We start from the raw sequence: 459,376 nt of genomic DNA on the forward strand, positions 1-459,376 counted from the left end.
TCGCCGGTACCGGGCTCGCCCCGACCCGGATTGTCGGCCACTTGGATGTGTGCGATGCGGTCGAGATGCTTTTTCATGGTGGAAGCGAGATCGCCCTCCATGATCTGCATGTGATAGATGTCATACTGAATGAAGAGGTTTTCGGAGCCAACTTCGGAAATAATCTGATTGGCCTGTTCGGTTTCGGTGAGGAAGAAACCCGGAATATCGCGGGTGTTGATCGGCTCGATCAGCAGCTTGATGTGCTGTTTGGCGAGGGCATCCGACGCATAGCGGAGATTTTCGACCAGAACGTTACGAAGCTCTAAGGGATCGGCACCTGCCGGCGCAATCCCGGCAAGGCAATTGACCTGACGGCAGTCCAGCGCCTTCGCATACTCGACGGCGCGATGAACGCCGTCGCGAAATTCATCGATGCGATCTGAAAAAATCGCGATGCCCCGCTCGCCTGCGCTCCAGTTGCCGGCGGGCAGATTGTGCAGGACTTGAGTCAGTCCATGCTGCTGCAAACGCTCGCCAAGCACGCCTTTTTCAAAGTCGTAGGGGAACAGATACTCGACCCCGCTGAAGCCTGCGGCCTTGGCTGCCGCGAAGCGATCGAGAAACGGCAACTCGTTGAATAGCATCGTCAGGTTGGCAGCGAATTTCGGCACAGTGGAAATGTCCTCTTCTTGTTGTTCTGCGATGCATGACGGGTTCAGACCGGCAGCAGCTTGCCGCGAGGCGTCTTTTCCGGACCGGTGGGTGTGTCGTCCAACGGAAGGTCCAGCACCTCTTCAAATTCCACAATGTTGTCGATCTCCGTTCCCATCGCGATATTGGTGACACGTTCGAGAATGAATTCGACGACGACGGGAACGCTGTATTCCGCCATCATCTCGCGCGCCGTTGCGAATGCGGCTTGTGCATCATCCGGATGGGTGACACGAATCGCCTTGCAGCCGAGGCCTTCGGAGACTGCGACATGATCGACGCCGTAGACGCCGAGCTCGGGCGCATTGATGTTATCGAACGACAATTGCACGTGGTAATCCATGTCGAAGCCGCGCTGCGCTTGACGGATCAGACCCAGATACGAGTTGTTCACGACGACGTGGATATAGGGCAGCTTGAACTGCGCGCCGACCGCAAGCTCCTCGATCAAGAATTGGAAATCGTAGTCGCCCGAGAGCGCGACGATCTCGCGGCTTGGATCGGCGGCGCGAACGCCAAGTGCTGCGGGGAGGGTCCAGCCCAGCGGCCCGGCCTGACCGGCGTTGATCCAGTTGCGTGGCCTGTAGACGCCCAGGAACTGCGCTCCTGCAATCTGCGAAAGACCGATGACGCTGACATAGCAGGTGTCGCGGCCGAACGCCTTGCTCATCTCCTCATAGACGCGCTGCGGCTTGATCGGCACGTTGTCGAAGTGACTTTTGCGCAGCATCATGCGCTTGCGATCCTGACACGCTGCGGGCCATGCCTGGCGCTCTTTCAACTTGCCAGCCTTGCGCCATTCCTTGGCCACCGTGACGAACAGTTCGAGTGCTGCTTTCGCGTCGGAGACGATGCCGAAATCCGGATTGAACACGCGGCCGATCTGGGTGGGCTCGATGTCGACATGCACGAAGGTACGGCCCTTGGTGTAAGTTTCGACCGAGCCGGTGTGGCGATTGGCCCAGCGGTTGCCGATGCCGAGCACGAAATCGGATTCGAGCATGGTGGCATTGCCGTAGCGGTGGCTGGTTTGAAGGCCGACCATTCCGGCCATCAGGACATGATCGTCCGGGATCGCGCCCCAGCCCATCAGCGTCGGCACCACCGGAACATTGACGATCTCGGCAAACGCCACGAGAAGGTCGGACGCATCGGCATTGATGACGCCCCCGCCGGCGACGATCAGCGGCCGCTCCGCGGCATTGAGCATTTCGAACGCTTTCTCGATCTGTTTGCGCGTAGCAGTCGGCTTGTAGATTGCAAGCGGCTCATAGGTTTCGTCGTCGAACTCGATCTCGGCGAGTTGGACGTCCAACGGCAGGTCGATCAGCACGGGGCCGGGACGACCCGAGCGCATGATGTGGAATGCCTGACTGAAGACGCGCGGCACCAGTGCCGGCTCGCGGACGGTAACCGCCCATTTCGTCACCGGCTTGGCGATGGATTCAATATCGATCGCCTGAAAGTCCTCTTTGTACAGCCGCGCCCGAGGAGCTTGTCCAGTGATGCAGAGGATCGGGATCGAATCCGCGATGGCGGAATACAGACCGGTGATCATGTCGGTACCGGCCGGACCGGAGGTGCCGATGCAGACGCCGATGTTGCCCGCCTTGGCGCGAGTGTAACCTTCGGCCATGTGCGAGGCGCCCTCAACGTGACGCGCTAGAATATGATTGATCGATCCGCGCTTCTTCAGCGCCGAATACAACGGATTTATCGCGGCACCCGGAACGCCGAATGCGCAGACGACGCCTTCCTTTTCCAGAATGCGCACCGCGGCATCGATTGCTCGCATTTTCGCCATGTCAGCCTCCGATTAATGGTTCGGAGCGATCATCACGGTGGGGACGGGTGTTCTCAATGTAAGTGATTTTGTTTTCCGCTTGGCGGAAGCGTCGATAAAATCTACGGTAGAACAGGCGATTAGCCCAACGCCGGGATGAAAGGCGTCAGGAGGTTTTTGCAGCGTCCGGCATCGTCCCGCCGAGCGCATGAGTCATCTCGACCGCAACCTCCTGCACGAATTTTCCGAGCACCGGCAAACGATCGTCGGGAACGCGGGACGCCTTGCCCGATACCGAAATCGCCGCGAGCGGCTCGCTGCGATCGTCGTACACCACGGCGGAGACACAGCGCATGCCGACCTGGGCCTCTTCATCGTCGACCGAATAGCCACGTTCACGAATGTCGTGAAGGGACTTGCACAGATCGCCGGCGCGGACGATGGACTTCGAGGTCAGGCGCGGCATGCCTTCGCGACGAATGATGGCGAATACATCTTCCTCTGTGTAGGTGGAGAGGAACGCTTTCCCGAGTCCCGATGCCACCATTGGCGCGCGGCCGCCGACCTTGGTCACGGAACGCATGATTTCGCGGCTCTCGACACGGGTCAGGATTACCATCGCACCGTCGTCCACGACTGCCAGATTCGCGGTCTCTCGCGTTTGGTCGCGCAACTTGCGCAAATACGGCATCGCTTGTGTCACGAAGTTGCGGCGGCGGGCGAACGTTGCGCCCACTGCGAAACTTTGCGCGCCGATATGCCAGATGGATTGTTCGCGGTCGAACTGCACGAAGCGCCGCTTCTCCAGTGTCGTCAGCAGGCGATGGATGGTCGATGGCGAGAGGCCCGTGCGGATCGCGAGGTCGGTCAGACGATAGCCGTCATCGTCCTCGGCCAGCGTTTCGATCAGCAGCATTGCACGATCGACAGACTGCACGCCGCTATCTTTCGCATCTGTCTCAGGGTCCTGCGCGGAGCGTGGCTCGACGCGCCTTCGGCGGATGGGGTCTTTTTTCATCGCTACCAACTCCCGCGGACGTGGTGAAGGTTGCTTTGCGCCGGCTTGGAGATTCTTTGTCTACAACGAACGAGGGCGCCGCCGGTGAGGGCGGCACCCGTTTATGGATTACAGCAGGCCCGCGCCGCGCGCCCACTTGTACTTCGCGCCGAGCACTTCCACGGGAAGCTCGGTCGAGTAGGCGTAGGCCGGGATGCCGTTCTGGTAGAGATATTCGGCGGCTTCCTCGACCTCGACGTCGCCGGCTAGCGAGGCAACCATCGGCTTGTCGATGCCCTTCGCCTTCATCTCATTCTTCACTTCGACCATATTTTTGGCGAACACCATCGGCGGGGTAACGATAGTGTGCCAGTAGCCGAGGATCAGCGCGTGGATGCGGTCGTCGGTGAGGCCGAGCTTCACGGTGTTGACGTAGGTGATCGGCGGTTCGCCGCCGGTGATGTCCACCGGATTACCAGCCGCGCCGAATGGCGGGATGAACTTGCGGAACGCAGTATCGAGATCCGGCGGCATCGCCATCAGCGATAGGCCATTATCGACAACCGCGTCTGACAGCAGCACGCCGGAGCCGCCTGCACCCGTGATGATGAGCACGTTTTCGCCCTTCGGCGTCGGCAGCACGGGGATGCCGCGCGCGAACTCGAGAAGCTGCCGCAGCGAACGGGCGCGGATCACGCCCGACTGCTTGAGCACATCCTCGTAGATCTTGTCGTTACCGGCAAGCGCGCCGGTGTGCGACGACGCGGCCTTTGCGCCCGCGGAGGTGCGGCCCGCCTTGAGAACGACGACCGGCTTCTTCTTGGAGACGCGCTTGGCGGCTTCCGCGAAGGCGCGGCCGTCCTTCAGATCTTCGCAATGCTGCGCGATGATCGTGGTGTTCGGGTCCTGTTCGAAGAAGGCGAGCAGATCGTCCTCGTCGATGTCCGACTTGTTGCCGAGACCGACGATGGCGGACACGCCCATCTTGGCGGAACGCGAGAAGCCGATGATCGCCATGCCAATGCCGCCGGACTGCGACGACAGCGCCGCCGACCCCTTGACGTCATAGGCGGTGCAGAAGGTCGCGCAGAGATTGGCTGGCGTATAGTAGAAGCCGTAGATATTCGGCCCCATAAGACGCACATTGTACTTCTTACCGATCTCGACGATTTCCTCCTGCAGCGCGGGCTCGTTGGCTTCGGCGAAACCCGACGGGATCAGGACAGCGCCCGGGATTTTCTTCTCGCCGCATTCGGTGAGGGCTGCGGCAACGAGTTTCGCTGGAATCGCGAACACGGCGGTGTCGATAACGCCCGGCACGTCCTTGACGCTTTTGTAAGCCTTGATACCCATGATCTCATCGGCCTTCGGATGGATCGGATAGATCTGGCCTTTATAGCCGCCGTTGATAAGGTTCTTCATCACCGAGTTGCCGATCTTGCCGGCTTCCGCCGAAGCGCCAATCACGGCCACGGCCTTCGGCATCATGATGCGGTTCATCGCGGTGACGATTTCTTCGTTCGAGCGCGGCGCGGGCTTCGGCTTGTAGTCGAAGTCGACGACGATACGCACGTCGGCGGCAATCGCGTCTTTCTTCGTCGCGAAGACCGGGTTCAGGTCCAGTTCGACGATCTCGGGGAAATCGCTGACAAGCTGCGAGACGTTGACGATGATCTCCGCGAGGGCTTCGCGGTTGACAGGATCGCCGCCGCGGACGCCGTTCAGCATTTCGTGGGCCTGGATGCCGTCGAGCATCGACAGCGCATCGGCATTGGTCGCAGGTGCAAGGCGGAAGGTGACGTCCTTCAGCACTTCAACGAGAACGCCGCCGAGGCCAAACGCCACCAGCTTTCCGAACGAGCCGTCGGTAATCGAGCCGACGATGACTTCTGTGCCGCCCAACAACATCTGCTGAACCTGGATGCCTTCGATCTTGGCATCGGCCTTGTATTTCTTGGCGTTCGCCAGAATGGTGTCGTAGGCCTTTTCAGCCTCGGCCGCGGTTTTGACGCCAACGATCACGCCGCCGGCTTCGGTCTTGTGGAGGATGTCGGGGGAGACGATCTTCATCACCACCGGGAAGCCCATACCGGTCGCCAACTTTGCCGCATCCGCAGCGGACTTGGCCACACCTTCCTTCGGAACCGGAATTCCGTAGGCGTCGCAGACCAACTTGCCTTCCGGCGCTGTGAGGCTGTTGCGCTTGTCCGCCTTCACCGTATCCAGAATTTTCCGGACTTCGGCTTTTGCCTGCTGTCCGAAATCAACTTTACGGGCTGCGTCTTGTGAATGAGCCATTGTTTCCTCCTGTCGCGTCCATTTTTTGAAAACCTGGATAGCGCACGGGTCGTGGGACGGTCGTTCCCGAGCGCTTCAATTCCACGTCCTGGTATCTCCAACACGAAACCGCTTACGGATTCCGCTCGGGCGAGCGCCGGATCAAGCCAGCTGTCACCGCCAAATGACGTCGGCGGCAACAATATGATCTCAACGACCTATTTTGGTATTTGGTATGCCAAGAACAAACTTGTCAAGCGCGTTCATTGGGCTCTCCGACGGCCAGCGGGCCAACTTGACACTTTGGCATCTGGTATGCCAAGAACATTAAAAGCAACCCCGTGGTATACAGCCCTCATCAGAGAGGGAGATGATTCATGGCGACCCAGAAAATTTCGAAGGCACCGTTGACCGATCAGGACATTGCCATCGTGCGTATCGCGCCGGAGGCGAGCTTCAAGAACAAGGCTTACGATGCCTTGAAAGAAGCTATCCTGAAAATGGACATCTACGCCTCGCCGGAACCGGTCATGCTCGACGAGCGGGCACTGTCCGAACATCTTGGTGTCAGTCGCACGCCGATCCGCGAAGCGATCGCGATGCTGGAGCAGGACGGTTTCGTCAAAACGGTTCCACGCCGCGGCATTGTCGTGGTGCGCAAGACCAAGACCGAGATCGTTGACATGATCCGAGCCTGGGCCGCGCTCGAAAGCATGGCTGCGCGTCTCATCACCACGACCGCGCGCAAGAAAGACATTTCGGCGCTGCGCAACTTCTTCAAGGACTTCAACAAGGATCGGCTGCCGCAGGATCACATTGAAGAGTATTCAAAAGCCAACATCGCGTTCCATCAGGCGCTGATTTCGCTGAGCGAGTCGCCGGTGCTGGTCGATATGACCAACGACATCCTCCTCCATGTGCGCGGCTATCGGCAACTGACGATCGGCCGGACGGACCGCACCGCAGTGTCGTTGCCCGAACATCTTGCGATCATCGAGGCGCTGGAGGAGCGCGATACTGAACTTGCCGAGAAACGTGCGCGCGATCACACGCTGGGTCTTGCAACTTACGTGGAAACGCACGGCCAGGAAATCTTTACGTAGACGAACTACAAGAAAAGACATTAGGGAGCCACCGATGCTGACGACAGCGACCAAGCCAGAGACGACGGCTGCGAACGATGCAGAGCAGGAACTGACGGATGGCTTTCATCTGATTATCGATGCGCTCAAGCTGAATGGCCTCAATACCATCTACGGCGTGCCGGGTATTCCGATCACGGATTTTGGCCGTATGGCGCAGGCCGAAGGCATCCGCGTTCTCTCGTTTCGCCACGAACAGAATGCCGGCTACGCGGCTTCCATCGCAGGCTTTCTGACCAAGAAGCCGGGCATCTGTCTCACCGTTTCTGCGCCGGGGTTCCTCAACGGCCTGACCGCGCTCGCCCATGCAACCACCAACTGCTTTCCGATGATCCTGATTTCGGGCTCATCCGAGCGCGAAATCGTCGACTTGCAGCAAGGCGACTACGAGGAAATGGATCAACTGGCCATCGCCAAGCCGCTCTGCAAGGCGGCATTCCGGGTTCTGCATGCGCAGGACATCGGCATCGGCGTCGCACGCGCGATCCGCGCCGCCGTCTCGGGCCGTCCCGGTGGCGTCTATCTCGACCTTCCGGCCAAGCTGTTTGGGCAGGTGATGAATGCGGACGCTGGCAAGAAGTCGCTGGTGAAGGTCATCGATGCAGCGCCTGCGCAAATCCCAGCTCCGGAATCGGTGAAACGCGCGCTGGACGTACTCAAAGCGGCGAAGAAGCCGCTGATCATCCTCGGCAAGGGCGCGGCCTACGCGCAGGCCGACGACGCGATCCGTTCGCTGGTCGAGAAGAGCGGCATTCCGTTCCTGCCGATGAGCATGGGCAAGGGTTTGCTGCCTGACATGCATCCGCAGTGTGCGGGCGCGGCGCGCTCGACAGTGCTGAAGGATTCCGATGTCGTCATGCTGATCGGAGCGCGCCTTAACTGGCTGCTGTCGCACGGCAAAGGCAAGACATGGGGTGACACTCCGAAGAAGTTCATCCAGATCGACATCGAGCCGAAGGAAATGGATTCGAATGTTGAGATCGTGGCGCCTGTGGTCGGCGACATCGGCTCCTGCGTCTCGGCGCTTCTGCAGGGCATGGGTGACAACTGGCCCGCTCCGCCAGCGGAGTGGACCAAATCCGTTCAGGCCAAGCGCGACGACAACGTCGCCAAAATGGCGCCGCGCCTGATGAACAACAACTCGCCGATGGATTACCACGGCGCGCTGGGCGTGCTGCGCACCATCATCAAGGAACGTCCTGACGCGATCCTCGTCAATGAAGGCGCCAACACGCTCGATCTCGCGCGCGGCATCATCGACATGTATCAGCCGCGCAAGCGCATCGACGTCGGCACCTGGGGCATCATGGGCATCGGCATGGGTTATTCCATCGCCGCTGCAATTGAGACCGGCAAGCCGGTGCTGGCTGTCGAGGGCGACAGCGCATTCGGTTTCTCCGGCATGGAAGTGGAAACGATCTGTCGCTACAAGCTGCCGGTCTGCGTGGTGATTTTTAACAATGACGGCATCTATCGCGGCACCGACGTCAACCCTACGGGCGGGCCCGATGTTGCTCCCACCGTTTTCGTCAAGGGCGCGCGCTACGACAGGATGATGGAGGCTTTCGGCGGCGTCGGCGTCAATGCCACGACGCCCGATGAGTTAAAGCGCGCAGTCAACGCGGCAATGGATTCCGGCAAGCCGACGCTTATCAATGCGGTGATTGATCCCGCTGCCGGCAGCGAAAGCGGTCGTATCGGCAACCTCAATCCACAAAGCGTCCTGAAAAAGAAATAAGCGTCCGGCGCCAAGAACCGGATGATCGGTAATAAATCTTAACAAAGACACGGCCGGGACAGTTCGGTCCCGGCGGATTTCAGTCCTCGCACTCGGCGTCAGAAGGCGTCGACACCGATACGGAGTATGACACGATGACACAGGCGCTTAAGGGCGTTCGCATTCTTGACTTCACCCATGTTCAGTCGGGTCCGACTTGCACGCAGCTGCTGGCTTGGTTCGGCGCCGATGTGATCAAGGTGGAGCGTCCGGGCGTCGGTGACATCACCCGCGGCCAGCTTATGGACGTTCCGAACGCGGACAGCCTCTATTTCACGATGCTGAACCATAACAAGCGTTCGATCACGCTCGACACCAAGAACCCGAAGGGCAAGGAAGTCCTCACCGCGCTGATGAAAACATGTGATGTGCTGGTAGAGAATTTCGGTCCCGGCGTACTGGATCGCATGGGCTTTCCCTGGGAGACGATCCAGAAGATCAATCCGAAGCTGATCGTGGCGTCGATCAAGGGCTTCGGCCCCGGTCCCTACGAAGACTGCAAGGTCTATGAGAACGTCGCGCAGTGCACCGGCGGTGCGGCTTCGACCACGGGCTTCCGCGACGGGCTTCCCTTGGTGACGGGCGCGCAGATCGGCGACAGTGGCACGGGCTTGCATCTCGCGCTGGGCATTGTCACAGCGCTCTATCAGCGCACCGTCACTGGCCAGGGCCAGAAGGTTACGGCTGCAATGCAGGACGGCGTGCTCAATCTTGCGCGCGTCAAGCTGCGCGACCAGCAGCGCCTCGCCCACGGTCCGCTCAAGGAATACAGCCAGTTCGGCGAAGGCATTCCGTTCGGCGATGCCGTGCCGCGCGCTGGCAACGATTCAGGCGGCGGTCAGCCGGGGCGTATTCTGAAGTGCAAGGGCTGGGAGACCGACCCCAATGCCTACATCTATTTCATCACCCAGGCTCCGGTCTGGGAAAAGATCTGCGACGTGATCGGTGAACCCGGCTGGAAAACTCACCCGGACTACGCCAAGCCGCCAGCCCGTCTGGCGCGTCTCAATGAGATCTTCGCACGCATCGAACAGTGGACGATGACCAAGACCAAGTTCGAGGCGATGGACATTCTCAACAAGGATGACATTCCCTGCGGACCTATCCTCTCCATGAAGGAACTGGCGGAAGATCAGTCGCTGCGCGCGACCGGCACAATTGTCGAAGTCGATCATCCGGCGCGGGGCAAGTATCTGTCGGTCGGAAACCCGATTAAGCTGTCGGATAGCCCGACCGTGGTGACGCGTTCCCCGCTGCTCGGCGAGCACACCGATGAGATTCTGAAGCAGGTGCTGGGCTATAACGACAACCAGGTTGCCGAGATTCACAACTCGGGCGCTGTGTCCCCGCCGCGTAAAGTCGAAGCGGCGGAGTAAGCCTCCACCAACTGCGAGACTGCAAAGGCCGGCGCATTTTGCCGGCCTTTTCTGTGGTTTCTGAATACCGTCGACTCCCTACAGGCATGTGGGGAAGGTTGGGACATTTCGTCGCGCCAGTGAGCGATATTGCGATGCGATAGAGAAATTGCTGCCATGCGAGATCGTGCGTTGAGTCTGGCATCTGGTATACATAAGCTACTGATGACGCAGCGCAGAACAGGGCGCTAAATTCATTGCTTTTGAAAGGCCTCGCAATGTCCAAGACTGCTTCCATCGGGTTCTCCCCTTCAAACGGGCTGTTTCGTCAGCTGCTTGCTTTTGTTGACAATTTTCTGATGAAGAGCGCGCGGATTTCCGTGCAGAATGGCGATCTGCCGCGGTTCGGACTCTGAGGATTAAACCACTGACAGCTCGCCGTTAAACGCGAGCGTGGTTCTTGATGGTGTTGTGAAAGGCTCCGGTTTTCCGGAGCCTTTTCGCTATGCGGATCCAAAGTTCGATGCCGCAGCGCCAGAGAGCCGCGTCCAGAATAACTCTTGTGTCCTGGCATATCGCATACAACGATGCGTCTCAGGCAGCAGCTGTCGGCTTCTCAATCAGAACAGCGCGCCTTGGGGAGGGACAATGGCTGATACCGTTTGTGCGGTGTCGTTGCTGCCGGACCAGGCATCGACGGATGGCGCGATGGCTATCGGCGCGAACTCCCTGACAATAATTGCGGCTGATCGTCTGAGCGGATTTCGATGCGCTACGATTGAATTTTGGTTGGATATCCCTGGAGGCAGGCGGACGGGCGTCACTAGAACGAGATCCATAAACTGCCCGCAAGGCAGACTTCGAAGTTAAGCCGCCGTTGAGCGGCGTGAAACAACGGGTGGGAGAAAACGCGATGATGTTGTCGTCTAATCGAACGTTAGGTCTTGCACTGGGTGTTGGGGTTGCGGTGGGGGCGGCCTTCACTGCTATTCCCGCCTCGGCGGCGTGGGAGCCGACCCGGCCGGTCGAGATCGTCGTACCCGCAGGCACCGGCGGCGGCGCGGACCAGATGGCGCGCACGATCCAAGGCATCGTTACCAAACATAGCCTGATGAAGCAGCCGCTGGTGGTGGTGAACAAGGCAGGCGGCGCGGGGGGGGAGGGTTTTCTCGACGTCAAGAGTTCGGTCGGAAACCCGCATAAGCTCGTTATTACCCTCTCGAATCTTTTCACCACGCCGTTGGGAACCGGCATTCCTTTCAGCCACAAGGATCTGACGCCCGTCGCGATGATGGCGCTCGATGAATTCATTCTGTGGGTGAATGCGGACAGCCCCTACAAAACTGTGAAGGATTACATCGAGGCCGTGAAGGCGAAGCCCGGTGAATTCAAGATGGGCGGCACCGGCTCGAAGCAGGAAGACCAGATCATCACGGTCGCGATCGAGAAAGCGTCCGGCACCAAGTTCACTTACATCCCTTACCGCGGCGGTGGTGAAGTGGCCGTTCAGCTTGTTGGCAAGCACATCGATTCCACCGTCAACAATCCGATCGAAGCTGTCGCGCAATGGCGCGGCGGCGCCGTCCGCCCGCTCTGCGTGTTCGATGCCAAGCCGCTTCCTTACAAGGACGCGATGGCCGACGGAAAAGCCTGGGGCGATATCCCGACATGCAAGTCGCAAGGGCTGGATGTCGAATATCTGATGCTGCGTGGATTCTTCACGTCGCCAAAAGCGACCAAGGATCAGGTCGACTACTACGTCAACGTGCTCAAGAAAGTACGTGAAACGCCGGAATGGCAGACGCTGATGAAGGACGGCGCCTTCAATCAGACCCTGATGGTCGGTTCCGAATATTCGGCATGGGTCGAGAATGAAGAAAAGCGCCATCAGGCGCTGATGAAGGACGCAGGCTTCCTGGCTGCATCTCAATAACTCGAGTGACCAACCACTGCCGGCGGATTTTTCCGCCGGCAGGATTTCAGCGCGGGAAGAAACATGAGCGGGCATTCTGGAACGGATCAGCGCGGTCCATCGCATCGATGGACGGAACTGGGTGTTGGCGTGTTCTGCATCCTGCTGGGTGCGATCACGATCATCGGCAGTCTCAAGGTCGGAATTGGCTGGGGACCGGAAGGTCCGAAATCCGGATTCTTTCCGTTTTACATCGGCGTCATCATCGTTCTCGCGAGTGCCGTGAATTGCACTCAGCTTTTAATGGAGCAGGATGACGGCCGGCTGTTCTCTGAATGGGGACAGCTTCGCCAGGTTCTTTGCGTTCTCATTCCGACCACGATCTATGCCCTGATCATTCCGTATCTCGGTATCTACGTGTCATCGGTCATTCTCATCGCATTGTTCATGCGATGGCTCGGCAAATATCCGTGGAGCACCACAGCTGCGGTGGCCTTCGGTACACCCGTCGCGATCTACCTGTTCTTCGAAAAATGGTTCCTCATTCCGCTGCCCAAAGGACCATTGGAAGACCTGCTCGGTCTCTAGAATCTCAAGCTGCGGTTGGGAATATCGATATGGAAGAAATTGCAAATCTGTTTCACGGCTTCGCGACGGTGCTGCAGCCGTTCAATATTCTGGTGATGATCATCGGTATCGTCCTCGGTGTGATCATCGGGGTGCTGCCCGGCCTCGGCGGCGCGAATGGCGTGGCGATCCTGCTGCCGCTGACCTTCAGCATGCCGCCGACCTCGGCCATCATCATGCTGTCGTGCATCTACTGGGGTGCGCTGTTTGGCGGCGCGATCACGTCGGTGCTGTTCAATATACCCGGCGAGCCATGGTCCGTGGCCACGACATTCGACGGCCATCCCATGGCGCAGAAGGGTAAGGCAGGCGAGGCGCTTACTGCTGCGTTCACTTCGTCCTTCGTCGGCGCATTGTTCGCCGTGATCATGATCACGCTGGTCGCCCCGCTGGTTGCGAAATTCGCGCTGCAGTTTGGTCCCGCGGAAAAGTTCGCAGTGTTCTTTATCGCATTCTGCAGCTTCATCGGCATGGGCAAGGAGCCGCCATTCAAGACAATTGTCGCGATGATGATCGGGTTCGCGCTCGCCTCGGTGGGGCTGGACAGCATCACTGGACAATTGCGGCTGACCTTCGGTTTCACCGAGATGCTCAATGGCTTCGATTTCCTGATCGCGGTCATCGGCCTGTTCGGAATCGGCGAAATCCTTCTCACCATGGAAGAGGGGCTCAACTTCAGAGGCAAGCCCGCCAAGATCAATGTGAAGGTCGTGTGGGAGACGTGGAAGGAGCTTCCGCGCTACTGGGCGACGTCGTTGCGGTCGTGCCTGATCGGCGTGTGGATGGGCGTTTCCCCGGCCGGCGCAACGCCCGCGTCCTTCATGAGCTATGGCATTGCCAAGCGCATGTCGAAACACGGCAAGAATTTCGGCAAGGGCGAGATTGAGGGTGTGGTGGCGCCTGAAACCGCCGCGCATGCGGCGGGCACTGCTGCCTTGCTGCCGATGCTGTCGCTTGGTGTACCGGGATCGCCGACGGCTGCGGTGCTGCTGGGCGGCTTGCTGATCTGGGGCCTGCAGCCCGGGCCGCTGCTGTTCGTCGAGCAAAAGGACTTTGTCTGGGGTCTGATCGCCAGCATGTATCTCGGCAATCTCGTCGGACTGCTCGTGGTGCTGACCTGTGTGCCGCTGTTCGCAGCCATCCTGCGCATTCCGTTCAGCATTATCGCGCCGGTCATTCTCGTGCTGTGCGCCATCGGCGCATATACCGTGCACAACAACACCTTCGACGTCGTGATGATGATGGTGTTCGGCGTGGTCGGCTACGTCATGAAGAAGTGCAACTATCCGATGGCACCGCTGGTGCTTGCCATCGTGCTCGGCGACAAGGCGGAGGAAGCGTTCCGGCAATCGCTGCTCGGATCGCAAGGCAGCCTTGGCGTGTTCTTCTCCAACGGTCTTGTCGGATCGATTATGACGCTCGGCCTGATCGCACTGTTCTGGCCAATGATTTCCAACGGTTGGACCTGGCTGTTCTCGCGCACACCGAAGACGGCGTTGTGAGAGTGGAGGAAACGACCGAATCTTCCAGGGGCTAAGCTAGGCAGTTAGTTCAAGCTGCGCGTTCAAGGCATTGGAGGCAGGCATCAACCGCTCTCGCCTTTGCCAGGGGCCAAATAACATGGGCTCCGGCTTCCGCCGGAGCCCTTTTTCTTTGCCGCCTTCCCGGTGGCTCCCCGTTTTTCCGCATCGTGAAAAAAGCGGATACCACCCCACAATACCTCTTGCGAGATGGCATATCGTATACCAGACTGGTGTTCTGGTAGCGCCTGTCGCCAAACTCAACAGAACAGGGCGCCTCGGGAGGAACGATGACTGATGCAGTTCATACGGCGGCTCCGGCGGCCGCACGCGTTAGCGATACCTATCGGTGGGTTCAGTTGGCAATCGGCGTCGGCGCCATGGTCATGATCGCCAACTATCAATACGGCTGGACGTTCTTCGTCCCCGACATTCAGAAAAAATTCAGATGGGATCGCGCGTCGATCCAGTGGGCCTTCACGCTGTTCGTATTGTTCGAGACGTGGCTGGTCCCGGTCGAAGGCTGGTTCGTCGACAAGTACGGCCCGCGTATCGTCGTTCTCGTCGGCGGCATTCTGTGCGCGATAGGCTGGGCCATCAACGCGCAGGCGACATCGCTCAACGGATTCTATCTCGGCATGATCATCGCGGGCATCGGTGCCGGCGGTGTTTACGGCACCTGCGTCGGCAACGCGCTGAAGTGGTTTCCCGACAAGCGCGGCCTCGCGGCGGGCATCACCGCCGCGGGCTTCGGCGCCGGCTCCGCGCTCACGGTCGCGCCGATCCAGGCGATGATCAAGAACGACGGCTTCCAGAACACCTTCCTCTATTTCGGTCTGGGGCAGGGCATCATCATTGTCATTCTGTCGTTCCTGTTGTTCGCGCCGAAGACCGGGCAGGTGCCGCCGCCGGTGGTCAATGCTGCGCTTCAGCAGACGCGGCGCAACTATTTGCCGACCGAAGTCATTCGGCATCCGATTTTCTGGCTGATGTACTTCATGTTCGTCATTGTCGGCGCGGGCGGATTGATGGTCACCGCGAACCTCAAGCCGATTGCCGTCGACTGGAAGGTCGACAGTGTTCCAGTCACGCTGATGGCGATGACGATGACCGCGGTCACCTTCGCCGCGACCATCGATCGTGTGCTCAACGGTCTGACGCGGCCGTTCTTCGGCTGGATCTCCGACATGATCGGCCGCGAGAACACCATGTTCATCGCGTTCGGCATGGAAGGCGTCGGCATCTATCTGTTGTACTTGTGGGGACACGATCCGGTGTGGTTCGTGCTGCTCTCCGGTTTCGTGTTCTTCGCGTGGGGCGAGATCTACTCGCTCTTCCCCTCGACCTGCACCGACACGTTCGGGTCGAAGTTCGCGACCACCAATGCGGGGCTGCTCTACACCGCGAAGGGAACGGCGGCGCTGCTCGTTCCTGCTGCGAACTACATGCAGCAGAGCTCGGGCACCTGGGACACGGTCTTCATCGTGGCGGCGGGTGCCAACATCCTCGCCTCGCTGCTGGCCATCGTGCTGCTGAAGCCGTGGCGCAAGTCGGTCGTCGAAAAATCGATGGCGACGGCCTGACGCCTAACGATTGACGAACTCGAAAGCGCGCTCATCTGACGCTGAGCGCGCTTTTCCTTTTCCGGAATCGATCGCGCAAAACCGATTGACTCGCGCCAAGCACGCAGGCAATCTCTGGTATACATAATACAAGACGGCGGACGAACCTATAAGTCCCTGAAAACAGGGCATTTCTCGACCTAAGTCACGATGGGAGGAAGCCATGAATATCCACGAGTATCAGGGCAAGGCCGTCCTGAAAAAATTCGGTGTGGCGGTGTCGGCGGGCGCGCCGGCCTTCACGGTTGAAGAAGCCATCGCTGCGGCGAAGTCGCTGCCGGGTCCGGTGTATGTCGTGAAATCGCAGATCCATGCCGGCGGCCGCGGCAAGGGCAAGTTCGTTGGCTTGCCTGCTGATGCCAAAGGCGGCGTGCGGCTGGCGAAGTCGGTCGATGAGGTCGCCGCGTTTGCAAAAGAGATGCTCGGCCGGACTCTCGTCACCGTGCAGACCGGCCCGGCCGGCAAGCAGGTCAACCGGCTCTACATCGAGGACGGCTCCGACATCTCGAAAGAGTTCTATCTCTCGATGCTGGTCGATCGCGAAACCTCGCGCATTGCCTTCGTGGTCTCCACCGAAGGGGGCATGGACATCGAGAAGGTAGCGCACGACGCGCCGGAAAAAATCGTCACGTTCTCGGTGGATCCCGCAACCGGCGTGATGGCGCATCACGGACGCCACGTCGCGCAGGTGCTGGGACTGTCCGGCGATCTCGCCAAGCAGGCTTCGAGCCTGACCGCACAGCTTTACAACGCGTTCGTCACCACTGACATGGCGATGCTGGAAATCAATCCGCTGGTGGTGACCAAGCAGGGCGAGCTACGCTGCCTCGACGCCAAGATCAGTTTCGATTCCAACGCGCTCTATCGCCATCCCGATCTGCTGAAGCTGCGCGACCTCACCGAAGAAGACGACAAGGAAATCGAGGCGTCGAAATACGATCTGAACTACATCGCGCTTGAGGGCACCATCGGCTGCATGGTCAACGGCGCGGGTCTCGCGATGGCGACCATGGACATCATCAAGCTCTATGGCGCCACACCGGCGAACTTCCTCGACGTCGGCGGCGGCGCCACCAAGGAGAAGGTCGCTGCCGCGTTCAAGATCATTACGTCCGATCCGAATGTGCGGGGCATCCTGGTCAACATCTTCGGCGGCATCATGCGTTGCGATGTGGTGGCCGAAGGCGTGGTCGCCGCCGTGCGCGAGGTGGGGCTGGGTGTTCCGCTGGTGGTGCGCCTTGAAGGCACCAACGTCGAACTCGGCAAAAAGGTCATTGCGGATTCCGGACTGAATGTCGTTGCCGCCGACGATCTCGACGACGCCGCGCAGAAAATCGTTCGCGCCACACGGAAGGAGGCCGCGTAATGGCCATTCTCATCGACAGCCATACAAAAGTGATTTGCCAGGGTTTTACCGGCAAAAATGGCACGTTTCATTCGGAGCAGGCGGCGCTTTACGGCACGCAGATGGTCGGCGGCACATCGCCGGGCAAGGGCGGCACCGAGCATCTCGGACTTCCTGTATTCGATACGGTGGCCGAGGCGCGGGCAAAAACCGGCGCGGATGCCAGCGTGATCTATGTGCCGCCGCCGGGTGCTGCGGATGCGATTTGCGAAGGGGTCGATGCGGAGGTGCCGCTGATCGTCTGCATTACCGAAGGCATTCCGGTGACCGACATGGTGCGCGTCAAGCGTGCGCTGGAAGGGTCGAAGTCGCGGCTGATCGGACCGAACTGTCCCGGCGTGATGACGGCGGGCGAATGCAAGATCGGAATCATGCCCGGCAATATTTTCAAGAAAGGCAATGTCGGCATCGTGTCGCGTTCCGGCACGCTGACCTATGAGGCGGTGTATCAGACCTCCGCCGAAGGTCTCGGTCAGACCACCGCAGTCGGCATCGGCGGCGATCCGGTGAAAGGCACCGACTTCATTTCGATGCTGGAATTGTTTCTCGCCGATCCGGACACGAAATCCATCGTGATGATCGGCGAGATCGGCGGCTCGTCGGAAGAAGACGCGGCGCAGTTCATCAAGGACGAGGCGAAGCGTGGCCGCCGGAAGCCGATGGTCGGCTTCATCGCCGGACGCACCGCGCCTCCCGGCCGCCGCATGGGCCATGCCGGCGCCATCATCTCCGGCGGCAAGGGCGACGCGGAATCCAAAATTGCCGCGATGGAAGCCGCCGGCATTCGCGTCTCGCCGTCGCCTGCGCGCCTCGGCAAGACGCTGGTGGATGTGTTGCGGGGATAGGTCGTAAACGCGCGACCTCATCCTGAGGAGCAACGCGAAGCGTTGCGTCTCGAAGGATGAGGCAGCATCGCGAACTATTTCTTCTCACGGTTACGCTCCTCACCATGAGGAACGCGTCCACGATTACTTCGCGATGGTGATGTACTTCGTGCCGGCGCAGGCCGGGACTCATACGCTTTGGCGTTCGATGGCGCGCGCAATGAAGCGATCCTCTCTTTGCCGAGAGGGCGGTGATGACGGGTCCCGGCCTGCGCCGGGACGACCAATGACCGAATCCGCGCGGTCTCGACACGCTCTCAGCCGTCCACTGCAGGCTTTTTTTCATAAGGCCGAATGGCGGCAAACTTCGCCGCAAAAGGCGAAATGGCGTCGGCATGGTGTCGGCGGATCATCTGCAAGCAACGTTCGCAATCTCGCCTGGGATGCCACCGCAAAAATAGGAATCTGTTCCGATTGACTCTTGGCATAATGTATACCAGTATTTTGATGTCAACGAGGACATCCATCCTCGGACAAGAGCGGCCTCGGGGAGAAGCATCCCCGCCCACAGACCAGGGAGGTTGTGATGAGAGTCGGAGACATCCTGAACAGGAAGAGCACGCGTATCGTCACCGTCCGCATGCATGAAACCGTCGGCACGGCGGCGCGGCTGCTCCGCAGTGAAAACATCAGCGCATTGGTCGTGAAAGATGTCTGCCGCACCGAAGGCAATGTCGCCGTCGGCATGTTTTCGGAGCGCGACGTGGTGCGCGCCGTCGCCGAGCACGGCCCGGCCGCCCTCAATATGAAAATTTCCGCGCTGATCTCGGTGCAGCAGCTGGTGTCGTGCCAGTCCGCCGACACGCTCGCGCATATTCGCGATCTCATGGCCGAGCATCACATCCGGCATTTGCCGGTGATCGACGATTACACGCTGATCGGCGTGATCAGCATGCGCGACATCAATGCCGTTACCGATCTCGATGCGGCGGCTTTTCAGGAACGGGGAACGGCCGTTCCTGCGTTTGCCTGACGGGTTCTCCCTGCGGGGCGCCATCGCCCGACTATCCCCGGTTCGGTGATCGCGCCCCGCTCTTTTTATCCCGGCTCTTTTTCAGTCTCGCGGTTCATGTTCTTGAGCCCGATCCTGGAGGCGCGCCTGCAGCGATGCGGACGCGCTCAACCGTATAACTTCGGGACGGCAGCGATGAAGATCTGTATTTACGGTGCGGGCGCGATCGGCGGCTATCTCGGCGTGCAGCTCGCGCGGGCGGGAGCCGATGTCAGCCTGGTGGCGCGCGGCGCTCACCTTGCGGCGATGAAGGCCAGCGGCCTGAAGCTTTTGATCGGCGGCGAGGAGCGGGTGGTGCATCCACGCTGCACCGACAATCCCGCCGAACTTGGCCCGCAGGATTTCATCATCATCTGCCTCAAGGCGCATTCGATCACCGGCGTGATCGAGGCCATGAAGCCGCTGATCGGGCCCAACACCCGCATCGTCACCGCGGTGAACGGCATTCCTTACTGGTACTTCTACAAGCACGGCAACGAATGCGAAGGCTCGGCGCTGGAGAGCATCGATCCCGGCGGCCGTCAGTGGAAGGAACTGGGACCTGAGCGCGCCATTGGCTGCGTGGTCTATCCCGCCACCGAGATCGAGGCGCCCGGCGTGATCCGCCATGTCTATGGCGACAAGTTTCCGCTCGGCGAGCCGTCCGGCGAGAAGAGCGCCGACGTGGAGGCGCTGTCCGCGATGTTCGAGAAGGCCGGACTGAAAGCGCCGGTGCTCGACAACATCCGCGACGAAATCTGGCTCAAGCTGTGGGGCAATGTCTGCTTCAATCCGATCAGCGCGCTGACCCATGCCACGCTCGATGTGATCGGCAGCGATCCGGGCACGCGGGCGGTGGCGAAGTCCATGATGGTGGAAGCGCAGACCATCGCGGAAAAATTCGGCATCAGGTTCCGCGTCGATGTGGAGCGGCGCATCGAGGGCGCGCGCAAGGTCGGCGCGCACAAGACCTCGATGCTGCAGGATCTCGAACGCGGCCGGCCGATGGAAATCGATCCGCTGGTCACGGTGGTGCAGGAAATGGGCGCGCTGTCGAAAATCCCGACGCCGTCGATCGACATCGTGCTGGCGCTGGTGGCGCAGCGCGCCAAGCTCGCGGAGCTTTATTGAGGGGGGACGACTATCGCATTTCGGGTGCCCCGGACGCGGTGCGGCATGAAATGCCGCTCCGCAGAGCCGGGCCGTTGCGGACCGTATGTGTGACGGTCCCGGTTCAGCGAAGCAACGCTAGCGCGTTGCGTCGCGCCCGGGACACGGCGGCAGGGCAGCTCCTCGCAATGATGATATATATTGGAGTTTTCAATCGTGACGCAGTGGGTTCGCTTTCGCCATCAGGACCGGATTGAGTTCGGCACGCTGTCGGGCGGCGATATCGAGGTTCACACCGGCGAGATGTTCGGCGTCTCCAAAGCCGGCGGCACGCAATTCGCGCTGAAGGATGTCGAACTGCTCGCGCCCTGCGTGCCGTCGAAAGTCATCGCGCTGTGGAATAATTTTCATGCGCTGGCGGCGAAGCTGAATGTCGCGGAGCCTGCCGAGCCGCTGTATCTGCTGAAGGCGCCGACCACGGTGACCGCGCCGAACGCGGTGGTGCGGAAGCCGCCGTCCTATGATGGCAAGGTGGTCTATGAGGGCGAGCTCGCCATCGTGATCGGCCAAAGGTGCAGCCGGGTCTCCGTCGCGGAGGCCGACGGCTTCATTCACGGCTATACCTGCGTCAACGACATCACCGCTTCGGACGTTCTGAACAAGGACCTGACATTTCCGCAGTGGGCGCGCGCCAAGGGCTTCGACGATTTCTGTCCGTTCGGTCCGGCTATCGTGACCGATATCGATCCGGCCAAGCTGACGGTACGCACCATTCTCAACGGCGCGGAGCGGCAGCATTACAAAATTTCGGACATGATCTTTTCCGCGCAGGATCTGGTCAGCAAAATCTCGCAGGAGATGACGCTGCTGCCCGGTGACATCATCGCCTGCGGCACCTCGCTCGGCGTCGGCGTGATGAAGGAACCTGTCAACACCGTCACCATCGCCATCGATGGTATCGGCGAGTTGACGAACGAGTTTCGCAATTAGGGCGCGATATAAAGTTTGCGCAGCCTTTCTTTACCTCGCCCCGCTCTTGCGGGGAGAGGGAGCGCATCCCGCTTTTCGCTACTTGGAATCCTCGCTCTCGCTCTTCGCGGCTTTCGTGCCGGTCAACTCGGCGAAGGCCGGGCCGAGGCCGGCCATGCGCACCAGCAGCGCGATGTCATTCTTCTGCGTGCCGTTGAGCTGGGTGTAGAGCGCCCTGGTCGCCGTTTTCAGCCGCGTGATTGCCGCGCTCTCGGTGTCGAACGAGTCGTCGCGCGAGCGCTTGAGACGTTTTTGATAGTCCTCGATCTGCAACGTCACCTCGCGCATCGCCGATTCCACCGGCGGCCAGTATTTCTGCTGCGCGGGGGTGAGGTTCAGCCGCTTCTTGATGCCGGCGATCTGGGTGTCGTTGAGGAATAGCCGCGACGGCTTCTCGGATCGCGCTGTGACCGAGCGCGGCAGCGTGACCGGCGCCGCCATCCAGGCGCGCGCGGTTTCGTACATGTCATTCGGCGGCGCGTCGGGCGTCTCCGCCGGGCGCGGGGAGGCGATCACGCGGTCCTGCTTGGTCATGGTGTTAGAGATCGGATAGCGCGCATCGAGCGTCGGGTCATCCGGCGTCAGCGATGCCGACGCGCTTTGCAGGAACAGCCGTTCGCCGAGCAGCCAGCCGCCCACGCCCGCGGCAATGCCGGCGGCGCATGTGAGCAGCACGATGGTCGTTCTCAGGGTCAAGCCGTATTCCGATCGTCAGGCCTGTTCCATGTCGGATAATTGTGGCTTTCCGAGGCATTCGGCCATGCCGGGCTTAGGCCGACAGTTGCCAATATGAAGTAAATTGGCGACTCCAGGGTTGCTTTCGCGCCGCGAGACAGCGCCGTCCGGATCGGCTAAAGGAACCGCAACACTCCCCATATCCGGGCGTCCCAAAAGTGCCTGCGAAGGCGATCAGATGAATGCAGAACCGGATCACTGGGCAAAAACCGGGAAAGACATGATGAGCGAGAAAACACGGACACCGCCCGGCGGACACCAGAAGTCGCTGGCGGACTACGACGCCGAAGGCCGCGCGGTGCGCGCCAATATGGAAAAACTGCGCGCGCTGCGTCTGGCCAAGGAAGCCGCCGAGGCGGCCTCGGCCCCGCCGAAAGCCGTGAAGAAAGCCGCCGTGAAAAAGAAGAAGGCGGAGCCGCCGGCAAAACTCTCCGACTGGCTCGCCAATCAGCAAAAGGGTGGTTTCCGGACGTAAACTCTGTATCCGAAGTCGTCCCGGCGCAGGCCGGGACGACGCATGTGTTATGCGACGGCGCATGGATCGCGAATTCTGGAAGGGGATGTGTGTTTGACCACGGTCCACGATTTTTCGGCATCGACCCTCGACGGCCAGCAGCTTCCGCTCAAGGCCTTCGCGGGCAAGGTGCTGCTGATTGTCAACACCGCCAGCGCCTGCGGCTTCACGCCCCAGTACGAACAGCTCGAAGCGTTGCAGCGGATGCTCGGTCCGCGCGGCTTCGCGGTGCTCGGGTTTCCGTGCAACCAGTTCGGCGGTCAGGAGCCGGGGACCGCGCAGGAGATCGCGGAGTTCTGCGCGACGAAATACGACGTGACGTTCCCGATGTTCGGCAAGATCGACGTCAACGGCGACAATGCGCTGCCGTTGTTCACCTATCTCAAGGATGAGAAGCCGGGCATCCTCGGCTCGAAGGCGATCAAGTGGAATTTCACCAAGTTTCTGGTCGATCGCAGCGGCAAGGTGGTCGCACGGCACGGCTCGGCCACAACGCCGCAGGCGCTGATTCCCGAGATCGAAAGGCTCCTCTAGATCGGAGCGCGTGAATCAGCGCAGGTAAATCACGTCACCGGAATTCAAGATGTCAGATCAGGATGTCACCACCATGAGCGACCAGCTTCCCGACCGCCTCTCCACCGATCCCTGCAGCCCGTTCTACAACGCCGAGGTGCTGTCGCGCGACGTCGGCATCCGCTTCAAGGGCGTCGAGAAAAACAATGTCGAGGAATATTGCGTCAGCGAGGGCTGGGTGCGCGTCACCGCAGGCTCGTCGAAGGACCGTTACGGCAATCCGCTGACCATCAAGCTGACCGGCGCGGTGGAGCCGTATTTCAGGGATGAGAAGAATCCCTAATCGGACTCGCCTCTACAACAAGATTGTCATGGCCGGGCCTGACCCCGCCGCCCATCTTTTCCGGAGATGCCTTCTCAAGTGATGGATCACCGGGTCAAGCCCGGTGATGACGATCGCGGTTGCCGGGATATTCGTTGTTAGCGACGCCTGGCGCCTAGCGCGTCACGAACCAGTAGCCGCCGACGACGAGAAGCACCGACAGTGTCAGGATCACGCCGAGAACGGCGGCGATGATCGCGCCGAGTCCGTGCGTATCCAGCCAGTTCTGTAAAGCCCGCCCCATTCTCATGGCGGGCTTTCTAGACGGCTCGGCGGCGCGTTGCAATCGCTTCGCTCGTCGCACGGCTCATTATAGATCTAACTATAGATATAGATGTTGTCCCGGCCTGCGCCGGGACGACATGGAGAGAGTGCCGCGGTCACATTGGCATTCCGGGCTTGTTCGCAGCGCTTGCGTCCGCAGGTCACTGCGTCTTCTTATCCACCACCTCGGTGACAGGGCGGTCGCTGCCGGAGGCGGTTTCCTCGCGCCAGTTGCCCTGACCGTCCTCGAACTGGATCGTTTCGGTGCGGCCCGGCACGCGCTGCTCGGCGGCGGCGCGCTCGGCCGCGGCGCGGGCGGCCTCATGGGTCCGGAAGGTCTCCGAAAACACGTTGTTGAACTTGTAAGCCCAGCCGCCATCGTGCTCGACCACCTCGTAAACGACCTTCACCATGCGCACACCCTTGAGTTCGCGGCCTGTTGCTGCCGTTTCAACGCGCCAACGGGTTGGAGCGTTCCCAGACCCGGAAAGGGCTGGCCGGGCCAGGCTACCGCCATCATTGGTTCGTGTAACCTATTGTATTAGGATCGCACGGCTGAATCGAACAACGGCAGACCCCGATGAACGAGGCGAACCCCGGAAATCTCCGCTCGCGCGGCATTCTGACCGGTTTCCTGATCGCGCTGCTGCTGGCGCTGCTGCCGGTGGCGGTGTGGCTCGATCTGACCAGTCTCGGCGAGGCGGCGCTGCGGCGGCAGGCCACCGACATGAATTCGCTGCTCACCAGCGTGCGCAGCTATTACGCCACCAATGTCGTCGGGCGCATCCTGTCGCATTCCGGCCAGACCCAGGTGATCCACAATTATGAGACCGTGCCCGGCGCGGTGCCGATCCCGGCGACGCTGTCGCTCGAACTCGGCAAGGTGATCAGCGAGCAGCAGCACAACATCATTTATCGCTTCGTCTCGGATTACCCGTTCAAGAACCGCGCGCCGCATCAGCTCGATTCCTTCGAGGTCGGCGCGCTGGCGGCCTTGCGCGAAAATCCGAACCAGAAGATCGAGGATTCCTCCCACTCGCTGTTCAGCGACCGGGTCCGGCTGGTGGTGCCCGTCCTTCTCGGCGCCGCCTGCGTCAGTTGTCACAACACCCATCCGGAAAGCCCGAAGAAGGACTGGAAGGTCGGCGACGTGCGCGGCATTCAGGAGGTGATCATCACCCAGCCGATCGCCGCCAACATCTTCTCCTTCAAGTATCTGCTGGCCTATTTCGCGCTGACCGCTGTATGCGGCGTGTCGTTCCTCGCCATGCAGCGTCGCCAGTCGCTGCAGATCATGGGCATGAACAAGGAACTGGAATCCAACAACGACTTCCTCGCCTCGTTGTCGATGAAGATCTCGCGCTACATCTCGCCGCAGATCTACAAGAGTATCTTCAGCGGCCAGAAGGACGTGACCATTCACACCGAGCGCAAGAAGCTGACGATCTTCTTCTCCGACATCCAGAATTTCACCGCCACCACGGAGCGGCTGCAGCCGGAACTGATCACGCAACTGCTCAACGAATATTTCACCGAAATGTCCGCGATTGCGCTGGCCCACGGCGGCACCATCGACAAGTTCATCGGCGACGCGATGCTGATTTTTTTCGGCGATCCGGAGACCAAGGGCGAGCGGCTCGACGCGCAGGCGTGTCTCAAGATGGCGTGGGAGATGCAACGCCGTTTGGTCGAACTGAACGCGAAGTGGCGCTCCGAAGGCATCGAGCAGCCGTTCAAGACGCGCATCGGCATCAATTCCGGCTATTGCAACGTCGGCAATTTCGGCAGCGCCGACCGCATGGACTATACGATCATCGGCGCGGAGGCGAACCTCGCCGCGCGGCTGCAGTCGATCGCGGAGCCGGGCCGCATCGTCATCAGCTACGAGACCTTCGCGCTGGTCAGCGATGTGGTCGCCGCCCATCCGCTGCCGCCGATCACCATGAAAGGCATCAGCCGCGAGGTGATTCCGTATTCCGTCGACAGCCTGCTCGATGCGGTGGCGGAGAGGGGCGATGTGGTGATCGAACGCGCCGCGGGGCTGGATTTCTATCTCGACCCGTCGCTGATCGACGCGAAGGAAGCTGACCGGGTGCGGAACATTCTCGCCAATGCGCTGGCCGCGCTGGACAAGCGCAAGCCGGCGGGGGCGTAGATACTCTCCATCACGAAGGAAATGAGATTAAGTCGTCCCGGCGCAGGCCGGGACCAATCATCCCTGTCGAACCATCTTGCAAAGACGTATCCGACAACCGGATCAACTGACAGGCCGGTGGTTATGGGTCCCGGCCTGCGCCGGGACGACGCGGTGAGGGATTGTGCCCTGATCCTCATGGTGAGGAGCGCGCATCTTTGCGCGCGTCTCGAACCATGAGGATATTGCTGTTTCCTCATCCTTCGAGACGCGGCCAAGAGGCCGCTCCTCAGGATGAGGACGACGCCATATCCCGCAACACGTCCTCGACCACCTTGCGTTCGTCGGCAGTCAAAGGCGTCTGCGGCGGGATCGGATCGCCGACGTCGTAGCCCTGGATCTGAAGCCCCGCCTTGATGCAGGCGGCCAGATTGAACCGCGCGAACACCTCGTTAACCCGCCATAATTTCTTCTGAAGCGCGATGGCCTCGTCCCAGCGCGCCGCCTTGCACAGTTCATAAAGCTGCACGCTCTGGCGCGGCACGATGCAGGCCGGACCCGCCATCCAGCCCTTGCCGCCGATCAGCATCACCGCCGCCGGAATATGCGCCGAGGCGGCGAACACCTGCATGTCGTCGCCGCAGCGGTTGATGATCGACAGCAGGCGACCGGTGTTGTTGGACGCATCCTTGATGCCGACGATGCGCGGATGCTCCGCCAGCCGTGCGATCACGTCCAGCGTGAGATCGGAGCGCTGGAAATTTGGATTGGTGTAGATCACCACCGGAATATCCACGGCGTCGGCGATGGCGCGGAAATACGCCTCCACCTGCGCATCCTTCACCGGAAAGTATGCTTCGAGAATGGCGAGAATGCCGTCGGCGCCGAGCGCCTGATACGACTTTGCCTGCGCCACCGCGTCGGCGGTCGAGGTCGAGGCGACACCCGCAAGCACCGGTACGCGCTTCGCAGCGGCCTGCACGGTGGTTTTCACTACGGCGGTGCGTTGCTCGGTGCCGAGATAGGCGAACTCGCCGGTGGAGCCGAGCGGCGTCAGCCCGTGCACGCCGGCCTTGATGAGATCGTCGCAGAGTCTGGCGAGAACGTCGGTCTTGATGGCGCCGTCGGGCGTGATGGGGGAGGCGAGATAGGGAAATACGCCGTGGAAATCCGTCATCGTTCAGGTCACTCTCGGTCTTGCTTTCGTTAACGATTGAAGCACATCTCGCAGGTGTTTTGCGAGATGCGTCGCTTCATCTGGACATGCTTCGCTGAAGTGGCACAAGATGTCGATGAGAACATCCACCCCATGTTATGAATCGCTGATTCGGGCGCGTTTCGTTCCACTCGCGTTCCAATCTTTAAGAGAACGCCGCCTGCGGACCGCATGATCGTCACGTTATGAGACAGTTTGCGCTGAAGAACGCCGGACGTGCAGGATGATGGCGACACAGACAAGAGGCCGGGCATGATGAAGCGAATAATGATTGCGGGATTGCTGTCGCTGGCCGCGGGCGGCGCGTTCGCGCAGGACGTGCCCGGCATCGAGATCTGCACCGCCGAGAAGACCATGGAGCGGCGCACCGGCTGCCTGCAAAGCAATGTCAACTTCCTCAAAGCCTCGTTGACCAAGGCCTCGCTGGACAGCCAGCAGAAGATCGACGCCGCCAACCGGCAGATCGATACGTTGAAAGCCACCGTGGTCGGCTTGCAGAAGACCGTGGCTGATTTGCAGGGACAGGTGCAGGCTCTGGCGAAGAAGCCCGATGCGCCGAACGGCGCTCCGAAAGCGCCGCCCGCAAAGGACCCGGCAGCCAAGTGAGGCGCGCGGCGGCCAAGCGCAAACCGGCTGCAGCCAAACCTCGTGCAGCGAAATCGAAACCCGTCGCGTTCGTCTATGTGCTTGGCTGTTGTCACAAGGGCCGGTGGCTGTCCTATGTCGGCTGGACCAACGACGTGGCGCGGCGCGTTGATAAACACAATGCGGGCACCGGGGCGCGCACCACGCGCGGGCGGGCCTGGACACTGCTGCATACTGAGGCTTTCAAGACGCGCGTCGAGGCGATGAGCCGGGAATGGCATCTCAAGCGCGACCGGGCCTTCCGCAAGAAACTGATGGACGGGTTGAGGGCGGGGCGACGAGAGTTTTCACCTCTCCCCGTTCTTACGGGAGAGGTCGGATTGCGAAGCAATCCGGGTGAGGGGCGCTTTCGTAAAATGCTTTAAGGTGCCCCTCACCCCAATCCTCTCCCCGTAAGAACGGGGAGAGGGAGCGCATCGGTAAATGCTCGGACATAATATGACGAACAAAGCCACCGCGTCCCCCGTCATCATCGACGCCGCGCGGACCCGCGCCAGCCTGCCGTTCGACCGGCTGATCCCGGCGCTGCGCGAGGCATTCACCGCCGGCGCGCATGTGCCGCTGCGGCATCATCACTTCATGCCGCAGCCGGACGGCTCGACCGCGACCATTCTCATCATGCCCGCATGGCAGCGCGCGTTTGTCGGCATCAAGATCGTCACGATCTTCCCGGAGAACGGCAAGCGCGCGCTGCCGGGACTGTTCTCGAGCTATCTCCTGTGCGACGGCGAGACCGGCCAGCACATCGCGCTGATCGACGGCAACGAAATCACGTCAAGGCGCACGGCGGGTATTGCCGCGCTCGGCGCGGATTTTCTCGCGCGCAAGGAGGCGCGCAAGCTGCTGGTCTGTGGCTCCGGCCGGATCGCGAGCCTGCTCGCGGATGCGTTCCGCGTGGTGCGGCCGATCGAGAAAGTCGCGGTGTGGAACATCAACGAGGCGGGCGCTGCACGGCTGGTGTTCGAGCTGCGCGAGAAGGGCGTCGACGCGGAGGTCGCACCCGATCTGGAGCGCGCGGTGGGCGAGGCGGACATTGTCAGTTGCGCCACGCTGGCGGCAACGCCGATCATCAAGGGCGCGTGGCTGAAGCCGGGGACTCATCTCGATCTGATCGGCAGCTTCACGCCCTTCATGCGCGAGGCCGACGACGAAGCATTCCGGCGCGCGGATGTCTGGCTCGACACCTACGACGCGCTGAAGGAAAGCGGCGAACTGCTCGATCCGATCCGTGACGGCATCATCAGGCCGGACGATATTCGCGGCTCGCTGACCGAGCTGTGCCGCGGCGAGCGCAATGGCCGGGCGGACGCGAGCGAGATCACCGTGTTCAAGGCGGTCGGCACCGCGCTCTCCGACATCGCGGCGGCGGGGCTGGTGTATCGGGATCTGGGCGGGAAGGGCTAACCACGGTTGTCATTCCGGGACGCGCTCTTCGCGCGGTCCCGGAATCCAGAAGAGTCATCGGAAGAAATTTCTGGATTCCGGGTTCGCTGGCAAGTGCTCGCGCCCCGGAATGACGGTGTGGCGTTCGTCAAGCCAGCCCTGCATGCGTGCTCTGGTCATCATCAAAACCGCACGCTAGGTTTCGCGCGTCAAAAATAAAAACACTCTCGGGAGGTCTTCATGTCGAATATCCGCGTCATCGCAACCGGTCTGGAATTTCCCGAAGGGCCGGTGGTGATGCTCGACGGCTCGGTGGTGCTGGTGGAAATCCGCGCCCGGAAGCTGACGCGCGTTTACCCGGACGGCCGCAAGGAGACCATCGCGACCATTCCCGGCGGGCCGAACGGCGCGGCGCTCGGTCCCGACGGCAAGATGTACATCTGCAACAACGGCGGCTTCTCGTGGGCGCCGGGGCCGCGCGGCAACATCATGCCAGGCAGCCCGCGCCCGTCCGAATATATCGGCGGCTCGCTGCAGCGGGTGGATTTGCAAAGCGGCCAGATCGAGACGCTGTTCACCCATTGCGGCGAACGTCCGCTCAAGGGACCCAACGACCTCGTCTTCGACCAGGAGGGTGGGCTCTGGTTCACCGATCTCGGCAAGCGCCGCGCCCATGATCTCGATGTCGGCGCGGTGTATTACATGAAGAAGGGCGGCAGCGAACTGGTCGAGGCGGTGCCTCACATGCTGCCCGCCAACGGCATCGGTCTCTCGCCGGACGAGAAGACCGTCTATGTCGCAGAGACGCCGACCGCGCGGCTGTGGGCCTTCGCTGTCGGAGCGCCGGGGCAGATCACGCCCGGCGACGCGATCTATCGCGGCGAAACCGGCAAGCCGATCTCCGGGCTCGGCGGTTACCAGATGTACGACTCGCTCGCAGTGGAAGCGTCGGGCAACGTCTGCGTCGCGACACTCATCACCGGCTGCATTTCGGTGATCGCGCCCGACGGCAAGCTGGTGGAGCAGGTGCCGACCGGCGACAACGTCACCACCAACATCGCCTTCGGCGGCCCCGATCTGAAGACCGCCTACATCACGCTCTCGGGCAAAGGGGAGCTGGTGGCGATGGACTGGCCGCGCGGCGGCCTGCCGTTGAATTTCCTCAACAAGTAGCGCGGGCCTGTTCCAGGTTTAACCTGCGTCGCGGACATTAAGGTTTAAACGCGTCTGTCGTTGAATCGATTCGCATGAGCGGTATCGTTTTCATGGCGGACAATTGCCCCCGTCCGCCAGTTCAGTGCGGGGCCATCGGCCGGTATACTGCGGCCGGTGGCCTTTGCGATTGAGGCCGCGATGACCGGGTCCCTGTTCACCGTTCTGTTGGTGTTCGCCGCTGGCGTGATCGTGGGCTACGGCCTGCGTTCGGAAGTGTCGATCTTGCGGAGAGAGCGGGCGCGCCGCAAATTTTGACGGCTGCGTGTCACCCGCAATCCATCTCAAAACAATCACACCTGCGGCACGACGCCGAGAAACCTGCGGATCTCGTCGAGAATGATCGGCACGCCTGGATCCTGTTCGAGCAGGATATGGTTTCTGCCGGGCAGCGTCACGAGCCGCGCGCCGGGAATGGCCGCCGCCATCTCGCGGCTTGCAGCAATCGGCACCCTGCGGTCGTTGCGGACATGCATGACAAGGGTCGGCACCTTGATTTGCGGCAGCAGGTCACGGACGTCGAAGTTGGCAACAGTGTCGAGATATCTCACGGCGCATTCCGCCGACGCGCTGATGCGCTGGGCTTCGTTGAAGGCATCGATCTGCTCTTTCGTCGCGTCGGGCATCATCGAAGCCGTGAAGAGCTGCCTGAACGTCGGCTCATTGGCGCCCCAGCCGAGTTTCATCAGGGTCTTCATGGCGTCGAACTGCTCAAGTGCGGCGGCCGTCACCTCCGGACTCTTGTAGGCGCCCGCGGCAAAGCCGCCGTACAGGATCAGATGGGACACCCGCTCCGGATACCGGATGGCGAACGCGATCGCCACCGCGCATCCCTGCGATAGTGCAAGGATCGGAAATTTCTCGAGGCCTGCGGCGTCGGCGACGGTCTCCATGTCGCTGACCCAGACATCCAGCGACAGATTGCCGACGTCCCAGTCGGACAGTCCGTTGCCCCGCGCGTCGTAGCGCACCAGTGAAAAGCTCGAGGCGAGTTCGAGCAGGAGACCGCGAAAGATCGGCAGTTCCCAGTCGTATTCGAGATGTCCGAGCCAGTGCGCCGTGCGCAGCAAAGGCGGGCCGTCGCCAACTCTTGCGAAAGCCAACCGGACGCCATCGGCCGCCTTGCAGTAGCGGATATCCTGCTTGAGGTTGGCCTTGGTGAGGATGCGCGACGCCTTCGAGCCGCCGCCGTCCAGTTCGACCGCGAACACCTCGATGGGCCGCGCGATGTTCTTCAGATTCTGGCGGCCGAGCTCGCGAAACTGCAGCTTGAGCGTGCCTTCGATCTGGTCGAGCACTTGCCGCGAGATGCTGATGCCGCCATGTGCGGCGATGCTCTCCAGCCGCGCGGCGACGTTGACGCCGTCGCCAAAAATATCGCCCTCATCCTCGATGACGTCGCCGATATTGATGCCGATGCGGAATTCGAGGCGCTTCTCCGCCGGCACCCCGGCGTTGCGCTTGATCATCTCGCGCTGGATTTCAACGGCGCACCGCACCGCATCGACCGCGCTGGCAAACACCGCCAGCAATCCGTCGCCGGTGGTTTTGACGATGCGGCCGCGATGTTTCCTGATCCTGCGGTCGATGAGGTCGTGACGATGCGCCTTGAGCTGCGCGTGCGTGCCTTCCTCGTCCGCGCCCATCAACCGGCTGTAGCCGGCGACGTCGGCGGCGAGAATAGCCGTAAGGTGCCGCTCGACCTGTTTCCTGGTCACGCTGCCAACCCCGCTTGCGAGGCGGGCAGTCTAGCGCGTCTGTGACTGTCGTGGCCAGCCTCCGGCGCTCCCGCGCCGAAGGATTAGTGTCACACCTCGCGGCGGCTCAGGAACGCCAGCCGCTCGAACAGATGGACGTCCTGCTCGTTCTTCAGCAGCGCGCCGTGCAGCGGCGGGATCAGCTTGCGCGGATCGCGTTCGCGCAACTGCTCCACCGTCATTTCCTCGTTCAACAGGAGTTTAAGCCAGTCGAGCAGTTCCGAGGTCGATGGCTTCTTCTTCAGGCCGGGCACGTCACGCACCTCGAAGAAGATCTTCATCGCTTCCTGCACCAGGCGCTTCTTGATGTCGGGGAAGTGCACCTCGACGATGGCCTGCATGGTGTCGATGTCGGGGAACTTGATGTAGTGGAAGAAGCAGCGGCGCAGGAACGCGTCCGGCAGTTCCTTCTCGTTGTTCGAGGTGATCATGATGATCGGGCGCTGCTTCGCCCGGATGGTCTCGCCGGTCTCGTAGACATGGAATTCCATGCGATCCAGCTCGAGCAGCAGGTCGTTCGGGAATTCGATGTCGGCCTTGTCGATTTCGTCGATCAGCAGCACCGGGCGCTTCGCGCTGGTGAAGGCCTCCCACAGCTTGCCGCGCCGGATGTAGTTGGAAATGTCGGAGACGCGCGGATCGCCGAGCTGGCTGTCGCGCAGCCGCGACACGGCGTCGTATTCGTAGAGGCCCTGCTGCGCCTTGGTGGTGGACTTGATGTGCCAGGTCAGCAGCGGCGCATCGAGCGCCTTTGCGACTTCCTCGGCCAGCACGGTCTTGCCGGTGCCGGGTTCGCCCTTCACGAGCAGGGGACGCTCGAGCACGATCGCGGCGTTGACCGCCACTTTCAGATCATCGGTGGCGACGTAGTCCTTGGTGCCGGTAAATTTCATCGAAGTTTGCCTGTGGTTCGTTTGTTCTGTCGGAAGAGAGTGCCGCCGCCGTTCTGTTTCAAACAAGAAGCGACCGCATTTCAGCGGCCGCTCCCGAAATTGCTTAATTCGTCATGCCCGCCGGATCAACGACAGGATGACCAGCACGATGACGCCGCCGATGGCGGAGTTGATGATGGCTGCGACGATGCCGGTGCCGAGCCGGATGCCGAGCTGCGGCAGCAGCCAGCCGGCGACCACTGCGCCGACGATGCCGATCACGATATTGCCGATGAGGCCGAAGCCACCGCCCTTGACGATGAGACCGGCCAGCCAGCCTGCGATCGCGCCCACGATCAGCCAGACGATAACGGAATCAATGCCCATGGATGAAAACCCCTTGTTTCAAACGCAACGACTCTCGTGCTCCCGAGTGTCCCGCGTCCCCGGTCAACGCCGCGGACCATCCCGGCTGGGCCGGTCCGGGTGGCGTCAAACAACAGTTTAAATGAAATGGCACGCCAATCCAGTGTCCCCGATCCGAAGTTCGCCTTGTTTTGCAGCAATTTCCAAGCGAACGTCGGATCGAAAGGGACACTGGCAAAATTTAATTGCTCGTGTGATTTCGGTTCACAACGTCCGCCAGGAACGTGCCGCAAGTCTGACGGACTTTGTGAACCATCACACGAGCCAGTGCCAGTGCTGTTTTTGAACGCAATCCTGCCTTGCGGGACGGTTTTCCGTGCAATCGCGGGCAGACGGTCGGTGCGCAACCCTGTAGTTTCATGGTTCGCCGCCGAAACGGCAGCGGCGCGGACTTGACGGAAGCGGCTCCGGAGGCGATCTAAATCCCATGTTCCTGCAATTTTTCACATCGCTGCGCGACGCGCAGGTTCCGGTCACGCTGCGCGAATATCTGACGCTGATGGAGGCGCTCGACGCCAATCTCGCGGATCAGAGCGTGGAGCATTTCTACTATCTGTCGCGCGCCGCGCTGGTGAAGGACGAGCGCAACCTCGACAAGTTCGACCGCGTGTTCGGCACGGTGTTTAAGGGCCTCGAAAGCCTGCTCGACGCCATGGAGAAGGCGGAGATTCCGGCGGAGTGGCTGCGCAAGGCGGCGGAGAAATATCTCACCGAGGAAGAGAAGAAAGAAATCGAGGCGATGGGCTGGGACAAGCTCATGGAGACCTTGAAGAAGCGCCTCGAGGAACAGAAGAAGCGCCACGAGGGCGGCAACAAGTGGATCGGCACCGGCGGCACGTCGCCGTTCGGCGCCAACGGCTACAACCCCGAAGGCATCCGCATCGGCCAGGAGAAGAACCGCAATTTCTCGGCGGTGAAGGTCTGGGACAAGCGCGAATTCAAGGATCTCGACGGCAACGTCGAACTCGGCATCCGCAACATCAAGGTGGCGCTGCGCCGCCTGCGCAAGTTCGCGCGCACCGGCGCGCCGGACGAACTCGATCTCGACACGACGATCAAGGAAACCGCCAACCACGGCTATCTCGACGTGCACATGCGCCCCGAGCGGCGCAACGCGGTGAAGGTTCTGATCTTCTTCGACATCGGCGGCTCGATGGACGGCCACATCAAGCAGGTCGAGGAGTTGTTCTCGGCGGCGAAGACCGAGTTCAAGCACATGGAGTATTTCTACTTCCACAACTGCCTCTATGAGGGCGTGTGGAAGCAGAACAAGCGGCGCTTCTCGGACCGCACCCCGACCTGGGATATTCTTCACAAGTATCCGCACGACTATAAGGTCGTGTTCGTCGGCGACGCCTCGATGTCGCCCTATGAGATCGTGGTGCCGGGCGGTTCGGTCGAGCACGTCAACGAGGAGCCCGGCTCGGTGTGGATGGAGCGCGTGACGCAGACCTATCCGCACGCGGTCTGGCTCAATCCCGTCGCGCGCAAGCACTGGGATTATTCGGAATCCACCACCATCATGCGCCGGCTGATGTCGGAGCGCATGTTCCCGCTGACGCTGGACGGGCTGGAAGGCGCGATGAAGGAATTGACGCGGTAGTTTGCGTCGGCTCGTGTCCCGGGCGCTGCGGCGCAGACCCGGGACCGTTACACATGCAAAGTTCACAGCCCGGCACGGTCCCGGCTCAGCGTTGCACCGTAAGAACGCTGCAACGCGTCCGGGACACAGGGCATCTTCTCCCTCGCCCCGCTCTTGCGGGGAGAGGGCCGGGGTGAGGGGCGGTTGCAAACACGAAGCGTCATCCTGAGGTGCGAGCTCTTGGGAGCCTCGAAGGATGACGGCGTGGTGTGTTGCCCTTGCCCCTCACCCGAAGACTTCGCTACGCTCAGTCTTCGACCTCTCCCCGTAAACGGGGAGAGGTGACGAACAACGCTTCGTACAGGAATGATGCCCATGCCCTCCACCATCACCCGCGGTTACAAGAAGCTTCTCGACGAGGCCAATGCCCAGATCGAGACCATCAATGCCGCCGAAGCCGTCGAGCGGTTTCCGCAAGGCGGCAACGATCAGAACGAAGTGGTGATCGTGGACCTGCGCGATCCGCGCGAGATCGAGCGCGAGGGCCGGATTCCTGGATCGTTTCACTGTCCGCGCGGCATGCTGGAATTCTGGATCGATCCGGAAAGCCCCTACGCCAAGCCGGTATTTCAGGAGAACAAGAAATTCGTCTTCCAGTGCGCCTCGGGCTGGCGTTCGGCGCTGGCGGCCAAGACCGCGCAGGATATGGGGCTTTCGCCGGTCGCGCATCTCGGCGGCGGCTTTACCGGATGGCGCGAGGCCGGCGGGCCGGTGGAGAAGGTCGAGCCGAAGACTCCGAAGAGTTGATTTTCTCGATGCCACTTTCGCTCGTTTTGTTCGCTGCGATCTGCGTCCCTCATGGTGAGGAGCGAGGCGCTAGCCTCGCGTCTCGAACCATGAGTTAGTATCGCCTCATCCTTCGAGACGCGGCCAAGAGGCCGCTCCACAGGATGAGGTTCTTTTCGTCGAGCGTTCTGAAGAGTTCATCTGAATCACGAAAGCAATGACTATGACCACCGACCCGCTCGTTTCCACCGAATGGCTCGCCGCGCATCTGAACGATCCGCATGTGAAAATTCTCGACGCGACGTTCAAGCTGCCCGGCGTGCTGCCGTTGCCGAAGGACGACTATCTCGCGCAGCACATTCCGGGCGCCGTGTTCTTCGATGTCGATGCGGTGTCGGATCATGGGTCATCGCTGCCGCATATGTTTCCGTCCGCCGAGCAGTTCGGCCGCGACGCCGGCGCGCTCGGCATTTCCAATGACGATACGGTGGTGATTTACGATGCCGGCGGCTGGGTCGCTGCGCCCCGCGCTTGGTGGATGTTCCTGTCCTTTGGACATGCCAAGGTGCGCGTGCTCGATGGCGGCCTGAAGAAGTGGCTGGCGGAGGGCCGTCCGGTTGAGAGCGGGGAAGCATCGCCGAAGCCTGCGACGTTCACGGCGGCGTTCGATCCGAAGCGCACGCGCCGGATGGACCAGATGATCGCCAATATCGCGAGCAAGGCCGAGCAGGTGATCGATGCGCGGCCGACGCCGCGCTTCGAGGGCACGGTGGCCGAACCGCGGCCCGGTCTGCGGTCGGGGCACATTCCCGGCAGCCGCAGCGTGCCGTATGCCACGCTGTTCGATGCCGATACCGGCGTGATGAAATCGCTCGACGAGCTGCGCGCGGCGTTTTCCGGGGCGGGCGTCGATACGGCCAAGCCGATCGTGACGAGTTGCGGTTCGGGCGTGTCGGCGGGCGTGCTGACGCTGGCGCTGTATCGGTTGGGCGTCGAAAATCCCGCGCTGTATGACGGCTCATGGGCGGAGTGGGGCGAGCAGGGCGGCCCGCCGGTTGCGACCGGAGCGGCCTAGCCCTGGCCGCCGAACAGCGGAAACGCGTTCTGCTGCAGCCGCAGTTGTTCAGCCCGCGCGCGGGCCTCGGCGCGGGCGCGCGCCGCCTGACGCCGCTGCGCGATCGCGCGGGCATTCGGCCGCCGGGGTTTTTTCACGCCTGGTTTTGGCAGCGTATCGGCGGCGGTGGCTTCCGACGAACGCACCAGAACGGCGAGGGCCTCGGGGGAGGTCGGCTCGGACGCCTCGGTCTCCCATGATTTCGGCGGCGCCAGTTTCGGTTCCGGTTGAACCGTTTCAATCGGGTTCGGTTCAGCAGAATTTGCCTTCGCAGAACCGGTCTCGGCGCTGGCGTCCTCTGCCGGCGTGTCCGGCGTCTGTGCATCGATGCTGGCCTGTGCATCCAGGCTGGCGACAGTCTCCGCAACCGGGGCGCTGGCTGGCGGCGACGGTTCGGTCTGACCGGCAGAATCGCTCTCGGTCCGCGCGGCTATCCCGGCCGGCTTGATGTCCGGCATATCGTGCATGGCGTCGGAGCGGATGGTTTCCGGCAGCATCGCTTCGACGCGGAACGGCTCCGGACGCAGCGCCTGGGGTCTGGTCGTTTCCACCAGCGATTTCGGCGACGGCGCTTCCATCCGCAGCATCGCCAGCGTCGGCGCGCTCATCTCGAATTGCGGGGCGAGCAGCGGCTGCTGGGCGAGCCGCCAGGACGGCAGGCTGACGAATTCCTCATGGGCCGCACGCAGCAAGGCCGCCGCGCCGAGGCCGAACACCAGCACGGAGATCGACAGAATGACCGTTGCGAACAAGAACCGGAATCCGGGAAGCATGTCTTGCGAGTCCTGCCCTCAGTACGGCGGCGCGACGGCGATCGCACCCAACGAGACGAGCCAAACGGAACGCACGGGAACGCTGGAAACGCAAAACCGGTACAGGAGCGCGCTGAAACTGGGCCAAATGGCGCGGGAACGCCACGAATCAGGCTCGCTGAAAGAATACCGCATGGCGCAACGGCCGCCGGAGGGAAAAGTTCGATCCGGCCCGGCCTGCGGCGCATTGGCCGGAACCTGTTGCCCGGTTGCAATCTCGCGAAAATGTCAGCCGTTCCAAGCGGTTTTTTCCATAAATGTCTTGAATGCGCCGCGATCCTGCGCGATCTGCCGTTAACGATGCGGTGGCGGGTTCGCACTATATAAGGGGCATGATGTCCAATCGCTTTTCGACGACGTTCGCGACGGCCTTTGCCGTGTCCGCGGTGGCTGCCTTGGCGGCTGCTCCCGGTGCGCTCGCGCAGGCCTATCCGCCGCCTCCCGGTTATTCGCAGCCGCTGCAGCCCGCGCCCTATGGCGCGCCGGCCGGTTATCGTGACGATCGCGGTGTGCCGGATTTCGACCGGCTCGATGAGGATGACCGTGGCGCGGGGTTGCCGCCGCCGGGTTATCAGCAGCAGCCGAATTATCAGCAGTCCGCTCCGCAGCAGCAGACCTATCAGCAGCCGGGACTCGACCCGCGCGGTCCGGTGATGTCGCCGGACGATCCGCGCTATGGCCGTCCGACGGCGTATACGCCGCCTTCGGCCTCTTCGGACCGTGGTCCGGCACCGATCTACAGCGATCGCGGCCCGCCGCAGGGCGCCGATTACGGCGATCGTCCCCGTCCGCCGGGGGCCGTCGATGGCGGCCCGACCACGGGCGCCGTGTCGTTGCAGCCGCCGGAAGCGGCGGTGGGCGCCAACGGCCGTTCGGTGATGGCCGCGTTGCCGCCGGAAGAGCAGCCGGAAACCGGCCCGCGCAAGGAATTGCCGCCGAACCTGCGCCGTCAGGAAGTGAACTACCCGACCAAGGAGCCGGCCGGCACGATCATCGTCGATACGCCGAACACCCAGCTCTATTACGTTCTCGGCGGCGGCCGCGCGATCCGCTACGGCGTCCGCGTCGGCCGCGACGGCTTCACCTGGACCGGCGTGCAGAAGATCACCCGCAAGGCGGAGTGGCCGGACTGGCATCCGCCGACCGAAATGATCGAGCGCCAGCCTTACCTGCCGCGCTTCATGGCGGGCGGCGACGGCAATCCGCTCGGCGCGCGCGCGATGTATCTCGGCAATACGGTGTACCGCATCCACGGCACCAACCAGCCCTCGACCATCGGCCAGTTCGTGTCGTCGGGCTGCATCGGCATGCTGAATGAAGACGTGACCGATCTGTTCGAGCGCACCAAGGTCGGCACCCGTGTCGTGGTGCTGCCGGGCGGCAAGCCGCCTGCGGCTCCGGTGACCGCTTCGGCGCAGTCCTATCCGCCGGGTGGGCCCGCGCCGATGGCCAACGGTGCCGCTCCGCAGCCGCGTCCAACCGCCTCGATGGGCGTGCCCAATCAGGGACCGACGGCTGTGCCGCCGCTGCCCGCGCCGGTGACGATCCGCTAGTTCATGATTTCAGATCGAATAAAAATGCCCGCGCCTGTCGTGGGCATTTTTATTTTTGCGGTCGTCATTGCGAGCGAAGCGAGATTTTCTCCCTCTCCCCGCTTGCGGGGAGAGGTGAGCATCCCGCTCTATCCCATCACCCGCACCGGCTTGCCGTCGAGCCACGCGGCGATGTCCTCGACCATATCGCCGTAGTAGCGGCGATAGTTTTCGGCCGTGACGTAGCCGAGATGCGGCGTCAGCACGACATTGTCGAGCTTGCGGATCGGATGATCCACCGGCAGCGGCTCCATCGAAAACGTGTCGAGCGCGGCACCCGCGATCTTGCGCTTTTGCAGAACGTCCAGCAGCGCCGCTTCATCGACGATCGGCCCGCGCGCGGTGTTGACGAGATAGGCCGTCGGCTTCATGCGCACGAGATCGGCAGCCGCGATCAGCCCGCGCGTGCGGCTGCTCAGGATCAGGTGAATGGAGATGATGTCGGCGGTGGCGAACAATTCTTCCTTGGCGGCGTAGCCGACGCCCGCGGCGGCGCAGGCCTCCGGCGTGAGGTTCTGGCTCCACGCAATCACGTTCATGCCGAGGGTTTTCGCGATGGTGGCGACTTTGGTGCCGAGCTTGCCGAGTCCGACCACGCCCAGCGTCTTGCCTTCGACGTCCTCTCCCATGGTGACCTGCCACGGCTCGCCCGCGTGCATCCGCGCATTCTCGAGGCCGATGTGCCGCGTCAGCTCTAACATCAGACCGATGGCGAGACTCGCGGTGGCATTGCCGAAACCGCCGGTGCCGCACACCGTGACGCCGCGCTCCTTCGCGGCGTCCATGTCGAACGCGGCGTTCTTCATGCCGGACGTGAGCAGCAGCTTGAGGTTCGGCAGCGCGGTCAGCACCTCGCGGGTGAAATGGGTGCGCTCGCGCATGGCGCAGACGATCTCGAAATCCTTCAGCGCATGGATCGCTTCATCGGATGAAACGAACGGCTTGTCGAAGACCGTGATGTCTACCTTGTGTCCGAGCTTCGGCCAGTCAGCCAGCTTGAGTGCGACGTTCTGATAGTCGTCGAGAATTGCGACGCGATAACGCATGAGGCTTCCGTGTGTTGGGGGAGGGCCAGCCTGCGACGTACCGCAACTGATCCCTTCAATTCGATAAAACAGAAATTACGTGAACCTGATAGTCGCTCAATCGGGAAACCGTTCAACATGGGTTTCGGCAGTTCGTCCGAAATAGAGCGCACGGCGGCCCGAGAACGAAACCATGTACCCGGCGCAGCCGGCGGCGACGGCCTTTTTGCAGAAACCTTTGTAGGTATAGCCGGGGACCAGTTGTTGCGCCTCCTTGATGGCGGCCTGAATCCGGGCAGCGTCGAAGGCGGGAGCAACCGGTGCGCCGATATTGTGGGTTGCGAACTCGACGCTGTCGCCGCTGGACAGGTAGTAGATCGCCTTCTCGCGGCGGAAATCGACCATATAGCTTTCAAACCCTTCCCGCATCAGGGCGCCGACGATCTCGGGAAAGGTCATTGTGTTGTCTTCCGCTCCCTTGAGGCAGGCAGCGGCGACGGCGCTATTGTGATGATCCATGTATTGCTCCGGCGCCGCCTAATCGGTCGGCATTGCGGTGAGGTTGTTGCGTTCGACCATCCGGCGCAGCAACCGCTCCAGCGTCTTGCGCTCGGCTTCCGACAGGTGATCGAAGAATTCCGCGTCGTTGCGATCCGCAAGCGCCGCCAGTTCGGGGGTCAGACTCATGCCACGCGCTGTCAGGGCCAGCGTCTGGGCACGGCCATCATCGCGACTGGCCTTCCGGACAACCAGCGATTTGCCGATCAGCCGGTCAGCGAGTTTGGTGATCGCGCCGCGCGTCATGCCCATGTCGGCTGCGATTTGGCTCGGCAGCATCGGTTCCTTGCCGTACAGCGTCCGCATCATCACCCACTCGGCGACCGTGACGTGCTTGGCTGCAAGCCTAGCGGCGAATGTATGCGAGACATGGTTGGATACGAGCCGCAGCCAGTATCCGAGATGTTCGGTCAGTTCGGAGAGAGATTGAGGCGGCATAGGACCTTTTGGTTGACTAGGAAACTATCTATAAAAAGTTTCCGGGTCAACCATTGAGTTCGTCATTGTGACGATCTGAGGACGTGCTGGTGAAATCAGGCCTTCGCGGCTTTGCGTTTGGCCGCGCAGGCGGGGCCGGGGCCGCGCATGTAATGCCGCTCAGGATAATAGGGTGTGAAGGCGGTCTGGATGAATTCGCGCCAGAAAGCCGCGATCCGCGTCAGCAGTCCCTTGCCGGTGTCGGTGGGGACCGATGCGCTGTGGCCGGACAGGGCGAGCTTGGACGCTGCGGTTTCCATGGCGGTTTTCATAGCGATCTTGTCGCTTGATTCTGTGACGCTGCGATTGTGTCGCCGGGCGTCCGTTCGCGGTTCGAAGGTCCAGCTTGCAGAGGAACTGATTAAAAAGCGGTTTTTATCCCGGTAAGGCCTTTCGGGAGCGGGAAAATCCCGCAAACAGCCTTTCCAAATTGTGACCTGAAACCCGCTGGCCGGTTGCCCTTTGCGGTCCCCGCCGCTACATCAACGGCAGCAAAATTCCCCGACAAGCGCAGGTTTCAAGGATCACGATGGCTCGCCAGTTCGTCTACTTCATGCAGGGTTTGTCCAAGACCTATCCGCCCAACCGCAAGGTGCTCGATAACATCCATCTGTCGTTCTATCCGGACGCCAAGATCGGTGTGCTCGGCGTCAACGGCTCGGGCAAGTCGACGCTGCTCAGGATCATGGCCGGTCTCGACAAGGACTACACCGGCGAGGCGTGGGTCGCCGAGGGCGCGCGGGTCGGCTATCTCGAGCAGGAGCCGCAGCTCGACGCCACCAAGACGGTGCGCGAGAACGTGATGCTCGGCGTAGCCAAGCAGAAGGCGATTCTGGATCGCTACAACGATCTCGCGGTGAACTATTCCGACGAGACCGCCGACGAGATGACCAAGCTGCAGGACGAGATCGAGGCCCAGGGCCTGTGGGATCTCGACAGCAAGGTCGACCAGGCGATGGACGCGCTGCGCTGTCCGCCGGACGATGCCGATGTCAGCAAGCTCTCGGGTGGCGAAAAGCGCCGCGTCGCGCTGTGCAAGCTGCTGCTCGACCAGCCCGACCTGCTGCTGCTCGACGAACCGACCAACCATCTCGACGCGGAATCCGTGTCATGGCTGGAAGGCCACCTGCGCAACTATCCCGGCGCGATCCTGATCGTGACCCACGACCGCTACTTTCTCGACAACGTGACGAGCTGGATTCTCGAACTCGACCGCGGCAAGGGCATTCCCTACGAGGGCAACTACTCGGCGTGGCTGGTGCAGAAGCAGAAGCGCCTTCTGCAGGAAGGCCGCGAGGACGCCGCGCACCAGAAAACCCTCGAGCGCGAGCAGGAGTGGATCGCATCCTCGCCGAAAGCGCGTCAGGCCAAGTCCAAGGCGCGTTACCAGCGCTACGAGGACCTGCTCAAGAAGGCCAGCGAGAAGCAGACCCAGACCGCGCAGATCATCATTCCGGTGGCCGAGCGCCTCGGCAACAACGTGGTGGACTTCGAGGGTCTCTCGAAGGGCTTCAACGACCGCCTCCTGATCGATAACCTGACCTTCAAGCTGCCGCCCGGCGGCATCGTCGGCGTGATCGGACCGAACGGCGCGGGCAAGACCACGCTGTTCCGGATGATTACCGGACAGGAGAAGCCCGACGCCGGCACCATCACGGTGGGCGAGACGGTGCATCTCGGCTATGTCGACCAGTCGCGCGACGCGCTCGACGGCAAGAAGACCGTGTGGGAGGAAATCTCCGGCGGCAACGACCTGATCCTGCTCGGCAAGAAGGAAGTGAACTCGCGCGGCTACTGCTCGGCGTTCAACTTCAAGGGCGCGGACCAGCAGAAGAAGGTCGGCGCGCTGTCCGGCGGCGAACGCAACCGCGTGCATCTCGCCAAGATGCTGAAGTCCGGCGCCAACGTGCTGCTGCTCGACGAACCGACCAACGACCTCGACGTCGATACGCTGCGCGCGCTGGAAGAGGCGCTGGAGGATTTCGCCGGCTGCGCCGTCATCATCAGCCATGACCGCTGGTTCCTCGACCGCATCGCCACGCATATCCTCGCCTTTGAAGGCGACAGTCACGTCGAATGGTTCGAAGGCAACTTCCAGGACTACGAGAAGGACAAGATGCGCCGGCTCGGCCAGGACTCGGTCATCCCGCATCGCGTGAAGTACAAGAAGCTGACGCGGTGAATGCTCCGCTGGACAGCAGCATGGATGCGCAGGAGCGCGCGCTCCTCGCCATGGATGTTGCCTGGGTCCAGTGGCGGTCGGAATTCCGGCAGAAGCTTTTCAAGGACGGCGTTCTCGGCCGTCCGATGCGCAGCGTGTTCGAAGCCGACATGATCTTCAGCATCGTGGCGCACCACGCGCTGAAAGGGCGGCCGATCACGCTCAAGGAGCTCGCGACCTACTTCGGCATGATCGCAACCGAGGCCACGGTCTCCCGGCATATCGACGACATGGAGCAGGGCGGACTCGTTGAGCGCCGCCTTGATGAGGGCGACCGCCGCCGCATGTTTCTGATGCCAACGCGGCGGCTCGAAGGTCTCGGCCATGAATTCCAGCAAGCGCGTCTGCGCATCATGCGCGAGAACGGCTTTGTCTGGAACGGCGGCAACAGCGCGGGGTGACGGCGGCATGACGGGCGGCGACAAGGCACTGACATCGAAGGACATCAGCGCGGCCGCGCCGCTCCCGCTCGATCATTCGGAAAGCACCCTCGATGCGCAGGAGCGCGCCGCGCTGGGCATCGACATCGCCTATGTGCAATGGCGCGCCGATTTCCGCCGCACGGTCGTCGCCTCCGGTGTGCTGAACCGTCCGTGGCGCAGCGTGTTTGAGGCCGACATGATCTTCGCCATCATCGCGCATCGCTGGCTGGCGGGCCGCCCGATCACCCACAAGGAACTCGCGACCTATTTCGAGGTGTTCGCCACCGAGGCTACTGTGTCGCGCCATGTCGACGACATGGAAGACGGCGGCATGATCGTGCGACGGACCGATCCCGACGACCGCCGCCGCACATTCCTGCTGCCGACCAAGCGGCTGGAAGCGATCGGCCACGAATATCTGCGCACGAAAATCCGCATCATGCGCGATCACGGATTTGTGTGGAGCGGCGGCGCGGAAACCGACAGCAAAACTGCAAACGATCCTGCGTGAAGTCTCCGCGCCGCGCGGATAAGGAGTGATCTTTCCACACAGGGGACAGATCATGATCACACGTTTCATCGCGTTCGCGCTCACGCTTCTGCTGCTCACGCCGGGTTCGGTGCTTTCTGCCGAGGAGACGGCTCCGCGGCCCGCGAAGCAGCGGGCCACGAAGCGCGCCGCCGATCCGCAGCAGGAGGCGATGGAGCGCGCCAGGCGCTGTCAGGACGCGGTGAACAACGCGCAGGGCACGGCGGTGGGAACGTCGGTGCTGTCGAGCGCGGTCGGGTTCCTGCCGTTCGGCAGCGTGGCGTCCAGCGCGGCGGCGAATATCGGCGCGACGGCGGCGGGCGAACTCGCGCGTCAAAAGGCTGCGGCCGATATGCAGGGACAGTGCGGTGGCTGAGCCCCGCTCCAGACGATGAAACGCGTCACGCGCGTTTCATCTCGCGCGCGAACGGACTTAAGCCCAGCCATTTGTCGAAGGAGCGGGCAATCGCCGGCTCGCCGTCGACATCCAGCCGGCCGGCTTCTATCTCCGCTTTCACCGTGGTGTAGCCCATCCAGATCGCGGTCATCACGCGCAGCGAGCTCTTGACCCTCAGATCGACCTCGTGCCCGGGATCGACCAGGCAAAGATCGACGCCACCATTCTCGATGACCAGCCACCAGAATCGCCGCGGGCCTTCCAGATCGGGATAATGGAAGAACACCGTGCAGCGTCTGGGCGGCAGCGGCTTCGGATCGAGATTGCGGCGCATGTCCCACATCAGCAGCGTCGGATCGAGATTGCGCAGCGACAGCTTGGAATCCACCCAGCGCTGTCCCCAGCTTCCGAGCGACATCACCACCGAGCGCAGGTCTTCGCCGGCTGGCGTGAGCATATAGTCAGTCTTGCCGGGGCCGCGGGCGATGATCCCGGCCTTCTCAAGTTCCTTCAGGCGCTTGGACAGCAGCGTCGGCGACATGCGCGGCACGCCGCGCCGGATATCGTTGAACTTCGTGCTGCCGCAGAGCAGCTCGCGCAGCACCAGCGGTGTCCAGCGCGCACAGAAAATTTCCGCACCCATGGCCACGGGGCAAAACTGGCCGAAGCTGCCTTCCACGTGAGACCTCCGGCTATTTCTGTTGAGGTTGATAACGCTAGGACTCGCCCCCTCGGGTGTCCAGTCCATTTCTTGGACTTAACGGGTGCGTGAAGGCGTGCCAGATTGCCGCGCCTGGTACGGTGGTTTTGCAAATCCGCTCGGTTCGGATTTCGGACACCAGTCCAGATGCAGGACTAGAGACCAGCCGTAAGTTCGCAATGATGGGGCGTCACGTCTCACAGGAGGAGGCTTACATGGCTCAAGTACAACCGATCACATCCACCAAGGACTTCAATCCGGTTCAGATTGCCGATGAACTGGGCCGGCGCTTCGCGGCGGCGGACGTTCGGGACGAGGACCTCTTCGTCGCCGACAACATCAAGGCGCTGAAAGAAGCCGGACTGGTCGAGGCCGGCGTGCCGCGCGAACTCGGCGGCGGCGGCGCATCCCATGCAGAGCTTGCCGAGATGCTGCGCGTGCTGGGCCGCTATTGCGGATCGACCGCGCTGGCGTTCTCCATGCATACTCATCAGGTCGCGATTCCGGCATGGCGCTGGACGCATCAGAAATTCGCCGGCGCCGAGCCGTTGTTGAAGCGGATCGCCACCGAGCGGATCATCCTGCTCTCCAGCGGAGGGTCGGACTGGATCACCGGATCGGGCAAGGCCGAGAAGGTCGAGGGCGGCTATCGCATCAATGCGCGCAAGGTGTTCACCTCGGGAGCGCCCTTGGGCAACCTGCTGATGACATCGGCGGTGTGGGACAGCGAGGAGGGACCGATGGTCATTCACTTCGGCCTGCCGATGAACTCGCCGCATGTGAAGGTGATGGACAACTGGCGCACGCTCGGCATGCGCGGCACCGGATCGCACGACGTGCTGATCGAGGGGCATGTGGTCCCCGACGCGGCGGTGTCGGTGACGCGCAAGGCGGGGCAGTGGCATCCGGTTTTCCAGATCATCGCCACGCTGGCGTTTCCGCTGGTCTATTCAGTCTATCTGGGGATCGCCGAGAGTGCGCGCGACATCGCCGTCGCGCTCGCGAAGAAGCGCCATGCCGACCGCAACGTGCTGTCGCTGGTCGGGCAGATGGAGACGTCGCTGCGCGCGGCGCAACTGGCCCGCAACGGCATGCTCGCGACTGTCGCAAGCGGCACGCCTTCGGCCGAAAGCGTCAACGAGGTGATGATCGGGCGCCATCTGGTCGAACGCAGCGCCATCCGGACGGTGGAATTGGCGATGGAAGCGGCGGGCGGCGCCGGATTCTACCGGGCACAAGGGCTGGAGCGGCGGTTCCGCGATATTCAGGCGGCGCGCTATCACCCGTTGCAGTCGGGACCGCAGGCCGAATATGCCGGCGCCATGGCGCTCGGCCTGCCAACCGATAAAATCTTCTGAAGCGAAAAATTTTCTGACCCAAAACCATCGGCCATGTCGTAAATAGCGGCATGGCCGATTGGGATGCGCAGCAATACCTGAAATTCGAGGACGAGCGGACGCGGGCGGCGCGCGATCTGCTGGCGCAAGTTCCGGTTGCAGAGCCGCGGCATGTGATCGATATCGGCTGCGGTCCCGGAAATTCGACCGAGCTTCTGGCGCTGCGCTGGCCGCAGGCGAAAATCACCGGCATCGACACCTCCGCCGATATGTTGCGCCAGGCGCGCGAGCGTCTGCCGCAGGCCACCTTCGTTGAGGCCAATATCGCGCACTGGTCGCCGCCGGACGGCGCCGACGTGCTGTTCGCCAACGCGATCTTTCAATGGGTGCCGAAGCATCTCAAGCAGTTGATGCGGCTTGCCATGGCGCTGCCGGACGGCGGCGCGCTGGCGGTGCAGATGCCGGACAATATGGACGAGCCGTCGCATGTGCTGATGCGCGAGGTTGCGCGTCTGCCGCAGTTTCACACGCAACTCGCGCATGTGCTGGAGGCGCGGGACAATTTGCCGAAGCCGGGCGTCTATTACGATGCGCTGCGGCCGCTGTGCAGCCGCATCGACATCTGGCACACGGTCTACAACCATGTGCTCGACGACGCGCCGGCCATCGTCGAATGGGTCAAGGGGACGGGCCTGCGGCCGTTCCTCGATCCGCTGGAAATTCCCGAGCGCAAGGACTTCCTCGAAATCTACAAGGCGCGCATCGCCGCGAGCTATCTGCCGCAGGCCGACGGCAAGGTGCTGCTGCGGTTTCCGCGGCTGTTCGTCGTGGCGGTGAAGTGAGGCGGGCTGCCCCCGACGAACCTGACACAATGATGTCGAATCGAAAGAATCGCTGCGGTTAAACGCCGCTGCAGCGCCGCTCGACAGAATCGGCCATGATCTCCAATTCATAACGGGTCGCTGATCCCTCGCTGGAGCTTTCATCACCATGTCTATGACGCCCGAAACCCCGTTGCTGCCGTCGCGCGCCGATATGGCGCTGCGCCCGATCCCGATGCTGATCTTCGGGTCCCGCTGGCTGCAACTCCCTCTGTATGTCGGGCTGATCGTTGCCCAGGGCGTCTATGTCATTCTCTTTCTCAAAGAGCTCTGGCATCTGATCTCGCACTCGTTCGATTTCTCCGAACAGCAGATCATGCTGGTGGTGCTCGGACTGATCGACGTGGTGATGATTTCAAACCTGCTCGTGATGGTGATCGTCGGCGGCTACGAGACTTTCGTATCGCGGTTGAATTTGCAGGGCCATCCGGACGAGCCGGAATGGCTTAGCCATGTCAACGCCAGCGTGCTGAAGATCAAGCTGGCGATGGCGATCATCGGCATCTCATCGATCCACCTGCTGCGCACCTTCATCGAGGCCGGTAATCTCGGCGGAGCGGGCCGCACCACCAACTACACCGAGAGCGGCGTGATGTGGCAGACCATCATCCACGGCATGTTCATCCTGTCGGCGATCGGGATTGCCTGGGTCGACAAGTTGTCCAACGATGCCGATACCGCGCGCATCGCGGTCAGCAAGAATGGCCACGGCGCGCACTAGGTGAACCCCTTCATTGCGCGGCACCTTCGCAGCGAAGGAATTCACCCTTGCCAAATCGGGACTGGATTGCTTCGCTTCGCCCGCAATGATGATGTCCCATATCAATTTGACAGCTGCCGTGCGCGGCGTGCTGGCTATCGCCCTGACGAGCGCTGTCCTGCTGTTTGCGCTGCCGCGCGCTTTCGCCGCCGATGCGAGCTTCACGCAGTTCATCGCCTCGCTGTGGCCGGAGGCGCAGAAAGCCGGAGTTTCCCGCGCGGTGTTCGATCAGGAAACGCGCGGGCTGGAGCCGGATTACAAGCTGCCGGATCTGCTGCTGCCCGGGCGTCCCTCGACCGGCGCGCCGTCGCAGGCCGAATTCGTGCAGGTGCCCGCCGATTACGTGAAGGAAGCGTCCATCGCGCGGTTGGCCGCCGAGGGGCAGCGGCTGATGATCCAGCAGCGCGCGACGCTGGCGGCGATCGAGCAGCGCTTCGGCGTACCGGGCAATATCATTCTGGCGATCTGGGGCCGCGAGACCGACTACGGCCGTCACACCTTGCCGTATGACGGTCTGCGCGTGCTGGCGACGCAGGCCTATGTCGGCCGGCGCAAGGATCAGTACCGCGGCGAATTCATCGAGGCGCTGAAACTCATCCAGAGCGGCGACGTGACGCGCAAGACCCTGCGCACGTCATGGGGCGGCGCGACGGGCCTGACGCAATTCCTGCCGTCGGAACTGCACAAGCACGGTGTCGATTTCGACGGCGACGGTCACATCAACATCTGGACCTCGGTGCCGGATGCGCTGGCCTCCGCGGCGCAGCAGTTGAAGAACAAGGGCTGGCAGGCGGGACTGCGCTGGGCCTATGAGGTGCGCGCGCCGCGCAACGCCGATTGCACGCAGGGCGTTCCGGAAGTGACCAGGCCGATCTCTGAATGGTTGCGCGAGGGGTTCGTGCCGGTGCGCGGGCAGCGGCTCTCTGCAGCAGAACTGGCGCAGAGCGCGTCGCTGCTGCAGCCGGAGGGAATCTACGGGCCGTCATTTCTGACCACGAAGAACTACTTCGTCATCAAGGAATACAATTTCTCCGATCTCTACGTGCTCTTCGTCGGCCATCTCGCCGACCGCATGATGAACGGCCAGCCGTTCGCGACGCCGTGGTCGGCCTCAACACAACTGCGCAGCGCGGATGTCGAGGCGATGCAGCAACACCTCACGCGGCTTGGACTCTATAGTTCGAAACTCGACGGCAAGGCCGGAATGCAGACGCGCGCAGCGCTCGGCGCGTATCAGAAGCAGGCAGGACTGAAGGTCGATTGCTGGCCGAGCGCCGACGTGTTGCGTGCGATGAGCGCGGGCCGGTGAGGGCCTGCGGACTTTCTCCGCGTCGTCCCGGCGAAGGCCGGGACCCATAACCACCGGTTCATCGAGTTATGCAAATGGGTTGAACACTTCTTTGCAAAACGCTTCGACAGGGCTGATGGGTCCCGGCCTTCGCCGGGACGACCATATGTCATGTGTGTCGTCAGATTTCTTATGCATACCGCAAAACCAAAAACCCGGCCGCGAGGCCGGGTTTTCAAATTCGTGTCTCGCGAAACGCCGCGAGCGCAGTTCAGATCAATCGCAAACCTGAACGCGGCGGACGCGCCAGCCGTAGCCGTCCCAGAAGCGCTCGCGCACGAGGCGGCAGGCGGGCTCTTCGACATACACCGGGCCGGGGCCGTAGCCGTAAGCCGGAGCCGGCGCGCTGTTGGCGATTGCGGCACCCGCGATGGCGCCGCCGAGAATGCCGAGGCCAACGCCGGCCGCGATTGCGCCGCCACGATCACGTGCGCTGGCGGAAGGCGCCGCGATTGCAAGCGAACCGGCGATCGTTGCGACCGCGAGGACCGCCGAAAGAACTCTCTTCATGTTTGTCTCTCCTCAGATCACGCCAGAGCCCGGCGCAAGGCGATTGGTCTGCAAAGGTCCAATAACGGAACACCACTTATCCGGATTGCACCTGTTCTCCAAGCGTCGGCGTCATCCCGCGCCGCTGCCTGATGTTTGTCCCGACGGTATTATATCGGGGATTCTGTCGGCTGAACCTTAAAAAAACGCTCCGGACGGGGCTTTTTGCCCATCCGGAGCGCGAATTTCTCCCAGCCTGCCGCGGCTAAAAAATGGCCGGCTCAGGCGCCGCCAGGTCAGTTACAGACCTGCACCCGCCGCACCCGCCAGCCGTAGCCGTCCCAGAAGCGCTCACGCTGCCAGTAACAGGGGCCGCCGGCGTAATAGGCCGGGCCGCCGTAATAGCCATAGCCAGGACCGTAGTAGCCGCCGCTGTTGGCAATCGCGGCACCCGCGATGGCGCCGCCGAGCAGGCCCAGACCGACACCGGCCGCGACACGTCCGCCGCGCGCTTCGGCCGGGGCCGGGGCGGCGATGGCGGTAACTGCAAGGGTGGCGGCCGTGGCAACCGCCAGAACGATCTTTTTCATGGCCTTACCTTTCGTCGTTGCGTTGACCCGAGATAACGGATCGCGATGGTAAAAGTTGCAGCTTTGCATTGAACGGGAACTGAACGACGCCGCCGGATTTCGGCCATGATCGGAAATGGCAGGCCACGATGGAGATATCGTTGAGCAAAACGAAAACGGCGCCCCGCATATGCGAAGCGCCGTTTCTGATTTCTGATGCCGCGTGAAAGTTCGCGGGCTGCGTCGATTTAGAACAGCGAAGCGTACTGCTGAAGACCGGCGCGCTGCACGAGGCTCATGGCGGTGCGCTTCTGGTCTTCGTCGAGGCTTGCGAACAGCGCGGAAGCGGCGGGCGCGAAGCGGCGGACGGCGGCTTCGTTGACCTGCGGTTCGCGTGCGAGAACGCGCAACGCACTGGCGACAGCCGGCCAGTATTTCATCTGCTCGGCTTTCAGCTTCAGCGCGGCGCGATAGCGCATGATGGCGACTTCGCTCATCGCCGACTGGAACATCGAGACTTTCTTCGGTTGCGGGGCGGCGACTTCAGCACTGAACGACATCGCATCCTGAGCGGAGACGGGAGCACTTGCGGCAATTGCCAAAACGGCAACAACAGATGCAATCGCGATTGGCAATTTTCGCATTTTTCTCACTTCATACGTGTGGATGGACGGGCACGGCGTAGGTGCCATATGTGACGAAAATGCGATGCGTTGGGTTAATTATCTCCGAAAGTGGATACTCACTTCTTGTTAAGGTTTCTCCTGCGGGTTTGTTCCGGAAATCATTGAATTTTTTTCGCGCGTGTAACACTCGCTCACGAAAGGTGAAGCGTGTTCATGAAGCTGAACGATTTTAGAAGTTCGGAATCAGCCCGGATTTGCTGAATAATTCGCGCGAGGGCTGTTTTACGAAATTTAATTCAGCCGTTTGAGTCGATTGTCTCGGCAAACAGCTCGAGCGCGCGCAGCGAAAATGCGCGCATGTTCGCGATGCGGTCGCTGCTGCCGGTTTCCAACGTGATGGTCACTGCGCGCGGTCCCGCCACCGCCATGCACGAATGTCCGGCGGCATCGCCGTAGCGATTGCCGGCCGGGCCACTCGCGCCGGTTTCGCTCAGTCCCCAGGTGGTGTTGAGAAGTTCGCGCGCGCGGTTCGCGAGCAGCGTCGCGTACGGCTCGGTCGCGCCGCGGTTGCCGATCGCCTCCATCTCTTCTTTGGTGATATTCACCAGCGCCGCGCGCGCACGCGGCGTGTAGATCACGCCGCCGCCGCGATAGTACGCCGATGCGCCGGGCACCGCGAGCAGCGCGGCCGAGATCAATCCGCCGGTGGAGGATTCCGCCACCGCAATGGTTTCCTTTCGCGCGACGAGGGATGCGGCGATTTTCTCCGCGAGCGGCAACAGCTTTTCCATGTGAGGACCTTCGTTGAAAGTTTGTTGGGAGTCAGAGCTGCGTCCTGAAACGCGCCTCGATCTGCTTGTGGGTTTCGGGCGTACCTTGCCCGGTCTGCTCGTGGATTACATCGGAGAGGCTCGGTTGCGCGGAACGCGACCCGGGAGTCCGGTGCCCACAGGTTTGAGCGTGGGCGCTGCGTAGATGGTGCCGAGATTGTCAGGTCCAATGCGCCATATGTGGTGCTCCTGTTCCTGATGTCTCTAATTCCATCCTGATTCATATCAAGTTTAGATCGATTCTAAGCTGTTGATACTGCTGACGAAGCCAGTTTGGAATAGCTTCAAATTGGCTGTTTTCCTTTTGCATCCGCGGCCCGGCTCCCCTACCTCTTGAGCAACGTCCACACGGGTCCGCCAAGCATTCCCATGATTGTTTGTTCCTGCAACGTCCTGACCGACCACGATGTTCGTCACGTCGTGACGAAGTCGGCGAGTTTTCCGCGCACGGCGGCGCAGGTCTATGGGTGTCTCGGTTGCAGCGCCGAATGCGGGCGGTGCGCCCGGACCATCAAGAAGATCATGGACGAAGCGCTGGGCACCTGTGCCCAGGCCTGCTGTTCCGGATGCCCCCACGGCGAACAGGATGCTGCGGGCACCGAGCTTGAACAGGTCGTCGAGGTTGTAGAGGTCGAGCAGACGGTCGTCCTGCTGGCTCAGGCCGCCTGCTAAACGTTTTCCTGGTTCGCTATTCTGCATCTTCTGCCCAAACCGTCGGGACAGGGTTGTACTTGCATGCGATCTGATTTAGAACGTTTCTAAATTGGATTTGGCCGTCTCCAGACGGCTCCAGGATGGAGTGCAAGATGAAGGGCGACCCGAAGGTCATCGAATATCTCAACAAGGGCCTGCGTAGCGAACTGACGGCGATCAATCAGTACTGGCTGCATTTCCGTTTGCTGAACCACTGGGGCCTGAAGGACATGGCCAAGCAGTGGCGCAAGGAATCCATCGAGGAGATGAACCACGCCGATCGCTTCACCGACCGCATCCTGTTCCTGGACGGCTTCCCCAACATGCAGGTGCTCGACCCGTTGCGGATCGGCCAGAACGTCAAGGAGATCCTGGAATGCGATCTCGCCGCCGAGAACGGCGCGCGGGCGCTGTATCAGGAAGCGGCGACCTACTGCCATGGCGTCAAGGACTACGTCTCGCGCGACCTGTTCGAGAGCATCATGAAGGACGAGGAACATCACATCGATTTCCTCGAAACCCAGATCGATCTCGTCGAACGTATCGGCCTGCAGCTGTACGAGCAGAAGCATGTCGGCCATATCGGCGACGACAATCCGCCGGAGGGCGGCGGGCACTGAATGGCGCCTGTTGCTGACGTGGACGAATGAACCGGCCCGGGCCGCACAGATGTGCCGCCCGGGTCTTTCATTTTGCGGCGCGCTCGGCGAAGCTGGCCGCGACAATAAAAAGCATGACGGGGAGAACGCGATGAAGCTCGAAGGCGGATGCTACTGCGGCGCACTGCGCTATGTGGCCGAGGGCGAGCCGATGATGAAGGCGCAGTGCCATTGCCGCGAGTGCCAGTATATCTCCGGCGGTTCGCCGAACATGTTTCTGCTGATGCCGCTGAAGGGATTCAGCTACAGCAAGGGCACGCCGAAGCAGTTTACCCGCAGCGATCTTGAAGGCGCGGTGACCCGGGAATTCTGCGCTGACTGCGGCACGCATATCGTTACGCGGCGGCCGAAGCTGCCGGCGGTAATCCTGAAGGTCGGGACACTGGACGATCCAAATCTGTTCGGCAGCCCGCAGATGGCGGTCTTTACCGTCGACAAGCAGGCGTTTCACCACATTCCTGACGGCATGCTCGCGTTCGAGCGGCTGCCGCCGAGATGATGTGCGAACTGGCGTCGCGGCTTACGACGCGTCGGCCGGCACGAAGCAGGTGATCATCAGGTTGTCCTGATACGTCATGTACCAAACCACTGCGCCGCCGGTCGGATTGCCGCCGGTGCGGATCACCGCTTTGTCCGGCACCTCGCGCCACACGCCGTCGATCGGCACCCAGTAGGCGCCGCCGCGCACCTCGTACTCGGTGCGATAGCCATCCGACACGTCGCAGCATGGCACGCCGGCGGGACTGCGGGCGTCCTTGAACCATTTGCGGATGTGTTCGGGAACGTCGGCATATTGTCCGCGATCCACCGCGAAGGCCGTCGCGGCAAACAGGATCAGCGGGACGATCAGGGCAACACGTGCGGGCCACCTCATGCGATCCTCCGCCATCAAGAATCGCGGATGAGTCTCGGGGAGACTCGCGGAAGCGTCCAGACAAACCCGCACGAGGCAACACGTTCCGCTGCGCATAGTTGAGGCACGATGCGGCGCAGCATCGCGCGTGCAGCAACATCACGCCTTCGCGCCGCGCTTCTTCTCCGCCGGCTGTGGCTCGGTCAGCGAACAGCCCGCGAAGCCCGCTTCGATGGCGGCGCCTGCACCGTCGACAGGAAATTCCGCGACGGTGCGGCCGGCATTGATGGAGCGGATGCGCACAACGAGCGTACGCGATCCGGCCAGTTCGCTGGCGAAGCGGATCACCTCCGCACGGTCTTCGATCACGACGGTTTTGTACAACTGAAGAAAGCGCACGTTGACGTTGTCGTGGCCCGGCTTGTCATCGAAGCGATAGCCGAGAGCCGAATTCGTCTCGGAGCCGACCTTGAAGTCGAATGCGAAGCGAACCAGCGGCTTGCCGTCGAAGCAGGTGAGATGCAGGCCGGCGGGAGCGGCCTTCTCCGCGTAGGAGTTTGAACTTTCGGGGGCGACCACCATCGCGTATGGCGTCGGAACGCCGGTAATGCGATCGGCCTGCTGCTCGATCTGCCAATTGCCCGATTGCCGCGTGCCGCCGCTGGACACGTAAGGGTCGCGCGCGGCGCACGCGCCCAGCACCATGGCCATTACGACGAACGCAACACGACACACGAGACAATCCCCAGCCCGCAATTATTCTGCAACCGGGGCGGGTGGCGCGCAAGCGTCTTATGCAGGCGCCTTGTCGCCGGTTGGGATCACCGACGCCAGAGCGCCGACGACGACCGCGAGCGCCAGGCACCAGAATCCGACATGCATATATAGTACGGCGGACACAGCGCAGCCGACGGCGAAGGACGAGATAGTGAGGGCGAGGCGGCTGAAGCGGAAGCGCACCGGCGCGGTCAGCTCCGGCGTGGTGCCGGTCATGAGATCGACCGCATCGATGGTCGCTTGCACGGTGGAGCCGGTCATCATGGTGGACGGCGGCATGCTGGACATGTGGACGCGCTGCACCGCGTTCTGCATCGCCATCGCGGCGATGCCGGCAAAGCCCGTCAGCAGCGCCGCGGGCGTACTTGCATCCGGAAACGGGCCGAAGCCGACCGCGAGCCCGAAGAAGGCCGCAAGAAACAGAACCTTGATCGTCAGCAGGATCGGCCGGTCGGGCAGCTTGCGGGCTCGCAGTGCGATGCCGGCCAGCCGCGCCAGCGCAATCACCGCAATGAATTCCGGCAGCGCCAGAATCTTGCCGAGGATGCCGTGGCTGCCGCTGACCAGCGCGTGACCCAGTGTGACGAAGTTGCCGGTGACATGCGCGGTGAAGAGTCCATTGAGTCCGAGAAAGCCCGTTGTATCGACGAAGCCGCCGTTGAAGGCCAGCAGCGCTGCGACGATGTTGGAGCGGGTGAGCTGGTTCATGGGGGAACAGAGAGGCCGACCATGTTGCGCACCGCCTCGATCGGCTGGATCGCCGACCACCAGAAATTCCAGTCGGGCGCAAACACGTCGGCCACGGTGTCTTCGCCCCGCGCCCAGGCGTAGAAGAACTCGTCCGGATCGAACGCTCCGTGCGCCGCGCCCGCGACATCGTTGAGCGGAATGCCGAGGTGCCAGCTCAGGATCACCGGCAGCACATGGCCGGACATGGCGTGGCTGCGATGCATGGTCGCCGTGAGCGTAGAGGTCAGCAGTTCACCGCGCGGCGAGGTGTCGTAGCCGGCCAGCACGTGGACGGAATCATGTGGCACGGCGAACTCGAAATTGAGCGCACCGGGTTCGCCGGGATAGACGTAACTGTTGTGCCGGTAGAATTCGGCGAAGGCGTAACCGAACGTATTGTCCGGCAGCCGCTCCAGCGCCTGAAACCGTGTCGTCAGCGCGGGATCCGGCTCGGCGTCGTAAGGTTGCAGCCACGGTCCCATGTCGTCGGTGGCCCACGCCCTGCCGGTGATGCTCTCCAGATTGGCCCGGATCATGTTGGCTTTTGCCTCGTGCAGGTCGCCCAGCGCCAGCCGGGCGAGGTCATGAACGAAGTCGTCTTTGACATTGAGAGCGTCGGCGAGCTTCACCACCGCGCTCAGCTTGGCGGAGTTGAGCGTACCGCCGACGAAGGCCATGACGGCGGCGAAACTCGCCGCCTGCCGCGCGACATCGGGATCGGCGGCGAGGGTGCTCAGGCGATAGGGGCTGAGCGGCGTCAGTCCCGCGAGGCCGAACTGCTCCTCAAGACGGAAAACGTAATGCGTCGCCGCGGCGATGCACTCCTTGTCCGCGTCGCTCGGCGAACCTTCGGCGGCGGCGACGCCCAGCATGATGGCGAGGGTGCTGCGAGCCTGTTCGAGCGTGGTGGGAATATGCATGCGGGGCCTCGCAGCGTGACGCTGCGCTACTTGAACTGTTGGCGGCACAGCGGAGTGAGCTGCGCCTTGTGCGCTTCCATGCAGGCCGTGATTTTCGGAACGTCGGGAACAAACTCCCGGCACAGCTTCATCGCGTCTTTGCGGCAGGCCCGGCGCTGCTCCGGCGTGCCGGCGGCGTGCGCGGACGATGCGGCGATCAGCGTCATGCCTGCGCATGCAAAAAACATTTTTCGGAAAAGTTGAGTCATACCCGGTTCCCCTGACGGGAACCGTAACCCGATCTCGATGGTCCATCAAACGGTAAACCGCGCGGCGGGGATTTCATCTGCTAGTGATGCGCGGCTACCTCGGCGCCGTCCGCCGAATATTGCCGGATCTTGTTGCGCAAGGTGCGCACAGAAACACCGAGCACACGGGCGGCGTGGGTGCGATTCCCGTCGCAGCGCGCCAGCGTTTGCAGCACAAGTTCACGTTCAATTTCCTCGACGGTGGCGCCGATCAGAAGACGGACCACGCGCCGTGGAGCGATGGAAGGGCCGTCGAGCGGCTGCGATGCGGTGGCGTGAACTGATGTCAGTTGGGTCATCGAGACCTCCCGGCCATACCCGCACCCGGAAAGGATGCAGGCAGTTCAAAGTCATCGATCTCAGCCCCAGGACGAGGGTGGGCCGATAAGGTTAATCAATCCTTAATTTCAGGATAACCCATTCATGGAACTTGTGAATTGGAACCCGAATGGAACCGCGGGTCCGCGGTGCCGGAATGGACGGGCAAAAACAGCGCAACAGGACGCGGTTCAGCCGAGCTCAGCCATGCGGCAAAACGAACGGGACGAAACGCGGATCGCTCGACGCGGCCCGCAGGTCGATCGCGACTACCCGCATCATGGCTTCCAGTTTCAGCAAAAAGATTTCCGCCAACATTGTCATCATCCACTTCGTGAATCTGTGTTTGACTGTCTGGCAGTTGAGCACCGGCCTGAAACGGCGGGCGCTCAATGTCTTGAACAAAGATATGCGGGCGTGTCGACTCGCGCAATGACCTCGGCTGAACTCCGGCGAAACATTAGCCTTGCGCCGGTCCGGTTGCCGGGAAGCATTCCAGGGAGCCTCGATGAAGTATGCCGTCACGCTGCTGCTGCTTGCCTGTTCATCCTTCGCCCATGCCGACACGTCGGACCGCTTCAGCAAGGGTGGATGGATCGAAAATTTTCAGCCGGCCATCGATCAGGCCAACGCCAGCGGCGAGCTGTTTCGCATCCGCGGAAGCTGCCAGTCGAACTGCACGCTGTTTCTCGGCGTGCGCAATGTCTGCGTCGAGCGCAGTGCGCGCCTGCTGTTTCACGCCGGCCACGGCCGCGGCGCCAACTGGAACGTCATCAACGCGGGCTCCACCCAGCGCATGCTGAACGCCTATAATCCGAAGCTGCGGCAATACGTGATCGACAAGGGCTATCTGACGCGGCTGGATTTCAGCACCATTTCCGGCGCGCAGATGATCGACAGCTTCGGCTACCGGGAATGCCCGAAGGGGTGAGCCGCAGGCTTGCCCGGGGATTGCACTAGGCGAATCCGCCTCATCGGCTACACTCCGCGCGACCGAGAATCAGTCCGCTTTACAACGCCTGTTCGCACCGTCTGCAACAACATCCTGGGGGAATCACATGCAGTTATCATCTGCCATTCGCGCCATGCTGGTCGCGCTCATCGCCTTCGCCGGCGCCGGCCTGTCGTCCGCCGCGCGCGCCGACAGCGGCACCGTATCGCTCGTCATCTACAAGGCCGGATGGTTCATCGGCGGTTCGGGCGGCAGTGGCACCCTGAACTTCCGCGGCCGCAGCTATGCCCTGTCCACCGGCGGCATCGACTACGGTCTGGTGTTCGGCGGATCGAAGACCGTGCTCCGCGGCCGCGTCAGCAACATCAATCGGCCGTCGGACGTCGCCGGGGTCTATGGCGCGGCGGGCGCGGGCATCGCCGTCGGCCGCGGCGCACGCGCGATCGTGCTGACCAACCAGAAGGGCGCGGTGCTCGAACTCTCCGGCCAACAGACCGGCTTGATGGCGAACGCGGATTTGAGCGGGCTGGCGATTACTCTGAAATAGGCGTCCGCCGACTGATCTTTCGCCAGAATGAAAAGCCCCGGCCGACGCCGGGGCTTTTTGCTTGTCGTTTGCCGCTTGGTCTCAGTAGCGCCGTCTTGCTCGGCAGATTGCGGCTTGCAGAATGCGAAGAATGCCGGCGCGGGGGTAGGCTTGCGATAGCGCAAGGAATGCAAGCAGGCCGCGTTCTAGAATTTACATCATGAGGACGCCATGAAATCTGCCAAGCAATCGCGCGTTCCGAAACTGAAATCGCTGCCGCTGTCGGAGGTCTACCAGTTGCTCGAACCGGGGCCGGTGGTGATGCTCACCACGGCCCACAAGGGCCGCGCCAACGTGATGACGATGTCATGGCACATGATGGTGGAGTTCGATCCGCCGCTGGCGGCCTGCGTCGTCTCCGGCAACGACTATTCCTTCGCAGCGCTGCGCGCGACGAAGCAATGCGTCATCGCCATTCCGGCGCGCAAGCTGGCTGCGAAAGTGGTGAAGGTCGGCAACACCTCGGGCCGCGACACCGACAAGTTCAAGGCGTTCGGCCTGACGCCGCTTCCGGCCAGCCGCGTCGCGCCGCCGCTGATTGCCGAATGCTTCGCCAATCTCGAATGCAAAGTCGTCGATACGCGCCTCGTCGGCGCCTACAATCTCTTCATTCTCGAAGTGCTCGCGGCCTGGACCGATCCGGCGCAGAAAAACCCGAAGACAATCCACCATCGCGGCTACGGCACGTTCGCGGTGGACGGGCCGGTGATCACGCTGAAATCGAAGATGCGGTAGCGCGCGCGCAAAGGAGAGCTTGAATAGCTCGCTTACTAACTCGCCGGTCGACTTGCGAGGCTGGAAATTTGTTGTGCTATGGCGGTGCAAATTCGCCGAGCCGCTTCGTTTGCTGCGAGGGTTTGGGATTGTGTGGAATTTTTCTTTTCGTACCTTACATCCGCCGCGCACTGAGCATTGGTCAAGTCGTTTACAATAAGAGAGGGCATGCCCATTTGCATTGCCTGATCGTGCAGGTTTCTCAAGTTGTGAATATGGGGCGCTAATCCCCCTCGCTGTTTAATGAATGCTTTTATGGCTTTTTCTGCCGCTTGCAGTGAATGCCAACGCGAAAGACCAAATTTTCCATCGACAGCTAGGGTTGCGCTGAGTTCCAGATCGTCGCTAATTGCGTCCTGGAATTCGCGACTTGCTATTTGCCAATCTGACGATTGTTGAAGCGCTATTAGGAAGAGCTGCGACAGCGAACGTAATTCTTCATCGGTCAGACTCTGTCTAGCTCCGTCAGTCAAATCCACAACCAAATCCAAAAAGTTAAAAGGGACAGGATCTCTGCTGATTCGGTTGAGTTGTTGATCAGAGGGGCGAGGTGCGCGGCTGATAAAAAACTTTGCGGAGCCAAGTACAAAAGGCAGGCGCGCTAAATACAAATCTTCATGAATTGCGATTGGAAAGCAGCCGGGCGAAAAATCAAACTTTAAACGGTCGCCGTAGCGAGTGACGAACCAGTCGCGTATATGGCCCGCCAAACTTGAACCTTGGTAGATGCCGTGGATTGGCTCTCCAACCATGGGCAGACTCAGTTGGAGTTTCTGGCAGACCTGCATAAAGCCCTGAATCTGTCTTGCATGTATGGGCACGCCGTCTTTCTTTAGAGCTTGGTCAATTTGCTCTAGTAGAGCGTCGAACTCAGCTTTGTTGGAGATTCGCATGATCGTGCTGGTCTGGGACTGGAGGACAGCAAGTAACCCGCATGAAACGAAATGCGTGACAACGGGTCAAGTTGATCATGGATCGCGCTTCTCCATCCGGACTGCTTTGGCTTAGGTGCTTTCCCGACTGGAAACGTAGTCCTCTTTTTTATTATCAGCTCTAACCTTCATTACGTCTATGCCAATACCGCGTATGATTTCGCTCAAGTATTTCTGACGGTACTTGCTCTCATACAAAGTGGGTTCGTCTGGTGCGGAAGCGCTAGCTTCTGCTTGAATAGCGTGGCGGAGCGATTGAAATATCAGATTAATGGCCATTTTTGCTTTCATTCGGTCAGCCTTGGAAACTTCGCGTTTCCATTTAACTGACCGTGCGACATCAATAATGTCGCGAACCTGTTCGAACGGATAGTAACCCTTGGGATTGTTGGGGGTTCGATCCACGTTGCAATAGATAAGGCGCAGCGTGTCCATCGCTGTCGACAAGCGATAAAAGGCTTTTAGGTACTCGTCTTCTGTTGGTTCGGTTTTATCGCAGTATAGGAAGAAATCTGATTTTGCTTGAACAATCTCATTCCACCATTTCCTTAAGTCATCAACGAACTTCCCGCGTTGCTGAAAAAGGTAGGCTAGATAGGCGGCGAACAACAAGGCGAACAATGTTGCGTTGCTGCTTATATACGTGCGATTTGAGGTGGGAGTGTAGAGATATTCGAGGAACGAAACTACGAGAATTGCGACAACAGCAGATCCCATCGCGATAAGTCTTTTTCTCAAAGCTCTATTCGTCATTTGTGCAATCAGTCGTTAAAAAAAATGAAAAGAAGAATGATGAATAGGGCCTGACCCCTAAGGATCAGGCCCGCGCGCCTCAAAACGCCTTGTTGCTCTCCTTGACAGCTTCTGCCTCGACGTAGACCTGTCCGCCCATCTTGACGAACTTCTCGCTCATTTGCGCCATGCCATCTTCGATCACGCCGGTCATGGTCATGCCGACGCTTGAGGGGCCACCGAGATTGAGCGCGGCCTTCTCGTTGTCGCCGAGCGTGGCGGCATAGTCGCGCACGTCCTGCGTGATCTTCATCGAGCAGAACTTCGGTCCGCACATCGAGCAGAAGTGCGCGACCTTGTGCGCTTCCTTCGGCAGCGTCTCGTCGTGATAGAGACGTGCGGTGTCGGGATCGAGACCGAGGTTGAACTGGTCCTCCCAGCGGAAGTCGAAGCGCGCGCGTGACAGTGCATCGTCGCGCAACTGTGCCGCAGGATGCCCCTTGGCGAGATCCGACGCATGCGCGGCGATCTTGTAGGTGATGACGCCAACCTTGACGTCGTCGCGGTTCGGCAGGCCAAGATGCTCCTTCGGCGTCACGTAGCAGAGCATCGCGCAGCCGAACCAGCCGATCATGGCGGCGCCGATGCCGGAGGTGATGTGATCGTAGCCTGGCGCGATGTCGGTGGTCAGCGGTCCAAGCGTATAGAACGGCGCTTCGCCGCATTCCTTGAGCTGCTTGTCCATGTTGATCTTGATCTTGTGCATCGGCACATGGCCGGGGCCTTCGATCATCACCTGACAGCCCTTCGCCCACGCGATCTTGGTGAGTTCGCCAAGTGTTTCCAGTTCGGCGAACTGCGCGCGGTCGTTGGCGTCGGCGATCGAGCCGGGACGCAGGCCGTCGCCCAATGAGAAGGACACGTCGTACTTGCGCATCAGGTCGCAGATTTCGTCGAAGTGGGTGTAGAGGAAGCTCTCCTTGTGATGCGCGAGGCACCACTTCGCCATGATCGAGCCGCCGCGCGAAACGATGCCGGTGACGCGGTTGGCGGTGAGGTGGATGTAGGGCAGCCGCACGCCGGCATGGATGGTGAAATAGTCCACGCCCTGTTCGCATTGTTCGATCAGCGTGTCTTTATAAAGCTCCCAGGTCAGCTTGACCGGATCGCCGTCGCACTTTTCCAGCGCCTGATAAATCGGCACGGTGCCGATCGGGATCGGCGCATTGCGCAGGATCCATTCGCGGGTGGTGTGGATGTTGCGGCCGGTCGAGAGGTCCATCACGGTGTCCGCGCCCCAGCGGATCGCCCACACCATCTTGTCGACTTCCTCCTCGACCGACGACGTCACCGCCGAGTTGCCGATATTGGCGTTGATCTTGGTCAGGAAGTTGCGGCCGATGATCATCGGCTCCAGTTCGGCGTGGTTGATGTTGCAGGGGATGATCGCGCGACCGCGTGCGATCTCGCTGCGCACGAACTCCGGCGTGATGAAGGCGGGAATCTCCGCGCCGAAGCTCTCGCCGTCCTTCAGCGCTGCTTCCGCGCGCTCAAGTTGCTGCTTGCGCCCGATGTTTTCGCGGGTCGCAACGTAGATCATCTCCTTGGTGATGATGCCCTTGCGCGCGAATTCGAGCTGCGTGATCGGCGCGTCGCCGACGCCGCGGAACGGCTTGTGGTGCGCCTTGAAGGCGGCGGCGGCGTGCTTGGCGCCGACATTGCCGTTGTCTTCAGCCTTGATCTCGCGGCCTTCGTATTCCTCGACGCCGCCGCGCTCCTTGACCCATTCGATGCGCGCGCGGGAGAGCCCGGCATTGACGTCGATGATGACGTTTGGATCGGTGTAGGGGCCGGAGGTGTCGTAGACCGGAAGGTTCGGTTCGTTCGCGCCTTCGCTGAGGACGATCTCGCGCAGAGGCACGCGAACATCCGCCGCCTCGTCGGGCGTGACGTAAATCTTGCGCGACGACGGCAGGCCGCCGGTGGTGACGGCCGGGAGCGTAGTGTCCGGATTGGAGCGGATGTTCATGGCGTCCTCCTTTGAAGTCGGATCGATCTTGTTAAGCGGCTTGTGAATAATCGCTGAGCCAGGCACGCACACGGGCGTCCGGGTCGGCGTTCATAGTGACGTCACTGACGACGGCGATGGAGTTCGCGCCAGCGTTAAAAATCATTTCGGCCTGTTCGAGCTTGATGCCGCCGATGGCGACCAGCGGAATGTCGCCGATCAGCAGCTTCCATGCGGTGATGCGCTCGATGCCCTGCGGCGCGAACCGCATTTTCTTCAGCGTGGTCTCGTAGATCGGGCCGAGCGCGATGTAGTCGGGCTTGTAGGCCAGCGCGTTGTCGAGTTCGTCCTCGTCGTGGGTGGACAAACCCAGCGTCAGTCCCGCGCGGCGGATGGCATGAACATCGGCGGTGCCGAGATCTTCCTGGCCGAGATGCAGATGCTGCGCGCCGGCGTCGATGGCCGCGCGCCAGTAATCGTTGACCACGAGCTTGGTCGGCGTGCCCTTGGTCACCGCCAGCGCCTCGCGCACGATGGCGAGAGCCGCGGCGTCGTCGAGATTCTTCGCGCGCAGTTGCACGGTGCCGGCGCCGAGCTTCGTCAGCCGCGCAACCCACGCAACGCTGTCGACCACGGGATAGAAGCGATCAGGATACGGCATGCCAGAACGGTGTCCCAACGACAGGGGTTGAAGGAGAGGCGAAATCGCGCGCGCCCATCAGGCCCGCTTCATACCCGGCGCGGCCGGCTTCGACGGCGAGCCGGAAGGCGCGGGCCATTGTCACCGGATCGTCAGCCTTCGCGACGGCGGTGTTGAGCAGCACGGCATCGAAGCCGAGTTCGAGTGCTTCGGCAGCGTGCGACGGCGCACCGATGCCGGCATCGACCACCAGCGTGATGTCGGGCAGGCGAGTGCGCAACAGCTTCAGCGCATCGCGGTTGGTAATGCCGCGCGCGCTGCCGATGGGAGAGGCCCACGGCATCACCACCTTGCAGCCGGCATCCACAAGGCGCAGCGCGACGGACAGGTCTTCGGTGCAATAGGGAAACACCTCGAAGCCATCTTTGACGAGAATGGATGCCGCTTCGACAAGGCCGACCACGTCGGGCTGCAGCGTCTCGTCGTCGGCGATGACTTCCAGCTTGATCCACGGTGTGTTGAACAGTTCACGCGCCAGCTTCGCGGTGGTCACGGCTTCGCGCACACTTTTGCAGCCGGCGGTGTTGGGCAAAACTGTCACATCGAGCTCGCGGATCAGCGACCAGAATTGATCGCCGGTCTTGCCGCCCGCGGTTTCGCGGCGCACGGACACGGTGACGATCTGGCTGCCCGCGGCGCGGATCGCGTCCTGCATGATCTTCGGCGACGGATACAGCGCGCTGCCGATCAGCAGGCGCGAGGAGAAGTCCTTGCCGTAGAACGAGACGGTCTTCGTTGTCATGATTATCCTCCCTGCCGGGGCGTGAGGATTTCAACCGCGTCGTTGTCGTTGAGCGGCGTCTCTGCCCAGCGCGCGCGGGGCACCACGTCGTAGTTCACCGCGACCGCAAGGTGAGTGCCGTCATATTCAAGCTCGGCCAGCAGCGCATCGACGTGCGTGGCCTTTGTCTCGCGGCGTTCGCCGTTGACGATCAGGAACACTGCATCACCTCGTTGTCGATGGCGCCGCGCTGGACATAGGCCAGTGTCATCTCCGCCAGCGCGGGCGCCAGCAGGAAGCCGTGGCGATACAGCCCGTTGACGGAGATCCGCTTCCGATTTCGGTCGATGACGACGCGCGGCAGGTTGTCGGGGAAGGCCGGGCGCAGTCCTGCGCCAAATTCGAGAATGCGCGCTTCGCCGAACGCCGGATGCACCGCGTAGGCGGCGCTGAGCAGTTCGAGCGCGGAGCGCACGCTGACGCCGGTGTCCTCGCTCTCGATCGAGGTGGCGCCGAGCATGAAACGGTTGTCGTCGCGCGGGATCACATAAAGAGTCCAGCGCGGATGGATGAAGCGGACCGGACGCGCCAGCTGCACGTCGGGCGTTTCGATCACGATCATCTCACCCTTGACGCCGCGCAGGTCGGGATGCCTGTCGCGCGCGCTCAAGCCCCGGCAATCGATCACGATACCGTCGAGCTCATCCGGATTGCACTCTGCCTCGAAACGAATCGTGCCGCCGGCGGCAGTCAGTTTCTCATGCAGCTTCGGCAACACATTGCGCGGCTCGACATGGCCTTCCCCCGGGAAAAACAGCGCCTCACGAAACCGGCCGTCGAGCGACGGCTCAAGGTCGGCGACGCCGGAAGCATCGAGCCGGGTGTGCTCCGTCGTGAGCCGGGCGAAGCGCTCGAAGTCGGAGCGGTCGCGCGGATGCGACACCACCAGCGAACCGTTGAACGGTGTGTCCGGCAATTGCTCGCGCCAGAGATCGAGCGAACGGATGCCAAGGCGCATGATGATCGGCTCGGCGCTTTCGCCCTCGCACCACGGCGCCAGCATGCCGCCGGCGAAGTGACTGGTGGCCTGCGTCATCGCCGCGTCGCCACGCTCGTGCAGCGTGACGTCATAGCCCGCGCGCGCGAACAGCAGCGCCTGCCATGTGCCGGCAATGCCCGCGCCGATAATATTGATGGAAGGCTCTCCTCGCGGAGATTTTGGTGACGTTTCTTTTGGCATCCCTGTCCCTTCGCCGGCATGACCCGGATCAGGTTCAAAGGGTCACCGCGCGATTGCGGTATCTCAGCTCCATGCGGAGCACCCCTCGGAACAGCCGGTACGATAAGCCCGATGCGCGAGGTGTCAATGGTCGGCCGCTCGAGGCGGCACGGCTTTTCCGCATCGTGGAAGGGCGTTTTTTGCATTTCGCATTGCGAGGAAGCGGCAGACCGGCCCGGCGGGAGTAAGGGTTCGTTGACCTTGTCGCGGCGGGATTCGCGCCGTTCCGGTGGATTCGGGCCGAATCCGGGCAGAGGAGTGCCGCGCGGTTTACCCGGAATTATGCCGCCGGTGGTTAGGTCGCGGAACCTTTTCCGATCAGGACCGCAGATGAGCATCGCCGACGTTAACGGCATCCGACACAAGCGCAGCGCGCTCGAGAAAGCCTTCGGCCAAGTGCCGGCATGGCTCTGGTTCGGCGCCGGCCTTTTCCTGCTGTTCGTGATCGGGGGCAACCGTTCATTGCAGGATGCCGACACCTACTGGCAGACGGCGATCGGGCAATGGATCATCGATCATCGCGCGGTGCCCACCGTCGATGTCTATTCATTCACCAAGCCGGGCGCGCCGTGGATCTCGTCGTCATGGCTGGCGCAGGTGCTGTATGCCGCGTCCTATGCGGCGATCGGCTGGGCCGGTCCGGTGATCCTCGCCGCGTTGGGAACAGCTTCGGCGTTCGCGCTGCTGGTTTATGCGCTATGCCGCCGCTTCACGGCGACCCATGCGGTGATCGTGGCGATGGCGGCGACGGTGCTGTCCGCGCATCATTTCCTCGCGCGCCCTCACGTGCTGGCGATGCCGGTGATGGTGGCATGGGTGATCGGCCTGGTGAATGCCAGCGACGAGCGCCGCGCGCCATCATTCTGGCTGCTGCCGCTGATTGCGCTGTGGGCCAATCTTCACGGCGGCTTCGTGCTGGGACTGGCGCTGATCGCGCCGTTCGCATTCGACGCGGTGTGGAATGCGGGCGCATCGCAGCGAGGCTCGTTGGCGTTGCGCTGGGCGGCTTTCGCGCTCTGCGCACTGATTGCAAGCTGGATCACGCCCTATGGCTGGAATTCGCTGCTGGCCGCGCGCCAGATTCTCGATCTCGGTGGCGCGCTGGCGCTGATCGCCGAATGGCGGCCAGCGGATTTCAGCAGCCTCGGCCCGTTCGAGATCTGTCTGCTCGCCGCATTCGGCGCGGCGCTGTGGCGCGGCGTGGTGCTGTCGCCGCCGCGCATTCTGCTGGTGCTTGGCCTTCTGCATATGGCTCTGTCGCACACCCGCAACATCGAGGTATTCGCGCTGCTGACGCCGCTGGTGGTGGCAAAGCCGCTATCGATCCGGTTCGGCCGCAGTGATGGCGCGCAGACATCGCGCAGCCTCGCGGGCATCGGTGCTGTTGTTCTCATTGTCGCGACGGCGACCTGGGCCTTTACCGCCTATCACACCTTCACACTGGTGGCCGGTCAGACGCCAGTTGCGGCGGTCGATGTCCTGAAGGAGCGCAAGGCCGCGCGGATTTTGCACAATGCCGGCTTCGGCGGTTATCTCATCACGCAAAATATTCCGGTGTTTTTCGACGGGCGCGCCGAACTGTACGGCGAGGACTTCGTCGTGACGGCGCTCAATGCGTTCGCGCTCAAGAACGTGGACTCTTTTCTCGGACTTTTAGAGACATATAAGATTGATGCGACACTATTGACGCCTTCAACGCCGGCGGTCGGTCTGCTCGACCGTATCGAGGGCTGGCAGCGCATCTATGCCGACGACGTCGCCGTCGTTCATGTCCGCGACAGCGCGGCGCGGCACAGCGTCGAGCCAAGAATAAAGCCGGCTTCAAACTAAAGCCGGCTTTGTCTTTCGAGATCAGCATTCTTAATGCCGATGCCGGCGATGCCGGCGCGGAAGTTCCTGCGCGTTGGCGTCGAACAGCGAAATGCCCATCGGCTCGGCGCTCGCCTGCTGACGCGGCAGCAAGCCCTGACGCTTGGCGGCGTAGTAATAGCCGCCGGCGTAGTAGGAGACGGCGCGATCAGGATTGCCGTTCGCCGCGCGATAGGCGCCGGCGAGATACTTCACGGCGTAGGTAAGGTTGGTGTCCGGATCGAGCAGGCCCTGCGCGGTACCGGTGTAGCCGAGGCCGCGCGCGGTCGCGAGCTTGATCTGCATCATGCCGTAGTTTCCCTTGCTGACGGCGCGGGGATTGTAACGGCTCTCGCGCACGATCACGCGATGCACAAGATCGGCGGGAACGCCGTTCGCGGCCGCGTGACTCGCGACCATCTGTTCGTAGGTGGCGCGCTGCGCGCTGGCGGGATGAATCAGCATCATCGCCGCGGTTGCGGCGAGCAAGATACGTTTCATGATGTTTGTCCTCAGCGAAGTGAATGGGAAGGGTTCAACGCGGGACGCAATGCCGGCGTGATGGCTGGCCCGGCTCAACGGCAGCGGGCGTGAAGAGTTCCCTTGAGGAACAAATGTGGAGAGATCGTGTCATCGGCACGGTTCCGCGCGTGCTGCATGGAGAGCATGCGGAACCCGAATGGATCGAATTAACTACAAATTCGGGACCGAGGTCACTGCAACGCTCATTGTGCCTTCTGCATCGGCGATCACGCGCAGCGTATTGGAGTCGAACGCGATGCTGCCGAGGCGGATGCTGGTCACCGATGCTTCCATGCGGACGCCGGCATCGTTCTGACGAAACTCCGAGACGAGAGACGATATCTTCTGCTGCGCGTTGGCGGCAAAGGCCTTCAGATCGATTGTGGCGCGCTGCTCCAGCGCGCGTTGCAGGTAAGGGATCGCGGGACGCGCGGCGGCCCCGAGCAGGCCGAAGGCGGAATTGGATTCAACCGCAAGTTCGAGATCGCTCAGCCGCAAAATCTGCTGCGCCTGATCCAGCACCGGGCGGCCCCAGATATGAATCGTCGCTTCACCGCCAAAGCCGAACCAGCTTTTCTTTTCCTTCGCATTGACGAGCAGCGAGATCAGCAGGCGTTGTCCGGCTGCTGCGACATTCGCGCTTTTCACCGTGACGTCGACCGAGCCGCTGCCGTCCTCGGGGAAGGTGCGGCCTTTCAGTTGCGCCTCGACGATTTTGTTCACCTCGGTGAAGGGCAGATCGATCGGCACGCCGATCTTGATGCGCCCCTTGTCGGGCGGCGGCACGATCTCAAGCGTCGCGGGAAACGGACACTCCGGTTTGGTTTCGGTGGATAGCACCCGGGTTTCGGCTTGCAGACCGAGCATGAGGTTCACGTTGTTGGCGTCGATGCGCGGCTGCGCCGCCACGGCGCGCACCGGCCGCATTTCCAGCCACAGCACCGGCATGCCGACGGCGGCGGGCGGCAGCGGCAGCGAGCGGCAGAGTTTCGCCCATTCGCGCCGCGCGTTCTGTTCCAGCGAGCGGTCGTTGCGCAGCCGCTGTTGCAGCACCGCCATCTGTTCGCCAACGGTCTTGTCGATCACCGGTTTGACCTGCGCCGGCACTGCGACCTTGGCACCGGCAACCGTCAAGCTGCTTTCGCCGATATTGACCTGCGCGGTCAGTTTCGGATCGATGCGCCACTCGGGTAAGATCTCGGGCCGCGACGTGATCGCGACATTGCCGTGGATCGCGGCGCTCGCATTAAGCGATTTGATCGAGACGCTGCCGAGCTGCTTGACGGCGTTGTTGCCGAGGACATTGCCAAGCACGTTGCCCAGCGCCGTTCCGCTTGCCGCCGACAGTGAGCCCAGCACCGTGAGCTTGCCGTCGAGCGGGGTCGACAGCGACAGCGCATTCTGCACGCCGGTCGCCGCGATCGGCCCGCGCGCCACCGTCCAGGTAATGTCGGCATTCTGGAGAATTTGCGCGACGGGATTTTCCGCCTTGCCGCCGATGTTGCGCGGCGCGGCGCGGTCGAACGCATCGCGCAACGCTGAGATCGAGACCGCGATCGGCGTGAGAATTTCTGAATTGCGCGACACCGGCGGCAGCGGCGGCAATTTTGCCAGGACGGGCTTCTCGACCGTGACCGGCCAGAAGGTGTTCATCGCAAAGAGACTGACCGCGAACGACGCGACGAGGGCCGCGAATCCCAGCAGGATCACCTTCAAGCGCATAACGACTCCGCACGCATCATGACGGCGATGCTACAGCCGTCATCATAAGCGCGCCAGCCCGCGCGGCTCCGGACTACCGGATGTCTTTCGGCAGATCCTTTTGTTTCGGCAGTTGCGGGAGCTTTTTCTGCGCCGTCGGCAACGCGGGCTGCCCCGCGCGCGGCAGACCCGCCGGCATGCGTTGCGCCGGTGCTTGCGGAACGCCAACACGTCCGACGCCGGGGATATTCGGAACGCCGAGCCGGTTGATAATGCCGCCGGCACCGCCCTGAATCGCGGGCATGCCGGATGGCCGCTGGAATCCGCCTGGCATGCCGGACGGAGCAGGCATTCCGGTCTGCCGCGGCAAGCCGGGCTGGCCGGGAATTCCTTGCCGAATGCCCGGTTGCATGCCCGGCTGGTTCAGTGCGGGCCGTTGTCCGAACTGGCCCGGCGCGCCGGGCGGCCTTTGTAGTCCGGGTTGATTGGGCAGACCCGGCCGCCCCGTTCCCGGCTGCAAGTTGCCGCGCTGTCCCGGCGGATTGTGCAGGCCCGGCTGATTCATACCCGGACGATTTGGCTGACCTGGTTGATTCAAGCCGGGACGATTGAGTTGACCGGGCTGGTTACGCAGACCCGGTTGATTGGGCTGACCCGGCCTGTTGTTCAGCCCCGGTTGCCCGCGCTGACCTGGTTGATTGCCCGGCTGATTGAATCCGCCACGCTGTCCGGGCTGGTTGAAGCCGCCTCGCTGACCCGGCTGGTTGAGTCCGGGTCGTCCGAAGCCGGGCTGACGCGGATTTTGCAAACGGAAATTGCGCTGCTGCATGACGATGTTCCGTCCGATGCCTTGCATCGTGTGCACGCGCTGCACGAAGCCGCGGTCGCGCGCGATCATCTGCGCGGACATCATCATCGGCATCGCCGACATCCGCATGCCGAACCCCTGCACCATGACGCCGCGCACGGTGAAGCCGCTCGCGCCCTGCGTCAGCATACCGAGCGGAGCGCCGTCGCGAGCTTTGACCTCGATGCGTCCCACCTTGCCGTCGGCGTCGGGATAAAGTTTGACCCCGACATTGTTTTTGGCATTGGCCGCGGCACCTTCCGGCACCTCGACAACGCCGGTGGTGCCGCGAATGCCGAGCGTCGCTGTCGGCGTCTCGATCTTCATGTCGCCGGTCTTGGCCACGGCGGCGGCGACGAAGGCCATGGTGCCGCGCGTGACGTTGATCAGCGCGGCGTTGTCCTTAGCCCCGTCCTGATAGATGAAATTGTCCACTACCACGCGTGAACTCGCGGAGAGATTGAGTGTGGTGTCGTCGGTGAATGTCACGCCGAGCGTCGCGTTCTTCCCGGTTTGCAACTCGTCGCCCTTGTAGATGTCATCCTGAAGCTTCAGCGGCGTCACCGTCCCGTTGCGCGTGACGGTTGCGGTGCCTTTCAGGGTGGCGACATTGCCGACTGGTTCCTCGGTCTCGGCGGTTTGCGGGTCGGCAGGCTGCGCCGGATCGGCGCTCGGCTGCGCGGACTGATCGGCGGGAGCTGGAGCGGGTGCCTGCGGTTGTGCGGGTGTCGCCTGCGCAAGCTGGACACTGGATGCTGCATGGGCATGAGGCGCGAAGGCGACGCAAACCAGCATCGATGCGAGAAACAAGCCGCCACGAATTTTCACGGAAAACACCTGATCGGGAAAATGGAAGAGCGAGAGTCCCGAATTTTGGCAGGCCAGTTCCGGCGATGCAACGCCGCTCCCGGAGAGATGCAGTTTATTCCTTACATTATTAAAGGGATCGATAGCCTGATTAAAGTGATCGAAGCCCGGCACCGCGATGCCGCTCGCCGGTGCCTGCGGATTACGACACGTCAGCGATCGGTCCGCCCGCCTTGCGCCAGCCTTCGAGTCCGCCCTGGATGTGCCGGGCGTTGGCGAGGCCTGCGTCCTGTGCGGCCTGCACGGCCATCGCGGAGCGTTCGCCATAGGCGCAATAGAACAGCAACTGGCTGCCGGCGGTGCGGCCAAGCTGGTGAATGATGCCGCCGGGCTTCACGTTGTCCGCGAGATCGGGATAGGGCGCGTGAAGCGAGCCCGGAATGATGCCGTATTTTTCGCGCTCGCGGCGCTCTCGCAGGTCGATCAGCGCGACGCCCTGCCGTCCGATCATGTCCCTGGCGTCCGACGGCATCAGCGCCCAGCCGCGCTTGGCGACTTCGTCCTGCGCGAGGCCCATGTGCAGATTCGCCGGCACCGCCACATCCATCATCTTCGGATTCGGCAGATGCAGGTTGTTCATCAGGTCGACATACTGATCGATGGACTTCACCTGCAGGCGCGGATTGCAGGTCTTCTCCTCGCCGATGGTGGAGACCGTGTCCCCCTTGTAGTCGTGGGCCGGGTAGATCAGCGTCTGGTCGGGGAGTTTCAGCAGCCGGTTGAAGATGGAATCGTATTGTGCGCGCGGATCGCCGTTCTGGAAATCGGTGCGGCCGGTTCCGCGGATCAGCAGCGTGTCGCCGGTAAACACGCGATCCGGCAAGATGAAGCTGTAGGAATCGTCGGTGTGTCCGGGGGTGTAAAGCACATCGAGGCTCAATCCCTCGATGTCGATGCGGTCGCCGTCGGAAACGCGCATTGAGACGACATCCACGCCACTCTGTTCGCCCATCACCGTGATGCAATGGGTCAGGTCGCGCAGCGCGCCGAGGCCCGTGATGTGGTCGGCATGGACGTGGGTATCGACGGCCTTGATGAGTTTGAGATCGAGATCGCGTAGCAACTGGATGTAGCGATCGACCTTTTCAAGCACGGGATCGATAATCAACGCCTCGCCGCCTTTGCGGCTCGCAAGCAGGTAGGTGTAGGTGCTGGACGTGCTGTCGAAGAGCTGGCGAAAGATCATGGCCAACTCATACGCAAAATCGGCGCGCGATTAAAGCCGGATCGTTTCCGAGCCATTCGAGGCGGAAAGGTAGCGGTGAAAACGACGGCGCGACTTTCGCTAGAACATGCCCAGCACGATGGCCCCGACGAAGATGAGCGATGCGTAAGCCGCTGCGACGCTCAGAGGTCCGACGATGGTCATGGGAAGCTCCCTTGGCTCAACGCTGGGTCATGTAACGCGCAACGCTAGCAAGGCGTTCCCCGCGCAAAAAGTCAGGCGTGCTGTCTCTTCACACATAACCACGAGCGTCGGTGCGCCAACGTGGTTAAAAAACTTTGAATAACAATGCGTTGAAGAGTCTTTAATTATCTTCGGCGACGGTGCGCGGATGACGCGTGGAGTGAGTTTGTTCGTCGTCGGCTCCTGTGTCCTTGTCGCGCTGGCGGGTTGCGGACGTGGTTTTATGACCGCGGAACGCGAACCATGGCGGGCCGAGGCGGAGAAGGCGTGCCTGAAATCCGGTGCGGTCAAGGAGACCGTTGGCCTCGTCCGTATCGATCCGATTTCGGGGCCGGGCGCCTGCGGCGCTGAATTCCCGTTGAAGGTCGCAGCCCTCGGCGAGCCCATGAGCAGTCTTGGCTATGCGGATGATCTGCGTCCGCCGGGCAGCATCGGCAATCAACCGCGCTGGCCGGTGTCGCAGCCATCCTATCAGCAGCCATCGTACTCGTCGCAGTCTCCGGCTTATCCGTCGTCGCAGCCCTATCAGGCGTCGCGCCCGTCGCCGTATCCGTCGCAGTCCGGCGCGCCGATGCCGCTGAACGCGCCGGGCGTCGCGCCGCCCGACGAAGAGGACATCGAGGCCGCATCCGATACGACATCCCCGCCAATGAATCGCGCGCCGCAATCGCGTGCGCCCTATGCTGCGCAGCCTTATTCCACGAGCCAGCCCTACACACCGCCGCGTCTCGGCCCCGCGCAGGGATCTCCGGTCAACAGGTTCGGGCCGGTTGCCCTCAAGCCGACCGCGACGCTGGCGTGTCCGATTGTCTCCGCGCTGGATCGCTGGCTGGCTGAATCCGTGCAACCCGCCGCGCAACGCTGGTTCGGTTCGCCGGTCGCCGAGATCAAGCAGATTTCGGCTTACTCATGCCGCGGCATGAACGGAAATTCGCGCGCCCATATTTCCGAGCATGCCTTCGGCAACGCGCTCGACATCGCGGCGTTCACGCTGGCGGACGGGCGGCGTATCTCGGTTAAGGACGGCTGGAAGGGGATGCCGGAAGAGCAGGGCTTCCTCCGCGACGTGCAGGGTGCGGCGTGTCAGCAGTTCAACACCGTGCTGGCGCCAGGCTCGAACGTCTATCATTACGACCACATTCACGTCGATTTGATGCGGCGCGCCAGTGGCCGCATCATCTGTCAGCCTGCGGCCGTCTCAGGCGAGGAAATCGCGTCGCGCGCTTCGCCGCGCGGATACGTCAGCCGCGACTTGTCGCGGGACGGAGGTATTACCGGCTCGATCGGGGCGCGGGTCAAGCGCTTGTTCGCCAAGGGCCCGCTGTCAAAGGAAGATCAGGAATCGATCGAGGACGAGTCCCGCATCAAGTGAAGCGGATCGAAGAATCTCCCGTCACGTGGCTGGTGACCGCCCGCTGCAACCTCAGCTCTTGCGGCCATATCTCGCAAGGAACACTTGCGTTGCGCTTTCGACCACGGTTGCGATCTGCGCCGGCGTGGGGGCGGGCTTGGCCTGAAAGATGTAGGGCTGGAACAGCGTCGCTTGGCACATCATCATGAACTGCGCCGCTGCCAGCTCGCAGTCGTTGATCGCAAGTTCATTTGTCCTGACTTTTGCCTCAAGATAAGTGGCGAGGCGGCGCATGGTGAGCGCGATCACATTTTCATAAAACCGGCGGCCGACATCGGGCATCCGTTCCGCAATGGCCATCACCGTCCGGACCGCCGAGCCGCCGTCCGGACGGCACACGATCTCGATATAGGCGCGGCCGAAATCGCGCAGCACCGTCTCCGCACCCCGGGCGGGATCGAAGCTGAATGATGTTTTGCCGTGCTGGAGACTTTCCTGCTCGACGATGGCTTCGAACAGGCTGCTCTTGTCGGCGAAGTAGACGTAGAGGGTGCCCTTGGAGACCCCCGCCACCCGCGCGATCTCGTTCATGCTGGCGCCGTCGAAGCCCATATCCATGAAGACACGCCGCGCACCGTCCATGATCTGGTGGCGCTTGGCGCTGTCCTCGTCGCCAGGATGGAGGAGGGTTGCAGGGCCGGTGGCAAGCATTCGTTCAGCCTGTTTTTGCGTTTCGCTGTGGAGAGCACGGCTCGCAACGATGCGAGAACAGGAAGCGATGTATCAAAGTGCATTACAAAATTACCATTGACCGAACGGTTCGGTCAATGGTAATTTTGTCGCAAGCCAGAACGGCGCGGCGGATTTTCGCGTCGTGGGACATATTTTGTCACTTCAAGGAGGCCTGTATGGCCGTGCCTGCCCGAGATCAGGTTGCAAGGGTTGTTCACCCGGAGCCTGACGTCTCCGAGATGGATGCATCGCGGGCTGCGCCAGCTGCAGAGCAGGAGTTGCGTTCGCGCCCTGCGGAAAATCCCGCAACCGAAGCGCCCTCGGCGGAAACTGGCGGCGAGACCTCGAAACCGAAATCCGCGCTGCGCCGAAAAGTGCTGATCGGCGTCGGCGCGCTTGCCGCGCTGGCGGCCATCTATTTCGGTATCCATTACATGGTGATCGGCCGCTACATGGTCACCACCGATGACGCCTATGTCCGCGCCAACAACACCACCATGGGCGCGAAGATTGCCGGGCATGTGTCCAGAATCGCGGTGGGCGATAACACGCGCGTCGGCGCGGGCAATGTCGTGTTCGAGATCGACGATGGCGATTATCGTCTGGCCGTGGAAAACGCCCGCGCGAAAGTCGCGACGCAGGAAGCCACTATCGCTCGCATCGGGCGGCAGGTGACCGCGCAGGAAAGTTCGGTCGATCAGGCTCAGGCGCAACTCGCCTCCGCCGAAGCCGCCATCAAGCGCGCCGAGGCTGATTTCGGCCGTCAGGAAAGTCTCAGCAGCAAGGGGTTCGCATCGAAGGCGACATTCGACGTCTCGCAGGCCGGCCGCGATCAGGCGATCGCATCTGTGCAGGGCGCCAAGGCCGCGCTCGTCGCGGCGCAGGCGCAGGTCGATGTGGTCAAGGCGCAGAAAGCGGAAGCCGAAGGCCAGTTGCAGGAATTGCGCGCGGCGCTCGCCAAGGCGGTGCGCGACCTGTCGTTCACGGTGGTGCGTGCGCCGGTGGACGGCATCTTCTCCAACCGCATCGTCAATGTCGGTGACTACGTGCAGCCGGGCCAGCGCCTTGCCAATGTGGTGCCGCTCGACGACGTCTACATCGATGCAAACTACAAGGAAACGCAGCTTGGCCGCCTGAAAGCCGGTCAGCCTGTCAGCATCACCGTCGACGGAGTCACCGGTCGCACCATCAAGGGCATCGTCGACAGTCTCGCGCCGGCATCGGGCTCGGTTTTCACGCTGCTGCCGCCCGACAACGCCACCGGCAATTTCACCAAGGTGGTCCAGCGCGTTCCGGTTCGCATTCGCGTGCCGTTCTCGGTGGCGCGGGAAAACCTGCTGCGGCCAGGCATGTCCGTGATCACCACGGTCAACACCAAGCCCGCGCCTGACGGCGTCGATCCGATCGTCGCAAGATAGCCGCATCGGGTCCGTGCGTCGCGGCCTGAGACACAATCCGAGACCAGCCGATGGCGTCCAATACCGCAACCATGGATGGCGTCCCCGCTGCGCCCGCTGAGACTATCAGCACGCGCCGGCTGATCGCGTTTCTCATCATGGTGTTCGGGATGTTCATGTCGATTCTGGACATCCAGATCGTCTCGGCATCGCTTTCGGAAATTCAGGCAGGCCTGTCGGCGAGTTCGAGCGAAGTCGCCTGGGTGCAGACCTCGTATCTGATCGCCGAGGTGATCGCGATTCCGCTGTCGGGCTTCCTGTCGCGCGCGCTCGGCACGCGGCTGCTGTTCTCGATTTCCGCTGCGGGCTTCACCGTTGCGAGTTTCATGTGCGGCCTGACCTCGACCATCGAGCAGATGATCCTGTGGCGCGCAATCCAGGGCTTCGTCGGTGCGGGCATGATCCCGACCGTGTTCGCCTCGGCCTACACGGTATTTCCGCGTTCCAAATTCCATATCGTCGGCCCGATCATAGGCCTCGTCGCGACGCTGGCGCCGACCATCGGGCCGACCGTCGGCGGCTACATCACCGACCTGATGTCATGGCACTGGCTGTTCTTCATCAACATCGTGCCCGGCATCGGCATCACCATCGGCGTGCTGGCGCTGGTCGATTTCGACAAGCCGAACTTCAAGCTGCTGGAGCATTTCGACTGGTGGGGCCTTGCCTCGATGGCTGGCTTCCTCGGCTCGCTCGAATACGTGCTGGAGGAAGGCCCGCGCAACGACTGGCTCCAGGACGAGTCCATTTTCTTCTTCGCGATCGTCTGCGTGTTCTCGGCGGTGGCTTTCTTCTATCGCGCGCTGACGCAGAAGGAGCCGATCGTCGACATCCGCGCCTTCACCGACCGCAATTTCGCGCTCGGTTGCGTGTTCTCGTTCTGCGTCGGCATCGGGCTCTACGGCCTGACTTATGTCTATCCGCGCTATCTGGCCGAGGTGCGCGGCTACAGCGCGCTGATGATTGGCGAAACGGTGTTCGTTTCGGGCGCTGCGATGTTTCTCAGCGCGCCGATCATCGGGCGGATGATGACCAAGGTCGACATGCGCTACATGATCGCTGCGGGTCTCATCATCTTCGCGATCAGTTCGTGGCTGATGACCGGAATTACGCGCGATTACGATTTTTATGAACTGCTGTTGCCTCAGATCCTGCGCGGTGTCGGCATCATGATGGCGATGGTGCCGATCAACAACATTGCGCTCGGAACGCTGCCGCCCGCGCGCCTGAAGAACGCGTCCGGCCTGTTCAACCTGACGCGTAATCTCGGCGGCGCCGTCGGCCTCGCCGTTATCAACACCGTGCTCGACACCCGTACTGACCTGCATATTTCACGGCTGCATGACAGGGTGACATGGGGCAACGCGACTGCGGTCGAAACGCTCAACATGCTGACGCAGAAATTCCAAGGCGCGGGGAATGCATCGCTGATGGCGTTGAAGCAATTGTCGCTGATCGTGCATCGGCAGGCGGTGGTGATGAGTTTCGGCGACGCCTTTTTCATCCTGACGTGCTTCTACCTGGGCCTAAGCGCGCTGGTGTTCTTCGTCAACAAGCCAAGCTTGGCCGGCCCGCCGCCGGACGCGCATTGAAGTCGGGCCGCGCCCGTGGCACATCAGTCGCGGACATATCAGCGGCAAGCGCGGGCACATGAGTTTCATCAGCGGCGTCGGACTGACGGCTTTCGGCAGGCATGAAGGCCGCTCGACGCTCGACCTGATGAGCGAGGCGGCGGAGAGTGCGCTGTCCGACGCGGGCTTGCAGCGGAGCGACGTCGACGGTCTGCTGACCGGCTACTCCACGACCCTGCCGCACCTCATGCTGGCGACCGTGTTTGCCGAGCATTTCGGCCTCCAGCCATCCTACGCACATGCGATTCAGGTCGGCGGCGCGACGGGTCTGGCGATGGCGATGCTGGCGCACGAACTGGTCGAGGCGGGCGTTGCGAAAATCATTCTGGTCGCCGCCGGTGAAAACCGCCTCACCGGCCAGGCGCGCGACTCGGCGATGAGCACGCTGGCGCAGGTCGGCCACCCCGACTACGAAGTGCCGCTCGGGCCGACGATCCCCGCGTACTACGGTCTGCTCGCCTCGCGCTACATGCACGACTATGGCCTCACGCAGGAAGACATGGCGGAATTCGCGGTGCTGATGCGCAAGCACGCGATGCTGCACCCCGGCGCGCAGTTCCGCGATCCGATCACCGTCGCGGATGTGATGGTATCACGCGAAATATCCTCGCCGCTGAAACTGCTGGATTGCTGTCCGGTGTCGGACGGCGGCGCCGCCTTCATCATCAGCCGCGAGCCGGTTGGCGATCATCATGTCCGTGTGCTCGGTTGCGGGCAGGCGCATCTGCATCAGCATGTCACGGCGGCGCGGTCTCTCTCCGATGTCGGCGCTGCGGTCGCGCTGAACCGGGCGCGCGAGAAGGCTGGCGTCGATCCGAACAAAATCAAATACGCCGGCATCTATGACAGCTTCACCATCACGCTGGCGATCCTGATCGAGGAACTCGGCCTCGCGCCGCGCGGTGAAGCGGCCGGGCGCGTGCGGAACGGCGATTTCGGCATCGGCGGCGCGCTGCCGCTCAACACCCACGGCGGATTGTTGAGCTATGGTCATTGCGGCTGCGGCGGAGCGATGGCGCATCTGGCGGAAACACAGTTGCAGATGACGGGTCGGGCCGGAGCGCGGCAGGTGCGCGATGCATCGCTCGCGCTGCTGCATGGCGATGGTGGCGTGATGTCATCTCATGTCAGCATGTTTCTGGAGCGGGTGCGATGACTACGACAGAGATCAAGGGCTGGACCGACGGCGCGGACGCCATTCTCTATCAGTCATGCGGCGCGTGCCGGCAACTGTGGTATTTCCACCGCCCATTCTGTCCGTCGTGCGGCAATATATCGCCACAGATCCATCGTGCCAGCGGCAAGGGGATGGTTTATGCCGCGACCCTGGTGCGCCGCGCGGCCACGCCGGAGGCAAAATCCCATGTGCCTTATGCGATTCTGCTGATCGATATGGCGGAAGGTTTTCGCATGATGGCGCATGGCGACGCCGGTTTGAAAATCGGAGACCGCATCGTCACCGAGTTCAGGCCGTTCACAAGCCTGCGCGTGCCGTATGCGGTGAAAGCGTGAAACGGTGCTAGCGCAGGTTGACCGTCTTTCTGGTGACGGCGTTGTGATCCTGGAAATCGTCGCCGTCGATGAGTGACGGAACGAGATGCGGTGCAGCGGCGTAGACCGCGAAGCCGCTTCGTGTTCGCTTGGCCTGATAGAGCGCCTGATCGGCGCGGCCGAGCAGCTCGTCGGGCGTCAGGTCTTCGTTGGACATCAGGGCGATTCCGACGCTGGTGCCGATTTCGATGACGTGTCCGTTGACGCTGTAGTGCGAGCTGATGTCCTCGACGATGCGCGCTGCCAATGCGGTGGCCTGTTCGCGTGTGGCCACGCCGGTTTGCACCAGCACGAATTCGTCGCCGCCTAGCCGCACCAGGAGGTCGCTCGCCCGGGTCAAGCGCATCAGCCGCCGCGCGACTTCCTGCAGGATCGCGTCACCGGCAGGATGACCGTAAAGATCGTTCGCTGCCTTGAAGCGGTCGAGATCGAGGCTGTGAACGGCGAGGCTGTAGCCGTTGCGCTGCGCGTCGGCGATAATGGTTTCCAGATTCTCGTTGAACCCGAGCCGGTTGGCGAGGCCTGTCAGCGCGTCGCGCTGGGCGAGACCGGCGAATCTCCGCTTGAGCATGAGCTGGCTGACGATTGTCTCGTAGGAATGCTGGACGACATCGAAGGCGCCGATCATGAAAATGATCATCGACAAGCCGAGGCAGAGATACATCATCCCGCCGTGAAAAATGCTGGCGATGGCTGGTGGGACAGCGACCACCAGCAGATTGAACAACGCGAGGCGCGGCCGAAAAGCCACGCGCGTGATGGTGCCGGCAGCGTAGGAGAACAGGACGCCGACGATCAGCATATGAACCGTCGGCTCGGGCAGCATGAAACAGCGCACGCCCATCGCCGAGACGAGGACACCCGTTGCAACGCTTCGGGTTGCAAAACGCTGTTCCCATACGCCGGCTTCGGCGCTCGACAACGGAGAATCTGCGGCGGCCCGATGATAGTTATGCACCATCCACATGCGTTCACACGAAATCAGAACGTTCGCGGCCGCCAGTGCCAGCACGATAGCATCGCGGGTCTCGATGAAGATGGCGGCGCCGATAACGCACTGGCTGATCGCAAACACAGCTATCAGCGGCGTGGCGCTGAACAGGTCGCCGATCAATTCAGCATAGATGCTCTCGGGAAGCCGACGCTCGCGAAGCAATTGCAGCGGTGAAAAGATCATGGGATTGGCGATTCATCCTTGCGCCCGGCCCCGGGCCTCGCCGTCCGTTCTATCTGGAGTGCGTAAAATGAAGGCACCGGGAAATGATCTAACTTGACCGATCTGGAACCATGGGGCGATATTTCGGCATGTTCTCGGCGCATCGCTTTCAACAAGATTTGTGCGGCGCAATTTGCGCTCCACCGCCCGAGATTTGTGCTTAGGTTCCAGCAGCGAGCCTGGCCAGTTGCTCTCGGTCCCGCGATTGGAGTTGCCGTTTCCCTGGCGATGTTAAGTCAGGCTCAGGAGGCATTGTTATGAATTCGTTGAGCACGATTGTCGGTGGTCTGGGTGGCGCTTTTCTTTTCAGCATGGCCGGGGCGGGCGGTGCTGTGGCGCAGGCTGTCGGCGGCGGCTGCGTGCTGGAGCAAACATCTTTTGTCGCGCGACAGGTTCTGCACTGTGGCGGCGGTCTGACGATCACTCCCGAGGCCGGCGCTGAATACACGCTTCTGGATCGCGACGGGAACGGCAAAGCCGACGCCGCCAATCTTCGCGGCAAGGCGTTGCTGATCGACGCGCCCAAAGGCAGCCTCGGCAAGGCCGGTTTCGTGGTCACAACGCCACAGGCGATCGCCGCGGTGCGCGGCACGAGATGGGCGGTGGATGCGGAAGGCGCCAAGACATCGGTGTTCGTCGCCAGAGGCCGCGTGTCGGTGCGCCGGACCGCGGGACGAGGGGCGGTCATCCTTGGTTCTGGCGAGGGCGTCGACGTGGAGGCGACCACCGGTCCGCTGATCGTCAAGCGCTGGCCGGCTGCTCGCGTCGCGGCGTTGATGGCGCGCCTTGGTCAGTAATCATCCATGAAGCGCTGGTCGTTTCAGACGCTGGCGGCCGTTGCTCTCGCGGGGCTGTGGGGACTGGGGCTCGGCCTCATGCACCTGCGCGGTGACACACGATTTCTCGATCGCTTCGAAGCCACGATGACCGATCTGCGAACGCTGTTTCGCGGCAGGATCGATCCGCCCGATCTGGTGAAGATCGTCACGATCGATGATGACGTGGTGTGGAACGAAGGCGGCTATCCTCTTCCGCGCACGGCGCTCGCAAGAATCATCGGCGGGGTTGCGCGCCTGCAGCCCAAATTGGTCGTGGTTGATCTGCTGCTCGTCGATCCTGGTTCGGAGGAGGGCGATCAGGCGCTGGAGCAGGCGCTTGGTCAGGTGCCCAGCGTGATCGCTGGTGCCGCGGTGTTCGCGGAGGGCAAGCAGTGGATCGCATCCGGCGATACCGGGCCGATGGCGGGCGTGCCAAGTGCAGACCGGTTTCTGTTGCCGTTACAGCGTTTCGCGGATCGCGCGGCGGTCGGCATCGTCAATGTGGTGACCGATCAGAGCGGAACGCCGCGATTTTTCCCGATGCTGTTCCGGCGGGGCAGTCGCATCGAAGCCTCGCTGCCGTTGCGGGTCGCGACCGCCGTGGCGGCTGAAAATGCGGGCGTGGAGTCGAACCGCCTGACGCTTGCGGGCAGATCGATACCGACCGACGTCAGTCACGTTCTGCCTTTGGCGTTCTATGGCCCGAGCGGCACGATCCCGACCTTCAGCGCGGCAGCCGTGCTGAATGGTCAGATCACCCCGGAAATGATCAAGGATCGAATTGTGGTGATCGGGGCAACCGTCACCGGCGGCGGTGATGTTTTTCCGACGCCATTCGATTCAGTGTTGCCCGGTGTCGAAGTCATCGCCACCGCCATCACTCACCTGGTCGCCGGCGATGGAGTGCTCCGGGATCGCACCGTGCGGCTTGCCGATGTTGGTTTCGCGGTCGTCCTGCCTGTGATTCTTGTGGGCCTGCTGGTGTGGCGTCGCAGCGCCATCGGACTGGTTGTGATAGCCGCCGTGTTTCTGATGTCGCTTGGATTGAACTTCGCCGCGTTTTCGCGCGGGATCTGGCTGAGCGCGGCGCTGCCGATGGCTGCGGCCATTCCGCCCGTGATATTGTTCGGCGCGTTGCAACTCTGGCAGGGACGGCGTCGCGCCCAGTACTTTGCGATGAGAAGCGGTCTGCTTCAGCAATTCCAGGCTCCGGTGGTGCGGGATTGGCTGACCCGGCATCCTGATTTTCTCGCGAAGCCGGTCCAGCAGGATGCGGCGATCGTGTTCATCGATCTGTCCGGCTTCACGGCCCTCAGCGAGACGATGGCGGCGGACAGTATTCGCGAACTGCTGAAGTCATTTCATGCCCTGATCGACCGGGAAGCCGTTGCCAGCGGCGGCGTGATCACGAGTTTCATGGGCGACGGCGCGATGATCCTGTTCGGTTTGCCTGAACCCAGGCCGGACGATTCCGCCCACGCCGCGCATTGCTGCGCCAGCCTCTGTGACGGCACTCAAAAATGGCTCGCATCGCTGCCGCCGTTGATCGCGGCGCAACTCGGTTTCAAGATCGGCGCGCATTTCGGAACGATCGTGGCGTCCAGGTTGGGCGGCCGAAGCTATCAGCACATCACGGCGACCGGCGATACCGTCAATATCGCGAGCCGTTTGATGGAAGTCGCCGCGCGGCAAGGCGCAGAACTTGCGATCAGCGACGAGATGCTTCGCGCAGCCGGCACCGGCAATGTGCTGTCGGCCTCAGGTTCTCTCAGCGGACCGATGGACACGCAGATCAGGGGACGATCCCGCTCGCTCAAGGTCTGGCTCTGGAAAAGTTCACGCATCGGCGAAAGCGGGTCGGCGGCCGGTTAGCGAGCGTCACAAATGGCGAGGGGTCCGGCGTGTTTGCGCCGAACCCCTCCTTCTTCGCGCACGATCCGATCGGATCATGCAATCGATATCAGCCGGCCTGTAAGCCGGGTTCTGTAGGGCCTGAATGGTTTGCACCACGCAGACGTGACGGCCATTCCTCTGGGACGCAAGTTACCCTGCGCCTCAAGCAACCTACCCGGACAGCGGGCCTGACATTGCCCCGCGGAGTTATCGCTCGACGAGCGAACTGTCCGCTATGCCGTCCCTATTCGGTTTTGCTCCCGGTGTGGTTTGCCATGCCGTCTCCGTTGCCGGAAACGCGGTGCGCTCTTACCGCACCTTTTCACCCTTACCGCATCCCAATTCTTGCGAACCAGGATGGGGCGGTTCGTTCTCTGTGGCACTTTCCCTGGGGTCGCCCCCGCCGGACGTTATCCGGCACCGTATGTCGATGGAGCCCGGACTTTCCTCTCCGGCGATCTTTCGATCCTTGCCGGAGCGGCCGTCCAGCCGACTGACGCCGCAGTGATGGGCGCGCGTGGCCGCCAGGTCAAGAGGTGAGGGTGATTTCTCTCGGCAGCAGCGCCAGCAGATCGTGCAACGTGGTCAACGTCGACTGATCGGCGACGCCGTCCACGCGCTCAGGCCGGAAATGCCGCTGGAAGGCAGCGACCACATCCATGGTCGCGGTGTCGTACTGGCCGCTGAGCGGAACGCCGTAACCGAACCGGCTGAGCGAGCGCTGCAACGCGAGAACATCGTCACCCGATGCGCCCAGCAGTTTCTGTTCGCCGTCGACGATCGGCGCGGGCTCGGTCCACAGACCGACGCCGGAATCCGCCAGCAGGCGCCACGGGAATTTCTCGCCGGGATCTTTCTTTCGGCCCGGCGCGACATCCGAATGCGCCAGCACGCGGTGCTTCTGAATATCGCGGCGGATCATGATGCCCTTGCAAAGTGCAATCACCGCCGCGACCTGCCGCAACGGAAAATCGGTGTAGCCGAGATCATGACCGCGATTGACGATCTCGATGCCGATGGAGCACGAGTTGATGTCGGTCTCGCCGCCCCATGACGATGTGCCGGAGTGCCATGCACGCGCGGATTCGCGCACGCACTGGACGATGTTGCCGTCCTCGAGCACGACATAATGCGCGGAGACTTCGGTGCCTTCGGTGCAGAGCCGCACGATCGCGCTCGCTGCATCAGCCATGCCGGTGTAGTGCAACACGATCATGTCGGGCGACAGCACGCCTTTGCGGTCGCCGTAATTGGGCGATGGCGTCACGGTCGAGACGACAGACGAATCCGGCACGAAACTCAGCATGTCAGCAGTACCCCTGGACGGAATGGTGGGACGCTGATGCCTCGAATCAAATCCAGCAGACTCAAACGATCCTCTGGTCATACAGAAAGCTCAAAGCAGGCAAGAGAAGGGCGGTATCCGGGAATGAAACGGCAATGGGCCTGCAGCGCAATCGCACGAGTTCCATTACCCCCAGGAACCTCGCGCATGGCTCCGCTGCTGAAAAGCCTTCTTAAACTCGATCCGTGTCGTGAACCCTTCCTTAACGATAACTGCCGCTACTGAAGGGTGGAGAGTCGCGCCGAAAAAGGGGCGGCTGCGGTTCATCGATGCGAAAAAAGCCCCGCGAAAAACCTCATGGCCGGCCAGAAAATCCCATGTGGAACCTCGAATTTGCGGCGAGTCATCGCAAGCGCCTCCGCGTTCCGGTCGATTTGGGCTTCGGAACGGGCCAGTCTGGGGTTATTCGGCAGGGATCTGGCGGATCGGCCGGGATATTCCGGACGGCATGCCGCCGTCTTTCACCGGCAGGCCTTTGAAATGTCGCCCGACGATGCACCCGTGCGCCATGTTCCAGTTCTCGGCCGCGAGGCGGTCGAGGCGCTCGCACCGCGGGACGGTGGTGTCTATGTGGATGCGACGTTCGGTGCCGGCGGATACAGCCGCGCCATCCTGAAAATTCCCGGCACCCGCGTCATCGGTATCGATCGCGACCGCACCGCCATCGCCGGGGGTTTCGAACTGGTGGAGTCGTCCGCCGGCCGGCTGACGCTGGTCGAGGATCGCTTCTCGAATCTTGCGGACGTTTGCGCCGCGCAAGGCATTGCCGCCGTCGATGGCGTCGTGATGGATGTCGGCGTGTCGTCGATGCAACTCGATCAGGGCGAGCGCGGGTTCTCGTTCCGGCTCAATGGCCCGCTCGACATGCGGATGGGTCACGACGGTCCGACCGCCGCCGATGTGACCGCGAAAGCGTCCGAGACCGATCTCGCCAATATCATCTATATCTTCGGTGAAGAGCGGCATTCGCGCGCCGTCGCCCGCGCCATTGTCGCGGCGCGAAAGGAAGCGCCGATCACGACGACGCGGGCGCTGGCCGACATCGTGTCGCGCGTCGTGCGCTCCAAGCCGAATGAGATTCATCCCGCGACCCGCACCTTCCAGGCGCTGCGCATCTTCGTCAACGAAGAACTGGACGAGTTGCATGCAGCCCTTGTGGCGGCGGAGCAGGTCTTGAAACCGGGTGGACGCCTTGCGGTGGTATCATTCCATTCGCTCGAGGATCGCATCGTCAAGAATTTCCTCAACGAGCGGGGCAAGCGCGGTGGCGGCTCGCGGCATCTGCCGGAAGTCGATCAGGCGCAGCCGAGCTTCGAGATTCTCACCAAGCGTCCCATCCTGGCAGATGACGACGAGGTCGCGGCCAATCCCCGCGCTCGTTCGGCGAAGCTGCGCGTTGCCGAACGCACCGCTGCGCCGGCCCAGCCCGAGACGGCCTCGTTCGACTGGCCGCAACTGGCTGACGTGATGAGGGGAGGCTGACATGCGCGTCGTCCATCTCTTCGTCATCTGCGCGCTGATCTTCGCGGCGTCCTATGTCTACCGCGTCAAGATGGAATCCACGGTGCGGACCGAGCGCGTGCTGAAGCTGCGGGCGGACATCCGCGAGCAGCGCGACACCATCGCGGCTCTCAAGGCGGAATGGGCCAAGCTCGAGTCGCCGAAGCGCTTACAGGATCTGGCCTCGCGCCATCTGTCGCTGCGTCCGATCGAGGCCACGCAATACGACACGCTGAAGAACCTGCCGCCGCGGCCGCCGAGCTTCGTCAAGCCGGGCGATCCCGATCCGATCGGCACCATGATTGAGAGCGTCGATCAGGAAGCACTGGCGTCGGGTCCGCAGGATCAGGATTCGATCACCGGCTCGGTGCCCTTGCCGGAGGGCGCGCGATGACCAATCAGACACCCGACATCACGCGACCTCCTGAACCTTGGAGTCAGCGGCTGATCCGCACGCTGCTTTACGGGCGCAATGTCGATCGCTCCGCCAAGGCGCGCGTACGCGTAGGTCTCGCGATGGTCGCTTTCGGCCTGGTCTTTTCGGTGATCGCGGGCCGCCTGATCATGTTCGCGGTGGTTGGCGAGGGGCACGGCACACGGCGGACGGCATCGCAGGACGCCATCGCCACTGCGCGGCCGGACATCGTTGACCGCAACGGCGCCATCCTCGCCACCGACGTCAAGACGCCGTCGCTGTTCGGCGAACCTCGCCGCCTGATCGACAAGGACGAAGCCATCGAACTTCTGACCGCGACGATGCCGGACATCGATGCCGGCGAGGTGCGTGACCGTCTCTCCTCGAAGAAGGGCTTCGTCTGGCTGAAGCGTGAAATCACGCCGCAGCAGCAGAAGGACATCTATCGTCTCGGCATTCCCGGCATCGGCTTCCTGCGCGAGAACAAGCGTGTCTATCCGAGCGGCCCCGTGGTGTCGCATCTGATCGGCCATGTGAACATCGATAACCAGGGCATCGCCGGCATCGAGAAGTGGCTCGACGGCAACGGCCTTGCCGACCTGCATCGCGCGGGCTTCGCCACGGATCGTTTGCAAAAGCCCGTCGAGCTTGCAGTCGATCTGCGGGTCGAGCATGCGCTGCGCGACGAACTGCTCAAGGCCAAGGACAAATACAAGGCCAAGGCAGCGGCCGGCCTGGTCTCGAACGTGCAGACCGGCGAGATCGTTGCCATGGTTTCGGTGCCCGACTACGATCCGAACAATCCGCGCGAGGCCAACGACCCGACCCGCATCAACCGCTTGACCACGGGCGTGTTCGAAATGGGATCGACCTTCAAGTCGCTGACGCTAGCGATGGCGCTGGATTCCGGGCGGGCGACCATCAACACACTTTATGACGCGCGCGCGCCGCTGGTCTACGGCAAGTTCAAGATCCATGACACGCATAATCTTGGCCGCTCCGTACCCTTGTGGGAGGTGTTCACCGAATCCTCCAACGTCGGCGCAGCTCGTATCGCGCTGTCGATGGGTGTCGAGGCGCACAAGGCATTTCTGCGCAAGCTCGGCCAGCTCTCGCGACTGCGCACCGAACTGCCGGAAAGCGCCGAACCGCTGGTGCCGAAGCGTTGGGGCGAACTCAACACCATCACGATTGCTTTTGGTCACGGCATGGCGGTGGCGCCGTTGCAGGCGGTGATGGGAATCAATGCGCTGGTCAATGGCGGCTATCTCATTCCACCGACCTTCCTCAAGCGGTCGCGTGAAGATGCGATGCAGGTTGCCAAGCAGGTGGTCAAAGCGGAGACCAGTTCCAGCATGCGCTACCTGATGCGGCTGAACGCGGAGAAGGGCACGGCGCGCAAGGCCGACATCAAAGGCTATTATGTCGGCGGCAAGACCGGCACCTCGGAAAAGGTTGTCAACGGCCGCTATTCCAAGAAGCAGGTGCTGAATTCCTTCACGGCGATCATGCCGGCGGACAATCCGCAATATCAGCTGCTGATCATGCTGGACGAACCCCAGGGCCTGCCGGAAACCCACGGCTTTATTACCTCCGGCTGGAACGCGGTGCCGACCGGCGGCAAGGTGATTGAGCGGATCGCGCCGCTACTCGGCATGACGCCGCGGTTCGATTTGCCGCCGTCCGAGCGCCTTATTCTTGCGGCATCGAAGGAAAGCCGGTAACCGCTCACGGAGTTTGCGGACCGGGGCCGGGGTGAGATGAAGCTAGGCGAGCTTTTCAATGGGGATGCCGTCGTGGACGCGCAACATGCCGATGTTGCGGTCACCGGCGTCGCTATGGACAGCCGCGCGGTGAAGCCGGGCGACGTGTTCTTCGCGCTGGCGGGCATCAAGACCGACGGTGCACGCTTCATCGATCAGGCCATTGCCTCGGGTGCAGTTGCAATCGTCGGCGATCGGATTCCGGCGAGTGACAGCCGCGTTCCCTTCATTGCCGTGCCGAATCCGCGCCGCGCGCTGGCGTTGGCCGCCGCGAAATTCTATGTAAATCAGCCCGCGGCCATCGCCGCCGTCACCGGCACCAGCGGCAAGACCTCCGTCGCGGTGTTCACGCGCCAGATCTGGCAGCGTCTCGGTTATGCCTCCGCGAGCATCGGCACGATCGGACTGGTCGCGCCAAAGCGCACCGTCTACGGATCGCTGACCACGCCGGACCCGGTGGCGCTGCATCGTTCGCTTGCCGAACTGGCGGAAGAAGGCGTGACGCATCTCGCGCTCGAAGCCTCCTCGCACGGTCTCGATCAGCACCGCCTCGACGGCGTGCGCGTGAGTGCCGGTGCCTTCACCAATCTGTCGCGCGATCACATGGATTATCATCCGACCGTCGAGCATTATCTCGCGGCCAAGCTGCGGCTGTTCACCGATCTTGTTGTGGATGGCGGCGCAGCGGTGATTTCCGCCGATCACGAGCATTCGCAGGCGGTGATTGATACCGCGCGCAGGCGCAAGCTACGGATTCTGACCGTGGGCCGGAAGGGCGAGGGCATCAGGCTTCTCGATGCGATGGTTGATGGCTTTGCGCAGAAACTGACTCTTGAACATAACGGCAAGCGCTATCAGGTGCGGCTGCCGCTGGTGGGTGAATTCCAGATCGAGAACGCGCTCATCGCAGCGGGACTTGCACTTGCGACGGGCGGCGATGCCGATCGCGTGTTCGCGTCGCTGGAAAAACTCGAAGGTGCGCCGGGACGGCTCGAACTTGTCGGCGAGCGCAACGGCGCGCCGGTGTTCGTGGACTATGCGCACAAGCCTGACGCATTGGCGAAAGCGCTGGAAGCGCTGCGGCCATACACCAGACGCAAGCTGGTTGTGGTGTTCGGTGCGGGTGGTGACCGCGACGCAGGCAAGCGTCCTTTGATGGGAGCGATCGCTGCGGAGAACGCGGACATCGTGATTGTCACCGACGATAATCCGCGCTCGGAGAATCCGGGATCGATCCGCTCGGCGATCATGGCAGCGGCGAAAGGCGCGAAGGATATCGGCGACCGGGCCGAGGCCATTCGTATCGCTGTTGCAGGATTGCAGCAGGGTGATGCGCTCCTGATTGCGGGCAAGGGGCACGAAACCGGGCAGATCATCGGAGATAAAGTGTTGCCGTTCAGCGATCACGAGGCCGCAGCGGCCGCTTTGGCGGAGCATGCCGCATGAACGCATTGTGGACGAGCGCGGCGATGGCCGAGGCGATGCGTGCCGCAAAGCGCGGCACGCTGCCGAATGATGTCACCGGTATTTCCATCGATAGCCGGACGCTGATGCCGGGCGAAGCGTATTTCGCCATCAAGGGCGATGTGCATGACGGGCACGATTTCGTCGAGGCTGCGCTAAAGAATGGCGCTTCACTGGCTGTTGTTGACAAGATCCACGCCGACAAATTCACCGCCGCTGCGCGGCTGTTGATCGTGGACGATGTGCTCGCGGGCCTCGTCGATCTTGCCCATGCATCGCGTGCGCGTCTTGGCGCGAAGGTGATCGCGGTGACCGGTTCGGTCGGCAAGACCTCGACCAAGGAAGCGCTGCGCACGGTGCTTGGCGCGCAGGGCGCCACCCATGCGTCGGTTGCGTCGTTCAACAATCACTGGGGCGTGCCGCTGTCGCTGGCGCGGTGTCCGGCGTCAGTCAAGTTCGCGATCTTCGAGATCGGTATGAACCATCCCGGCGAGATCACGCCGTTGGTGAAAATGGTGCGGCCGCATGTTGCGATCATCACCACGGTCGAGCCGGTGCATCTGGAATTTTTCTCCGGCATCGAGGCGATCGCCGACGCCAAAGCGGAAATCTTCGCGGGACTGGAGCCCGGCGGCGCGGCGGTGCTTAACCGCGACAATCCGCAGTTCGCGCGTCTGAGCAGGAGTGCGAAGACCGCGAAGGTCAAGCGCATCGTGTCGTTCGGCAGTGACGAAAAAGCCGATGCGCGGCTGATCGACGTGTCGCTGCACCCCACCTGTTCGGCCGTGCAAGCGCACATTCTCGGTCACGATGTCACCTACAAGGTCGGCATGCCGGGCCGCCACATGGCGATGAATTCGCTGGCGGTGCTCGCCGCGGCGTCGCTGGCGGGTGCGGATCTTGCGCTCTCCGCGCTTGCATTGGCGCATCTCAAGCCGGCGGCCGGGCGCGGCGTGCGCGAGGTACTGACCATGACGGAAGGTTCCGCCACCCTGATCGATGAGAGTTACAACGCCAATCCGGCCTCGATGAAGGCTGCCATCACTGTGCTCGGCCAGGCCAGTGTCGGTCCGCGCGGACGGCGCATCGCGGTGCTGGGCGATATGCTGGAACTCGGCGCCGCCGGTCCCGATCTGCACCGCGGCCTCAGCGAGGCGGTCACCGCCAACAACATCGACGCCGTGTTTTGTTGTGGTCCGCTGATGCGCAACCTGTGGGAGGCCCTTCCTTCCGCGAAGAAGGGCGGCTATGCCGATAGTTCGGCTACCCTTGAGGAGCAGGTCACCGCCGCTATCGGCGCGGGGGACGCCATCATGGTCAAGGGCTCGCTTGGTTCGCGGATGAAATTGATTGTGACCGCGCTGCAAAAGCGCTTTCCAGGACAAGCTGCGCTCGACGACATCACGGTCTGAGAGTGACGGCATAAGGCGGTTTGAATGTTTTATTGGCTCACCGAATTGGCCGGCACAATTCCCGGCATCAACGTGTTCCGCTACATCACCTTCCGCACCGGCGGCGCGATCGTCACCGGCGCGCTGTTTGTGTTCATGTTCGGCCCCTGGACCATTGACCAGCTTCGTCTGGCTCAGGGCAAGGGCCAGCCGATCCGCGCCGATGGTCCGCCGACGCATCTGGTCACGAAGAAAGGCACGCCCACCATGGGCGGCCTGATGATCCTGTCCGGATTGATCGTTGCCACGCTGTTGTGGGCTAACCTGCGCAATCCCTATGTCTGGATCGTGCTGCTGGTCACGCTCGGCTTCGGGCTGGTTGGTTTCTATGACGACTACCTGAAAGTCTCCAAGCAGACGGACAAGGGATTTTCCGGCCGCGCCCGGCTCGGGGTCGAAGGCTTGATTGCTCTGGTCGCGTGCAGTTGCATCGTCTGGTTCGGCCGCAATGCGTCGGTCACGGCGCTGTCGATCCCGTTCGTCAAAGAGTTCATGCTCAACATCGGCTGGTTCTATGTGATGTTCGGCATGTTCATCATCGTCGGCGCGGGTAATGCCGTGAACCTGACGGACGGCCTCGACGGCCTCGCCATCGTGCCGGTGATGATCGCGGCGGCAAGCTTCGGCATGATCGCCTATCTCGTCGGCAATGCCGTGTTCGCCGAATATCTGCAGATCCGCTACGTCCCGGGCACCGGCGAACTTGCGGTGCTGTGCGGCGCGGTGCTGGGCGCAGGTCTTGGATTCCTCTGGTTCAACGCGCCGCCGGCCTCGATTTTCATGGGCGACACCGGATCGCTCGCGCTCGGCGGCATGCTTGGCGCCATCGCGGTCGCAACCAAGCACGAGATCGTGCTGGCGGTGATCGGCGGACTGTTCGTGATCGAAGCGTTGTCCGTCATCGTCCAGGTGGCGTCGTTCAAGCTGACCGGCAAGCGCTTCTTCCGCATGGCCCCGATCCATCATCATTACGAGCAAAAGGGCTGGACCGAACCGCAGATCGTGATCCGGTTCTGGATCGTGTCCGTGATGTTGGCGCTGATCGGCCTTTCGACGCTGAAGCTGCGGTAGTCCCGTGATCCCCATCACCTCCTTTGCGGGCAAGACGGTTGCGGTGTTCGGCCTCGGGGGATCGGGGCTCGCAAGTTGCTACGCGCTGAAGGCCGGTGGTGCCGAAGTCATCGCCAGCGACGATACGCCGGCGAAATTGGCGCCGGCGGCGAAGGCCGGTTTCATTACGGCCGATCTGCGCAGTGTGTCGTGGGACAATTTTGCGGCCTTGGTGCTAACGCCTGGCGTGCCGCTGACTCATCCGCAGCCTCACTGGACGGTATGGGCCGCGAAGCAGGCCGGTGTGGAGGTGATTGGCGACATCGAATTGTTTTGCCGCGAGCGCAAGCGTCACGCGCCCGACGCGCCATTCGTCGCCATCACCGGCACCAACGGCAAATCCACGACCACGGCGCTGGTCGCGCATCTGATGCGTGAAGCCGGTTATGATACGCAGATGGGCGGCAACATCGGCACCGCGATCCTATCGCTAGAGCCTCCGCAGATGGGCCGCGTCCACGTGATCGAGATGTCGTCGTACCAAATCGATCTCACGCCGTCGCTCGACCCAAGCGTGGGCATCCTGCTTAACGTCACCGAAGATCACATCGATCGTCACGGCAGTATCGAGCACTACGCGGGGGTGAAAGAGCGGCTGGTCGCAGGCGTGCAGCGCGATGGCACGGCCATCGTCGGCGTCGACGATCATTTTTGCGCGGCGATCGCGGATCGCGTCGAGCAGGCAGGCAAGAATGTCGTCCGCATCTCGGTGAAACATCCGGTGGCCGACGGCATTTGCCTCGAAGGCGATACCATTGTGCGCGTGGCTGGTGGAGCGCGCACGCGGATCGCCAGTATCCGGGACATCGGCTCGCTGCGCGGATTGCATAATGCGCAAAACGCTGCCTGCGCATCGGCTGCCGTGATCGCGCTCGGCGTCGGCACGGATGCGCTGCAACAGGGCTTGCGCAGCTTTCCGGGCCTCGCGCATCGCATGGAGCAGATCGGCCGCAACGGCCGCGTGCTGTTCATCAACGACTCCAAGGGAACCAATGCGGATGCCGCCGCGCGTGCGCTGTCATCGTTCAGGGATATTTTCTGGATCGCCGGCGGCAAGCCGAAGACCGGCGGCATTGAAAGCTTGCGCGAATTCTTTCCGCGGATCCGCAAGGCCTATCTGATCGGCGAAGCGGCGAAGGAATTTGCGGCGACGCTCGGCGATGTTCCGCACGAGATCAGCCAGACGCTGGAGCAAGCGGTGCCGCAGGCCGCGCGTGACGCGGAGGCCTCGGGACTTGCGGAGCCCGTCGTGCTGTTATCGCCCGCGTGCGCATCGTTCGACCAGTTTCCGAATTTCGAGAAACGTGGCGATCGTTTCCGCGCGATCGCGAACGCGTTGCCCGGCGGCATGACGCCTCCCTGAGGGTGGCCTGGCTCTGCATGTTGCGGGGGCGTTTCAGACACTTTGACGAGATATTTTCGCGTATCCGTCCATCTTTAACCCTCCGGAAACCATGATGCGGGAGTAATACCCCGTTAACCTATGGCAGAGGGGCAGACAGCCCATGATTTCCCGCGAGCAGCGCACGCCTTTCAGCGAATGGTGGTGGACGGTCGACCGGCTGTTGCTGGCCGCGTTCATGACGCTGATGATCGCGGGCGTGATCCTGTCGCTGGCCGCGAGTCCTCCGGTCGCGGTGCGCATCGGCCTCGATCCGTTTCACTTCTTCAACCGCCACGTGCTGTTTCTCGTCCCTTCCGTGATCGTGATGCTCGCGGTGTCGTTCCTGTCGCCGCGGCAGGTGCGGCGAACCGCGTTGCTGGTGTTCGCGATCAGTATCGTGCTGGTGGTGGCGACGCTGTTGCTCGGGCCGGAGGTGAAGGGCGCGAAGCGGTGGATCACCATTCTCGGCATCAACATTCAGGCCTCGGAATCTTTGAAGCCCGCCTTCGTCGTGCTGGTAGCGTGGCTGTTTGCGGAATCCGCCCGGCGGCCCGAGATGCCAGCGACCTCGATGGCGCTCGGCGTGCTGCTGATGACGGTGACGCTGCTGGTGCTGGAGCCTGACTTCGGCCAGACCATGCTGATCCTGATGGTGTGGGGCACGCTGTTCTTCATTGCCGGCATGCGGATGATCTGGGTGTTCGGCCTGATGGGCGCGGGTGCGGTCGGATTGTTCGGCGCCTACATGCTGGTGCCGCATGTCGCGGGCCGTATCAAGCGCTTCATGGACCCGGCTTCAGGCGACACTTTCCAGGTCGACATGGCGATGGAATCTTTCACCCATGGCGGCTGGTTCGGGCAGGGGCCGGGCGAGGGCACGGTGAAACGCATTCTTCCGGACAGCCATACCGACTTCGTCTTCGCGGTCGCTGCCGAGGAGTTCGGAATCATCCTGTGCCTCGTGCTGCTGGCGCTGTTCGCCTTCATCGTCATCCGCGCGCTGTCGCGCGCCTATGCCAGCGAGGATCTGTTCGCGCGCTTCGCGGCGGCAGGGCTAGCGATCATGTTCGGCATTCAGGCATCCATCAACATGGCGGTGAACTTGCATCTGATGCCTGCGAAAGGCATGACGCTGCCGTTTATTTCCTACGGCGGCTCGTCGATGATTTCGCTGGCCTATGGCGTCGGTATGCTGCTGGCGCTGACGCGGCAGCGGCCGCGCGTCGAAATGGAATCGATCGGCGCCGCCAACGCTGCGCACAGCTTCGCATAACGCGAGGACTGCGATGCCCAACAGGCCTCTCATCATGCTGGCGGCGGGCGGAACGGGCGGTCACCTGTTTCCTGCCGAAGCATTGGGGGTTGCGCTGATGAAGCGCGGCGCGCGCGTGCGGCTGATAACGGATTCCCGTGCGGTGCGTTACGGCGGTTTGTTCTCTCGCGACATGATGGATGTGGTGCCGAGCGAAACCGTGCGCGGGCGCACACCGTGGGCGCTGGCGCGCACCGGTGCGATGCTTGCCGCTGGCGGCGCGATGGCGCTGGCGCTGTTGCTGCGGCAAAAACCGAAAGCCGTCGTCGGCTTCGGCGGCTATCCGACGCTGCCGCCGCTGCTCGCTGCCAGGCTGCTTGGCATCCCCACCGTGATTCATGATTCCAATGCCGTGCTCGGCCGCGCCAACCGCCTGCTGTCGACGCGGGTGAACGCCATTGCGACATCGTTGCCCGGTGTGCTGGATCGCGATCCGGCATTGGCAGAAAAGAACACCGTCACCGGCACGCCGATGCGGCCCGCAATTCTCGCCGCCGCTGCTGTGCCCTATGGTTCGCCGGATACGACAGGACCGCTGCGCCTTCTGGTGACAGGCGGCAGTCAGGGCGCACGCATCATGGCCGACATCGTGCCGCCCGCGATCGAGCGGCTGGAGCCGGCGCTGTGGCGCAGGCTCAGTCTGGTGCAGCAGGTTCGCGAGGAAGACATGGCGCGGGTGCGCGGGGTCTACGATCGCCTCAAGATCGAGGCCGAACTTGCGCCGTTCTTCACGGATTTGCCGGCGCGGCTGGCGTCGTCGCATCTGGTGATCTCGCGCTCTGGCGCAGGCACCGTCGCCGAACTCGCGGCCATCGGACGCCCTTCCGTTTTGGTGCCGCTACCCGGAGCGATCGATCAGGATCAGTTCGCCAATGCCGGCGTGCTGGAGAAAGCCGGCGGCGCGATCCGGATTGCGCAAACCGAGTTCACGCCGGATCGTCTCGCCGCGGAAATCTCTGCGCTCGCCGCCGATCCCGCCCGGCTGACCGCGATGGCCAGCGATGCGCGCTCGGTCGGCAGGCTCGACGCCGCCGAGCGTCTTGCCGATCTCGCGGTGAAGGTGGCGGGTATCTAGCGATCGCGCGCCGCATTCGCTGCCCGATGCCGGATGTTACGCGCACCGCGCAGAATTTTTTCGCTCATCACAAGCCCGTGATTTTGTTGCATTGCACTGTCTTGAATCGAAGACCTCCATGATGGGGCACTCCGCTCCCGAAATTCACACCCACTCATGGAGACGATGATGAAGATGTTCACAATGACACGAATGGCGGCGCTGGCCGTCAGCCTGTTCACCGCATCGCTTGGAATGACCGAAGCCCACGCAGCGCCGCGAGCGCCAGTTGTTGCGAAAAACGTCGTGCTGGTGCACGGCGCATGGGCCGATGGCTCAAGCTGGGGCGAGGTGATCCCCTATCTTCAGGCGGCGGGATTGAAAGTCACCGCCGTGCAGAATCCGCTCAGTTCGCTGGAAGATTCCGTGACGGCAACGCGCCGTGTGCTTGCGCTTCAGGATGGGCCGACCGTGCTCGTCGGCCATTCCTTCGGTGGCACCATCATCAGTGAAGCCGGTACGGATTCGAAGGTGTCGTCGCTGGTGTATGTTGCCGCGCGCGCGCCCGACGCGAACGAGGATTTTGTTGCGCTCTCCGCGAAGTATCCGACGGGGCCGGTGCGTGCGGGCATTGAGGCCCATGACGGCTACACGCGGCTGTCGGAAGATTCGTTCCTGAAATATTTCGCCAACGGCGTTCCGACCAAGAAAGCCAAGGTGCTTTATGCGGTGCAGGGCGACACCGCGGCGTCGGCCTTCGCGGCACGCACGACGCAGGCGGCATGGCACGACAAGCCGTCGTTCTATGCGGTGTCGAAGGAGGACAAGACCATCAATCCGGATCTCGAGCGGTTTCTCGCCAAGCGCATGAACGCGACCACCATCGAACTCGACGCCGGTCATCTGCCGATGGTGTCGAAGCCGAAGGAGATCGCCAACCTGATCCTCGCGGCGGCGGGACGCGGCCCGAAGAGCTGACAGTCGAGAGTATTCCGGGTCGGTTCGCAGTTTGGCCGATCCGGAATCTCTTTCTCTAGAGTTTTACGTTCTCCACCAGATAATTCAGAAATGCCCGCACCCGCGCGGGCAATTGCCCGCCATGGCCCAGAAACACTGCGTGGATCGCTTCACGGTCGCCGGGATTGAAGTCTTCCAGCACCGGTACCAGCCTTGAGGCCTGGATGTCCTCATCGACATGAAAGCGGGCGAGCCGCGCAAGGCCAGCGCCCGCAATGGCAAGCCGCTGCATTGCTTCGCCGTCGCTCACCAGCGCGTTGCCGACCGGTGGCACAGTGATAATCCCGCCTTTGCTGTCGCGAAATCGCCAACCCTCGACTTGCCGTGAAAAGCAGAAGCCCAGCATATTGTGTTTGGCGAGATCGGCCGGCGTGCGGGGCGTTCCGTGCTCCGCGAGATATGAGGGCGCGGCGACCACCACCGTACGGCTCTCGCCGAGCTTGCGCGCGAGCAGCCGGGACTCGCGCAACGGTCCGACGCGAATGGCGATGTCCGCGCGCTCTTCCAGCAGGTCCACCACTGTATCGGTCAGCGTAACGTCAACGCTGACGCCTGGGTGCAGCTTGAGAAATCCGGGCAGCAGCGGCAGCAGCCAGTGCAGCCCGAACGGCACGCTGGTGTTGACCCGCACGCGGCCGCGCGGCGTCGCGCCGGCTGCAGCCTCGCGCTCCGCCGTATCGATATCGTCGAGAATGCGGATGCTGCGGTCGTAATAGGCGGTGCCTTCCGGTGTGAGCTGCAATTTGCGGGTCGAGCGGTTGATGAGCCGCACCCCGAGCCGGGCTTCCAGCCGAGCCACCAGTTTACTAACCGCCGACGGCGTCATGCGGAGCGCGCGGGCGGCGGCGGAAAAGCCTCCGAGCTCGACCACGCGAGCAAAGACTTCCATCTCGCTGGAGCGATTAACGTCCTGTCGCGACATTGTGACTTCAATTCACAGATATTGTTATTTAGAGAAGTCTAGTTCACGAATGACTTTGCGTCCACTTCTCAGAAATGCCGGCTGGGCCGGATTTGTCTGAGGACTGCACCATGCCACTCGCCCTGTACGCGCTCACCGCCGGCGCTTTCGGAATTGGCGTCACCGAATTCGTGATCATGGGCCTGCTGATCCAGGTCGGCGCGGATCTCCATGTCTCCATCTCCGCCGCCGGTCTGCTGATATCCGGCTACGCGCTCGGCGTCGTGGTCGGTGCGCCGATCATGACCATCGCCACCGCACGCTGGCCGCGCAAGACCGTGCTGCTCGTGCTGATGGGTGTGTTCACCATCGGCAATCTGGCGTGCGCCATCGCTCCCGATTACTGGACGCTGATGGCGGCGCGGGTACTGACTGCATTCGCCCACGGCACATTCTTCGGTGTCGGCTCGGTGGTGGCAACGACACTCGTCGTTCCAAACAAGAAGGCGTCCGCGATTGCCATCATGTTCACGGGTCTCACGGTCGCCAACATTCTCGGCGTGCCGTTCGGAACGTGGCTCGGGCAGAACTTCGGCTGGCGCGCGACGTTCTGGGCGGTCACGCTGGTCGGCGTTGTCGCGTTCGCCATCATTGCGGCTTTGGTCCCGAAGGACAGGTCGGTTCCGGAAGCATCGAACTTGAAAGACGATCTCGCGGTGCTGCGGCGAGGGCCGGTGCTGGTCGGATTTCTCACCACCATCATGGGGTGGGTCGGTGTCTTCGCAGCCTTCACCTATCTCACGCCGATGCTGACGAAGATCACGGGTTTCTCCGACGCCGCGGTCTCGCCGATCCTGTTGGTGCTGGGCGCGGGACTGATGGTCGGCAATCTGCTTGGCGGCCGCATCGCGGACAAGCATCTGATGACCGCGCTGTTCGGCAGTCTCTTTGCTCTCGCGCTTGTGCTCGCACTCATAACGTTCGCGCTTCACAACAAGATCGCGATGGTCGTGTTTGCCGGTCTTTTGGGCGCTGCCGCCTTCGCGACCGCGCCACCGTTGCAGATATGGGTACTGAACAAGGCGCACGGGGCGGGACAGTCACTTGCTTCCAGCTTCAACATTGCCGCCTTCAACTTGGGCAATGCCATCGGCGCGTGGCTCGGAGGTGCGGTGATCGATCATGGTCCGGGGCTTGGCGCGATTCCCTGGATTGCGAGCCTGGTGCCGCTCGCAGGCATGGTACTGGCGATGACCAGCCATCGGCTGGAAACGCGGCGGGCCGCTAGGGTTCCTGCAGGCGCCAGCATCACCGCCTGCGGGGCGGCGGCGGATTAGCCGAGTTTGGAAGCGGCTTTTCACCCGAATCTGGCAATTTTTCCGTCGTGGCCGGGCTTGTCCCGGCCATCTGCGTCTTGCATGAAGGTGCGAGGATTCGTGGGTGTCCGGGTCACCGGACATGACGTGAGAGATTGTATCATGAGACTGCCGCGCGAGATCGGACCCATTCACTTCGTCGGTATCGGCGGCATCGGCATGAGCGGCATTGCCGAGGTGCTGTGCAACCTCGGCTACACGGTGCAGGGCTCCGACGCCTCCGAGAACGCCAACGTCACCCGCCTGCGCGAAAAAGGCATCAAGATCAGCATCGGCCACAAGGCCGAGAACGTGAATGGCGCGGATGTACTGGTGGTTTCGACTGCGATAAAGCGCGACAATCCGGAACTGATCGCCGCGCGCGGCTCGCGCATTCCCGTCGTCCGCCGTGCCGAGATGCTGGCCGAACTGATGCGGCTGAAAAGCTGCATCGCCATTGCCGGCACCCACGGAAAGACCACCACCACATCGATGGTCGCAACATTGCTCGATGCAGGAAATTTCGATCCCACAGTCATCAATGGCGGCATCATCAACGCCTACGGCACCAACGCGCGGCTCGGCGCGGGGGAGTGGATGGTGGTGGAGGCGGACGAGAGCGACGGCACGTTCCTCAAGCTGCCGGTGGATGTCGCCATCGTCACCAACGTGGACCCCGAGCATCTCGATCACTTCAAGACATTCGACGCCGTGCAGGATGCGTTCAAGAACTTTGTCGAGGGCGTGCCGTTCTACGGCTTCGCGGTGATGTGCATCGATCACCCGGTGGTGCAGGCGCTGGTCGGCAAGATCGAGGACCGCCGTATTATCACCTATGGCGAAAATCCGCAGGCCGACGCGCGGCTGGTCGATCTCGCGCCCTTCACCGGCGGCTCGAAGTTCAAGGTCGAGTTCCGCAATCGCAAGACCGATGTCGCGCATCAGATTTCCGATCTGGTGCTGCCGATGCCCGGCCGCCACAACGCGCTCAACGCGACGGCGGCGATCGCGGTGGCGCACGAGATCGGCATTTCCGACGAGGCAATCCGCAAAGCACTGGCCGGTTTCGGTGGCGTCAAGCGGCGCTTCACCAAGACCGGGGACTGGAACGGCGTCACCATCATCGACGATTATGGTCACCATCCGGTGGAAATAGCGGCCGTGCTGAAGGCCGCGCGCGATTCCACCAAAGGCAAGGTCATCGCCGTGGTGCAGCCGCACCGCTACACGCGGCTGCAATCTTTGTTCGAGGAATTCTGCACCTGCTTCAACGACGCCGATGTGGTGATCGTCGCCGACGTGTATCCGGCGGGCGAAGCGCCGATTCCCGGCGTCGATCGCGATTCATTCGTGCTTGGTCTGCGCGCGCACGGGCATCGCGAAGTGATCCCGCTGCCGGGGGCGGATAAACTCGCGTCTGTTGTGCGCGACGTGGCAAAGCCGGATGATTTCGTGGTTCTGCTCGGCGCGGGCAACATCACGCAATGGGCCTACGCGCTGCCGGGCGAGTTGAAGGCGTTGAATTAGCGGGGTGCCGATGGCGATCCTCAGCGACGAAACCTGGAAGCGTCATGCCAATCCATGGAGCGTGTGGACCCGCTATGCAGCGTTTCCGGTTCTGGTCGCGGCGATCTGGAGCCGCATGTGGCTCGGCTGGGGCGCAATCGTTCCGGTGACGATTGTGGTTGCGTGGTTGATCTGGAATCCGCGGGCGTTTCCGCCGCCGGCCTCCACCAACAACTGGGCGTCGAAAGCGGTGCTCGGTGAACGCATCTGGGTCGCTCTGAAACGTGACGAAGTGCCACCGCATCACCGCATAGCGCCTCGCGTCGCGGGTTTGTTCTCGGCGGCTGGTGCGCTCGCTCTGGTCTTTGGGCTGGTTGTGTTCGACGCTGTCGTCACTGTTCTGGCGATGCTTCTGGTGGTTGTCGCCAAGACGTGGTTTGTCGATCGCATGGTATGGCTGTTCGACGACATGAAAGATTCCAAGCCGGAGTATCGTTCTTGGCTGTACTGACCTTCTCCGACATCAGCGCCGATCTGAAATCCCAGATGCCCGATCTGCGCGGGCGGCTGCTCGCGAATGAAACACTTGCACCGTTCACGTGGTTTCGTGTCGGTGGCCCGGCGCAAATCCTGTTCACACCGGCGGACGAAGACGATCTCGCATACTTTCTGTCGAAGTTGCCGAGCGAGATTCCCGTCTATACGGTGGGCGTCGGCTCGAATTTGATCGTGCGCGACGGCGGGGTGCCCGGCGTCGTGATCCGTTTGTCGCCGCGCGGCTTCGGCGGGATCAAAGCTGACGGCGACGTGGTCCGTGCCGGCACGGCGGCGCTCGATAAGCGCGTAGCGGAAGCCGCGGCTGCGGCGACCATTGGCGGCCTGGAATTCTACTTCGGCATTCCGGGCTCGATTGGCGGCGCGCTGCGCATGAATGCGGGCGCCAACGGCGGCGAGACCAAGGACGTGCTCGTGGAGGCGAGGGGTCTCACGCGCAGTGGCGAGCGTGTGACATTTTCCAATGCCGACATGAAATTTGTCTATCGCAATTCAGGCGTGGACACGTCGATCATCTTCACCTCCGCGCTGTATCGCGGGCAGATCACCGATCCTGAGAAAATTCGCGCGCGCATGGCCGAGGTGCAGAACCATCGCGAGACGGCGCAGCCGATCCGCGAGAAGACCGGTGGCTCGACCTTCAAGAATCCGCCGGGCCACAGTTCGTGGAAACTGATCGATGCCGCCGGGATGCGCGGCTTCCGCGTCGGCGGCGCGCAGGTTTCGGAAATGCACTGCAATTTCCTGATCAACACCGGCGATGCCACGGCCCGCGACATCGAGATGCTGGGCGAGACTGTCCGTGCGCGCGTGAAGGAAAACTCCGGTATCGAGTTACAATGGGAAATCAAGCGGATCGGAATTGAGCGCGCTTAAGCCTTTCACTCGCTCAGGGCCTGCAGCACCTTGATCGGCTGCGGCGAAACCTGGAACGTGCCGTCGAACGGATATTCCTGCAGCGCGATGATGCCGAGGGCGACGACAGCGGCACTCCCGAATACGACGAGCGATGCAAGAAACGCCCGCGGTTTGTCGAGATGGACAAGGGCGATTCCGACCTGAGTGAGCAGGCCGAGCACGATCACCACCAGCCATTTCAGGTCGTTGGTGTGATCCGACGACAGCGCAAGGCGGTCGTTGCGCGCGGTCCCGACCCGCAGAGTAGCGGTGAGCAGCGCCGAATGAACCGCCTGTCCCGAGTCCTTCGCGATCGACGGAATACTTACCTCGCGCAGCAGATCGTCGTAGGCGACTTCGGTGCGTGGCGACAGCCGCATCGCGTCCATCGCGGGCCATTCTTCCGCGATCACCGAGGTCACGTAGGCTTTCAGTGCGGCGCGGATGGTGCGCATATCGGACGCCGAGGCGACGCTGAGCGTATGGATGTTGCGCAGTTCGCCAGCCTCGGTGTGAACCACCCGATAGGCCTGGCGGCCACGCTCTGCGATGTCGGCAGCGAGAAAGCCCGTCAGCAGCGCGAACAGGATGGCGACCCCGTTAAAGAACGGTGCGACAACCCCGGTCAGCGATTGCACAGGCCGCCTGAGTGGGCCGCGAAAGGTAATCGCCGCGAGCAGCAGCGGCGTGCCAAAATACAGGACGATCAGTACGGCAAAGATGCCGGCGGGGGGCAGGTCGAGCCAGGCGCGGATCATCAGACAGCCTTTTGCATGTGGCCGTCCGCGTCTGCATCCGGCATTGGCGCCGAGTCTAGCTGACTCGCGGTGGCTTGGTCATCGGCGCAAATCAGCGTAGGTAGGGCCAAGGTAAAGATCGGGTTGTCATGAGCGAACCAAAACACGTTGCGGTGCTGATGGGCGGATGGTCGTCGGAGCGGGAGGTCTCGCTGCGATCGGGCAAAGCCTGCGCCGACGCACTGGAGCGCCGCGGTTACCGCGTCACCCGCATCGACGTGAAGCGCGACATCGCAACCGTGCTCGACATGCTGAAGCCCGACGTGGCGCTGGTGATGCTGCACGGCAAGCCCGGCGAGGACGGCACCATTCAGGGCGTTCTGGAAACGCTCGGGATCCCCTATACCCATTCGGGCGTCCTGGCCTCGTCATTGGCGATGAAGAAGGATCTCGCCAAGACGGTGATGGCGACGGCAGGCGTTCCGGTGCCGGAAGGCATGACGCTGACTCGCGCGGAGATCGCCAAGGGGCACGTCATGGCTCCGCCCTATGTCATCAAGCCGGTGGCCGACGGCTCCAGCGTCGGGGTGTTCATCGTCACCGAGGCGCATGCCCACCCGCCGCAGGAGCTTTTTCGGGAGGACTGGCCCCACGGCGAGCAACTTCTGGTGGAAAAATACATCGCCGGAAAGGAACTCACCTGTGCGGTTATCAAGGGCGAGGCGACCGGCGTGATTGAGATAGTTCCATTGATCAAATTTTACGATTACGAGGCAAAGTACTCTCCGGGCGCATCAAAACACATCCTGCCTGCACCTATTTTACCTTTTGTTTACCAGGAAGTCCGAAGGTTAACGCTGGCGGCGCATGTGGCGCTTGGCTGCCGGGGCGTGAGCCGTGCGGATTTCCGTTACGACGACCGCATCGAGGGACTTGGGGGATTGTCCTGCCTCGAGGTGAATACCCAACCCGGCATGACCGAGACGTCACTTGTTCCTGAGCTTGCGGTCCACGCAGGCGTAACATTTGACGAGTTGGTGCAATGGATGGTGGAGGACGCCTCTCTCGATCGCTAGGATCGCAGAGGCCCCAATCTACTTCTCAGACAAGAGCCGCAGCGTCGCGTTCGCGCGGCCGCGCGCTTTCGCCTGCGCGCCGTGCTGCACCCCGTGACGCTGTTCGCTTCGAGGCCTCCCATCCATGGATCGCCATGCTGGAGCGCCGTCTGCCGCGCTTCGTGGGGCTTGCCGCGACCACCTTCATTTTAATCGGCGCCGTCGCGTTCGGTGTGGCCAAGGGCGATCATGCCGACGACGTGCTCGGCGCGTTGAGCGACACCCGAAACGCTGCCGCCAATGCGATCGGATTCCGCATCACCAGCGTCGCGATCACCGGCCGCAAGCAGCTCACGCAGGACGAAATTCTCGCCGTGGGCGGCGTCAACGGCCGCTCCTCGCTGCTGTTTCTCGATGCCGCCTCGGCGCGCGACAAGCTGAAGGCCGATCCGTGGATCGCGGACGCCACCGTGCAGAAGCTTTATCCGGGCCGGTTGCAGATCGACATCACCGAACGCAAGCCGTTCGCGCTCTGGCAGGAGAACGGCCGCGTCTCCGTGATCTCCGAGGACGGCACGGTGCTTGAGCCCTACGTCGCGCGGCGCTTCGTGTCGCTGCCGCTGGTGGTGGGCAAAGGCGCGGAAACCCGCGCCAAGGATTTCCTCAATCTGCTGGCGCAATACCCGCAGGTGCGTTCGCAGGTGAAGGCCATCGTCTATGTCGGCGAGCGGCGCTGGAATCTGCGCCTTGCCGACGGCATCGACGTTCGGCTGCCGGAATTCGAGGTCGAGAAGGCGCTGGCGACGCTCAGTAAGATGGACAAGGACAGCGGCCTGTTCTCCCGCGACATCACCGCCATCGACATGCGGCTGTCGGACCGGCTGACCGTGCGCCTGTCGGAGGCGGCGGCGAAGGCGCGTGACGAATTGTTCAAGGACAAGAAGCCGAAGAAGGCTGGTGCCGCATGACCAGTCTTGACCGCGCCCAGACCCCAAAGACTCGCCAGATGCCGCCGAACAAGACAGCGCTGGTGGCGGCGCTCGATATCGGCACCAGCAAGATCGCCTGTCTCATCGCGCGGCTGAAGCCGTGTCCGCCGAGCGATGCGTTGCGCGGCCGCACCCATGCGATCGAGCTGATCGGGCTGAGCCACATCCAGTCGCGCGGCGTCAAGGCCGGCGCGGTGGTTGACCTCAACGAATGCGAGCAGGCCGTGCGGCAAGCCGTGGCGCTGGCGGAGCGCATGGCCAAGGTTCGCGTCGAATCGGTCTTGCTGTCGGTGTCCGCCGGCCGCCTGCAGGGCAATCTCGTCGAGGCGTCCTCGGAATTGCGCGGCGGCGCAGTCACGCCTGCCGATCTCAGCCGGGTCATCAGCGCCGGCATGCATCATGCTACGCCGCCCGGCCGCACCGTGCTTCACGTCCTGCCGGCCGGCTTCTCGCTCGACGGCGTCAAGGGCGTCCGCGATCCGAGCGGCATGGTCGCGCGTCACTTCGGTGTGGAAATGAACGTGATTACCGCCGACGCAACCGCAGCAAAGAACCTGATGCTGGTGGTCGAGCGTTGCCACCTCAACGTCGAGGCCATGGCCTGCGCGCCCTACGTCTCCGGGCTGTCGGTACTGACCGACGATGAGGCCGATCTCGGCGCCGCCGTGGTCGAGATGGGGGCGGGCACTACGACCATCGCGACCTACTCGGGCGGACAGTGCGTCCATGCCAGCGGTTTTGCGCTCGGCGGGCAACACGTCACCATGGATTTGGCGCGGGGTTTAGGGGCATGCATTGCGGATGCCGAGCGAATCAAGACGTTATATGGCACCGTGCTGACCGGCGGATCTGATGCGCGCGATGTCATGAGTGTGCCAACGGCGGGGGACGACGGCGACACGTCGCAGATGGTGTCCCGGGCCACGATTGCAAACATCGTCCGGCAGCGGGTCGAGGAGATTTTTGAAATGGTCAGGGACCGGCTCGCGGATTCTCCCTTTGCGGCAGAGCCGCGGGCGCGAGTTGTTTTGACCGGCGGGGCGTCGCAGCTCACCGGCATCCCCGATCTTGCCAGCCGCATTCTTGGCCGCGACGTGCGCATCGGCCGCCCGCTTGGCTTCGGCCGCCTGCCCAATGAGGCCAAGAGCGCGTCATTCGCGGTGCCTACCGGCCTGCTGGTCTATCCGCAATTCGCACATCTGGAACACGTTGAACCGCGGCATACGCGGCAGGTCATGACAGGGACCAACGGCTACTTCGGAAAGGTCGGACGATGGCTTCGAGAGGGCTTCTGATGATCTCAACACCGGATCAGACCATTCCATCAACCGCTTTGGCGTGCAGCCCAAGCCCCACGCGCGCGTAATCGAGAGGCAACCATGACCATCAATCTCACCCCCCCGGATGTTCGCGAGCTGAGGCCCCGCATCACCGTGTTCGGTGTCGGCGGCGCGGGCGGCAATGCCGTCAACAACATGATCTCCGCCGGTTTGCAGGGCGTCGACTTTGTCGTCGCCAACACCGACGCGCAGGCCCTCACCATGTCGAAGGCCGAACGCATCGTGCAGATGGGCACCCAGGTGACGCAGGGCCTCGGCGCGGGTTCGCAGCCGGACGTCGGCGCGGCCGCCGCCCAGGAAGTGCTCGACGAAATCAAGGACCATCTCTCGGGCGCGAACATGGTGTTCGTTACCGCCGGCATGGGCGGCGGTACCGGTACGGGGGCAGCCCCCGTGATCGCCGCCACCGCGCGCGAGATGGGCATCCTCACCGTGGGCGTTGTCACGAAGCCGTTCCACTTTGAAGGCCAGCGCCGCATGCGCACCGCCGAAGCCGGCATCACCGAGCTTCAGAAGGTGGTCGATACGCTGCTGATCATCCCGAACCAGAATCTGTTCCGGGTCGCCAACGAGAAAACTACCTTCGCCGACGCCTTCGCGATGGCTGACCAGGTGCTGTACTCGGGCGTTGCGTGCATCACCGACCTGATGGTCAAGGAAGGCCTCATCAACCTCGACTTCGCAGATGTTCGCGCGGTGATGCGCGAAATGGGCAAGGCGATGATGGGGACGGGCGAGTCCACGGGTGAGAAGCGCGCTCTGACTGCGGCGGAAGCTGCAATCGCCAACCCGCTGATCGACGATTCGTCGATGCGCGGCGCGCGGGGCCTGCTGATCTCGATCACTGGCGGCAAGGACCTCACCCTGTTCGAGGTCGACGAAGCTGCCACCCGTATCCGCGAAGAGGTCGATAACGACGCTAACATCATCGTCGGCGCGACCTTTGACGAGACCCTCGACGGCGTTATCCGTGTGTCGGTTGTCGCCACCGGCATCGACACCGTGGCCGCCAGTCGCGCCACGACGCCGGTTCAGGCGATTACCACCGGTGCCCCTGAAAGCCGTCTTGCCGAACTGACGGCGCGTCTGCGCGCCGATAACCAGCGGATGGCCGAACGCGCCCAGCAGCAGAAGCAGGCCGCTGCTCCTTCGCCGGCTGCGGCGCCCGCTCGCGCCACGGCTGACCAGATCGACCGCGCAGCACTCGCCGCTATCGCTGAAGCAGTCTCGCCGACCGAGCGGCCGGCTCCGGCCCCGATGCAGCCCGCCGCCTATGGCGACGTCAGCGTGCGTCCGGTGCCGCCGAAGCCTTCGCTGTTCCCGGATCATGAGGAGCCGATGAATCTCCAGGAGGCGGCTCCGCCGTCATCCTTCATTCCGCAGCCCGCCGAGCGGATGCCGGTTCGCGCGCCGCGCATGCCGCAGTTCGATGAACTGCCGGTGCCGGCCCAGAACCAGATCCGTCAGGCTCGCGGAGAGACCGCTGAGGAGCATCCGCCGCAGAAGCGCGCTTCGCTGTTGCAGCGTCTGGCCAATGTCGGCCTCGGCCGGCGTGACGAGGAAACCGAGCCGCCGATCGCGGCCCGCGCGTCCGGTCCGGCCATGGCGCCGATGCCGCCGCTTCCCGAGCGCAAGCCGCAGCGGCCGGTTCCCGCCCAGTATGGCGGGGCCGGTGACCCGGTCTCCGAATACGCCCGCCGCCCGGCGCCCCAGGGACTTGATTCGCACGGCCGTCCGGCTCCGGCCGCGCCTGCGGGCGGTGGGGAAGACCACCTGGATATCCCCGCCTTTTTGCGGCGGCAGGCGACCTGAGATTGTTACAATCCAAAACCACGGAAATGCCCCGGCCAAAAGCCGGGGCATTTTGCTTAGTCGCTGAATGATTGCTGATAAGTCGCTTAATTATCTGTTTTTGCTGATGAAATTTTTCATCGAGATTCTCCGGAGGCGGCTACCAAGGCTGGGTAAATGGGCCGGAGCGGCGGCATGAATGCGGCGAGTTTAGGGTAACAATCTGTAAACAAGCGTGAGTGGCGCTCTCGCGTGCAGGGGTTAAGGTCTTCGCACTTTGGGGATGATCCTTGGTCGCACGCCGGTTCAACAGGCGAAACCAGTTCGATAGTAGCGTGCGGTTTAAAGCGACTCGGGATGATGAAGACTTTTGGGCAAGTGGGAATGAAATCCAGTCGGCAGACAACGCTCCGGTCGCACGTTACTGTGACGGGCGTCGGCGTCCACTCCGGTTCGCAGGTCAGTCTGACCATGGGACCCGCCGACATCAATTCAGGATTCGTTTTCATTCGTAACGGCGGGGGCCGCGAAGCTCAGGCTCGCGAAGTTCAGGCCACCGCATCTTCCGTCATTGCCACCGATTTCGCGACCGTGCTGGGTGACCATCAGGGTCCACTCGTTTCCACCGCCGAACATGTTCTGGCCGCGCTGCGCGGTATGGGCGTCGACAATGCCACCATCGAAGTCGATGGGCCCGAAGTGCCGATCATGGACGGCAGCGCCGCTCCCTTCGTCGAAGCCATCGATCGCGCCGGCATCGTGCAGCAGAGCGCCGCCCGCCGTTTCATCGAAGTGCTGAAGCCGGTGCAGGTCGTGCAGGGCGAATCGTTTGGCGAACTGCGGCCTTATGCCGTTGGTTTCCGCGCCGAACTCGAAATCGAATTCACCAACTCTCCTATCGGACGGCAGGCTTATGCGTTCGACCTCGATGCCGAGAGTTTTCGCCGCGACATCTGCCGCGCCCGTACCTTCGGTCTGATGGGCGACGTGGCCAAGCTCTGGAGCGCGGGCTACGCGCTCGGTGCGTCGCTGGAGAATTCCGTGGTGTTCGACGACAGCCGTCTTCTGAACACAGAAGGCCTGCGCTTCGCTGACGAATGCGTCCGTCACAAGGTTCTCGACGTGGTAGGCGATCTGGCGCTGGCCGGTTTGCCGCTCATCGGGCTTTATCGCTCGGTGCGCGGCGGCCACAAGCTCAACCATGCCGTGCTGACCGCCCTGATGGCCGACCGCCATGCCTGGCGAGTTGTGGAAGCCCCCGAGCCGGTACTCGAGCGCCCGGTTGTCGCTCGCCGTGCTCGCGGTCACGCCGATGTCGCGGGCGGCATGGTCGCCGTGGCCTACGGTCCGGATGTGTCCTGAACGCCTCAGCGTTCGGGTTTAACCACGTCACCGTCGAAGTCGGCCGATCCGCCTTAATCCGGGCGAAATGTCTTCCTATCCGGTTGGTTAAGGTATCTTTTTCAGTTACATAGGCACGGTGTGACACGCCCGTGGACTGCATATGCCGAAACAACGGCATCGGGCTTCGTCAGCAACCCAAAACCTCGCGATCGGTTTGGTCTCGCGCGTCGGATGTACATTCAGGTCGGCCCATACGCATGACATTCGAATTGCCCAAATTGTCCTATCCGGCCCGTATCGGCGGCTTCGCCCGTCATGCGCGTCTGGCATTCGGATTGATGATCCTGACCGTGCCGTTGAGCGGATGCGGCGGCGGCGCGCTGTGGGACAAGTTCTTCGCCAAGGAAGAAACCTTCGTCGATGAGCCCGCGGACAAGCTCTACAACGAGGGCTTGTACCTGATGAACAAAAAGGGCGATCGCAAGTCTGCGATGAAGAAGTTCGAGGAGGTCGATCGCCAGCACCCGTATTCCGAATGGGCGCGGAAGTCGCTGCTGATGTCCGCCTATGCGGCCTACGAGGGCGGCGACTATGACGAGTGCATCTCTTCCGCCAACCGTTACGTCGCGCTCCATCCCGGCAGCCCGGACGCCGCTTATGCGCAGTATCTGATCGCGGCCTCCAACTTCGACCAGATTCCGGACGTCTCGCGCGATCAGGGCCGCACCGAGAAGGCCATCGCCGCGCTGGAAGAGGTGATCCGCAAATATCCGACCTCGGAATACGCCAACAGCGCCAAAAAGAAGATCGAGGCCGCCCGCGACCAGCTCGCCGGCAAGGAAATGACGGTTGGCCGCTACTACATGGAAAAGAAGGACTACACCGCCGCCATCAACCGCTTCAAAGTGGTGGTGACGCAGTACCAGACCACGCGGCATGTCGAAGAGGCGCTGGCGCGTTTGACCGAGGCCTACATGGCCATCGGCATTGTCGGCGAGGCGCAGACCGCCGCCGCTGTGCTTGGCCACAATTTTCCTGACAGCCGCTGGTACAAAGACGCGTACAATCTTGTAAAGTCGGGCGGAGTCGAGCCGACCGCCAACAAGGATTCCTGGATGACCCGGGCGTTCAAGAAGGTCGGCCTCGGCTAACCTCACGCCTCAGGACTAATCCCGCATGCTGGCCCGGCTTTCGATCCGTGACATCGTCCTGATCGAGCGGCTCGACATCGATTTTCTCAAAGGTCTTGCTGTCCTCACCGGCGAAACCGGCGCGGGCAAATCCATTCTGCTTGATGCGTTTGCGCTGGCGCTCGGCGGGCGCGGCGACGCCAGTCTCGTGCGCCACGGCGCGGAGCAGGGGCAGGTGACGGCCGTGTTCGAGGTTCCGAAGAAGCATCCCGCCAACGTCATCCTGCGCGACAACGGATTCGAGGATTCCGGCGAGATGATCCTGCGCCGGGTGCAATTCGCCGACGGGCGCACCCGCGCCTTCCTCAACGACCAGACCATCAGCGTGCAGACGCTGAAAGCGATCGGCACCACGCTGGTGGAAATCCATGGCCAGCATGACGAGCGCGCGCTGGTGGACACCGCGACGCACCGGCGGCTGCTCGATGCCTTCGCCGCGCTCGAAAAGGATGTCGGCGCGGTCGAGGCGCTGTGGGAGGCGCGCCGCACCGCGCGCGCCGCGCTGGACGAGCATCGCGCCGGCATGGAGCGCGCCGCGCGCGAGGCGGATTACCTGCGCCATGCCTCCGAGGAACTGAAGAAACTCAATCCGCAGGACGGCGAGGAGACCTCGTTGGCGGAGCGCCGCAGCGTGATGATGCAGGGCGAGAAGGTCGCCGAGGATTTGCGCGAGGCGCTGGCGGCGGTGGTCGGGCCGAACTCGCCGATCTCCACCCTTGCGGCCGCGGTGCGTCGGCTGGAGCGCCGCGCGAGCACGGCGCCCGCGCTGATCGAACCGGCGGTGAAGGCGATGGACGCCGCGATCAACGCGATGGAAGAGGCCGATCAGCATCTGAATGCTGCGCTTGTCGCCGCCGACTTCGATCCGCGCGAACTCGAGCGCATCGAGGAGCGGCTGTTCGCGCTGCGGGCGGCGGCGCGGAAATACTCGACGCCGGTGGACGGGCTGGCGGCGCTGGCACAGCGCTACGCTTCGGACGTTGCGCTGATCGATGCCGGCGCAGACCGGCTGAAGGTGCTGGAGAAGGACGTCGCTGCCGCCGACAAGGCCTATGACGCCGCCGCGCAAAAGCTCTCTGCCGCGCGCAACAAGGCCGCCGAGAAGCTCAACAAGGCGGTCAACGCCGAGCTTGCGCCACTTAAGCTGGAGCGCGCGAAGTTTTCCACGCAGATTGAATCCGATCCGGCGTCGCCGGGACCGCAGGGCTTCGACAGGGTCGAGTTCTGGGTGCAGACCAATCCCGGCACTCGGCCCGGCCCGCTGATGAAGGTGGCGTCCGGCGGTGAATTGTCGCGCTTCCTGCTGGCGCTGAAGGTGGTGCTGTCGGATCGCGGGTCCGCACCAACGCTGGTGTTCGATGAAATCGACACCGGCGTGGGCGGCGCGGTGGCCGACGCTATCGGCGCGCGGCTGGCGCGGCTCGCCGAGAAGGTTCAGGTCATGGCCGTGACCCATGCACCACAGGTCGCGGCGCGCGCGGATCAGCATCTCCTGATTTCCAAGGATGCGCTCGACAAGGGCAAGCGCGTCGCGACGCGGGTGGCGACGCTGGCCAAGGATCACCGCCGCGAGGAAATCGCGCGGATGCTGGCTGGCGCGGAGATCACCGCCGAGGCGCGGGCCGCGGCGGAACGGCTGCTCAAGGCGGCCGGATAAAGCGTTTTCAAGCGAAGTGGGTACCGTTCGCGTGAAGAAAACGCGTCAAAACAAAAGCTCTAATGCTACGGTTTCGCTGCAGTGATGCCGGAATAGCGATGTCCAAAGTATCAAAAGTCAAAACCGACAAGACACCCGTCGAATTGCTGACGCCCAAACAGGCGAAGGCTGAACATGCGCGGCTGCAAACCGAAATTTCCGGGCACGACAAGCGCTACTACCAGCAGGACCGGCCGAGCATTACGGATGCCGAGTACGACGATCTGCGCAAGCGTTACAATGCGATTGAGGACCGTTTTCCCGAGTTGCGCACGCTGGAGTCGCTGTCGCTGAAGGTGGGCGCTACTCCTTCCGGCCGGTTCAGGAAGGTACGCCACGCGGTCCCGATGCTGTCGCTCGACAATGCCTTTGCCGAGCAGGACGTCGCTGATTTCGTCGGACGTATCCGCCGGTTCCTCAAGCTTGGCGAAGACCAGACAATTTCGTTCAGCGCCGAGCCGAAGATAGACGGCCTGTCGATGTCGCTTCGCTATGAGAATGGCGAGCTCGTCACCGCCGCCACCCGCGGTGACGGCGCGGAAGGCGAGGATGTCACCGCCAACATCCGCACACTTCATGATGTGCCGCAGAAGCTGAAAGGCCGCAGCCCGCCACCGGTCTGCGAGGTGCGCGGCGAAGTCTACATGACCAAGGCCGCGTTCCTGAAACTCAACGAGCGGCAGAAGGAGGCGGGCGAAACGATCTTCGCAAATCCACGCAATTCGGCCGCTGGCTCGCTGCGTCAGAAGGACCCAGCCATCACTGCCTCACGCCCGCTGGGCTTCTTCGCCTATGCGTGGGGCGAAATAAGCGCGATGCCGGCGGACAGCCAGTCCGGCATGATCAAGTGGTTCGAGCATTGCGGCTTCAAGACCAATCCGCTGACCAAGACCTGCCATTCGGTGGAGGAGTTGCTGGCGTTTCACCGCAAGATCGAAACGCAGCGTTCGCATCTCGACTACGACATCGATGGCGTTGTCTACAAGGTCGATCGCCTCGACTGGCAGGAGCGTCTTGGCTTCGTGTCGCGCACGCCGCGCTGGGCCATCGCACACAAGTTTCCCGCAGAGCGTGCGACCACGGTGCTCAAGGACATCGAGATTCAGGTCGGCCGCACCGGCGCGCTGACGCCGGTCGGCAAGCTGGAGCCCATCGGCGTCGGCGGCGTCATCGTGCAGAACGTCACGCTGCACAACGAGGATTACATCAAGGGCATAGGCGGCAAGGGCGAGGTGCTGCGCGAGGGCCGCGACATCCGCATCGGCGATACCGTGATTATCCAGCGCGCCGGCGACGTAATCCCGCAGGTTGTCGACGTGGTCATGGACAAGCGCCCGAAGGGCACAAAGGAATATCACTTCCCGAAGAAGTGTCCTTGTCCGCTACACACCGACATCGTGCGCGAGGAAACCGCGACCGGCGAGGAGGGATCGCGCGCCCGCTGCACCGGCGAGTTCGCCTGTCCGTTCCAGAAAATCCAGCATCTGATGCTGTTCGTGTCGCGTCGTGCGTTCGACATCGAGGGCTTCGGCGAGAAGCAGATCGAGTATTTTTTCGAGCAAGGCTGGGTGAAGGAGCCCGCCGACATTTTCACGCTGCAGGCGCGCAACAGGACGCTCAAGCTCGAGGACATCGAAGGCTACGGCGAAACCTCGGTGCGCAACCTGTTCGACGCCATCAACGAACGGCGCGAGATCGGCCTCGACCGTTTCATCTATGCGCTCGGCATCCGCCATGTCGGCGAAACCACTGCGCTGGCGCTGGCGCGCGGCTACGGATCGTGGGAGGCCTTCCACGACGCCTGCCTGAAGGTCGCCAAGGGCGATGAGCAGGCCATTGCCGAGATGGATGATCTCGACCAGATCGGCGACACCGTGATTCAGGCGGTGGCGGCGTATTTCGGCGAGAGCCACAATCGTGGCATCGTCGAACGGCTGACGAAGCAGGTGAATATCCGGGACGCGGAAAAGCCGAAAAAGGATTCGCCTATCGCCGGAAAGACAGTCGTCTTCACTGGCTCATTGGAAAAGTTCACGCGCGACGAAGCCAAGGCCACCGCTGAACGGCTCGGCGCGAAGGCAGCAGGCTCCGTGTCGAAGAAAACCGACTATGTCGTAGCGGGGCCGGGTGCGGGGTCGAAGCTGGCAGAGGCGCAGAAGCTCGGCGTGCCGGTTCTGACGGAAGACGAGTGGCTGGCGCTGGTGGGCGGCGCTTAAGTCGAGTTCACCAGCGGCTCGGTCGCTGCATCCAGCCAGACTTTGGTCGCCTCATCCAGCAGCGGACGGATCTCCTCGCGCACCCGTGCATGATAGGCATTGATCCACGCCAGTTCCTGCTTGCTGATGCGGTGCGCGTTGATCAACCGCCGGTCGATGGGCGCGAGTGTTAGCGTCTCGAAGCCGTTCATGGGCTTTTCCGCGCCATCGATGATCTTCTCGATCACCAGTTCGAGATTTTCGATACGGATGCCGAATGCGTCGGTCTTGTAGTAGCCCGGCTCGTTGGAGAGGATCATGCTGCGCTTCAGCGACGTGGTGCCGAGCTTGGAAATGCGCGCCGGGCCTTCATGCACGGAAAGGTAGCTGCCGACGCCGTGGCCGGTGCCGTGCTCGAAGTCGATACCCGCCTGCCAGAGAAATTGCCGCGCCAAGACATCGATCTGCGCGCCGCTGGTGCCGTCGGGAAATGCCGCGCGCGCGATCGCGATGTGCCCGCGCAGCACGCGGGTGAAACGGTCGCGCATTTCGGCGGTTGGCTCGCCAATCGCAATGGTGCGGGTGACGTCGGTGGTGCCGTCTTCGTATTGCGCGCCCGAATCGATCAGCAGTAGGTCGCCGGGCATGATGCGGCGGTTGGATTTCCGCGTAACGCGGTAATGCACAATGGCGCCGTTAGGGCCGGTGCCGGAAATGGTGGGGAAGGACACGTCCTTCAGTGCGCCGGTGTCGCGGCGGAAGGTTTCCAGCGCCTCTACCGCGTCGATTTCCGTCAGCTTACCGCTCGGTGCTTCACGGTCGATCCAGGCCAGAAACCGCGCCAGCGCCGCGCCGTCGCGCTTGTGCGCCGCGCGCGTGCCGGCGATCTCGGCGGAATTCTTCACAGCCTTCAGCAGCGCGACCGGATCGCTCAGGCGCACCGGCTTGCCGCCTTCCGCTGCGATTGAACGCGACAATGCCTCAGCGGCCGTCGCGGCATCGAGGCCGATGGCGGCCTTGGTGCGCGCGAGATCCGCAAGCCGGGGCATGAGAGCGTCGGGTTCTTCGACGGTGGCGTTCTTTTCGAGATGATCGCGCACGCTGTTGGAGAGTTTGCGGTGATCGATGAAGATCGTCGGCCTGCCGTCCTTCGGCACCAGCGCGTAGGACAGCGGCAGCGGGGTATGGGCCACGTCCGCGCCCCGGATATTAAAGGTCCAAGCCACCGCATGCGAATCGGACAGAACCAGAGCATCCACGGCGAGCTTCGCGATTTCCTTGCGGATGCGGGTGAGCTTGTCGCTTTCGCTCTCACCGGCGAATTGCAGCGGGTGGATTTTGACCGGCCCCAGCGGCGGGGCGGGTTGATCGGCCCAGATCGAATCGACCGGATTGCCCTCCACCGCGACCAGTTCGGCGCCCGCCTTCTCGCAGGCTCTGGTGAGGCGCTCCGCTGCCGCCGAAGTGTGCAGCCAAGGATCAAATCCGAGGCGGTCGCCAGGCTTGAGATGTCCGGCTAGCCAAGTTTCCGGCGGCGGTTCGATCAGGGATTCGACGGTCCATGCCGTCGCGTCCACCTGCTTGGCCGCCTGCAGGGTGTAGCGCCCGTCCACGAACACCGCCGCCTGTCCGGTGAGAACGATGGCCAGTCCCGCCGAACCGGTAAAGCCGGTCAGCCATGCCAGCCGCTCGTCGGACGGCGGGACATATTCGTTTTGCTGGCTGTCGGCGCGGGGAATCACGAAGCCGGTCAGTTGCCGGCGCAGCAGTTCCTCGCGGAATGCCGACAGCCGGGCGGCCAGCGCCACGCCGCCTTCAGGCTCTTCGAATGTCTGGAATTGGGCTTCGAACATCGGTCGACCTTAAGAGACATGGAGAATGGCGGCAATCTGCACCCCGGACCCGGATCTACGTCAAAGGTGAATGGCACGATCCGTGCTTAGTAGAAACTGCCTACAGGGAAGGCTGTTCGGGGAACCATTTGATACCAACAACGCTTGAAGTAGATGGGCCTCGCGGAAATGCGGAGGGGTGTGTTTTTCAACTCAGCGGAGAGGGGATAGGGCATGCCAGCTTTTATGTTTGAGAAAATTTCGCCGCCGGGGCAGGGGAGCGTTCCTGCGGTCACGATCAAGGAGCCACGGGGCGTCATCGTCCAGATGCTCGACCGCCTGACAGAAAACCGGTTGCAGCGCGAGGCGCGCCGGGCGCGGTTCGAAGCGGGCTTTACCGAAGCTGACGTCACACCCCACCGGACGCGACGGGAATAAATCTTTCCCTTACCCGATGAACTGAGATCCGCCGTCACCCTGAGGCCATAGCGAAGCGCAGGCCTCAAAGGGTGACGGCGTTGTTTTTTGGTCATCCTTCGAAGCCGCGAGAGCGAGGACTCCGGATGAAGCCTCAGCGCCGCTGCATCAGCAGGCTGCTCCAGCCTTCGATCTGAATTCGCTTGATCAGTCTAAGCCCTGCGCCCCGATAGGCGGCGACCACGCTGTTGGCCTGATGCGGCAGTAATCCCGACAGAATGACAAAGCCGCCGGGGGCCAGATGCGCCGCCAGTTGCGGCGCCAGTTTCCGCAGCGGGTTGGCGAGGATATTTGCTAGCACCAGTCCAAACGGCCCGTGGACCGCAAAATGCGGCGATTGAAAACCGGTGGCGTGAACAACGTTCACCAGATTGCCGACGCCGTTGAGCTTTGCATTCTCGCGCCCCACCAGCACGGATTTCGGATCGATATCGCTGGCCAGGACCGGACGCCGCAACGTTCTTGCGGCGGCGATCGCCAGCACCCCGGTGCCGGAGCCGAGATCGAGCACGCGCCTGGGTGTGCGCCGATTCAGGACCATATCGAGCAACAGGAGGCAGCCGCGCGTGGTGCCGTGATGGCCGGTTCCGAACGCCAGCGCGGCTTCGATCTCGATTCCGATCTTGTTCGGCGGGACTCGCTCGCGGTCGTGGCTGCCATGGACGACATAGCGCCCGGCACTCACCGGCACCAAGTCGGCGAGACTGGCCTTCACCCAGTCCTTGGTTTCGACCGTGCTGAACACGATGGACTTCGCGGCGGCGTCGCCTGCCGTTTCCGTCACCAGCGCATGGATGACGTCGCGGTCCGGCGGTTCGGCAAAATGCATGGTGATGTCCCAGCGGCCGCCCGGCCCCTCAAAGGCGGCGATGGCCAGATCGTGGCTCGGGTAGCTCTCCGTAATGATATCCACAACACGACTTGCGACGTGTTCGTCACCGATGGCGAAAGTGGCCTGCGTTGCGGCGGGGGTGGGCTGTGAGGTCACGGTGGTGTCCAACTCGCTGAAATCACTGACTGCATCGCCCAATTTCCCACAGCTTGTCCACAGTTCGCGGGCGGAACATACCCGAGTTTTTCACAACTTCTTAACTGTGGTTTTCCACACCTTGGTGAAACTTTAAGGGGCGGAATTCCACAGCTTATTCACAGAGTTATCCACAGTTTTTCAACAGGTGTTGGCGGCGCTTCAAGTGAATAATCCGCGGTAGTCCTTGAGGATAACTTGCGCCGCATTGTGCCCCGGCGCACCCGTGACCCCGCCGCCGGGATGGGCGCCGGAGCCGCAGTGGTAGAGCCCCTTCAATGGGCCGCGATAGCCGGCATGGCCCAACATCGGTCGCGCGGAAAACAACTGGTTCAGCGACAGCGCGCCGTGGAAGATGTCGCCTCCAAGCAGGCCGAAATCGCGTTCCAGGTCGAGCGGCGACAGCACCTGCCGCGCAATAATGCTGGCGGCAAATCCCGGGGCGTAGCGATTCACGGTCGCGATCATCAGATCGGCGACCTCCTCGCGATGGTCCTCCCATGACCGGCCGTCGGGCAATTGGGGTGCGACGTGCTGGCAGAACAGACTGGCCACATGCATGCCGGATGGTGTGAGCGAGTCGTCCAGCGTGGACGGGATCAGGACCTCGATCACCGGCTCCCGACTCCAGCCGTGTTGCCGGGCATCGAGCCAGGCGCGATCCATGTAGCCCAGACTGGGCGCGAGGATGATGCCGGCGGTGAGATGGTCGCCCGGCCCCGGGAGGGCCTTGAACGATGGCAGCGCCGACAAGGCGACGTTCATGCGGAAAGTGCCGGAGCCGTTGCGCCAGTTCGTGATGCGGTCAAGGAACGGCTTCGGCAGCGCATCGGCCGGGACCAGCCGGGTATAAAGCAGCTTCGGATTGACGCTGGAGGCGACATAGCCGGCGCGGATCGTCTCCCCATTGTCGAGGATGACACCCACGGCGCGGTCGCGTTCGACGATCACCTCGCGGACGCCGTTGTTGGTCTCGATCTCCGCGCCCGCCGCGCGGGCCGCCGCCGCCATCGCCTGGGTGATCGCGCCCATGCCGCCGATGGCGTGGCCCCACAGGCCCTTGCGGCCGTTCACCTCGCCGAAGGCGTGGTGCAGCATGACGTAGGCCGAGCCGGCAGCGTAGGGGCTGGCATAGTTGCCGACAATGGCGTCGAAGCCGAACAGCGCCTTGACCAGATCGCTTTCGAAGCGGTCCTCGAGCATGTCACCTGCCGAGCGGGTGAACAGGTCGAGCAGCATGCGCTGGTTCTCGAGCGAGAGGCCGCGCAGGACGTTGGCGGTGCCGAGCGCATTGAACGCTTCCCGGATCGCACGGACGCCGAAACCCTCGACCACATCGGGGGGGGCGCGCAGCACGAAAGCTCGCAGCATGTCGGCGATGGTTTCCAGTTCGCGGTTGAAATCGTCGATCCGCAGCGCGTCGCGTTCGCTGAATTTCGCGACCGACTGATGGGTACGGCCTTCGCCGGTCAGTAAATAGCGTCCGTCCGGTGCAGGCAGGAAGTTCTGCGCGCGGCGCTCGACGACCCGCAGCCCATGGCGATGGAGGCTCAGATCCGCGATGACCTTCGGATTGAGCAGGCTCACCGTGTAGGCGGCTACCGAATTACGGAAGCCGGGATGAAATTCTTCCGTCACGGCTGCGCCGCCGACCACCTTCCGGCGATCGACCACCTTCACGCGCAAACCGCCCATTGCGAGATAGGCCGCACAGGTCAAGCCATTATGGCCAGCGCCGATGATGAGTGCATCGTAATCGGACATGGCCAAGTCATAATGGTGAGAGGCGTCACGTGCGAGTGATTTCTGTCACGCGCATGTTATTGCTCCCCGTGTTTGGCTATGCTCCACTCCACTCCCACCGCGCCCGGTGATTTGCCGGGATCATGCCGGAGCCTTCATGACTTCAGTGCCGTCCGAAACCGCGAGCCAGTCCGCCGGCGCGTGGAACAAACTCGTTCTAGTGGTTTATACCGCCGCGATTTTTACCAGCGCCCTGCTGCTGTTTTCGGTGCAGCCGCTGTTCACGAAAATGGTGCTGCCCCGGCTCGGCGGCTCGCCCGCGGTATGGTCGGTGGCGATGGTGTTCTTCCAGTCGCTGCTGCTCGGCGGTTACGCCTACGCGCATTATCTTATGACGCTGAAAAGCCGCGTCGCTCCGATCGCGATTCATCTCGTCCTGTTGGTGGTGGCGCTGTTCACCCTGCCGCTGTCGATTGCGAGCGGGTGGGGCGAGCCGCCGGCGAGCGGCTACGCGTTCTGGTTGCTGGGCCTGTTCGCCGTTTCGATCGGGTTGCCGTTCTTCGCACTGGCCGCCAACAATCCGATGTTGCAAGCCTGGTTCGTCCGCACCGGGCATCCTGACGGTCCCGATCCCTATTTCCTCTATGCCTCGTCGAACATCGGCAGTTTCCTTGCGCTGCTGTCCTATCCGGTGCTGCTGGAGCCGATGTTCACGCTGCGGACCCAGAACCTGATCTGGACCGGTGGTTACGCACTGCTGATCGTGTTGATCGCGGCGTGCGGCGTCATGCTGCTGCGCTCGAAGCCGATGACGGAGGCTGCCATCAGCGCAAGCGACGGCGACGCGCCGGCCCCAACATGGACGGCGCGGCTCCGCTGGATATTCCTCGCTGCTGTGCCGTCTGGCCTGCTGATCGCAGTGACCGCGCATATCTCGACCGACGTCGCGGCAGCGCCGCTGCTGTGGGTGCTGCCGCTGTCGCTTTACCTGTTGACATGGGTCCTGGTGTTCCAGTCGCGGCCGCTGCTGCCGCACAAGTGGATGCTCATGGCGCAACCGGTCGCCATTGGCGGCGTTATGGTTCTGCTTGCGGTCGGCGGCGAGCAGGATCTGTTCCTCACCCTCGGCGGTCATCAGATATGCTTCTTCATTATCGCAATGGCGTGTCATGGTGAACTCGCCCGCACGCGCCCGGCCGCGAGTTATCTCACTGGATTCTATGTTGCGCTGTCATTCGGCGGCATGGTCGGTGGATTGTTCGCCGGGTTGATTGCGCCCTACACGTTCTCCTGGATAGCGGAATACCCGATTCTGCTGGCGTTGGCGGCACTGTGCCGGCCTGCTGGAACAACGGGTATGCGCGGCGCTCTCGCGCTCTGGGTTCTCGTGGTGATTGCTGCTGTAGTTCTCATCGCCATCGCGTTCGGAAGTGGATCAACCACAGAGCTGATCGAAACCAACCGGTTATTGGTTGCCAAGGTTTTCGCCGTTGTGTTGATGGTCCTTGGAGTGCTGTGGAAGATCGATCGCTGGAAACTCGCAACACTCGTGGCGCTGGGACTCGTCCTGATTCGCGTCTATCCCGCCGACGACGGCCGCGTGGAAACGGTGCGCAGTTTCTTCGGTGTGCACAAGATCGTGGTGACGTCAAACGGTCAGTATCACGTGCTGATGCACGGAACGACGATCCACGGCGCCGAGAAATTTCTCAACGATGATGGCACGCGGGTGAAAGGCCGGCCCGAAGCGATCACCTACTATCACACGGATGGCGGCATCGGTCGCGCCATCGCCGCAATCCGCGAACGCAAGCGAGGTCCGATCCGCGTCGCGGTGATTGGTCTGGGTGCGGGAACGCTCACCTGTCAGTCACAGCCCGGCGAAGACTGGAAATTCTTCGAGATCGATCAGACCATGGTCGATACCGCGCGCGATCCGAAGTATTTCTCCTTCGTCAGCGCGTGCGAGCCCAATCTGAAGCCGGTGATCGGGGACGCGCGTCTGACGTTCGCGAGGGAACAGGACGGCATCTACGATCTCATCATTGTCGATGCGTATTCGTCCGATGCGATTCCGATTCATCTGGCGACCGAGGAGGCAATGGCGATCTACAAGGCCAAGCTCGCCCCGCAGGGCGCGGTGGTAATGCACGTTTCCAACCGTCATCTCGAACTGGCGAGCGTCGTCGTCGGCATCGCCGAAGAGAACGACCTCAAGAGTTGGGTCTACAATGAGGATTCCGGACGCGACAACGAATACATCTTCACCACGGAAGTTGTGATATCAGCACGGGAGGAGGCCGACGTCGGCGAGATCGCATCTGACAACAAGTGGGCGTTGACGGAAGCCACCGAAGGTCAGCGGGTCTGGACTGACGACTATTCCAACGTGCTTGGCGCGGTCTGGCGGCGGCTCAGGACTCCGGACGAGTAGCGAGTTCGTCCGTTCACTCAATCTGCGTAGTAATAATACCCGCCGCGAGGGTTGGCGTAGCGAGGCCGCTGATAGCGCGCGTCCTGCTCGTAAGAGCCGTCTTGCGCGTACCCTTGATAATATCCGCCCTGTGATTGATAGATGCGGCGCTGCATTGGGCCCGCGTCGCTGGGACCATAGTAGGCCTGATCCTGCGGATAGGACGGATCGCGATACAAGCGATCAGGCGAAACCTGACGTGCGCGGGTGTTGGCGTTGATGTCTTCGCTGTACACGCCTTGCTGGCCTGGCGCGATCTGTACCGGCTGGCCCATGCCGTCGTTGCCGCGCGCGGTGGCGACATTGGTGCGGGTCCTGGGATTGCGCGCCAGCGCGACCTGCGACGATCCCGTCAGCGTGACCGTGGTGTTGAGCAGGCCCTCGGTCTTGACCAGATCCCACAGCTTCAGGGCATTGGCGCGCGACAGACGCACGCAGCCGTGGGAGGCCGGGCTGCCGAGACGGCTGACCGCGTCGGTGCCGTGAATGGCATGGCCCTGCTTGGTGAAGAAAATGGCATTCGGCATCGGCGCATCATCGAATTCCTTCGAGTAATGGTCCTCCTCCATGCGGAAGGTCTTGAAGCTGCCGTTAGGTGTTTCGTGCGAGGGATTGCCGCTGGAGACAGGCCACGTGTAGCGCGTGGCGCCGTTCACCGCGACCGTCATCTGCTGGGTGTTCTTGTCGACCAGAATAGAAACGGCGGCCTGCGCGCTGCCTGTCAGCAGCAACAGCCCGGTAACCGAAATCAGGATCGCACGCATTACTCGCCTCGTATCTGCCCCGCTCGAAACCCAATAAAGCATGGATAACGGCTTTTTTAACAGTGTCTTCGTCTTAAGGTTGACGGCGGCGGCCATACGGTTTCGTGAACGGTCTCTCCTTGCCGCAGGTTTTCGCCAAACTTGACGCAACCATTTCGTGCTGAGAGCGTTATGTAGCGGGTGCATATTGCGGCCCGTTTGGAGACTATCAACATGAAGACGGAAGCCTTGTTCATATTCACGCCGGCATACCGGCGCTTCACGTTCGCAGCCGCAGCGCTGGCAATTCTCGCATTGCCGATCGCGGCGCATGCGCAGGGCGTCATTCGGGGTATGGAAGGCGGTGCAAACGAGGGCGTTCGCAAGGGCAACCGCGCGGCAGGCCCAGTGGGCGGCGCCGTCGGTGGCGCGGTAGGTGCAGGCGTCGGTGGTATCGTGGGCGGCGTGAATGGTGTACTCGGCATCGATAACCGGCGGAGCTACCGTCACCGCCACTATCGGCACAAGCGTCATCGCTGACAGCGCGGATCTGGTCTGCTGAGATTCACTGAATGGCGTATCCTTGTGGGATGCGCCATTTTTCTTACTGGCAATTTCGAACTACGAGGCCGTTGTCGCTTCCGAGTCAATTTAATAAAAACACTCAAGTGCCCTGCACGCCTGCATTGTATTTTTCCGGAACCTGACGCAACCTGCAATCTGCTGATTTGCTTCGAGGCAGGGCCGGATTCGGCCGGGCAGGGAGGTTTCAAGATGAAAATCGATAATTCGGGCGTATCCATTACGCACTGGCGGCAATCGTTTTTCGCGATGGGGACGCTCGCTCTTGCCGTGTTTCCCGTGACGGCCGGCGCGCAGCAGGATCCTATTAACGGCGCCATCGGCGGCGCGGCGCAGGGGACCTATGAAGGCAAGACGGCGGCCGGGCCGGTCGGTGGACTTGTGGGTGGAGCGCTTGGCGCAGGTGTGGGCGCTGTCGCCGGGACACTCAATGTGATCGGTAACGGCGTGAGCCAGGCGGTGCAGCCGATGGCCGTGCCACCGCCGCCCGGTGATGGGCCTCGCGGTTCTTACGACAGCAATGGAAACTGGCGGCCGAACTGAACGGATCAAGGGACTCAAGCCAACACGCCCCGCCTGCGGGGCGTGTTTTGTTTGGGCTCAGGTCTTTAGCCGGTAGCCGGTCCTGAAGATCCACCACACGATGATCATGCACAGCGCGAGAAAGCCCAGCGTCATGCCGAGGCTGAGGCCCACGCTGACGTCGGCAATCTCGAAGAAGCTCCAGCGGAAGCCGCTGACCAGATAAACCACCGGGTTGAACAGCGTCACCGTTTGCCAGAATGGCGGCAGCATGTGGATCGAATAGAAGCTGCCACCGAGGAAAGTCAACGGCGTGATCACCAGTAGCGGGATCACCTGCAACTTCTCGAATCCGTCGGCCCAGATGCCGATAATGAATCCGAACAGGCTGAAGGTCACCGAGGTCAACACAAGGAACGTGATCATCATAAACGGATGGGCGATCTTCAGCGGCACGAACAATGCCGCCGTGGCGAGGATGATGAGGCCGAGGATGATCGACTTGGTCGCCGCAGCGCCGACATAGCCCACCACGGCTTCGAACGACGAGACCGGCGCAGAGAGCAATTCGTAGACGGTACCGGTGAATTTGGGGAAATAGATCGCGAATGACGCGTTGGCGATGCTTTGCGTCAGCAGCGACAGCATGATGAGACCCGGAACGATGAACGTGCCGTAGCTCACGCCATCAATCTCGGTGATGCGGGAGCCGATCGCCGAGCCGAACACCACAAAATAAAGCGACGTCGAGATTACGGGAGAGACGACGCTTTGCAGCAGCGTGCGAAAGGTGCGCGCCATTTCGAATTTATAGATCGCGCGAATGGCATAGAGATTCATTATTGGTGCACCAGACTGACGAATATTTCCTCGAGCGAGCTTTGCGTGGTGTTGAGATCGTTGAAGCGGACGTCGGCCGCGCTGAGGTCGTTGAGCAGCGCCGTGATGCCGGTGCGGTCGCCCTTGGTGTCGTAGGTGTAGGTCAGTTCCTCGCCTTCGGCTGACAGTTCGAGATGATGCGCGGCGAGCGAGGCGGGAATGGCGGAGAGCCTGTCCTGCAAATGCAGTTTGAGCTGTTTGCGGCCAAGCTTCTGCATCAGCTTGGCCTTGTCCTCGACCAGCACGATCTCGCCCTTGTTGATTACGCCGACGCGGTCGGCCATCTCCTCGGCTTCCTCGATGTAATGCGTGGTGAGGATGATCGTGACGCCGGCGTCGCGCAGGTCGCGCACGACCTCCCACATGGCCTTGCGCAACTCGACGTCGACACCTGCAGTGGGCTCATCCAGGAACAGGATTTGCGGCTCGTGCGCCAGGGCCTTGGCGATCATCACGCGGCGCTTCATGCCGCCGGAGAGCGTGATGATCTGGCTCTTGCGCTTGTCCCATAGCGATAGTTCCCTGAGCACCTTCTCGATATGCGCAGGATTGCTCGGCTTGCCGAACAGGCCGCGGCTGAAGGTTGCCGTTGACCACGGGCTTTCGAACGCATCCGTGTGCAGTTCCTGCGGCACCAGTCCGATCAGCGAGCGCGCGGCGCGGTAATCCCTGACGATGTCATGACCGTCCACGGTCACCGTGCCTTCGCTCGCCATGACAAGACCGCAGATCGTGCCGATCAGCGTGGTCTTGCCCGCGCCGTTCGGGCCGAGCAGCGCAAAAATCTCGCCGCGTCGAATATCGAGATTGATATTCTTCAGAGCGGTGAAGCCTGATGCGTAGGTCTTCGAGAGATTGGATACGGAGATGATGGGCATGGGGGCAATCTGTCGAGGCGGGAGCATGACATAGGCGCGCGAGAGGCACGGCGCAATACATAATGCCTCTCGGGTGGCCGGCCCGCGTATCGAAATTTCTATTGCGAGGGGTTCAAATTTGTCATGCGGCGATGGCCGCGCCCACTACGCACGCGTCACGAAGCTGTCGACCACCTTCTTCTCGCCGGCTTTTTCAAAGGCAATGGTCAGCTTGTTGCCGTCGACCTTGGCGACATGGCCGTAGCCGAATTTCTGGTGGAACACGCGGTCGCCGAGCGAGAATTCCGAATTGGCGCCGGTGGATTTGGCGATCAGCTCGCCTTCAATCACCGTCGCCTTGCGGCTGAAGCTGCCGCGCGAACTGGAATTGTAGCGTGCGCCGGTCTCGTCGAAGCCGCCGCCGCCGTTGCGTGCGCGGTTGGCTTGCGCGCGTTGCCAGCCTGGAGTCGAATAGCTTGATCCGAACGTTTCGACATTGTCGAACCGCGATGCGCCGTAGCCGCCTGCGCCCCCCCAGCCGGAGCCGCCCTTACTCTCGGTGATCTCGACATTCTGCGACGGAAGTTCGTCAAGGAAGCGCGACGGAATGGTGGTGGACCACGAGCCATGGATGCGGCGGTTGGTGGCGAAATAAATCTTCGCGCGCTTGCGCGCGCGCGTGATGCCGACATGGGCGAGGCGGCGTTCTTCCTCCAGTCCCGCGCGGCCTTGCTCGTCAAGCGCGCGTTGATGCGGAAATAGCCCTTCCTCCCAACCGGGCAGGAACACGTTGTCGAATTCCAGCCCCTTGGCGGAATGCAGCGTCATCAATGACACCGCGTCGGCATCCGCGCCGTTCTCGCGATCCATCACCAGCGAGATATGTTCGAGGAAACCCTGAAGATTTTCGAACTCCTCCATCGAGCGGACGAGTTCTTTCAGGTTTTCGAGGCGGCCGGCGGCATCGGCGGAGCGATCCTTCTGCCACATCTCGGTGTATCCGGACTCATCCAGCACGATCTCGGCAAGCTGGGTGTGCGAAACGACGTCACGCTGCGCACGCCAGCGGTCGAAATTGGTCATCACGTCGCGCAGGCTGCCCCGCGCCTTCGGCTTCATCTCGTCGGTCTCGATCACCTGACGCGCGGCCTCCGTAAGTGGAATGCGGCGCTTGCGACCGATGTCGTGCAACAGTTGCACGGTGGCATCGCCAAGCCCGCGCTTCGGCACATTGACGATACGCTCGAAGGCAAGGTCGTCGGCCGGCGAATTAATGACGCGGAGGTAAGCCAGCGCGTCGCGGATTTCCGCTCGTTCATAGAATCTTGGACCGCCGATCACGCGATAGGGCAGTCCCAGCGTCACGAAGCGGTCTTCAAACTCGCGCATCTGGAACGAGGCGCGCACAAGTATGGCGATCTCGTTCAGCTTCTGGCCGGAGCGCTGAAGCTGCTCGATCTCCTCGCCGATGCCGCGGGCTTCCTCTTCGGAGTCCCACGAGCCAGTGACGGTCACCTTCTCGCCATCGATGTCTTCGGTGCGCAGCGTTTTGCCGAGGCGGCCCTCGTTATGGGCGATCAGATGCGAGGCCGCGGCGAGGATGTGGCCGGTAGAGCGGTAGTTGCGCTCCAGCCGGATCACCTTCGCGCCGGGGAAGTCGTGATCGAAGCGCAGGATGTTGTCGACTTCGGCGCCGCGCCACCCGTAGATCGACTGGTCGTCGTCTCCGACGCAGCAGATGTTTTTCGGCGCGGCAAGGGAGGCGACAGCGGACACCTCGCGTTCGCCGTTCGCGGGAAGTGGCGTCGGAGAGGAGGGTGCCTGCGCCAAGAGCCGTAGCCAGAGATACTGTGCGACGTTAGTGTCCTGATATTCGTCGACCAGAATATATTTGAAGCGCTGCTGATATTGCCGCAGCACGTCCGGGTGTTCGCGGAATAGCCGGATGTTCTCCAGCAGCAGGTCGCCGAAGTCGGCGGCGTTGAGAATTTTCAGCCGCTCCTGATAGGTGGCATAGAGCTTACCGCCCTTGCCATTGCCGAACACAGCAGCTTCGCCGGACGGCACCTGCGGCGGCGTCAGCCCGCGATTCTTCCAGCCGTCGATCAGCCCGGCCAGCATCCGCGCCGGCCAGCGCTTGTCGTCGATCCCTTCCGCTTGCAGCAGTTGCTTGAGCAGGCGGATCTGGTCGTCGGTGTCGAGCACAGTGAAGTTGGATTTCAACTGCACCAGTTCGGCGTGGAATCGCAGGATGCGGCCGCCGATGGAATGGAAGGTGCCGAGCCACGGCATGCCTTCGACCGCCTGGCCCAGCATCTGGCCAAGGCGATGCTTCATCTCGCGCGCCGCCTTGTTGGTAAAGGTGACGGATAGAATTTCGTGCGGTCTCGCACGCCCGGTCGAAAGAATATGAGCGATGCGCGAAGTCAGCACCCGTGTCTTGCCCGTGCCCGCGCCAGCGAGCACCAGAACCGGGCCGTCGAGGGTTTCCACCGCATCGCGCTGCTCGGGATTGAGAGCGGTCAGGTATTGCGGAGCCGCCGACGCACGTGCACGCGCCGCAATTCCGCCAGCGACAGGCTGATGGATCGGCACATCAAGGGACGGCAGCTTGTTCGGTTCGGTCATGCGATTCGTCTTTGCGGCCACGATGACACCGTGACGGCTCAAAGGGGAGGGCTTCATATCAGGATATCGGGACATATAGGCACGATTGGGTCGCCGGCACAGCCTTGTTTCGGGAGATCGGCCTATCCGCGGGCGGCAGGAAATGACGTATTTGTTCCAAGGGAGACACCATTTTCGGGGGCTTTCTGTCTGCTCAACGCCGGAACTCCGGTCCCCTTTGCGGATTGGTTTCCCAGTCAGAGCGCGCCGGCCGCGCGCTCGGGAAACTAAACGCAGGAGCGTGTCATGCTGAGTTGGGTGGTTACATTTCTAATTATCGCGCTGGTCGCGGCTCTTCTTGGCTTCGGCGGCATCGCGGGTGCGTCGATTGAAATCGCCAAGATCGTGTTCTTCGTCGCCCTTGTGCTGTTTCTGATCTCCGCCGTGGTCGGTCTGGCCCGGGGACGAGGGAACGTCTGACGCATAAGCCGAACTGAAGGAGCGGGCTCGTGCCCGCTCCTTTTTGAATCCTATTTCTTCTCCGGCATCGCGATCCGCCGGCCGACGCCATCGGGCCGTGCAACCGCACCATGCGCGGCCACCACGTCCCGGATGCGCGCGGCAATGTCGGGGGGGAACGGCGCGGTTTTCCGTGCCGTCATGTCGACGTGCAGCGTCATGTTTTCCGAGGTGGCCGAAATCCAGCCCTCGGTTGCGTGGCGCAATTCCTCGAAGGTATGAATGCGCTTGTCGTCGGCGGCGAGCAGATAGACCGACACCTGCACCGGATCGCCGAGATGCACCTCGCGCAGATAGCGCACATGGCATTCGGCGGTGAAGGTCGAGCCGTTGCGCTCTTTCATGTAGTCGGGGCCGATGCCGAGTTCGAGCCACATCTGGTCGATACCGCGGTCGAACAGCACGTTGTAATAGGCCATGTTGAGATGGCCGTTATAGTCGATCCATTGCGGCTCGATCTGCATCTCGGTGGTCAGAAATGGCGCGGCGATATGTTGCGGCGCATTGTTTTGATGATGCATCATTGTCATGGATCAACTTCCGGGTTCGTGGCGGCACTTTCGCTTGACCCGCTATATATCCTTTGCCACGGTCCGCGCCACAACAGCATCATTGAGGTGAGCGGCCGTGGCCTTTTCCAACGCAGCTTTAACACGTCCGGCGCCGACCGCCGTCTCGAGCGCCATCGAGGCACTCGCCGCGCGGTTCGGCAACAATCTCATCACCTCGCAGGCAGTGCGCGATCAGCACGCCCATACCACCACCTGGCTGCCGCCACAGCCGCCGGACGCCGTGGTGATGGCGCAGACGACGAAGGATATTCAGGACGTGGTGCGGATCTGCGCCAGGCATTGCGTTCCGGTGATCCCGTTCGGCACCGGCACCTCGCTGGAAGGGCAGGTCAACGCACCGGCCGGCGGCATCTGCATCGACCTGCGCGAAATGAACAGCATCCTCGCCGTCCATGCCGACGATCTCGATTGCGTCATCGAGCCGGGCGTCACCCGCAAGGCGCTCAACGAACATCTGCGCGATCAGGGCCTGTTCTTTCCCATCGATCCTGGCGCGGACGCGTCCATCGGCGGCATGGCGGCCACCCGCGCATCCGGCACCAACGCGGTGCGCTACGGCACCATGCGCGACAATGTGCTGGCGCTGAAAGTCGTTCGCGCCGACGGCGAGATCATCACCACTGGTACGCGGGCCAAGAAGTCCGCAGCGGGCTACGATCTTACTCATCTGTTCATTGGAGCCGAAGGCACCCTCGGCATCATCTCCGAAATCACGTTGAAACTGCGCGGCATTCCGCAGAGCATTGCCGCGGCGTCGTGTTCATTCGGCACGGTCGAGGGCGCTTGCAACGCCACCATTCTCGCGATCCAGACCGGGATTCCAGTGGCGCGCATCGAACTGCTGAACGCCGCGCAGGTGAAGGCCTGCAACGCCTACTCCAAGCTGTCGCTGCCGGAGACGCCGCTGTTGCTGCTGGAATTCCACGGCACCGAGGCCGATGTCGCAGAGCAGTCGAAGATGTTTGCCGACATCGCCAGGGAATGTGGCGGCGGCGCGTTCGAATGGACCACGCGGCAGGAGGACCGCACACGGCTGTGGCAGGCTCGGCACGATGCCTACTGGGCGGTGCGCGGGCTTCGTCCCGGCGCGCAGGCGGTGGCGACCGATGTTTGTGTGCCGATCTCGCGGCTGGCGGAATGCGTGGTCGAAACCGAGAAGGATCTGGAGACGGTCGGACTTTTGTCCCCGATTGTTGGCCATGTGGGCGACGGCAATTTCCATTGCTCGATGCTGGTCGATGTCAACGATCCCGACGAAATGCGGCGCGCGGACGAATTCCTGCATCGGCTTGTGGAACGTGCGCAGGCGATGGGCGGCACCTGTACCGGCGAACACGGCATCGGGCAGGGCAAGCAGCAATATCTTGAGACCGAGCTTGGGCCGGAGGCGGTGCAGGCGATGCGCGCGCTTAAAGTTGCGCTCGATCCGCACAACATTCTAAACCCCGGCAAGATCCTGCCGCCGGCATGAGCGAGACTGTCGCTATTGATTCCGACAAGATCGCCAGCGAGGCGGTATCCGTGCTCGGCAAGAACGGACAGCAGATCGCGCCGTTCTCGTCGCGCGATCCGGCTTTCGGTCTGAATGAAGCTTACCGGGTGACGCCGGTGGTGCGGCATCTGCGCGAGGGGCGCGGCGAAAAGGTGGTGGGCCGCAAGATCGGTTTCACCAACCGTACCATCTGGCAGCAATATGGCGTCTATGGTCCGATCTGGGGCTATGTCTACGACAGCACCGTGCGCGATCTGAGCGACATATCGGTTCCGGTGTCGCTAGCTACGTTCGCCGAGCCGCGCATCGAGCCGGAAATCGTGTTCGGCCTGTCCGTTGCGCCGGAAGCCGGCATGGACGAGCGCGCGTTGCTCTCCTGCATCGGTTGGGTCGCCCACGGCTACGAGATCGTGCAGTCGATCTTTCCGGACTGGAAGTTCACGCCATCCGACACCGTGGCCGCGTTCGGATTGCACGGCGCGTTGTTGATCGGCGAGCGGCATCAGGTCGGCGACGACCCCGCGAAATGGCTGAACGCGCTGTCGGACTTCGAGATCATGCTGCGCAGCGGCGATGTGATCGAGCGCGGCCACGCCCGCGATGTGCTCGACGGTCCGCTCTCGGCGCTGAAGCATCTCGTGAACTTACTGGCGCAGGACGAGGACAATCCGCCGATCGCGGCAGGCGAGATCATCACTACCGGAACGCTGACGAAAGCGATGCCGGTCAGGCCCGGCGAACGCTGGACCACCGAACTGACCGGGATCCCGCTCGGCGGTATCGATATTCGCTTCGGGTGATGATCAGTACTTCTTCCGGAAGCTGTAACGCATCAGGCTGACCATGCCGCCGCGAAAGCCTGCGGCCGACATGCGCAGGTAGCGGCGGAATTCATCGGTGTTCGTCTTGCCGACCAGCGCAACGGCCTTGTCGTAGTTGGCGAGCAGGTTCTTTTCCCACATCACCAGCGTCTGATAGTAGTGATCCGCATCGTTGCGTGCGGCGATCAGGCTGAACAGGCCTTCGGCCGCCGCGATCGGCTCCCATTCCAGCGGAAGATCGCTTTCCGGAAAAGTTTTGTCCAGCAGTGGCTGGACCTTGGTCCGCTCGGAATAGGCGATGGTTTGCAGCGACAATTTCCCGCCGATGGCCAGCACGCGGTCGCAATAAGCGAAGAACGTGCGGTAGGCGTCGAGTTTGACGGCTGGGTCGAGACCCTTCTGCACGAAATGTTCAAATGCGCCGATGGAGACGATGGCATCATAGCGGCGCTCGGGCTTGTGGTCGCGCCAGTCCTGCTCCAGCACCTCGATTTTCGGATTGGGCGTCCTGCGGATCCATTGCGCCTGCGACGGGCTGAGCGTCAGCCCAACCGCATGCGCGACGCCGGCATGATCGACCAGCCGCCGCAGCATCGCGCCCCAGCCGCAGCCGATATCGAGAACCCGCGCCGCATTTGCCGCGCCGGCGGCTCTGATATGATCGTCGAGTTTCCGGCGCTGGGCCGCTGCCAGATCATCGCCGGGCTCGAACTGCGCACAAGAGTAAACCATCTCCGGGTCGAGCACGAGCTGGAAGAAATCGTTGCCCATGTCGTAATGCGACATGATGGCTTCGGGCGAAGCGCCGGTTCGGTCCGCTGACTGCGCAGTTTTCTCGGACATCGCGCCCTTTTGTTTGCAGGGTTGTGAACAGGGTCCGTTAAACTTAGTATTCGAAGCAGCCGATCGGTTCAATATTCGCGTCGTCCGGTGCATGCGGTGGTCGCGGCGGACTTTTGTCGTGCGTCATGGCGGCCGGCTCAGGATAGGCCGATCCCTCGCTGAGGAAAAACCTTGCAGACCACGCTGCTCGGACTGGCCATTGCCTTCATTCTTGCGCTGATCGCAGCGCTGGTCGGGCCGTATTTCGTCGACTGGAACCAGTTTCGTCCGCAATTCGAGGCGGAGGCCTCCCGCATTATCGGTGCGCCGGTGCGCGTCGGTGGAAAGCTCGACGCGCTGCTGCTGCCGACCCCGACGCTGCGGCTGCGGTCCATCGCCATCGGGGGCGACAGCGACCCCGCCAAAGTCCGCGCCGACAAGCTCGATGTCGAGTTCAATCTCGGCGCGCTGATGCGCGGCGAATGGCGTGCCAGCGTGCTGTCGCTGGACGGCTTCGCGCTTGATCTTGGGCTGGACAAGGAGGGCCGTTTTGAATGGCCGGTCGCGCCGGGACGCTTCAATCTCGGATCGCTGGCCGTCGACCGGATGAATATCGCGGGGCGCGTGGCGCTGCACGACGCATCCAGCGACGCGACGCTGCGGGCCGACGATCTGACATTCAGCGGGGACGTGCGCGGCGTGGCGGGCAGCCTGCGCGGAGAAGGCTCGTTCCTCCTGCTCGGCGCGCGGACGCCGTTCCGCGTGTCGTCGGGTCAAACAAATGACGGCAAGGGCACGCGGGTGCGCGTCGTGGCCGATCCGGGCGAGCGGCCGCTGTCGGCCGATCTCGACGGCGTGCTGACGTTCGACAACTCCGTGCCGAAGTTCGAGGGCGGGTTGACGCTGGCGCGGCCGGCCGATGCAAAAGCATCAGAGCCGGGATTGCCGTGGCGGCTGGCGTCGCGGCTGAAAGCCGGGCCGTCATCCGCGACATTCGAACAGATCGAGGCGGTCTATGGTCCAGAGGACAACGCGCTGCGGCTGACCGGTGGCGGCGATATGCGGTTCGGCGCCTCGCCGCTGTTGCATCTTACCCTGTCCGCGCGGCAACTCGATGCGGACCGCCTGCTCGCGAAAGATGCTGCGAATTCCGAGCCGCTGCGGCTGCTTCCGGCGCTGCGCGCCCTGATCACGTCGCTGCCTGCGCTGCCGCTTGCGGCGCAGATCGAACTCGGGGTGGAGCAGGTCGCGCTTGGCGGCCGGCCGTTGCAAAACATCGCTCTCGATCTGCGCGGCGACGACAGGGCGTGGACCGTCGTGAAATTCGAGATGCGTGCGCCCGGTACGACGCGTGTCACGGCCAGCGGCTTGCTTGCGCCGCCGGGACCGTCCGCGCGCTTTATAGGCCCGGTCAACATCGAGTCTGCTGATCCCGATGCACTGGCGGCATGGTTGCAGGGACGCAGCGACGTCACCTGGCGCAACCAGAAGCCGTTGCGTTTGCGCGGTGACGCCACCGTCGCGGCGGATCACATCGCCCTCGACGGTGTAACGGCCGACGTCAATGGCGGTGCGATGGAAGGCCGACTTGCGCTGCTGACGATCAACGGCAAGACCCGCTTCGAAGCGGCGTTGAAGGCGGCCGCACTTGATCTCGATGCGGCGTCCTCGCTGGTTACGGTGCTGGCCGGGCCGCAATCCGCATGGCCAGACGAAGCGCAGGTGTCGCTCGATGCCGGAAGCGCCGTGCTTGCGGGGCAGACGGTTCGCCCCGCGGCCGTCAGTCTGAGTTACGGCCCGAAGACAATCGCACTCGATCGCATCCAGATGGGCGATGCGGGCAGCGGCCTCGCGATCAGCGGCACGGGATCGTTCGATCGGACGGAGAGCGCGGGCAAGCTTGCACTGACGGCGGCAGCACCGTCGCTCGCGCAGATCGGCAGTTTCGTTGCGCCGTTCGCGCCCACGGTCGCGGAGCGGCTGACTGTGGTTGCGAAAGAACCCGGCGCCGCCCGCATGCAACTCTCCGCCGACATCGGCAAGGCCAGGGATCGCTCCGGCCGCACCGACGCCCGCGCCGTGCTCGACATCGATGCGCCGCAACTCAGGGGCGCGATCAAGCTGACCGCGACGCCAAACATTGACATTGCGCGCGGGTTTGATCCCGCGGTGTTGCGCGGCACCGACTTTGGCATCGAGAGCAGGCTGACGGCTAACCAGACCGCGACCGTGCTGGCCTCAATCGGTCTCGACCGCATCGTCTCCGCGGGCGAGGGACCGGCGCAATTCGAGTCATCGGTCACCGGCGTTTGGGGTTCGCCGCTGCAACTGAAAGCGAAGCTGATTGGCGCCGGCGTTGATGGCGATGTTCAAGGTATCGGCAATCCGTGGGCGGATCAGCCGACGGCGGCGCTGACTGTCGCGGTGCGCCGCGCAGATCTGGCGGCGCTATTCGACCTCAAGCCGTCGAGCGTGCCGTCGCTAAACGTCGCGCTGTCGTCACGCCTCGGCGTGACGGGCAACACGTTCTCGTTCGACGATCTCGACGCCACGGTGGGGGGATCGCGTGTGCGCGGGCGGATCATCCTGACGCGCGGCGACGAGGCTGGCATCGACGGCGAGATCGGCATGGACACCCTCGATCTTGGCAGCGTGACGAGCCTTGCATTCGGCGCGGCAGGGCACGACACATCAGCGCCGCTTGGCAAAGGCTGGTTGCGCGGCTGGCGCGGACGGCTGGCGTTTCAGGCCCTGAGCGCGGCGCTGCCGGGCGGCGGCGAGTTGCGTCCTATCAGCGGCGCAATCAAGGGCGACGGCCAATCGCTGGTGCTGGAGAACGCCACGGCCGGCATCGGCGGCGGTGACGCCTCGCTGAATCTTGACGCCCGGCAAGGAGCGGACCGGGGCACGTCGTTCAACGCGCGGCTGCAATTGTCCGGTGTCGATGGCAATGCGCTGCATTATCGCAGCTTCGCGATGCCCACCAGCAAGGTCGCGCTGCAAATGACGCTCGCAGGGCAGGGCCGCAGCGCCGCCGGATTGACCGGTGCATTGTCGGGCGCGGGCACGCTAACGCTGACGGACGCGCGCATCGCAGGACTGGACACGCGCGCGTTCGAAGCGGGGATTCGTGCCAGCGATGGCGGGCAGGCGACCGACGATCTCAAACTGAAGGAGATTGTCGAGCCCGTGCTGGCCGCCGGGGTATTGGCGGTGCCGTCGGCGCAAATTCCCTTCACCGTCAAGGATGGCCGGTTGCGGATCGAGGCGGCGACTCTCGAATCCGAACGCGCCCGCGTCGCGATTGCCGGTGGCTACGATCTGCTCGCGGATCAGGCCGACCTTCGCGCGGTAATGTCGCCGATCAACACCAGACCGATCAGCGGACGCCCGGAAATCCGCGTCGACCTGAATGGATCTCCGGATGGGCTGGCGCATACGGTCGACGTCGCGGCACTGTCGTCGTGGCTTGCGATGCGTGCGATCGATCGTGAAACGCGGCGGCTCGATCAGCTCGAACGCGGTGTTTCACCTGGGCCGGAGTCCGACAATCTGTGGGATGAGGTGCTGCCGAAGGGCGATCCGCTTCCACCGGCGGAAGTCAAAATGCCTAATCGTGATCCGAGGCGGAAGAACTCAGGCGCGAAGATCATTCAGCCGCGCCCATCGGTCGTGCCGCAGGCCGCCGCTCCGCAAAGTCCGCCGTCTGATCCACCCACCGGCAATGTACGGGTGCAGCCGCTGCCGCCGCCGATCAACATCAAGCCCGCGCCCGGCGTGTTACAGGCGCCTAGACCGCGTTCGGCTGCGCCGCCGCCGGCGTCGCGGACGTTTTGATTTATGATGGTCTGATTATTTCGAGAGTGCCGCTCAGCCACGTTGAGCCGGAAATCATCCGGCACAACAGTTACAGATGGGAGCTTTCCGGCTGCAACCGGGTGCTTCCATTCCCCGCTACAGGCATCGCGCGCGAGCGGAAATAATCCAGCACGAAAAGCCGGATCGCCGAGGAAAGATTCCCCTGCTGGCGGCCGCCGTCGATTTCACCAACCAATTCGGACAAGGTCAGGCTTCTTGCCGAGGCAATTTCCTTCATGCCGTTCCAGAAGGCTTCTTCGAGGCTGACGCTGGTCTTGTGGCCGGCGACGACGATCGAGCGTTTGACGACAGGCGACTTCATGCCGATGTCTCGTCATCGATGCGATGCTGATTCAGAGCGTTGCTGCTGCGCTGCGCATGAAGCTCATCACGCTGGCGCTCGCCCTTGGTGCGGCCGAAGCGAGCGCGGTTGGTGTCCGCCTGCTTCGCTGCATCCTCGCGCGCGATGCGCTTCTTGACTTGCTTCAGGTTGATCAGGTCGCCCATGACGCCTCCATCATTTCAGGACGCTTGCAACGAAGGACGCGAATGTCGAACGTGCTTTCGTTTGTCCTGTTCGGGTCTCGTTGGAGCCGGTCTTTCGATCGGCCCGCACTGCTATTCATTCCCCGCACGCGTGCGAGGCAGGAGTCAGAAAAATTTAGCATGCGATGCAGCGCAGAAGGTAGCCGATCAGCGTAGGACTTTAGGGGTGCGACGACATGTCCTGCGTTACAGCGAGCTAATGTACCCGTTCCTGCACTATCCGGGATGCGTCATCTTGTCTGGCTTCACCAGCCGATCGAACTCATCTGCCGACACCAGGCCAAGACGCACGGCCTCTTCCTTCAGCGTTGTGCCGCGTGCATGAGCAGTCTTTGCAACCTTCGCGGCGTTGTCGTAGCCGATCTTCGGCGCCAGCGCGGTCACCAGCATCAGTGAGCGTTGCATCAGTTCATCGATGCGCTTTTCGTCGGCACGGATGCCGACAACGCAATGCTCGGTGAACGAACGTGCAACGTCCGCCATCAATTGAATCGACTGCAACATGCAGTGCGCCAGCACCGGCTTGTAGACGTTGAGCTCGAAGTGGCCCTGGCTGCCGGCAACCGTGATCGCGGTGTGGTTGCCGAAGATCTGGCAGCACACCATCGTCACCGCTTCGCACTGGGTGGGATTGACCTTGCCCGGCATGATCGATGAGCCCGGCTCGTTTTCGGGCAGGATCAGTTCGCCGAGACCGGAGCGCGGCCCCGAGCCGAGCAGGCGGATGTCGTTGGCGATCTTGAACAGCCCGGTGGCCATCGCGTTGATCGCACCGTGGACGAACACATAGGCGTCGTTTGACGCCAGCGCTTCGAACTTGTTCTGCGCGCTGGTGAACGGCAGCTTGGTCAGCGTCGCGACCTGCCGGGCGAATAGTTTTGCGAAACGCGGCTTTGAATTGAGGCCAGTGCCCACGGCCGTGCCGCCCTGCGCCAACGGATAGAGATCCTTCACGGCGGCGCGTATCCGTGCGATGCCGCTGTCCACCTGCGCGGCATAGCCGGAAAATTCCTGGCCGAGCGTGAGCGGCGTCGCATCCTGGGTGTGGGTGCGGCCGATCTTGACGATTTTTGCGAAAGTCTCTTCTTTCTGGCGCAGCGCCTTCAGCAATTCGGTCAAGGCGGGCAGCAGGTCGTGGGTGATGCGCTCGGCGGCGGCGATATGCATCGCGGTCGGAAACGAGTCATTGGATGACTGGCTCATGTTGACGTGATCGTTGGGATGCACCGGCTTCTTGGTGCCCGGTTCGCCGCCGAGCAGTTCGCTGGCGCGGTTGGCGATCACCTCGTTGAGGTTCATGTTGGATTGCGTGCCGGAGCCGGTCTGCCAGACCACCAGCGGGAAATTGTCGTCGAGCTGTCCGTCGATGACTTCGCGGGCGGCACGAACAATAGCGCGCGCGCGGCGCTGGTCGAGCAGGCCGAGTTCGAGATTGGTCTGCGCCGAAGCCAGCTTGACCATGGCGAGTCCGCGGACGATCGGCATGGGCATCCGCTCGTTGCCGATCCTGAAATTGTGCTTCGAGCGCTCGGTCTGCGCGCCCCAGTAGCGGTCGGCCGGCACTTCGATCGGTCCGAACGTGTCGGTTTCGGTGCGCGTGGTTTTCTTCGGTGCGGCCATGATGCTTTCCGGTATGTTGCGGGACGGCGAAGTGTAGGACTTCACGCATAACGCACGCAACCGCCGCGCGTTGCCGCTTCAAGAGAAGCGCCGCCGGAATTTTAGAAGGCTTCAAGATGACGTGATGCGATTGCCGCTACGACCGGCATTCGCCGGATTATTTCTTGCGGAAACGGTCGAGCCGCACGACTTCGGCGCCTTCGCCCTGCTTGGCCGGCTCGTCGCTGGTTTCTGCCGGCGCGTCCGATGCAGCCGCGACGGGCAGCGTCTCGACTACAGGGGCTGCTTCCACGGCCGCTTCATCGTTCGGCTCGAACTGCAATCCGAACTGCACCGACGGATCGAAGAAGCTTTTGATCGAGCTGAACGGAATGACGAGACGCTCCGGAATTCCGTTAAAGGACAGGCCGACTTCGAAGCGGTCGTCGGTCACCACCAGATCCCAGAACTGGTGCTGCAGGATGACGGTCATTTCCTGCGGATATTGCGACAGCAGGCGGGGGGAGATTTTCACCCCGTCGGCATTTGACAGGAACGTGATGTAGAAATGGTGCTCGCCGGGAAGCCCATGCTCCGCCGCGTCCGCGAGTACATGCTTCAACACGCCGCGCAGCGCGTCACGCGCGAGGACATCGTAACGGATGTGGTCGGTCGTCATCATGTCGTCCTGTAGAAAATGGCCAGTCGAGGAGCGGTTAAGCCGTAACTCACGCCTGCGGGAGGAACGTTCCGACTCGCGGTTCGATCCATGCTACTCCGTCATGGCCCGCAGGTCAGCATCGGTGCCTTGCAGATCGCAGAAATTCTCGCGACCGGCAATGCATTCGCCGGATAAATTCAATGCAGCACGGTGAAAGTGGAGGCTTTTATTGTCAGGTGCCTCCGGCCCCCGGCGAACAGGCCCCTCAATATAGGGGTAATCTCCAGCGGCAAAAGGCTGCGGTTCCTTGCGTGCAGGGCGCTCGGCGGTCAGGAATGCAGTGCGGATAAGCTGCGATTTGCGCCCAGCGCATGCGGGGAAGTTCGGAATATCGGTTGGCCCCGGCCGAGCCGCATTCTACATCGGGCCATGCCTCCGGACACTGCTCCCGCGATTTCCCAAACACCCGATGTGGCGACGCCGGAACGGCCCGGATTGCTGGAACTGTTCGTGGCGTTCGCCAAGATGTCGCTGGCGGGTTTCGGCGGCGTGCTGGTGTGGGCGCGGCGGGCCATTGTCGACCAGCACCGCTGGATGACGGCGGAGGAATTCAACGAAGCCTTTGCGCTCTGTCATTTTCTGCCCGGTCCCAACATCGTCAACCTGTCCGTCGTGTTCGGCGGCCGCTTTCGCGGCATCCCCGGCAGCATCGCCGCTTTTCTCGGCCTGGTTGGGCCGCCGGTGGTGATTGTCATGGTGCTGGCCGCGATCTATGCGCGCTATGGCGAGATTCCGGCGTTGCAGCGGACGCTGGCCGGGGTGTCCTGCGCGGCGGTCGGGCTTTTCCTTGCGGTCACCGCGCGGATGATGGTGCCGCTGCTGAAGAAGCGCGATCCGGTCGCTCTTGCGCTACTGGGTGCTGTTTTCGTCGCCATCGGATTGCTGCGGCTGCCGCTGGTGCCGGTTCTCCTCACCGCGATCCCGCTCAGCCTCGCACTGACCTTTGCGGTGTGGCGGAGGCCGTCAGCATGAACTCGCCCGCAGGAGTGCTGCTGACGCTGGCGTGGACCTTTGGCCTGATGTCGTTGCTCGCCATCGGCGGGGCCAACTCGACAATTCCGGAAATGCATCGCGTCGCCGTCGACGTGCAGCACTGGCTGTCGGATTCGCAGTTCGCCGACATGTTCGCGATCTCGCAATTGTCGCCGGGACCGAACGTGCTGATCGTGACACTGATCGGCTATCACGTAGCCGGCATCGCAGGGGCGCTGGTGGCGACATTTGCCATGTGCGGCCCTTCTGCAGCGTTTGCTTACTTCGTCAGCAACATGCTGACGCGATCGAGCCATTCGATATGGCCGGCGATCCTTCAGGCCGCGCTGGTTCCCGTATCAATCGGCCTGATGTGCGCCAGCGGTCTTATTCTCACATTAACCTCAGACCGCACGTGGACCGCGGCGGTCCTGACCCTCGGAGCAGCCGCGCTGGCGCTCGCAACCCGTCTGAACCCGTTGTGGATGCTGGTTACGGGCGGCATTCTCGGTTTTGCTGGCGTCGTTTGACGAAAATCGATAAGCAAAAGGGGAGTATCGGGGTCATCCCCCGGACTGCAAGAACAGACCGGGCAGAAGCCCGTGACGTGGGGGACGACGACGATGAGTGAAGCGCCAGGCAGCGCTGCGGAGAAATCCGTGCGGGGGGTTATCAAGGGACCACAGGATTTTTACGGCGGGCTGGCCCTGATGGGGATCGCGCTGTTCGCTCTGTGGGCATCCAGCGATCTTCAAGGCATGCGGGGATTCTCGTTTGGCCCGGGCACCGCGCCGCGGATGTTCGCCTATCTTCTTTTGGCGCTCGGCGCCGGCGTGGCGGTGACCGGATTTCTGGTGGATGGTCCGCCACTGCAACGCTATGGCATTCGCGGTCCCGTCTTCGTGACGCTGGCGATTCTGGCCTTCGCGGTCGCCATCCGCCCGCTGGGCTTGGTCGTCTCCGCGTTCGGGGCCTTCATCATCGCTGCGATGGGGAGCGAGGAGACGCGGTGGAAGGAGACCATCATCGTCGGGATTTGCCTGACGATCGGCTGCGCCCTGCTGTTCCCATATGCGCTCGGGCTGCCGCTCGATCTCTTCCCTCGCATTCTGCGCTGAGGCCGTCATGGAAGTTTTCTCAAATCTCGCGCTCGGCTTCGGCGTTGCGTTCTCGCCCATCAATCTCGGTCTCTGTCTGATCGGCGCGCTGGTCGGCACGCTGGTCGGCGTGCTGCCGGGCATCGGCACCATCGCCACGGTGGCCATGCTGCTGCCGATCACTTTTGGTCTTCCTCCCGTCGGCGCGCTCATCATGCTCGCCGGCATTTATTACGGCGCGCAATATGGCGGCTCGACCACGTCGATCCTGGTCAACATTCCGGGTGAGGCGGGGTCGGTAGTTACAGCGCTCGATGGCTTCCAGATGGCCAAGCAGGGCCGCGCCGGCCCGGCGCTGGCGATCGCCGCCATCGGTTCGTTCTTCGCGGGCTGCGTCGCCACCTTTTTGATCGCGCTGCTCGGTGCGCCGCTGACCAAACTCGCGCTGGCATTCGGGCCTGCTGAATATTTCTCGCTGATGGTGCTCGGCCTGATCTTCGCGGTCGTTCTGGCGAAAGGCTCCGTGCTTAAAGCCATCGCGATGATCGCCTTCGGTGTACTGCTGTCGATGGTCGGCTCCGATATTGAGACCGGCGCCTCGCGCATGTCGTTCAACGTTCCGGAACTGGCTGACGGTCTCGGCTTTGCGACGGTTGCGATGGGCCTGTTCGGATTCGCCGAGATCATTCGCAATCTCGATCACGGCGCGGCGATGGACCGGGAACTGGTGCAGCAGAAGATCTCCGGACTGATGCCGACCAGGAAGGATCTGAAGGATTCAACACCGGCCATTCTGCGCGGCACGGTGCTGGGATCGATTCTCGGCATCCTGCCCGGCGGCGGCGCGGTCATCGCGTCGTTCGCGGCCTATACTTTCGAGAAGAAAATCTCGAAACATCCGCAACGTTTCGGTCGCGGCGCCATCGAAGGCGTCGCCGCGCCTGAAAGCGCCAACAATGCCGCGGCGCAGACCTCCTTTATTCCGCTGCTGACGCTCGGCATTCCGCCCAACGCGGTGATGGCGCTGATGGTGGGCGCGATGACCATTCACGGCATCGTGCCGGGACCGCAGGTGATGCAGAAGCAGCCCGAACTGGTCTGGGGCATGATCGCCTCGATGTGGATCGGCAATCTGATGCTGCTGGTCATCAACCTGCCGCTGGTCGGCATCTGGGTGCGGTTGCTGAGGGTGCCGTATCGCCTGCTGTTCCCCTGCATCGTCGTCTTCTGTGCCATCGGCATTTACTCGGTGAACAACGCTCCGATGGACGTGGTGCTGACCGCGGCCTTCGGTCTTGTCGGCTACTGGCTGGTGAAGCACGATTTCGAACCGGCACCGTTGCTGCTCGGCATGGTGCTGGGGCCGCTAATGGAGGAGAACCTCCGCCGCGCCCTGCTGATCTCGCGCGGCGACTGGACCGTCTTCCTGACCCGGCCGCTGTCGGCCAGCCTGATGGCGATCGCCGCCTTCCTGCTGATCCTCGCGTTGCTGCCATCGCTGCGCAAGAAGCGCGACGAGGTCTTCGTCGAGTCGGAGAATTGAGGTATTGAGGTGCGGCGTTGCGCCGCGCCTCTTTGCTCCCCATTGGTAGCAAGTTGAATGGACTCGCCCCGGTCGGTGATGTTGAGACTGGCCGGGCAGGGGCCATCGGTCCCCAATTAACGACATTCGGGAGGACGTTAATGAATTTTCTCAAGCGTATGCTCGCGACCTGCGGGCTTTCCGCACTGGCCGCGGCGGGTGTGGCCGCCCCATCCGCCCAGGCGCAGGACTATCCGACGCGCAACATCACGATGATCGTTCCGTTCGCGGCGGGCGGCCCGACCGACGTCATCGCGCGTATCGTGACCGGTCATATGCAGCAGACGCTGGGGCAGACCATCATCATCGAAAACGTCGTCGGCGCCGGTGGCACCACGGCCTCCACGCGCGCCGCAAAGGCGACGCCGGACGGCTACACCCTGATCACTGGCCATATGGGCACCCACGCCGCATCGGTGCCGCTGTATCCGAAGCTGGCCTATCATCCTTCAAAGGACTTCGAGGCCGTGGGACTGATCGCCGGCACGCCGATCCTCATCCTTGCGCGCAAGGATTTCCCGCCGAAGGATCTCAAGGAGTTCGTGGCTTACCTCAAGGCCAACACCGACAAGCTCAATGAGGCCCATGCGGGCGTCGGCTCGGTGTCCTACTCATCGTGCCAGCTTCTGGACTCGGTGCTGAAGATCAACCCGACCGGCGTTCCGTTCAACGGCACCGGCCCGGCGATGAACGCACTGGTCGGCGGACAGGTCGATTACATGTGCGACCAGATCGTCAACGCCGTTCCCCAGGTCAAGGGCGGCACCATCAAGGCTTATGCTGTGGCAACGCCTGAGCGCAATCCGTCGCTGCCTGACGTGCCGACCACGGCGGAAGCCGGTCTGCCTGAGTACCAGGCGCAGGCTTGGAATGCGATCTTCGCGCCGAAGGGCACGCCAGCTCCGATCGTCGCCAAGCTCAATGCTGCGCTGGTCAAGGCGCTGGACGACGAAGGCGTCCGCAAGCGGCTGCTCGACCTCGGCAGCGTGATCCCGAAGTCTGCCGAGCGCACGCCGGAATCGCTGAAGACGCTGGTCGACAGTGAAATCACCAAGTGGTCAGGCGTGCTGAAGCCGCTCTCCAACTGAGATTCGGCTGAAATAACCTGAGTTTGGCAAGGGCGGGACGCAGGTTCCGCCCTTGTCGTTGGGCCATCGAAGCCTCATTTTTTGGGTATAATTGCCTGCCGGGAATCAGATCGCCGCAGACGCGAACCCAGGCGCGGGGCTAGATAGAACCCATGAACCAGTATCACGACCTGCTAGAGCGTATTCTCAGCGACGGCGCGGAAAAGACCGACCGCACCGGCACCGGGACGCTGTCCGTGTTCGGCCACCAGATGCGGTTCAATCTGGCGTCGGGCTTCCCGATGCTGACCACCAAGAAGCTGCCGCTGAAATCCATCATCTACGAACTGCTCTGGTTCCTGAAGGGCGACACCAACGTGCGCTATCTCCAGGAGCACAAGGTGACAATCTGGGACGAATGGGCGGACGCCAACGGCGATCTTGGCCCGGTTTACGGGTCGCAGTGGCGTTCGTGGCCTGCACCGGACGGCCGCCACATCGATCAGATTTCAAACGTGATCGAGATGATCCGCAAGAATCCGGATTCGCGCCGCCTGATCGTGAGCGCGTGGAATCCGGCCGACGTCGACAAGATGGCGCTGCCGCCGTGTCACTGCCTGTTCCAGTTCTATGTCGCCAACGGGAAGCTGTCGTGCCAGCTTTATCAGCGCTCGGCGGATGTGTTTCTCGGCGTGCCGTTCAACATTGCATCTTACGCGCTGCTCACCATGATGGTGGCGCAGGTCACCGGATTGAAGCCCGGCGACTTCGTGCATTCGTTCGGCGACGCGCATCTTTACTCGAACCATATCGAGCAGGCGCGGCTGCAACTGACGCGCCTGACGCGGCCGCTGCCGACCATGACCATCAATCCCGCGGTGAAGGATATTTTCGCGTTCCGCTACGAGGATTTCAAACTCGAGAACTACGACCCGCATCCGCACATCAAGGCCGAGGTCGCGGTTTGAACGCGCTGCCGTCCGCGCCGTCATTTCCACAAATCGTTTTCGTCGTTGCCGTTGCGGAGAACGGCGTGATCGGTCGCGACAATGCGATGCCCTGGCATCTCAAATCCGATCTCAAGCGCTTCAAGGCGATCACGCTTAACCGGCCGGTGATCATGGGTCGCAAGACTTTCGCTTCCATCGGGCGGCCGCTGCCGGGGCGCACCAATATTGTCGTTACCCGCGACAAGATGTTTCAGGTACCGGGTGTTGTCGTCGCACCTTCACTGGAAGCCGCGCACGACATCGCGCGCGGCGATGCGCTGCGGCGTTTCGTCACTGAGATCATGGTGATCGGCGGCGCCGATATTTTTGCGCAATGGTTGAAAAAGGCTGATCGGCTTGAGATCACCGAGGTGCACGACAAGCCCGACGGCGACACGTTTCTCAAGCCGTTTGCCCCTGCGGAATGGGAAGAAGTCGCCCGCACGCGCCATTCAAAGGCGGAAGCCGATACGGCGGATTTTTCCTACGTCACATACAAGCGGCATAGTTAAAAACGCGCGTCACATCTTGCCGCAGACCTTGGCATTAACTGCGATCAGCGATGTTTGCATTGACAAATCTGCCCCGCGCCATAGCTCTCCAAAGCCGGTGTCCTGCGTTGTAAGGATCGGGCGCGTCCCCTATAAGGCCTGTTGAGTTTGCGGAGCGCGAGCTTCCGCGCGGAGGAGATTGACGATGCCGTGGAAGAATCAAGGCGGAGGCCCCTGGGGCTCCGGCCCGAAAGGCCCCTGGGGTTCCGGCCCGCAGTCATCCGGACCGAGGCCGCCTGATCTGGAAGATCTTCTGCGCCGCGGACAGGACAAGTTACAGACCATGCTGCCGGGAGGAAACTTCAGCGGCGTCGGTATCGCGCTGGTCCTCGTGGCTGCGCTGGCAATCTGGGGTCTGTCCGGATTCTTCCGTGTGCAGTCCGAAGAACTCGGCGTGGTGCTTCGCTTCGGTAAGCACGTCCGCACCGTGCAGCCCGGCCTGAACTATCATCTGCCGTATCCGATCGAGACCGTGCTGCTGCCGAAGGCGCTGCGCGTCTCGACGCTGAGCATCGGCATGCGCGTCGTCGACGACTCGCGCCGCGGTGGCACCACCACCATTCGCGACGTGCCCGAGGAAAGCCTGATGCTGACCGGCGACGAGAACATCGTCGATGTCGACTTCACCGTGCTGTGGCGCATCAAGCCTGACGGCGTCGGCGATTACCTGTTCAATATCCAGAATCCGGAGGGCACAGTGAAGGCGGTCGCCGAAAGCGCGATGCGCGACGTGATCGGCCGTTCCAACATCCAGCCGATCCTCACCGGCGCGCGCACTACGACGGAAGCCGCGGTTCTCGAACTGATGCAGAAGACGCTCGATAGCTACGGTTCCGGCATTCTCATCCAGCAGGTGCAGATGCAGAAGGTCGATCCGCCGCAGCAGGTCATCGATGCGTTCCGCGACGTGCAGGCGGCCCGCGCCGATCTGGAGCGATTGCAGAACGAAGCCCAGACCTACGCCAACCGTGTCGTTCCCGACGCGCGAGGGCGCGCCGCGCAGATCCTGCAGGTTGCGGAAGGCTACAAGGAACAGGCGGTGGCCGAAGCCAAGGGCCAGAGCGCGCGCTTCCTCAAGGTCTATGACGAATACAAGAAGGCGCCAGATGTCACGCGCGAACGCATCTATCTGGAAACGATGGAGCGTGTTCTCGGCGGCGCCGACAAGCTCGTGCTCGACCAGGGCGCGAACGGATCGGGGCCGGGCGTGGTGCCCTACCTGCCGCTCAATGAAATCGGACGCCGCACGCCGCCGGCTGCGCCACAACAGGGCGGGAGCAACCGATGAAAAACGGTATCGCAGGGATCGTCTCTCTCTTCATTCTGCTGGTCGCGATCGTAGTCGGCTACAGCTCCGTGTTCACCGTCAGCCAGACCGAACAGGTTCTGCTGGTGCGGCTCGGTGAGCCGGTGCGCGTGGTCACTGAACCTGGCCTGAACTTCAAGGTGCCGTTCATCGACACGGTGATCAGCATCGACAAGCGCATTCTCGATCTTGAAAATCCGGCGCAGGAAGTGATCGCGTCCGACCAGAAGCGTCTCGTGGTGGACGCGTTCGCGCGCTATCGCATCAAGGACCCGCTGCGGTTCTATCAGACACTGGGTTCGATCCAGGCCGCCAACATCCAGCTCACTACGCTGCTGAACGCGTCGCTGCGGCGCGTGCTTGGCGAGGTGACGTTCATCAACGTGGTGCGCGACGAGCGCGACGTGCTGATGAGCCGGATCCAGAAGCAGCTCGATCGGGAAACCGCGAGCTATGGCATCGCGGTGATCGACGTGCGCATCCGCCGCGCCGATCTGCCCGAGCAGAACAGCCAGGCGGTCTATCAGCGCATGCAGACCGAACGTCAGCGGGAAGCCGCCGAGTTCCGCGCGCAAGGCGGGCAGAAGGCGCAGGAAATCCGCTCGCGCGCCGACCGCGAGGCCACCGTCATCATCGCCGATGCCAATTCGCAAGCCGACCAGGTCCGCGGCGAGGGCGACGGCGAGCGCAACCGGCTGTTCGCGGAAGCCTATGGCAAGGACGCGGATTTCTTCGCGTTCTATCGCTCGATGTCGGCCTATGAAAACAGCATGAAGGGCGGCGACACGCGCTTCCTGCTGCGGCCGGACTCCGAGTTCTTTCGCTACTTCGCCAATCCGACGGGCAAGCCGCCTGCCGCGGCCGGTGCCGCGCGTTAGTATGCGGCGTAAAGAGGACGATCTGACGGGAGCCGTTGTCGCATGAGGTCGATTGGATACGGCGATCTCCTGGTTGGAGTCGGAATGGTGCTGGTGCTGGAGGGATTGCTGTTTACGGCGATTCCGAACTGGATGCGTTCGGCGATGAAAAGTGCGCTGTCTTCGCCGGACAACATCCTGCGCGCGGTCGGCCTGACCTCCGCGGTGGTCGGGCTGATCCTGATCTGGCTGGTGCGCCACTAGCTTCTCTTCTGCTAAAAGGACGGCTGGAATTATGCGCCGGTCTGACGCCGTTGTGACGGATAAAGCCGGGTTTTCGCCGCAATCGGTGCGTTGATCGCTGGAAACACGCCAGTTGGCGGTGCTTGCGCACGCCTCCTTTTCGGGCGCACATTAGAGCCTCATGATCCGGTCCTTTTCAGGAGAGTTTTCGACCATGTCCGATGCGTTCCAAGCATTGAGCCGCCGTGTGTTGCCGCTGGCCGCGATTGTCGGCTTCGCCCTCGTTGCGACGCCGGCGCTGGCGCGCGGACCGGACGGCATCGCCGACGTCGCGGAGAAGGTGATCGACGCGGTGGTTAACATTTCCACGTCGCAGACCGTCGAGGCCAAGAAGGGCGACGATAACGACAGTGACAAGGGCGGCGACAATCGCGGCAACAGACGCGGGGCCACTCCGCAACTGCCGCCTGACTCACCGTTTAGCGAATTCTTCGACGAGTTCTTCAAGAACCGGCGTGGCGGTCCTGGCGGCGGCAACTCGCCGCGCAAGGTCAACTCGCTCGGCTCCGGCTTTATCATCGATACCGACGGCACCGTGGTGACCAACAATCACGTCATCGCCGATGCCGACGAGGTGAACGTCATTCTGAACGACGGAACCAAGATCAGGGCCGAGGTGATCGGCAAGGACAAGAAGAGCGATCTTGCCGTCCTGAAGTTCACGCCCCCCGAAAAGAAGATCACGGCCGTGAAGTTCGGCAATTCTGACAACGTGCGCCTCGGCGAATGGGTGATCGCCATCGGCAATCCGTTCAGCCTTGGCGGCACGGTGACGGCCGGCATCGTCTCGGCGCGCAACCGCGACATCAACTCCGGCCCGTACGACAACTACATCCAGACCGATGCGGCGATCAATCGCGGCAACTCCGGCGGCCCGCTGTTCAATCTCGACGGCGAAGTCATCGGCGTGAACACCGCGATCATCTCGCCGTCGGGCGGTTCCATCGGTATCGGTTTCGCGGTGCCATCCAAGACCGTGATGGCGGTGGTCGATCAGCTGCGCCAGTTCAAGGAAGTGCGGCGCGGCTGGCTCGGCGTCCGTATCCAGCAGGTGACGGATGAAATCGGTGAAAGCCTCAACATTAAGCCGGTGCGCGGCGCGCTGATCGCAGGCGTTGACGACAAGGGCCCGGCCAGGCCCGCCGGCATCGAACCCGGCGACGTGGTCGTGAAGTTCGACGGCAAGGACATCAAGGAGATGAAAGATCTTCCCCGCGCCGTCGCAGACTCGCCGGTCGGCAAGGCGGTGGATGTCGTGATCATCCGCAAGGGCAAGGAAGAAACCCGCAAGGTCACGCTCGGCCGTCTCGACGACGGCGAAAAGCCGGTCGAGGCGTCCGCCAAGACCACGGCCCCGGTTGAGGCCGAGAAACCGGTGACGCAGAAGGCGCTGGGGCTCGATCTTGCCGGTCTCAGCAAGGATCTGCGCACGCGCTACAAGATCAAGGACAGTGTCAAGGGCGTGATCGTCACCGGCGTCGAGACCGGTTCCGATGCGGCCGAGAAGCGCCTCAGCGCCGGCGACGTCATCGTCGAGGTTGCGCAGGAAGCGGTGACCAACGCGGCCGACGTCAAGAAGCGCATCGACCAGTTGAAGAAGGACGGCAAGAAGTCCGTGCTGCTTCTGGTGTCGAACGGCGATGGCGAAGTGCGGTTCGTCGCGCTGGCGGTGAAGTAGGCGGCTCGGTTAGCGAAATCCGCTTCACATGAAATGTTGTCCCCGCGAAGGCGGGGACGACGCGTAAGCGTTACGCCGCGAACTCATCGCGCCGATAGCCCTGCGCATAGAGCAAGGCTGTGAGATCGCCGTGATCGATCCGTGCGCCGGCCGCGGCGGCGACCGCCGGCTTGGCGTGATAGGCGACGCCGAGGCCCGCCTTCTCGATCATGCCGAGATCGTTGGCGCCGTCGCCGACCACCAGCGCATCCAGATTGTCGAGGTCGAAGGATTCCCGCAGGTCGAACAGTGTGGCGAGTTTTGCTTCGCGCCCCAGGATGGGCTCGGCAACTTTCCCCGTCAGTTTGCCGTCTTCGACCAATAATGTGTTGGCGCGGTTCTCCTGAAACCCGATCATTGCGGCGACGGCTTTCGTGAACAGCGTAAAGCCGCCCGAGACGAGACAGGTGTAGGCGCCGTGCGCCCGCATGGTGCGGACCAGTTCAGGTCCGCCCGGCGTCAGCGTGATGCGGCTCTTGAGGACTTCATCCACCACGGTGACGGGCAGATTCCTGAGCAGCGCCACGCGCTCGCGCAGCGCCGGCTCGAATTCCACCTCGCCGCGCATCGCGCGCTCGGTGATCGCGGCGACATGCGCCTTGAGGCCTGCGAAATCGGCCAGTTCGTCGATACACTCTTGGCCGATCATGGTGGAGTCCATGTCCGCGAGCAGCAGCTTCTTGCGCCGGTCGAGATATGGCTGCACCACGACATCGACGCGAATGCCATCCATCGCCTCGCGCAGGCGATCCGAAATTGTGCGAATGTCGTCGTTGCTGCTAAAGCGGATGTCGGCGGCAATGCCTTCGAACAGCCAGTCGGCGTGCTCCGGCGACGGCAGCGCGGAACGCGCGGCGTCGATCGCGGTGGAGTCGAGTTCTGGCTCGGCGGGGTTGCAGATCAGCGTAGCGACAAGAGACATGACGGCTCGATGTTGGACAATGACGTGAAGCGGATGCAGGCGGTGCTTATCGCAGGGCCGACGGCCAGCGGCAAGTCGGCGCTGGCGCTGGCTCTTGCAGAAGTGACCGGCGGGATTGTCATCAATACCGACTCGATGCAGGTCTATCGCGACCTGCGTGTGCTGACTGCGCGGCCGACGCCGGACGAGGTGGCGCGCGCGCCGCACCGGCTGTACGGCTATTGCGATGCTGCGGTGAATTGTTCGGCGGGCTCGTGGGTCGCGGATGCGGCTTTGGTGCTGGCCGAGGCGAGGGCGGCAAACCGGCTGCCGATTTTCATCGGTGGTACGGGTCTCTACTTCAAGGCGCTGACGCGCGGATTGTCGGCGGTGCCGCCGATCCCGCAGGAGGTGCGCGACGATGTTCGTGCGCGGCTCGAACGCGATGGCGTGGAAGCGCTGCACGCCGAACTGGCCCGGCGCGATCCTGTATCGGGCGAAAAGCTCAAGCCGCGCGATAGCGCGCGTGTCGCGCGGGCGCTGGAGGTCATCGAGGCGACCGGGCGCGCATTGCCGGACTGGCACCGTGATGGACTGCCGCCGTTGCTGGAGCCGGAAGGCGTCAGGGCATTGTTCCTCGCGCCGGATCGAAAGGAACTTTATGCGCGCATCAATGCCCGGTTTGAGGCCATGCTTGAAAATGGCGCATTGGAAGAGGTCGCAGTGCTGGCGGCGCGCAAGCTCGATCCGATGCTGCCGGCGATGAAGGCGCATGGCGTGCCGGCGCTGATCCGCCATCTGGCGGGCGAGATCACGCTGGAAGAGGCGGCCGAGATCGGCCAGACCGACACCCGGCATTACGCCAAGCGGCAGTTCACCTGGTTCAGGCACCAGTTGCCGGAGTTCGAATGGGTCGCGCCCGACGCCGCGTGGGCGTGGCTCACCCATGCACTTTCGCTCTCGCTGAAAGCGGCGGAACCGGTTAGTCTCGGAAAACCGGCATAGGCTTGACTTTCGGCATCGGAGCCGTATAACCCGCGCAACCTTTGGAAACTCGTAGCCCGATTATGCGCAATAAAGTTACCAACCTCCTTATTACCGTCGTACCCTGGCGCACCGCTGGGGGTAGCTGACTGCTACCCACGACAAAGCGGTGTGCGAAGGGTCCTCTCGGGCCCTTTTTTGTTTTCTGACCCTGACCCAACACTTCGACTAGATCTGCGTGACAAGCGCCCCGGAGCGAACCATGAGCGACAGCAAGGCCCACGATCCCAACCAGATGACCGGCGCGGCGATGATCGTGCGCGCGCTTGCCGATCACGGGGTCAAGCACATCTTCGGCTATCCAGGCGGGGCGGTGCTTCCGATCTATGACGAGATTTTCCAGCAGAGCGACGTCGAGCATATTCTGGTGCGCCACGAGCAGGGTGCCGGCCACGCCGCGGAGGGCTATGCGCGCTCCACCGGCCAGCCGGGCGTGGTGCTGGTGACGTCGGGTCCCGGCGCGACCAACATGGTGACGCCACTGACCGACGCGCTGATGGATTCGATTCCGCTGGTCTGCATCACCGGGCAGGTGCCGACGCATCTGATCGGCAATGACGCGTTCCAGGAATGCGACACCGTCGGCATCACGAGGCCCTGCACCAAGCACAACTGGCTGGTGCGCGACGTCAACGATCTGGCCAAGGTGCTGCATGAGGCGTTCTATGTCGCGACCACCGGCCGTCCCGGTCCCGTGGTGGTGGATGTGCCGAAAGATGTGCAATTCGCCACCGGCACCTATCATCCGCCGCGCAAGTCGGACGTGCACATTTCATACAACCCCCGCGTGAAGGGCGATGCCGCGCAGATCCGCAGGGCCGTGGCCCTGATGGCGTCGGCCAAGCGCCCAGTGATCTACAGCGGCGGCGGTGTGATCAATTCCGGCGCGGAAGCCTCCAAGCTGCTGCGTGAACTGGTGGAGATCACCGGCTTTCCGATCACCTCCACCCTAATGGGCCTCGGCGCCTATCCGGCGTCGGGCAAGAACTGGCTTGGCATGCTGGGCATGCACGGCACCTACGAAGCCAACATGGCGATGCACGACTGCGACGTCATGCTCTGCGTCGGCGCGCGTTTCGATGATCGCATCACCGGCCGCACCGATGCGTTCTCGCCGAACTCGAAGAAGATCCACATCGACATCGATCCGTCGTCGATCAACAAGAACATCCGCGTCGACGTGCCAATCATCGGCGACGTCGCCAATGTGCTTGGCGATATCCTCACCGTGTTCAAGGCGGAAGCGCAGAAGCCGAAGATCGATCCGTGGTGGTTCGAGATCGGCCGCTGGCGCTCGCGCAATTCGCTGGCTTACAAGAAGAACGACGACATCATTCTTCCGCAGTATGCGATTCAGCGCCTGTTCGAACTGACGAAGGGCCACGACACCTACATCACGACGGAAGTCGGCCAGCATCAGATGTGGGCGGCGCAGTTCTTCGGCTTCGACCAGCCGCACCGCTGGATGACGTCGGGCGGTCTCGGCACCATGGGCTACGGCCTCCCGGCCGCGCTCGGCGTGCAGGTGGCGCATCCGGACAGTCTCGTGATCGACATCGCGGGCGACGCCTCGGTGCAGATGACCATGCAGGAGATGTCGACGGCGGTTCAGTACGAACTGCCGATCAAGATATTCATCCTGAACAACCAGTACATGGGCATGGTGCGCCAGTGGCAGCAATTGCTGCACGGCAACCGGCTGTCGCATTCCTACTCCGAGGCGCTGCCGGATTTCGTCAAGCTGGCCGATGCGTTCGGCTGCATCGGTCTTCAGGTCATCAAGCCCGGCGATCTCGACGGCGCGATCAATGAAATGATCAAGGTGAGGAAGCCGGTGCTGTTCGATTGCCGTGTCGCGGCGCTGGAGAATTGCTTCCCGATGATCCCGTCGGGCAAGGCGCATAATGAAATGCTGCTTCCTGCGGAAGCGAACGATGAAGCAACCGCGGCGGCGTTCGCCGGCGGCAAGGCGCTGGTGTGATCATGAAAGCAGAAGCAATGGAACAGCCCGCATCCGCCTACTTCATGGAGGAGCGTCACGATCCGAACGAGACCCACACCCTATCGGTGCTTGTGCAGAACGAACCTGGCGTGCTGGCGCGCGTGATCGGCCTGTTTTCCGGCCGCGGTTACAACATCGACAGTCTCACGGTGTCGGAAACCGAGCACGCCAAGCACATGTCGCGCATCACCATTGTCACGACCGGAACGCCGATGGTGATCCAGCAGATCAAGCATCAGCTCGATCGCATGATCCCCGTTTATCGCGTGGTGGACATGACGCTGACCAGCCGCTCCATCGAGCGCGAACTGGCAATGGTCAAGGTCAAGAGCACCGGCGACCAGCGCATCGAGGCGATGCGGCTCGCGGAGGCGTTCCGGGCGCGCGTCATCGACGCCACCAATGAGAGCTTCGTGTTCGAGATCACAGGCGGCACCTCGAAGATCGATCAGTTCGTCAATCTTATGGTGCCGCTCGGGCTTGTCGAAGTGTCGCGCACCGGTGTTGCCGCCATCTCTCGCGGTTCGGACGGGATGTGAGTTCGGCGTGCTGATTGAATCGACATGAAGCCCAGCGATATTGCTCTTGCTACCGGGGTCGCGGTGATCTGGGGTCTCGCATTCGTCGTGAGCAAGATCGGCCTGCGGGAGCTTTCTCCGGCGATGATCTGCGCGCTTCGTTTCGTGGTGGCGGCGATCCCGTGTCTATTCGTGCCAAAACCTAAAATCGCATGGTCGCTTTTGATCGCGATCGGCCTCTCGCTGTTCCTGGCCCAGTTCCTTGCGCAGAACTACGGGCTCGCGCATGGCGTGCCACCGGGACTGATGAGCGTTATCGTCCAGATGCAGGCGTTGTTCACGGTAGCCCTTGCGGCGTTCGTTCTCGGCGAATGGCCGACGCGCGCGCAGATCATTGGTCTGGGGATCGCGATGGTCGGGCTCACAATGATTTGCGGTACGGTCGGTTACGACTTCAGTGTCCAGACTTTCGCCCTGAGCATGGTTTCGCCGGTGGCTTTTGCCATCGGCAACCTGCTGCTTCGCCGCACTGGCGATGTGAAGATGTTCGATCTGACGGCGTGGCTCAGCATCGTTCCACCATTGCCGTTGCTGGTGCTTGCATTCGCCACAGAAGGGGCGGGGCCTGCCATGCATTCGCTGCTCAATGTGTCCTGGGCAGGCATCGCCTGCATCCTCTTCCTGGGTATCGTCTCGACGAGCGCAGCCTACGGAGCGTGGGGGCATCTGCTCCGCAACTACACCGCCGCGCAGGTGGTGCCGTTCGCGCTGCTGGTGCCGTTCACGGCTGCACTCTCGTCGTCGATCGTGTTCGGCGAGACGTTCGGGCCAATGCGTCTTGGCGGCATGATGATCGTCGTTGCGGGCATCGCGGTGATGCTGCTGCTTGGCCGCACCCGCGCCGTGCCGAAGATAGCATCATGATCTCGCAGCAACTTGCCATTGCGTTCATCGTCTTCGCCGCCGCGACGCTGTTCACGCCGGGGCCGAACAACATCATGCTGATGGCGTCGGGGCTGAACTACGGATTCCGGCGGACGCTGCCGCATGTCGCCGGCGTCACTATCGGGTTCTCGTTTCTGGTGGCCGTGATCGGATTAGGTCTTGGTGCGGTGTTCGCGGCCTATCCCGTGCTGCACACCATCCTGAAATACGCCGGTGCGGCCTATCTGGTCTATCTCGCCATCGTGATCGCGATGTCAGGACCTTCCGACGCCGGTGATGAAGGCGAGGGGAGGCCGATGACGTTCCTCGGCGCCGCCATGTTCCAGTGGGTCAACGTCAAGGGCTGGGTGATTGCGGTCGGCGCGGTCACCGCATATGCAGCCATTGCCGCCTATCCGCTGAACATCGCGACGCTGTCGGTCCTCTTGTTCGTAATCGGGCTGGGCTCGTCACTGACCTGGGTGCTGCTCGGCACCTCGTTGCAGCCGCTGGTGAAGTCGCCCCGCTCGGTCCGCATCTTCAACATCGTCATGGCCGTGCTTTTGCTGGCTTCGCTTTACCCCGTTCTGAAGGAGTAACCGCCGCGCTGCACTGCAGAAATGGAGATCGCGGGCTTGTCTCGCGGCACCAGCCGCCCTAGAAACCGGCGGCAATTCATCCGGGTCCGGTAGACCTGAATCATCTAGAAAATGATTGAACTGGCCAATCGGGGCCGCCTGAGAAGGAAAACGAAAATGCGTGTTTATTACGATCGCGATGCCGACCTGAACCTGATCAAGGGTAAGAAGGTTGTCATCATCGGTTACGGCAGCCAGGGCCATGCCCACGCGCTGAACCTGAAGGACTCCGGCGTCAAGGATGTCGCGATCGCGCTCCGCAAAGGTTCCGCGACGGCCAAGAAGGCCGAAGCCGCAGGCTTCAAGGTGATGGAAGTTGCCGAGGCCGCCAAGTGGGCCGACGTCATGATGATGCTGACGCCCGACGAATTACAGGGCGACATCTATCGCGATCATCTGCACGACAACATGAAGCAAGGCGCGGCGCTGCTGTTCGCTCACGGCCTCAATGTGCACTTCAACCTGATCGACCCGCGTGCCGATCTCGACGTGCTGATGGTCGCGCCGAAGGGCCCCGGCCACACCGTGCGTTCGGAATATCAGCGCGGCGGCGGCGTGCCCTGCCTGATTGCGATCAGCAAGGACTCATCCGGCAACGCCCATGACCTCGGCCTGTCCTATGCGTCGGCGATTGGTGGCGGCCGTGCCGGCATCATCGAGACGACCTTCAAGGAAGAGTGCGAGACCGACCTGTTCGGCGAACAGGCCGTGCTTTGCGGCGGCACCGTCGAATTGATCCGCGCCGGCTACGAGACGCTGGTGGAAGCCGGCTACGCGCCGGAGATGGCCTACTTCGAGTGCCTGCACGAACTGAAGCTGATCGTCGACCTGATCTATGAAGGCGGCATCGCCAACATGAACTACTCGATCTCCAACACCGCCGAATACGGCGAATACGTCACCGGCCCGCGCATCATCACCGCCGAGACCAAGGCCGAGATGAAGCGCGTCCTGAACGACATTCAGTCCGGCAAGTTCACCCGCGACTGGATGCTGGAAAACAAGGTCAACCAGGCCTCCTTCAAGGCGACCCGCGCGCGCGCCAATGCGCACGAGATCGAGGCCGTCGGCGCCAAGCTGCGCGACATGATGCCGTGGATCAAGAAGGGCGCCCTGGTCGACAAGACCAAGAACTGATTTCCTGCTTTTAAGCTGTTGTGGGCCGGCCGCCGCGAGGGGGCCGGCCCTGCTTTTTGGCCCGTCCTGAACGTTCTCTGAACGCCGAATTCACCAAGAAAAATATGCCGCAGCCGCATCGCTTGCGGCGGCGTGACGGTTTCGTTACAGTTTTGTGACACGTTGCGGTTGCCGGCCGCGCGGTTGCCTCCTGGTCATCTCCAGCAAGGCGTCAGAGCCGGGTGTGTTCGCGTCAAAGGCCATGTTGCCGCCGTTCATATCGTTTTCCGCAAGTGCCGCACCGCGCGGCCGCTGCGTCTCGTCATAACGGGCCGCGTCATGTCACTCGCCGCGACATCGATCCAGGATCCCGGCAGACTTCGCCTTTTGTTGAAGCGTCTTGGCGAGAGCGGGCGGCTGTGGCGCTTGCGTGTCGTGCTGATCGCGGCAATGCATCTCACCGCGGTTTATGTGCTGGCCTCGGTCGAATACGGCCCGTTCGCAAATACGGTGGCGCTGCTGACATGGGCGCTGCTGAATTTCATGTGGCTGATCGTGCTGCGCCGCCCGGGCATTGCGGCTGCGCTGTCGCTGGCTCTGGTCGTGATCCTGATCACGCTGTCGCAGTTCAAGTACGGGATCACGCAGCTCACGCTGACGTTTCTGGATTTTCTCATTATCGACCGCGACACGTTTTCGTTCCTGCATTCGATCTTCCCGCAGCTCAAGTCGCAGGCCATCGTGTTTGCCGCCGTCGGCGTGCCGGTGATGTGGCTGATCTGGCGGGCGGACCCGTTCCGGATTCGCCGCAAGGTGTCTGCATCCGGCGCGGCCGCTTGCGTCGCTCTAATCGCCGCGCTGTCGGTTGCCTATCCGGAACAGCCATGGGAACCGTTCCAGGGCGTCAACCACATCTCCAATCTCGCGCGGTCCGGCGTGGTATCGGTGTCGCATCTGACCTCGACGGGCTGGATCGAGGCCGATCCTCCAAATTTGATCGGATCGGCCCAGGCCACGCCGCTGGCGCAATGCGAGCCGGGCAAGAAGCGGCCGAACATCGTCATGGTGCTGGATGAATCGAGCTTTGACATCAGCGCCGCGCCCGGGATCAAGGTGCCGGAGAATTACCGCGACTTCTTCAAGTCCGGCGACGGGCGGCAGCGTTCGTTTGTGGCGGAATCCGCCGGCGGACCCACCTGGTACACCGAGTTCAACGTACTCACCGGCCTGTCGGCGCGGTCGTTCGGCGCGCTTAAGTTCTACGTGACGCGGATCGCGGCGGGGAAGATTTCGCGCGGGTTGCCGCAGGCTCTGGAGCGCTGCGGCTACCGCACGTTCTCGCTGTATCCGACCTATGGTGATTTTCTAAGCGCCCGCAGCTTCCAGACCTCCGCCGGGATCGGCAACTTCATCGACATGGCCGGCATGGGTGTCAGCGAGGACATGCAGCCCGACAGGTTCTATTTCGATCAGGCGTTGCAACTGATCGCGCGCGAGAAGAAGGCCGAACAGCCGATGTTCATGTTCGTGTATCTCACGGCCAATCATTTCCCATGGACAACGAGCTACCGGCCGGACCTGACGCCCGCAGGATGGACCGCGCCCGGCAACACGCCGGAGGTTGACGAGTACATCCGACGTCAGGCGATGACGGTCGCGGATTACACCAGCTTCGTGGAGCGGCTGAAGGCCGATCACCCGGACGAGCCGTTCCTGCTGGTGCGGTTCGGCGACCATCAGCCGGCGATCTCGCAGAAACTGATTGAGCCAAAACTGCCGCAGGCGAAGCTGGCCGACCGCATCATGACCCACGATCCACGCTATTACAAAACCTACTACGCGATCGAGGCGCTGAACTACAAGCCGGACATGTCATCGGCGCTGGAGACGCTGGACGCCGCCTATCTGCCGATCGCGATTCAGGAGGCGGCACGCATTCCTCTCGATCCGACCTTCGCCGAGCAGAAGAAGATCATGCTCCGCTGCCGGGGCGCATTCTATGCCTGCAAGGACGGCGCCGAAGTCAGGCGCTTCAACCGCCTGCTGATCGACGCCGGTTTCGTGAAGAATCTTTAGCGCTTTCCGATTTTCTCCCACAGCCACCGCGCCACCGCGTCCGGCGAACTCGCGCTGTCATTGTCGGCGGCGCGCAGGTTGGCCGCGCGCATCGTCGCGATGTTGATGCTGCCGAGCATCGGCTGCAACGCCTCGCGCAGCTTTGCATCATCGGCGCGCTTCGGTGCGATCAGAACGACAGCGTCGTAGGGCGGGATCGCCGTTTTCGTATCCTCCAGCACAACTAGATCGTATTTCGCGATCAGCCTGTCACTGGTGTAGCCCGCGATGACGTCGACCTCGCCGGAAGCGACCGCTGCATACATGAAGTCCGGCTGCATCTGCCGCTGCTGGCGGAAGGACAGGTCGTAGGCCTGCCTGATTGACGCCCACTCGGGGCGGGAGAAGAATTCGTAATCGCCTGCAATCGACATCGAGCCGGCAAGCCGCGCGAGATCGGCGATGGTGCGGATGCCCAGCGCTTCGGCCCGCTTGCGCGGCATCACCAGAGCGTAGGCATTCTCGAAGCCGAGTTCGCCGAGCAGGGTGATCCGGTATTTGTCTTTCAGTGTTGTCTTCAGGCCGTCGAGCAGCTTGGCGCGCGGCTCGATCTCGCGCTTGAACTGGCTGACCCACAGCGTCCCGGAATAATCGACATAGACATCGATGTCGTTGGCGGCAAGCGCCTCGAAGATCACGGCGGAGCCGAGGCCTTCGCGCGGGCTGGCGGATAGCCCCGCCGCCTGCAATCGCTGGGCGATCAGCGACGACAGGATGTATTGTTCGGTAAAGGTCTTGGCGCCGACGACATAGCTTGTCTTGGCGCGGGCCATGAACGGCATCAGCGTCGCCGCGATCAGCGCAACGAGCCCGAGGCAACCGAGAACGATGCGAGTGCGGCTGTGCCGTCGCACGCCGGTCTCGATCAGGGCCAGCAGTTGGTCGACCGCGAGCGCTAGTGCGGCCGCAGCGGCGCAGCCGAACAGCACGAACACCCAGTTCTGCGTCTGCAAACCGGCGAAGATATAATTGCCGAGGCTGGTCTGGCCGATCGGTGTCGACAGCGTCGCGGTGCCGATCACCCAGACGGCCGCCGTCCTGATGCCTGCCATGATGACCGGCAGCGCCAGCGGAAACTCGACCATCAGCAGAGACTGCCGCGCCGTCATGCCGACGCCTTCGGCGGCCTCCATGATCGCGGGATCGATGCCCTGCAATCCGGTGATGGTGTTCCGCAGGACGGGAAGCATGCTGTAGAGCGCGAGAGCCAGCACGGCCGGCAGGAAGCCGAACGCTGAGAAGCCGGTGCCGAACCATTGCACCGACAATCCGGCCAGCGCCAGAAGCAGCGGATAGAACAGCGCCAGCAACGCGAGGCCCGGCACCGTCTGCACGATACTGGCGATGCCGAGCACGATGTCGCGCAGCACCGGCTTTCGCCGCACGATCAAGGCCAGCGGAAAGCTAATGACGAGACCGAGCGCCAGCGCGGTGAGACTCACGCGGACATGATTGCCGAGATAGTCGGGCAGGCGGGTCAGCGCATCGCTCCAGCGCGGATCGGAGACGAAATTCATGCGTCATCCATCGGCAGCAATTGCCGCAACCGTTCCGCCTGCCGCCGCGGGGTGTTGAGCAGTTCGCCGACATAGGCGTCGGTGCTTTTCGAGAGTTCCTGCGCCGAACCTTGCGCGATCAAACGCCCGCCGTGCATCACGGCGACACGATCCGCCAGCAGCAATGCTTCCGCCATGTCGTGGGTGATCATGACCGTGGTCAGACCGAGGCTTCGATGCAGCGCGCGGTAGTCCTCGCCGAGGGCGTCGCGGGTGATCGGATCGAGCGCGCCGAAAGGCTCGTCCATCAGCACGATCTTCGGCTTCGCCGCCAGCGCCCGCGCCACGCCGACGCGCTGGCGCTGGCCGCCGGAGAGTTCGTGCGGAAACCGGTCGCGATGGCGGCGCTCCAGCCGCACCAGATCGATCAGTTCATCGACCCGCGCGGAAATCTCCTGCGAAGGGGTGCTGAGCAGCCGCGGCGTGATGCCGATATTGCCCGCGACCGTCATGTGCGGAAACAGTCCGCCGCTCTGGAAGACGTAGCCGATGCTCCGGCGCAGCCTGATCGGGTCGATGTTGCGCACGTCATCACCATGGACACGCACGGTGCCGCTGTCGGGCGCGATCAGGCGATTGGCCAGCTGCAGCAGTGTGGTCTTGCCGGAGCCGGAACCGCCGACCACGGCGAGAAATTCACCGGCGGCGACACGCAGCGATACATCATCGAGAGCTTTGGCGCGGCCTTGCTCGAAGCTCTTGCCGACGTTTTCATAGGCGATGGAGGGCGCGGCGCTGGTCATTCCATTATGATGAACTATCGGCATGGACCTGTCGACGGCTTGCTGTATTGAGGGCGCGCTCTAGCGAAGTGACGCGCCGGAGTGTAGCTTCCCGCGATCAACGGGAGCGTCCACATCATGGCGAAGAGCGGCAAGACATCGCAGCAGCAGCAAGCGAAGCAGTTGAGATCCTATGTGGAGCCGTTTCGCATCGACGGATCGAAGGAGTTTCATCTCAAGTCGCACAAGCCTGGCGAGAAAGGCGATCTCGACAAGGAGGCCGCGAACAAGATCATCGAGGCCAATCGCGGACGGTTGCACGAATTGCAGGAAAAGCTTTACGCCCACGACCGCTGGTCCGTGCTGCTGATCTTTCAGGGCATGGACGCCTCGGGAAAGGACAGCGCGGTCGAGCATGTCATGTCGGGGATCAATCCGCAGGGCTGTCAGGTGTTCTCGTTCAAGCAGCCGACGTCGAAGGAGCTCGACCACGATTTCATGTGGCGCTCCTCCGTCAGCTTGCCGGAGCGCGGACGCATCGGCATCTTCAACCGTTCCTATTATGAAGAATTGCTGGTGGTCCGGGTGCATCCCGAGATTCTGGCGCAGCAGCGGATTCCGCCGGAACTGGTGACCAAAGATATCTGGCGCGAACGCTTCGAGGATATTACGGCATTCGAGAAATATCTCGCCCGCAACGGCACGCTGATCCTGAAGTTCTTTCTCAATGTCTCGAAGGAAGAACAGCGCCAGCGCTTTCTTGAGCGTCTCGACGACCCGTCGAAGAACTGGAAGTTCTCACTGGGCGATATCGCCGAGCGCAAACTGTGGGACAAGTATCATGCGGCCTATCAGGATCTGATCCGCAATACCTCGGCAAAGCATGCGCCGTGGCATGTGGTGCCGGCCGATCACAAATGGTTCGCGCGGGTGGTGATCAGCTCGACGATCGTCAGCGCAATGGAAAAGCTCGATCTGCGCTTCCCCGAGGTGGACAAGAGCGACACCGGCAACGTGAAGAAGGCAAAGGCGGCGCTGGAGAAGGAGGGGCGCGATGCGGTCCGCGTATCCAAATTGAAAGAGCAAGACGAGAGCTGAGCAGAACGTCTAATTGGAGGACAAATAGGCGCCGATATTCTCGCGCAATTCACAGGTCTTACATCGTCTGTTGCACCCGGGTTTTGCAGGAAATACAATGCAAGCGGGCGAGGATGGCGTTGTTGGGCAATCTGCGAGCATTTGGATTGTTGATTCTCTTGATCTGTCTCGGCGTCGCGTCGAGGCCGTCATATGCCCAATGGTGGAAGCTTTATACTCCGAAAGATTTTGAGGAGTGTTCCCAGAGCGCGGAGCAGCCTGGTCTATCGCAAGATGCCAAGGCGAAAATAATTTCCGAATGCGATTTCAAGTTCACAGGCCGCCGCAAAGCGGGTGGCGGCTACACGTATTTTGATTTCACGCAAAATCGTCACTTTGACATTGCCGGTCCAAATCCGACGCAGCAAGAATTGAAGCGGATGGATCAAGAGTATCTGACCTATCTGGAAACCAGCCGGGAAACTTCCATCGATGCCGTGGACGCAGGGCAGGCGATCGCCGCGATCAACAGTCAAATCAGACCAATCACTGATCAAAAGACGGCTGAATCAAAAGCCCCGGCAAAACAGCCTGTTGCCGGTCGCGTAGGCGGTCGTAAAAGCGCAGTCTGCAAAAACGATGCTTTGGCCTGCGGATGGAAGAAAATCACGACGACTGTGCGGGATCTGCGGCAGGCTCTGCTAGGCCCCGATGGCAGGTTACGCGCCCAACCGAAACTTTAGGTTCCCCCGCCCGTTTCCAGCAGGGCCAACAGTAAGAATATATGCCCGTCCAGGGGGCTTGATCCGCCATAGGGCAGGCCTCCTGACCAATCTTTGGCATTGCGGGGCCTTGCATTTGTCGTCTAGAACGGCCCCACGAGGCGCGTCGGCAACCATCCGTCAACGGTTTGGGCTGATCATGCGCTTTTCGGGGAATGGATGATGATTCGCGGCGACATTCAGGGACAGCAGGAAACGGCGGCGCAAGCTGCTGGTTTCGATGCGATTCCGGATGCTTTCACATCCTCCCTTCTTGGCGGGCTTCTGCTTCTTATCTGCCCCTGAGGGCCGTCTGGGCATTTGCGCCTGGGCACTCAGGGGTTCGAGGACAGCACCGAAACCCGAGCGCCCTGAAGCGGCGCACTTGACCGAAGGATGATCCCGATGACCAGCCAAACCCAGTCCGACAAGGACCGCGTCGTCATATTCGACACCACCCTGCGCGACGGCGAACAATGCCCAGGCGCGACTATGACCTTCGAGGAAAAGCTTGAAGTCGCCCATCTGCTCGACACCATGGGCGTCGACATCATCGAGGCCGGTTTCCCGATTGCGTCCGACGGCGACTTCGAAGCCGTCCGCGAAATCGCCAAACGTACCAAAAACGCGGTGGTCTGCGGTCTGTCGCGGGCCGCTCACAAGGACATCGACCGCTGCGCCGAAGCGATCCGCCCGGCGAAGCGCGGCCGCATCCACACCTTCCTGTCCACCTCGCCGGTGCACATGAAGTACAAGCTGCAGATGGAGCCGGAGGCGGTGCATGATCTGGTGATCTCGCAGGTCACCCGCGCGCGCAACCACACCGACGACGTCGAATGGTCGTCGGAGGACGGCACCCGCACCGAGTTCGATTTCCTGTGCCGCTGCGTGGAATCGGCCATCAAGGCCGGCGCCACCACCATCAACATCCCGGACACTGTGGGTTACAGCGTGCCGGAAGAATATTACGACCTCTTCAAGCGCGTGCGCGAGAACGTGCCGAACGCCGACAAGGCCGTGTTCTCCGTTCATTGCCACAATGACCTCGGCATGGCGGTTGCGAACTCGCTGGCTGGCGTGCGCGCGGGTGCGCGGCAGATCGAGTGCACCATCAACGGCATCGGCGAGCGCGCGGGCAATGCCGCGCTGGAAGAAGTCGTGATGGCGATGAAGGTGCGCAACGACAAGCTGCCGTACTGGAACAAGATCGACACCACGATGCTGACGCGGGCGTCGAAGGTTGTGGCTGCGGCGACCTCCTTCCCGGTGCAGTACAACAAGGCCATTGTCGGCCGCAACGCATTCGCGCACGAGAGCGGCATCCATCAGGACGGCATGCTCAAGAACGCGCAGACCTATGAGATCATGCTGCCGGAAACGGTCGGCGTGAAGCAGACCTCGCTGGTGATGGGCAAGCATTCCGGCCGTCACGCCTTCATCCACAAGCTGGAGGAGATGGGCTACAAGCTCGCGCAGAACCAGTTGGAAGACGCCTTCGTGCGCTTCAAGGCGCTGGCCGACCGCAAGAAGGATATTTACGACGAGGACATCGAGGCGCTGGTCGATCAGGAGATTGCCCATTCGCACGACCGGATTCATCTGGTGTCGCTCACGGTGATTGCCGGAACCCACGGCCCGCAGCGGGCGACCATGAAGCTTGATATCGACGGCCAGGTCCGCATTGAGGAAGCCGAGGGCAACGGTCCGGTGGATGCGACGTTCAACTGCATCAAGTCATTGGTGCCGAACGAAGCGAAGCTGGAGCTCTATCAGGTCCACGCTGTCACGGCGGGTACCGACGCGCAGGCTGAGGTTTCGGTGCGGCTGTCACAGGACGGCCGTTCGGTCACGGCGCGGGCGGCCGATCCCGATACGCTGGTGGCGTCGGCCAAGGCGTATCTTAGTGCTCTGAACAAGATCGTCATGAAGAAGCAGCGCGACATGCCAGTGGCCGCCGCCGGTCACTGATTGCTTCTGCATCTGTCGTCAGCCAGAGCGCGGCGCACCTTCTGGTGTGTCGCGTTTTGCGTTGCAGCAATCGTGGTGCTGCAACCCCTGCTAACGCTCAATGGTCTTGACCGCGCAGTTCTGCGATGATCCGGTCTGGTCAGGAATGCGGAGCCCTCATTACTGCGGCTCCCAACAATATTTCGGGAGGAAACATGAAAAAATTCATTCTGGCTGCGGCCTCGGTTGCGGCGTTCGCGCTGGTCGGTCCTGCGACGGCTCAGTCGCCGATCGTCATCAAGTTCAGCCATGTCGTCGCGCCGAATACACCGAAGGGGCAGGGTGCCGACAAGTTCAAAGAACTCGCCGAGAAATACACCAACGGCAAGGTGAAGGTTGAGGTCTATCCGAACTCGCAACTCTACAAGGATAAGGAAGAGGTCGAAGCGCTTCAGCTCGGTGCCGTGCAGATGCTGGCTCCGTCGCTGGCCAAGTTCGGTCCGCTGGGCGTCAAGGAGTTCGAGGTGTTCGATCTGCCCTTCATCCTTCCGGACAAGGCAGCGCTTGGCCGCGTCACCAAGGGGCCGATCGGCCAAAGCCTTCTCGCGAAACTTGAACCGAAGGGGATCAAGGGCCTCGCCTATTGGGACAACGGCTTCAAGATCATGTCGTCCAACAAGCCGATGCACAAGGTCGCCGACTTCCAGGGCCTGAAGATGCGCATTCAGTCGTCCAAGGTGCTGGAAGCCGAGATGCGCGCGCTCGGCGCGATTCCGCAGGTGCTGGCGTTCTCCGAAGTCTATCAGGCGATGCAGACCGGCGTCGTCGACGGCAACGAGAATACGCCGTCGAACTGCTACACCCAGAAGATGCATGAAGTGCAGAAGCACATGACCATCTCTAACCACGGTTACATCGGCTACGCGGTGATCGTGAACAAGAAGTTCTGGGACGGTCTGCCAGCGGACGTGAGGCCGCAGGTTGAAAAAGCGATGGCCGAGGCGACCGAATTTGCCAACAGCATTTCGCAGAAGGAAAACGACGACGCCATCGTGGCCATGAAGAAGGCCGGCACCACGACCTTCTATGAATTGACCCCCGCTGAGAAAGCCGAATGGGTGAAGGCGCTCGAGCCGGTGACGCAGGACATGGCGTCGCGGGTCGGCAAGGACCTGATCGCGGCGTTTCAGAAGGAAGCCAACGCCAAGACCAACTGAAACGGTCTGGTGAGAAGATCATGAGTGGTCCGGATCGTTCCGGACCACTTTCGTCTGGTAGGATCAAGCCGGGCGTCAACTGAATAGCGAACCGCGCAAAACGCGGCCGGGGTGGGGACGGGACTTGAAATTATTTTTGCGCATCCTCGATCGTCTCGAGGAAACCCTGATAGCGACGCTGATCGCCGCGGCGACGATCGTGATTTTCATCGCGGTCGCTCATCGCTACACGACCGACTTTGTCGTGACCCATCGCACCTGGCCCGGCGCGCCGCAGATTTACACATTCCTCGCCGGCATTCATCTGTCCTGGGCGCAGGAGCTTTGCATCTACATGTTCGTGTGGATGGCGAAATTCGGCGCGGCCTATGGCGTGCGCACCGGCATCCATGTTGGTGTCGACGTTCTGGTCCTGGCGCTGAGCGAGCGCTGGCGCAGGGCGACGATCCTGTTCGGTCTGCTCTGTGGCGCGCTGTTCACCGGAATTATCGGCACCATGGGCGCGAGTTTCGTGATCGGTCTTTCGGCGACCGATCAGACATCGCCCGATCTCGAACTGCCAAGCTGGATTGTTTACCTCTGCATTCCGCTCGGCTCCTACTTGATGTGTTTTCGGTTTCTCCAGGTCGCCTGGGCTTACTGGAGAACCGGCGACCTGCCGCACCACGATCACACGCATGTTGAGGGCATCGAAGTCGATACTGCGGTTGGCCCGACGCCGGAGGGCGTTCGATGACAACCCTGTTTATCTTCGCCCTTCTCATCGCGCTCATGCTGACCGGTATGCCGATCTCGATCGCGCTCGGCCTTACCGTGCTAACGTTTCTCTTCTTCCTCACGCAGGTTCCGATCGAGGCGGTGGCGCTGAAGCTGTTCACCGGCATCGAGAACTTCGAGATCATGGCGATCCCGTTCTTCATTCTCGCCGGGAATTTCCTGACCCACGGCGGCGTCGCCAAACGCATGATCAATTTCGCGACCTCGATGGTTGGCCACTGGTACGGCGGATTGGGCCTCGCCGGCGTCATGGCCTGTGCACTGTTCGCGGCGATCTCCGGCTCGTCGCCGGCGACCGTGATCGCCATCGGCTCTATCCTGCTTCCGGCGATGGTGGCGCAGGGATTTCCGAAGCGGTTCGGCGCGGGCGTCATCACCACATCCGGTGCGCTCGGCATCCTGATTCCGCCTTCCATCGTGATGGTGATCTATGCGGTAGCAACCGGAGGCAGCGTGGCGCTGGGCCCGGGCGGCGAACGCGTGACGTCGGCATCGGTCGGCCAGTTGTTCATGGCGGGCGTCATTCCCGGCATCATGCTGGCGACACTGCTTGGCCTGACCACGGTCTACCGTGCATGGAAGTTCGACTATCCGCGCCTGCCGCGTGCGTCGTGGGGCGAGCGCTTCAGGGCGTTCCGCGAGTGCATCTGGGGTCTGCTGCTGATCGTTATCGTGCTGGGCGGGATCTATCGCGGCTTGTTCACGCCGACTGAAGCCGCCGCCATGAGCGCGGTCTATGCGTTCTTCATCGCGGTGTTCGTCTACAAGGATCTGACGCTGAAGGATGTGCCGCGCGTGCTGCTCGGATCAGCCAGCATGAGCGCGATGATTCTCTACATCATCACCAATGCGGTGCTGTTCTCGTTCCTGATGACCAGCGAGCAGATCCCGCAGCAACTGACGGCGTGGATGCTGGACAAGGGCGTCAACTGGGTCACGTTCCTGATCTTCGTCAACGTCCTGCTGCTGATAGCGGGTAATGTGATGGAAGCAAGCTCGATCGTGCTCATCACGGCGCCGATCCTGTTTCCGATCGCTGTGAAGCTCGGCATCCACCCGGTACATCTCGGCATCCTGATGGTGGTCAACATGGAAGTGGGCATGTGCCATCCGCCGGTGGGGCTCAATCTTTATGTCGCCTCCGGTATTGCCAAGATGGGAATCACAGAACTCACCATCGCGGTGTGGCCGTGGTTGCTGACCATGCTGATCTTCCTTGGCGTCGTCACGTTTGTGCCTGAGATTTCGCTCTGGCTGCCGCGCACACTGGGCATGCTGTATTAATGAGCGTTCACCTAGGTTTCCAAACCTTAAGTTGAAAGCGCTGCGCGGACTGGCATCTTCGCGGGAGTTTCATCTCGGAGATGCCCCATGAAGAAAGCCATCCTCGCCGGCGTTGCGGCGGTTGCCATCCTCGGTTCGACTGCCGTGTATGCGCAGCATCGTTACCATCAACATCACCGCATGAGCACGGAAGACCGTGCGGCTTTCGTCGACGCGAAGATCGCCGCCGTGAAGGCCGGTCTGCAACTGACACCCGATCAGGAAAAACTGTGGCCGCCGGTTGAGGCTGCAGTGCGCGATTTCGCCAAACAGCGCATCGCGCAGGCCAATGCCCGCGCCAGCGAGCGCGACGCGCGGCGCGCCGAGCGAGACCAGAAGGGGTCCCAGGATCGCGTCCCGGGCGACAAGGCGGCAGCCGACCAGAATCGCGATCCGGTGGCACGTCTGCGTGACCGCGCCGACCGGATGGCGGAAACCGCCGCCGGTCTGAAGAAGATCGCCGATGCGGCTGACCCCCTCTACAAGACCCTCGACGATGGCCAGAAGCGCCGTTTGACCACGCTGACCCGCATGGGCGGGCACCACGGCTGGCGTGGCCGCGGCTTGGACCGCGACATGGACGGCGACCGATTCGACCGGGATCGCGGTCATGGCCGGCACGGCGGCTCCGAGCGCCTCTAAGCCTCGGCGCAAGCCCTGGAAACGGCAAAACCGCCGGAAGTCCGGCGGTTTTTGGCATCCGGAGCAGGGGCGATTCCAGAGCCCATGAGGCCGGGAAAACCTGCCCGCATTGCTGGACATGGCCCTTTCGCTTTGCTAAACGACGCCGTCCTCAACGGACATCCGGTTGGATCCGGGCGCATAGCTCAGTTGGTAGAGCAGCTGACTCTTAATCAGCGGGTCCCAGGTTCGAGCCCTGGTGCGCCCACCACCCGTTCTCTCCAAACCGCCAATCTCAAAGTAGATTTGAAAAGGCCGTTTCTGACGCATTTATTGCGCCTAAAACGTATGTGTTTGGTCTCAGCGGAGATAGGCTGGAAGCAATGGCCAATTTTGATCCCCGGTATCTGGCAGCCGAGACAGCGAATAACTGCGCATCACTGCTGGCGTGCGCGACCAGCAACGCGGCCATACGCGGCTCTTTCATGCGGATCCCAACGCGGTAGCAAGTGACCCGCGGGCTGTGTGACCTCGAATAGAGCTTTACCAATCCGGTAGCGATCGCCGATGCACACGTCTGGGTCAGACAGGCCCGCGACTGCAAAGTTCTCCCGAACTGCCCGTAAGTGAACTCCTCTCGACCGAATCCGCGCTGCCAATAGTTGTAGGACTCGATTCGATAAACGAAAACGGCCTGATGCTCTCCCCCATGTCCAGCCAAGTCGCCTTGGCCATCGCCATCGATATTAAGCCGCCGGACCATTCGGGGCCGCTGACCGGATTCTTCCAAACACTGGTAAAGACGGTTCTGCCTTCCCACACCATATTTTGTGGCGTCCCAACATTCACCGACAACAGTGACGTCATCTGTCTTCTCGAGAAAAGATCTTGGGCCCGGATGGTGTGAAAAGACTTGCCGCATCTTGAACCGAAGCCACGGCGCGGCACGGGCCTGTGCCCGTAACTTGGGTTACGACGGGCTGGCTCGTTTTCAGTATGCTTGAGACAGGCCCCCAAGGCGGCTAAAATCAAAGCAACTTGCGGAGGAATTCTCAGCTTTGACACTCGAACAATCTACCGACAGTTCACAACTTTCGATCCTGGCGGAAGAGCTTCGTCATTTTCGCAGGAAGAACAGCTTCTCCCTGGAGATGCTGGCCGAGGCATCCGGGGTGAGCCGCTCGATGATATCTAAAATCGAACGATGCGAGGCGGTTCCTTCGACTGTGGTTCTGTCGAAGCTTGCCGAAGCTTTAGGGGTGACTTTTTCGAAGTTGATGGCGCCGGCCGTTGAAAGAGAGATAGTTCATATCCCCGCGGCGCGGCAGCCTGTACTTCGCGATGAGGAATCAGGCTTCTTACGACGATGCATTTCGCCGGTTTTGCCAGGCAGGGGAATAGACTGGGTACTCAATACGCTTCCCGCAAATGCTGAGACCGGGAATTTTGTCGCCCATCGGCGAGGCGTTGAGGAGTACATTTTCGTTCTCCGTGGTCGTATGCGCGTCGCCATCGGCGAAGAACGTGTGACGCTAAATCAGGGTGACTCGCTATATTTTCAGGCAGATGCTGACCATTCGTTCTTAAACCTCGGCAAAACGCCGTGTGAATACTTTCTCGTCATAGACACGTCGAAGGTAAGATAATCCTCCACTTGTAGTGGAAAATCATCCCCTAAAGTAGCAGGAATCGGCGGGCTCGTCCTTGTTCAACCCCGGACGGAGCCCTGCCACGGCTATGATTAAGCTTGGGGATTCCTAAAAATCAAAAACACTGCTCGGCCAAATTGCAGGTATTTCAGGCGCTTCAAGCGTAGAAAATAATCAATCCTGCATTCAGCATCGTTTGTCGGCCATTCTTGCCCCGGAAATTGCGGCACACTGTTTGCATCCACTCTAATGGAAAAGCTTCCTCTGAAGGGGAATGTGTCCCCTGGCTTTTGAACAGGAGTTGGAAATGAGCATCGCTGCGACCATGTCTGACACGCGAACGGCCGGCTCAAAAATGCGTTCGATCGTATTTGCGAGTAGCGTCGGCACTATTATCGAGTGGTACGATTTTCTGATCTATGCGACCGCGGCGGCGCTCGTATTCAACAAGGCTTTCTTTCCAACGATTGATCCACTGGCCGGGACGTTGGCGGCGCTCGGCACTTATGCGGTCGGCTTTCTCGCGCGACCTCTCGGTGGAGCGTTGTTTGGACATTTTGGCGACCGCCTCGGACGCAAGTCGATGCTGGTCTGGACCATGTTTATCATGGGGCTGAGCACCTTCTGCATTGGTCTGCTGCCGAATTATGCGTCGATTGGCGTGCTCGCGCCCATTCTTCTCATTCTGTTGCGCATTATCCAAGGCATTGGCCTCGGGGGCGAATGGGGCGGCGCCTCATTGATGGTTATCGAGCATGCGCCGGCCGATAAACGCGGCTTCTACGGGAGCTTTGTCCAGATCGGATTTCCCATTGGACTGGTGCTTGCAACTTTGGTCTTTGCTCTTGCGACCAAACTTCCGGAAGCCGAGTTCCAGGCGTGGGGATGGCGCGTTCCGTTCCTGGCCAGCATTGTTCTGTTGGCGCTTGGTACATTCATTCGATCCAGAATCCCCGAGACCCCGGTTTTCGAGAAAATGAAGGCCACCGACTCCTTTTCAAATAATCCGGTGGGAGAGGTTGTCGGCAAGAACTTTAAGACATTCCTGATCGCCGTTGGCCTGAAGCTGTCGGAAGTTTCCTGGGTCTACATGCTGACGGTTTTCGTGGTTGTCTACGCGACAACAAAGCTGTCCCTGCCGAAACAATTACTGCTCGATGCCGTCATGTACGCGGCATTGTTCGAATTGATCACGTTGCCCCTGTTCGGCTGGTTGTCAGACAAGATCGGTCGCCGCCCGCTCTTTATTCTGGGCGCAATCTTCACGATGGCCTTTGCGTTTCCTCTGTTCTGGATGCTCGAGACAAAAAGCGTTGCTATGGTGACGACCGCAATCATCATCGCGATGAATTTCGGCCACGGCATGATGTTTGGATTGGAATCGACCTATTTCCCCGAATTGTTCGGTCCGCGCGTACGCTATAGCGGCGCTTCGTTCGGATTTCAGGTCGCTGCGGCGATTGGCGGTGGCTTCTCCCCAATCATTGCGACCGCGCTTGTAGGCTATTTTGGTGGCACGACAGGTGTTTCGGTCATGATGATCGGTATTGCACTTATCACACTTTGGGCCGCGCTTGCAGCACGCGAAACCAAGCACGAAGCGCTCGGCTAGCAATAGATGGGTTCAACATGTTGTTTGGAATATTCATCTACGACGGTGTTGAACCGATCGATCTCGCGACGTTCGGCGTGCTCTCCATGGCACGCCGAATCGCGCCTCATATCGGGGTCTGCACAATCGCTCCGAAAGCAGGGATCGTGCGGTTGGCAAACGGTCTTGATGTAGTCGCGCAATTTGGAATAGACGAAGCACCGTCGTGCGACATTGTCATCGTCACCGGGGGACCGGGTTGGGAGGCGCAATCGAATTCACCAGCCACGCTGGACTACATTCGCTGCGTTCACGCGTCGGGCCGAGTCGCTTCAGTATGCACAGGAGCGATGATTCTTGCGGCAAGTGGTGTCCTGGACGATGGTGCAGCAACGACGAAGCGCGCCGTCGTTCCACCTGAGACATCGCCACTAACCCGTATGCGAGACAAGTTCCCGTCCGTTGACGTGCGCGAAGTTCCTATTGTCGACGCGGGTGCGGTTGTAACGGGTGGGGGCGTTTCCCTTTGCATCGATACCACGCTCTATATCATCGCGAAAATGTTGGGCGACGGCGTTGCAGATGAAACCGCGCGAATTATCGAATATCAACGATCGCGAGCCGCGAATCTGAATCTTCAGGAATTTCTTGCGGGATAGATCATGAGTTCAAGAACGGAGAAGAATATGACTACGAGACATCTCGTCGTGACCGACAATGCTGCTCCGGCGGCAGGCCCGTACTCGCAGGCTACACGAACTGAAGAGTTCGTGTTTGCGTCTGGGCAACTGCCGATTGATCCAAAATCAGGATTGATCCCCGAGGGAATTGAGGCCCAGACGCGACAGTCTCTCGCCAACTTGGGCGCCGTCCTTAAGGCCGGCGGGGCATCATTTGCCAGCGTTGTCAAAACAACTGTGTTTCTCAAGAATATGAGTGATTTTGCTGTGATGAACGGAATTTATGCAGAGTCGTTTAGCGCTTCCCCGCCAGCTCGCTCAACAATCGAAGTTGCACGGCTGCCGAAAGATGCGCTTGTTGAGGTCGAGGCGATTGCACTGCGCGAAAAAGAGTAGCGTCATGAATATTCATTCAAGTAGGTCCGCGCCCCCCAAAATGGTGGAAGCATTTGAGCATCCAGCGGGCTCAGCCGCTGTTGAAAGGTTCGGCGGTGCAACCGGCTGGCGCGGCAGACTTTTGCACATTCATGTCGCACCCAGTGCGAGTTACGAGATGGAAGAATTGCAAGAGGCGAAATGTGTCGCGGGACGAGGCATTGTTGGAGACCGCTATTTCGACGGCAAGGGAACGTATTCGCCGAAGCCGGACGTACGAGAGGTGACACTCATTGAACAGGAAGCGCTTGATGCACTTTCTCGCAACGATCCGCCTCTGCAGGACGGGCCCATCAATCTGGAGCCGCGAGATCACCGCAGAAACTTGACGGTGATAGGTGTTCCGCTGAATCATTTGGTCGGGCGCCGGTTCAGGGTAGGCGAGGTTATCTTGAGAGGTGGCAGATTGAATTTTCCCTGCAAGTATCTGGAAGAGCTGCTTGGATTGCAGCTATTTCTTCCCCTCTATAATCGCTCGGGGCTCAATTGCGGCATTGAGATCGGCGGTATCATTCGTCCTGGTGATGCGATCGAGTTGCTAGAATCATGACCGCACGGATCATTATGAAGATGAGGGTCGCGGCGAGTCGCTTGGTTGCGCCTGATGTCGTGCATTTACGGCTTGTTCATCCGCTCCGGTCCGTGCTTCCGAAGTGGTCGGCCGGCGCTCATGTCGATGTACGCATGCCGGACGGCCGGGTGCGGCAGTATTCTCTTTGTGGCGATTCCACAGACCAGTCCAGTTATGAGATCGCTGTTAAGCGTGAAGCAGCCGGGCGAGGCGGCTCAATCTGGGTTCATGAGAACATCCGAGATGGGAGCGAGATTCATGTCTCGGCGCCCAGGAATAACCTGCCTCTGATTGGAGGTGGCGAAGAATATATTCTAATCGCAGGTGGGATCGGAATTACGCCACTCATATCGATGGCGCGAACGTTGAAGCGTGAAGGACGACGCTTTACTCTCCACTATTGTGCAAAGTCGGCGGCCCATACCCCGTTTCTGCCCGAGCTTAGCGACGTCTGCGGACAGAATCTGAAATGTTGGTTCTCCGAGAGCGGACAGCGCTTCACAACAGACATGATAGGTCCATACGGTGCGAACAAGCACGTCTATATTTGCGGCCCGCAACGTCTTCTTGACGCGATACAATCGTTCCTCGCTGATTGGCCGGAAGATCATATCCACAGTGAGGTCTTCCAAATGACCGTGGACGAAAATTTTAAGCCGGAGCCTTTTGAGGCGAAGATCGTCTCTACGGGGCAAACCCTACTTGTGCCTGCAGATAAATCTCTGCTCGATGTATTACGAGAGAATGAATTTGCACTGCCATCGTCGTGTGAAATGGGCGTTTGCGGCTCTTGCGAATGTGGTTACAGGGATGGAATCGTCATCCATCGCGACAAGGTCCTTCCAACGTCGAAGCGCCAGGACCGCATGATGCTGTGCGTATCGCGGGCGCGTGTCGGAATCACCCTGGAGCTGTAAGTAAACGAGAAGTCTTTGGTGCCAGCCCGCGTACGACTACGTTAAGAGGAGTTAACAATGGAGGATCTGTACAAAACAAAAGTAACTGCAACCGGTGGTCGACATGGTGAAGTCCACAGTGACGATGGAATTTTAAATCTTAAACTCGCTCTCCCAAAAAGTCTTGGAGGTCCGGGCGGCGCAACCAATCCCGAGCAGCTGTTTGCGGCAGGCTATTCGGCATGTTTCGAGAATGCTGTCTTGCGAGCAGCACGAGAGGCGGGACACAGGTTCGCTGACGACGAAGTCGAGGTCGTCGCCGAGGTTGGTATCAGCCGAAATGAGCAGCAGGTTTTTGTTCTAAGCGCATCACTATTTGTCACTATGTCGGGCGTCGACGAAGCAAACGCGAAGCTGTACGTGAAGCGCGGTCATGAGCTTTGTCCTTACTCCAACGCAATTCGCGGTAACGTTGATGTCAAGATAACGACTAGCGTTAGGTGAGCTTTCGCCTGCTGCGTCTGGAGCGGCCTAAATTAGCCGCACGTTCTGTAATGTTCGATCGCGCATTATTATCTACGGGGGCCGTGCTTCCATTTATCCGGCTACGAAGTGACTTGCTCCAGTGAGAAAGATCTTGAACTTGTACTGTTGTTATCCCTGGGTGGCTAATTTCTGCAGGGCGTCGCTCTCCGCACGCTGAGCGTTGCTCTTGTGGTCGCATTGACGTCGTACGGATCGATTTTCTTCGGACTTGCGGCATCGCTCGCAATCCTCGGCGAGCATCTGACCGCGCAGGACGTTATTGCGGGAGCCTTTCTTGTAGCCGCTCTCGGCCTTTCTCTCGTGCAGAGCACTAGTCCAGAAATGCCTGTTCATCAGGAACTTTTTGCGCGCGTTTAATTCGAAGTATTGACGACGATCTTGCCGGTCGCTGCGTGAGTTCTTACTGCCTCGTACGCATCTGCGACGGTTGCGAGCGTGAAGTTTCGCGGATCAACGAGAGGTGTAAGTCTTCCAGATTCCGCAAGAAGCGTTGCCTCGCGCATGATCTCTCCATGGTGTGCACGTCCTACGCCCGTCAGCATAGGTAGCAAAGTGAATACGCCTGAATACGTCGCGGCTCGGAACGAGAGTGGGGCGAGCGAATGTGTCCCCCAGCCGATGCAACTCACGACATGGCCAAAGCGATGGACGGCATTAAACGATGCATCGAGCGTTCCGCTGCCGACGGTGTCATAAACGATATCGAAGCCCGCACCATCTGTGAATTTGGTTACATAGTCCTCGACTGACTTGGCGCGGTAGTCGATTGGTGTCGCTCCGAGCTGAGCGATGAAGTCCTGACTTGCAGCGGACCCAGTCGCGAACACCTCCGCGCCAACTGCGCGCGCAATTTGAATCGCGACGTGGCCAACCCCTCCCGCCCCGCCATGGATAAGTACCTTTTGCCCGGCGCGAACATTGGCTCGATCAACCAATCCCTCCCACGCCGTGATGAAGATAAGTGGAAGCGCGGCAGCTTCACGCATCGAAAGATTTGCCGGTTTGAGTGCGAGCAAATCTTCATTCACTGCTGCATACTCTGCGAGCGAACCTTGGAGGCCTCCTACGCCGCCGGTCATTCCATAAACTTCATCTCCAACCCGAAATGTGGTCACACCGGAACCGACTGCTTCAACGACGCCCGCCAAGTCTATTCCCAGAATCGCGGGAAATGGTTGTCGAGCATGGGCCGCTTGCCCTGCGTGGATTTTAATATCGAGTGGATTGACAGCACTACCCTTGATCCGGACGAGAACCTGGGCGGGTCCCGGTTTCGGGCGGGATACCTGTTCCACGCGAAACGGCGTGCTATGCGCATCTAGAACCGCCGCCTGCATCAAATTTGCCGCCATGGCCTAAGCCTTCCTTTGTTGAAATGCCTAGGTGGGCCCAAGAAACTTGTTTGGATATAGATATTAGTGCACAAATCACATTCATAATTGAATGGATGCGCCCCGATGGAATGGAGCGATTTGCGGGTCTTTCTGGCCATCGCCCGTGAAGGCTCGCTAGGCGCCGCCGCACGGAAGCTTGGGCAAAGTCAGCCAACCATGGGCAGGCGCCTACGCGCGCTCGAGCAATCAGTCGGTCAAACTTTGTTCCAGCGCACCGGGGTCGGCTTCGTACTAACCGATGAGGGTTCGGCCGTTCTTTCGCATGCGGAGCGAATGGAAGAGGAAGCGCTGGCGTTTCAGCGTCAGCTTGCGGGCCAAGATCAGCAACTCGACGGAATGCTCAGGATCTCATCGTCGGATTGGTTCGGCGTCCATATGTTGACGCCGATACTCACCGAGTTTGCAAGAATGCAGCCGCGCGTTGTCGTCGAGTTGCTGACCGATGCGCGTTTCTATAGCCTCCCGCGGCGTGAAGCTGACATGGTGTTTCGAATTCTGCCGTTCGACGAGTCGGAAGTAGTATCGCGACGGCTCATGCAAATCGATTACGGCGTGTACGTAAAGTCGGGAAGTGATTACGGCGTGCAAGCGGGCGACGGAAAAGGAGCGCCGCTCATCACCATGGACATGGCATTCGACGGTATGCCGGACGCGGTGTGGCTAAAGCGGATATTGCCAAAAGCGCATGTGGTGTCGCGTAGCAACAATCGCGATGTGCAGGCCGGACTCTGCGCGCAAGGGGCGGGCATTGCTGTGTTACCGCGCCCATTAGGGGATTCGCTTGCGGGAGTGCAGCGGATTGACCTTGGCGAACAGCCGCCGAGCCGAAGCACGTATATTGGGTATCATCGCGATTTGAAGCGATTGGCTCGCCTCCGTGTGCTCCTTGATTTAATTATCGAACGACTGGCGAACTGAGGAAGGGAAGGGGCAGTGATTTTCTGTGAGCAACCGGCGGATTTCAAATGAAATCAGCGGTCCCGCCTTGGCCGCGATCAGAACCCGGCGCGCTTCGTCAGACGGGAGATGCGGAGGACCCATTGGTTGGCTTGTGTCGGGCGGCGGATGGGGCCGCCGGGCGTTTGCTCTACGGGCGTTTTCGCGTTGCCAGCCCAAAGCCCCTGTCGTGTTCAGAAACGCGAATATGGAGGAGTTTGATACAGGGCAATATTCGATCAACGCAGGAGGGTACAATCTCCGCATCCCGTCAGGAGCGCGACGCTGCCTGTCTACTTCATGTCGTGACGACTGCAGTTTGGAGAATGACGATGTCTGCCACGCTCGACCATCTTTTCGATCAGAATGTCGCGTGGGCGAGCCAGAAGACAAAGGATGACCCGCAGTATTTCCGCCGCATGGCCGAGCAACAGGCTCCGCGCTATCTGTGGATCGGTTGTTCCGACAGCAGGGTGACAGCCAACGATGTGCTTGGTCTCGATCCCGGCGAGATCTTCGTTCACCGCAATATCGCCAATGTCGTCCACACCAGCGACATGAACATCCTGTCCGTGCTGGAATTCGCGGTCGATCAGCTCAAGATCGAGCATGTCATCGTGTGCGGGCACTATGGATGCAGCGGCATCAATCGGGCCATTGCCGGCGAGCACAGTGCGATGCTCGACAACTGGCTGCTGCCTGTTTCCATGTTCTATCGCAAGCACCGCGCGACCTTTGATGCTATCGCGGATGACGTTGAGCGCGTCAATCGGATTTGCGAGGTCAATGTCGAAATGCAGGTGCGCCGGCTCGCGGCGACGCCGATCGTGGAAAACGCCTGGATGCGGGGACAGCCGCTGCATGTGCACGGATGGATTTACGCCATTCACGACGGGCTGCTGCGCGATCTTGGCCCTCACGTGTCTTCGATTGCGGAGCGCGACCGGCTTCCGTCGATCGACCAAATGGTTCTTCAGCCGACTGAGGCGGAGAGCGCCATGCGGCGGCAGGCCATAGCGGCATTCGCGGCGATCGACGTGACTGATCCGCAACCGCATGCCTGCTGTACCTCGGGGTGCATACATAATTCCTAATCGCGTGTGGCGTCCCTGAAAAACGGCGTCATGCTTCCGACGGCATTTGTGCTTTTGGGGCCCACCGGCTTTGATCAAACGGTACCAGAGTTGATCCGAACGGACCCATGCCGCTTCCGATGAGGCGTCGTTCGGCTGTTGCGGTTCGTGGCTTGACCACATGCCGTCCCGCTCATCGACCATTTCCCGTCGACAAGAAGATGCGCAGTCCGGTGCCTGCCGCGGCGCGCCTTGTGATGGACGCGTCGGCAGGTTTCTGGCGGGCATCATGCGGACGCAGGGAGGCTGGCGTCAGAAAATTTGGCCGCGCGGTAGACAGCGCTTCAAACTTAACATACTATCCAGCCGGTAAATAAGAAGACGGCTGAGGAAACCCTTATGGACATTGCGGTTCTGGCGCAGCGCGTGGCGCAATTTGCGCTTGCGCATCCCGACGAGCGCGATTGCTGGATGAAGGCGACCGCCATCTCCGGAATCCTCGCTTGGGGCGATCCGGCCGCCATGGAAGCCGTCGATGGCTGGCTGCGCCGTGCTATTGCGACGCAGCGGTCGAACGGCAACCTGAATTATGCAGATGCCGTGCGCGCCATCGGCGCCGGACATGTCCGCAGTTTCACGCCGACCGCGGCTTTACCGGCGAGTCTTGGCTATCCGCTGTTGCGCCGCTATCAGCAAAACGGTGACGCGGTTTATCTGGAAGCAGCGCGGCGTCAGATAGATGCGTTACGCAAGAGCCCGCGAACCAGCGACGGCGGCATTTGCGCGCGCGCGGAAGCGTCGGAGTTGTGGATCGATTTTACGCATCTGATGTGTCCGTTCATGGCTCTCTACGGCCAGATCGCAAAAGATCCGGATGCTATCGACGAGGCCTTTCGCCAGTATCGCGTGCATATCGATCATCTTGTCGATCCGAAGAAACATCTGGCTCGCCATGCCTGGTGCGAGGCGCCGGATCACTATCCGCAGTCGACGTTCTGGTCGCGCGGCAATGGCTGGCTTGCCTGCGCGTCCGTCGATCTCGTCTCGATCGCTCCCAATCATCCGGATGCCGGCCATGTCGCTGAAACCTGCGCGCAGCTGCTTGAGGCCGTAGCGCACTATCAGGATGCATCCGGTTATTTCTGCCATGTGCTCGACGATCCGGCTTCGAACCTGGAGGCATCCGGCACCTTGATGTTCGCGTATGCGGTCACGCGCGGGATCGAGCTTGGCATCGTTTCAAAATCCCTCGCGCCGGCGGCATCTCGCGCCTTTTTGGCTGTGGCGCGAGCAGTGGAGCCGTCGGGCAAGGTACCTGGCGTCGCGGTGCCGCCGGGTGGTCCGGGCGTTCCGTTCGACTGGACGCTGTTCGGGCAGGGCTTCTTCCTGTTGGCCGCACATCACATGAAGGGCGAGTTGACGGAGGTGCTGTCATGAATCAGGCGAAATCAAAATCGCCGCAGACGCGTCCGCTGGCTGGTGTGCGCGTGCTCGATATGTCCCGGCTTGCTCCGGGGCCTTACTGCACGATGCTGCTCGCCGATCTCGGCGCGGAAGTCATCGTTGTGACCGGCGGGCGAGCGGGGGTGCCAGTCTCGACGTTCTCGCGCGGCAAGCGTTTTGTGGCGCTTGATCTCAAGGCGGAGGAGGGGCGTGCAGCCCTGCAAAAGCTCGCTGCGACGTCCGATGTTTTCGTCGAGAGTTTCAGGCCTGGCGTCTCGGCGCGTCTCGGCGCGGGTTATGAAGATCTCAGCGGCCTCAATCCATCGCTGATCTACTGTTCGCTCACCGGTTATGGTCAAGTTGGACCGCTGGCGCAGGAGGCCGGGCACGACATCAATTATCTTGCCCTGACCGGTGTTCTCGGCGCGATCGGCCCGCGCGATCGCCCGCCGACCGCGCCGCTCAATGTGATTGCGGATTTCGCGGCGGGCGGCCTCACGGCCGTAGTCGGAATTCTTGCCGCGCTTTTCGAGCGTGTTTCGTCCGGCAAGGGCCAGCATATCGATGCCGCCATGATCGACGGCTGCATGTCGCTCATGGCGATGCACTATCCGGTCTGGGGGCAGGCTGTGATGCCGGAACGTGGCAGCGGCTGGCTGGCCGGCAGCGCTCCGTACTATCGTTGCTACGTCTGTAGCGATGGCGGCTATGTCGCCGTCGGCGCACTTGAGCCGCAGTTCTTCCTCGCGCTTTGGAAGGATATTGGCGCAGGTGATCCGCCGGACCAGATGGACATGAAGGCGTGGCGGCTGATCGAAGAGACCTTCGCCCGAGCCTTCGTGTCGCGGCCGCGCGATCATTGGACCAGGCGCTATATCGGTCAGGACGTTTGCGTCTTCCCGGTTCTCAGCCCGGATGAAGTGTGGACACATCCTCATATCAAGGCGCGCTTCCCGGACGCCGATGCGGACAATGTCCCGGCGATTCCGCGTTTCAGCCGTACGGTCTTAAGCCCCGCACCGCGCGATGAAAGCGATCAGTCCGACGCGATTCTGACCGAGGCGGGACTTCGCCCGGACGAGATCGCGCTCGCCAGTCCGGCGAAGGAGCGCGCAAGCACCGGCTGGAGCGGCTGGCCGCCGCATTTCAAGACCTGACCTTTGACCCTGCAACACGAAGAGATCTGTATCCATGGCTCATCTTGAAGCCGAATATCGTGACTTCCGTGCATCCGTCCGCCGCTTTGCGAATGAGGAGGTTGCGCCCCGTGCCGCCGCTCTCGATCGCGAACAAAATCCGCCGGTCGAGGCTCACGCCGCCAGTTTGAGATTGGGCCTGCCGGGCCTGCCGTATCCCGAGCATCTCGGCGGCGGTGGTGGCGATATGTTCGCGCAATGCGTCGCCATGGAAGAGATCGCGCGGGTGTGCGCATCGACTGCGCTCGGCATATCCAGTAGCTGGATCATGATGGCCGTCGTCAACTTCGGCACAGAGGACCAGCAGCGCGAAATCGTGCCGCAGATGACGAGCGGTGCCGCTCGCTGCGCCTGGGGGCTGACGGAGCCAAAGGGCGGCTCCGATCTGATGGCGGCGTCGACAAAGGCCGTGCGCAGCGCGGATGGCTGGGTGCTCAACGGCACGAAGCGGTTCATCACGAATGGCGGATGGGCGGAATGGTATCTCGTTTTCGCGCGGACGAGCGAAAAGCGCTTCGGTCTCTTCCTGGTTCACAAGAATGACGCCGGTGTATCGTTCGGTGCGCCGGAGAAGAAGATGGGCATGCGCGGCAGCCCGACGTCCGACGTCATTCTGGAGAATTGCGTCCTGCCGGAATCGCGGCTGCTCGGCGATCCCGAACGCGGCGCGGAATATATTGGCGCGGCGCTGCTGAAGTCGCGGCTACAGATGTCCGCGCATGCGCTCGGCATCGCCGCCGGCGCGCTGGATGCGGCGTTGCGCTACACGAGCGAACGCGAGCAGTTCGGACAAGCGATTGCAAAATTCCAGATGGTTCGGGGCATGGTCGCTGACATGGCAATCAAGGTCGAGGCCGGCCGGTCGGTGCTGCGTCATGCCTGTGAGCTTCTGATCGCCGGTGATCCGGAAGCGAAACTTCATGCCTCCATCGCCAAGGTGATGTGCTCCGACGCGGCGATGGCCGTGACGACGGACGCGGTGCAATTGCACGGCGGCTACGGCTATCTCGAAGACTATGCCGTCGAACGCATGATGCGCGATGCCAAGGTCACGCAGATCTGGGAGGGGACCAATCAGATCCAGCGGCTGATGATTGCCAAAGAAGTCTACGAACAGATCTGAGGAACGGTCATGTCCATTCTGGAAGGCATCAAGGTCGTCGAACTCTGCGAGGTCTATCAGGGGCCTCTCGCCGGGCAGTCGCTCGCCGATTTCGGCGCGCGCGTTATCAAGGTCGAGCGCCCGCCCGTCGGCGATCCGATGCGGCTGGGCGATTTCCACGCAGCTGAGCGGAATTTGATGAGCGGCTATTTCGCCGCGGTCAACCGCAACAAGGAATGCGTCTGTCTCGATCTGAAGGGCGAGGCGGGGCGCGCCGCGCTTCTCGAACTCATCAAGACGTCGGACGTGTTGCTGCATAACTATCGCCCCGGCGTGATGGAACGTCTCGGCTTCGGCTACGAGGCGATGGCAAAGGTCAACCCGCGCCTCATCTATGCGGCGGCCAGCGGATTTGGAGAGAGCGGGCCGCTTGCCGAAATGGCGGGTCAGGATTTTCTGATCCAGTCGATCTCCGGCATCGCCATGAAAGGCGTGCGCGGCGATGGTGTGCCGAATTTCCTGAATGTCCCGCTCACTGACTACGCGTCCGGCATGCTTCTGGTGCAGGGCATTCTGCTTGCTCTGATCGAGCGCGGAAAATCCGGATTGGGGCAGAAGGTGATGACCTCGTTGTTCGACACCGCCATTTCCATGCAGAGCCTCGAGGCGGCCTCGATCCTGAACTATGACTACGAGACGCGCTGGTTTGATCGCGCGTTGAACTTCCCGGTTGAGACTTCAAACGGCTGGATCACGGTTCTCGGGTTTTTTCGCGACAACCCGCTGCAATTGATTTGTCAGGCGCTGGGCGTCCCGGACCTGAGCGCGGAAATGTCGATCCCGACGGCGCTCGATCAGATTGCGGCGCGTGACCGGATCGTCGAACGGCTGCGTCCTGAGTTCCTGAAGTTCCAGGTCGAGGATGTGGTCGCGCGCTTGCAGAAGCAGGGCATCCTGTCGGCTCCCATTCTCACGTTCGAACAGGCTCTTGCCCTCCCGCAAGTCGCCGCCAACGGCATGATCGTTAGCGTGAAGGCGGAGGGGCAGGACGACATGCGGGTGATCGATCATCCGGTGAAATTCTCCCGCTCCCGCAAATCATCGACGCGCGGACCACAGAAGCTGGGTGCGCAGACGAAGTCGGTCCTTGCAGAGCTTGGGTTTGACGACGCGCAGATCGCAAAGGCTTCGAACGACTCGCAATAGCAGAACGGCGTTGGCGCGAGGACGCGCCGGCTCCCGTCAATGTTTTCCTCTCACGACATCCAAAGCGCCTTCGAAAGACGAATATGGAAGCCACAGTAAAAGCAGTGCCCGCCGGTCCGGAGCCTGCATTGTCAGACCGGTATGCACAGCAGGAAGGCGAAGTCTTTCTGTCGGGCAATCAGGCGCTGGTGCGGCTGCCATTGCAGCAGCGCATTCGGGATTCGCGCGCCGGCCTGAACACGGCCGGCTTTATCTCGGGCTATCGCGGCTCGCCGCTTGGTCGTTATGATATGGAACTATGGCAGACGGGCGATCTTCTGCGCGCGGCAAACATTCACTTCCAGCCGGGGGTTAACGAGGATCTCGCCGCCACTGCAGTCTGGGGTACGCAGCATACGGCGAACTTTCCGGGGGCGCGTTTCGCCGGGGTATTCGGAATCTGGTACGGCAAAGGACCGGGTGTCGATCGCAGCGGCGACGCGCTCAAGCACGCGAATGCGGCCGGAACCGCGCCGCTGGGCGGCGTTCTCGCGCTCGCGGGTGACGACCATGGCGCGAAATCATCGACACAGGCGCATCAGTCCGACTATGCCCTGATCGCGGCCGGGATTCCGGTTCTCTATCCTTCGAACGTGCAGGAGATCCTCGACTACGGCCTGCATGGCATCGCGATGAGCCGCTATGCCGGCTGCTGGGTCGCGATGAAGCTCGTCACCGATGTCGTCGAAGGCTCCAGTTCCGTGGTGGTCGGTCCGGAGAGCCCGCGGATCACGCTGCCGTCGCAGCAGCCCTCGGACGTTCACATCAAGCGCATCGCCATGCCAAAGGCGCAGGAGGAGGCGCTTTACGGTCTGCGGCTGCCGGCGGCGCTCGACTACGCGCGGGTGAATGTCCTCAACGAGATTCGCCTTGATGCACCGGCGGCGAAAATCGGCATCGTAACGGCCGGGAAATCCTATGGTGATACCCGGCAGGCGCTGGAACGGCTCGCCGCCGAGGGTTGTCCGACGTCCGGCTTCCGGCTTCTCAAGATCGGCATGGTCTGGCCGCTCGATCCCGAAATCATTCTGCAATTCGCGCAGGGACTTGAGACGATCCTTGTGATCGAGGAAAAGCGCCCGCTGCTAGAAGACCAGATCAAGACGATACTCTTCGATGCTGCGGAAGGAAGGCGGCCGAAGGTCATCGGAAAATTCTCCGCCGCAAATGTCTGGTCGGCGATGCGTGGCGACGAGGCGTTCTCGCTGGTTGGCGAATTGAACCCGGATTGCATCGCGGAGCGTATCGGCGCTGTGCTCGGCTTCAAGCAGCCAACGTCGAGACAGGTTGTTGCGCTGACGCCGATGCCCGTTGCCGAACGGGCGCCGACGTTCTGCTCGGGTTGTCCGCACAGCACGTCGACACGGCTGCCCACCGACAGCCTCGCGCTGGCCGGAATCGGCTGTCATTCCATCGCGTTGCTGCAAAACCCGATGCAAACCGGTCCATTGGCCCATATGGGGGCAGAGGGGGCGATGTGGGTGGGGATGTCGCCGTTCACCGACACGCCGCATATGTTCGCCAATATCGGCGACGGCACGTATTTCCATTCCGGTTTCCTCGCCATCCGGCAGGCGGTCGCGGCAAAGGTCTCGATCACCTACAAATTGCTGTTGAATGGTTTCGTGTCGATGACGGGCGGCCAGCCGATAGAAGGCGAACTGACGCCCGCGCAGCTTTCCACAGAATTGCTCGCTGAAGGTGTCGCGAGGGTCGTTATTGTCAGCGACGATCCGGAGAAGTTTTCCAGCCAAACGCTGCCTGCCGGTGTCGATGTCTATCATCGCGAAAGGCTTGACGCTGTTCAAAAGGACCTGCGGGCGCATTCCGGCGTCACCGTCCTGATCTACGACCAGATGTGCGCCACCGAGCGGCGGCGTCAGCGCAAGCGCGGCAAACTCCCGGACCCCCAGAAGCGGAATTTCATCAATCCCGCGGTGTGTGAAGGCTGCGGTGATTGCGGCGACAAGTCCAATTGCTTGTCGATCGAACCACTCGAAACCGAGTTCGGTCGCAAGCGGCGCATCAATCAGGCGTCCTGCAACAAAGATTTCACCTGCACCAATGGCTTCTGTCCGAGCTTCGTGACCGTCACTGGCAGCGCGTTGCGCAAGACCAGCACGCCCGGCGTGTCGAAACCGGATACGGCTATGCTGCCGGAGCCGAAAATTCCGGCGCTTATCGAGCCGCTGGGAATGATCGTCACGGGCATCGGTGGCACCGGCGTCATTACGCTGGGCGCGATCATCGGCATGGCCGCGCATCTCGACGGCATCAGCGTCAGCACGCTGGATCTGACCGGACTCGCGCAGAAGTACGGCGCTGTGATGTCGCATATCCGGTTCGCGCCGGACCGGGAGCGTCTACATGCGCATCGCCTTGCGAAAGGCGAGGCAGATGTCGTGATCGGCTGCGATCTGATCGTTGCTGCTGGCGCCGAGGCAATCGACAAGATGAGTCCGGCACGCACCCGTGCCATTCTGTCCGCCGAAATCAGTCCGACGCGTGATTTTGCCCATGATCCAGATTGGCGCGTAGATCATCGCGCGCTGGTCAAGCGCGTCGCGGGGGCCGCATCCCAAGCAGAGGCCATCGCCGCCGCCGATCTGGCGCGATCCCTGGTCGGCGATCCACTCGGCGCGAATCTTATTCTGCTTGGTTATGCGTGGCAGAAGGGATGGCTGCCGTTGTCGCGCGATGCGATCGAACGTGCGATCCGCCTCAATGGCGCGGGCGTTGACTTTAACCTCGCCAGCTTTGCGTGGGGCCGTATGGCTGCGCACGACCTCCCCCGCGCGATCGCTGCCGCGCATCCCGATGATGCCGAGGTCGTGACGGCCCCGCGCTTCCAGAGTCTCGTCGATCTGGTCGATAGCCGCTGCCGCGAGCTGACAGACTATCAGGATTCGGAATACGCAGATCGCTACCGACGCTTTGTGACGCGCGTTGTGGAGCGGGAGCGTGAACTTCGCCTGAAGCCTGGACTCGCCGAAGCAGTGGCGCGCTACTACTACAAGCTGCTGGCGTACAAAGACGAGTTCGAGGTTGCGCGGCTTTACTCAGCACCCGCCTTCCGGCGTGAACTGGAGAAGAATTTTCAGGGTGACTACAGCTTGCGTTTTCATCTCGGTGCCGGTCCATTTGCACGGCGCGATAGCGCAGATGCAGAGCCTCGCAAGACCGAGGTCGGCGGTTGGATTCTTCCGGTGTTCCATGTTCTCGCACGTCTGCGCTTCCTGCGCGGGACGATGTTCGATCCCTTTGCGCGGTCCAGTGAGCGACGCCTGGCTTTGTGTGAGATCGCGCAATATGAGGCCGATATTGAAACCCTGCTGGCGGATCTGGACGAGAAGAGGCATTCACTCGCCATCGAGATCGCATCCTTGCCCGAGAAGCTGCGCGGCTACGGCCACATCCGTGAACGCAGCGCGGTAGCTGTCGCTGAAAAGCGCGCGGCCTTGTGGCAGCGCTGGCAGCACCATGCGAAACGTGAGCCCGTTCTGGAGGCGATATGCTGATCGAATTTCTCGAGTTCATGATTCGCGGTGCCTTGCTTGGAGCCATCTACGGCCTGCTCGCGTTTCCGGTGAGCCTGCTGTTCGTCACGACGGATTCTGTCGATCTCGCTGTTGGCGCATATGCGGTCCTGGCCGCGGCCGTTGCCGCAGCTTTTGCAGGTCCGATGGGAGTTTCATTCGGAATCATGAGCGCCGTAGCGGCGTCCATGGTTGTCGCTGTGCTGTCGCTGCGTGTTGAATCCGGCGGTATGAAGGATCCGCTGACCGTGGTGCTGATTACCTTCGGTATCTCGATATTTCTTGAATCGTTCGTCCTGACGGTGTTCGGCCAGAATCCCATGGTGCGCCAGCCGTTCGACACATTTTGGGTGATCGGACCGCTCCGCGTCAGCCCGCAAGCAGCGATCAACGTTTCGATCGGCCTCGTGCTTCTGGCGGCGCTGTATATCTGGCTGAACTGGACGGCTTTCGGACGCGACATGCGCGCCTGTGCGGCCAGCGCCACCGCCGCCGTGTTTGCGGGGATTCCGGTCCACCGGATTTACGTGATGATGCATGTGATCGGCGGTCTTCTTGCAGGCATCGCTGGAGTTTTGATTCTGTACACGACAGGCACGAGCTACAGCGCGGGACTGAGCCTGACGATCTCTGGTTTTGGCGCAGCGGCGATTTTCGGATTGCATAGTCCGCTGCGCGGATTTTTCGGCGGCGTCGCCATCGGCACTGTGGAAGCTGTTTCCACTGGCTACCTGCCACCGGGCCTCGGCACGGTGACGCCATTGGTGTTTATCCTCGTCGTTCTGGCGCGCGGCAAGGCCAATATCGGCCGTCCGGCAGGAGGCCGCGCATGAACGCCGGGAGATTCGGAAGACTGTGGCCGCTGATGATTCTGGCGTGTGTCCTCGCGGTAGTGTCGGCGGCGATTTACGGACGGCCGTTCTGGCTGGACAATTCCATTCTCATCGCGATCTTCGCACTGATGGCGCTGTCGGTCGGCCTTGCCTATGGACAGGCCGGCATTCTCTCGATGGCAACGGCGGCGTTCGCCTCGATAGGCGCCTTCGGCAGCGGCATCCTGACGACCCGCTTCGGACTCTCTCCCTATCTTGGATTGGCGTTCGCGGTGCTTGCTCCGATGGCGCTTGCCTATCCGATTGCGCGCGCCCTCGTGCGGCTGTCGCCTCTACCGCTGTCCATCGCGACATTGCTTATCAGCAGCATCCTTGAAATTGCGGTGCGTGAGGGTGGCGATTTCACGGGCGGCTATATCGGCCTGTCCGGCATTCCCCGACTCACCATCGCGGCCAACGCGCAGGGCATGCACTTTTTGGCGTGGGGCTGCGTTCTGGCGGCATTGTGGATTTATCTCAATCTCATGGATTCCAATATGGGACGCGCAGTCCGCACGGCGCGTCATGATCCATTGCGGGCGGCGGCGGATGGCGTGAGCGTGTCGCATGTTCTTGCGGGCGTTTTTGCCATCTCCGCTGCAATGGCGGGTGTCGCGGGTTGGCTCTACGCGCATCACCTGACCTATATGGGACCGGACTCGCTGACAACGCATGTTTCGATTCAGACTCTCCTGATGGCTGTCATTGGCGGCGCGCAGACTTTTCTGGGGCCGATCGTCGGTGCTGCTGTACTTCTTCTGATTACGCTCTATTTGCCGGCCGCCGAGACGCAGGGAATGTTTTTCGGCGCGGCACTGGTCCTGACTCTCGTTCTCGCGCCGCAGGGATTATTGGGGTTCCGCTGGCTTCGTTCGGTGAGGAAGACCGATGGCCGTTGAAGCCTCTAACATCGCCGTGCGGTTCGGCGGCGTCGCCGCGCTGACGGATGTGTCCGTGCGTATTGAGCCCGGCCGCATTGTTACCGTGATCGGGCCGAACGGCTCGGGCAAGAGCACGCTGTTCAATAGCATCACAGGGATGGTCGCCCTTGCGGGCGGAACCGTTCGCCTTGATGGGCGCGACCTTGCTGATGTCCCCACGCATCGGCGTATCGCGGCAGGGCTTGCCCGGACGTTCCAGACGCCGCGTTTCGATCCTCGCGTCAGTGTCGAGGAGGCCGTGCTTTGCGGCTTCTATCCGAAATCGCGAGGCACGCTGCTGGGCACGCTCATGCGCGTTCCGGGCGTCTCGCGGGAAGAAAAGGCATTTCGGGATCGCGGTGAGAGAATTCTCGCAGATTTCAAGCTCTCTGCCCTGAAGCATATGGCGCTCGGCGAATTGCCCATGGGGCAGGTGCGGCTGGTCGAAGTCGCACGGGCTGTCGCTAACGATCCGAAGTATTTGCTGCTGGATGAGCCGGCAGCTGGCCTCACCAAAATCGAGCAGGCTTTGCTCAGCGCGGAGATCCGCCGTATCGCGGAATCCGGCGTTGGCGTTCTGCTGGTTGAACACAATTTCGGGCTGGTCCGCGCATTGTCCGATCATACCGTGGTGCTCGACCGCGGCACACTGCTGATCGAAGGAAAGCCCGAGGCGCTCTTGCACGATGCAGCTTTCGTCGATGCCTATCTTGGCACCACGCGCGCTAATCACAACGAGGCGCGGTTATGACAGGGCAGGTCTCGTCGCCATCGGTCCTTGCGGCAAAGGGATTACACGCCTTCCACGGCAGGATTGAGGTCGTGTTCGGCGTGGATGTTGCGCTCAGCGCCGGAGAAATTCTGGTCGTCCTCGGGGCCAATGGAGCGGGCAAAAGCAGCTTGCTCACCGCGATCGCAGGAGGTGTCCGCTCGGAAGGCGGGCTTGACCTCGCGGGCAATTCCATCGTTGGGCTTTCCGCCCAGCAACGCGCAGCAAAAGGGCTGGCCTTTGTGCCCGAGCGCCGGGGCAACATATTTGCTCCGATGAGTGTTTCTGAGAATCTCGATATCGGCCTGCGACTTTCTCCCCGGTCGCGTCGCTCCTTCATTCGCAAGGAGCTTTTGGGGCTTTTTCCGATCCTGCGCGAGCGCGAACATGCGCAGGCGGGCGCCCTTAGCGGAGGCGAGCAACAGATGCTGGCCATCGCGATGGCTCTTGGCCGCGAACCTTCGGTGCTCATTCTGGATGAGCCGTCGCAAGGCCTGGCTCCGATCATTTTCGATCATCTTCAGCGCGCTTTCGACATTTTGAAAAGCAGGGGCATCGCGCTGCTGGTCGCTGAGCAGAATCTGCCTTTCGCTGCGCAAATTGCCGATCGCTATTTCGTCATGTCACACGGTGTGGTCGCGGCGGAAGGCGAGAAGGCTGATTTGAGTGACCACGCCGACATGCTCGATGCGTACATCAGCGAGTGATGGATCATCGCCGAAGCACTCAGAACACGGACATGAAGTCCGAAGGCAACAAGTAAAACCCAGGAGGAATAAATGCTACGATTATCGATAAATATCTGTCGCGCTCTTTCACTGATCTTGGCTTTGTCGATCGTCACGAATGCGCCGGCACTGGCTGAAGAGCCGATCAAGGTTGGCGTCATTCTCAGCCTGAACGGGCCGGCCGCGCCGTTCGGCATCCCGGAGCGCGATGCGCTGAAATTGCTTGTCGATCAGCACAACGCCCAGACCGGCACACGCAAGGTCGAACTGATCTATCACGATGAGCAGACCAACCCGACCGAAGCGGCGCGGGGCGCGACAAAACTGATCCAGCAGGATCAAGTGCAGGTCATTATCGGCCCCACCATTGGTTCCAGTGCGCTGGCAATCATGCCGATCGCTGCCGCCGCGCAGATTCCGATTCTCGCACCTGTCGGAGCGATCTCCGTAACTGCCAAGGACAATGAATTCTTTCCATGGATATTCCGTACCTGCACCAACGACGAGATGCTGGTCGAGGGTGCGATGGAATTCGGCATCTTCAAGCTGGGCTACAAGCGCCTCGCGATCATGCACCAGGAAGATGCTTACGGAAAGAATTCGGCGGTGTATGCCACCAAGCTGGCGAAGGAAAAGAACGTCGAGATTGTGACCATCGCGAGCGCTCCGAGCAATGCGGTCGATTTGACGGCCGCGGCGACCAAAATACGCAATGCATCGCCAGATGCTGTTCTGCTCTGGACGTCGTCGCCCGCGATGGGGGCGGCATTCATGCGCGCCAGCAAGCAGGTTGGTCTCGCCGCGCCGGTCGTCGGCGCAGGTGCCCTGGTACAACGCTCCTTCATCGACGCTGCAGCCGGAGCAGCGGAAAACGTGACCATGATCTCGATTGCGAACTGGGATGATCCGTCCGTCAAGCTGAAGAACCTGGAGAACCTGCTGCGCGCGAATGGCAAAACGCCCGCGGGATTCGGCGAACTGTTGACGACTGCCGCGGCGACGGCTCTGTTCGAAGCCATCAAGAAAGTAGATGGGCCCGCGACCGGAAAGAAGATCAGGGATGCGCTGGAGACCGTGTGCACATCCGAAAGCCCGTATCTCGACGGGCGCTTCTGCTACAGCAACGTCAATCACGAGGGATTCGGGAAGGATTCGCTGAAAACCATCACCATCAAGTCCGGAAAATTCCAGACCGTCGCTGGCAACTGAGGAAGCGGCACCGGCGGAAGTTGCCCGATGGCATGCGCCAGCCGCGCAGGCCGTCGGGCCTTTTCACCAGCGGCTGGAGATATCCCAAGTTCTTGAATAAGATGGCAAAGAGTGGTCGGATAAGAAGTACGAGTCGATGAAGGTCAGCGAATGGTGGTCGAGAAGAAATTACGAAAAAGAAACGACCCTGCGACCAGTACCGCGTTGATAAAGGATGCGGCGATCCGGCTTTTTGCCGCAAGCGGCTATGCGAATACCAGCCTCGAAGAGATCGCCGACGCGGCAAAATTTACCAAGGGCGCGATCTATCATTATTTCAAAAGCAAGGAACAGTTGCTGCTTGAAATCCTTGCCGATATCGAGAAGCGCTCGATCACCAAGACGGCCGAAGCCGTCGCTCTTTGCGAAGGGTCGGCTATCGACAGGTTTGAGCGTTTCAATTCCACTCAGTCGCGTTGGGCGGCGACCTATCCTGACGATCTCGCGATCCTGATGCTGACGTCGATCGAGTCGGCGAACAAGAAGGGGAAGGTCAGCAAGCGCGTCTCCAAGATTTACGAGAATGTCAGGAAGGCGCTGGATGCCATTCTGGACCGCGCGAAAGCCGATGGAGAGATCGACAAATCGGTTTCGACTGAAAAGTTTGTTTTGACGATCATGGCAATCCACGACGGCAACATGCTGCTGTGGTATCGCAGCGGACTGGAACCGGAAGTCGGCCGCATCCTGACCGCGGCCGCGACCCAGATGATCCTGTATCGGTACAATGAACTGCGGCTTCACTGAAACGCGACGAGCAGAGGCGGGGCTTTATGATTGCGCTTCACTCCAGATAGCCTCGATCCGTTTGCGAACATCGTCCGTCAGAGACTTTCCGGAGAGAGAAGGCTGCTGAAGGGCGGAACGCACATCGCCGATCGCGCAAACGCTGCATTGCGCCTGTCCGCCTGCTGATTGGTAAAACAGGTTGACAATGTGGGCGAGTTGCTCGCGGTCGTGATCGACGACCAGGGTAGCGGCTGTTGTCGCAGTGGCGTGGCCGTTGCATCGGCGCCAGTGCTGCGAGAGGCCTGCAATTTTTCGGCCGTTGACGGAAATATCATAGCGGCCGGGACAGAATGCATTCGGATTCTCGCCGATTTCGGCCTCAAGCCCATATGATTTAAGAACAGTGCTGATGAAGCCGGCTAATTCCATGTAGGCGGTTTCAATAGTGACTTTGGGGACGACAATGCGGGCCAGCGCAATCTGCAGCGTGCCTCTGGAAACCGGGCAGGCGGTGCCGCCGCTGCGGCGGATCAGGACCGGCCATCCTTCATCGCGCAGACGGTCCACCGTTTGGGAAAAATCCGGCAGATGGCTGTCGCGGCGGCCGACGATGAGCGCCTGGGGCGCGCGCCAGACAAGAAGATGACGCTCGCTCGCGGCGTCGAGCCGGTTGGCCAGTTGTTGCTGGTACAGCAGCCCGAATTCCGCAGTCACGACATCGGCGAAGGATATGCCGGGCGTCGCAGCACGGTTTGCGGTGGTTGCCCCGTTCGCGATCCGCGCTGCGCTGACGGTCTCAGGCACTGTCGATATGTCCGATGACGGCACCCGGCTTGACGACGCCATCTTTCGGCACGGAGATGTGCAGGCGGCCTGCGCTGGGTGCTGTGATATCGAAGGTCGACTTCTCGACCATGATCTCGGCCACGGTTGCGCCCTCGGCAACAGAGCCGCCCTCCGTGAAGAACCAGTTGGCGACAATGCCCTCCGGCGTCTTCCCGACGTCCCAAAGATCTTTCGGAATAGCGATGTCGGCCATGTCAGGCAGCCTTCTTGCCCAGTGTCGCGCGGACGGCGGCGGCGATATCGACGGCATCCGGCAGAATGTATTGTTCCATCGGACGGCTATAGGGGATGGGAACATCGGGCACGGCCAGCCGGCGCGGTGGGCTTTTCAGATAGGCCGGATTTTCCTCGACCACCGACGCAATGATTTCGGAGGTCAGACCATAGCTCTTGTAGTCCTCATCGACCACAATAAGCCGGCCGGTCTTCTTGACGGACTGGATCACGGTCTTGCGGTCGAGCGGCACGAGGGTGCGCAGGTCGATGACCTCGGCGTCGACCCCTTCTTTCTCAAGCGCCTTTGCTGCTTCCATGGCGTGATGCACCATCATGCTGATGGCGACGATGGTGACATCCTTGCCGGGCCGCACGATCTTGGCTTGGCCGAATGGCAGGACGTAACTTTCTTCGGGCAACTCAGTGGCGGCCCCCTCGGGAGATGCCATCCAGGCGAGGCCCTGCAGACCCTTGTGGAACATGAACATCACCGGCCCGTCGTCGCGGATCGCGGTCGTCATTAATCCCTTGGCGTCGTAGGCATTCGACGGCGCAACCACCTTGAGGCCTGGCAGGTGGGCGAAGGTCGCATGCAACGTCTGCGAATGTTGGCCGGCGTCGCTGTAGCCGCCCCCTGTCCCCGTCATGATGACCATCGGCACCTTGCAGTTGCCGCCCGAGAAATAGACGTTTTTCGCTGCGAGGTTGTAGATTGCATCCATACAGACGCCGAAGAAGTCGACGAACATCAGTTCGACGATGGGCCGCATGCCCGCCATGGCGGCACCGACACCTGCGCCGATAAAGGCAGTTTCGGAGATCGGCGTGTCGCGTACGCGGCTTTCGCCGAATTCACCGAGAAGGCCGCTGGTCGCGCCGAAGATGCCGCCATAGGCGCCGACGTCCTCGCCCATGACGAAGACGTTGGGATCGGCCCGCATTTCCTGGGCGATCGCCTCGGACATCGCCCGTGAGACGGTCATTATGCGATTGCTTGACATGATATTCTCCCGAAATTCTGTGAACCGGTCAGGCGAAAACGTGGGCGAGAGCTTCTTCGGGCGCCGGGTAGGCGGCTGCGCGGGCGAAAGCGAAGGCTTCATCCACTTCCGCCTTGGCGCGAGCGAGTGCGGCATCCGCTTCCGCGGCAGTCGCCACTTTGGTTTCAATCATGGTCTTGCGAAAACGGGCGATCGGATCCTTGGCCTTGAGGGCCGCGACTTCGCCCTTGGGCCGATAGGTTTCCGGGTCGCCCTGAAAATGGCCGTAATAGCGATACGTTTCGACCTCGATCAGGGTTGGCCCACCGCCAGTTCGTGCGCGGGCCACGGCTTCGCCGGCGACGTCAAACAGCTTGAGCGTATCGTTGTCCGCGATATGGAAGCCGGGCATCGCATAGCCCGCAGCGCGAAGACTGTTGTCCTTGATCGCTGTGGATTTCGCCTTTGGGACCGAGATGCCCCAGGAGTTGTCTTCGATGACGAAGATCACTGGCAGCTTCCAAAGGCTGGCGAGATTGAGCGCCTCATGGAAGCCGCCTTGGTTGGCGGCGCCGTCGCCGACATAGGAGACAGCCACTGCATCGGTGCCGCGCAGCTTCGCGGCCAGCGCCGCGCCGACGGCGGGCCCGGCACCTTGGGCGATGATGCCGCTGCACGCGAAATTCACGGCGGGATCGAGCAGATGCATATGGCCGCCGCGCCCGCCCGCAAGGCCTGTTTTCTTGCCGAAGATCTCGGCCGTCATCTTCTTGAGATCGACCCCCTTGGCAATGGCGGCATGATGCGGCCGATGAGTCGCTGTGACGGTATCGTCGGCACGCAGATGGACACACACGCCTGCCGCACACGGTTCTTGGCCAGCCGCGAGATGCATTTCGCCCGGCAGCGGACCTGCGCCGATGTCGAACTTTGGCTGCTTTCCCTCCATATAGGCGACTGCGATGGTATCTTCATAATAGCGCGCCTTCTCCATCGTCTCATACATCCACAGAAACTGCGATTTGCTGGGCATCGAAACCTCCGTCTGGCGGGTTTTGATTGTTCTTCGGTGGGAAGGTGACAGGCACGACGGGCTGCGTGATTGATCCTGCTCAATTGCGCAGTGCGATACCGTCGTGCGGCGCGGCATCCGCCGAAATGTCATCGATCTCTTGCATGTGCTGTAGATGAAAGGACCAGCCCCACGTGTTTGAGTGACCCGATGTCGCGTCCGAGGTTGGAAGGGACGGGGCCTTGATGTGTATCAATCGGTCCAAGAAACCTGCGTGGCACCTTTAACTACGGCATTCACGCTTTGGAGCAGATTATGATCAAGGACATCATCCTCAATCTCGAACGGGACAAATCTGGCGATGGCGCCAGAGATTACGCCATTTCCATCGCCGAGACGTTCGAGGCGCATCTGGCAGGAGTCGCCTTCGCCGATGGTGCGGGCATTCCGCCATATATGATGCCGGATTTTCCGTCCGATATGCTCGCCAGCATTGTGGCGGAAAGTGAAGCCGCAACGCGCGCCGCTGTCGAACGTTTCGAGGTGGCAGCCAAGCGCAGCGCTATTTCTGTTGAGCATCGGCTGGTGACCCAGAGCGATCTGGGCCCGCCGGATGCGTTTTCATCGATGGCGCGACGATTCGATTTGAGCGTGGTGATGCAGTCCGACGAGGACAAGGGCGTGAATAACGATGTCTTGATCGAGGCCGCGTTGTTCAATTCCGGCCGTCCCGTCGTGATCGTCCCCTATATTCAGAAGAGCGGATTGAAACTCGACCGGATCGTATGCTGCTGGGACGGAAGCCGCGCGGCGGCGCGCGCCGTCAACGACGCGCTGCCGTTCCTGAAAAGGGCGCGCGTCGTTGAGTTGTTCATCGTCGCCAACGAGAAGACCAGGGACAAGCGGGAAATTCTCGGTGTCGAAATCGGCGGTCATCTCGCACGACATGGCATCAAGGTCGAAGTCGAAAGCGTTCCGGCCTCCGATATCGACGTGGCGGATGCCATTCTGTCACATGTATCGGATTGTTCGGCGAATATGATCGTGATGGGGGGCTACGGGCATTCCCGCCTGCGCGAATTTGTGCTGGGCGGGGTCACGCGCGGAATCCTGTCGACAATGACGGTTCCGGTTCTCATGTCGCATTAGATCGGGCTTGAGAGCCGCGGACTGTCATCAAGGAGAGCAAAAGCAACAACGAAACCATGCGGGCTTTGACGGCCCGCATGGTATTCTGTGACGAGCGAGGACAGCTTCTTAACTCTCCGGAACGAGCACCGCGGCTCCTTGGAAACGTCCGGCTCTGAGATCGGCAAGGGCCTCATTTGCGCGCGTCAGCGGGTAGACCGTCGTTGTCGTTTTCACGTTTGCTTTCGGCGCGATGCCGAGAAATTCCGTTGCATCCTGGCGCGTGAGATTGGCGACCGAAGCGATCTGACGTTCTTCCCAGAGGATACTGTAGGGGAACTGCGGAATGTCGCTCATGTGAATGCCGCCACAGACGACCCGGCCGCCTTTGCGCACCGCGCGTAGCGCCGTCGGCACGAGTGCTCCGACAGGTGCGAAGATGATTGCGGCATCAAGTAATTCCGGTGGTATTTCGTCTGAACTGCCTGCCCAGGAGGCGCCTAGGGAACGTGCGAGATTCTGCGCCGCTTCATCTCCGACCCGTGTGAAGGCGTAGATCTCGCGGCCCTGCCAGCGGCAGACCTGAGCCAGGATATGAGCCGCAGCACCGAATCCGTAGAGGCCGATTCTGCGGCCGTCGCCAGCGATGCGGAGCGAGCGCCAGCCGATCAGGCCTGCGCACATCAGCGGGGCGGCCGAGACCGGATCATCGAAGCCTTGCAGCGGAAAAGCAAACGCGGCATCCGCAACCACATGGGTCGCGAATCCGCCATCACGCGTGTAGCCAGTGAAGCGAGGATGGTCGCAGAGATTTTCCTGGTTGGCCTCGCAATAGGGGCAGGTTCCGCAGGTATGGCCGAGCCACGGAATACCTACACGTGTGCCGATGGCTGGTGCGGAAACGCCACCACCCAGCATATCGACGATGCCGATGATTTCATGACCAGGGATGATTGGCAGTTTCGGATCGGGAAGATCGCCATCGACGACATGCAAGTCGGTCCGGCAAACCGCGCAGGCTTCGACGCGCACACGAATTTCGCCGGAGGCGGGCAGGGGATCGGGCCGTTCCACAAGCACCAGCGGCTGCCCGATCGTATGGAGGACCATCGCCCGCATCATCGTCTCCCGCGCAGATTCACCAATTAGGTCTAACCGGAAACGCCGGGAGTGAAGCGCGCGCCGCTGAATTTGTCATTCGATTTGGGACCGGCGGGAGTTACCGCGATGTCGCGCGGGGTGCCTCACCGAACCGGAAATGTCGCTTGGCATAGGCGACGATTTCGCCGTCGGTGGGGTGGTCGGCCGGTTCGACCGCGATGACTCGGTCGGAGGACGCGGGAGCATGCTCGCGCAGGTAGGTGTGAAGCACCGTCTTTTCGCTGGCCGGCCCCAAAATCAGGATCTGCTCCGCACCTTGAATCGCCTCTGCAATGTGCTTGAGAAAATCCTGATCTTCGGCGACGTGACCGGATCCGATCGTATTAGCTTTGTGATGAATATGTTGCGTCGGCAGATGCGATTTCAGGACGACCTGGTCGGTACCAGTCAATCCGACATGGAAAATACGGGCCTGTAGATGATCAATCCACACGACCACGTGACTGCGTTCTTGCATTGGACTTCCTCTGTCAACGATGGGGCTGATGAGCCCTGTTACAAAAAAAACCATAGGACAGCCGATCTCGTGGTTTGTTGAGGCAGGTCAAGAGGGAGCAGGCCGGGTGGCCTAGAAATGTAAAAATCGTAGCCGCCGATGGATATAGCCCTTGACCTCAGATCCCGTCCTGAACGTTGTAAATGGCGATGGTGTTCTTGAACTGCGTCCCGGTGGATCATGGACGGCCGCTTATGCCGCTGCCATTGAAGACCTGTATGACCGCCTCGTGCCGCAGTTGCGCGGAGCGAACGCATTGAAGATCGATATGTCCGGCGTCGGGGAGCTCGATACCCTCGGCGCGTGGCTAATCGAAAAGATGTCGCGTCGGACGCCCCAATCCGGCAGCGCGGAAAATGTGATTGGTGTATCGGACCGCTACGCGGACCTGATCGCAGAAGTGCGGCAGGTAAATCGCCATAAGCCAGCGAGAACGAAGCCTGACACCCCCGTTCTTGCCCAGTTGGAGCAGGTCGGACGGTCCGCTGCGAATGTGACGGATAATGTTGCCATTTTTCTTCAGATGCTGGGGGCGCTGGGGGCTGCCCTTCTGGGGGTCTTGCGCCGGCCACGTTCGCTCCGGCTGACGTCACTCGCTTATCAGATCTATCGTGTCGGCTGGCAGGCGATTCCGATCATCCTGCTGATCACATTTCTCATCGGCGCGATCATTGCCCAACAAGGTATCTTCCATTTCCGCAAATTCGGCGCGGATTCCTATGTCGTGGATATGGTGGGCATTCTGGTGCTCCGCGAACTTGGCGTTTTGATTGTCGCCATCATGGTCGCGGGCCGTTCCGGAAGCGCCTATACCGCTGAGCTTGGTTCGATGAAGATGCGCGAGGAGATCGATGCCCTGTCCACCATGGGTCTCGATCCGATCGAGGTGCTGATCCTGCCGCGCATCCTGGCGCTGATCTGTGCGCTGCCGATCCTCTCGTTTGTCGGCTCGATGGCGGCGCTGTACGGTGGCGGTCTTGTGGCATGGCTCTATGGCGGGATGAGCCCGGCCATCTTCATCGCGCGGCTGCACGAAGCTGTGTCGGTCACGAGCTTCCAGGTCGGGATGATCAAGGCCCCATTCATGGCGCTGGCCATCGGTATCGTCGCTTGCAGCGAAGGTCTGAGAGTGAAGGGAAGCGCCGAATCCCTCGGTCGCCAAACGACCACTTCGGTCGTCAAGTCGATCTTCCTCGTCATCGTGCTCGACGGCGTGTTCGCCGTGTTCTTCGCCTCGATCGGAATGTGACGATGGGGGAAACGGCGGATCAATTCGCGATTCGAGTCAGCGATCTCGTCGTCGGCTTCGGCCGACAAACAGTCCTTGATCATTTGTCCCTGGATGTGCGCAGGGGCGAGATTATCGGTCTTGTCGGCGCGTCGGGCGGTGGCAAGTCGGTCCTGATGCGGACGATCATCGGACTGATACCGAAACGAAGCGGCCGCATCGAGGTGATGGGTGTCGAGATCGGGCAAGCCCACGACCACAACACCCAGACGGCAGCGGGCAGGTGGGGCATTCTCTTTCAGCAGGGTGCGCTGTTCTCTTCGCTGACCGTGCGCCAGAATGTCCAGTTTCCGCTGCGTGAGAGCCTCGTGTTGTCCCAGGAACTGATGGACGAGGTGGCGAACGCGAAACTGGAGATGGTGGGTCTCTCGGCAGAAGACGGCGACAAGTTTCCATCGCAGCTTTCCGGCGGCATGACCAAGCGCGTCGCACTGGCGCGAGCGCTTGCACTCGATCCTGCGATTGTATTTCTCGACGAGCCGACATCGGGACTGGATCCGATCGCCGCCGGCGATTTCGATTCCCTGATCAAGACGCTTCAGAAGACGCTTGGGCTGACGGTTTTCATGGTCACTCACGATCTCGCCAGTTTGAACACCGTCTGTGATCGCGTCGCGGCGCTCGCCGACGGCAAGATCGTCGCGCTCGGGCCGATGAGCGAACTTCTTCGTTCCCAGCATCCGTGGGTCAGGGCCTATTTTCATGGGAAGCGATCCCAGATGCTGCAACCAAAAGCGAGTTAGGTCAAAACATGGAAACCCGTGCTCCGTTTGTCATCGTCGGCGCCTTTATTCTGGCGGCCATAGGCACCGTTTTTGGATTCGTGTACTGGCTTCACAACACCGGCGGAATTGGCGCGCGCACGTCTTATCATTTGCAGTTCAACGGGCCGGTCCCGGGGCTGCTGGTCGGCGCATCGGTTTTGTTCAACGGAATTCGCGTCGGTGAGGTCACCAGCCTCAGTCTTGCTCCTGACAGTCCGCGCCGCGTCAATGCGATGGTTGCCGTATTGCCAGACACCCCGGTGCGCTCGGATACGAAAGTTGGTTTGGATTTTCAGGGGATCACAGGTGTGCCGGTCGTCGCGCTGGAAGGCGGATCGGAACTGACGGCGTCTGGAGCGGTGCCGACGTTGATTGCTGAACCGGGTGCGGGGCAGAGTATGACGCAGGCTGCACGAGATGCGCTGCGCCGGGTCGATGCTGTATTGTCTGAAAACGCGGAGCCTCTTCAAAACACCATCGCCAATCTGAAGACATTTTCCGAAGGGCTGGCGAGAAATACAGGCAAGCTCGACGGTATCGTATCCGGTCTTGAGCGGATGACGGGGGGCGGAGCAGCTAGTGCACCGAAGGTCATTTATGACCTCGACGCGCCGCAGAACCTCGCTTTGTCGAAAAAGCCCATCAAGGGCCAGTTCGTGATTCCGGAGCCCACGGGCGTTCTGATGTTCGATACGCAGCGTGTTCTCTTTGCGCCGCCGGGTGGCGATCACCCCGAATTTGCCACCTTCCAGTGGAGCGACAGTATCCCGAAGCTGATTCAGGCAAAGCTGATTCAGAGCTTCGAGAACTACGATGTGGCGCATGCTCCGCTGCGGGCTGCGGACGGGGTGCCCGCCGATTTTCAGCTGGTGATCGATGTTCGCGGGTTTCAGATTGCATTGGAGCCAGAGCCGTCTGCTCAAATCGGCCTGTCTGCAAAGATTCTGGACAAGAGCGGCCGTGTGATCGCAGCGCGGCTATTCCAGGGCGAGAAGAAACTTGAGGGCCTCAATCCCCAGTCGGCGGCAAGTGCATTCAGCGGCGCCTTCGGCGGGATCGCAGGCGATATTGTCGGTTGGACGGTTGCAGCGCTCCCGTAGCGGTGGGTGCGACATCTGTCCGCGTGGTTTTCCGGCGCGAGGGCTGTCGCCGGGATCACATGACATATCACCCATGACATCGATCGATTATGACACGAGCGGTGATCGTGGCATGGTCCCATCTCGCTTTCCTGAACCATTATTCAGAGGCCGGAGATGAGCCACCTTTCGCTGTTTTCGTCGTTGCAGGTTGGGCCCTATACACTCAGCCATCGTATTGTGATGGCTCCCCTGACGCGAATGCGTTCGGAAAAAACCAGCTTCGCCGCTCGCGCCTTGAACGCAGAATATTATGCTCAGCGAGCAACGCCCGGCGGGCTGATCATTGCCGAGGCGTCTCCTGTCGCGCCGTCGGGGCGCGGGAATCCCGCAACGCCTGGCATCTATTCGAGTGAGCAGATCAAGGGATGGCGGAAAGTCACCGACGCTGTTCATGCGAAGGGAGGAGTGATCTTCCTGCAGCTCTGGCATGTGGGACGTGTCTCGCATTCCTCGTTCCAGCCCGGCGGCGCGTCACCCGTCGCACCGTCTGCGGTGCCGATCCCCGGCAATACGATAACGGCTTCCGGGACGCAGGCGCCTTATGAAACACCACGCGCCCTTGAAACCGACGAGATTGCCGGTGTGATCGAGAGTTTCCGTCAGGGCGCGCGCAACGCGATGGAAGCCGGTTTTGATGGAATTGAGTTGCATGGCGCGAATGGATATCTGATCGAGCAGTTTCTTCAGTCGCGCACCAATCTCCGGACCGATCAATACGGCGGATCGATCGCCAATCGTGCGCGGCTGCTGCTTGAAATCACCGACGCGGTTGCCGGGATATGGGGCGCCGATCGCGTCGCCGTACGCCTTTCGCCATACGGTGTCGCGAACGACAGCGGCGAGCCGGACCCGATGCCTCTTTACAGTCATGTGGTCCGCTCGCTCGATCCGCTGGGTCTTGCTTATTTGCATTTCGTAGAGCCGCGCAGCAGCGGTGCTGGCCGTGCCGAGGTGAACCATACGAATGTTCCATCGGCGATGGAATTGTTCAGACCGATGTGGCGCGGCGTTCTAATGTCTGCGGGCGGCTTCGACGGCAAGTTGGCGGAGGCCGCTGTTTCGGCGGGACATGCGGATGCCATTGCGTTCGGCCGTACCTTTATCGCAAATCCCGACCTGGTTGAGCGCATCCGGTCCGGAGCTCCGCTCAATCCATATAACAGGGCAACGTTCTACGGCGGCGAGGAAGCGGGATATACCGATTATCCTACGCTGACGGAGCGTGAGCGTTGTATCGCCTGAATTATTTTTAGCGCCTGATACGTTGCCGCTTGATCTCTTCGAGGTCTTCTAATCTGACGTGTGTCGGTGCGTATTGAGCATCGTCCACCGCAGGACTAGAAATGCCGGATAACTTCGACGCATATCGGCGAGCGGTAATGGAAAAGCGAATGCTGGAACAGCAGGACATTTTCGGCTTCGACAACCGCCGGACCATCCAGGCTGATCTCGATCGCGTTCTGATGATGGCATTCGGTCGTGCGCTTGATGTTTCAGGTCTGATGCCGATGGCAGTCATGAACCTCATGGCCAATGCCTTCGGCACGCTTTATCGTCAGGTCGCGGACCACCATCAAAATCAGTTATGCCCTTGTGGTTGGCAGCCTGCATCTGCGCAGGACATCGAGTTGCTGAAATCAGCTCTCGAAGCCGCTGCGAGGTGGGAGCCAGCGGACAAGCTGCTGGCGATGCCGGCCTTGGGCCGGGCCTGACAGGCGAGCCTGGCGCCGCGTTTTCCGTATACGAACGGTTGTCGAAAACCCCTGCAAGCAAACTCCCTGGCCGTTGATTCCCGCCGCCGTTTCCATCCCGGTCCATCTCCTGAAACAGCATAAAAAACAGGGGCCGGAGGAGCGCTCCTTCCTAAAACCCCGGGATTTAAGGCCTAAATCGGGGGACAAATGCATTTAGCCTGTGAAAATAGCACTAAAAGTGACTTCCTTTCAGGAAGTAGCTCTTTTCAGGGCTGTAATGAGGGTAATGTGCTCCTGTACGAATCAATGGGAGTTACAATGTCCACGCAAATGACGAAGTCGCAGCTTATCGAGAAGATCGCTGAGACCAATGAAATCGCGAAGAAGGACGTCAAAGGCGTCCTCGAGACACTCGCTGTCATCGGCTATAAGGAACTGAAGAAGACTGGTGTCTTCCTGGTGCCTGGTTTCGCAAAGTTTGTTGTTATCAAGAAGCCGGCGACCAAGGCCCGCAAGGGCACCAATCCCTTCACCGGCGAGCCGATGACGTTCAAGGCCAAGCCAGCCCGCAAGATCGTCCGCGCACGGCCTGTGAAAGCTGCCAAGGACGCCGTCTGAGGATTGGCGCCCGGGGGCTGGCGCCCGGGGGCTTCCGATTCTTTGTCGCGCCCCTATATGTTCCTTGTCGTTAACAACGAAAGGAGGTGGTCCAGTGTCTCATTCCAAGCGCTGTCACCTCGCTGGGATCGCCCGCTAAGCTCAGCAGAGCTTCGGACAGGGCGGTCTTTCCGCCTGGTTCAGCGAGGATAGGGGAAGGGCGTTCCGAGGTCACTCGGAACGCCTTTTTCATTGTTGTCCCGATTGTGAAACACACCGGCGATTGCGACATCACACAGAAAGCCGTGAGTCATCGCGGCTCGCCAGCGAGCGTTGATGTGATCGCACTTATGACTTTTGTTTCTCTGCCGCCCGGCGCAGTGCATCCGCGAGCGCGCCTCCCGCACCTTGTTGGGGCTTAGATGTACTTCTGGCAGCGGAGGGAGAACTGCTTGCGCGGGCATTGTTTCGCGAAGCCCCCGGCGGCGACCGCTCCGCTTTGGCACCCGTCTCGTCATCGAGACGCAACGTGAGGGCGATACGTTTGCGGGGCACGTCAACTTCAAGAACCTTGACCCGAACGATATCGCCGGGCTTCACGACCTCGCGCGGATCCTTGATGAAGGTCTTCGACATGGCGGAAATATGCACCAGGCCATCCTGATGCACGCCGATGTCGACGAATGCTCCGAATGCGGCGACGTTGGTGACCGCGCCTTCCAGCACCATGCCGGGCTTCAAATCCTTCAGCGTCTCGACGCCTTCCTTGAAAATAGCCGCCTTGAAAGCCGGCCGCGGATCGCGCCCCGGCTTTTCCAGTTCGCGCAGAATATCGGTCACCGTCGGAAGGCCAAACGTGTCATCGACGAATGTCTGCGGCTTGACTTGGCGCAGCACGTCCGCATTCCCGATCAGAGTCTTGATGTCGCTTTTGGTCGCCGCGAGGATGCGTCGGACCACGGGATAGGCTTCGGGGTGCACGCCGGAGGCGTCGAGAGGGTCTTCACCATTGGTGATGCGCAGAAAGCCCGCGCACTGCTCGAACGCCTTGGGCCCCAGCCGGGGGACTTCCTTCAGCGCCTTGCGCGATTTGAACGGCCCGTTCGCATCGCGATGCTGCACAATGCTTTGCGCCAGTCCCGAACCTATACCCGATACTCGCGCCAGCAGCGGGGCCGACGCCGTGTTGGCATCGACGCCGACGGCGTTCACGCAGTCTTCGACCACGGCATCGAGCGAGCGCGACAGCTTGGCTTCGCCAAGATCGTGCTGATACTGGCCCACGCCGATCGATTTGGGGTCGATCTTGACCAGTTCGGCCAGAGGGTCCTGCAACCGGCGCGCGATCGACACGGCACCGCGCAGCGTCACGTCGAGTTCAGGCAATTCCTCAGAGGCGAATGCGGAGGCCGAGTACACCGACGCGCCAGCCTCCGATACCACGATCTTCGACATCTTCAGTTCGGGCAGCAGCTTCACCAGTTCGGTTGCCAGCTTGTCGGTCTCACGCGAGGCCGTTCCGTTGCCGATCGAGACGAGTTCAACGCGGTGCTCGCGTGCGAGTTTGCCGAGGATTGCAAGGGCTTCGTCCCAGCGCCGCTGTGGCTCGTGCGGATAGATCGTGGTGGTGGCAACCACCTTGCCGGTGGTGTCAACGACGGCGACCTTGACGCCGGAGCGGAAGCCGGGATCGAGCCCCATGGTGGCGCGTGCGCCGGCGGGAGCTGCGAGCAGCAGGTCGCGCAGGTTGGACGCAAACACCCGAACCGCTTCCTGCTCCGCGGCTGTCCACAGCCTCATCCGCAGATCGATATTGAGATGAACCTGGATCTTGGTGCGCCACGCCCAGCGCGTGGTTTCCGTCAACCAGCGGTCGCCCGGACGCCCGCGCTCGGCGATCCCGAATCGCTGCATGATACGTGCTTCATAAGAGCTCACGGCCGTCGGCGTTGAGGCGGCCGCCTCGGGCTGCATTTGCAGATCGAGGATTTCCTCCTTTTCGCCGCGGAACATCGCGAGCACCCGGTGCGACGGCAGCTTGTGTAGCGGTTCGCTGAAATCAAAATAGTCGCTGAATTTCGCGCCGGTTTCCTTCTTGCCGTCGCGCAGCTTGGAAGTGAGGGAGCCTTCCGACCACATTTTCTCGCGAAGGTTGCCGATCAGGTCGGCGTCTTCGGCGAATCGCTCGACCAGAATCGCGCGCGCGCCATCGAGAGCCGCCACGGCATCGGCGACCTGCTTGTCAGCATTGATGAAGCTTGCTGCAACCGTCTGCGGATCGTTCTCCGGCTGCGTCAGCAGCAGTTCCGCCAGCGGCTCAAGGCCGGCCTCCTTGGCGATCTCGGCCTTGGTACGCCGCTTCGGCTTGAACGGGAGATAAATGTCCTCAAGACGACCTTTGGTGTCCGCGGCCAGAATGGCGGCCTCCAGCGCGGCATCGAGCTTTCCCTGCTCGCGGATCGAATTCAGAATGCTGACCCGGCGTTCCTCGAGTTCACGCAGGTAGGTCAATCGCTCTTCCAGCGTGCGCAACTGCGCATCATCCAGCGCGCCGGTCGCTTCCTTGCGGTATCTCGCGATGAAAGGGACGGTGGCTCCGCCGTCAAGCATTGTTACTGCTGCTTCGACCTGTTGTTCACGAACGCCCAACTCGCTGGCGATCCGCTGAGAAATTGTTTGAGCCACGCAGAATCTTTCCTAGGACAATGCCGCGATCCTGAATTGGGATCGCCGGGAGACGGCTTATGAACCACAGAGCGTTGATTCATCAACCCCGTTGCAAGAGAAAATGGATCTGTGGATGATCTATGCCCTGCTTCGCGCAGGGCTCAACTCACATGGTCGATGTGTCGGTAAATTTATGCAAGATAGTGGTGGATCGATGGCTCCGAAGTGGATAGACGGACCACTTCTCGGGAGCAACAATGTCAGCCTGTGGACTTGATTTCGGCACGTCGAACACGACGCTTGGTACTTCTATGGACGGCGCGCCGGTCCTGACGGAGCTGGAGGTCGGCCATACCACGATTCCGAGCGCGATCTTTTATGAGAGGGACGGTGCGGTTCTGATCGGCCGCAAGGCCATTGAGACTTACGTTGAAGGCGCGCCGGGCCGCCTGATGCGAAGCCTGAAATCGGTTCTTGGCACAACGCTGATCGACGAGACCACAAAGGTCGGCCGCGAACGCGCCAGTTTCCGGGACGTGATCGCCTACTATCTCGGAGTCGTGAAGCGGCGGGCCGAGCGGGCTGTTGGCCATGAGTTGAGATATGTCGTTCACGGCCGGCCGGTGCATTTTGTCGATCAGGCGCCTGAAGCGGATCGCAAGGCAGAGCAGACTTTGCAAGACATTGCACAAGAGATTGGCTTCGACGACGTCACGTTCCAGTTCGAGCCGATTGCTGCGGCGCTGGACTATGAGCGCGGAATTTCCGGAGAACAGATAGCACTGATCGCCGACATCGGTGGCGGCACATCCGACTTTTCCATCGTGCGCCTCAGCCCTGAGCAGCACCGCAAGGCCGACCGCAAGTCCGACATTCTCGCCAATGACGGCGTGCGGATTGGCGGTACCGATTTTGATCGCCAGTTGAGCCTTGGCGTCGTCATGCCGTTGTTTGGATACGGCAGCGAGATGAAGCGCGCGGGATTGCACGCTCCATCAAGTTATTTCCACGATCTCGCAACATGGTCGACGATTAACAGCATGTACGATCCGAAGGTCATGACGCAGGTTCGTCAGGTCCGTTACGAGGCCGCGCAACCTGAATTATTCGACCGCCTCGTTCGCGTGCTCGACGAGCAGCGCGGGCATACGCTGGCGATGGAAGTCGAGGAGGCCAAGATCGCATTGTCGGATCAGCGGCAAGCTGACATTCCGCTTGGATGGATTGAGCCCGGATTGGGCGCGGCTATTGCCCGCTCCGGGCTTGTGACTCACACAAAGCAATTGGCGACCCGCATCGCGGCGCGGATCAAAATGTGTCTTGAACAGGCAGAACTCAATGCGGGGGACATTGATGTCGTGTTTTTGACCGGCGGCTCCGTGCGACTCGCACATGTGCGAAAGGCCATAGTTGCAGCCTTGCCCGCCGCTCAAATCATTGAGGGCGATACGTTCGGTGCTGTCGGCAAGGGACTGACGATCGAAGCCGCGCAACGCTATGGTGCTTATTGACGAGGCCAGTTTGCGCCGGTGTAATCGCCGGATCTTTGCCGGGAGCGTCTACAGGCCCAGATAGGCCGTTCGGACGCGGTCGTTGCTTCTCAGATCCCCGCTGCTCGCCGCGAGCACGATCTCGCCGGATTCCAGCACGTAGCCTCGGGTCGCGACAGAAAGTGCCAGCACGGTGTTTTGCTCCACGAGCAGGATCGCGGTGCCGGTGGCATTGATCTTCTGAAGCGTCTCGTGAAGCTCATCAACGATCTTGGGCGCAAGTCCGTGGCTCGGTTCGTCGAGCAGCAACAGCTTCGGATTCATGATCAGCGCACGCGCCAGCACCAGCATCTGCTGTTCACCCCCGGACAAAGTCCCGGCCAGTTGCGACAGCCGCTCACGAAGCCGCGGGAAAATGCCGAGCATCTGCTCGCGGCGCTCGCCCAGATTCTTCGATGTCCGGATCGAGAAGGCACCCAGCATCAGGTTTTCCTCGATCGTCATGCCCGGAAAAACATGACGTCCTTCCGGGACATGTGCGATGCCAAGGCCCGGAACTTTGTGTGCAGGCAGTCTCGTCAGATCGTGGCCGTCGAAACTGATGCGGCCTGAACGGTTCGGGACCAGGCCGGAAATGGCGCGGAGCAGGGTACTCTTGCCGGCGGTATTGGCGCCGATCACGCAGACGAACTCGCCGCGGGCGACATTGAGGCCGATATGATGCAGGACATTGCCGGCGTCGTAGCCCGCGGACAGATTCTTGATGTCAAGCAGGGGAGTCGCGGTCATGACGTGGCTTCCTCGGCATAGGCTTTACCAAGATAGGCGGCGATGACTTCGGGATGCCCGGCCACTTCGGAAGGTGTGCCTTCCGCGATTACTTTGCCGAAATTGAGCGCGATGATGCGATCGCACAGCGCCATGATCGCGCGCATGTGGTGCTCGATGATGACGATAGTCAGGCCTTCGCTGCGCAAGGTGCGAACGAGGGTCATGAAGGCGTCCATTTCGGCGTGGTTGAGCGCAGCCATGGCCTCGTCGAGCAGCAGCAGCTTCGGCTCGGTACATAGCGCACGGGCCATCTCGACACGGGCGCGCTCGGGGAACGAGAGATCCTTGGCGATCTTGCCGGAAATCGCGGCCATGCCGACGCGGTCAAGGCATGACATCGCCAATGCGCGCGCATGAGGAATGTCGTGTCGCATCAGTCCACCGATTAGGACGTTGTCGAGCACCGTCTCTTCGAGAAACAGCGCGACGTTCTGAAATGTCTTCACCATGCCCGCCGCCGCGATGAGGTGCGGCTTCAGGCCGATAATGTTCTTGCCATCAAAAACGATCTTGCCGGCTGTCGGCCGATGAAGACCAACCAGATTGCTGAAGAGCGTGGTCTTGCCGGCGCCGTTCGGACCGATGACGCCGACGATCTCGCCCTGGTTGATTGTGATAGTCACGTCGGACAGCGCGCGCAGGCCGCCGAACGTCTTGCCCAGACCAGTCACCTGAAGGAGCGGGGCCGTCATGGGGCTGCCCTCCGCGAGAGTTTGGTGATGACGTTGCGTCCGAGCGCAATGAGACCGCGCGGTTCGAGCAGGATAACGGCGATCAGAAGTAGTCCGTAGGCCAGTTGCGACACTCCGGCCGCGCCGCCCGAGAGAAACGTATTGGCAAGTTCTTCCAGCGGAATGATGAACAGGGCGCCGATGATCGGGCCTGCCACGGTACCGATGCCGCCGATAATGGCGATCAGGGCAATACGCACGGAAATGGAAGCCAATCCAAAGACTGTATCCGGATCGAAGAAGAACTGAAACTGCGCATAAAGAGTTCCAAGGCTGGCCGTGATCGCGCCCGAGATGACCGCGGCGATGATCTTGGTGCCTGCGGTGTCAATGCCGATCGCTTCCGCTGCATCTACATTTTCCCGGATGGCGCGCAGCCTGTAGCCGATCTTGCTTGAACTGATCGCCACGAACACCGCTGTGACAGCGACGAGCGCCGCCAGCATGATCCAGAAGTAAGGCCGTGCCACCTTGAACTGGAGCATCCAGAGCGAGTCCGGCCTGAACGGCACCGAGAGTCCGACCGGGCCGCCGGTGACGCTGCTCCACGAATTGCCAATCACCCGCATCACTTCCGCGAACGCCAGCGTGGCCAGCGCGAAATAGTGTCCGCGCAGGCGCATGGTCGGCAGCGCGATTAGAAATGCCATGATGCCGCCGATAACGGCGGCTGCGATCATGCCGAGCCACGGCGAGATGCCGAAATTGATCAGCAGCAGCGTTGACGTATATGCACCGGCGCCGAAGAATGCAGCGTGGCCGAGCGAGGTTTGACGTGCCAGTCCGCCGACGATGTTCCAGGCTTGCGCCAGCGCCGCGAACAGCAGGGCAATGCACAGCACGCGGATGGTATAGCCGCGCGGTTCCAGTAAGAAGGGAACGCAGGCCGCAGCGGCGATCAGCGCGAGCGCAATGAGAAACCGCCTCACTTCACATCTCCGAGCAACCCTTGCGGGCGAACCACCAGCACGGCGATGAAGACAACGAACAACACCAGATTCTGAAGCTGAATGGGAAACGCGAGCGCAGAGAGCGACTGGATGACGCCTACGGCGAGCCCACCGGCCACTGCACCCGCAACGGAGCCAAGGCCGCCGAGCACGACGACCGTAAACATCAGAATCACGAACTGGCCGCCGACGGTGGGCGACGCCGTGAGATAGGGCAGGATCACCGCGCCGCCAAATGCCGTCAGCCCGACCCCAAGCCCGAACGCCACCATGTGCATGCGGCCGGTGTCGATGCCCATCAGCGTCGAGGCCATCGGGTCCTGCGCCGTCGCGCGCATGGCGCGGCCGAACCAGCTTGTGCGCAAGAACAGCCAGAGCGCGAGGCCGCAAACCATCGACATCAGAAACGCGAACAGATACGGCACATTAATGAACAGCGGCCCGAGACTCAGCGATGACGTCTGATAGGATGTGCTGACGGAGCGGAAATTCGATCCGAACATCAGCAGCGCGGCGTTCTCCAGAACAATCAGCAACCCGACCGTGAGAAACACCTGTGAGATTTCCGGCGCGCGCATGATGCGCCGGAACAGCAGCCGCTGAAGAATGCAGCCGAGGCCGAACACCAGGACGAAGGATAGCGGTGCGGCGAGGATCGGATCCAATCCGAGCCAGGCCCACGCGTAATACGCGACGAACATGCCGAGCATCAGAAACTCGGCATGAGCGAAGTTCACGATTCCCATCACGCCGAAAACCAGCGTGAGGCCGATGGAAATCATGGCGTATACGCCACCGATCATCACCCCGTCGATGAGGGCCTGGATAAAGGACATCTGTGCTGGGGCTTTACGTCAGGTTTTCCAGACAGGCTTTGCCTTGGCAAAGGCGTCCGGCCATACCGTCACCAGTTCCTTGCCGCGCCACTGGTTCATGACGGGGACCGAGAGCACGTTCAGGCCGGTTTTGTCGAACTCGACCGCGCCGCCTGTCATGGCCTTGCACCAGCCGCCGGTGAACTTGGTTCCGTGAAGAACCTTGCGCAGCGCGTCGAGGTTAGTGGACTTGGTCATTTCCAGCGCCTGGGCAAGAACATCGACGGTCGCTGCGAATTCGACGGCTTCGTGCACCATGAAGTAGCCGTAACGCTTGCGGAAACGCTCCGTCAACTCCGGCGCGAGATCGTAAGGGGCGGGCGTGATCGAGAACACGTTCTCGGCGAATGGGCCAAGGCCCTTCTCGAAATCCGGAATGATGTAACCGGCCGCGCCGCCGATGGTCGGAATGTCGATTTTCTGCTGGCGCATGCTGCGCACGATCTGCAAGCTGTCGTTCAGGTACGAGACTGGAAACACCGCCTGCGCGTTCGATGCGCGCAGCTTGTTGATCAGCGGCGTGACGTCGGTGATGCCGAGCGGGTAGCCTTCGTCCATGACGATTTCGATGCCGGCCGCCTTGGCGCCGTTGCGCAAGCCTCCGGCCTGCGATGTGCCGTAAGCCGTGTCCTCGAACATGATCGCGACACGCTCGAGCTTCTGGCCCGAGGCCCTGGCAATGTCTATGCAGCCGTCAAGCTGTGCCTTGCCGATGACCGATCCCTTGGCGACGACCTGGAAGATGTTCTCGAAACCGCGGCCGGTGAGTTGATCGGAGAAAGATTGCGTGAACAGCGGGATGCCTGCGCGCTCAGTGACTTCCGACACGGCGAGCGTAAGGGCCGATGCGAAACATCCAAACACGGCAACGACTTCGTTTTGCGACACCAGGCGCTGTGCAACCGTGGCTGCCGTGGTCGGTGTCGATGTCGCGTCGGCGACGATCAGGTTGAACTTGGCTCCGCCCAAGGCCTTGATACCGCCGGCGGCATTGATCTCTTCGACCACAAGCTCGATCGCGTTGCGGGAATTGATGCCGAACTGCGCATTGGCGCCAGACAGCGGCAGGATCGCGCCGATATTGACGGTCTTCGCTTGCGCGCTGGCAAAGCGCGACATGCTGGAAACCATTGCGAGCCCGGCTGTCGACGCCAGAAGTGCCCGACGGGTGAAACCGTTCGAGCCTGTGCGGGCCTTCTTCATATCTGCACTCATGAGACCTCCCTGATCGCTTTTGTGTTGTTGCCGTCAGTTTTCACGGAACATCTACCTCAGTCAAGCAGATTGACAGATTGTCTGACAAGATTGATGATGATGGTATGAGCGATCTGGATATGAACGTCAGCCGCGAAGCGATCACCCTGCGCATGCGTGTGGAGGACAAACTCCGCAGCGCCATATCGGCGGGCGTTTTCAAGCCGGGACAACGACTGATCGAACGTGAGTTGTGCGAACTGACCGGTGTGGGCCGCACTTCTATCCGCGAAGCGGTGCGACAACTTGAGGCAGAAGGGCTCATTACATCGGTGCCGCATCGCGGTCCCGTAGTGACTCGTGTTTCGGTCGATGAGGCGCGGCAGCTTTATGCGGTTCGTGCGCTTCTTGAAGGCGCAGCAGGACGCGCGTTTGCGGAGAGGCGTCCAGCGGAGCCCCTCGCGCAGATGTTCAAATCTGTCGGCGAGCTCGAAGTAGCGGCGAAAGCCGGTGACCGCGAAGCCCTGATCAAGGCGAAAACCCGTTTCTATGACGCACTGATGCGGGGATGTGGAAATATCTTCATCCAGCAGATGCTCACCAACCTGCACAACCGCGTCACCATGCTGCGCGCAACCTCGATGACGCATCCGGGGCGGCTTCAGAAAAGCCTCAAGGAAATCCGCAATATCGCCGATCTGATCGCCGCGGGCGATGCCGCAGGCGCGGAGAAGGCCTGCATCGATCATATTCACACTGCGTCCACCGTTGCGCTCACGGTGCTGTCAGACCTCGAAAAAGAATCAAAAAAGGAGACCCTGAATGACCGCAAAGCGTCCTCGTTCGGAAAAATTTGAAAAAGGCCTCAAGACCCGGACCGCGGTTCTTGGAGCTGAATATGTCGAGAAGTCGCTGGCCAATGCCGACGATTTCAGTTGGCCGATGCAGCAGCTCAGCACGGAATATTGCTGGGATGAGATCTGGAATCGGCCGGGGCTGGACCGGCGCAGCCGCAGCATTCTCAATCTAGGCATGATTGCCGCGCTGAACAGGCCGCATGAACTGAAGCTACACATTCGCGGCGCGATTCAGAACGGTCTGACCAAGGACGAACTGAAGGAGATATTCTTGCAGATCGCCTGCTATTGCGGGATACCCGCCGGCATCGACAGTTTCCGGCTCGCGCGCGAAGCATTCAAGGATATGGGCATTGACTAAGATCATAACGCCACCGGACGTGGTGGTATTCGTCGGCCTTGGGCAGATGGGTCTGCCGATGGCCAAGCGTTGCATCGCTGCGGGCTTCGAGGTCCGCGGCGCCGATCCGGCCCCGGTGGCGCGTGAAGCGCTGGCAGCCGCCGGCGGCAAGGCTTTCGCCACCGGACAGGAAGCTGCGGCGGGCGCATCAGTGCTCATCACGATGCTGCCTGACAGCAAGGTTGTGCGCGAAGCTGTGCTCGGCCCGAACGGTGTCGCGAGCGTCCTCGCGAAAGACGCGCTCATCATCGACATGAGTTCGTCGGTGCCGATCGATACCCAGTCGCTTGGCAAGGCGCTGGCCGAGCAGGGTATCGGATTGATCGACGCGCCGGTGTCCGGCGGCGTGAGGCGCGCTGTGGACGGTACACTCTCGATCATGGCTGGCGGCGATGCCGCGCTGGTTGAACGCGCAAGGCCAGTTCTGCAAGCAATGGCGAAATCGGTGTTCGCGACAGGACCGCTCGGTTCGGGCCACGCCATGAAGGCGCTCAACAACTACGTGTCGGCCGCGGGCCTTGTCGCGGCGTGCGAGGCGCTGCTGATCGGCCGAAGGTTCGGTCTTGCTCCCGATACGATCATCGACGTCCTCAACGCGTCTACCGGCAAGAACAACTCGACCGACGTCAAGATGAAGCAGTTCGTGATCTCGGAGAGCTTTGCCTCCGGCTTCTCGCTGGCCTTGATGGCCAAGGATCTGCGTATCGCTGCTGACCTGTCGAAGATTGTCGGTGTCGATCCCTCGAATGCCGAAACCATTGCCAAGCTCTGGGAAAACGCGTGGGAATCTCTCGACAAGGGCGCAGATCATACGGCGATCTATCGTTTCATCGAAGCCGAAGCCGGAGATCGATAAACGTGTCCGCGGCGCCGGTGGCCGAGCGATTGCGCGAACGCCTGTCGCTGGCGCTGCGCGATCCTGAGTTCGTACGACTCGGACCGTCCCTGCAAATAAACCTCACTTTGCGCATTGATGGCAGCGATCTTGCTCTCGTCTTTGAGAATGGGTGTTTTGGGCTTGGAAACGCGCCAGCGTTTCCGTCGATCGGGCTGTCTGCATCGGCCCCCGCCTGGGAGAAGTTGCTGCAAAATCCACCGCCGCCGACGTTTCATTCGTTCACGGCGCTCGATCTGGTCAATCCCGAGTTCTCCATCGATGCCGATCTCCTTGTGCTTGCGCAGGCAAGGCCTGTTCTTGAGCGGCTGATCGAGCGCGTCGTTCAAGTGCCGCAGATTGCGGTGGTTGCGCCGTCGCGCCGGTTGTCGCAGATCGAGGGGCGATGGACTCAGATCAGCGTGCGCGACACCGCGTATGACATTTTTGTCGAAAGCGCGGGGCAGGGTGTGCCCGTCGTGTTCCTTCACACCGCGGGCGCGGACTCCCGTCAGTTTCGGGCGCAACTCAGCGATATCGCCCTCGCGGAACGGTTCAGGATGATCGCGCCTGATCTTCCGTTTCATGGGCGCTCGATGCCGCCCGCGACATGGGACGGAGGAGACTACAAGCTCGATCTCACGACCTATCGTGAGTGGTGCGCCGCAATTTTCAGGGACGTTGTGGGTGAACCTGCCATCGTTGTCGGCGGATCGATGGGCGCGGCGATGGCGCTGGTGCTCGCGGCAGAACATCCGGATCTGCTTCGCGGGATCGTGGCCGTCGAGCCGCCGTTTCAGTCAAAGGGCCGGCGCAATCCGTTCCAGCATCATGTTGCCGTGCACGGCTCACTTCACAATGCGAGCTACGTTCGCGGCCTGATGAGTCCGCAAAGTCCTGAAGGCGATCGCCGCCAAGCGGCGTGGATCTACAGTCAGGGAGCGCCGGGGATCTACGGTGGCGATCTAGCCTTCTATTCGGACGAGTTCGACGGAGCTATCGTTGCCCGGAAGATTGACGCGGACAAGACGCCGGTGGCTCTCCTGTCAGGAGATTATGATTATTCGGCGACGCCGGCAGACGGTCGCAAGCTCGCAGCGTTGATCCCGGGGGCGTATTTTAAGGAGATGCGGGGGCTCGGCCATTTTCCGATGTGCGAGAATCCGGATCTCTTCCGCGCCCATTTGCTCTCGGCGCTCGGTCATATCCTGCAGCACGGGTCCGCGAAGCGGTGAGGGAGGGCGATCAAAATGAATGATCAGCATGAGATCTACGCCATTCGCTACGCGACCATGACCGGGCGTCAGCCGCATCAGAACTATCTGACGCCGGATGTGCACAACGAAGGCACCGATCTAGATTATTTTGTTTGGCTGATCCGCGGCGACGGCGGGGATATCTTGGTCGATACCGGCTTTAACGAGTCCGCCGCGCGCGAGCGGTCGCGGACGCTGACGATCAATCCCGCCGATGCCCTTGAGCGCTTTGGCGTACCGCCCGACAGTATCCGCGATGTGGTCATCACCCATCTGCATTATGACCATGCCGGTAATCTCGATCGCTTCCCCAACGCGCGGTTTCATTTGCAGGATCGCGAAATGAGCTACGCCACCGGGCGTTGCATGTGCCACGGCCTGCTGCGCTATCCGTTCTCCGCCGAAGACGTGACGCTGATGGTGCGTCATGTGTTCAGCGACCGCGTCTTGTTTCACAACGGCGATGGCGAGATCGTACCGGGGGTAACGCTGCACCATATCGGAGGTCACTCCGACGGTCTGCAAGTGGTGCGGGTGAACACCGAACGCGGGCCCGTGGTACTCGCGTCCGACGCTTCGCATTATTACGGCAACATGTATCGCCGCAATCCATTCCCGATCGTCTACAACCTCGGCGACATGATGGAGGGTTGGAAGGCCGTCGAACGCCTTGCGGGTCATCCCGATCGGGTCGTCCCCGGTCACGATCCGATGGTGCGCGATCTTTATCCGCGGGCGAGTGACGCGATCGACGCCGTGGCGCTGCACAAGAAGCCGAAGCGTTCGTTCGCCGTTTAGCGGGTTGCTGCGCGAATTCCGATCAGCCCCTTCGATCCTTCATCTTTTCCACTAGAAGCTGTGCCACCCGCGAGCCTGACGGCGTGGTGTTTCGTGTCGCCAGTTGCACCAGCGTGACTTGTGTCGCTTCAAGACGCTTGTCGCGCAGTGGGATTGCAACCAGCGTGCCTGCGATCAATTCGGGCATCGCCGAATCGCGTGGCAGAAACGTCCCGATCCCGGTTTTCGTGGCGATGGTGCGCAGGAACGCGATCGAATTGGTCTCGCTGTAGAGATCAAGCTGCACGTTGGCTTTGGCGCAGGCGCGGTCGATTTCCTGACGGATACCGAACGAGGGATCGGGAAGGATCACGCGCAAGCCCGCGAGATCCTTCACGGCGCAGTATTCTTTTGCCGCCATCGGATGATGGGGCGCGACCATTAGACATAACGATTGCCGCATGCGCGCCAGCTCGATCAGGTCGCGCCGCGGGGCGCGGCCGAATACAAGGCCAAGATCGACCTCGTGCCGCCCGACCATTTCCGCAACACCGCTGGTGCCCGCCGTCGTGACCGTGATCGAGATGCCGGGATAGTCCTTCGAAAGATCGACGACGAAGTCCGATACAAAGCTCGCGAGCAGACCTTCGACGGTTGCGATCCTGACGTGGCCGCGTTGCAGGGAGTCGAATTCCTCGACCTGCGCACGAATCCGGTCGAGCCGCTCACCGCACTCAACTGCATAGCGATAGAGCAGTTGTCCCGCGCCGGTCAGCGTCATGCCGCGTGCACCGCGCTCGAACAGCTTGGTCGACAGGTCGTCTTCTAGTCCCTGCATCTGCCGGCTGATAGCGCTCGGCGCGATATTCAACGACTCCGCTGCGCGCTTGATCGATCCGCGTAACGTGACTTCGCGGAAATACCGCAGGGCTGTGGATTCGATCATGGCTTGTTGTCCAGAAGGCGGCTTGCCCGGAAACGCAGCAGGCCCTGCATATCGTTCTAATTTTTAGAACGATAACTTCGAATTTCAATGCTTTTATTCGATCCCCTAATTTGCCATGCTTCCGGGTAGGTCACGCTCTCGTCCCCGATGGAGAAACCAGATGGCTCGCCTTTCGCTTACGTCGCTTCACCTGACCTCGCTTGTTCTTGCAGCCGCTGTTGGTCTGTGCGCATCCGCCGCGTTAGCGCAGGATGTCATCAAGTTCGGAGCGCCGCTCCCGCTGACCGGACCATTGGCACCGGAAGCGGTCAAGCAACAGCAGGGATATGATCTGTGGGCCGAGCAGGCCAACAAGGCTGGCGGCATTTCGGTCGGCGGCAAGAAGTACAAGGTTGAGATCGTCTACGCCGACTACCAGTCGAATACGCCGCGCGCGGTACAGACCACCGAGCAGATGATCACCCAAGACAACGTCAACTTCCTGTTCGGTCCATTCGGTTCGGGTGCGGCCAAGGCCGGCAGCAGCGTTTCCGAGAAATACAAGGTGCCAACGATCGCCGCGACTGCATCGTCATCGCAGGTCTACGATCAGGGCTATAAATATCTGTTCGGCACTTTCACGCCGAACGATACGCTGACCACACCGTTGACGCAGATCGTCAAGGCCAAGGCGGCGGACGTGAAGAAGGTGGCCATTCTGGCGCGCAACGATCTGTTCCCGCTGGCGATTGCGCAGGAAATGGAGAAGTCGGCCAAGGCCAACGGCTTTGAGGTCGTGTATTTCGAGAAGTATGCCATCAACACGCTGGATCACTCGGCGACGTTGTCGCAGATCAAGTCGCTCTCGCCGCAGTGGATATTCGCTACCGGCTACATCAACGACCTGCTGCTGATCCGCAAGCAGATGACCGACCAGCAGATCAAGGCGAGCGTCGTTTCGATGATCGCGGGCCCCGCCTATCAGGAGTTTATCGATGCTGCCGGGCCGGGCGGCGAGAATATCACCAGCGCTGCCTGGTGGCATCCTGCCGCGCAGTATTCCGGCAAGGACATTTTCGGCACGACCGCGAACTACGTGAAGCTGTTCCGGGAGAAGTACAAGTCAGAGCCTGACTATGCGCAGGCGTCCGCCTCGGTGTCCGGCGCGCTGTTCCAGTTGGCTATCGAGCGCGCGGGCTCGCTGGATCGCGACAAGGTACGTGACGAACTCGCCAAGATGGACGTCATGACGTTCTGGGGCCCGGTGAAGTTCGGCCCGACCGGCCAGATCAATTCGCTGGAGCCGCCGGTGTTCCAGCTTCAGGGCGGCAAGCCCGTGGTTCTCGCGCCTTCGATCATCAAGCAGGGCGAATTCAAGCTCGGCGTCAACTGATCCGGGCAAACTGAGAGAAGGTGGATACACGACATGCTGGCGGCCCAGATACTCATCAATGCTCTGGTGCTGGGTTGCCTTTATGCGTGTATCGCAATCGGCTTCTCGCTGGTCTGGGGCGTGCTGAACGTCATCAACCTGATTCACGGCTCGTTCATCGTGCTCGGCGCCTATCTGGCCTGGGGTCTCTACAACTCGCTGCACCTCTCGCCTTGGTATTCGCTCATTGTTGCCGCGCCGGCGTTCTTCGCAATCGGCTACATGCTCCAGCGCGTGATTCTCAATCGTGTGATCACCGCGCCGGTGCTGGTGACGCTGACGCTCACCTTCGGTCTCGACCTGATCCTCAACAACGCGATGATCTATTTCTTCAAGGCGGATTACCGGAAGCTGGTGCTGACGCCGCCGATGGGGTCGGTCTCGATCTTCGACGTGGTGGTGCCGGTCGATCGTTTGATCGCCACCGCAGCAGCGCTGGCGCTGACAGGAATTCTGTATCTGATCCTGCGACGCCTGCGCGTCGGACGCGCCATCGTGGCCGTCCGTCTCGACCGCGACGCCGCGAGGCTCATGGGCGTCGATGTGAATTCGATTTATGCCATTGCTTTCGGCCTCGGCGCTGCGCTGGCGGGTTGTGCCGGCGTGCTGATGGCGCTGATCTTCCCGATCTCGCCGCTGACGTCCTCGGCCTATCTCGGTAAGGCTTTCGTTGTTTGTGTTCTCGGCGGTCTTGGCAGCGTGTCGGGGGCGCTGGCGGGCGGCATCCTGTTGGCGCTGATCGAGGGGATCGGGTCGGCGGTGATGGGGCCGGCCCATGCGACCACGCTGTCGTTCGCGTTGCTGATTGTCTTCCTGATCGTTCGCCCGCAGGGCCTGCTCGGCCGAAAGGGCTTTGAATGACCCGGTCAAACCTCATCCTGTTGGCACTGGTCGTTTGTGTCGCTACGCTGCCGTTCTTCGGCGGGTCCTATGCACTGCGTCTTGGCACCATCGCCTGCATGTACGGCATTCTCGCGCTGTCGTGGAATATCGTCGGCGGCTTCGCGGGTTATCCTTCGTTCGCCACCGCCGCATTCTTCGGTTTTGGCGCATACGCCGCCGGCGTGCTGATCGGCAAGGGCTCGCCGCTTGTGGCGTCCGTTGCAATCGCGGGCCTGCTCTCGTTCGTAATGGCGGCGCTGCTCGGCGCGGCGCTGCTGCGCTTGCGGGGGCATTACTTTGCCATCGCAAGTCTGTCGCTGATGGAAGTGCTGCGCGAACTGGTCAACAATGCCACTGACCTGACCGGCGGCGGCATGGGACTGAATATCCCGGTGAGCGCCGCATCGTCTGGCGTGATGGCCGAGGCTACATTCTTCTTCTATCTGATGTGGGGCTTGCTGCTTGGCACCGCGGTGATGGTGATTCTGGTTGCGGGTTCCAAGCTCGGCTTCGGCCTCGCCTGCATCCGGCAGAACGAGACTGCCGCCAACATGATCGGCCTCAACACCACTCTCTACAAGAGTATCGCTTTCGGGCTATCCGCGTGTTTCGTCGGCGCTGCCGGTGGCGTCTACGCGGCGTGGGTTCACTACATCGACCCGTCGGATGTGTTCGACATTCTTTATTCGGTGAAGCCCATTGTCATGGCACTGATCGGCGGCGTCGGCTCGCCGCTCGGCGTCCTGATCGGAGCATTTGTCTATCTCGGTCTCGAGGAAGTGGTCTGGCGCAACTACATCCAGATTCACAGCGGTGTGCTTGGCGTGCTGATTGTCATCCTGCTGCTGTTCCTGCCGCACGGCCTGATGTCATTCCGCGATCGCCTCCTGTCGTGGAGGCCAAAGCGTGTCTGAGATTCTCAAGCTCGAATCCGTCTCGCGCAATTTCAGCGGCCTGAAGGCGCTGCGCGATGTTTCGCTCAGCGTCAGCAAAGGCGAGGTTCTTGGCCTGATTGGCCCCAACGGCGCGGGTAAGACCACGCTCGTGAACGTTGTGACCGGCGTCACACCGGCCAGTTCCGGCACGGTGACGTTCATGGGGCGGGACATTACGCGTGTAAAGACCTATCAGTCCGCACGCTTGGGGTTGTCGCGTACATTCCAGATCGTGCAGCCGTTCGCGGAATTCAGCGCGCTGGATAATGTCGCCGCGGCGGCGTTGTTTTCGCAGCCGGGCGAGAGCATTCGGACTGCGCGCGAGGAGGCAAGGGCGCATCTCGCGTTCGTCGGCCTCGAAGCACAGTCCGATCAGTCTGCGGCGACGCTGACGCTGGCAATGCGCAAGCGGTTGGAACTGGCGAAAGCTTTGGCGATGAAGCCGAAGCTGCTGTTCCTGGACGAGGTCAATGCTGGTTTGAACAGTGCTGAAGTCGAGCGTGCCACGAAGCTGATCCATCAGCTCGCCGAAAGCGGCATTACCATCGTGATGATCGAGCATCTGATGAAGGTAGTGTTGAATGTCTGCACGCGGATCGTCGTGCTGCATAACGGCCAGTTGATTGCCGACGGTGCGCCGCGCGACGTGATCAAGAATCCTGCGGTCGTGGAGGCCTATCTCGGCCAGCAATATGCACAGAGGGCTGGGGGCCATGGCTGAGACTCCCATTCTCGAACTGCACCAGTTGCGCGCAGGCTATGGCGAGGTCCAGGTGCTGTGGGGCATCGATCTTGTTGTCCGCAGAGGCGAAATCACCGCGCTGATCGGCTCCAACGGCGCAGGAAAGACGACACTGATGCGTGCGCTGTCGGGTCTGATTCCGATTCAGTCCGGAAGCTATCGTGCCGATGGTCTTGATCTTTCCAGTGCAAACGCGGCGGAAATCCTCTCGCACGGGATCGTGCACGTCCCGGAAGGCCGGCGGCTGTTCGGCGCCATGAGCATCGAAGACAATCTCTTGATGGGCGCCTATTCACGCAAGGCAACACGCACCGAGATCAGCCGCGACATGGATCGCGTTTACACGACGTTTCCGAAGCTGTTCGAGCGCCGCAATCAGGCAGCCGCGACACTTTCGGGCGGCGAGCAGCAGATGTGCGCGATCGGGCGTGGCCTGATGAGCGCGCCGAAACTGCTGATGATCGACGAGTTGTCTCTCGGCCTGTCCCCCTTGCTTGTCGAGCAGCTTGTCGCGGCGCTCCGTGCGCTTAACGCCGAAGGCATGTCGATCCTGTTGGTCGAGCAGGATGTGACGACCGCGCTCGATCTGTGTCACGCGGCCTTTGTCATGGACATGGGCCGCATCGTCCGGTCGGGGTCCGGAGCGGAACTGCTGGCCGATCCGATTATTCGCGACGCTTATCTCGGCGTTCTCGAAGAATAATTTGAATCCGACCTGAAAGAAAATCCGTTCAATAAGAAGAGGCAACATGATTGAGACAGTTGAAGCGCCTAACGGTGGCTACAGGTTCATGCCCGGCGTCAGCCAGTATTCCGCCGGCGTCGCAGCGCTGCAGGGGTTCACTCTGGAGCGCGTGCGGTTCACCAAGCCGGTACCGATCAAGGCAGGGTTCGAGCGCATCGCGCAGGTGTTAAAGGATGCGGGCCGGCCGCTGACCGCTTTTGCGGCGTGTGAGTTGCGTTCGCCGGCGCCGTTCACCGAAGAGGGCTTCGTCAAGTTCAACGAAGTTTACACGGGGACACTTAAGTCATGGGGCGTCGCTTTCCCGAATGGTCTCAATCCGGTGGCGCGTAGCAACGTCTGTCCGAAGATCGATCCGCCCGCTGAGCCGGGCTTCCATGCCTTTACCTATACGGTGCCTGCCGCGAATGCTCCGGCGTCTTTTGTAATTGCGGGTAGCGGCGAAGCGCCCGAAGGAAAAGGGAACTATCGCGATCACGCTGTTCGTTTGGGCGACACGTCACCAGCCGCGATGCTGGAGAAGGCGAAGTGGGTTCTCGGCGAGATGGAGCGCCGCATGAGCGCATTTGGCGGCGACTGGAGCCAGGTCACCGCCACGCAGCTTTACACCGTCCACGACATCTATCCGTTTATCGAAAGCGAGCTTGGAAAGCGCGGTATCTTCCGTCAGGGACTGACCTGGTACTTCAACCGTCCGCCGGTGAAGGATCTGGAATACGAGATGGATTGCCGCCGCGTGTATGTGGAACGCGTGATCGAAGGCTAATGGAACGCGGTCGGAAGCGACGCGGGAACGCGTCAGCTTCCGCCGGCAGCCATCCGAAATGATCAATACTTAGTATAGAGAACGGGCGTCACTGGCGGCTCGCCGGCCCGCCGGGAAACGGTGCATGCCAAGGGCGCGTTCTTGTCGAGATAGAGCGCTGCGGCGCTCTCAAACCCGTCAAACCAGATTCCCCTACCGGCGTATCGATATCCGACCCCCATCGGAATAAGGCGCATATGCACGCTGCTGTGCGGTCCGGTCACCAGATTGCCCGTCACAATGTCACCCGCCTCGCTGATAGCCCGGGGACAAAATGGGTAGCTGCGCCCATTTTCGCAGGTCAAAACAAAATCGGCACACAGTCCGCCAGCCTGCGCGGCTCCTGATAGCGCTCCTAACGAAGCAACGGCCAAGGCAGCCAGCGCAAAAAATCGCTTAAATATCATCATTTTCAAGACCCTCGCCGCAATCATTAACGGAACCTGTCCATTCGGACAAGCCCGGCATAGAGGATGGCACGCCTTACACAACCTTTAGTTGTGTTGCCAATTTAACCAAGTGCCCAACGAACGGTGATTTCCGCCCGCCGTTTTGTTGACGGTTCCATCAAGTTAAGTGAATATAAATATTAATATTTTCTAAATTTTTGCGGTCAGTGGTTGATTGCCCGCAAAGTTTTTTACGAGGGCGAAGTCATGAATGAGCGTGTAGTTATTGCACAGGCGAATGTTGCGTCACCTCAAGGTTCTTCTTCGCCAAAGATTGTGAAGGTCGTCAAACCGCAAGGTGATCAGGCCGTCACGCTTGATCTTGGCTTCGATCAAAACACCAAGCTCGATATGTCGTCCGTCGCGAACGAGAAAATGACTCTCGTTCATGTCGGCACAAAGCTGATCATTCTTTTCGACAATCGGTCGACGGTGACCGTCGAGCCGTTCTTCGATTCGACCGGCAAGCCGCTCAGCAATTTCAATGTCGATTTGGGCGCGGGACGCGATGTGTCCGGCGAACAGTTCGCCAGCATTTTCCCTATCACGGACGATCAGTCGGTTCTGCCGGCAGCAGGCGATGGCAACGGCGCAGCGAGCGGCGCGAACTTCCATGATAGCTCGGTCGATCCGCTCAATACCGGAAATCCGCTTGATCTGCTTGGTCAGGAGGAACTCGGGAATTTCGTCATCACAACCGAAACCACGCCGGTTGCTGCGGTGGACCTTTTTCCGACGCAGGTCGCAGGCGCGCGGGTCAGGGGCATTGTCGAGGAGGAAGAGCTTTCTCCTTTCCTCGAAAACACTGCGGCCGGTCAAGGCAATGAAGACGAAAGTTCTTTCCCGGGCGGCGACGCCGATATCCCGAGCGACCACACCATCACCACGCTTCATGTCAAAGGCTCGCTTGCGGGCCTTGTTACCGGTGGCGACGGCACGCTTACGTTCTCGATTCTGGACGTAACCAGCGACGGCAACCCGGCAAATGATTTCGTCAAGGACACCGCAGGCAACAACGTCAAGTCGCTTGGCGAAGACGTCAAGTACACGGTTTTCAGCAGCGCCGCCGGCGAGACCACCATTGAGGCGTGGGCGGGCACACGTCATGTCTTCACGCTTCATGTGTTGGCCAACGGTGACTACGAATTCACGTTGAACGACCAGATCGATCATCCGACCCTTAACGGAGTGGTCGGCGACAATCTCGAAAATCTGCTCGACATCAATCTCACAACTCTCATCCACGCCGTCGATGGGGACGGCGATCCCGTAACGCTCACCGGCGACGCGTTCGCCGTTACCGTGATCGATGACATTCCGGTTGCAACCGGCGAGGTTGTGACGCGGATTGTGACCGAGAACGATATTGCGACGCCATGGTCGAGGGGCACTAGCCCGGACGATGGTAGTGCTGACGGATCGGCGACCGGTGATCCGAGTCAGGTGTTCGGAGGTCCGGCTTACATCTTTGGAAGTCTCGCGGGTACGGTAAGCATCGGCGCCGATGCTTATCCGCAGGGTGGTGAACAGCAGCCGCACATTTTCGGATTTGCCGACAATGCCGTCGAATACATGACGAGTCTCGGACTGTTTTCGAAACAGTCGGTTCAGCCGGCGAGCGAGAACGGACTCAAACTTTTCTATACGACGTCGACATCCGGTAACTGGGTTATCCTGACGGGCTATGAGCCCGATCCCAATTTCGGTCCCAACGAAGTCGGGAACACGGGCAATCCTGTTTTCGAACTCCGGGTTGATCAGACGACCGGCGCTTATGAATTCCGTTTGTATGACGAGTTGATGCACCAGAACTCGTCCGATCCTGCCGACGACTTCGCATTGCGTTCGGATCAGCCGGGCGGCTTTACCTTGATCGACGGGATCAACTTCGGTCACATTATTACTGCGACCGACTATGACGGCGACACCATCACCCTGGACGGCAAGTTCATCGTCAAAGTTCAGGACGATCATCCGGTTGCTCAGATCAGGCTCAATGGAAACGAAAGCCTTATCCACGACGAGACACCCGGTATCGATGGTGCCGATGATGTAACGTTCGGTCAGTTGTCAGCAGGTGCCCAGGCCGCGTTCGGCGGTTTAGAGAACAAGGGCGACGATCCGGACGTCACCCCGAATAATCATACTGACGCGATTGGTTATGCCCGCGACGGCGACGCGATCGTTATCGACACTTCCGTCATTGGCGCCGACGCACCCGCCGCCACGCGTGTATTCTCGCTGGAACTCCAAAGCGGTTTCACCAGCGTCGATTCCGGCCTGAAGACCACAGAAGGCCTCAACATCTGGCTGGTTAAGGAAGGCGATCTGATCGTCGGGCGAGCTGATCTCGATGGAAATGGTTCGGTCTCGAAGCTGACCGATCCCGCAGCCTTCGCCATTTATCTCGGTCAGAACGGCCAGATCAGCGTTGCCCAGTATCTCTCGATCCAGCATGACGACCGGGGCGATTCCGACGAAAGCAACGACAACGGAACCAACTGGAATGATGCGTCGCCGGGGGACAATCACCCGGTTCAGCAGACGCTTGACGACAAAATCTTTGCAAAAATTACGGTCACGGATTCCGATGGAGACGTTAGTTCGGCGTCGGTCGATATTGGTAGTCGCATCGTTTTCCAGGATGACGGTCCCGAGATTTCCCATCTCAAGCTCAAGTCTGGCGCGGATGTCGTCCACGATGAAACGCCCGGCGTTGACCCCGGGAGCGACGATTCCGCCGCTGACTTGTCGGTTTTGTTTGCAAACGTCTCCGGCCTGAAAGGTGAAGATCCGCATGTTCCACCGGCCAGCGGGCCGATTGGATATGCCCAGAGCACCGGTGCGATCGTTCAGTTCAGCGTCGACTACGGCGCGGATGGACCCAAGGCTGAAGGGGCACTGAAATACGCCTTGCAATTGGACCACAACAATATCGATTCCGGTCTCAAGACCACGGAAGGCCGCAGCATCTACCTGTTCCAGGACGGCAATTATATTGTCGGCCGATATGAAGTGGGGGGTGACGGCAGGCCAGGGAACGACGGCGACACGAGTAATGAATTCGCCGCGTTTGCGCTCACTATCGACCCGAGCACGGGTCAGATTTTGCTCGTTCAGTACGTCTCGCTGTATCACCCGGATGCGGGCAGCACCGCTGCCGACTACAATGAGACAATCGATATCAAGGATGGAGTGCTGTTCGTTGCAGTGACCGCGACGGATGGAGACGGGGATTTCGATACCGACTTGGTCGATATCGGGACCCGGATTGAGTTCAAGGACGACGGCCCGAAGATGGTGGCGGGCACCATCAGCGTCGAAGTCGATGAAGATGGTTTGACCCTCGCGAGCGGCGGCGCGGGTAATCCGGATGCCGGGCGTCCGGGTGAAACCGGACCCACATCCGCATCCGCGACATTCACGGGCGCTATCGGCACGCTCAACGCGCTGGTGAATTTCGGCGCGGATGGCGCGCACGCGACCAATGCCTTCTCGCTCAAGACCCAGAGTCCGATCGATTCCGGCCTGACATCGACCGATAACGGTATTGCACAGCATGTGCTGATTTCGTCCAATGGCACGACTCTGCGTGGTTATGTTGAAAGCGGAAATGGCATTGGCTACAGCAATGGCGATCGCGAAATATTCACGCTCGTCGTCAATGACGACGGTTCGTATGTCTTTACCCTGAAGGATCACGTCGACCATCCGGCAGGTAGTGGGGAAAATCTGCTCGGCACATCGATCGATCTTTCGAAATACATCATCGCGCGCGACGGTGATGGTGACACTGTGACGTTCGGCCCGGGTGCGTTCACGATTCAGATTCGGGACGATATTCCTGTCGTCGGGGCCGCTCCGACGAACCTGGTGACCAATGGAGATTTCGTCGAAGGCAATAGCTGGTCGCCCCCGGCGTTCTGGGGTTCGTTGGCGCCACAAGGCACGGTTCCCGGCTGGACCATTGCTGGCGATCCTTCCGATCTGCCGGTCAATGGAATCCAGTTCGAACGTCAGAGCGACGGTTTCCATGGGCTGTTCTCATCAACCCACAACGGCATGATCGATCTCGGCGCTTCGCCGGGCAACTATCAGCTTTCGCAGACGTTTGCCGCGCCGAACCACACGCTGGTCGGTGGCCAGACCTATGTCATCCAGTTCGAGGCTGGCGCGCCATTTCCCGGCACTGCGCTGCTCGAAGTTTACTGGGGCAACACCAAGATCGGCGTTATCGATACGACGGTCTCCAGCGGCATGCTGGATAAATATGCCTTTACCGTCACGGCATCGAACACGCCGAGCGATAACACGCTTTCGTTCCATGAAATTGGAACGGGTCACGCGTCGCTGCTGCCGGGGGAGTTGCAGGATGAGGGCTATCACGGAACGTATATCGCCAACGTCCAGGTGCTTGCGGTCAATGCGGTCGTTGACGAGGACGGTCTCAACAACGCCAACGCACATGGCATCGGCGACGGCAATCAGATCGGCGACGCGACGAGCAACTCGGCGTCCGTAACATCAGCCCTCAATATCCAATGGGGCGCAGACAACGGCGACGCCAATGATGTTGGCGGCAAGCAGGACGGGGTGGATGGCGTTTCCGGTCTGATCGGCCGAAGCCTGACGTTTACGGACACCAATGTGACCGTGGGTGGCACGTCTGCCCTGAAGTCGAACGGCGATGTCGTCAAATTCGCCCTCGTGGACGAAGGGACGCGCCTTGTTGGCTATGTCGACAGCGGGGCTGCCGGCTATCAGGTCTCGGACCGTCTGGTCTTCGAAGTCAGCCTGTCTGATGACGCGAGCGGCTCGTTCAAATTCACGCTCCACGACAATCTCGATCACGCCGATGGCGGCAACGAGAATGATATAGCGCTCACCTTCAACTACACCGCGACGGATTCGGACGGCGATAGCGTCTCAGGTTCGTTCATTGTCGGCGTGGACGATGACATGCCCGTGGTGCTCGTCAATCAGTCGACGGCTCCGACGCCTGCCGGGCTTCTGCTCAACCTCGACGAGACCGTTAATCCGGATCACGACAATATCCAGAACGGCGGCGATCATTATAATCCGGCAGAAGTGGCCGGTGCCGACCACAACGGCGATCTTGACGATGTGTCGAACGGGGTGGGCAGCTTCAATGCCGCGCCGGTACTGCTGACGAATCCCGCCAACGCCACGAATCCGTCTGCCAGCGAAGCGATCGGACATCTGGAAACCGCCGCGGGTGCGGTCGCCGGACTGTTCTCCGTTTCCAGCAATTACGGCGCAGATGGCGCAGGCACGACGACTGCAACGCTCAGCTTCACGTTGACCGGCGGTCAGATTGTGACCAATCTCAAGGTGACAGCACTCGACAACACGGTGCTCGAGGGCACGAGCGACGGTTACCGCACGATTGTGCTGTATCAGTCCGGGAATACGATCGAAGGACGGATCGCTGGCGACGGCATCGCTGGCGGCGGCGACGAACTGGTCGCTTTCCGCATCTCGATTCTGAATGCGAACGATCCGGCCAACGCCAAGATTGCGGTCGATCAGTTCCTGCCGGTCGATCACGGTGGCAGCGAAGATCCTTCGGTTCTCGACGAAGCTATTTCGCTGTTGATCGCAGGCAACGGCTCCCTAGGTCTGACCCAGACCGTGACGATTACGGATGACGACGGCGATACGGCGACATCGTCGGCGACGGTTTCGCTGATTTCCAACGAGTCTTCCTTTATTTCGTTCGACGATGACGGCCCAGCTCCGCCCGTGCTGACATCGAATGCTCTCAGCAACGGACTGTTCTTTGATGGGTTTACGTCAAATAGTCCCGAGTGGGGTACGGGCAGCGGTGTTGCGACCGTTAACGCCGGGGGCTGGTCTATCGGAGGTTCGCAACTCGAGCGCGTTGGCGATGGTTATCGCGGAGTCCATAGCCCGACCAACAGTCTCATTGTCGATCTTGAAGCGAGCCCCGGCAACCTCACGCTTTCGCAGATTGTTAGCGGCCTGACCGTCGGCGAAAAATATCGGCTGTCGTTCGAAATTGGCGAAGCCGATCACAACTCGGGCGACTTTGGCGATGCCAAGGTCGAGGTGCTGTGGAATAACGTGGCGGTTGGGACATTTGATCCTCACACCGGCGTGATGCAGACGATTTCGCTGGATATCGTTCCGACGGGAACATCTGGCACCCTGACATTCCGTGAGATCGGGACGGCCGGCGACAATACCGGCACCTATCTCGCCAACGTCAAGTTCGTCGATGCGATCATCATCGATGAAACTCCGGGAATTGATAACGACAGCGATGATACCGCCGCGAATACCGGCATTGCCGCACTGTTCGCCAACGTCGCCAATCCCGGCGCCGATCCTGGCATGGGATCGCCGCAATACGCTACCAATGGCAAGGCAGTCGTTAAAGTCGGAACACCGGATTTGGGCATGGATGGTCCGGCATCAAGCGATACGGTCCATTACAGCTTCGTTTCTGTAAACGGGACTGATTCCGGCCTGACGACGACTGACGGCAAGATCATCAAGCTGTTCCAGAGCGAAGACGGCCTGATCGTTGGGCGATATGACGCCAACAATGGCGCGGTCGATTCCAGCGATCCTGCCGCGTTTGCGCTGGTGATCGATCCTGTGACGGGAGTGGTTTCCGTCGCGCAATACGTTTCGCTCCATCATCCGGACGTCACCAGCTTCGACGAAGGTATTTCGCTCGCAGCAGGTTCCGTTTCGGTAAAGGTGACGCTGACCGATGGCGACGGCGACAAGGTTTCATCCGCTCTCGACGTTTCCAATCTCGTAATCTTCGAGGATGACGGTCCGACAGTTGCCGGTATCAATCTGATTGTGAACGGGAGCTTCGAGCTCGGTCACAATTTGGTCGGCGACAATTGGGACATTTTCAACAGCATCGCAGGCTGGACGATGGGTGCCGATGGTGCTCCGTTCGAAATCCAGCACGGCAATGTTGCCGGGCAAACTGCACATACCGGTTCGTCAAAGGTCGAGCTCGATTCCGATCCGTTCGGATATCCGGCGGCGGATCAGGGCGGCACCGACAAGAATCCGACCAGCATCACCAATGCGACGATCCAGCAGGTCGTTGCAACGGAGGCCGGCCAGACCTACGAGCTGACTTTCTGGTACGCGCCGCGGCTTGACGACACCAGCAAACTCGGAGCGAACGGCGACAGCAACAACTTCAGGATCCACTGGGGTAATGACGTTATCAACGTCGATCTGACGGGCGCGTCGGCCGGCTGGCACCAGTACACTGTGCTTCTGACGGCAACGGGTTCCAGCACGATCGTCGGTTTCAGCGGTGCAGGCACTGCGAACGCGTACGGCGCATTCATTGACGATGTGTCGCTCAGCGCGGTCGGCGTGGTTGATGAAGACGGTCTGGTTCCTTATGGCAACCACGATACCCAGCCGGGTGACGTGCAGGGCAATGCCACTTCCACCACAGGCGCCCTCGGGATCAATTGGGGTGCCGATGACGAAGATGCCGGGGTAGATGTTGTCAATCTCGACGGCAGTTTCGTGCAGGATCACGGGTTGGGCGGTCTGACGGGACGTTCGGTCGCATTTGCCAATGCTACTGTCAGCGTTGCTGGCGTGAGCGGCGATTTGAAGTCGCACGGCGAGATCGTTCACTATGCGCTGTTGGCTGATAACACGAAGCTGATCGGTTATGTCGAGAACGGAGCGGCGAACAACGGATATCAGGATACTGATCGCGTTGTTTTCGAGGTCACGCTGTCCGACGAAGACACCGGCAAGTACAATTTCATTCTCAAGGGGCAGCTCGATCACGCTCCCGGCGATGCCGAGAATGACATCAAGCTGACCTTCAATTTCACCGCAACCGACGGCGATGGCGATAACGCCAATGGCACATTCCAGGTGCTGGTCGATGACGACATGCCGGTCGTGATAGCCGATGGCTTTGTCTCCGGAGCTGTTGATGAAGATGCCTTGACCGGAGTTTCTGTCGGAAATCCCGATTCCGGCCGTTCCGGCGAAACGTCTGGTACAAATCAGGCAGCCTACCACTCGGACGTCAATAATTCGCTGAATGCACTTGTGCATTTTGGCGCCGATGGCCCTGGCAGCACGGCCTTCAAGCTTGTGACGCAGGCTGATGCGAAGAGCTGGATTGCCGGTCTCAACCTGGAATCCAAGGGGGGTGAGATCGACGACGCGGCTATTTCGGGCAATACGGTCACGGCGAAGGCGCACGACGGGCGTAGTGTATTCTCACTGACCGTCAATGCGGATGGTTCATGGACCTTCCAGTTGATCGATCAGATTGATCATCCTTTGATCAACGATCCATCGACTCCTGAGGCGGAGAAGGCTTTCGAGGATGAGCTTTCTATCAGTCTTGGTGGCTTGATCGTTGCCATCGACGGCGATGGTGATGCTGTGCCACTGGCGAATGCCAACTTCCAGATCGTGGTTCGCGACGACATTCCTTATTTCGACGCCATCGATCCTCAAACGGACACGCAGGTCGGGTCTGTCGTTCACGGCAGCTTCAACTTCCACGTGGGAGCTGATGAGCCGGGACATTTCAATATCATCGCGCCAACCATCGAAGGCGTGACCGTCACCACCAGTACGGATGCGGGCATCATAACCGTCACCGGCACGTTCGATGACAGCGGAGAGCCTTATTATGTTCTCACCGTCAATCCGAACGGCACATACACCTTTACTCTCGATAACTTGCCGATTACCGCGAGCCCGCTTCCCTTTGTAAATCTGAAAGGCGGCTTTGGGCCGACGCCGGCAAAGGACTTCGGATCGGTCACCTTTATTGCCGATGCCGGTCACAGCGTGAACGGCTCAGGACAGGGCATCGGTATCGATAGTGACAATTTCGGCAATGGCGAACACCTTACGGTGCAGTTCGACAGTCCGATGACGAAGACAGATCTCCACTTTATGCAGACGGGGAGCGGCGACGTCACTATCAGTTGGAAGGCTATCGACAGTGCGACCGGGCACTATGAAACGGGAACGTTGACCATTCCCCAGAGCGAGGCCGGCGCCGGCAGCTACCTGATCGATATTCTTGCGAACAACGCGACCACCGACGGTAATCCTCTGACGACCGATATTTCGCATTTCGACAAGCTCGAACTGACAGCGACCTCGGCGCACAGTGGAGAGGTCAAGATTCAGGGCATCGGCGGCACCCAACTGGTGGCTGGCGCGGATGTCGGTCCGTTTGACTTCACTTTGGTCGGGTCCGACTACGACAACGATCAGGCCTCGGCCACGATCCATATCGATTACGTGCCCTCCGACGCCAACACCTTGCCGACACTGACGGTGCAGGATGGTTCGGTTTCGGAAGCAGGCCTTCCTGCGCGCACTATTGCAGCAATCAATGAGCCCGCGGGCTCGGATTCCGCCGGCGATTCCGAAAAGACGACAGGCCAAATCTCCTACGGCGCGGCCGATGGTCCCGGAGTTGTGACGATCGATGGCGTGCAGGTCACGTCGGTCGGTCAGCAGTTCGTTCACGCGGGGATCGGCACGCTGACGATCACCAGCATCGTGGCTGGCACGATCGATTACAGCTACACGCTGATGGATAATACGTCCGGTGACGATACATTCGACCGCTTTGCAGTCGTCGTGACCGATTCAAATAATGATACCACCGCGGACTTCCTGGACATCAACATCATCGATGACGCGCCGATTGCATCCAACAACACCGCATCTGTGCGGGAGAGCAGCGGTCCGACAAATGTCGTCCTGGTTATCGATACGTCGGGCAGTGTGGACGGCACCGCTCTCAACATCGAAAAGGCAGCCGCGATCAATCTGCTGAATGCCGGCATCAACGGCGGTCAGGTCCTTGTCGTTGATTTCAATGACGATACCCACAATTCCGGCTGGGTCAGCGTCGCCAACGCCATCACTTACATCAACAATCTTCATTCCGGCGGTGGCACCGATTACGACAATGCGCTTGCGGGCGTAACCAGCTTCTTCAATAGCCATGCAACGCCGTCGGCATCGGAGACAGTCGTCTATTTCCTCTCGGACGGCGATCCCAACAGCGGCACGGGCATTGGCTCGAGCGATCAGACCGCATGGGAGCAGTTCCTTTCAACTAACAATATCGGAACCGTGTACGGCGTTAAGGTCGGATCTACCAATCCCGACAATGACATTGCGCCGATTGCTTTCCCGAACGACGCTGTCAATAACATCGGTATCGGCAGTAATACCAATGCGCTCGTCGGCACGATTACATCTTCCGTGCACACTGTTTCCGGGAATGTGCTCACCGATGGCACTGCGGACAAGTTCGGCGCTGACGGCGGGCGGATTCTGTCGATCTCGGTGGGCGGAACGACCTATACGTGGAATGGGGCCAGCAAGATCGATCCCGGTACCCCCGCTGTTTCAGGCGACGATATTTCCGGCACCAGCATTACGAATGTCATAACGCCGAACGGCGGCAAGCTGACGTTCAATTTTGCCAACGGAAGTTGGACCTATACTGCGCCGTCGAATATCCCGGTAACGACCAGCGATGTATTCACCTACGTTCTCGTGGACGGCGACGGGGATCCGTCCAATAGCGCCACATTGACCGTCACGGTCAATGCGACTGACGACGCGCCGATCATTACATCCAACGGCGGCGGCACCACGGCTTCGATCTCGGTTGCCGAGAATACGACAGCGGTGACGACGGTTACCTCGACCGATATCGATGGCCCGAATCCGACATACTCGATCATCGGTGGATCGGACTCCGGAAAATTTACGATCGACGCTTCGACTGGCGCGTTGTCTTTCGTGGCTGCCCCGAATTACGAATCTCCGTCGGATTCGAATACGAACAATAGCTATGTCGTTCAGGTCCAGGTTGCGGACGGCGCTGGTGGCACCGATACCCAAACCATCACGGTCAATGTCACGAACGTGAACGAAGCGCCGGTGCTTGCGCCGGATGCCAGTGAGGTGACCTATATCGAGAATGCTGCCGCCCTCAAGCTCATTCCAGGTGCGACTGTTACGGACCCAGACAATCCGTCGAACTTCAGCGGCGGCTCGGTCGATGTTTCGCTGACGAACGCGGTTGCGGGTGATCAGTTGACAATCGTCACTGCCGGCACGCTCACGCTGACTAACGGCAATGCCACCGTGAGGATCAACGGCACGTCTGTTGGCACCGTCTCGGGATACGGAACGACGCATCTGGTTATTACGTTCGATTCGGATGCGAGCGATGCCAATGTCGAAGCGATCATCAAGGCCATCGCCTTCAGTTCGACATCGCAAAATCCAACCAGTGCCGATCGCACCGCCACCATTGTCTTCAATGATGGCGACAACATCGGCAGCGGTCCGGCTCTCAGTGACACCTCAACGATCACCATTCACGTCACTCCGCAGAATGATACGCCAGGTGTTCCGGCCGACTCTAACGCCCCGAGCGGCGGTAGTGTCGCTGAAGGCGCGGCGAATGGCACGGCCGTTGGAATTACGGCGCTTTCGACCGATCCGGATGGCGATGTGATCAGCTACACCTTGACCAACGATGCCGGTGGCAGGTTTGCCATCGATTCATCGACGGGTATCGTCACGGTGGCGAATAGTGCGCTGCTCAATTACGAGGGAGCGACCAGCCACACCATCACGGTGAAGGCCACCGACCCAAGCGGTGCGTTCAGCACGCAGAACTTCACGGTCAGCGTGACCGACGTCGCGCCGACCGCGCCGACCGACAGCGACGGCGTCACTGGCGGTTCTGTCTCCGAAGATGCGGCGAACGGTACGGCGGTGGGAATCACGGCGGCATCGACCGATGTCAACGGCGGCGCGGTGAGCTACTCGTTGACCGACAACGCCGGCGGCCGGTTCGCGATTAATAGCTCGACGGGTATCGTCACGGTGGCGAATAGTGCGCTGCTCAATTACGAGGGAGCGACCAGCCACACCATCATCGTGAAGGCGGTCGACCCAAGCGGTGCGTCCAGCACGCAGACTTTCACGATCGATGTGACTGACGTCGCGCCGACAGCACCCACCGACAGCAACGGCGTGACCGGCGGTTCCGTCGCCGAAGGGGCCGCGAACGGCACGGCGGTGGGGATCACGGCGGCATCGACCGACGTCCATGGTGGTACGGTAACGTACTCGTTGATGGATGATGCTGGCGGTCGTTTTGCGATCAATGGCTCGACAGGTGTTGTGACGGTTGCGAACGGAACGTTGCTCGACTTCGAAACGGCAACCAGCCACACCATCACCGTGAAGGCGGCGGATGCCAACGGACTGTTCAGCACGCAGACCTTCACGATTGGTGTGACTGATGTCGCGCCTTCGGTGCCGACCGACAGCAACGGTGTCACCGGTGGTTCCGTTGCCGAAGGGGCCGCGAACGGCACGGCGGTAGGGATCACGGCGGCATCGACCGACGTCAACGGCGGTGCGGTCACATACTCGTTGACCAATAACGCCGGTGGCCGGTTCGCCATCGATTCATCGACCGGTGTTGTGACGGTTGCGAACGGAGCGTTGCTCGATTTCGAGACAACGACCAGCCACACCATCACCGTGAAGGCGGCCGATCCAAGCGGTGTGTTCAGCACGCAGAACTTCACGATCGGCGTGACCGATGCCAACGATGCCCCCGTTGCGGTGGCCGATCAGGTCATCACCAACATCATCGACGGATCGCAGATCATCATTCCAAAGGCGGTCCTGCTGGCCAACGATACCGATCCCGACAGCGATCCGCTCAGCTTCGGAAACGTCACCAATCCGGTGAACGGTGTAGCCGGCCTGAGTGGTGGGAACGTCACGTTCACGCCGCCCGCTGCAACCCAGCCTATCAACGCGAATTTCGCGTCGAATGAGAATGGGTTCGTCTATGCAGACGGCCGATTCGGCGGTGGAGAACCGGCTTCAGGTACACGCGTAACGAATGCGCCAGGCTCCAACACCGCGCTTCGAGTCCTTCTTGGCGGCGAAAACAATACGCCCACGACCAATATGACCGGCGGCTGGCGTAGTACGTTCAACCTCACGACAGCGGCTCTGGTTACGATTACATTCGATTATTATCTCACACTCAGTTCTGGGACTGACTTGGGAGACGACGGTCAGGTTTTGATGGCTGTGGACGGAACCACCCACGGAACGGGTTCGGACTCTTACGTGGCCAAACTGGCGGGCTCTAATAGTGGATCGAATGACGCCACGACTGGTTGGAAAACCTACACCATAACACTGGATCTTGGTGTCGGTAGTCACACGCTCGATCTGGGCGCATTGATGACGTCGAAGGATAGTTCAAGCGAAACAGCCACAGCTTATTTCGACAACGTCCATGTCGATATTCCCGGCTCGTTCCATTATACGGTGTCGGACGGCTCGCTTACGAGCGATGGACTGGTCACGATCACGGGCCAAAGCGGCTCGACGATCACCGGCACATCGGCCTCCGAGATTCTTATTTCGGGCTCCGGCAGCGATACGCTGAACGGAAACGGCGGAAACGACACCTTTATCGGCAACGGTGGCAACGACATCCTCAACGGCGGAACGGGCAACGACACCTATCGTTTTGGTCTGGCCGATGGCAATGACACCATCAATGACAGCGGCGGCTCTGATCGCATCCAGATCATGGCGGAAAGTCAGGCGCTCACCTCGCTGAATTTCTCGGAAGGAAGCAGCGACAACCTGGTGATCCAGTTCAATGGCCAGCAGATCACGGTCACGGATCACTTCAACGGCTCCAGCGAGGAAATCGAAAAGATTTCATTCGATGGCGCAACCATCGGGGGCTACGCGCTTGGTGCGGGTGACTATGTCATCAGCACTGATGGGAGTGGCGGTCGATCGGTTCTGACCAGCGCTAACACAATCCTTATTGATGACAGCAACGGTGATATCTTGACCGGGAATAGCGGCAACGATCTGCTGTTCGGAAATGGAGGGAGCGACACTTTGATCGGTGGTGGCGGAAGCGATCTTTTGGTCGGCGGAACCGGCGCAGATCATTTCAGGTATACGTCTGCGTCAGACGGAGGCACTTTCGCAAATCACGCAGGGGCCGATCATATCCTCGACTTCAGTAGCGCTGATGGCGACTCGATTGATATATTGCTGTCTCAGTTTGGCGGAACGGCAACCGGTCTCCAGGTCGGAGTGGCGGTTACGGCGGCGCAGTTCAAGGCCGACGCTACTGATAACTTTGGTTCGGCTAACGAGCGTTTCCACTACAATACAGATACGCACACGCTGTTCTACGACTCAAACGGAAATTCAAGTGGTGGAATCCAGGCAGTTCTGGCTGTGCTCGATAACGCAGTGAATCTGCAAGCCAGCAACATCCATATTGTCAGTTGAGAAGAATTGAATGCACAAAAGGGCGCCCCGCGGCGCCCTTTTTATTTTCAACGAGCTGATTTTAGATGAGCAGTGGCGTGGTGCCGAAGCCGCCGCCTGATGTCGCTGGCTCGCTCTGGTTAAGCGCTTTCGCATCGATGTTGCGATCGCGATCCTCGCTTTCAGCGGCGGGAGCGGTGGTCTCGTTGTCCTGCATGATCCGCTTCGCATACGGGGTGGCGAACAGATGGACGCCGCGATGATTGATCGCAAACAACGGAGTGAACGATGTGATATCGTTATCCTCAATGAGTGCCGCGCGACGGTTGTCCATAATCAGCCAGTGACCGTCATGCCGTGCGGCCAGGACGGCGTGATCTTCCCGGACGGACCGGTCGCGCACCAGAACAAGCCGCATATCTTCGATCGGAAAGCCGGCCTCGCGCAGTGCGATATATTTCGCGATCGCATAATCCTCACAGTCGCCGCGCGCTGCCGCGAACGTCGCAAGCGGGGCGCTCCAGCGATCGACCTCACCGTGCAGCGTCATGTCGCTGACATAACGGATCGCGGTGTTCACGCCGCGATTGGCTTCATCGAGTTGCGCGCGGCCGCTCCTGGTTTTGATCGCCTTGATGAGCCGTGTAAATTGGGCAGCGTGAAAGGGACAATTGTCCGCATCGGTTTCGCAACGGGCGAGAACTGCTTTTTCCTTCTCGACGTCGGCCTCGACGCCACGCCATTTCCGCCAAAGCGCACCTTCCGGCGCGCGGAATGCGAACAGGCCGAAGGGCTCCAAACCGATCGCCGGGGTCTGGATAACTGGCGCAGGTATGTCGCTCAGTGTTTCCGAGGGCGACAGCGAGGCGAGGCGGACCTGATCCGACTGGCCCTTGGCCTGACGGTCGAGCTTCGCCAGAACGGCATTGATGGTGAAGAACTTGGCCGGTCCTGGTGCGGGCGGCACCATCGGCGCGAGGAAATCATCAGCCCGCTGTGCCCCCGCCTTGCGCGACTTGCCCCATGCATCGGGAGCCGATCCGGCGACAGCCAGCGTTGCGAACACAGCAATACACGCAACCGCAATTGCTTTCGGCACCTTCGGAAAAGGCGACATGTTTGACGTCCCGTTTTTTCAGGACTGTCAGTCGACGTCTTCGCGCCGATCTCCGTCCCGCCTTGTTATCGGGATCAGTCATACGTGAGGCCGGCTGTCGGCCGGTTAAATGCGCTTAAGGGATGGGGGTATTGTCGGTGGCACGGTCAACCGGGCATTCGCCAGATCGTTCAAAATTGAACGATTCCGGATTCACCAACCATTAACAATACGGGATAAGGCGATACGGTGAGAGTTTATCGTTCCCGCAGGGCTTCATCGCGCAGCATACGGGCTGGCTTGATCATGTAATCGAGCACCGATTTCTCTCCCGTTAATACTTCCACAGTGGCGACCATCCCGGGAATGATCGGAAGAGGGCGCTCCGCCGTGCCGAGATAGTTCTTATCCGTGCGCACCATGACGCGATAGAAGGTCTCGCCCTTTTCGCCACGCTCCGGCTTGTCGTCAGCTATCGTGTCAGCGCTGATGCGCTCGACCTTGCCTTTCAGAGAACCGTATACGGAAGAATCATACGCGGTGATCTTCACGACAGCGTCCTGCGCTGGACGAATGAATGCAATGTCCTGCGGACGGATTCGTCCTTCCACGAGCAGTGAATCGTCAAGAGGAACAATATCCATCAAATTGGCGCCGGGCTGAACGACTGCGCCAACCGTCGTCACGTTGAGTTTGTTGACGATGCCATTAACCGGTGATTTGAGATCGGCGCGGCGCACGCGATCCTGCGCAGATTTCGTGGTTTCTTCGAGGACGGCAAGATCGCCGCGGGACTTGGCGAGATCTTCCTCGGCCTGAGAGCGAAACGCGGTCTTGATATTCGTGATGCGGGATTGCGTTTCCGCGAGTTGTCCGCGCATTTCACTGGCCTGACGCTGAAGCCGCAGCATCTCTATTTCAGGAACCACTTTCTGGGCGTAGAGATTCTGCGTCAGCTCGACCTCCCGGCTGAGTAGTTTCAGGGAATCGGTGAGCCGGGTTTCCTGCTGTATCAGAACGTCAATGTCCTGAGACACCTTCTTAACTCGCGCTGCGAAAACGTTACGCTCAGTTTCTACAATTTGTGGTGCGATCCTCAAGAGCTCATCGCTAAAAGCAGGCTTATCGCGTCCCTGAACCTCCGCTTCAAGACGGGCCACGCGTGCGGCATTTGCTGCACGCCGTTCCCGTACCTCGCCAAGGTCGGCGGAGAACTTGGTATCGTCAATCCGCATGAGCACCTGCCCCTGCTTGACGATGGCGCCTTCCTGAACCGCGATGTCGAGAACAATTCCTCCCTCGAGGCTTTGCACGACTTGAATTTGCCGGGATGATACGACGCGGCCATTGCCGCGCTTGACCTCGTCAAGGACGGCAAAATGCGCCCACAGCAATCCCACCAGTATCAGCGCGACGCTCGATGCCAGCAAGATACGCGACGTGCGAGGCGTCTTGAGCTCGGCAGCGGCACGAATGTCGTTTGCGAAAGAAAAATCAGACTGCTGCATTCTTGCCGGTCGCTGCTGGTGTCGGTTGTTCGGTGGTCGAGGGGCCTCGTCCGGAGGCCTGTAATTTTGCGATAATCAGATCACGCGGCCCATCTGCAATGAGCTTGCCCTGGTCGAAGACCAGCAGCCGATCGACCAGGGAAAGCAGCGACAGCCGATGCGTCGATACGATGATGGTCATTTCACCATTGGCGAGCGTTTTCAATCGCGCCAAGAATTCCGCTTCGCTTCGTGTGTCGAAGTGTGCGGTAGGCTCGTCAAGAAATAAAATTTGCGGCTTGCGAATGAGCGCGCGGGCAAGGCCGATCGCCTGCTTCTGGCCGCCTGAAAGGCTCTGACCACCTTCTGCGATCGGCAAGTCATAGCCGAGCGGATGGTTCGCCGCGAATTGCTCGACACCGGCAAGGCGCGCGGCTTCCAGAATCTCTGCGTCCGTTGCTGCAGGATATCCAAGCGCGATGTTGTCGCGCAGCTTGCCGTAAAACAGATCGGTATCCTGCAAGACGAACCCGACGCCGCGACGCAGGTCTGCCGGATCGTATTGCCTCAGATCGACGCCATCGATGAGAACACGCCCTTCGTCGGGTTCGTAAAAACCGCTGATCAACCGGCCGACCGTGGTCTTGCCGGAGCCGATGCGTCCGATGATGCCAACGCGTTCACCGGGATTGATCTTGAACGTCACGTTGTCCAGCGCATGCAGCGGGGCATTTGGATACTTGAACCGCACGCCGTCAAACGTGATGGACTCTCCCTTAATCTCGCGGGCAATGTAGCTTCTTCCAACGGGGCGCTCACGTTCCAGCGACATTAGTTTATCAATAGACCGTAATGCGCTGAGCGTCTGCGTCGCGCGCGTGATAACAGCGGCGATTCCTGAAATCGGCGCGAGAACCCGCCCGCCCAGCATGTTGGCGGCGATGAGCGCGCCCATCGAGATCTTTCCATCAAGAATGAGGAAGACGCCGACGACGATCATCAGCAGGCTGGTTAACTGCTGCGCCGTTCCGGCCAGCGTCAAAGAAAGGCTCGACCAGAACTGGACGTCCTCGCTGGACCGGGCAGTCGCGGCAACGGAGCGTTCCCACGCGCTCTGCATTCTGGCTTCGGCGCCCGCCGCGCGGACCGTTTCGATCGAGGACAGAGACTCGACAAGGACACCATGTCTCGCGCTTGATTCCGCCTGTAGTCGCTTGACCGCACGATTTAGTGGCCGTTGAAGAATAAAGCCAAGCGCGATCATGACCGGTAGTGCGGCCACCGGAATCCACGCCAACGGTCCTGCCACCATGAACAGTACCGCGATGAACAGCAGGGCAAACAGCAGATCGGTTGCGGAAACGACTGTGCCCGAGGTGAAGAATTCGCGAACCGAATCGAAGTCCCGCATCTGGTTCGCCAGAATGCCGACAGAGGTTGGACGTTGAGCCATCTTGATCGACAGCACGTGCTCGAAGATATCCGCGGCCAGGACGACGTCGATCTTCTTGCCGGTCATGTCGATGATGCGGCTACGCACGGTCCGGATAATGAAATCAAAAATGACTGCCAGGCCGAGCCCAACTGCCAGCGCGATGAGCGAGGGGATCGCTCCATTCGGCACCACCCGATCGTACACATTCATCGTGAAAAGCGGCGCGGCAAGCGCCAGCATGTTGACGATAAAGGCAGCGATCGCAACGTGGCTGTAGTTTGCCCAGAAGCGCCGAACGACAGACCAGAACCAGTGCGTCTTGAGCGTGTCGCCGCCAGCCGCCGCGGCTACGCGATCGCCGGCTATCGCAACCGGACGCATGAAAAAGGCATAGCCGAGATAGTCTTTCGCCAGGTGTTCAATCGAAACCGTGATCGTTTCACTGGTGGAAGGATTGATGATTTGGGCCACAAGCCCGTCGGTTCGGAGCAAGATGCGGGTGCTCTTGTCGCGAAGGACCAGCACAGCCGGTAGCACAAGCGACGGGATGTCCGCGATTTCGCGCTTGACCGCTTCGGCTTCCAGACTCGCTCGAAGCGCAGCCCGGCTGAAGAGGTTCACAGTGAGATGGTTGTCGACAATAGGAAGTCCGGACAGCAGCGCGTCGCGGGTAATGGCGCGACCATGAAAGGCCGCCATGAAGAGCAGAGCGTCGGTAAATGGGTCGGATTGATCGACATTGGCGACCGATGAATAGATCGGTTGGCCCGACGCAATTGCACCCGGTGCCTGGAGATTCAACGTCGTTGTCCTTTTGAGCGAGCGGCTGACGTGCAGTCGCTCAGCTTATAGTCCCTGAAATTATTGCCCCCCTTCTAGCGTCAAAATGGCCCGCCCGGGGGAAATTCCAGCTGTTTTCAGGGGTTAGTCTTAATGCCTTGAAGGGCGATCCCTAACCATCTGGGGGTTCCCGTTTGCCGGGGCTCAAAGGCCTCGCTCGAGGCAAAGGACATTGCGCGTGTGTCGTTCTCGGGAGCCGTCAGGGCCACAGGAAGTTCGTTATCGGTGGCCTGACCCTTCTGGGCTAGCCATGCCTTGGCTCCGTTGATCCCCGGAATGCCGGACCAGCGCTGCCAGCGTTCACCATAGATGATCACGGGCGGAGCGGCAGGGTTAACCTCCACAGGTGCCGGATCGGCCGCAACGTTCAGCGGGGCAGATCCGGTCGGCGGGAGGGAAACGATAATCGGAGGAAGTTTGGTCGGCAGAAGCCCGAGCGGAATGACATCGAGCGGAGCAGCGTCCACGGGCGGCGCGGTCTTCAGATATTCGAGAAGCGAGCCCATCGCAGCCAGCAGCTGATAGTCAGCAAAGACAATGACACCGCGGGATGAGGTGAGAGAGACGGCGGCGTTGAAGTACTGGTTCTCGGCGTTTAGCAGATCGATCAACGACCGTTGTCCCAGTTCGTATTCCTTGCGATAGGCGGCGATCGCTTTCTTGTCGGCCGCAAGCTGCCGGACCAGTGCGGCCACACGCGTTGCCGTAATGGTGCGCGCGGCCCAGGCCTTGTCGATGGATTCCAGTGCGTCCCGCTGAAGTCTGGCATGGCGCATGGTCTGTTCGGTGTATCGCTCGGCCATTTCCGCCCGGCGCCATGTATCCTGGCCGCCGCGGAAGATGTCCCACGACATGACGACCTTGCCTGAGACGTCCTCGCGCCTTCCGACATAAGTATTTGCATCGACGCCCGTGGAGGCGCGTCCTTCAAGCGAAACCGTCGGAACGAACGCGCCGTCTGTTACGCGAAACGCATGACGCGCAGCGTCGGTATCGGCCTGGGCTGCCTGGATGGTCGGGTTGTGGCGTAGCGCCACTGCGAGCGATGCGTCCTTGTCGGCAGGCATTCCTCCCAGAGCGGCAGGGAAACGAAGATTGTAAGCCTCCAGCCCAACGACCTTCCGGTATTTGGCGCGGGCGTCCTCGAGACTGCGCTGGAATTCAGCAAGCGCAGCCTTCGCACTTTCAACGCGCTCAAGAGCCTGCTGCAGGTCGCCTTCGCCAGCACGTCCACCCGCGTAGCGGGAGTTCACGTTAGAAAAGATGCTTTCGTGGTTCTGGACATTTTGCTGAGCCAGCGCCACCAGACGAAGATATCGCACGACATCGATGTAGGCTTCGGCTGCGTCGAGCGCGATCAGTTCGGTTCGCTCCCGCACGCGAAATGCGGCCGCGTTGACGCGGGCGGATTGCCGCCAGATGTCGTTGATCGATGCAAATCCGTCAAAAAGAATCTGGCGCACAACGACAGAGGCATCGCGGCCATTGCGCCAGGCATCATTACCCGTCGGGGCGGGTACGATGCCCTGGTTGAATTTCTCGGGGCCGTATTTCGCTTCGAGCCTTACCTGCGGTAACAGTGTGCTTTGGGTCTGCCGCAGCTCTGTTTCGGTCGCACGACGGTTTGCCGCCGCTTCGCCGACGCCCGGATTGGTTTGAATGGCCTGAAGAATCGCGTCGTTAATGGAAAATTGCTCCGCAACTCCGGGAGCTACTCCAGCTAAGTACGCAGGCAATATCGCTAAAAAAATACGTCGCATAATATGTTCCCCAACCCGGGGAACCTTAGCAGGTTCAGGGGCGCGCACAACAATTGCGCAGAATAAGAATTCCAAAAGCCAACAATGATTTTTGTATAGTTGGCATATCTCCTAATACAATTCGCAAATATTTTGTATATTCTTGTAATATATACTTAATTTTATCCTGCTTAATCCCATTTTGGCGATATAAAATAAGTATAATTCCTAAAAAAGATGATTTTTTCTGGCGTTTGTTTGTAAATTTAGGGCGGCGCCGCGCTGTTTATCTAATAAACTCATATTTCCAGGCATTTTTACTGTTGCGGGTAGGGCACACTTAACACTTTCTTAATATTCATCAATGTGCAGTGTCCGTGAGCGGGACGATGGGCCTACAGTCAGCGTGGCGAAGCTCCTTCAGCGCGATTCCGGACTCCGTCCGTCGCAACATGCCAAGCCCTGGATATCTGGTTCGGACACGGATTGATCGGTCCATTCATACACGGCGTCCATACGACGTGTTTTCAAAACGAAGCCTTCAATCGCGGCTGATGGTGGCTGAGCTACGCGACCGGGCGTTCTAACCATTCATGCGAGCATAGCTCGGTGCGATCCTTCTGCGATGCAGCGAACTTAATGAGACTGATTGGTAAGTTGTAAGAGCGGGCGGTATCGCCGCTCACAATAACATTTCGGCAAATGCCCTCCACGCGTCGACAAGCACGCGGTGATGAGGAGGGAACGGGATAGCGGCTTCTGCCGGTCATCGTTTGCGCGCGCGTCCGAATGCACGGTGCATCGATGAACTTCAAGGCGATGGTTTCTCGCTGAACGCAAAAGCCTGCAAACATCCGGGTCGACTCCTCACAGCCGAATATTTTCTTGGCGCTGCCGCGTTTTGCGAGCGTCGCGTACGTCAGCCACAACGATAACTCCGCACAAGCGGACACCCAGTCACCCTGAGGGAGATGAGTAAGATGATGAAAACAACAATGCTGGCGGGTCTTCTTGCAGCCACCGCCCTGACGAGTCCTGCGGCAGCTGCGGATCCGATCAAGATCGGCGTCGTTACGCCGCTGTCGGGAACCTACACGCCGATCGGTCAGCAGGTCCGCTGGGGACTTGAACTCGCAACCAAGGAAGTGAACGCCGCCGGCGGTATCATGGGCCGTCAGGTGCAGTTGATCTTCGAGGACGAAGAAGCAAATCCCTCTGTCGCTGTGCAGAAGGCGGAAAAACTGTTTGAAGTGCAGAAGGTCGACTTCCTCACCGGCACTGTCAATTCAGGTTCGACCCTCGCAGTCGGGCAGACAGCGGAGCGTGCCGGCAAGCTGATTGCGACGACGGTTTCTTTCGCTGACTCGATCACGGGCGACAAGTGTTCGCCGAACGTGTTCCGCGTGAACGCCAAGGCGGGGCAGCAGTCGACAGCGCTCGCCGCGTGGGTATCGAAGCAGAAGCCCAAAGCCAAAGTCTTCTTCCTCGGACCGGATTACGAAATGGGCCGTTCCACGGTCGCCACCTTTAAGAAGACGGTCGAAGGGCTTGGTGCAGTTTCGACGGGTGAAGTCTTCGCGCCGCTCGACAGCAAGGACTATACACAATACTTCGGACAACTTCGCCAGGCCAAGCCCGAGGTGCTTTATACATCGGTTGCAGGGAACGATACTGTCCGCCTGCTGACGCAGATGCAGGACTTCGGTCTTCTCGGAAATCTTCTCGTCGTCGGCGCTTCCGGCACGGTGACATCGCAGAATATTGCCGCGATCGGCGCCGCTGCGGATGGCTTCGGCACAGGCGTTGGCTATTCGACGCAGATCGACAGTGCGGAGAACAAGAAGTTCGTTGAGGCATTCAAGGCCGCGAACAAGGCCGATCCTGATCTTTACGGAGCCGATAGCTACGGCCTGATCTATTTCTACAAGGCCGCCGTGGAAAAGGCGAAATCGACTGACACCGACAAGGTGCGCGACGCGATGAAGGATCTCAAGTGGATGACGCCGCAGGGTGAAAAGACCATGCGCGCTGGAGATCATCAGGCGATCCAGCCGATGTACGTTGTTCGGGTCAATGGCGGGCAGTTCAAGATCGTCGGCAATGTCGGCGGCGAAGAGGCCATCGGCCCAGACGAGTGTAAGCGTTTCTGAAACTGGACGGGTTGTTTTGAAAACTTGGCAGGACCGCAACCCCTATCGGGTTGCGCTCCTGCCGACAGCTTTGTGAAAGCGCCGGAACGAAGATGAGAATGATCGATTGCAGCGGTGGTCCCGGATGACCGGATTGCTTGAATACCTTCAGTTCGTCCTTGCGCCGCAAATGATCACGGGCCTTGCGCTCGGGGTTGCGGTGGTTCTGGTCGCGCTCGGCCTCACCATCATTTTCGGTCTCCTCGACGTCATCAACATGGCTCATGGCGAATTCTATGCCGTTGGTGCCTATCTCGCTTTGGCCCTTGGCGCATCGGGCATCAGCTTCTGGCTGCTGCTTGTCCTCGTTCCGCTGCTGATGCTCCCGATTGGATATGCGGTCGAGCGAGGCTTGATCCAGCGTGTGTTCAATCTGCCCGACCGGCATGTCACGACGCTGCTGCTGACATTCGGCCTTGGTCTTGTCATTGAGGAGGGGCTGAAGATTGTTTTCGGCTCGAACACCCAGCGGCCTCCCACGCCTGTCTCGGGAGCAATCGATGTCATGGGCGTTCTGTTGCCGACGTATCGGCTCTTTCTGATCGCTGTTGGCTTTGCCATCGTAGCAGCCGTTGCCATCGTCGTTAACAAGACGCGGCTTGGTGCTTTAGTGCGCGCCGCTGCATTTGACCGCAACATGGCGGCGTCGCTCGGTGTGCCGGTGTCGCGGGTCTTTGCGTTTACCTTTGCATTCGGCGTAGCGCTCGCCGGCCTCGCCGGGGTGCTGCTGGCGCCAATCTATTCGGTGTTTCCGACCATGGGGCGGGATTTTATTTTTCTCGCTTTCACCGTGGTGATCGTCGGCGGCATGGGCTCGATTGCAGGAGCGGTGGTTGCTGGTCTCCTGATTACGCAGGTACAGGCGATCTCCAGTCTGATCGTCTCACCGGTCTGGAGTGATCCGATTGTCTTCAGCATCATGGTATTGGTGCTGGTGGTTCGGCCACAGGGTTTGTTCGGGCGGCTCGGCCATGGGTAACTCGGCGTCGCCGCCCCATCAGGAACCGGCCGACCGGCTCGGTCTATCAATGCGGGCAAGTCATGTTCTCGTTGCCATCTTCGTGATTGCCGCGTTGATCTTCGCCGCGATCGGTGCAGCGATGGGAGATACGTTCTTTCTTCGACTCGCCACCGAAGCATTGATTTTTGCCGGACTGGCACTCTCCGTCGATATTCTGCTCGGATACACGGGCCTGCTGTCGCTCGGTCAGGCACTTTATTTCGGAATGGGCGCATACATCTCGGCCGTTGTTCTGAAGGAGATACCGTCCTTCTGGGTCGCGATGGGCATCGTCCTCGTTGCGTCGTTGATTGTCGGCATGATTGCCGGTCTCATCGCCAACCGTGTGCGTGGCGTCTATTTTGCGCTTGTCACGTTCGGTCTCGCACAGGTCGCGGCCCGCGCCGTCTACAATACCCGCGCGCTGGGTGCATCGGACGGCCTGATCGGCGTACCGATCGTACCGATCAATCTCGGTGTCGGAACCATCATGTCGAACGCGCCAGCGAGCTTCTTCATCTTCACGCTCGGATTCATCGTGGTTCTTTATCTGATCTGCGCCTACGTGCTCGACACGCCGTTCGGTCGCATTCTCGTGGCATTGCGGGCCAATGAGCGCCGCGTACCGTTCCTCGGCTATTCGACGCGCAACGCGCGGGTAGCGGCCTACGTGCTCGCGGCAGTGGTCGCATCCCTGTCGGGCGCGCTTTATCCGATGCTGCGCGGGTTCGTTTCGCCCGAACTGATGTTCTTCACGACATCGGGCAACGCGGTGATTACCGTGGTCACCGGCGGCGTCGGAACGTTGGCTGGCGCACTGTACGGTGGCGTTATTCTCACGGTGCTGAAGTCCGTTATCGGTTCGATGACAGAGCACCATCTTATTGTCATCGGCCTTTTGTTTATGGCAACCGTGATCTTCCTGCCGAAAGGTCTGATGGGTCTCGTCAGGCCACGGATCGAGCGCATGCTGGGCGGAGGGGGGCGATGACGGCTGTTCTCGAAGTTCATGGCCTCGGCGTCGCTTTTGGCGGCATTCGCGCCGTTGACGGTGTGTCCTTCGCCGCTGAACCGAATGCGATCACAACGGTGATCGGCCCGAACGGCGCAGGAAAATCGACGCTGTTCAATCTGATCAGCGGTTTGATCCGGCCCCATTCCGGCCGTGTCATGCTCGGTGGAGTCGACCGTACCGGATGTGCGCCGTATTTGATGCAGCGCGCCGGTCTCGGCCGCTCGTTTCAGATCACCAATCTGTTTTTTGAACTCACGGTGTTTGAAAATTTGAGACTTGCGGCACAGCGTGTTGAGGCAGCAGGTCGCCTGTTGCTGCCGGTCCGCCGCAGTGGTGTCGCTCTGGCGCGCGTGGAAGCGCTGATCGAGCGCTTCTCGCTTGGCTCCAAGGTTGGCGAGTTGGCCGGTGCGTTGTCGCACGGTGAACAGCGGCGCCTCGAAATCGCCGTTGCGCTTGCCGCAGAGCCTTCCATCCTGCTGCTCGACGAGCCGACGCAGGGAATGAGTCATGCGGACACCGCCGACACCGCCAATCTGATCCGCGATCTGGCGCGCGACGTGACTATTCTGCTCATCGAGCACGACATCGGCGTGGTGATGGATATTTCCAACCACATTGTGGTGATGCACCAGGGCAAAAAATTGGCCGAAGGCGCGCCGGCCGTCGTCCGGGCCGATCCGGCCGTCAAGGCCGCATATTTCGGACACGCGTGATGTTCAGCATCGATAATCTCCAGGTTCACTACGGTCTGTCGCACATCATTCAGGGTGTAAGCATTGACGCGCAGCCCGGCGAAGTCGTTGGTATCTTCGGCCGCAACGGGGTCGGCAAGACGACGTTGATGAAGACAATCGCTGGATGGGTTGCGCCGAGCGGCGGCACGATCACGCTGGATGGCACGCGTCTCGATGGTCTCACGCCGGATGGTGTCTGTCGTCACGGCGTCGGTTTTGTGCCGGAAGACAGGCGGATATTTCCCGGCCTCAGCGTCGAGGAAAATCTCAAGCTCGGTTTGATGCAGCGGGCTGGCCGGTCGCGGGCCGAGGAAAATGCCGAGATTGATCGCATCTATCAGCGGATGCCGCGCCTGGCCGAGCGGCGGCGGCAGGCCGGTACGACCCTATCCGGTGGGGAACAGCAGATGCTGGCCATGGCCCGCGTTATGGTGGGGCGCCCAAGGCTCGCGCTGATCGACGAGCCTAGCGAAGGGCTGGCGCCCATGATTGTTGCAGATATTTTTGCGATTATCGAAGAAATGAAGGCTGGCGGCGCGACGATACTGCTGGTCGAGCAGAACGTGCACGCCGCGCTCGCGGTGGCTGATCGCTTCTATGCCATTGAACGCGGCGCAGTCGTCGTCACCGGAAATGCCAAGGACTCTTCAGACAAGGCGCGGCTGCTGGAAGCCATCGCCGTGTAGGAACCGACGTGCGACAAATGGACGTTAACCCTGCCTTAGTTGGCAGGATTAGTGGCGATTCAGGCCTCTTCCGCAGCCGCGAGGAACCGACCTCACGTTGGAACGCTTGGCAGCTTCGATGATCGACACTAGGATCAACTCTTATGTTCGCCGTACCCGATGGAGATCGGGCAGGCCTGTTTTCCCTTTCGGCACCTGAGCGGGAGGCTCGAATGTCGACAGCGTTGCGTATCGCTCATGGAGCATTCGGCCGGGTCGCGCTGCTCGACATGGATTGTTCCCTGGTGCGTCATGCCCATCCGCACTGTCACGTCCTTTTGAAGGTCGAAGGCGCCGATACGCAATTCTCCGTCGGAGACAGGATTTGTCCACTGACCGACACGACCGCCGTGCTGGTCGATGGCTGGCAGCCTCATGCCTATGTTCATGATCCCAACCGGCCGCGCACCCTTATTCTGGCGCTCTATGTCGAGCCACAATGGCTGAAGGATTTCCGGCCCGGCTGGGCGGCGAGCGGTGCGCCCGGGTTCTTTGGCCAGCCCTCGGGCGAAGTCTCTCCGCGTATCCGCCGACTTTCAATGGATCTCGCCACGGAGATGATGGCGCGGCCGGATTGCGTGGGCACACACGAGACATTGCTGTCCGATCTCATGATTGCCGTGATTGAACGTTTTACTTCTTGGCGCACTTTCCCTGTTTCAATCAGGGAAATGAACGTGTCCGGCCGGGACTGGCGCATTAAGCGCGCAGCCGAGGCGATGCGCGCAGATGTCGGCAATGTCACGAGCATCGACAAGTTCGCCAAGGGCGCGGGGCTGTCGCGCGCACATTTCTTCAGGCTGTTCGAGTCCTCCATCGGGGTCCCGCCAAAGGTTTATCTGAACGTCGTGCGGATGGAACAGGCGGTGGATGCTGTCCTGCATCAGGATGTGACTGTCGGCGAAATCAGCGAGCGCTTGGGGTTTGCCGAGCCTGCGCATTTTACGCGCTTTTTCCGCAATCATGCGGGCGTCGGTCCCCGCGAGTTCCGCAACGTTTCGCGCCTCGCGAGTTGATGTTGCAACGCAATCGATCATCAAATGAGACGGATTGGTAAGTCCTGAGAGAGGCCGGTATGGCCTGTTCTCCCGTTATCCTGACAAAGGTCTGCAAGCGCGAATAACAAGCGTGATCGGGAGTTTGTCTCAGGATGGCGCACGACGCCTCATCGATACCGGACGTCGACGTTAATCGTCCCTGGGTCGGCAGATCCATTGAACGTGTAGAAGACGCTGCGCTGCTCACCGGGCGCGGGCGCTTCATCGACGATCTCGGAATCCGTCCGGGCACCCTGCATGCCGCCATTCTGCGTTCTCCGCATGCGCATGCCGATATCATCGGGATCGATGCAACTGCGGCGCGGAAAATTTCCGGCGTAGCGGCGGTTCTAACAGGCGAGGACATCAAGGCGCTGACCACGAGTTTGGTCGTCGGCGTGAAGGCGCCAGTGGAATGCTGGCCCATCGCGGTTGGACGGGTTCGCTATGTCGGCGAGCCTGTGGCGATTATCGTGGCGACGGATCGCTATGTGGCGGAGGATGCCGCGGATCTGGTCGAGGTCGAATATCGCACCCGACCAGCTGTGGTCGATCCGCTGGCCGCACTGGCACCGGATGCTCCAATCCTGCATGAGGGCTTCAATGGCAATGTCGCCAGCGACCGGACCTTTCGTTACGGCGATTCCGAGCGGGCATTCGCCGAGGCCGCACATCGCATTTCCATTGACATAAAATATCCGCGCAATTCATGCACGCCGATAGAGACCTATGGCGTGGTTGCCGACTACGATCCGTCGGAAAATGCATTCGATGTGCTGGCGAACTTCCAGGGACCGTTTAGCATTCACGCAGTGATTTCCCGCGCGCTCAAGGTGCCGGGCAATCGCCTGCGGCTGCGGACGCCGCCGGACTCCGGTGGCAGCTTCGGCGTCAAGCAGGGCGTGTTTCCTTACATTGTTCTGATCGCTGCGGCGTCGCGAGCGGTGGGTCGTCCCGTGAAATGGATCGAGGATCGGCTGGAACATCTCACCGCTTCGGTTTCGGCAACCAACCGCGCCACCACCATTGCGGCTGCCGTATCGGCGGAGGGCAAGATTCTTGCGCTGGATTGGGATCAGGTTGAAGACTGCGGCGCGCATCTGCGAGCACCGGAGCCGGCGACGCTTTACCGGATGCACGGCAATCTGACCGGAGCTTACGACATTCGCAACGTCGCGGTGAGAAACCGGGTCGTCGTTACCAACAAGACTCCGACAGGGCTCAACCGCGGGTTCGGCGGTCCGCAGGTTTATTTCGCGCTTGAACGGTTGGTGCATCGGATCGCCATCGAACTCGGGCTCGATCCACTGGACGTGATCAGGCGCAATCTCGTTCCCGCCGATGCGTTTCCGTATCGGACGGCGACCGGCGCGCTGCTCGACTCCGGTGACTATCAGGAAGCAATCGCGCGTGGTGTCAAAGATGGCGCGCTCGGTGAGTTGAAGGCGCGCCGCGACGCTGCGCGCGCTGAAGGGCGGCTTTACGGCATCGGCTACACGGCGGTGGTCGAGCCCAGCGTCTCGAATATGGGTTACATCACCACGGTGCTGACCGCAGCGGAGCGCCGCAAGGCCGGGCCGAAAAACGGCGCACAGGCGACAGCGACGGTAACGCTCGATCCGATCGGTGGTGTTTCGGTGCATGTGGCATCCGTTCCCCAGGGGCAGGGCCACCGGACGGTGCTGTCACAGGTCGTTGCCGATGTGTTCGGTCTCACGCCGCAGGACATTCGCGTCAATACCGAGATCGACACCTCGAAAGATGCGTGGTCGATCGCATCCGGCAACTACGCAAGCCGATTCGCGCCGGCGGTCGCGGGCACAGCCCGGTTGGCGGCGCAACGCCTTGCTGCAAAGCTGTCGCGGATCGCCGCGAGCCAATTGAACGTGGAGGCGTCCGACATTGTGTTCGCCGGCGGCAATGTGTCGTCGAAGAACAATCCCGAGAACAAGGTGTCGTTTTCACGCCTCGCTGCGCTGAGCCATTGGTCACCCGGGTCGCTGCCGGATGATGTCGGCAATGCGATTCGCGAGACCGTGTTCTGGACGCCGCCGGAACTGACCGCACCCGACGACAACGACCTGATCAATTCCTCTCTGTGTCACGGCTTCATTTTCGATTTTTGTGGCGTTGAGATCGACCGGACCACGCTGGAAACCCGCATCGATCATTATGTCACGATGCACGACTGCGGAACGATCCTGCATCCGGGAATGGTCGACGGCCAGATCCGAGGCGGCTTCATGCAGGCGCTGGGTGCAGCCCTTTACGAGGAGTATGCCTACGGCCCTGACGGCAGCTATCTCACAGGCACCTTTGCCGACTATCTACTGCCTACCACCATGGAGGCCGCCGAGCCTTTGATTCTTCATATGGAGACGCCGTCGCCATTCACGCCGCTCGGCGCGAAGGGAGTCGGAGAAGGCAACTGCATGTCGACGCCGGTTTGCATTGCGAACGCGGTCGCCGATGCCCTGGGTGTGCAGGACCTCATTTTGCCGCTGGTGCCTGCGAGGCTTGCAGAGATGGTGCGCGGGGCCGAACCTGCCGCACCCGAGGGGCGCCCCCTTGAGATGCCGAAGGCCCGCGGCAATGACCGGCGTTTGCGCGGTGAGGGCAGTGCGTCGGTCAGCGTGCCGCCGGAACGCGTGTGGGAGATGCTGCTCGATCCCGAAACGTTGAAAGCCGTTATTCCAGGGTGTCAGAGTGTCGAGAAAGTGTCCGATACGCATTTCCGTGCCGACGTGACGCTGGGCGTCGGGCCGGTCACCGGCCGCTATCGCGCCAACGTGAAACTCTCCGATCTTGATCCGCCCCATGCCGTCACGCTTGGCGGCACGGCTGAAGGAGCGCTCGGATTTGGCGGCGGCGAGGGACGCATCACGCTGACGCCGGACGGTAACGGCGGAACGCGCATGACTTATGTTTACGACGCCGCAATTGGCGGCAAAGTCGCCAGCATCGGGGGACGGCTGCTCGATGGCGCGACGCGCGTCATCATCGGGCAATTCTTCGCAGCGCTCGCCCGACAGGCCGGCGGAGGGACAGCATCGCGCACCAGTTCGCTCTCGCTGCTGGGTCGGCTGCAACGTTTGCTTGGCAGAACGTCATGAAGCCGGCGGCCTTCGACTATGTTTGTGCGGAAACGCCGGGCGAGATCCTTGAAACTCTCGCGAGGGAAGGCGGCGATGCACGGATCATCGCCGGCGGGCAATCCCTGATGGCGATGCTGAATATGCGGCTCGCAAAACCCAAGACTCTGATTGACATCATGCGGGTGAAAGAACTCGATCGCATTGAAAACAAGGCGGGCAGGGTAACGATCGGAGCCGGTGTGCGGCAAGCGGCGCTGCTGGTCTGGCCGGAACTCAAAGGGACATTGCCACTGATTTCGCAAGCGCTGCCTTGGACGGGACACGTTCAGACGCGCAGCCGCGGCACGATCTGCGGTTCGATCGCGCATGCGGATCCCAGTGCTGAAATGCCGCTCACCCTGATCGCTCTTGGTGGCGAGGTTCATCTGCGCAGCGCCAGGAAAAAACGTCGGCTGGCGGCCAGGGAGTTCTTCGCCGGAATGATGGCGACGGGACGAGCCGATGACGAATTGATCGAGGCTGTGTCATTTCCTGTTGGTACAGCACGCTGTGCATTCCGCGAGGTCGCTCGCCGGCATGGCGATTTTGCCATCGTCGCATGCGCGGCGGTGGCGACGTCAACCGGCGTGCGGTTTGCTGTCGGCGGCGTGGCCGACGTCCCCACTGCGCGCGATTGGCCGCGCCTGGGGGGAAGTGCTCTCGACGATGCGCTGAATGCTTTTGCCTATGAACTCGAAGCCCGCGATGATATTCACGCCACCGCGCGCTATCGCCGCGATCTGGTGCGCAGCATCGGGCGGGATCTGGTGCGGGAGGTGCTGCAATGAGCCGTTTGCAGTCCGAGCGCCGGCATCTGGTGCGTTTGACGTTGAATGGCAAGCCAGTGCAGGGCGAGGCCGAGCCCCGCATGTTGCTGACGGACTTTCTTCGCCAGCAGGTCGGCGCGACCGGCACGCATGTAGGATGCGAGCATGGTGTCTGCGGCGCCTGCACGATCGCCGTCGATGGCATGTTGACTCGCGCATGTCTGACCTTGGCGGTACAGACTGACGGTTGCGATTTGCGCACTGTCGAAGGCCTCGCCCCATCTGTCGACAGGCTCGGTGTTCTGCAAGCGGCTTTCCGGCGACATCATGCGCTGCAATGCGGCTTCTGTACGGCGGGAATCCTGATGTCGCTCGATCATTTCCTGCAACATCACCCATCCCCCGATGAGAGCGCGATCCGCGATTTGCTGAGCGGCCATCTGTGCCGCTGCACGGGGTATACTCCCATTGTGCGTGCAGCGCTTGAAGCCGCAGCCGAACTTGCGAAGAGTCCAACGAACGAGAAGACCGATGCTTGATCTGGGAAGCAGCTTCATTGCCAGTGTCGCCCGCGATCCGAATGCAACCGCGATCGTGGACGGTGAACTCCGGCTGACCTATCGCCAGTGGTTTACGAAAATTGCTTCCGTCGTGGCGTCGTTTGACCGGATCGGTCTCAAGCCAGGCGATCATCTTGTCACCGTTCTTCAGAACCGATGGGAGGCGGCGACAATTCACTGGGCCTGCCAGTTGGCGGGAATCGTCATCACGCCGATCAACTGGCGTGCAAAGGCCGACGAGCTCGATTTTTGCATCGAGAATTCGGAAGCCTGCGCGTTGGTTTATCAGGATGCCTCCGCAGAGGCCGTATCGAATTCAAGTCAAGCGCCTAGATTGCGGCGGATCGCCGTTGGAGACGATGCGGTGGGTGGAGGGAAGGCATTTGCCTTTGCCGATATGATCGCCGCGGAAACATTGAGCATCATGCCGCGCGTCAGCGCCGACGCATGGTCGATCATGCTTTACACGTCCGGAACGACGTCCAAGCCGAAGGGTGTGCCCCGGCGGCATCGTGCGGAGCGAGCGGCGGGCGTCGCGCATGTCGCGCAAAATCTTTATGGGCGCAAGGAGCGTACTCTTGGCGTGATGCCGCTGTATCACACTATGGGCGTGCGTTCGCTGATCGCGATGTCTTTGATCGGCGGCACGTATGTATGTCTTCCGCGTTACGAGCCGCAGCAAGCGCTTGCCCTCATTGAATCGGAAAAGATCACCAATCTGTATCTGGTTCCGACGCTTTATCACGATCTCGTCCATCACGACGAGTTTGCAAGGCGAGATGTTTCGAGCGTGAGGAAGCTCGGATTTGCCGGCGCCTCGATGACTGACGGTCTGCTCAAGAAGCTGGATGGGGCGTTCAAGCCGGATCTGTTCGTCAATCACTATGGCAGTTCGGAAATCTATACGTTCACCATCGATCAGGACGCCGTGGCGAAACCCGGGTCCGCCGGCAAGGCCGGCATCAACCAGCACGTCAGGGTCGTCAAGCTGAACGCTGTATCGGCAGAGGATGTTGCCGATCCCGATGAGGAAGGCGAAATCGTCGCCCTGCTGGCGGGCGATGAATCGTTCGAAGGATATTGGCGCCGTCCTGATGCGGACGCCAAGTCGCTGCGGGATGGCTGGTATTTCACGGGCGACACAGGCTTTAGGGATCGCGATGGCGACCTGTTCGTGACCGGCCGTGTCGACGACATGATCATTACCGGAGGCGAGAACGTCTCGCCGGTCGAGATCGAAAGCTGTCTTTCGTTGCATCCGGCCGTATCGGAAGTGGCGGTGGTCGGTCTTCCCGATGAGCGCTGGGGAAAGATCGTCGCTGCATTTGTCAAGCGAGGCGCTGCGGTAACCGAACAGGACCTCGATCTGTTTTGTCGCGTTTCTGGCCTCGCAAACTTCAAGCGTCCACGCAAATTCGTCTTCGTTGACGCCATCCCGAAATCCCCCGTGGGCAAATTGCTTCGCCGCTTGCTGATCTCCGGTGAATACGAACCTGAACGCGCGCCGCCGTCGAATGCGGCTTGATCTTTGAATTACAACAGAAGGAAATCCTGAATGCCGTCACCCTATGTTTTTGCCGACCCGCGGCTCGCCAAGCTCGATGGCTTCCAGGTCGAGATCGATGAAGCCCACGAGCGCGCCGATATCATTCTCAACCGGCCGCCCTACAATATCGTCGTAATGCCGCAGCGCGATCAGCTTCGGCTGGTGTTCGAGATTCTCGACGAAGATGCGCGGGTGCGGATCATTGTGGTCCGCTCGGTCGGTGAGCATTTCTCTAGCGGCGGCAATATCGGCGGCTTTATGGAAGCAACGCCCGAGCATGTGTCGAAGCTGGCGTGGAATATCGCTGCTCCGGCACGTTGCGCCAAGCCGGTGATTGTCGCGAACCGCGGCTATTGCTTCGGCGTCGGATTTGAACTGTCGCTGGCCTGCGATTTCCGGATCGCATCGGAGACCACCCTTTATGCGCTTCCTGAGCAGAAGCTAGGCCAGATTCCGGGCTCAGGCGGTTCCGCCCGGCTGCAGAAGATGATCGGCATCACGCGCACCAAGGACATCGTGATGCGGTCGAAGCGCATTTCCGGCAAGCAGGCGCAGGAATGGGGCATCGCCACGGAGTGCGTTCCCGATGGCGATCTGGAGAAAGCCACCGATAAGCTTGTCGATGAACTTCGCACTTTCTCGCCGTTGGCGCAGCGCACCGCCAAGAAACTTCTGAACGATACGGAAGATTCGACGCTCGCCATCGCCATCGAACTGGAAGGCCATTGCTATAGCCGGTTGCGGCAGTCGGATGACTTCAAAGAGGGCGTAGAGGCTTTCAACAGCAAGCGTGCGCCGAAGTTTACCGGCCGCTGATAGCGGATATGAGGAGGGCAATCCGGCTTGACCGGATTGCCCTAATAAAAGACCGTTGCCGAATCGCGCGATCTCAAGACGCGGGACCGCCGGGACGGAATGTTGCTCATTTCAGTGACCCACAGGTATGGCCATCGTCTGAGATTGGATTGGCGGTCCCACGGTAGTCCGCATTCCTTCATGTCCCTCCCAATTCGCTCGGGATTGCTCCGCCATCGACCCGGCCCATGCGGCTTTTTTGCACTGCAGGACGATCCGTTCTTCAGGGACGCAATCGATGCGGACCTGATAGGCTGCTATGCGCCCGTGCAAAAAATGCCAAAACCGAACGCTTCCCGACCCCGAACGGGAGTTAAGCGAGCCTTTCGAGATATTTTGCTGCGACAACGGGCATGACGTAAGCTAAGGCAAAACAAACCGGAGCGGGGGCAGAGATGAACAAGGCGGCAAAATTCTTATGCGTGCTGGCGACTGCCGGCTTGATGTCTGGTGCGGCCTGCGCCGATGTGATCAAGGTCGGTGTCATCGGCACCATGTCCGGGCCGTTTGCGTTGTTCGGCCAGAATTTCAAGGCTGGCATCGAAGCCTGGGTGGCGGAGCATGGCTCCAAGGTCGCGGGGCATGATGTCGAATTCATCTATCGCGATGAGGAATCGCCCAATCCGGCCAAGTCCAAGGCGCTTGCCCAGGAGCTTCTGGTCAAGGACAAGGTGCAATATCTCGCGGGCTTCTATTTCACGCCCGATGCATTGGCGGTCGCGCCTCTGCTCGAAGAATCCAAGACCCCAATGGTCGTATTCAACGCGGCGACGTCGGTCATCGTTGAGAAAAGTCCGTATATCGTCCGCACCTCCTTTACGATGTGGCAGAACACGGTGCCTGCCGCAAAAGTTGCGAAGGTCAAGGGTGCCAAGAAGGTCGTGATTGCTGTCACCGATTATGGTCCCGGTATCGATGCCGAAGCGGCCTTCAAGAAGACATTCGAGTCGGAAGGCGGAACGATCGTCGAAGCGATTCGCATGCCGATCAATACCACGGACTTCAGTCCGATCATGCAGCGTATCAAGAACTCCGGCGCCGATACGATTTTCACGTTTCTTCCCGCCGGTCCCCCGACCGTGAGCTTTGTGAAGTCGTACATCGATAACGGCCTTAAGTCGGCAAATGTCGGTTTGATCTCGCTGGGTGACGTGCTGAGCGAATCCGACCTGCCAAGCCTTGGCGACAACAGCATCGGTCTCCTGTCCACTTACCACTACGCGTTGTCGCATGCTTCTCCTGAAAACAAGGCGTTTCTCGAGCGCCTCGCCAAAACCGGCATGCCGGATGACAAGGTGACGATGACCTCGGTCGCGGCCTACGATGGAGCTCGTGTTATTTACAAGATGATTGAGGCAACCAACGGCCAGCGCGATCCAGAAAAGGCTGTGGCTGCGGTCAAGGGCATGAAGTGGATCAGCCCGCGTGGCCCGGTCTCGATTGATCCGGCAACGCGCCATATCACGCAGAACATATATCTGCGCGAAGTGACCAAGCAGGACGGCAAGCTGATCAACAAGGAAATTCAGACGTTCGAGGCTCAGCCGGATTGGGCGCTGGTCAAGAACTGAACCCTGCCGTTAGGTGGAGATTGGTGCGAGTATGCTCGCGCCAATTGCATTGTCATCCAGTCAGCGGACCAACATAGCGATGCCCAGCGATCCGCGATCTCCGCAATTTATCGATGGGCGGCGCGTTGTATCCGATGGTGATATCGGTCAGAGAACGTGCGTGAGGCGGCACCGATGCTGACCGCGCTGAGCATCGGGCTCGATGCGCTGTCCTACGGGATGGTGCTGTTCATGATCTCCATCGGTCTTTCGATCATGATGGGGCTGATGCGCGTCGTGAATTTGGCGCACGGCGCATTCGCAATGATCGGCGGTTACCTTGCATCTTATGCATTGAAGACGCTCGGCATCAGTTATCCGGTTGCCATCGTGCTGGCCGTGATAGGCACGATCATCATCTCGATCCCCTTCGAGGTTCTGCTCTATCGTCGCATCTACCGCCGATCCGAGGCCCTGACTCAGATTCTGCTGACTATCGGGATCACATTCGTCGTCATCGGCCTCGCGAACTTTGTCTTGGGCCCGACATCGAAATCGATTCCGGTGCCAGCGGCTTTGAGCGGTCCCTTCGATCTCGGCTTTCGCATGATCCCCACGCATCGGCTGCTGGTAATCGCCTGCGGCGCGGTGACAGCGTTGCTGCTGTGGCTGCTGATCGACAAGACCGAGTTTGGCGTGCGAATGCGCGCGGCGGTCGATAACGGCGACATGGCGGAATCTCTCGGTATCCGCACCCAATGGATCTATTCGGCGACCTTTGCGCTCGCGGTGGGGCTGGCGGCGTTCGGCGGCGTTCTCGGCGCGGAGATGCTGCCTATCGAGCCGTTTTACGCGCTGCGCTACATGGTCACATTTCTTGTCGTTGTGTCGGTCGGCGGCGCGGGCTCGATTCTCGGCGCACTCGCAGCCTCGTTATTTCTTGGTCTCGCGGACACCACCGGAAAGTATCTCGCGCCGGAGTACGGAGAGTTCTTTTTTTATCTCGCCGTGATTTTCACCGTGTTTCTGTTCCCGCGTGGTCTTCTCGGGCGAGCGCACTGACATGACCGAGCAGATCGTCAGATACGATGTACCCCGGCGGGGGATTCCGTTTCAGCCGGAGGCCATTGGTCTGCTGACTGTCGTGGCGTTGGGCGCCATAGGATACTTCGCGTTTCCCGACGATCTCGCGTTTCTGACAAGGCTGATTAGCATCACATTTCTGGTTTTGTCACTTGATCTCGTCACCGGTTATTGCGGGGTCGCGACGCTGGGGCAGGCCGCGTTGTTCGGCGTCAGTGCCTACGCGGTGGGTAACGCGTGTATCGCAGGCATCACAAACCCGTTGGTTCTATTGGCGATAGGAGCATTGGCTGGAATGTTGATGGGGCTGGTCTCAGGCGCGCTGATCACAAGATTTCAGGGACTGCCGCAGCTCGTTCTCTCGATCGCCATCGGCCAGCTCGTCAGTTCGCTGGCGAACAAGCTGTCATCGCTGACTGGTGGCAGTGATGGTCTGTCCGGCATCACGCCTGCGCCGATTTTCGGAATGTTTTCGTTCGATATGTACAGCCGCACCTCGTACATCTTTTCGCTGATAACGCTTGCGATTGTCATGACCCTGCTGCTGCGGTTTGTGCGTTCCCCCTTCGGCCTGTTGTGCCGCGGGATCAAGGATGACGGCTTGCGGGCGTTGATGATCGGGGCATCACCCTATCCGCGGCTTGTCATCATGTACGGCGTATCGGGCGTGGTTGCGGGCCTCGGCGGAGCGCTGATGGCGATCAACACCGGGGTCGTCGGTCTCGACAGCGTGAGTTTTGAGCGATCCGCCGAGGTTCTCATCATGCTGGTGCTGGGTGGTGCCGGGAATCTTTGGGGCGCACTGGCCGGCGCGGTGATCTTTCAGATCTTCGAGCACATCGTTTCGGCGGCAAATCCATTTCACTGGATGACTTTGGTGGGGGTTCTTCTGATCGTTATCGTGATCTTCGCGCCGCGCGGTATCGGATATGGTGTCGCTTCGCTCTGGACATCGCATATGCGGCGGAGGCCTATGCGATGAGCCCGCTGCTCGAATTGCGCAATGTCTCGAAATCCTTTGGTGGACTGCATGTCAACCGGGACGTATCGTTCGATCTCGGCAAGGGGGATCGCGTTGCGCTGATTGGTCCCAATGGTGCGGGCAAGACCACACTGGTGAATGTAATTTCCGGCGGTCTCGCCCCTTCTGAGGGCCGTGTTTTCTTTGAGGGCAATGATGTCACAGCGGTCTCGATTCCCGGGCGGGTACAGCGGGGACTGGCGCGGACCTTTCAGATCACCCGTCTTTTTACGAGTTTGACGGTCGCCGAGAATGTCGCGCTGGCGGTCATGCAGCGCAAAGGCATGACGCGCCGCTTCTTGTCGGCGGCGACGTTTGCGCCCGACGTGCGCGACGAATGGATGCATATTCTGGCCATACTCGGCATCGCCCATTTGTTTCATTTTCCAGTCTCCAGGCTTGCTTATGGCCAGCAGCGCCTGCTTGATCTCGCGATCGGCCTCGCGCTGACGCCGAAGGTCTTGCTGCTGGATGAACCGGCCGCGGGCGTGCCCCACGATGAAGCGCCGAAAATCCTTGAAGCAATCAATCGCCTGCCGCCGGACATCGCTGTTTTGATGATCGATCACGACATGGACCTCGTTTTCAGGTTTGCAAACCGCGTGCTTGTGCTCGCAAATGGCCGCCTCATCTTCGAAGGCAGTCCGGCGGATGTGACGAAAGACGACGAAGTGCGCCGGGCCTATCTCGGGAGCTATGCCGATGCCAGCCATACGGCTTGAAGTGGAGCGCCTGAGCGCGGGCTATGGCCAGACACAGATCGTGTCGGAGATGTCGTTCGACGTTCCGGCCGGAGGCCGGCTTGCGATCCTCGGCCGCAATGGTGTCGGCAAGACCACGCTGCTGGCCACCCTGATGGGGCTTTCGACACAGCATCAGGGCCGCATTCTTGCCGATGGGCGGGACATCAGTAGATTTCGAACATCGGCGCGGGCGCTCTGTGGAATGGGATACGTCCCGCAGACCCGCGATATTTTCCGCTCGCTGACAGTGGATGAGAATCTTGCGACAGGTTTGAAGACACGGGAACGAAGCGCGCTTTCCGAGGCTTATGACATGTTTCCGCGGCTGGCGGAGCGGCGTCGGCACTACGGGCTTCAATTGTCGGGAGGGGAACAGCAGATGCTTGCGATGGCGCGGACCCTGCTGGGCAAGCCATCGATCCTGCTGCTGGACGAACCTCTCGAGGGTTTGGCACCGGTGATCTGCGACCAGTTGATGGAAACGATCTCCATGCTCGCGACCAGCGGGGATATGACCATCCTCCTGGTGGAGCAGCAGATCGAGCGTGCGCTTAATTTCGCTGACCGCGTTATTGTGGTGGAGCGTGGCCGTTCGGTCTGGGAAGGGGCATCGGCGGAATTGAAATCGGACGAACCCTTGGTGAACAAGTTGCTTGGCGTGGGAATTCACTGAACCGGCCGCGAGAGTTGGCCAGAAAAATGAATGCCTGACGATAATCTGCCTATGAACTTGTTGCGATTGGTCATTGATGTTGATCATTGATAATGTGTGATGTGGCGCGAAAAATTTAAACTCTTGATGTCGTAAAAAAGGGGCTGTTGATGACCCTGATCTATCCGCGGGAAAGCAACGCCGCCCATGCGCCCCGGCTGTCGCCGGCATACAAGAGCACGGTGTTGCGCTCGCCGACCAAGCCGCTGGTAATCGTTCCGCACACGCTATCGGAACTGACCGGTCCGGTGTACGGCCACGAGACGGTGCGCCCGAACGACAACGATCTGACAATCCAGCACAAGGGCGAACCGCTCGGCGAGCGCATTATCGTTCATGGTCATGTGCGTGACGAAGATGGGCGGGGCGTACCCCATACGCTGCTGGAAATATGGCAGGCGAACGCGTGCGGACGATATATTCATGTCGTGGACCAGCATCCAGCGCCGATCGACCCGAACTTTACCGGCGCGGGCCGCGCGCAGACTGACAGCGAGGGCTATTATCGCTTCGTCACCATCAAGCCCGGCGCGTATCCGTGGGGCAATCATCCCAATGCGTGGCGGCCGGCGCATATCCATTTCTCGCTGTTCGGCCATTCGTTTATCTCGCGGCTGGTGACGCAGATGTATTTCCCCGGCGATCCGCTGTTTGCCTACGATCCGATTTTTAATTCGGTGATGGACGAGAAGGCGCGTATGCGAATGGTGTCGAGTTTCGATCTGGAAAATACAAAGCCTGATTGGGCGTTGTGTTACCGCTTCGACATCGTGCTGCGCGGGCGCAACGCTACGCCTTTGGATCGCGACTGATGAGCAACATCACGCCATCTCAGACTGTCGGTCCTTATTTCAAGTACGGTTTGACACCGAGCCGCGACTACCAATGGAACGACGCCTTCAGCAACGATCTGGTCACACCGGATGTTTCCGGTGAGCGTATTCGCATTGTCGGTCAGGTGTTCGATGGTGCCGGTGCGGTTATTCCGGATGCCATGCTCGAAATCTGGCAGGCGGATGCGCAGGGCCGTTTTGCCGATCCGCAGGATACACGCGCGCTTCCTAACGCAGCCTTTAAGGGTTTTGGCCGCTGCGGGGCCGATGCCAATGGCGGGTATTCCTTCCACACCATCAGGCCCGGTCCGGTGCCCGGACCTAGCGGCCAGCCGCAGGCAGCGCATGTTCTTCTCGCCATCTTCGCGCGCGGCATGACGCAGCAGGCGATCACGCGGATTTATTTCGAGGATGAGGAGGCCGCCAACGCTGCCGACCCAGTCCTTGCGCTGGTCCCGGCGAAACGCCGTGGGACACTGATTGCAAGGCGGGAGCAGGGCGCCGTCGTGGCCTATCGGTTCGACGTACATCTGCAGGGCGACAAGGAAACCGTTTTCTTCGATCTGTGAATCCGGGTGGCTGCCTTGGTTGGGTGGGACATATCCGTCCCGCCTGCAGTAGCGCGCTGGAGACATCTCCGCCGTCGTCCTAGGGCGGTGCAGAATTATGCATCAAAAATATCAGCATATATTTTGTGCAAATGCTCGACTTTGTATGCAATTCAGGCGAACTCAAAGACGTCGCCGCCTTTATCAGTTTTATGAAATCGCATCATTTTCAGTAGCTTGATCCTATTTTTAAGAGACTCTTAGGATTTGGCACGATGCTTGCGAAGTTCCCCCCAGCGAAGTCTCAACGGGGTGGAGAGCATCATGAAGCGTCGCGATTTTTTGAAGACGGTCACAGGGGCCGCGGCCGGTGCGGCAATACCGGGACCGGCGATCTGGTCGTCCGCCAAGGCGGATGCCCGCTCCGAAACGCTGCTGATCGTTTCCGAAAGCGGCCCCAACAATCTCGACATTCACGGCGTGGGCACCAACGTGCCCGGCTACGAGGTCTCGTGGAATTGCTATGACCGGCTCATCACCCATGAAATGAAAACCGGCGCCAACGGCGTGCCGTATTACGACCGCGACAAGTTCAAGCCCGAACTTGCAGAGGACATGAACGTCGGCGACATGTCGGTGACGTTCAAGCTGAAGAAGAAGGCTACGTTCCACGACGGCGCGCCGGTGACGGCGAAGGACGTCAAGTGGTCGCTGGATCGTGCGGTCAGCGTCGGGGGATTCCCGACCTTCCAGATGGCGGCAGGTTCGCTCACCAAGCCTGAGCAGTTCGTCGTGGTCGATGACAACACCGTGCGCGTGGATTTCGCCAAGAAGGATCGGCTGACGATTCCCGATCTCGCGGTGATCGTGCCGTGCATTGTCAATTCCGAACTGGTGAAGAAAAGCGCCACCGAGAAAGATCCGTGGGGCCTCGAGTACACCAAGCAGAACACGGCTGGCTCTGGCGCGTATCAGGTCAAGAGCTGGACGGCCGGCACCGAAGTGGTGATGGAGCGCAACGACAACTGGGTCGGCGGTCCGCTGCCGAAAATCAAGCGCGTGATCTGGCGCATGGTGCCGCAATCCGGCAATCGCCGCGCGCTGCTGGAACGCGGGGATGCCGACATCTCCTACGATCTGCCGAACAAGGATTTCGTCGAATTGAAGGATTCCGGCAAGCTCAACATCGTCTCGACGCCGTATTCGAACGGTATTCAGTACATCGGCATGAATGTGACGCAGCCGCCGTTCGACAATCCGAAGGTGCGTCAGGCGGTAGCTTACGCGCTGCCGTATCAGAAGATCATGGATGCGGTATTGTTCGGCCTTGCCAAGCCGATGTTTGGCGGAACGGGTCCAACCGAAGTCGCGTGGCCGCAGCCTCACAAGTATAACACCGACCTTGCCAAGGCCAAGGCGCTGCTGGCTGAGGCCGGTTATCCCAACGGTTTCGAGACGACGATCTCATTCGACCTCGGCTTCGCCGGCGTCAATGAGCCGCTGTGCATTCTCGTGCAGGAAAGCCTTGGCCAGATCGGCATCAAGACCACGATCAACAAGATTCCTGGCGCCAACTGGCGCACGGAGCTGAACAAGAAAGTCCTGCCGCTCTACACCAATGTGTTCTCGGGCTGGCTCGATTATCCGGAGTACTTCTTCATCTGGTGTTACAGCGGCAAGAATTCGATCTTCAATACGATGAGTTACAAATCGCCTCAGATGGATACTTTCATCAACAGCGCGGTGGATGCTGCTGCAATCGGTGATACTGCGACTTACAACAAGGACGTGAAGGGCTTCGTCGATCTCGCGTTCGAAGACATTCCGCGTATTCCGCTCTATCAGCCCTACGTCAACGTCGCGATGCAGAAGAATATCTCGGGCTATCAGTACTGGTTCCACCGCCGTCTCGATTATCGCGCTTTGGTGAAGGCGTAACAGGGCGAGGGCGGGCTCATGCTCGGGATGATCGGAAAACGGCTGGCGTTCGCGATCCCGAGCCTGATCGGGGTCGTGATCGTCACGTTCCTTCTGACTCGGGCGCTACCAGGCGATCCGGCGGCGTATTTTGCCGGTCCCGCGGCGACCAAGGAAGCGATCGAGCAGATCCGCAAGCAGCTCGGACTCGACAAACCCCTGATCGAGCAGTTCGTGCGTTACACGGTGGATCTTTCGAAAGGCGATCTGGGGAATTCGTTGACCACCGGCCAGCCGGTGGCGACCGAAATCCGCAATCGTTTGCCGGCCTCTGCCGAACTGACGTTGATCGGACTGCTGATCGCAATTTCCATTGCGATTCCTCTTGGCATCCTCGCCGCAACCAGACCCGGGTCGTGGATCGATCATCTCTGCCGCGTGCTGACGACCGCTGGCGTGTCGCTGCCGGTTTTTTTTACCGGACTGGTGCTAGTCTATATTTTCTATTTCAAGCTCGGCTGGTCGCCCGCGCCGCTCGGACGGCTTGATGTTTTTGCTAGCACGCCGCCACGAATCACGGGATTCTATCTGATCGACAGTCTTCTCTCCGGTAAATTCGAGACGTTCCGGTCCGCACTCAGCCAGTTGATCCTTCCTGCTGCAACACTTGCAATTTTCTCATTGGCACCGATCGCGCGCATGACCCGCGCGTCCATGCTCGCGGTGCTGGCGTCGGACTTTGTGCGTACCGCGCGCGCCAGCGGGTTGTCGCCATCGAAGGTCATCGTGACATACGCGTTTCGCAACGCGATGCTGCCGGTGATTACGACCCTCAGCATGGTATTCTCGTTCCTACTGGGCGCTAACGTGCTGGTGGAGAAGGTCTTTGCATGGCCCGGTATCGGTTCTTATGCCGTCGAGGCGCTGATCTCGTCTGACTTCGCCCCGGTGCAGGGCTTCGTGCTGACCATGGCCGTGATGTACGTGCTGCTCAATCTGGTCATCGATATTCTTTACGGCGTCATCGATCCACGCGTGAGGTTGGAAGGATGAGTACCGTCGCCCCTGTCGCCGAAGCTCCGTCGCCGCCCCAAGCCTCAGGCTTTGCCGCAACGCTCCAACATGCGCGCTACATTCTTGGCGAAAACCTCGTTACGGCGTTCGCATTCGGGCTTCTTATCCTTATTGTGTTCTTGGCGATCTTCGGTCCCTGGATCGTGCCTTACGACCCCCTCGCCAGCAACACGGCACAGGCGCTGAAGCCGCCATCGGCCGCGCACTGGTTCGGAACGGACCAGTTGGGCCGCGATATTCTCAGCCGTGTCGTCGTCGCAACCCGGCTGGACTTCTTTATCGCGGCAGCCTCGGTTGTGCTGGTGTTTCTCATGGGCGGTATCGCCGGCATCGCCGCTGGTTACTTCGGCGGCTGGACGGACCGCATTGTCGGGCGAATCTCCGACACCATTATGGCGTTTCCATTATTCGTGCTGGCGATGGGTATCGTCGCCGCGCTCGGCAACACCGTACAGAACATCATCATCGCCACCGCAATCGTGAACTTCCCGCTGTATGTCCGGGTTGCGCGCGCGGAGGCCAATGTCCGCCGTGATGCGGGCTTTGTGCAGGCGGCGCGGCTGTCCGGCAACGGCGAGTATCGCATCCTGCTCGGGCATATTCTGCCGAACATCATGCCGATTATGATCGTACAGATGTCGCTGACTATGGGCTACGCCATTCTCAACGCCGCCGGACTGTCGTTCATCGGCCTCGGCGTGCGCCCGCCGACAGCGGAGTGGGGCATCATGGTCGCGGAAGGCGCGACCTTCATGGTGTCTGGCGAGTGGTGGATTGCATTCTTTCCCGGCCTTGCGTTGATGATCGCCGTGTTCTGCTTCAACCTGCTCGGTGATGGCCTGCGCGATATTGTCGACCCGCAGCGGAGGACATGACTCAATGGCTGAAACTCCTCTGCTTGATGTGAAAGATATCACCGTTGAATTCGCCACCCGCCACGGCATCGTTCGTGCCGTCCAGCATGTCAATGTCAGTGTTGCCAAGGGCGAGACGCTCGCGATCGTCGGCGAATCTGGATCTGGAAAATCCGTCACATCCTATGCGGTAATGCGCATTCTCGACCGTGCCGGCAAGATTGCCGATGGTTCTATCATGTTCTCCGGCATCGACATCAAGAACGCCTCCGAGGACGCGATGCGCGACCTGCGCGGTCGCGAAATTTCGATGATCTTTCAGAATCCGCGCGCGGCGCTCAACCCGATCCGCAAGGTTGGAGATCAGATTGAGGACGTGCTGCGCCAGCACGTACAGCAGTTTACTGTCAACGATCGCGGCGAGAAGGCGATCGAGGCGCTGGAGCAGGTCAAGATTGCCCGTCCGCGCGAGCGCTATCATGCCTATCCATTCGAACTGTCCGGCGGTATGTGCCAGCGTGTCGTTATCGCGCTGGCGCTGGCCTGCAATCCACAACTTCTAATCGCGGACGAGCCGACCACGGGGCTCGATGTGACCACGCAGAAGGCCGTGATGGACCTGATCGTCGAACTGACCAAAAGCCGCGGCATGTCCACCATTCTCATTACCCATGATCTCGGTCTCGCGGCCGCTTATTGCGACCGCGTGGTTGTGATGGAGAAGGGCAACGTAGTCGAGACGGCATTGTCGAAAGATATTTTCGCCAAGCCTGAACATCCGTATACACGCAAGCTGATGAAGGCGACTCCTCGGCTCGGGATATCGTTGCGCGATCTATTGTCTGATGAGGACCGGGCGGCCTTGCCCCCGGCAATGCCCATGGTTCCGGCTGTGCAGGCAGAAGGCGCGCCGCTTCTCGTGGTGGAAAAGCTGATCAAGGAATATCCCCGCCAAGGCGTGACCCGGTCACTGGCGGCGCTGTTCGGTCGCAAACCGCCGATCGAGCCTGAGCAGTTCCGCGCTGTTGATGGCATCAGCTTCTCGGTCGCGCGCGGCGAGAGTGTGGGTCTTGTCGGCGAATCCGGCTGCGGAAAGTCCACCACTTCGATGATGGTGATGCGGTTGCTGGGGCAAACCGACGGTCGCATTGTTTTCGACGGTGAGGACATCGGCGCTATTCCGCCGAATGCGTTCGCGCGGCTGCCGCTACGCAAGCGCATCCAGATGGTGTTTCAGGATCCGACCGACAGCCTCAATCCTCGCTTCACGGCGGCGAGGGCTATCGCCGATCCCATCATGCAACTCGGTGACATCAAGGGAAGCGCCGCGTTGCGGGCGCGGTGCGAGGAACTGGCGAAACAGGTCGGATTGCCGGTGTCATTGCTGGATCGCTTTCCGCACCAGATGTCCGGTGGCCAGAAAGCGCGCGTCGGGATCGCACGGGCCATCGCGCTGAAACCCGATCTCATCATTCTGGATGAGCCGACCGCTGCGCTCGATGTTTCGGTGCAGGCGGTGGTGCTGAATCTGTTGCAGGATCTCAAGCAGTCGATGGGAATGAGCTACTTGTTCGTGTCGCACGATTTGAATGTAGTGCGGCTTCTATGCGACCGTGTCATTGTGATGCGGGGCGGTCGAATCGTCGAGCAGGGCGAAACGGAAAAGGTGCTGGATGCGCCGCAGGATACCTATACTCGCGAGTTGCTGTCAGCAATTCCACATCCGCCGCTTCCCGCTCATTGAGGCTGAATAGAGTACGCTCCGGAGTAAGAGAAAAGCATGCCGACCGAACCGTTGGACGACTATATTGATACCGTAGCCAATGTTCTTGCGCTGCCGATCGATGCGGCCTGGAAGCCTGCCGTTCGTGCAAACCTCAATGTCACGCTGAAGATGGCGCAGTTGGTGCAGGAGTTCCCGCTGCCCGACGAGATCGAGCCGGCCAGTATGTATGAGGCCTGAAAGTATCAGCATGAGTGACGCGGAATGGTCCTCGGCGTCGGCGATTGCCGATGCCGTGTCTGGGAGGAAGGTGTCGGCCCTCGATGCCACCAACAATGCCTTGGCGCGTATCGCCGCGCACGACGGGAAACTGAACTCGTTTACCGATGTGATTGCGGAACGCGCACGGGCGACTGCGGCCAAAATCGATGCAACAATTGCCAGTGGTGGAAAAATCGGTCCACTGGCCGGCGTGCCGTTCGCCGTGAAGAATTTGTTCGACATCGCAGGGCTGCCGACACGCGCGGGTTCGAAAATCAATCGCGACCGGCTGCCGTCACAGCGCGATGCGGAGTTGATCGAACGGCTGGAGGCCGCAGGCGCGGTGCTGGTCGGCGCGCTCAACATGGGTGAATATGCCTACGACTTCACCGGCGAGAATGTTCATGACGGGGCGTCGCGCAATCCACACGATCTGACCCGGATGACCGGCGGCTCGTCGGGCGGTTCGGGCGGAGCGGTTGGCGGCGGTCTGGTGCCGCTCGCGCTGGGATCCGACACCAACGGCTCCATTCGCGTGCCGTCGTCGTTCTGCGGCATCTTCGGTTTGAAACCCACCTACGGGCGGCTGTCCCGCGCGCGGTCGTTTCCGTTCGTTGCGAGTTTCGATCATCTCGGTCCGTTCGCGCGAACGACGCGCGATCTGGCGTTGGCTTACGACGCGATGCAGGGACCCGATGCAGAGGACGCGGCATGCGTCGATCGTCCAGTCGAACCTGCGATGTCATCGCTGGTGAAGGGAATTGGCGATCTGCGGATTGCTGTCGCCGGCGGATATTTCAAGAAGAACCTTTTCCCCGAGGCGCGGGAGGCGATGACGCGCGTCGCCAAGGCCCTGTCCGTCACTCGCGAAGTAGAGATTCCGGAGGCGGCGAGGGCCCGTGCAGCCGCCTATGTGATCTCGACTTGCGAAGGAGCGTCGCTGCATCTTGACCGGTTGCGGACCCGGCCGAACGATTTCGATCCGGCGGTGCGCGACCGCCTGCTGGCTGGAGCCATGATTCCTGCGCCGTTCGTCGATCGCGCTCAAAAATTCCGCCGCTGGTACCATGACCGGGTGCTGGAGTTGTTCAAGACCGTCGATGTGATTCTTGCGCCTGCGACGCCATGCATCGCGCCGAAACTTGGCCAAGCGACATTCTTGCTGGATGGAGTCGAATTGCCCGTCCGGCCCAACATCGGCATTCATACCCAGCCGATTTCGTTTATCGGGCTTCCCGTCGTGGCGGTGCCGATTCCGCTTGATCCGATGCCGATTGGTGTTCAGGTGATTGCCGCGCCTTGGCGCGAGGATGTAGCCTTACGCGTTGCTTACGCGCTGGAGCAGGCCGGCGTCGCTCAGGCGCCGCGGCCGGCGGGGTTTTGATGATGATAACCGAGATCGATTTGCCCGATGTGGTCGCTGAAGTCAGCGAGGCCTTTGCGGGCTACGAAAAAGCGCTGACGACGAACGACGTCGCCGCTCTCGATGCGCTGTTTCGCAGGGATTCCCGGACTCTGCGTTATGGAATCGGTGAGAATCTTTATGGCTACGAGGCCATCGCCGCGTTTCGTGCCGCGCGGAATCCAGCGGGCCTGATGCGCGATCTCGCACAGACAGTTGTCACGACCTACGGTCGCGATACCGCCGTTGCCTCGACGCTGTTCTATCGGTCATCGGCGCCCGGCAGGGTCGGGCGGCAGATGCAGACTTGGATGCGATTTCCGGAAGGTTGGCGAATCGTCGCGGCCCATGTCAGTCTCATCGACGATAAGCCATGATTTTCGAGCCGGAAATGTCACAAGGATTGACTGCTGAGGCGCCCAACGCCAACGAGCAGGGGACAGTTTTCGTGCGCGCAGGCGTCGCGCCGGGAAAGCGTACGCTCGCGGAAGAACTGCGGTTACAGCTTGCCGACGACATCGTGCGCGGGGCGCTTGAGCCGGGCTCATCGCTCGATGAATCGGACATTGCGCGGCGCTTCAATGTATCGCGCACGCCGGTGCGTGAGGCGCTGCGGCAGCTCGCCGCGAGCGGTCTTGTGGATTCACGTCCGCATCGGGGTGCGGTGGTGGCGAGGCCGACCATCGAGCAACTCAATGCCATGTTCGAAGCAATGGCCGAACTTGAGGCGTTGTGCGCCGGGCTAGCCGCCGAGCGTATGCCGGTGATTCAGCGCCGCGAGCTGGAGGGCCTGCATGAACGATTGCGGCTGCTGAGTTATGAAGGCAATCCGCAACTCTTCCATGAGGCGAATGAAGCCTTCCACAACGCCATCTATGCCGGATCGCAAAACGGTTATGTCGCCGATATGACGCTCGCGACGCGGGTCCGGGTTCAGCCGTTTCGTCGTGCGCAATTCAGGAATCTCGGACGTCTCGCCAAATCCTATGTCGAGCACGACAGGGTCGTTATCGCCATCATGCGTGGCGACAAGGTCGGGGCAGCCAATGCGATGCGCGATCATATCGAGACGGTTCGGGAGGAGTACGAAGTCTACGCGGTATCGCTGTAGACGCCGCTCTCACTTTTTAGCCGCACCGCCCGCCATTCCCCCGAACATCTTGAACATGTCACCGATCTTTTCAGGATTGAACGACATCCAGTTGCGTAGGATTGCGTCCGGTGACATGCCGGCAATGCCGGCGAGCAGATTGTCCTCCATCTGCTTCATCACCTTTTCTTGCATCGGCTGAATGTTCGGAAATCCAAGGAATTCGCGGGCTTCTTCGGGTGTGCAGTCGATATTGACGGTGATCTTCACTACTTGTCCCCTTCTAATCGCGCAAAAGCGCGCGTCACATGCAGTATTCAAACGCAAGCTACACGCGATGGCTGCAAATGAAAATCGCGCCGTCACGAGCGGTGAGACATGGTAAATGCACGTTTTTCGTCGACAATAGCTAGACGTGAACAGCGCTGCGGACGCGGCCCGCATTTCCAAACACGCGCAGATAGCGCGCGATCTCGGCCGGATTGCCTGTCGCCTTTTCGGGGTTGTCCGAGAGTTTCACAGCCGGCCGTCCGTTGACCGCCGTGACCTTGCAGACCAACGAGATCGGATCGAGATCGGCGGTGCCATCCGGTGCGCATCCTACGAAGTCGTTAGTGAGATTGGTGCCCCAGCCGAAGCTTGTCCTGACGCGTCCGGCAAAGTGGCGATGGGTTTCCTCGATCGATCCCACATCCATGCCGTCAGAGAAGATCAAAAGCTTTTCCTTCGGATTGCGGCCCTTATCTTTCCACCACTGGATAATCTCTTCGCCTGCGGCGATAGGCGGCGCGCTGTCCGGACGAAAGCCGGTCCAGTCCGCCACCCATTCGGGTGCATCACGCAGAAACGCCTTGGTGCCGAATGCATCGGGCAGGGCGATCAGAAGATTTCCATCATAGGTGTGACGCCATTGGTCGAGGATGAGATAGGGCGCGCGCTGCAATTCCTGATCGTTGTTCGCCAGGGCGGCAGCCACCATCGGCAGTTCGTGGGCGTTGGTACCGATGGCTTCCAGGTCGTTGTCCATCGCCAGCAGCACGTTGGACGTGCCCGTGAATGCCGGACCGAGGCCTTCCTTGACGGCTTCGACGCACCAGCGTTGCCAGAGAAAGCCATGCCGGCGCCGTGTTCCGAAATCCGACAGCCGCAGTCCTTCGAGTTTGCGCAGCCGCTCAACCTTTGCCCACAATTTAGCCTTCGCGCGCGCGTAGAGAACGTCGAGGACGAACCGTCCCTGTCCCTTCATAGCCTGCCGCGAGCGCAATTCGTTGATGATGGCGAGCGCCGGAATCTCCCACATCGTGGTGTGGGTCCAAGGCCCGTGGAAATGCAGTTCGTACTGTCCATCGACTGTGCGCAATTCGTATTCCGGAAGCTGGAATGTCGCGAGCCAGCTGATGAAATCCGGCGAGAACATCTGGGTCTTGCCGTAGAACGTGTTACCCGCGAGCCAGATCAGTTCCTTTTTGGCGAACCGCACTGTACGGGCATGGTCGAGCTGGGCGCGGAGTTCACCCTCGTCGATGACCTCGCCGAGGCGGACATGATGGGTGCGGTTGATGACCGAGAAGGTCACATGCTCGTTCGGGTAAAACTCCCGGATCATCTGAAGCATCAGGAGCTTGTAGAAGTCGGTGTCCAGCAGGCTGCGCACGATCGGATCGAGCCGCCAGCCGTGGTTGTAGGTTCGGGAAGCAATGTCTGTTATGGCCATGCCCGGATCATATCTGCCTCTTTCACAGGCAGCCAGCCACCGGAGACGATTTTATGCGCGGTTCACGGCAGGTTCGCCTGCCGGATTCGGGCGATCGCCGCAGGGACGTCGGTCCACGGAGCTTTGTCCGGGGCAAATTGGTGCCGGAGATAGGACACAAGCTCTGCCACCTGTTCGTCGTTGAGACTGTTCTTGAAGGCCGGCATGTAGCCGAGATCGCTCGACACGGGAGTCTCGACGCCGTGCAGAATGATCTGGATCAGATTGTCGGGCATGCTGCTATGCAGGTTGCTGTTCAGCGCCAGCGATGGTCTGCTGCCAAATAATACGGGACCACCGACCTGATGGCAGACCGCACATGCGCCCTCATAGATACGCCCCCCCATGGATGATGCGGAGATAGCTTTAACGCTTGTCAGCGTTTCCAGCCGTGTGGCCATTGCCTCTTGCGCGGCTGGCGTAATCGTTGTGTCGTTGAACGAGGCGAGATAGACCGCCATGGCGCGAATATCGCTGTCGGGAACGGCGGCAAGGTCCCTGACGATTGGAGCCATCGGTCCGGCTGCGACGCCGTGGAATCGGGAAATGCCTGTTCTCAGATAAGCAAAAAGTTCGTCTTCACTCCAAGGGATTGGTGCGTGCGAGCGCGATGTTAGCGGCGGTGCTTCCCAGCCTTCCGCCGTTCCGCCCGCAAGGTAGGTCTTGGCGGTCTTCTCAGCACCCAACGTGTTGCGCGGTGTGTGGCAGGCTCCGCAATGGCCGAGGCCTTCGACGAGGTACGCTCCACGATTCCAGACCGCCGATTGGGCCGCGTCGGCCTCGAAGACCGTCGCCTGATGAAATAGCGCATTCCAGCCTGCCATCAATGGCCGGAAGTTAAAGGGAAACGCCAGCGTGGTTTCGCGATTGACCGCGCGCACAGGCGTCTGCGCCATCAGATAGGCGTAGAGCGCCTGCAGATCGGCGTCGGTCGTCCTGGCAAAATGATTGTAGGGAAATGCCGGATAAAGATGCCGGCCGTCGCGATGGATACCCTCGCGCATGGAGCGCTCGAAGGCCGGATACGACCATGCGCCGATTCCGGTCTCCGGATCAGGGGTGATGTTTGTGCTGTAAACAATGCCGAACGGTGTCTCCAGAGCCCGCCCACCGGCATTGGTAACTCCATTCACGTTCGTATGGCACTCGGCGCAGTTGCCGAGTGCGGCGAGTTGCCGACCTCGGACAATGGTTTCTGCCGAATATGTTGATGCATCCGGGCGTGCGATCGGCGGAATTGAGCGCCATGGCAGCGTTGCTGCGGCGATGCCGACAAGCGCGGCGCACGTTGCCGCGATGGTCGCAAACGTGCTGCGGCGTCTAAGGAGTGGGTTGTTCGTATCCGGGGTTTGTCCCGGTGGTTTGGAGGCCGTCGCTGGTAACGCGGATTTCGGTGCTGGTTCGTCACCACGCAGGCCCGCAAGAATGCGCTCCGGAGTAAACGGCAGTTCCCGGAAACGCACGCCGGTGGCGTCAAAGATGGCATTTGCAATGGCGGCAGCGCTGGGGACCGACGCGGATTCGCCGACGCCGAGCGGCGGCTGATCCTGTCGCGGCAGCATCAGCACGTCGATCTTCGGAACGTCGGGAAACTTGATGATTGGGTAGGCGCCCCATTCGCGGCTGGTCACGGCGGCGCGATCGAACGAGACCTCTTCCATCAGCGCGCGGCTGGTGGACTGGATGACGTTGCCGTGGATCTGGTGACGTACACCGTCCGGATTGATCATCAATCCAGAGTCTTGTCCCGCGACCACGCGCGTCACGCTAACGTCGCCGGTCGATTTGTTGACAGCAACATCCGCAATCCAGGCCGACCATGAGGCGCCATAGCCGGGAAACTTGCTGTGGACATACAGCGCATAGGCGAAGCCGCGTCCGCGAACGATGTCGCCTTCGGCTTCCGGCTCCTTCCATTGCGGGCGAGAAATCCAATCCGCGCGCTTGGCAACGGCGTTGACCAGATCGACGGCGCGGGGGTCTTTCAAATACCGCAGGCGATATTCGATCGGATCGACCCCGGCTTCAGTCGCCATCTCGTCGATATAGGATTCGTGCGCGAAGGTGTTCGGCAGCGCCGAGACGCCGCGAAACCATGAGGCTCGCGCGATTGGTGGCATGTCATGCGCGACGACGCGCATTGCATCATAGTCGTAAGGCGGGATCGCGGTGCGATCTCCCATCTCAAAGACAGCCGGGGTAGGCGGAATGATCCCGGTGAGCAGCAGCGCCAGCGTTGGCGCACCGTTCGAAGGATAGCGCGTTGCAAAGTCATAGGCAGCGACGCTGCCGTCGGGGCGCAAGCCGCCATTGACGTCCATCAATTGCGCGCTGCCCTTTGGCTCCCACGCGTGTTCCTGCTCGCGCGTCAGTTGCACGCGCACCGGCTGGCCAACGGCGCGTGACAACAGCACGGCATCGGCCGACACGTCATCGGCGCAGTTGCGGCCGTAGCAGCCCGCAGCCTCCATCCGGATCACTTCGATCTGCGATTCCGGCTGGCTCAGGAGGAGCGCAAGGTCGGCGCGGAGGATATGAGGATTTTGCGTGCCGGACCACACTCGAACATAACCATCCTGAACGTCAGCAACGGAGCAGGATGGCCCGATCGACCCATGCATCTGATAGGGCCAGATGTAGGTCCGCTTGATTTGCTTCTCGGCCCTGGCGATGGCGCTGTCCACGTCGCCCTTGTCTAGCAACGTGCGGGGTGTGCTGGGGTTGGCGCGAAGTGCGGTCTCTATATCGCTCAGGTTTGGAAGCGTCGGTGTCGGATTCCATGTGACCTTGAGTTGAGCCGCGGCCTTGACGGCATTTTCCTCACGCTCGGTTACGACGCCGACGAAATCGCCTATCTGCACCACGGCGACGAGCCCGGGAATATCGCGCACCGACGACTCGTCAACGGCGATCAGGCTGGTCCCGACAAAAGGACCGGCATCGACGCCTGAATAGGGCGGACGCACCACCCGGCCATGCAGCATCCCCGGTACGCGCACGTCATGCACATAGACCAGTTCGCCGGTCGCCTTGGCCGGAAGATCGATGCGCGGAGTCGATTGCCCGACGATCCTGTAGCTCTCGACCGCCTTGACCGGGACGTCGTCGGCAAGATCGAGGCGAATGATGTCATCGGCAATTAGTTCGCCATAAGTAATGCTCTGATTGTGTCCCCGGATGAGGCCATCCTCGACCGTCAACTCGCTTTCCGGCAGATCGAGTTTACCGGCAGCGCGCGCCAACAGAAACTGACGCGCCTGTGCGGCGGCCTTGCGCAGCGGCACCGCCGTGATCTGGATGGTCTCGCTGGCGATGGTCGCGCCCTGGTTGGGGACGCGCGAGGTGTCGCCCAGCACAACGACGACGCGTGCGAATGAGACATCGAGTTCTTCTGCGACGATTTGCCCGAGGGCGGTTCGAATGCCGGTTCCGAGATCGACGTGACCGTTGAAGGCGGTCACCAGGCCATCCGCAGTGATCTTGATAAACGTTTCGAAGGTGTCGGCTCCGCCGGACCATGCGGGACGGACGACGGACAGTGATCCGGAAAGCGGAGAGGGCCCGTCTGTCGCCATCAGTCTCTCGCCTCGGCGGGATGACCCGCGGCCCGCATTACCGCACGCAGAATCTCGATGTGGGCGCCGCAGCGGCAGAGATTATAGCGCAGCGCCTCCAGCACCTCGCTTTCGGAGGGACGTGCGTTGCGCATCAACAGCGCTTTGGTGGTCATAATCATGCCGTTGAGGCAATAGCCGCATTGTGCGGCCTGCTCTTCGATAAAAGCATTTTGCACTGGGTCGGCGTTCTCACGAGAGCCGAGGCCTTCGAGCGTCAGGATCTCTCGCTCCACGCAGCCGCTGATTGGGATGACACAGGAGCGCGCGGCCACGCCGTCGATGATCACGGTGCATGCGCCGCATTCGCCGAGACCGCAGCCGAACTTCGGCCCGTTCAATGCGAGATCGTTTCGCAGCACGTACAGCAACGCAGTCTCCGGCGCCGCGTCGACCTTATGGAGCCGGCCGTTTACCGTCAGGCGGATCGGTGTCTGCGTCATGGTCTTCGTCATGGGCCGATCTGTTGCATTGCAAAACCTGGCGGTATCTCACGGTGACGATACCGTTTGTATACAAACGTGCAAGCATGCGATGCGCCAACGTGTTTAGGGTGTTCTTCCGAATGATGCATTGCACGCTTTGTGAACACGAATGCTAGGCAATTGAGCTTTTATTCGGCAGCGCGGCTTTTCGCGCGCGGCGGCGCTTGACAGCTTTCAGGTCCGCGCGCAACATCATTCGTATACGAACAAATGCTGCGGCAGATTGAGCGGGCTTCTATGCTTTGCGGCATTCTTCGCTCTCGTTCGACAGTTCGCGCTGGCTCGCAAGTGAGTTTGTTGATGCTGACTGAAACGACCTCCGTTGCCCCTTCCGGCGGAGCGGACAAGATCCGCTGCGACGCCTGCCCGGTAATGTGCTACATCAAGCCGGGTGCGGCCGGGGCGTGCGACCGCTACGCCAACAACAATGGCGAGCTCGTGCGCGTCGATCCGCATATCGTGCTGGAGCGCACAGTAAGTCACGGCGGCAGGCTGGTGCCGTTTCAGGCCGGCGGCGATTGGGACGGCAAGATCGTTCATGAGGCTGGCGTCTTCGTCACCGCCATCGGGGCGGGCACGACCTATCCCGACTACAAGCCGGCGCCGTTCATCGTGTCGTCGGAGGTCGATGGCGTCGACATGGTCACGGTGGTGACCGAAGGCATCTTCAGTTATTGCGGCGTCAAGGTGAAGATCGACACCGATCGCTATCTCGGTCCCGAAACTGCGACCGTGCGGGTGCAGGGCGAGGCAGTCGGCCACGTCACCACGAGCGAATATGGTTCGCAGATGCTTTCGCTCGGCGGGGTTCATCATCTGACTGGCGGCTCGAAGAAAGAAGGTCGTGTTACCTGCGACGCCCTGATGGATCTGTCCAATGGCAAGCCGGTTGAATTGACGGTCGATGGCGGTGCAACGGTGGTGGTGCAGGCTGGTCATCCGCCAATCGTCAATGGTGTGCCCGAGGAGCGGATGCGCGTCGGTTGCGGCTCGGCAACCATCGGCATGTTCGCCAAGCAGTGGCATGGCAAAGTCGATGAGGTCGTGGTGGTGGACGACCATATTACTGGCGTTCTCTCAGAGCATCAGGCGGGCAAGCTACTCGACATTCCTGACACCGGCATCAAGATGAAGGGCCGCCGTTCGACGCCAGGGCGTTATTTCCAGGTAGCCGAACCTGGCATCGGATGGGGCGGCACCAATATCTCCGATCCGCTTTCGGTGCTTGGTCCGTTCGATCCCAAGACAGCGCGGTCCGGCTTGCGCATGATGATGGTCAGCACCACTGGCGAACACGCAGCCTATTTCGAACTCGACGAGGCGCTGAAGCCGGTCGAGAAGGAGATGCCCGCCGATCTCAAGCTCTCTGTCGAGCGCATTCAGGAAAATTGCGAGCCGGCGCTGTGCACAGTCCTGTTCATGGGCGGAGCGGGTGGATCGCTCCGATCAGGCGTCACCGAAAATCCGGTGCGGTTGACGCGATCGGTGAAGGATGCGCTGACGTCGGTGACCTGCGGCGGTGCGCCGGTCTATGTGTGGCCAGGTGGCGGTATCACCTTCATGGTCGATGTGACGCGACTTCCACAAGGCGCTTTCGGTTATGTGCCGACGCCTGCGCTGGTGGCGCCGATCGAGTTCACGTTGCGGCTGTCGGATTATGCCGCGCTGGGCGGACACATGGATCATGTGCGGCCGCTGTCGTCGATCCGAAATAACACCGAGTTGCGCGAGCCACCGCCGCTGAAGCCCACGAGGCAGATATGACACGGCTGCCGCGGATCGGATGGCTGGCGGACGGGAAGCGACTGCATTTGCAGGATGGACCTATTGATCTGATTATCGAGGCGCGTGGGACTGCAAATAATGTTCGCGCTGCCTATGAAGCCGCGGTCCGCCGGTTCACCGGCCTGCTCGATATGCTGTGCGATGAGTTGCCTGAGCTTCGCCGCGCGGTGCATCCAGATAGATGCGTGCTGCAAGGCCGCGTGGCGCGCCGGATGCACGCCGCTGTCGCGCCATTTGCCGCTGCGTCCTTTATCACGCCGATGGCGGCTGTCGCCGGTGCGGTCGCTGAGGAAGTACTTGGCGCCATGACCGAGTCAGCGGACCTCAAGCGCGCCTACGTCAATAACGGCGGCGACATTGCGCTGCATCTGACGGACGACGAACGCCTCACGGTGGGGCTAGTTGATGATCCAGCTGCTCCCAGCCTGATCGGGAAAACCGTCATTGAGGCCAGCGATACGATACGCGGGATCGCCACCAGCGGATGGCATGGTCGCAGCTTTTCGTTAGGAATCGCTGATGCGGTAACCGTTCTGGCGCGAACGGCCTCCCAGGCGGATGCCGCCGCGACGATCATCGCCAACGCGGTCGATCTGCCGGGACATCCGTTGATTGTCCGCTGCCCGGCGGACGAGATTCAGCCCGATAACGATCTCGGCGGGCGCCTTGCGACGCGCGATGTTGGCAAATTGTCGCATCACGAAATTGCGGAAGCTCTCAGGGCCGGTATCAGCAAGGCGCAGGTGCTCCTCGCAATGGAACTGATCGAGGGAGTGGCGCTTCATCTGCAAGGCACGACGGAGGTCGTCGGACTGAAGGACCTCCATAGTGAGGTGCAACTGCCGCGCGCTGGGACAACCGAACGACCTGAGAATATGCTTCATGTTGCGATGGCCGACACCGATATTCGGGGAGAATGTGTTGCATGAGCGCCGTCATTCGCAAGATCGTCACCGTGGTCGAGGAGACGTTGATGGAGGGAGGGCGAGGTGTGTCGCCGCCCACCCGCCGGGCGGCGGCTATTGCGGTGATCGAAAATCCATTCGCGGGTAGATACGTTGAGGATCTCGCGCCGCTGATCGCGGTTGGCGAAGAATTGGGCGAATTGCTTGCGGCAAGGGCCGTTGCGGCACTCGGGATCGAGGGCAGCAAGGTACAGAGCTATGGCAAGGCAGCAGCGGTCGGCGAAAACGGTGAGCTCGAGCACGCGGCAGCGATCCTGCATCCAAAGCTAGGTGCGCCGGTCCGCAAAGCGCTCGGCAAGGGCGCGGCGCTGATCCCGTCTTCCAAGAAACGCGGCGGAATGGGAGTATCGCTCGATGTTCCGCTCGGTCACAAGGATGCAGCATTCGTGCGAAGTCATTTCGACGGTATGGAAGTGCAGATCAACGACGCGCCACGTGCAAACGAAATTATGGTTGCCGTTGCGGTGACCGACAGCGGACGACCGCTGCCGCGCGTCGGCGGTCTGACGATTGACGAGATCAAGGGTGAGGACGGCCTGCGATAGCAGTCGTTTCATTCGTAAAGTATCTGAGGAATAGCCGGGCTGTCCCCTGATGAGGGAAGGGATGGACGGACGTCACGGCGGAGCGTTGGCTCTCGCCAACATTGGAGGTCTGGGATGCTACGACGCGAACGTCTTTTGAACGGTCTCTCTGGAAGTCTCTTGGGCGCAGGTCTGGCTGTGATGCTGGGCAGCATGGCGACGTCTGCCATGGCGCAGAGCGGCGAGGTCAAGATTGGCGAGATTAACAGCTACTCACTGCTGCCGGCGTTCACCGAACCATACCGAAAGGGCTGGCAACTCGCGGTCGAGGAAGTCAACGCCGCAGGCGGCGTCAACGGCAAAAAGCTCGTTGTTGTCTCGAAGGACGATGGTGGTAAACCTGCCGACGCGCAGACCGCAGCCAATGAGCTGGTGTCGAGCGAAGGCGTGGTGATGCTGACCGGCACGTTTCTCTCGAATATCGGTCTGGCCGTCAGCGATTTCGCCAAGCAGAAGAAAGTCTTTTTTCTTGCTGCCGAACCTCTGACCGACGCCATCACCTGGTCGAAGGGCAACCGCTACACGTTCCGCCTGCGTCCTTCCAATTACATGCAGGCTGCGATGCTGGTGGAAGAAGCTGCGAAACTGCCAGCCAAGCGCTGGGCGACCATCGCGCCGAACTACGAATATGGTCAGTCGGCGGTAGCGGTTTTCAAGAAACTTCTGTCCGAGAAGCGACCCGACATTCAGTGGGTCGACGAGCAGTGGCCTCCGCAGGGCAAGATCGACGCGGGTCCGGTGGTGCAGGCGACGGCCAGCGCCAATCCGGAGGCGATTCTCAACGTCACGTTCGGGGCCGATCTCGTGAAGCTCGTCCGCGAAGGCAATACACGTGGCCTGTTCAAGGATCGCTCGGTGGTCTCGTTCCTCACCGGCGAGCCGGAATATCTCGATCCGCTGAAGGACGAAACTCCCGAAGGATGGATCGTCACCGGCTATCCTTGGTACGGCATCAAGACCCCCGAGCATGATGCTTTTCTGAAAGCTTATCAGGGCAAATATAACGACTATCCGCGATTGGGATCGATCGTTGGCTACCAGACGATCAAGGCCGCTGCTGCGATCCTGAACAAGGCCAAGTCCGACGACCCCGAGAAGATGATCGCCGCGGCTGAAGGGCTTTCCATGTCCTCACCGTTCGGTGAGATCACATTCCGCAAGATCGATCATCAGTCGACGCTTGGCGCGTTTGTCGGCAAGACGGCGCTGAAGGACGGCAAGGGCGTGATGGTCAATTCGGCTTACCGCAAGGGCTCGGACTTCCTGCCCAGCGATGCGGAAGTTGAGAAGCTTCGTCCGAAGGATTGAGACTGACGACCGCGGGCGCATCATGCGCCCGCGGCATTTCACAGCCCCGGATCGCTTATGAGCTTCTACTTTGTTCAGTTCCTGACGGGTCTTGCGAGCGCGGCATCGCTGTTTCTCGTCGCCTCGGGTCTGTCGATTATCTTCGGCGTGACGCGCATCGTTAATTTCGCCCATGGCGCGTTCTACATGCTGGGCGCCTATGTCGCCTTCACGCTGACTGAGCGGTTATCCGGCGCGCTCGGCTTCTGGGGCGGCGTTGTTGCCGCGGCGTTCATCGTTGCGGTTCTTGGCGTGCTGGTGGAGATGGTGCTGCTGCGGCGAATCTATAAGTCGCCGGAACTGTTTCAGTTGCTGGCGACCTTTGGATTGACATTGATGGTCGAGGACCTCGTGGTTCTGATCTGGGGGCCGGATGATCTGGTGGGCCGCCGCGCGCCCGGTTTCCGGGGGGCGGTGGATTTCTTCGGCCAGAATATTCCAACCTACGATCTTTTTCTGATCGTGCTTGGCCCGGCGGTGCTCGGCGCGTTGTGGCTGCTGTTCCGCCGCACCCGGTGGGGTGTTCTGGTTCGCGCGGCGACGCAGGACCGCGATATGGTTGCTGCGCTCGGCGTCAACCAGAAGTGGCTGTTCACCAGCGTCTTCGCTGTCGGCGTGTTTCTCGCGGCACTTGGGGGAGCACTGCAAATCCCGCGTGACGCCGTGCATCATGCGATGGATCTGCGCATCATCGTCGACGTCTTTGTCGTCGTCGTGATCGGCGGCCTCGGAAGCATTACGGGGGCTTTCGTCGCAGCGGTGCTGGTCTCCGAACTCAATGCGTTCGGCATCCTGATCTTCCCGAAGATCTCCATCATCCTCGTGTTCCTGGTGATGGCCGCTGTTCTGATCGTGCGGCCATGGGGTCTGTTCGGCAAGCCCGAAGCCGCGGTGCGCAAGACGCCGGGCCTGACAGTTCGCCCATGGCGTCCGCTGACCACCAACGAGCGCTTTGGAGCGCTGGCAGCGCTGATCGTGGCAGCGGCGTTGCCGCTGGTCGGTGGCAACTATGCCCTGACTGTGGGCGCGGAAATTGCGATCTTCGTGATTTTTGCGGCGAGTTTGCATTTTTTGATGTCGGTTGGCGGACTGGCCTCATTTGGCCATGCGGCTTACTTCGGCCTCGGTGCTTATGGTGTTGCATTTCTGGCCAAGGCCGGGGGCCTGCCAATGATTGTGTGCCTGTTGCTGGGCCCTCTGCTTGGGCTGCTCGGCGCGGCAGTGTTCGGATTTTTCGCTGTTCAGCTGTCCGGCGTTTACTTTGCGATGCTGACGCTTGCTTTCGCTCAGATCGTCTGGTCGATTGCGTTCCAGTGGGTTGCGGTGACCGGGGGTGACAATGGAATTCTCGGCGTTTGGCCCGATGCCTGGGCGGCGGGGCCAACGCACTTCTACTGGTTGTCCCTTGGCATTGCGACGCTAGCCGTCGCGGCGCTTCGCGTCATCGTCTTCTCGCCGTTCGGTTATGCGTTGCGCGCAACGCGAGATTCCGGCTTGCGCAGCGAAGCCATCGGTATCGACGGCAAGCGGATTCAATGGACGGCCTTTGTGATCGCCGGCACGGTCGCTGGCATCGGCGGTGCTTTGTTCGCGTATCTCAAGGGGAGTGTGTTCCCCGATAGTCTTGGTATTTCGCTGTCCGTCGATGCACTGGTGATGGTGCTGCTCGGCGGCGTCGAGACGGTATCCGGCGCGGTCATCGGCGCGATCGTCTTCAAGGCGCTCAACATCTGGCTGGTCAGCCAGACCGACTGGTCCAAGCTTGTCCTTGGCGCGATCATTGTGCTGATTGTTGTCGCTTTCCCAAAGGGAATCGTTGGAATGCTGGAAACCATTCGCTGGCAGCGACGGTCATCTTCCAAACCCACCATTCTGGCATCGCGAATAGAGGGCGCAGAATGAGCGGCGCACCCACGCTTCTATCAGTCGAGGGGCTGACCAAGTCCTATGGCGGCGTGCATGCCGTGCGCGGCGTGTCCTTCTCGCTGGCGGCCGGCGAGATTCTTGCCCTGATCGGTCCCAACGGGGCGGGCAAGAGCACGTGTTTCGACATGTTGAATGGCCAGAATATTCCCGACAGTGGCCATATCAATCTGTTGGGCCGGGAAACCACCGGCCAGAAGCCGCGGGCCATCTGGCGGCTCGGTGTTGGGCGCACGTTTCAGATCACAGCGACATTCCCGACCATGACCGTGCGCGAGAATGTGCAGGTCCCTCTGGTGTCCTACAATTCCCAGCTTTTCAACATGTGGCGGTCGACGCCGGCCTATGCGTGCGCGGAGGCGGACCGCTTGCTCGACCTTGTTGGCATGAGCGGCTATGCCGACCGTCCTTGTGGTGAACTGGCCTACGGCGACCTTAAGCGGCTTGAACTTGCCATCGCGCTCGCCAATCAGCCCAGGCTGCTTTTGATGGACGAACCGACGGCGGGGATGGCGCCGCGTGAACGTGTTGAACTGATGCGTCTCACCGCGCGCATTGCACGAGAAAAATCCATCGGTGTTCTTTTCACGGAGCACGATATGGATGTGGTGTTCGAGCATGCCGACCGCATTCTGGTGCTCAACCGCGGTACGCTAATCGCCGAAGGGTCGCCCGAGGAAGTCCGGCGTAATCCGCAGGTCCGCGCGATCTATCTGGGCGAAGGGCTGGTTTACGATGCACGGCATCGCGAGGGAGCATCGGCATGAAGCTCTCGGTTCAGGGGCTCAACAGCTATTACGGCCCGGCTCATATCCTGTTCGATGTCGCGCTTGAAGTGGGCGAGGGTGAAGTGGTTGCGCTTCTCGGCCGAAACGGCGCGGGAAAATCAACGACATTCCGCTCCATTGTCGGTCTGGTCGAACAGCGCGAAGGCCAGATCATCTTCGAAGGACAGGATGTGTCGAACCAGCCGACCCACGCCATCGTACGCAACGGACTCGGCTATGTACCCGAAGAACGCCGTATCTTCACAGATCTCACCGTTGAAGAGAACCTCGAAGTCGGCAGGCAGCCGCCGCGGTCCGGCGCGCCGCAATGGACTCGCGAAAAGCTGTTCACTTTGTTTCCCAATCTTGCCGAGATGCGCGGCCGCATGGGCGGGCGGATGAGCGGCGGCGAGCAGCAGATGCTGACCATCGCGCGGACCCTGATGGGCAACCCGTCGCTGGTGCTGCTCGACGAGCCGTCCGAAGGGTTGTCACCAAAGATTGTGGAGCAGATGGTGGATGCAATCCTGACCATGAAGAAGGAAGGCGTCAGCATCATCGTGTCTGAGCAGAATCTTCATTTCGCGAATCTGATTTCGGACCGGGCCTACATTATCGAACGCGGGCGTATCTGTTTCAGCGGCACCATGAGCGAACTTGAGGCGCGGCCGGACATTCGGGACGCTCATTTGGCCGTTTAAGAGCCGTCTGCTTATGCGATATCTGCGAGACAAAGAACGAGCGCCGGGGAAACAAGAATGGCCAAAGCTGCTTTGAACAAGGCCGCCACCCATAACAAGGCTGTCGCTTCCAATAAAAATTCCCCGCCAAAGCGGGGCGTAAAGCCCTCAAAGCAATCTTATGTGCTGGAGGACCAGATCGGATTTATTTTGCGTCAGGTCTGGCAGCGCCATGCAACGATCTTTGCGAGGGAAATCGGCATCAACCTGACGCCGACGCAATGGGCGGCGCTGGCGAAGCTCACCGAGACCGGTCCGTGTTCGCAGAACCAGCTCGGACGTTTGACCGCGATGGATGTTGCCACCATCAAGGGCGTGATAGACCGGCTCACGGCGCGAGGACTGACGGAAACCAGTTCCGATCCGCAGGACGGTCGCCGGCTTCTGGTCAGCCTTACGCGTGCAGGGCAGACGATGGCTGAAAAAGCTGCTCCCAATGCACTCGCAATTTCGAAGGAAACGCTCGCGCCGCTCGATGCGAAGGAGCGCGAGACGTTTATGGCCCTGCTGAGCAAGCTGCGCTGATCAGTGAGCCACGATCTCCGGCACCTTGGTCGCCGGTGGTGTGTTGCGGCTGCGCTGGGTCCGGACAATGCCGTCGATAATGGCCATGCCAATGCCCGGTAAGTCGCCGAGCTGAACGCTGTCGAGAAGATTTTTGCCGGCGGAATGTTGCGCCTTGTCCATAATGACAAAATCGGCAGCGCGACCAACTTCAATAATTCCGCAATCCAGCGCACGCATCCGCGCGGTGTTACCGGTCGCGAAACAGAACGCAACTTCTGCCGGAACATCGCCGAGTGACGACAGCAGCGACACCATACGCAGGATGCCGAGCGGCTGCACTCCGGAGCCCGCCGGGGCATCGGTGCCGAGAATGACGCGGTTAAGTTCGCCCATTTCCCGGGCGATGCGAAGCGTATAAAGCGCGGCGCGCTCGTTTCCGTTATGCACCAGTTCGAGGCCGCGCTTGCAGCCTTCGCAGATGCAGCGGATTTGTCCGTCGGGCAGAGCGGTGTGGCCACCGTTGATGTGGCCGACAATATCGGTGTCCGCTTCGAGCACCACATCGGCATCGATCAGGCCGGATCCGGGGATCGACGGCCCGCCGGTGTGAATGGTGCTGTTCATGCCGTATTTGCGTGCCCACGCCACCATCTTGCGCGCGGTGGGACCGTCCTTGACGCTTCCGAGTCCGACCTCGCCGAGCCATCGGACACCGGCTGTTGCCATCTCCTTGAAGTCTTCTTCGGTCATGCCGTGTTCGATCACCGGCGCACCGGCGTGAACCTTGACGCCACCGGGACGCAGGTTGTCGAACGCGCGCTGGGCGAAGATCGCCATCGCCTTAAGGCCAACCACGTCCTTCGGACGGCCGGGCATGTGAACCTCGCCCGCCGAAATCATCGTGGTGACACCGCCGTTCAGGAAACTGTCGATCCAGCCGATCTGGTTCTGCCGCGGCGTCCAGTCGCCGGCGACCGGGTGAACGTGGCTGTCGATCAGGCCGGGGGTCACGGTCGTTCCGTTGGCCTCGATGATCGTGGTAGCACCTTCGGTATCGATGTCCTTGGCGCGTCCGATGGCGGTGATCCTGCCGTTCTCAGCGACGATGGTGTCGGCATCCAGAATCGGCTTTTCCAGCGCCCCGCTCAGGATCAGGCCGATGTTGCGGATCACCAGCTTGGTCGGGCCGGTGCTGCGTTGGGGCGCATCGTGAGACATGCATGCTTCCTTCTTGTCGCTGCCTGAACTATCGGCACTTCCCAACTTGAGCGCGCCTTGACCGAAGGATCAAGCCGGATTATTCATTAGTACACAAATGAATTGGCGAGACAATCTCGTCCTCGCATTTTTGTTTTTGACACTTCGTTGGCCCTTCAACCGGATCGAGCGGAATGAGCAATTTCAATCAGGAAAGTGTTCTCAGCGTCCACCACTGGACCGATACGTTGTTCAGCTTCACCACAACCCGCGATCCGTCGTTTCGCTTCCGCAACGGCGAGTTCACCATGATCGGCCTCAAGGTCGGCGAGAAACCGCTGCTGCGCGCCTACAGCGTGGCGAGCGCCAATTACGAGGACCGGCTGGAATTCTTCTCGATCAAGGTGCCGAACGGGCCGCTGACCTCGCGCCTCCAGCACCTGAAGGAAGGGGATGCGATCATCGTCGGCCGCAAGGCGACCGGCACGCTGGTCATTGACAATCTCAGGAACGGCCGGAATCTCTATCTGATCGGCACGGGAACAGGGCTCGCGCCGTTCCTGAGTGTCATCAAGGATCCGGAAACCTACGACCGATTCGAGAAGGTCGTGCTGCTGCACGGCTGCCGTCACGTCAGGGAATTAGCGTATGGTGAGATGATTACTGAAAAGCTTCCGAACGACGATCTGATCGGCGGACTGGTCCGCAACCAGTTGATCTACTATCCGACGGTGACGCGCGATCCGTTCCGCAATCGCGGCCGGATCACCGACCTGATGACGTCAGGCAAGCTGTTCAGCGATATAGCTCTTGCGCCGCTCAAGGCCGCGCATGATCGTGTCATGATCTGCGGCAGTCCGGCGCTGTTGCAGGACACGCGCGCGCTGCTGCTCGACAAGGGTTTCGTCGAAGGCAATCACGGCGAGCCGGGAGAATTCGTGGTCGAAAAGGCATTCGCCGAGCGCTGACGCTTTCGGAAATAGTCTAGGCTGCACTTTCTACATAAGTGACGGGGGTGGGACGGTCGACCGTCTCGCGTTTTTCGTTTCTCTGGACGATGGCCGTCGCGAGATACTCTGCATCGCGGCCGACGCCGATAAACCGGCCGGATCCCCACGTATAAAGCCACGGCAGGCCCAGGACATACGCGCCATCGGCCGAGGTGATGCCGCGCTTGTGCGTCGGATAGCCTGCGCCGTCGAACATCGGAAGCTCGACCCATGACCAGTCCGACTGGAATCCGGTGGTCCAGATGATGCTCTTTATATTGGAGTTGGCGAGGTCGAGGGCGGTGGGCGTGGCCGAGGGCTGCCACACAGGATCGTAGTGAACGCCTGCCGGCGCTTCGATACCTGCTTTAGCGATATGATCATCGATCAGGCCGCAGATACCGTTGTAGACGCGGTCGGCGTTATCGAGGTTTGTGGCGAGATCATTGCCGAATTTAAGAACGCCTTTCTCAATGTTGTTCAGGCGGCCGTAAAGCCTCATTCCTTCTAGGGCGAATTTGCGTAGGTCGATGTCACGCCCGCCATCGCGCCCGGTGAGATAATGATTGGCGTTCTTGCGAACCTTCTCTTTCAGCGAATGCTTATCGACCGGCAGATCGTACTGGCCAAGGTCATCGAGCCATTCCACCGCATCGCGGCCACGGTAGACACGTGGACAGCGCGGCGCGCTGCCTACCGCAAGGTGAACCTGATGGCCGGCAAGATGCAGGTCCTCCGCGATCTGGCAACCGGACTGGCCGCTGCCGACCACCAGGATGTCGCCGGCTGGAAGCTGGTCGGGATTGCGGTACGAGGATGAGTGAATTTGAGTGATGGATGAATCGATCCGTTCCGCCATGCGCGGAATGTTCGGAATGTGATAGCCGCCGACGGCAAGCACGATCTGATCCGCGCTCAGCTCCCCCGATGTCGTTGTCAGCAGGAAGCGGCCATCGTCCTCCCGTTTCAGCCGTGTGACGGCGACGCCTTCGCGGACGGGGGCTGCGATTTTCTTTGCGTAGTTTTCGACATACGCGACGATGTCATCGCGCAGCATGAAGCCCTTTGGATCGTTGCCCGGATAGGAAAATCCTGGCAATTGGCACTGCCAGTTGGGGGTCACGAGACAAAACGCATCCCAGCGTTGAGTCTTCCACGCGTGCGCGATGGTGTTCTTCTCGATGACGACATGGTCGATATTGTTGCGGCTGAGATGATAGCTCATTGCAAGGCCGGCCTGCCCCCCACCGATCACGATGACTGGGTAATGCTGTTTGGGGGAAAGCGACATGGCTGGTTCCTTGTGACCCGGTGTTATTCTACAAAAGCGATGACGGTGACGCGTTCGCCCGATTTGGTGCCGAACCGCTGTGCGGAAATCTCGATGCGCGCAAGCTGACCAAGCGCGAGTGAGCAGGGTGTGCCGTATTTCTCACGCACACGTTCGCTCGCGATCATGAGCGCCGTGCGGCTGCGCGCGACAAAGTCGGGAAGCGGATAGGTTTCGCCTGGGACAAAGTAGTCCTTGATGACGAGTGATGGCGAATAGCAGGTCTCGTCCGCGCCGTCCGGCCAGCGGATCTGGAAGCGCATCTCAGGCATGGTGCATCTCCTGCATCCGGACGTAGACGGGTAGATGAGCGCGTGCTGTCCGCGGCCAGTCATGACGGCGCGCAACTCTGTATCCCTTGGCTGATAACAGCGAGCGGAGCGGCTCGGCGAGTACCGTCGCCATCGCGTTGGCGATCGATCCAATGCTGTGTGGATCGCACCAGACGACCTCATCGTCTGTGAGATATTCAGTAAACGGCGGGATATGCGACGCGATCACCGGCAGGCCGCTGGCCATTGCTTCCAGCACGACAAGGCCGAAGCCTTCGCGGACCGAGGCGAACACCAGCGTATCCGCCAGCCGATAGAGCGAAGGCATATCCACGTCCGCCAGCACGCCGGCGTGGATCACTGCGCCAGAGGGCAGACCTGAATTGTCCAGCGCAGCCTGGAACTGGCGGTGATATGTCCTGTGGTCGAGCACCGATGCGCCGCCGGCAATCACGAGCTGTGCCGAAGGCCGGATAGAGCGCAATTGCCTGAAAGCCTCGAATATCCGGAGTGAGTTCTTGCGTTCTTCGACGCCGCCAATGCACAACATGACAGGGCTGCCGCGAACTCCGAGACGATCACATAGCGCGGCGTCGCGCGCTGACGGCTTTGACGAAAACCGTGATATATCGACGCCGTTGCCGACCACGGTGGCGGCTTTGGAAAATTCGGCGGCAACGCGATCCGCCCACATCTGGCTCACGACGAATAGCTGATCCGCGGCGGCAATCGAACGATGCTGCAACGCTTGCAGGCGAGGGTCGTCGAAGCTGTCCATGTGATGCACCGTGCGGGCGAAGCCATGAATGAGCCCGCGCTGCTTCAACGTTGTCAGCGCATTCCCGGAGATCCCATCCTGGGCGTGAAAGACATCGAAACGGCGATGAGCCGGACTTTCGAAGTAGCTCACATAGTCGGTGACGCGCGTCTCGACCATCGATGTGACGTTGCTACCCGTCGGAGATGCCGGAACCGAAATAGCCGGTGTTTCAGTCTTGCGGAAGAAACCCTTGCCGCTTGGGTCTGGCGCATGAACGACGGCTGTATGCCCAAGCTGAGTCAACGCATCGGCGAGTTCGAGCGCGTGAATTACGCCGCCTCGCGCGTTCGTGGAATGGGTAAGAATCGCGATGCGAAGATTGGACACAGGACTGGTCATGCACATGCCCGCCGTTCGGCTGATAGGCCGGTGCCGCACCCGATCAACGGGCTGTGCGCGAAGTCCCAGATCGTCTCGCTCTGCGAGCCATCGGAAATGGAGACCATCGTCCCCGCTGTCACATCGCCGATTGTGGCGGCCGCAATACCGCGCAATCGAAAGCGTGCCAGCATGTCCTCGACCTTGTCAGCGCGCACCGACAGCAGATAGCCGAAGCTCGGAAATGTGAGCAGCCAGCGCTCCAGATCGACGCCATCGGGCTTCGGGATCGATGCGAGATCGATCGAGAGGCTCACGCAGGAACACTCCGCCAGCATGGCGGCAGTGCCGACGATGCCGCCCTGGCTGATATCCTTGGCGGCTTTGGCGAGGCCCGCCTCAGCAATCGCGGGCAGGAGTTCAAGGTCGCCACGCAGCCGCTCGGCAGGCGCATCCGTTGCAGCTTCCCAGTTGGAAAACGGCTCGCGATAGCGCCCGCGCAGGTCGATGGCTGCAATCAGCCGATCACCGGGCAGGGCATCGAAACTGGTCAGGAGTTTTTTGGCGCGGCCGAGAATGGCGACCGCGAACTGTCCGCGCTCGCTGCGGATGTTGGTATGGCCGCCGACCACGGGCACGCCGAACGCGCGCGATGCGCTGCTGAGGCCATCCAGCACCGGCGATGCCTTGTCCTCGCCGTCGGACCAGATCGCGTTGACGACGGCGACGGGCCGCCCGCCCATCGCGGCGATGTCGGAGACATTGACCATGATGCCACACCAGCCGGCGAACCACGGATCGCCGGCGACGAATTCGTTCATGAAGCCTTCGATGGCGAACAGCGTGTAACCGTCGCCGTCGGGAATGGCCGCGCAGTCGTCACCCACCGCGATTGCGCTTTCGCCAGACAGGCCGAGCGCCGAGGCCACGGTTGCAATATCGCTCTTGGCCGCAAGGCCGCTGCTGCGGCGCAGGCGGTCGGCAAGAACGGACATGGCGACCTGGCCGATCATCACGCGGCCAGCTTCGGCAGTGACAGGAAGCCCGCTTCCGGCGTGGGGAAGGGCGGATAATAGGCGAGGTCCGGCGTCATCAAGTGATGAGGCCGCCCGAAGGTCTCGTTCTCGCTGACGGTGCGCCAGTGCATATGATGGAACAGTTCGGCGTTCTGGCTTTGCACGTTGCCGAAGAATTCGCGGCAGCCGTAGCCATGCGCCGAGGAGACGGCGAGACGGATCAGGCCCGCGCCCACCGCGCCGAGTTTGCGATAGGGACGCGCGACTGCAAGCCGCGATCCCCACCAGATGTCGCTGCCGTTGCTGCGATCCGGATGAATACGCACCGTGCCGACGACCTCGAAGGCTGCGACACCGAACAGAGAGATTGCGACAATCGGGATTGCATAGTCGTCGATGTCGTCGCGGTCGCCGTCCTCGAAAATTTTCTGCTCCGTGCAGAATACCTGCCGGCGAAGCGCGGCCGCGCCGCGCTTTTCCCAATCCTCCGTCGCGAACTTGATCTGATAGGCGCTGGCGAGAAACGGTTTGAACGGTTCGAAGATCATGCGTTCGCCCTCCGCTCATAGGTGGAAAGCGCGGAGCATGCGCCGCATTTGGCGCAGCCGGCTTTCACATCAATAGACTTCAATCCACCATCGTTGAGCATCTGTGCCAGTGGCTGCAAAATTCCGTGCATGAAGGCGGGCAGCGGTGTCGGATGGCTCTCCAGCGGCGTGCCGGAGATGGGCACGAACGGCACCACGAAGGGATAGACGCCGATATCGACCAGCCGCTGGCAGATATCGAGAATTTCCGCGCTGCTGTCGCCGAGGCCCGCAAGAATATAGGTCGAGACCTGACCGCGGCCGAACACCGGCACCGCAGCCTTGAATGCTGACAAATAACGTTCAACCGACACCTGCGCCTTGCCGGGCATGATTCGCTGTCGCACCGTAGGCGTGACCGCCTCAAGGTGCATGCCGAGCGAATCCACGCCGGCATCCTTCATGCGCTGAAACCATGCGTCGTCGTCGGGCGGCTCGCATTGCGCCTGAATCGGCAGATCCACGGCGGCCTTCACCGCGAGCGCACTCTCGGCGAGGATCGCCGCGCCGCGATCGTTACCCGGCGGGGTGCCGGTGGTCATCACCATATGACTGACGCCGTCGAGTTCGACAGCGGCCTTCGCGACTTCCGCGAGTTGAGAAGGCGTTTTGCGCTCGACCGTGCGGCCGGCCGCAAGCGATTGACCGATGGCGCAGAACTGGCAGGTCTTGGTGCGGCTCTGGTAGCGGATGCAGGTCTGCAGAACGGTTGTTGCGAGCACATCGCGGCCGTGCAGCGTGGCGATCTTGGAGTAGGGAATGCCGTCCGCGGTCGAGAGATCGTAAAAGCGTGGACGCAGCGGAAACGACACGTTGCCGAGCACAATGCCATCGCGGCTGATGCGGCTGTTGCCACGTTCGTCCGGCTTCTCGACCAGATAGGGGCTTTCGAACGCGGGTGCATTGTGGATCGGCACCATCACCGTCGCGCCGTCGATGGTGAACGGTGTATGGTCGGACGGTCCCGCTCCGCCGCGGCGGCTTACATGGCTCGCCTTCGGATCAACGAGACGAACTCCGAAGGATTGCAACTCGTTGATCAACTGCTCTGTCGGCATCGCTGCCAGCTGGTCGTGCGACATCAGAGGTTTCATCGGTTGATTCTCCGGAGGCGGACGTGAAATGAGTCTGTGTGCTGTTGTGCATCGGTGCGGTCGGGCGGTCATCGATCAGCAGCGACAGCAGTTCGGGGCGGGCGTAGTGCCCAACGGAATCCATCATGCGCTTGCGCTTCACGATCAGCGCCATGTCGAGGTCGGCGATCAGGATGCCTTCGCCGTTGGTCAGCGGCGGAACGACGTGGCTTCCTTCGGGCGAGATGATCGCCGTCATGCAGCCGCCGCGCAGGCCTTTGCGCAGGCTTTCGTCCGGCGAAATCTTTGCTATTTGCTCTTCGGTTAGCCAGCCGGTGGCATTGACGACGAAGCAGCCGCTTTCCAGTGCGTGATGCCGGATGGTCACTTCGATCTGGTCGGCGAAGATCGGGCCGACCAATGAGCCGGGAAACTGTGCGATGTGGATTTCTTCGTGCTGCGCCATCAGCGCGTAGCGCGCGAGGGGATTGTAGTGTTCCCAGCACGCCAGCGCGCCAACGCGCCCGACTTGGGTGTCAACCACTTTGAGTCCGGCGCCATCGCCCTGACCCCAGATCATCCGCTCGTGGAATGTTGGCGTCAGCTTGCGGCGCTTCAGCAGGATCGTACCATCGGCGTCGAAAATCACTTGCGTATTGTAGAGCGAGCCGTGGTCGCGTTCGTTGACGCCGAGGGCGATGACGATGTTGTGGCGCCTGGCGGCATGAGCGATCGCGTCTGTGATGGGGCCGGGCACGACGACCGCATTGTCATAAAGATGGATGTGTTCGGCGCCGCTCAGCACCGGCGGGCGGACGAACGAGAAATAGGGATACCAGGGGATGAATGTCTCGGGGAACACGGCAAGCTGCGCGCCTTTGCCCGCGGCTTCCGAGATCGCTGCAAGCACGCGATCGAGCGTTCCCGTCGGTGTGTCAAGGTCGGGCGCGATCTGAACTGCTGCAACCCTGACAATTCGTTTCTCCGGCATGACCTTTCTCCTTCGTCCGCTTTGCAAGCCTCAGAGAGTCCAGGTGTGGAGCATGAAGGCGTTATCGTTGCGGTGGAGCAGCGTCAGATCCAGCACGTCGAGCGGATTGATCGGCCTGATGCCGGGGATCAGCGACGGTTCGCCGTGGCCATAGAGCGCCTGCAGCGCGAAGCGACAGGCATAGACCTTGCCGCCTTCTTCCATGAACTTGACGAGCTGGTTGTTGAAGTTCTGCGCGCCAGGAAACGCTTCGTCGCCGATCTTCGGAAATCCGCGCTGCACGCCGAGCGTGACGCCTGGGCCATAGAGCAGGATCGAGGTTTCGAATCCTTTGCGCTGCAAGCGGAGCGCCTGGAGGATATTGACCAGACCGATCGAGCCTTCGAAGGCGACGGTGTGGAACGTGACGAGCGCCTTCTCGCCGGGCTTGGCTTTGACGTCTTCGAAAACCTTCTCTTCGTAATCGACCAGAAAGTCACCCTTCTGTCGGGCTGGCATTGTCACTGCGGGCATCATGCACTCCTTGTTTCTGATCCGGCGCTCCGGACGCAGATCAAGGATTTGCAATCAATGTGCCAAACGGGACTCTGCATATCTTATCATCAGAACATTCAATTTGCATTCAAATATGCATTCAATATTGAATGGAAACTTGATAGGCTCTCCCGCCTCTCGCAAAATATTGCCTAGCGACGCTAGGCAAAGCGCCTTTTCGTTCGGCAGAAGCGGCGCTTCGGAACTCCATTGCTGTGCACCAATGAAATTCACTTGGCAAACTTTGGCGCAACAAGTATGCATTCAATTAGCGATCAATTATGAGGGTGATTCCCGTCATGGCCGACTGGCGTCCTGATCTCTCCAACAGCGACAAGCCGCGCTATCTGGCGATTGCCGATGCAATCGCGGATGACATCGGCGCTGGCCGACTGGTGATCGGTGATCGTCTGCCGCCACAGCGCAAGCTCGCAAAGCGTCTCGAGATCGATTTCACCACTGTCGCGCGCGGTTATGTCGAAGCGCAAAAGCGCGGACTGATCGAATCGAAAGTCGGGCAGGGCACCTTCGTGCGAGACAAACCGCGCCCGCGCCGCTCGCTGCAATCGTTTCCGCCGCGGCCTGTCGACCTGTCGATGAATCTGCCGCCGGAGCCGGACGATCCCGAACTGATTGCGCGGATGCAGGCGGGCGTGGATTATGTCGCGCGGGATATTGTCTCGCTGCTGCGCTATCAGGGCTTCGGCGGCACCCAGGCCGACAAGGACGCCGCGTCGAGCTGGCTCGGCCGCCGCGCGCTGGTCCCGGCACAGGATCGCGTGTTCGTCTCGCCGGGCGCGCATCCCGCGCTGGTGGGCATCGTGTCGATCCTCGCCAAGCCGGGTGAAACAATTCTCAGCGAGGCGATCACCTATCCCGGCATCCGGTCGATCGCCGCGCAACTCGGCGTCGATCTTGTCGGTTTGCCGATGGACGATGACGGCATCGAGCCGCAGGCTCTAAGCGACGCCTGCACCAAGCTGAAGCCCAAGGCGATCTATCTCAATCCGACGCTGCAGAATCCCACCACGTTGACCATACCAGATCAACGGCGACGCGAAATTGTCGCGATTGCCCGACGTTATCATATTCCGATCATCGAGGACGATGCCTACGGCTTCATTCATGAGCACGGCCACGGTCATTCACCTTTCGCCGCTATCGCGCCGGATCTGACCTGGCATGTGGCCGGTCTCGCCAAGTGCATCGGTGCGGGGTTGCGTGCAGCCTACGTCGTAGTGCCGGACAGCCGTTCGGCGTGGCCATTTACCTCCGCGCTGCGGGCCGCAACGGTGATGGCGTCGCCGTTCACGGTAGCGCTTGTGACGCGCTGGATCGAGGATGGCACTGCCGACACGATGCTGCGCTTCATTCGTGCCGAGACCACGGCACGGCAGAAACTCGTCGCCGAAATCATGCCGAAGGGTTCCTATCGTGCGGATCCGCTCAGCTTCAATATGTGGGTTCCGTTGCCTAACCCATGGACCCGGTCCGGCTTCGTCGAGCATATGCGCTCCACGGGGATCGGCGTCGTCGCCAGCGACGCATTCGTGGCAAGCGGCACCGCCCCGGAGGCGGTTAGGATCTGTATCGGCGGTCCGGTAAACCGCGCGCAGGTGAAGAGCGGGCTGGAATACACCGCGCATGCATTGACGGAATCACCCGCGCTGGCGTCCCGGTTTTTGTGAACAAAAACGTTTGATCGTTCGGGGCGTCAGACGGCTGGTTTACGCCATGCGGCTTGGCAAAAGCGCTCCGGTGCGTTCCAGCACCGGATACGCGGCAGCGGCCACGATGTGCGAGTTAATCAGCTTCATATCGCGCAAGAGATCGAGGTGGATCGAGCTGGCCTGCGCGGTCTGAAGGTCGCTGTTGCGGAGCCTGTCGAAATGCGACGCGATTGCTTTTGATTCCGCATCCCTGAATACGGCTTTTTCATCCACCAGCAAGCGCGCGGTTCGCGGATCTTCAGTGACGAACAGTGATGCCGCTGTCTTGAGATTGGCGGCGAGGCGCCGGATCATCGTGCTGATATCGTTCTGATCGTCGTCGGAAAACACCAGACCGCGCTTCAGCCTTTTCGATGCGTGCGGGAGGAAATTCCGGTCGATGACATCGCCCGCCTGCTCGATGTTCATCGTGAAGGTCAGGATTTCATTCAGGCGGCGTTGATCGATCTCATTCAGTTCGTCAGGATCGAGCGATGTGAGATACGACTTGATGGCGATGTTCAGTTTATCGAGCACATCTTCGCGCCGCCGGGTTTCCACCAGCAATCGCCGGTCCCCCTTTGTGAGTCCTGCATTGACCCCCAGCAGCATGTCTTCCAGCACATCGGCCAGACGGAGTGCCTCGCGGGAGGCGGCGCCGAGCGCGACGATCGGCGTCTCCTTGGCCGCCGGATCGAGATAGAGAGGCCGCGCCGGATCGGCCGGATCGGCGCGATCCGGCAGCAGGCGGCGCAGCAGCGACGCATAGGGCGTTAGTAGCGGCAGCGATACCAGCGCGACCGCAAGATTGAACAGTGTGTGGAAATCGGCGACCGCGCGTGCAGGACTGGGCTCAATCTCCATGATGAAGCGGCTGATCGGCCCGAGAAGGCCGATCGTCACGGCGACGCCGGTAAGGCGTCCGATCAGATTGCCGAGGGCAGGGCGCTTGGCGGCGGGGTCGTTACCTGCAGGGCCTTCGATAAGGGGATTGATGGCGGTGCCGAGATTGGCGCCGAGGACCAGCGCAAAAGCTGCATCGGCAGGAACGACGCCCTTCGTCGCCAGCGACATGATCAGCAGGACGACGGCGACGCTCGAATGCGCCGCCCACGTCAGCACGGCGGCGAGGACGACGTCCAGTACCCAGGAAGAGGAGATCAAACCGAGCAGCGCGGTCAGGGTGGGAGAATTCTCATATCCCGTCATCAAATCGAGCAGGTGGCGCAACGCCAGCAGCATCAGTCCGAGGCCAATGAAGACGCGACCGAGATCGTGTGCCTGCGTCCGTGAATCCCTGCGGAACATCAGCATACCGATCAGCACGAGGGCAGGCGCAACGAGGGTGACGTCGAACGAAAGAATCTGCACGATCAGGGTCGTGCCGACATTGGCGCCGAGCATGACGGCGAGTGCGGGAACCAGCCCCATCAGACCGCCCGCCGCGAAGCCGGCGGTCATCAGTCCGGTGGCGGTGCTGCTCTGGAGCACAGCGGTAACGCCCACGCCTGCCAGGAAGGCCCGGAAACGATTGCGCAAGGCGCTACCCAGAATCGTGCGAAGCTTCGAGCCAAAGGCGCGCTGAATTCCGGTTTGCACCATATGCGTGCCCCACAGCAGCAACGCGATGAAGCCGGCAAGATCGATCAGGTTGATGGTCAGGGTCATGATCGAATCCCCTTGTTGTTTTAATGCGCCAGCGCCGGGTCACGCGGCCTGTACGCGGCCATCATCTGCAACATGAATCTTTCCGGCGAACTGATCGGTGATCCGATGGAAACCCGCTGGAATCGGTTTCTCTGTAAAGAAATGTTGGCAATCGCTGATGTGGCCACCGCGCACTGTGGCGTTGCGACCGAATTTGCTGGCATCGGCGACGAGCAGTGCGGTTCGGCAATTGGCGACGATGGCCTGACGCGCCTGAACCTCGCCGGAATAAAAATCCAGCAGCGTGCCGTCTTCGTCGATGCCGCCGACGCCAAAGATTCCAATATCGGCTTTGAACTGGGAGAAGAAACGCACCGCGGCGTCACCGATGATGTCGCGGTCGAGCGGGCGCAGCGTTCCGCCCGCGAGGGTGATCTCTACATCGGGATTGTGCGCGAAAGCCGATGCCGCGTTCAGACTGTTGGTGATGATCCGAAGGTTCTGGCGTCCGGCCAGCGCCAGCGCAACATATTCAGGCGTCGTTCCGAGGCCGATCATGATCGAAGCCCCGTCGGGAACGAAATTGAAGACGGCCTGCGCGATGCGCCGCTTCGCCTCGAAGTTCAGACCTTGCCGGCTTTCATAAGCGAGGTTCTGGTTCGAGACCGGAAGACCGACGCCGCCGTGAATGCGGCGCAGCAAACCTTGGTCGCACAACTGGTTCACGATGCGGCGGGCAGTTTGCTGAGTGACGTTGAAGTGCACGGCAAGATGCTCGATCGACGCGAAGCCTTTGTCGCGCACGATGTCCAGAATCTGGGCCTGTCGTTTGTTTGTCATCTTGAGCATGTATCTGATGGGAATATTATCATTCGAACATAATAGGTGCAATTTCTTATTTCGTTCGATCAAGATTTATGTTCGAATGAACGCGGGGAGGAGTTTTGATGTTGCCGGGGACGCGAGCAAAGCGTTCTTTCGACGTGCGTGCCGTGTGGCGATCTCCGGCAAGCGGAGCGACCCGGCGCACGTCGCCGTGCATGCCGTACGCCTCTCGCGCACACCAATTCAGTCGGGCCGGGTAAGTTTATGTCAGCGATTACGCTCGATCATGTCTCCAAGAACTGGGGCCCCATGCGGGCCGTCGACGCGGTCAGCCTCACGGCGGACGAAGGTTCGCTGCTGGTTCTGCTGGGGCCGTCGGGTTGCGGCAAGTCGACGACGCTGCGGCTGATTGCGGGCCTCGAGCAACCGGACGGCGGCACGATCACAATCGGCGGCGCCGACGTGACTCATCTGTCGCCGGCCCAGCGCAAGATCTCCATGGTGTTCCAGTCCTACGCGCTGTTTCCGCATCTAAGCGTCGCGGAGAACATCGTGTTCGGCCTGCGCGTGCGGGGTGTCTCCCGCGCTGAACGCGCCGAGCGGCTCAAGCGCGTAGCGGACATTGTCGGTCTCGGACGCTTGCTCGAGCGCAAGCCGTCGCAGTTATCCGGCGGCCAGCGCCAGCGCGTGGCGCTCGGGCGCGCCATCATCGCCGAGGCGCGGGTCTGCCTGATGGACGAGCCGCTTTCGAATCTTGATGCAAAGCTTCGTCATGAGATGCGCACGGAAATCCGTTCGCTGCAGCAGCGCCTCGGCATGACGATGGTCTATGTCACGCATGACCAGACCGAAGCGATGACGATGGCGGACCGCGTCGTGCTGATGCGCGACGGCCGCATCGAACAGAACGGCACGCCGGAAGAACTTTACAACAGGCCTGCGACAGCTTTCACGGCGCGATTTATCGGAACGCCCCCGATGAATCTGATTGCCTGTGGTGACCGGCTCCTCGGTATTCGCCCGGAGCATATTCGCATTGTGTCGCATGACGGTCATCCGGCGCGCGTAAAGGCGGTCGAGCATCTCGGGGCGGACAGCATCATTCTTTGCGACATCGACGGACAGCCTGTTTCGGTGCGGCAGGATGGTTTCAGCAAATCGCAGCCGGGCGATGACATTCGGCTCGCGTGGGATGCTGGTTTTGAACACCAGTTCGACAAGACGTCGGAACGGCGGATCGAAGCCGCTTCCGGCGAGGTGAAACGTATTGCGGCTGTCTGAGACTCGGAACGGGATCGAGCAGCCTGATGAAAACCAGGGGAGGATGATATGAGATTCTTTGGACGAACGATGTTGGCGGCGGCTGCACTTGCGGCGCTATCCCTCAATGCGCGGCCCGCGGCCGCGGTCGATCTGACCATGTATTATCCGGTCGCGGTCGGCGGCCCGGTGACCAAGATCATCGACGACATGGTGGCGCGTTTCGAAAAAGAGAACGCGGATATCAAGGTGACGGCGGTCTATGCCGGTAACTATACCGATACGATGACCAAGGCGATGACGGCGATGAAGGGCGGCCAGCCGCCGCAATTATCGGTGCTGCTGTCGACTGACGTCTTCACGCTGATGGACGAGAACGCCATCGTGCCGATGGACGGGCTTGTTGCGGACAAGGCGTGGTTCAAGGAATTCTACCCGGCGTTCATGGCGAACGGCCAGATCGACGGCAAGACCTGGAGCATCCCCTTCCAGCGTTCGACTATCGTGCTGTACTGGAACAAGGACGCCTTCAAGGAAGCCGGCCTCGATCCGGAAAAGGCGCCTGCGACCTGGGACGAAATGGTCGAGATGGGCAAGAAGCTCGTCAAGAAGGACGCGTCGGGCAATACCACACGCTGGGGCGTTGAAATCCCCACCACCGGCTACGGCTACTGGATGCTTCAGGCGCTCGCCATCGAGAACGGTCAGAAGCTGATGAACGAGGCGGGCAACGAGGTCTATCTGACCGCGCCGAAAACTATTGGTGCGCTGGACTACTGGACCGACCTGTCGCGCAAGCACGCGGTGATGCCGACCGGCAGCATCGACTGGGCGACGCTGCGTACCGACTTCCTCGAAGGCAAGACTGCGATGATGTGGCACACCACAGGCAATCTTACTGCGGTGAAGGACGGTGCAAAGTTCAATTTCGGCGTCGCCATGCTGCCCGCCAAGGAACGGCGCGGTTCGCCGACCGGCGGTGGCAGCTTCTATGTCTTCAAGAACGCGTCACCGGAACAGCAGAAGGCCGCGGTGAAGCTCATTCAGTGGATGACCGCCCCCGAGCGGGCCGCCGAGTGGAGCATCAAGACCGGTTACGTTGCCGTCTCACCGGCGGCTTACAAGACGCCGACCATGGAAGCCTATACGAAGGGCTTCCCGGCCGCGACCGTTGCGCGCGACCAGCTCGAGCATGCGGTGCCGGAATTGTCCGTTCACGAAAACGGTCGCATCTACAAGTTCGTCAATGACGCCGTGCAGGCGGCCGTCACCGGCACGCAGAAGCCGTCGGAGGCGCTCGCGGCTGCGCAGCAGCAGGCCGACCGCGTGCTGCGCGCTTACAAGTAAAGAAAATGCCGGGTGGCGGTTCGCCGCCGCCCGGCCGCTTTCATGATGACCGATCAAGCAGTCACAGCACCAGTTGCCCCGCGAAGACCGAGGTCGCACGCATGGTGGAATGCTGTGAATGCGTGGCTGCTGCTGTTGCCGGCCTTCGTTTTGCTGATTGCATTCACGCACTATCCCATTCTTGCGACGATCCGGCATTCATTCTTTCTGACGCGGCGGAACGGCACGGAAGTTTTCGTCGGCTCCGAAAGCTACCAGTCGATGGCCGCCGATCCGATCTTCTGGAAGGCGCTGGTCAATAATTTCTGGTTCGCGCTCGGTACCATCCCGACATCGATCACGCTGGCGTTGTTGATGGCGATCTGGGTCAACCGCAACATGCGTGGCCGTGGCTTTCTGCGCCTCGCGTTCTTCACGCCGACCGTGCTGCCGATGATCGCGGTGGCCAATATCTGGCTGTTCTTCTACACGCCGGATTATGGATTGCTCGACCAGTTGCGCGGCGCATTCGGTCTCGCAGGCTGGAACTGGCTTGGCGATCCAAGCACGGTGATGGGCTGCCTGATCGTCATGGTGATCTGGAAGGAAGCCGGATTCTTCATGATCTTCTACCTCGCGGCGCTTCAGCAGTTGTCGCCGGATCTGGAAGAGGCAGCAGCTGTCGAAGGCGCCAGCCGTTGGTACACGTTCCGGCGCATTACGTTTCCACTGCTGATGCCGACCACGCTGTTCGTTGCGATCAACGCCGTCATCAATTCCTTCAAGCTGGTGGACCATCTGGTCATCATGACCAAGGGCGGCCCAAACAACGCCAGCACGCTGCTGCTCTACTATATCTATGAAGTCGCCTTCACGTTCCAGGATTCCGCCTATGCGGCGACGCTGACGGTGGTGCTTCTGATCCTTCTCAGCACGGTGGCGCTGATCAAGTTCGGCTACCTCGACCGCAGGATCCACTACCAATGAACGGCCGCACGCACCCGATCGAGGCGATCGCCGCGTGGCTGCTGGCGCTGTTGTGGCTGGCGCCGCTGGTTTACGCGTTCTGGAGCGCGCTGCATCCCGCAGCCTACGCGACGTCGTTTAGTCTGTCCGCGCCATGGACGCTGGAGAACTTTGCGCGCGCGTGGCAACAGGCGCCTTTCGGCCGCTACTATCTCAACACCATTGTATTGGTCGTGATCATCCTGATCGGCCAGCTCGTGCTCTCGACACTGGCTGCCTACGCGTTCGCGCGTTTTACGTTCAGGGGAAGCGGCATTGCATTCGCGCTTGTACTGCTGCAGTTGATGATCATGCCGGACGTGCTGATCGTCGAGAACTACCGCATGATCGGCAAGCTCGGGCTGCTCGATACGATCCCGGCGATTGCGTTGCCGTATCTCGCTAGTGCGTTCGGAATTTTCCTGCTGCGGCAGACCTTCAAGAGCGTGCCGCAAGAGCTGGTTGAAGCTGCTCGTGTCGAAGGGGCGGGACCGCTGCAAATCCTCTGGAAGGTTTATGTGCCGCTGGCGCGGCCAACCTATGTGGCCTTCGGCCTCGTCTCGGTCAGCTATCATTGGAACAACTTCCTTTGGCCACTGATCGTCACCAACTCGGTCGAGAGCCGGCCGTTGACGGTGGGACTCGCAGTATTCGGTGCGCCGGAAACCGGAGTCGACTGGTCGATCATTACGGCAGCGACGGTGATGACGATGGCCCCGCTGCTGATCGCGTTTCTGCTGTTCCAGCGGCAGTTCGTGCAGTCCTTCATGCGTGCGGGCATCCGCTGATGCGGCTACTGACCTGGAACATCCAGTGCGGCAGGGGCTGCGACGGGGTAACCGATCTCGCACGCATTGTGTCCGTCGCCAGAGAGTTCGCCGACGCGGACGTTTACTGCTTTCAGGAAGTGTCGGATAATTTCTCCAATCTTGATGGCGGCAAGGATCAGAGCGCAGAACTGGCGTCATTGTTGTCGGGATACCGAGCGGTATTTCGTCCAGCCATCGAAACAATTGACGGTGACGGCCGGTCGCATCGGTTCGGCAATATGACGCTGTCGCGTCTGCCGGTGGTGCAGATCGCCAACCACCTGCTGCCGTGGCCGGGGAGCGTCCGCAGCATGCGGCGTCACGCGCTGGATGTTACCATTCTGGCAGCATTCGGACCGGTGCGCATCGTCAATACCCATCTCGAATATCATTCAGCGAGCCAGCGTGAAGCCCAGATCACTCGGCTGCTCGATCTGCAGGAAGAAGCATCCACGAGTCCCAGGACAGGCGGCCTTCACGTTGAACCATACGCCGCTCAAACGCTTGCCGCGTCGAGCCTGTTGTGCGGCGATTTCAATTTCGACGTATCGGACCCGCAGTATAATCTCATTCACGAGTCGACGCGGCCGGGACTGTGTTATCGCGATGCGTGGCGGGTATGTCATCCGGGTCAACCTCATGCCTTCACCTGCGGGCTCTACGATCACGCACAATGGTCGAACGGTCCCGACTGCCGCGATTTCATTTTTGCGACCGAAGATTTGAGCAACCGGGTTCGCCATATCGAGGTCGATGGCAACACCGCGGCCTCGGATCATCAGCCGATCTTTATCGAGCTTGCCGGCTGAAAATCCCGGATATCCGCCGGTTTAGGGTGGTTGCCGCGGGCATATTTTGTCCGATGGCTACCTAAAGATGCCTCCCAACAGGCGCGCCGCCGGTCTAGACTGGGCCGACTTGTATCGGAGTGGGTCGTTGACATGGCGATTTCAGATGGCGACCGGCACGACGCTTACCTGCGTCGGATTCAGCCGCCGGTTTTTCACATTGATGACGCTGTAGCGATGCTGCGTCGCCGGGCAGCTTTTATCGCGGGGGTAACGCTTGCCTGCGCCGCGATGAGCCTTGTCTACGTCTTGCTCGCGTCTCCCAGGTATCTTGCATCAGGCCGGATCGAAACCTCCGGTGCGCAGGTTGCGGGCGGTGTGGAAAGCCAGACTGGTGTCATGAAGTCTGCCGCGATTTTTGACAAGGTTATCGCACGTGAGAAGCTCGCGACCGATCCGCTGTTCGGCGCGAGATCGCGGGGAATCCTTTCCGGATCGCTGGCCGCGATCGGTCTCGTGCCTGCCGCTGACCCGCACGCATTGGCGTTACGTCAGCTTGATCGCTCGGTCAGCGTCACGCACGATCCCGGCTCGTCCGTGGTGAATGTCAATGTTATGACGCCGGATCGCGAAACATCGGCGCGGGTCGCGAATGCGGTCATGGAGGCCTATATAGAAGACGCGTCGCGCCCGCAGACAAACGCTGCGCCCAGCGCTCGCGTACCACTCGATGCGCTGGAAACGCTTCAATCTCGCCTCCGCAGTGCCGAACAGCGCTATCAGTCCTATCGCCAGGACAACGGAATGGCCGGCCTCACCGGCCGGCCGATGCTGGAAAAGCAAGCGAGCGAGTTGTCCAGCCAGATCGCCACGGCCGAAGCTCGTGTCAACAGCTTGCGTTCGGCATTGACCCAGCTCCAGCGTGCGAGGAACGACAGGGATGTCGATGCGATTCCCGCAGGGATGCGGAGCAGAACCGTGGACGCTCTCAGGAATCGTTACGCAACGGCGCGGCGCATCGAAGCCGATCTGGCGGAGACGCTCGGACCACGGCACCCCGATCTGAAATTCGCCCGATCGCAGACGGCGGAAGCAAGGCGGCTGCTGGACCAGGTCGTCGGCGAGATGGTTCAATCCACCGCTGGCGAAATGGAACGCGCCCGTTCCGCCGCGACCAAACTCAAGATCCGTCTTGAGGCTTCGACGAAAGATCTGAGCAATTCGACCGACGCATCCGCGCGTCTCGCGGAACTGGAACGCGATCTCGAGGCGAGCCGCGCGGCTTATCAGGCCTTCCTGCTGCGATCTCGCGACGCCGGGGAACGGCAGCAATCGAACGATACGCTTCCCCGGATACTAAGCCGCGCTCTGCCACCGCAGGAGCGAAGCGGCGCATCTTCTGTTCGCGTTCTGCTGATGAGTACCTTGCTTGGACTGGGTCTCGCTCTCAGTCTTGCCTGGCTGCTTGAACTGATGGGCGAGCGAAAGGGCAATGCCGCGCTTCGATAAGCGAAGATGAAGGGCCAGCCGGACGATTCATATCCGGCGCATCAATCTACAACCCCCACCTGCACAATACTTTCGTGAGGCGGCCGGTCATCGTCCCTTGAAGTTGCCGGCGCGGCGTTCTTCCGTCGACTTCACGCCTTCCTTGAAATCCTCGGTGTCCCGCAGCCAGGTCTGTTCCGCGAGTTCGTGGTCAGTCTGCGCCTTGACGCGCTCGGCGAGGCCCGCGCGCATGGTCGCACGCGTCGACATCAGCCCCAGTGGGGAATTCTCGGCAATCTCGCCCGCGAGTTTGAACGCCTCGGCGCGGACCTGATCCTGCGGCACGAGCACGTTGGCGAGCCCCATCTTGAAAGCTTCCTCGCCGGTCACCCTGCGGCTGGTATAGAACATCAGCGCGGCGTTGTTCTTCCCGATCACTTCCGGCAGGGTCACGGTGAGACCGAAACCGGGATGGAATCCAAGCCGCGTGAAATTCGCGGCGAAGCGCGTCTCGGGACAGGCGACGCGAAAATCCGCCGATACTGCAAGACCGAGGCCGCCGCCAATGGCTGCGCCCTGCACGGCGGCGACAATCGGCTTCTTGTTGCTGAAGATACGAACCGCCTCGCGATAAAGATCGCCGGTGGTGCCGTCGCCGGACGCAGCGTCTCCATCGAACCCTGCCGGCCGGTTGAAGTTCGCGCCGGCGCAGAATGCCTTGCCTTGCGAGGCAAGAACGACCGCGCGGGCGTCCATGTCGTTGTCGATCTCGCCCAGCGCATCTGCGATCTGCCGGATCAGCGACAGGTCGAAGAAATTCAGCGGCGGCCGGCGAATCTCGATCAGCGTGACGTGTCCGTGCTTTTCGACGCCGATGTCGGTGAAGCCGCTCATGAATGTTCCTCGCTCGATGGGGTTATTTTTAGCGCAATCCCAGACCGCGCGCGATGATGCCACGCAACACTTCCGTGGTGCCGCCCTGGATCGTCAGCTTTGGCGCAATCTTGATGGCGAAGGCAAGCTGCTCTTCCAGCGTGTGATGATTGGATGCATCGGTATCGATAAAGGCGGCGAGATCGCGCACGCGATGCGGAAGCTGCTGCTCCCAGATAGTGCCGACATCCTTGACGATGGCGGCTTCCACCACAGGCTCCTTGCCTGCGTGCAACATGCCCGCGACCGATACCGACATGCGGCGCATGGCGTGAAGCTGGGCCACCAGCCGGCCGATGCCTTCCGCGCCGCGCACATCGGGGTTCGGTCCCAGCGCGCGCACGAGTTCGGTCAGCACATAGTAGGTTTCAAGAAAACGTTCCGGTCCGCTGCGCTCATAGGCCAGTTCGCTGGTGGCCTGTTTCCATGCCCCGTCGATTTCGCCGAGGGCATGATCGTCCGGAAGGAAGACGTCCTCGAACACGACTTCGTTGAATTCTTTCAGCCCGCTGATCTGCGCGATCGGATTGACGGTGATGCCCGGCGTCTTCATGTCCACCAGAAATTGCGTCAGGCCGTGGCGGCGGTTCTCTTTGGTCGGCTGCGAAGTGCGGAAGATCGCAAGCATGTAATCCGCGATATGCGCCGAGGTGGTCCAGATCTTGGTGCCGTTGATCAGCCAGCCGCCGTCGGTCTTGGTCGCCTTGGTCTTGGCGGCGAACAGATCGGAGCCGGAATTCGGTTCGCTCATGCCGATGGCGAAACAGACTTCGCCGCGGCAGATGCGCGGGAGAATATCCATCTTGATTCGCTCGTTCGCATATCGGAGCAGCACCGGGCCGCTCTGGCGGTCGGCGACGAAGAAGCGGCGGGTGGGCGCGTTGGCGACCCGCATCTCTTCGGTGACGACATAACGCTCCAGGAAGGTGCGCTCGTGGCCGCCGTATTTCTTCGGCCATGTCATGCCGATCCAGCCGCGCTGGCCGACGCGATGGCTGAATTCCGGAATGTCGCTGTCTTCGCGCTGCGGTTCGTGGGGATTGAAGGTGCCGGCCGCGATTTCCTCGGCGAGAAACGCGCGGACTTCGCGTCGCAGCGTCTCACACTTTTCCGGCAAACGGATCTGATCGAAACGAAGCGCTGCGGTCATTTTGTTTTTCCTTGTTCTCAGCGCGAGGCGACCAGCGGCCACAACTCGTCCGCACCGCGGGCGGCGACGAATTTGCCAAGTTCGGTGGCCCAGTAGCTTTCCTGACCGAAGTCATCGCGCCAGGCCAGCGCGCGCAAGGTGTAGCGATGCAGAATGTGCTCCATCGAGAAGCCGATGGCCCCGTGGACCTGATGCGCGATGGCGGCACTTTTCTCTGCAGCCTCTGCGCAACGGATCTTGGCGGCGGCGACCTCGAGGAAAACGCCGTCGTCGAACGACGTGCTGTCCGCGACGGAATCCGCTGCCGATCCCGCGGCGGAGACGGCGACCGCCACTTCGCCAGCGAGTTTTGCGAGATTGTGCTGCACCGCCTGGAATTTCGAAATCTGCTTCTCGAATGCGACGCGCTCGTTCGCGTAGCGCACTGTTATGTCGAGCATGGTTTCCAGCGCCCCCGCAATCTGCAGGCTGCGCAACGTTGCGCCCATCAGCATCAGCGAGGTTGGCCTCGTTCCTGCCGGCGCAGGCTTTATTGAAACCGGTTTGACGTTGTTGAAGGTCACGGTGTCCGAGGCGTCGTTGCCGAGATTTTCTCCGGCCTCAATCCGGCAGGACGCCGCTTCGACAAGCGCTATCATCGATCCCTGCGCGCCGGATGCGATCACTGCGATATATTCGACGTCGGATGCAAACGGAATACCCCGGGCGCGGCCGCTCACTGTTCCGTCCGCGTTGACCGTCATGCGATCCTGCGGCCGTGCTGGCGCGACCGTCATTTTTCCGGACGGCGAGGGAAGTCCGGCCTGCGACAGCAGCCAGCCTGCGAGCATTGTTTCGACCAGCGGAATAGAAACTGCAAACCGGCCCGCCGAGCCCGCGACGCTGAAGCCGTCTGCGAGACTGACACCGGCGCCGTTGCAGTCTTCCGGTACCCACGACAGGGGCAAACCGGCATCGCTGAGCGCGGTCCAGAGCGTTGATTTCCAGCCGTCATTCGCGGCGCTGTTGATGCTCTGCGCGTCCGCAAGATCGGTAAAAATGCGCTCGGCGGTCTCGGCGACGATATTGTCAGTCAAGCTACGATACCTTTCGGCTGCCACGGTTGTTCAACCATCAGAGACCTGCGCATTCTTTTGCCAGCGATCTTGTGACGGCGGGCTTTTTTGCAACGCAGCGTGCGTTGGGGTGGTGCGCGGTTGAGGGGCGAGAACGATGTGGCCGGAACGCTATCGCTTCGGCCGGAAGCATGTCAAATCCGATCAGTCTCCTGAAAATGTCGCGCCGGAAGTATGTTTCCGGCGCGCAAAATACTATGCATGCCCCGCATGCGCTGCACTCGCATGTGACGATAAAGGATCGAGGCCGGTCTTTCGCTTCCGGCCCAAGAGCGATACCATCGGGCCGTATCGGCGAGGGCCGGTCCATCGAATTTATCGGTCGTCTGATCGATTCACCCATCATCGACGCAAGAACGCGGCAGTTAAGGGAAACGCCATGACCAATCGCATGCAGTTTTATATCGACGGCGCCTGGGTCGACCCCGTAGTCAAGAAGTCCATCCCGGTGGTCAATCCGGCCACGGAAGAGACGATGTACGAGGTCGCGGTTGGCTCCAAGGCCGACGTCGACAAGGCTGTTGCCGCCGCCCGCCGCGCGTTTGAAACATTCTCGCAGACCAGCCGCGAAGAGCGCGTCGCGCTGCTCGAGAAGATCATCGCGGTCTACAAGACCCGGATGAAGGATGTCGGCGCCGCGATCTCCGATGAGATGGGCGCGCCGCTGCCGATGGCGGAGAAGATGCAGGCCGGCGCCGGTCTCGGTCATCTTTCCTCGACGCTTCAGGTTCTCAAGGACTATCAGTTTGAAGAGCCGATTGGCTCGGCGGTGGTCGTGCGCGAACCCGTCGGCGTGATCGGCATGATCACGCCGTGGAACTGGCCCCTCAACCAGATCGCCTGCAAGGTCGCGCCTGCGATCGCGGCGGGCTGCACCATGATCCTGAAGCCGTCGGAATTCACGCCGTCGTCCGCGCTGATCTTCGCAGAAATCCTGCATGAAGCGGGCGTGCCGAAAGGCGTGTTCAACTTGATCAATGGCCTCGGTCCCGATGTCGGCGTCGCCATGAGCGAACATCCGGGAATCGACATGATCTCATTCACCGGTTCGACCCGCGCCGGCATCGATGTCGCCAAACGCGCCGCCAACACTGTGAAGCGCGTCAGCCAGGAGCTCGGCGGCAAGTCGCCGAACATCATTCTCGACGATGCGGATTTCACCAAGGCTGTGACCGGCGGTGTGGCGCATGTCTTCAATAACTCGGGACAGTCGTGCAACGCGCCAACTCGCATGATTGTGCCGCAGGCAAAGATCAAGGAGATCGCGGCCATCGCCAAGGCCGTCGCCGACAAGACCAAGGCGGGCGATCCGCGCGCCGAGGGCACCACCATCGGTCCGGTGGTCAACCGCACGCAGTGGGACAAGATCCAGGCGCTGATCCAGAAGGGCATCGACGAAGGCGCAACGCTTGTTGCCGGCGGCGTCGGCCTTCCGGAAGGCGTCAACAAGGGCTTCTATGTGCGGCCGACGGTGTTCTCCGACGTTAACAACGACATGACGATCGCCCGCGAGGAAATCTTCGGCCCCGTCATCGTGATCATGGGCGCGAAGGATGAAGCGGACGCGGTGAAGATCGCCAACGATACGCCCTATGGTCTTGCGGGTTACGTCTCGGCCGGCACGGTCGAGCGTGCGCGCAAGGTCGGGCGTCAGCTTCGCGCCGGCAACGTCAATCTCAACGGCGTTCCAAATGAGCGCACCGCGCCGTTCGGCGGCTACAAGCAGTCGGGCAACGGCCGCGAGTGGGGCAAGTTCGGCCTCGAGGAATATCTCGAAGTGAAGGCGATCGCGGGTTTCAACGCGGCCTGAGGTTCTCCGAAACATTGCCGGCGCGGGATGTGCTCGCGCCGGCATTTCTTTTTTACCGATCCGTTGTCCGTGCCGCCGCCATCTACTTCAGTGCACCCTGAACCGTCGCCGCGATGACCCCGAGGCCCTTCGTCACATCGCCCTTGATGTGAAGCCGCAGCGCCCGCCGTCCGCGCTCCGCCAGCACGCCGAAGTCGCCGCGCGCCTGCGCCGCCTCGATCACGCCGAACGAGATCTTCTGGCCGGGCACATCGAGATCGGCGGCGCTGTCCGCCGTGATCTGCAGGAATACGCCGGTGTTCGGCCCGCCCTTGTAGGCCTGTCCCGTGGAGTGCAGGAAGCGCGGTCCGAAGCCGACGCAGGTGGCGACATGCTTGCTGTCGCGGATCGCCATGCGGACAGTCTGCATCGCTGCGATGTTGGCGGCGTCGCGGTCGAGATAGGCGAGGGCGGCTACGTAGTCGCCGGGCTGGATGCGCGCGAGATGCGCCTTCAGCCATGAGCCGAGATCGCTCCCGGCGCCCGCCTTGCTCAAGGCGTTGGCATTGGCTGCATCCGTGTAGATCGCAATTGCGCCGTCGGTGGCAACAGGCGTCTCGGCGGGCAACGCACCCGAAGTCTCAAACGCGGACGTCAGTTCGCGCGTCTTGATCTTCGCGGCTTCGACGTCGGGCTGATCGAACGGATTGATGCCCATGACCGCGCCGGCGACGGCGGTCGCGATCTCGAAGCGGAAGAATTCCTGCCCGATATGGGCCGGGCCTGTCACGGCGATGCGAATGACCGGATGGCCGGCCGCTTCCAGCGCGGCGAGCGCCGTCTCGCGTGCATTGTCCGCGTCGTCCTTCAGCCGCAGATCGATGAACACGCGATCCTTGCCGTAAGCCTCCGGCTTGCCGAGCGTCTCGCCTTCGAGCGGGATCAGCGCCTTGCCGTTCTTGCCGGTGGACTCCGCAATCAGTTGCTCGGCCCATGCGCCGAAATCCGCGATCTGCTTCGAGGCGGTGAATGTGAGCTTGTCGCGGCCATGTTTCGCGGCAGCGGCCAGCGCGAGACCGAGTTGTACGCCCGGATTTTCAGCCGGAGGAACGTCCGGACCGCAGGAGCGCACCATCGAGGCCGCAAGACCAAGAAACTCCGCCACATCGATTCCGGCCGCAGCCGCAGGCACGAGACCGAACGGCGACAATACCGAGTAACGGCCGCCGATGGCCGGTTCGCCGTGAAAAGTCTGGGCGAAGCCTCGCGCGGCCGCGACTTTCTCCAGCGACGAGCCGGGATCGGTGACGGCGACAAACCGCTCGCCTGCATTGGCTCCGGCGCGCACGAAGAAATAGTCCATCAGCGCATTCGGCTCGGTGGTGCCGCCCGACTTGCTCGATACGATAAACAATGTGGTGTCGAGCTTGATCGCCGCTTCGGTGCGGCGAACCTGCGCGGGATCGGTGGAGTCAAGAATGCGCAGCTTCGGAAAGCCTGCGCTCTGACCGAAGGTCTCGGCGAGCACTTCCGGTCCGAGGCTCGAACCGCCCATGCCGAGCACGACGACATCGGTGAACGCCTTGCTTTTCACCCAGCCGGAGAAAGCGACATAGCGCGCCGCCTGTTCCTTGTCCTGCTCGCGTGCGACCACGTCGAGCCATCCGAGCCATTTGTTTTCATCGCTGCCGGTCCAGACCGATGCATCGCGTCGCCACAGCGCGCGAATGGTGCCGTTCGCGCGCCAGGCTTCCGACAGCGCCTTTGCATCCTTCTCGATCTCGGGTGCGAGCTTGATCGTTTGGGTGTCGATACGGCTTGCGAGGATCGCGGCGCGCTTGGAGGCAACCGCGCCCAGCAGCTTGTCGAAGGCCTCGGCGAACAGCTTGACGCCGTCATCGACCAGCGCGTCTGTGATGCTATCGAGCGAAATGCCGCTCTTCGCGAGATCGGCCAGCACGCGTTCGGCATCGGCGATATTTTCCTCAAGGCTGTCGCGCGGTGTGCCGTGATCGCGAAAGGCATCGAGGGTGGCGGGGGGCACGGTGTTGACCGTGTCGCGGCCGATCAGTTCTTCGATGTAGAGCACATCGCTATAGGCCTTGTTTTTCGTGCCGGTCGAGGCCCACAGCAGGCGCTGCACCTGCGCGCCGTTGGCGGCGAGCTTCTTCCAGCGCGCGCTGGCGGTGACCTTCTTATAGTGCTGATAGGCGAGTCTCGCGTTGGCGATCGCCACCTTGCCCTTCAGCGTTTCCAGCTTTGCCTTTTCATCACCGCTTGCCGCCGCGATCTTGCTGTCCAGCTGATTGTCCACCGCGGTATCGATGCGGCTGATGAAGAAGCTTGCCACGCTGGCGATGCGTTTCGGGTCGCCGCCGCCTGCCACCAAGGCCTCGATGCCGGAGATATAGGCTTCGAGCACCTCCGCATACATGTTCTGCGAGAACAGCAGGGTGACGTTGATGCTGATGCCCTGGGAGATCAGTTCCCGGATCGCCGGGATGCCCGCGTGCGTGGCCGGCACCTTCACCATCAGGTTGTCGCGCCCGACGGCCGCCCACAGCCGCTGCGCCTCGGCGATGGTGCCTTCGGTATCGTGCGCGAGATAAGGCGAGACCTCGAGGCTGACATAGCCGTCCGCGCCCTGAAGTTCGTCATAGACGGGGCGCAGCGCGTCTGCCGCGCGCTGGATGTCTTCCACCGCGAGCGCTTCATAGAGATCGCCCACCGGGCGGTCGCGCTCCCGCAGCAGCGCCGACACGGCGCTGTCATATTCATCGCTGCCGCCGATAGCCTTCTCGAAAATCGACGGATTGGATGTGACCCCGCGCACGCCATCCTGATCGACCAGTGCTCTGAGTTCGCCATCGGCAATGAATCCGCGGGCGAGGAAGTCGAGCCAGATCGCCTGGCCGTGACGGGTGAGGGCTTTGACTGGATTCATGATCGCCGTTCTGTTCGACATCGAGGTTGGAAGGGCAGTGGAGACCTTGTCTGCCGCAAAATGGCGCGTTTTCAAAATGGTCTTTTTGGGGCCTGAGGCGATACGCGCGGCGGCTCGCAACGGGCACGCGTGTTCGGCTCGCGCGATGATAGACGCGCGAGGATGGCTTTTGTTCTCCCCTCACATGCGCGCGCGAGGCCTGCCTCGTTCGCGCCCCTTAAAGAGGAGGGGCATGGAGCGCCGCGAGGCGCACTTTGTCTTGTCTCGCTTCCGGCATCCGCTTGCGAGGCGAATGGTGATCCGGAAGCGCATCGCCTTGCGGCGCTCCATTGCGGCGATTTCGGGCGTGAGGACCGCACTTCCGGGTCAGGACGGGCGCGGCGCGCCTTGATCCGGCGGGATTTCTCCGCCTTCATCCTGTCCTCGTCCAGCCGCTGACGGCAGAGCCACGTAGTTGGCCCGGACGGTGACCCCCGGCCTCCCGGACGTGTGGGTGCGAATCCACATCGCGCAGGCGCCGCATCCTGCTCCGCTTAACGAACGCCCTCTAGAAAGCGCCCCTCACGAACAGGACGATGCGGATTATAATCCTATATTGCGGCCGTGTCAAATCAGAATCGAACTATAGTTCTGCGCGTCGCGGCGGTTCCGATTGCCGCGGGAACATATGCCGAAAAAGGGGATGGCATGTCGAAATCCCTGCCGATATGTTGCGCGAGATCGGCCTCACGCCAGCACTTGCCAGCCGTCTGCTCGCCTCAAGGATCAAACCCAGATGATGATTCGTTCGCTCTTCGCCGCGCTCTCTCTTGCCACCATGATTTGCACGAATATCGCGCCTGCCAGCGCGCAGGATGTCGCCGCCGGCGAGAAGTCCTTCGCCAAGTGCCGCGCCTGTCATCAGATTGGCGAAAACGCCAAGAACCTGGTCGGTCCCGAATTGAATGGATTGTTCGGCCGCCATTCCGGCAGCGTCGCGGGCTATAATTATTCCGAAGCCAACAAGAAGTCCGGCATCACCTGGGACGAAGCGGTGTTCGCCGAATACATCAAGGACCCCAAGGCCAAGATCCCCGGCACCAAGATGGCATTCGCCGGCATCAAGAAGGACGAGGAGATCAAGGATCTCACGGCGTTCCTCAAGCAGTTCGGCGCCGACGGGAAGAAGAAGTAATTTTCTTTCTGCGCGCGTTCACTCCCGCACAAGCTGAATGGAAAATGTCCCACCCGCCGGAGCGCGAAGCACCGGCGTCGCGCACGTGGGCAGCGAGTGAATGCGATTCGTGACCATCACGCGCTTGCGCACAGGACGGCGTCTTGCGCGCGAGGCGCTCGCCGAAAAAAATGTTGCGACGATTTCCCGGCTTATTCCGCCGTGTCTTGTTGTTTGCACCGTTTTCCACATTGTCCCCCGCTTGACTTCCCGTCGCAAAGCGCACCAGATGTAGGCGTCACGGTTCTACAAAGCCGCAAGGCCTAGTAGCGAAGATGGGAAGCCGGTGAATTGCATGGTGATGCAGTAAATCCGGCGCTGCCCCCGCAACTGTAAGCAGTGAGTTGATTTCGACAGATGTCACTGGTGCGGCCTCCGCATCGGGAAGACTGAAATCAACGTCAGAGCTGTGAGCCAGGAGACCTGCCGCGACACCAGAACGTCCACGGGCGGGGTGTCCGGCGGTCGCTTGCAGCATTGCCGGCGCATGTCGGCCGTCATGCAGCGCCCTTTCGGCCCAAGCCCCCAGAAAATTGCAACATGCACGGGGTCTGCCGATGTCTCTCACTCTCGATCGCGAAGCCGCAAAGTCCGCTCCTCTATTTCAGTTCCGGCCTGAAACCCTTGCGGCGGCTTCAGCCAGCGAACCGCCGTTCCAGATCATCCGCCGCAACGGCACGGTCTCGCCGTTCGATGCCGGCAAGATCTCGGTCGCGATGACGAAAGCCTTCCTCGCGGTCGAGGGGCATACGGCCGCCGCGTCGCGCCGCATTCACGAGGTCATCGAGCAATTGACGAACGAGGTGGTGAGTGCGCTGACCCGCAGGGCGGGCGAGGGCCGCACCTTTCACATCGAAGACGTGCAGGATCAGGTCGAACTGGCGCTGATGCGCTCCGAGCATCACAAGGTCGCACGCGCCTATGTGCTGTATCGCGAGCAGCGCGCCCGTCAGCGCGCCGCGGAAGCAGTTCCAGTTTCATCAGCCGTCGCCGCCGAGCCTCTGCTGCATGTCACGTTGCGGGATGGCTCGCGCGCGCCGCTCGATGTGGGACGGCTCGCTCATATCATCGACGAAGCCTGCGCCGGCCTCGATGGCGTGCTGGCCGCGCCGGTGTTGGCCGAAACCCGCCGCAATCTCTACGACGGCATCAGCCAGGACGAACTCGCGCTCGCGGGCATCATGGCGGCGCGCACGCTGGTGGAGCAGGAGCCCAACTACGCCTATGTCAGCGCGCGTCTCCTGCTCGACAAGCTGCGCACGGAAGTTCTTTCGTTCGTCCATGCGACCCCGATCAGCGCATCGCAGGCAGACATGGCGACACGCTATGCCGAGTATTTCCCGGCCTATGTCAAAAACGGAATCGAAGCCGAACTGCTCGATCCCGAACTGGCGCGCTACGACCTCAAGCGGATCGCCGCCGCATTGAAACCCGAGCGCGACCTGTCGTTCCAGTTTCTCGGCTTGCAGACGCTGTACGACCGCTATTTCCTGCACAATGACGGCAACCGCATCGAGCTGCCGCAGGCGTTCTTCATGCGCGTGGCGATGGGACTCGCCATTCGTGAGATCGACCGCGAGGCGCGGGCGATCGAGTTCTATAATCTGCTGTCGTCGTTCGACTTCATGGCCTCCACCCCGACATTGTTCAATTCCGGCACGCTGCGGCCGCAGCTGTCGTCCTGCTTCCTCACCACGGTGGCCGACGACCTCGACGGCATTTTCAAATCGGTGAAGGACAACGCGCTGCTGGCGAAGTATTCGGGCGGCCTCGGCAACGACTGGACCCGCGTGCGCGGCCTCGGCGCTCATATCAAGGGTACCAACGGCGAAAGCCAGGGCGTGGTGCCCTTCCTGAAAGTCGCCAACGACACCGCGATTGCGGTCAATCAGGGCGGCAAGCGCAAGGGCGCGGTCTGCGCCTATCTCGAGACCTGGCATGTGGACATCGAGGAATTCCTCGACCTCCGCAAAAACACCGGCGACGACCGCCGCCGCACCCATGACATGAACACCGCCAACTGGGTGCCGGACCTGTTCATGCAGCGCGTCGAGGCCGATGGCGAATGGACGCTGTTCTCGCCCGACGAGACGCCGGACCTGCACGATCTGTACGGCAAGGCGTTCGCTGAACGGTACGCCTTCTACGAGGCGAAGGCCGCGCGCGGCGAGATGCGCGTTTACAAGACTCTGCGCGCCACCGATCTATGGCGGCGAATGCTGACCATGCTGTTCGAGACCGGCCATCCGTGGATTACCTTTAAAGACCCGTGCAACCTGCGCTCGCCGCAGCAGCACATCGGCGTCATTCATTCGTCGAATCTGTGCACCGAGATCACACTCAACACCTCGGATGATGAGGTCGCGGTGTGCAACCTCGGCTCGATCAACCTGCTCAACCATGTGGGCGAAGGCGGCATCGATCACGCGCGGCTGAAGCGCACGGTCGATACCGCGATGCGGATGCTCGACAATGTCATCGACATCAATTTCTACACCATCCCGGAAGCGCGGCGCTCGAACCTCAAGCATCGTCCGGTCGGCCTCGGCCTGATGGGCTTCCAGGATGCGCTGCATGCGCTGCGAATCCCGATGGCGTCGGATGCCGCGGTGGCCTTCGCCGACTCCAGCATGGAGGCGATTTCCTTTCATGCCATCTCGGCGTCGGTCGATCTCGCCATCGAACGCGGTCCTTACGCGTCGTTCAACGGATCGCTGTGGGGCAAGGGCGTCATGCCGATCGACTCGATCGAGATTCTGGCGGATGCGCGCGGGAGCCTTGATATGGACCGTTCGCAGACCATGGACTGGGACAGCCTGCGCAAGCGCGTCCGCTTCAACGGCATGCGCAATTCCAATGTGATGGCGATTGCGCCGACGGCGACGATCTCCAACATCTGCGGCGTGGCGCAGTCCATCGAGCCCGCCTATCAGAACCTCTACGTCAAATCGAACATGTCCGGCGACTTCACCGAGGTGAACGAATTTCTCGTCCGTGACCTGAAGGCGCGCGGCCTGTGGGACGAGGTGATGGTCTCCGACCTGAAATATTTCGACGGCAGCGTCGGGGCCATCGACCGCGTGCCGGACGACCTCAAGCTGCTTTATGCAACGGCGTTCGAGATCGACAGCGCGTGGCTGATCGAGGCAGCGGCACGGCGGCAGAAGTGGATCGATCAGGCGCAGTCGCTCAACCTGTACATAGCCAATCCGTCAGGCAAGAAGCTCGATCAACTGTACCGGCTGGCATGGGCGCGGGGTCTGAAGACCACTTATTACCTGCGCTCGCGCAGCGCCACCCATGTCGAGAAGTCGACGCTGAAAGGCACCGACGGCAAGCTCAATGCCGTGTCGTCGTCGTCGCACGCCGCGTTGCCGGTCAACAAGCCCATCGTGGTGCCGCAGACGGCGCCCGATCTGTCCGATGTGATGGCGTGCTCGATCGACAATCCCGATTGCGAGGCGTGTCAGTAATCCTCACCTCTCCCCGTAAGAACGGGGAGAGCGAGCCGCAGTCCCAGTTTCAATGATTTTCAGGAACATCCCCATGCTCGACTGGTCCGACACGTCACCGAACAAGGTCCTCAACACGCTTCCGCCCATCCTGACCGGCCAGCCCGCAGCCGCGGACCAGACCGGCCTTGATTCAACAGGCCTTGGCGAGATCGACCGCAACGGCGGCCGCGTGTCGGTGGACGACAAGGCGATGATCAACTGCCGCGCCGACGTCAATCAGTTGCTGCCGCTGAAATACAAATGGGCGTGGGAGAAATATCTCGCCGGCTGCAACAACCACTGGATGCCGACTGAGGTCTCGATGCAGGCCGACATCGCGCTGTGGAAGTCACGGGACGGCCTGACCGAGGACGAGCGCCGCGCCATCAAGCGTAATCTCGGATTCTTCGCCGCGTCAGAAAGCCTCGTCGCCAACAACATCGTGCTGGCGATCTATCGCCATCTCACCAACCCGGAGTGCCGCCAGTATCTGCTGCGTCAGGCGTTCGAGGAGGCGGTGCATACCCACACCTTCCAGTACATCGTCGAAAGCCTCGGCCTCGACGAGGGCGAACTGTTCAACATGTACCGCGAGGTGCCGTCGATCACCGACAAGGCGGCATGGGCGCTCAAGCACACCCAGCATCTTGACGATGCCAGCTTCAGGACCGGAACGCCGGAGGCGGATCAGGCCTTCCTGCGCGATCTCGTCGCGTTCTATGTGATTTTCGAGGGCATGTGGTTCTACACCGGTTTTGCGCAGATTCTCTCGCTCGGCCGCCGCAACAAGATGGTCGGCATCGCCGAGCAGTACCAATACATCCTGCGTGACGAATCCATCCACCTGAATTTCGGCATCGACGTTATCAATCAAATCAAGATCGAGAATCCGCATCTGTGGACGCGCGAATTCCAGGACGAGGTGCGCGGCATGATCCGCGAGGCGGCCGAACTCGAAGCGGCCTATGGCCGGGACACCATGCCCCGCGGCTTTCTCGGCCTGAATGCGGCGCTGTGCGAGCAGTACATGCACTTCATCGCCAACCGGCGCTGCGCCCAGCTCGGGTTGATGCGCGTGTTCGATGAGGCCGAGAACCCGTTTCCCTGGATGTCGGAAGCGATGGATCTCAAGAAGGAGAAGAACTTCTTCGAGACCCGCGTGATCGAATATCAAAACGGCGGCGCCCTGAGCTGGGAATGATTTGTTAACTTTCGCCCGCCGCCGCCGGGAAAATCGCGCCGGATTGCACAAGACCGCAACACGATGCCCGCATTGCGGGCGTTTTTGCCGCCCGCAAGGTATGAGTTTACGACGTATTATCCTCTTCAATTTACCATGAGCTTCAGTCAGCTGGGCCGCCGGCCGGCTCGGCATGCAAAAAGAATTTTTGGGGGAATGAGAATGGGCTGGTTCAGGGGCGCTTCGACGAAGCAGAAGGCAAAGGTCGGCTTCCTCGCAAATCTCAGATTCCGGACCAAGATCATCCTCGGCTTTATCGCGGTGCTTGGCATTTCCGCGGTCAATATGGGCATCGCCTATTTCGGCTTCGAGCGCATTGCCCGGGAAATCCAGTCCTATCAAGGCATCGTTGCCGAGACAGACAGTGCGCGCGAGATCGACCGCGAATTGGCGAGCTATCAGCTTCTTGCAAAATATTACGTGATGACCGGGACGTCGGACGACGAGTCGAATGCGCGCTCGGCGGAAATCGGGCTCGGCAGCGCCATCGCGCAGGCAGCGCGGGTGGCGACCGGCGACACCCAGAAGAGCATTCTGAAGCTGTCCGCCAGCTACAGTGATTTCGCGAAGCTGTTTGGCGAGACCGTCGCGCTGAAGACGGAGAATGCCACGATCGCTTCGAACCAGTTGCTCCGGATGGGCAATACCATCCGCTACAAGTTCGACGACCTTGCTGATACCGCGATACTCGCGGGTCTGACGTCACTGCATTCCACGGTCAAGGAACTGGCGCCGCAGTCGGCGGCCATCACCTCCAATATCACGAACTATGTGGCCCGGCCGGACAAGACCGTCGCAGCCAGCGCCGGCGCCCGCATCCAGATGCTGAAGAACAGCCTCAGTTCGCTGTCCGCCGAGGATGAAAAGCTGAAGCCTAAAATGGTGGAAATTTCGGAGCAGCTCGAAGCCTATCACGCGGCGTTTGCGAAGTTCGTCGCGAATACCGCCAAGATTGACGAGCTCTCCGCAAAGATGACCAAGGCGGCCGACGAGGTGACCGGGCAGGCGCGGGTCATCAAGGGTGGCCTGCTTGCTCAGCAGGAGAAGGTTGCGACCGAATCCGCCGCCACGGCGCACTCGACCGGCCAGTTCGTGACGATTCTCGGCGGCGCGGGTGTCGCGTTCGGCGCGTTGCTGGCATGGATGCTCGGGCAGGGGATTTCCCGGCCGATGATCGGCATGTGCGCCGCGATGCGTGAGCTTGCCGGCGGCAATTTCGACGTCGTGCTGCCGGGCCTGGGCCGCAAGGACGAGATCGGCGAGATGGCGGCTGCCGTCGAGGAGTTCAAGATGCGGGCCGTCGCCAAGGCGGAAAGCGATGCCGCCGAGCGCGAAGTGCAGAACAGGTCGGCCACCGAGGCACGCAGCGCGGAGCTTCATCGCTTCGCCGACAATTTCGAGACCGCCGTCGGCGTCATCGTGTCGAGCGTATCGTCGTCGGCAAGCCAGCTGGAATCCTCCGCCACCACCCTGACGCGCACGGTGGATGCCGCGCAGGAACTTTCGGGCCGGGTCGCGAGCGCTTCGGAAGAAGCATCCACCAACGTTCAGTCCGTCGCGGCGGCGACAGAGGAACTGTCAGCGTCCGTGATCGAGATCGGCCGGCAGGTTCAGGAGTCGAGCCGGATCGCGGCGGCAGCGGTATCGCAGGCCGAGGCCACCGATGCGCGGATCGCGAAGCTGTCGCGGGCGGCGCAGGAGATCGGCGACGTGGTCAAGCTGATCACTGCCATTGCCGAGCAGACCAACCTGCTGGCGCTGAACGCGACCATCGAGGCCGCGCGGGCGGGCGAGGCAGGACGCGGCTTTGCCGTGGTCGCATCCGAAGTAAAGTCGCTGGCGAGCCAGACCGCGAAGGCGACCGACGAGATTTCGTCGCATATCGCCGGCATGCAGGAAGCAACGCAGGAGTCCGTGTTCGCCATCAAGGAGATCGGCGACACCATCGGCCAGATTTCGAAGATCGCCGGCAATATCGCAGCGGCCATCGAGCAGCAAAGCACGGCAACCACCGAGATCGCCCGCAATGTGCAGAATGCCGCCAGCGGCACCGCCGAAATCGCCGAGAACATTTCCGAGGTCAATCGCGGCGCCAGTGAAACCGGCACGGCTTCCGGCGAGGTCCTGAGTTCGGCGCAGACGCTCGCGGTCGAAAGCACGCGCCTTCGTCAGGAACTCGATCGCTTCATGGCGAACATCCGGGCGGCGTGATGCAGGTCGCGATCGTTAAGGTGGCGCGCACAATCTCCATTCAGGTCGTCCCGGCGCAGGCCGGGACCCATACTCCCTGAGTTTTCGATTGAATGGGATGCCGGAGCGGTCTTCTCGCATCATTTTGATGTTTGGTGGTTATGGGTCCCAGCCTGCGCCGGGACGACATCCTGTGCGTGATCCGCGCCGAATCCAAATCTAATACGCGCCCTTCTTCGCGCGCGTATCCCTGGTGCTTTGGGCCAGATCGAGACGCTGCTCGATCTTGCCGAGCATCTGCGCGAAGTCCTTGCGCTCCGCCGCGGTGAGGCAGGACAGGATGTCCTGCTCCTTGCGGAGCAGCCGCGGAATCAACTCCTCATAAAGTGCACGGCCCTTGCGCGTGAGCTGCAACGCAAGCTCGCGCCGGTCGTCCTCGTTCTCCACCCGCTCGATCAGTTGCTGTTCCAGCAGATGGGCGACCGCGCGGCTGATGGTCGATTTATGCGTCCGCGTGCAATAGGCGATGTACTGCGCGGTGCAGGCGTCGTCTCGAAAGCCCAGCGTGGCCAGCACCCGCCATTCCGGAATATCGAGGCCATAGCGCTCGCCATATTCGCTGGCGAGTTCCGCGCTGACCTCTGCCGCAAGGCGATTCAGGCGGAACGGCATGAACTTGAAGAGATCGAGTGTGGTCAAGGATCGCGTCCGGTTCAGCCAAAGAGTCTGGAATGTCCAGTTGGTTGCAGTTGCAACTATAATACCGGTGATCTATCCTGTTGGCCAGAGCCTCGTCCAAGAGGCCGATCAAGCAGGGTTGAAACGTGTCGCAATCCCCCACCATCCAGTTCGGCTATCGCCGCCATTCCGATCAGGATCGCCCGGCCACCAAGGCCGCGCGCCATCCTGTGGTTGTTGTCGGCGCGGGACCGGTCGGGCTGACGCTGGCGATCGACCTTGCCCAGCGCGGCCATGCCGTTGTGGTTCTCGATGATGCCGACAGGATCGGCGAGGGCTCGCGGGCGATCTGTTTCTCGAAACGCTCGCTGGAAGTGTGGGACCGTCTCGGCGTCGGCGAACGCATGGTCGAGAAGGGTGTGGTCTGGAAGGTCGGCAAGATCTTTCTCAAGGACGACCTGGTCTATCAGTTCGACCTGTTGCCGGAAGACGGCCACAAGATGCCGGCCTTCATCAATCTCCAGCAGTACTACGCCGAGGCCTTTCTGGTCGACCGCATCAGGGAATTGCCGCAGGTCGATCTGCGCTGGCGCAACAAGGTCGCCGGACTGGAGCAGCGCAACGATCACGTTGTCCTCGCCATCGATACGCCGGACGGGCGCTATCATCTGAAGGCCGATTTTGTGATCGCCTGCGACGGCGCACGTTCGGCGCTGCGCGGATTCGTCGGCGCGGAGTTTTCCGGCGAGGTCTTTGAGGACCAGTTCCTGATCGCGGACGTCAAGATGACGGCGGCGTTTCCGACCGAACGCTGGTTCTGGTTCGATCCGCCGTTCCATGCCGGGCAATCGGCGCTGCTGCATCGCCAGCCCGACGATGTCTGGCGCATCGACCTGCAGCTGGGGCCGGATGCCGATCCTGCCGTCGAGCGGCTGCCGCAGAATGTGCGGCCGCGAATCGAGCGGATGCTGGGTCATGCGAATTTCGATTTCGAATGGATTTCGATCTACAAGTTCCAGTGCCGCCGGATGCAGCGCTTCGTGCATGAGCGCGTGATCTTCGCCGGTGATTCCGCGCATCAGGTCTCGCCATTCGGCGCGCGGGGCGCGAATTCCGGACTCGAAGACGCCGAAAACCTCGCATGGAAGCTCTCCATGATCCTGCGTGGTGAGGCGCCGATGGCGCTGCTCGACAGCTACGAGATCGAGCGCAGCGCCGCCGCCGACGAGAATATCCGCGCCTCGACCCGTTCGACCGACTTCATCGCGCCGCATTCGGCGCAGGAACGCCGGATGCGGCAGGCGGTGCTGCGGCTGGCGAGGGAGACCGAATTTGCCAAACGCATGGTCAATGGCGGGCGGCTCTCGACGCCGTCGGTGTATGACTCGCCGCTGTCGACGCCCGATGCCGATGCCTGGGCCGCAGGGCCGCGCCCCGGTGCGCACATGATCGATGCGCCGCTTGCCAGCGCGACGGGCGAGTCCGTCCATCTGACCGAGGTGAGAAAACCGTTCGATGGCTTCGTGCTGCTGCAATCGGGCAATGGAAACCACGTGGAGACGAACGCCTGCAAGTCGATCCGGATCGGCGAATCCGCTTCGCTGCGCGATCCATCCGGCGGATTTGCGAAGCGCTATGACGTGGCGGACGGCGGGGCTTATTTGCTGCGCCCGGATGGCTACGTCGCGGCGCGATTCCGGAAGCCGACGGCGGCTGCTGTTGAGGCGGCCATTGCCCGCGCAACGGCACAGGCAGGAGCGATGTCATGACGCTCTCGACGCAATCGAATTTTTCCGATCCGGACGGTGCCTATCGTCTGGTGGTGGAGGCGCATCGAGGCCTGAGCGATGAGGACAGCGCGTTGCTCGACACGTCGCTGGTGCTGATCCTCGCCAATCACATCGGCGATACCGACGTGCTGCGGGAGGCGATCGCGCTGGCCAAGCGGCAAATCCTTCCCGACGGGACAGGCGGCAAGAAGACTTCAACAAAGGACAGCAAATGACCGCAAAAGGCTTCGCTTCGACCGGGGACATGGCCGAGAAGAAAATCACCTTCTCGGAGATCGGCCCCGACATCTACGCCTTTACCGCCGAGGGTGATCCCAACACTGCGGTGATTGTCGGTGACGATAGCTGCATGGTGTTCGACGCGCAGGCGACACCCGCGATGGCCCGCAGCGTGATCGACCGCGTGAAGAACGTGACCGACAAGCCGATCAAGTATGTCGTGCTGTCGCATTATCACGCGGTGCGCGTGCTCGGCGCGTCGGCCTACCACGCGCAGGGCATTATCGCCTCGCAGGAGACCCATCGTCTGATCATGGAGCGCGGCCAGCAGGACTGGGACTCGGAATTCGGCCGGTTTCCGCGATTGTTTCGTGACGCGGAAAGCATTCCCGGCCTGACCTGGCCGACGCTGACATTCGAGACCGGCATGACGCTCTATCTCGGCAAGCGCGAGGTGCAACTCATTCATCTCGGCGCGGGACACACCTCCGGCGATATCGTCGCGTGGGTGCCTGACGCGGAGGTGATGTGTTCCGGCGATCTGATCGAGTTTCATTCGGCCTGCTATTGCGGCGATGCGCTGCTGCGCGAATGGCCGCTGACGCTGAACGAAATCCGCGACTTCAATCCCAAGGCGGTCGCGCCGGGCCGGGGCGACGCGCTGAAAGGGACCGCGACCGTCAATGAAGCCATCGCCATGACGCGCGATTTTGTCACTTCGCTCTACGGCTCGGCGGAACTGTCGGTGGCGAAGGGACGCACGCTCAAGGAGACCATGGCCGCGACCCGCGAGGTGATGGACCCGAAATTTTCCAGTTTCGCCATCTACGAACATTGTCTGCCGTTCAACGTATCCCGTGCCTTCGACGAGGCGTCGGGCGTCGACGATCCGGTGATCTGGACCGACAAGCGCGACCGCGAGATGTGGGCCGCCCTGCAAGGAGGATAGCGCCATGAATATCAACACCGCTCCTGGACTCATCAATCGCAACAGCGTCAACATCACGCCGGGCTACATGTCCGGCTTCGGCAACAGCTTCGAGACCGAGGCCTTGCCCGGCGCGCTGCCGATCGGGCGCAACTCACCGCAGAACTGCGCCTATGGGCTTTATGCCGAACAACTGTCCGGATCTCCGTTCACCGCGCCGCGGGGCACCAATGAGCGCTCGTGGCTCTATCGCATTCGTCCGTCGGTGAAGCATTCCGGCCGCTTCGCCAAGGTGGACATGAAATACTGGCGCACCGCGCCGTGCCACGAACACGACATGCCGATCGCGCAACTGCGCTGGGACCCGCTGCCGCTGCCGAAGGAAGACCAGACTTTCCTTCAGGGCGTCTACACCATGACCACGGCGGGCGATGCCAACACCCAGGCCGGCATGGCGGCGCATATCTATCTGATTACCAAATCGATGGTGGATCAGAACTTCTACAATGCCGATGGCGAACTGATGTTCGTGCCGCAGCAAGGCAACTTGCGCCTCGTCACCGAGTTCGGCGTGATCGACATCGAGCCGGGTGAACTCGCCGTCATCCCGCGCGGCGTCAAGTTCCGCGTCGAGCTTACGAACGGCCCGGCGCGCGGCTATCTCTGCGAGAACTACGGCGGCGCCTTCACGCTGCCGGAGCGCGGACCGATCGGCGCGAACTGTCTGGCCAATTCGCGCGATTTCCTGACGCCGGTGGCGGCCTATGAGGATAAGGAGACCCCGACCGAGATTTACGTCAAGTGGGGCGGATCGATGTTCGCGACCACGCTGCCGTATTCGCCCATCGACGTGGTGGCGTGGCACGGCAATTACGCGCCATATAAATATGACTTGCGGGCGTTCTCGCCGGTCGGCGCGATCGGTTTCGATCATCCCGATCCATCGATCTTCACCGTTCTGACCTCGCCGTCGGAAACCGCGGGCACCGCCAATATCGACTTCGTGATTTTCCCCGAGCGCTGGATGGTGGCGGAAAATACCTTCCGTCCGCCGTGGTATCACATGAACATCATGTCGGAGTTCATGGGACTGATTTATGGCGTCTACGACGCCAAGCCGCAGGGCTTCGTGCCGGGCGGTGTCAGCCTGCACAACATGATGCTGCCGCATGGGCCGGATCGCGAGGCGTTCGATCATGCCAGCAACGGCGAACTGAAGCCGGTGAAACTCACCGGCACCATGGCCTTCATGTTCGAGACGCGCTTTCCGCAGCGCGTGACCGAGTATGCCGCGACAACGAGCACGTTGCAGGACGATTATGCCGATTGCTGGCAAGGGCTGGAGCGCCGCTTCGACCCGTCGAAGCCTTAAAACAGTTTCGCATGAGCGAACCTGTTCTCTATGGCTACTTCCGCTCCACCGCGGCCTATCGCGTGCGCATCGCGCTCAATCTGAAAGGTTTGAGCGCGGAGCATCGCTTCGTGCACCTGCGCAAGGGTGAGCAGACGCAGGACGCCTATCGCAAGATCAATCCGGCGGGCCTCGTCCCATACTGGATCGACGACGATCTCGAACTGGCGCAGTCGATCGCCATCATCGAATATCTCGACGAGACTCATCCGAAGCCGCCGCTGCTCCCGGCGGACCCGAAAGGGCGGGCGATATCCCGCGAGATCGCGCTGGTGGTCGCCAGTGACATTCATCCGATCGGCAATTTGCGGGTGTTAAACAGGTTGATCGACATGAAGGTCGATGAAGCGACCCGCGCGGCCTGGTCGAAGCACTGGATCGAAACCGGCTTCGAGGCCATCGAGGCGCGGCTGGCGCATCTGCCGGGGCCGTTCGCGCTGGGCAATCAGCCGACGCTGGCGGACATCTGCATCGTGCCGCAGGTGTTCAACGCGCGCCGTTTCGGCGTGAACCTCACACCTTATAAGCGTATCGTCGGCATCGATGCGGCGGCTTCGAAGCTCGACGCCTTCGCCGCCGCGGAGCCGGGCCGCCAGCCTGACGCGGAATAACGATACTGGATGGACACCATGCACCCGAACGATCCGAAGCTGCGCTCCTTTATTGATGTCGATCCGTCATCGGATTTTCCGATCCAGAATCTGCCCTATGGCGTGTTCTTCACGCCGGAACCGCCGGACCTGCGCGTCGGCGTCGCCATCGGTGATTTCGTGCTCGATCTGGCGGTGCTGGAAGCGGCGGGCCTTATCCGGTTCGAGAACGCCAGTGGTGTCTTCGCCAGGCCGTCGCTGAACGCCTTCATGGCGCTCGGTCCGAAAGTCTGGAGCAAGACGCGCGCGCGGATCAGCGAACTGCTGCGCCACGATCATCCGGAATTCCGCGACAACAGGGAGTTGCGCAATCGCGCGCTGGTGGCGCAGGACTTCGCGCAGATGCACATGCCAATCGAGGTCCAGGGTTTCACCGATTTCTATTCGTCGAAGGAGCATGCCACCAACGTCGGCATCATGTTCCGCGGCAAGGACAATGCCTTGATGCCGAACTGGCTGTCGATTCCGATCGGCTATAACGGCCGCGCATCGACCGTTGTGGTCAGCGGCACGCCGATCCGCCGCCCGCGCGGGCAACTCAAGCCGCCGACAGCGGACCAGCCGAGCTTCGGCCCCTGCAAGCGGCTGGATTTCGAACTCGAGATGGGTGTTGTGATCGGGCAGGCGTCCGCCATGGGCGAGATGCTGACCGAGCAACAGGCCGAGGAGATGATCTTCGGCTTCACGCTGCTGAACGACTGGAGCGCGCGAGATATTCAGGCGTGGGAATATGTCCCGCTCGGCCCGTTTCAGGCCAAGGCGTTCGGCACCTCGATCAGCCCGTGGGTCGTGACGCGCGAGGCGCTGGAGCCGTTCCGTGTCCATGGCCCGGTGCAGGACCCGGTGCCGCTGCCTTATCTGCAGCAGAAGGGCGCGAACAATTACGACCTGCAACTCTCCGTCGATCTCAAGGCCGAGAAGATGGCGAAGCCGAATACGATCAGCCGCACCAACTTCAAGTACATGTACTGGTCCTCGGTGCAGCAGCTTGTGCATCATGCTTCATCGGGCTGCGCGATGAACGTCGGCGACCTTCTCGGCTCGGGCACCATCAGCGGCGCTGAGAAGAGCGAACGCGGCAGCATGCTGGAGCTGAGCTGGGGTGGAGCGGAGCCGCTTGATCTCGGAAACGGAGTGCAACGCTCGTTTCTTGAAGACGGCGATTCGCTGACCATGCGCGGCTGGTGTCAGGGCGATGGGTATCGCATCGGCTTTGGCGAGGTTGAAGGAACGATCTTGCCGGCTCTTTAAGTCCCGAGCTTCTTCAGCGGCAGCTTGCGGGTCGCCTTCAGCCGGTCGAGCACGATGGACGAGCGCACATGCGCCACGCTTTCGTGCGGCATCAGGACGTTGTTGACGATGTCGGACAGGCTCTTGAGATCGCTCAGCACAACCTTGAGCAGATAGTCTGCGTCACCCGTCAGAGAGTAAGCTTCCTGGATCTCGTCGACCCGCCGCATCAGGTCGCGAAAGCGCTTCGCGTTGTTGGGCGAGTGCGTTGCCAGCGTGATCTGGATGAAAGCCAGCACGTGAAAGCCGAGCGCGTCGCTTGCGAGGTCGGCGTGATAGCCGGCAATGATCTTCTCGTCCTCCAGCCGCGTTCGCCGCCGCGAGCATTGCGACGCCGACAGGCCTGCCAGATCGGCCAGTTGCTGGTTGGTCAGGCGGCCGTCGTCCTGCAATGCGGCCAGAATCTTGAGGTCGAACCCGTCCAGCGAAGTCATGCGCAGAATCCATCATTTATGCATGAAACATGCACGATCATGCCATATCTGACCCGATTATACATGCCTGTTGCACAAAAAGCGGCGCACAATATTTTTGAAGATCAGAAAATCGCCAGGGAGACTGTTATGGGTCCGTTTCCGCACGATGCGCCGGCCGCCGTTATTTCCGAACAGAACCCGATGGGCACCGACGGCTTCGAGTTCGTTGAATATGCCCATCCCGAGCCCGAGAAACTTCACGCGCTGTTCCGCCTGATGGGTTTCACTGCGGTCGCCCGCCACAAGACCAAGGCGATCACGGTGTATCGTCAGGGTGATGTGAACTATCTCGTCAACGAACAGCCCGGTACCCATGGCACCGATTTCGTCGCGGCGCATGGACCCTGCGCGCCGTCGATGGCGTTCCGGGTGGTCGATGCGAAGCGGGCCTATGAGCGCGCGCTGGCGCTCGGCGCGGAGGAGACTTCAGAGCGCAAGACGCTGGACGTTCCCGCGATCAAGGGCATCGGCGGCAGCCTGCTGTATTTCGTCGATCGCTACGGTGCGAAGGGGTCGGCCTACGACGGCGAGTTCGAATGGCTCGGCGCCAAGAACCCGCAGCCTGAAGGCGCGGGATTGTTCTATCTCGATCATCTCACCCATAACGTGCATCGCGGCCGGATGGATGTGTGGACCGGGTTCTACGAGCGGCTGTTCAATTTCCGCCAGATCAGGTTCTTCGATATCGAAGGCCGCGCATCCGGCCTGTTCTCGCGCGCGCTGACCAGTCCGGACGGAAAGATCCGGATTCCGATCAACGAGGACGCGGGCGATTCCGGACAGATCGAGGAATATCTCAACATCTATCGCGGCGAGGGCATCCAGCACATCGCCTGCGGCGTGAAGGATATCTATCGCACCATCGAGAAGCTGCGCGCCGATGGCCTGCCGTTCATGCCGTCGCCGCCGGAGACCTATTTCGAGAAGATCGAGGCGCGGCTGCCGAAGCATGGCGAGGATGTCGCGCGCTTGCAGAAGAACGGCATCCTGATCGACGGCGAGGGCGTGGTGGACGGCGGCCACACCAAGGTGCTGTTGCAGATCTTCTCGGCCAACGCGATCGGCCCGATCTTCTTCGAATTCATCCAGCGCAAGGGTGACGACGGCTTCGGCGAGGGCAACTTCAAGGCGCTGTTCGAATCCATCGAGGAAGATCAGATCCGCCGCGGGGTGCTGAGCGTGAACAGCAAGAGCGCGGCCTGAGCCGAGCTGCTTGTGCCGTTATGTTGCGGCGCGTGCCGGTGCTGCTGACCGCTTCAGGTTCAGCAGGTTTCCGGTAAGGATCAGCGCCGCGCCGACCACGGTCGCGGCGTCGAGACGCTCGGAATAAATCAGCCAGCCGACCATGGCGCTGAGCGGCACCCGGAGGAAGTCCATCGGCACGACCACGGTTGCATCCGCATAGCGCATCGCCTGCGTGAAGCAGTAGTGCGAGTAGGTTCCGGAAAACGCGATCACGAAAATCCACGGCCAGATATGCGCCGACGGCCAGTGCCAGGAATACAGCGCCGGGATCAGTCCGATCGCGGACTGGATAGTGAGCATCCAGAAGATAATGACAACGGCGGAGTCGGTGCGGGTGAGCGATTTCACCAGCACGATGCCGACGCCGAAACCGACCGCGGCCATGACCATGATCAACTGACCGGGACTGATCTGCGCCGCGCCCGGCTGCACGATGATGATGACGCCCACTAGCCCGAGCACGATCGCGAGAATTTTCCAGAGATTGAGGCGCTCGCCGAGGAAACTTACCGCGAGCAGCGCGGTCCAGATCGGCATGGTGAACTCGATGGCCACCACCTGCGCCAGCGGGATCAGCGTCAGCGCAACGAACCAGCCATATTGCGCGGCATAGTGAAAGACATTGCGGCAGATATGGGTGAAGGGGCGTGAGGTCTTCATGCCCGCAAGACCGCCGTTGATGTGAATCAACGGATACAGCATGAACAGGCCGATCACTGACCGCATTTCCATGATCTGGAAAACATTCAGTTCGCGGGTTACTTCGCGTCCCGCCACCAGCAGGATCAGCATCGCCGCAAGCCAGCCGGCCATCCAGCCGGCGGCCTTCATATTGGAGGGAGGTACGGCAACACTCGGTGAGGTCACATGCGGGCTCGTGTTGCAGTGCAAATCAACATTGCGCGTCCTCGGGAGGGGACCGCCTGAATACGCAATCTGCTTTTTCTGCGCAACTGCATGAAACGGAACGCCTGATCCCTTCTGTTTGCATCTTGAATCGTTCGCCGAACCTGCAACGATCAGCAACCAAGAAAAGCAAATCAAAGGGAATAACGCCTTGATTGATCCTGCTTCGCTTCCGTTCGACACCGAGACCATGCTGGCCGGCCTGCGCCCCTGGGTGGAATGCGAAAGCCCGACCTGGGATGCCGAGGCCGTCAACCGCATGCTCGAACTCGCGGCGCGCGATATGGCGATCGCCGGGGCTTCCATCGAATATATCGCCGGCCGGCAGGGCTTCGGCGGGTGCATCCGGGCCCGGTTTCCGCATCCGAAGCAGGGCCAGCCGGGCATCCTGATCGCCGGACATATGGACACCGTGCATCCCGTCGGCACATTGCAGAAGCTGCCGTGGCGGCGCGAGGGCGGCAAGTGTTACGGCCCGGGCATTCTCGACATGAAGGGCGGCAACTATGCCTCGCTGGAAGCGATCCGGCAGTTGCAGACAGCATCGGTGGCGACGCCGCTGCCGGTGACGGTTTTGTTCACACCGGACGAAGAGGTCGGCACGCCGAGCACGCGCGACATCATCGAGGCCGAAGCCGCGCGTAACAAATATGTGCTGGTGCCGGAACCGGCATTCAGGAATGCGGGCGTTACTACCGGCCGCTACGCCATCGCGCGGTTCAATCTGGAGGCCGCCGGCAAGCCCAGCCATGCCGGTGCCGCGCTGGCCTCCGGACGATCGGCGATCCGCGAAATGGCGAAGCAGATTATCGCCATCGACGGCATGACGAGTGAGGACTGCACCTTCAGCGTCGGCGTGGTTCACGGCGGGCAGTGGGTGAACTGCGTGGCATCGAACTGCCGCGGCGAGGCGCTCAGCATGGCGAAGCGTCAGTCGGATCTCGATCGGGGTGTGGAGCGGATGCTCGCGCTGTCGGGCACCAGCAACGATGTGACGTTCACGGTCACGCGTGGCGTCACGCGGCCGGTGTGGGAGCCGAACGCGGGAACCATGGCCCTCTATGAAAAGGCGCGCGCCGTCGGAAAGCAGCTTGGCCTTGATTTGATTCACGGCAGTTCGGGGGGCGGCTCGGACGGGAACTTCACCGGCGCCATGGGGCTGCCGACGCTGGACGGTCTCGGCCTGCGCGGTGCGGACTATCACACGCTGAACGAGCACATCGAAATCGATAGTCTTGTCGAGCGGGGACAACTGATGGCGGGACTGTTGGCCAGCCTGCAATGATTTGCCAGGATGGCGCGGCGTCATGCGTCACTGGCTTTTGGAACCGGGATAACACACGATGCCGAACATCGAACTGATCGAGAGCTATACCGACGAACTGATCGCCATCCGCCGCGATCTTCATGCGCATCCGGAGATCGGTTTTGAGGAGCATCGGACGTCGGGCATTGTGGCCGACAAGCTGGCGCAATGGGGTATCGAGGTGCATCGCGGTCTCGGCGGCACCGGCGTCGTGGGCCTGCTGAAGGGCAGGGGCGACGGCAAGATGCGCATCGGCCTGCGCGCTGACATGGACGCGCTGCCGATGGAGGAAAACACCAACCTGAGCTGGCGCTCGACCATTCCCGGCCGTTTCCACGGCTGCGGCCATGACGGTCACACCACGATCCTGCTAGGCACCGCGCGCTATCTTGCCGAAACGCGCAATTTCGACGGCACGGTGGCTTTCATTTTTCAGCCTGCCGAAGAAGGGCTGGGCGGCGCGCGGGCCATGATCAAGGATGGTCTGTTCAAGACATTCCCGATGGATGAAGTGTACGGGCTGCATAACGCGCCTCAGCTTGATCCCGGCCAGGTCGTGATGTTTCCTGGTCCGGCCATGGCCGGTGCCGACTTCTTCGACATCACCATCACCGGCTACGGCAGTCATGGCGCGATGCCGGAACATTCCCGCGACGCCATTGTGATTGCGATGACGCTGGGGCAGGCGTTGCAGACCATCGTCAGCCGCAATATCGATCCGCTTCAATCCGCCGTGCTGTCCATCACGCAAATTCACGCAGGCTCCGCGTACAATGTCATTCCCGGCGAGGCCAGGCTCGCGGGCACCGTGCGAGCCTTCTCGGACAAGATCCGTGAGCAGGTCCGCGATCGCATGCGCACCATCGCGGCGGGGATTGCGGCGGCATTCCAGGTCGAGATCAAGGTCGAGATCCGCGACATCTTTTCCGTGCTCTCAAATCATGAGGAACAGTCCGGGTTCGTTGTGGACGTGGCTCGCGACGTGGTCGGCAGCGACAATGTGATTACCCAGGCGACACCCAAAATGGGCAGCGAGGATTTCGCCGATATGCTGCTGGCAGTGCCGGGCGCCTATTTCTGGCTCGGCCACGAAGGGTCGGTTCCGCTGCACAATCCGGGCTTCATTCTTGACGATGGAATTCTTCCGGTCGGCGCCAGCCTGTTTTCGCGCATCATCGAGACCCGAATGCCGCTCGCGGCGGGGTAACGCGTCAGCGCGCGAGAAGCTGCCGAACCAGCGTCGTCAGCCTGCCGGACGGCGCGGCCAGTTCATCCATCATGGTGAAATGGTTTGCCCCGGGAATTTCTTCGTAGACCACGGGCAGTCCATACATCGCGCGGTGAGCTGCGAAGCCGGCGGACTGCTCGCGCAACAAAGGCAGCTCGCCGCTTCCGGCTACGACCACGAGGGGCTTGTTCACGCCGCCTTGCTGCTTCACCGGCGAGTTGCGATGGCTCATGGCCTCATCGAGGCCGAGCTTGGCGTTCAGGTAGCTGTGGCGGATCAGCTCCAGATTGTAGACGCCGCTGATGAGAAGTCCGGCCTTGATGCGCGGATGCCCCAACACCATCGACGACAGATGGCCGCCGGCCGACCAGCCTGAAACCACGATCTGGTCCGGATCGCCGCCGAGCGCTGGCAGATCGCGCGCGAGATAGTCGATGGCGGCGCGGACTTCGTCCACGATGTCGTCGAGCGTGGCGTCTGGCGCGAGCGTATAGCCAATGAGGGCGACGTTGATGCCATGGGCCATTGGGCCTGCGGCGCAGAACGTAAAATTCTCCTTCGCGCGGGTCTGCCAGTAGCCGCCGTGAATGAACACCAGCGTCGGGCCACCGTTGACTGTCTTGAGCAGGTCGATGCGGTTGCGCTCGCGCGGCCCGTAACGAAGGTCGATATGTTGCGGATAGCGGGCGCGCATCTCGGCGGAGAGCTTGTCCCAGTTGGCGACAATGGCCGCGGTTTCGGGCACTGCAAGGCTGTTGTTCAATCCGAGATCAAGCTCTTCTTGCGTCAGCTTGCGCCAATCCGGTGCATCGACAGGCGCGCTCATGACTCAGACTCCGGACAGGATTTGCGAAGGGCGGATGCCGCAATGATTGCAATTGAAGGCGGGCAGCGCAAGCCGCACGGCAATCATTCCCGCAGCGCCCGAACCGCAAGAAACGGGATCATGCCGAGGATCACGTTGACCAACGAGAACAGCAGCAGCGCATCGTATCCGCCGGTGAAATCGTGGATGAGGCCGCCGCTCCACGAGCCCGCTGCCGCGCCCAGTCCGCTGCCGATGGAGATCGTTCCAAATATCGTGCCGACGCGCTCGCCGCGAAAAATCTTGAGGGCGGTAGCCGTTATCAGCGGGCCGCGCGACCCCATCATGCTGCCGAAGCACAGCACGAATGCGGTCAGCAGCCACACGTTCGGATAGTAGCGCAGCAGCCAGAGCAGGCCGATGCCGATAATCGAGAGGGCATAACTGAACAATATGGAGCGCCGCCGGCCGATTCGGCCGTCCAGCCACGTGACGGAGAACATTCCGAACACGAGCACGACACCGCTGAAACCCCACGCGGCCGCCGCCTGCAGCGGCGGAAATCCCGCATCGACCAGATAGGCGACGATTTGCGCCGAGATTGAGAACATTCCGACGGCGGTGAAAAAGAACGTGGAGAACAAGGCCCAGAAGGCGTGGTGGCGCATGGCGCTGAGCAGTGTCCAACCTTCGTCAATGACGTCGGCAGCGGCAGATTTGGCTAGCGTCACCGATCCGGCCGAGAACCGTTTCCACGGCAGTATCAGCAACGGCACCAGCAGGATCAGGGCTATCCCGCAGAAAATCTGATACGCGCCGCGCCAGCCGAATCGGTCGATCAACACTTGCGACAGCGGCAGCACGAGCAGGACGCCGGCACCCATGGCCGAATAGATCGCCGCCATGGCGGTCGGCAGTTTCGGGCCGAACCAGCGGCCGAGCAGGATCGAGTTCGGCACATTGCCGATGCAGGCCGCGCCGAGACCGACGCACAATCCGAGGCTGATCTGGAATTGCCAGAGCTTTTGCGCGTAGGTGGCAGCCAGAAATGCGCCGCCCAGCAGCGCAAGTCCGAGCGAATAGACCGCGCGGGGGCCTGAATGGTCAAACAGGCGTCCGATGATCGGCGCGGCGATTCCGGTGGCCAGCGCCGCCGTCGAATAGATGGAGATGACCTCGGCCCGGTCCCAGCCGAAACTCTGCGAGATGGGCAGCAGGAAAACCGTGAAACTTTCGCCCAGCCCGCGGCCGACCACCGACAGGGCGAAGCACAGCGCCAGCACATAAAGCGCGGTCTGCACCGGCTTCGTGGTCGTCATTGGGAGCTTTTACGGGAATCGAGGTCCATGACGATCATGAAACCCATTTCCGCGGCGAGGAGCAGGGCCAATTTGCGAATGCATCCATGCGATTGCAGGGACCATCCCATGTTGCAATGCCCCGGCAATCCGTGCTGACCGGCAGAACCGGCGATTGTCGGACCGGCCCCGAGCCGCTAAGGCTGATACAGTTACCCGTCATCAATCGAAGTGCCTGGAGAGCGTCATGAGTGGTGAAAGCGAACAATTCAAGAAGGGTCTGGCCGTCCGTCGCGACGTGCTGGGCAAGGACTATGTGGACAACAGCATCGCCAAGGCCGACGATTTCATGATGGCGTTCCAGAACATCACCACCGAATGGTGCTGGGGCTATGCCTGGACGCGACCGGGCCTCGACCGCAAGACCCGCAGCCTGCTCAACCTCGCCATGCTGACGGCGCTGAAAGCGCCGAACGAGATCAAGCTCCACGTCAAGGGCGCGCTGGCCAACGGCGTGACCGTCGACGAGATCAAGGAAGTTCTGCTGCACGCCACGGTTTACAGCGGCATTCCTGCGGGCCTCGAGGCCTTCAAGGCCGCGCACGAGGTGCTGAAGGCTGAAGGCGCGCTGGACAAGAAATAAACGCCGCTTCTTCACCTCTCCCCGCAGGCGGGGAGAGGGAGCGCATCGCGCATGTGGGCTAGGGTTTCGCGTTTTAAAGCCGTGAAAACTTTACACCCCGAGATAGACCTGCTGGATATACTTGTCGCTCGCGATCTCTTTCGCCGTCCCCTCGCGGATGGTACGGCCGTGTTCGAGCACATAGACCCGGTCGGTAATCTTCAGCGTTGAGGTCGCATCCTGCTCGACGATCAGGATCGCGGTGCCGTCCTTCCTGATCTGCTGGATCGAATCGAAGATCAGGCCCTTGAGCCGCGGCGCGATGCCGACGGACGGCTCATCGAGCAACAGCAGTTCGGGGCGGCCCATCAGCGCGCGGCCGATCGCCACCATCTGCTGTTCGCCGCCCGACAAAGTGCTCGACTGCTGCCACTGCCGTTCGCGCAGCACCGGAAACAGCGTGAAGACGCGCTCGAGATCGGCATTGATCTCGGCCTTGTTGCTGCGCAGGTAAGCGCCGAGCTGAAGATTCTTCAGCACCGACAGTTCCGAGAACAGCTTGCGGCCCTCGGGGCAATGGCAGATGCCGCGCGCCACAACGTCATAGGGCGCGACGCCGTCCAGCGACTGGTCTTTGAATTTCAGCGTACCCTGGGAGCCGATGGACCGGGAGATCGCTTTCAGCAGCGTGGTCTTGCCCGCGCCGTTGGGGCCGAGCACGCCGACCAGTTCGCCTTTCTCGACCTTGATCGAAACCGACTCGATGGCAAGCGCCTTGCCGTAGCTGACGCGCAGGTCCGAGACTTCAAGCAGAGGCATGAGCGTCCTCCGTCTTGCCGATATAGGCCTCGATCACTTTCGGATTCTTGACGATCTCTTCGGGCGGGCCGACGGCGATGATCTCGCCGAAGTTCATCGCGATGACGCGCGACACCAGCGCCATGAACTCGCGCAGCTTGTGTTCGATCAGCAGAATGGTCAGGTTTTCCTCGCGATGCAGCCGTTTGATGAGTTGCGCCAGCGGTTCGATCTCGCTTGAGCCCAGGCCTGCGAACGGCTCATCGAGCAGCAGCAGGTCGGGGCGCGTTGCCAGCGCGCGGGCGATTTCGAGCCGCCGCAGATCGCCGTAGGGAAGGGTTTCCACCGGCTCGGAGCCGCGTCCACCAAGGCCAACCTGATCGAGCAGGTGCCGCGCCCGCTCTTCCTTGTCCTTGTCGCCATGCGCGCGCGGCGACATGCAGGCGACGAGGACATTCTCCAGCAAGTTCATACCTACGAACGGGCGGCAAAGTTGGAAGGTGCGGGCCATGCCGCGGTTCACGATCTTGTAGGGCGCGAGACCGTGCAGCGCTTCGCCATTGAAGGTGATTGTGCCCGACGTGGGCGCCATGAACCCGGTCAGCAGGTTGAACAGCGTGGTCTTGCCCGCGCCGTTCGGACCGAGGATGCCGGTCAGCTCGCCCTTCTGCAGGGTGAAGGTCGCGCCCTTGACGGCGGTGAGGCCGCCGAAGCGCTTGGTGACGTCATTGACTTCAAGAAGCGCGGTCATCGGAAGCGCTCCGTCAGCCGGCGCCAGAGCGGCGCGATCATGCCGTTCGGCAGGAAGAACAGGATCAGCATCAGGGTCAGCGTGTAGATCCACAGCCGGTATTCGCCAAAGCCGCGCAGCATCTCCGTGAGCAGCGTGAGCAGGATGGCGGCGACGGCCGCGCCGTAGATCGATCCGATGCCACCGACATAGCACATGATGATGACAGTGATCGACACCACGACCGAGAACAGCGGCGGACTGACCTGAAGCTGGTAGTGCGCGTAGAGCGCGCCGCCGAGTCCCGCGAAGGCCGCGCTGATCGCCAGCGATGCGATCTTGTAGAACGTGACGTTAATGCCCGCGGCCTGACAGGTCGCCTCATCGCCGCGAATGGCGCGCAGCAGCAGACCCCAGTGCGATTGCGCCAGCAGCGTCAGTACGATCACGGTGACCACCAGGATCGCAAGCACGAACCAGTAATATTGCAGTGGGTTCTTCATCAGCGGTTCGAGGCCGTAAAGGCCTTCCTCGCCGCCGGTGTATTCCCAGAAGATCAGGCACAGGCGTTGCAGGATCGCCGACGCCGACAGCATCGCCAGCGCGAAGTAGGGACCGCGCAGGCGCAATGTCGGGAAGCCGACGATCAGGCTGAACGCTACCGCAATCACGACGGCGGCGGGCAGGCTGTACCATGGGTTGGCGAACCAGATCGTCGCGAGGAATCCCGCCGTGTAGGCGCCCGCGCCGATGAACAGCGAGTGGCCGAAGTTTTCGCGGCCGGTCAGGCCCGACATGAAATCCCAGCTCGACGCCCAGATGCCATAGATGGCGCAGACCGTGAGCACGCCGGTGAGATAGTTGCTTGCCGCGAACATCGGCGCGAGCGCCAGCCCGGCAACCACCACGATCCCGCCGGCAATATCGATCAATGAGATGCGCCGCATGTCAGAACGCCGCCCGCCGGCCGAGAATCCCGGACGGCCTGATCATGAGGGTGATGACGACCGCGACCAGAGACACCAGTTCGGTCCACGATGTTGAAATCAGATAGGCCACGATGGTCTCTGAATAGCCGAGGATCAGCGAGGCGATGATGCTGCCGGGGATCGAGCCCAGTCCGCCGACGATGACGATGGCGAACGCCTTCACCATCGGCAGCAGGCCCATGGTCGGCTGTACGGTCAGGAACGGCGACACCAGCACGCCGGCCAGTGCGGCGGTGCCCGCCGAGATCGCCATCACGATGGAAAAGATGCGGTTGGTCGGAATGCCCATGTACTGCGCGGCTTCCGGGTCCTGCGACACCGCGAGGATGGCCGCTCCCAGTCGTGTGCGCTGAATGAACAACCACAGCACCAGCAGCACCAGCACGCCCATCACCAGCGCCAGCAGCCGCTGGCCACCAATGTCGACGCCGCCGATCGACAGCTTGTCGGCGACGAAGGAGGGCACGTTGCGATATTCGGAGCCGAAGGTAATGAACAGCGCCTGTTCGACGGCAAGCGATACGGCCAGCGTGATCATCAGCACGGCGAGCTGCGACGCCCGCAGCGGCCGCACCAGAAACCGTTCCATCAGGACGCCAAATCCGGCGACGATCAGAACGGCAAGGGGGGCTGCGATAAAGAGCGGAAAGCTGAGGAGCGACGTCAGCACGTAGGCGGCATAAGCGCCGAGTGCATAGAAAGCGCCATGAGCCAGATTGAGAATTCGGGCGACACCGAAGATGAGCGTGAAGCCCACCGCGAGCATCGCGTAGATCGCGCTGGAAACCGCGCCGTAGATCAGGATTTGGAGCATAACCGCCTGCTTTTTTTCTTATGCGTAAGGTGAAGGCGGAGCCTCCGGGACTTGCGGCCGGTAAGGTTGTTACCGGCCGCCGTTCTCACGACGTAAGGAGCAGTTCAGTTCATCCAGGGCGGCGGGATCATTTTCCCCGTCTCGGACGCCTTCGGCCATACGACGATGCGCGCGCCGTCCTTCTGCCACTGCGCGAACAGCAGGTTCTGCAAGCCCGGTCCCTGCTTCACATCATGAACCTCGTCGAACTGGATCTTGCCGGCGATGCCGACATAGTCGGTCTTCTCGAGTTCCTTGATCACCGCATTCGGTTCGACCGAGTTGGCGCGTTTCACGGCTTCTGCGTAGACGTAGATCGCGTCGTAAGCGCCGACGCCGGTGTAGACCGGTGCGGTGCCGAAGCGTTTGACGAACTCATCCCAGAACGGGATCGTCTTCGGCGTCAGCGGAGCGCGGGTCGCGAACAGACCGACGGTTTCCGACAGCGCCTTGCCGCTCACGCGGGTAAAGAAGTCCGCGTCTTGGCTCTTCACATCGATGCCGCCGATCGGAATCGGCACCTGCGCGTCATGCCACTGCTTGACGAAGATGTCCGACGAGGCGTGCGACAGGATCACGATCAGGTATTGCGCGCCGCTCGCCTTGACCTTCGCGAACAGCGGCGAGAAGTCGGAGGTCGAGGTGTCGAAGAACTCGGCCATCGGCACCTCGGTGCCGCCCTCGACCGCGCCCTTCTTCAGGATCGGAACGAGATCCTGCACCCACTTGGCGTTCTCGCCGACGATAGCGACCTTCTTCAGGCCCATCTCGCCCTTGAGCTTGCCGTTGATGAAGTCAACCAGCGCGCGAGCCTGATGGCCGGCATGGATCGGCGATACGCGGAAGATGTATTTGTAGTTTTCGTAGTCACCCTTCACCTTCGCGGTGATCGCAGGCGAGGCCGCGCCGACGCCGAGATAAATCGTCTTGGCATTGGAAATGTGCGGCAACTGGGCCAGCGTCACGCCGCTGGTATAGCCGCCGATCAGCACGTCGACTTTTTCGTCGGCGGTAAGCTTCTTGATTGCTGCAATGCCCTGTTCGGGATTTTCGGTTTCGTCCGCTGCCACCATCTCAAGCTTGCGGCCGACAAGGCCGCCTTTGCTGTTGATGTCCTCGATCGCCATCTTGATGGCGTTCTGGGTGTCGCGTCCGACCTGAAGCTGGATCGAGGTCGGAACGCCGATCTTGATGGGACCTTGCTGGGCGGTTGCCGGAGCCGTTGAGAGGAGCGCCCCGGCGCTGAGAATACTCGCGGATGCGAGGACGCTGAGAAATGACTTCATGACGTTTCTCCCTGATGCATTCGAATTCGTGTTCGATGCCTTTTTATTTGCGCGCACAGACTGCTGGCCGGACTACACCGAGTCAAGCAAAGATCGGATGATTGCAGCCGCGGCTTCCACATACGCAAACCGATCAGGAAAGCGGGAGGCCTGCCTGATCGGCGTTAATGTTGCAGCGCCGAAAAATCCGGGAATCCGAGTGTTCCAGTGTTTGAAACGGATCGCGCGTGATCGGGGCGGGCTCATGCGCAGGAAAAATAATCCGGACACTGACTGCGTTTTGTTTGCGCAGATGGTTTGACATTTTGTCGCAACTGGTTGATCTGCCGCCGTCGGCTTCCGGCGTCAGCAACTAGCGTGCACAATATTCCGCCATGAATGCCGCGAAGCGCGGATCGCCGACATGCGCGATGTTGATCCTCATCGCAGGCGGTGCCGGCATTGCATCGGGATTGAAGGCGGAGCCTGGCGCGAGAAGGATGCTGCGCTCGGCGGCGACACGTGAGAGTTGCGTGTCGTCGATATGATCCGGCAGCTTGCACCACATGTAAAATCCGCCGCGCGGCTGGCCGAACACCGGCAGACCCAGTCGCGACAGGCAGTCATAGGCCTGGCGGGCTGCGGCTTCGATGCGCCCGGTCAGCCGCTTGAGATGGCCGCGATAGCGCCCGCTGGTGATGAGATCGTAGATGATCTGTTCGACATAGCCGGAACTGTTGGCGCGGGTGATCATCTTGAGGTCGGCGAGTTGTCCGGTGGTATCGGTGTTGGCCGCGATATATCCCGACCGGAGACTGGCGGAGAGGGTCTTCGCAAAGGTGCCGACATAGATCACGCGGTCGAGCTGATCGAGTGCGGCGAGGCGAGGGCTGGTGTTCGACAGCACGTCGGCGAACGGATCGGAATCGACAATTCGCAGATTGTGTTCGGTGGCGGTGCGCAGCAGACGATAGGCGACCGGCAGCGTGATCGAGCAGCCGGTCGGATTGTGCGCCAGCGATTGCGTGAAGAACATGCGCGCGCCGGTGCTGGCGGCCTTGGCGGCGAGATCGTCCGGATCGGGTCCGTCTTCGGTGCGCCGTACGCCGATCAGACGCGCCTTGGCCAGCCGCAGCTTTCCGAATAGCGGATAGTAGCCGGGGCTGTCGACCAGGACAGGATCGCCGGGCTCGACGAACTGGCGGACGATCATGTCGAGCGCGTCGTTCGCGCCTTGCGTCAGCAGCACCTGAGTCGGCTCCGCGCCGATCGACCGCTCCGCCAGCAGTCCGGCAATGCGCTGGCGCAACGGCAACAGGCCGTAAGGACTGCCGTAGCTCTCAGGAAGATTGCGCTGTCCCGGTTTGCTCACCGGCCGCAGATAGGGGCCGACTTCTGAGCCTTCCATCCAGGCGGCCGGCGGACGGCCGTCGCCAATGCGCGCCTCATAGCGTTTTTCGAGTTGCTCGCGCAGCAGCCAGACGCTGTCGACTGCGCCGACCTTGGTCGGCTCGGTGGTTTCCGCGCGCTTGGGGCGATGATGCGAGACATAAAAGCCGGAGCCCGGCTTGCTCTCGATCTGACCCGAGGCCACCAGCCGGTCATAGGCATCGACGATCGTGTTCTTCGATGCCTTGAACATCTCCGATGCGCCGCGAATGGACGGCAGCCGCTCGCCGGGCCGGAGTGCTCCACGTTCGATCCGTCCGATAATTGAATCCACAATGGTTTCAACGCGTGATCGGGCGTGGCCTGCATTTGAGACTTCAACTGTACCCATGCCGCGAATGGTACGGACCTTCCTGAAATTGTGCAAAGCGTTCCTTGCAGTGTACCCACATCACCATACAGTTTGCGAAGCCGAAAATCCCCTCAAGAGGGCTTAAGGCTCGGAGACGCTCATGACTGGTGCCAGACACGGCGCGAACCGCAGTTCGCGGATCGCCGGATTCCATCGCAAATCGCCGGAAGAGCGGCTCGATCTCGTGGCCGCTTTTGCAGGTCTCGATCCCGAGACCGCGCGCCATTTGGCCGACATGGGCAACCTCGCGCCGCAGCTCGCGGACAAGATGATCGAGAACGTCATCGCCACGATGAACATCCCGATCGGCATCGCGACCAACGTGAAGGTCGATGGTGAGGACGTGCTAGTGCCGATGGCGACGGAAGAATCGTCGGTGGTCGCCGCCGTCTGCAATGCGGCGCGCCAGACCTACGATGCAGGTTTCACGACGTCGATCTCCGGCACGTTGATGATCGCGCAGGTGCAGGCCGTCGACGTGCCGGACCCACATGCGGCACGGCTTCGCCTGCTGGAGAAGCGCGAAGAGATCAAGGCCATCTGCGATGCCTGCGATCCGCTGCTGGTGAAACTTGGCGGCGGCTTCCGTGACGTCGAGGTGCGGATTCTCGATACGCTCGGCGGCACCATGGTCATCACTCATTTGATCGTCGACACGCGCGATGCGATGGGTGCCAACGCGGTCAACACCATGGCCGAGAAGATCGCGCCGCACATCGCGGCCTGGAGCGGCGGGCGGGTATTCCTGCGCATTCTCTCCAACCTCGCGGATCGGCGGCTGGCGCGCGCGCATGCGGTCTGGAAGCTCGACGCCATTGGCGGCGAAAGCGTCCGCGATGGCATCATCAGCGCCTATCAGTTCGCCGAGGCCGATCCGTATCGCGCAGCGACGCATAACAAAGGCATCATGAATGGCATCAGCGCTGTGGTGCTCGCGACCGGCAACGATACGCGCGCGGTCGAAGCGGGTGCCCATGCTTTTGCCGCACGCAGCGGGCGCTACAGCAGCCTGACGCGCTATGAGATCAACAAGGACGGAGATCTCTCGGGCTCCATCGAATTGCCGCTGGCCGTCGGTCTGATCGGTGGTGCCACGAAAATTCATCCGACCGCGCAGGCGTGCCTCAAGATTCTCGGCGTCACCACGGCTGAGCGGCTGGCGCGCATCATCGCCGCTGTCGGCCTCGCGCAGAATTTCTCGGCGCTGAAGGCGCTGGCGACGGTGGGTATCCAGTCTGGTCACATGGCGCTGCATGCGCAGAATATCGCGATCATGGCCGGCGCTGTCGGCGATGAGGTGGAAGTCGTCGCGAAAGTTCTGGTCGAGCGCAAGACGGTGCGGATCGATGTCGCGCAAGGCATTCTGGAGGATATTCGCCGCTAGACAAATTCCGGCGGCAGCGCCGGGCTATCCAAAACAAAAATCAACCGGGAGGATAAAATGTTCACGTCGAAGTCTGCTTTTCTGCTGAGTGCCGCAATGCTGCTGGCGCTCTTGGAGCCTGCGCGTGCGGAAATCGCCAATAACACCATCAAGCTCGGCGTTCTGACCGATCTGACAGGCATCGCGACGGATTCCACAGGCACGGGGTCGGTCGCGGCCGCGCGACTCGCTGTCGAGGACTTCAAGGCGGAGAAGCCGGGCATCAAGGTTGAGCTCATTCAGGCCGATCACCAGAACAAGGCCGACATTGGTGGCGCGCTGGCACGCCGCTGGATGGATATCGACAAGATCGATGCGATTCTCGACGTGCCGTTCTCGTCGGTTGCGCTGGCTGTCCAGGAAGCCACCCGTGGCTCGAAAACCGCCTTCATTGCATCGGGACCGGGATCGTCGCTGCTGACCGGCGAGAAGTGCTCGCCCAACACCGTTCACTGGACTTACGACACATGGGCGCTGGCGCATGGCACCGCGCTAGCCTTGTTGAAGGCTAAGAAGGACACTTGGTTCTTTGTCACGGCGGACTATGCGTTCGGCCATTCACTGGAAAAGGATGCATCCGATGTCGTGAAAGCGGAAAACGGAAAAATCCTCGGCAGCGTAAGGCATCCGCCCGGCGCGTCCGACTTTTCCTCGTTCCTTTTGCAGGCGCAGGCCAGCAAGGCCAAGATTGTCGCGCTCGCCAACGCGGTGGGCGACACCGTCAACTCCGTCAAGCAGGCGTCCGAATTCGGCATTCAGGCCGGGGGGCAGGAGCTTGCCGCGCTGCTGATGCAGGTGACCGACGTCAACGCCATCGGCCTTCAGGGCGCCAAGGGTCTTTATCTCACCGAAGGATTCTACTGGGACACCAACGACGGCACGCGCAAGTTCGCTGATCGCTTTACGTCCATCGTGGGTGGGGGACGGCGTCCGACGGCAATTCAGGCGGGTGTCTATGCCGGCACGCTGCATTACCTTCGCGCGGCTGCCGCCGCGAACACGACAGATGGGCAAACGGTGGTCGCCAAAATGAAGGAGATGCCGTCGAAGGATCCTCTGTTTGGCGAGGGAACGATCCGGGCGGACGGTCGCCACATCCACAACATGTATCTGTTTCAGGTGAAGACTCCGGCTGAATCCAAGGCACCGTGGGATTTCTACAAGCTGGTGGCGACGATCCCTGCGGCCGAGGCGTTCCGGCCGATCGCCGACGGCAACTGCGCGATGGTTAAGAAGTAGGGAGTCGACCCGTTCTGGCCCGGCGTGCCAGAATCCGGCTTCTGCCATCCCATTGTTTGATTGAGCATATTTTCCTCCCGCGGCCGGTCCAGCGGGAGGAAATTTCTCTCACGGAACATGATCTTGGAATGCATCGCCGGGCTTCGCGGCGAGCATGACGCAGTTGCGGTATCTAATTGACTGAAAAGACGTATTCGGCTATTTAGCGCCCGTCGTGAATGGTGCCAGTCTTCGCCCGCTTTCACGGGCAAATCAGCAGAGTTCATCGGCTAGCTAGAGCGCGCGAGGCATGAATGCCGGATTGCCGGCGGACCGCGCCGCCATGGATTGCGAGCGTGGATCAGGCCAATGAGCAATTTCAATCAGGAAACCGTGCTGAGCGTCCATCACTGGACCGACAATCTCTTCAGCTTCACGACCACACGTGACTCTTCATTCCGGTTTCGCAATGGCGAGTTCACCATGATCGGTCTCAAGGTGAACGAGAAGCCGCTGCTGCGCGCCTACAGTGTCGCCAGCGCGAACTACGAAGAGAACCTCGAGTTCTTCTCCATCAAGGTGCCGGACGGTCCGCTGACCTCGCGCCTCCAGCATCTCAAGGAAGGCGACCAGATCATCGTCAGCCGCAAGGCGACTGGCACATTGGTGATCGACAACCTGACCGATGGACGCAATCTCTATCTGATCGGGACGGGCACCGGTCTCGCGCCGTTTCTCAGCGTCATCAAAGACCCCGAAACCTACGAGCGTTTCGAGAAGGTCGTGCTGCTGCACGGCTGCCGCCACGTCAAGGAACTGGCGTATGGCGAGTTGATCACCGAGAAGCTCCCGCAGGACGAGATGATCGGCGACATGGTGCGCGCGCAGTTGATCTACTATCCGACCGTGACGCGCGACCCGTTCCGCAATCGCGGCCGTATCACCGATCTCATTACATCGGGCAAGCTGTTCTCCGACATCGCGCTGCCGGACCTCGACGCCAGCAAGGATCGCGTCATGATGTGCGGCAGCCCGGCGCTGCTTGCTGACACCAAGAAGCTGCTGCTCGATCGCGGCTTCGTCGAAGGCAATCACGGCGAGCCGGCTGACTTCGTCGTCGAGAAGGCGTTCGCCGAGCGCTGATAGTCTCCTTCGCGTCTACAACCGCTGGCGGCTCGCGTTGGTCGCTACGGCTGCCGCGGCGGTGCGGTTTTCGACCCCGAGTTTCGCGTAAATCTGCTCGAGATGCTTGTCGACCGTGCGCGGGCTGAGGCCGAGGATCTGCGCGATGTCGCGGTTCGTCTTGCCCTTGCTGAGCCAGGACAGCACTTCGCCTTCGCGGCTGGTGAGGCCGAGCTCCTTGCTGAACTCCGCAGGCGAATCCGAACTGGTGTCCCGCGCCAGCCGGAGCAGGAATTCATTCGCGCCGAGCCTGCCCATGTATTGCAGGCGCAGCTTTTCGTCTCGGAATGATGTCGCCGGCGGCGCTTTCGCTTCGGTATCGCCCTGATGCATCTGCTCGAGCCAGTCGAGCCACGGTTCCGGCAGTTCGAACTTTTCGCTGGTATTCTTGGCGCGATCTCGCGCCAGTTTTTCCGCCTGCGGCGTGGCCCAGATAATGCGCCCGCGATGATCGACCGCGAAGAGGTATCGTCCCGATACATCGAGCGCCGCGCGTGCGCTTTGCGTGAGGCGGGCATTCGCCAAGTGAACCTTGATGCGGGCCAGCATCTCCGCGATGACAATCGGCTTCGCGACATAGTCGACGCCGCCGGCTTCCAGTCCCCGCACGATATGCTCGGTTTCCGCCAGGCCCGTCATGAAGATGACCGGAACGCCCGCGAGCTTCGCCTCACGCTTTAGCCGGCGGCAGGTCTCGAAACCGTCCATCCCCGGCATCACCGCATCGAGCAGGATGATGTCCGGAACGATCTGTTCGCCGATCCGCAACGCCGATGCGCCGTCGAGTGCGACCATCACGGTCATGCCTGCGCCGTCCAGCGCGTCGGTCAGCATGCGCAGGGTTTCCGGCGAATCGTCGACGATGAGAACGGTGTCGCGTGATTTGGCTTCAGTGATCATGGCGCTGTACTGATTTCAGGGTTGCCATGTACTGCCCAAGATCGAATCGCTCCACCAATGATCGCATCTGAGAGACGAACGCTGCATGCTCCGGATGATCCTTGTCGATCTGGTCGAGTTTCACGTGTATGGCGGTGACATAGCCGATTTGTCCGAGATCGATCAACTCGTCGACATAGTGAACAGGCGGACGCGGGTCCGTGTTCAAATTCCATGTTGGGACAGGGATCTCCGCGTGTTGAATGGCGTCGCGCTCATATGACCATTCGATCTTGAGCAACTGGCCGACCAGTTCCAGCAGGCGCGGGACATCGATCGGCTTCATCAGATAGCCGTCATGAAAGGTCTGCGCGAGCGGTGCGCCGTGGGCTTCGAGTGCGCTGGCCGAAATCATCAGAATACGCGCATGATGATGGCCATTGGCGCGCAGCGTTTCCGCGACAGTCCAGCCATCGATGCCGGGCATCGAGATGTCCAGCAGGAACATGTCCGGCTGACAATGCTGCGCAAGGCTGAGACAGGCCGCGCCGTCAGGCGCACTCAGGATGATGAAGCCGAGCGGAGCCAGGATTTCGCGCAGCAGGTCGCGCTGGGTCGGATCGTCGTCGGTAATCAGAATCGTCTTGCGCGGGCCATGATAGCCGTAAATCGGCGCATTGATCGACCTGAGGCGGGTCGGATTGGTCACCTCGGACAGCAGCATTTTCACATAGAACGTGCTGCCCTGGCCGACGGTGCTGGTGACGCGAATGTCTCCGCCCATCACGCCGGCAAGCAGCTTGCTGATGGTGAGTCCCAAACCGGTGCCGGTCTGCGGCTGCGAAATGCCCAGCGCGCCGCGCTCGAAGGGCGCGAAGATACGTTCCAGATCGTCGGCATGAATGCCGGGGCCGGTATCGCGTACTTCGAATTCAGCGACGGGACTGCGGTAATGTACGATGAAATGAACACTGCCAGTTTGCGTGAACTTGATCGCGTTCGACAGAAGGTTGATGAGAATCTGCCGCAGCCGTTTCTCGTCCGCATAAACGACGGGGGGCAGGGTTTCCGGCCGCTGGAATACGAACTCGATATTCTTCGCCGCTGCCTGCAGCCGGAACATGCCGACGAGCTGATCGAGGAAGGCGTGGAGGCGCACTTCGTCCCGCGACAGATGCAGCCGTCCGGCCTCGATCTTGGAAATATCAAGCAGGCCGTCGATCAGACCAGAGAGATGGTCGGCGCTGCGGCGAACGACGCGGATCTGATCGCGCGGCTTCGGCAGAATGGTCGCGTCCTGTTCGAGCAATTGCGCGTAGCCGCTGATGGCATTGAGCGGGGAGCGCAGTTCGTGACTTAATCCCACCACGTACCGGCTCTTGGCGAGGTTGGCGGATTCGGCGACTTCCTTGGCGCGCTGCAACTCCATATCGGTCTGACGGTGCGCGTCGATTTCCTGCATCAGCAGCGTCGTCTGACGCCGCGTCTCCGCTTCGGCCGCCTGACGGCTTTGCCTCGCAAGCACGAACAGCCACGCCACCACGCCGATGATGATCGTCAACGCGAAAAACACTTTCCACAACACGTCGGACAATTGCACCTGATCGAATCTGATCGCAGTGGAGGTCTGGAGATAGATCAGGCCGAGCGTCAGGCCGACGAGGCCGGCCGACAGGGCAAAAACACCGAGATAGTGCCCGAGTTGCGAATTGATGCGGGTATAGATGAACTCGGGAAGGGTCTTGCCGAGAATGTCGGAGAATTGCGCCTGCACCCGCGCGTGCGGCTTGCAGAGGTCGTGGCAGCGAGCATCCAGCGAACAGCAGAGCGAACAGATCGGGCCCGCATAGGCCGGGCAGGAGGCCATGTCTTCCGGCTCGAAAGCATGTTCACAGATGCAGCACTTGATGGTTTCGAGATTCTGCCAGCTTCGCTTGGGCTTGCGCGCAATATAGTATTTTCCGCCGGTCGCCCAGGCGATTGCCGGCGCCGTCACGAAGGCCACGGTCAACGCCACGAACGGCGCGAGCGCCTTCGCCGTGATTCCGAAGAAGCCGTAGAAAGCGCTGATCGACACGATCGTCGCCACCGTCATCGCGCCGACCCCCACCGGATTGATGTCGTAGAGATGCGCTCGCTTGAACTCCATGTGCGGCGGACGCAGGCCGAGCGGCTTGTTGATGATGAGATCGGCCACCAGCGCGCCGACCCAGGCGATGGCGACATTGGAGTAAAGCGCGAGCGTCTGTTCGAGCGCCTTGTAGACGCCGATTTCCATCAGCAGCAGCGCGACCAGAACATTGAACACCAGCCACACCACGCGGCCGGGATGGCTATGCGTCAGCCGCGAGAAGAAGTTCGACCACGCGATTGATCCCGCATAGGCGTTGGTGACATTGATCTTGAGCTGAGAAAGGATGACGAAGGTGCCGGTCAGCGCCAGCGCCAGATCGGGTTGCGAGAGTACATAGCGGAACGCTTCGAGATACATGTGCGAAGGTTCGGCGGCGTATTCCGGGACGACGCCGTGCTTGATGGCGAAGAACGCGAGAAACGATCCAGCCAGCATCTTGATCGCGCCGGGAATGATCCAGCCGGGTCCAGCGCTGACCATCGCAATCCACCACGCGCGCTTCGAGGTGCGGCGGTCGCGCGGCAGGAATCGCAGAAAGTCGACCTGCTCGCCGATCTGGGCCACCAGCGCGAACACCACCGACGCGGCGGTCCCGAACAGCAGCAGGTCGAGATGCCCGTCCGGACTTCCGTGGTCTCCGGTGAAAGCCCGCCACTCCGCAAACGAGCCCGGACTTTTGATGGCGATGGCGACGAAGGGAAGGATATGGAGCAGGATCCAGAACGGCTGCGTCCAGAGCTGGAACCGGCTGATCAGCGTAATGCCGTGGGTGACAAGCGGGATGATGACGATCGCGCTGATGAGATACCCGATGGGGCGGGGCACGCCGAAACACAGTTCCAGCGCCATCGCCAGAATAACGGCTTCGATAGCGAAGAAAATGAATGTGAAGGAGGCGTAGATCAGCGACGTGATCGTGGAACCGATGTAGCCGAAGCCGGCGCCGCGCGTCAGCAGGTCGATGTCGACGCCATATCTGGCGGCATAGTAGGCAATCGGCAAACCGCAGCAGAAAATGATGACACTTACCACCAGAATCGCTGCGGTGGCGTTGGTGACGCCATAGTTCAGCGTAATGGTGCCGCCGATCGCTTCCAGCGCCAGAAATGAAATCGCGCCCAGCGCCGTGTTCGCCACCCGGGAAGCCGACCAGCGGCGTGCGCTTTTCGCAGTGAAGCGCAGCGCGTAGTCCTCAAGGGTCTGGTTGGCAACCCATTGATTATATTGGCGCCTGACCCGGTCTATTCGCTGCCGCCCGACCACTTTTTACTCCTGGGGCCCCGCCAATACCCTTTCCCGGAACCGCAGGGAAACCTACGTCGCGATTTTGCGATGCAGTATACGCGATCTTGCGTATCGGTGCACTGCACAATTTCAGCAATCCTCGCCTGACCAAACAACGAGTCCACAAAACAGTCAGGGGTAGTCATGTCAGAGGACAAAGATCGGGGTTTACATTCGCCATTCCGGCGGAAAATGCTGATGGGAATGGCGGCGCTGCCCGCCGTGTCGCTGCTTTCGCGTCCATCATTCGGCGCCGGACCGGCAACGTCCGCGGTTAATACCACGGGCCTGGCGGTGACCGATACAGAAGTCACGGTCGGCATCCTGCACTCGGCAACGGGTACGATGGCGATCTCTGAAACGGGATCGATCCAGGCCGAAAAGCTCGCCATTGAGCAGATCAATGCAATGGGCGGCGTGCTCGGTCGCAAGATCAAGATCATTCAGGAAGACGGCGCTTCGGACTGGCCGACTTTCGCGGAAAAGGCGAAGAAGCTCCTGGTCAACGACAAGGTCGCCTCGATCATGGGCTGCTGGACCTCGGCCTCCCGCAAGGCGGTGCTGCCGGTCGTCGAGCAGTATAATGGCATGCTCTACTATCCGACCTTCTATGAAGGCCTCGAGCAGTCCAAGAACGTGATCTACACCGGCCAGGAAGCGACCCAGCAGATCCTCGCTGGCATCGACTGGATCACGAAGGAGAAGAACGCGAAATCGTTCTACTTCATCGGCTCCGACTACATCTGGCCGCGCACGTCGAACAAGATCGCGCGCAAGCACATCGAGAACTTCCTGAAGCTGAAGGTCGTTGGCGAGGAATACTTCCCGCTCGGTCACACCCAGTTCAACTCGGTCATCAACAAGATCAAGCTGACCAAGCCCGATGTGATCTTCACAGACGTCGTCGGCGGCTCCAACGTGGCCTTCTACAAGCAGCTCAAGGCGGCCGGCATCGACCTGTCGAAGCAGACGCTGCTGACGATCTCCGTCACCGAAGACGAGATCGACGGTATCGGTGGCGAGAACATCGCCGGCGCTTATGCCTGCATGAAGTACTTCCAGTCGCTGAAGAACGAGAACAACGAGAAGTTCGTTGCTGCATTCAAGAAGATGTGGGGCGAAAAGACGGTGATCGGCGACGTGACGCAGGCCGCTTATCTCGGCCCTTGGCTGTGGAAGGCGACTGTCGAGAAGGCGCAGAGCTTCGACGTCGACAAGATTGCCGCGGCGTCGCCGGGCATCGAGTTCAAGGGAGCGCCCGAAGGTTACGTGCGCATCCACGAGAACCATCATCTGTGGTCGAAGACGCGCGTCGGAAAGGCCAAGCTCGATGGCCAGTTCGAGGTGGTGTTCGAGACCGCCGACCTGATCCAGCCGGATCCGTTCCCCAAGGGCTATCAGTAAGACGGCAACCGTCTTTCTCTCTTCAACAACACAGCTCCCTGACGTGGACCGTAAGGCCCACGTCCGCAGCCCTCGCGCCGCGGAGTGATCCGCGGCGCGAGACTTCCCCGGCGGAGAAAACGGACATGTTCGGCGACTATTCGATTGGCGATCTCAGCTCGATCTTTGTGATGCAAGGCTTCGCAGGCCTTATTCTTTTCTCCGTCTACGTTCTGATGGCTCTCGGACTCGCGATCATCTTCGGCCAGATGGGCGTCATCAACATGGCGCATGGCGAATTCATGATCCTTGGCGCCTACGTCACCTGGCTGACGTCGAATTTCTTCCAGTCCTATCTTCCGTCCTTGTTCGCAGGCTATTTCTTTCTCGCGATGGTGCTCGCCTTCATAGCCGCCGGCGCGCTCGGAATGCTGGTCGAATGGGCGCTGATACGGCACCTTTACAAGCGCCCGCTGGACACACTGCTCGCGACATGGGGTCTGAGCCTGATCCTTCAGCAGGCCTATCGCTCGATCTTCGGCGCGCGTGAGGTTGGCGTCGAACTGCCGCAGTGGATGCTGGGATCGATGCATATTACCGACACGATCGAAGTTCCGATCAACGGCATCTTCGTGATGTGCCTGACCGTGCTGATCACGATCGCAGTCGCCTACGTCATGTACAAGTCCCGGTGGGGCAGGCAGGTCCGTGCGGTGATGCAGAACCGCATCATGGCGGGCGCCGTCGGCATCAACACCGAGAAGGTCGACCGTTATACCTTCGGACTGGGCTGCGGCATCGCGGGTGTCGCTGGCAGCGCCTTCACCATGATCGGTTCGACCGGACCGACATCCGGCCAGCTTTACATCGTCGATACGTTCCTTGTCGTGGTGTTCGGAGGCGCAGCCAGCCTGCTTGGCACGATCGCATCCGCCTTCTCGATCTCCCAGGCGCAGTCGACCATGGAATTCTTCATGTCCGGCTCGATGGCCAAGGTTCTCACGCTGCTCGCCGTGGTCGGAATTCTGATGCTGCGCCCGCAGGGTCTGTTCGCCCTCAAGGTTCGCAAATAACACAAGGGGGCCGAACCAATGACCGACAACAACCCGCGCTTTGTCAATCGATCGGAACTGATCGGCATCCTGGTGCTCGCCGCTCTCCTGGTGGTGATCCTCCCGCTGACCCTCGATGTCTTCCGCCTCAACCTCGTCGCGAAGTATCTCACATACGCCTTTGTCGCGGTCGGGCTTGTCATCTGCTGGGGTTATGGCGGAATTCTCAGTCTCGGACAGGGCGTGTTCTTCGGCCTCGGCGGCTACTGCATGGCGATGTTCCTCAAGCTGGAAGCATCGAGCGTCGAGAACACCAAGATCCAGTCAACGCCGGGCATTCCGGACTTCATGGACTGGAATCAGATCACGTCGCTGCCGTTCTTCTGGCAGCCGTTTCACAGCCTGACTTTTACGGTTGCCGCCATCATCCTTGTGCCTGCCATCTTCGCCCTCATAATCGGCGCGGCCATGTTCAAACGCCGCGTCGGCGGCACCTACTTCGCCATCATCACCCAGGCGATTGCGGCGATCCTGACCATCCTGATCGTCGGCCAGCAGGGCTATACCGGCGGCATCAATGGCATGACCGACCTGCGGACCCTGAAGGGCTGGGACATCCGGCCGGATCACGCCAAGGTGGTGCTGTATTTCTTCGAGGTTGCGTGCCTGTTTGGCTGCATCTTCGTCGCTCAGTACATTCGCCACTCCAAGCTCGGCCGCATCCTGGTTGCCATGCGTGAGAAGGAAGACCGCGTTCGCTTCTCAGGTTACAGCGTTGCGAACTTCAAGATCTTCGCTTTCTGTATCGCCGCTATCTTTGCAGCCATCGGCGGTGCGATGTTCGCCCTGCAGGTCGGTTTCATGTCGCCGTCCTTCGTCGGCATCGTGCCGTCGGTCGAAATGGTGATCTACACCGCGGTGGGCGGGCGTCTCTCGATCCTCGGTGCGATCTACGGCACGCTGCTGGTGAACTTTGCCAAGACCAGCCTGTCCGAGTCGTTTCCGGAGTTGTGGCTGTTCGGTCTCGGTGCGCTGTTTATCGCCGTCGTCCTGGCCTTCCCGAACGGTCTCGCCGGGATTTGGCAGGATCACATTCAGCCCCGGATCGATCGGCTGATCGCGTGGCGTAAGCCGAAGACGGGCGGAAAGAATGGCTGGACCGGCGGATCCGTCGCCGACGGCGCACCGGCGGAATAGGGAGAGCACCATGCTGATCGGTCATCAACCCAAGGAATTCCTGCTCGCGGTCGAGGCGCTGACCGTTTCATTCGATGGCTTCAAGGCCGTGAACGATCTGTCGTTCTACGTCGATGAAAATGAGATCCGCGTCATCATTGGTCCGAACGGCGCTGGCAAGACCACAGTGCTCGATCTGATCTGCGGAAAAACCAAGGCCACATCCGGATCGATTCAGTTCCGCAGCAAGGAACTGACCAGGATGAAGGAGAACGAAATCGTCCAGGCCGGTGTCGGCCGCAAATTTCAAACACCGTCGATCTACGACGATCTCACGGTGTTCGAAAATCTGGAGATTTCGTTTCCGCGCGGACGTACGGTGTTCGGTGCGCTGACATTCCAGCGTGACAAGGTGGTTCGTGACCGCGTTGAGGAAGTCGCGGAGATGATCTTCCTGAAGGATCGTCTCAACATGAGCGCCGAATTGCTCAGCCACGGCCAGAAGCAGTGGCTTGAAATCGGTATGCTGCTGATCCAGGACCCGGATTTGCTGATGCTCGACGAGCCGGTGGCCGGCATGAGCGTCAGCGAGCGGATCAAGACCGCCGAACTGCTCAACCGCATCATCAAGGACCGCTCGGTGCTGGTGATCGAGCACGACATGAAGTTCGTCGAAGATATTGCGCACAAGGTGACCGTGCTGCATCAGGGCCAGATTCTGTCGGAAGGTTCGATGGAGCAGGTCAAGAATGATCCGAAAGTCATCGAAGTCTATCTCGGTCACTGACATCACGCTTTAGCTTTAAGGAATACGCAATGCTGGCGATTTCGGATCTTCACGTCGCATACGGACAGAGCGAAGTTCTGCACGGCCTTAACGTCTCTGTCGCGCCCAACGAGATCGTCGCGATCATGGGCCGCAACGGCATGGGCAAGACCACGCTGATGAAGTCGCTGATGGGGATCGTTCCGACCAAGAGCGGCTCGGTCACGATGGAGGGCAGCGAGCTCAGCAAGCTCAAGAGCTATGAGCGTGTCGCCAAAGGTCTCGCTTACGTGCCGCAAGGCCGCATGATCTTCTCCGCTATGACGGTGAAGGAAAATATCGAAACCGGGCTTGTGACATCGGGCGGCAAGGAAGTGCCGGGCGATCTCTACGAACTGTTTCCGGTTCTGCTGGAGATGAAGAACCGCCGCGGCGGCAATCTGTCCGGCGGCCAGCAGCAACAGCTTGCGATCGCGCGTGCGCTGGCGACCAAGCCCAAGGTTCTGCTGCTGGATGAGCCGACCGAAGGCATTCAGCCGTCGATCATCAAAGAGATGGCGCGCACCCTGAAGCGCATCCGCGACACCAAGGGCTTGTCCATCATCGTGTCCGAGCAGGTTCTCAGTTTCGCGCTCGATGTTGCCGACCGTGTTCTTGTTATCGAGAACGGCGAAATCGTTCGCGATGAGGCGCGAGACGGCATCGATGCCGCGCAGGTCGCAAAATATCTCTCAGTCTAACAACACCGTTTGTAACCAAGGGGAGCATCTAAATGCCAGAGACACTTATCTCAGTCGACTTGTCCAAGCCAGCGACTGAAAATGAATTCCTGCACAATCGCTGGCATCCGGATATTCCGATCGCGACCTGGGTGGAGCCCGGCGCCGATTTTATCGTCGAGACCGTGGACTGGACCGGTGGCGCGATCGCCAACAACGATTCCGCTGACGACATCCGCGATGTCGATCTGACGACAGTGCACTATCTGTCAGGCCCGATCGGTGTGAAGGGTGCGGCCCCCGGCGACTTGCTGGTGGTCGATATTCTCGACGCCGGCTCGCTGAAGGGCCATGAATGGGGCTTCAACGGCTTCTTCTCTAAGAAGAACGGCGGCGGCTTCCTGACCGATCACTTCCCGCTCGCGCAGAAGTCGATCTGGCACTATGAGGGCCTGTTCACGCGCTCGCGTCACGTGCCTGGCGTCGGCTTTGCCGGCCTGATCCATCCCGGTCTGATCGGGACGCTGCCAAGCAAAGACCTGTTGGAGAAGTGGAACAGCCGCGAGCAGGGGCTGATCGATACCAATCCGACCCGCGTTCCGCCGCTCGCCAATCCGACCTTTGCCCCGACGGCGCATCTCGGAAAGCTCAAGAAGGGCGACGACAAGTGGAACAAGGTCGCATCCGAAGGTGCGCGCACCGTTCCGCCGCGTGAACACGGTGGCAACTGCGACATCAAGGACCTGTCGCGCGGCTCGAAGATCTATTTCCCCGTCTATGTCGATGGTGCGGGCCTTTCGATGGGCGATCTGCATTTCAGCCAAGGTGACGGTGAAATCACTTTCTGCGGCGCCATCGAAATGTATGGCGCATGGATGCACATTAAGGTCGATCTCATCAAGGGCGGCATGGCCAAGTACGGGATCAAGAATCCGATCTTCAAGCCGTCGCCGATCACGCCGAACTACAACGACTATCTTATCTTCGAGGGCATCTCGGTCGACGAGCATGGCAAGCAGTATTACCTTGATGCCAACGTCGCTTATCGGCAGGCGTGCCTTAACGCGATCGAGTATATGAAGAAGTTCGGCTACTCGGGTGCTCAGGCGCACTCGATTCTGGGCGTCGCGCCGGTGCAGGGCCACTTCTCGGGCGTTGTCGATATCCCGAACTCGTGCGCAACGCTCTGGTTGCCGACCCAGATTTTCGACTTCGACATCAATCCTTCGGCGGCTGGCCCGACCAAGTTCATCGACGGGTCGATTCAAATGCCGATTTCGCAGGATAAATAATCAGGCGGGACACGGAAGCATACCGCTTCCGTGTCCGCTCTTGACGGCAGTCAAGGAAAGCCAGGTTCAGGGAGACAGGCTGTGCCGATTTACGAATATCTTTGCAACGATTGCGGACCTTTCACCGACATGCGGCCGATGTCGGAGTGCGATGATCCGCAGGAATGCCCCGCTTGTGCCACGCAGGCCCCGCGCGTGATTCTCACCGCGCCGCATTTCGCCTGCATGCCGGCTGAATCGCGCCGGGCGCATGCCACCAATGAGCGCAGCCGGCACGCGCCGATGACGCTCGATCAGTACAAATCAACCAAGCACGGTGCGGGGTGCGGTTGCTGCTCGACGAGCAAGAAGTCTGCGCGACTGGTCACGAAAACCCGCAGTGGAGCGAAAGGCTTTCCGACGGCAAGACCCTGGATGATCAGCCACTGACGCCAAAGCGGATCACTCCGCCGCTTCCGACACTTCGTCGGCGATACGCGGAGGGGGCGCAGTCTTCTTCGAATGGCCGACAGCCGAGAACATGTTGGACAGTTTGTCGAGGTAGAGATAGACGACCGGCGTCGTGAACAGGGTGAGCGCTTGACTGACAACAAGGCCGCCGACCATGGCGTATCCGAGCGGCTGCCGGATCTCGGAGCCGGTGCCGGTCCCCAGCATCAACGGGACGCCGCCGAGCAGGGCGGCCATCGTGGTCATCATGATGGGGCGGAAGCGGATCAAGGCCGCCTTGCGGATGGCGTCTTCCGGCGAGAGATTTTCCTCGCGCTCTGCGGCGATGGCGAAGTCGACAAGCATGATGCCGTTCTTCTTCACGATGCCGATCAGCAGCACAATTCCGATCAGGCCGATCAGGCTGAAGTCGAAGCCGAACAGCATGAGCATCGCCAGCGCGCCGACGCCGGCGGAGGGCAGGGTGGAAATGATCGTAAGTGGATGGATGTAACTTTCGTACAGGATACCCAGGATCAGATAGACGACGATCAGCGCGGCAACGATCAGCAGCGGGACGGTGCCGAGTGATTGCTGGAAAGCCTGCGCGGTGCCCTGGAAACTGCCGTTGACGGTAGGCGGCACGCCAAGCTCCGCCACCGCATTCTGAATGGCATCGGTAGCCTGACCGAGGGCAGCGCCCTGTGCGAGATTGAAGCTGATCGTCGTGGCCGGGAACTGGCCCTGGTGACTGATCGACAGCGGTCGCACCGGCACGGTGGTCCAGCGCACAAAGGCCGACAGCGGCACTTGATCACCCGTGGTTGGCGACTTGATGTAGATCTTGTTTAGCGTTTCTGTGGTGCCTTGCAGTTCCGGCAGGATCTCCAGGATCACGTGATAGCTGTTGACCTGCGTGAAATACTGCGCGACCTGCCGCTGTCCGAATGCGTCTGACAGCGTGTCGTCGATCAATTGCGGCTGAATCCCGAAGCGCGAGGCCGTATCTCGGTCGATGGTTAGCGTCAGGGTGGTGCCCAGCGTTTGCTGATCGGTGGCGACGTCTCGCAATTCGGGCAGCGTCTTCAATTTTTCCAGAATCTTCGGTGCCCAGGTATTCAGTTCGTCGAGATTGGCGTCCTGCAATGTGTACTCGAACTGGGTGCGGGTGGCGCGGCCGCCGAGGCGAACATCTTGCGCCGCTTGAAGGAAGACGCGCGCGCCCTCCAGCTTGTCGAACTGGGGCCGGAGCCTGGCGATGATCTGCTGTGCGCTCACATCGCGTTCGTCGCGCGGCTTCAGGGTGATGAACATGCGGCCGTTGTTCAGCGCGTTGCCACCGCCGCCAATGGCCATCGCGATGCTGGCGACCGCCGGGTCTTTCTGGATGATTTCGCCGATCTGGGTCTGAAGACGGCTCATCTCCTTGAAGGAGATGTCTTGTCCGCCCTCGCTGATGCCAGTGATCAGGCCGGTATCCTGTTGCGGGAAGAAGCCCTTAGGGATGACGACGAACAGATAGCCGGACAGCGCGACGGTCGCGAAGAACACCATCAATGTCGTGAAACGCCAGCGCAGCACGAGATCGAGGCCCCACTCATACCCCCGCAACATCGCATCGAAGAAGCGCTCGCTGAGCTGATAGAGCTTGCCGTGGTGGACCTCGCCGGTATGCGCTTTCAGAAAACGCGACGCCATCATCGGCGTGAGGGTCAGGGATACGATCAGCGAGACGAAGATGGTCATCGCCAGCGTCACCGCGAATTCCCGGAACAGGCGTCCGATGATGCCGCCCATCAGCAGCAGCGGAATCAGCACGGCGACCAGCGAAATACTGATCGAGACAATCGTAAATCCGATCTCGCCGGCGCCCTTCAGGGCAGCCGAGTAGGGGTCTTCGCCCTGCTCGATATAGCGGCTGATGTTTTCCAGCATGACAATGGCGTCGTCGACCACGAAGCCAACGGAGATGGTCAGCGCCATCAGGGAGAGATTGTCGAGAGTATAACCGAATCCCCACATCAGAGCGCAGGCGCCGAGCAGCGCCAGCGGCACGGTGACGCTCGGAATGATGGTCGCCCACAGGCTGCGCAGGAAGACGAAAATCACCATGACCACGAGGGCGATGGTGAGCAGCAGGGTGAACTGCACATCTCCGACCGCGGCTCGGATGGTCTGCGTGCGGTCGCTGAGCACCGAGACCTTGATCGTCGGCGGAATCGACGCGAGCAGCCGGGGCAGTTGCGCCTTGATCTTGTCCACCGTGTCGATGACATTGGCGCCGGGCTGCTTGAAGACCACAAGGAATACACCGCGTTTGCCGTTGGCCCACGCGGCTTGCTTGGCGTCTTCCGGACCGGACACCGCCTGACCGATGTCGCGAATCCGCAACGGTCCGCCGTTGCGGTAGGCGACGATGACGTCGTTCCAGTCTTTTGATTTCGGCAATTGGTCATTGGCGTAGATGGTGTAGCTGCGCGTCGCTCCGTCGATATTGCCCTTCGGGCTATCCACCGTCGTGATGGCGATCTGGCTGCGAACGTCCTCAAGCTGAAGTCCCTTGGCAACCAGTTTGGCAGGATCGATCTGGATGCGGATGGCTGGCTTCTGCTGGCCGCCGATGGTGACCTGTGCGACGCCGGAGATCTGGCTGATCTGCTGCGCCATCTGGGTGTCGGCATAATCGTCGACATCGATCAGCGGGAGCGTATCCGACGTCACCGACAGCAGCAGAATGGGCGAGTCCGCCGGGTTGACCTTGCGGTAGGTCGGCGGACTAGGGAGCGTTTTCGGCAGTTGACCACCGGCGGCATTGATCGCGCCCTGCACGTCATTCGCCGCGCCGTCGATGTTTCTATTGAGATCGAACTGGATGGTCACCGAAGTGGACCCAAGCGAACTGGTCGACGTCATCTGCGCCACGCCGGGTATCTGGGCGAATTGCCGCTCCAGCGGCTGCGCGACCGACGACGCCATGGTTTCCGGGCTGGCGCCGGGAAGGCTTGCGGAGACCTGGATGGTCGGAAAGTCGACCTGCGGCAATGGTGCGACCGGCAGCAAGGGATATGCAACCAGGCCGACGAAAAGAATGCCCGCCATCAGCAACGATGTCGCGATCGGGTAGCGAATGAACGGGCCGGAAATGCCGTGGCTTGTGGTGTCTGCCGGGGTGTTGCTCATCTCAGTCCGCCTTTACCGTGGACTGGCCGGAATTCGCGACATTCACCGCGAGCGCCGATCCCGGCTGGACACGATATTGTCCGCGTGTCACCACCTGCTCGCCGACGTTGACGCCGCTTTCCACGAGCGTCTTGCCATCTGTCGAAGGGCCGACCTTGATCTTGCGCACGTCAGCCTTATTGCCGTCCGCGACGACGAAAACATACAGGCCATCGGTGCCGTGCTGGACCGCATCGTCCGGCAGGACGGTCGCGTTCTTTAGCGTGTTGACCAGCAGGCGCGTCGATACCGACAGCCCGGGCCACAGCGCGTGATCCTTGTTATCGAACGTTGCCTTGAGACGAATGGTTCCGCTGGTGGTATCGACCTGATTGTTCATCAGCGACAGGATGCCTTCGGACAACACCTTGCGTCCGTCGGCTGTCAGTGCCGTGACCTTTGTTTCACCGGCGCGAAGAGCTGATGCAATGGCGGGAAGCTGCTCCTCCGGCGCGGTGAAGATCACGGAGATCGGCTCGACCTGCGCGATGGTCACGATGCCGGTTTGTGTTGCTGCGTTGACGATGTTGCCGACATCGACCTGGCGGATGCCGGTGACGCCTGAGATCGGCGCACGGATGCTGGCGTAATCAAGCTGGGTTTGTGCGTTGAAGATGGCGGCGTCATCCGACGCGATTTGGGCTGTGATCTGCTGCACATTGGCGGTCTGCGTGTCGACGGTCTGCTTGGTGGCGAAATCGCCCAGCTTCGTCGAGCGTTGAAGATCGCGTTGCGCGTTGGTGAGATTGGCTTCATCCTGCGTTTTCTTAGCCTTGGCCTGATCGAGCGCTGCCTGGAACGGGCGCGGATCGATCTGCGCGATCAGGTCGCCTTCTTTGACCAATTGGCCTTCCTTGAAGGCGATCTGGTTGATCTGGCCATCCACCCGGGTGCGCACGGTAACGGTGTTGAAACCCTGAACCGTTCCGAGCCCGGTCAGATAAACAGGGAAATCCGCTTTCGTGACATTTGCCACGGTCACCGGAACGGCGGGCGGGGCCTTGCTGGCTGTGGTGTTCTGAGACTGCTGCCTCGGCCACGCGAGATAAGCGCCTCCGATCAAAATGAGCGTTGCGAGATAATAGGCCCAGGTGGGTATGCGACGCTTTGCCATGCCGATCTCAATTGCATTTTGAAGTGGCGATCAAATATAACTCTATAACTAATATGCATGCGCTTAGTACGCAGGCGCACCATTAATTCTTCGAAAGGTTCAGGCCGGACCCTGCCAATGTCGCTCGATTTGAAACGCCAGTTGGTTGCGCAACTTGTTGAGACATCTCGTCTTTTGCGCAATCACATCGACCAGCGTGCAAAGGGCCGCGGGACCACGCGCGCGCAGTGGATTGTGCTGTTTCGATTGCGGCAACAGGAAGGACTGTCGCAGGTCGATCTCGCAGATGTGCTTGAACTGCAGCCGATTTCGCTTGTGCGCCTGCTTGACCGGCTGGTTGAGCACAAACTTCTCGAGCGCAAACCCGATCCGGCCGACCGGCGGGCCAACAAACTGTACCTGACTGCCAAAGGGCGGAAACTGGTCGACGGTCTCGACAGCCTGCGTGACGAGATTGCTACCGATGTTTTGACCGGTGTTTCCAAAACGGCGATTGAAGCAACGCTTCAAACCCTGATCGACATGAAGGCCCGGATCAAGACCGGTTGCGAAGAGCCTGCCGATGCGGGTCAGACCAAGGACCAGACCAAGCCCAAACGGGGGCGTGCGCGCCCCTGATTTTGCCCGCTTTTACAAATGGCGAAATGGCGGCAGAGTCGCATCCAAAAGGCAAAATGATGGCCAGGCGCTTTTCGCAAAGTCGTCGTTTAGCTGAGGCAGGACCGCCTGAAGTGCCAAGGCATCGCGAGGCTTCGTCGGCGTCAGGCTGCCCGCTCGGCTCTAGGCATCGGCCATCTCGTCACGCAGATCCTTCTTCAGGATTTTGCCGTTGGCGTTGCGCGGCAGCGGCGCGGTGCTGATGGTAATGGTCTCCGGGACCTTGTAGTCCGCCAGACTCTCGGCGCACCACGAGCGCAGCGCCGGCGGGTCGATATCGGTGCGGACCACCACCACGGCATGCACGCGTTCGCCGAGCACGGGACATGGCCGCGCGATCACGGCGCTCTCGATCACGGCGGGATGCGCCGCCAGTACCGACTCGACTTCGGCGGAATAGATCTTGAGACCGCCGCGGTTGATCATGTCCTTCTGCCGGTCGTAGATGCGGACGAAGTTGTGCGCGTCGATCGACCCCAGGTCGCCGGAATGCCAGTATCCCGCGGTGAAGCTCTCCGCCGTCGCGCGCGGATTGTTCCAGTAACCCTTGACCACCGAGGCGCTGTGAATCCAGATTTCTCCGATTTCGCCGCGCGGCACTTCGCGGCCGGTCGCATCCATCACCACGATATGCGCGCCGGGACACGGAAGACCGACGCTGTCGCTGTGGCTGTTGGTGAATTCGGGCGGCATGATGGTCGACGGCGATGAGGTCTCGGTCGATCCGTAGGCGTTGACAAGGTTCAGGCCGGGAAGTTTCTCGGCAAGCCGTTCGATGGTCGCGACCGGCATCGGCGCGCCGCCATAGCCGCCGACGCGCCAGGACGCGAGGTCGTAGGAATCGAAATCGATCTGCAGCAGGCAGAGATTGTACATCGCCGGAACCATCACCGTATGGGTGATGCGCTCGCGCGAGGCGATCTTGAGATACTCCGCAGCCTTGAATTCCGCGACGATGATGAGCGTGCCGGCGCACCGCGCCATGGTCATGATGTTGGCGGCGATGCCGGTAACATGAGTCAGCGGAACGGCGGCGATCGAGCGGTCGATGCTGCGCATATCGAGGCACGCTTCGTAGATCATCGCCGAATGCACCAGATTGCAGTGCGCCAGCATCGCGCCCTTCGGCTTTCCGGTGGTCCCCGAGGTGTAGAGAATCATTGCGATGTCGTCTTCGCGCACCGTCGTCGGAGTCTGCGATGTTTCGGTCGCCACCAGATCCGCAAACGCCAGCGATTCCGTGCCGCCGCGGATCGAAATGCGATGAAGCAACTGCGGCAGTTCGACGGAGTCGGGCAGGCGCTCGCTCAGGTCGTCTTCGTAGATCAGCGCCTTTGCGCCGCAGTCGGTGAGTACGTAGGCGATCTCGGGCTTCTGCTGCCGGGTGCCGAGCATCACGCTGACCAGACCGAGATGCGCCGCGCCGTACATCGCGAGCACGAATTCGATGCGGTTGCCGAGCAGCAGCGCGACGCGGTCACCGGGCTTGAGACCGATTTCCTTGAAACCAGCTGCGATCTGCGCTGAGGTTTGCGCGACCTCGCGCCACGTCATGCGCTCGTCGCCGAACACCAGCGCCTCGCCGTCGGGATTTCGTGCGGCGGCTTCCGCCACCATGGCCCAGATGCTGGCCGGGCGTCGGTCGAAGACCGGCACGATGCGATCGCCGAAACGGGCTTCCAGCCGCATTGCCGGGATAGGATATTGCGACCAGTCCATAATGTCCCTGTCCTGATCCGTTTCTTCAGGTTGAAAGATTCGCTCCACGTTCGATCACGAATTCTGCATCAAACAAGGTATGCGAATGGTTCAAATCCGATTGAGACATTAATACAGTTAAGCCTTTGCCCTTCAACGAGGCAAGAACGTCGGAAATCCGTTCCGACAGGGCAGGTGCGATGCCCTCGAATGGCTCATCGAGCAGCAGGCAGCGCGTTCCGATGCCGAGCGCGCGGCCGAGGGCAACCAGCTTTTGCTGTCCGCCGGACAGCAGCAGCGCCTTGCGGTCGCGCATCGCGGTCAGTTCGCCGATCACATCGTAAACAAATTGTAGCCGGGCCTTGAGGTCGATGTCCTTCGCCACCCACAGCGGCAGCAGAATGTTTTCCTCCACGGTGAGCTGCGGCACCAGCCCGCGGTCCTCCGGCATGTAGCCGATGCCGAGACCGGCGCGGGCATGGCGCGGCAACGCCGCCAGATCCTCGCCCATGAACCTTATCGTGCCGCGTTTCGGCGCAAGATGTCCCATGATCGAGCGCATCAATGTGGTCTTGCCGGCGCCGTTGCGGCCGACAAGACTGATCATGCCGCCTTCGGCGAGATGCATGGTGAAGCCGCGCAGCGCGGGCATCGACTGGATTTCGACCGCAAGATTCTCGATTTCGAGCAGGGGGCGTGTCGCGGTCATTTCGCGCCTCCCGTCACATAGCGGCGGACCTCGTTGTCGGTCAGCACCTGCGCGGGTTCGCCGTCGGCGAGAATCCGGCCGTTGTAGAAGGCGACCACGCGGTCGGCATATTTGCTGACGATGTCCATGTCGTGCTCGACGAAGACGATAGTGGCGGCGTCGCCGGAGACGGCGTGGATCACCCGGTCCATGGTGGCGAATTTTTCCTCCGCCGATACGCCGGAGGTCGGTTCGTCGAGCAGCAGCAGTTTCGGCCGCCGCGCCAGCGCCATGGCGATGTCCACCAGCTTGCGCACGCCGCCGGCCAGTTCAGACACCGGACGGTCGGCATGACCCTTGAGGCCGAAGCGGTCGAGAAGCGCGAGCGCCTTGTCGTGACGGTCGCCGGCTTCCGCGGGTTGCGTCGGCGACAATGGGCCGCCTGCCGCGCTGGAGACTGCGACGGTGAGATTCTCGACGGCGGTGAGTTCGATGAACAATTGCGGAATCTGGAACGAGCGGGAAATTCCCAGCTTCGCCACGTCGCGGGGCGAGCGCCGTCCGATCGGCGAGCCGTCGAGATCGATCCCGCCCGCATCGGGCTTCATGTAGCCCGTCACCATGTTGACGAAGGTGGTTTTGCCCGCGCCATTGGCGCCGATCAGGCAGAGCTTCTGGCCCGGCGGAATGTCGATGCTGACGTTATCGGCGGCGACCACCGCGCCGAAGCGCTTTTGCAGTCCGCGTACGGAGAGGACAGGCGTTGTCATGATGCCGATCCTTTCTCTGCCACAGCCGGTTCCGGCGAAGGTTCGCCGCGCTTGCGCTTTCGCCCGGACCACAACGAGCCAATGCCGCGCGGCAGGAACAGGATCACCGCCAGCAGGAACAGGCCGAGCACGAGCTGCCATGTGTTCGGCAGATAGAGGTTGGAGAACGAGCGCACCAGTTCGAGCGCCAGCGCCGAAATGAACACGGCGGCGACACTTTGCGTGCCCGCGAGCACCGCGACGAAGACGAATTCGCCGGACGTGGTCCAGTAGGCGAATTCCGGATCGATGTGCCGCTGTGCCATCAGCGCCAGCGCGCCGCTGGCGCCGGCAAACACCGCCGCGATCGCGAAGTTGACGGTGACGATGCGGTTCGCCGAGGTGCCGAGATATTCCACGCGCAGGTTGTTCTCGCGTACGGCAAGGCTCGTCAGGCCGAACTCGGAGCGGAACAGGATCGTCGCGAAGATACCGGCGACGCCGGTTGCGACCACCGACACCGCATACAGCATGAAGTCTGCCTCGCGCGGATCATTGAAGACCATGCCGAACAGGGTGGGCCGTCCGACATTGAAACCGTCGGAGCCGCCGAGCACGGTGGTCTTGACCAGCGCGCCGTAGAGCACCATCGACAGCGCCAGCGTCAGCATGCCGAAGAAGATGCCGCTGTAACGGGCGATCAATGGGCCGATGATGAGGCCGAGCAGGCCGCCAAATGCCGCGCCGATCAGAACCTGCGCGATGGCGTCGGTCAGCCCCCAGTATTGCGCGATCAATGCGACGCCGTAGCCGCCGCCGGCATAGAACAGGCCTTGTCCGAACGAGACGTTGCCGGTGCGCGCCAGCACCACGATGCCGAGCGCGACCAGCGCCTTGGAGGCCGCAACGGTCGCGAGCGACAGGGTCCATGCCGGAATGATGCGGCCGAACAATACGGCGAGGGCGACGAGGCCGAGAAGAACGAGGGGATGCGTGGCGCGTTTCATCAGATGCGCCTCGCGGTTTCGCGCCGGAACAGGCCTTCGGGCCGGAACATCAGGACCGCGGCCATGATGAGATAGATCATGAAGAGTTCGGCCTGCGGCAGCAGGTGGACGGAGGCCGCGCGCGCCACGCCGACGAGGATGGCGCCGACGGCGGCGCCTTCGACGCTGCCGAGACCGCCGATCACCACGATGGCAAAACTGAGAATAATGATTTCGGAGCTGAGCCCCGGCTGCACGGAAATCTTGGGCGCGGTAAGTCCGCCTGCGAGAGCCGCGAGCATCACGCCGAAGGCAAAGGCCAGCGCATAGACGCGATTGATCTTCACGCCCATGCTCGCGCTCATTTCGGCGTTGTGGATCACGGCGGTGACGATCTTGCCGGTGGTGGTGCGGTTGAGGCCGAACCAGACCGCAAAGCCGATCGCCGCCGACAGCGGAATCAGCATCAGGTCGTAGCCGACATAGAACAGCCCGGCGAATTCGGCATTGCCGAACAGCTCATAGGGCTGGTTGGCGTAGATCGGATTGACGCCCCAGATCAGCTTGGTGACGTCCTCGAGTATGAGAAACACCGCGTAGGTCACCAGCAGCAGCACGACCTCGTCGCGGCCGTAGAACAGCTTGATCAGCCCGCGCTCCATCATCAGGCCGATGGCGGCGGCGATGGCGGCACCCGAAACCAGCATCAGCGCGAAGCCGACCGCAGGCGGCACGGCATGCGCCGCAGCCAGCGTGACCGCGGTGGCGGCGAGATAGGCGCCGAGCGCGTAGAAACCGCCGTGGGCGATGTTGAGAATCTTGAGAACGCCGAAAACGAGGGTCAGGCCCAGCGCCACAACGAAGAGCCATGAAGCCTGAATGAGGCCGTCGAGTATGACCGTGAGGAGGAGGTTCATGTGTCCGTGCAAGCGATCATGAGGTTGGTGTCACTGCTCATCCACGGGTCATCCCGGCTTTCGCCGGGACGACCGTTGTGTGTGAGGGACGAAACAAGCGTCGGTCAGTCCAATCAGATCACTTGCACTTGTCGTTCTTCATTCCGCCCTTGATCCAGTCGATCGCCTTGACGCCGGGCGGCGGGTTGACGCATTCGGCTTCGAAGTTGACGATGTCCACCAGATCGACGCGCTTCTTCTCGGCGTTGTACTTGGTGCGGCTGAAGGCGATCGGCTGGATGGCCTGATGGCCGTCGCCGTTCTTCATCTGGATCAGGCCGCCGGGGCTCTGCCATTCCGAGCCGGTCATCGCGGCGACCAGTTCATCGGTCGTTGGCTTCTTGCCGCCGTTCTTGGCCATCGCCTTCTCGACCGCATTCTTCACGCCGAGGATCGATTGCGTGACGCGGTAGGCCGCCTGCACCGGATAGACGCCGTAGGCTTTTTCATAGCCGGTGAAGAACCACTCGTTGAGCGGGGTCTTCGGCGACATCAAGCCGTAGGCGCCGCGTGCGCCGATGATGACGCCATCGGGCATCTTGTCGCCGAGCGGCGGCAACACGTGGTCGGCGGCGCTGAGCACGAGCTGGCTGCGCTTGGCGAGGCCGCGCGGCACCGATTGCAGGATGAAGGCCTGCAAGTCGCCGCCCCACAGGCTGGAATAGACCACGTCGGATCCGGCGGCGACCAATGCGGAGATTTCGGTGCCGTACTGACCCGCACCGAATTTCGGCAACAGGTCGGAGCCGAGCTTGGCGTTGGGATAGAGCTGGCTCGCGGCGGCGACGAAGTCGGCGCGGCTGTCCTGGCCCCAGGCGTAATCCTGGTTGATGGCCGAGAACGTATCCATCTTGATGTTCTTCAGCTTCATGTAGCGGATCAGCCCGACATTATCCTGCGTGGCGTGGGCCGATGTGCGGAAGACGTAGTTGTATTTGGCTTCCTCGAAGATACGCGGGGTGCCGCAGTCGAACAGGAACAGCGGCTTCTTGAGTTCCTCGGCGATGGGGGCGACCGCAAGGCAGTCGCCGGAGCCGATATAGCCGATCACCGCGTCGACATTGTCGCGCTGGTAAAGGTTGCGCAGCTCCTGCACCTGCTTGGTCGCGCCGCCGTTCTCGTCGATGATCACGGGCTCGATCTTCAGGCCGCCGAAGCCGACTTTATTATAGGGTGCGGGACCGGCTCCCTTGTTCAGTTCGCCGATGACGAATTCCGCGGCCTTGCCGGCGGGAACGCCGAAGCTTTCCGCCGCCGGTCCCGACAGGAAGGTGACGATACCGACCTTGAAGGTGTCCTGGGCCGATGCCGGTCCTGCCCATGCGAGCATCGCACCGGTGCCGGCTGCCAGCATGCCAAATGTTTGCGTAAAGCGCTTGAAGCGGTTCATGTATCCCTCCCGAGTGTCCGGTCGAAGCCGGCTCCTGTCCGCGCCCGTTCATCGTGCGTCGGCAAATCGCGGACAGCTTACGGATGCTTTTCGGGTCCGTCCATGACGCGGTTGCGAAACAGCGCGGAGGGACGAAACGCCGCATGCAGGGGCAGGCGCGTCAGGCGACGCGGCGCTTGCGCTTCGGTTTGGTTTCGCCAGCCGAAATCTGCGCGTTGCGGCCGTACTTCTTCTTCGACGACAGCTTGAACTGCGTGTAGCCGAGCACCTGCCGCATCGCGGCGTGGGCCTTTTCGGCGTTGCCTTCGGTAATGGCGTGGGCGGCGATGGCATGGTTCGGCAGGTTCTCGTTGAACCAGCCGGGGCTGCCGGTCGCGACCATGAACACCGCGCTCAGAATAGTGTCGATGGCGCCGCGAAAACCCTGCAGCACCGGATTGTGGGTGGCGTCAATAATGGCGAGATGAAACGCCTTGTCGGCGATGATGGCGGTCGGCACGTCGTGCGAGGCTTCCATCGCGGCGAGTGCAGCATTGATGCGCTTGCGGTCCTTCGCGGTGGCGCGCTCGGCGGCGAGCGCGGCGGCGGCGGGCTCGATAATGAGGCGCACTTCCTGCAACGCCAGCAGCAGCGCGCGATTGGGCTCGTCCGTTCCCACCAGCCAGCTCAGCACGTCGCGATCGAGCAGGCTCCAGTCGCCGCGCGGCCGGACATGGGTGCCGTGACGCGGACGAACGGTCACGAGCCCCTTGGCGGCCAGCGTCTTGATCGCTTCGCGCACCACGCCGCGGCCGACGCCGAAACGGCTTTCCAGATCGTGCTCCGGCGGCAGGGTCGCGCCGACCGGAATCATATCCTGCGCGATCTCGCTGCCGAGCGTTTTCAGCACGGACTGAATGCGCCCCGGCTTGACCAGCTTGGGGGCAGCTTTCGGACGGGATCGGGCGGGAGATTTCATTCAGATTCTATCGATTGGAGCGGCAACGGCTGACGCTAGCATGCGCCTTTATTTACCGCCACAAAACGTCCGATGTTAAACATCGGATGTTCTTCTGAGTGCATTGCAGGAAGGTCTTCAATCTCGCATCCGCGAGCGGCAGACGCAACCCCCGGAACAACGGCATTGCAGCATGTTCGTCTGGCATACACAGGACCAACGCGGCCGGAGAGGCGGGGCTACTGCATCCGTTGTAGCAGCACGTAAGGCTGCCCGCTTTCGGTGCCGATGCTGGTTTCGACATCGAATACGTCGGCGATCATCCGGTCGGTGATGGTGTCGGCCGGCGTGCCGTCGGCGGCGATGCCGCCTTTGCGCAGAACTATAATTCGGTCGGCGAACCGCACGGCGAGGTTGAGATCGTGCAGCACCGCGACCACGGCGGTGCCGGAGCGGGCGCGGCGCTTGGCGGTTTCGACAAGGTTGATCTGATATCGCAAATCAAGACTCGATGTCGGCTCGTCGAGCAGCAGCACGCCGGGTCCGAACTCGGCTTCGCCGCAGGCCAGTTGCACGAGAACGCGGGCGAAATGCGCGCGCTGCTGTTCGCCGCCGGACAATGTCGGCAGGTCGCGATAACGGAAGGGCTCAAGCTGCAACTCTGCGATGGCGGCATCGACCAGCGGCTGCGACACGGCGCGCGGCCGATCGCCCGCGCCCATGGCGACGATCTCCTCCACGGTGAACGGAAAGGAGACACTAATGTGCTGGGACAGCATGACGCGATGGTTGGCGAGGTCCCGCGATCCGTAGGAGGCGAGGTCGCGGCCTTTCAGCCGGACGTTGCCGGAGGTCGCGCGCAGATCGCCGGACAACAATCGCAGCAGCGTGGACTTGCCCGCGCCGTTCGGTCCGACGATGGCGACGGTCTCGCCGCCGTAGAGCCGCAGCGACACCCTGTCGAGCAGCGTCGCGTGGCGGATCTTCATGCAGACCGCATCGGCTTCGATCAGCGCGGGGGCGGAAGGCGCGGTCATCCGATCAGCTTTCGCTGCCGCAGCAGGATGAACAGGAAGAACGGCGCGCCGAGCGCCGCGGTGAGAATCCCGATCGGCACTTCGGCCGGAGCGGCGAGCACCCGCGCCAGTGTATCGGCAAGGATCAGGAGAATGGCCCCAAGGCATATCGAAGCGGGCAGCAGCATCCGGTGACCGGGGCCGATCACGATGCGCAGCAGATGCGGCACCACGATGCCGACGAAGCCGACCACGCCGCAGATCGACACCGCGACGCCGGTCATCGCCGAGATCAGCACGATGGAAATTTTCTTCAGGCGTTCGACATCGACGCCGGTGTGAAACGCTTCGGCTTCGCCGAGCACAAGCACGTCGAGGCCGCGCGCGATCAGGGGAATCGCGAGCAACGCCAGCAACGCGACCGGCGCGACGATGCCGGCTTTCGGCCATGTCGCGCCGCTGAGCGAGCCCAACAGCCAGAATGTAATGTCGCGCAGTTGCCGGTCGTCGGCGACGAATACCAGCAGGCCGATGCCGGCGTTGGCGATGGCCGCGATCGCAAGGCCCGCCAGCAGGAAGATCGCCACCGAGGTGCGGCCTTCGCGGCTGGCGATCTTGTAGAGAACGATGGTGGTCAGCAGCGAGCCTGCAAAGGCCGCGATCGGCAGCAGCTCCAGTTGCAGGAAGCGGAAGCTTGCGCCCCATGCGCTGTCTGAAATTACGATGGCGGTTGCGGCTGCGAATGCGCCGCCACTCGAGACGCCGACCAGCGCTGGGTCGGCGAGGGGATTGCGGAACAGGCCCTGCATGATCGCACCCGACAGCGCGAGCAGGCCGCCGATCATGCCCGCGATGGCGATGCGCGGAATCCGGATGGTCCACAGCACCAGTTCGTCGCGCGCCAGCATCGCGGGGTCTGCGCCCGCGATGCTCAGTCCGAGGGCTGCGGCGAGGCGCGGCAGCGGAATGCCCGCCGCGCCGACCGTGGTCGCCAGCAGCGCGACCGCGAGAACGCCCGCGATCAGGATGGCATAAACAGCGACTGCCGAAGGCCGCATGGAGGGCGCACGAACATTGGCCGCGGCCGGCGACGCGGCGTCGGCGGTTGTCATTTGTGGCAATCGACGGACAGCGCCGCCGGCTTCCATGTCGCGGCCTTGTCCGCCAGATCGGGATAGAGCGACACGGCCAGATCGCGGGCGGCGGCGGCGGTGCGCGGGCCGAAGCCCAGCAGATAAAGTCCGTCCATCGCGACGAACGCCTTTTTCGCAGCCGCTGGCGTCAGCGCAAACGACGGATTCGCGAACACGGTGGCGGCGTCGAGTTGCTCCCGGCCGCGCTGCATGGTGAGCACCACATCGGGCCTGGCCGCGACGATGGCTTCGTCATTGACGGGCTTGTAGCCATCGAAGCCTTCCACGGCGTTGACGCCGCCGGCCATCTTGATGATCTCGTTCGCCGCGGTCTTCTGGCCAGCCACCATGGCGCGGCCGTTGAGGAACGACATCACGAATATCACGCGGGCCGGTTGCCTGACGCCGTCACGCAGCTTCTTCAGTTCGGCGAGGTCGTGGTTGACGGCCGCCGCGAGACACGCGCCGCGCGCATCGACATCCATCGCATGGGCAACCAGCTTGATTTTGTCGATCACGCCCTGTTCGGTGTAGTTGTCCGGAAACGACACCAGCGGAATCTTCGCGGTATCCAGTACATCGAGCGTTTCCTTGGGACCGGAGCCTTCAACTGCCAGGATCAGTTGCGGGTTGAGACCGAGCACGCCTTCGGCCGACAGTTGCCGCATGTAGCCGACGTTTGGCTTTTCGGCGAGGGCGCTGACCGGATAGAGGCTCGTGCTGTCGATCCCCACGACGCGGTCCTGCAAACCGAGCGCATACAGGATCTCTGTGATCGCGCCGCCAACCGAGACGATTCGGGATGTGTTGCCGATGACGACGTCGCGGCCGCGCGCGTCATGGATCACGATGCTGTCGGCCCGCGCCGTGGCGAACGAGATCGCGCCGATATAAAGGCTTGCGGCGAGGCCGAGAGCTATCCCAAGCGTGCGGCGGACAGACATCTGAATTTTCATTTGGTCAGGATCAGCTTGTTCTGCGCGGTCAGCCGCAGGCGATAGGTTTCCTCGCCGTGCAGGATAAGAATTTCCCGCGTGGCGGAAAACAGGTCGCGGCTGTTGATGCGGTTATCCGCCAACGGGACCGAGCGCTCAATTAGAGTTGTTCTAATCTGCTTGTCCGGATCGCCGGAAGGGTCTCGGTGGTCAGCATTCATCCGTCTTGCGCGTTCGGTTCGAGAAATCGTTGTTCTTCTTTAATTTTGCCTCCGCACAAACGCCAACGCTCTAATTTACAATTGATGTAAACTTAACCGGGCGCGATTGACCTTACGCCGGGTATTTACGAATAGTGTCAGGACGCTGGCAAAGGTCCGGCGCGATTCACGAGAGCCAGCCAGCCGCCTTTCGAGGCGATGCCCGCCAGCCGCAGCAAATCATAATAAAGAGTTGGGGCTGTCATGTTGGGGCTGAACGCGCGCGTGTGCGCGCTTCTCGTATCTGTGTCTGTTGTTGCGATGGGGATTGCAGCGACGCCGGTCTATGCGCAATCGGTTGAACCACCCGCGCAGGTGGTGAAGCCGAAGCCGGTCAAGAAGAAGCGCGCGGCAAAGCCGATGGCGGAAGTGCCGCTGCCGAGCAATCCGATGAACGCGAATGCGCAGGTCGGCAAGCCGGTCTATCAATCGCTCGATGAAATCACCGTCGGCGCAACCAAGACGGAGGAACGCGCGATCGACGCGCTGGCGCCGGTCAGTGTGGTGACGCTGGAGCAGATCCAGGGACGAATGGCGACACGCGTCGGCGATCTCGTTTACAATATTCCCGGTGTCTGGCTACAGGATCGCGGTGACGATCCGTCCACGGCGATCAACATCCGCGGTTTGCAGGACTTCGGCCGTGTGGCAGTCGTCGTCGATGGCGCGCGTCAGAACTATCAACGCACTGGCCACAACTCGAATGGCTCTTTCTTCCTCAACCCCGAACTGATCGGCGGCATCGACATCGTGCGCGGTCCGACCGCCAATATTTATGGCTCGGGCGCAATCGGCGGCGTGGCTTCTTTCCGCACCAAGGATATCCAGGATGTGGTGCGTCCCGGTGAACGATGGGGCGTCGACACCAATACGGTGTTTGGCACCAACCACGGCCGCGCGCTCGGCTCGATCTTCGGCGGCGTGCACGTCAACCCGAATGTCGATGTATTCGCGGGCGGAACTTACTCGACGCAGGACAACTACAAGGACGGTCTTGGTATCCCGGTCGAGAACAGCGCGCAGCGGCTCTCGAGCGGTATTGCAAAGCTCACCGTTCGTCCCGCCGACGGACATGAAATCAAGCTCGGCGGCATCTTCCAGGAAGACATCTATAATGTCGGCCAGCCCCGCCGTCCTGTCGGGCAACCCTTCGCGCAGCCAGGCTCCGCAGGTAACGGCACGTCGGTCTACGCGACCAACCTGAAGAACTACACCACTACGCTGGGCTGGAAGTACTCCCGGCCCGATGATCAGATTTTTGACTGGGATGCCAAAATCTACTGGAACCGGACCGGCAGCCAGCAGGTCAAGACCCTGCACAACTCGGCGCTGGCGACCGGAAATTGCGCCGGCGGCCAGCCCGGCAACAGCATCACCGGCTGCGTCGGCGATCAGCGCAGTTATCTGATCGACACCTTCGGGTTCGATGTTCACAACACGTCGCGCTTTGAGACCGGTGACTGGCGCCACGCCATCACCTACGGCGCTGACGGCTTCCGCGACGACGTTTCGACTGCCGACAAGAGCGGTAATTCCAACAAGACGACGCCCGGGGGCGAGCGCACCGTTTCAGGTGGGTTCGTTCAGTGGAAAACCAACTACACCTCGCTGTTCGAGATGGTCAGCGCGGTCCGCTACGACAACTATCAGCTCAGTTCGTCAGCGGGCTCCGCCAGCGGCGACCGCTTCTCGCCGAAGATCACCATCGGCCTTCTGCCGGCGAGCGTCGTGACGCCCTATGTCAGCTATGCGGAAGGCTACCGCGCGCCTTCGATCACCGAAACGCTGGTGGACAGCGCCCACGTCGCAACCGGCGCCGGGCAGGGTGACTTTTCGATCTGCCCGGACGGCACGCGCGGCTTCTTCTGCTTCCTGCCGAATCCCAACCTGCGCCCCGAGGTCGGCAAGACCAAGGAAATCGGTCTCAATATCAAGAAGAATGACCTGTTCAGGGCCGGTGACAGCTTCCGCGGCAAGCTGAATCTCTTCCGCAACGATGTCGACGACTATATCGACAGCGTTCAGTTCACGGGACCTCCGTTCAACTCGTTCCCGCCGATTCCGGGCGTGTTTCCGACGACGTATCTGCAGTACCAGAACATCGCTCATGCCCGGATCCAGGGCTTCGAAGCCGAAACGATGTACGATGCGAACGATTATTTTGTCGGCGTGTCATTGACGCTTCAGGAAGGGAAGAACACCCAGACCAACATCGGCCTGTACAGCGTGCAGCCGCAGAAAGTGACAACGACCGCGGGTCTGCGCTTCCTCGACAACCAGGTCATACTGTCGGCGATGTGGACGTCGGTGAAGAGCAACACTGACATTCCGGTCACATATCTGCCGGGCACGTCCTACGACCTGGTCAACCTGTATCTGCAAGTGAGACCGACGAAGGATTTTGCGCTGAACTTCTCGGTCGAGAATCTCCTCAATCAGTACTACCGGCCTTACGCCATTCCGCGCGCCGCCGATTTCACGTCGCCGCAGAACGACGTGCTGTGGGCCAGCGCGGGCGCCGGCATCGTCTACAAGGCCGGGCTCAAGTATCACTTCGGAGGCACCTGAGCGCGCGTTGTCGCGCCGAGACATTCAGCACAGGACAAGCCGCGCGGATTTTTTCGCGCGGTTTGTCGCGTTTGCGACATTGGGAGAGGCGCACGCTTCTTGCAGGATGCGGATATGGACTTTGATAAATCGCGGCATGCCTTTAAGATAAGGCAAACAGGAGAAGACAGATGTTTATTGCAATGAACCGATTCCAGGTGAAGACCGGCTCCGAACAGGCGTTCGAAACCATCTGGGCAACGCGCGAGTCCTATCTGAGTGAACTCGCGGGCTTCATCGAATTCCATCTGCTGCGCGGGCCGAAGGCCGACGATCACACGCTGTATTCGACCCATACGTTGTGGGCGGACAAGGCAGCGTTCGAGGCGTGGACCAAGTCCGAGCAGTTCCGCAAGGCGCATGCCCGCGCCGACAACCAGACCGGCGAGAGCCTCTATCTCGGCCATCCGAAGTTCGAAGGCTTCGACATCATCCAGACCGAGCGCAAGACCAGCGCCGCGGCTTGATCCGCCGCGCGCAGAGGGCAAGGCCATGCTGAGTACCGATCTCGCCGACCTGCGCAAGCACATGGCGGAAAATCCGGGCGGCGTCATCGAGGACGTCGCCCGCGAGAAGAACGTCACGGCGCGCGCCGTCATCGAGGCGCTGCCGGACGAGATGCGCAGCCTCAAACCGGGCACGGCCTTCGTCGCCGCGATGCAGGACATCGCGACATGGGGCGAGGTGACGCTGATCATCCACACCGAGGACGGCATCTTCGAAGTCACCGAGCCGGTGGGCGGCGGCGAAATCGGCCGCGGCTACTACAACATCATGAAGCCGAAGGGAATGCACGGCCATCTGCGGCATGAGCGCTGCGGCGGCATCGCCTTCGTCGAGCGGCCGTTCATGGGCAAGTCGTCGGCCTTCGTGGCGTTCCTCAATGTCGACGGCGGCGTGATGTTCAAGGTGTTCGTCGGCCGTGACGAGAACCGCGCGCTGAAAACCGATCAGCTCGAGAAGTTTCACGCACTGGCGAAGACGCTGGGGTGAATTTCACGGGTGTCGTCCCGGCCTGCGCCGGGACGACGTGAGAATTTGTTTCGTTGTGAACAAAAACGATGGCCGGGAAAATTCCCGGCCATTTTTGTTTCCGCATTCAAAAGGTGCGAGCGAAGCAATCCGGCCTTTGGAGGGGCAAGGACCGGATTGCTTCGTCGCGGGCACGGCGCTGGAACGGGCATTCAGCGCGGCACCGGTGGTGCGACCCGCCCGGTGGGGCGGGTTATTCGGCGGCATCCTTCAGTTGATGCACGGGGGCGGGGATGTGTTCGATGGTGCCTTCGCCGTGCTGCGTCAGCGGGCGATTGCCCGCCAGCGCCCGCAGCAGCACGTAGAACACCGGCGTGAAGAAGATGCCGAACGCGGTGACGCCGATCATGCCGGAGAACACCGCGACGCCCATGGCGTGACGCATCTCGGAGCCGGCGCCGGTGGACGTCACCAGCGGCACCACGCCCATGATGAAGGCCAGCGACGTCATCAGGATCGGCCGCAGCCGCAGCCGGCTGGCTTCGATGGCCGCCGCGATCGGCTTGCGTCCGGCGAACTCAAGTTCGCGCGCGAACTCCACGATCAGAATCGCGTTCTTGGCGGATAGTCCGACAAGAACGATGAGGCCGATCTGGGTGAACACGTTGTTGTCGCTGCCGGTGATCCAGACGCCGAACATCGCGGCCAAGAGGCTCATCGGCACGATCATGATGATGGCGAGCGGCAGCGTTAGACTCTCGTACTGCGCGGCCAGCACCAGAAACACCAGGAACAGCGCGATCGGGAACACATACAGCGACGAGTTGCCGGCGATGATTTCCTGATAGGTCAGTTCGGTCCATTCATAGCCGATGCCTTTCGGGAAGGTCTCCTTGGCGATGCGGTCGACAGCGTCCTGCGCCTGTCCGGTGGAATAGCCGGGGGCGGGGCCGCCGTTGACGTCGGCGGTGAGAAAGCCGTTGTAGCGCATGGCGCGTTCCGGCCCGGCGCTGGACTGCACGCGCAGCAGCACCGACAGCGGCACCATCTCGCCGGTGTTGGAGCGGACCTTCAACAGTCCGACGTCTTCGGCGCGGGCGCGGAACTTGGAGTCGGCCTGCACACGGACGGAATAGGTCCGGCCGAATTTGTTGAAGTCGTTGACGTAGAGCGAGCCGAGATAGATCTGCATGGTGTCGAACACGCTGGTCACCGGCACGCTCAACTGCCGCGCCTTGGTGCGGTCGATGTCGGCGTAAAGCTGCGGCGTGTTGACCTGGAAGCTGGAGAACAGTCCCGCAAGTTCCGGCGTGGTCTGTGCCTTGGCGAGGAACGCCTTGGTGGCCTCGTCCAGCGCATTGTAGCCCGCGCCGACGCGATCCTCGATCTGCAGCTTGAAGCCGCCGATGGTGCCGAGACCCGGCACCGGAGGCGGCGGGAAGATTGCGATGAAGGCTTCCTGGATGCCGGCGAACTTGCCGTTCAGCGCCATGGCGATGGCGCCGCCACTCAGATTCTTGTCCTTGCGCTCCTCGAACGGCTTCAGCGTCACGAACACAATGCCCGCATTCGACGAGTTGGTGAAGCCGTTGATGGACAGGCCGGGAAACGCCACGGAGCTTTCCACGCCGGGCTGCTTCAGGGCGATGTCGCTCATGCGGCGGATGACTTCTTCGGTACGGTCGAGCGTCGAGCCGTCGGGCAACTGCGCGAAGCCGACCAGATACTGCTTGTCCTGACCGGGCACGAAGCCGCCCGGCACCGCCTTGAACAGGCCGTAGGTGACGGCGATCAGCGCGACATAGACGCCCATCACCAGGAACCTGCGGGAGATGACGCGCTTGACGCCGCCGCTATAGGCCTCGGAGCCGCGATGGAAGAATGTGTTGAACCGCTTGAAGAACCAGCCGAGACCCTTGTCCATCGCGCGGGTCAGCGCATCCTTCGGCGCGTCGTGCGACTTCAGCAGCAGCGCGGCGAGGGCGGGGGACAGCGTCAGCGAGTTGAACGCGGAGATCACGGTGGAGATCGCAACCGTCAGCGCGAACTGCTTGTAGAACTGGCCGGTCAGGCCGCTGATGAAGGCGAGCGGCACGAACACCGCGACCAGAACCAGCGCGATGGCGATGATCGGCCCGGTGACCTCGTTCATGGCCTGATAGCTGGCCTGAATCGGCGTGAGGCCTTTCTCGATGTTGCGCTCGACGTTTTCGACCACGACGATGGCGTCGTCGACCACGATGCCGATGGCCAGCACGAGGCCGAACAGGGTCAGCGCGTTGATGGAAAAACCCATCACGAACAGCACCGCGAAGGTGCCGACGATGGACACCGGAACGGCGATCAGCGGAATGATTGAGGCGCGCCATGTCTGCAGGAACAGGATGACGACCAGCACCACCAGCGCCACGGCTTCCAGCAGCGTATGCACCACGGCCTCGATGGACGCACGGACGAACTGGGTCGGATCGTAGACGATGCTGTAGTCTATGCCGTCCGGCATGTTCTCCTTCAACTCCGCCATGGTCTTGCGGACGCTGTCGGAAATCTGGATCGCGTTCGAGCCGGGCGCCTGGAAGATGGGAATGGCAACCGCCGACTTGTTGTTCAGCAGCGAGCGCAGCGAATAGTCCGCCGCGCCGAGTTCGAGGCGGGCGACGTCGCGCAGCCGCGTGACCTCGCCACTGGCGCCGGTCTTGACGATGATGTCGCCGAATTCTTCTTCGCTCTGAAGGCGGCCCTGCGCGTTCACCGAAAGCTGAAGGTCAAGCCCGGTCTCGTTCGGCGATGCGCCGATCACGCCGGCCGCGGCCTGCACGTTCTGCGCACGGATTTCATTGACGACGTCGCTGGCGGAGAGACCGCGCTCGGCGACCTTCTGCGGATCGAGCCAGACCCGCATCGAATAGTCGCCCGCGCCGAACAGTTGCACCTGACCGACGCCCTGGATGCGCGCGAGGCGGTCCTTGACGTTCAGCACCGCGTAGTTGCGCAGGTATGTCATGTCGTAGCGATCGTTCGGCGACAACAGATGGACGACCATCGTCAGATCGGGCGAACTCTTGATGGTGGTGATGCCGAGCGCGCGGACTTCCGCCGGCAGGCGCGGTTCGGCCTGCGACACGCGGTTCTGCACCAGCTGCTGCGCCTTGTCGGGATCGGTGCCGAGGCGGAAGGTGACGTTGAGCGTCATCACGCCGTCGGTGGTGGCCTGGCTGCTCATATAGAGCATGTTCTCGACGCCGTTGATCTGCTCTTCGATCGGCGTGGAGACCGTTTCCGCGATCACCTTCGGATTCGCGCCGGGATATTGCGCGCGGACCACGACGGTGGGCGGGGAGACCTCGGGATATTCGGAGATCGGCAACGCGGGCAGCGACAGCAGGCCGGCGAGGAAGATCAGCATCGAGAGAACGCCCGCGAAGATCGGCCGGTCGATGAAAAATTTCGAGAAATTCATGGCGCTATCTCATCTCGTAAATTGTCGCGCTCGTCCGCGCGACTTGTTCTGGAAGGGCCGCCGGAGAACAGGCGGGTCCCGTCATCCTGAGTGCGAGCCCTTGCGAGCCCCGAAGGATGACAATCAGAACAATGCCGTCGCCCTTCGAGGCCGCCGCTTCGCGACGGCACCTCAGGGTGACGGCGCGCTGCGGCTGGTGTTTTCGTTAAGTTCAGGGCTTCAATTCGCGTCCATCGCCACGACTTGCGGCGCGACGGGAGCCCCGGGCCGCACGCGTTGCAGTCCCTTGACCACGATCTGTTCGCCAGGCTTCAGGCCCGACGTGACCATGCGCAGGCCATCGACGGCCACGCCGAGCGTGACTGCGCGATATTCGGCCTTGTTCTCCTTGTTCACGACCATCACGTATTTCTTGTTCTGGTCGGTGCCGACGGCGCGTTCATTGACCATCACGGCGCGTTCGCTCTTGGGCTGACCCATCTGCAGGCGGACGAACTGTCCGGGAAGCAGGCGGCCATCCTTGTTGTCGAACACGGCGCGGACGCGAACCGTGCCGCTGCGCGGATCGACCTGATTGTCGATCAGCTGCATGTGGCCCTCGAACGGCGTGCCGTCGCTGGTCGCGGTGCCCATCTTGACCGGGATGCGGCCGGTCTTCGACGCCGCCGCGTCGTCGCCGAGTGCGTTGAGCGCGCGCAGCACGACCTGTTCGTCGGCATTGAACGAAGCGTAGATCGGGGATGTCGAGACGATGGTGGTCAGCAGCGGCGAGCCGGGGCCGGCCGCGATCAGGTTGCCGACGGTGATCTCGCGCTTGCCGACGCGGCCGGTGACGGGCGCGCGGACTTCGGTGTAGCCGAGATTGAGCTGGGCGGTTTTCAGCGTGGCCTGCGCGGCCTTGAGATTGGCTTCCGCTTCGCGATAGGCGTTGACGCGGTTGTCCTGGTCGCGCTGCGAGATGGTCTGCGAGCCGGTCAGTTGCTGGCCGCGTTCGTAATCGCTTTTGGTGAAGACCAGCCGGGCCTGCGCGGCGGCGACCTGGGCTTCGGCGCGGGCGACCTCGGCGGCGTAGAGCGCCGGATCGATCACCACCAGCACGTCGTCCTTCTGAACCAGCGCGCCTTCGCGGAACCGGATCTCCTGGATGGCCCCCGCGACGCGCGAACGGACTTCAACCTGTTCGATGGCCTCGAGCCGGCCGGAGAATTCGTCCCAGATCGCGGTTTCCCGCTCCCGGACGTCGGCCACCGACACCGGCGTCGCCGGCGGGGCCTTGGCCGCCCCGGCGTCCGCCTGGGCGCGGCTGTTTCCGGTCCAGAAAAAGGCTCCGGCCCCCGCCAGGACGGCCAGTCCGAACGCAACTGCAACAAGACGTTTTGTAAAGGAAAGAGTTCTCATGACGTGCCCCACGGCTTCGTGCCGACTACCAGAAGTTGATTTTTTTGATGCAAAACAATGTTTTGGAGGGAGGCGGTGATATTCGTCACCAGTGGTCCGGCTCCCGATCCTCAAATCTTAACAGGTTGCATCGCAAAATCTATAACGTGCGGTACAGATGGGGCTTGGACTTTCGTCGTCAAGGGACATATCTAACGAATAGTACAAAAGTAGAGGTGCTCTAATCATGGCGCTCGGCCGCCCCCGCGAATTCGATCTCGACCAGGCTCTGGAAAACGCGCTGCACGTTTTCTGGGAGAAGGGGTACGAGGGTGCGTCGATGGCGGACCTGACCGAAGCCATGGGCATTACCAAGCCGTCGCTTTATGCGGCGTTCGGTAACAAGGAAGAACTATTTCGCAAGGCCTTCGACACCTATCTCGACGGGCCGGCCGGATACGCCAAGCTGGCGCTGCAGCAGCCGACGGCGCGCGCGGTGGTCGAAAACCTTCTCTACGGTGAAGTGGAGGCCGTGACCGATCCGGAATGCCCGGCGGGCTGTCTCTCTATTAATGGCGCGCTGACCTGCGGCGAAGCGGCTGAATCCATCCGGCAGGAGCTGCGCACGCGCCGCGCCGCGTGGGAAGAGGACCTGCGGCTGCGGCTGGAGCGGGCGAAGGCCGAAGGCGATCTGCCCGCGACGGCGGACGCCACCGTGCTGGCACGCTACATCGCGACCATGATGCAGGGCATTGCTGTGCAGGCCGTCGGCGGCACCACCCGCGAGGATCTGAAGAAGATTGCCGAGATGGTGCTGGCGACCTGGCCGCCGGTGGCAGGCAGCTAGCCCTTAGCTGCGTCGCTCGCTTTTGCAGCGGCGAGAATCCGCTGCGCGCGCAGCCGCACCGGCGCATCGACCATCATGCCATCGACAGAGACCGCGCCGTCGCCGGAGCTGGCGATCCTGGTCGCCCATGCGATGTCGGTATCCGCCGGGCGGAAACCCTTCAGCGTCGGCGGAATCTGTTTCGGATGGATGCAGAGCTTGCCGCTGAATCCCATCGACGCGGCATAGCGCGCATCGTCTTCCACCAGCCCCGCATCGTCGAATGACGGTGTCACGCCTTCGAGCGGCGGTAGAATGCCTGCGAGTTTCGAGGCGAGCACGATTTCGGCGCGCGCCATCAGCAGCGCGTCGCGCTCCATGCTGCAGCCAAGATCGGCGCTGAAGTCGATATAGCCGAAGGCGAGGCGGTCGGCGTGTTGCGCGATCTCGCGCACGTTCGCGAGGCCCTGCGCGGATTCGATCAGGGCGATGAGCGGCCGGTCGCCGAGCGCGGCGCGCAGATATTCCGGCTGCTCCGCCGTCTCCGCCTTCGGCAGCATGACGCCGACGGCGAGTGTCTTCACCGCCTCGACGTCGTCCGCGTACCAGCGGGTCGCGGCGGCGTTGATGCGCACGATGGAATTGACCGGAACGGATGCGCCCAGCAGCGTGGTGCGCGCCGCGTCCTTGTCATCCGGCGCAACGGCATCCTCGAGGTCGATGATGACGCCGTCCGCGCCGGAATTGGCGGCTTTCTGGTAACGCTCGGGCCGGTTGGCGGGGACGAACAAGGGCGCAAGAAAACTGATGCGCGCGAGGGCGGGCGTCATTGACGGCTTCTCCGGCTGTCTGATGGGCGCGGCGAACGGCCGGCGCGTGATCGATGGAATGTTTTAGGCCGGGACGGGACGCGGAGGCAACCGCGATGCGCCGCTGTGTTCGCGCGCGATGGTCTCCGCGATCCGGCGGGCATAACGCGCCAGATCGGGCGCGCCCATCAATTCGCCGAACGTGCCGCGCGCCAAAGGCCCCGCCACGAACAGCGATCCGGCGGCGTCGCCGTTCGGGCCGATGGCATGGCCGCTCAGATCGACGTCGATGCCGAGACCGAGCGGATCGGGACGGGCGAGGCCGGTTTCGCCGATCTGCGCGAGCAGGGGATTGGTCGCGAACACCGTGCCATGGGCCGGTCCGGTCGCGATCACGACAGCGTCGAAGGTTTCGCGTGTCCAGTCGCGGCTGCGGCGCGGGCGCAGATCGACCGCGAAATCATCACCCTGCGTTGCGCTGGCGCGGAGCGACGCGGCGCGGATCGTCAGCGTGCCGTCCGCGATCCGGCGCCGGATGATGTCATCGATCTGCGGCGCGATGCGGAAACGATAGGTGTCCCAGAACGGGCGCAGATGGTGAACCAGTTTGGCGCGCTCATGCAGCGGCAGCGCGCGCCAGATCGGGGTGCCTTGCAGCCGCAACTGATCGAGCACCGGATGCCACGAGAGGCCTTGCTTCGATGCCTCCGCGATAGCGCGGCGAACGCGGCGCAGCAGCGACAGCGTGGTTTGCTCGGGGTCTTCAATGAAGTCGCCGAACGGCTCCATTTGCGACGGGGCATGCGGTTGCGAGCGCAGGCCGCGCCGCGACACGGCGGCGATCGTGCCGCGATGGCCCTGCCGGTCGAGCGAGGCGACGATGTCAGCCATGGTGAGGCCGGTGCCGACAATCAGCACACGATGATCGGGCGCGATGCCGCGCAGCGCGTCGGTCTGCCATGGGTCGGCGATGAATCGCGGGCGATCTTGAAGTGCAGCGATGGACGAGGGCACCTGCGGCGGCGTGTGACACACCGCCAGCACCACGACATCGGCGTGAAGGTCATTGCCGGTCGCGCACGAGACCCGATAGCCATTCTGTTCCGGAATGACGGCGCGCGCCTTGGTCTTGATGTGGGTGACCGCGCGGCCAATCTCCCCGACATGCGCGCTGACATAATCGCCGAACGCCGCGCGGGTGGGAAACAGCGCGCCGGGAACCTGCGCCGCCGGATCGCGCGCCGGGTATCCCGACGCGATCAGCCATTGTTCGAAATGGCCTTCCTCGTCGAAGTCCAGATTCATTTTCAGCGCGGGCACGTTGATGCGGTGCGCCGGATCATGGCTGTCATAGGCGAGGCCGCGCCCGAGTTCGTCGCGCGGCTCCACGATGACGATGTTATGCGCGAAGGGCGCGGTCCGGTGCAGGTGCCAGGCCAGCACCGCGCCCGAGTATCCGCCGCCGACGATCACAACGGTTGGAAGATCGCCGGTGGCGGAACGCTCGGACTGGGTCATGAACCCATCAAGACATTATGGCGCGTTCGGCGTCCAGATCTTGACAGCGGTGGTGTCGAGTTTTTTCGGGATCAGCCCTTCGCCGAAGAACGCGTCGGCGATTTTCTGCTGCTCGGTGAGGCCGGCGGGCTTTACGGCGCCGGCGCCGTAGCTGCGGTGGCTGTTGGCTTCCTCGACGGTGGGCGCATCGATGCCCCAGAGTCCTGCGAGCAGCGTGGCGGCTTCCTTTGGATTGCCCTTCACCCACTTGCCGGTGTCGCGCAGCTTGGCGAACACGATGTTCAGCACGTCGCTGCGGCGGTCGGCGAAGGTTTCCGAGGCGAGGTAGTAACGTTTGTAGCTGGCGAGGCCGTTGCTGCCGTCGCTGAGCACCTTCGCGCCGGACTGACGCTGCGCGCTGGTGAGGAACGGGTCCCACGCCACCCAGGCATCGACATTGTTGCTGACGAAGGCGGCGCGTCCGTCCGCGGGGGCGAGATAGGCCGGCGAGATGTCCTTGAAGTTCAGCCCGGCCTTGCCGAGGGCTGCGAGCAGCAGATAGTGGCTGCCTGCGCCCTTGGTCACCGCGACCTTCTTGCCCTTGAGATCGGCCAGCGTCTTGATCGGCGAATCCTTGGCCACGAGAATGGCTTGCGCCGCGGGCGACGCGCTTTCTTCCGCTACGTAAGCGAGTTTCGATCCGGCCGCCTGCGCGAAGATCGGCACCGTGTCCGCGACATCCGCGCCGAAATCGAGATTGCCGACGCCGAGCGATTCCAGCAGCGGCAGGCCGCTGGAGAATTCATGCCAGGAGACCTTGACGCCGAGCGGCGCGAGCGCCTTTTCCAGTTCGCCGTTGGCGCGAAGCACTGCGATCAGCGTCGATGATTTCTGCAAGCCGATGCGGATCTGGTCGGCGGGTTTGTCCTGCGCGAACGAGGCGGTCGCCGCGAGCAGCAATGACGCTGCGGCGAATATGCCGGCGACCGGTTTCAATCGAAATAATCTGAAACGTTGCGTCATGGTTTCATGTCCCCTGCGGCGGCGATTGCTGGCGGCTGTCGAAATGAAGCCGGATCGCCGATCCGTGTCGTGCAACTCTAGGAAACAAGCCGGATAATGAGTTGCCAAAGTTCGGAGGCTGCGCGCTTACTTCATTCTCCTTTCGGCGCGCCGCGTGAAACGATTGCACGACGTGGAATCGCCGCGCCTTCACGCGTCCGTGACTGATTTGGCCGCTCATACAGGGGTTTTTCATCGTTAACGCCGCTGTGGCCGGATTGTGTGCAGAAGATCGGCCTGCAATCGGTGCCGTTGCGGAAATATTTTTATTGATCGTGCGCACTAAAACAGTGCGGGCATCGCTATTTTTGCGCAGCACTCGACACCCCCAATTCGCATGACCATCATCCCGGATTACTTGCGCAACATGTGTGCGTATTCGATTTGCGGGAGACTGGAATGGAGCGGCGGCAATTTCTGAAACTGTCCACGGCGGCGATGGCGGCATTTGCCGCGACATCCGCGCGCGCGCAGGCGGTGGCGAAGGAAGTTCGCATCGGATATCAGAAAACCGGCGTTCTGGTGATCGCGCGCCAGCAGGGAACCATCGAAAAGCGTTTCGCCGCGAGCGGCACGTTGGTGAAATGGGTCGAGTTCACGTCCGGCCCGCCGATGATGGAGGCCATCAGCAACGGCAGTGTGGATTTCGGCGCTGTCGGCGACTCGCCGCCGATCTTCGCGCAGGCCGCGAATGCCAATATCGTTTATGCCGCCGCGTCGCCGATCAGCAACGGTCAGGGCATTCTGGTTCCGCAGACTTCGTCCATCAAGACCATCTCCGACCTCAAGGGCAAGCGCGTCGGCTTCACCAAGGGATCGAGCGCGCACAACGTCGTCGTGCTGACGCTGGCCAAGGCCGGTCTCACTTATAATGACATTACGCCGGTCTATCTGACGCCGCCGGATGCCGGCCCGGCCTTTGCCAACGGCAGCATCGATGCCTGGGCGGTGTGGGACCCTTATTTCGCCATCGGCGAGAAGAAGCAGAACGCGCGCATTCTCATCAACGCCTATGAAGTCGGAAAAACCAACGCCTTCTTCATCGCCAATCGCGACTTTGCCAATCAGAATCCGGGAACGTTGCGCGAGGTGATCGGCGGCCTTTCGACCGCGGCGGCTTGGGCGGAGAACAATCGCGAGGCGGTGGCGAAGTCGCTGTATGAGATTACCGGCGTGCCGCTCGACATCCAGACGCTAGCCGCGAACCGCGCATCGTTCGCCATCGGCCCGGTCACCGAAGGCATCATCGAGACCCAGCAGGGCGTCGCCGACAGCTTCCACAAGCTTGGCTTGATTCCGAAATCCATCGCCGTCCGCGACATCGTCTGGAAGACGCCGCAGACCTGATCCTCGTTCGCAAATTCCGTTTTCATCAAGGATAACCTTCATGCACACACGCCGCTCACTCGCAAGGCTCGCTTTCGCGGCTTCCGCCGTCGCAGCACTCGCGCTGACCACGCTGCCTGTCCAGGCGCAGGACAAGGTGGTCCGCATCGGCTTTCAGAAATACGGCAAGCTAGTGCTGCTGAAGAGCAAGGGTTCGCTCGAACCGAAGCTGAAGGAACTCGGTTATACGGTCACTTGGACGGAATTCCCCGCTGGGCCGCAACTGCTCGAGGCGCTGAATGTCGGCGCGATCGATTTTGGCAACACCGGCGAAGCGCCGCCGATTTTCGCGCAGGCCGCAGGCGCGCCGATTCAATATGTCGCCTATGAGCCGCCGGCGCCGAAGGGCGAGGCGATCCTCGTTGCGAAAGACAGTCCGTTGAAGACGGTCGCCGACCTGAAGGGCAAGAAGGTCGCGCTGAACAAGGGCTCCAACGTTCATTATCTCTTGGTGAAGGCGCTGGAGAAGGCGGGCGTTAAGTACTCGGAATTTACGCCGGTGTTCCTTGCTCCGGCCGATGCACGTGCGGCTTTCGAGAAGGGGGCTGTCGACGCCTGGGTGATCTGGGATCCGTTCCAGGCCGCTGCCGAAGTGGCGACGCAGGCCCGCACGCTGGCCGACGGGACCGGCACCGTCTCGAACTACCAGTTCTATTTCTCTTCGCAGAAGTTCATCGGCAGTAATCCGAAGATCGTCGATGTGGTGCTGGCGCAGCTAAGCGAAGTGGATGGCTGGGCGAAGACCGACATCAAGGCGGTCGCCGAGCAACTCAGCCCGTCGGTGGGTCTGCCGGTTCCGGTGCTTGAACTGGCCCTGAACCGTCAGTCCTACGGCATCAAGCCGATCAACGATCAGGTCATCGCCGAGCAGCAACAGGTCGCCGACACGTTCTTCAGTCTCGGCCTGATTCCCAAGGCTATCAAAATTTCCGACGTAGCAAAGAAGTCCGGATCATGAGCGCGAACAAAACCCCAGCCAACATCCTCTGGTTCCTGCCGACCCACGGTGACGGCCGCTATCTCGGCACCACCACCGGCGGACGCGAGGTGAATTTCAACTACCTGCGCCAGGTGGCGCAGGTCGCCGACCAACTCGGCTATTTCGGCGTGCTGTTGCCGACCGGTCGGAGCTGCGAGGATTCCTGGATCGTCGCCTCGTCGGTTGCGCCGTTTACCGAACGGCTGCGCTATCTGGTCGCTGTGCGTCCGGGCCTGCAATCACCGAGCGTCGCGGCGCGCATGACCGCGACGCTGGATCGCATTTCCAATGGACGGTTGCTCGTCAATGTCGTGACCGGCGGCGATCCGGTCGAGAACAAGGGCGACGGAATCTTCCTGCCGCACGACGAGCGCTACGCGGTGACGCGCGAATTCCTGAACGTCTACAGCGACCTGCTCGCGGGCAAGACCGTGAACGTGCAGGGCAAGCACATCTCCATCGAGGATGGCCGTCTGCTGTTCCCGCCGGTGCAGTCGCCGCGCCCGCCGCTGTATTTCGGCGGTTCGTCCGACGCCGGCATCGATGTGGCGGTCGACACCGTCGACAAATATCTGACCTGGGGCGAGCCCCCGGCGCAGGTGGCCGAGAAAATTGCGCGGGTGAAGGCGGTGGCCGACAAGCGCGGCCGCAAGCTATCGTTTGGCATCCGGCTGCATGTCATCGTGCGCGAGACCAGCGAGGCGGCGTGGCGCGCGGCGGACGAACTGATTCAGTACGTCACCGACGACACCATCGCGCAGGCGCAGAAAATTTTCTCGCGGATGGATTCCGTGGGTCAGCGGCGGATGGCCGAGCTTCACGGCGGACGCCGCGACAAGCTCGAGATCAGCCCGAACCTGTGGGCGGGCGTCGGTCTTGTCCGCGGCGGCGCGGGCACCGCGCTGGTGGGCGATGCGCAGACGGTGGCGGCGCGGATCAAGGAATATCAGGACGTCGGCGTCGATACCTTCATCATGTCGGGCTATCCGCACCTCGAGGAAGCCTATCGCTTCGCAGAACTGGTGTTCCCGCTGCTGACGTTGCAGCAGCCGGCCAACGTCACGCAACTGCGGGTCAACACCGGGCCGTTCGGCGAAACCATCGCCAACGAACATCGCCCTGACAAGCAGGCGTCGTCGTCATGAGTCTGGCCGAGTCGGTATCGCAATCGCGCCCGCGCGGTTTTCGCATTCCGCGCGCCGACGGCCTGACGCAGTGGATCGTGCCGCTGCTGATCCTGCTGGTGTGGCAAATTGCATGCGTCACCGGTTTCGTGTCGGCGCGGGTGCTGCCGGCGCCGACCGATGTAGCGCTGGCGGGCTGGAAGCTGGCGCAATCCGGCGAGCTCGGGCGCAACATTTGGGTCAGCTTCTGGCGCGCGAGCGTCGGTTTCGCCATCGGCGGCGGCATCGGCTTCGCGTTCGGCCTCGCCAACGGACTTTCGCAGCTCAGCAACAAGCTGACCGACACGACGTTGCAGATGGTGCGCAACGTGCCGCATCTGGCGCTGATCCCGCTCGTCATTCTGTGGTTCGGCATCGACGAGTCGGCGAAGCTGTTTCTGGTCGCGCTTGGCGTATTCTTCCCGATCTATCTGAATACGCTGCACGGCATCAAGACGGTGGACCCGCAACTGATTGAGATGGGCCGCATCTACGGCATGACCAACAGCGAACTATTCCGCCGGGTGATCTTCCCGGGCGCGCTGCCGTCGATCTTCGTCGGTCTTCGTTTTGCGCTCGGCATCATGTGGCTGACGCTGATCGTTGCCGAGACCATCGCGGCGTCATCCGGCCTCGGCTACATGGCGATGCAGGCGCGCGAATTCATGCTGATCGACGTGGTGGTGCTGTCGATCCTGATCTATGCGCTGCTCGGCAAGGTCGCCGACTCGACCGCGCGCGTGCTGGAGCGTTTCACGCTGTCCTGGCATCCCGCCTTCCAGAAAAAATGAGAGTGACGATGAACCAGGCTCTTCGATTTGCTCCCGTCGACGCCAAGGCCCTCGGTGCCGCAGCGAATCTGATTCACGAGGCGCAGGTGACCCGTAATGCGCCGCGCGATCCGTCACGGGCGCTGTCGCTGACCATTCGCGGCCTGCGCAAGTCGTTCGGCGACAACGAGGTGCTGCGTGGGATCGATCTGCACATTCCGGCAGGACAGTCGGTCGCTATCATCGGCAAATCCGGCTGCGGCAAGAGCACGTTGCTGCGCCTGATCGCGGGGCTCGATCAGCCGACCGCGGGCACTATCGAGTTCGGCGATCATGAAGGCCGCCCGAGCGATCATGTCCGCGTCATGTTTCAGGAGCCGCGCCTGTTGCCTTGGGCGCGCGTGCTCTCGAATGTGGAAGTCGGTCTCGGCCGCGACCGGGAAAAGCCCGATGCGAAAATCCGCGCCGACGAAGCCCTGAAGGAAGTCGGCCTCGACGAAAAGCGCGACCAGTGGCCTGCGGTGCTATCGGGCGGGCAGAAGCAGCGAGTCGCGCTCGCGCGCGCGCTGGTCAGTCATCCGCGCGTGCTGGCATTCGACGAACCGCTCGGCGCGCTCGATGCGCTAACGCGGATTTCGATGCAGCATCTTTTAGAACGTGTCTGGCATGACCAGGGTTTTACGGCAATTCTAGTCACGCATGACGTCGCCGAGGCGGTAGTCTTGGCGGATCGCGTGCTGGTCATTGAAGACGGCCGCATCGTGCACGATATAACGGTGGATCTGGCGCGGCCGCGCCAGCGCGGCTCAGCAGAGCTTGCCGCGCTGGAAGGGAACATCCTTCGCGAACTGCTGAAAGAAACTGGCGACTAGTGTGGTGGTTGGGAAGTCCGCAACATTTGCTCGGCACGTCCATTTGCGGACTTGCGAACCAAAACGACACTAGTCGGAGCGTGAGGCTGACATGAATTCGCTGGTCCGGAACATTCGCGAGACCAAGATCGGCACGGTCACGACGGCGGACAACTTTCGCACCGCTATGCGCTCGCTCGCGGGCGGCGTTAGCGTGATTACGGTCGGGCGGGGCAACGATCTGTCCGGCATGACGGTGACGTCGGTGTCGTCACTGTCGGTGGAGCCGGCGGCGCTGATCGTCAGCATCAACCGCGGCGCGTCGTCGTGGCCGCTGTTGCAGAAGCATGGCGTGTTCGGCGTCAACATTCTCAGCGCGGATCATGTCGACGTCGCCGAGCGGTTCTCCGGCATCGGGGGCCTGAGGGGCGCGGAGCGCTTCGCCGGTTCCGAATGGGTCAGCCTCGTGTCGGGCGTGCCGCTGCTGGCCGGCGCACTGGCGGTGTTCGACTGCGAGGTCGAGCATGTGGTCGAGCGGCATTCCCATGCCATCGTGATCGGCCGCGTGCTGGACCTGCGGGTGTCGCCGGGCAAGCCGGCGCTGACCTACTGGCAGGGGCAATATATCGCGCTCGACCAGAACGAGGACGCGGTGCGTCTGGCCGATGTCAGCCTGCCGTCCGCGCGCGCGCTCTGGCAGGTGTGAGGCGTTAGCTGGTGAGCTTCGTTTCAAACCGGATGTCGTTCCGGCGCAGGCCGGGACCCATAACCACCGCTTTCTCTGTATAAAGACTGAGGCAGCCGCCAATCCCGGATAAAATACTCCGGCCGGGAGTATGGGTCCCGGCCTGCGCCGGGACGACGCGGTCCCAAACACGTTTGCATTCCGGGGACCGCCCGCCGTATGGTGCCGCCAAATTCAAAGGCGGAGCGGACGTGGCAGCAGTTTCAATGCGGATCGGCACGCGCAAAAGCGCGATGGCGCTGGCGCAGACCGAGGAAATCGCGCGCCGGTTGTCCGCAGCCAGCCCGGATATCGACGTCGAAATCGTCAAGTTTGAAACCAAGGGCGATCAGGACCAGGTCGGCCTGCTGCTGCCGCACGGCGGCAAGGGCGGCGCGTTCGTTGCGGAAATCCGCGCAGCGGTGATCGCGGGTGACCTGCACGCGGCGATGCATTCGCTGAAAGACATGCCGGGTAACGAGGACACGCCGGGTCTGGTGATCGGGGCGACGCTGTCGCGCGATCCGCCGACCGATGCGCTGGTGCTGCGCGCGGGTGTGACGCTCGACGATCTGAAGCGTAGCAAGGGCAGGGGCTTCAAGATCGGGACCAATGCCGTGCGCCGCGCGGCCTATGTGCGGCGGCTGTTTCCCGAGATCGAGGTGATTCACTTTCGCGGCGCGGCCGATACCCGGGTGCGCAAGCTCGACAATCGCGAGATGCAGCGGCTGGCTGGCGGCGGCGAGGTCGGGCCTGCGGATGCGCTGATCATGGCGCGCTCGGGCCTGGAGCGCGTGGGGCTTGCGGGCCGCATCGCCCATGAATTCAGCCCGCGCGAGATGCTGCCTGCAGCGGGGCAGGGCATCGTCGCGGTGGAATGCGCCGCCAGCGACTGGCAGACGCGGCGCTATTTGGCGCTGATCGACGATCCTGCCGCGCATCTTTGCGCCGACGCCGAACGCGAGGTGCTGTGGGTGCTCAACGGCCACTGCAATTCGCCGATCGCGGGATTTTCCAGCATCGAGGGCCGGCAGATGACGCTGTCCGCGTCGGTGCTCGATCTGGAGGGCGATCAGTTGCTAGAGGCGACGCGCACCGGCCCCGCTGACAAGCCGCGCGAGCTGGGCCGCACCGTGGCGTTCGATCTGTTGGCGAAGGGCGCTGCGGCGATCATCGAGCGGTCGCGGCCGGATTAGGCCAGCCGCGCGCCGAGACTGGATTTCGCTTCCCGACTCATTGGTAGGTTGCCGCACTGTCTTCCTGTCGGTTGTTGGGGCATGATCCTGCGGCCGGGCAGGGTCGCCTTCGGAAGAGTTCCCCAATGGGTTTGGATTTCAGATGAGATCAGGCGGGTCGGCGGTGAAGCGGCTACAGGCCCGGATCAGGAATCTCTATGACGGCGAGTCCGTCACTGCGCACCAGTTCCGATACGGTTTGCTTGTCATCGATATTGTTTCAATTGCTTTCATCGTGGCGACATCGTTCATCCAGAGCAATGTCTGGATTGAATCGGTCGACGTCGTTTTCGGTCTTGTCTTTCTCACCGAATTTCTGGCGCGGATGCTCATTGTCAGGAAGCCGCTGCGCGAACTCCTGCACCCGGTGACATGGACGGATATCGCAAGCATCATTTCGTTTCTCGCCCCGCTGGCCGGTGAACCGGCTGCTTTCCTGCGCATCTTGCGCACGCTGCGTCTGCTGCGCAGCTATCGGCTGCTTTCGCGGCTGCGCGCCGATCTTCCTTATTTCCGGGCACATGAAGAGCTGATCATCGCAGCCGCCAATATCCTGGTGTTTCTGTTCGTGGTCACCGGATTTATCTATGTCACCCAGCACGGCCAAAATCCCGCCATCGCGAACTATGCGGATGCGCTCTATTTTGCCGTCACGGCGCTGACCACGACGGGATTTGGCGACATCACGCTGCCCGGCACGGCCGGGCGGCTGATCTCGGTCGTCATCATGATATTCGGAGTGACCCTGTTTCTCGGTCTGGTTCGGGCGATGCTGCGGCCGCCGAAAGTCCGGTTCCAGTGTCCGACATGCGGCCTGCTGCGTCACGATCCCGACGCGGTGCATTGCAAGGCTTGCGGCGAACTGCTGAATATCCCGAACGAGTGATTGGACTCTGGCTTGCCTAGTGGCCCCGCACACGCCTCAGCATCTGCTCGACATGCGCGATCGGCGTTTCCGGCTGGACGCCGTGGCCGAGATTGAAGATGAATCGTCCGGCGGCATAATTCGCCAGCACGTCATCCACGGCGCGGTCGAGCGCCGCGCCGCCCGCAATGAGAGCGAGCGGATCGAGATTGCCCTGTACCGCGACGCGGTTCTGCACGCGGTCGCGGATCAGTGACGGCTCGGCGGCCCAGTCGATGCTGACGCCATCGATGCCCGTGCGCTCGACATAGAGCGGCAGTTGCGCGCCCGCGCCACGCGGAAAGCCGATGATCTTCGCGTCCGGCACTTTCGCGCGGACGCCTTCGACAATGCGGCGGGTTGGTTCGATCGACCAGCGCTGGAATTCGCGCGGCGGCAGGATGCCGGCCCAGGTGTCGAAGATCTGCAGGACATTCGCCCCGGCTTTGAGCTGTCCGAGCAGATACTGGATCGAGTTCTCCACCAGCACGTCAATGATTTTCGAGAATGCATCGGGCTCGCGATAGGCGAGCAGGCGCGCGGGGGCCTGATCGGGTGTGCCTTGCCCGGCCACCATGTAGGTCGCCACCGTCCACGGCGCGCCGCAGAAACCGATCAGTGTGACCTTCGGATCGAGCGCGCTGCGGACGCGGCGCAGCGCCTCATAGACCGGTTCGAGTTTTGAAAAGTCGGCGGTCGCCGCCAGCGTCCCGATCTTCTCCGGCGTGTCGAGCGGATCGAGGCGAGGCCCTTCGCCAACCTCGAAGCGCACGCTGCGTCCCAGCGCATGCGGCACCACCAGAATGTCGGAGAAGATGATCGCCGCATCGAAGCCGAAGCGCCGGATCGGCTGCAATGTTACCTCGGCCGCCCATTCGGGATTGAAGCAGAGATCGAGAAAACCGCCGGCCTTGGCGCGCAATTCGCGATATTCGGGCAGATAGCGCCCGGCCTGCCGCATCATCCACACCGGCGGCACCGGCTGGCGATTTCCGCACAGAACTTCAAGAAACGGTTTAGCGGGCTGGGGCTGGCTCAAGCGAAATTCCCTTGTCGGGCAATGGAGTTATCGCCGCTCTGATACACGCTGGATCGGGCTTTGGCCACCGGTTGACGTTCTGATTCAGCCTGATACGTTCCGTTTCAGAACTAACCGCATGGCAGCCTTGTTGCGCCAAACCATTGCCGGTCTTCGACGGCCTGCGGTAACGATGGACGCAACTTCGAACCACGCGGCAGTGAACAAGCTTCGGATTCAGGACACAGGAGAGGGAATACATGAAAACGGCGATCACGGAACTGTTCGGCATCCAGCATCCGATCATCCAGGGCGGCATGCACTACGTCGGCTTCGCGGAGCTTGCGGCGGCGGTCTCGAACGCGGGCGGTCTCGGCATTATCACGGGTCTTACCCAGAAGACACCCGAACTGCTGGCGAAGGAAATCGCCAAGTGCAAGGACATGACCGACAAGCCGTTCGGCGTGAACCTGACCTTCCTGCCGACTTTCTCCGCGCCTCCGTATCCCGAATATATCGCCGCCATCAAGGAAGCAGGCATCAAGGCGGTCGAGACCGCCGGCCGCAGCCCCGAACAGTACATGCCCGCGCTGAAGGCCGCCGGCATCAAGGTGATCCACAAGTGCACCTCGGTCCGTCACTCGCTGAAGGCCGAGGCGATCGGTTGCGACGCGGTCAGCGTCGACGGCTTCGAATGCGGCGGTCATCCCGGCGAAGACGACATGCCGAACATGATCCTCTTGCCCCGCGCGGAAGAGGAGTTGAAGATTCCGTTCGTGGCCTCGGGCGGCATGGCGGACGCGCGCAGTCTGGTCGCCGCGATGGCGATGGGCGCGCAGGGCATGAACATGGGCACGCGCTTCATCGCCACCAAGGAAGCGCCGGTGCATGACAACGTGAAGCGCGCGCTGCTCAACGCGACAGAGTTCGACACCCGGCTGGTGATGCGCAACCTGCGCAACACCGAGCGCGTCCTGACCAACAAGGGCGTCGAAAAGCTGATCGAGATCGAGAACGAAAAGGGCAAGAGCATCAAGATCGAGGACATTCTCGAGGAAGTCGCAGGCGTCTATCCGAAGGTCATGATCGACGGCAACATGGACGCCGGCGCGTGGAGCTGCGGCATGGTGGTCGGCCTGATCAACGACATTCCGACCTGCAAGGAACTGATCGATCGCATCATGGCGGACGCCGAGTTCATCATCCGCAAGCGTCTGACGGGATTCCTCGACGGCACCTATGCGGTGTCCGAGCCACGCAAGAAGGTGGCGTGAGGCAAATTTCCTCGCGTCGTTCTTTCTTGTTGTTGGATTGCTGATCTCTCCACGTCATGCCCGGCATTGTGCCGGGCATTTGCGTTTCAATGGTCGTCCCGGCCCAGGCCGGGACGACGAGTAGAGAGATAGCGACTCGTCATTGCGAGGAGCACTTGCGACGAAGCAATCCATTCTTCGGGCTTGATGCTCTGGACGGCTTCGCTTCACGCGCAATGACGGGCTAAGTCAGCCCATACGCCTCGCGCATTTCATCAATGGCGTCGAGCTTGGCGTGGAACACCGACCAGTCGTCGTGCTCAGTGATCGGTTTCCAGATCGCCTCGACCTCCTCGATCAGCATCGAACAGGCCTCGGTCCGCTTGAAGAAAGCGTGACCAAGATTCACGCCCTCGCGCGGTGAAAAATCCTTGAGCGCTTCGCGGACCGGACCAAATTCGTCGGCGGTATAAAAATCCTTCGACGGGCTCCGCAACGCGCGGTCCGCGCTGGACAGTCCGCCGAACCAGTCGAAGAACGTCTGCTCGAACGGCGCCTTGGTGGTCGCCAGGAAAATCCAGAGCGCGCGCGCGAGGTTTGAATCGCGTTGCGGATCCAGAGATGCGACGCCGAGCCGCTTCGGCAGCGCCGCGGTGAATGCCTGCCGCAGCGCTGGCTCGAATGCGCCGAGCGCCGTTTCGAGACTGGGCTGGTCGGCGAGGGACAGCAGGCATTCCGCAAGCCGCGTCACATTCCAGAATAGTGCATCGGGCTGGCGGCCGAATGCATAGAGGCCGGTCTCGTCGAAATAGGCGGCGGTAAATTCCTGATCGAGCACCGGCAGGAAGCGCCACGGGCCGTAATCGAAACTCTCGCCGGTGACGTTGATATTGTCGGTGTTGAGAACGCCATGGACGAATCCCGCCGTCATCCATTGCGCGCCGACCCGCGCGACGCGGCGGCAGACTTCCTCCAGAAATGCGACGGCGCGCGCCGATGGCTCGTCGCGCCAGACGTCGGGCATGTAGGTCTGGATGGTGTAGTCGAGCAGCTTTGCGATGTTTTCGTTGCTGCGGTGAAACGCCTGGCGCTGGAAGGTGCCGATCCGGATATGCGAGTGGCTGAGCCGCACCAGCACCGAGGAGCGCGTGGGCGAGGGCTCGTCGCCGCGGACCAGCGCTTCGCCGGTCTCGATCAGGCTGAATGATTTCGAGGTGTCGACGCCGAGCGCTTCCAGCATCGACGTCGCCAGCACCTCGCGCACGCCGCCTTTCAGTGTCAGCCGCCCGTCGGCGGTGCGCGACCACGGCGTCTTGCCGCTGCCCTTGGTGGCGAGATCGAGGAGGCGGTCCCTGTCGTCGCGCAACTGCGCGAACAGGAAGCCACGTCCGTCGCCGAGTTCGGGATTGTAGGTGCGGAACTGGTGGCCGTGGTAGCGCAGCGCCAGCGGCTTTTCGAAACTTTCCGCCAACGGCTGGAAGCGGCCGAAATAGGAAATCCATTCCTCGTCGGTCAGCGCGTCGAGGCCGACGGTTTTCGCCGCGCGCTGGTTGCGGTAGCGCAGGATATGGTCCGGAAATGTCGCCGCCGCGACGACATCGTAGAATTCCGGGCCGAGGGCTGCATGGCTGGTGGAGGCGCGGTACTGCGGGGAGAGGGGCATCAGGAATCCGGGTGGTGCTCAGAACGGCAGATGGCCGGTCTTGAAATAGGTCATGGCGAGAAAGCCGATCACCAGTCCAACGATGACACCAAGCGCGACTTTCATGAAACGAACCTTTCGTTGCGAATGCTGACCCCGGCGTTCGTTAGTGAATCTCGGCGGACTTGGCCAGCGCCTCTTTCAGCTTCTGGACGGTGAACGACGGACTTCGTGCAATGGCCAGAATCGGTTCCTCGCGCCGTCCGCACAGTTCGGCGGCGTCGGGAAGTTTGGCCGCGACATTGGCCGGAATCACGACCGCGCCGTGGCGATCGGCGTGAATGAGATCGTCCGAACTGACAGTCATGCCGGCGACACAGACGGTTTCGCCGAAGCCCGCGAGATGGACGTGGGCGTGCGACGGCCCGATGCTGCCGGCCAGCGCCTGGAATCCCGGCGCCCATGCCGGAATGTCGCGGATCGAGCCGTCGGTGACTACGCCGAGACAGCCGAGCGCCTTGTGGACCGAGCTGTTTACTTCGCCCCAGAATGCGCCGAAGCCGATGTTCGCGCCGTCGAGGTCCTGAATGATGCTGATGCGCGGGCCGTGCCCCGTGCCGCAATATTCGTAATAGGCGGAGCGCTGGGCGCGGGCATCGGCGGGGGAGAGTTTTGACGCCGACGTGGCGCGGATTGTTGCGGTGCGGGCATAGCCGACCATGGGCGGCAGGTCGGGAAACGGGCAGACCAGCGGCTTTGTCGTGAAGCCGACAAGGCGGCGCTCGGGCGCGACCAGCTCCATCGCATTGCAGATCGTCGGCGTATCGTAGCGGGCCAAAGCCTCGAGCAGCGATGCGGTATGGGGAGCGGGCTGGGTCACGGGTTGAACTCCTGTTTGTTTTGTTATGCGGCCCGAACCTGATGGACGGCGGAGCGAGTTTGCCCGCGCAAAGGCGCGGCGGCAAGTGCGGGGCCTGCCTGTCGCGCTTGCGGGAAGAGGTGAAACAAGGTGATGATAGGCGGCTTGCGTCTCGCGGCGGAATGAAAACCAATAAAACATCAGGGAATGAAATGGCCACCAACAAGAAAAAACTTCTGATCGTGGAGACCTTGTCACCGGGCGGCTGGGCGCTTTTGCGGGAGCGGGAGGATATCGAGGCGATCGAGTTTCCCAACACGATCTCCGCGGCGGACTTCAACGCCATGCTGCGCGAACACGCGCCGGTGAACGGTGTGGCGCTGGGCGCGACCGGCTTCGGTGCAAATGAAATCGTGTCTTCCGGTGAGATGAGGGTGGTGACACGCATCGGCGTCGGCTACGACGCTGTCGATGTGACGGCGCTCAGCGCCAACAAGATTCCCCTGATGACCACGGGCATCGCGAATTCGCCGTCGGTTGCCGAATGCGCGCTGTTCATGATGCTGGCGCTGGCCAAACGCGCTGCTGAACTGGACAAGCTGGTAAAGAGCGGCAACTGGACCAAGCGGCTCGGCGCGATCCCCTATGATCTGCTCGGGCGCACCGCGCTGGTGGTCGGTTTCGGGCGGATCGGCTCGCGCCTCGTGAAGCGGCTGGTGGCGATGGAAATGAACGTGCTGGTCTACGATCCGTTCAAGAGCGCAGCGGAAGTCGAAAAGGCGGGGGCGGAATACGTCGCCGATCTCAATACGGCGCTGCCGCGCGCGGATTTCGTCTCGATCCACTGTCCGAAATCACCTGAAACGATCAACATGTTCAGCACGGCGCAACTGCAGCTGATGAAGCCGACGGCCTATCTCATCAACACGGCGCGCGGCGGCATCGTCGACGAGACGGCGCTTTATGCGGCACTCACGTCCGGCAAGATCGCGGGCGCGGGGATCGACGTGTTCGCGCAGGAGCCGCCAAAGCCCGACAATGCGCTGCTGACGCTGGACAATGTCATCACCGCGCCGCATGTCGCCGGCGTGACCCGCGAGGCACTCGACCGCATGAGCCTGCAGACCGCAAAGAACATTCTCAGCGCGCTCGATGGTGCGCCGATCCGCGAGAACGTCATCAATCAGGATGTGCTGAACTAACGATATGCCCCTGCAAAACCGCGTGTCGCCGTTCGGTGAGATCGTTGCGACGGAGTACCGCGGCCGCTTCACCGGCAACCGCGGCATCATCCACGATCCGGCAACGAAGACACTGCTGAACCGGCGCTGGTCCTCGAAAGCATGGATCACCTGCGTCTGCGAATTTCGCGGACGCAGGCGCAAGGTGATGGGCGGGCGAAGCTGGACCGAACTGTTCTTTCTGGATGAGGCGACGTCTTTCGCGGCGGGGCATCGGCCGTGCTTCTATTGTTGCCGCACCGACGCGGAAGCATTTCGCTCCGCGTGGGCGAAAGGCAACCGGCGCGCGAAACCCTCGGCACCGGAGATGGATGCGGTGCTGCACAGCGAGCGGCTTGATGGCCGCGTGAAGCGGTTGCATGTGCTGCGGATACCCGCCTTGACGTTGCCGGATGGCGCGATGGTCGCGTCGGGCGGAGAAAGCTATCTCATGGCGAAGGGTGAGGCGTGGCTGTGGTCGTTCGCGGGCTACGCGCGCGCGTCCGTTGATCTCTCCGATGCAAAACTCCTGACGCCGCCGTCGATCGTCAATGCGCTACGCGAAGGCTTTCCGGTGCAGATTGACGGGAGCGCGGCCTAAACTGCCTTCGCAATCCGGTGAATGCGCCCCGCAACAGCGCGGACATTGCGCGGCGCGGCGAGCCATATTGCGACGGCCGATAGCGCGCTGACCGCAATGCCGATGATGAAGGCCAGGGTATAGTCGCCGTAGATGTCGTGCAGGATGCCAGTGACCCACGGACCCGCCGCGCCGCCGCCCAAGGCGGCGAAGCCGATGGTGCCGAAGATCGTGCCGAAATGCCTGCCCTGGAAAATTTCCGCGACCACCGCGCCCATGATCGAGGTGAAACCGTAGCCGAAAAATCCCTGCACCACGACCATCACGTAAACCAGCAGCAGTGTCGGTGTGTACTGAAGCGCGATCAGCGCCGCGAAGCAGATCGCGAATCCCAGCGATGAAATGGTCCAGATCCATTCGCGCCCGATCCGGTCGGACAGATAGCCCAGCGCGATCTGGCCCGGAATGCCGATCAGGCTGACCATGCCCAGCGCCCACGCAGCGGACGTGGAGGTAAATCCGATCTCCACCAGATATTTGGTCTGATGCACCTGCACCGCGTACCAGATGTAAAGTCCGCAGAAGTAACCGAGCGCGATCCACCAGAACCGCGCCGTGCGCAACGCGAGGCCGAGTGTCCAATCCACGGCGGCCCATGCCGGGTCCACCACGTTCGACGGCGGCGGAATCATTGCGGCCGTCGGGGCATCGTCGCCGTCCGGCTGCAGGCCGATGTCTGCGGGGTGTTTGCGCAGCAGGAGATTGAGCGGCACAAGCACAACGAGCACCAGAATGCCCATCGCCCAGCTCGCCGAGCGCCAGCCGGTGCGGTCGATCAGCAGCTGCACCCACGGCAGGATGACAATGGAGCCGATGCCGACGCCGGCAAAGGCGAGGCCGACCGCGAGGCCGCGCTTGCGCACGAACCAGTTCGGCAGGAACAGTGACTGGCCGGAATAGCCAAGGCAGATGCTGCCTGCGCCGACCAGGCAGCCGATAGTGGCGTAGAGATGCCACGGCTGTGTCGTCAGAGGCGCGAGCAGCAGGCCCGCCGCCATCAGCACCACGCCTAGTTCCATCACGGTGCGTGGCCCGGTGCGGTCCATCAGCTTGCCCATCAAGGGGCTGAGGAGCGCCGATACCAGAAACCCGAACGAGAACGCGCCGGCGGTGACGCCGCGATCCCAGCCGAACTCATCGATGATCGGCGCGAAGAACAGCGAGAACGAAGTGCGGGCGTTGACGCCGATGGCCATTGTTATGAAGGTGACGACGACAATGATCCAGCCGTAGTAGAAGGGCAGGCGGCGCATGTATGATTCCGGACGAGGAGCGAGGCGGGACAGCCGCAGGAGTATGGGTGCAGAAACGCCGCGCGTCATGACGCGCTGCAACGGACGCATCATGAGCGATTGACGGAGCCGATCAAATTACCTGAGAGGTAAGATGTCTTCTCATGCGCAATCGTCATCACCGGGCTTGACCCGGTGATCCATCATCTTCGCGTGGAGTTCTCGAAAGGAAGATGGATGGCCGGGTCATAGGCGAGCAAAAGCGACGCCGTTCTTCGAACGGCTATGCCCGGCCATGACACCATAGGACTTGTTTCAGCCCTAAGCCTCCGCCAGCCCCACCGCCCACAGCGCGAAGGCATAGGCGATGGCGATTTCATCCAGCCGGTTGAAGCGGCCTGACGCACCGCCGTGGCCCGCGCCCATGTTGGTGCGCAGCAGGACCGGACCGCCGCCGGTCATCACCGGACGCAGCCGTGCGATCCATTTTGCCGGCTCCCAATAGGTGACGCGCGGATCGGCGAGGCCGCCCATGGCGAGAATGGCGGGATATTCCTTCGCCGCCACGTTGTCGTAGGGCGAATAGGACAGAATCGTCTTGAAGTCGGTCGCGCTCTCGATCGGGTTGCCCCATTCCGGCCATTCCGGCGGCGTCAGCGGCAGGGTGTCGTCGAGCATGGTGTTGAGCACATCGACGAACGGCACTTCCGCGACGATGCCGGCAAATAATTCGCCCGAGCGGTTCGCCACCGCGCCCATCAGCATCCCGCCCGCACTGCCGCCGTGGCCGACGATCTTCTTCGCGGACGTATATTTTGCCTCGATCAGCGCGCGTGCCGAGGCCGCGAAATCGTCGAAGCTGTTGGTCTTCTTCTCGCGCTTGCCGTCGAGATACCAGCTCCAGCCCTTGTCGGAGCCGCCGCGGATATGGGCGATAGCATAGACAAAGCCGCGATCCACCAGCGACAGCCGGTTGGCGGAGAACGACGCGGGCATCGCATGGCCGTAGGAGCCGTAGCCATACAGCAGCAGCGGCGCGCCGCCGTCGCGCTTCAAGTCCTTGCGATGCAGGATTGACACCGGAACCTGCGCGCCGTCATGGGACGTCGCGATGATGCGGGTGGTGACGTAGTCGGCGGGGTTGTGGCCGGACGGGATTTCCTGCCGCTTGCGCAAGGTTCGCGTGCGGCTGACCATGTCGTAGTCGTATACTTCCGATGGCGTGGTCATGGAGGAATACGAAAAACGAATCTGCGTGGTGTCGAATTCGTAGCCGCCAATAGTGCCGAGCGAATAAGCGGCCTCGTCGAAGGCGATGGCGTGTTCCTGCAACGTTGCCAGATCGCGGATCACGATGGAGGGCAGGGCGTTGGCGCGCTCCAGCCGCACCAGATGGCCGGAATAGAGTTCGATGTCGATGATGTAGATGCCGGGACGATGCGGGATGAGATCGCGCCAGTTTTTGCGCGCGGGCGAGGCCAGCGGCGCGGTGACGATCTTGAAGTCGATGGCGTCGTCGGCGTTGGTGAGAATAAAAAGCTGGTCGCCGCGATCGGCAAGCGAATACTGCACGCCGTCTTCACGCTTGGCGACGAGGCGCGGCTGGGCATCGGGATCGTGCAGGTCGATCAGCCGCTGTTCGGAGGTCTCGTGGTCACCGCCGGCGATGACGCAGAAGCGTCCGCTGGCGCTCTCGTGGATATGGGTGAACCAGCCGGAATCTTTTTCTTCGTAGACCAAAGTGTCGTCGGACTGCGGCGTGCCGAGCGTGTGGCGATAGACCTGCATTGGCCGGTGGTTGTCGTCGAGCTTGACGTAAAAGAACGATTTGGAATCCGCCGACCAGACAATGCCGCCGTCGGTTTCCTCGACAACGTCGGCGCTGTCCGTGCCGGTTTCCCAGTCGCGGACGCGGATGGTGAAGTATTCCGAGCCGCGCACGTCCGCGCTCCACGCCTCAAGCTTGTGATCGGGCGAATGCCGCGCGCCGCCGAATTTGAAATACTCGCTCTGTTTTGCGACCTCGTCGCCGTCGATGATGAAGCGCGCCTGTCCAGACGTATTATCGAGGTCTTGACGCGGCAGCCGGCCGATCTGCTCGTGCTGCCCGCCTTCGCGGTATTTATGAAAGTATGCGAACGGCCCGTCAGGCGAAGGAACGCTGGAATCGTCTTCCTTGATGCGACCGCGCATTTCCGCGATCAGCTTTTTCTGCAACGGCGCGGTGTGGCCCAGCACGGCATCGGCATAGGCGTTCTCGGCCTCGAGATAGGCGCGGATGTTCGGCTTGAGCACTGACGGATCGCGCAGCACCTCCTGCCAGTTGTCGTCCTTCAGCCAGGCGTAGTCGTCGGTCACGGTGATGCCGTGACGGGTGAATGTGTGCGGATGGCGTTCTGCGACGGGGGGAACGGGGAGTTTGGGAGACATGCGAAGCGGGCTTTCAAGCGAAGGAAAAAATCGTTCGGGTCGTCCCGGCGCAGGCCGGGACCCATACTCCCTGTCGCGTAATATTATGCGGGATGTATGACGTGTCTTATCGAAAGGCCAGGGGTTATGGGTCCCGGCCTGCGCCGGGACGATGCTAAAAGTTGCACCTCGGTATGATGAATTCTAGCCGCCTGCCTTTGCCTCCGACGCAACGCCGGCTAGCACCAGAACCGTATGCAGCAGCACGTTGGCGCCGGCCGTGCAGTCGGCCTGCGTCGCGTCTTCCAGTTCGTTGTGGCTGATGCCGTCCTTGCACGGCACGAAGATCATCGCGGCGGGCATCACGGTGGCGAGATTACAGGCATCATGACCCGCTCCGGAGGTGATGCGGCGGTTCGAATAGCCCAGCTCCTGTGTCGCGTTTGCCACCGCGTCGACCAGCCTTTTGTCGAACACGGTCGGCTCCTTGCGCCAGATCTTTTCGAGATTGATCGTCACCCTGCGTCGTGCAGCGATTTCCGCGACCGCTTTCTGCAAGCTGTCATGCAGCGCATCGAGCGTCGCCGAGTCCGGGCTGCGGAATTCCGCTGAAAACGCGAGGTCACCGGGAATGACGTTGCGCGACGGGTTGTCGATCTTCACTTCGCCGATGGTGCCGACCGCGTGCGGCCCGTGATCGCGCGCAAGTTTCTCCACCGCGAGCACGACTTCGGAGAATGCGGCCAGCGCGTCCTTGCGCAAAGGCATCGGCGTGGTGCCGGCGTGGCTGGCAAAGCCTGAAATCGTGCCGTCGTACCAGATGATGCCCTGGCCGCGATCCACCACGCCGATTGTCTTGTTCTCGGCCTCGAGTAGCGGTCCCTGTTCGATGTGCAGTTCGACGAAGGCGCTGAATCTCTGTTTCCCCACAGCATCCGCGCCGCGATAGCCGATGGTGTCGAGCGCCTCGGCGACGGTGATGCCGTCGGCGTCCTTGCGTGAAAGAATATCCTCGGTGGTATATTCGCCCGAATAGGCGGCGGACGCCATCATGGCCGGCGCGTAGCGCGAGCCTTCCTCGTTGGTCCAGTTGCAGACGCAGATCGGCGCTTCGGTTTCGATGCCGGCGTCGTTCATGGCGCGGACCACTTCGAGCGCGGCCAGCGTGCCGAGAATGCCGTCGAACTTGCCGCCGGTGGGCTGGGTGTCGAGGTGCGAGCCGATGCCGATCGGCGGCTTCGACATGTCGCGGCCGGGCCGGATCGCGAACATGGTGCCCAGCGCATCAACGCGGACCTCGCAGCCCGCTTTCTCGCATGCGGCGCGGAACCAGTCGCGCACCTGCTTGTCTTCCGGCCCGAGGGTGAGCCGCTTCACGCCGCCCTTGGGCGTGCCGCCGAATTTCGCGGTTTCGTGGATGTCGCCCCAGAGGCGCGCGGAATCGATCTGAAGATTGGACTTGGTTTTTGTCATGATTAGTCGATAGCGCAGGTTGAGGGCGCGTGCATTACCTGAGTTGTTCTTTATTTGGGCATGACCTATTCCGAAAACCGGTCCGATTTTTCGGGGGCCCATCAGGTGTGCCGGTGGACGTGCTTTTTGCGCGCGGCTGATGGCTTGGCACCGGCCTCGGTCGGGATCATGACCACGCGGCCGTAGCGGACGCCGCGCTCGGCGATGACGTGCTCGGCGAGATGTTTCACGTCCGCTGCGCTGCCCTTCAGCGCCGTGATTTCCATGCAGTTGTCATTGTCGAGATGCACATGCAGCGTCGCCAGCGACAGATCGTGATGATCGTGGAAATTGTTGACCAGCCGGTTGGAGAGATCGCGCGCGGCGTGATCGTAGACATAGACCAGCGCCGCCACGCAGTCGCCGTTCTTGCCGGTGTCCTGCGCCGCCTGCTGCATCCCGGCGCGGGCGAAATCGCGGATTGCCTCGGAGCGGTTCTGGTAGCCGTGCTCGACGATCATGCGATCCAGTTCGGCCATGAGTTCGTCGTCGAGGGTGATGGTGACGCGCTGCATTGATTGGCTCCCTACCGGCGGACGCCGGGCCATGGTGGGTGCGCGACCATACCCGATCCGCAGTTACAGTGCGCCTGATTTCGCAGGGCGAACCCAGGAGCGATTCTCAGGCGGGATTTCTTGAGACCTAATGACGCATCGGCCTGATGCGCCGCAATAACAGGCATCTGCGCCGGTCTGATTGCTTTTCTTTCTCGAAAATTTCGGGGATCATCGCCGCACAAAACAACGACAGGTTCGGATGCAATCACGAGCCGCGGAGGGAGAACGTCCAATGAACTATCTTGCAGGCTTGAAAACTATAATGACCGCGGCCGCCGTTGCTGCATCGTGCAGCATGGCGGCGGCCCAGGATTATCCCACCAAACCGATCACGCTGATCGTGCCATGGCCGGCCGGCGGCTCGACCGACATTTCGATGCGGGCGATCGCGGACAGCGCGTCGAAGATTCTCGGCCAGCCTGTTGTCGTGGACAACAAGGCGGGCGGCGGCGGCACGGTCGGCCCGGCCACCATGGCGGCAGCGGCCAAGCCGGACGGTTACACGATCTCGCAGATTCCGATCACGGTGTTCCGTTTGCCGCTAATGCAGCAGGTGTCGTGGGACGCCTCGAAGGACTTCACCTACATCGTGCATCTCACCGGCTACACCTTCGGCGTGACCACCAACGCGGAGTCGCAGTTCAAGACCTGGAAGGACGTGGTGGATTTCGCCAAGGCTAATCCGGGCAAGGTAACTTATGCGACGCCGGGCGCGGGGACTTCGCTCCATATCGGCATGGAGCAGATTGCGGCCAAGGCCGGGATCAAGCTGACCCAGGTGCCGTTCAAGGGCGGGGCCGAGACCAACGCCGCCGTGCTCGGCAATCACACCATGTTGCAGGCGGATTCCACCGGATGGCGGCCGCTGGTCGATGCCGGCAAGCTGCGCCTCTTGATGGTGTGGACCGACAAGCGTTCGCCGAATTTCCCCGACGCGCCGACCCTCAAGGAACTGGGCTATTCGATGGTCTACGATTCGCCGTTCGGCATCGCTGGCCCCAAGGGCATGGACCCGAAGATCGTCGCCAAGCTGCACGACGCGTTCAAGAAGGCGATCGAGGATCCCGCGGTGATCGCTACGCTGGCGAAGTTCGACATGGTGGCGAACTACAAGAACACCGAGGACTACGTGAAGTTCGTCGCCGAAGTCACCGAATCCGAACGCAAGGTGATCGACTCGCTCGGGCTTACAAAGAAGACCAACTGAATATAGACCCGCGTGATGCCCTCGAAGACGGCGTCAGCCTGAGGTGCGAAGCCGCACATGCGGCGAGCCTCGAAGGATGAACGCCTGGTTTATATCCCGCCGTCGCCCTTCGAGGGCTGCGCTTCGCTCCGCCACCTCAGGGTGACGGCTGGATCGACGTAAGCGGCATGAGAACGTAGTCCATGAACAATGATGTCAGAGCGAAACTCGCGCTGAACAATTCCGAACTATGGGGCGGGCTGGTTGGCCTCGCGCTCGGCATCTTCGTGATCTGGGCCGGCCTCAAGCTCAGGATCGGCAGCATCAACGATCCGGGCTCCGGTTTCGTGCTGTTCTACACCGGCATCCTGATGTGCGTGTTTGCGATCACGATCATCACTGCGGCCATCACGGAAGGTGGTCCCAGCGTCGCGTCATTATGGGCCGGAACGCGCTGGACCAAGCCGCTGGTGGTGGTTGTCTGCCTGGCGGCTTTCGCTTTCCTGTTCGAGCCGCTGGGTTTCCTGCTGTCGTCGATCCCGTTGTTGCTCCTGCTGTTGCGGGTGATCGATCCGGTGCGCTGGACGCTGGCGGTGCCGCTCGCGGTGCTGGTGCCGCTCGGCGTCTGGTTCGTGCTGAAGCGCGCGCTCCTCATTCAGTTGCCTTCAGGCATCTTCGGTATCGGGTAAGCGCTCATGGATGTTCTTCTCAATGTTGCGCACGGCTTCGGTGTCGCGCTGACGCCAATTAACCTGCTGTATTGTTTCATCGGTGTTTTCATCGGCACACTGGTCGGCGTGCTGCCGGGCATCGGCCCGATCTCGGCGATGTCGCTGCTGCTGCCGGTGACGCTGTCGGCGTCGCCGGAATCCGGCATTATCATGATGGCGGGCATCTACTACGGCTCGATGTATGGCGGCTCGACTACGTCGATTCTGGTCAACATTCCGGGCGAAGCGGCGTCGGTGGTGACCTGCATCGACGGTCACCAGATGGCAAAGCAGGGTCGGGCGGGACCGGCGCTCGGCATCTCTGCGCTGGGCTCGTTCATCGCAGGCACCTTTGCGCTGATTGCGCTGATGTTCATCGCGCCGACGCTGGCCAGCGTCGCGGTCGCGTTCGGCCCAGCGGAATATTTCAGCCTGATGGTGCTGGGCCTCGTGGTGCTGACATTCCTCACGCAAGGTTCGATGGCCAAGGCGCTGCTGATGGCCTGCATCGGCCTCGTGCTCGGGCTGATCGGGCTCGACAGCATCACGGCAATGCCGCGCCTGACCTTCGGCCGTCTCGAACTGATCGACGGCATCGGCCTCGTACCGGTGGTGATGGGCCTGTTCGGCGTTGCCGAAGTGCTGATCAACATCGAGCAGGTGATCAAGCGCGATGTGATCGACGCCAAAATCACGCAGCTACTGCCCAATAAAGAGGACTGGAAGGCGAGCGGCGGCCCGATCGGACGCGGCACCATTCTTGGTTTTTTCCTCGGCATTCTGCCCGGGGGCGGCGCGGTGGTGGCATCGTTTGCGTCCTATGCGCTGGAGAAGAAGCTGTCGAAAACGCCAGAGCGCTTCGGCAAGGGCGCGATCGAAGGCGTGGCGGGGCCGGAGGCCGCCAACAACGCCGCTGCCGGCGGCGCGTTCATTCCGCTGATGACGCTCGGCATTCCGCCGAACGTGGTGATGGCGCTGCTGCTCGGCGCGTTCGTCATTCACGGCTTGCAGCCGGGGCCTCTGATGATCACGCAGAACCCCGGCCTGTTCTGGGGCATCATTGCCAGCATGTATATCGGCAACGTCATGCTGCTGATCCTCAACCTGCCGCTGATCGGCATGTGGGTGCAACTCCTGAAGCTGCCCTACAACGTGCTGTTTCCACTGATCCTGCTGTTCACGATTGTGGGCGTCTATTGCAGCAGCAACAACGTGTTCGATGTTTATGTAATGGTCGGCTTCGGCGTGATCGGCTACCTGATGCGCAAGTTCGGTTACGAGCCCGCACCACTGGTGCTTGCCTTCGTGCTCGGGCCGCTCTTGGAGAACAACCTGCGCAAGTCGCTGATCCTGTCGCAGGGCGATCTGATGACCTTCGTGCAGCGCCCGATCTCGGCGGCGTGCCTTGTGCTCGCGGCGATCCTGCTGATCGGCCCGCTGCTGCCGTCCTTGCGCAAGAAACGCGAACTGGTCGCGCTCGACGAGGGGGCATAACCGGGGAACCTTTCCGCGCGTCCGGCGTCGTCATGACTGCGGCAAATGGTGCCGCGTTTCAGCCATGACATCGCGAATGTTGCTAGATCCAGACAATGTCCGGCAAAACGACCTGCGCGGCGGTACCTCGCCGTGGAGCCAGAAGCTGCTGCAACCGGTCCGGCCGCAGATTGAAGAGAGCTTCCGCTGCGACGTTCTCGTGGTCGGGGCGGGCATCACCGGCTCGCTGGCGGCGGAGCATCTGGCGTGTCTCGGCCACGACGTGTGTGTGATCGACCGGCAGCGCCCCGGTCTCGGCAGCACCACCGCCAGTACCGCGATGCTATTGTGGGAGATCGACCGCTCGCTCTCCGATCTGACGGAGATGTATGGCTTCGAACGGGCGGCGAGTATCTATCGCCACAGCCAGGCGGCGGTCAGCGGGCTGATCGAGCTCGTGACCACACGCGGTCTGGCTTGCGACATGCGTCCGCGGCACTCTCTATATTTGACTGCAGGCGACAGCGGGCCGCGCGAACTGCTTGCAGAGCATGATTTGCGCATCCGCGCCGGGTTGCCGGGGGATTTTCTCGATCATCAGGGCCTGCTGCGCGAATTCAAGATTCACCGCGAGGCGGCGCTGGTCTCGCCGGGGTCGGCGGATGCGGACCCGGTGCTGCTGTCGCAGGCTCTGCTCGCGGAAGCGGTCCGGCAGAAGGCCCGGCTGTTAGATGCGGAAGCGGTTGGTTACGACAGCTCAAGCGATGCTGTGATCGTCGTTCTCGACAGCGGCCATGTCATCGAGGCGAAGCATGTCGTTCTCGCAACCGGCTATGTGATGCCTGACATTCTCACTTCGGATTTGCACAAGGTCGTTTCAAGCTGGGCCATCGCGACGCCGCCGCAGGCGACGGGCGCGCTGTGGCGCGACAGCGCCCTGATCTGGGAGGCATCGGACCCCTACAGCTATCTGCGCACCACCGTTGAGAACCGGATCATCATGGGCGGCGAAGATGATGACGCCATTGTCGAGCCCGAGGCGCGCGACCGGCTGATGCCGGAGAAGGCGAAGGTTCTTCTCGGCAAGCTGCAGGCGCTGTGGCCAAAGGCGGAGGCGATCGCGGAGTTCGTCTGGTCTGGCGCGTTCGGCACCACCAGCGACGGTCTGCCGCTGATCGGCGCGGTGCCGGGCCATCCGCGCATTCACGCCGCCTATGGCTACGGCGGCAATGGCATCACCTACAGTTATCTTGCCTCGCGCATGATCGCGGCCTCCATCGCGGGAAACAACCAGCCGTGGTTCGACGACTTCGCGATTGATCGGGATGCACCGAAGGGGAGCTGAAACGAAAGGTTCTGCCGTCATTGCGAGGAGCACTTGCGACGCAACACTCCAGTCTTTGCCAGTTCAGACTGGATTGCTTCGCTTCGCTCGCAATGACGAAAGAAAATGGCCGGGACGAGCCCGGCCATGACGGAGCGATGTGTTTTGGGCTAGGTCAGAAAACCTAGCCGCCCTTGCCCTTCTCCTTGAAGTACTTCATCGCACCGGGATGGAACGGTACCGGCGAGCGGTCCTGCACCTGGTTGTCCAGCGAGAAGCTCTCGGCTTCCTTGTGTACGGCGACGATGTCGGCCTTCTTTTCCACCAGCGTCTTGACGATGTTGTAGGCGTCGTCGTTGCTCATCTTGTCGCCGGTGACGATGATGTTCCAGACCTCGGCCATCTTGTTGTCCACGTCGTAGCCCGGATACGATCCGGCCTTGATGACGCCAGCGCTGTAAAGCTTGCCGTACTTCGCGTTCATCTTGTCCACGACGTCGGCGTGGTCGATGAGCCTCAGCTTGACGCCGGGCGTTGCTGCAAGGTCCGTTACCGATGCGGTCGGAATGCCGCCGACCCAGAAGAAGGCGTCGATCTTGCCGTCCTTGATGGCGTTGACGGATTCGGCGACACCGAGCCGCTCGCGCTTCATGTCCTTGTCCTTGTCGAGGCCGGCGGCTTCGATGACGCGGAAGGCCATGACTTCGGTCGCGCCGCCCGGTGACCCGGTTGAGACGCGCTTGCCCTTGAGATCGGCCATCGTCTTGATGCCGGTGCTTTCGACTGTCACGACATGCATGCGGTTGGGATAGACCACGAGCAGGGCTTGCAATGGGATCTTGCCGCTCTTGAACTTGTCCTCGCCCTTGTAGGCGTCGAGTGCTGCGTCGGCCATGGTAAAGCCGAGCTCGTTCTTGCCGGTGCCGATCAGCTTGAGGTTGTCGACCGAGCCGCCGGTGACTTCGGCCGTGGCCTGCACGTTCGGCAGGCTCTTGGACAGCACGTTGGCGATTGCGCCGCCGAGCGGATAGTAGACGCCGCCGGTTCCGCCGGTCCCGATTGCCATCGTCTTCTGCTGGGCATATGCGCTCAGCGCCAGTCCGGCGGACAGCGCGAACGCAAGCGCCGCAGTTATTTTTGTCGTTCTTTTCATTCCTGTATTCCTCCCTGTGAAACGTTCAGGCCGGTCGTTGAATCGCCGGTCCTTTTGCCTGCCACAACAATACCCCCAATCCGATCAGGACGCCGGGTACATAAGTATAAGAAATATCGCGACCAATCGCCGCTTCGATCAGTGCCTCGATCAGGCTCGGAAACACCAGCAGCAATCCCGACAGGGTTAACAGGCCGCGTTCGATCATGGAGGTTTGCCGCAGCACCCAGCCTTGCGCCGCCGCCGCCAGTGCCATCAGCCCGAGCGTGGTCTTGATACTGATTTCAACGATGTCGACCCACGAGCCGTTCTTCGGAATGTTCAACAACAGGCCGACGCCCTGTGGATCGAGCACGAACACGAACGGCACCAGGAAGGCGGGCAGGGTGTATTTCCAGGATTGCAGCGTGGTCCTGTAGGGATCGCCGCCGGTGATGGCGGCGGCTGCGAACGGCGACAGCGCCGTTGGCGGTGAGACTTCCGACAGCACCGCATAATAGAAAATGAACATGTGCGCGGCGTAGTCCGGCACGCCGAGCTTGATCAGCGCGGGTGCCGCGATCACGGCGCAGATGATGTAGGACGCCGTGACGGGGACGGCGAGGCCGATGATCCACACGATCAACGCGGTGTAGATCGCGGTCAGCAGCAGGCTGCCGCCCGCATAGGCAATCACGATTGAGGAGAACTTCAGGCCGAGGCCGGTCAGCGTGACGATGCCGACCACGATGCCGGCGGCGGCGCAGGTGGTGGCGGCGTTCAGTGCTCCGATGGAGCCATCGGCCAGCGCGCGCTTGAGTTTCGGCGGCATCAGCGCCGTGTCCTTGCGCAGGAAGCTCAGGACGAAGGTAGTGAGGATCGCGTAGAACACCGACAGCGCGGGCGAGTAACCGATCACCATGAAGAAGACGACGGCGAGCAGCGAGATAAAATGAAAGCCGTAGCGCCTCGTCATCTGGCCGAGCGGCATCTCGGGCTTGAAGTTGACATCGCGAGCGCCGAATTTCTTGGCGTCCAGTTCAACCATGAACAGCAGCGACAGGTAGTAGAGACAGGTCGGGATCGTCGCCATCCAGATCACGTCGAGATAGCTGATCTTGAGGAACTCCGCGATCAGGAAGGCCGCGGCGCCGAGCACTGGCGGCGACAGGATCGCGCCGAGGCCGCCCGCGGCGAGCAGTCCGCCGGCCGCGTTCTTCTCGAAGCCCGCCTTCTTCATCATGGGATAGGCGACGGTGCCGATCATCACCGTCGTCGCCACACCCGAACCGGATGGGCCGCCCAGCAGAAACGACGACAGCACCACGGTGCGGCCGGCACTGTTCGGTTTTCCGCCCATCAGAGCCAGCGAGAAGTCGATAAAGAATTTTCCCGCGCCGGACTGCTGCAGGAACGCGCCGAAGATCGTGAAAAGGATAATTAGCGTGGCGGACACATCGACCGCGACGCCGAAGATGCCCTCCAGCGTGATGAACAGATGGCCGACCAGCCGCGACAGGTCGTAGCCGCGATGGGTCCACGGTGCGGGCAGGTGAGGACCGAGCATCGCGTAGGCGATGAAGAAAATAGCCACCACGGGCATAATGAGGCCGGTGGTGCGGCGCGTCGCCTCCAGCACGAGGACGATGAAGATGATGCCGACGACCACGTCCCAGCGGTCGGGCGTGGTGGCACGGTCGGTGAAGTCGTCGCCGCCCGACAGCGCGTAGGCGATGGTCGCAACGGCGAGAATGCAGGGAATGATGTCCCACCAGCGCACGCGGTTGCGAAACCGCGCAGCCAGCGGAAACAGCAGGAAGGAGAGGACGAGGGTAAAAGCGACGTGGGTGTAGCGCAGTTCCTGCGTCGGCACGATCGCGTAGGCCGCGTAGAGATGAAACAGGCTCATCAGCACCGCGATGAACGTGACTGTCTGCCCCGTCAGGCCGCCGAGCCTGTTGGTTGCACCTTCGTCCGCTTCGATGAATTCTTCGGCTTTGCGCAAGGCCTCGTCGGAAATGACCATGGGGTCATCTCCCGGCGGCGTTTTGACCGTCGTCATTCCGTCTCCCCCGTGACCCTGTTTTCGCTTGCGGGTCCTTGCGGCCTTCCTGTTTTGCGCAGGGGCCATTCGTTGCCGCGCATTGAGGCGGGTTTGATCGAATTAGGCAAGGCTTCGTTAGATGTAGAACTGAGGAGATCAACATAGGGCAGGGTGGGAGGCCGCGGGACCGAGGCCCGAACAGGAGCGTTCGGGACACGCTTGCGCGGCCGTAGAATGGCGCGCGAGCCGGCAAATATGGCTAAATTTGGCACCGCGTTGCAGCAATTCCATTTGACTTGGATCAAAGTGAGTGCTTACTCACGAGCGATGAGCACCCTGAGACTCACTAGCGACCTTCGCCGGGAACAGATCCTGGAGGCGGCAAAGCGGTGCTTTGCGCTGTACGGCTATGCCGGAACCACGACGAAAAGCGTCGCGCAAGCCGCCGGGATTTCGGAGGGGCTGCTGTTCAAGCATTTCTCCACGAAGGCCGCGCTGTACGCCGAGATTCTCTCGGAAGCCTGCGAGGCCGATCCGGAACTGCTGCGGCTGCGCGAACTGAAGCCGTCCACGGAAACGCTCGTCATTCTGATTCGCGAGATGGTGTCGCATTTCATGCACGCCACCGAGGCGCCGGATCAGGAAGACGCCCAGCGCATCCGGCTGATCATATCGAGCCAACTGACCGACGGCGATTTTGCGCGGCTGTTGTATGACAAGATCGGCGACCTGATCGGACCCATTTTCAAGGCATCGCTGGAGCGCGCGGTTGCAGCGGGTGACGCTATGCCGGTCGAAGGCGAACCGCTGAACCTGTTCTGGTTTTCTCATCAGGTTGTTCACATGATCGCCCTGACGATGCTTCCAGCCAAGCCTTCGTTAAGCTATCCCAACGCCCCCGATTTCGAACGCCAGATCTGCCAATTCATCCTTCGCGGGATCGGAGTGACGGACCGGGCAATCGCCTCATATTTGGATGCCGCGCCGCCGCTCTTCGAAGCGTCGGTCCGGATTGCGGAAAGTGCATAACATGGACGCCAAAAGCTCGCCCTCCCATCAAAACCCGCCGCCGAGCGAAAAGACGCAGCACAAGCCGATCCGCATGCGGCGCTGGATGATCATCATCGGCGGCGCATTGGTGCTGCTGGTCGGCATCATCTGGGGTTTCAACACCTTCCGCAATCATATGATCGCGCAGTTCTTCAAGAACAACAAACCGCCTCCGACCGTCGTGGCCGTCGCCGAAGCGAAGTCGGAAGTGCTGCCGAACCTGCTCACCGGCGTCGGCGATCTCGCCGCCGTGCATCAGGTCAACGTCACGACCGACGTCAACGGCCGCGTCACCGAGATTCTGTTCACGCCGGGCGCGAAGGTGAAGGCGGGCGATCCGCTGCTGCAAATCTTCGATGCGCCGGACCAGAGCGATCTGGCAAGCTACAAGGCGCAGACGCTGGCGGCCTCGCTTGCGCTGGACCGCGCCAAGACGCTGCTCGCCAAGTCGTTCGGCCCACAGGCAACCGTCGATCAGGCGCAGGCAGCCTACGATCAGGCCAACGCCGCGGTGGCAAAGACCGAAGCCATCATTTCGCAGAAGCGGATCAAGGCGCCGTTCGACGGCGAACTCGGCGTGCGTCTCGTTGAGCTTGGACAATATCTGAGCGCAGGCACCCAGATCGTCTCGCTGACCGATCTGTCGCAGCTCTATCTGAACTTCACCGCGACCGAAAAGGATCGCTCGGTTCTCAATGTCGGCCAGACCGTCCGCATCGTCGTGGACGCTTATCCGGGCCGCACCTTCGAGGGCAAGATCACCACCATCGAGCCGCAGATCAGCGCCGACACCCGCAACGTGCGGATACAGGCAACGCTCGCGAACCCCGACCGGATCTTGCAGCCGGGCATGTTCGCCTCGACGACGGTGGAACTGCCGCCGAAGCCGGCGGTGATCACCGTGCCGGAGACGGCCGTCGACTACACGCTCTACGGTGATTCCGTCTGGCTGATCACGGAGACGAAGGATGCCGATGGCAAGACCTCGCTGAAGACCGATCGGACTTTCGTAAAGACCGGTTCGCGCGTTCACGGTCGTGTCGTGATTTCGAGCGGTCTTAAGGCCGGCGACAAGGTTGTCGCCGTCGGGCAGCTCAAACTTCAATCCGGTTCGGCTGTCGCGATCTCGTCCGATCCGCCGCCCCCGATTCCCGCGCAGCCGCCGCGCAACTGATCTCTTAACGGAGCGCCGCTCATGGCCTTCACCGATATCTTCATCAAGCGGCCGGTGCTGTCGCTTGTCGTCAGCCTGCTGATCCTGCTGATCGGGTTCAAGGCTGCGACGAGCCTCGGCATTCGTCAATATCCGAAGCTGTCCAATACGGTCGTTACGATCACGACGTCGTATCCGGGCGCGTCGCCGGATCTGATGCAGGGCTTCATCACCCAGCCGCTCGAGCAGGCGGTGGCGTCGGCGGAAGGCGTCGACTACATCACGTCATCGTCGGTGCAGGGCACCAGCACGATCTCGGTTTATATCAAGCTCAACGTCGATCCCAATTCGGCGCTGACCGAAGTCAGCTCGAAGGTCAGTTCGGTCAGGTATTTGATCCCCAGGGAATCCAACGACCCGGTCATCACGAAATCGACCGGCCAGACCACGGCCGTGATGTATCTCGGCTTCGCCAGCGACGAACTCAGCGGCCCCCAGATTTCGGACTACCTCGCGCGCGTGATCCAGCCGATCCTGTCGACGGTGGACGGTGTTGCGTCCGCCGACATTCTCGGTGCGCAGACGCTCGCCACCCGTATCTGGCTCGATCCGGCCCGCATGGCGGGCAGGAACGTGTCGCCCGACGATGTCGCGGCGGCGATCCGCGCCAACAACTTTCAGGCCGCCGCCGGTCAGACCAAGGGCTACCTCATCGTCTCCAACGTGACGACGAATACAGATCTGCGGAGCATCGATCAGTTCAAGCGCATGACGGTGAAGGCCAAGGATGGCGGCTTCGTCAGGCTCGAGGACATCGCGACCGTTGAGCTTGGCGCGCAGAGCACCGATTCCAGCGTGTCCCTCAGCGGTCAGCAGGCGATCTTCATCGGTGTGCAGTCGACGCCGCAGGGCAACCCGCTGAATATCGTCAAGGGTGTGCGCGCGCTGTTCCCGGAAATCGAGCGCAATCTCCCCCCGTCGCTGAAAATGCGGGTGGCCTATGATTCGACCAAGTTCATCCAATCGTCCATCGATGAGGTTCGCAACACCCTGATCGAGGCGGTGATCATCGTTGTCGTAGTGATCTTCCTGTTCCTGGCCTCGGTCCGGTCGGTGGTCATTCCCGTCGTTACCATTCCGTTGTCGTTGGTCGGCGCCTGCATCCTGATGCTGGCAATGGGCTTCACGCTCAACCTGCTGACGCTGCTGGCGATGGTGCTCGCCATCGGCCTTGTGGTCGACGACGCCATCGTGGTGGTGGAGAACATTCACCGGCATCTGGAGGAGGGGAAATCTCCGGTCGAGGCCTCGCTGATCGGCGCGCGGGAAATCGTCGGTCCCGTCATTTCCATGACCATCACGCTCGCAGCCGTCTACGCGCCGATCGGATTCCTCGGCGGGTTGACGGGTGCGCTATTCCGCGAATTCGCGTTCACGCTGGCGGGATCGGTGATCATTTCGGGCGTCGTTGCTTTGACGCTGTCGCCGATGATGTGCTCGGTGCTGCTCAAGAGCGGCAGCGAGCATGGGCGGTTTGCCAAGATCGTCGACAACGTCTTCGGTAAGGTGACCGACTGGTACGGCCGCAAGCTCGACCGCTCTCTGGACTATCGGCCGATCACCGGTATCTTCGCCGTGACGATCCTGTTCCTGGTGGGCTTTATGTATATGCACACCAACAAGGAACTCGCGCCCGAAGAGGATCAGGGCATTCTGTTCTCGGTGACGAAGGCGCCGCAATACGCCAACATCGACTACAGCAACTTCTACGGCACCAAGCTCGACAATGCATTCGCGAGTTTTCCGGAAACTGATCTGCGCTTCATCATCAATGGCACCAATGGGCCGGCCAACGGCATCGCCGGTATGATCCTGAAGCCTTGGGATGAGCGCAAGCGATCGTCGCTTGCATTGAAACCGCTGGTGCAGAACGAGTTGAGCAAGATCGAGGGCGTGAATGCGTTTGCGTTCAACCTTCCGCCGTTGCCGGGCGGGCCGGGCGGCCTGCCGATCCAGATGGTGATCAGCACCACGAGCGGATTCCAGGCTGTGTTCGAGCAGATGGATAAACTCAAGAAGGCGGCTCGCGACAGCGGCCTCTTCATCGTGGCGGATAGCGACCTTGCGTTCAATCAGCCGGTGGTCCGCGTCAGCATCGACCGCTCGAAGGCCAACGATCTTGGCATCAACATGGCTGCGGTCGGCAACACGCTGTCGACGCTGCTGGGCGGCAACTATGTCAACCGCTTCAATCTGGAAGGCCGTTCCTACCAGGTGATTCCGCAGGTGCCGCGCGGTCTGCGGCTGTCGCCGGAAGCGCTGGAGAAATATTACGTGGCGACGACGGGCGGCCGGCAGGTCCCGCTTTCGACCATCGTGACCATCGAGACGATGACCAACCCGAACGCGTTGACGCATTTCAATCAGCTCAACTCTGCCACGTTCCAGGCAGTGCCGATGCCGGGCGTGACGGTGGGCAGGGCGGTCGAGTTTCTTGAGGAGCAGGCCAAGCAACTGCCTGCAGGGTTCAGCCGCGACTATCTCGCGGACTCCCGGCAGTACGTGCAGGAAGGCAATCAGCTCGCGGTGACCTTCGTGTTCGCGCTCATCATCATCTTCCTGGTGCTTGCCGCGCAGTTCGAAAGTCTTCGCGATCCGCTGGTCATCCTGATCTCGGTGCCGATGGCGATCTCGGGTGCGTTGATCCCGCTCTTCTTCGGATTGGCGACGATCAATATTTATACCCAGGTCGGCCTGGTGACGCTGATCGGTCTCATCAGCAAGCACGGCATCCTGATGGTGGAGTTCGCCAACGAACTCCAGTTGAAGGAAGGTCTGGATCGCAGGGCCGCGATCGAGCACGCCGCGCGCGTCCGGTTGCGTCCGATCCTGATGACGACTGCGGCGATGGTCGCTGGCCTCTTGCCGCTGCTCACCGCCAGCGGCGCCGGCGCAGCAAGCCGCTTCTCCATCGGCATCGTGGTCGTTGCCGGCATGTCGATCGGCACGCTGTTCACGCTGTTCGTGCTGCCAGCGGTTTACACCGCAATCGCGACCGACCACCGCGCGGCGGCGGGCTCCGACCGCGCCAAGGACATCGAGAAGTATGAACTTAGCCTGACGTAAGGTTGTTACATCGAGAGATGTCGTTATGGCCGGGCTTGTCCCGGCCATCTTCGTTTGAGCGGCCGGCCGTCTACGCATTGTACGCCCCATTGGCCAGCGTGTATGATCGCCGCGATCATGCTGACCGTACGCGATCTCGCCAAATCCTACCGGACGTCGGAAGAGCAGCTTGCGGTTTTGCGAGGCGTCGACCTGACGCTGGCCGCGGGCGAGAGCGTGGCGCTCACCGGTGAATCCGGCAGCGGCAAGAGCACGCTGCTGCATCTGATCGCAGGACTCGACAAGGCCGACGCCGGCGAAATCTGGCTCGACGGCACGCAGGTGTCCGGCCTGTCCGACAGCGCGCGCGCGGCGGTGCGGCGCGACCGGCTCGGGCTTGTATTCCAGCAGTTCAATCTCATTCCCAGCTTGCAGGTCGGTGACAATCTCGCGTTTCAGGCGCGGATCGCAGGCCGTTACGATGCCGCCTGGCAGGACGAATTGATTGCGCGGCTTGGACTGGCTGCGCTGCTCGACCGTTATCCCGAACAGTTGTCTGGCGGCCAGCAGCAACGCGTCGCCATCGGGCGGGCGCTGGCGATCAAGCCGCTGCTGCTTCTCGCGGACGAGCCGACGGGAAATCTCGACGAAGCCACCGCCGACGATGTGTTGTCGCTGGCCCGCGATCTGGTCGCGCGCACCGGCTGTGGCTTCCTGATGGTGACGCACAGCGAGCGGCTGGCTGCGACGCTCGATCGGCAAGTGCATCTCCATGCGGGGCGGATCACATGACCCGGCCGGTCTGGATTCTTCGCGCGCTGCTCAGCCACTGGACCCGGCACCGGATGCAGCTTGCGACCCTGCTGGTCGGATTGATTTCAGCGACCGCGTTGTGGAGCGGCGTGCAGGCGCTGAACCAGCAGGCGCGCAACAGCTATGACCGTGCAGCGGCGTCGTTCGGCGGCGGCAACACCGCGATGCTGGTCGGCCGCGACGGCCCGTCGTTTCCGCAGCAACTGTTCGTCGATCTGCGCCGCGCCAACTGGGCGGTCTCGCCTGTCGTAGAAGGTCGCGTCGCGATCGGCGGCCGCTTGTTCCGGCTGCTCGGTATCGAGCCGCTGTCGTTGCCGCCGGGCGCCGGCACCGCGCCCAATGTCGGGCAGGCGGATTTGCAAAAGTTCCTGATGCCGCCGGGGCAGACTCTGGTCGCGCCGGAAACATTGGCAGACCTCAAGCTGAGCGAAGGCGCGACGCCTCAGATCAATACCATGACGCTGCCGCCGATCGCGGTGCGGGATAATCTCGCGCCGGGCGTCTTGATCGTGGACATCGGCGTTGCGCAGCGCCTTCTCAGCATGCCGGATCAGGTGTCGCGGTTGCTCGTTGGCGCGCAGACCGGCAAGCGCGCGCCGCTTGAGCAGGTGGTTGGCGATAAATTGCGCGTCGTGGAAGCGGGCGCACCGAGCGATCTCGAACGGCTCACGTCCAGCTTTCATCTGAATTTGACCGCGTTCGGGCTGCTGTCATTTGTCGTTGGACTTTTCATCGTGCACTCGGCCATCGGGCTCGCGCTCGAACAGCGGCTGCCGATGCTGCGCACCATGCGCGCCTGTGGCGTCTCGGCGCGGGCGCTCACTGTCGTGCTGGTGACAGAACTTGTATCGATTGCGCTGTTGTCGGGCATCGTCGGATTGATCTGCGGCTATGTGGTCGCGGCGTTCCTGCTGCCGGATGTCGCTGCCAGCCTGCGCGGCTTGTATGGCGCGCAGATTCCCGGGCAACTCTCGCTACATCCAAGCTGGTGGCTCTCGGGTCTCGGCATGAGCGTCCTCGGCGCTCTGCTCGCTGCTGCGGCCGGACTTTATCGCGTCTATCGATTGCCAGTGCTCGCCGCGGCGCAACCCTATGCCTGGCAGCAATCCCAGCAGCGCTGGCTGATGCGGCAGGGCGCGGTCGCGCTTGCGGTCGCAATCGCTGCGGCGGCGTCGCTGTATTTCGGGGATTCCCTGACGTCAGGATTCCTGGTGCTGGCGGGACTGCTGCTGGCGGCGGCGTTGGCGTTGCCGGTCTTGCTCGGTGCCGTGCTGTGGTTCGGCCAGCGCGGCACCGTGCGCCCGTTGGCGAAATGGTTCTGGGCCGACAGCCGCCAGCAACTGCCCGGATTGTCGCTGGCGTTGATGGCGCTGCTGCTGGCGCTCGCGGTCAATGTCGGGGTCGGCACCATGGTGCAGAGCTTCTCGCGGACCTTCACCGCATGGCTCGACGACCGGCTCGCAGCCGAGATCTATCTTAATGCCACCTCCGACGTGCAGGGTGTGGAGATCGTCACATGGCTGCGGCAGCGGCCAGAGGTCGAGGCAATCCTGCCGGCGTGGCGCACCGACGTGACCATCAACACGCTTCCCGTCGAAGTGCTCGGCTTCGCCGATCACGCCACCTATCGCGAACGCTGGCCGTTGCTGGAGTTGGTGCCGGGTGTCTGGGACAAGGTGCGCGCGGGCGAGGGTGCGCTGGTCAGCGAGCAGCTTGCGCGACGGCTTCACGTTCAGCTTGAAGATGAGGTAAAGATTCCAACTTCCGGCGGGCTATGGCCGATCAAAGTTGCCGGGATCTATCCCGACTATGGCAATCCGAAAGGCCAGATCGGCGTGGACATCGACGCGCTCGCGAAACACTGGCCGGAGATTACGCGCACGCGCTTCGGCCTGCGGGTCAAGCCGGACAAAGTCTCCGCGCTTGTCGTCGCGCTGCGCGATAAATTCGGACTCGATTCCAGCCGGTTACTGGATCAGGCGACACTGAAGTCAGAATCGACCCGCATCTTTAACCGCACCTTCTCGGTCACCTCGGCGCTGAACGCTTTCACCCTCGGGGTGGCGGGCGTGGCGCTGCTGACGAGCCTGCTGACTTTGAGCAACAGCCGGCTGCCGCAGCTTGCGCCGCTGTGGGCGCTCGGGCTGACGCGGCGGCGGCTGGCCGGGATAGAGTTGCTGAAGACCATGTCAGTGGCGTTCATCACCGCGTTGCTGGCGCTGCCGCTCGGCCTGCTGGTCGCATGGTGTCTGGTGGCGGTGGTGAACGTGAAGGCGTTCGGCTGGCGGCTGCCGTTCCATGTCTTCCCTACGCAGCTGTTCGAATTGCTTGCGATTGCGATGCTCGCCGCATTGCTGGCGACGTGCCTTCCCATTTTACGGCTGATGCGGCTGCAACCGGCCGCGCTTGTGAAGATCTTTGCCAATGAGCGGTGAATTTCATATCGGCCGTCGCGTCTTCATCGGCGGCAGTCTCTTGATGCCGCTCGGCGGCACGCTGGCGCGCGCGCAGGGCTTTGCCGGTCTCGGTGGTGAGAGTGAAGGTTTTGCTTCCGTTGTTCCGGGCAAGGTTCTGGAATTCCCCCGCGATCACGGCCCGCATCCCGACTACCGCATTGAGTGGTGGTATCTCACCGCAAATTTGCAGGACGCCACCGGTGCAGCGTGGGGCGCGCAATGGACGCTCTTCCGGCAGACCGTGACGCCGGGCGCGCAGCAGGCTGGCTGGGCCAGCCAGGAGATATGGATGGGGCATGCCGCCGTTACCAGCGCCGGCACGCATCGCTACGCCGAAAAGTTTGGGCGCGGTGGCGTCGGGCAGGCGGGCGTGGACGCGCAGCCGTTTCATGCGTGGATCGATTCATGGGAGATGCGCGGGCTTGAGGCGTTCCACGCCAAAATGGTCTCGCCACTGGTAGTGTCTGCGTCAGGCGCGGATTTTAGCTACGCGCTCACGCTCGAGGGGGACCGTCCGCTGGTGCTGCAAGGCGAGGGTGGCTACAGCAAAAAATCAGAGCGCGGGCAGGCGTCCTATTACTACAGCCAGCCCTATTATCGCGCGTCCGGCGCGATCATGCTCGGCGACAGGCAGGTCGCCGTCACCGGCCGCGCCTGGATGGACCGCGAATGGAGCAGCCAACCGCTGGCGTCCGACCAAACCGGATGGGACTGGTTCTCGCTGCATCTGGAGTCAGGTGAGAAGGTGATGCTGTTTCGTCTGCGGCAGAAGGACGGCCGGAACTATTTCGCGGGTAACTGGATCGATCGCAACGGGCGCTCCGAACCGCTGGCGGCGAATATCATTGCGATGACGCCGACCGGATTCACCGAGATTAATGGCCGCAAGCTGCCGACATCATGGACGGTCGAGATTGCGGATCGCGGGCTGAAGATTGACAGCGTGCCGCTGAATGCGAAAAGCTGGATGGGCACGCGCTTCGCCTATTGGGAGGGCCCGATCAGTTTTCGCGGCAGCCACAGCGGCGTCGGCTATCTTGAAATGACGGGATATTAGAAATTCGCTATTTTCGTCGTTGTCGGCGAAGCGAAGCAATCCAGCAATATGAGCGGGATTGCTTCGTTGCTTCGCGCTTTGCAATGACGGTCGGATATATCGAGGATCAATATGAAACAAAAAGCATTCGGCAACATGGGTGCGCAAGTCTCGGTGATCGGGCAGGGCACCTGGTACATTGATCACGGTGACCGGGCAGCGGCCGTGGCTGCGTTGCGCAAGGGGCTTGATCTCGGCATGACCCATATTGACACCGCCGAGATGTACGGCGATGCCGAGCTTGTTGTCGCGGACGCGATGGACGGTCGTCGCGACGAGGTGTTCCTGGTGTCCAAGGTGTTGCCGAGCAACGCCTCGCGGCGCGGTACGGTGCAGGCCTGCGAGCGGTCACTGAAGCGGCTGAAGACCGATCGGCTCGATTGCTATTTGCTGCACTGGCGTGGGCAGTATCCATTGGAGGAGACCGCCGAGGCCTTCGAGGAACTTGTCAGCACCGGGAAAATCCGGTCATGGGGCGTCAGCAACTTCGATGCATCGGACCTCGCGGAGATGGTCGATGCCGCTGGCGAGGGCCGCATCGCTTGCAATCAGGTGCTCTATCATCTGAACGAACGCGCCATCGAACATTCGGTGATTCCGTGGTGCGAGGCGCATGGTGTCGCGGTGGTGGCGTATTCTCCCTTCGGTCATGACGATTTCCCCGGCGCGCAGTCGGCAGGCGGCAAGGTGTTGCAGCAGATCGCGGCACGTCACGGTGCGACACCGCGTCAGGTGGCGCTTGCGTTCCTCACACGATGGCCGTCGGTATTTGCTGTTCCCAAGGCTTCGGCATCGGGTCATGCCGCGGAAAACGCAGGCGCGGGAGATGTCACGCTGACGGAGAACGATATCGGCGCGCTCGACGAGGCGTTTCCGCTGGGGCGCGAGCCGCGCAGTCTGCCGATGATCTAGATCACCGCCTTAACTCCCTGCCAGAGCAGCAGCAGCGACACCAGAAACAGCAGCACATAGGCGATCTGGTAGAAGATCCCGGTCGGCGTGACACGGACCAGCCAGATGCCCGCGAAATTCGCCAGTACAGCAATCGGCAGCAGCAGCAGCGACGTCACGAAATTCTTCGCCGTGAATTGCGCAAGCAGGAAGTAGGGGCCGATCTTCAGCACGTTGATGATCGCAAAGAAGATTGTGGTGGTGCCGACCAGCACCAGCTTGGGCAAGCGCTGCGGCAGGACATGAACCTGAAACGGCGGGCCACCGCCCTGCGTCATGAAGGATGTAAATCCCGAGACGCCGCCCCAGATCACGCCGCTTGTGACGGTCGCTTTGTGCTGTTCGATCTGGTTGCGACGCAGCCATGTATTGGCGACGAACGCGAGTCCGATGACACCGATAATGATGCGCACCAGCGCATCGGAAAGGTGCGAGGCCAGCAGCCAGCCGATCGCCATGCCGGCGAAAGCCCCGGGCAGCATGACCTTCAGATTCCACGAATCCCAGTCGCGCCGGTACACGTAAACTGAAATGGCATCCTGCGTGATAAGAATAGGCAGGATCAGCGCGGCGGCCTCCAGCGGCGGAAGATACAGCGCCAGCAGCGGTGTCGATGCAATGCCGAGGCCGGCGAAGCCGCCTTTCGATAACCCCAGTAGGATTACTGACGGAATGGCGACGAAGTAAAACGTCGGTTCGGTGATGATGGCGTACAAACTATAATTCCGCGGGCGAGACCGAAATGGAGCTGGTTTTGGTGGCGGGTATGCCTGTGAACGATATGTGACGAGTCGCAATGACGCCGCCGGTCACCTTAGGCCCCAGATCGCGCTGCAAGATCAACTGATATAACTGCCCAGAAATGCAGGCCGCCCTTGTGAGTTTGCAGGGACAGCCCTAGATGTCGGTCATGCCCCGTTATTTCTTCAACACCCGTATCGGTGAGACGCTGATCCCCGATCCCGAAGGCGAGGAGTTGCGCGACCCCGATCACGCATGGGAGATCGCGCGCGCAACCATCCGGCAGATTTTGCAGGAAGAGGGCGATGACCCGAGCCTGCTGTCCGCTTCGCTGGAAGTCACCGACGCCAGCGGTGTGATCGTGCTCGAATTCCCGTTCACCGAAGCACTGGAGATTCCGGACGACCCGCCTTCGCGGCATTGACGCGGCTGGCGGCAGCCCGCGCGGCCGGATCTGCCTCGCCCTGCGCGAGTTTGACGGCGAGGTCGGCGACGAGTTCGGCGGCCAGCGTGTCGGGCGATGCAAGCCAGCTTGCGGAGAAGGTCAGGGCGGGCACTTGCAGGTTGGTGCTGAGGAGATTGAGTTGTCCTTCCGCCAGTTCACGCTCGACGATCGCAGTCGGGATCACCGCAACCCCGATGCCGTCCGTCGCCATCCGTATCACCGTCGCCAGCGACGCGCTGGCGTGCAGCCGGATCGACGGCAGGTCGGGCCGGTTGAACAGCGAGCGCACGATTTCATAAGGCTGCGTCTTGCGCGGAAAGGTGATGATCGCGTAGCGCGCGAGATCGTGGGCCGTGAGCACGACGTTGCGCAGGGCCAGCGACGGACTGGCGACGAACGAGATCGGATAGTCGCACAGCACGCGGTTGCGCACGTTCGAAGCCGACCACGGGCCGAGGCAGAAGGCGAGATCGATCTCCTGCGCCAGCAGTCGCGCGCGCAGGTTTGGCGTGATGTCGACCTCGACTTCCAGCGAGAGATTGGGATGCGCGTTGGCGACCTGCTCGATCAGTTGCGGCAGCCAGGTGTGCACGATGGTTTCAGACACGCCGAGGCGCAGGATGCCCCGCATCGCGGAGCGGTCCATGACTGCTGCGAGCATTTCCGAGCGCAGGCCGATCAGCTTCTCGGCATATTGCATCATCTGCCGTCCGCTCGGAGTCGGCGTGACGTTGCGGCTGTCACGCTGCAACAGCTTTACACCCAGTTCCGATTCAAGCTGGGCGATACGTTGCGAGATTGCGGGCTGTGTGGTGTTGAGTTTGCGCGCAGCGCCGCCGAAGCTGCCGAGGGTCACCACCCAAAGAAATGTCTCGATTGACTTGAAATCGATCATGCCTGTTTACCCCGCAATTGATTAGTTGATCTTATCGTTCTTGATAAGAAAACACGACTGGACTTTATGATACTGCAATGATCCACTCTTTTGCGAGAGAAACGGAGTGGTCTTATGCTTTCGGCGACCGCGCAGGTCCTTCCATCCGCACAAAGTCCGTCAAGTGCACAGGGCGCTGTGCCGGCGCTCCCCGGCCAGGAGGCGCGACTGGCCTATCGGGCGGGCAAGGTCGGCGTGACGGCTGGCGTCGCGCCGGGCTTCGTTCAGGGCAATCTCGCCATCCTTCCGGAAAAACTGGCGTCGGCGTTTCATCGCTTCTGCCAGCTCAACCCCAAGCCATGCCCCATCATCGGCATGTCCGAAGTCGGCGACCCGCGCATTCCTGCGCTCGGCATCGATCTCGACATCCGTACTGATTTGCCACGCTATCGCATCTGGCGCGGTGGACAACTCACTGAAGAGCCGACCGACATCATGGCGCACTGGCGCGACGATCTGGTCGCTTTCGTCATCGGCTGTTCGTTCTCGTTCGAAGAGGCGCTGATCGCGGACGGCCTGAAGATCCGCCACATCGAGGAAGGGCGCAATGTCCCGATGTATCGCACCAACGTTCCCTGCGCGTCGGCCGGCCCGTTTGCAGGACCGCTGGTTGTTTCGATGCGGCCGTTCAAGCCTGCGGATGCGATCCGCGCCATCCAGATCACCACGCGGTTTCCGGCGGTGCACGGCGCGCCCGTGCATTTCGGCAAGCCGGAGCTGATCGGCATCAAGGATGTTGCGAAGCCTGACTATGGCGACGCCGTGAGCATTCAGTCTGATGAGGTGCCGGTATTTTGGGCGTGCGGAGTGACACCGCAATCGGTCATTCTGCAATCGCGCCCTGACTTCGCGATCACTCATGCACCCGGCTACATGCTGGTGACGGATGTGCGCAATTCCGAATTCTCGATCCAGTGAAATCTAGTCATTGAAATCCGCCGCAAGGTCTTTTGTAAGACAAACAGGAGTATTGTTGATGAATCGCCGCGAAGTGTTGTTGTCCGGTGTTGCCCTATCCCTTGCCGGCGCTGTCGGAACCCGCGCCTTCGCGCAGGTCGGCGAAATCCTGATCGGCTGCATCTGGCCGCTGACCGGCCCGACGGCGCAGATCGGCGCCGATGCGCGGCACGCGCTGGAAACCGCCGCCGACATCGTCAACTCTTCCTATGATCTCGACCTGCCGACCGCGAAGAACGCAGGTCTCGCCGGCCTCGGCGGTGCCAAGATCAAGCTGGTGTTCGCCGACCATCAAGGCGATCCCCAGAAGGGCCGCGCCGAAGCCGAGCGCCTGATCACCCAGGACAAGGTCGTCGCCATCTGCGGCGCTTTCCATTCCTCGGTGTCCGCCACGGTCAGCGCCTCGTGCGAGCGCTACGGCATTCCCTATCTCGCCGCTGACTCGTCGTCGCCCAGCCTGCATCGCCGCGGCCTGAAGTTCTTCTTCCGCGCCGCCGCCCATGACGAGATGTTCTCGCTCGCCATGTTCGACTTCATGGATGCGCTGAAGAAGAAGGGCAAGAAGATCGACAGCGTCGGACTGTTCTACGAAGACACCATCTTCGGCACCGACTCGTCGAACGTGCAGCGCAAGCTCGCCACCGACCGTGGCTATAAGGTCGTCGCCGACATCAAATACCGCGCCTCGTCGCCGTCGCTGACCGCCGAAGTGCAGCAGATCAAGAGCGCCAATCCGGATGTGCTGCTGCCGTCGAGCTACACCACCGACACCATTCTTCTGATGAAGACGATGGATGAACTTGGCTATAAGCCGAACAACATCCTGGCGCAGGCTGCGGGCTTCTCCGACAAGGCGACGTTCGATGCGGTGGGTGACAAGCTCAACGGCATGATCTCGCGCGCCAGCTTCTCGCTCGATCTCGCGGCCAAGCGGCCGTCGGTCGGCAAGGTCAACGACATGTTCAAGGCCCGCGCCAATCGCGACCTCAACGACAACACCTCGCGGCAATTGACGGCGGTGCTGGTTCTGGCCGACGCCATCGATCGTGCCAAGTCCACCGACGGCGAGAAGATCCGCGCGGCGCTGGCGGCCACCGATACGCCCGGCGAGAAGACCATCATGCCGTGGAAGCGCATCAAGTTCACCGCCGAAGGCCAGAACGACGACGCCGATCCGGTGCTGCTGCAGTATCTCGGCGGCAAGTTCATCACCGTTTATCCGGATCAGGCCGCGATCGCCGAGCCGAAATGGCCGATGAACGGGTGACCCCGCGACAAGGCGCTGCCTTCCCGGCAGCGCCTTTTTCATGAATGCTCGAATGTGGTGGGACGGCTCTGCCGCCGTTCGCACGTTTATCTGGATGGGATCGTTTCCGGTGACGACACAGGCCTTTCTTCAGGTGATCGCAAGCGGCCTCTTGATGGGGCTGATCTATGCGCTGATCGCGGTCGGCCTGTCGCTGATCTTCGGCCTGATGGACGTGGTGAACTTCGCTCACGGCGAGTTCCTGATGCTGGCGATGTACGCGACCTTCGGACTGGTGTTCATGACTGCGCTCGATCCTGTGGTGCTGGCCCCGCTGGTGGTGGCGCTGATGTTCGTGCTCGGCGTGGCGGTCTATGCCGGTATCATCCGCTACGCGATGCGCGCCAAGGCCAATCCCGGCATGGTGCAGATCTTCGCGACCTTCGGGCTCGCGCTGCTGATCCAGGGGCTCGCGCAGTATTTCTTCACGCCGGACTATCGCAACATTGCCAATACCTGGCTCGGCGGCAGGACGCTCAATCTCGGCGGCGTGTTCCTGCCGTGGCCACAGATTTTTGGCGGCGCGGTTTCGCTGGCGGTGTTCGGCGGATTGTTCTGGCTGATCACGCGCACCGATTTCGGCAAGGCACTGGAAGCGACACGCGAAGATCAGGGCGCGGTGGCGCTGGTCGGCATCGACCGCAACCGGGTGTTCGCGCTGGGATGGGGGCTCGGTGCCGCGCTGGTCGGGGTCGCAGGCGCGGTGCTGGCGATCTTCTATTATATCCATCCGCAGGTTGGCGGCACCTTCGCACTGATCGCTTACGTCACCGTGGCGCTCGGCGGCTTCGGCAGCATCTTCGGCGCGCTGGTGGCGGGAGTCATCGTCGGTCTTGTCGAGGCGCTGACCACGCTGATCCTGCCTGCGTCACTGAAATCCGTCGGCGTCTATTCACTCTATCTGCTGGTTCTGTTCGTCAGGCCAAGCGGCCTGTTCGGGAGGTTGTAGTGACCCAGAGCGCAGCGGCCTCGTCCATGACGTCCTTTGTCTCCAGCCGACGGCGGCAGCTTGTCGTCGCGGTCGTGGTGTTTGCGCTGATCGCGCTGGTGCCGCGACTGGTGTCGGACGTCTACCTGATGAACGTGCTGATCTTGACGCTGCTGTTCGCGGCGCTCTCCCAGAGCTGGAATCTGCTTGGTGGCTATTGCGGGCAGGTCTCGCTGGGCCATGCGCTCTATTTCGGCATCGGCGCGTATGCGACCAGCCTTCTCTACGTGAAGTTCGGTATCACGCCGTGGGGCGGGTTGCTCGCCGGCGGCATCATCGCGGCGGCCATCGCGCTGGCGCTCGGCTATCCGAGCTTCCGACTCAAGGGGCACTATTTCTCCATCGCCACCATCGTGATCGCGGAAATCGGCCTGCTGCTGTTTCACAACTGGGATTACGCGGGCGCGGCGCTCGGCATCCAGTGGCCGTTCACGCCGGATTCGTGGTGGACCTTGCAGTTTGCCCGCGACAAGGCGCCGTATTTCTACTTTGCCCTCGGCCTGTTCGCCGTCACCTGGCTGGTCACCTTCGCTATTGTCGAATCAAAGTGGGGCTACTGGTGGCGAGCTGTGAAGGACAACGCCGAGGCGGCGGAAAGCCTCGGTGTCACCATCTTCCATTCGAAGATGGCGGCGGCGGCGATCTCGGCGTTCTTCACCGCCGTCGGCGGCGGCTTCTACGCGGCCTTCGTGTCCTACATCGATCCCGACAGCGTGATGCATTTCCGCTTCTCGCTGCTGATGGCGCTGCCCGCGGTGCTGGGCGGCGTCGGCTCGCTGTGGGGGCCGGCCATCGGCGCGCTGATCCTGATTCCGCTCGCTGAATTGACGCGCTCCTATCTCGGCGGAGCCGGCTCGGGTCTCGATCTCGTGATCTATGGCGGCCTCATCATGATCGTGTCGCTGACGCGGCCGGAAGGCATCCTCAGCATCATCAAGCCGCCGGCGGCGTCGCGCGGGGCGGCGACATGACCGACAAGCCGCTTGTTACCTGCCGCAGCGTGACGCGCCGTTTCGACGGGCTGGTCGCGAATGACTCCATCGATCTCGATGTGAAACGCGGCGAAATCCTCGGGCTCATTGGTCCGAACGGCGCGGGAAAATCGACGCTGTTCAACCTGATCGCGGGCGCGTTTCCGGTGTCCTTCGGCGTCATCGAGTTCGAGGGGCTCGACATCACGCCGTTGCCAGCCGCGAAGCGCTGCCAGCTCGGCATCGCGCGCACCTATCAGGTGCCGCGCTCGTTCGATTCCATGTCGGTGGTGGAGAACGTCACGGTCGGTGCCTTCGTGCGCTATCCGGGCGTGTTGCAGGCGCGGGCGAAGGCGCTCGACGTGCTCGACTATGTCGGGCTCGCGGCCTATGCCGATGCCTCTGCCGCCGATCTCACGCCGCCGCAGAAGCGCCGCCTTGAAGTTGCGCGCGCGCTCGCCACCGAGCCGAAGCTCTTGCTGTTAGATGAAGTTCTGACCGGTCTCACGCCGAGCGAGGCGGCGGCGGGCGTCGATCTGATCCGCAAGGTGAGGGAAACCGGCGTCACCATCGTGATGGTCGAGCATGTGATGGAAGTGGTGATGCCGCTGGTGGACCGCGCGGTGGTGCTGCATCTCGGCAAGGTGCTGGCGGAGGGACTGCCGAAGGACGTGGTGCGCGACGAGAAGGTGATCGCCGCCTATCTAGGGGATCGCCACCGTGCTGCTTGACGTCGCAAACCTTACCACGGCCTATCGCGGCCTGATCGCGATCTCGGATATTTCGATCAGCGTCAATTCCGGCGAGATCGTCACCGTAGCCGGCGCCAACGGCGCGGGCAAATCGACGCTGCTGAAAACCATCGCAGGGATGGAAAAGGCGAAATCCGGAACGGTCAATTTCATTGGCGAGCGGATTGATACCATTCCGGCGCATCTGGTTACTGCGCGCGGCCTTGCCTATGTGCCGGAGAACAAGCGGCTGTTTCCGCGCCTCAGTGTCGCTGACAATCTGCGGCTCGGCAGCTACCTGCATCGTGGCAGTCCGGACCGCGATGGCCCCTTGGAGTTTGTGTTCAAGCTGTTTCCGCGTCTGGAAGAGCGCCTGACGCAGCGCGCCGCGACGCTGTCCGGCGGCGAGCAGCAGATGCTGGCGATCGCGCGCGCGCTGATGACGCGGCCGCGTCTCCTGATGCTCGACGAGCCGTCGCAGGGCATCATGCCGAAACTGGTCGATGAGATTTTCGCGGCGGTCCAGCAGATCCGCGACAACGGCGTCACCATTCTTTTGGTAGAGCAGCGGCTGTCGGAAAGTCTCGAAATCTCCGACCGCGCCTACGTGCTGCAAACCGGCAAGGTGGTAATGAGCGGCCCCGCCGCCGACATCAAATCCAATCCAGAAGTTCGGCGGATTTATCTGGGGATGTAGACTCTTGGCGGAAGAGAGAGTTACGCGCCGTTGTCTCTAAATGTCGTCCCGGCCTGCGCAAGGACGACGCCCGTAATGGAGCTGACTCAGGCAGGCTGCTTCTGCGCGTTCGCCTTGACCAGCGCCGCCAGCACGTCGTCGGGCCGCTCGGCCGTCAGCATGTGACCCGCGCCCGGCAGCACCACCTGCGTTGAACCGGTAATCGCTGCGGCAAGCTGCTTGCCGGATTTCAGCGGCGTCATCATGTCGCGTTCGCCAAGGATCAGCGTCGTTGGCGCAGTCACTTTGGCCGCCGCATTAAGCGCGTCCTTGTAGTCATCGCAGGCGGCGAGATCGTTGAACAGCACGCCCGGCGCGTCGCGCTCCAGCACGCGCTGGCCGCCGCCCATCATCCACAGACCCGGCGCCTGCGAACCTCCGAGGCCCGCAGCGAATCCGAAACCCCATATCGACACCATGTCGATGGCGTCGTGGTTGTTGTCCTTCGCTGCATTGAGCAGGTCAGGAGAGACCGGCATCGCGCTGCCGACGCCGATCAGCGACAGCGCAGACACCTTGTCGGGATAGCGCGCGGCTGCATCCAGCGCGATCAGCGAGCCCATCGAATGGCCGACAAGGCCGGCCTTTGTCGCGCCTGCGGCGGTGATGAGTCGCGTCACCCAGTCGGCCATGCCGGAGATCGACGGGATCAGCGCGCCTTTCGACTTGCCGTGCCCCGGAAGGTCCGGCGCAAGTACGCTATACCCATGATGGGAAAACCACCGACTGAACAGCGCCCACATCGAATGATCGAAGCCCGCGCCGTGCAGGAACACCACCAGCGGCAATTTTGGATCGAGCGGCTTGCCGCCAGTGGTCGCGAAAATCTCAGCGCCGTCCACGTTCAGGATCATGTCTCAAGCCTTCTGCGAAAAGCGGAGCGCCTGGCCGAGGTCGCCGATGATGTCTTCGGCGGCCTCGATGCCGATGGAGAGACGGATCAATTCCTCGCCGATGCCCGCGACCTTCAACTGTTCGGCGTTCATCTGCTGATGCGTAGTGGAGGCGGGATGGATGACCAGCGTCTTGGCGTCGCCGACATTGGCGACGTGGCTGACCAGCTTCAGCGCCTCGATGAACTTGCGTCCGGCGTCGCGTCCGCCCTTGATGCCGAAGGTAATGATCGAGCCCGCGCCGCGCGGCAGTAGTTTTTTCGCCAGCGCGTGGTCGGGATGGCTTTCAAGAGAGGGATGCAGCACCCACTCGACGGCCTTGTTCGATGTGAGGAAGGCGAGCACGGCGGCGGCATTGTCGACATGGCGCTGCATACGCACATGCAACGTCTCGACGCCTTGCAGGATCTGGAACGCGTTAGTGGGTGAGATGCACGCGCCGAAATCGCGCAGGCCCTCGGCGCGGGCGCGCATGATGAACGCCTGCGGCCCGAATTCCTCGGCAAAGACGATGCCGTGATAGCCGGCATAAGGCGTCGTCAGCGTCGGGAATTTACCGGACTTTTCCCAGTCGAAATGTCCGCCGTCGACGATGACGCCGCCGATGGCGATGCCGTGGCCGCCGATCCATTTGGTGATCGAATTCATCACGATGTCCGCGCCCATCTCGATGGGACGGGCGAGATAGGGCGTCGCGAAGGTGTTGTCGATCAGCAGGGGAATGCCCGCGTCATGAGCGATCTTTGCAACCGCCGGAATGTCCAGCACTTCGAGGCCGGGATTGCCGATGGTCTCGCCGATCACGAGTTTGGTGTTCGGCTTGATGGCAGCCTTGATGTCGTCGAGGTCACGCGGCTTGACGAAGGTGGTGGTGATGCCGAAGCGCGGCAGCGTATGGGTCAGGATGTTGATGGTGCCGCCGTATAGCGAAGCAGATGCGACGATGTGATCGCCGGCGTTGAGCAGGGTCGCAATGGCCAGATGCAGCGCCGCCATGCCGCTTGCGGTGCAGACCGCGCCGACGCCGTTCTCAAGCGCGGCGAGCCGTTCTTCCAGCACCGCCGTGGTCGGATTGGAGATTCGCGTATAGATGTGGCCGGCGCGTTCCAGATTGAACAGCGCGGCGGCGTGGTCCGCATCCTGAAATACGTAGGACGTGGTCTGGTGGATCGGAACGGCGCGCGAGCCGGTCACCGGATCGGGATGCTGGCCCGCATGCAGGCTTAGCGTGTCGAATGCGGGTGGTTTTGGCGCGGCCATTGATCTCTCCCGGATTGGCGGGGATATGTTTCACGCAAGGGCTTGGATTGCAAGATCAGGAGCATGATCCCAAAAAGTGCGGGCTTTTGGAAAGATCATGCTCTTCGATCAATCATTCCTTGAATCATCCCTTGCGCGGATCAATGGGGGTGATCGCCCCAAGCCCCAGGATGGTTTCCAGCAATTTGCCTGCTGCCAGCGCGCGAGCTTCGCCGCGGGGGGCGGCGACGATCTGCAACCCGACCGGAAGTCCTTCCCTTGTGAAGCCGCAGGGGATCGACAGGCCCGGACAGCAGGCGATGGTGATGGCCGAGACAATGGCGAGCCAGCCGACATAGTTGTCGAATTTGACGCCGTTGCATTCGGCCAGATAGCGCTGTTCCACCGGGAAAGGTGCTACAATGGTGGTCGGGCACAGCAGCAGATCGTAGGTCTGGAAGAAAGTTAACGCTCGATTGGTCAGCGTGACGCGTTGGGCTTCGGCGCGCTCGATGTCCGCCAGCGTCAGCTTTAACCCTTCCTCGATGTTCCAGATGACTTCCGGCTTTAATTGCTCGCGATGCTGCTTCAGCAACTTGCCCTTGGTCAACACGTAGTCGTAGGCGCGCAGCACATGGGCGCATTCGACCGATTCCTTGAAGTCAGGATGGGCCTCTTCGACGATAACGCCGGCTTCCGCGAAGCGTTGTGCCGCCTTGCGTGTGATCTCGGCGACTTCCGGATCGACGGGGGAGATACCGAGATCGGCAGAATAGGCGATGCGTTTCGGCTTGGCGCCGGAGCGGGCGGCAGCGAGGAACGATGTTGGTAGCACCGGCAGCGACAGCGGATCGCCGATGTGCTCGCCGGACATGGCGTCCAGCATCAGCGCGAGGTCTTCGACATTGCGCGCCATCGGGCCGTCAGCGCTGAGCGTGCGGTCGATCTTCGCGGCTTGCGAATGCGCGACACGCCCGATGCTCGGGCGCATTCCAACCACGCCGCAGAAGCTGGCCGGATTGCGCAGCGAGCCGCCGACGTCGGTGCCATGTGCAAGCCATGCCGTGCCGCTGGCGAGCGCCGCCGCAGCACCTCCGGATGAGCCGGATGCCGAGCGCGACAGATTCCATGGGTTAAGCGTCGGGCCGAACACCTCGTTGAAGGTCTGCGCGCCCGCGCCGAATTCCGGCGTGTTGGATTTAGCGTAGATAATCGCGCCGCTTTCTTCCAGATGCTCGACGACGATGTTAGATTTGGTCGCGATGGTGTCCTTGAAGATCGGCGAGCCCTGCGTGGTCTTGACGCCGGCGACGTCCGTCAGGTCCTTGATCGGCACCGGCATGCCGGCGAGCAGCCCGCGGTCTGCAACGGGCTTTTTCATCAGCGCAGCGGCATGGGTGCGGGCGCGATCGAAGCACAGCGTTGGCAGCGCGTTCACCTGGCCGTCGACTTCGCCGATTCGGGCTTCCAGCGCATCAAGCAGATCGTGGGGAGTAATTTCGCCGCGCCGCAGCCGCTCGACATTCTCGCAGGCCGTTGCCTGCACAAGCTCCGCACTGGATTTCACGGAATCGCCTCCCGTTTATTGGTCTCGTTGGCGGCCAATATAGCGGGAGGCGTTCGAATGGCGAGGCGAAAGTAGGTGATATTCGCCTCGCCCGTAGAGCACTTGACATTCGCGAACCGCCTGGCGGCAGTTCGTTGCGTGGTGTCAGCGTTCGCCGCCAGCTTCACCGTCGATCACGCCGCCGAACAATTCCCAGCGCTCGCCCTTGAAGCGCATCAGCTGCAATTGCTCGATCGGTGAGAAGTCCGTTGCACTGGTCTTGATCAGGATGCCCGGCAGCAATCCGCCCTGCTGAAGGCCATTGATGCTGGCGGCCTGCTTCATGACGTTGGCGCGGGTGAGATCGTCGCCGCATTGCTTGAGCACTGCAGCCATAGTCTGGGCTATGTTGTAGCCGGTGAGGGCGGAGGAGTCCGCGATATTGACCTCGGGCACGTACTTGGCGAGGAACGCCTTGTACTCTTTCATGCCGGGGTCGTCGTTCCACTGCGGATCGGTCGAGTCCTTGGCATAGGTTGCGGAAATAACGCCCTGCGCGAAATCGACGCCCGCGGGCTTCATCACGTTTGCCGTGGATGCGCTGACGTTGGCGATGATCTGCACCGGCTTCCAGCTCAGCTCACCGACCTTCTTGATCGTCTGCGCGCCGAATTTCGGAGTGGTGAAAATCACGAGCACGTCGGCGCCCGTCGCCTTCAGCTTGACGATGTGCGAATCGACGCTGGGCTCGGAAAGTTCGTAGCTTTCTTCCGCAACGATCATGGTTTTCTTTGCGCCGAGGCCGTCCTGAAGCCCCTTCAGGTAGTCCTTGCCGAAGTCGTCGTTCTGATAGAACACCGCGATCTTGGCATCGGGCTTTTCCTTCAGCAGATATTTCGCATAGATGCGGCCTTCGCTCTGGTAGCTGGGCAGCCAGCCCATGGTCCACGGGAAGCCCTTGGGGTCGTTCCACTTGGTGGCACCGGTGGCGAGAAAGAGTTGCGGCACCTTTTTCGCGTTCAGGTATTTCTGGATCGCGGTGTTGGAAGGCGTGCCGAGTGCGCCGAACACCGCAAGCACCTCGTCGCTCTCCACCAGCTTGCGGGTTTGTTCGACCGCTTTCGGCGGGCTGTAGGCGTCATCATAGGAAATGAAATCGATCTTGCGGCCATTGATGCCGCCCTCGTCGTTGATCTTCTTGAAGTAGCCAGCCATCGCCTTGCCGACGGAGCCATAGGCGGAGGCAGGTCCGCTGTAGGGAATGATATTGCCGATCTTGATTTCGGTGTCGGTGGCGCCGGTATCGTATTTCTTCTGGGCAAGCGCGCCGTTTGTTGCCGCGAGCAAGACTCCCGCTGCGGCGGCGATGCATGTCGATTTCATCAAACGCATTCAGTTTCTCCCAAGTTGTTATGGTTGTTGGCTTGCGGCTATTTTTTTGTCCGCTTTGGTCAGGTTCGCTTGGCCTTATCTTTCTCGTTCTGCGCCATGATGGCGTCGCGCGCGGCCTTCCAGTCATCGTCCTTCCAGTCGCGCAATTGGTAGAAGTTGCCGCCCATGGCCAGCGCCTGCGCGCCGTCCATGGCGATGGTCTCGCCGTTGATCCAGTCGCAACCGCCGGAGATCAGGAACGTCGCGAGGTTTTCCAGTTCGCTCATACTGCCGACGCGGCCCATTGGATTCATGGCGATGGTGCGCGCACCGGCTTCATCGCCGGGCTTGATGCGCTTGCTCATGCCTTCAGTCGGGATTTCGCCAGGCGCGATTGTATTGAGACGGATGCCATAACGGCCCCATTCGGTGGCGAGCGACATGGTCATGGCGTGAATCGCGGATTTGCTCATGGCGGAGGGCACCACATAGGGGCTGCCATTGCGTACCCACGTCACCGTGATGGAGACCACATTGCCGCGATGGCCCCCGGCGATCCAACGCCGGCCAACGGCGTGGGTGACATAGAACGTGCCGTGCATCACGATGTTGGCGACGGCATCGAAGCCGCGCGGCGTGAGATCCTGCGTGCGAGAAATAAAATTCCCGGCCGCATTGTTGATGAGGTCGGTGAGGGGACTGTCCTTGAACGCGCTCTCGATCATCGCGTCGACCGCGGCGGCGTCGCGAATATCGACGCCATGGGCCGTGACCTTGCCGCCATGCAGCTTCATCAGTTCGGCGGCGGTGTCGTCGCACACGCCCTTGCGTCGGCCACAGATGTGGATTTCCGCGCCGAGCGAGAGAAACTTCGCCGCCATGGCCTTGCCGAGGCCGGTGCCGCCGCCGGTCACCAGGATTTTGCGGCCTTCGAGGAGACGATCTTTAAACATGGTGCAATCCTGCCCTGACGTGTTTTTGTTCATTAGTTAGTTGATTAATTAAAACAGCATGGTCTAATCGTGTAAAGAGAGAAACAAAACAATCCGGGAGAACGCCATGACTGTCGCCACGACGGATCGCATTACGGTTTCAATGTCCGAAGGCGTCGCCGACGTTCGCCTCGTCCGTGCCGACAAGATGAATGCGCTGGATGTGGCGATGTTCAACGCACTGGTGGACACGGCGGAGCGGCTCAGGAGCGAGAAGGGCCTGCGCGCGGTGGTGCTGTCCGGCGAGGGACGGGCGTTTTGCGCGGGTCTCGACATGGGACGTTTTGCCGCGATGGGCGAAGGCACCAGCGACCTGCGCGATCTTGCCAAGCGCACGCATGGCCTCGCCAATCATTCGCAGCAGGCGGTTTGGGGCTGGCGGCAATTGCCGGTACCTGTAATTGCCGCCGTGCATGGCGTTGCGTTCGGCGGCGGCTTTCAATTGGCGATCGGGGCGGACATGCGTTTCCTCGCGCCGGATACGCGCATGTCGGTGACGGAAATCAAATGGGGCCTGGTGCCTGACATGGCGGGCACGCCGATCCTCGCACGCCTCGTGCGCGACGACATTCTGCGTGATCTGGCTTTCACCGGCCGGATTTTCTCGGCGCAGGAGGCGATGAGCTACGGCCTCGCGACACGGATCTGCGACGATCCGCGCAAGGAGGCCCTGGAAACCGCGCGCGAGATCGCGGGCAAGAATCCGGACGCCATCCGCGGCATCAAGCGGATGCTGAACAATCTCGGCGGCGATCCGGGTCCTGCGCTGCTGGCGGAATCCGTCGAGCAGATGAAGGTGATGGGAACGCCCAACCAAACCGAGGCCGTGCGGGCCAATATCGAGAAACGCGCGCCGAAATTTGTGGATGGGTCGAACTAGGCGGGCGCTGTCATGACGGCATCCGCTGCGCCGCTCGCCACCGGCATCATCAGCGGCGATCGCCGCAAATCGCGTGACGAGGTCAACGATCGTGCACGCCTGATCGCGGGAGGTCTCGCGGCGCTTGGTATCAGGCCGGGCGACAGCGTCGGCATCCTAATGCGCAATGACATCGCGTTTCTTGAAGCTGCGTATGCGGTGATGATGCTCGGAGCCTACGCGGTGCCGGTCAACTGGCATTTCAAGGCGGATGAAATTGCCTATGTCATGGAGGATTCCGGCGCGCGCGTGCTGATCGGCCATGCCGATCTGCTGCATGGGCTTCACGGGATTGTTCCTCCGGGCGTCACGATGCTCAGCGTATCGCCGCCGCCTGAGATCGTGGACACGTACCGTATCGATCGTGCGCGTCTTGAAGGCGTACCCGGAGCGCTCGATTTCGATGGCTGGCTCGCCAAGCAGACGCCATATGATGGTCCGGCGCTGCCGCAGCCGCAGAACATGATCTACACCTCCGGCACCACCGGGCATCCCAAGGGCGTCAAACGTTACGCTCCGACGCCTGAGCAGACGGCATCGATGGAAGCGATGCGCGCGCTGATCTACGGCTTGAAACCCGGCGTGCGCGCGCTGTTGCCGGGACCGCTGTACCATTCCGCGCCGAATGCGTTCGGTCTTCGCGCCGGGCGGCTCGCCGACGCCCTGGTGCTGATGCCGCGCTTCGATCCCGAGGAATTTCTGCGCATCATCGATGAGCAGAGGATCGACAACGTGTTCATGGTGCCGACCATGTTCACCCGCCTTCTGAAGCTGCCCGAACACGTCCGCAAGTCCTACGATGTGTCCTCGCTGCGCCACATCATCCACGCCGCCGCGCCGTGCCCGGCCGAAGTGAAGCGCGCCATGATCGAATGGTTCGGGCCGGTGATCTATGAATTCTACGGCAGCACCGAATCGGGCGCTGTGACTTTCGCCAGTTCCGAAGATGCCTTGAAGAAGCCCGGCACGGTCGGAAAGATCTCGCCGGGCGCGGAGTTGCGATTCATCGGTGACGATGGCCGGATTTTGCCGCAGGGCGAGATCGGCGAAATCTACTCACGCATCGCCGCCAATCCCGATTTCACCTATCATAACAAACCTGAGAAGCGCGCCGAGATCGATCGCGACGGTTTCATCACCAGCGGCGATGTCGGCTATATCGACGCGGACGGCTATGTGTTCATCTGCGACCGCAAGCGCGACATGGTGATTTCCGGCGGGGTCAATATCTATCCGGCGGAAATCGAGGCGGTGCTGCACGGCATTGCCGGCATTCACGATTGCGCCGTGTTCGGCATTCCCGACGAGGAATTCGGCGAGGCGCTGATGGCGGTGATCGAACCGCAACCCGGCGCTGTGCTGGATGTGGCAGTGATCCGCGAGCAGCTCAAGTCCTCGCTGGCGGGCTACAAGGTGCCGAAACACATCGAGATCCAGGCCAGCCTGCCGCGCGAGGATTCCGGCAAGATTTTCAAACGGCGGCTGCGTGATCCGTACTGGGAACGAGCAGGGCGCAAAATTTAGGGGCGCGGCTTGCGTCCTCCGCGAAAAATTGCGACTTGAGGAATGCCGGTCATTTCTCGCGCAAGCGGATCATTCATGTCGCCCGACGCGTCTTCACCCAGAAACCCTGATAGCAGGCTTCAGGACGGCGAAGTTCCGTCATCCGACGACGATGCGCTGCTGCGTGCCGATATCCGGCGACTCGGGCGCATTCTCGGTGACACCGTGCGCGATCAGGAAGGCGCGGATGTCTTCGATCTGGTCGAGCGCATCCGCCAGACCTCGATCCGTTTTCATCGCGACGACGATAAGCCGGCGCGCCGCGAACTCGAAGCCATTCTCGACGGCATGTCGATTGCGGAGACTGTCCGCATCGTCCGCGCCTTCAGCTACTTCTCGCATCTGGCGAATATCGCCGAGGACCAGAACAACATCCGGCAGCGGCGCGCGCAGGACATGGCGGGCGTGGCCGCGCGTCCCGGGACATTGGCGCGGGCACTGTCGCGCGCGAAGGACGCGGGCATCGACGCCGATGCGCTGCGGGCGTTCTTCGCCAGGGCTCTCATGAGTCCGGTGCTGACAGCGCATCCGACCGAGGTTCGCCGCAAGAGCACCATCGACCGCGAAATGGAAATCGCGTCGGTGCTCGACATTCGCGACCGCACCCAGATGACCGCGGACGAGATCGCGGCCAGCGACGAGCAGTTACGCCGCGCGGTGGTGACGCTGTGGCAGACCAATCTGCTGCGCCGGACCAAGCTGACGGTGCTGGACGAAGTCGCCAACGGCCTGTCGTTCTATGACTACACGTTCCTGCGCGAGGTGCCGCGGCTGCATTGCGCGCTGGAGGACCGTCTGGCCGAAGAGGGGGGCACGGCACCGAATTCACACGACGCGCCGGAATTGGCAACTTTCCTGAAAATGGGAAGCTGGATTGGCGGCGACCGCGACGGCAATCCGTTCGTCACTGCCGATGTGATGCGTGGCACGTTGAAGATGCAGAGCACGCAGATTCTGCGCTTCTATCTCGCCGAACTGCACGAACTCGGCGGGGAATTGTCGCTCGCCGCGCATCTGGCCGATGTGTCGCCGGACCTGCGTGCGCTGGCTCAGCAGTCGCCAGATCCGTCGCCGCACCGGACTGGTGAGCCTTATCGCCTCGCGGTCTCCGGCATCTATGCGCGGCTCACGGCTACTGCCCGCAAACTGGAGATCGAGACCAGCCGCCCGCCGGTGGGCGCCGCCGAGGCCTATGTCGGGCCGGATGAACTGGCGCGCGATCTTGACGTGCTGCACGCCTCATTGGTCGCCAACAATTCGCTGGTGATCGCACGCGGGCGGCTGCGGCATCTGCGCCGCGCGGTGGATTGCTTCGGTTTCCATCTCGCCGCCCTCGACATGCGGCAGAATTCTGCCGTGCATGAGCGCACCATCTCGGAGTTGTTTGAGGCGGCTGAACCGGGCACGAGCTACAAGAACATGGCGGAAGACGCGCGCATCGCGCTGCTGTCGCGCGAGTTGAATACCGCGCGCCCGCTGGCGTCGCCATTCGTCGCATACAGCGAAGAGACGATCAGGGAACTGGCTGTGCTGCGCGCGGCTGCGGAAGCCCACGCTACGTTTGGCGGCGCAGTGATCCCCCAGTGCATTATCTCGATGACGGAAGGTGTCTCGGACCTTCTCGAAGTGGTCGTGCTGCTCAAGGAAGCAGGGCTGGTCGCGCCCGACGGAACCAGCCGTCTCAATATCGTACCGCTGTTTGAGACCATCGACGATCTACGCCAGTGCGCACAGATCATGGATGGCCTGTTTGCGCTGCCGGAATATCGCCGCCTTGTCGAGAGCCGCGGTAACATTCAGGAAGTGATGCTCGGCTATTCCGACAGCAACAAGGATGGCGGTTTCGTCACTTCGGGCTGGGAACTGTACAAAGCCGAGATCAGTCTTGTCGACGTATTCGAACGTCACGGGGTGCGCCTGCGGCTGTTCCACGGCCGTGGCGGCTCGGTCGGTCGCGGTGGCGGGCCGAGCTACGACGCCATTCTGGCGCAGCCGGGCGGGGCGGTGAACGGTCAGATCCGCATCACTGAGCAGGGCGAAATCATTTCGAGCAAGTATTCCAACGCCGATGTCGGGCGTCACAACCTCGAAATTCTCGCGGCGGCGACGCTGGAGGCGAGCCTCCTGCAACCAAAGCATTCCGCCCCGCGAGACGAATACATCGCGGCGATGGAGGAATTGTCCAATCTCGCCTATGCGGCCTACCGCGATCTGGTTTACGAAACCGAGGGGTTCGAGGATTACTTCTGGGCTTCCACCGTCATCAGCGAGATTGCGACGCTCAATATCGGCAGCCGCCCAGCCTCGCGCACCAAGACGCGCAAGATTGAGGACTTGCGTGCGATTCCGTGGGTATTCAGTTGGGCGCAGTGCCGGCTGATGCTGCCGGGCTGGTATGGTTTCGGCAGCGCGGTCGAGGCCTGGATCAAGCAACATCCGGACAAGGGCATTGCATTCTTGCAGGAACTCTATCGCGAGTGGCCGTTTTTCCAGACGCTGCTGTCGAACATGGATATGGTGCTGTCCAAGAGCAGTATCGCCATTGCGTCGCGCTATGCCGATCTGGTTCCCGACGAAAAACTGCGCAGCACGATCTTCGGCCGCATTCGCGCCGAGTGGCACGAGTCGATCGATTCATTGCTGACGATCATGGGGCACGACCGGCTGTTGCAGGGAAATCCGTTGCTGGAACGTTCGATCCGCAACCGTTTTCCTTATCTGGATCCGCTCAATCACGTGCAGGTTGAACTGCTTCAGGCGCACCGCGCACAGAGCACCGACGAGCAGGTGCTGCGCGGGATTCAATTGACCATTAATGGAATTTCGGCGGGGCTGCGTAACAGCGGCTGACATCAGAATCAGTGGGAGGGAGCGATGCAAGATACTGACACGATTCTTGTCGAGCGCGAGGGACCCGTCACTATCGTTTCCATCAATAGGCCTGAGCGCAAGAACGCCGTCGACGGCGCCACCGCGCGCCGGCTGTTCGATGCGTTCCGTGCCTTTGACGCCGATCCGGATTCCTCCGTCACGGTGTTCACCGGCACCGGCGGAACCTTCTGCGCGGGTGCCGATCTGAAAGCCGTTGCAATTGGCGATCGCGAGAAGAAGCGCGAGCCTGGCGGCCATAATACCATCGCGCCGATGGGGCCGAGCCGGCTGCGCCTGAGCAAGCCGGTGATCGCGGCGGTGGAAGGTCATGCCGTTGCGGGCGGCATGGAGCTGGCGCTGTGGGCGGATATGCGCGTGGTTGGCGAAGGTGCGACGTTCGGCATCTTCTGCCGCCGCTTCGGCGTGCCGCTGATCGATCTCGGCACCATTCGGCTGCCGCGGCTGATCGGCCATTCGCGCGCGATGGACCTGATCCTCACCGGGCGTCCGGTCGATGCAAAGGAAGCGTTCGACATCGGTCTGGCGAACAGGCTTGTGCCGAAAGGCGAGGCGCGGGCCCATGCTGTCGCGCTGGCGCAGGAACTGACCCGCTTTCCACAAGCCTGCCTGCGCAACGACAAGCGCTCGGCGCTGCGTCAGTGGGACCTTGAGGAAGAGGTTGCAATCGTGGACGAGATGCAGGGCGGACTCGGGGTCATTGCATCCGGCGAAACGTTGGAAGGAGCCACGCGCTTTGCCAGCGGGCAGGGGCGGCACGGGTCGTTCAAGTAGGATTAGTAACACGCGGAAGCAAAAATGCCCGGCACAAGGCCGGGCATGGTGATGCAGTCTCGTTTCGTGGTTCAGACCGGATCCCACGGGAAGATGTCGGCCGAGCGGTCCAGTTTGTAGAACGACGACTTTAGCGCCGGCATGCCATGTTCGGCGATGGTTTGGGGGGTCCATCCTTCCGAACGATGAATCGAGCGCAGCGGGCGCGATTGACCCATCAGGAAGATTTCGTTCATGCGTACCGCAAAAATCTGACCGGTCACATCCTTGGCAGCATCACTCAACAGAAAGGCCACCACCGGCGCGATCTTGTCCGCGCTCATTTTCTGCATGCGGGCCACGCGCGCTTTTTCTTCCTCGGTCTCGGTCGGAATTGTCCCGATCATACGGCTCCATGCAAATGGCGAGATGCAGTTCGAGCGCACGTTGAAGCGTTCCATGTCGAGCGCGATCGACTTGGACAGGCCGACGATGCCGAGCTTTGCCGCGGAATAGTTCGCCTGCCCGAAGTTTCCGATCAGGCCGGACGTCGAGGTGAAATGGACGAAGTTGCCGCTTTCCTGCTCGCGGAAGATCCGCGCCGCGGCGTGCGAGGTATAGAACGAGCCCATCAGGTGGACCTTGATGACGGCCTCGAACGCGTCGATGCTCATGCGGTGGAAGATCGCGTCGCGCAGAATGCCGGCATTGTTCACGACGCCGTCGAGCCTGCCGTAGGTATCGACAGCCTGCTTGATGATCTTGCTGGCGGGAACGGCTTCTGCCACCGACTCGAAATTGGCAACGGCCGTTCCGCCGCGCTTCTTGATTTCCTCGACGACTTCTTCGGCCGGAGCGGCGCTGGTGCCCGAACCATCCGACGCGCCTCCGGGATCGTTGACCACGACTTTGGCGCCTTCGGCGGCGGCGAGCAGCGCGATCTCGCGACCGATGCCGCGGCCCGCTCCAGTGACGACGACAACCTTGCCGTCGAGCGATTTGTTGTTGGCCATCCGTTTCGCTCCTGTTTCTTGTTGTCAGCGCTCGTTGGTGAAAATGATCGTGCCTGATGCGGCGAACATGCCGCCGACACCATGGCAGACCGAGATCTTCGCGCCCGGCACCTGGGCCGGAGCGATGCCACGCATCTGCCGTACGCTCTCTTGAAGTGCGTACATGCCGTACATGCCCGAGTGCATGTAACTGAGGCCGCCGCCGTTGGTATTCATCGGCAGCTTGCCGCCGATGGCGGTGTTGCGATCGGCGATGAACTTGCCGGTTTCCTCATGCGGCATGAAGCCGAGATCGCCGAGGCCGAACAGCGGCAGATGCGCGAAGGCATCGTAGATCATCAGGTGATCGACATCCTTGTGCGCGATGCCGGCTTCGCGAAACGCCGTCGGTCCTGCCACCTTGAAGGCGCGCGACGAGTTGAAGGTTTCCATCTGGCTGACCATCGGGGTCTCGACGCTTTCGCCGGTGCCGAGGACGTAGACGGGCTTCTGCGGAAAATCCTTCGCGCGGTCGGCGCTAGTCAGGATCAGTGCGCCGCCGCCGTCGGTGACGAGGCAGCACTGAAGAATGCGGAACGGATAGGCGATCATCCGCGAGTTGAGCACGTCCGCGACCGTGATCGGATCCTTCATCATGGCGCGCGGGTTCTTCGCGGCCCACTCGCGCTGCACGACCGACACCATCGCGATCTGTTCGTGGGTGATGCCGTAGGTCTTCATGTAGCGCAGCACGGGAATCGGAAACATGCTCGGCGGTCCGTAGACGCCGAACGGCGCTTCAAACTGGCCTTGCAGGCTGTCCGCCGGAATCGAGCGCGGCAGCTTGCCGATCATGGACTTGCCGCTCTCGGCGTGGGTAATCAGCACAGTCTTGCACAGCCCGGCTTCGATGGCCGCCGCGGCATGGCGGACGTGCAGCATGAACGAGCAGCCGCCGACCGACGTACCGTCGACCCAGGTCGGCGTGATGCCGAGGTAGTGAGCGAGCTGCTGCGGCGTTTCGACCGCGGTGGCGATGCCGTCGATGTCCGACAGTTTCAACCCTGCGTCCGCCAGCGCGTTCAGCGCGGCGTCCGCGTGCAATTGAATCTGCGACATGTCCGGAATGACGCCGAGCTTGGTGGTTTCTGCCGCGCCGACGACGGCAACCTGATTTCTGCGCATGGTTTCTAGCCCTTCGCCGGACGGAATTGGGGAAGGGTGATCTTGTCGCTAACTTCCTCGAACGCGACTTCGAGCTTCATGTCGAGCACAAGAGCCTCAGGCGTCTGCGGACAATCGAGGATGTTGCTCATCATGCGCGGGCCTTCGTCGAGTTCGACCACGGCGATGGCGTAGGGCGGCGTAAAGCCGGGCGCAGCGGGCCGGTGATTGATCACATAGCTGTAGAGTTTGCCCTTGCCGCTGGCCTTGAACACGCTGACCTTGCGCGATGCGCAGGATGGACAAAATGGACGTGGCGGAAAATAGACATGAGAACAATCGTCGCAGCGTTGCAGACGAAGCTCGTTCGCCTGCGTGCCTTCCCAGAAATGTTTGGTTTCGGGTGTTGGCACCGGCAAGGCGCGCGAAGGTGCAGCCATCGGCAGTCTCTCCCTGAGAGTCGGTTTGTTGTTAATTAATCGATTAACTTATGCCGGTATTCGCGGTCGCAGGCAAGTGGATGCGCGGATCACGCGATCGAGGTCTGGCATGCGTTCGCAGCGCGGCTGCTTACGCGGCGATCGGGTCGCCAGCCTCCCAAGCATCAGGTGTAGAGTAGCTTCAGTGCGGCGGTCTCGAACGCTGCAATAGGTTTCATGGCTTCCAGCATGTTGCGATGTTGTTCGCCCACGTTCATCGCCCGCTGTGCCATCGCCTCGTCGGCAAGCAGCGCTTCGACCATGTCAGGCGAAACTCTCGAATTCGGATCGAAATCCTTGATCATCTGGCCCACACCGGCGCTCTCAAGCGCCGTGGCGTTCAACTGCTGTTCGATGTGGGTGGCCAGCACGAGCTGAGGCACGCCGGCTGCGAGGGCTTCAGCAGAAAGACCGCTTCCGCCAAGGTGAACAACGAGGCGTGCCAGCGGCAGCAATTCACGCAAGGGGAGCGGGTGCGGATGGATCCGGGCGCCCCCTTGGCCGAGATCAGCAGATTGTTCAGGCGTCAGTTGCGGCGAGTGAATATATAGCCGGCTGGCGAGTGGCCGAAGCGCTTTGACGATATCGAGACGCGGTTCGTAGCCTCGCGAAAGATAGACGAGCACAAGATGTGCGTCCTGCTGACGTCCTGCAGGCGGGCTGCCGAAGACCGGTCCATTCGCGGACTCAAGTCTCTGCGCGTCGTAAGGATCGAACAAAGGGAAGGTTTCAACAAACCGCGCATCCGCAGCGAAGATTTCCGGAAGCCTTTCCAAAGGCAATCGGCCGACCGACCGCATCGCGCGGTTGACTGCCGACAGCGTTTCATCTTCGTCCCATAAGGGCGCATATGAGCGATGTATCAGCGGAAACCGCTTCATCTCGGAGGGCGGCAGCGTGTATCCGTTTCCAATGATCAGAAGTGGGATCCGTCCGCGTGACATCAGACAGGAGGCGGGGGCATAATCCGCGACGACGAGATCAGGCCCGACGGCCTTGAGAATGTCGTCCCACTGCTGAAGCAGGGTGCGTAGCGCGTCTTCATTTGCCACACCAATCGCGACCAGCAGGTCGTTCATCGTAGCCGACGAAAGCGATGCGCGTTGCTCGTTGGTGAGAAATTCAACCGGCCAGCGGGGGGCCTGAAAGATTTCGATACCCGCATCGCGAAGGATTTGGGCGGATTCCAGATTTCGCACAGCTGCGACCGGGCGAACACCGTGTGGTCTGAGACGTGCAGCAAAGCGGCTTAGGCTCATCACATGGCCGATCCCGCCGCCAAGCTCCCAGGTAAAAAGAACCGTCTTCATGACGGGTGATGCTCCCGGGTTTGCGTGAAGGATGGAGGTTTGGAAATATTGCCTATAACAAGTGGAGAGCAAACGGAATAATTCGGGTTCTTTTTATGCCGTCCCACGTGTCCACACCCCCGCGCCAGGAAGTCCGGACGTTCTGGACCGGTCCCGGTCTGAGCTATTACGAGCAGTTGTCGCTGAAAAGCGTCGTAGCATCCGGCGCTCGCGTCCTTGTTTATACCTATGACAAGGATCTCGTTGTGCCCGATGGTGTCGAAGTCGCCGACGCGGACGAGATTCTGTCGGGCCCGGTTCATCAGTTTCGCCATGCGAGCGGTGACAAGTCTTTCGCTCTTCACTCCGACCTGTTCAGATACCTCGCCGTCCATAAGTTCGGAGGCTGGTATATCGACCTCGATATTATTTTTCTGGGCCAGCAACTTCCGGCATCGAAAACGTATATCGCCTCCGAGCGCTGGGATTCCGTCAACGCCGCGGTGATGAAATTTCCGGAAAAATCTCCGGTGATGGCAGGAGCTATCGAAGAGGCGTGGCGCCTGTTACCGCAAGCCGGCATGGCGGCAACCGACGCGGCGCGTGTCGTCATCGGCCCCGCGCTTTTCACGCGCCTTGTATCTGAATACGCCCTGGATCATCTGATCCTTCCCAAATCCAGGGCGTATGAAATCCCTCACACGGAGGTGCTGGCTTTTTTTGATCCTGCACTTTGCGACAGCGTCGCGGAGCGCCTTGCCGGAAGCGACTTCACGCATCTGTGGAATGAAGCATGGCGGCTGTACCGTTTTCCGAAGAACTACGGGCCACCGGAAGGAAGCTTTCTCGACGTTCTCTTCAGGCGTTTTGAAATCGATGTTCCGGCGCGCGCGCGTTTGTCGTTCGAAGCTGTTGGAGCCTGGGTGCGTGAATACCGCGTACTCGAGGAACTGAAGACAAAGCTCGCGATCGACAAAATTCGCTATGACACGCTCGATCGTCTGGCGCAGTCGATAAAGGTCCACGGCTGGGAGCCGGGAATGCGCCTGTTTCATGAGGTTGAAGACAAGCAGCAAGCCCCCGCGCAACACGCCATTGCACGTGAACCGCAGACCGTCAGAACATTCTGGCATGGCACGGCCATGGGGCCATATCAGCTGATGTGCTTGCGGAGTTTTGTGGATCGCGGTCATCGTGTGGAGGTGTTCTCTTACAACGCCGACCTTGTTCTTCCGGACTGGATAGAGGTCAAGAGCGCCGAACGCATCATGGGGCGCGAGCGAATCCTTCGTCCGCTATCGGAGAATGGTCCGGTCGCAATTCACGCGAACCTGTTTCGCTATGCGCTGCTCCATCAGCTTGGAGGCTGGTGGATCGATCCGGACATCGTTCTGATGACGCCTGACCTTCCGCAGGAAGATGTTTTCATTCCCGGGCCCGATATATTTGGCCGCGTCCCGATGAGCGCACTTAAATTCCCCGCCGGTCATCCGTTGCTGGGGAATGCCGTCGCGATGACTGAAGCACTCGGCAATTCGCTTGAGGATTGGGAGAAATCCGGCTCCGCATTAATGAGCACCTTGCTCGATACCCACCAGATTGGCGGCTTTCGAAACCGGCAACCGCTTGGACCCCTATCTTGGGTTGAGGTGCCGGACTTGTTCAATCCAGAATGTGCGGAGGAATTGAATCGAAAGTGCAATGATTTCTGCTTTTTTCAGATTCACGACGAGGTTTGGCGCCGAGCAGGGGTGCCTCACAATCTGGCGCCCCCGGAAGGTTCTTTTCTGGCCTCTCTGCTGGCAAAGCACGAGACCGATGCGCGTTTTCCGGCACGAATGGCCTTCAACGAAGTGAACCGATGGATCGCTCACATGTACCAATGTATGCGTTACGGTTAGACGTAACCGCTAAACGGTCCCGACAGGGCGGCGGAGCTCGCATTCTTTTCTGCCATCTGTAGCAAATCGGCCACGGGAAGTGCCGGTTATACCGTTGATCGTGCAGGGTTTCCGTGGTTTTTGTCCGGGATTGATTGATTGGTGGGGTTTGAGAGTTATGTTTTTTCGCGTGCATGGAGCCTTGGCAAGTTTGCGATCGGGTATTTCACGCCCGCGAGGCTTGATGGTTATGTGCGCGCTCATGCTTGCGGTGCCGACTGATCGCGCATGGTCTCAGGATGCCGCCCAGCAGGACCAGCTCTTCCAGCAGATGGTTCGCAATCCGAAGAACCATGAACTGACATTCGAGTTCGTGAGAGTCGCGACGGTGCGAGGCGATTACGAAGCGGCGATCGGCGCCCTTGAACGCCTCCTGTTCTATAATCCCAAGCTCACCCGCGTGAAGTACGAGTTGGGCGCGCTGTATTTCCGGCTTGGCTCTTATGAAATGGCGCGTCGCTATTTCAAGGAAGCCCTCGCGAGTCCTGACATCGACGCCATCACGAAACAGCGCGTCGAAACCTATTTGCCTGATACCGAGAAGCAGCTTCAGCAGAGCCGGTTCTCCGGATTCGTGCAGACCGGCATACGTTCGCAGAGCAATGCGAGCTTCGCGCCCGGCGGCGGAGTTCTGCGCCTCGGCGGTCAGGATCTTGCTCTGCTCCCTACGGCCCGGCAGAAAAGCGACATCAACTGGTTTGGACTGGTGGGTCTGAGCCACGATTACGATCTTCAGAACCAGCGCGGCGACATTCTCGAAACGCGCGCGGTTGGTTATCTCACCGAGCAATCGCGTCTGAAAGATTTGAACGTCGGCTTTTTCGATGTCAGTTTCGGCCCGCGGCTGGCGCTGGCTCCGGAGCTTTTGCCGGGCGCAACAATCAAGCCATATGTCGTGGGCGGCAATACCTGGCTCGGCGGATACAACTATCTGTCCACTGTCGGCGCAGGCGTAGCGTTGAAGTTTCCGGTGAACGACCGGTTTTCCTTCGGCCCTGATTTCGAATGGCGCCGCGCCGAGTTCAAGACCGGTGATGTCGTCCCGGTGTCGGGTTTCAACACCGGCGACTGGTACACGACCAGTCTTTCGGCGAGCTGGAATATCGCGCAGCAGATCAAGCTCGACGCGCGGGGGCTTTACCGCCGGGGCGAATCCGCATTCGTGTTCCAGTCTTTCGACCAGTGGGCCATCGAGGCAGCGCTCACTCTGGAGTTCGCGCCTCCGGCGGATTGGATGTCGCGCAACTGGAGTATCGCGCCGTTCGTTCGCCGCATTGAAACCCATTTCGATGCGGCCAATCCGTTTATCGATCCGCTGACGGTTCGTAACGACGGCCAGTGGTCGGTGGGTGCGCTGTTCAATGCACCGATTACGAATACATTCGGTCTTTCGGCTGCCGTACAATACGACCGGACAAGTTCGTCATTGCCCAACTATCGCCTCGAGAACTTCTCCGTGATGTTCGGCCCGACGGCCCGATTCTGAGGTAGCACCAGATGTTTTTCAGAAAACCCGCATATCTCACGTCGCTGTTGACCGCGTGGCTATCGACGACGGCGTTGATCACACATGCAGATGCCCAGAATTCCGGGCGCGTCGGGGCGGTCAATCTCGAAGCAACAGGAACGCCGCCCGGCGCGTCTGCGCGTACACTCACGATCGGCACCAACGTTATCTACAAGGAGCGGGTGCAGACGTCGGCGCAAGGCTCGACGCAGATCATGTTCCCCGACACCTCGACACTGAACGTCGGCCGCAACAGCAATATCGTGATCGACGAGTACGTCTACGATCCGAATACCGGCACCGGCAAGATGGTGGCGACCGTCAGCAAGGGCGTGATGCGGTTCGTCGGCGGCCAGATCAGCCACACTGCAGGCGTGACCGTGAATACGCCAGTCGCAACGCTGGGCATTCGCGGCGGCGTGGCGACGGTGGTCTATCCGATTCCGCCTGGCTTCACCGGCTCCGATCCCAGGCTCGCGCAGGCCAAGGGCGAGATTGTCATCGGTCACGTCGGCTCGGTGGTCATCAAGAACAACACCGGTTCGGTGATTGTCCGGCCGGGCTATATGACGTGGGTGACGGGCCCGAACGATCCGATACCGGAGCCGTTCCCGATTCCGGATTTCCTGCTTCAGAAAATCATGGCGGTGCTGACAAGCGGGCAGGGGCAAACGGGCGGCGTGACGGATTTGCCGACCGATCAAATGGCAGCTCGTCTGGGCTTCGGTAAAACCATCGTCACCGATCCCGCGAAGCCGCCGGGGACCGATCCCCTCGGCTACTTCTCGATCTTTGATGGCGGCAACAACGTTGCCAAGAACAAGTCCCAGTCAAATCAGACAAACTCCGTCCAGACGCCTCCGCCGAATACGGGATGCGGCAGTTGTTATTCGGGTGGCGGATACTATTGAGTTTTATTGGGCGGCTGGCGGCAGGAACAGCGCATACGCTTCGCTGACCTGCTCGGCAATGAAGTCTGCGGTGACCCGCACGCGTGCGGTATTACGAAGGTCGCTGTGCAGCAGCAGCCAGAATGTCCGGATCAGGCGGAACGAGGGCAGGACCCGTACCAGCGTCGGCTCGTCCTTTGCGATGAAGCAGGGCAGCACGCAAAGACCGGCGCCTGCGATCGTGGAATTCAGTTGAGCGATGAGATTCGAGCTTTTGATCGCGGGGCGCAGGTCCGGGGATACGAAATGTGCATACTCCAGTTCAGGCGAGTAAATCAGGTCGTCGATGTACGAAATGAACCGGTGCGACGGCACGTCGGCGGCGGTTTTGACCGCGGGATTGTTGGCGACATATTCCCGTGATGCGTAAAGACCGAGCTCATAATCCGTCAGTTTGCGGGAATGCAGCCGTCCTTCGCTCGGCTGCGTCAGGCTGACCGCGATGTCGGCCTCGCGACGGGACAGGCTGAACTCGCGCGGCATCGCCACGAGTTCGATAGTGAGATCTGGATGCCGGTCGCAGAGTTCGCCGAGGCGCGGTGCGATGAATTTGGTGCCGAAGCCGTCGGGGGTGCCGATCCGCACCGCGCCGGTGGCTTCGAGTTTCGAATTGCCGATCGACTGCGCCGCGGAGGTCGCAAGCTGATCCATTTGCTCGGCCTTTTCCAGCAACCGTTCGCCGGCCTCAGTGAGGGACGATCCGCTGGTGCGGCGGTCGAACAGTTGAGCGCCGAGCGACGTCTCAAGCGCTGTGATGCGGCGGCTGAGGGTTGAATAGTCGACCTTCAGGCGCTTCGCCGCGGCCGTCATGCTGCCGGTGCGCGTAATGGCGAGAAATGATCGAACGAGATTCCAGTCAAACTGGTCGGGCATTGCGGCTGCTCTCGATAGCAGGCGAGGGCGAAACGCCCTGCCTGCATAGACTTGGGTAGTCCATCCTGCGCCTTCGGCCAAGGTTCATCTGGCGGGTCGAGGCATGTGCCGCGCCCCTTCCGTATTGACAGGGTTGCCTCCGCTCGCCTCTACTCCGGCCCCGACAGCATCCGCGCATTCGACGGTTGCAGCAAGAAAAAGGAGGAACGCGATGAAAAGCTTTAAGGTCGAAGAGTTCAATGGGCCCTTGAAGGAAGTAGACGTCGCGACTCCGCAGCCCACCGGTTCGCAGGTGCTGCTCAAGGTGAAGGCCGCCGGTGTCTGCCATAGCGATCTGCACATCTGGGAGGGCGGATACGAACTCGGCCATGGCCGCAAGCCGCTGTCGCTGAAGGATCGCGGCGTCTCCCTGCCGCTGACCATGGGACATGAGACGGTGGGCGAAGTTCTGGCATTCGGACCCGACGCCAAGGGCGTTGCGGTCGGCGACATCCGGCTGGTCTATCCCTGGCAGGGTTGCGGCAAGTGCGAGACTTGCGCGACCGGGGACGAGAACATGTGCATCGTCAAGCCGAGTTCGCTCGGTGTCTATTGCGACGGCGGATATGCAGATCACATCATGGTGCGTGATCCGCGCTATTTGCTCGACCTCAAAGGTCTCGATCCGGTAACGGCGGCGCCCTATGCCTGTTCAGGTGTGACGACTTACAGCGCGATCAAGAAAGTCCAAGACGTCTTCGACAAGCCCATCGTCATTTTTGGGGCGGGTGGGCTTGGCCTGATGGCGTTGACGCTTCTGAAAGCCATGGGCGGCAAGGGCGCCATCGTGGTTGATATCGATGCCGGCAAGCGCGAGGCGGCGGAGAAGGCGGGCGCGCTTGCAACGGTTGACGGCGCTGCGCCCGATGCCTTGCAGCAGATCATGACGAAGGCTGGAGCACCGATCCGCGGCGCGATCGACCTGGTTGGAAATTCAGCGACTGCCACGCTCGGCTTCGACTGCCTCACCAAGGGAGGCAAGCTGGTGATGGTCGGCCTGTTCGGCGGCGGTGCACCGTGGGCGCTTCCGCTCATCGCCATGAAGGCCATTACCATTCAAGGAAGCTATGTCGGCAGCTTGAGCGAAACGCAGGAACTGATCGATCTGGTCCGCGACAAGAAGATTGCTCCGATTCCGGTCACGACGCGGCCGCTGAATCAGGTCGATGCGGCGTTGCGAGACCTGAAGAACGGCAAGCTCGTCGGCCGCGCTGTGCTGGTGCCCTAGGCACCGGCGTTCTGGCAGTGTGCTAGTGCGCCAGCACGCCGAAATAGGCCCAAGCGATAATGGCCAGCGCGACGACTGCGGACACGACAATTCTGGCCATCGAAAATCCCTGCGTGTGAGTCTTATTTCGGCGGACGGACGAGCGGCAGCTCGACCAGCGATATATCCGAGTTTTGCGGGTCAGGACGGATTCCAAATCCAAGCTGCCGGCACATATCCAGCATCGGTGTATTCCGGCTCAGCACCTGACCATGGATGGATGGCACGCCTTCAGCGCGCCCGTACTCGATAATCATCTTCATCAGCATCGAGCCAAGGCCAATGCCCTTGAGATCGGACCGGATGAGGATGGCATATTCGGCGCTGGAGAAATCCGCTTCCGTGTGCAGGCGAACCACGCCAAGCATTTTGCCGGTGGTCTCCTCGATGGCAATGAAGGCCATCGCACGCGAGTAATCGAGTTGCGTCAAACGCGCGATGAACGGATGCGTCAGTTCCTTCATCGCCGAGAAGAACCGCAATCGGACGTCTTCCGGGCTGACATGCGCGAAAAATTCCGGATACAGATGCTCATCTTCGGGCCGCACCGGACGCACGAAGATGGCCCTGTTGTCCTTGAGCGCGGTGTGGCGCTCCCATTCCTTCGGATAGGGCCGGATCGCGAAACGATAGTGGCCGGAGCCGCGGACCGTCTCGCTCAGCGGCGCTATCGTAGCTTGGGCGTCCACAGCGATTACGCCATCCTTGTCGGCCAGCAGCGGGTTAATGTCGAGTTCGCGGATTTGCGGCAGATCGGCAGCCATCTGCGCCAGCTTGACCAGCAGCAGTGCGACTGCGCCTTCATCAGCCGCCGCAACATCGCGATAGCTTTTGAGAATGCGTGATACGCGGGTGCGCGCGATCAGGTCGCGCGCAAGATTGAGATCGAGCGGCGGCAATGCCAGCGCCTTGTCGTTGATGACTTCCACGGCGGTGCCGCCGCGTCCGAACACCACGACCGGACCGAAGGTCGGATCGTCGGCAAGACCCGCGATCAGCTCGCGCGCGCGTGGGCGCAAGATCATCGGATGAATCGTGACGCCGTCGATCCGGGCTTTCGGTCTCATCTTGCGGGCGCGCTGCAGGATATCGTCCGTGGCGTCATGGACTGCGCGTTCGCTGGTCAGGTTCAAGCGCACGCCGCCGACATCCGACTTGTTGA

The 459,376-nt window shown here is 61.4% G+C and carries 404 protein-coding genes, 1 tRNA gene, 1 other RNA gene, 3 pseudogenes and 2 riboswitches (2 of these 411 cut by a window edge); of the genes and pseudogenes, 255 read left to right on the forward strand and 154 right to left on the reverse strand.

Features of this window, described 5'->3' with window-relative positions; genetic code table 11:
• The 4 genes from hyi to LVY71_RS06865 form a co-directional block, all read right to left on the reverse strand.
• Positions 1-653, reverse strand: partial view of a hydroxypyruvate isomerase gene (gene hyi, locus LVY71_RS06850; RefSeq protein WP_235099055.1) — the 5' portion only. 133 nt of this gene lie to the left of the window's left edge; only the first 653 of its 786 coding nucleotides appear in the window; the start codon lies at positions 651-653; its stop codon lies off the left edge, out of view.
• 44 nt (positions 654-697) lie between these two features.
• Positions 698-2,497 carry a glyoxylate carboligase gene (gene gcl / locus LVY71_RS06855; protein WP_235099056.1) on the reverse strand — a complete coding sequence of 600 codons (1,800 nt, stop codon included), beginning with the start codon at positions 2,495-2,497 and terminating at the stop codon, positions 698-700.
• Positions 2,498-2,642: 145 nt separating this feature from the next.
• Positions 2,643-3,494: an IclR family transcriptional regulator gene (locus LVY71_RS06860; RefSeq protein WP_235099057.1), complete on the reverse strand. Its 852-nt coding sequence runs from the start codon at positions 3,492-3,494 to the stop codon at positions 2,643-2,645.
• Between the two features lie 108 nt (positions 3,495-3,602).
• Complete coding sequence (locus LVY71_RS06865; RefSeq protein WP_235099058.1) at positions 3,603-5,771, reverse strand: acetate--CoA ligase family protein; 2,169 nt, start codon at positions 5,769-5,771, stop codon at positions 3,603-3,605.
• 356 nt (positions 5,772-6,127) lie between these two features.
• Here LVY71_RS06865 and LVY71_RS06870 point away from each other — a divergent pair, with 356 nt between their 5' ends.
• From LVY71_RS06870 to LVY71_RS06925, 12 genes are all read left to right on the forward strand, one after another.
• Complete coding sequence (locus LVY71_RS06870; protein WP_235099059.1) at positions 6,128-6,853, forward strand: GntR family transcriptional regulator; 726 nt, start codon at positions 6,128-6,130, stop codon at positions 6,851-6,853.
• 34 nt (positions 6,854-6,887) lie between these two features.
• A complete protein-coding gene (oxc, locus tag LVY71_RS06875; RefSeq protein ID WP_235099060.1) occupies positions 6,888-8,630 on the forward strand; it encodes an oxalyl-CoA decarboxylase in 1,743 nt (580 codons plus the stop codon).
• A gap of 134 nt (positions 8,631-8,764) precedes the next feature.
• The gene (gene frc, locus LVY71_RS06880) at positions 8,765-10,045 is read left to right on the forward strand and encodes a formyl-CoA transferase (protein ID WP_235099061.1); all 1,281 of its coding nucleotides are present in this window, start codon (positions 8,765-8,767) and stop codon (positions 10,043-10,045) included.
• Positions 10,046-10,937: 892 nt separating this feature from the next.
• On the forward strand, positions 10,938-11,957 hold the full coding sequence (locus LVY71_RS06885) for a Bug family tripartite tricarboxylate transporter substrate binding protein (RefSeq protein WP_235099062.1): 1,020 nt from the start codon (positions 10,938-10,940) through the stop codon (positions 11,955-11,957).
• Between the two features lie 63 nt (positions 11,958-12,020).
• Complete coding sequence (locus LVY71_RS06890) at positions 12,021-12,524, forward strand: tripartite tricarboxylate transporter TctB family protein (protein WP_235099063.1); 504 nt, start codon at positions 12,021-12,023, stop codon at positions 12,522-12,524.
• Between the two features lie 29 nt (positions 12,525-12,553).
• On the forward strand, positions 12,554-14,065 hold the full coding sequence (locus LVY71_RS06895; RefSeq protein WP_235099064.1) for a tripartite tricarboxylate transporter permease: 1,512 nt from the start codon (positions 12,554-12,556) through the stop codon (positions 14,063-14,065).
• Positions 14,066-14,373: 308 nt separating this feature from the next.
• On the forward strand, positions 14,374-15,666 hold the full coding sequence (gene oxlT / locus LVY71_RS06900) for an oxalate/formate MFS antiporter (protein WP_235099065.1): 1,293 nt from the start codon (positions 14,374-14,376) through the stop codon (positions 15,664-15,666).
• Positions 15,667-15,868: 202 nt separating this feature from the next.
• A complete protein-coding gene (gene sucC / locus LVY71_RS06905; RefSeq protein WP_235099066.1) occupies positions 15,869-17,071 on the forward strand; it encodes an ADP-forming succinate--CoA ligase subunit beta in 1,203 nt (400 codons plus the stop codon).
• On the forward strand, positions 17,071-17,955 hold the full coding sequence (gene sucD, locus LVY71_RS06910) for a succinate--CoA ligase subunit alpha (RefSeq protein ID WP_235099067.1): 885 nt from the start codon (positions 17,071-17,073) through the stop codon (positions 17,953-17,955). Before sucC ends, sucD begins: the two co-directional genes overlap by 1 nt.
• A gap of 565 nt (positions 17,956-18,520) precedes the next feature.
• On the forward strand, positions 18,521-18,967 hold the full coding sequence (locus tag LVY71_RS06915) for a CBS domain-containing protein (RefSeq protein WP_235099068.1): 447 nt from the start codon (positions 18,521-18,523) through the stop codon (positions 18,965-18,967).
• Between the two features lie 174 nt (positions 18,968-19,141).
• Positions 19,142-20,116 carry a 2-dehydropantoate 2-reductase gene (locus tag LVY71_RS06920; protein WP_235099069.1) on the forward strand — a complete coding sequence of 325 codons (975 nt, stop codon included), beginning with the start codon at positions 19,142-19,144 and terminating at the stop codon, positions 20,114-20,116.
• A 195-nt stretch (positions 20,117-20,311) separates the two neighbouring features.
• Positions 20,312-21,085 (forward strand): fumarylacetoacetate hydrolase family protein, encoded by a 774-nt coding sequence (locus tag LVY71_RS06925; RefSeq protein ID WP_235099070.1) that lies wholly within the window; start codon positions 20,312-20,314, stop codon positions 21,083-21,085.
• 78 nt (positions 21,086-21,163) lie between these two features.
• Here the strand turns inward: LVY71_RS06925 and LVY71_RS06930 are convergent, their stop codons facing one another.
• Positions 21,164-21,820 carry a hypothetical protein gene (locus LVY71_RS06930; RefSeq protein ID WP_235099071.1) on the reverse strand — a complete coding sequence of 219 codons (657 nt, stop codon included), beginning with the start codon at positions 21,818-21,820 and terminating at the stop codon, positions 21,164-21,166.
• 262 nt (positions 21,821-22,082) lie between these two features.
• Here LVY71_RS06930 and LVY71_RS06935 point away from each other — a divergent pair, with 262 nt between their 5' ends.
• From LVY71_RS06935 to LVY71_RS06945, 3 genes are all read left to right on the forward strand, one after another.
• Positions 22,083-22,334: a hypothetical protein gene (locus LVY71_RS06935; RefSeq protein WP_235099072.1), complete on the forward strand. Its 252-nt coding sequence runs from the start codon at positions 22,083-22,085 to the stop codon at positions 22,332-22,334.
• 93 nt (positions 22,335-22,427) lie between these two features.
• Positions 22,428-22,907, forward strand: a complete 480-nt coding sequence (locus LVY71_RS06940) for a glutathione peroxidase (RefSeq protein WP_283842507.1) — start codon at positions 22,428-22,430, stop codon at positions 22,905-22,907.
• A 49-nt stretch (positions 22,908-22,956) separates the two neighbouring features.
• Positions 22,957-23,229, forward strand: a complete 273-nt coding sequence (locus tag LVY71_RS06945; protein WP_235099074.1) for a DUF3297 family protein — start codon at positions 22,957-22,959, stop codon at positions 23,227-23,229.
• Positions 23,230-23,383: 154 nt separating this feature from the next.
• On the opposite strand, the gene LVY71_RS22850 is transcribed toward LVY71_RS06945, so the two are convergent.
• Together LVY71_RS22850 and LVY71_RS06950 are read right to left on the reverse strand one after the other, a co-directional pair.
• Positions 23,384-23,518 (reverse strand): hypothetical protein, encoded by a 135-nt coding sequence (locus LVY71_RS22850; RefSeq protein ID WP_283842508.1) that lies wholly within the window; start codon positions 23,516-23,518, stop codon positions 23,384-23,386.
• 175 nt (positions 23,519-23,693) lie between these two features.
• Positions 23,694-23,945: a DUF2188 domain-containing protein gene (locus LVY71_RS06950; protein ID WP_235099075.1), complete on the reverse strand. Its 252-nt coding sequence runs from the start codon at positions 23,943-23,945 to the stop codon at positions 23,694-23,696.
• A gap of 167 nt (positions 23,946-24,112) precedes the next feature.
• Here LVY71_RS06950 and LVY71_RS06955 point away from each other — a divergent pair, with 167 nt between their 5' ends.
• Positions 24,113-25,687: an adenylate/guanylate cyclase domain-containing protein gene (locus LVY71_RS06955; protein ID WP_235099076.1), complete on the forward strand. Its 1,575-nt coding sequence runs from the start codon at positions 24,113-24,115 to the stop codon at positions 25,685-25,687.
• Between the two features lie 268 nt (positions 25,688-25,955).
• Here LVY71_RS06955 and LVY71_RS06960 read toward each other — a convergent pair whose 3' ends face one another.
• On the reverse strand, positions 25,956-26,843 hold the full coding sequence (locus LVY71_RS06960; protein ID WP_235099077.1) for a dihydrodipicolinate synthase family protein: 888 nt from the start codon (positions 26,841-26,843) through the stop codon (positions 25,956-25,958).
• 291 nt (positions 26,844-27,134) lie between these two features.
• Between LVY71_RS06960 and LVY71_RS06965 the strand changes: the two genes are divergently transcribed.
• The 4 genes from LVY71_RS06965 to LVY71_RS06980 all read left to right on the forward strand — a co-directional run bounded on the left by LVY71_RS06965 (position 27,135) and on the right by LVY71_RS06980 (position 30,083).
• A complete protein-coding gene (locus tag LVY71_RS06965; RefSeq protein WP_235099078.1) occupies positions 27,135-27,488 on the forward strand; it encodes a hypothetical protein in 354 nt (117 codons plus the stop codon).
• Positions 27,489-27,565: 77 nt separating this feature from the next.
• Positions 27,566-27,892: a GIY-YIG nuclease family protein gene (locus tag LVY71_RS06970; protein WP_235100037.1), complete on the forward strand. Its 327-nt coding sequence runs from the start codon at positions 27,566-27,568 to the stop codon at positions 27,890-27,892.
• Positions 27,893-27,965: 73 nt separating this feature from the next.
• Positions 27,966-28,931: a bifunctional Delta(1)-pyrroline-2-carboxylate/Delta(1)-piperideine-2-carboxylate reductase gene (lhpI, locus tag LVY71_RS06975; protein ID WP_235099079.1), complete on the forward strand. Its 966-nt coding sequence runs from the start codon at positions 27,966-27,968 to the stop codon at positions 28,929-28,931.
• Positions 28,932-29,150: 219 nt separating this feature from the next.
• Positions 29,151-30,083 carry an SMP-30/gluconolactonase/LRE family protein gene (locus LVY71_RS06980; protein WP_235099080.1) on the forward strand — a complete coding sequence of 311 codons (933 nt, stop codon included), beginning with the start codon at positions 29,151-29,153 and terminating at the stop codon, positions 30,081-30,083.
• A 332-nt stretch (positions 30,084-30,415) separates the two neighbouring features.
• Here the strand turns inward: LVY71_RS06980 and LVY71_RS22945 are convergent, their stop codons facing one another.
• The 3 genes from LVY71_RS22945 to LVY71_RS06995 all read right to left on the reverse strand — a co-directional run bounded on the left by LVY71_RS22945 (position 30,416) and on the right by LVY71_RS06995 (position 33,138).
• Positions 30,416-31,840 carry an alpha/beta fold hydrolase gene (locus tag LVY71_RS22945; RefSeq protein ID WP_235099081.1) on the reverse strand — a complete coding sequence of 475 codons (1,425 nt, stop codon included), beginning with the start codon at positions 31,838-31,840 and terminating at the stop codon, positions 30,416-30,418.
• Between the two features lie 89 nt (positions 31,841-31,929).
• Positions 31,930-32,772, reverse strand: coding sequence for an AAA family ATPase (locus LVY71_RS06990; RefSeq protein ID WP_235099082.1), 843 nt, complete (start codon positions 32,770-32,772; stop codon positions 31,930-31,932).
• 111 nt (positions 32,773-32,883) lie between these two features.
• Positions 32,884-33,138, reverse strand: a complete 255-nt coding sequence (locus LVY71_RS06995) for a GlsB/YeaQ/YmgE family stress response membrane protein (RefSeq protein ID WP_235099083.1) — start codon at positions 33,136-33,138, stop codon at positions 32,884-32,886.
• A gap of 466 nt (positions 33,139-33,604) precedes the next feature.
• On the opposite strand from LVY71_RS06995, the gene LVY71_RS07000 reads away from it, so the two are divergent.
• The 3 genes from LVY71_RS07000 (at position 33,605) to sseA (ending at position 36,620) form a co-directional block, all read left to right on the forward strand.
• The gene (locus LVY71_RS07000) at positions 33,605-34,780 is read left to right on the forward strand and encodes a vWA domain-containing protein (protein ID WP_235099084.1); all 1,176 of its coding nucleotides are present in this window, start codon (positions 33,605-33,607) and stop codon (positions 34,778-34,780) included.
• 354 nt (positions 34,781-35,134) lie between these two features.
• Complete coding sequence (locus LVY71_RS07005) at positions 35,135-35,566, forward strand: rhodanese-like domain-containing protein (protein ID WP_235099085.1); 432 nt, start codon at positions 35,135-35,137, stop codon at positions 35,564-35,566.
• Positions 35,567-35,762: 196 nt separating this feature from the next.
• Positions 35,763-36,620: a 3-mercaptopyruvate sulfurtransferase gene (gene sseA / locus LVY71_RS07010; RefSeq protein ID WP_235099086.1), complete on the forward strand. Its 858-nt coding sequence runs from the start codon at positions 35,763-35,765 to the stop codon at positions 36,618-36,620.
• On the opposite strand, the gene LVY71_RS07015 is transcribed toward sseA, so the two are convergent.
• A complete protein-coding gene (locus tag LVY71_RS07015) occupies positions 36,617-37,411 on the reverse strand; it encodes a hypothetical protein (protein ID WP_235099087.1) in 795 nt (264 codons plus the stop codon). The genes sseA and LVY71_RS07015 overlap by 4 nt on opposite strands.
• On the opposite strand from LVY71_RS07015, the gene LVY71_RS07020 reads away from it, so the two are divergent.
• Positions 37,395-37,769, forward strand: a complete 375-nt coding sequence (locus tag LVY71_RS07020) for a hypothetical protein (protein ID WP_235099088.1) — start codon at positions 37,395-37,397, stop codon at positions 37,767-37,769. The genes LVY71_RS07015 and LVY71_RS07020 overlap by 17 nt on opposite strands.
• Positions 37,770-37,806: 37 nt before the next feature.
• Positions 37,807-39,024 carry a L,D-transpeptidase gene (locus tag LVY71_RS07025; RefSeq protein ID WP_235099089.1) on the forward strand — a complete coding sequence of 406 codons (1,218 nt, stop codon included), beginning with the start codon at positions 37,807-37,809 and terminating at the stop codon, positions 39,022-39,024.
• Between the two features lie 128 nt (positions 39,025-39,152).
• Here the strand turns inward: LVY71_RS07025 and LVY71_RS07030 are convergent, their stop codons facing one another.
• The 4 genes from LVY71_RS07030 to LVY71_RS07045 form a co-directional block, all read right to left on the reverse strand.
• Entirely contained in the window at positions 39,153-40,109 is a 957-nt protein-coding gene (locus tag LVY71_RS07030) for a D-2-hydroxyacid dehydrogenase family protein (protein ID WP_235099090.1), read from the reverse strand.
• Positions 40,110-40,205: 96 nt separating this feature from the next.
• The gene (locus LVY71_RS07035) at positions 40,206-40,607 is read right to left on the reverse strand and encodes a DUF1398 domain-containing protein (protein ID WP_235099091.1); all 402 of its coding nucleotides are present in this window, start codon (positions 40,605-40,607) and stop codon (positions 40,206-40,208) included.
• Positions 40,608-40,625: 18 nt separating this feature from the next.
• Positions 40,626-41,084, reverse strand: a complete 459-nt coding sequence (locus tag LVY71_RS07040) for a MarR family winged helix-turn-helix transcriptional regulator (RefSeq protein WP_235099092.1) — start codon at positions 41,082-41,084, stop codon at positions 40,626-40,628.
• A gap of 95 nt (positions 41,085-41,179) precedes the next feature.
• Positions 41,180-41,395, reverse strand: a complete 216-nt coding sequence (locus LVY71_RS07045; protein WP_235099093.1) for a hypothetical protein — start codon at positions 41,393-41,395, stop codon at positions 41,180-41,182.
• A 257-nt stretch (positions 41,396-41,652) separates the two neighbouring features.
• Here LVY71_RS07045 and ettA point away from each other — a divergent pair, with 257 nt between their 5' ends.
• Genes ettA through LVY71_RS07065 form a run of 4 tightly spaced genes read left to right on the forward strand, consistent with a single transcriptional unit; the run spans position 41,653 to position 44,671 of the window.
• Positions 41,653-43,305 carry an energy-dependent translational throttle protein EttA gene (gene ettA / locus LVY71_RS07050; RefSeq protein WP_235099094.1) on the forward strand — a complete coding sequence of 551 codons (1,653 nt, stop codon included), beginning with the start codon at positions 41,653-41,655 and terminating at the stop codon, positions 43,303-43,305.
• A gap of 20 nt (positions 43,306-43,325) precedes the next feature.
• Entirely contained in the window at positions 43,326-43,745 is a 420-nt protein-coding gene (locus tag LVY71_RS07055) for a MarR family transcriptional regulator (RefSeq protein WP_235099095.1), read from the forward strand.
• A 7-nt stretch (positions 43,746-43,752) separates the two neighbouring features.
• Positions 43,753-44,277: a MarR family transcriptional regulator gene (locus LVY71_RS07060; RefSeq protein WP_235099096.1), complete on the forward strand. Its 525-nt coding sequence runs from the start codon at positions 43,753-43,755 to the stop codon at positions 44,275-44,277.
• A 52-nt stretch (positions 44,278-44,329) separates the two neighbouring features.
• Positions 44,330-44,671 carry a hypothetical protein gene (locus tag LVY71_RS07065; RefSeq protein WP_235099097.1) on the forward strand — a complete coding sequence of 114 codons (342 nt, stop codon included), beginning with the start codon at positions 44,330-44,332 and terminating at the stop codon, positions 44,669-44,671.
• A 25-nt stretch (positions 44,672-44,696) separates the two neighbouring features.
• Here the strand turns inward: LVY71_RS07065 and LVY71_RS07070 are convergent, their stop codons facing one another.
• Positions 44,697-45,335 (reverse strand): winged helix-turn-helix transcriptional regulator, encoded by a 639-nt coding sequence (locus LVY71_RS07070; RefSeq protein ID WP_235100038.1) that lies wholly within the window; start codon positions 45,333-45,335, stop codon positions 44,697-44,699.
• A 272-nt stretch (positions 45,336-45,607) separates the two neighbouring features.
• Here LVY71_RS07070 and LVY71_RS07075 point away from each other — a divergent pair, with 272 nt between their 5' ends.
• The 4 genes from LVY71_RS07075 to LVY71_RS07090 all read left to right on the forward strand — a co-directional run bounded on the left by LVY71_RS07075 (position 45,608) and on the right by LVY71_RS07090 (position 49,679).
• Positions 45,608-46,750: an acyl-CoA dehydrogenase family protein gene (locus LVY71_RS07075; protein ID WP_235099098.1), complete on the forward strand. Its 1,143-nt coding sequence runs from the start codon at positions 45,608-45,610 to the stop codon at positions 46,748-46,750.
• Between the two features lie 50 nt (positions 46,751-46,800).
• Positions 46,801-47,571 (forward strand): trans-aconitate 2-methyltransferase, encoded by a 771-nt coding sequence (gene tam, locus LVY71_RS07080; RefSeq protein ID WP_235099099.1) that lies wholly within the window; start codon positions 46,801-46,803, stop codon positions 47,569-47,571.
• Between the two features lie 148 nt (positions 47,572-47,719).
• Entirely contained in the window at positions 47,720-48,331 is a 612-nt protein-coding gene (locus LVY71_RS07085; RefSeq protein WP_235099100.1) for a TIGR00645 family protein, read from the forward strand.
• Positions 48,332-48,422: 91 nt separating this feature from the next.
• Positions 48,423-49,679: a lytic murein transglycosylase gene (locus LVY71_RS07090; protein ID WP_235099101.1), complete on the forward strand. Its 1,257-nt coding sequence runs from the start codon at positions 48,423-48,425 to the stop codon at positions 49,677-49,679.
• Positions 49,680-49,934: 255 nt separating this feature from the next.
• Here LVY71_RS07090 and LVY71_RS07095 read toward each other — a convergent pair whose 3' ends face one another.
• From LVY71_RS07095 to LVY71_RS07110, 4 genes are all read right to left on the reverse strand, one after another.
• Entirely contained in the window at positions 49,935-50,228 is a 294-nt protein-coding gene (locus LVY71_RS07095) for a hypothetical protein (RefSeq protein ID WP_235099102.1), read from the reverse strand.
• Positions 50,229-50,503: 275 nt separating this feature from the next.
• Positions 50,504-50,797 (reverse strand): hypothetical protein, encoded by a 294-nt coding sequence (locus tag LVY71_RS07100; protein WP_235099103.1) that lies wholly within the window; start codon positions 50,795-50,797, stop codon positions 50,504-50,506.
• A 227-nt stretch (positions 50,798-51,024) separates the two neighbouring features.
• Positions 51,025-51,420 (reverse strand): hypothetical protein, encoded by a 396-nt coding sequence (locus tag LVY71_RS07105; RefSeq protein ID WP_235099104.1) that lies wholly within the window; start codon positions 51,418-51,420, stop codon positions 51,025-51,027.
• 278 nt (positions 51,421-51,698) lie between these two features.
• Positions 51,699-52,193, reverse strand: a complete 495-nt coding sequence (locus LVY71_RS07110; RefSeq protein WP_235099105.1) for a CinA family protein — start codon at positions 52,191-52,193, stop codon at positions 51,699-51,701.
• Between the two features lie 408 nt (positions 52,194-52,601).
• Between LVY71_RS07110 and LVY71_RS07115 the strand changes: the two genes are divergently transcribed.
• The 3 genes from LVY71_RS07115 (at position 52,602) to LVY71_RS07125 (ending at position 54,083) form a co-directional block, all read left to right on the forward strand.
• Entirely contained in the window at positions 52,602-52,904 is a 303-nt protein-coding gene (locus LVY71_RS07115; RefSeq protein ID WP_235099106.1) for a (2Fe-2S)-binding protein, read from the forward strand.
• Positions 52,905-53,038: 134 nt separating this feature from the next.
• Positions 53,039-53,545: a bacterioferritin gene (gene bfr / locus LVY71_RS07120; protein ID WP_235099107.1), complete on the forward strand. Its 507-nt coding sequence runs from the start codon at positions 53,039-53,041 to the stop codon at positions 53,543-53,545.
• A 130-nt stretch (positions 53,546-53,675) separates the two neighbouring features.
• A complete protein-coding gene (locus LVY71_RS07125; protein WP_235099108.1) occupies positions 53,676-54,083 on the forward strand; it encodes a GFA family protein in 408 nt (135 codons plus the stop codon).
• 21 nt (positions 54,084-54,104) lie between these two features.
• On the opposite strand, the gene LVY71_RS07130 is transcribed toward LVY71_RS07125, so the two are convergent.
• The 6 genes from LVY71_RS07130 to LVY71_RS07155 all read right to left on the reverse strand — a co-directional run bounded on the left by LVY71_RS07130 (position 54,105) and on the right by LVY71_RS07155 (position 57,449).
• Positions 54,105-54,458: a hypothetical protein gene (locus LVY71_RS07130; RefSeq protein ID WP_235099109.1), complete on the reverse strand. Its 354-nt coding sequence runs from the start codon at positions 54,456-54,458 to the stop codon at positions 54,105-54,107.
• Between the two features lie 138 nt (positions 54,459-54,596).
• Positions 54,597-55,172: a hypothetical protein gene (locus tag LVY71_RS07135; protein WP_235099110.1), complete on the reverse strand. Its 576-nt coding sequence runs from the start codon at positions 55,170-55,172 to the stop codon at positions 54,597-54,599.
• 57 nt (positions 55,173-55,229) lie between these two features.
• On the reverse strand, positions 55,230-55,922 hold the full coding sequence (locus LVY71_RS07140) for a YoaK family protein (protein WP_235099111.1): 693 nt from the start codon (positions 55,920-55,922) through the stop codon (positions 55,230-55,232).
• Entirely contained in the window at positions 55,919-56,863 is a 945-nt protein-coding gene (locus tag LVY71_RS07145) for a hypothetical protein (RefSeq protein ID WP_235099112.1), read from the reverse strand. The genes LVY71_RS07140 and LVY71_RS07145 overlap by 4 nt, the downstream gene beginning before the upstream one ends.
• Before the next feature lie 26 nt (positions 56,864-56,889).
• The gene (locus LVY71_RS07150; protein ID WP_235099113.1) at positions 56,890-57,069 is read right to left on the reverse strand and encodes a hypothetical protein; all 180 of its coding nucleotides are present in this window, start codon (positions 57,067-57,069) and stop codon (positions 56,890-56,892) included.
• A gap of 122 nt (positions 57,070-57,191) precedes the next feature.
• Positions 57,192-57,449: a helix-turn-helix domain-containing protein gene (locus LVY71_RS07155; RefSeq protein ID WP_235099114.1), complete on the reverse strand. Its 258-nt coding sequence runs from the start codon at positions 57,447-57,449 to the stop codon at positions 57,192-57,194.
• Between the two features lie 149 nt (positions 57,450-57,598).
• On the opposite strand from LVY71_RS07155, the gene LVY71_RS07160 reads away from it, so the two are divergent.
• The 4 genes from LVY71_RS07160 (at position 57,599) to LVY71_RS07175 (ending at position 59,741) form a co-directional block, all read left to right on the forward strand.
• Entirely contained in the window at positions 57,599-57,904 is a 306-nt protein-coding gene (locus tag LVY71_RS07160) for a hypothetical protein (protein ID WP_235099115.1), read from the forward strand.
• A gap of 72 nt (positions 57,905-57,976) precedes the next feature.
• Positions 57,977-58,399, forward strand: a complete 423-nt coding sequence (locus LVY71_RS07165; protein ID WP_235099116.1) for a hypothetical protein — start codon at positions 57,977-57,979, stop codon at positions 58,397-58,399.
• 127 nt (positions 58,400-58,526) lie between these two features.
• Positions 58,527-58,967, forward strand: coding sequence for a hypothetical protein (locus LVY71_RS07170; protein WP_235099117.1), 441 nt, complete (start codon positions 58,527-58,529; stop codon positions 58,965-58,967).
• 243 nt (positions 58,968-59,210) lie between these two features.
• Entirely contained in the window at positions 59,211-59,741 is a 531-nt protein-coding gene (locus tag LVY71_RS07175) for a flavin reductase family protein (RefSeq protein WP_235100039.1), read from the forward strand.
• A gap of 35 nt (positions 59,742-59,776) precedes the next feature.
• On the opposite strand, the gene LVY71_RS07180 is transcribed toward LVY71_RS07175, so the two are convergent.
• The 7 genes from LVY71_RS07180 to LVY71_RS07210 form a co-directional block, all read right to left on the reverse strand.
• Positions 59,777-60,673, reverse strand: a complete 897-nt coding sequence (locus LVY71_RS07180) for a HEPN domain-containing protein (RefSeq protein ID WP_235099118.1) — start codon at positions 60,671-60,673, stop codon at positions 59,777-59,779.
• A gap of 111 nt (positions 60,674-60,784) precedes the next feature.
• Complete coding sequence (locus LVY71_RS07185) at positions 60,785-61,465, reverse strand: hypothetical protein (RefSeq protein WP_235099119.1); 681 nt, start codon at positions 61,463-61,465, stop codon at positions 60,785-60,787.
• Between the two features lie 79 nt (positions 61,466-61,544).
• Positions 61,545-63,473 (reverse strand): phosphomethylpyrimidine synthase ThiC, encoded by a 1,929-nt coding sequence (thiC, locus tag LVY71_RS07190; protein WP_235099120.1) that lies wholly within the window; start codon positions 63,471-63,473, stop codon positions 61,545-61,547.
• Positions 63,474-63,504: 31 nt separating this feature from the next.
• The gene (locus LVY71_RS07195; protein WP_235099121.1) at positions 63,505-64,113 is read right to left on the reverse strand and encodes a thiamine phosphate synthase; all 609 of its coding nucleotides are present in this window, start codon (positions 64,111-64,113) and stop codon (positions 63,505-63,507) included.
• Positions 64,100-64,894, reverse strand: coding sequence for a thiazole synthase (locus LVY71_RS07200; protein WP_235099122.1), 795 nt, complete (start codon positions 64,892-64,894; stop codon positions 64,100-64,102). The genes LVY71_RS07195 and LVY71_RS07200 overlap by 14 nt, the downstream gene beginning before the upstream one ends.
• A gap of 2 nt (positions 64,895-64,896) precedes the next feature.
• Complete coding sequence (gene thiS, locus LVY71_RS07205) at positions 64,897-65,094, reverse strand: sulfur carrier protein ThiS (protein ID WP_235099123.1); 198 nt, start codon at positions 65,092-65,094, stop codon at positions 64,897-64,899.
• Positions 65,085-66,113 (reverse strand): FAD-dependent oxidoreductase, encoded by a 1,029-nt coding sequence (locus LVY71_RS07210; RefSeq protein WP_235099124.1) that lies wholly within the window; start codon positions 66,111-66,113, stop codon positions 65,085-65,087. The genes thiS and LVY71_RS07210 overlap by 10 nt, the downstream gene beginning before the upstream one ends.
• Positions 66,101-66,209, reverse strand: a riboswitch (TPP riboswitch). Its footprint overlaps the gene before it by 13 nt.
• A gap of 273 nt (positions 66,210-66,482) precedes the next feature.
• Between LVY71_RS07210 and LVY71_RS07215 the strand changes: the two genes are divergently transcribed.
• A complete protein-coding gene (locus LVY71_RS07215; RefSeq protein WP_235099125.1) occupies positions 66,483-67,982 on the forward strand; it encodes a hypothetical protein in 1,500 nt (499 codons plus the stop codon).
• A gap of 30 nt (positions 67,983-68,012) precedes the next feature.
• Here the strand turns inward: LVY71_RS07215 and LVY71_RS07220 are convergent, their stop codons facing one another.
• The 4 genes from LVY71_RS07220 to LVY71_RS07235 form a co-directional block, all read right to left on the reverse strand.
• Positions 68,013-68,501, reverse strand: coding sequence for a lytic transglycosylase domain-containing protein (locus LVY71_RS07220; protein ID WP_235099126.1), 489 nt, complete (start codon positions 68,499-68,501; stop codon positions 68,013-68,015).
• A 192-nt stretch (positions 68,502-68,693) separates the two neighbouring features.
• Entirely contained in the window at positions 68,694-70,244 is a 1,551-nt protein-coding gene (locus tag LVY71_RS07225; RefSeq protein WP_235099127.1) for a DUF4403 family protein, read from the reverse strand.
• A gap of 73 nt (positions 70,245-70,317) precedes the next feature.
• Positions 70,318-71,898 (reverse strand): FecR domain-containing protein, encoded by a 1,581-nt coding sequence (locus tag LVY71_RS07230; RefSeq protein WP_235099128.1) that lies wholly within the window; start codon positions 71,896-71,898, stop codon positions 70,318-70,320.
• A gap of 181 nt (positions 71,899-72,079) precedes the next feature.
• Positions 72,080-73,123: an MBL fold metallo-hydrolase gene (locus tag LVY71_RS07235; RefSeq protein ID WP_235099129.1), complete on the reverse strand. Its 1,044-nt coding sequence runs from the start codon at positions 73,121-73,123 to the stop codon at positions 72,080-72,082.
• 370 nt (positions 73,124-73,493) lie between these two features.
• On the opposite strand from LVY71_RS07235, the gene LVY71_RS07240 reads away from it, so the two are divergent.
• Positions 73,494-74,717, forward strand: coding sequence for an extensin family protein (locus LVY71_RS07240; RefSeq protein ID WP_235099130.1), 1,224 nt, complete (start codon positions 73,494-73,496; stop codon positions 74,715-74,717).
• 51 nt (positions 74,718-74,768) lie between these two features.
• Here the strand turns inward: LVY71_RS07240 and LVY71_RS07245 are convergent, their stop codons facing one another.
• Complete coding sequence (locus tag LVY71_RS07245) at positions 74,769-75,407, reverse strand: TetR/AcrR family transcriptional regulator (RefSeq protein WP_235099131.1); 639 nt, start codon at positions 75,405-75,407, stop codon at positions 74,769-74,771.
• A gap of 197 nt (positions 75,408-75,604) precedes the next feature.
• Between LVY71_RS07245 and LVY71_RS07250 the strand changes: the two genes are divergently transcribed.
• From LVY71_RS07250 to LVY71_RS07265, 4 genes are read left to right on the forward strand one after another with little or no spacing between them, the layout of a single operon-like run.
• Positions 75,605-76,846 (forward strand): HlyD family secretion protein, encoded by a 1,242-nt coding sequence (locus LVY71_RS07250; RefSeq protein ID WP_235099132.1) that lies wholly within the window; start codon positions 75,605-75,607, stop codon positions 76,844-76,846.
• A gap of 50 nt (positions 76,847-76,896) precedes the next feature.
• Positions 76,897-78,477, forward strand: coding sequence for a DHA2 family efflux MFS transporter permease subunit (locus LVY71_RS07255; protein WP_235099133.1), 1,581 nt, complete (start codon positions 76,897-76,899; stop codon positions 78,475-78,477).
• Positions 78,478-78,535: 58 nt separating this feature from the next.
• Positions 78,536-79,672 carry a thiolase family protein gene (locus LVY71_RS07260; RefSeq protein WP_235099134.1) on the forward strand — a complete coding sequence of 379 codons (1,137 nt, stop codon included), beginning with the start codon at positions 78,536-78,538 and terminating at the stop codon, positions 79,670-79,672.
• Entirely contained in the window at positions 79,669-80,028 is a 360-nt protein-coding gene (locus LVY71_RS07265; RefSeq protein ID WP_235099135.1) for a Zn-ribbon domain-containing OB-fold protein, read from the forward strand. Before LVY71_RS07260 ends, LVY71_RS07265 begins: the two co-directional genes overlap by 4 nt.
• A 7-nt stretch (positions 80,029-80,035) precedes the next feature.
• On the opposite strand, the gene LVY71_RS07270 is transcribed toward LVY71_RS07265, so the two are convergent.
• Positions 80,036-81,244, reverse strand: a complete 1,209-nt coding sequence (locus tag LVY71_RS07270; protein ID WP_235099136.1) for a GGDEF domain-containing protein — start codon at positions 81,242-81,244, stop codon at positions 80,036-80,038.
• 296 nt (positions 81,245-81,540) lie between these two features.
• Here LVY71_RS07270 and LVY71_RS07275 point away from each other — a divergent pair, with 296 nt between their 5' ends.
• Both LVY71_RS07275 and LVY71_RS07280 read left to right on the forward strand, forming a co-directional pair.
• A complete protein-coding gene (locus tag LVY71_RS07275; protein ID WP_502797538.1) occupies positions 81,541-82,080 on the forward strand; it encodes a FecR family protein in 540 nt (179 codons plus the stop codon).
• Between the two features lie 6 nt (positions 82,081-82,086).
• Positions 82,087-83,973: a CHASE2 domain-containing protein gene (locus LVY71_RS07280; RefSeq protein ID WP_235099137.1), complete on the forward strand. Its 1,887-nt coding sequence runs from the start codon at positions 82,087-82,089 to the stop codon at positions 83,971-83,973.
• Positions 83,974-84,057: 84 nt separating this feature from the next.
• Here the strand turns inward: LVY71_RS07280 and rnpB are convergent.
• Both rnpB and LVY71_RS07290 read right to left on the reverse strand, forming a co-directional pair.
• An RNA gene (gene rnpB, locus LVY71_RS07285) (RNase P RNA component class A) lies at positions 84,058-84,491 on the reverse strand.
• A 32-nt stretch (positions 84,492-84,523) separates the two neighbouring features.
• Positions 84,524-85,300 carry an N-acetylmuramoyl-L-alanine amidase gene (locus LVY71_RS07290; RefSeq protein ID WP_235099138.1) on the reverse strand — a complete coding sequence of 259 codons (777 nt, stop codon included), beginning with the start codon at positions 85,298-85,300 and terminating at the stop codon, positions 84,524-84,526.
• 336 nt (positions 85,301-85,636) lie between these two features.
• On the opposite strand from LVY71_RS07290, the gene rsmH reads away from it, so the two are divergent.
• From rsmH to LVY71_RS07340, 10 genes are all read left to right on the forward strand, one after another.
• The gene (gene rsmH, locus LVY71_RS07295) at positions 85,637-86,821 is read left to right on the forward strand and encodes a 16S rRNA (cytosine(1402)-N(4))-methyltransferase RsmH (RefSeq protein ID WP_502797539.1); all 1,185 of its coding nucleotides are present in this window, start codon (positions 85,637-85,639) and stop codon (positions 86,819-86,821) included.
• A gap of 1 nt (position 86,822) precedes the next feature.
• On the forward strand, positions 86,823-87,233 hold the full coding sequence (gene ftsL / locus LVY71_RS07300; protein ID WP_235099140.1) for a cell division protein FtsL: 411 nt from the start codon (positions 86,823-86,825) through the stop codon (positions 87,231-87,233).
• Positions 87,230-88,978 (forward strand): peptidoglycan D,D-transpeptidase FtsI family protein, encoded by a 1,749-nt coding sequence (locus LVY71_RS07305; protein ID WP_235099141.1) that lies wholly within the window; start codon positions 87,230-87,232, stop codon positions 88,976-88,978. The genes ftsL and LVY71_RS07305 overlap by 4 nt, the downstream gene beginning before the upstream one ends.
• A gap of 36 nt (positions 88,979-89,014) precedes the next feature.
• The gene (locus LVY71_RS07310; RefSeq protein WP_235099142.1) at positions 89,015-90,463 is read left to right on the forward strand and encodes a UDP-N-acetylmuramoyl-L-alanyl-D-glutamate--2,6-diaminopimelate ligase; all 1,449 of its coding nucleotides are present in this window, start codon (positions 89,015-89,017) and stop codon (positions 90,461-90,463) included.
• Positions 90,460-91,893, forward strand: coding sequence for a UDP-N-acetylmuramoylalanyl-D-glutamyl-2,6-diaminopimelate--D-alanyl-D-alanine ligase (locus LVY71_RS07315; protein WP_235099143.1), 1,434 nt, complete (start codon positions 90,460-90,462; stop codon positions 91,891-91,893). The genes LVY71_RS07310 and LVY71_RS07315 overlap by 4 nt, the downstream gene beginning before the upstream one ends.
• 24 nt (positions 91,894-91,917) lie before the next feature.
• Positions 91,918-93,003, forward strand: a complete 1,086-nt coding sequence (gene mraY / locus LVY71_RS07320; RefSeq protein WP_235099144.1) for a phospho-N-acetylmuramoyl-pentapeptide-transferase — start codon at positions 91,918-91,920, stop codon at positions 93,001-93,003.
• Between the two features lie 4 nt (positions 93,004-93,007).
• The gene (gene murD, locus LVY71_RS07325; protein ID WP_235099145.1) at positions 93,008-94,405 is read left to right on the forward strand and encodes a UDP-N-acetylmuramoyl-L-alanine--D-glutamate ligase; all 1,398 of its coding nucleotides are present in this window, start codon (positions 93,008-93,010) and stop codon (positions 94,403-94,405) included.
• Between the two features lie 142 nt (positions 94,406-94,547).
• Positions 94,548-95,699 carry a putative lipid II flippase FtsW gene (gene ftsW, locus LVY71_RS07330; protein ID WP_235099146.1) on the forward strand — a complete coding sequence of 384 codons (1,152 nt, stop codon included), beginning with the start codon at positions 94,548-94,550 and terminating at the stop codon, positions 95,697-95,699.
• 13 nt (positions 95,700-95,712) lie between these two features.
• Positions 95,713-96,813 (forward strand): undecaprenyldiphospho-muramoylpentapeptide beta-N-acetylglucosaminyltransferase, encoded by a 1,101-nt coding sequence (gene murG, locus LVY71_RS07335; RefSeq protein WP_235099147.1) that lies wholly within the window; start codon positions 95,713-95,715, stop codon positions 96,811-96,813.
• 174 nt (positions 96,814-96,987) lie between these two features.
• Positions 96,988-97,770, forward strand: a complete 783-nt coding sequence (locus LVY71_RS07340) for an alpha/beta fold hydrolase (protein ID WP_235100041.1) — start codon at positions 96,988-96,990, stop codon at positions 97,768-97,770.
• 55 nt (positions 97,771-97,825) lie between these two features.
• Here the strand turns inward: LVY71_RS07340 and LVY71_RS07345 are convergent, their stop codons facing one another.
• The gene (locus LVY71_RS07345) at positions 97,826-98,731 is read right to left on the reverse strand and encodes a LysR family transcriptional regulator (protein WP_235099148.1); all 906 of its coding nucleotides are present in this window, start codon (positions 98,729-98,731) and stop codon (positions 97,826-97,828) included.
• A gap of 110 nt (positions 98,732-98,841) precedes the next feature.
• Between LVY71_RS07345 and LVY71_RS07350 the strand changes: the two genes are divergently transcribed.
• The 4 genes from LVY71_RS07350 (at position 98,842) to murB (ending at position 103,002) form a co-directional block, all read left to right on the forward strand.
• Entirely contained in the window at positions 98,842-100,047 is a 1,206-nt protein-coding gene (locus LVY71_RS07350) for an MFS transporter (protein WP_235099149.1), read from the forward strand.
• A gap of 141 nt (positions 100,048-100,188) precedes the next feature.
• Positions 100,189-101,592, forward strand: coding sequence for a UDP-N-acetylmuramate--L-alanine ligase (gene murC, locus LVY71_RS07355; RefSeq protein WP_235099150.1), 1,404 nt, complete (start codon positions 100,189-100,191; stop codon positions 101,590-101,592).
• Between the two features lie 10 nt (positions 101,593-101,602).
• Complete coding sequence (locus LVY71_RS07360; RefSeq protein ID WP_235099151.1) at positions 101,603-102,082, forward strand: DUF6653 family protein; 480 nt, start codon at positions 101,603-101,605, stop codon at positions 102,080-102,082.
• Positions 102,079-103,002, forward strand: a complete 924-nt coding sequence (gene murB / locus LVY71_RS07365) for a UDP-N-acetylmuramate dehydrogenase (RefSeq protein WP_235100042.1) — start codon at positions 102,079-102,081, stop codon at positions 103,000-103,002. The genes LVY71_RS07360 and murB overlap by 4 nt, the downstream gene beginning before the upstream one ends.
• 5 nt (positions 103,003-103,007) lie before the next feature.
• Here the strand turns inward: murB and LVY71_RS07370 are convergent, their stop codons facing one another.
• Positions 103,008-103,781 (reverse strand): bestrophin-like domain, encoded by a 774-nt coding sequence (locus tag LVY71_RS07370; protein ID WP_235099152.1) that lies wholly within the window; start codon positions 103,779-103,781, stop codon positions 103,008-103,010.
• Positions 103,782-103,909: 128 nt separating this feature from the next.
• On the opposite strand from LVY71_RS07370, the gene LVY71_RS07375 reads away from it, so the two are divergent.
• From LVY71_RS07375 to ligA, 8 genes are all read left to right on the forward strand, one after another.
• Positions 103,910-104,836, forward strand: a complete 927-nt coding sequence (locus LVY71_RS07375; RefSeq protein ID WP_235099153.1) for a D-alanine--D-alanine ligase — start codon at positions 103,910-103,912, stop codon at positions 104,834-104,836.
• Between the two features lie 134 nt (positions 104,837-104,970).
• Positions 104,971-105,783: a cell division protein FtsQ/DivIB gene (locus tag LVY71_RS07380; RefSeq protein WP_502797540.1), complete on the forward strand. Its 813-nt coding sequence runs from the start codon at positions 104,971-104,973 to the stop codon at positions 105,781-105,783.
• Positions 105,780-107,099 carry a cell division protein FtsA gene (gene ftsA / locus LVY71_RS07385; RefSeq protein WP_235099155.1) on the forward strand — a complete coding sequence of 440 codons (1,320 nt, stop codon included), beginning with the start codon at positions 105,780-105,782 and terminating at the stop codon, positions 107,097-107,099. The genes LVY71_RS07380 and ftsA overlap by 4 nt, the downstream gene beginning before the upstream one ends.
• An 84-nt stretch (positions 107,100-107,183) precedes the next feature.
• A complete protein-coding gene (ftsZ, locus tag LVY71_RS07390) occupies positions 107,184-108,956 on the forward strand; it encodes a cell division protein FtsZ (RefSeq protein ID WP_235099156.1) in 1,773 nt (590 codons plus the stop codon).
• Positions 108,957-109,319: 363 nt separating this feature from the next.
• Positions 109,320-110,297 (forward strand): UDP-3-O-acyl-N-acetylglucosamine deacetylase, encoded by a 978-nt coding sequence (gene lpxC, locus LVY71_RS07395; protein ID WP_235099157.1) that lies wholly within the window; start codon positions 109,320-109,322, stop codon positions 110,295-110,297.
• Between the two features lie 239 nt (positions 110,298-110,536).
• Complete coding sequence (locus LVY71_RS07400; RefSeq protein ID WP_283842509.1) at positions 110,537-111,430, forward strand: outer membrane protein assembly factor BamD; 894 nt, start codon at positions 110,537-110,539, stop codon at positions 111,428-111,430.
• 25 nt (positions 111,431-111,455) lie between these two features.
• The gene (gene recN / locus LVY71_RS07405; RefSeq protein ID WP_235099158.1) at positions 111,456-113,126 is read left to right on the forward strand and encodes a DNA repair protein RecN; all 1,671 of its coding nucleotides are present in this window, start codon (positions 111,456-111,458) and stop codon (positions 113,124-113,126) included.
• Positions 113,127-113,224: 98 nt separating this feature from the next.
• Positions 113,225-115,381, forward strand: coding sequence for an NAD-dependent DNA ligase LigA (gene ligA / locus LVY71_RS07410; protein ID WP_235099159.1), 2,157 nt, complete (start codon positions 113,225-113,227; stop codon positions 115,379-115,381).
• On the opposite strand, the gene LVY71_RS07415 is transcribed toward ligA, so the two are convergent.
• On the reverse strand, positions 115,378-117,213 hold the full coding sequence (locus LVY71_RS07415; RefSeq protein WP_235099160.1) for an aminopeptidase P family protein: 1,836 nt from the start codon (positions 117,211-117,213) through the stop codon (positions 115,378-115,380). The genes ligA and LVY71_RS07415 overlap by 4 nt on opposite strands.
• 213 nt (positions 117,214-117,426) lie before the next feature.
• On the opposite strand from LVY71_RS07415, the gene LVY71_RS07420 reads away from it, so the two are divergent.
• Positions 117,427-117,630 carry a hypothetical protein gene (locus LVY71_RS07420; RefSeq protein ID WP_235099161.1) on the forward strand — a complete coding sequence of 68 codons (204 nt, stop codon included), beginning with the start codon at positions 117,427-117,429 and terminating at the stop codon, positions 117,628-117,630.
• A gap of 133 nt (positions 117,631-117,763) precedes the next feature.
• Here LVY71_RS07420 and LVY71_RS07425 read toward each other — a convergent pair whose 3' ends face one another.
• Positions 117,764-118,657: a 50S ribosomal protein L11 methyltransferase gene (locus tag LVY71_RS07425; RefSeq protein ID WP_235099162.1), complete on the reverse strand. Its 894-nt coding sequence runs from the start codon at positions 118,655-118,657 to the stop codon at positions 117,764-117,766.
• Between the two features lie 201 nt (positions 118,658-118,858).
• Complete coding sequence (locus LVY71_RS07430) at positions 118,859-120,460, reverse strand: phytoene desaturase family protein (RefSeq protein WP_235099163.1); 1,602 nt, start codon at positions 120,458-120,460, stop codon at positions 118,859-118,861.
• Positions 120,461-120,596: 136 nt separating this feature from the next.
• Here LVY71_RS07430 and LVY71_RS07435 point away from each other — a divergent pair, with 136 nt between their 5' ends.
• Positions 120,597-122,873, forward strand: a complete 2,277-nt coding sequence (locus LVY71_RS07435; RefSeq protein WP_235099164.1) for a spermidine synthase — start codon at positions 120,597-120,599, stop codon at positions 122,871-122,873.
• 17 nt (positions 122,874-122,890) lie between these two features.
• On the opposite strand, the gene LVY71_RS07440 is transcribed toward LVY71_RS07435, so the two are convergent.
• Positions 122,891-123,676 (reverse strand): L,D-transpeptidase, encoded by a 786-nt coding sequence (locus tag LVY71_RS07440; protein WP_235099165.1) that lies wholly within the window; start codon positions 123,674-123,676, stop codon positions 122,891-122,893.
• Positions 123,677-123,889: 213 nt separating this feature from the next.
• Between LVY71_RS07440 and LVY71_RS07445 the strand changes: the two genes are divergently transcribed.
• Together LVY71_RS07445 and LVY71_RS07450 are read left to right on the forward strand one after the other, a co-directional pair.
• Positions 123,890-124,195: a hypothetical protein gene (locus LVY71_RS07445; RefSeq protein ID WP_235099166.1), complete on the forward strand. Its 306-nt coding sequence runs from the start codon at positions 123,890-123,892 to the stop codon at positions 124,193-124,195.
• A gap of 291 nt (positions 124,196-124,486) precedes the next feature.
• Entirely contained in the window at positions 124,487-124,780 is a 294-nt protein-coding gene (locus LVY71_RS07450) for a hypothetical protein (protein WP_235100044.1), read from the forward strand.
• Positions 124,781-124,837: 57 nt separating this feature from the next.
• Here LVY71_RS07450 and LVY71_RS07455 read toward each other — a convergent pair whose 3' ends face one another.
• The 3 genes from LVY71_RS07455 to LVY71_RS07465 form a co-directional block, all read right to left on the reverse strand.
• Entirely contained in the window at positions 124,838-125,599 is a 762-nt protein-coding gene (locus LVY71_RS07455) for an ABC transporter permease (protein WP_235099167.1), read from the reverse strand.
• On the reverse strand, positions 125,599-126,516 hold the full coding sequence (locus tag LVY71_RS07460; protein WP_235099168.1) for an ABC transporter ATP-binding protein: 918 nt from the start codon (positions 126,514-126,516) through the stop codon (positions 125,599-125,601). The genes LVY71_RS07455 and LVY71_RS07460 overlap by 1 nt, the downstream gene beginning before the upstream one ends.
• Positions 126,517-126,660: 144 nt before the next feature.
• Positions 126,661-129,123 (reverse strand): ATP-dependent helicase, encoded by a 2,463-nt coding sequence (locus LVY71_RS07465; RefSeq protein WP_235099169.1) that lies wholly within the window; start codon positions 129,121-129,123, stop codon positions 126,661-126,663.
• Positions 129,124-129,408: 285 nt separating this feature from the next.
• Here LVY71_RS07465 and LVY71_RS07470 point away from each other — a divergent pair, with 285 nt between their 5' ends.
• On the forward strand, positions 129,409-129,582 hold the full coding sequence (locus LVY71_RS07470; RefSeq protein WP_235099170.1) for a DUF1328 domain-containing protein: 174 nt from the start codon (positions 129,409-129,411) through the stop codon (positions 129,580-129,582).
• A gap of 50 nt (positions 129,583-129,632) precedes the next feature.
• On the opposite strand, the gene LVY71_RS07475 is transcribed toward LVY71_RS07470, so the two are convergent.
• Positions 129,633-130,151 carry a thioesterase family protein gene (locus LVY71_RS07475; protein ID WP_502797541.1) on the reverse strand — a complete coding sequence of 173 codons (519 nt, stop codon included), beginning with the start codon at positions 130,149-130,151 and terminating at the stop codon, positions 129,633-129,635.
• 97 nt (positions 130,152-130,248) lie between these two features.
• Here LVY71_RS07475 and LVY71_RS07480 point away from each other — a divergent pair, with 97 nt between their 5' ends.
• The gene (locus LVY71_RS07480; protein ID WP_235099171.1) at positions 130,249-131,664 is read left to right on the forward strand and encodes an FAD-binding oxidoreductase; all 1,416 of its coding nucleotides are present in this window, start codon (positions 130,249-130,251) and stop codon (positions 131,662-131,664) included.
• Positions 131,661-132,485 (forward strand): 2-keto-4-pentenoate hydratase, encoded by an 825-nt coding sequence (locus LVY71_RS07485; RefSeq protein WP_235099172.1) that lies wholly within the window; start codon positions 131,661-131,663, stop codon positions 132,483-132,485. Before LVY71_RS07480 ends, LVY71_RS07485 begins: the two co-directional genes overlap by 4 nt.
• 3 nt (positions 132,486-132,488) lie before the next feature.
• Here LVY71_RS07485 and LVY71_RS07490 read toward each other — a convergent pair whose 3' ends face one another.
• Positions 132,489-133,349, reverse strand: a complete 861-nt coding sequence (locus LVY71_RS07490; RefSeq protein WP_235099173.1) for a class I SAM-dependent methyltransferase — start codon at positions 133,347-133,349, stop codon at positions 132,489-132,491.
• A gap of 171 nt (positions 133,350-133,520) precedes the next feature.
• On the opposite strand from LVY71_RS07490, the gene LVY71_RS07495 reads away from it, so the two are divergent.
• On the forward strand, positions 133,521-137,165 hold the full coding sequence (locus tag LVY71_RS07495; protein ID WP_235099174.1) for an AsmA family protein: 3,645 nt from the start codon (positions 133,521-133,523) through the stop codon (positions 137,163-137,165).
• A gap of 70 nt (positions 137,166-137,235) precedes the next feature.
• On the opposite strand, the gene LVY71_RS07500 is transcribed toward LVY71_RS07495, so the two are convergent.
• From LVY71_RS07500 to LVY71_RS07515, 4 genes are all read right to left on the reverse strand, one after another.
• Positions 137,236-137,508, reverse strand: a complete 273-nt coding sequence (locus tag LVY71_RS07500) for a ribbon-helix-helix domain-containing protein (protein ID WP_235099175.1) — start codon at positions 137,506-137,508, stop codon at positions 137,236-137,238.
• Positions 137,505-137,693: a DUF4169 family protein gene (locus LVY71_RS07505; RefSeq protein ID WP_235099176.1), complete on the reverse strand. Its 189-nt coding sequence runs from the start codon at positions 137,691-137,693 to the stop codon at positions 137,505-137,507. The genes LVY71_RS07500 and LVY71_RS07505 overlap by 4 nt, the downstream gene beginning before the upstream one ends.
• 255 nt (positions 137,694-137,948) lie before the next feature.
• Positions 137,949-139,352 carry a class II fumarate hydratase gene (gene fumC, locus LVY71_RS07510; protein ID WP_235099177.1) on the reverse strand — a complete coding sequence of 468 codons (1,404 nt, stop codon included), beginning with the start codon at positions 139,350-139,352 and terminating at the stop codon, positions 137,949-137,951.
• Between the two features lie 157 nt (positions 139,353-139,509).
• The gene (locus LVY71_RS07515; protein WP_235099178.1) at positions 139,510-140,010 is read right to left on the reverse strand and encodes an SspB family protein; all 501 of its coding nucleotides are present in this window, start codon (positions 140,008-140,010) and stop codon (positions 139,510-139,512) included.
• A 411-nt stretch (positions 140,011-140,421) separates the two neighbouring features.
• Here LVY71_RS07515 and LVY71_RS07520 point away from each other — a divergent pair, with 411 nt between their 5' ends.
• The 11 genes from LVY71_RS07520 (at position 140,422) to LVY71_RS07570 (ending at position 150,454) form a co-directional block, all read left to right on the forward strand.
• Positions 140,422-141,024 carry a chromate transporter gene (locus LVY71_RS07520; protein WP_235099179.1) on the forward strand — a complete coding sequence of 201 codons (603 nt, stop codon included), beginning with the start codon at positions 140,422-140,424 and terminating at the stop codon, positions 141,022-141,024.
• Entirely contained in the window at positions 141,021-141,554 is a 534-nt protein-coding gene (locus LVY71_RS07525; RefSeq protein ID WP_235099180.1) for a chromate transporter, read from the forward strand. Before LVY71_RS07520 ends, LVY71_RS07525 begins: the two co-directional genes overlap by 4 nt.
• Before the next feature lie 93 nt (positions 141,555-141,647).
• Complete coding sequence (locus LVY71_RS07530) at positions 141,648-142,142, forward strand: tripartite tricarboxylate transporter TctB family protein (RefSeq protein WP_235099181.1); 495 nt, start codon at positions 141,648-141,650, stop codon at positions 142,140-142,142.
• 7 nt (positions 142,143-142,149) lie between these two features.
• Entirely contained in the window at positions 142,150-143,664 is a 1,515-nt protein-coding gene (locus LVY71_RS07535; RefSeq protein WP_235099182.1) for a tripartite tricarboxylate transporter permease, read from the forward strand.
• A 140-nt stretch (positions 143,665-143,804) separates the two neighbouring features.
• Complete coding sequence (locus LVY71_RS07540) at positions 143,805-144,791, forward strand: tripartite tricarboxylate transporter substrate binding protein BugD (RefSeq protein ID WP_235099183.1); 987 nt, start codon at positions 143,805-143,807, stop codon at positions 144,789-144,791.
• Between the two features lie 152 nt (positions 144,792-144,943).
• Positions 144,944-145,738: a thymidylate synthase gene (locus LVY71_RS07545; RefSeq protein WP_235099184.1), complete on the forward strand. Its 795-nt coding sequence runs from the start codon at positions 144,944-144,946 to the stop codon at positions 145,736-145,738.
• A complete protein-coding gene (locus LVY71_RS07550) occupies positions 145,735-146,271 on the forward strand; it encodes a dihydrofolate reductase (RefSeq protein ID WP_283842510.1) in 537 nt (178 codons plus the stop codon). Before LVY71_RS07545 ends, LVY71_RS07550 begins: the two co-directional genes overlap by 4 nt.
• Positions 146,272-146,455: 184 nt before the next feature.
• Entirely contained in the window at positions 146,456-147,598 is a 1,143-nt protein-coding gene (hflK, locus tag LVY71_RS07555; protein ID WP_235099185.1) for an FtsH protease activity modulator HflK, read from the forward strand.
• A complete protein-coding gene (gene hflC, locus LVY71_RS07560; protein WP_235099186.1) occupies positions 147,595-148,494 on the forward strand; it encodes a protease modulator HflC in 900 nt (299 codons plus the stop codon). The genes hflK and hflC overlap by 4 nt, the downstream gene beginning before the upstream one ends.
• Before the next feature lie 42 nt (positions 148,495-148,536).
• Positions 148,537-148,737 (forward strand): DUF2065 domain-containing protein, encoded by a 201-nt coding sequence (locus LVY71_RS07565; protein WP_235099187.1) that lies wholly within the window; start codon positions 148,537-148,539, stop codon positions 148,735-148,737.
• Positions 148,738-148,930: 193 nt separating this feature from the next.
• Positions 148,931-150,454: a Do family serine endopeptidase gene (locus LVY71_RS07570; protein ID WP_235099188.1), complete on the forward strand. Its 1,524-nt coding sequence runs from the start codon at positions 148,931-148,933 to the stop codon at positions 150,452-150,454.
• Between the two features lie 70 nt (positions 150,455-150,524).
• Here the strand turns inward: LVY71_RS07570 and serB are convergent, their stop codons facing one another.
• Positions 150,525-151,415 carry a phosphoserine phosphatase SerB gene (gene serB / locus LVY71_RS07575; RefSeq protein WP_235099189.1) on the reverse strand — a complete coding sequence of 297 codons (891 nt, stop codon included), beginning with the start codon at positions 151,413-151,415 and terminating at the stop codon, positions 150,525-150,527.
• Positions 151,416-151,424: 9 nt separating this feature from the next.
• Between serB and miaA the strand changes: the two genes are divergently transcribed.
• From miaA to LVY71_RS07610, 7 genes are all read left to right on the forward strand, one after another.
• A complete protein-coding gene (gene miaA, locus LVY71_RS07580) occupies positions 151,425-152,399 on the forward strand; it encodes a tRNA (adenosine(37)-N6)-dimethylallyltransferase MiaA (RefSeq protein ID WP_235099190.1) in 975 nt (324 codons plus the stop codon).
• 241 nt (positions 152,400-152,640) lie between these two features.
• Positions 152,641-154,419, forward strand: coding sequence for an acetolactate synthase 3 large subunit (locus LVY71_RS07585; RefSeq protein WP_235099191.1), 1,779 nt, complete (start codon positions 152,641-152,643; stop codon positions 154,417-154,419).
• A gap of 17 nt (positions 154,420-154,436) precedes the next feature.
• Positions 154,437-154,979 carry an acetolactate synthase small subunit gene (gene ilvN, locus LVY71_RS07590; protein ID WP_235100047.1) on the forward strand — a complete coding sequence of 181 codons (543 nt, stop codon included), beginning with the start codon at positions 154,437-154,439 and terminating at the stop codon, positions 154,977-154,979.
• Positions 154,980-155,003: 24 nt separating this feature from the next.
• Complete coding sequence (locus tag LVY71_RS07595) at positions 155,004-155,882, forward strand: EamA family transporter (protein ID WP_235099192.1); 879 nt, start codon at positions 155,004-155,006, stop codon at positions 155,880-155,882.
• Positions 155,879-156,481 carry a LysE family translocator gene (locus tag LVY71_RS07600; protein WP_235099193.1) on the forward strand — a complete coding sequence of 201 codons (603 nt, stop codon included), beginning with the start codon at positions 155,879-155,881 and terminating at the stop codon, positions 156,479-156,481. Before LVY71_RS07595 ends, LVY71_RS07600 begins: the two co-directional genes overlap by 4 nt.
• A 156-nt stretch (positions 156,482-156,637) precedes the next feature.
• On the forward strand, positions 156,638-157,657 hold the full coding sequence (ilvC, locus tag LVY71_RS07605) for a ketol-acid reductoisomerase (protein ID WP_235099194.1): 1,020 nt from the start codon (positions 156,638-156,640) through the stop codon (positions 157,655-157,657).
• A gap of 318 nt (positions 157,658-157,975) precedes the next feature.
• Positions 157,976-159,712 (forward strand): sulfatase-like hydrolase/transferase, encoded by a 1,737-nt coding sequence (locus tag LVY71_RS07610; RefSeq protein WP_235099195.1) that lies wholly within the window; start codon positions 157,976-157,978, stop codon positions 159,710-159,712.
• Here LVY71_RS07610 and LVY71_RS07615 read toward each other — a convergent pair.
• Both LVY71_RS07615 and LVY71_RS07620 read right to left on the reverse strand, forming a co-directional pair.
• Entirely contained in the window at positions 159,709-161,268 is a 1,560-nt protein-coding gene (locus LVY71_RS07615; protein WP_235099196.1) for an ABC transporter permease/substrate-binding protein, read from the reverse strand. The two genes, LVY71_RS07610 and LVY71_RS07615, sit on opposite strands and share 4 nt — an antisense overlap.
• Positions 161,265-162,050, reverse strand: coding sequence for an ATP-binding cassette domain-containing protein (locus tag LVY71_RS07620; protein ID WP_235099197.1), 786 nt, complete (start codon positions 162,048-162,050; stop codon positions 161,265-161,267). The genes LVY71_RS07615 and LVY71_RS07620 overlap by 4 nt, the downstream gene beginning before the upstream one ends.
• A 117-nt stretch (positions 162,051-162,167) precedes the next feature.
• On the opposite strand from LVY71_RS07620, the gene LVY71_RS07625 reads away from it, so the two are divergent.
• The 9 genes from LVY71_RS07625 to LVY71_RS07660 all read left to right on the forward strand — a co-directional run bounded on the left by LVY71_RS07625 (position 162,168) and on the right by LVY71_RS07660 (position 170,023).
• Complete coding sequence (locus LVY71_RS07625; protein ID WP_235099198.1) at positions 162,168-163,127, forward strand: polyphosphate kinase 2 family protein; 960 nt, start codon at positions 162,168-162,170, stop codon at positions 163,125-163,127.
• 113 nt (positions 163,128-163,240) lie between these two features.
• A complete protein-coding gene (locus tag LVY71_RS07630; protein ID WP_235099199.1) occupies positions 163,241-163,849 on the forward strand; it encodes a hypothetical protein in 609 nt (202 codons plus the stop codon).
• Between the two features lie 201 nt (positions 163,850-164,050).
• A complete protein-coding gene (locus tag LVY71_RS22865; protein ID WP_283842511.1) occupies positions 164,051-164,173 on the forward strand; it encodes a hypothetical protein in 123 nt (40 codons plus the stop codon).
• Between the two features lie 99 nt (positions 164,174-164,272).
• A complete protein-coding gene (locus LVY71_RS07635) occupies positions 164,273-165,835 on the forward strand; it encodes a 2-isopropylmalate synthase (protein ID WP_235099200.1) in 1,563 nt (520 codons plus the stop codon).
• A gap of 194 nt (positions 165,836-166,029) precedes the next feature.
• Positions 166,030-167,031 carry a TRAP transporter substrate-binding protein gene (locus tag LVY71_RS07640; protein ID WP_235099201.1) on the forward strand — a complete coding sequence of 334 codons (1,002 nt, stop codon included), beginning with the start codon at positions 166,030-166,032 and terminating at the stop codon, positions 167,029-167,031.
• A gap of 124 nt (positions 167,032-167,155) precedes the next feature.
• The gene (locus LVY71_RS07645) at positions 167,156-167,767 is read left to right on the forward strand and encodes a TRAP transporter small permease (protein ID WP_235099202.1); all 612 of its coding nucleotides are present in this window, start codon (positions 167,156-167,158) and stop codon (positions 167,765-167,767) included.
• Positions 167,764-169,092, forward strand: coding sequence for a TRAP transporter large permease (locus LVY71_RS07650; protein ID WP_235099203.1), 1,329 nt, complete (start codon positions 167,764-167,766; stop codon positions 169,090-169,092). The genes LVY71_RS07645 and LVY71_RS07650 overlap by 4 nt, the downstream gene beginning before the upstream one ends.
• Positions 169,093-169,179: 87 nt before the next feature.
• Positions 169,180-169,773 (forward strand): Spy/CpxP family protein refolding chaperone, encoded by a 594-nt coding sequence (locus tag LVY71_RS07655; protein ID WP_235099204.1) that lies wholly within the window; start codon positions 169,180-169,182, stop codon positions 169,771-169,773.
• A 174-nt stretch (positions 169,774-169,947) separates the two neighbouring features.
• Positions 169,948-170,023 (forward strand) — tRNA-Lys (locus LVY71_RS07660).
• A 177-nt stretch (positions 170,024-170,200) separates the two neighbouring features.
• Here the strand turns inward: LVY71_RS07660 and LVY71_RS07665 are convergent.
• Positions 170,201-170,619 (reverse strand): annotated as a pseudogene (locus tag LVY71_RS07665) (MOSC domain-containing protein); the annotation flags it as partial.
• Positions 170,620-170,810: 191 nt separating this feature from the next.
• Here LVY71_RS07665 and LVY71_RS07670 point away from each other — a divergent pair.
• From LVY71_RS07670 to LVY71_RS07700, 7 genes are all read left to right on the forward strand, one after another.
• The gene (locus LVY71_RS07670) at positions 170,811-171,398 is read left to right on the forward strand and encodes a helix-turn-helix domain-containing protein (protein WP_235099205.1); all 588 of its coding nucleotides are present in this window, start codon (positions 170,811-170,813) and stop codon (positions 171,396-171,398) included.
• A gap of 310 nt (positions 171,399-171,708) precedes the next feature.
• Positions 171,709-173,013 (forward strand): MFS transporter, encoded by a 1,305-nt coding sequence (locus tag LVY71_RS07675; protein WP_235099206.1) that lies wholly within the window; start codon positions 171,709-171,711, stop codon positions 173,011-173,013.
• Between the two features lie 17 nt (positions 173,014-173,030).
• Positions 173,031-173,651: a DJ-1/PfpI family protein gene (locus tag LVY71_RS07680; RefSeq protein ID WP_235099207.1), complete on the forward strand. Its 621-nt coding sequence runs from the start codon at positions 173,031-173,033 to the stop codon at positions 173,649-173,651.
• Between the two features lie 3 nt (positions 173,652-173,654).
• On the forward strand, positions 173,655-174,068 hold the full coding sequence (locus LVY71_RS07685; RefSeq protein WP_235099208.1) for a Rid family detoxifying hydrolase: 414 nt from the start codon (positions 173,655-173,657) through the stop codon (positions 174,066-174,068).
• 4 nt (positions 174,069-174,072) lie between these two features.
• Positions 174,073-174,657, forward strand: a complete 585-nt coding sequence (locus LVY71_RS07690; protein ID WP_235099209.1) for an MOSC domain-containing protein — start codon at positions 174,073-174,075, stop codon at positions 174,655-174,657.
• Positions 174,654-175,595, forward strand: coding sequence for a PDR/VanB family oxidoreductase (locus LVY71_RS07695; RefSeq protein WP_235099210.1), 942 nt, complete (start codon positions 174,654-174,656; stop codon positions 175,593-175,595). Before LVY71_RS07690 ends, LVY71_RS07695 begins: the two co-directional genes overlap by 4 nt.
• Before the next feature lie 57 nt (positions 175,596-175,652).
• Positions 175,653-176,078, forward strand: a complete 426-nt coding sequence (locus tag LVY71_RS07700; protein ID WP_235099211.1) for an organic hydroperoxide resistance protein — start codon at positions 175,653-175,655, stop codon at positions 176,076-176,078.
• Positions 176,079-176,473: 395 nt separating this feature from the next.
• Here the strand turns inward: LVY71_RS07700 and LVY71_RS07705 are convergent, their stop codons facing one another.
• Positions 176,474-177,457 carry a zinc-dependent alcohol dehydrogenase family protein gene (locus tag LVY71_RS07705; RefSeq protein ID WP_235100048.1) on the reverse strand — a complete coding sequence of 328 codons (984 nt, stop codon included), beginning with the start codon at positions 177,455-177,457 and terminating at the stop codon, positions 176,474-176,476.
• 120 nt (positions 177,458-177,577) lie between these two features.
• Here LVY71_RS07705 and LVY71_RS07710 point away from each other — a divergent pair, with 120 nt between their 5' ends.
• The 13 genes and pseudogenes from LVY71_RS07710 to LVY71_RS07770 all read left to right on the forward strand — a co-directional run bounded on the left by LVY71_RS07710 (position 177,578) and on the right by LVY71_RS07770 (position 193,329).
• A complete protein-coding gene (locus LVY71_RS07710; RefSeq protein WP_235099212.1) occupies positions 177,578-178,432 on the forward strand; it encodes a LysR family transcriptional regulator in 855 nt (284 codons plus the stop codon).
• A 344-nt stretch (positions 178,433-178,776) separates the two neighbouring features.
• A pseudogene (locus LVY71_RS07715) lies at positions 178,777-179,364 on the forward strand (carbonic anhydrase); the annotation flags it as partial.
• A gap of 558 nt (positions 179,365-179,922) precedes the next feature.
• Positions 179,923-180,960, forward strand: a complete 1,038-nt coding sequence (locus tag LVY71_RS07720) for a glycoside hydrolase family 88 protein (protein WP_235099214.1) — start codon at positions 179,923-179,925, stop codon at positions 180,958-180,960.
• Positions 180,957-182,123, forward strand: a complete 1,167-nt coding sequence (locus LVY71_RS07725) for a CaiB/BaiF CoA transferase family protein (RefSeq protein ID WP_235099215.1) — start codon at positions 180,957-180,959, stop codon at positions 182,121-182,123. The genes LVY71_RS07720 and LVY71_RS07725 overlap by 4 nt, the downstream gene beginning before the upstream one ends.
• A gap of 34 nt (positions 182,124-182,157) precedes the next feature.
• On the forward strand, positions 182,158-183,285 hold the full coding sequence (locus LVY71_RS07730) for an acyl-CoA dehydrogenase family protein (protein ID WP_235099216.1): 1,128 nt from the start codon (positions 182,158-182,160) through the stop codon (positions 183,283-183,285).
• Positions 183,286-183,294: 9 nt separating this feature from the next.
• Positions 183,295-184,470: a CaiB/BaiF CoA transferase family protein gene (locus LVY71_RS07735; RefSeq protein WP_235099217.1), complete on the forward strand. Its 1,176-nt coding sequence runs from the start codon at positions 183,295-183,297 to the stop codon at positions 184,468-184,470.
• Positions 184,471-184,553: 83 nt separating this feature from the next.
• Positions 184,554-188,027, forward strand: coding sequence for an indolepyruvate ferredoxin oxidoreductase family protein (locus LVY71_RS07740; protein WP_235099218.1), 3,474 nt, complete (start codon positions 184,554-184,556; stop codon positions 188,025-188,027).
• Positions 188,021-188,878, forward strand: a complete 858-nt coding sequence (locus LVY71_RS07745) for a branched-chain amino acid ABC transporter permease (RefSeq protein WP_235099219.1) — start codon at positions 188,021-188,023, stop codon at positions 188,876-188,878. The genes LVY71_RS07740 and LVY71_RS07745 overlap by 7 nt, the downstream gene beginning before the upstream one ends.
• Positions 188,875-189,816 carry a branched-chain amino acid ABC transporter permease gene (locus LVY71_RS07750; protein ID WP_235099220.1) on the forward strand — a complete coding sequence of 314 codons (942 nt, stop codon included), beginning with the start codon at positions 188,875-188,877 and terminating at the stop codon, positions 189,814-189,816. The genes LVY71_RS07745 and LVY71_RS07750 overlap by 4 nt, the downstream gene beginning before the upstream one ends.
• On the forward strand, positions 189,806-190,588 hold the full coding sequence (locus LVY71_RS07755; protein WP_235099221.1) for an ABC transporter ATP-binding protein: 783 nt from the start codon (positions 189,806-189,808) through the stop codon (positions 190,586-190,588). The genes LVY71_RS07750 and LVY71_RS07755 overlap by 11 nt, the downstream gene beginning before the upstream one ends.
• Entirely contained in the window at positions 190,585-191,313 is a 729-nt protein-coding gene (locus LVY71_RS07760) for an ABC transporter ATP-binding protein (protein ID WP_235099222.1), read from the forward strand. Before LVY71_RS07755 ends, LVY71_RS07760 begins: the two co-directional genes overlap by 4 nt.
• A 123-nt stretch (positions 191,314-191,436) precedes the next feature.
• Complete coding sequence (locus LVY71_RS07765; protein WP_235099223.1) at positions 191,437-192,543, forward strand: ABC transporter substrate-binding protein; 1,107 nt, start codon at positions 191,437-191,439, stop codon at positions 192,541-192,543.
• 204 nt (positions 192,544-192,747) lie between these two features.
• Positions 192,748-193,329, forward strand: coding sequence for a TetR/AcrR family transcriptional regulator (locus tag LVY71_RS07770; protein ID WP_235099224.1), 582 nt, complete (start codon positions 192,748-192,750; stop codon positions 193,327-193,329).
• 24 nt (positions 193,330-193,353) lie between these two features.
• Here LVY71_RS07770 and LVY71_RS07775 read toward each other — a convergent pair whose 3' ends face one another.
• The 4 genes from LVY71_RS07775 to LVY71_RS07790 are packed head-to-tail and all read right to left on the reverse strand — an operon-like array spanning position 193,354 to position 196,386.
• Positions 193,354-194,115 (reverse strand): lipoyl protein ligase domain-containing protein, encoded by a 762-nt coding sequence (locus LVY71_RS07775; RefSeq protein ID WP_235099225.1) that lies wholly within the window; start codon positions 194,113-194,115, stop codon positions 193,354-193,356.
• On the reverse strand, positions 194,108-194,350 hold the full coding sequence (locus LVY71_RS07780) for a biotin/lipoyl-containing protein (protein ID WP_235099226.1): 243 nt from the start codon (positions 194,348-194,350) through the stop codon (positions 194,108-194,110). Before LVY71_RS07780 ends, LVY71_RS07775 begins: the two co-directional genes overlap by 8 nt.
• Before the next feature lies 1 nt (position 194,351).
• Complete coding sequence (locus LVY71_RS07785) at positions 194,352-195,374, reverse strand: alpha-ketoacid dehydrogenase subunit beta (protein ID WP_235099227.1); 1,023 nt, start codon at positions 195,372-195,374, stop codon at positions 194,352-194,354.
• 28 nt (positions 195,375-195,402) lie between these two features.
• Positions 195,403-196,386 (reverse strand): thiamine pyrophosphate-dependent dehydrogenase E1 component subunit alpha, encoded by a 984-nt coding sequence (locus tag LVY71_RS07790; RefSeq protein ID WP_235099228.1) that lies wholly within the window; start codon positions 196,384-196,386, stop codon positions 195,403-195,405.
• Positions 196,387-196,680: 294 nt separating this feature from the next.
• Here LVY71_RS07790 and LVY71_RS07795 point away from each other — a divergent pair, with 294 nt between their 5' ends.
• A complete protein-coding gene (locus LVY71_RS07795) occupies positions 196,681-197,514 on the forward strand; it encodes a universal stress protein (protein ID WP_235099229.1) in 834 nt (277 codons plus the stop codon).
• A gap of 108 nt (positions 197,515-197,622) precedes the next feature.
• On the opposite strand, the gene LVY71_RS07800 is transcribed toward LVY71_RS07795, so the two are convergent.
• Both LVY71_RS07800 and LVY71_RS07805 read right to left on the reverse strand, forming a co-directional pair.
• Positions 197,623-198,612 carry a zinc-dependent alcohol dehydrogenase family protein gene (locus tag LVY71_RS07800; protein WP_235099230.1) on the reverse strand — a complete coding sequence of 330 codons (990 nt, stop codon included), beginning with the start codon at positions 198,610-198,612 and terminating at the stop codon, positions 197,623-197,625.
• Between the two features lie 100 nt (positions 198,613-198,712).
• Entirely contained in the window at positions 198,713-199,111 is a 399-nt protein-coding gene (locus LVY71_RS07805) for a translational machinery protein (protein ID WP_235099231.1), read from the reverse strand.
• Positions 199,112-199,262: 151 nt separating this feature from the next.
• Between LVY71_RS07805 and LVY71_RS07810 the strand changes: the two genes are divergently transcribed.
• The 6 genes from LVY71_RS07810 (at position 199,263) to LVY71_RS07835 (ending at position 204,656) form a co-directional block, all read left to right on the forward strand.
• The gene (locus LVY71_RS07810; protein ID WP_235099232.1) at positions 199,263-200,399 is read left to right on the forward strand and encodes an ABC transporter permease; all 1,137 of its coding nucleotides are present in this window, start codon (positions 199,263-199,265) and stop codon (positions 200,397-200,399) included.
• A 2-nt stretch (positions 200,400-200,401) separates the two neighbouring features.
• Positions 200,402-201,181 (forward strand): ABC transporter ATP-binding protein, encoded by a 780-nt coding sequence (locus LVY71_RS07815; RefSeq protein ID WP_235099233.1) that lies wholly within the window; start codon positions 200,402-200,404, stop codon positions 201,179-201,181.
• A gap of 8 nt (positions 201,182-201,189) precedes the next feature.
• Complete coding sequence (locus tag LVY71_RS07820) at positions 201,190-202,302, forward strand: ABC-type transport auxiliary lipoprotein family protein (protein WP_235099234.1); 1,113 nt, start codon at positions 201,190-201,192, stop codon at positions 202,300-202,302.
• A gap of 156 nt (positions 202,303-202,458) precedes the next feature.
• Positions 202,459-203,586 carry an alkene reductase gene (locus LVY71_RS07825; RefSeq protein WP_235099235.1) on the forward strand — a complete coding sequence of 376 codons (1,128 nt, stop codon included), beginning with the start codon at positions 202,459-202,461 and terminating at the stop codon, positions 203,584-203,586.
• 149 nt (positions 203,587-203,735) lie between these two features.
• Positions 203,736-204,056, forward strand: a complete 321-nt coding sequence (locus LVY71_RS07830) for a fibrobacter succinogenes major paralogous domain-containing protein (RefSeq protein ID WP_235099236.1) — start codon at positions 203,736-203,738, stop codon at positions 204,054-204,056.
• 300 nt (positions 204,057-204,356) lie between these two features.
• Positions 204,357-204,656 (forward strand): HU family DNA-binding protein, encoded by a 300-nt coding sequence (locus tag LVY71_RS07835; RefSeq protein ID WP_235099237.1) that lies wholly within the window; start codon positions 204,357-204,359, stop codon positions 204,654-204,656.
• 327 nt (positions 204,657-204,983) lie between these two features.
• Here LVY71_RS07835 and LVY71_RS07840 read toward each other — a convergent pair whose 3' ends face one another.
• Positions 204,984-207,320, reverse strand: coding sequence for a Tex family protein (locus LVY71_RS07840; protein ID WP_235099238.1), 2,337 nt, complete (start codon positions 207,318-207,320; stop codon positions 204,984-204,986).
• Positions 207,321-207,559: 239 nt separating this feature from the next.
• Between LVY71_RS07840 and LVY71_RS07845 the strand changes: the two genes are divergently transcribed.
• A complete protein-coding gene (locus LVY71_RS07845) occupies positions 207,560-208,813 on the forward strand; it encodes an Hsp70 family protein (RefSeq protein ID WP_235099239.1) in 1,254 nt (417 codons plus the stop codon).
• Between the two features lie 48 nt (positions 208,814-208,861).
• Here the strand turns inward: LVY71_RS07845 and LVY71_RS07850 are convergent, their stop codons facing one another.
• From LVY71_RS07850 to LVY71_RS07870, 5 genes are read right to left on the reverse strand one after another with little or no spacing between them, the layout of a single operon-like run.
• Entirely contained in the window at positions 208,862-209,566 is a 705-nt protein-coding gene (locus tag LVY71_RS07850; RefSeq protein WP_235100049.1) for an ABC transporter ATP-binding protein, read from the reverse strand.
• Positions 209,567-209,577: 11 nt separating this feature from the next.
• Positions 209,578-210,315 carry an ABC transporter ATP-binding protein gene (locus LVY71_RS07855; protein ID WP_235099240.1) on the reverse strand — a complete coding sequence of 246 codons (738 nt, stop codon included), beginning with the start codon at positions 210,313-210,315 and terminating at the stop codon, positions 209,578-209,580.
• Positions 210,312-211,283 (reverse strand): branched-chain amino acid ABC transporter permease, encoded by a 972-nt coding sequence (locus LVY71_RS07860; RefSeq protein WP_235099241.1) that lies wholly within the window; start codon positions 211,281-211,283, stop codon positions 210,312-210,314. Before LVY71_RS07860 ends, LVY71_RS07855 begins: the two co-directional genes overlap by 4 nt.
• Positions 211,280-212,140, reverse strand: coding sequence for a branched-chain amino acid ABC transporter permease (locus LVY71_RS07865; RefSeq protein WP_235099242.1), 861 nt, complete (start codon positions 212,138-212,140; stop codon positions 211,280-211,282). The genes LVY71_RS07860 and LVY71_RS07865 overlap by 4 nt, the downstream gene beginning before the upstream one ends.
• A gap of 18 nt (positions 212,141-212,158) precedes the next feature.
• Complete coding sequence (locus LVY71_RS07870; protein ID WP_235099243.1) at positions 212,159-213,394, reverse strand: ABC transporter substrate-binding protein; 1,236 nt, start codon at positions 213,392-213,394, stop codon at positions 212,159-212,161.
• A 104-nt stretch (positions 213,395-213,498) separates the two neighbouring features.
• Between LVY71_RS07870 and LVY71_RS07875 the strand changes: the two genes are divergently transcribed.
• The 5 genes from LVY71_RS07875 to LVY71_RS07895 are packed head-to-tail and all read left to right on the forward strand — an operon-like array spanning position 213,499 to position 217,558.
• Positions 213,499-214,230 (forward strand): GntR family transcriptional regulator, encoded by a 732-nt coding sequence (locus tag LVY71_RS07875; RefSeq protein WP_235099244.1) that lies wholly within the window; start codon positions 213,499-213,501, stop codon positions 214,228-214,230.
• Positions 214,196-214,591 carry a carboxymuconolactone decarboxylase family protein gene (locus LVY71_RS07880; RefSeq protein WP_235099245.1) on the forward strand — a complete coding sequence of 132 codons (396 nt, stop codon included), beginning with the start codon at positions 214,196-214,198 and terminating at the stop codon, positions 214,589-214,591. Before LVY71_RS07875 ends, LVY71_RS07880 begins: the two co-directional genes overlap by 35 nt.
• Entirely contained in the window at positions 214,584-215,486 is a 903-nt protein-coding gene (locus tag LVY71_RS07885) for an NAD(P)-dependent oxidoreductase (protein WP_283842512.1), read from the forward strand. Before LVY71_RS07880 ends, LVY71_RS07885 begins: the two co-directional genes overlap by 8 nt.
• 2 nt (positions 215,487-215,488) lie before the next feature.
• Positions 215,489-216,739 carry an alpha/beta fold hydrolase gene (locus tag LVY71_RS07890; protein WP_235099246.1) on the forward strand — a complete coding sequence of 417 codons (1,251 nt, stop codon included), beginning with the start codon at positions 215,489-215,491 and terminating at the stop codon, positions 216,737-216,739.
• A gap of 15 nt (positions 216,740-216,754) precedes the next feature.
• Positions 216,755-217,558, forward strand: coding sequence for an N-acyl homoserine lactonase family protein (locus LVY71_RS07895; RefSeq protein WP_235099247.1), 804 nt, complete (start codon positions 216,755-216,757; stop codon positions 217,556-217,558).
• A gap of 22 nt (positions 217,559-217,580) precedes the next feature.
• Here the strand turns inward: LVY71_RS07895 and LVY71_RS07900 are convergent, their stop codons facing one another.
• Positions 217,581-218,483, reverse strand: coding sequence for a LysR family transcriptional regulator (locus tag LVY71_RS07900; protein WP_235099248.1), 903 nt, complete (start codon positions 218,481-218,483; stop codon positions 217,581-217,583).
• A gap of 160 nt (positions 218,484-218,643) precedes the next feature.
• On the opposite strand from LVY71_RS07900, the gene LVY71_RS07905 reads away from it, so the two are divergent.
• Genes LVY71_RS07905 through cnbZ form a run of 6 tightly spaced genes read left to right on the forward strand, consistent with a single transcriptional unit; the run spans position 218,644 to position 223,961 of the window.
• Positions 218,644-219,855 (forward strand): amino acid ABC transporter substrate-binding protein, encoded by a 1,212-nt coding sequence (locus tag LVY71_RS07905; RefSeq protein ID WP_235099249.1) that lies wholly within the window; start codon positions 218,644-218,646, stop codon positions 219,853-219,855.
• A 33-nt stretch (positions 219,856-219,888) separates the two neighbouring features.
• A complete protein-coding gene (locus LVY71_RS07910) occupies positions 219,889-220,755 on the forward strand; it encodes a branched-chain amino acid ABC transporter permease (protein WP_235099250.1) in 867 nt (288 codons plus the stop codon).
• A complete protein-coding gene (locus tag LVY71_RS07915) occupies positions 220,752-221,690 on the forward strand; it encodes a branched-chain amino acid ABC transporter permease (protein ID WP_235099251.1) in 939 nt (312 codons plus the stop codon). Before LVY71_RS07910 ends, LVY71_RS07915 begins: the two co-directional genes overlap by 4 nt.
• The gene (locus LVY71_RS07920; RefSeq protein WP_235099252.1) at positions 221,683-222,432 is read left to right on the forward strand and encodes an ABC transporter ATP-binding protein; all 750 of its coding nucleotides are present in this window, start codon (positions 221,683-221,685) and stop codon (positions 222,430-222,432) included. The genes LVY71_RS07915 and LVY71_RS07920 overlap by 8 nt, the downstream gene beginning before the upstream one ends.
• Positions 222,425-223,156: an ABC transporter ATP-binding protein gene (locus LVY71_RS07925; RefSeq protein WP_235099253.1), complete on the forward strand. Its 732-nt coding sequence runs from the start codon at positions 222,425-222,427 to the stop codon at positions 223,154-223,156. The genes LVY71_RS07920 and LVY71_RS07925 overlap by 8 nt, the downstream gene beginning before the upstream one ends.
• A gap of 46 nt (positions 223,157-223,202) precedes the next feature.
• The gene (gene cnbZ, locus LVY71_RS07930) at positions 223,203-223,961 is read left to right on the forward strand and encodes a 2-amino-5-chloromuconate deaminase CnbZ (protein ID WP_235099254.1); all 759 of its coding nucleotides are present in this window, start codon (positions 223,203-223,205) and stop codon (positions 223,959-223,961) included.
• 62 nt (positions 223,962-224,023) lie between these two features.
• On the opposite strand, the gene LVY71_RS07935 is transcribed toward cnbZ, so the two are convergent.
• Positions 224,024-224,410 (reverse strand): hypothetical protein, encoded by a 387-nt coding sequence (locus LVY71_RS07935; protein WP_235099255.1) that lies wholly within the window; start codon positions 224,408-224,410, stop codon positions 224,024-224,026.
• A 246-nt stretch (positions 224,411-224,656) separates the two neighbouring features.
• Here LVY71_RS07935 and LVY71_RS07940 point away from each other — a divergent pair, with 246 nt between their 5' ends.
• Positions 224,657-238,849, forward strand: coding sequence for a DUF5801 repeats-in-toxin domain-containing protein (locus LVY71_RS07940; protein ID WP_235099256.1), 14,193 nt, complete (start codon positions 224,657-224,659; stop codon positions 238,847-238,849).
• Between the two features lie 61 nt (positions 238,850-238,910).
• Here LVY71_RS07940 and LVY71_RS07945 read toward each other — a convergent pair whose 3' ends face one another.
• The 5 genes from LVY71_RS07945 to LVY71_RS07965 all read right to left on the reverse strand — a co-directional run bounded on the left by LVY71_RS07945 (position 238,911) and on the right by LVY71_RS07965 (position 246,354).
• Positions 238,911-239,945 (reverse strand): transglutaminase-like cysteine peptidase, encoded by a 1,035-nt coding sequence (locus LVY71_RS07945; protein WP_235099257.1) that lies wholly within the window; start codon positions 239,943-239,945, stop codon positions 238,911-238,913.
• Between the two features lie 236 nt (positions 239,946-240,181).
• Positions 240,182-241,432 (reverse strand): HlyD family type I secretion periplasmic adaptor subunit, encoded by a 1,251-nt coding sequence (locus LVY71_RS07950; protein ID WP_235099258.1) that lies wholly within the window; start codon positions 241,430-241,432, stop codon positions 240,182-240,184.
• Positions 241,419-243,647: a type I secretion system permease/ATPase gene (locus LVY71_RS07955; RefSeq protein ID WP_235099259.1), complete on the reverse strand. Its 2,229-nt coding sequence runs from the start codon at positions 243,645-243,647 to the stop codon at positions 241,419-241,421. The genes LVY71_RS07950 and LVY71_RS07955 overlap by 14 nt, the downstream gene beginning before the upstream one ends.
• Before the next feature lie 116 nt (positions 243,648-243,763).
• On the reverse strand, positions 243,764-245,446 hold the full coding sequence (locus tag LVY71_RS07960) for a TolC family outer membrane protein (RefSeq protein ID WP_235099260.1): 1,683 nt from the start codon (positions 245,444-245,446) through the stop codon (positions 243,764-243,766).
• 545 nt (positions 245,447-245,991) lie between these two features.
• Positions 245,992-246,354 (reverse strand): hypothetical protein, encoded by a 363-nt coding sequence (locus tag LVY71_RS07965; RefSeq protein WP_235099261.1) that lies wholly within the window; start codon positions 246,352-246,354, stop codon positions 245,992-245,994.
• Between the two features lie 51 nt (positions 246,355-246,405).
• Between LVY71_RS07965 and LVY71_RS07970 the strand changes: the two genes are divergently transcribed.
• The 26 genes from LVY71_RS07970 (at position 246,406) to LVY71_RS08095 (ending at position 273,819) form a co-directional block, all read left to right on the forward strand.
• A complete protein-coding gene (locus LVY71_RS07970) occupies positions 246,406-247,575 on the forward strand; it encodes an ABC transporter substrate-binding protein (RefSeq protein ID WP_235099262.1) in 1,170 nt (389 codons plus the stop codon).
• A gap of 124 nt (positions 247,576-247,699) precedes the next feature.
• Positions 247,700-248,593: a branched-chain amino acid ABC transporter permease gene (locus LVY71_RS07975; RefSeq protein WP_235099263.1), complete on the forward strand. Its 894-nt coding sequence runs from the start codon at positions 247,700-247,702 to the stop codon at positions 248,591-248,593.
• Positions 248,586-249,605 carry a branched-chain amino acid ABC transporter permease gene (locus LVY71_RS07980; protein ID WP_235099264.1) on the forward strand — a complete coding sequence of 340 codons (1,020 nt, stop codon included), beginning with the start codon at positions 248,586-248,588 and terminating at the stop codon, positions 249,603-249,605. The genes LVY71_RS07975 and LVY71_RS07980 overlap by 8 nt, the downstream gene beginning before the upstream one ends.
• Positions 249,602-250,342: an ABC transporter ATP-binding protein gene (locus LVY71_RS07985; RefSeq protein WP_235099265.1), complete on the forward strand. Its 741-nt coding sequence runs from the start codon at positions 249,602-249,604 to the stop codon at positions 250,340-250,342. Before LVY71_RS07980 ends, LVY71_RS07985 begins: the two co-directional genes overlap by 4 nt.
• The gene (locus LVY71_RS07990) at positions 250,342-251,049 is read left to right on the forward strand and encodes an ABC transporter ATP-binding protein (RefSeq protein ID WP_235099266.1); all 708 of its coding nucleotides are present in this window, start codon (positions 250,342-250,344) and stop codon (positions 251,047-251,049) included. Before LVY71_RS07985 ends, LVY71_RS07990 begins: the two co-directional genes overlap by 1 nt.
• Positions 251,050-251,261: 212 nt before the next feature.
• The gene (locus LVY71_RS07995) at positions 251,262-252,104 is read left to right on the forward strand and encodes an AraC family transcriptional regulator (RefSeq protein WP_235100051.1); all 843 of its coding nucleotides are present in this window, start codon (positions 251,262-251,264) and stop codon (positions 252,102-252,104) included.
• 134 nt (positions 252,105-252,238) lie between these two features.
• On the forward strand, positions 252,239-255,238 hold the full coding sequence (locus LVY71_RS08000) for a xanthine dehydrogenase family protein molybdopterin-binding subunit (protein ID WP_235099267.1): 3,000 nt from the start codon (positions 252,239-252,241) through the stop codon (positions 255,236-255,238).
• Positions 255,235-256,047, forward strand: coding sequence for an FAD binding domain-containing protein (locus LVY71_RS08005; RefSeq protein WP_235099268.1), 813 nt, complete (start codon positions 255,235-255,237; stop codon positions 256,045-256,047). Before LVY71_RS08000 ends, LVY71_RS08005 begins: the two co-directional genes overlap by 4 nt.
• On the forward strand, positions 256,044-256,565 hold the full coding sequence (locus LVY71_RS08010) for a (2Fe-2S)-binding protein (protein ID WP_235099269.1): 522 nt from the start codon (positions 256,044-256,046) through the stop codon (positions 256,563-256,565). Before LVY71_RS08005 ends, LVY71_RS08010 begins: the two co-directional genes overlap by 4 nt.
• The gene (locus tag LVY71_RS08015) at positions 256,558-258,111 is read left to right on the forward strand and encodes an AMP-binding protein (RefSeq protein WP_235099270.1); all 1,554 of its coding nucleotides are present in this window, start codon (positions 256,558-256,560) and stop codon (positions 258,109-258,111) included. The genes LVY71_RS08010 and LVY71_RS08015 overlap by 8 nt, the downstream gene beginning before the upstream one ends.
• 30 nt (positions 258,112-258,141) lie before the next feature.
• The gene (locus tag LVY71_RS08020) at positions 258,142-258,948 is read left to right on the forward strand and encodes an enoyl-CoA hydratase/isomerase family protein (protein ID WP_235099271.1); all 807 of its coding nucleotides are present in this window, start codon (positions 258,142-258,144) and stop codon (positions 258,946-258,948) included.
• A gap of 434 nt (positions 258,949-259,382) precedes the next feature.
• Positions 259,383-260,558 (forward strand): ABC transporter substrate-binding protein, encoded by a 1,176-nt coding sequence (locus tag LVY71_RS08025; RefSeq protein ID WP_235099272.1) that lies wholly within the window; start codon positions 259,383-259,385, stop codon positions 260,556-260,558.
• A 174-nt stretch (positions 260,559-260,732) separates the two neighbouring features.
• Entirely contained in the window at positions 260,733-261,599 is an 867-nt protein-coding gene (locus LVY71_RS08030; RefSeq protein WP_235099273.1) for a branched-chain amino acid ABC transporter permease, read from the forward strand.
• A 1-nt stretch (position 261,600) separates the two neighbouring features.
• Complete coding sequence (locus LVY71_RS08035) at positions 261,601-262,602, forward strand: branched-chain amino acid ABC transporter permease (RefSeq protein WP_235099274.1); 1,002 nt, start codon at positions 261,601-261,603, stop codon at positions 262,600-262,602.
• Positions 262,599-263,363 carry an ABC transporter ATP-binding protein gene (locus tag LVY71_RS08040; RefSeq protein WP_235099275.1) on the forward strand — a complete coding sequence of 255 codons (765 nt, stop codon included), beginning with the start codon at positions 262,599-262,601 and terminating at the stop codon, positions 263,361-263,363. Before LVY71_RS08035 ends, LVY71_RS08040 begins: the two co-directional genes overlap by 4 nt.
• Positions 263,344-264,057, forward strand: coding sequence for an ABC transporter ATP-binding protein (locus LVY71_RS08045; RefSeq protein ID WP_235099276.1), 714 nt, complete (start codon positions 263,344-263,346; stop codon positions 264,055-264,057). The genes LVY71_RS08040 and LVY71_RS08045 overlap by 20 nt, the downstream gene beginning before the upstream one ends.
• A gap of 149 nt (positions 264,058-264,206) precedes the next feature.
• Entirely contained in the window at positions 264,207-264,908 is a 702-nt protein-coding gene (pcaH, locus tag LVY71_RS08050; protein WP_235099277.1) for a protocatechuate 3,4-dioxygenase subunit beta, read from the forward strand.
• Positions 264,908-265,498, forward strand: coding sequence for a protocatechuate 3,4-dioxygenase subunit alpha (gene pcaG, locus LVY71_RS08055; RefSeq protein ID WP_235099278.1), 591 nt, complete (start codon positions 264,908-264,910; stop codon positions 265,496-265,498). Before pcaH ends, pcaG begins: the two co-directional genes overlap by 1 nt.
• A gap of 303 nt (positions 265,499-265,801) precedes the next feature.
• Positions 265,802-267,415: an ABC transporter substrate-binding protein gene (locus LVY71_RS08060; protein ID WP_235099279.1), complete on the forward strand. Its 1,614-nt coding sequence runs from the start codon at positions 265,802-265,804 to the stop codon at positions 267,413-267,415.
• A gap of 18 nt (positions 267,416-267,433) precedes the next feature.
• Entirely contained in the window at positions 267,434-268,447 is a 1,014-nt protein-coding gene (locus tag LVY71_RS08065) for an ABC transporter permease (protein WP_235099280.1), read from the forward strand.
• Entirely contained in the window at positions 268,444-269,343 is a 900-nt protein-coding gene (locus LVY71_RS08070; RefSeq protein ID WP_235099281.1) for an ABC transporter permease, read from the forward strand. The genes LVY71_RS08065 and LVY71_RS08070 overlap by 4 nt, the downstream gene beginning before the upstream one ends.
• 4 nt (positions 269,344-269,347) lie before the next feature.
• Complete coding sequence (locus tag LVY71_RS08075; protein WP_235099282.1) at positions 269,348-271,066, forward strand: dipeptide ABC transporter ATP-binding protein; 1,719 nt, start codon at positions 269,348-269,350, stop codon at positions 271,064-271,066.
• 36 nt (positions 271,067-271,102) lie between these two features.
• Positions 271,103-271,285 carry a DUF4089 domain-containing protein gene (locus LVY71_RS08080; RefSeq protein ID WP_235099283.1) on the forward strand — a complete coding sequence of 61 codons (183 nt, stop codon included), beginning with the start codon at positions 271,103-271,105 and terminating at the stop codon, positions 271,283-271,285.
• A 10-nt stretch (positions 271,286-271,295) separates the two neighbouring features.
• Positions 271,296-272,690, forward strand: a complete 1,395-nt coding sequence (locus tag LVY71_RS08085; protein WP_502797542.1) for an AtzE family amidohydrolase — start codon at positions 271,296-271,298, stop codon at positions 272,688-272,690.
• Positions 272,691-272,692: 2 nt separating this feature from the next.
• Entirely contained in the window at positions 272,693-273,085 is a 393-nt protein-coding gene (gene hpxZ, locus LVY71_RS08090; RefSeq protein WP_235100052.1) for an oxalurate catabolism protein HpxZ, read from the forward strand.
• Between the two features lie 14 nt (positions 273,086-273,099).
• Entirely contained in the window at positions 273,100-273,819 is a 720-nt protein-coding gene (locus tag LVY71_RS08095) for a GntR family transcriptional regulator (protein ID WP_235100053.1), read from the forward strand.
• A gap of 9 nt (positions 273,820-273,828) precedes the next feature.
• On the opposite strand, the gene LVY71_RS08100 is transcribed toward LVY71_RS08095, so the two are convergent.
• The 4 genes from LVY71_RS08100 to LVY71_RS08115 form a co-directional block, all read right to left on the reverse strand.
• Positions 273,829-274,068: a DUF6489 family protein gene (locus LVY71_RS08100; RefSeq protein ID WP_235099285.1), complete on the reverse strand. Its 240-nt coding sequence runs from the start codon at positions 274,066-274,068 to the stop codon at positions 273,829-273,831.
• Positions 274,069-274,207: 139 nt separating this feature from the next.
• A complete protein-coding gene (pncB, locus tag LVY71_RS08105; protein ID WP_235099286.1) occupies positions 274,208-275,512 on the reverse strand; it encodes a nicotinate phosphoribosyltransferase in 1,305 nt (434 codons plus the stop codon).
• A gap of 62 nt (positions 275,513-275,574) precedes the next feature.
• Complete coding sequence (locus LVY71_RS08110) at positions 275,575-279,126, reverse strand: molybdopterin cofactor-binding domain-containing protein (protein ID WP_235099287.1); 3,552 nt, start codon at positions 279,124-279,126, stop codon at positions 275,575-275,577.
• Complete coding sequence (locus LVY71_RS08115; RefSeq protein WP_235100054.1) at positions 279,126-279,608, reverse strand: (2Fe-2S)-binding protein; 483 nt, start codon at positions 279,606-279,608, stop codon at positions 279,126-279,128. Before LVY71_RS08115 ends, LVY71_RS08110 begins: the two co-directional genes overlap by 1 nt.
• 342 nt (positions 279,609-279,950) lie before the next feature.
• Between LVY71_RS08115 and LVY71_RS08120 the strand changes: the two genes are divergently transcribed.
• The 8 genes from LVY71_RS08120 to LVY71_RS08155 all read left to right on the forward strand — a co-directional run bounded on the left by LVY71_RS08120 (position 279,951) and on the right by LVY71_RS08155 (position 288,286).
• Positions 279,951-281,414, forward strand: a complete 1,464-nt coding sequence (locus tag LVY71_RS08120; RefSeq protein WP_235099288.1) for a 6-hydroxynicotinate reductase — start codon at positions 279,951-279,953, stop codon at positions 281,412-281,414.
• Entirely contained in the window at positions 281,411-282,364 is a 954-nt protein-coding gene (locus LVY71_RS08125; protein ID WP_235099289.1) for a UPF0280 family protein, read from the forward strand. Before LVY71_RS08120 ends, LVY71_RS08125 begins: the two co-directional genes overlap by 4 nt.
• Positions 282,361-282,945, forward strand: a complete 585-nt coding sequence (locus LVY71_RS08130) for an amino acid synthesis family protein (protein ID WP_235099290.1) — start codon at positions 282,361-282,363, stop codon at positions 282,943-282,945. Before LVY71_RS08125 ends, LVY71_RS08130 begins: the two co-directional genes overlap by 4 nt.
• Before the next feature lie 180 nt (positions 282,946-283,125).
• Complete coding sequence (locus LVY71_RS08135) at positions 283,126-284,292, forward strand: ABC transporter substrate-binding protein (RefSeq protein WP_235100055.1); 1,167 nt, start codon at positions 283,126-283,128, stop codon at positions 284,290-284,292.
• A gap of 57 nt (positions 284,293-284,349) precedes the next feature.
• Positions 284,350-286,233 carry an ABC transporter permease gene (locus LVY71_RS08140; protein WP_235099291.1) on the forward strand — a complete coding sequence of 628 codons (1,884 nt, stop codon included), beginning with the start codon at positions 284,350-284,352 and terminating at the stop codon, positions 286,231-286,233.
• Entirely contained in the window at positions 286,230-287,021 is a 792-nt protein-coding gene (locus LVY71_RS08145; RefSeq protein ID WP_235099292.1) for an ABC transporter ATP-binding protein, read from the forward strand. Before LVY71_RS08140 ends, LVY71_RS08145 begins: the two co-directional genes overlap by 4 nt.
• Positions 287,018-287,722: an ABC transporter ATP-binding protein gene (locus LVY71_RS08150; RefSeq protein WP_235099293.1), complete on the forward strand. Its 705-nt coding sequence runs from the start codon at positions 287,018-287,020 to the stop codon at positions 287,720-287,722. Before LVY71_RS08145 ends, LVY71_RS08150 begins: the two co-directional genes overlap by 4 nt.
• A gap of 57 nt (positions 287,723-287,779) precedes the next feature.
• Complete coding sequence (locus LVY71_RS08155; RefSeq protein WP_235099294.1) at positions 287,780-288,286, forward strand: MarR family winged helix-turn-helix transcriptional regulator; 507 nt, start codon at positions 287,780-287,782, stop codon at positions 288,284-288,286.
• Here LVY71_RS08155 and LVY71_RS08160 read toward each other — a convergent pair whose 3' ends face one another.
• On the reverse strand, positions 288,287-289,486 hold the full coding sequence (locus LVY71_RS08160; RefSeq protein WP_235099295.1) for an amidohydrolase family protein: 1,200 nt from the start codon (positions 289,484-289,486) through the stop codon (positions 288,287-288,289). It abuts the gene before it with no gap.
• 173 nt (positions 289,487-289,659) lie between these two features.
• Here LVY71_RS08160 and LVY71_RS08165 point away from each other — a divergent pair, with 173 nt between their 5' ends.
• Positions 289,660-290,433 carry a ferredoxin--NADP reductase gene (locus tag LVY71_RS08165; RefSeq protein WP_235099296.1) on the forward strand — a complete coding sequence of 258 codons (774 nt, stop codon included), beginning with the start codon at positions 289,660-289,662 and terminating at the stop codon, positions 290,431-290,433.
• A 16-nt stretch (positions 290,434-290,449) separates the two neighbouring features.
• On the opposite strand, the gene LVY71_RS08170 is transcribed toward LVY71_RS08165, so the two are convergent.
• From LVY71_RS08170 to LVY71_RS08205, 8 genes are read right to left on the reverse strand one after another with little or no spacing between them, the layout of a single operon-like run.
• A complete protein-coding gene (locus tag LVY71_RS08170) occupies positions 290,450-291,745 on the reverse strand; it encodes an MSMEG_0569 family flavin-dependent oxidoreductase (protein ID WP_235099297.1) in 1,296 nt (431 codons plus the stop codon).
• Positions 291,746-291,768: 23 nt separating this feature from the next.
• A complete protein-coding gene (locus LVY71_RS08175; protein ID WP_235099298.1) occupies positions 291,769-292,056 on the reverse strand; it encodes an MSMEG_0570 family nitrogen starvation response protein in 288 nt (95 codons plus the stop codon).
• Entirely contained in the window at positions 292,049-293,215 is a 1,167-nt protein-coding gene (locus tag LVY71_RS08180) for an MSMEG_0565 family glycosyltransferase (protein WP_235099299.1), read from the reverse strand. Before LVY71_RS08180 ends, LVY71_RS08175 begins: the two co-directional genes overlap by 8 nt.
• Positions 293,212-294,207, reverse strand: coding sequence for a sll0787 family AIR synthase-like protein (locus LVY71_RS08185; RefSeq protein ID WP_235100056.1), 996 nt, complete (start codon positions 294,205-294,207; stop codon positions 293,212-293,214). Before LVY71_RS08185 ends, LVY71_RS08180 begins: the two co-directional genes overlap by 4 nt.
• Positions 294,207-294,758, reverse strand: a complete 552-nt coding sequence (locus LVY71_RS08190) for an MSMEG_0567/Sll0786 family nitrogen starvation N-acetyltransferase (RefSeq protein ID WP_235099300.1) — start codon at positions 294,756-294,758, stop codon at positions 294,207-294,209. Before LVY71_RS08190 ends, LVY71_RS08185 begins: the two co-directional genes overlap by 1 nt.
• On the reverse strand, positions 294,755-295,879 hold the full coding sequence (locus LVY71_RS08195) for an MSMEG_0568 family radical SAM protein (RefSeq protein WP_235099301.1): 1,125 nt from the start codon (positions 295,877-295,879) through the stop codon (positions 294,755-294,757). The genes LVY71_RS08190 and LVY71_RS08195 overlap by 4 nt, the downstream gene beginning before the upstream one ends.
• Positions 295,800-296,861, reverse strand: a complete 1,062-nt coding sequence (locus LVY71_RS08200; RefSeq protein ID WP_235099302.1) for a Nit6803 family nitrilase — start codon at positions 296,859-296,861, stop codon at positions 295,800-295,802. Before LVY71_RS08200 ends, LVY71_RS08195 begins: the two co-directional genes overlap by 80 nt.
• 30 nt (positions 296,862-296,891) lie before the next feature.
• A complete protein-coding gene (locus LVY71_RS08205) occupies positions 296,892-297,374 on the reverse strand; it encodes an MSMEG_0572/Sll0783 family nitrogen starvation response protein (RefSeq protein ID WP_235099303.1) in 483 nt (160 codons plus the stop codon).
• Between the two features lie 320 nt (positions 297,375-297,694).
• Between LVY71_RS08205 and LVY71_RS08210 the strand changes: the two genes are divergently transcribed.
• Positions 297,695-299,083 carry an aminotransferase-like domain-containing protein gene (locus LVY71_RS08210; protein WP_235099304.1) on the forward strand — a complete coding sequence of 463 codons (1,389 nt, stop codon included), beginning with the start codon at positions 297,695-297,697 and terminating at the stop codon, positions 299,081-299,083.
• 39 nt (positions 299,084-299,122) lie between these two features.
• Here LVY71_RS08210 and LVY71_RS08215 read toward each other — a convergent pair whose 3' ends face one another.
• Together LVY71_RS08215 and LVY71_RS08220 are read right to left on the reverse strand one after the other, a co-directional pair.
• Positions 299,123-300,772, reverse strand: coding sequence for a Na/Pi cotransporter family protein (locus LVY71_RS08215; protein ID WP_235099305.1), 1,650 nt, complete (start codon positions 300,770-300,772; stop codon positions 299,123-299,125).
• Positions 300,773-300,811: 39 nt separating this feature from the next.
• Positions 300,812-301,591 (reverse strand): DeoR/GlpR family DNA-binding transcription regulator, encoded by a 780-nt coding sequence (locus tag LVY71_RS08220; RefSeq protein WP_235099306.1) that lies wholly within the window; start codon positions 301,589-301,591, stop codon positions 300,812-300,814.
• A gap of 249 nt (positions 301,592-301,840) precedes the next feature.
• Here LVY71_RS08220 and LVY71_RS08225 point away from each other — a divergent pair, with 249 nt between their 5' ends.
• From LVY71_RS08225 to LVY71_RS08250, 6 genes are all read left to right on the forward strand, one after another.
• Positions 301,841-302,857 carry an ABC transporter ATP-binding protein gene (locus LVY71_RS08225; RefSeq protein WP_235099307.1) on the forward strand — a complete coding sequence of 339 codons (1,017 nt, stop codon included), beginning with the start codon at positions 301,841-301,843 and terminating at the stop codon, positions 302,855-302,857.
• 48 nt (positions 302,858-302,905) lie between these two features.
• Complete coding sequence (locus LVY71_RS08230) at positions 302,906-304,183, forward strand: ABC transporter substrate-binding protein (protein ID WP_235099308.1); 1,278 nt, start codon at positions 302,906-302,908, stop codon at positions 304,181-304,183.
• A gap of 45 nt (positions 304,184-304,228) precedes the next feature.
• A complete protein-coding gene (locus LVY71_RS08235) occupies positions 304,229-305,149 on the forward strand; it encodes a carbohydrate ABC transporter permease (RefSeq protein ID WP_235100057.1) in 921 nt (306 codons plus the stop codon).
• Entirely contained in the window at positions 305,146-305,955 is an 810-nt protein-coding gene (locus LVY71_RS08240; protein ID WP_235099309.1) for a carbohydrate ABC transporter permease, read from the forward strand. The genes LVY71_RS08235 and LVY71_RS08240 overlap by 4 nt, the downstream gene beginning before the upstream one ends.
• Complete coding sequence (locus LVY71_RS08245) at positions 305,955-306,785, forward strand: endonuclease/exonuclease/phosphatase family protein (protein ID WP_235099310.1); 831 nt, start codon at positions 305,955-305,957, stop codon at positions 306,783-306,785. The genes LVY71_RS08240 and LVY71_RS08245 overlap by 1 nt, the downstream gene beginning before the upstream one ends.
• Positions 306,786-306,917: 132 nt before the next feature.
• Positions 306,918-308,273: a GumC family protein gene (locus LVY71_RS08250; RefSeq protein WP_235099311.1), complete on the forward strand. Its 1,356-nt coding sequence runs from the start codon at positions 306,918-306,920 to the stop codon at positions 308,271-308,273.
• A gap of 87 nt (positions 308,274-308,360) precedes the next feature.
• Here the strand turns inward: LVY71_RS08250 and LVY71_RS08255 are convergent, their stop codons facing one another.
• The 3 genes from LVY71_RS08255 to LVY71_RS08265 are packed head-to-tail and all read right to left on the reverse strand — an operon-like array spanning position 308,361 to position 311,411.
• Positions 308,361-309,146: an enoyl-CoA hydratase/isomerase family protein gene (locus LVY71_RS08255; RefSeq protein WP_235099312.1), complete on the reverse strand. Its 786-nt coding sequence runs from the start codon at positions 309,144-309,146 to the stop codon at positions 308,361-308,363.
• Positions 309,147-309,174: 28 nt separating this feature from the next.
• Entirely contained in the window at positions 309,175-310,335 is a 1,161-nt protein-coding gene (locus LVY71_RS08260; protein ID WP_235099313.1) for an acyl-CoA dehydrogenase family protein, read from the reverse strand.
• 17 nt (positions 310,336-310,352) lie between these two features.
• Positions 310,353-311,411, reverse strand: coding sequence for an acyl-CoA dehydrogenase family protein (locus tag LVY71_RS08265; RefSeq protein ID WP_235099314.1), 1,059 nt, complete (start codon positions 311,409-311,411; stop codon positions 310,353-310,355).
• 418 nt (positions 311,412-311,829) lie between these two features.
• Here LVY71_RS08265 and LVY71_RS08270 point away from each other — a divergent pair, with 418 nt between their 5' ends.
• Positions 311,830-313,260: an aldehyde dehydrogenase family protein gene (locus tag LVY71_RS08270; RefSeq protein WP_235099315.1), complete on the forward strand. Its 1,431-nt coding sequence runs from the start codon at positions 311,830-311,832 to the stop codon at positions 313,258-313,260.
• Positions 313,261-313,342: 82 nt separating this feature from the next.
• Here the strand turns inward: LVY71_RS08270 and LVY71_RS08275 are convergent, their stop codons facing one another.
• Positions 313,343-316,183 (reverse strand): bifunctional transaldolase/phosoglucose isomerase, encoded by a 2,841-nt coding sequence (locus LVY71_RS08275; RefSeq protein ID WP_235099316.1) that lies wholly within the window; start codon positions 316,181-316,183, stop codon positions 313,343-313,345.
• A gap of 775 nt (positions 316,184-316,958) precedes the next feature.
• On the opposite strand from LVY71_RS08275, the gene LVY71_RS08280 reads away from it, so the two are divergent.
• The 4 genes from LVY71_RS08280 to LVY71_RS08295 all read left to right on the forward strand — a co-directional run bounded on the left by LVY71_RS08280 (position 316,959) and on the right by LVY71_RS08295 (position 324,341).
• Positions 316,959-317,357, forward strand: coding sequence for a c-type cytochrome (locus tag LVY71_RS08280; RefSeq protein WP_235099317.1), 399 nt, complete (start codon positions 316,959-316,961; stop codon positions 317,355-317,357).
• Positions 317,358-317,620: 263 nt separating this feature from the next.
• A riboswitch (cobalamin riboswitch) is annotated at positions 317,621-317,841 on the forward strand.
• Positions 317,842-317,953: 112 nt separating this feature from the next.
• Positions 317,954-320,869 (forward strand): ribonucleoside-diphosphate reductase subunit alpha, encoded by a 2,916-nt coding sequence (locus tag LVY71_RS08285; protein ID WP_235099318.1) that lies wholly within the window; start codon positions 317,954-317,956, stop codon positions 320,867-320,869.
• A gap of 73 nt (positions 320,870-320,942) precedes the next feature.
• Positions 320,943-322,091: a ribonucleotide-diphosphate reductase subunit beta gene (locus tag LVY71_RS08290; protein ID WP_235099319.1), complete on the forward strand. Its 1,149-nt coding sequence runs from the start codon at positions 320,943-320,945 to the stop codon at positions 322,089-322,091.
• A 201-nt stretch (positions 322,092-322,292) separates the two neighbouring features.
• Entirely contained in the window at positions 322,293-324,341 is a 2,049-nt protein-coding gene (locus tag LVY71_RS08295; protein WP_235099320.1) for a methyl-accepting chemotaxis protein, read from the forward strand.
• A 198-nt stretch (positions 324,342-324,539) separates the two neighbouring features.
• Here the strand turns inward: LVY71_RS08295 and LVY71_RS08300 are convergent, their stop codons facing one another.
• Complete coding sequence (locus LVY71_RS08300; protein ID WP_502797543.1) at positions 324,540-325,019, reverse strand: MarR family winged helix-turn-helix transcriptional regulator; 480 nt, start codon at positions 325,017-325,019, stop codon at positions 324,540-324,542.
• 125 nt (positions 325,020-325,144) lie between these two features.
• On the opposite strand from LVY71_RS08300, the gene LVY71_RS08305 reads away from it, so the two are divergent.
• From LVY71_RS08305 to fahA, 6 genes are read left to right on the forward strand one after another with little or no spacing between them, the layout of a single operon-like run.
• Entirely contained in the window at positions 325,145-326,767 is a 1,623-nt protein-coding gene (locus tag LVY71_RS08305) for an FAD-dependent oxidoreductase (RefSeq protein WP_235099321.1), read from the forward strand.
• On the forward strand, positions 326,764-327,003 hold the full coding sequence (locus LVY71_RS08310) for a DUF2783 domain-containing protein (RefSeq protein WP_235099322.1): 240 nt from the start codon (positions 326,764-326,766) through the stop codon (positions 327,001-327,003). The genes LVY71_RS08305 and LVY71_RS08310 overlap by 4 nt, the downstream gene beginning before the upstream one ends.
• Positions 327,000-327,956 (forward strand): MBL fold metallo-hydrolase, encoded by a 957-nt coding sequence (locus LVY71_RS08315; protein WP_235099323.1) that lies wholly within the window; start codon positions 327,000-327,002, stop codon positions 327,954-327,956. The genes LVY71_RS08310 and LVY71_RS08315 overlap by 4 nt, the downstream gene beginning before the upstream one ends.
• 4 nt (positions 327,957-327,960) lie before the next feature.
• Positions 327,961-329,307: a homogentisate 1,2-dioxygenase gene (gene hmgA / locus LVY71_RS08320; RefSeq protein ID WP_235099324.1), complete on the forward strand. Its 1,347-nt coding sequence runs from the start codon at positions 327,961-327,963 to the stop codon at positions 329,305-329,307.
• A gap of 11 nt (positions 329,308-329,318) precedes the next feature.
• Positions 329,319-329,957 (forward strand): maleylacetoacetate isomerase, encoded by a 639-nt coding sequence (maiA, locus tag LVY71_RS08325; protein ID WP_235099325.1) that lies wholly within the window; start codon positions 329,319-329,321, stop codon positions 329,955-329,957.
• A gap of 18 nt (positions 329,958-329,975) precedes the next feature.
• The gene (gene fahA / locus LVY71_RS08330; RefSeq protein ID WP_235100059.1) at positions 329,976-331,247 is read left to right on the forward strand and encodes a fumarylacetoacetase; all 1,272 of its coding nucleotides are present in this window, start codon (positions 329,976-329,978) and stop codon (positions 331,245-331,247) included.
• Here the strand turns inward: fahA and LVY71_RS08335 are convergent.
• On the reverse strand, positions 331,244-331,720 hold the full coding sequence (locus LVY71_RS08335; RefSeq protein WP_235099326.1) for an Lrp/AsnC family transcriptional regulator: 477 nt from the start codon (positions 331,718-331,720) through the stop codon (positions 331,244-331,246). The two genes, fahA and LVY71_RS08335, sit on opposite strands and share 4 nt — an antisense overlap.
• 129 nt (positions 331,721-331,849) lie before the next feature.
• On the opposite strand from LVY71_RS08335, the gene hppD reads away from it, so the two are divergent.
• Positions 331,850-332,965 (forward strand): 4-hydroxyphenylpyruvate dioxygenase, encoded by a 1,116-nt coding sequence (gene hppD / locus LVY71_RS08340; RefSeq protein ID WP_235099327.1) that lies wholly within the window; start codon positions 331,850-331,852, stop codon positions 332,963-332,965.
• Between the two features lie 18 nt (positions 332,966-332,983).
• Here the strand turns inward: hppD and LVY71_RS08345 are convergent, their stop codons facing one another.
• Complete coding sequence (locus LVY71_RS08345) at positions 332,984-333,874, reverse strand: DMT family transporter (RefSeq protein WP_235099328.1); 891 nt, start codon at positions 333,872-333,874, stop codon at positions 332,984-332,986.
• A 193-nt stretch (positions 333,875-334,067) separates the two neighbouring features.
• Here LVY71_RS08345 and LVY71_RS08350 point away from each other — a divergent pair, with 193 nt between their 5' ends.
• The gene (locus LVY71_RS08350) at positions 334,068-335,198 is read left to right on the forward strand and encodes a M20/M25/M40 family metallo-hydrolase (protein ID WP_235100060.1); all 1,131 of its coding nucleotides are present in this window, start codon (positions 334,068-334,070) and stop codon (positions 335,196-335,198) included.
• A 58-nt stretch (positions 335,199-335,256) separates the two neighbouring features.
• Positions 335,257-336,426 (forward strand): M20 aminoacylase family protein, encoded by a 1,170-nt coding sequence (locus LVY71_RS08355; protein ID WP_235099329.1) that lies wholly within the window; start codon positions 335,257-335,259, stop codon positions 336,424-336,426.
• Positions 336,427-336,430: 4 nt separating this feature from the next.
• Here the strand turns inward: LVY71_RS08355 and LVY71_RS08360 are convergent, their stop codons facing one another.
• Positions 336,431-337,273, reverse strand: coding sequence for an alpha/beta hydrolase (locus LVY71_RS08360; RefSeq protein WP_235099330.1), 843 nt, complete (start codon positions 337,271-337,273; stop codon positions 336,431-336,433).
• Positions 337,274-337,356: 83 nt separating this feature from the next.
• A complete protein-coding gene (locus LVY71_RS08365) occupies positions 337,357-338,571 on the reverse strand; it encodes an MFS transporter (RefSeq protein ID WP_235099331.1) in 1,215 nt (404 codons plus the stop codon).
• A gap of 226 nt (positions 338,572-338,797) precedes the next feature.
• On the opposite strand from LVY71_RS08365, the gene LVY71_RS08370 reads away from it, so the two are divergent.
• Complete coding sequence (locus LVY71_RS08370) at positions 338,798-339,193, forward strand: carboxymuconolactone decarboxylase family protein (protein WP_235099332.1); 396 nt, start codon at positions 338,798-338,800, stop codon at positions 339,191-339,193.
• Positions 339,194-339,283: 90 nt separating this feature from the next.
• Here LVY71_RS08370 and LVY71_RS08375 read toward each other — a convergent pair whose 3' ends face one another.
• The 5 genes from LVY71_RS08375 to LVY71_RS08395 all read right to left on the reverse strand — a co-directional run bounded on the left by LVY71_RS08375 (position 339,284) and on the right by LVY71_RS08395 (position 343,828).
• The gene (locus tag LVY71_RS08375; RefSeq protein WP_235099333.1) at positions 339,284-339,991 is read right to left on the reverse strand and encodes an ABC transporter ATP-binding protein; all 708 of its coding nucleotides are present in this window, start codon (positions 339,989-339,991) and stop codon (positions 339,284-339,286) included.
• Positions 339,978-340,721 (reverse strand): ABC transporter ATP-binding protein, encoded by a 744-nt coding sequence (locus tag LVY71_RS08380; RefSeq protein ID WP_235099334.1) that lies wholly within the window; start codon positions 340,719-340,721, stop codon positions 339,978-339,980. Before LVY71_RS08380 ends, LVY71_RS08375 begins: the two co-directional genes overlap by 14 nt.
• Complete coding sequence (locus LVY71_RS08385; RefSeq protein WP_235099335.1) at positions 340,718-341,647, reverse strand: branched-chain amino acid ABC transporter permease; 930 nt, start codon at positions 341,645-341,647, stop codon at positions 340,718-340,720. Before LVY71_RS08385 ends, LVY71_RS08380 begins: the two co-directional genes overlap by 4 nt.
• A gap of 1 nt (position 341,648) precedes the next feature.
• The gene (locus LVY71_RS08390) at positions 341,649-342,503 is read right to left on the reverse strand and encodes a branched-chain amino acid ABC transporter permease (protein WP_235099336.1); all 855 of its coding nucleotides are present in this window, start codon (positions 342,501-342,503) and stop codon (positions 341,649-341,651) included.
• 104 nt (positions 342,504-342,607) lie between these two features.
• Positions 342,608-343,828: an ABC transporter substrate-binding protein gene (locus LVY71_RS08395; protein WP_235099337.1), complete on the reverse strand. Its 1,221-nt coding sequence runs from the start codon at positions 343,826-343,828 to the stop codon at positions 342,608-342,610.
• Here LVY71_RS08395 and LVY71_RS08400 point away from each other — a divergent pair.
• Positions 343,827-344,129 (forward strand): hypothetical protein, encoded by a 303-nt coding sequence (locus LVY71_RS08400; RefSeq protein WP_235099338.1) that lies wholly within the window; start codon positions 343,827-343,829, stop codon positions 344,127-344,129. The two genes, LVY71_RS08395 and LVY71_RS08400, sit on opposite strands and share 2 nt — an antisense overlap.
• Positions 344,130-344,180: 51 nt before the next feature.
• Here the strand turns inward: LVY71_RS08400 and LVY71_RS08405 are convergent, their stop codons facing one another.
• Positions 344,181-345,587 carry an aminotransferase-like domain-containing protein gene (locus LVY71_RS08405; RefSeq protein ID WP_235099339.1) on the reverse strand — a complete coding sequence of 469 codons (1,407 nt, stop codon included), beginning with the start codon at positions 345,585-345,587 and terminating at the stop codon, positions 344,181-344,183.
• 121 nt (positions 345,588-345,708) lie between these two features.
• Between LVY71_RS08405 and LVY71_RS08410 the strand changes: the two genes are divergently transcribed.
• The 3 genes from LVY71_RS08410 (at position 345,709) to LVY71_RS08420 (ending at position 349,392) form a co-directional block, all read left to right on the forward strand.
• Positions 345,709-346,992 carry a hydroxymethylglutaryl-CoA reductase, degradative gene (locus LVY71_RS08410; protein ID WP_235099340.1) on the forward strand — a complete coding sequence of 428 codons (1,284 nt, stop codon included), beginning with the start codon at positions 345,709-345,711 and terminating at the stop codon, positions 346,990-346,992.
• Between the two features lie 57 nt (positions 346,993-347,049).
• Positions 347,050-348,270 carry an ABC transporter substrate-binding protein gene (locus LVY71_RS08415; RefSeq protein WP_235099341.1) on the forward strand — a complete coding sequence of 407 codons (1,221 nt, stop codon included), beginning with the start codon at positions 347,050-347,052 and terminating at the stop codon, positions 348,268-348,270.
• 348 nt (positions 348,271-348,618) lie between these two features.
• A complete protein-coding gene (locus tag LVY71_RS08420; RefSeq protein ID WP_235099342.1) occupies positions 348,619-349,392 on the forward strand; it encodes a ferredoxin--NADP reductase in 774 nt (257 codons plus the stop codon).
• 15 nt (positions 349,393-349,407) lie between these two features.
• Here the strand turns inward: LVY71_RS08420 and LVY71_RS08425 are convergent, their stop codons facing one another.
• Together LVY71_RS08425 and LVY71_RS08430 are read right to left on the reverse strand one after the other, a co-directional pair.
• Entirely contained in the window at positions 349,408-350,331 is a 924-nt protein-coding gene (locus LVY71_RS08425; RefSeq protein WP_235099343.1) for a response regulator transcription factor, read from the reverse strand.
• Positions 350,321-353,707, reverse strand: a complete 3,387-nt coding sequence (locus tag LVY71_RS08430; protein ID WP_235099344.1) for a hybrid sensor histidine kinase/response regulator — start codon at positions 353,705-353,707, stop codon at positions 350,321-350,323. The genes LVY71_RS08425 and LVY71_RS08430 overlap by 11 nt, the downstream gene beginning before the upstream one ends.
• Positions 353,708-353,872: 165 nt before the next feature.
• Between LVY71_RS08430 and urtA the strand changes: the two genes are divergently transcribed.
• The 7 genes from urtA to LVY71_RS08465 all read left to right on the forward strand — a co-directional run bounded on the left by urtA (position 353,873) and on the right by LVY71_RS08465 (position 360,545).
• The gene (gene urtA, locus LVY71_RS08435; protein WP_235099345.1) at positions 353,873-355,132 is read left to right on the forward strand and encodes an urea ABC transporter substrate-binding protein; all 1,260 of its coding nucleotides are present in this window, start codon (positions 353,873-353,875) and stop codon (positions 355,130-355,132) included.
• A gap of 125 nt (positions 355,133-355,257) precedes the next feature.
• The gene (gene urtB, locus LVY71_RS08440) at positions 355,258-356,184 is read left to right on the forward strand and encodes an urea ABC transporter permease subunit UrtB (protein WP_235099346.1); all 927 of its coding nucleotides are present in this window, start codon (positions 355,258-355,260) and stop codon (positions 356,182-356,184) included.
• Between the two features lie 18 nt (positions 356,185-356,202).
• Positions 356,203-357,360 (forward strand): urea ABC transporter permease subunit UrtC, encoded by a 1,158-nt coding sequence (urtC, locus tag LVY71_RS08445; protein ID WP_235099347.1) that lies wholly within the window; start codon positions 356,203-356,205, stop codon positions 357,358-357,360.
• 10 nt (positions 357,361-357,370) lie between these two features.
• On the forward strand, positions 357,371-358,126 hold the full coding sequence (urtD, locus tag LVY71_RS08450) for an urea ABC transporter ATP-binding protein UrtD (protein WP_235099348.1): 756 nt from the start codon (positions 357,371-357,373) through the stop codon (positions 358,124-358,126).
• Positions 358,127-358,155: 29 nt separating this feature from the next.
• Positions 358,156-358,845, forward strand: a complete 690-nt coding sequence (gene urtE / locus LVY71_RS08455; protein ID WP_235099349.1) for an urea ABC transporter ATP-binding subunit UrtE — start codon at positions 358,156-358,158, stop codon at positions 358,843-358,845.
• 32 nt (positions 358,846-358,877) lie between these two features.
• Positions 358,878-360,116 carry a formamidase gene (fmdA, locus tag LVY71_RS08460; RefSeq protein ID WP_235099350.1) on the forward strand — a complete coding sequence of 413 codons (1,239 nt, stop codon included), beginning with the start codon at positions 358,878-358,880 and terminating at the stop codon, positions 360,114-360,116.
• A gap of 81 nt (positions 360,117-360,197) precedes the next feature.
• Positions 360,198-360,545 (forward strand): FmdB family zinc ribbon protein, encoded by a 348-nt coding sequence (locus LVY71_RS08465; RefSeq protein WP_235099351.1) that lies wholly within the window; start codon positions 360,198-360,200, stop codon positions 360,543-360,545.
• Between the two features lie 12 nt (positions 360,546-360,557).
• Here LVY71_RS08465 and LVY71_RS08470 read toward each other — a convergent pair whose 3' ends face one another.
• Positions 360,558-363,725 (reverse strand): multidrug efflux RND transporter permease subunit, encoded by a 3,168-nt coding sequence (locus LVY71_RS08470; RefSeq protein ID WP_235099352.1) that lies wholly within the window; start codon positions 363,723-363,725, stop codon positions 360,558-360,560.
• A gap of 1 nt (position 363,726) precedes the next feature.
• The gene (locus tag LVY71_RS08475) at positions 363,727-364,878 is read right to left on the reverse strand and encodes an efflux RND transporter periplasmic adaptor subunit (RefSeq protein ID WP_235099353.1); all 1,152 of its coding nucleotides are present in this window, start codon (positions 364,876-364,878) and stop codon (positions 363,727-363,729) included.
• Between the two features lie 117 nt (positions 364,879-364,995).
• Between LVY71_RS08475 and LVY71_RS08480 the strand changes: the two genes are divergently transcribed.
• The gene (locus LVY71_RS08480; RefSeq protein WP_235099354.1) at positions 364,996-365,496 is read left to right on the forward strand and encodes a MarR family winged helix-turn-helix transcriptional regulator; all 501 of its coding nucleotides are present in this window, start codon (positions 364,996-364,998) and stop codon (positions 365,494-365,496) included.
• Positions 365,497-365,658: 162 nt separating this feature from the next.
• Here LVY71_RS08480 and LVY71_RS08485 read toward each other — a convergent pair whose 3' ends face one another.
• From LVY71_RS08485 to hemP, 11 genes are all read right to left on the reverse strand, one after another.
• Complete coding sequence (locus tag LVY71_RS08485) at positions 365,659-367,254, reverse strand: class I adenylate-forming enzyme family protein (protein WP_235099355.1); 1,596 nt, start codon at positions 367,252-367,254, stop codon at positions 365,659-365,661.
• A 25-nt stretch (positions 367,255-367,279) separates the two neighbouring features.
• Positions 367,280-367,942 carry an ABC transporter ATP-binding protein gene (locus LVY71_RS08490; protein WP_235099356.1) on the reverse strand — a complete coding sequence of 221 codons (663 nt, stop codon included), beginning with the start codon at positions 367,940-367,942 and terminating at the stop codon, positions 367,280-367,282.
• Positions 367,939-368,691 (reverse strand): ABC transporter ATP-binding protein, encoded by a 753-nt coding sequence (locus tag LVY71_RS08495; RefSeq protein ID WP_235099357.1) that lies wholly within the window; start codon positions 368,689-368,691, stop codon positions 367,939-367,941. Before LVY71_RS08495 ends, LVY71_RS08490 begins: the two co-directional genes overlap by 4 nt.
• Positions 368,688-369,677 (reverse strand): branched-chain amino acid ABC transporter permease, encoded by a 990-nt coding sequence (locus LVY71_RS08500; RefSeq protein ID WP_235099358.1) that lies wholly within the window; start codon positions 369,675-369,677, stop codon positions 368,688-368,690. The genes LVY71_RS08495 and LVY71_RS08500 overlap by 4 nt, the downstream gene beginning before the upstream one ends.
• On the reverse strand, positions 369,677-370,573 hold the full coding sequence (locus tag LVY71_RS08505; protein ID WP_235099359.1) for a branched-chain amino acid ABC transporter permease: 897 nt from the start codon (positions 370,571-370,573) through the stop codon (positions 369,677-369,679). The genes LVY71_RS08500 and LVY71_RS08505 overlap by 1 nt, the downstream gene beginning before the upstream one ends.
• Positions 370,574-370,691: 118 nt before the next feature.
• The gene (locus LVY71_RS08510; protein WP_235099360.1) at positions 370,692-372,002 is read right to left on the reverse strand and encodes an ABC transporter substrate-binding protein; all 1,311 of its coding nucleotides are present in this window, start codon (positions 372,000-372,002) and stop codon (positions 370,692-370,694) included.
• Between the two features lie 160 nt (positions 372,003-372,162).
• Positions 372,163-372,960, reverse strand: a complete 798-nt coding sequence (locus tag LVY71_RS08515) for a FadR/GntR family transcriptional regulator (RefSeq protein WP_235099361.1) — start codon at positions 372,958-372,960, stop codon at positions 372,163-372,165.
• Positions 372,961-373,178: 218 nt separating this feature from the next.
• Complete coding sequence (locus LVY71_RS08520) at positions 373,179-373,976, reverse strand: heme ABC transporter ATP-binding protein (RefSeq protein ID WP_235099362.1); 798 nt, start codon at positions 373,974-373,976, stop codon at positions 373,179-373,181.
• Complete coding sequence (locus LVY71_RS08525; RefSeq protein ID WP_235100061.1) at positions 373,973-375,013, reverse strand: FecCD family ABC transporter permease; 1,041 nt, start codon at positions 375,011-375,013, stop codon at positions 373,973-373,975. The genes LVY71_RS08520 and LVY71_RS08525 overlap by 4 nt, the downstream gene beginning before the upstream one ends.
• Before the next feature lie 50 nt (positions 375,014-375,063).
• The gene (locus tag LVY71_RS08530; protein WP_235099363.1) at positions 375,064-376,032 is read right to left on the reverse strand and encodes a heme/hemin ABC transporter substrate-binding protein; all 969 of its coding nucleotides are present in this window, start codon (positions 376,030-376,032) and stop codon (positions 375,064-375,066) included.
• 8 nt (positions 376,033-376,040) lie between these two features.
• Positions 376,041-376,244 (reverse strand): hemin uptake protein HemP, encoded by a 204-nt coding sequence (hemP, locus tag LVY71_RS08535; protein WP_235099364.1) that lies wholly within the window; start codon positions 376,242-376,244, stop codon positions 376,041-376,043.
• A 243-nt stretch (positions 376,245-376,487) separates the two neighbouring features.
• Between hemP and LVY71_RS08540 the strand changes: the two genes are divergently transcribed.
• The 3 genes from LVY71_RS08540 (at position 376,488) to hutX (ending at position 379,883) form a co-directional block, all read left to right on the forward strand.
• Positions 376,488-378,851 (forward strand): TonB-dependent hemoglobin/transferrin/lactoferrin family receptor, encoded by a 2,364-nt coding sequence (locus LVY71_RS08540; protein ID WP_235099365.1) that lies wholly within the window; start codon positions 376,488-376,490, stop codon positions 378,849-378,851.
• A gap of 170 nt (positions 378,852-379,021) precedes the next feature.
• Entirely contained in the window at positions 379,022-379,357 is a 336-nt protein-coding gene (hmuQ, locus tag LVY71_RS08545) for a heme-degrading protein HmuQ (RefSeq protein WP_235099366.1), read from the forward strand.
• 25 nt (positions 379,358-379,382) lie between these two features.
• Positions 379,383-379,883 (forward strand): heme utilization cystosolic carrier protein HutX, encoded by a 501-nt coding sequence (gene hutX, locus LVY71_RS08550; protein ID WP_235099367.1) that lies wholly within the window; start codon positions 379,383-379,385, stop codon positions 379,881-379,883.
• 232 nt (positions 379,884-380,115) lie between these two features.
• Here hutX and LVY71_RS08555 read toward each other — a convergent pair whose 3' ends face one another.
• Both LVY71_RS08555 and LVY71_RS08560 read right to left on the reverse strand, forming a co-directional pair.
• The gene (locus LVY71_RS08555; RefSeq protein WP_235099368.1) at positions 380,116-383,322 is read right to left on the reverse strand and encodes an efflux RND transporter permease subunit; all 3,207 of its coding nucleotides are present in this window, start codon (positions 383,320-383,322) and stop codon (positions 380,116-380,118) included.
• Between the two features lie 219 nt (positions 383,323-383,541).
• Complete coding sequence (locus LVY71_RS08560; protein WP_235099369.1) at positions 383,542-384,720, reverse strand: efflux RND transporter periplasmic adaptor subunit; 1,179 nt, start codon at positions 384,718-384,720, stop codon at positions 383,542-383,544.
• Positions 384,721-384,946: 226 nt separating this feature from the next.
• On the opposite strand from LVY71_RS08560, the gene LVY71_RS08565 reads away from it, so the two are divergent.
• Positions 384,947-385,546, forward strand: coding sequence for a TetR/AcrR family transcriptional regulator (locus tag LVY71_RS08565; protein WP_235099370.1), 600 nt, complete (start codon positions 384,947-384,949; stop codon positions 385,544-385,546).
• On the opposite strand, the gene LVY71_RS08570 is transcribed toward LVY71_RS08565, so the two are convergent.
• From LVY71_RS08570 to LVY71_RS08585, 4 genes are all read right to left on the reverse strand, one after another.
• Positions 385,543-386,355 carry an HpcH/HpaI aldolase/citrate lyase family protein gene (locus tag LVY71_RS08570; protein WP_235099371.1) on the reverse strand — a complete coding sequence of 271 codons (813 nt, stop codon included), beginning with the start codon at positions 386,353-386,355 and terminating at the stop codon, positions 385,543-385,545. The two genes, LVY71_RS08565 and LVY71_RS08570, sit on opposite strands and share 4 nt — an antisense overlap.
• A 63-nt stretch (positions 386,356-386,418) precedes the next feature.
• Complete coding sequence (locus LVY71_RS08575; protein ID WP_235099372.1) at positions 386,419-387,852, reverse strand: FAD/NAD(P)-binding protein; 1,434 nt, start codon at positions 387,850-387,852, stop codon at positions 386,419-386,421.
• Positions 387,853-387,867: 15 nt separating this feature from the next.
• Positions 387,868-388,854, reverse strand: a complete 987-nt coding sequence (locus tag LVY71_RS08580) for an aliphatic sulfonate ABC transporter substrate-binding protein (RefSeq protein ID WP_235099373.1) — start codon at positions 388,852-388,854, stop codon at positions 387,868-387,870.
• A 4-nt stretch (positions 388,855-388,858) separates the two neighbouring features.
• Positions 388,859-389,212, reverse strand: coding sequence for a hypothetical protein (locus tag LVY71_RS08585; protein WP_235099374.1), 354 nt, complete (start codon positions 389,210-389,212; stop codon positions 388,859-388,861).
• A gap of 80 nt (positions 389,213-389,292) precedes the next feature.
• Between LVY71_RS08585 and LVY71_RS08590 the strand changes: the two genes are divergently transcribed.
• The 8 genes from LVY71_RS08590 to LVY71_RS08625 all read left to right on the forward strand — a co-directional run bounded on the left by LVY71_RS08590 (position 389,293) and on the right by LVY71_RS08625 (position 396,887).
• Entirely contained in the window at positions 389,293-390,240 is a 948-nt protein-coding gene (locus tag LVY71_RS08590; protein ID WP_235099375.1) for a sulfonate ABC transporter substrate-binding protein, read from the forward strand.
• A 40-nt stretch (positions 390,241-390,280) separates the two neighbouring features.
• The gene (locus tag LVY71_RS08595; RefSeq protein ID WP_235099376.1) at positions 390,281-391,237 is read left to right on the forward strand and encodes a sulfonate ABC transporter substrate-binding protein; all 957 of its coding nucleotides are present in this window, start codon (positions 390,281-390,283) and stop codon (positions 391,235-391,237) included.
• A complete protein-coding gene (ssuD, locus tag LVY71_RS08600; RefSeq protein ID WP_235099377.1) occupies positions 391,234-392,403 on the forward strand; it encodes an FMNH2-dependent alkanesulfonate monooxygenase in 1,170 nt (389 codons plus the stop codon). Before LVY71_RS08595 ends, ssuD begins: the two co-directional genes overlap by 4 nt.
• Positions 392,400-393,212: an ABC transporter permease subunit gene (locus tag LVY71_RS08605; protein WP_235099378.1), complete on the forward strand. Its 813-nt coding sequence runs from the start codon at positions 392,400-392,402 to the stop codon at positions 393,210-393,212. Before ssuD ends, LVY71_RS08605 begins: the two co-directional genes overlap by 4 nt.
• Positions 393,213-393,220: 8 nt before the next feature.
• The gene (locus tag LVY71_RS08610; RefSeq protein ID WP_235099379.1) at positions 393,221-394,063 is read left to right on the forward strand and encodes an ATP-binding cassette domain-containing protein; all 843 of its coding nucleotides are present in this window, start codon (positions 393,221-393,223) and stop codon (positions 394,061-394,063) included.
• A 91-nt stretch (positions 394,064-394,154) separates the two neighbouring features.
• Entirely contained in the window at positions 394,155-394,748 is a 594-nt protein-coding gene (locus LVY71_RS08615; RefSeq protein WP_235099380.1) for a flavin reductase family protein, read from the forward strand.
• 245 nt (positions 394,749-394,993) lie between these two features.
• Positions 394,994-395,962: a hydroxymethylbilane synthase gene (gene hemC / locus LVY71_RS08620; RefSeq protein WP_235100062.1), complete on the forward strand. Its 969-nt coding sequence runs from the start codon at positions 394,994-394,996 to the stop codon at positions 395,960-395,962.
• Between the two features lie 142 nt (positions 395,963-396,104).
• Complete coding sequence (locus tag LVY71_RS08625; RefSeq protein WP_235099381.1) at positions 396,105-396,887, forward strand: potassium channel family protein; 783 nt, start codon at positions 396,105-396,107, stop codon at positions 396,885-396,887.
• Positions 396,888-396,903: 16 nt separating this feature from the next.
• On the opposite strand, the gene hemE is transcribed toward LVY71_RS08625, so the two are convergent.
• On the reverse strand, positions 396,904-397,869 hold the full coding sequence (gene hemE / locus LVY71_RS08630; RefSeq protein WP_235100063.1) for a uroporphyrinogen decarboxylase: 966 nt from the start codon (positions 397,867-397,869) through the stop codon (positions 396,904-396,906).
• Between the two features lie 314 nt (positions 397,870-398,183).
• Between hemE and LVY71_RS08635 the strand changes: the two genes are divergently transcribed.
• Positions 398,184-399,197, forward strand: coding sequence for an NAD(P)H-dependent flavin oxidoreductase (locus tag LVY71_RS08635; protein WP_235099382.1), 1,014 nt, complete (start codon positions 398,184-398,186; stop codon positions 399,195-399,197).
• Positions 399,198-399,420: 223 nt separating this feature from the next.
• Here the strand turns inward: LVY71_RS08635 and LVY71_RS08640 are convergent, their stop codons facing one another.
• Positions 399,421-400,839 (reverse strand): protein adenylyltransferase SelO family protein, encoded by a 1,419-nt coding sequence (locus LVY71_RS08640; protein ID WP_235099383.1) that lies wholly within the window; start codon positions 400,837-400,839, stop codon positions 399,421-399,423.
• A gap of 145 nt (positions 400,840-400,984) precedes the next feature.
• Positions 400,985-401,698, reverse strand: a complete 714-nt coding sequence (locus LVY71_RS08645) for an RraA family protein (RefSeq protein WP_235099384.1) — start codon at positions 401,696-401,698, stop codon at positions 400,985-400,987.
• Positions 401,699-401,889: 191 nt separating this feature from the next.
• Between LVY71_RS08645 and LVY71_RS08650 the strand changes: the two genes are divergently transcribed.
• Together LVY71_RS08650 and LVY71_RS08655 are read left to right on the forward strand one after the other, a co-directional pair.
• The gene (locus LVY71_RS08650; protein ID WP_235099385.1) at positions 401,890-402,879 is read left to right on the forward strand and encodes a hydroxyacid dehydrogenase; all 990 of its coding nucleotides are present in this window, start codon (positions 401,890-401,892) and stop codon (positions 402,877-402,879) included.
• 4 nt (positions 402,880-402,883) lie between these two features.
• Entirely contained in the window at positions 402,884-403,498 is a 615-nt protein-coding gene (locus tag LVY71_RS08655; RefSeq protein WP_235099386.1) for a hypothetical protein, read from the forward strand.
• On the opposite strand, the gene LVY71_RS08660 is transcribed toward LVY71_RS08655, so the two are convergent.
• The 4 genes from LVY71_RS08660 to nikR form a co-directional block, all read right to left on the reverse strand.
• The gene (locus LVY71_RS08660) at positions 403,495-404,790 is read right to left on the reverse strand and encodes an MFS transporter (RefSeq protein ID WP_235099387.1); all 1,296 of its coding nucleotides are present in this window, start codon (positions 404,788-404,790) and stop codon (positions 403,495-403,497) included. The genes LVY71_RS08655 and LVY71_RS08660 overlap by 4 nt on opposite strands.
• Positions 404,791-405,090: 300 nt before the next feature.
• A complete protein-coding gene (locus LVY71_RS08665) occupies positions 405,091-407,199 on the reverse strand; it encodes a S9 family peptidase (protein ID WP_235099388.1) in 2,109 nt (702 codons plus the stop codon).
• A gap of 183 nt (positions 407,200-407,382) precedes the next feature.
• A complete protein-coding gene (locus tag LVY71_RS08670; RefSeq protein ID WP_235099389.1) occupies positions 407,383-408,651 on the reverse strand; it encodes a Zn-dependent hydrolase in 1,269 nt (422 codons plus the stop codon).
• Between the two features lie 101 nt (positions 408,652-408,752).
• Positions 408,753-409,205 (reverse strand): nickel-responsive transcriptional regulator NikR, encoded by a 453-nt coding sequence (gene nikR, locus LVY71_RS08675; protein WP_235099390.1) that lies wholly within the window; start codon positions 409,203-409,205, stop codon positions 408,753-408,755.
• 274 nt (positions 409,206-409,479) lie between these two features.
• Here nikR and LVY71_RS08680 point away from each other — a divergent pair, with 274 nt between their 5' ends.
• The 4 genes from LVY71_RS08680 to LVY71_RS08695 all read left to right on the forward strand — a co-directional run bounded on the left by LVY71_RS08680 (position 409,480) and on the right by LVY71_RS08695 (position 413,961).
• On the forward strand, positions 409,480-410,454 hold the full coding sequence (locus LVY71_RS08680; protein WP_502797544.1) for a Bug family tripartite tricarboxylate transporter substrate binding protein: 975 nt from the start codon (positions 409,480-409,482) through the stop codon (positions 410,452-410,454).
• 182 nt (positions 410,455-410,636) lie between these two features.
• Positions 410,637-411,122 (forward strand): tripartite tricarboxylate transporter TctB family protein, encoded by a 486-nt coding sequence (locus LVY71_RS08685; RefSeq protein WP_235099392.1) that lies wholly within the window; start codon positions 410,637-410,639, stop codon positions 411,120-411,122.
• Positions 411,123-411,128: 6 nt separating this feature from the next.
• Positions 411,129-412,637 carry a tripartite tricarboxylate transporter permease gene (locus LVY71_RS08690; RefSeq protein WP_235099393.1) on the forward strand — a complete coding sequence of 503 codons (1,509 nt, stop codon included), beginning with the start codon at positions 411,129-411,131 and terminating at the stop codon, positions 412,635-412,637.
• Positions 412,638-412,713: 76 nt separating this feature from the next.
• Positions 412,714-413,961: an NAD(P)/FAD-dependent oxidoreductase gene (locus tag LVY71_RS08695; RefSeq protein ID WP_235099394.1), complete on the forward strand. Its 1,248-nt coding sequence runs from the start codon at positions 412,714-412,716 to the stop codon at positions 413,959-413,961.
• 163 nt (positions 413,962-414,124) lie between these two features.
• Here LVY71_RS08695 and LVY71_RS08700 read toward each other — a convergent pair whose 3' ends face one another.
• Positions 414,125-415,093, reverse strand: a complete 969-nt coding sequence (locus LVY71_RS08700; protein ID WP_235099395.1) for a TAXI family TRAP transporter solute-binding subunit — start codon at positions 415,091-415,093, stop codon at positions 414,125-414,127.
• 25 nt (positions 415,094-415,118) lie between these two features.
• Positions 415,119-417,134: a TRAP transporter permease gene (locus LVY71_RS08705; RefSeq protein ID WP_235099396.1), complete on the reverse strand. Its 2,016-nt coding sequence runs from the start codon at positions 417,132-417,134 to the stop codon at positions 415,119-415,121.
• A 309-nt stretch (positions 417,135-417,443) separates the two neighbouring features.
• Between LVY71_RS08705 and LVY71_RS08710 the strand changes: the two genes are divergently transcribed.
• From LVY71_RS08710 to LVY71_RS08740, 7 genes are all read left to right on the forward strand, one after another.
• Positions 417,444-418,145, forward strand: coding sequence for a TetR/AcrR family transcriptional regulator (locus tag LVY71_RS08710; RefSeq protein ID WP_235100064.1), 702 nt, complete (start codon positions 417,444-417,446; stop codon positions 418,143-418,145).
• Between the two features lies 1 nt (position 418,146).
• Positions 418,147-419,340, forward strand: coding sequence for an efflux RND transporter periplasmic adaptor subunit (locus tag LVY71_RS08715; RefSeq protein WP_235099397.1), 1,194 nt, complete (start codon positions 418,147-418,149; stop codon positions 419,338-419,340).
• A 21-nt stretch (positions 419,341-419,361) separates the two neighbouring features.
• Complete coding sequence (locus LVY71_RS08720) at positions 419,362-422,445, forward strand: MexW/MexI family multidrug efflux RND transporter permease subunit (protein ID WP_235099398.1); 3,084 nt, start codon at positions 419,362-419,364, stop codon at positions 422,443-422,445.
• 102 nt (positions 422,446-422,547) lie between these two features.
• Entirely contained in the window at positions 422,548-423,216 is a 669-nt protein-coding gene (locus tag LVY71_RS08725) for an ABC transporter ATP-binding protein (RefSeq protein WP_235099399.1), read from the forward strand.
• A complete protein-coding gene (locus LVY71_RS08730) occupies positions 423,213-425,672 on the forward strand; it encodes an FtsX-like permease family protein (protein WP_235099400.1) in 2,460 nt (819 codons plus the stop codon). The genes LVY71_RS08725 and LVY71_RS08730 overlap by 4 nt, the downstream gene beginning before the upstream one ends.
• Entirely contained in the window at positions 425,662-426,750 is a 1,089-nt protein-coding gene (locus LVY71_RS08735; RefSeq protein ID WP_235099401.1) for a lipocalin-like domain-containing protein, read from the forward strand. Before LVY71_RS08730 ends, LVY71_RS08735 begins: the two co-directional genes overlap by 11 nt.
• A gap of 111 nt (positions 426,751-426,861) precedes the next feature.
• The gene (locus tag LVY71_RS08740; RefSeq protein ID WP_235099402.1) at positions 426,862-427,701 is read left to right on the forward strand and encodes an aldo/keto reductase; all 840 of its coding nucleotides are present in this window, start codon (positions 426,862-426,864) and stop codon (positions 427,699-427,701) included.
• On the opposite strand, the gene LVY71_RS08745 is transcribed toward LVY71_RS08740, so the two are convergent.
• Positions 427,698-428,456, reverse strand: a complete 759-nt coding sequence (locus LVY71_RS08745) for a sulfite exporter TauE/SafE family protein (protein ID WP_235099403.1) — start codon at positions 428,454-428,456, stop codon at positions 427,698-427,700. The two genes, LVY71_RS08740 and LVY71_RS08745, sit on opposite strands and share 4 nt — an antisense overlap.
• Positions 428,457-428,650: 194 nt before the next feature.
• Here LVY71_RS08745 and LVY71_RS08750 point away from each other — a divergent pair, with 194 nt between their 5' ends.
• Positions 428,651-428,905, forward strand: coding sequence for a DUF6894 family protein (locus LVY71_RS08750; protein ID WP_235100065.1), 255 nt, complete (start codon positions 428,651-428,653; stop codon positions 428,903-428,905).
• On the opposite strand, the gene LVY71_RS08755 is transcribed toward LVY71_RS08750, so the two are convergent.
• Positions 428,859-429,821, reverse strand: coding sequence for a LysR family transcriptional regulator (locus LVY71_RS08755; protein ID WP_235099404.1), 963 nt, complete (start codon positions 429,819-429,821; stop codon positions 428,859-428,861). The genes LVY71_RS08750 and LVY71_RS08755 overlap by 47 nt on opposite strands.
• Positions 429,822-429,935: 114 nt before the next feature.
• On the opposite strand from LVY71_RS08755, the gene LVY71_RS08760 reads away from it, so the two are divergent.
• The 6 genes from LVY71_RS08760 (at position 429,936) to LVY71_RS08785 (ending at position 435,510) form a co-directional block, all read left to right on the forward strand.
• A complete protein-coding gene (locus LVY71_RS08760) occupies positions 429,936-430,778 on the forward strand; it encodes a putative hydro-lyase (protein ID WP_235099405.1) in 843 nt (280 codons plus the stop codon).
• A gap of 58 nt (positions 430,779-430,836) precedes the next feature.
• The gene (locus tag LVY71_RS08765; protein ID WP_235099406.1) at positions 430,837-432,084 is read left to right on the forward strand and encodes an ABC transporter substrate-binding protein; all 1,248 of its coding nucleotides are present in this window, start codon (positions 430,837-430,839) and stop codon (positions 432,082-432,084) included.
• Between the two features lie 109 nt (positions 432,085-432,193).
• Entirely contained in the window at positions 432,194-433,072 is an 879-nt protein-coding gene (locus tag LVY71_RS08770) for a branched-chain amino acid ABC transporter permease (protein WP_235100066.1), read from the forward strand.
• Positions 433,072-434,082 (forward strand): branched-chain amino acid ABC transporter permease, encoded by a 1,011-nt coding sequence (locus tag LVY71_RS08775; RefSeq protein ID WP_235099407.1) that lies wholly within the window; start codon positions 433,072-433,074, stop codon positions 434,080-434,082. Before LVY71_RS08770 ends, LVY71_RS08775 begins: the two co-directional genes overlap by 1 nt.
• Entirely contained in the window at positions 434,079-434,813 is a 735-nt protein-coding gene (locus LVY71_RS08780) for an ABC transporter ATP-binding protein (RefSeq protein ID WP_235099408.1), read from the forward strand. Before LVY71_RS08775 ends, LVY71_RS08780 begins: the two co-directional genes overlap by 4 nt.
• A complete protein-coding gene (locus LVY71_RS08785) occupies positions 434,803-435,510 on the forward strand; it encodes an ABC transporter ATP-binding protein (protein WP_502797545.1) in 708 nt (235 codons plus the stop codon). The genes LVY71_RS08780 and LVY71_RS08785 overlap by 11 nt, the downstream gene beginning before the upstream one ends.
• Before the next feature lie 86 nt (positions 435,511-435,596).
• Here LVY71_RS08785 and LVY71_RS08790 read toward each other — a convergent pair whose 3' ends face one another.
• From LVY71_RS08790 to LVY71_RS08810, 5 genes are all read right to left on the reverse strand, one after another.
• A complete protein-coding gene (locus LVY71_RS08790; protein ID WP_235099409.1) occupies positions 435,597-436,403 on the reverse strand; it encodes an alpha/beta fold hydrolase in 807 nt (268 codons plus the stop codon).
• Positions 436,404-436,406: 3 nt separating this feature from the next.
• Positions 436,407-437,702 (reverse strand): O-acetylhomoserine aminocarboxypropyltransferase, encoded by a 1,296-nt coding sequence (locus LVY71_RS08795; RefSeq protein ID WP_235099410.1) that lies wholly within the window; start codon positions 437,700-437,702, stop codon positions 436,407-436,409.
• A 124-nt stretch (positions 437,703-437,826) separates the two neighbouring features.
• Positions 437,827-439,248 (reverse strand): amidase, encoded by a 1,422-nt coding sequence (locus LVY71_RS08800; RefSeq protein ID WP_235099411.1) that lies wholly within the window; start codon positions 439,246-439,248, stop codon positions 437,827-437,829.
• A gap of 144 nt (positions 439,249-439,392) precedes the next feature.
• Complete coding sequence (locus tag LVY71_RS08805) at positions 439,393-440,619, reverse strand: ABC transporter substrate-binding protein (protein WP_235099412.1); 1,227 nt, start codon at positions 440,617-440,619, stop codon at positions 439,393-439,395.
• A 59-nt stretch (positions 440,620-440,678) separates the two neighbouring features.
• Positions 440,679-441,551, reverse strand: a complete 873-nt coding sequence (locus tag LVY71_RS08810; RefSeq protein ID WP_235099413.1) for an SDR family oxidoreductase — start codon at positions 441,549-441,551, stop codon at positions 440,679-440,681.
• A 106-nt stretch (positions 441,552-441,657) separates the two neighbouring features.
• Between LVY71_RS08810 and LVY71_RS08815 the strand changes: the two genes are divergently transcribed.
• The 4 genes and pseudogenes from LVY71_RS08815 to LVY71_RS08830 all read left to right on the forward strand — a co-directional run bounded on the left by LVY71_RS08815 (position 441,658) and on the right by LVY71_RS08830 (position 447,735).
• A complete protein-coding gene (locus LVY71_RS08815; RefSeq protein WP_235099414.1) occupies positions 441,658-442,470 on the forward strand; it encodes a crotonase/enoyl-CoA hydratase family protein in 813 nt (270 codons plus the stop codon).
• Between the two features lie 12 nt (positions 442,471-442,482).
• Complete coding sequence (locus tag LVY71_RS08820; RefSeq protein ID WP_235099415.1) at positions 442,483-444,033, forward strand: acyl-CoA synthetase; 1,551 nt, start codon at positions 442,483-442,485, stop codon at positions 444,031-444,033.
• Between the two features lie 144 nt (positions 444,034-444,177).
• Positions 444,178-446,922 (forward strand): annotated as a pseudogene (ppc, locus tag LVY71_RS08825) (phosphoenolpyruvate carboxylase); the annotation flags it as partial.
• Between the two features lie 24 nt (positions 446,923-446,946).
• Positions 446,947-447,735 (forward strand): crotonase/enoyl-CoA hydratase family protein, encoded by a 789-nt coding sequence (locus LVY71_RS08830; protein WP_235099417.1) that lies wholly within the window; start codon positions 446,947-446,949, stop codon positions 447,733-447,735.
• Positions 447,736-447,806: 71 nt separating this feature from the next.
• Here LVY71_RS08830 and LVY71_RS08835 read toward each other — a convergent pair whose 3' ends face one another.
• The 4 genes from LVY71_RS08835 to LVY71_RS08850 form a co-directional block, all read right to left on the reverse strand.
• A complete protein-coding gene (locus tag LVY71_RS08835) occupies positions 447,807-448,727 on the reverse strand; it encodes an SDR family NAD(P)-dependent oxidoreductase (protein ID WP_235099418.1) in 921 nt (306 codons plus the stop codon).
• A gap of 24 nt (positions 448,728-448,751) precedes the next feature.
• Positions 448,752-449,891, reverse strand: coding sequence for a thiolase C-terminal domain-containing protein (locus tag LVY71_RS08840; RefSeq protein ID WP_235099419.1), 1,140 nt, complete (start codon positions 449,889-449,891; stop codon positions 448,752-448,754).
• A gap of 5 nt (positions 449,892-449,896) precedes the next feature.
• The gene (locus tag LVY71_RS08845) at positions 449,897-450,310 is read right to left on the reverse strand and encodes a Zn-ribbon domain-containing OB-fold protein (RefSeq protein WP_235099420.1); all 414 of its coding nucleotides are present in this window, start codon (positions 450,308-450,310) and stop codon (positions 449,897-449,899) included.
• A gap of 164 nt (positions 450,311-450,474) precedes the next feature.
• Complete coding sequence (locus tag LVY71_RS08850; protein ID WP_235099421.1) at positions 450,475-451,428, reverse strand: glycosyltransferase; 954 nt, start codon at positions 451,426-451,428, stop codon at positions 450,475-450,477.
• Positions 451,429-451,766: 338 nt separating this feature from the next.
• Here LVY71_RS08850 and LVY71_RS08855 point away from each other — a divergent pair, with 338 nt between their 5' ends.
• The 3 genes from LVY71_RS08855 to LVY71_RS08865 all read left to right on the forward strand — a co-directional run bounded on the left by LVY71_RS08855 (position 451,767) and on the right by LVY71_RS08865 (position 455,996).
• A complete protein-coding gene (locus LVY71_RS08855) occupies positions 451,767-453,539 on the forward strand; it encodes a glycosyltransferase (RefSeq protein ID WP_235099422.1) in 1,773 nt (590 codons plus the stop codon).
• A gap of 229 nt (positions 453,540-453,768) precedes the next feature.
• Positions 453,769-455,064, forward strand: a complete 1,296-nt coding sequence (locus LVY71_RS08860; RefSeq protein WP_235099423.1) for a tetratricopeptide repeat protein — start codon at positions 453,769-453,771, stop codon at positions 455,062-455,064.
• Positions 455,065-455,075: 11 nt separating this feature from the next.
• Complete coding sequence (locus LVY71_RS08865) at positions 455,076-455,996, forward strand: FecR family protein (protein ID WP_235099424.1); 921 nt, start codon at positions 455,076-455,078, stop codon at positions 455,994-455,996.
• Between the two features lie 3 nt (positions 455,997-455,999).
• On the opposite strand, the gene LVY71_RS08870 is transcribed toward LVY71_RS08865, so the two are convergent.
• Positions 456,000-456,908 carry a LysR family transcriptional regulator gene (locus LVY71_RS08870; RefSeq protein WP_235099425.1) on the reverse strand — a complete coding sequence of 303 codons (909 nt, stop codon included), beginning with the start codon at positions 456,906-456,908 and terminating at the stop codon, positions 456,000-456,002.
• Positions 456,909-457,119: 211 nt separating this feature from the next.
• Between LVY71_RS08870 and LVY71_RS08875 the strand changes: the two genes are divergently transcribed.
• Positions 457,120-458,175 carry an alcohol dehydrogenase gene (locus tag LVY71_RS08875; RefSeq protein WP_235099426.1) on the forward strand — a complete coding sequence of 352 codons (1,056 nt, stop codon included), beginning with the start codon at positions 457,120-457,122 and terminating at the stop codon, positions 458,173-458,175.
• 122 nt (positions 458,176-458,297) lie between these two features.
• On the opposite strand, the gene LVY71_RS08880 is transcribed toward LVY71_RS08875, so the two are convergent.
• A protein-coding gene (locus tag LVY71_RS08880) for a bifunctional acetate--CoA ligase family protein/GNAT family N-acetyltransferase (protein ID WP_235099427.1) crosses the window boundary here: on the reverse strand, positions 458,298-459,376 show its 3' portion. The gene runs 1,624 nt beyond the window's last position; only the last 1,079 of its 2,703 coding nucleotides appear in the window; its start codon lies off the right edge, out of view; the stop codon is at positions 458,298-458,300.

Source organism: Bradyrhizobium sp. G127 (genome assembly GCF_021502575.1).
GTDB lineage: Bacteria > Pseudomonadota > Alphaproteobacteria > Rhizobiales > Xanthobacteraceae > Afipia.

What these genes read in the sequence shown, in the direction of transcription:
- LVY71_RS07095 (WP_235099102.1), bottom strand. Translation starts at nt 50,228, where the DNA reads ATGAAGAGAGTTCTTTCGGCGGTCCTCGCGGTCGCAACGATCGCCGGT.
- LVY71_RS07145 (WP_235099112.1), bottom strand. Translation starts at nt 56,863, where the DNA reads ATGCATATTCCCACCACGCTCGAACAGGCTCGCAGCACCCTCGCCATC.
- LVY71_RS07820 (WP_235099234.1), top strand. Translation starts at nt 201,190, where the DNA reads ATGGAAACCCGTGCTCCGTTTGTCATCGTCGGCGCCTTTATTCTGGCG.
- LVY71_RS07980 (WP_235099264.1), top strand. Translation starts at nt 248,586, where the DNA reads ATGGGTAACTCGGCGTCGCCGCCCCATCAGGAACCGGCCGACCGGCTC.
- LVY71_RS07725 (WP_235099215.1), top strand. Translation starts at nt 180,957, where the DNA reads ATGAATCAGGCGAAATCAAAATCGCCGCAGACGCGTCCGCTGGCTGGT.
- LVY71_RS07685 (WP_235099208.1), top strand. Translation starts at nt 173,655, where the DNA reads ATGAGTTCAAGAACGGAGAAGAATATGACTACGAGACATCTCGTCGTG.
- LVY71_RS07485 (WP_235099172.1), top strand. Translation starts at nt 131,661, where the DNA reads ATGAGCGAGACTGTCGCTATTGATTCCGACAAGATCGCCAGCGAGGCG.
- LVY71_RS07465 (WP_235099169.1), bottom strand. Translation starts at nt 129,123, where the DNA reads ATGACCGAACCGAACAAGCTGCCGTCCCTTGATGTGCCGATCCATCAG.
- LVY71_RS08660 (WP_235099387.1), bottom strand. Translation starts at nt 404,790, where the DNA reads ATGCGCCGCCTGCCCTTCTACTACGGCTGGATCATTGTCGTCGTCACC.
- LVY71_RS06920 (WP_235099069.1), top strand. Translation starts at nt 19,142, where the DNA reads ATGAAGATCTGTATTTACGGTGCGGGCGCGATCGGCGGCTATCTCGGC.
- LVY71_RS07275 (WP_502797538.1), top strand. Translation starts at nt 81,541, where the DNA reads ATGAATTCGTTGAGCACGATTGTCGGTGGTCTGGGTGGCGCTTTTCTT.
- LVY71_RS07830 (WP_235099236.1), top strand. Translation starts at nt 203,736, where the DNA reads ATGCTGGAACAGCAGGACATTTTCGGCTTCGACAACCGCCGGACCATC.
- miaA (WP_235099190.1), top strand. Translation starts at nt 151,425, where the DNA reads ATGTTGGACAATGACGTGAAGCGGATGCAGGCGGTGCTTATCGCAGGG.
- LVY71_RS07655 (WP_235099204.1), top strand. Translation starts at nt 169,180, where the DNA reads ATGAAGAAAGCCATCCTCGCCGGCGTTGCGGCGGTTGCCATCCTCGGT.
- LVY71_RS07750 (WP_235099220.1), top strand. Translation starts at nt 188,875, where the DNA reads ATGAACGCCGGGAGATTCGGAAGACTGTGGCCGCTGATGATTCTGGCG.
- LVY71_RS07180 (WP_235099118.1), bottom strand. Translation starts at nt 60,673, where the DNA reads ATGCGAATCTCCAACAAAGCTGAGTTCGACGCTCTACTAGAGCAAATT.
- LVY71_RS08150 (WP_235099293.1), top strand. Translation starts at nt 287,018, where the DNA reads ATGAAGCTCTCGGTTCAGGGGCTCAACAGCTATTACGGCCCGGCTCAT.
- LVY71_RS08370 (WP_235099332.1), top strand. Translation starts at nt 338,798, where the DNA reads ATGAGTGGTGAAAGCGAACAATTCAAGAAGGGTCTGGCCGTCCGTCGC.
- LVY71_RS07035 (WP_235099091.1), bottom strand. Translation starts at nt 40,607, where the DNA reads ATGGATCATCACAATAGCGCCGTCGCCGCTGCCTGCCTCAAGGGAGCG.
- LVY71_RS06965 (WP_235099078.1), top strand. Translation starts at nt 27,135, where the DNA reads ATGATGAAGCGAATAATGATTGCGGGATTGCTGTCGCTGGCCGCGGGC.
- LVY71_RS07870 (WP_235099243.1), bottom strand. Translation starts at nt 213,394, where the DNA reads ATGAGTGCAGATATGAAGAAGGCCCGCACAGGCTCGAACGGTTTCACC.
- LVY71_RS08275 (WP_235099316.1), bottom strand. Translation starts at nt 316,183, where the DNA reads ATGAATCCAGTCAAAGCCCTCACCCGTCACGGCCAGGCGATCTGGCTC.
- LVY71_RS07210 (WP_235099124.1), bottom strand. Translation starts at nt 66,113, where the DNA reads ATGCCAAAAGAAACGTCACCAAAATCTCCGCGAGGAGAGCCTTCCATC.
- hutX (WP_235099367.1), top strand. Translation starts at nt 379,383, where the DNA reads ATGCTGAGTACCGATCTCGCCGACCTGCGCAAGCACATGGCGGAAAAT.
- LVY71_RS07030 (WP_235099090.1), bottom strand. Translation starts at nt 40,109, where the DNA reads ATGCGTTATCGCGTCGCAATTCTCGACGACTATCAGAACGTCGCACTC.
- LVY71_RS08240 (WP_235099309.1), top strand. Translation starts at nt 305,146, where the DNA reads ATGAACGGCCGCACGCACCCGATCGAGGCGATCGCCGCGTGGCTGCTG.
- LVY71_RS07140 (WP_235099111.1), bottom strand. Translation starts at nt 55,922, where the DNA reads ATGAACCAGCTCACCCGCTCCAACATCGTCGCAGCGCTGCTGGCCTTC.
- LVY71_RS07720 (WP_235099214.1), top strand. Translation starts at nt 179,923, where the DNA reads ATGGACATTGCGGTTCTGGCGCAGCGCGTGGCGCAATTTGCGCTTGCG.
- LVY71_RS07065 (WP_235099097.1), top strand. Translation starts at nt 44,330, where the DNA reads ATGATCACACGTTTCATCGCGTTCGCGCTCACGCTTCTGCTGCTCACG.
- LVY71_RS07900 (WP_235099248.1), bottom strand. Translation starts at nt 218,483, where the DNA reads ATGATCGAATCCACAGCCCTGCGGTATTTCCGCGAAGTCACGTTACGC.
- LVY71_RS08310 (WP_235099322.1), top strand. Translation starts at nt 326,764, where the DNA reads ATGACGCTCTCGACGCAATCGAATTTTTCCGATCCGGACGGTGCCTAT.
- LVY71_RS07935 (WP_235099255.1), bottom strand. Translation starts at nt 224,410, where the DNA reads ATGATGATATTTAAGCGATTTTTTGCGCTGGCTGCCTTGGCCGTTGCT.
- LVY71_RS08760 (WP_235099405.1), top strand. Translation starts at nt 429,936, where the DNA reads ATGCTTTCGGCGACCGCGCAGGTCCTTCCATCCGCACAAAGTCCGTCA.
- LVY71_RS07060 (WP_235099096.1), top strand. Translation starts at nt 43,753, where the DNA reads ATGACGGGCGGCGACAAGGCACTGACATCGAAGGACATCAGCGCGGCC.
- LVY71_RS08495 (WP_235099357.1), bottom strand. Translation starts at nt 368,691, where the DNA reads ATGACAACGCCTGTCCTCTCCGTACGCGGACTGCAAAAGCGCTTCGGC.
- LVY71_RS08805 (WP_235099412.1), bottom strand. Translation starts at nt 440,619, where the DNA reads ATGCGTTTGATGAAATCGACATGCATCGCCGCCGCAGCGGGAGTCTTG.
- LVY71_RS08255 (WP_235099312.1), bottom strand. Translation starts at nt 309,146, where the DNA reads ATGAGCGGCTTCACCGACATCGGCGTCGAAAAGCACGGACACGTCACG.
- LVY71_RS08565 (WP_235099370.1), top strand. Translation starts at nt 384,947, where the DNA reads ATGGCGCTCGGCCGCCCCCGCGAATTCGATCTCGACCAGGCTCTGGAA.
- LVY71_RS08840 (WP_235099419.1), bottom strand. Translation starts at nt 449,891, where the DNA reads ATGCGCAGAAATCAGGTTGCCGTCGTCGGCGCGGCAGAAACCACCAAG.
- LVY71_RS07375 (WP_235099153.1), top strand. Translation starts at nt 103,910, where the DNA reads ATGAGCGAACCAAAACACGTTGCGGTGCTGATGGGCGGATGGTCGTCG.
- LVY71_RS08390 (WP_235099336.1), bottom strand. Translation starts at nt 342,503, where the DNA reads ATGCTCCAAATCCTGATCTACGGCGCGGTTTCCAGCGCGATCTACGCG.
- LVY71_RS08470 (WP_235099352.1), bottom strand. Translation starts at nt 363,725, where the DNA reads ATGAGCAACACCCCGGCAGACACCACAAGCCACGGCATTTCCGGCCCG.
- LVY71_RS08365 (WP_235099331.1), bottom strand. Translation starts at nt 338,571, where the DNA reads ATGACGACCACGAAGCCGGTGCAGACCGCGCTTTATGTGCTGGCGCTG.
- LVY71_RS08290 (WP_235099319.1), top strand. Translation starts at nt 320,943, where the DNA reads ATGCTCGACTGGTCCGACACGTCACCGAACAAGGTCCTCAACACGCTT.
- LVY71_RS07310 (WP_235099142.1), top strand. Translation starts at nt 89,015, where the DNA reads ATGAAGCTAGGCGAGCTTTTCAATGGGGATGCCGTCGTGGACGCGCAA.
- fumC (WP_235099177.1), bottom strand. Translation starts at nt 139,352, where the DNA reads ATGGCCGCACCGAAGAAAACCACGCGCACCGAAACCGACACGTTCGGA.
- urtE (WP_235099349.1), top strand. Translation starts at nt 358,156, where the DNA reads ATGCTGGCGATTTCGGATCTTCACGTCGCATACGGACAGAGCGAAGTT.
- LVY71_RS07505 (WP_235099176.1), bottom strand. Translation starts at nt 137,693, where the DNA reads ATGGGCGACCTGATCAACCTGAAGCAAGTCAAGAAGCGCATCGCGCGC.
- mraY (WP_235099144.1), top strand. Translation starts at nt 91,918, where the DNA reads ATGTTTTATTGGCTCACCGAATTGGCCGGCACAATTCCCGGCATCAAC.
- hmuQ (WP_235099366.1), top strand. Translation starts at nt 379,022, where the DNA reads ATGTTTATTGCAATGAACCGATTCCAGGTGAAGACCGGCTCCGAACAG.
- sucC (WP_235099066.1), top strand. Translation starts at nt 15,869, where the DNA reads ATGAATATCCACGAGTATCAGGGCAAGGCCGTCCTGAAAAAATTCGGT.
- LVY71_RS07305 (WP_235099141.1), top strand. Translation starts at nt 87,230, where the DNA reads ATGACCAATCAGACACCCGACATCACGCGACCTCCTGAACCTTGGAGT.
- LVY71_RS08860 (WP_235099423.1), top strand. Translation starts at nt 453,769, where the DNA reads ATGTGCGCGCTCATGCTTGCGGTGCCGACTGATCGCGCATGGTCTCAG.
- LVY71_RS08665 (WP_235099388.1), bottom strand. Translation starts at nt 407,199, where the DNA reads ATGTCTCCCAAACTCCCCGTTCCCCCCGTCGCAGAACGCCATCCGCAC.
- LVY71_RS08215 (WP_235099305.1), bottom strand. Translation starts at nt 300,772, where the DNA reads ATGACCCTGACCATCAACCTGATCGATCTTGCCGGCTTCATCGCGTTG.
- LVY71_RS08830 (WP_235099417.1), top strand. Translation starts at nt 446,947, where the DNA reads ATGCAAGATACTGACACGATTCTTGTCGAGCGCGAGGGACCCGTCACT.
- urtA (WP_235099345.1), top strand. Translation starts at nt 353,873, where the DNA reads ATGTCAGAGGACAAAGATCGGGGTTTACATTCGCCATTCCGGCGGAAA.
- LVY71_RS07825 (WP_235099235.1), top strand. Translation starts at nt 202,459, where the DNA reads ATGAGCCACCTTTCGCTGTTTTCGTCGTTGCAGGTTGGGCCCTATACA.
- fmdA (WP_235099350.1), top strand. Translation starts at nt 358,878, where the DNA reads ATGCCAGAGACACTTATCTCAGTCGACTTGTCCAAGCCAGCGACTGAA.
- LVY71_RS06860 (WP_235099057.1), bottom strand. Translation starts at nt 3,494, where the DNA reads ATGAAAAAAGACCCCATCCGCCGAAGGCGCGTCGAGCCACGCTCCGCG.
- recN (WP_235099158.1), top strand. Translation starts at nt 111,456, where the DNA reads ATGCTGGCCCGGCTTTCGATCCGTGACATCGTCCTGATCGAGCGGCTC.
- LVY71_RS07525 (WP_235099180.1), top strand. Translation starts at nt 141,021, where the DNA reads ATGAACTCGCCCGCAGGAGTGCTGCTGACGCTGGCGTGGACCTTTGGC.
- LVY71_RS07625 (WP_235099198.1), top strand. Translation starts at nt 162,168, where the DNA reads ATGGCGAAGAGCGGCAAGACATCGCAGCAGCAGCAAGCGAAGCAGTTG.
- LVY71_RS07130 (WP_235099109.1), bottom strand. Translation starts at nt 54,458, where the DNA reads ATGAGGTGGCCCGCACGTGTTGCCCTGATCGTCCCGCTGATCCTGTTT.
- sseA (WP_235099086.1), top strand. Translation starts at nt 35,763, where the DNA reads ATGACTATGACCACCGACCCGCTCGTTTCCACCGAATGGCTCGCCGCG.
- LVY71_RS08685 (WP_235099392.1), top strand. Translation starts at nt 410,637, where the DNA reads ATGAACAATGATGTCAGAGCGAAACTCGCGCTGAACAATTCCGAACTA.
- LVY71_RS07260 (WP_235099134.1), top strand. Translation starts at nt 78,536, where the DNA reads ATGAGTTTCATCAGCGGCGTCGGACTGACGGCTTTCGGCAGGCATGAA.
- hemP (WP_235099364.1), bottom strand. Translation starts at nt 376,244, where the DNA reads ATGAATGCTGACCACCGAGACCCTTCCGGCGATCCGGACAAGCAGATT.
- LVY71_RS07070 (WP_235100038.1), bottom strand. Translation starts at nt 45,335, where the DNA reads ATGGGTGCGGAAATTTTCTGTGCGCGCTGGACACCGCTGGTGCTGCGC.
- LVY71_RS07985 (WP_235099265.1), top strand. Translation starts at nt 249,602, where the DNA reads ATGACGGCTGTTCTCGAAGTTCATGGCCTCGGCGTCGCTTTTGGCGGC.
- LVY71_RS07640 (WP_235099201.1), top strand. Translation starts at nt 166,030, where the DNA reads ATGAAAAAATTCATTCTGGCTGCGGCCTCGGTTGCGGCGTTCGCGCTG.
- LVY71_RS07710 (WP_235099212.1), top strand. Translation starts at nt 177,578, where the DNA reads ATGGAATGGAGCGATTTGCGGGTCTTTCTGGCCATCGCCCGTGAAGGC.
- pcaH (WP_235099277.1), top strand. Translation starts at nt 264,207, where the DNA reads ATGACCCTGATCTATCCGCGGGAAAGCAACGCCGCCCATGCGCCCCGG.
- LVY71_RS08080 (WP_235099283.1), top strand. Translation starts at nt 271,103, where the DNA reads ATGCCGACCGAACCGTTGGACGACTATATTGATACCGTAGCCAATGTT.
- LVY71_RS07200 (WP_235099122.1), bottom strand. Translation starts at nt 64,894, where the DNA reads ATGACAACGAAGACCGTCTCGTTCTACGGCAAGGACTTCTCCTCGCGC.
- LVY71_RS07115 (WP_235099106.1), top strand. Translation starts at nt 52,602, where the DNA reads ATGATTGTTTGTTCCTGCAACGTCCTGACCGACCACGATGTTCGTCAC.
- LVY71_RS07530 (WP_235099181.1), top strand. Translation starts at nt 141,648, where the DNA reads ATGAGTGAAGCGCCAGGCAGCGCTGCGGAGAAATCCGTGCGGGGGGTT.
- LVY71_RS08500 (WP_235099358.1), bottom strand. Translation starts at nt 369,677, where the DNA reads ATGAAACGCGCCACGCATCCCCTCGTTCTTCTCGGCCTCGTCGCCCTC.
- murC (WP_235099150.1), top strand. Translation starts at nt 100,189, where the DNA reads ATGAGACTGCCGCGCGAGATCGGACCCATTCACTTCGTCGGTATCGGC.
- LVY71_RS07925 (WP_235099253.1), top strand. Translation starts at nt 222,425, where the DNA reads ATGGCTGAGACTCCCATTCTCGAACTGCACCAGTTGCGCGCAGGCTAT.
- LVY71_RS08160 (WP_235099295.1), bottom strand. Translation starts at nt 289,486, where the DNA reads ATGTCTCACGATGCGCCCCAACGCAGCACCGGCCCGACCAAGCTGGTG.
- LVY71_RS07990 (WP_235099266.1), top strand. Translation starts at nt 250,342, where the DNA reads ATGTTCAGCATCGATAATCTCCAGGTTCACTACGGTCTGTCGCACATC.
- LVY71_RS08780 (WP_235099408.1), top strand. Translation starts at nt 434,079, where the DNA reads ATGACCGACAAGCCGCTTGTTACCTGCCGCAGCGTGACGCGCCGTTTC.
- LVY71_RS08195 (WP_235099301.1), bottom strand. Translation starts at nt 295,879, where the DNA reads ATGTCGCACGACCAGCTGGCAGCGATGCCGACAGAGCAGTTGATCAAC.
- LVY71_RS07945 (WP_235099257.1), bottom strand. Translation starts at nt 239,945, where the DNA reads ATGTCGCCTTTTCCGAAGGTGCCGAAAGCAATTGCGGTTGCGTGTATT.
- LVY71_RS08580 (WP_235099373.1), bottom strand. Translation starts at nt 388,854, where the DNA reads ATGACGCAACGTTTCAGATTATTTCGATTGAAACCGGTCGCCGGCATA.
- LVY71_RS07880 (WP_235099245.1), top strand. Translation starts at nt 214,196, where the DNA reads ATGACCGCAAAGCGTCCTCGTTCGGAAAAATTTGAAAAAGGCCTCAAG.
- LVY71_RS22865 (WP_283842511.1), top strand. Translation starts at nt 164,051, where the DNA reads ATGATTCGCGGCGACATTCAGGGACAGCAGGAAACGGCGGCGCAAGCT.
- LVY71_RS07735 (WP_235099217.1), top strand. Translation starts at nt 183,295, where the DNA reads ATGTCCATTCTGGAAGGCATCAAGGTCGTCGAACTCTGCGAGGTCTAT.
- LVY71_RS07360 (WP_235099151.1), top strand. Translation starts at nt 101,603, where the DNA reads ATGGCGATCCTCAGCGACGAAACCTGGAAGCGTCATGCCAATCCATGG.
- ligA (WP_235099159.1), top strand. Translation starts at nt 113,225, where the DNA reads ATGTCCAAAGTATCAAAAGTCAAAACCGACAAGACACCCGTCGAATTG.
- pncB (WP_235099286.1), bottom strand. Translation starts at nt 275,512, where the DNA reads ATGGCCATAACAGACATTGCTTCCCGAACCTACAACCACGGCTGGCGG.
- LVY71_RS07165 (WP_235099116.1), top strand. Translation starts at nt 57,977, where the DNA reads ATGAAGTATGCCGTCACGCTGCTGCTGCTTGCCTGTTCATCCTTCGCC.
- LVY71_RS08605 (WP_235099378.1), top strand. Translation starts at nt 392,400, where the DNA reads ATGAGTCTGGCCGAGTCGGTATCGCAATCGCGCCCGCGCGGTTTTCGC.
- hemC (WP_235100062.1), top strand. Translation starts at nt 394,994, where the DNA reads ATGCGGATCGGCACGCGCAAAAGCGCGATGGCGCTGGCGCAGACCGAG.
- LVY71_RS08295 (WP_235099320.1), top strand. Translation starts at nt 322,293, where the DNA reads ATGGGCTGGTTCAGGGGCGCTTCGACGAAGCAGAAGGCAAAGGTCGGC.
- LVY71_RS07680 (WP_235099207.1), top strand. Translation starts at nt 173,031, where the DNA reads ATGTTGTTTGGAATATTCATCTACGACGGTGTTGAACCGATCGATCTC.
- LVY71_RS07055 (WP_235099095.1), top strand. Translation starts at nt 43,326, where the DNA reads ATGGATGCGCAGGAGCGCGCGCTCCTCGCCATGGATGTTGCCTGGGTC.
- LVY71_RS07240 (WP_235099130.1), top strand. Translation starts at nt 73,494, where the DNA reads ATGACGCGTGGAGTGAGTTTGTTCGTCGTCGGCTCCTGTGTCCTTGTC.
- LVY71_RS08070 (WP_235099281.1), top strand. Translation starts at nt 268,444, where the DNA reads ATGAGTACCGTCGCCCCTGTCGCCGAAGCTCCGTCGCCGCCCCAAGCC.
- LVY71_RS08210 (WP_235099304.1), top strand. Translation starts at nt 297,695, where the DNA reads ATGGCCGACTGGCGTCCTGATCTCTCCAACAGCGACAAGCCGCGCTAT.
- LVY71_RS08015 (WP_235099270.1), top strand. Translation starts at nt 256,558, where the DNA reads ATGCTTGATCTGGGAAGCAGCTTCATTGCCAGTGTCGCCCGCGATCCG.
- LVY71_RS07745 (WP_235099219.1), top strand. Translation starts at nt 188,021, where the DNA reads ATGCTGATCGAATTTCTCGAGTTCATGATTCGCGGTGCCTTGCTTGGA.
- LVY71_RS07755 (WP_235099221.1), top strand. Translation starts at nt 189,806, where the DNA reads ATGGCCGTTGAAGCCTCTAACATCGCCGTGCGGTTCGGCGGCGTCGCC.
- LVY71_RS07705 (WP_235100048.1), bottom strand. Translation starts at nt 177,457, where the DNA reads ATGCAGGCGGCGGTTCTAGATGCGCATAGCACGCCGTTTCGCGTGGAA.
- LVY71_RS08190 (WP_235099300.1), bottom strand. Translation starts at nt 294,758, where the DNA reads ATGATCTTCGAACCGTTCAAACCGTTTCTCGCCAGCGCCTATCAGATC.
- LVY71_RS07250 (WP_235099132.1), top strand. Translation starts at nt 75,605, where the DNA reads ATGGCCGTGCCTGCCCGAGATCAGGTTGCAAGGGTTGTTCACCCGGAG.
- LVY71_RS07450 (WP_235100044.1), top strand. Translation starts at nt 124,487, where the DNA reads ATGGGGACGCTCGCTCTTGCCGTGTTTCCCGTGACGGCCGGCGCGCAG.
- LVY71_RS07545 (WP_235099184.1), top strand. Translation starts at nt 144,944, where the DNA reads ATGAACCAGTATCACGACCTGCTAGAGCGTATTCTCAGCGACGGCGCG.
- LVY71_RS07315 (WP_235099143.1), top strand. Translation starts at nt 90,460, where the DNA reads ATGAACGCATTGTGGACGAGCGCGGCGATGGCCGAGGCGATGCGTGCC.
- LVY71_RS08725 (WP_235099399.1), top strand. Translation starts at nt 422,548, where the DNA reads ATGATCGCCGCGATCATGCTGACCGTACGCGATCTCGCCAAATCCTAC.
- LVY71_RS08395 (WP_235099337.1), bottom strand. Translation starts at nt 343,828, where the DNA reads ATGAAGTCATTTCTCAGCGTCCTCGCATCCGCGAGTATTCTCAGCGCC.
- LVY71_RS06935 (WP_235099072.1), top strand. Translation starts at nt 22,083, where the DNA reads ATGAGCGAGAAAACACGGACACCGCCCGGCGGACACCAGAAGTCGCTG.
- hmgA (WP_235099324.1), top strand. Translation starts at nt 327,961, where the DNA reads ATGAATATCAACACCGCTCCTGGACTCATCAATCGCAACAGCGTCAAC.
- LVY71_RS06990 (WP_235099082.1), bottom strand. Translation starts at nt 32,772, where the DNA reads ATGAAATTTACCGGCACCAAGGACTACGTCGCCACCGATGATCTGAAA.
- LVY71_RS07500 (WP_235099175.1), bottom strand. Translation starts at nt 137,508, where the DNA reads ATGAAGTCGCCTGTCGTCAAACGCTCGATCGTCGTCGCCGGCCACAAG.
- LVY71_RS08530 (WP_235099363.1), bottom strand. Translation starts at nt 376,032, where the DNA reads ATGTCTGTCCGCCGCACGCTTGGGATAGCTCTCGGCCTCGCCGCAAGC.
- nikR (WP_235099390.1), bottom strand. Translation starts at nt 409,205, where the DNA reads ATGCAGCGCGTCACCATCACCCTCGACGACGAACTCATGGCCGAACTG.
- LVY71_RS07090 (WP_235099101.1), top strand. Translation starts at nt 48,423, where the DNA reads ATGTCCCATATCAATTTGACAGCTGCCGTGCGCGGCGTGCTGGCTATC.
- LVY71_RS08185 (WP_235100056.1), bottom strand. Translation starts at nt 294,207, where the DNA reads ATGATCGGCCAGGTCGCCATGTCCGTTCTTGCCGACCGCCTGCGCCGC.
- LVY71_RS08815 (WP_235099414.1), top strand. Translation starts at nt 441,658, where the DNA reads ATGACTGTCGCCACGACGGATCGCATTACGGTTTCAATGTCCGAAGGC.
- LVY71_RS08485 (WP_235099355.1), bottom strand. Translation starts at nt 367,254, where the DNA reads ATGGACTGGTCGCAATATCCTATCCCGGCAATGCGGCTGGAAGCCCGT.
- LVY71_RS08200 (WP_235099302.1), bottom strand. Translation starts at nt 296,861, where the DNA reads ATGCCGGAGAAACGAATTGTCAGGGTTGCAGCAGTTCAGATCGCGCCC.
- LVY71_RS07155 (WP_235099114.1), bottom strand. Translation starts at nt 57,449, where the DNA reads ATGACCCAACTGACATCAGTTCACGCCACCGCATCGCAGCCGCTCGAC.
- LVY71_RS07635 (WP_235099200.1), top strand. Translation starts at nt 164,273, where the DNA reads ATGACCAGCCAAACCCAGTCCGACAAGGACCGCGTCGTCATATTCGAC.
- LVY71_RS08420 (WP_235099342.1), top strand. Translation starts at nt 348,619, where the DNA reads ATGAGCAATTTCAATCAGGAAACCGTGCTGAGCGTCCATCACTGGACC.
- hflK (WP_235099185.1), top strand. Translation starts at nt 146,456, where the DNA reads ATGCCGTGGAAGAATCAAGGCGGAGGCCCCTGGGGCTCCGGCCCGAAA.
- hflC (WP_235099186.1), top strand. Translation starts at nt 147,595, where the DNA reads ATGAAAAACGGTATCGCAGGGATCGTCTCTCTCTTCATTCTGCTGGTC.
- LVY71_RS07585 (WP_235099191.1), top strand. Translation starts at nt 152,641, where the DNA reads ATGAGCGACAGCAAGGCCCACGATCCCAACCAGATGACCGGCGCGGCG.
- LVY71_RS08245 (WP_235099310.1), top strand. Translation starts at nt 305,955, where the DNA reads ATGCGGCTACTGACCTGGAACATCCAGTGCGGCAGGGGCTGCGACGGG.
- LVY71_RS07110 (WP_235099105.1), bottom strand. Translation starts at nt 52,193, where the DNA reads ATGGAAAAGCTGTTGCCGCTCGCGGAGAAAATCGCCGCATCCCTCGTC.
- LVY71_RS07270 (WP_235099136.1), bottom strand. Translation starts at nt 81,244, where the DNA reads ATGATCTTTTCACCGCTGCAATTGCTTCGCGAGCGTCGGCTTCCCGAG.
- LVY71_RS07835 (WP_235099237.1), top strand. Translation starts at nt 204,357, where the DNA reads ATGTCCACGCAAATGACGAAGTCGCAGCTTATCGAGAAGATCGCTGAG.
- LVY71_RS07600 (WP_235099193.1), top strand. Translation starts at nt 155,879, where the DNA reads ATGATCTCGCAGCAACTTGCCATTGCGTTCATCGTCTTCGCCGCCGCG.
- LVY71_RS07700 (WP_235099211.1), top strand. Translation starts at nt 175,653, where the DNA reads ATGGAGGATCTGTACAAAACAAAAGTAACTGCAACCGGTGGTCGACAT.
- LVY71_RS08235 (WP_235100057.1), top strand. Translation starts at nt 304,229, where the DNA reads ATGACCGATCAAGCAGTCACAGCACCAGTTGCCCCGCGAAGACCGAGG.
- LVY71_RS08650 (WP_235099385.1), top strand. Translation starts at nt 401,890, where the DNA reads ATGGCCACCAACAAGAAAAAACTTCTGATCGTGGAGACCTTGTCACCG.
- LVY71_RS07085 (WP_235099100.1), top strand. Translation starts at nt 47,720, where the DNA reads ATGTCTATGACGCCCGAAACCCCGTTGCTGCCGTCGCGCGCCGATATG.
- LVY71_RS08720 (WP_235099398.1), top strand. Translation starts at nt 419,362, where the DNA reads ATGGCCTTCACCGATATCTTCATCAAGCGGCCGGTGCTGTCGCTTGTC.
- LVY71_RS08480 (WP_235099354.1), top strand. Translation starts at nt 364,996, where the DNA reads ATGTCGCTCGATTTGAAACGCCAGTTGGTTGCGCAACTTGTTGAGACA.
- LVY71_RS08175 (WP_235099298.1), bottom strand. Translation starts at nt 292,056, where the DNA reads ATGCCTGAGATGCGCTTCCAGATCCGCTGGCCGGACGGCGCGGACGAG.
- LVY71_RS08865 (WP_235099424.1), top strand. Translation starts at nt 455,076, where the DNA reads ATGTTTTTCAGAAAACCCGCATATCTCACGTCGCTGTTGACCGCGTGG.
- LVY71_RS06895 (WP_235099064.1), top strand. Translation starts at nt 12,554, where the DNA reads ATGGAAGAAATTGCAAATCTGTTTCACGGCTTCGCGACGGTGCTGCAG.
- LVY71_RS08510 (WP_235099360.1), bottom strand. Translation starts at nt 372,002, where the DNA reads ATGAACCGCTTCAAGCGCTTTACGCAAACATTTGGCATGCTGGCAGCC.
- LVY71_RS06950 (WP_235099075.1), bottom strand. Translation starts at nt 23,945, where the DNA reads ATGGTGAAGGTCGTTTACGAGGTGGTCGAGCACGATGGCGGCTGGGCT.
- LVY71_RS07020 (WP_235099088.1), top strand. Translation starts at nt 37,395, where the DNA reads ATGACCGTTGCGAACAAGAACCGGAATCCGGGAAGCATGTCTTGCGAG.
- LVY71_RS08355 (WP_235099329.1), top strand. Translation starts at nt 335,257, where the DNA reads ATGCCGAACATCGAACTGATCGAGAGCTATACCGACGAACTGATCGCC.
- LVY71_RS07445 (WP_235099166.1), top strand. Translation starts at nt 123,890, where the DNA reads ATGAAGACGGAAGCCTTGTTCATATTCACGCCGGCATACCGGCGCTTC.
- LVY71_RS08165 (WP_235099296.1), top strand. Translation starts at nt 289,660, where the DNA reads ATGAGCAATTTCAATCAGGAAAGTGTTCTCAGCGTCCACCACTGGACC.
- LVY71_RS08230 (WP_235099308.1), top strand. Translation starts at nt 302,906, where the DNA reads ATGAGATTCTTTGGACGAACGATGTTGGCGGCGGCTGCACTTGCGGCG.
- LVY71_RS07415 (WP_235099160.1), bottom strand. Translation starts at nt 117,213, where the DNA reads ATGTTCGAAGCCCAATTCCAGACATTCGAAGAGCCTGAAGGCGGCGTG.
- LVY71_RS06995 (WP_235099083.1), bottom strand. Translation starts at nt 33,138, where the DNA reads ATGGGCATTGATTCCGTTATCGTCTGGCTGATCGTGGGCGCGATCGCA.
- LVY71_RS08065 (WP_235099280.1), top strand. Translation starts at nt 267,434, where the DNA reads ATGCTCGGGATGATCGGAAAACGGCTGGCGTTCGCGATCCCGAGCCTG.
- LVY71_RS08110 (WP_235099287.1), bottom strand. Translation starts at nt 279,126, where the DNA reads ATGGCGACAGACGGGCCCTCTCCGCTTTCCGGATCACTGTCCGTCGTC.
- LVY71_RS08610 (WP_235099379.1), top strand. Translation starts at nt 393,221, where the DNA reads ATGAACCAGGCTCTTCGATTTGCTCCCGTCGACGCCAAGGCCCTCGGT.
- LVY71_RS08375 (WP_235099333.1), bottom strand. Translation starts at nt 339,991, where the DNA reads ATGCCTCTGCTTGAAGTCTCGGACCTGCGCGTCAGCTACGGCAAGGCG.
- LVY71_RS07100 (WP_235099103.1), bottom strand. Translation starts at nt 50,797, where the DNA reads ATGAAAAAGATCGTTCTGGCGGTTGCCACGGCCGCCACCCTTGCAGTT.
- ssuD (WP_235099377.1), top strand. Translation starts at nt 391,234, where the DNA reads ATGAGCGCGAACAAAACCCCAGCCAACATCCTCTGGTTCCTGCCGACC.
- LVY71_RS08035 (WP_235099274.1), top strand. Translation starts at nt 261,601, where the DNA reads ATGACCGAGCAGATCGTCAGATACGATGTACCCCGGCGGGGGATTCCG.
- LVY71_RS06870 (WP_235099059.1), top strand. Translation starts at nt 6,128, where the DNA reads ATGGCGACCCAGAAAATTTCGAAGGCACCGTTGACCGATCAGGACATT.
- LVY71_RS08425 (WP_235099343.1), bottom strand. Translation starts at nt 350,331, where the DNA reads ATGATCACTGAAGCCAAATCACGCGACACCGTTCTCATCGTCGACGAT.
- LVY71_RS08695 (WP_235099394.1), top strand. Translation starts at nt 412,714, where the DNA reads ATGTTGCTAGATCCAGACAATGTCCGGCAAAACGACCTGCGCGGCGGT.
- LVY71_RS07490 (WP_235099173.1), bottom strand. Translation starts at nt 133,349, where the DNA reads ATGTCCGAGAAAACTGCGCAGTCAGCGGACCGAACCGGCGCTTCGCCC.
- LVY71_RS08640 (WP_235099383.1), bottom strand. Translation starts at nt 400,839, where the DNA reads ATGCCCCTCTCCCCGCAGTACCGCGCCTCCACCAGCCATGCAGCCCTC.
- LVY71_RS08655 (WP_235099386.1), top strand. Translation starts at nt 402,884, where the DNA reads ATGCCCCTGCAAAACCGCGTGTCGCCGTTCGGTGAGATCGTTGCGACG.
- LVY71_RS07290 (WP_235099138.1), bottom strand. Translation starts at nt 85,300, where the DNA reads ATGCTGAGTTTCGTGCCGGATTCGTCTGTCGTCTCGACCGTGACGCCA.
- LVY71_RS08380 (WP_235099334.1), bottom strand. Translation starts at nt 340,721, where the DNA reads ATGACCGCGCTTCTTGAAGTCAATGACGTCACCAAGCGCTTCGGCGGC.
- LVY71_RS08555 (WP_235099368.1), bottom strand. Translation starts at nt 383,322, where the DNA reads ATGAATTTCTCGAAATTTTTCATCGACCGGCCGATCTTCGCGGGCGTT.
- LVY71_RS08155 (WP_235099294.1), top strand. Translation starts at nt 287,780, where the DNA reads ATGGCCAAAGCTGCTTTGAACAAGGCCGCCACCCATAACAAGGCTGTC.
- LVY71_RS08740 (WP_235099402.1), top strand. Translation starts at nt 426,862, where the DNA reads ATGAAACAAAAAGCATTCGGCAACATGGGTGCGCAAGTCTCGGTGATC.
- LVY71_RS07025 (WP_235099089.1), top strand. Translation starts at nt 37,807, where the DNA reads ATGTCCAATCGCTTTTCGACGACGTTCGCGACGGCCTTTGCCGTGTCC.
- LVY71_RS08170 (WP_235099297.1), bottom strand. Translation starts at nt 291,745, where the DNA reads ATGTCGCTTTCCCCCAAACAGCATTACCCAGTCATCGTGATCGGTGGG.
- bfr (WP_235099107.1), top strand. Translation starts at nt 53,039, where the DNA reads ATGAAGGGCGACCCGAAGGTCATCGAATATCTCAACAAGGGCCTGCGT.
- lpxC (WP_235099157.1), top strand. Translation starts at nt 109,320, where the DNA reads ATGAAATCCAGTCGGCAGACAACGCTCCGGTCGCACGTTACTGTGACG.
- LVY71_RS08075 (WP_235099282.1), top strand. Translation starts at nt 269,348, where the DNA reads ATGGCTGAAACTCCTCTGCTTGATGTGAAAGATATCACCGTTGAATTC.
- LVY71_RS07420 (WP_235099161.1), top strand. Translation starts at nt 117,427, where the DNA reads ATGCCAGCTTTTATGTTTGAGAAAATTTCGCCGCCGGGGCAGGGGAGC.
- LVY71_RS08410 (WP_235099340.1), top strand. Translation starts at nt 345,709, where the DNA reads ATGACTGGTGCCAGACACGGCGCGAACCGCAGTTCGCGGATCGCCGGA.
- LVY71_RS08635 (WP_235099382.1), top strand. Translation starts at nt 398,184, where the DNA reads ATGAAAACGGCGATCACGGAACTGTTCGGCATCCAGCATCCGATCATC.
- LVY71_RS07220 (WP_235099126.1), bottom strand. Translation starts at nt 68,501, where the DNA reads ATGAAACGTATCTTGCTCGCCGCAACCGCGGCGATGATGCTGATTCAT.
- LVY71_RS07265 (WP_235099135.1), top strand. Translation starts at nt 79,669, where the DNA reads ATGACTACGACAGAGATCAAGGGCTGGACCGACGGCGCGGACGCCATT.
- LVY71_RS07455 (WP_235099167.1), bottom strand. Translation starts at nt 125,599, where the DNA reads ATGAATCTCTATGCCATTCGCGCGATCTATAAATTCGAAATGGCGCGC.
- LVY71_RS07995 (WP_235100051.1), top strand. Translation starts at nt 251,262, where the DNA reads ATGTCGACAGCGTTGCGTATCGCTCATGGAGCATTCGGCCGGGTCGCG.
- LVY71_RS07160 (WP_235099115.1), top strand. Translation starts at nt 57,599, where the DNA reads ATGGAACCGCGGGTCCGCGGTGCCGGAATGGACGGGCAAAAACAGCGC.
- LVY71_RS08735 (WP_235099401.1), top strand. Translation starts at nt 425,662, where the DNA reads ATGAGCGGTGAATTTCATATCGGCCGTCGCGTCTTCATCGGCGGCAGT.
- LVY71_RS07440 (WP_235099165.1), bottom strand. Translation starts at nt 123,676, where the DNA reads ATGCGTGCGATCCTGATTTCGGTTACCGGGCTGTTGCTGCTGACAGGC.
- LVY71_RS07960 (WP_235099260.1), bottom strand. Translation starts at nt 245,446, where the DNA reads ATGCGACGTATTTTTTTAGCGATATTGCCTGCGTACTTAGCTGGAGTA.
- LVY71_RS07875 (WP_235099244.1), top strand. Translation starts at nt 213,499, where the DNA reads ATGAGCGATCTGGATATGAACGTCAGCCGCGAAGCGATCACCCTGCGC.
- LVY71_RS08135 (WP_235100055.1), top strand. Translation starts at nt 283,126, where the DNA reads ATGCTGGGCAGCATGGCGACGTCTGCCATGGCGCAGAGCGGCGAGGTC.
- LVY71_RS08490 (WP_235099356.1), bottom strand. Translation starts at nt 367,942, where the DNA reads ATGACCGCGACACGCCCCCTGCTCGAAATCGAGAATCTTGCGGTCGAA.
- LVY71_RS07695 (WP_235099210.1), top strand. Translation starts at nt 174,654, where the DNA reads ATGACCGCACGGATCATTATGAAGATGAGGGTCGCGGCGAGTCGCTTG.
- LVY71_RS06980 (WP_235099080.1), top strand. Translation starts at nt 29,151, where the DNA reads ATGTCGAATATCCGCGTCATCGCAACCGGTCTGGAATTTCCCGAAGGG.
- ilvC (WP_235099194.1), top strand. Translation starts at nt 156,638, where the DNA reads ATGCGTGTTTATTACGATCGCGATGCCGACCTGAACCTGATCAAGGGT.
- LVY71_RS08145 (WP_235099292.1), top strand. Translation starts at nt 286,230, where the DNA reads ATGAGCGGCGCACCCACGCTTCTATCAGTCGAGGGGCTGACCAAGTCC.
- LVY71_RS07565 (WP_235099187.1), top strand. Translation starts at nt 148,537, where the DNA reads ATGAGGTCGATTGGATACGGCGATCTCCTGGTTGGAGTCGGAATGGTG.
- LVY71_RS08520 (WP_235099362.1), bottom strand. Translation starts at nt 373,976, where the DNA reads ATGACCGCGCCTTCCGCCCCCGCGCTGATCGAAGCCGATGCGGTCTGC.
- LVY71_RS08850 (WP_235099421.1), bottom strand. Translation starts at nt 451,428, where the DNA reads ATGAACGACCTGCTGGTCGCGATTGGTGTGGCAAATGAAGACGCGCTA.
- LVY71_RS07970 (WP_235099262.1), top strand. Translation starts at nt 246,406, where the DNA reads ATGATGAAAACAACAATGCTGGCGGGTCTTCTTGCAGCCACCGCCCTG.
- LVY71_RS07895 (WP_235099247.1), top strand. Translation starts at nt 216,755, where the DNA reads ATGAATGATCAGCATGAGATCTACGCCATTCGCTACGCGACCATGACC.
- LVY71_RS07000 (WP_235099084.1), top strand. Translation starts at nt 33,605, where the DNA reads ATGTTCCTGCAATTTTTCACATCGCTGCGCGACGCGCAGGTTCCGGTC.
- LVY71_RS07950 (WP_235099258.1), bottom strand. Translation starts at nt 241,432, where the DNA reads ATGCAGCAGTCTGATTTTTCTTTCGCAAACGACATTCGTGCCGCTGCC.
- sucD (WP_235099067.1), top strand. Translation starts at nt 17,071, where the DNA reads ATGGCCATTCTCATCGACAGCCATACAAAAGTGATTTGCCAGGGTTTT.
- LVY71_RS07615 (WP_235099196.1), bottom strand. Translation starts at nt 161,268, where the DNA reads ATGAATTTCGTCTCCGATCCGCGCTGGAGCGATGCGCTGACCCGCCTG.
- LVY71_RS08385 (WP_235099335.1), bottom strand. Translation starts at nt 341,647, where the DNA reads ATGCGGCGCATCTCATTGATCGATATTGCCGGCGGGATCGTGGTGGTT.
- LVY71_RS08225 (WP_235099307.1), top strand. Translation starts at nt 301,841, where the DNA reads ATGTCAGCGATTACGCTCGATCATGTCTCCAAGAACTGGGGCCCCATG.
- LVY71_RS07800 (WP_235099230.1), bottom strand. Translation starts at nt 198,612, where the DNA reads ATGCGGGCGATGGTCCTCCATACGATCGGGCAGCCGCTGGTGCTTGTG.
- tam (WP_235099099.1), top strand. Translation starts at nt 46,801, where the DNA reads ATGGCCGATTGGGATGCGCAGCAATACCTGAAATTCGAGGACGAGCGG.
- LVY71_RS08870 (WP_235099425.1), bottom strand. Translation starts at nt 456,908, where the DNA reads ATGCCCGACCAGTTTGACTGGAATCTCGTTCGATCATTTCTCGCCATT.
- LVY71_RS07865 (WP_235099242.1), bottom strand. Translation starts at nt 212,140, where the DNA reads ATGTCCTTTATCCAGGCCCTCATCGACGGGGTGATGATCGGTGGCGTA.
- rsmH (WP_502797539.1), top strand. Translation starts at nt 85,637, where the DNA reads ATGGCCGGCCAGAAAATCCCATGTGGAACCTCGAATTTGCGGCGAGTC.
- LVY71_RS07540 (WP_235099183.1), top strand. Translation starts at nt 143,805, where the DNA reads ATGAATTTTCTCAAGCGTATGCTCGCGACCTGCGGGCTTTCCGCACTG.
- LVY71_RS08005 (WP_235099268.1), top strand. Translation starts at nt 255,235, where the DNA reads ATGAAGCCGGCGGCCTTCGACTATGTTTGTGCGGAAACGCCGGGCGAG.
- LVY71_RS08095 (WP_235100053.1), top strand. Translation starts at nt 273,100, where the DNA reads ATGTCACAAGGATTGACTGCTGAGGCGCCCAACGCCAACGAGCAGGGG.
- LVY71_RS06960 (WP_235099077.1), bottom strand. Translation starts at nt 26,843, where the DNA reads ATGACGGATTTCCACGGCGTATTTCCCTATCTCGCCTCCCCCATCACG.
- pcaG (WP_235099278.1), top strand. Translation starts at nt 264,908, where the DNA reads ATGAGCAACATCACGCCATCTCAGACTGTCGGTCCTTATTTCAAGTAC.
- LVY71_RS07760 (WP_235099222.1), top strand. Translation starts at nt 190,585, where the DNA reads ATGACAGGGCAGGTCTCGTCGCCATCGGTCCTTGCGGCAAAGGGATTA.
- hemE (WP_235100063.1), bottom strand. Translation starts at nt 397,869, where the DNA reads ATGATGCGGCAGGCCGGGCGCTATCTGCCCGAATATCGCGAATTGCGC.
- oxlT (WP_235099065.1), top strand. Translation starts at nt 14,374, where the DNA reads ATGACTGATGCAGTTCATACGGCGGCTCCGGCGGCCGCACGCGTTAGC.
- cnbZ (WP_235099254.1), top strand. Translation starts at nt 223,203, where the DNA reads ATGATTGAGACAGTTGAAGCGCCTAACGGTGGCTACAGGTTCATGCCC.
- LVY71_RS08705 (WP_235099396.1), bottom strand. Translation starts at nt 417,134, where the DNA reads ATGACGACGGTCAAAACGCCGCCGGGAGATGACCCCATGGTCATTTCC.
- LVY71_RS07435 (WP_235099164.1), top strand. Translation starts at nt 120,597, where the DNA reads ATGACTTCAGTGCCGTCCGAAACCGCGAGCCAGTCCGCCGGCGCGTGG.
- LVY71_RS08680 (WP_502797544.1), top strand. Translation starts at nt 409,480, where the DNA reads ATGAACTATCTTGCAGGCTTGAAAACTATAATGACCGCGGCCGCCGTT.
- LVY71_RS08360 (WP_235099330.1), bottom strand. Translation starts at nt 337,273, where the DNA reads ATGAGCGCGCCTGTCGATGCACCGGATTGGCGCAAGCTGACGCAAGAA.
- LVY71_RS07975 (WP_235099263.1), top strand. Translation starts at nt 247,700, where the DNA reads ATGACCGGATTGCTTGAATACCTTCAGTTCGTCCTTGCGCCGCAAATG.
- hppD (WP_235099327.1), top strand. Translation starts at nt 331,850, where the DNA reads ATGGGTCCGTTTCCGCACGATGCGCCGGCCGCCGTTATTTCCGAACAG.
- LVY71_RS08525 (WP_235100061.1), bottom strand. Translation starts at nt 375,013, where the DNA reads ATGCGGCCTTCGGCAGTCGCTGTTTATGCCATCCTGATCGCGGGCGTT.
- LVY71_RS08515 (WP_235099361.1), bottom strand. Translation starts at nt 372,960, where the DNA reads ATGAAATCTCCCGCCCGATCCCGTCCGAAAGCTGCCCCCAAGCTGGTC.
- LVY71_RS08590 (WP_235099375.1), top strand. Translation starts at nt 389,293, where the DNA reads ATGGAGCGGCGGCAATTTCTGAAACTGTCCACGGCGGCGATGGCGGCA.
- LVY71_RS07340 (WP_235100041.1), top strand. Translation starts at nt 96,988, where the DNA reads ATGTTCACAATGACACGAATGGCGGCGCTGGCCGTCAGCCTGTTCACC.
- ftsW (WP_235099146.1), top strand. Translation starts at nt 94,548, where the DNA reads ATGATTTCCCGCGAGCAGCGCACGCCTTTCAGCGAATGGTGGTGGACG.
- LVY71_RS07815 (WP_235099233.1), top strand. Translation starts at nt 200,402, where the DNA reads ATGGGGGAAACGGCGGATCAATTCGCGATTCGAGTCAGCGATCTCGTC.
- LVY71_RS07520 (WP_235099179.1), top strand. Translation starts at nt 140,422, where the DNA reads ATGCCTCCGGACACTGCTCCCGCGATTTCCCAAACACCCGATGTGGCG.
- LVY71_RS07125 (WP_235099108.1), top strand. Translation starts at nt 53,676, where the DNA reads ATGAAGCTCGAAGGCGGATGCTACTGCGGCGCACTGCGCTATGTGGCC.
- LVY71_RS07595 (WP_235099192.1), top strand. Translation starts at nt 155,004, where the DNA reads ATGAAGCCCAGCGATATTGCTCTTGCTACCGGGGTCGCGGTGATCTGG.
- LVY71_RS08670 (WP_235099389.1), bottom strand. Translation starts at nt 408,651, where the DNA reads ATGACAAAAACCAAGTCCAATCTTCAGATCGATTCCGCGCGCCTCTGG.
- LVY71_RS08335 (WP_235099326.1), bottom strand. Translation starts at nt 331,720, where the DNA reads ATGACTTCGCTGGACGGGTTCGACCTCAAGATTCTGGCCGCATTGCAG.
- LVY71_RS08710 (WP_235100064.1), top strand. Translation starts at nt 417,444, where the DNA reads ATGAGCACCCTGAGACTCACTAGCGACCTTCGCCGGGAACAGATCCTG.
- LVY71_RS06915 (WP_235099068.1), top strand. Translation starts at nt 18,521, where the DNA reads ATGAGAGTCGGAGACATCCTGAACAGGAAGAGCACGCGTATCGTCACC.
- LVY71_RS08120 (WP_235099288.1), top strand. Translation starts at nt 279,951, where the DNA reads ATGCTGACTGAAACGACCTCCGTTGCCCCTTCCGGCGGAGCGGACAAG.
- LVY71_RS08835 (WP_235099418.1), bottom strand. Translation starts at nt 448,727, where the DNA reads ATGGCCAACAACAAATCGCTCGACGGCAAGGTTGTCGTCGTCACTGGA.
- ftsL (WP_235099140.1), top strand. Translation starts at nt 86,823, where the DNA reads ATGCGCGTCGTCCATCTCTTCGTCATCTGCGCGCTGATCTTCGCGGCG.
- LVY71_RS07170 (WP_235099117.1), top strand. Translation starts at nt 58,527, where the DNA reads ATGCAGTTATCATCTGCCATTCGCGCCATGCTGGTCGCGCTCATCGCC.
- LVY71_RS06945 (WP_235099074.1), top strand. Translation starts at nt 22,957, where the DNA reads ATGTCAGATCAGGATGTCACCACCATGAGCGACCAGCTTCCCGACCGC.
- murG (WP_235099147.1), top strand. Translation starts at nt 95,713, where the DNA reads ATGCCCAACAGGCCTCTCATCATGCTGGCGGCGGGCGGAACGGGCGGT.
- LVY71_RS08220 (WP_235099306.1), bottom strand. Translation starts at nt 301,591, where the DNA reads ATGACAAACAAACGACAGGCCCAGATTCTGGACATCGTGCGCGACAAA.
- urtB (WP_235099346.1), top strand. Translation starts at nt 355,258, where the DNA reads ATGTTCGGCGACTATTCGATTGGCGATCTCAGCTCGATCTTTGTGATG.
- LVY71_RS07105 (WP_235099104.1), bottom strand. Translation starts at nt 51,420, where the DNA reads ATGCGAAAATTGCCAATCGCGATTGCATCTGTTGTTGCCGTTTTGGCA.
- LVY71_RS07215 (WP_235099125.1), top strand. Translation starts at nt 66,483, where the DNA reads ATGAGCATCGCCGACGTTAACGGCATCCGACACAAGCGCAGCGCGCTC.
- LVY71_RS07730 (WP_235099216.1), top strand. Translation starts at nt 182,158, where the DNA reads ATGGCTCATCTTGAAGCCGAATATCGTGACTTCCGTGCATCCGTCCGC.
- lhpI (WP_235099079.1), top strand. Translation starts at nt 27,966, where the DNA reads ATGACGAACAAAGCCACCGCGTCCCCCGTCATCATCGACGCCGCGCGG.
- LVY71_RS07785 (WP_235099227.1), bottom strand. Translation starts at nt 195,374, where the DNA reads ATGTCAAGCAATCGCATAATGACCGTCTCACGGGCGATGTCCGAGGCG.
- LVY71_RS08475 (WP_235099353.1), bottom strand. Translation starts at nt 364,878, where the DNA reads ATGGCAAAGCGTCGCATACCCACCTGGGCCTATTATCTCGCAACGCTC.
- LVY71_RS07690 (WP_235099209.1), top strand. Translation starts at nt 174,073, where the DNA reads ATGAATATTCATTCAAGTAGGTCCGCGCCCCCCAAAATGGTGGAAGCA.
- LVY71_RS07460 (WP_235099168.1), bottom strand. Translation starts at nt 126,516, where the DNA reads ATGCCCATCATCTCCGTATCCAATCTCTCGAAGACCTACGCATCAGGC.
- LVY71_RS07005 (WP_235099085.1), top strand. Translation starts at nt 35,135, where the DNA reads ATGCCCTCCACCATCACCCGCGGTTACAAGAAGCTTCTCGACGAGGCC.
- urtC (WP_235099347.1), top strand. Translation starts at nt 356,203, where the DNA reads ATGACCGACAACAACCCGCGCTTTGTCAATCGATCGGAACTGATCGGC.
- LVY71_RS07675 (WP_235099206.1), top strand. Translation starts at nt 171,709, where the DNA reads ATGAGCATCGCTGCGACCATGTCTGACACGCGAACGGCCGGCTCAAAA.
- LVY71_RS07515 (WP_235099178.1), bottom strand. Translation starts at nt 140,010, where the DNA reads ATGACGACCGACCACATCCGTTACGATGTCCTCGCGCGTGACGCGCTG.
- LVY71_RS07740 (WP_235099218.1), top strand. Translation starts at nt 184,554, where the DNA reads ATGGAAGCCACAGTAAAAGCAGTGCCCGCCGGTCCGGAGCCTGCATTG.
- LVY71_RS07380 (WP_502797540.1), top strand. Translation starts at nt 104,971, where the DNA reads ATGCTGGAGCGCCGTCTGCCGCGCTTCGTGGGGCTTGCCGCGACCACC.
- LVY71_RS08180 (WP_235099299.1), bottom strand. Translation starts at nt 293,215, where the DNA reads ATGACCAGTCCTGTGTCCAATCTTCGCATCGCGATTCTTACCCATTCC.
- LVY71_RS08085 (WP_502797542.1), top strand. Translation starts at nt 271,296, where the DNA reads ATGAGTGACGCGGAATGGTCCTCGGCGTCGGCGATTGCCGATGCCGTG.
- LVY71_RS07790 (WP_235099228.1), bottom strand. Translation starts at nt 196,386, where the DNA reads ATGCCCAGCAAATCGCAGTTTCTGTGGATGTATGAGACGATGGAGAAG.
- ftsA (WP_235099155.1), top strand. Translation starts at nt 105,780, where the DNA reads ATGACCAGTCTTGACCGCGCCCAGACCCCAAAGACTCGCCAGATGCCG.
- LVY71_RS08270 (WP_235099315.1), top strand. Translation starts at nt 311,830, where the DNA reads ATGACCAATCGCATGCAGTTTTATATCGACGGCGCCTGGGTCGACCCC.
- LVY71_RS07630 (WP_235099199.1), top strand. Translation starts at nt 163,241, where the DNA reads ATGGCGTTGTTGGGCAATCTGCGAGCATTTGGATTGTTGATTCTCTTG.
- LVY71_RS08810 (WP_235099413.1), bottom strand. Translation starts at nt 441,551, where the DNA reads ATGTTTAAAGATCGTCTCCTCGAAGGCCGCAAAATCCTGGTGACCGGC.
- LVY71_RS08625 (WP_235099381.1), top strand. Translation starts at nt 396,105, where the DNA reads ATGAGATCAGGCGGGTCGGCGGTGAAGCGGCTACAGGCCCGGATCAGG.
- LVY71_RS07940 (WP_235099256.1), top strand. Translation starts at nt 224,657, where the DNA reads ATGAATGAGCGTGTAGTTATTGCACAGGCGAATGTTGCGTCACCTCAA.
- LVY71_RS07225 (WP_235099127.1), bottom strand. Translation starts at nt 70,244, where the DNA reads ATGCGCTTGAAGGTGATCCTGCTGGGATTCGCGGCCCTCGTCGCGTCG.
- gcl (WP_235099056.1), bottom strand. Translation starts at nt 2,497, where the DNA reads ATGGCGAAAATGCGAGCAATCGATGCCGCGGTGCGCATTCTGGAAAAG.
- thiC (WP_235099120.1), bottom strand. Translation starts at nt 63,473, where the DNA reads ATGAACATCCGCTCCAATCCGGACACTACGCTCCCGGCCGTCACCACC.
- LVY71_RS07910 (WP_235099250.1), top strand. Translation starts at nt 219,889, where the DNA reads ATGCTGGCGGCCCAGATACTCATCAATGCTCTGGTGCTGGGTTGCCTT.
- LVY71_RS07570 (WP_235099188.1), top strand. Translation starts at nt 148,931, where the DNA reads ATGTCCGATGCGTTCCAAGCATTGAGCCGCCGTGTGTTGCCGCTGGCC.
- LVY71_RS08715 (WP_235099397.1), top strand. Translation starts at nt 418,147, where the DNA reads ATGGACGCCAAAAGCTCGCCCTCCCATCAAAACCCGCCGCCGAGCGAA.
- LVY71_RS08765 (WP_235099406.1), top strand. Translation starts at nt 430,837, where the DNA reads ATGAATCGCCGCGAAGTGTTGTTGTCCGGTGTTGCCCTATCCCTTGCC.
- LVY71_RS08010 (WP_235099269.1), top strand. Translation starts at nt 256,044, where the DNA reads ATGAGCCGTTTGCAGTCCGAGCGCCGGCATCTGGTGCGTTTGACGTTG.
- LVY71_RS07780 (WP_235099226.1), bottom strand. Translation starts at nt 194,350, where the DNA reads ATGGCCGACATCGCTATTCCGAAAGATCTTTGGGACGTCGGGAAGACG.
- LVY71_RS08405 (WP_235099339.1), bottom strand. Translation starts at nt 345,587, where the DNA reads ATGGGTACAGTTGAAGTCTCAAATGCAGGCCACGCCCGATCACGCGTT.
- LVY71_RS08285 (WP_235099318.1), top strand. Translation starts at nt 317,954, where the DNA reads ATGTCTCTCACTCTCGATCGCGAAGCCGCAAAGTCCGCTCCTCTATTT.
- LVY71_RS08845 (WP_235099420.1), bottom strand. Translation starts at nt 450,310, where the DNA reads ATGGCTGCACCTTCGCGCGCCTTGCCGGTGCCAACACCCGAAACCAAA.
- frc (WP_235099061.1), top strand. Translation starts at nt 8,765, where the DNA reads ATGACACAGGCGCTTAAGGGCGTTCGCATTCTTGACTTCACCCATGTT.
- LVY71_RS07150 (WP_235099113.1), bottom strand. Translation starts at nt 57,069, where the DNA reads ATGACGCTGATCGCCGCATCGTCCGCGCACGCCGCCGGCACGCCGGAG.
- LVY71_RS06865 (WP_235099058.1), bottom strand. Translation starts at nt 5,771, where the DNA reads ATGGCTCATTCACAAGACGCAGCCCGTAAAGTTGATTTCGGACAGCAG.
- LVY71_RS07400 (WP_283842509.1), top strand. Translation starts at nt 110,537, where the DNA reads ATGACATTCGAATTGCCCAAATTGTCCTATCCGGCCCGTATCGGCGGC.
- LVY71_RS08250 (WP_235099311.1), top strand. Translation starts at nt 306,918, where the DNA reads ATGGCGATTTCAGATGGCGACCGGCACGACGCTTACCTGCGTCGGATT.
- LVY71_RS07610 (WP_235099195.1), top strand. Translation starts at nt 157,976, where the DNA reads ATGTCACTCGCCGCGACATCGATCCAGGATCCCGGCAGACTTCGCCTT.
- LVY71_RS08615 (WP_235099380.1), top strand. Translation starts at nt 394,155, where the DNA reads ATGAATTCGCTGGTCCGGAACATTCGCGAGACCAAGATCGGCACGGTC.
- LVY71_RS07915 (WP_235099251.1), top strand. Translation starts at nt 220,752, where the DNA reads ATGACCCGGTCAAACCTCATCCTGTTGGCACTGGTCGTTTGTGTCGCT.
- LVY71_RS07905 (WP_235099249.1), top strand. Translation starts at nt 218,644, where the DNA reads ATGGCTCGCCTTTCGCTTACGTCGCTTCACCTGACCTCGCTTGTTCTT.
- LVY71_RS07475 (WP_502797541.1), bottom strand. Translation starts at nt 130,151, where the DNA reads ATGACAATGATGCATCATCAAAACAATGCGCCGCAACATATCGCCGCG.
- LVY71_RS08060 (WP_235099279.1), top strand. Translation starts at nt 265,802, where the DNA reads ATGAAGCGTCGCGATTTTTTGAAGACGGTCACAGGGGCCGCGGCCGGT.
- maiA (WP_235099325.1), top strand. Translation starts at nt 329,319, where the DNA reads ATGAGCGAACCTGTTCTCTATGGCTACTTCCGCTCCACCGCGGCCTAT.
- LVY71_RS07235 (WP_235099129.1), bottom strand. Translation starts at nt 73,123, where the DNA reads ATGATCTTTCGCCAGCTCTTCGACAGCACGTCCAGCACCTACACCTAC.
- LVY71_RS06955 (WP_235099076.1), top strand. Translation starts at nt 24,113, where the DNA reads ATGAACGAGGCGAACCCCGGAAATCTCCGCTCGCGCGGCATTCTGACC.
- LVY71_RS08820 (WP_235099415.1), top strand. Translation starts at nt 442,483, where the DNA reads ATGACGGCATCCGCTGCGCCGCTCGCCACCGGCATCATCAGCGGCGAT.
- serB (WP_235099189.1), bottom strand. Translation starts at nt 151,415, where the DNA reads ATGTCTCTTGTCGCTACGCTGATCTGCAACCCCGCCGAGCCAGAACTC.
- LVY71_RS08130 (WP_235099290.1), top strand. Translation starts at nt 282,361, where the DNA reads ATGAGCGCCGTCATTCGCAAGATCGTCACCGTGGTCGAGGAGACGTTG.
- hpxZ (WP_235100052.1), top strand. Translation starts at nt 272,693, where the DNA reads ATGATAACCGAGATCGATTTGCCCGATGTGGTCGCTGAAGTCAGCGAG.
- LVY71_RS08030 (WP_235099273.1), top strand. Translation starts at nt 260,733, where the DNA reads ATGCTGACCGCGCTGAGCATCGGGCTCGATGCGCTGTCCTACGGGATG.
- LVY71_RS08730 (WP_235099400.1), top strand. Translation starts at nt 423,213, where the DNA reads ATGACCCGGCCGGTCTGGATTCTTCGCGCGCTGCTCAGCCACTGGACC.
- LVY71_RS06890 (WP_235099063.1), top strand. Translation starts at nt 12,021, where the DNA reads ATGAGCGGGCATTCTGGAACGGATCAGCGCGGTCCATCGCATCGATGG.
- LVY71_RS08690 (WP_235099393.1), top strand. Translation starts at nt 411,129, where the DNA reads ATGGATGTTCTTCTCAATGTTGCGCACGGCTTCGGTGTCGCGCTGACG.
- LVY71_RS08700 (WP_235099395.1), bottom strand. Translation starts at nt 415,093, where the DNA reads ATGAAAAGAACGACAAAAATAACTGCGGCGCTTGCGTTCGCGCTGTCC.
- LVY71_RS08125 (WP_235099289.1), top strand. Translation starts at nt 281,411, where the DNA reads ATGACACGGCTGCCGCGGATCGGATGGCTGGCGGACGGGAAGCGACTG.
- LVY71_RS07855 (WP_235099240.1), bottom strand. Translation starts at nt 210,315, where the DNA reads ATGACGGCCCCGCTCCTTCAGGTGACTGGTCTGGGCAAGACGTTCGGC.
- LVY71_RS07075 (WP_235099098.1), top strand. Translation starts at nt 45,608, where the DNA reads ATGGCTCAAGTACAACCGATCACATCCACCAAGGACTTCAATCCGGTT.
- LVY71_RS07255 (WP_235099133.1), top strand. Translation starts at nt 76,897, where the DNA reads ATGGCGTCCAATACCGCAACCATGGATGGCGTCCCCGCTGCGCCCGCT.
- ettA (WP_235099094.1), top strand. Translation starts at nt 41,653, where the DNA reads ATGGCTCGCCAGTTCGTCTACTTCATGCAGGGTTTGTCCAAGACCTAT.
- LVY71_RS07345 (WP_235099148.1), bottom strand. Translation starts at nt 98,731, where the DNA reads ATGTCGCGACAGGACGTTAATCGCTCCAGCGAGATGGAAGTCTTTGCT.
- LVY71_RS08040 (WP_235099275.1), top strand. Translation starts at nt 262,599, where the DNA reads ATGAGCCCGCTGCTCGAATTGCGCAATGTCTCGAAATCCTTTGGTGGA.
- LVY71_RS08505 (WP_235099359.1), bottom strand. Translation starts at nt 370,573, where the DNA reads ATGAACCTCCTCCTCACGGTCATACTCGACGGCCTCATTCAGGCTTCA.
- LVY71_RS07040 (WP_235099092.1), bottom strand. Translation starts at nt 41,084, where the DNA reads ATGCCGCCTCAATCTCTCTCCGAACTGACCGAACATCTCGGATACTGG.
- LVY71_RS08575 (WP_235099372.1), bottom strand. Translation starts at nt 387,852, where the DNA reads ATGACCCAGTCCGAGCGTTCCGCCACCGGCGATCTTCCAACCGTTGTG.
- LVY71_RS08140 (WP_235099291.1), top strand. Translation starts at nt 284,350, where the DNA reads ATGAGCTTCTACTTTGTTCAGTTCCTGACGGGTCTTGCGAGCGCGGCA.
- LVY71_RS08020 (WP_235099271.1), top strand. Translation starts at nt 258,142, where the DNA reads ATGCCGTCACCCTATGTTTTTGCCGACCCGCGGCTCGCCAAGCTCGAT.
- LVY71_RS07845 (WP_235099239.1), top strand. Translation starts at nt 207,560, where the DNA reads ATGTCAGCCTGTGGACTTGATTTCGGCACGTCGAACACGACGCTTGGT.
- LVY71_RS07370 (WP_235099152.1), bottom strand. Translation starts at nt 103,781, where the DNA reads ATGATCCGCGCCTGGCTCGACCTGCCCCCCGCCGGCATCTTTGCCGTA.
- LVY71_RS08790 (WP_235099409.1), bottom strand. Translation starts at nt 436,403, where the DNA reads ATGATCCTGAACGTGGACGGCGCTGAGATTTTCGCGACCACTGGCGGC.
- LVY71_RS08875 (WP_235099426.1), top strand. Translation starts at nt 457,120, where the DNA reads ATGAAAAGCTTTAAGGTCGAAGAGTTCAATGGGCCCTTGAAGGAAGTA.
- ftsZ (WP_235099156.1), top strand. Translation starts at nt 107,184, where the DNA reads ATGACCATCAATCTCACCCCCCCGGATGTTCGCGAGCTGAGGCCCCGC.
- LVY71_RS08260 (WP_235099313.1), bottom strand. Translation starts at nt 310,335, where the DNA reads ATGACCGCAGCGCTTCGTTTCGATCAGATCCGTTTGCCGGAAAAGTGT.
- LVY71_RS07195 (WP_235099121.1), bottom strand. Translation starts at nt 64,113, where the DNA reads ATGCCGTATCCTGATCGCTTCTATCCCGTGGTCGACAGCGTTGCGTGG.
- LVY71_RS08795 (WP_235099410.1), bottom strand. Translation starts at nt 437,702, where the DNA reads ATGGCCGCGCCAAAACCACCCGCATTCGACACGCTAAGCCTGCATGCG.
- oxc (WP_235099060.1), top strand. Translation starts at nt 6,888, where the DNA reads ATGCTGACGACAGCGACCAAGCCAGAGACGACGGCTGCGAACGATGCA.
- LVY71_RS08115 (WP_235100054.1), bottom strand. Translation starts at nt 279,608, where the DNA reads ATGACGCAGACACCGATCCGCCTGACGGTAAACGGCCGGCTCCATAAG.
- LVY71_RS06885 (WP_235099062.1), top strand. Translation starts at nt 10,938, where the DNA reads ATGATGTTGTCGTCTAATCGAACGTTAGGTCTTGCACTGGGTGTTGGG.
- LVY71_RS07280 (WP_235099137.1), top strand. Translation starts at nt 82,087, where the DNA reads ATGAAGCGCTGGTCGTTTCAGACGCTGGCGGCCGTTGCTCTCGCGGGG.
- LVY71_RS07245 (WP_235099131.1), bottom strand. Translation starts at nt 75,407, where the DNA reads ATGCTTGCCACCGGCCCTGCAACCCTCCTCCATCCTGGCGACGAGGAC.
- LVY71_RS08280 (WP_235099317.1), top strand. Translation starts at nt 316,959, where the DNA reads ATGATGATTCGTTCGCTCTTCGCCGCGCTCTCTCTTGCCACCATGATT.
- LVY71_RS08045 (WP_235099276.1), top strand. Translation starts at nt 263,344, where the DNA reads ATGCCAGCCATACGGCTTGAAGTGGAGCGCCTGAGCGCGGGCTATGGC.
- ilvN (WP_235100047.1), top strand. Translation starts at nt 154,437, where the DNA reads ATGGAACAGCCCGCATCCGCCTACTTCATGGAGGAGCGTCACGATCCG.
- LVY71_RS08205 (WP_235099303.1), bottom strand. Translation starts at nt 297,374, where the DNA reads ATGCCCGCAGTGACAATGCCAGCCCGACAGAAGGGTGACTTTCTGGTC.
- LVY71_RS07045 (WP_235099093.1), bottom strand. Translation starts at nt 41,395, where the DNA reads ATGAAAACCGCCATGGAAACCGCAGCGTCCAAGCTCGCCCTGTCCGGC.
- LVY71_RS07535 (WP_235099182.1), top strand. Translation starts at nt 142,150, where the DNA reads ATGGAAGTTTTCTCAAATCTCGCGCTCGGCTTCGGCGTTGCGTTCTCG.
- LVY71_RS08000 (WP_235099267.1), top strand. Translation starts at nt 252,239, where the DNA reads ATGGCGCACGACGCCTCATCGATACCGGACGTCGACGTTAATCGTCCC.
- LVY71_RS08750 (WP_235100065.1), top strand. Translation starts at nt 428,651, where the DNA reads ATGCCCCGTTATTTCTTCAACACCCGTATCGGTGAGACGCTGATCCCC.
- LVY71_RS07650 (WP_235099203.1), top strand. Translation starts at nt 167,764, where the DNA reads ATGACAACCCTGTTTATCTTCGCCCTTCTCATCGCGCTCATGCTGACC.
- LVY71_RS08570 (WP_235099371.1), bottom strand. Translation starts at nt 386,355, where the DNA reads ATGACGCCCGCCCTCGCGCGCATCAGTTTTCTTGCGCCCTTGTTCGTC.
- LVY71_RS07350 (WP_235099149.1), top strand. Translation starts at nt 98,842, where the DNA reads ATGCCACTCGCCCTGTACGCGCTCACCGCCGGCGCTTTCGGAATTGGC.
- LVY71_RS07620 (WP_235099197.1), bottom strand. Translation starts at nt 162,050, where the DNA reads ATGACCAGCGCCGCGCCCTCCATCGCCTATGAAAACGTCGGCAAGAGC.
- LVY71_RS08025 (WP_235099272.1), top strand. Translation starts at nt 259,383, where the DNA reads ATGAACAAGGCGGCAAAATTCTTATGCGTGCTGGCGACTGCCGGCTTG.
- LVY71_RS22850 (WP_283842508.1), bottom strand. Translation starts at nt 23,518, where the DNA reads ATGAGAATGGGGCGGGCTTTACAGAACTGGCTGGATACGCACGGACTC.
- LVY71_RS07805 (WP_235099231.1), bottom strand. Translation starts at nt 199,111, where the DNA reads ATGCAAGAACGCAGTCACGTGGTCGTGTGGATTGATCATCTACAGGCC.
- LVY71_RS08400 (WP_235099338.1), top strand. Translation starts at nt 343,827, where the DNA reads ATGACGTTTCTCCCTGATGCATTCGAATTCGTGTTCGATGCCTTTTTA.
- LVY71_RS08755 (WP_235099404.1), bottom strand. Translation starts at nt 429,821, where the DNA reads ATGATCGATTTCAAGTCAATCGAGACATTTCTTTGGGTGGTGACCCTC.
- urtD (WP_235099348.1), top strand. Translation starts at nt 357,371, where the DNA reads ATGCTGATCGGTCATCAACCCAAGGAATTCCTGCTCGCGGTCGAGGCG.
- LVY71_RS08595 (WP_235099376.1), top strand. Translation starts at nt 390,281, where the DNA reads ATGCACACACGCCGCTCACTCGCAAGGCTCGCTTTCGCGGCTTCCGCC.
- fahA (WP_235100059.1), top strand. Translation starts at nt 329,976, where the DNA reads ATGCACCCGAACGATCCGAAGCTGCGCTCCTTTATTGATGTCGATCCG.
- LVY71_RS07470 (WP_235099170.1), top strand. Translation starts at nt 129,409, where the DNA reads ATGCTGAGTTGGGTGGTTACATTTCTAATTATCGCGCTGGTCGCGGCT.
- LVY71_RS07795 (WP_235099229.1), top strand. Translation starts at nt 196,681, where the DNA reads ATGATCAAGGACATCATCCTCAATCTCGAACGGGACAAATCTGGCGAT.
- LVY71_RS08560 (WP_235099369.1), bottom strand. Translation starts at nt 384,720, where the DNA reads ATGAGAACTCTTTCCTTTACAAAACGTCTTGTTGCAGTTGCGTTCGGA.
- LVY71_RS08315 (WP_235099323.1), top strand. Translation starts at nt 327,000, where the DNA reads ATGACCGCAAAAGGCTTCGCTTCGACCGGGGACATGGCCGAGAAGAAA.
- LVY71_RS08540 (WP_235099365.1), top strand. Translation starts at nt 376,488, where the DNA reads ATGTTGGGGCTGAACGCGCGCGTGTGCGCGCTTCTCGTATCTGTGTCT.
- LVY71_RS07185 (WP_235099119.1), bottom strand. Translation starts at nt 61,465, where the DNA reads ATGACGAATAGAGCTTTGAGAAAAAGACTTATCGCGATGGGATCTGCT.
- LVY71_RS07430 (WP_235099163.1), bottom strand. Translation starts at nt 120,460, where the DNA reads ATGTCCGATTACGATGCACTCATCATCGGCGCTGGCCATAATGGCTTG.
- LVY71_RS08415 (WP_235099341.1), top strand. Translation starts at nt 347,050, where the DNA reads ATGTTCACGTCGAAGTCTGCTTTTCTGCTGAGTGCCGCAATGCTGCTG.